Raw genomic sequence first — 461,373 nt, forward strand, 5'->3', positions numbered from 1 at the left:
CAGAGGGCCGCATGTTGCCAATTCAAAAGAAATTAACGCGCAAAGTTTTAAGCTGCAAAAAATTGCGGGCGCCTATTGGCGCGGCGATGAAAAACGGCCGATGCTGACCCGTATCTATGGTACGGCATGGGAAACACCCAATGACCTTAAAACATATCTGACTATGCAGGCGGAAGCGGAGAAAAACGATCACCGCAAGATAGGACGGGAACTTGATTTGTTCCATATCGAAGAAGACAATCCCGGTGAAGTATTCTGGCACCCGAACGGCTGGACGCTCTATTTAACTGTGCAACAGCATGTACGCCAAAAGATTAAAGAGGACGGCTATGTCGAAGTAAACACCCCCTTTGTTATGCCGCAGAGTCTCTGGCTTCGGTCGGGGCACTGGGAAAAATACAAGGAAAATATGTTTATCACCGAAAGCGAAAAACGGGTGTTTGCGCTTAAACCGATGAACTGTCCGGGGCATGTCGAAATCTTTAAACAGGGAATTAAAAGCTACCGTGATTTACCGCTGCGTATTGCGGAGTTCGGCTCCTGCACGCGGAATGAGCCTTCCGGTTCGTTGCACGGTATTATGCGGGTGCGCGGTTTTGTGCAGGATGATGCGCATATTTTCTGTACGGAAGAACAGATTTCCTCCGAGGTTTGTAAGTTCTGTAACCTGCTCAAGTCGCTCTATCGGGATTTCGGCTTTGACGATAAAGTCATACTCGTTAAGTTTTCCACGCGGCCTGAAAAACGGGTCGGCGATGATGCAACGTGGGATAGGGCAGAGAACGCGCTTGCGGAAGCGTGTAAAGCCGCGGGACTTGAATACGAGATTGCCCCCGGAGAAGGAGCTTTTTACGGGCCGAAGTTGGAGTTTACGCTTGTCGATGCGCTTGGCCGAGAATGGCAATGCGGCACCATACAAGCCGACTATCAACTGCCCTCTAAAGACCGGCTGAATGCCGAGTATATCGGAGAGGATAACCAAAAGCATCAGCCCGTCATGCTGCACCGGGCGGCGCTCGGTTCACTGGAGCGGTTTATCGGTATTTTGATTGAACAATTCGGCGGTGCGTTGCCTCCGTGGCTCTCTCCGGTGCAGGCAATGGTTATTCCCGTTGCTCCCGTATTTAACGAATATGCCGAGAGTATCGCGGCGTCTCTTTCAAAAGCCGGCTTCCGCGTAAAGGCTGATATTGATACCGACCGTATGAATGCGAAGATACGGAAGTATCAGGAACAAAAAATTCCGTATCAGCTTGTTGTCGGCGAAAAGGAAAGGCAGAACAATAGTGTTACCGTCCGGCTTTTGAAAGGAGCGCAAAAAACGATGTCCGTCGATGAATTTACCGCTTTCTTAAAACTCAAAACCGACACCGTTGCAACAAGCGCGGAATTTTAACAGGAAAGCCATGTTGATGAAGCATCTCTAAAAGCGATACCTGAGTTTTTTCAGATGCCCTAGAGATGTTCGACCTGTTTGACAACGAAGTTATCGAACAGGTCTAGTATGTATAAATGACAACGGCCGGTAATTCAGCAAGAATTACCGGCCGTTTTGTTAAAGGCTCGTGATTGAGCGGCGTGTCAAAATCGGCACTGCCGCATCATACACTACTCAACGCGGCATGGCATATCGCGGGTTGCGACAATGTCGATGCCCGTATGCAGCACGTCGGGAATAATGACTGCTCCTGTCTTTACCGGCGCCGTTACCCTGATTTTGTTGATCTCTTCCATCACCTGAAAAATCATACCTTTCGGAATAGGCGCAGCGGTTTTAACGGGAAGCGCCGCTAAAAAACCGTTTTCAATGCGCACCGTCGAGCTGATGTTTCTTCGAGGATCTTTCATTTCCTGCAAGCCGTACTCAAGTCCTCGTTTACAGCTATATCCTTCTATTGTGTAGGCGCCGTCTTTTTCGATTGCTCGGAGCCTACAGCCCATAGGACAGGAAACACAGGTAAATTCTTCCATCGCTGTTTTGTTTATGCATCGAGGCAGGCGATTCCGGGCAGGGTTTTTCCTTCCAAGAATTCGAGTGAGGCGCCGCCGCCGGTAGATACGTGGCTCATCTTATCGGCAAGATGGAACTTGTTGACGGCCGCAACGGAATCCCCGCCGCCGACTACCGTTACTGCGCCTTTTCCGGTCGCTTCGGCCACAAGGCGGGCAACCGCTTCTGTTCCGTGGGAGAAAGCTTCAAATTCAAACACGCCGACCGGGCCGTTCCACACGATGGACTTTGCGTTTAAGATTTCTGCCTTGTATAACGCGATGGTTTTAGGTCCGACATCCATTCCCATAAGCGAATCGGGAATATCACAGCCGTCCACGCTTTCCGGTTTTGCATCGGCGGCAAAAGAGGCGGCGCAAATATGATCTGTCGGCAGGATTATTTTAACACCCTTTGCCTTTGCATCGGTCAAAAGTTTCTTTGCCGTGTCGATAAAATCATCTTCTACCAAGGACTTCCCGATTGAATGGCCTTGCGCTTTAAGGAAGGTATACGCCATACCGCCGCCGATAATCAGCGCAGCGGCATTTTTCAAAAGACTGTCCAGTACGGCAATTTTTGAAGAAACTTTTGCGCCGCCGATGATGGCGACCATCGGTTTGGGCGGATTTTTTACCATCGGTTCAATATATTTAACTTCTTTCTCCATTAAAAAACCGGCAACTTTTACCTTCATAAATTTCGCGATGGTTGCCGTAGAAGCATGAGCACGGTGTGCAGTTCCGAATGCGTCATTGACGTATACATCGCCGTAGGAGGCAAGCTCTTTGGCAAGTGTTTCCTGTTCTGCAGTGTCCTTCGAGGTTTCTTCGGGATGGAAGCGCGTATTCTCAAGCATCAAGATACCGCCTTCGGGAAGTGCATCGACTACCGCCTTTTGTCCCTTGCAGGAATCGGCAAGCCGGACAGGCATACCTAACAGTTTTTCCAAATAGGCAGCTACCGGCTTCATCTTATGCTTACCGGCAATGTAGGCCTCTTTATCAAATGGTTTACCATCCTTAGCCGCTTTTTCGGCAGCTTTCTTTGAATCTTTGGCAGGATCGCCGAGGTGGCTCATCAACACCAGCGAGCGCGGCTTTTGCTCTAAAATATATTTGATAGTGGGTAATGCTGCGACAATTCGTGTATCGTCCTGTACGGCCCCGTCCTTCATCGGAACATTAAAATCGACCCGCATGATAATACGTTTGCCGTGAAGATCTACATCTCTTACCGTTTTAACCATTGTATTCCTCCGTTATATTAGGGGCGGCGTTTGCATCTCAGTTTAGCCGACCCCTCGTCTTCCAAAATGATAGTACTTACCAAGAGTTTTATATCCGATAAAAATATACTCTGTTATATAAAAAAATGCAACAATGACCGAGGGCTGCTTCCTTCCAATAATTTTAGTGTGTTTTTTTGACAGTATTGTCCTCTTACAATGATAATTGGACAGTCTTACAGACAAGAAAGCCAATCTTTCTGCGCTTGCACCAATCCCGTCCATACAAATGCGCGGAACCCAAGTTTTTGAGCTGCTTCGATATTCCGTTCCAGGTCATCGAAAAAAACAGCTTCATCTGCACGGATGCCTAATCCTTCAAGACAGTTGCGATAAATTTTGGGTTCGGGTTTTATCAGATGTAACCGGCATGAAAAGCATGCGTAATCGGCGGCCACAAAGGGAGGAATTTCTTTTTCATATCGATCTAAAAATTGATACGGCATATTGGAAAGAATCCCCAGCTTGAAGCCTTGCTTTTGTATGTTCAATGCCCAATCGCATACAGCGTCATTTAAAGTTCTCCAAGCGGCTAAATCGATATCCACCATTTTTTTCAGTAGTCCGGCATCTTTAGCGGCTTCTTCATAACCGTTATTGTGCAGTAAGCGGCTGTACATTTCCTCACCGCTGATGATACCGCGATCAAAATCGCTGCGGTGTGTACTGTAAAGATTTCCAAATGCTTCCACCGGAATACCGGTTTCAGCAGCCATTGCTTCATCGATAGCTTTCGTGTCGGTTAAAGAAATTACATTACCGTAATCCAAAATCAGTGCTTTAATCATAAGAAACTCCTAAGGTAACTCCTGAGGTATCTCCAAAAACTGCAAGTCGATCGGCTTGTTCTGTAGGAAATGCATTAAATTGCCTGCCTTGCGGATTGCGAATAGGTTTTTAGAGGTTTCTTGAACAATATACTGAAATATGATGATGTGAATAGTGGATAAGTTCTCATCTGATTATTTCGAAAGATTGCGGTTATTAAATAAAAAAACATATAGAGGTGTTGACAGAAAAGCAAAATGTGTGATACTATCTTTTCCGTTGCATTTGTTACCTGCTATGCAGTAACAGCAGGCAATAAACATAAAAGTGTTTGGGTTTTGCTGGTTTCTTCTATTATTAGATAGTGTACAGTTGTATAAACTCCTCATGCTGATACGGTCTATCGGTTGATTTTTTTAATGCTGATATGCTTTGTGAGCAGTGACACTAAGATGTTGTTTTATGTTTTTTAGTTTATAACGCTTGCTGAATTGAGTGAAAAAAAAACTAAAAAAAATAAATAAAAAAAGAAAAAGGTGCTTGACAAGACTGAGTGTTTTGTGATACATTCTTTTTCGCTTGCGGCGCTCTAAAGCAGGGCTTCGATTAAGCAAGCTGGTCTTTGAAATTAAAGGGAAGGGAAAGAAGAAAAAGCCAAAGAGCAAAATCTTTGGTAAGGAAATAAGCGTAGAACAAAGAATCAAGAGAAAGAGAGTGTGCAGGGCAATGAATAATTGCTTTGCATTATTATTTTCTTTCTCTTAAAGGTCAACGTTCCTAAAATAAAAGAAACGGGACTTGCTTTCAAAATTATGAATATCAGACGCCCTTCGGGGTGTTTGAAATAAAATAATGGAGAGTTTGATCCTGGCTCAGAACGAACGCTGGCGGCGCGTCTTAAGCATGCAAGTCGAACGGCAAGAGAGAAGCTTGCTTCTCTCCTAGAGTGGCGGACTGGTGAGGAACACGTGGGTAATCTACCCTTAAGATGGGGATAGCTGCTAGAAATAGCAGGTAATACCGAATACACTCGGCATTTCACAAGAGATGTTGAGGAAAGGAAGCTACGGCTTCGCTTGAGGATGAGCTTGCGTCCCATTAGCTAGTTGGTGAGGTAAAGGCCCACCAAGGCGACGATGGGTATCCGGCCTGAGAGGGTGATCGGACACATTGGGACTGAGATACGGCCCAAACTCCTACGGGAGGCAGCAGCTAAGAATATTCCGCAATGGACGGAAGTCTGACGGAGCGACGCCGCGTGGATGAAGAAGGCTGAAAAGTTGTAAAATCCTTTTGTTGATGAAGAATAAGGGTGAGAGGGAATGCTCATCTGATGACGGTAATCGACGAATAAGCCCCGGCTAATTACGTGCCAGCAGCCGCGGTAACACGTAAGGGGCGAGCGTTGTTCGGAATTATTGGGCGTAAAGGGCATGTAGGCGGTTGTGTAAGCCTGGTGTGAAATCCTGGGGCTTAACCCCAGAATAGCATTGGGTACTGCACAACTTGAATTACGGAAGGGAAACTGGAATTCCAAGTGTAGGGGTGGAATCTGTAGATATTTGGAAGAACACCGGTGGCGAAGGCGGGTTTCTGGCCGATAATTGACGCTGAGATGCGAAAGTGTGGGGATCGAACAGGATTAGATACCCTGGTAGTCCACACTGTAAACGATGTACACTAGGTGTTGGGGCAAGAGCTTCAGTGCCAAAGCAAACGCGATAAGTGTACCGCCTGGGGAGTATGCCCGCAAGGGTGAAACTCAAAGGAATTGACGGGGGCCCGCACAAGCGGTGGAGCATGTGGTTTAATTCGATGGTACGCGAGGAACCTTACCTGGGTTTGACATCTAGTAGAAGGTCTTAGAGATAAGGCCGGGTAGCAATACCCTGCTAGACAGGTGCTGCATGGCTGTCGTCAGCTCGTGCCGTGAGGTGTTGGGTTAAGTCCCGCAACGAGCGCAACCCCTACTGCCAGTTACTAACAGGTAAAGCTTGAGGACTCTGGCGGAACTGCCGATGACAAATCGGAGGAAGGTGGGGATGACGTCAAGTCATCATGGCCCTTATGTCCAGGGCTACACACGTGCTACAATGGTTGCTACAAAGCGAAGCGAGACCGTAAGGTGGAGCAAACCGCAAAAAAGCAATCGTAGTTCGGATTGAAGTCTGAAACTCGACTTCATGAAGTTGGAATCGCTAGTAATCGCGCATCAGCACGGCGCGGTGAATACGTTCCCGGGCCTTGTACACACCGCCCGTCACACCATCCGAGTTGGGGGTACCCGAAGTCGCTTGTCTAACCTGCAAAGGAGGACGGTGCCGAAGGTACGCTTGGTAAGGAGGGTGAAGTCGTAACAAGGTAGCCGTACCGGAAGGTGCGGCTGGATCACCTCCTTTCTTAGAGAAAGGTAAATACTAAATGCTTTGTTGGTTGTACACAAAGCTTCCGCTTATCTCCTCTTCTTTCCCTCTCTTTTTTCTATACGGGCCTGTAGCTCAGTTGGTTAGAGCACTTCTCTGATAAGGAAGGGGTCATTAGTTCAACTCTAATCAGGCCCATTTTACAGCTGAGTGAATAGCTGATAGTAATATCACTAAAAATGGTATTACGGAAAGATCTTTGAAAAGCTAGGGAAGGGAAAGAAAGACTACTTAAAGGTGAGTTGCTTTGTTAGAGAAGTGATTAACTGGAGAGTAGAAGAAAATAAGGTGAAGAGAAAAGTTCTTAACGGTTGTTGAATAGACGATTGTTTTAAGAAGAGAACATAATATGGTCAAGCGAAGAATAGGTTTATGGTGGATGTCTTGGAGCCAACCGGCGAAGAAGGCCGTGATAAGCTGCGAAAAGCTTCGGGGAGGAGCACATATCCTTTGATCCGGAGATTGCCGAATGGGGTAACCCGATAGGAGAGATTCTATCATTACGCTCTTGAATAAAATAGAGAGGTAAAGCGATACTGAGTGAACTGAACCATCTAAGTAACTCAAGGAAAAGACATCAAAAGAGATTCCGAAAGTAGTGGCGAGCGAAATTGGAAGAGCCCAAACCCGTTAAACGGGGGTTGTAGGGCTGCACGGGCTTACGTACAGCAAGTGATAAAGTGAATGTATAGTAGAAAGGTTTTGGGAAAGCCTGACAGAGAGGGTGAAATCCCCGTATACGAAATGCATTCATCTTGCCGGTGCAGTACCTGAGTACGGCGGGACACGAGAAATCCTGTCGGAATCCGGGTCGACCACGATCCAAGGCTAAATACGAGTTGGCTACCGATAGCGGACAAGTACCGTGAGGGAAAGATGAAAAGAACCCCGGTGAGGGGAGTGAAATAGAACCTGAAACCATAAACCAACAAGATGTTACAGCCCTTTATGGGTGGTAGCGTGCCTTTTGTAGAATGAGCCTGCGAGTTACGGTATGCAGCGAGGTTAAGGAATAGAAGTTCCGGAGCCGGAGGGAAACCGAGTCTGAATAGGGCGAAGTAAAGTTGCATGTCGTAGACCCGAAGCCAGAGTGATCTAGTCATGAGCAGGTTGAAGCAGCGGTAAAACGCTGTGGAGGACCGAACTACAATCTGTTAAAAAAGGTTTGGATGACTTGTGACTAGGAGTGAAAGGCTAAACAAACCTGGAAATAGCTGGTTCTCCCCGAAATGCCTTTAGGGACAGCCTTATACAAAATTACCGGAGGTAAAGCACTGGATGGACTAGGGGGCTTCACCGCCTACCAAACCCAATCAAACTCTGAATGCCGGTAATCAACGTATAGGAGTGAGACTGCGTGCGACAAGGTTCGTAGTCAAAAGGGAAACAGCCCAGACCGTCAGCTAAGGTCCCGAAATACTGCTTGAGTGTGAAATGAAGTGTGGATACAAAGACAGCCAGGAGGTTGGCTTAGAAGCAGCCATTCCTTAAAAGAGTGCGTAATAGCTCACTGGTCGAGTATACATGCGCAGATAATGTAACGGGGCTAAGCAGTATACCGAAGCTACGGGTCTTACACGATTTAAGTGTAAGGCGGTAGGGGAGCATTCCATGGACTGATGAAGGTGTACCTGAGAGGGGCACTGGAGGGGATGGAAGAGAGAATGCAGGTATAAGTACACGAAAAGAAAGGTGAGATTCCTTTCCGCCGAAAACCTAAGGTTTCCTGGGTAAAGGTCATCTGCCCAGGGTTAGTCGGCCCCTAAGGCGAGGGCGAAAGCCGTAGTCGATGGGAAATCGGTTCATATTCCGATACCTTTTATAATTTCGATGGCAGGACGCATGAGGCGACCCCCGGCCGGAGAACGGTTGTTCCGGTCGAAGCTTTCAAGCCGTTATAAAGGATAGTAGGTAAATCCGCTATCCAAGGTGAGAGGCGACAGCGAGTGGATCGATGAGAGAAGCGAAGCGGGGTAAGTCATGGTGCCGGGAAATACTGTCTAAGGCTAGGTTATAAAAGACCGTACCGTAAACCGACACAGGTAGGTAGGATGAGAAATCTAAGGCGCTCGAGAGAACTCGCGTTAAGGAACTCGGCAAAATGCACACGTAACTTAGGGAAAAGTGTGGCCTCTGTTTAGTAATGAGTGGAGGTAGCATAAAGCAGGCCCAGGCGACTGTTTATCAAAAACACAGCCATCTGCGAATCAGTAATGAGACGTATAGGTGGTGACACCTGCCCGGTGCCGGAAGGTTAAGAGGAGCGGTTAGCAGTAATGCGAAGCTGTCAATTGAAGCCCCGGTAAACGGCGGCCGTAACTATAACGGTCCTAAGGTAGCGAAATTCCTTGTCGGGTAAGTTCCGACCCGCACGAATGGTGTAACGTATCTGGGCACTGTCTCAACGCGAGGCTCGGTGAAATTTATATACCGGTAAAGAAGCCGGTTACCCATAGTTAGACGGAAAGACCCGTGAACCTTCACCGTAACTTACTATTGGGACTTGGTTTATCATGTGTAGAATAGGTGGGAAACTATGAAGCTTGCTCGTTAGGGTGAGTGGAGTTGCCAAGTGAAATACCACCCTTGATGAATTAGGTTTCTAACCTGTTCCGTGAAGCCGGAATAGGAACAGTGGTAGGCAGGCGGTTTGACTGGGGCGGTCGCCTCCTAAAATGTAACGGAGGTGCGCGAAGGTCTCCTCACGTCGGTTGGAAATCGACGCAGTGAGTGTAAAGGCACAAGGAGGCTTAACTGCAAGAGTGACAGCTCAAGCAGATACGAAAGTAGGTCTTAGTGATCTGGCGGTAGCGAGTGGAAGCGCCGTCACTTAACGGATAAAAGGTACTCCGGGGATAACAGGCTGATTTTCCCCAAGAGTTCACATCGACGGGAAAGTTTGGCACCTCGATGTCGGCTCATCGCATCCTGGGGCTGAAGTAGGTCCCAAGGGTTTGGCTGTTCGCCAATTAAAGCGGTACGTGAGCTGGGTTCAGAACGTCGCGAGACAGTTCGGTCCCTATCTGCTATGGGCGTTGGATATGTGAGAGGAGCTGCTTTTAGTACGAGAGGACCGAAGTGGACGAACCTCTGGTGTACCAGTTATCCTGCCAAGGGTAAGTGCTGGGTAGCTATCGTTCGGAAGGGATAACCGCTGAAGGCATCTAAGCGGGAAGCCCGCCTCAAGATTACATATCCCTCGGGGTTTAACCCCGCTAAAGACTCCTTGCACACTACAAGGTTGATAGGTTGCAGGTCTAAGCACAGTAATGTGTTATAGCCGAGCAATACTAATAAGTCGTGAGGCTTGACCATATTATCTTCTCTTCTTTATTCTTTATCTCCTTACTCTTTCTTTCCTGTCCCTTTATTTAATAAATTTCGTTTCTTTTTTGTTGCGTCTTTTATTGCCCGGTTGCCATAGTGGAGAGGTCATACCCGTTCCCATCCCGAACACGGAAGTCAAGCTCTCATTACGCCGATGATACTGCTCATCCAGAGTGGGAAAGTAGGTAGCTGCCGGGCTTTTTTTATTTAACCGGTATCGTCGCTTAAAAAGCGTCGGAAGTAGACTATTGTTTTGCCCTAAGGGGTGTTTTAAAGCTATTCGCCTTTTAAAGGTGTAATCTGGAGGCAAAACACTTTATGTGTTTCACACAGTATCTGGAAGGCTTTTTGTTTAACAAAAAAATTGGAACTAACCTATAGTTTTTTTTATCTGTTTTGTATATAATTTTCCTTATGAATCCTCAAGTTTCTACATTTGATAAGTTGGTTGATTCCCTTTCGACAGAAGAAGCACAGGCAATGCTTGCACATATTGCTGAAAATATGAAGATGTCTGAAGATATACAAACGGACTCTAAAAAGGAGCCATTGTTAAGCGATACTCAAATAAAAAAAAGTATTCGAATAAATGACGAACCTTTTTTTATTCGTTTATGGCTACGCATTAAATCCTTTTTTAAGTCATTACCCATTGAAACGGTGTATGAAGAAGAATTGATTCGGCGTCTTGGAAAAGATTTGCAGCATGAATACAAGCAATATATCAATATAAAAGGAAATGTCTTTACAAAGGACTTCTATGAATTGTTACGTGAATTACGAAAAACCCAACTTTTTTTTACCTCTCTTTTATCTGCTTATGATACTGACAAAGGAAATTTTTACTTATTGGTAAGTTCTTTCGTTGCACCGGATGTGTATTTAAAATTAATGTATAACACTGATCCTTTTAACTGTGTTCCAACTTCTCAGGCAAATTCAAACCTTCGATCCGAGCTTTTAAAAAAAATTGATGAATCGTTTTCTCTGATGACGACAGATTATAAGGCTGGAATGTATCAAGCGGCTAATGCAATTGAATGGATGCGGTATTTTTGTGAATTGCCGATCGATAAAGCTGTTTTACGTTTTACCGTAAATCCGGCTGTTGAACCTTCCTGTTCCGTTTATTTGCTTTCTGCAGAAATTGGTATGCTTGCATCGGTTCTCAGTACAACAAAACCAATTCCTGATGTTGTACTCCAAGCTTTATTTTTGTTATCAAAACAAGATAAGTTGAATGATAAAACGGTTAATATGGATGAAGAATCGGTTGAGTTTATTTCGCAAGCTTCTCATGCTTTGGAAGCAATTAAAGAATTTTCCGTGAAAATTCCGATTTTAGAATTAGCCCGTTATACGTTAAAATCGATACACTGGGAACCGCAACGCCTTGAAGGAGGGGAAGATTGGTTTCAACTCTTTAAAGTAACATGGAAAAAACGATTTACTGAACGGTGGCAACTATGGGCTTCAGAACAAAAACGCGCTCAATTAAGCCGTCAGATGCTGGATTTGTTGAAAACTGATCAGCTTGAACCTTTAATGTATCGCCCCTGGGAAGATTCATGGCTTGTGCTTCGTTTTAAGCGTGAATTTTCATTTAGATTTCTTTCTGCTTTTTTTTCAAGATTATATCCGCCTTTTGTGCAACCGATATTAAAAACGTTGTTAATGGAAGGAAATTTTTATCGTCGTGAGAATCTTGCAGAATATACCAATGCCTTTACTGCATTGGAAAAACAGCAAAGTTGTATTAGTACTTTTGAAACACGGTTATCTCCTGAGGGGGAAATCGGTGCAGCATTTATCCAATTAAAAGAAAAAACTGTAGCAAGTTTGAAGAGTAAGAATAGCCTTGAAGCGTTAATGAAAAATATTGAAACCGAAGCTAAACAAATTATTACTTCTTCTCAGAATGCATTCAAAATATTGATTGCTTTGCTCAACGGTTTTATCGATGGTAATAAGAGCAGTGTATATGCACCGCTATTAAATTGGCTGATTATTCAAGGAAATGACAATGCAGACTTTAGAAAGCGTGTAGAAGGTGTAAAGAATTTATTACAGGAAGTAACAAGCATCCTGACGGAAGCTGATAAGATTGAAGCAGATTGGTAATACAGAATAGAAAAACCGTTTGCTTGACAAAAAAATATAGCAACATATACTCTATAAGGAGGAAAATATATGGCAGAATTTTTAAGTGACCGCAACTTTGAACTCTTTAAAAATTTAATATATAACGAAAGCGGTATCACTTTTTCTGTAACAAACCGATCCATTTTAGAAAGTCGTTTGAAAGATCGCTTACGAGAGAATAAAATGGACGATATTGATGCCTACTATAAAATTCTGACTTCAAATAAAGAAGAGCTGAAAATTATGTTGGATTCGGTTACCACCAATCTGACCCGTTTCTTCAGAAATCAACCTCATTTCGATGCTTTAACTCATTATGTTATTCCTGAAATTGTCAAGATAAAACAAGCTGCAGGACAAAAGCAGATTCATATTTGGAGTGCAGGGTGTTCCACTGGAGAAGAGCCGTATACGATTGCTATGATTATGAAGCGGCATTTACCTTCTGGGTTCACCGCTGATATTCTTGCTTCAGATCTGTCGTTTAAGTCGTTGGTTGTTGGGAAACAAGGATTTTATCCGGAAAGCCGTGTAGTTGGGATTCCTGATGATTATCTTGCTCAGTATTTAACTAAACAGGGAAATGGTTATCAAATAAATCCTGAGATTATGCAAATGGTTAAGTTTGATTATCATAATTTAAAACATGATGCTAATAGGAATAATATTGATATTCTTTTTTGCCGTAATGTGATTATCTATTTTGACGAACCGGCACAACAGGCGGTTATTAATCGTTTCTGGGATGCGATGGCTCCTCATTCATTTCTTTTTATTGGACATTCAGAATCTTTATTCGGTATGGATACGAAATTTGAGTTTCTTAAAACCGAATGGGCTTGCTTGTACCAAAAAAATGTTAAGTAGAGTCCTTTATCGCTACAACTATGTATTGAAAAGGGCATATGAATTTTTAGTATATCTGCTGAAAATGCGGGAGGTTGTTTTAATATGGATGATATAAAAGTTTTAATAGTAGATGACTCGGCCTTGATGCGGAGTTTGATTGGAAAGATAATTGATGGGGCACCCGGATTAACTGTCGCTGATAAAGCTATGAACGGGAGATTTGCCCTACAAAAATTGGAACGTGTTCAGCCTGATATTATTGTGCTTGATCTCGAAATGCCGGAAATGAATGGAATAGAGTTTTTGCGTGAGCGAAAAAGACTTAAGATTGATATTCCGGTCATCATTCTGTCCAGTATTGCAAAAGAGGGAGCCCGTATCACAATGGATTGTCTGGAACTTGGTGCCAGCGATTTTGTTACTAAGCCTTCCGGATCCGAATCGGCAAACTTAGCTACAGTTGCCAGTCAGCTTGTGGAATTTTTACAAGCGTATGGTCGGCAATATCAATTGAAAAAGCAATCTGTTGCCGGTATCAAGACTGCTTCAACTGCTCCTGCACCGCATTATATTCATACACCTCAGCTGCAAACAGCGCCTCAAACTCATACGGTTGCAAGTGGTATCTCAGCCTTTGCAGCACCTCCGGAAAAAGCTGAAAAACCGATGCAAGTTCGTCAACCGGGAAAACTTGAAATTATTGCAATCGGGATTTCTACCGGTGGACCGAATGCCTTGCGTGAAGTGTTTGCAGAATTAGATCCGAATCTTCCACAGCCGATTGTTGTTGTTCAGCATATGCCTCCGGGATTTACCTATGAATTTGCGAATAGTCTCAATAAGATATGTCCATTGGAGGTGAAAGAAGCTCAAGAAGGAGATCTTGTAAAACCGGGACGTATTCTTATTGCACAGGGGGGAAAACACCTTTTAGTTGAAAAGAAACCTCTTGGAGTTATTGCCCATATTTCCGATGCGCCTCCTCAAAGCGGGCATCGTCCGAGTGCGGATGTGTTATTTGCTTCTGTAGCAGAACAGTTCCAAAACCGTGCACTTGGAATTATCATGACAGGTATGGGCAAGGACGGTGCTGCAAGTCTTACACGGTTGTATCAGGAAGGGTCCCGTACTATTGGGCAAGATGAAGCGTCTGCTATTGTATACGGTATGCCCCGTGTTGCGTATGAAATGGGCGGTGTTATGGAACAGGTTTCTTTAAGCAATATGGCTTCCGTTATCAATCGTTATGGAAGGGAGTTTGCCTAATAATGATACATAGATGAAGCGTTCTAAATAGTATTTTTAGAACGCTCAAGAGTGTTAAGCAATGAGCGATGCTTTGCCGAAAGGTAAACTCGCTCGTTAATACGTCCGCCGCGACGAATGGTAGTTAGGGACGAAGCGATAGTTTAGCTGTTCAACGTGTACCTTCTATTTTTATGAAAAAGTTCTGACAGATGCTGTGTGCATGGTCTGAGATCGTATTTTTATCTTGAGTGACAAGCGTTATTACTGTGCTGCCGCTTTTAGGCGGTCGAGGCTTTCCGTACTAAGCTTGTCCCCGGCATTAATCCCTGCCCGTCCAAAGTAACCTTGCGCTACTTCAAGGGCATAGCGCACCGAATAAGTGCTGGCGGTAATGTCCAAGCTAAACGGCTGCATATCATAGATTTCTCGGATACGGCCTGTTGAATCGATAAAGGCAATGGAAAGCGGGTGCGGAGTATCCTTCATCCAAAACCGTAATTTTTCATCTCGTTTAAAAACAAAAATCATACCGGTCCCGTCCGGTATCTCATTTCGCTGCATAAAACCACGCTGCTGCTCTTGGGCGGTTACTGCGGTTTCGACCTCAATGGGAATAGCGGTTTTTGTGTTTTTCGATTCGATAAAGATAGTTATAGGGGGGGCTTTTGGGCTGTCTGTGCCGGTGCAAGATACAGCAGCCGCGGCGAAGATAAGAAAGCATAAGAGTACTGCCCGATGTCTGAAACTCTTCCGTATGGAATCAAAATACATGATAATATTTCCTGTGCTTAAAATCCGTCGATAAAGTTTTGGCGGTTTGTTTCGGCTGTGGCTTTCTCGGTAGTGCTTTGAGAAAGCAATTCGTTGAATACCGTAAGATCGATATATTTTACGATAAGCGGCCGCTCGATAACAACACGGGTATGTTCATCTTCCCACACAGCCCGCTGTGGGTTGATTGAGACCGGTTCACCGTATTTTTCACAAAATTTGGAATAAACCGAATAGTAATCGACCGTATCGGTATTTAGTTTAAAGATCATTGTATAGAGATTATCTTTATAAAACTGAAACCATGACCTACTGATAAAGTAAGAACCTGCCGATTCGATAAGACTTCTGTTCTCCGTCGGCAGTAATGAAACATCCCGTTCGCCGCGGTACCCGAACACCGCATCTTGTTTAAGCGCCTCTTTTACCGCATCGATGTTCATGCCGAGTCCGATGCTGCGGTATTCGGCCGGTAATGCGGTTTTTTCTTGTTTTTCGCTTTTTCTTGTCGGCGGCTTTACCTGATTTCCGGCAGACGTTTGAGTTGTGTGGACGGATTGTGCCGCCGCCGGCGGTGGAGAAGATTCTGCTGCTGTTAAAGGTACTACAGCGGTAGCAAAAAACAAAACAACCGTACATAAAAGATATTTCATCTTATACCCTCATGGTGTTTTTGCCTATTAGCGGACAGGTTTTCCGCGGTAGGTCGGTTCATTGGCACGGGATTGCTTGCGGGCTTGTTCAATTTCCTGCATCTTTTTAAAGTACGCAGTCTGCTTCGACAGCTCAAGTGTATCGGTGATAATGATGCTGTCATCGGTGCTTCGCACAATTGGTGTCATTAAAAACTCGGCAATCGCTTGTGCGACCTGTTCTTTAGGAATACTGCACATTTTTGCAAGCTCCGCAGGACCGAACAAAAAGGTGTGCTGCTTGCCTGATCCAGGTTGTATCCGCAGCTTTTCAAGTTGAATGCTCAGCATATCGTACATCTTTTCAAGCGGAACAGGAATGAGCGTATTTGCAAGCTGCTTGTACATCGCCCAAATACGATCCGCAAGGGTAGTAGTTAAGCGGGCAATCAGTTGGGGTTGAGTTGCAACCATTTGGTTGAAGTTTTGCCGATTTACCGCTAAAAGTTGACACTCTTCTGCAGCGGTAATGGCTGTCGCTGACCGCGGTTTATTCTCAAGCAGTGCCATTTCGCCGAACATATCACCTTCTCTGAGGACTGCAAGCAATACTTCGCTATTATCTACAATCTTGGAAATTTTTACTCGGCCTTTTTGGATGATATATAATTCGGTTCCCGATTGGCATTCGCAGAAGACCATTGATTCGCGGTTATACACCCGAACCATCTGCTTAGTGTCCGGTTCGAGCATCTCAATCGGTGCTTTGACACCGGTGGATTTTATCGCCATAAAGCGCTTGCGTGCTGTTTCGGCATATTGTCCGTTCGGTTTTTCTTTCAAGTAATGGTAATAGGCGTATAGTGCAAGCTCAAATTTCGACATGCGAAGGTAATATTCGCCGATGGTAAAAAGATGGGAAATATCGGTATCGATATTTCGCTTCAAGGTAATTCTGGTAAGGGCTTCATCCAAATAGCGCATCTTCCTACTAAACGAATAGATAATTTTCATTGCGATAGGGGTATTTTTTTCGATCAATTCGGGAAACTGCGTATAGTGAACGGCAATAAGCACTACATCGGTAACTGCAATAGCCGTTTCAATCTGACTATGATGTGCCATACAGGCAACAACCCCTAAAAAGTCGCCCGGTCCGAGGAGATTTCCCTCTTCTTCCGCTACAACCTCTTTTTGCTTTGCAATTTGTACTTGACCGCTTTGGATAATATAAAAACGGTCGGTATCGGATTTCCCTTCAATGAGGATATAAGACCCACGTTTAAAATTTACAAAAGATAGTTGAAGCACTTTATTACCCTCTTGTTTTTTTGCTTGTCATTAGGCCTGTCCGATAACTTCGTTGTCGAACAGGTTTATTATAATACCAGGCTGTTGCAATATACGTAAGCCCCTTTATCCGGCAAAAATGATCTCCGGTTCAAGTTCAAAACCGGTTTTATCTTTCACCTGTCTTTGAACTGCCTCAATGAGTTCCACAACATCCCGTGCAGTTGCGGAACCGGTATTCACAATAAAATTCCCATGCCACGGCGCCACCTGGGCGTCGCCTATTCGCAGACCGCGTAAGCCGGCCTCATCTATCAGCTGACCGGATGGTTTTCCGAATGCATGATTATTTTTAAACACGCTCCCTGCCGAAGGGAGTTTAAAGTGTCCCTTCGACGTTCTGTCCGTAATGCGGCTCTCCATTATGTTACGGATGAGTATCGCATCTCCTTGTTCAACTCCAAACGTTGCGGAAACAATTACCGGTCGGTTACCATCGAGCGATGCATATCGTTTATTTGATGGTTGAAACGGCGATTGTTTATAGCCCCAATCTTCTTTACGGCAATTATATTCCTGCAATGTGCAGCCTTTTTCAGAAAAATACAACGCCGATACGGAAAATAATACATCGGAAATCGATTTTTCGTAACAACGGGCGTTCATAAAGACTGCCCCTCCCACCGTTCCGGGAAGCCCGGCAAAATCTTCCAACCCGGTAAGGCCGTGCTCCGCGCAGAATTCCGTTAGATCTTGCACGAGCGCTCCGGCTTCCGCTTGAACAAACAGGTGGCCTGCAGATTCCTCCAGCAGGATTTTATTTAATCTACAGGTATGGATAACGGCTCCCCGTATTCCTTCATCCGGAATTAACAGGTTGCTGCCACCGCCTAATAGTATTGCCGGTATGCGTTCCGCATGAATAAACATCAGTGCCGCTACCAATTCATCCTGAGATGAAGGCCTAATATATATATCGGCATTTCCACCGATTTTGAAACTCGTAAATGAACTCAATTTTACGTTTTTTTGTATTATATCACAGAATTTAACAGGGAAACTGTTTTTTTTCTCTTTTTCTCCTAGATTAAACATACTAAAACACTATATACTATCAGCGGTATTTATAAAAGACTTGTCTTTTGAAAATATACGGCGCATCTGCGTTGTCGCGCAACGTATCAGAACCGCCATGGACGGCGGTGGGTGCAAGCAGTAGCAAGTTTTTCGTTAGAAAAACTTGTCGTTAAAAAACGTACACGGATGTACGTTTTTTAACAGGCTATTTTCAAAAGGCTTACGGAAAATGTATTTTCAGAAATGGCAAGAAAAATACCAATTGGTTATCATACAGGAGATTTTTTTATGAGTTTACGCATATATAACACATTGGGGCATAAAATAGAGGACTTTGTGCCGGTTGATCCGAAAAAGGTGGGCTTCTACGGTTGCGGTCCGACTGTATATAACTATGCGCATATCGGTAACTTGCGGGCGTATGTATTCCAAGATACGCTGTCGCGCCTGCTGCGTTTTTTAGGGTATCCGGTAACCCATGTGATGAATATAACCGATATCGGTCATCTTTCGGGCGATGCCGATGACGGTGAAGATAAGATGGTTAAGACAGCGAAGGAGCGCGGACAGAGTGTGTTGGAGATTGCCGATTTCTACACTCAAGCGTTCTTTAAGGATACTGAACGGCTCAACATTCGCCGTCCCGATGTCGTATGCAAGGCCACCGAACATGTATCCGATATGATAGAGCTGATCAAACGGATTGAAGCGAATGGACACACGTATTCGGCAGGCGGGAATCTCTACTATGATATTATGACCTTTCCAAAATATGGAGAACTTGCGTCGATTAATCTCGAAGACCTCAAGGCAGGCGCTCGCATTGAAGTTGATGAAAATAAGCGGAATCCACATGATTTTGTGCTCTGGTTTACCAAGAGCAAGTTTGAAAATCAAGCTCTAGTGTGGGATTCTCCGTGGGGTAGGGGATATCCGGGCTGGCATATCGAGTGTTCCGCCATGAGTATGAAGTATCTAGGCGAGCAGTTTGATATTCACACGGGCGGTATCGACCACATCCGTATTCACCATACAAACGAGATAGCCCAGTCGGAAGGGGCAACCGGCAAAAAATGGGTAAAATATTGGCTCCATAACGAATTTTTGGTGATGAACAAGGGGAAAATGTCCAAGTCTACCGGCGATTTTATCACCTTAGATAAGGTGATTGAGGCGGGGTATGCGCCGCTCGATTACCGTTTCCTGTTGCTGGGAGGACATTACCGCAGTCAGCTTACCTTTTCGTGGGAAGCGATAGAAACGGCAAAGAATGCGCGTAAAAACCTTGAACAAAGGATTTCCAATCTGCTGACTGAAGCAAAAACGTTTCCCGATTTCCCCTGTGGCGGTCTAACAGCCGAACAATCGATTGCGCTGCTCCATACCGAAAAAGCACGCGGTTGTTTTACGGACTTTGTGCATGCGCTTGAAGAAGATATTTCGACACCGCGTGCACTTTCCGTGCTGCAGCTGGCCGTTAAAGATAAGGAGCTCGATGCAAGTGAAGCTGTTACGTTAATTCGTATTTTCGATACGGTACTTGCCTTACATTTAATAGAAGAAGCAGAAGCGCTTCATACCGGCACCGAATCAGTCGATAATGCAGAAGAAATCGAACGCTTGGTTGCTGAACGGACGGAAGCGAAAAAGAATAAAGACTTTAAACGGGCGGATGAAATCCGTAACGTGCTGAAAGATCGTGGAATTGCTTTAGAAGATACGGCAAACGGAACGCTGTGGCGTAAGATGTAACCTTTGGGAGACTGAGTTGTTTGATGAATTAGCGCCGTTAGATGCGCTTTCCGATAAGGATTTTAAAACCATTTATGATGCGGTAATACCGGCACTGTACAAGGTTGCCTATAATGTTGTACGGGAAGAAGATGCTGCTGAAGACCTGTGCCATGATGCGCTGATTAAGATGACGGAAAAGGAGATGAAATTTCCGTCGTTAAATGATGCAAAGTATTGGCTTATCAGAGTGGTAAAAAATGCAGCGCTGAACTATGCGAAACGGCGAGTGCTGGAGCGGAAAGTATATACGCGTGCCTTTAAAGAAGATCAGCGTAAAATAGACTCCGGTGAGACTGCGCTCTTGAAAGATGAAACAATTCAAGATGTACAGCATGCATTGGAGCAATTGCCTGAAAAACTGCGGATAGCACTACAGCTTCGTGAATATACCGAGTTGAATTATAAGGAGATTGGACGTATCCTTGGTATTAGCGAAGGAAATGTGAAAGTCCGTATTTTCCGTGCACGGGAATATTTAGCAAAAGTTATAGGAGAAGATAATGTCTACATGCCCTAATAAAGATCTTTTGTCTGCTTATATCGACGGTGAAATTCTGTTCCCTTGGAAAGGAACAATAGAACAGCATTTACAGCAATGTGCTACATGCAAAAAAATATACGGTCAATATATGATGGTGCACCGTTATATGCAAAAACCAACGGCCGAAGCGGAGTTTGATGCGGGGGATTCTTTTGCTAAATTGCTTGAAAAGCGAAATGCCGTATTACAGAATAAATCGCAAACCCAAAAACGGCGATGGGCATTAAGCTCAGGTGAACGGTGGTTTTCGTCTTCCATTCGCATTCCTGTTTCTGCCGCCGCAGCCGCTATTCTGGTTTTTGTCTTTTTGCCGCTTATATTATTCTTCAAAGTAGAACATACTATCAATTCAGTTGCTGCGGCTCAGTCTTCTTTTACTCCGATTATTCCCGTTTCGCTTGAGAAACAAAAGCCTATTACCGAGATAGATTACGGCATTACCCAAACAAGCGGTACTCAAAACTATGCCGTATCGACTAAAGCAGTGAATACTAATGCTAAGTTCTTTACGGTCGGTGAATTTACCCGTTTGTATTCAAAAGATGAAAATTTATTTCAGCCGGTTGAATCTACAGTCGATCTTAAAATTTCTTCTTCGTCGTTTCCGCTTTCATCGGAGTATCAATCGCTTTATATCATCGCTGATCCCAATATAAGAATAAGCAATCGATGAAGCTTTTTTATCTCATAAGAAAGTATCCCTTTTTTCGCTTTCTTATTTTTTCATTTGTTATCGGCGGTATAGTAGCCGGTATTATTTTCTTTTCTCGATCTACCATTCGTTCCAATGTTATTACAGCCGTGTCTCCTCAAGTGACCGTGCCGGGTGAACGCGTTACTGTAGCAGGTAAGAATTTTGGACAGCCTTCAATCCATTCATGGCTTATGATCGGCAATGACAGAATTAAATCCGACCGGTGTATTGAATGGACTGATACGAGGATCGTTTTTGAAGCACCTGATACTCTCTATGAAGATATGCTGTACGTAGTGACTAAGAATAAGCAAGGAAATGCAGTCATGTTGGTGAATCAGACTGTTTTTCCGGTTAGTTCAAAACGTACCGCAGACGAAAATCTTCCGTTTATCGACTCTTTGGAGACCGATTCGGGCAATGTGGGGGATCTGATTTCCATTCACGGCAAAAACTTCGGTCATGCGCGTAATAATTCGGTTGTACTATTTACAGGAATGCAGAATACCATTTACGCACAAAATACTGCAAAAGAAGCGGTGTTGACCGGCGCCGAATGCAGCGAATCGGATTTTGATTACGAATTTTGGAGCGATCGTGAGTTGCGGATACGGGTACCCGATGCCGCGGATACGGGAAATGTCGTGATTATTACCGAAGCGGGGATGAGTAATCCTGTAGCGTTCCGGTTGAAAAACAAATACGGTACAAAAACCTATACGGATACGAGGACATATCGTCTTGTTTCCGAAGTTGAAATTTCCGATTTTCTGGCAGAGACGCCGAATACCTTCTTTTTGCAGATACCGTTGCCGCAAAAAATGGAAACACAGCGTACCGTTACTATTAATTCCGTCCAACCGGAGCCGTTTGTACCCTCATATCAGGGTGCGAGTATTTACCGTTTTCATAATGTTGAATCCGGCAGTAAAATACAGATCCGGCAGGAATACAGCGTATCCCGCAGTATAGTTGAAACGAATGTTAATGTTGCGTCTCTCAGGAGGACGGAGCAAAATAATCCGCTTTTGTATGCCGCATATACCGAATCCGATGATTTCCTTCCTGCCGATAACGCAGTAATTAAAAAGATATGTCGGCAGATTGTCGGCTCTGAAACGAACCCTTATAATAAAGCACGGCGTATCTACACCTTTTTAACCTCCGAGATAAAAGCACGGGAAAGCAGCGCGGCAGATGCGGGACGATCTATTCTTACTGCCTTGGAAGAGAAAAACGGCAGTGCGTATGATCTTGCACTGCTGTTTTGTACGCTTGCCCGCGCTGCGGGTGTACCGGCTATTCCGGCGGCCGGACTATTGGTTGATCAGGAGCAGAAAGCTGTGCTGCATTGGTGGGCAGCATTCTATATAAACGGTTTCGGCTGGGTTCCCGTTGATCCTGCCCTTGCGTCCGGCATTCCTTTTGATACCGGTGTCGCCGATAAGGGAAGATGGTATTTCGGTAATTTGGATGCCTATCATATTGCGTTTTCTCGTGGGTATCAGAGTCAAGCACCAATGCTGCCGAACGGTAAAACGACGGAAAAGGTTCGGAGCTATGCCTTTCGGTCTATTTGGGAAGAAGCAACGCCGAATATCAGCGGCTACAGTTCACTCTGGCGGATCCCGAAGATAACAGGCGTGTACTAAAAAGAATTGCATTTTTTTAAATTAATTATTACATTGTAAAATGTAAAACAGCCTGTAAATGGGCGATAACTGATAGTGTTTTTTACTTGTTTTATGATCTAAAGTAAACTTCCAATGCGAATGAGGAGGATCTTTATGGTACGTGTTTTATCGGTAGGCGGATCAATTGTGGTGCCTCAACAGCCTGATGAAGCCTTTTTACGGGATTTTGCCGCCCATATACGCAGATGGCTCAGTGTGTCGGCAGAGAGAAAACTGATTTTAGTTGTCGGCGGCGGCGGTCCCGCTCGAATGTATCAGCAAGCATATAAAAATATTACAGATAATACGCCTTCAAATGATGAGGCCGATTGGATCGGTATTATGGCGACACGGCTTAATGCGCAGCTCTTAAAAGCTATTTTTTCGGATATATGTCCTAATCCCGTTGTGTACGACCCTACGGCTGTGGAGCTTTTTTCCGGGCAGGTATTGATAGCAGCCGGCTGGAAGCCGGGCTTTTCCACCGACAACGATGCTGTTTTGCTGGCGGAACGTTTTTCTGCAAAGCAGGTTATCAATCTTTCCAATATCGAAAAAGTATACACTGACGATCCTAAGAAAAATCCTGATGCAAAACCGATTGATTCGATTTCGTGGGAGCAATTTATTCGGTTGGTTGGTACGGAATGGGTTCCCGGCAAAAATGTGCCGTTTGATCCGGTAGCAAGTCTGCGTGCTCAAAAAGCGGGGATACAGGTAATCTGCGCCGGCGGTACTGATTTGAATAATCTTGATAATATCTTAAATGGCTGTCCTTTTAAAGGCACGACAATAGGCTAGACGTATGGATTATTATGAGGTTCTGGGAGTTTCGAAAACTGCTTCCGATGAAGAAATAAAGAAAGCATACCGCGCAAAGGCGTTGCAATATCATCCCGATAAAAATCAGGGAAATGCAGCTGCCGAAGAAATGTTCAAAAAGATAAATGAAGCATATTCCGTATTGTCCGATTCCAAGAAACGCGCCGATTATGACCTCGGCGGTACCGCATCGCAGCAATACGGAGCCTATACACAACAGTATGCACGGCAAAATCCTTTTACCTATAACCCGTTCGCAGAAGAAGATGATGATCCGATGTTCGGTCAATCGTATCACTGGACGTTTTACCATTCGCCACAGCAGGAAAACGAACCGGTTTCACGGCGCAGAGGATTGAGCGCTTTACTCGCCGGTATCTTATATCTATGGTTGGGCTTGTTAAGCTTCCGTGTGATATACCTCTTCGGCTTTTTAGGTCTTTTTATCGGTGTGCCGTTGCTGGTGAAAGGTGTTAAAAACCTGAAAATAGCATTTGTGTCATTTTTTAAAAGCAGTTAGCGTTCGCGGAAAATAATTCTTCCTCTGTTAAGGTCGTAGGGAGAGAGCGCAACCTTTACGCTGTCGCCGGGAACAATGCGGATAAAATGTTTGCGCATCTTTCCCGATAAATGCGCTAAAATGACATGACCGTTTTTTAATTCAACACGAAACATCGTATTGGGAAGGGATTCTTTAACTATTCCTTCAACTTCAATTGCTTCTTCTTTAGCCACAATTCCTCCAAAAAAAACACTTGCTTTTTTATTGAAATAACGCGTATAATTGTAGAGTCTATTCATTAGTTTGTCAACTAATGGAAAGGGGCATAAAAAGAAAGGAGTTATAAAAAATAGATGGAAAAAGAGTTTTATCAAGAGATGAAGCAATCGCTGCATGAGCGCCGTGCCGAAATTATCAAAACGTTTGTAGCAAACCATGAAAGTTTCAAACAGATTATTGAATCGGTCGATCCTAAAGATTTCGGCGATATCGCTTCGGAAGATACCGATCGGAAGATGCTGGAAAGCATGAATGAAAAAGATGCCAAACGGATGCAGTTAATTGAATCCGCTCTTGCCCGTCTCGAACAAGGTAAGTATGGCAAGTGCATCAAGTGTGCAAAAAAAATACCGGAAGACCGGCTGCGGGCGATCCCTTATGCATTGATGTGTATCGATTGTCAATCTGAAACCGAACGAAAAAAACGCTAACCCATACAAGGGGAGATACAATGCAAAGAGTTTTTTTATTCATCGCGGACGGATTTGAAGAAGTCGAAGCGATTACGCCGCTCGATTACTTGCGCCGCTGCGGAGCCGATTTGACGTTGGTTGGAGTCGGTGCAAAAATTATTCGCTCGTCACGCGGACTGGCCGTTACCTGCGATCTTGCCTTATCCGAACTGATCGGAGAGGGTGCAGACGCAAAAAAAAATGCCGAGCGGTTGGCAGCAGATACCGTATTGGCAATACTGCCGGGCGGTCTTCCAAACAGTCGTACACTCAGTGAAAGTACCGATCTTTGTTTTTTTATAACCGAGACGGCAAAACACGGGGGATTTGTTGCAGCAATTTGCGCGGCTCCGGCGCTTGCTCTTGGCGAATGGGGGTTGCTTGATGGGAAGCGATTCACCTGCTATCCGGGTATGGGGGAAGATTTACCGACGCAGCCTGTAAAGGGCGCACGTGTCATTCGTGATGGTCAATTTATTACTGCCTGCGGAGCGGGAGCTGCCGAAGAATTCGCTTTTGCTTTGGCGGATGCCTTGTACGGCGAAAAGAAACTTGCTGAGCTGAAAAGCTCAATCGTCGCCCGGTAGTACGGTACATATTGATAGTATAATGAAGATAAACGGTTATCAAGATTGGAAAGAAGCGATGCTGTTCCTTCCTGAACGGACATTTTTTCTCTTAATGCGTCTGTATCTCGGGGAAATTAAAACGCCTTTTAATAAGCAACGTCTTGTAGAGAGTCTTGGCGGGTTTTTGTCGAAGCCGGAGACACAGCGGACGATGGTAGAAAGCCTTGACCGCCTCGACCTGCTGATTTTAACAGCCGTTCATACGCTGCCGGTGGCCAACCGCGGCGCATTGCTGATATTTTTATCTTCTGAAACTGCATTACAAACGCGGCTGACCAATCTGGAAGAGCGGCTTATTCTCTATCGGGATAGTTATACCGATGATTACGATAGAGTAATAAACAACTACAAGATTAATCCTTTTTTGTATAAAGCCGTCGAACCTTTGTTGGATTCGCGCTCGCTTTTTTTCCCTCAGCAGGAAAAGGATCCTCAGAGTGAGGCAACGCTTTGCGATGATATCGTATTGGCGGGACTCTACACCTTTTTTCTCAAAGAACCCGATGTGCTTAAAATGAATGGTGCTTTTAAAGTGAGAGCCGAAAAGCAGCTTAAAGCGATTTTTCAAGATACGGCAACGGATATCGGCGCTTTTAAAACGCTCTGTACCGGCTTAGAAAACCTCGGTTTGCTGATAGTGGACTCTGCAAGCCTTATTCCTCAGCAAGGGCGATGGGAGGAGTTTTTTAAGCAAAAGCCGTTTGACCGAAAGATGTATATTGTTGCCGCAATGTATGGTCATGTGCGCCGCGATAGTATGCAAAAAAGGGCACAGTTTTTTTCGGATTTTTTAACCTCGCTTGATCCGCGCGGTTTGTATGACGATACCGCACTGAAACGTTTTTTCGATTTTTTATATATGCGTTTATATGTCGAAACAACCGGAGATGCCTCGATTTTCCCTGATATGATGAGTGAGGATGAACTGCGTATGATCGATACGCTCAAAGCGCTCAAGTTTTTACTGCCGGTTGGAGACTATTGGCAGTTGAATACTGCCTCTTTTAATCAAGAATCGGTAGAGCAGCGGTTGATTGCCGCTCCTTCATTTGAGATAACGCTGTTACCCTTTACGGCGCTTGGGCGGATATTTCCGGTGCTGAGCTGTATGGAACCGGTATCTATTTTGACAACCGGCCGGTTTAGTATCACACGGACAGCCTGTTTGCGCTGTTTTGAGCGGTGCAGCACTGATAAAACGTTGATCGCCTTACTGGAGGAAGCTTCCGGAGGGACACTTCCTCAAAATATAAAGGTAAGTATTTCCGAATGGTATTTGCAGTGTACCGCCGTCGGTTTATACTATGGATTTGTGATAACCGTTGCAGAAGACAAACGGAAGCTTTTTAAGCAAAATGCCGGGCTGCAGGATATCATCTATAAGGAGTTAGCCGACGGTGTATATCTGATAAAGCAAATGGATTTGGATTCGGTTCGCACGATGGTCAAGTCTGCCGGTTTAGATGTAACTTTTTATACTACAGGTTCTACAGACCGTTATACTGCTACCGGATTTTCTTCTATTGAAAATCGGCATTCTGTGCTTGATAATTTTGATAAAAAAGCAAAAAAACAGCATACGGCGCAATGTAAACAGGAAAAAAACTATTCTGAGCATATTCGGGAGCTGCAAGCTGTTGTAGATACGATGCCCATCGATCAGTATAATAAACAAAGCTTAAAAGAAAAAATTGCGAAAAAGCTGATTATCACCAAAGAGCAGCTATATGGAGCGCCGGCTGACAACGAAGTCCGGGAGGTTTCCGGGCTTGATTTTTTAGGCAAAATCCACCTTGCAGAAACTGCGATTACCGATAACAGCCGTTTGGAGGTGTCTATCGATGGTGCTTCCGGACGGCGGACAATTACCGGTATTCCTATTACAATTGAAAAAACGGATCATGATGCGGTATTGGTGATGCAGGGAGAAAATGCTCCATACAAAGAAAAAATTTCGATTGCCGGTATCGTAAAGATGAGAGCATTCCGCAGTTCATTGTTTTCGTAATGCTGATGTCCGGTTCAAACTTTTGAAAAAAAATCCGATATTGTAATCGAGATATTGGGTTTTCTTGCGGAACGAGGAGGGTTTAAGACGATGGGGGCATCGTTTATATTAGCGCCGTCTTTATTGAGTGCAGACTTTTCACGGCTTGCTGAAGAATTACAGTTTATTGAAGCAAACGGAGGGCAATGGGTGCATCTTGATGTGATGGACGGCGCCTTTGTACCGAATTTAACATTCGGCGCTCCTGTTGTACGCAGCTTGCGGCGTAAGAGCACTCTTCCTTTTGACGTGCATTTGATGGTTGCCCGTCCTCAAGATTTTGTAAAAGATTTTGCGGCGGCTGGTGCCGATTATTTTACGTTTCATATTGAAGCGGCAATTCATGCCCATCGGCTTATTACGGAAATCCGCGCGGCGGGTATGAAGCCCGGCGTGAGTATCGTACCGTCAACCCCTGTACATCTTTTGGATGAGGTGTTACCCTTTGTCGATCTTGTGTTGGTGATGACGGTTAATCCGGGCTTTGGCGGACAAACGATGATCCCCCATTGTCTCGGTAAAATTGAGAAACTATGTGAGTACCGTAAAAAATACGGTTATCGCTATTTGATTTCGGTTGACGGCGGCGTCAATGCGGAAACGCTTCCTGCTGTATGTAATGCAGGTGCCGATGTTGTCGTTTCGGGATCATCTTTTTTTTCCGGAGAGATAGAGAAATGAAAAAAAAATTAGTATTGGTTTATCTTGTGTGCTTTGGTATGTGCAGCCTTTTTGCAGGCAACGATGACTTACTGGCCGGTCTTGATGCGTATAGCCGCGGTGATTGGACTGCTGCTGTGGAATCATTAGAACGGGTGATTACTACGGCAGAACCGAACGACCGTACTGAGGCGCTCTACTGGCTCGTAATGTCCGAAACTTCTGCACAAAACTATGAGCGTGCATTGGAGTATGCCGATGCATTTTTGGAAGCAGCCCCTGAGGATGAACGTGCCGCCGAGGTGAGCTATCAAAAAGGACGGCTTTTACATCTGTCGGGCTGCTATGATGCATCATCGGAGAACTTCTATGAATTTATTGAAAAGTATCCCGACCATCCTAAGATTCCGTCCGCTCATTATTGGATAGGGGAAAATTTTTACGCAGCGGGGAATCACGCCGAAGCCCGCAAAATTTTTAACGACGTTGTAGTAAATTATCCGCAGTCGGGAAAAGTAAACGAGGCACGATATAAAATCGTACTTATCGATCAACAGGCGGTTCGGGAGGAACTTTTGCGGATGGCGAGCGAAACCCATTCCGCATCGGCAGAGGCTGAAAAAATATCTGAATCCACCGAACCGGAGCCGAAATCCGATAAAGCCGCCCCGAAATCCTATGAAGCAAGTGCCTCGATTGCGTCAGACAGCACGGACAGCAATACCGCAGATGCACTGATTACGGATGAAGCTGTTATAACGGTTGCTGGAGATACTCCCGATACTACCACGGATGCCGGCAAACCCGATACAACCGAGACAGCGGTTGCATCAGCCGAGCGTACGGAAGCTGCACCGGTTGCGGAGGCTGCTCCATTAATGGAAGAAGAAAAGCAGACCGAATACTTTACCGGCCGCTTAGCGGTGTTGGAGAAAAAAATCAATGAAATTTCTGCAACGCTTTCTCTGATTGTTGAAGAACAAGAAAATCAGCGTATGCGGGAACAGCAGCAACAAAAAGAACAAAAAGAAGCCAAACGGCAGAAACTTGAAAGACGTCGTCAGGAATTGGCAGAGCTGAAGGCTCGTACCAAGACCTTGGAAAAACTTTATGAACAGCGTACAAAAGGAGCAAAATAATGCGGATACTCAATAAAAAGATGATTCTATTGTGCCTCTCGGTATGGTTGCTGAGCGGATTATTTGCAGCGGAAAATACAGTCGAAATGGTCAGTGATCCGCTCAAGCTGGTTATTTACCCTAATACGGGTAATTTCTGTTTATATCATTCGAAGGCCGAAGATGCACGCTCGTATGAGCCGCTGTATGATGACCGCTCTCAATCTTCCGTGAATCTTTATTCAGTGCTCTTTAATGGAGAGATACACCATCTCAATAATAAAAGCGGGAAGAAAATTATTATTAGCCAGTCAAAAAATGAGATAACGGTTATGTTCCAGATCAGTATGGACTTTTTGGCGACGCAGACGTTTTCATTTGTACCTTCAAAACAGCGGTCAACGGGGAAGCTCTTAAAGGTCGTAACCGAAATTCAAAACATTTCGGGAGATATTGCCGATATCGGTTTAAAGGCGTTATTTGACACGTCGTTGGGTGAAAAGAATCTTGTTCCGCTGTATACGGACTTACGCAGCGAAATCGGAGCGGAACTGATGCTGCAGCCTGTATTGGAAAAAGATTCCGTTATCTTTTCTGCGGATAGAGGATATGCCTGCCTCTTCTTCTTACGAAATGAATATGCGACAGTACCTACATCCGTATATATTGCAAATTGGGAGCGGCTGGTAACAAAGAAGTGGCTGCCTTCTTATGTAAACGGTAGATCCTTCCGTAAGTATGCATTTTCCGATCCCGGGCTTTTATACGTATGGTCTGAAAAGAAGATTCTTTATAAAGAGACGTTCAGTGTTACAAATTGCATCGGTTTTTACGATTACCGGAGTACAGCTGATAGCGTAACGGCATATTCGGCATATACTCAACAGGTAGCGGGAGAGACGGTTGTGCCCGTTGCAGCACCGGTTATTAGCAAGCCTACCGTTACTACCGTTTACCGGGCTGCTCCCATAACTCAACCGGCTGCTCCTAACACACAGCCGGCGGATAGTTCTGTTTCTTCGGCATCTGCAGAGCAGTCTGCTGCCGTTCAAGCCGCCGAACAGAATCCACCGGTAAAACCGGAAGAACCTAAAAAAGATTACCGGTATGTGCAGGAGCTGTTGGATAAAATTGCGGAGCTTGAAAAATCATCCGACTCATTATCCATGGAAGAGATTGCAAAATTACGTATAGAAGTAGATAACGCAATAGAGGCTATGCAGGAACAATAATGCCGTCATCGATTCTTGAACAAGCAAAAAAACAATTTGCGAAGGGGAATTATCAACAGGTCATTAACTTATTGGAACCGCACGTTACGCAATACGTTGTGTCGGGCGATACCAAAGATGTCGTGTATAATGCTTCATTTAACAAATCGTTTCCTTTTTATTTGTATTTAGGACTTGCTTGTTTACATGCCGGGGATATCGGCGGTGCCGTTGATTATTTGACCTGTGCGCGGCGTATTAAAATGACTGATCCCGATTTGCTGTGTGCGCAGGCCGTGCTGTTTTTACGGCGCGGTGATACTGCTCGTGCGATCGACTATTATTTGGAAGCCATTGAGTATAATCCTAACCATGAATTGGCACGCAGCGGGTTGGAGTTTATTCGAACTCATAATACGCCGGAGGCAATAGGAGACGCCGTTCAATCGGGCGAAATAAAGAAGTTTTATCCCCGCCCCGGTGTGCAGGCCTATATCAAAAAAAGAATAATCTTGTTTGCCTGCTTTGCAGCTGCAGTGTTTATTGCGGCGATTGCAGTAACGATATTGATAAAATATCCGCTGTCAATACGGACTCGGAATAATAATAGAGCCGACCTTTCGGCGTTCACATTGCTGTCGGATGAAAAAGCGCGTCCGATTGATACGGGCGGAACGTATCGGTATACGCTCTCTGAAAAAGAGGTACTTGCGGCATATCGGAATGCACAGAAATATTTTCAGGATTCACGGGATAACCTTGCTCAAATTGAAGTTAACCGGATTTTGTCTTCAAATGCCGCTCATTCGATTAAACAAAAAGCTCGATTGTTGATGGACTATTTTGCAACACCGGGTTTTGATACCGTTCGGGATATTCCTGCTTACAGTGATGTTCGGGCTGATATTCCGCTCTATCTTGATTGTTGGACAATCTGGTCGGGGCGTGCAACAAATGTGCAATCCGATGGGGACAATACGAGTTTCGATCTTTTGGTAGGGTATAGCGAGCGCATTCAGCTGGAAGGTGTTGTCCCTATCTTTTGTAATTTTTCGGTCAGGATAGATTCTGAGCGCCCGATAGAAGTATTAGGGAAAATTCAGCAGCGGGGCGGTATCCTTTTTTTAAAAGCTGCCGGTATTCATCAAAGCCAAGTACCGGAAAACAAACGCTGATTGGAGAAAATATGTATACGGCGGAAAAAGTACGGATAGGCGGCAAGGGCAGCGTTCGGAGTATTGAGCTTGGCGGAGATAGTCCTATTGCTATCCAGACTATGTGGAAACAGCCGCTGAGCGGAGATACCTTGCAGGAGACGGCACGGAAAATTGCCGAATTGGAGCAGCTCGGTTGTGATATTCTCCGGTTTGCCGTACCGGATTCCGAAAGTGCCGAAGCGTTTGTCAAGCTTACCGGAATGACGCCGATGCCGCTTGTTGCCGATATTCACTTTGACTATCGACTTGCGTTGCGCTGTATGGACGGCTGTGCTGCAAAAATACGTATCAATCCGGGAAATATCGGAACGGAAGATCGGGTAAGCGCGGTCATTAAAAAAGCACAGGATACCGGTACCGTACTCCGCATCGGTGTCAACAGCGGCTCTCTCCCCGCCGATATACGGAACCGTATGGAGCAGGAAATCCGCGAAGGACGCAATGCAGAGGAGGCGAGGGCAGCCGCATTGGTTGCCGGGGCGCAGCGGGAAGCGGCGCTTTTCTATAAACACGGCTTTTCGCAGTACCTTGTGTCGATGAAAGCCTCATCCGTAAACGAAACGGTTATTGCCAATGAACTGTTTGCTGCCGAATCCGCTGCGCCGCTCCATTTAGGTGTTACGGAGGCGGGGCCTTTGGTTTCGGGCATTGTCAAAAGTACGCTCGCATTTTCAAAGCTGCTTGAACGGAATATCGGCGCTACCGTGCGGGTAAGCCTTTCCGATACTATGGAAAATGAGGTTATTGCAGCGCGGGAAATTTTGACGGAATGCGGTAAACGGAAAGGCGGTATCAGGTTGGTGTCGTGTCCGCGCTGCGGCCGTAACGGTTTTGATGTTCACGGGTTCGTTGCACGCTGGCAGCACCGGCTTTTTGCTGAGAAGAAAGACTTGACTGTTGCGGTGATGGGATGTGTTGTCAACGGGCCGGGCGAGGGAAAATTTGCCGATATCGGGATTACCGGTGCGGAAAACGTTATCCTGTTGTTTAAGCGGGGCGTTATCGTTCAGCGTATCGATATACAAGGCTTGACGGAAATGGAAAAAAATACGGTTGTCGATGCAGCCTTTGAAAAGGAGCTGAGGAGTTTATGAAAAAGTTAGTAATAGCATGTTTTACAATCCTTATCAGTGTGTGTCTGTATGCACAAAAAGTATCGACCGACTCGTTGGAGTACCCTTGGCATCTGCTTGAGCAAGGAAAGGTTGCGTATGAAGGACGGGAATTCGGCAAGGCTCTCCTTTTGTTCAGACAAGCACGGGAAATGCATAAAACACAGGTAACCGCTCAATATGATTATCTTTTCGCCGCACTTAAACCGCATCAGGTACGGGCTGCCGGTGATCTTATCTCGGATGTATACCGCGTGTTGGAAAAGCGGCAGGATTATGAAGCTTGTGCAATTCTTGATAGAATTTTTCTTATTCATCCTCCTGCTTATTTTGATAAGTCGATTTCTGCAGTACTTACATGGTTAAAAAAGAGCGATGTCTATCCCGAATGTGACTATCTTATTGGGAAGGTTTATGAGCTTGAAGGAGAGCTTACTCAGTCCCGCAGATTTTATCAATCTGCATGGGAAGCGAGAGAATTTTTATACATCCCCGATATGCGGTTTGAAATTATTTATTCGCTTGCACAAATTTCCGGTTTATTAAAGCAATATGACGATCAGGAAAAATACCTTCTCCTTATTTTAACGGAAGATCCGGTGTATGGAACTACCAATGTAGAAAGTCCGACATTGAGGGCGATGATCCATACGATTAAAAATGAACAGACGGTTGAAAAGTTTTTTTCATTATATCGGCATCATAATGATATAGCGCTTCGTGCTTATATTGAACTGACCGATATTTATCTTCGTGCCGAAGAATACGATCGCGCATTTAGAACTGCGCTGCTCGGCGCCGATATTGCTGTTACGTATTTAAGCAATACCTTGAAAAAAGCTGATTTTATGTATACGTACAGTAACTTTTCCGATCTATTGCAGAGAATCGGTACAAATAATGAAATCTTACAATGGACGGAAACCAAGCAAATTTGGAATGTCTTTTTGCAGTTCGCAGATTTGTTGTACCGGCAGGGATTTGTCGTACAAGCAAATGATCTCTATCACAAATTGTCGGAGAGCTGTCCTTCTTTTACGTATGCAAAGGAAGCAACTTACAGGCTTTCTCAAACTTTTTAAACGAAAAGCACTGCTGCATCGGCAGCGGTAAAACCGGGGAGATGGAAGATGAATATACACGACTACGGATTTTATCGGGTTGCTGCGATAGTTCCTTCTTGTGCAGTTGGCGATTGTACCGGTAATGCCGAACGGATTATTGGTGCATTGCGGAAAAGCGCCGAAATGGGAGCCGATATTGCCGTATTCCCCGCATTGGCTCTAACATCCGCCAGCTGCGGTACTTTTTTCGGACACCGGTCATTACTGAATGCTGCTGAAGACCGGCTTGCGTATATCGTCCGGCAAACTTCCATGGAGCCGATTATCGGTGTGGTTGGTTTTCCGTTCTTTTTTTCGGGTAATATCTACAGTGCTGTTGCCGTCTTCAGTAGAGGAACTATTTACGGCATTGTACCGCTGGATGGAACCGCTCACTCCCGCGTTTTTTCCATGTATGACGGAAGAGAATCTTCGGCAATTCTTACCGGTTTGCAAAATACGGCTATTCCGTTCGGTTCCGATTTGCTGTTTGAAGTAGAAAAAAGCCGGTTTTCGTTTGTAATCGGCAGCCCAAAAAATGTACTGAATCAAAGTCAAGCCGGAACTAAAAATGCTTCTCCGGATGCGGGCAACGTCCTACCGGTAACCGGATCGGCGTTATACATTGAACCGCTCGCACAGGCTTCGTTCACCGGGTCTTTTACGGAACTTTGCCGCAGCGCTGCCGCCCGGTCAAAGCAAGAAAGAAATACGGTTCTGTTTGTCAACGCCGGTTGGGGAGAGTCTTCAACCGACACTGTCTGTGCGGGCGAGCGCGGCATTTACGAAAACGGCGAGCTGCTTGCGGCGGCAAACGGGTTTGAACTGTCTTCTTTTAATAAAACAGGCGATTTCAATTTTTCCGGCTATGAAGATGACGTCGCTATTACCCTTGCAGATATGGATTGCGAAGCGCCCTCCAGTCTCGGTCGCAGTTTATCGGTTTGCCGCCGTATTGTCATTCCTGCCATACCTTCCCGAGGGGTTCTACTTGTTCGTCCGCGTAACCCCAATCCGTTTATTCCGCTTGCGGTGCAAAATAACGAGCAAGCATGGGAAAGTTTTTTCTCACAGGTAACGGAGCTTCAAGCGCGCGGACTTGCAAAGCGGTTGTACCACACCGGTTGTAAAAAGACAGTACTTGGGATTTCCGGGGGTCTGGATTCCACATTGGCGCTCTTTATTGCGATACTCGCTTCGCGAATGCTCCGTCAGAAAGCCGATTCGGTTACGGCAATTACCATGCCCGGCTTCGGAACAACGGACAGAACCAAATCCAATGCGCTTAAACTTGCGGAATTACTCGGCTGTACCGTTCTTACCATTCCTATAGAAAAGGCGATGCTGCAACATTTTGCGGATATCGAGCACCCCGCAGATCTCTGCAATACGGTCTACGAAAACGCGCAGGCACGGGAACGAACTCAAATTCTGATGGATAAAGCAAACCAGCTTGGGGCGCTGCTTGTCGGGACTGGGGATCTTTCCGAATCCGCGCTCGGATGGGAAACGTATAACGGCGATCATATGTCGATGTATAATGTCAATGCCGGGCTCCCCAAAACCATGTTACGCCATTGCATCGGCTATGTTGCGGTATATCCGTCAGTATTTTTACCGGATGCCGATAAGCATACCGAATTCCGCGTTATTGTGCAGGATATTCTCGATACGCCGATCAGTCCCGAACTGCTGCCTGCACAAAAACAAGTCATCACGCAAAAAACCGAGGATATACTCGGCCCCTATGAGCTGCACGACTTCTTTTTATATTATCTGCTGCACACGGATTTTAGCCCTGCAAAAATCCTTTTACTTGCAGAGCATTGTTTTTCTACGGAGCAGCGGTATAACCGTCAGCAGATACTCGGCTGTATGCGTATTTTTTACCGACGCCTTTTTTCTCAGCAGTTTAAACGTTCCTGTGCTCCCGACGGCGTGCAGGTAGGATTCGGCAGTTTCTCCCCGCGGGGAGCATGGCAAATGCCGAGCGACATGAATGCTGCCGTATGGCTTGCCGAACTTGAAAAGTTGTCGGAAGTGTGATATATCTTTCTAATGTTTCAAACAATTGCCGCGTGGATAGGACAGTATATTTCTTATTTTCCATTGGTTATTTTTATCAGCTTGTTTCTCGGAGGATTCAATCTTCCGATTTCGGAAGATATCATTGTTATTACTGCTGCTTTGCTCTGCAAACAAGAGAAGGCCTCTATTCCTGCCTTCTATGCTGCTCTTTATTTTGGTGCAGTGATCAGCGATTATCTTGTGTACTTTTGGGGATGGCTTTTAGGGCGCGGCAGAATTTCGGAGAAATTTTTTTCAAAATTGATAAGTGAAAATAATATAAGGCGTATTTCCAGTGCACTTGAACGGCACGGCTTTCTAACTTTTTTATTCGGGCGTTTTATTCCTTTCGGTATACGTAATATTATTTCAATGACATCCGGCTTTGTTAATTTTCCGTTTTATAAGTTCGCTTTTTTTGACGCTATTGCAGCGGTTTGCAATATTTCGGCTTTATTCTGGCTCGTCTACTTTCTTGGACAAAGGGGCAGTCATTTTATGAAGATCATCGGAATTGTCCTTTTACTTCTTTTTATCGGCTTCAGTATTTATGTTATGCGATCGGAGAAAATCTTTAAATCTTCACAAAAGAAATACAATGTCGAATGATGTACTTATCGAAAATAGATATATATCGGTAAAGAGGAGACTGTATGAATAAATTCGCAATTATTGGTTTAGGTGCGTTCGGTGTCCGTATGTTGGAAGAGCTGCTCCATTTTACCGATGAAGTTATCATTATAGATAAAGATCCTAATCTTATTAAAAAGTATGAAGGCAAGGCCGTTAAAGGCTCTGTCGTGAATATTACCGATGAAGAGAGTCTCCGGAAAAATATCCCCCAAAGAATCGGTACTGCTATTGTTGATCTGGGCGGAAGGATTGAACTTTCGCTGATGGTAACCAAATATTTAAAGCAGCTTGGTATTAAAGAGATTGTTGTAAAGGCTGAAACCGACCAGCATGAGAATCTGTTGTCCATGGTTGGGGCAACTAAAGTGATTTTTCCCGACCGGGAAGCGGCAAAGCGAGTGATGCCGATGCTGGCATCGACTCTATTGTTAAATTTTATGCCGATTTCAGCGGATCTTGCATTGGCGGAAGTAAGCATTAACGAAAAATATATCGGCATGACTCTTCTTGAAGCAAATCTGCGGAAAGAACTTGGTCTCAATGTCGTTGCGGTACGGAAGCAAGACTGCGAAAGTTTTGAATTTATTGAACCGGACTATCGTTTTGCCGCAGATGATATTCTCCTCTTAGCAGGCTCGGAAGAGCATATTTTTGTTTTTTCTCATCATAAGGAAGATTTGCATAAAAAAGAACATGCAAGCCTTTTCCGTATGCTTTTTCCGCGCTTTCATCTCTAAATATAGAGGCTAAAAAAGATATATTGACGGTCAGCTCGGTTTATGGCATTATAAATCACTTATGCAAAGACTAAGGAAAACGCTCTCTATTGCGGTTGTTATGATGTTTTTAACATCATTTCCTATTTTCGCCCATGACTTTAGTTTTGGGGTAAAGCTATTCGGCTTAAGTATCCATCCAAGTGGTGCCCCAAATTATCGGCTGTTTCCATGGAAGCTTGATCCTAAGGGTATCGTTGTCTTTAATCCTGGAGTAACGTTAAATTTTGAATATTTTGTGTGGCGGGATATTATTTCCATAAAAGTGGTACAGGGTCTTTATGGTGATTGTGCGATGCAGTTTGCGGGCTTTTCTCATCTTGGTTTTAGGGTACGCTTTTTAAAAATCGCTCGGTTCTCGATGAATGTAGGCATAGGACCGACATTTTTATATAAGCGGAGTTGGTATAAATTACCTAATTATGATCCTTCTTCAGAGTCTTATAAAGGGGGAACAAAAGGTGAGGATTGGCAGCACCTCTTTTATTGGTATGCCGGCGAAATTGAGACAAATATTAAGGTAAATGACAATTTTGATGTTTCCATTACCGTTATCCCGGGAATACCGGAAATAATCAATTTCAGTGCAGGTTTTCGGTATAATTATCACGGAAAAAAGGTATAAACCTCATAGTTTCTTAATCTAAATTTCAATTTTGTTGATTTGTCGTTCCGCATACGGCCAAAAGAAATGCGCAATAATACCGCTTGCGAGCAGCGGAATACCCGCAAAGCACGGCAGATAGTAGTCCTGCGGTATGGATATCAGCGATGCTGCCGTTATAGTGATGCTGAACAGCAGTAGGTCGGAAAATAGCATAATGATAGTGTTGAGATTATGCTTGACTGCCCCTACGGGCGTGTCCCAGTGGAGTTTGGGATGGGCGGTATCCAGCATCAGTGCAAGAAGGTTGCAGAAAAGGGCAAGCGAGAGTGCAATTAGCAGTGCTGCTATAGCGGCTGAAGGCTTAAGAGAAAAAAGCAGGGTCGTGCCTCCAACGCCAATGAGTGAACCGATACCGGCAAAGAGCATTGCATGGGCGAGCTTAGCTTGCATATAGTGCTTTATCGAAAGGGGAAGGTTTTTTATCAGCCAAAGATTTTTTGCATCACGGGATACGGCTGTTGCTGCTGTACCGGTTGCCGAGCCGAGAAAGGCTCCACATACTCCTGCAATCACAAGTCCTGTAGTGCTTTGCATAAATAATTCTGCCTCCGGCGGCAAAGTAAGCGAGCCGGTAAGGTACATAATGCCGTAGATGAGTGGCAGTAGTATCATAGTGAATGGGCCGTTTAAAAGATAAGCCGGCTCGCGGTTCATCATATGAATTTCCCGTAACAGCAGCGTACTAAAGGCTGAGCGCTGTGTGAATCCGCGGCGGATAACCTTTACTGTTTCGGAAGCTGTGAGCCGTTTTAAGGCCTGTTCATCAAACCCGTCTAGTGTCTTTTCATACACCCCCGAAAGCAGCCCGATTATTGCTATCGGCACGGCAATGCAGACTGCGAGAAACGGCAAAAAAGAACCGATTGCTGTAGAAAGAGAGTTTGCTGAAAGGGCTGCTGCAAAAAAACGCACGGGTAACAAACAGCGCGTAACGGCAGCAATAAATGGCCGGTAGCGTGTAAAAGCTTCTACTAAGTCTGAACTCCCGTGCAGCATATTGATTGATTGTACAAAATAATTGATTCCGAGTGCTATTACGATGCCGAGTAAACCGGTGATCATCATTACGAATCGGCGTTGCTTAAAAATCTTCGTTATCCTCATAACACCGATATTGATTAGATAGCATAGTCCGATAAGCGGCAACGGAAAAAACATGGCGCCGGTTACTGCCATGATATAGAATGGAGCCTGGGAGTGTTCATAGTGTCCGTATACTGCTGCAGTAACTCCAAAAAAACTCACCGAAATAATTGCAGCCGGTAAACAATGTGCAAAAAATTTTGCACCGAAAAAAATACGGGGCGGAATAGGCATTGCGCGCAGCGTTTGCTCGATGTTACCGATAAAGTAAGTAGAAAGCGTCAGTAAAAAATTGGAAATAAAGAGAAATACAAAGAGCGCCGTTATTTCGATTTCAAAGAGGAGGTGTTGCATCCCTAAGGGCTGTAAGCTCTTGTAGAGATTCACTGCAATCATTCTGAACAATGCGATAAAGCAGCCGCCGATGTATATCAAAAAAAGGATAAAAAGTCCGGTTTTAACGATAGATACGGTGGTGTCTGCATTTTCGGTAATATTGTCGGAACTTTTTCTGTTTCCGGCGATAGCTTCCGTAATATTTTGTGCCGCTTGCTCTTGTTTGTTTCGGCTGCTGCCGTGAATACGGCTCTTTTTTCCCCGGATAAAATCTTGCCACCGGCTAATACCGAATACCATCATCGCATATATGCGGAATAGGGACTTAAAAACTGCAATATACTGTATGCCGATTTTGTTTTTTTGATGCATATACATATACCTTTGCGGCTATTATAATACGGTTATCACTTTTCTGCAATTTAGCATCTTAAGCTGTCATTACACAGAAAGACAGGCGGAGAGATGCTGTAACAGCTTTTCTCTGCCCGTTTTTTTTGTAGAAGAGGTTACGATTATTTCATCCTTGCTGCATTCAAAAAAGGACGCAAGGGCAAGGAGCTGGGTTGCCTGTTCGTTTTTACTGAGCTTGTCGGCTTTGGTTGCCGTCAAGACAGCGGGTATGTTGTGCTCCCGGAAAAACTGTAAGGTTTGCAGTTCTATTTCAGCAGGATCACGCCGGATATCCATCAATAGGAATACTGTTTTAAGTGTAGATCGGCTTGTGCAGTAATCATACAACATAGCGTCAATCCGCTTCCGTTCCGCTTGGGATACTTGCGCAAAGCCGTAGCCGGGTAAGTCGGCAACGCAAAACGATTCTGCACTTGGCGGCTTTCCTGCCGGAGCATTCACCGCAAAAAAATTGATTTCCCGTGTCATGCCCGGCTTTGAGCCTGTTTTTACGAGGTTTTTCCGATTAAGAAGCATATTGATCAGCGAAGACTTTCCCGCATTGGAGCGTCCGAAAAAAGCAAACTCGGGAACGCCTATCTGCGGGAATTGCTTACTGTTAATTGCCCCTTTGATGAACTCGGCGGATACGATCTTGAGCATACCGGTTGTGCTAATTCCCTCAGCCTATAGTCCAAACAGGCGGGCGTAGGCGGCGAGTTCGGGCGGCATATCGTGCGATAAGACTTTTTTCGCAAGCACCTTGCCGAGCTGAACACCTTCCTGATCGAAACTGTTGACATTCCAGATAAAGCCTTGGAACATTACCTTGTTTTCGTAGTGTGCAAGCAGCGCGCCGAGCGCTTCCGGTGTAAGCGCCTTTCCGTAGATAAGGCTTGAAGGCCGCCCTCCGGCAAAGCTCTTATTCGCATTTTCATCCTGTTTACCGAGTGCAAAGGCTGTAATCTGCGCGACAACATTGGCAAGCAGTTTTTGCTGACTGGTAGAGCCTTCCACGGTAATGTCTTTGCCGTATTGACTTTCTTCAAAGCCGATAAACTGGAGCGGCACAATATCGGCGCCTTGATGCAGCAGCTGATAGAATGAATGCTGTCCGTTTGTTCCGGGCTCCCCAAAGATAACCGGCCCTGTTTTATAGTGAACCGGTTCGCCGAAGCGGTTCACCGACTTTCCGTTGGATTCCATATCCAGCTGCTGCAGATGAGCAGGGAAGCGGGAAAGCGCTTGGCTGTAGGGCAGAATAGCGGTGCTGCCGTAGCCGAGGATATTCCGTTCATAGACACCGATCAGCGCATCCATGAGCGCGGCATTGTTAGTATGGTTCGGCTCGAGGGCTTGCTTGTCCGCAGCTGCGGCTCCGGCGAGGAGGGCGTCAAAGGTATCCGCCCCGAATGCGAGCGAAAGCACCGCACCTCCGCACGCAGAGGTGGAAGAGTACCGTCCGCCGATAAAGTCATCCATATAGAAGGATGCAAGGTATGAAGGATTGTTGGCAAGCGGACTGCTTTCGCTCGTTACGGCAACCATTTGCTTTGCAGGGTTTAGTCCCGCCGCTTGCAAAAATTGCCCGACGAAGCGTTCGTTGGTGAGCGTTTCGAGCGTGGTGCCGCTCTTTGAAACCAAGATAAACAGCGTTGTCGATAAGTCCAGCGCGGAAAGTACCGCCGCTGCATCGTCAGGGTCTACATTCGATATAAAGTGAGCGCGGAGCTTGAGTTTGTTATGCCGCTCCCCCCATGCTTTTAGCGCAAGGTACAACGCACGCGGGCCGAGATCCGAACCTCCGATACCGATCTGTACAACATCAGTGAAGGGCTTACCGGACGGAGCGGTGATGGAACCGTTTCGGACAGCTTCGGAAAACTTACGGACTTTTTCCTGCTGTTCCAAATAAAAGGTACGCATATTTTTGCCGTTGTAGATAACATCGTCGCCAAGCTGTCCGCGTGTCAGATGATGCAGGACTTTCCGGCATTCTCCGGTATTGATTTCTTCGCCCGAAAGGAGCATTCGGTACTTTAATGTTACTTGCTGTTCATTCGCGAGCATACCGAGTTTTGTGAGGATGCTTTCGTCAACCTGCTTTGCAGCATAATTGTAGTGCAGACCGGCAGCCATCGGTATGGAGTATCGTTCTATACGGTTTGCTCCTCCCGTTCCTTTCATCCATTGTGTGAGATCCGGTATTTGTGCTTCCTGCAAATCTCGAAACAGGGAACATTCATCTAAGTTTTTCCACATAATCGTCTCCTTTGTAGCTGTTTCCTATAAAATAAAACGCCGGTAAGGGAAGAAATCTACTGTGTATTCTTCGGAGTAGCCGTGTCATCATTGGTAAGGTGCTTTTCTTTTTCAAAATGAATGAGCGCGAAGAATAATATCCCCACCAGTGAAAGCCCGATAAGCGTTGCTAGTGCCATCAGTCCTTGTGAGATAACCGCCAGCGTTACGAATATATCTATAATGATCTGTAAAATCATTACAGTAACCAATGCCCCCCGCGGCGAATAGCCGATGAGCATCAGCTTATGATGAAGGTGCATCCTGTCCCCTTCCCGTATCGGTTTTTTATCCCGTATACGCCGCCAAATTGCGGCAATCATATCGAAAATAGGCAGCATCATAAAAATAGCCGCGAAAGGAGCAGCAGCAGTTTCATATCCATCATTTCTGGGTACGAGCGGGAGTATTGCAAGTACAAAGCCGAGAAACTGAGAACCCGCATCTCCCATAAATATCTTTGCTTTAGGGCGGGAAAGATTAAAAAATAAAAAACCTATAATCGCAGCAGTCAATATGATACAGGTATAGGTCATAGAAAAATGAGGCGGTAAATCCGTACAAAATAAAACGATATAGCTGATCAGCAATGAAGCGCTCAAACAGCCTACTTGTCCGTCGATGCCGTCCATCAAGTTTACGGCATTGGTAACACCGGCAATCCAGAGTACCGTTATCGGATACGCAAAAATACCGAAGGGGATGAAAAGACTGATAGGGCCAAAACTGATACGGGTGAAACGGAAGCCTGCGTAAACGACGATACCTGCTGCAACTAATTGAACAATAAGTTTATAGATAGCCCGCCAGTTTTTTAGGTCATCCCAAAGTCCCATAAAGAAAATTAAGCAGCCTCCGATGATAATAGCCGTAAATTGGTGGCTTATAACGATACTGCCCGGAAATGTGAAGTAGGTGATAAAGACGCTCAATACAAAGGCAGAAAAGAAACCGACACCGCCTAACCGCGGAATTTTCCCCGAATGGATTTTTCTACCGCCGACGTCATCGTATAAGTTGTGCCGTTTTGCAAAAAGAATTACAAGGTATACAAAGAAGGCTGATATGGCGCAGGGGATCAGCATCGTGAATATGATAAGCTGCACATGTGTCAGTTGCATTAAAACCTCAATGGAAACGTCATTATTAACTATTCTTACCTTTGTTCAGCGAAACTGCAACGCGCAGAATACGCAAAACTTTGTAGCAGATATGATAGCCGATTAAGCCGTAAGATACAAGTATCAGAGCTTAACCGGCTTTTATATTTTGTTATAGCGACGGGTAGGAACCTTCCCAGACAATTTTTTTATACATATCGGGATCGGTATCTCCTTCCGTAGAAAAGCACAGTATCTTTGAATTCTTATCGAGCTTTAATGCCGCGCGTAAATCCTTCATATCATCGTGCTGCATAATTGCGGATAAGAGGCCGAAGGGGACGGCACCCGATTCTCCTGAGGTAACCGGCGCATCTCCCTTAATAGGAGCCGCAAGCATACGCATACCGCGGGCGGAAACCCAATCGGGTGCGGAAACAAAGCAGCTGGTGTTATTCTTTAGGATGTCCCAAGAAATGGTGTTCGGTTCGCCGCATGCGAGCCCTGCCATAATGGTTTGCAAGTCGCCCGTTACAAAATGCGGTTTTCCGTCTGCTGCAGTTGCCGACCGGTACAAGCAGTCTGCAGCGCGCGCTTCCACGACAACGGTAATGGGGCAATTATTGGGGAACAGATTTTTAAAATATCCTTGTACGGCTCCTGCAAGTGAACCGACCCCTGCCTGTACAAAGATATGGGTGGGGCGGTCTACGCCGGCTGCCTTGAGCTGTTCGGCAGCTTCAAGCGCCATCGTACCGTAGCCCTGCATAATCCATGCGGGGATTTCTTCGTACCCATCCCATGCCGTATCCTGTACCATAACGCCGTTTTCCGTTTTTGCGGCAAGCGCTGCAGCCATACGAACACATTCATCATAGTTGACGTTTTCTATAGTAACCTTTGCGCCTTCTTTTGCGATATTATCGAAGCGGGTTTTAGTAGAGCCTTTGGGCATCAGCACGACCGATTTTTGACCGAGTTTATTTGCAGCCCAGGCCACGCCTCGTCCGTGATTGCCGTCGGTTGCGGTAAAAAACGTAGCCTGCCCGAATTCTTTCCGCAGTTTTTCACCGGTTAATACCTCGTAGGGGAGTTCCGAAACATCTTTTTTAAGCTGCTTTGCAATATACTTTGCCATCGCAAAGGAACCGCCGAGTACTTTAAAAGCATTTAAACCGAATCGCCATGATTCGTCTTTGATAAATACCGACCCGACACCAAGCATATCCGCCATATTTTTTAATGGAACGAGCGGTGTTGGTGCATACTGCGGGAAGCTTTTATGAAACGCGTGTGCCTTATTGATTTCGTCTAAAGCCATTACCGCAAGCTGTTTGTTGTCCGTTTTCGGAAGCTTATTTTCCGACCACAGAATCTTCTCCATAAGATAACTCCTTTTAATCTTTTAAAATAGAGAACCGCTAAAATCCGTTTTTTTAAGGATTCTCATTCAAAAAAAAATTGTTAGAATCAAAATATTTATGAGCTAATCATAGCACAGATACAAGATATGTCAAGTTCAGTCAGGGCAAGCGCATCAGGCTGTTTTTTAGCAGCCTAATGCGTTTGCCCGGATGGCTGTGGTCTAAAGCTCTTTGAGGCGGTGCCGAAACTATAAATAGATGCCGTCTGCTGCAAGCGAATAATTTTATGGAGAGCGGCACACTGCATCGTTTTTCGTTATAGTGGAGGGTAATGTATGAAATTGTATTCGATTAAAAGTAATCCGGGTGATGTATCCTATTTTTCAATTCTGAACGAAACGGATAAAGGATATTTTATCCGCATCTGCCATGATAAAGAAGGATATGAGAAAATCAGCGAAGAATTTCTTGATAATGATATGTTTGCACTCTGCCTGCGTACCGGATATATCAGCGAAGTTCCTGCCGAAGCTCACGGAGTCGCCTAATTGGTTAACAATGCTGCACCTCTCTAAACACTGAAGCTTTTAGAGGGGGGCGGGTATACACGGTGGAAACGCCGAAATTCTTATCTTTTTCTCTTGTCATTTGTATAAAAATAGTACATAGTAGGCCGTAATACGGCTGTTTTATCAGCGTTATTGTCAAAAAAACGGGTAAAAGGAATGAGCGTGTATGCGTAAACTTTGTACTATTATAACAGGAATATTTTTAACTCTTTTATTTACAAACTGTCAGCCGTTTAAAGACAATATAGAAGACTATTTAAGTTATTGGTCGGCGGAGGTGATCGCTACGGACTATCGCATCAATCCGTCGTATTCAACGAATGCTGCCGGTGCATTGTGCGTACCGTCCATTGCTGATGATGGAACCGATACCGATGTAACGGTTACGGTTAAACTGCGTAATCCTAAAAACTTTACCCTCAAGATGCCGTCCTCCCCCGCCGATGCAGGAAAGGTTATCCGCTTTCCCAGGCTTTCGCCGCAGCCGGAGTACGGCGATACAAAAGACTATACCTTAACGCAAACAGCACCCGATACACTTACCCTCACGTATAAAAGCGGCTTTTTAAAAAAGTATGAATGGGGCACCGGAGATATCAGTCCCGAAATTACCTTTCTCACTGCCAATAACGACAGAGTATTCCGTCAGAAGTTCCACCTAAACCTCAAGGCTGACACTGCCCCTGCTTTGGAGTACAAGGGTGTCGGGAAAACACTGGTAGGCAGCGAATGGTACTATGTGCTCATATTCCAAGCGAAGGGCATGAATGCCAAGATAGGTACGGAGTATGTACACAGAGACATTGAAAAGCTGCACATTACAAAAGAAGGCGGAGCAAGCGCTGTTTATACCATTCAAAATATTAATTTTAGCTCCCAAACATTCAGCTGGAGCCCCGGTGATCCGCTTTTAAATACTGCAACACAGTTGGGTTTAGGTGATTATGAGGGATCCGCGCCCCCCTTCCCAGAGACTACGGATAAATGGCTCATATACTATAAAACCGATATCGAAGTTTCCGCCTCGTCGGCGGCAAAAACATACACTGCACAGCTCAGCGATGCGGCGGGGCTTCGTTCAAACGAGGTTGAATGCAGTACCGTTAAAAGGAAAGTCGGACTTATAGACCTTGAGGTAACTAACCCATCCCCATATATTCCTCAATCCGGAGAAAACGGCGCAGAGACTCAGCCGTATCGCATAAGATGTGATGAAAACGGTGCAACGCTCAAAGCAACATGCAATACGCCCGGCGTTACTATTTCGTACACGGTTTACGACATAATAAGCAGCAGTACGGCGGTAGAAACAAGCAAGAATTCGGGTGCTTCGCCGCTTACGGGGATACGGCTTATCGCGTCCGGCACTGTTGGGCATACAAAGCAGTATAAAGTTGTTCTAAAAGCAACGGCACCGGGATTTACCGAAGACACCCGTGATGTGTACTACACACTGACCCGTGTAGGCGACGTAACTATAGACGCTAGTACACTCGATGAGAATGAAAAATGGAAAAAGCTGAGAGAGACCGTGGCAAACGCTACCGCAGGCGACATTATCATCATAAATGGAGAAATTAAGGCAACGAACGATACCGGTAACTATGGTGAAATTACCATCGGTAAAGACCTTACGATACGGGGCAAAAGCGGTAAGGATACCGATATTCTGAACGCAGATACGGCTGCGACCGGCAAAACACACCGTATTTTCAACGTGCAAAGCGGTAAAACACTCACCCTAAGCGGCTTGACACTCAAAAATGCTACGACTCCCTCAGATGCAACCGGAGACGGCGGCGCCATTTTGGTTAATATCTCCAACGGCAAGGTAGTGCTTTCAAATTGCACGATTAAAGACTGCAAAGCGGGTACCAACAACAGAAACGGCGGCGGCATTTTTGTTCGGAGCAGCGGAAGGGCAGAGCTTTCAAACTGCACGATTGAGCGCTGCAACGCGAAGCAGGGCGGTGCCATTGGAAGTGAGGGAGGAACCGTTACCATAACCGGCTGTACGCTTACCGGTAACTCGGCGACTGACGGCGGCGCCGTGTATGTAACCTCCAGCGGGGTATTCACCATGCATAGCGGTACCATCAGCGGCAATACGGTGCAATCAGCGCTTACCAAGACGAGCGGAGGCGGTGTATACGTTGCCTACGGTGCAATGTTTACGATGAAAGGCGGTACGATAAGCGGCAATACGGCAACTACACAAGGAAGCACCGGTACAAAGGCTAGAGGTGGCGGGGTCTGCGTCAGTGGAGACGGACGGCCTACTCAGTTCATTATGGAAGGAGACTCTTCGAAAATTATTGGCAACAAAGTTAAAACGGCAGGCGGCGGCTCGTACCTTTCGACAATAGGCGGCGGTGTGTGCGTATGTGATGACGCCACGTTCGAGATGAAGGCCGGCTCTATAGAAAACAATGAAGCGCTTGATGGAAACGTACAATATTTTGGGCATGCAGGCGGTGGTGTATGTGTCGGCGGTCACGGGAGTGCTAGTATCTCGACCTATACCGATGATTCCGCTTCGTTTACAATGACAGGCGGTACCATCAGCAAAAACAAAGCCGGATATGGCGGCGGTGTTGCCGTTATAAGCAATAGCTCCTTTACCATGAAAGGCGGCACTATCGGCGGTGCCGATGATGGTGACAAAAACACGGCAACAACCGACTCGGGCGGCGGCGTTGCCGTTATGCACGGTACCTTTACTATGGAAGGCGGTATGATCAGCAAAAACACAGCTACTGGATATGGCGGTGGCATACACAGCATGAATTTTAACGGCAACAAGGGCGTCATTACCGTGAAAGGCAAGAGTGTTATTAGCAACAACACGGCAAGCAGCGGCGGAGGCGGAATTGCTTCAAGCTATCAGCTTACTATTCAATCTATAGATAGCAACTCGCCGGTCATAAAAGAAAACATAACCGGTTCTTACGGCGGTGGGATATATCTCCCCCTCAATAGCACACTAACCTTTACCGGCGGCACCGTAACCAATAACACAGCTTCCAGGCAAGGAAGCGGTATGTACCTGCAAGATGCTCGTACGACTGTTAATATGTCCGGAAGCGCAACAGTTGCTGCGAATAACGATGTGTATTTGGGCGGTATCCGATCTGGTCATGGCGAAGATGGCTATGCGTTTATCACCGTTATCGGAGCGCTTACAGGACAACAGGCGGCAACGCTCACAATGCAGAACGATAATGCCGGTTACAATGAGGGGCGGGAAGTTGTAAAAAGAGGTAGCTCTTATACGTTTATGCAAGGTGATATCAACAAGTTCCCTATAACCCAACAGACGGAACCAAGTGAGCAGAAATGGACGACGGAACTGGGCACCAATGCGCTCAAGCTGAAAAAGAAGACATCATAAATCAACATACCCCGACGCAGAGCGCCGGAGTATGTTGATTCAAAATGATGAATGCGTGATGTAAGGGATTTTTTAAAAATTGACATTTTCAAAAAATCCCTGTATCATTTTTTTATGAGCATCAACGTGTATTCTCTGGGAGCCGCAGAGGAAGTAACCGGTTCAAAGCATATTCTCGATGTCGATGGGTATTTGTATCTTTTTGACTGCGGGGCTTTTCAAGGGAAACGGGCGGAAGCCGATAAAAAGAACCGCGATTTTAATGTTCCCGCCGATAAATTAACCGCCGTTGTTCTTACCCACGGGCACTATGATCACTGCGGGCTGTTACCGCTGTTGGGTATACACGGGTTTACCGGCAATATCTATGCGACGCCCGCGTCACGGGATATTGCCAACCTCGTGCTGATGGATTCCGCCCGTATACAGGCGCGGGATGCCGAATATTTACAAAAACAAGCAATCAAAAAACATGAAAAATTCGACTGGAAGCCGCTTTTTACCGAAGAAGATGCCGTACAAACCATCAATCAATTTGTAACGGTTTCGTATCATCGTCCCGTGTGGATCGGCCCGAATGTGCAGCTTGAATTTTATGATGCGGGGCATATTCTCGGTTCCGCAATCGCCTTTATTACGGCAAAAGATTCCGCCGGTAAGACTGTAAAAATTGCCTTTACCGGAGACCTCGGCAGAAAGAATAAATCGATTATCCGCGACCCTGATATTATCCCTGCTGCCGATTATATTATGATAGAAAGCACCTACGGAAACCGCCGGCATGAGGATATTCACAATGCGATGGAGATGCTGGAACGTGCGGTTAATGACGCGGTAAAGATGCGCGGTAAGATTATCATCCCCGCCTTTGCCGTTGAGCGGACGCAGGAACTCATCTATTATTTCCATCTGCTGACGGATCAAAAACGGATTCCGCAAATTCCCATCTATGTCGATTCACCGATGGCGGTGAACGCAACGACCATCTTTCAGGTGCATCCCGAATGCTTTGATCACGAAACGCAGGAAGCTTTTGTTAAACATCACAAAAACCCGTTCGGTTTTAACGCGCTCAAGTTTATTACGAGTGTCGATGAATCGAAGGCACTGAACGCGATGGAAGAGCCGATGGTTATTATCAGTGCGGACGGTATGTGTGAATTCGGCCGCATTACGCACCATCTTGCAAATAATATTTCAAAGCCTTCGACAAAAATTATGCTGGTCGGCTATATGGCGGAAAATACGCTCGGCAGACGGCTGATGAACCGTGAACCGGAGGTAAAGATATTCGGAGAATGGCATCAAGTCCGCGCTGAAATTCTTCAGATTAATGCGTTCAGCGCCCATGCCGATTATGTCGAAATGGTCGAATGGCTTGACAGTCTCGACACCGGAAGCTTAAAAAAGCTGCTGATGGTGCACGGTGAACCGGACGCACAGAGTTTTTTTCAAGCATATTTACAGGAACATCGCTATGAATCGCATATTATGCGGTACGGCGATGTGATAGAGTTATAGCGATGCAGATTATTACCGGTTTTCATGCGATAGAAGAATTACTGCGCTCGGTGGAAGCACAGTTGGAGAAAAAAAATTCGGAAACAAAAAGCTCCGGATTGCGGCTCAAGATCCTTTACGCCAAGCAGGGGCCGCGCGTAAAAAAGATCCTTGCGCAGGCGGAAAAACTTTCCGTAACGATAGAGCAGCGGACTGACGCCGAGCTTGACAAATTGACGGCGTCCCTGCCGGAATATCTGCAAAATCACCGCGGAATTATCCTGATCGATGAGCGTCCGCAGGATCAGGCGCCGAAGCTTTCTGCCGATGCGCTGCTCGCTGCGCTGGCTTCCCGCGAAAAAGCCTTTGTGGTCGTCCTTGATTCAATCACCGACCCTCACAATACCGGCGCGATTATCCGCAGCGCCGATCAATTCGCCGTTGACGCCGTTGTGCTGCCCGAACGGAGATCCGCCGGAGACTTTCAGACTGTCAGTAAAATCAGCGCGGGGGCGGCGGCGTGGGTGCCGCTTTTATACACGGCGAATTTGGTGCGGACGGTAGAAGAGCTTAAACGCAACGGCTTCTGGGTATTCGGCGCCGACGCCCAAGGCGACCTGCTGCCGCACACCAAGTTCCCCGACAAAACCGTGCTTATTATGGGCAGTGAAGGGTCGGGCATCAGCCGCTTGTTAAAAGCCTCCTGCGATTCCTTTACGGCAATCCCCACCTCCGGCAAGCTCGACAGTTTAAATGTCTCGGTCGCCGCCGGTATTTTGATGTATGAGGTACGCCGGCAGCAAAACGGGTAGGGGGGGGGAGGCAGGGTAAACGCATCAGGCCGTTTTTTACCACCCCCGCGGGAAAATTGAGACTATTCGACCAGAGTGAACCTCTTCGCGGTTATTCCCGCCGGAGTTCGGCAAGTGCGGAACAGAAGAGGGTGCCGGCTTGCGCTACGTTAAGGCTTTCGATTGCTCCGCTGCCGTTGATTTTAACCAGCACATCACAGAGTTTTTTCGCTTCGGCAGAAATGCCGTGTTCTTCATTTCCTAAGACTATAACGACCGCTTCGTCCGGCTGTACCACTGACGGAATATCTTTTAGACTGCGGTATGCCCGATGATCCGCCCCTATCCGTACCAAATATCCGCTGCTCATCTTTAAAAAATGTTCGGCGGAAGGAGTGGTATACAAGGTGATAAATTCCACACCCCCTTGTGCAATCCGGTAGGCGCTCGGTGTCAGCTGCGCTTGTGCATCCTCTCCGCTTATCACGATATGCTCTATGCCGAAAAAGGCTGCGCTGCGGATAACTGCGCCGAGGTTATTTGCATTTCCGACACGGTCGCACAGCAACACTGCGGCTTTTTCGGTTTCCCACCGTTTCATCTGTTCCGGTGTTACGGCAGCGACGTGGGGTTCTGCAATCATCGCGACCACCCCTTGGTGGTGAACGGAGCCGCAGAGTTTTTCCAATTCCGCATCCGACTGTACGAGCCGGTAGAGCCGTTTCCGCTGAGCAAGATATTTACAAAGGCTGCCGAATGTTTTTGCCCTGCTTCCGGCAAAAAAAAGTCTTGAAATTTTTTCAGGATGTTCGGCGGCGAGCGCTTTTACCGCTTCAAAACCGCACACCGCCAATTCTTTTTGATATAATTCACTCATAGTGCACGTTACGGCAAGGCAACCGCAAAAATAGATACGGTTGCCTTGTTATACCTCTTTTTTTACCTTGAAACTGCTTTACGCGTGAGCTTACGCCCTTCGTTTTCCGCCTTTTCCAATTCTGCCTGTGCAATCGACAAGAGTGCGATAGGCACCGAATAAGACGAACAGGAGACATAGTTCAAACCCGCCTTCATACAGAAGGGGATGTTTTCGGGGCGTGCGCCTTGTTCTCCGCAGAGTCCGAGTTTAATGTCGGGGCGGGTGAGCTTGCCGCGTTCAATTGCGATACTGATAAGTTCCCGCACACACGGATCCAAAATTGCAAAAGGATTGCCGTCGATTAAGTCATACAACGTGTAATCCGGCATAAAGCTGTTAAAGTCATCGCGTGAAAGTCCGAGCGTTGTTTGCGTAAGGTCATTGGTTCCGAACGAGAAGAATTCCGCATAACGGGCAATTTCTCCTGCCGATAACGCCGCAACGGGCAATTCAATCATCGTGCCGATTTTGAAGTCTATCGGTTTCGCTTTGAACTGTGCGCGCATTTCCTGTTCAATCGTACGGATACCGAGGTAGGCATGCCCTTCGATCTTCTTTCCGTATGCAATTTGTTTAAGCTCACGGAAATTCATGATAATTGGAACCATGATTTCAACGTGCGTTTCAACGCCTTCTTTTTGCAGTTTGTAGGCTGCTTCAAAGATAGCGCGGACTTGCATTGCGTAAATTTCAGGATACGAGATTGCGATACGGCAGCCTCGGTGTCCCAGCATGGGATTTACTTCCGCACAAAGCTCGATTTTTTCCGACAATGCTTTTTTAGTAACGGTTTTTTTTGTTTCTTTTTTAAGGTAATCGATAAATTCGTTCAGCTCCGCGTCATTATGCGGTAAGAATTCGTGTAACGGAGCATCCAAAAGACGGATGGTAACTTCACGTCCTGCCATAGTCTTAAAGATACCGTAAAAGTCTTCCATTTGAACTTTTTGGAGCTTGTTTAAAACTTTAATACGTTCTTCCGTTGTTTCGGCAAGGATCATCTCTCTAAAGGGATTGATACGCTTTGCCTCAAAGAACATGTGTTCGGTACGGCACAGCCCGATACCTTCGGCACCGAAGCTGACTGCTAAGGCAGCATCACGGGGACTGTCGGCATTGGCACGGACATGGAAGTCTTGGATAAACGAACGGGTAAGATCAATAAAGTCAAGCAAGCCGGATGTCTTGGGATCAGGTTCGATCAGTTCTGCCGCTCCGAAGTATACGGTCGATTCGCCGTAATAGGGTACTTGCAAGGTGATGTAATCCCCTTCCTTAATGGTAATACCGTTGATGATAGCTTTATTCGCCATAATTTTCATGTCGGGGCGTACCAATGAGATTTTCCCATATTGGCGTGAAACAACGGAGGCATGTGCCGAATAGCCGCCTTCATTCGATAAAACACCGGTAGAAACTTCAATCGCCTTTACATCGCCTGCATAACTCGCCGGTAGGCAGAGAATACAGCGGGTATCAGCGCTTTGCAAACGTGCAATATGCTGGGCTTCAATCAGTGCGTCAGCACTAAAGTATACACGGCCGACTGCCGCACCCGGCGCGCCTGCGATACCGCCCTTTGAATGCTGGAGATTTTTGACGCTCGACATATTGATAACCGGATGCAATATTTCATTTAACTGTCCGGGCTTGACATTTTTTACGACATATTCAGCATCAACGATTTTTCGATTGTACAAATCGAGGAGGAAGTGTACCAATGCAATCGTGCTTTTTGCTTCAACGGATTTTTGCTCGATAAGCCATAGTTTTCCTGCTTCAATCGTAAACCGGATTTCGCGGACATCTTTACTATGATCTTCCAACCGCCATGCAATAGCTTCCAATTGCTCAAGGTATACCGGCTTTATGTCGTTAATATCTTTTCCGAGGGCATCCACTTCATCAAATTTTTCTTGGAAGAACATACCCTGTAATTTCTTTTCACCGGTAACGATATTGCGGCTGAAGAATCTGCCGGAAAAGGATTCCTTGTCATAGTTACCGTATACTAAGGGCTGAATCAATAATGCGACATCATTTTCATTATCAGGTTCAAGACTGAGCAGGGTGCTGATGAGCTGGATGGTTTGATTGAGCTGTACTTCTGCAGTGCTAAAAAACTCCTGCGGCAGATACGGTTGGTACTTATCCATAACGGTAGTACCGGATTCGTTTCGTTTTTCTTTCTTTAGTTCATGTTCAATTTTTTCCAGCTGTTCTTTATAGAGGTGCTGTTTCGCGTTGTCTTCCTGTAACTCTGCAATCTTATGGAGAATTGAAAAGATACCGCGCAATAAGAACAGAACTTCGTGACTTGCAAAATCTTTTCCGACTTTCTTTTCAAAGCCGCCGATGGTTGTTTTTGCCAACCCGAAGTTATGGAGCGTCGGATAGTTGGCGATAACAAGGTTGGGCGAAATAACGAGCTTTAATAAAAGAGGATTTTCCGGATCACCGAATTCTTTTTTAACCGCTTCGCCCATTTTCTTTAAGAACGGTCGCAGTGTCGATAATACATTTACCTGTTGCAAGGTTTGTGTAATAGTTGCATCCATGACAAGACCCGGTACGATAGGTAATCCGAGTTCCGAAAATTCATTCAGCTGGCGCCCGCGGATACCGAGGATTGTTTTGTCGATGTTGCTTTTAAGTGCTTCCTTATTAGTAAAAAAATGGATTGATTTAGACATATTCATAATAAACTCCTAGAAAAGGTTAAGGACGGTGCTGGGGGAACCGCGCAAAAAGGCTTCAAAACGTGGACTTGCGCCTTCTGCAAAATATTTGGACAATTTTGATAAGTCTTTAATTTCCTCACCTGCAACGGCAAATTGGATGCTGCTGCCGTGCTTTACTTTTCCCCATTTAAACAACGTATTGATATCGACAATCTGCTCGCCGTCATAGAATACGATAACCTTATTATGCGGATAGCGTGCATTGTAGCTGCGAATAATTCGCTTCCATGCTTCGACGTTGCCGTTATGAAACAGTTCGTTGGTAACAACAACCGAAATTTGTTGCGAGATGCGGGTTTTCCCCGATGGAACCTGCATTTGAGCGGGGGCTGCCGCCTGTTTTGCTTTTGCAGGACTTGCTGCTGCTGTTTTGGCTTTTGCCGTTGCCGGAGTTTTTACCGCTTTTCGCTTTCGCTCTTTTACCGGCTGCTTTTTTGCTTTAGGTGCAGTAAATACAAACGGCCCGTTCAAAAGTTTTGCAGGAACCGACGGGGTTGTACCACTTAAGAGGTCAAAAAATGCGTTGAATACCGTTTCTGCAACAGAAGTTTCTATTATGCCTTTATCTTGTTTTCCGACATAAATATTTAAGAGTTCATTTTTTTTCATCGTTTCAAAAAGAGACGCATTTGCAGGATTTTTAGGGTTTATCACCAAAAAGCCTAAGTCAGGGTGATGATAACCGATTACGATATCGATTCCTTTCCATTTTGCTGCTTCTGTGATGATATTCATCGGCGTCGTAGTGATTTCTCGGATGTTTTTAGATATAACCTTATATCCCCACATATCGAGTAGTATAACAGATAAAAACGCCGGAATTTCTTCATTTATTAATTCTTTGTTTTCAAGTAATATACTAATTTCATCGGCAATATTTTTTTTAACATTGCTGGCATCCAGAAGCGATAGAGCATTCTGAATATGTGTTACAGAGGCATTAAACCCCTGCTTTGTAGCAAGCGGTACATAAAATCCTAATGAATCGAGCATTCACTTCTCCTTTGCATCGCAAGGATGGTTTTAGAAGCATTGATTAAAAAACGTCCTTGCATTTACTTTCAGTCTTATGGGAAAAACAATTCCTTCAGGAATCCTTGAATAACACGGAATGTAAGTTCCCTATAGATAAAAGCCCTCCGAAACGAGCGTTTCAGGGGGCTTTTATACATAACTTTAACTTATTGCCATACGATAAGCTTTACAGGGTTCTTACACCGGATTTGCGTCCCCGGCGTCCTTTGCTTGCCGTACTATCAACAGCACCCGCTTTCTTCGTTTTAGCGGTACCTCTGCGTCCGCGGGTTGCGGCCGGTGTTCTGCTCACGGTTTCAGCGGCAGGTGCCTCCAAACTCGGAGTTTCGTTTAACACATCGAGGAACTGAGCGCGCCCGCTCGGTGTTCCCGCAGCAGGTTCATCCTCTTCGCCTGAACCGAAGGTCTGTGCAATATCTGCACGAACTGTTGAGCGGCGGCGGCTGAAGGAAGCAAATGCCTGATCCATAAAGCCTTTGGAAACGCCATGGAGGAATTCGTTTAAGACGTTTGCCATACCGTCAAGAGTTGCCTTCTTGCGTTTGATGGAGGTGATATCCACGTCAAGCAAGAGACCCGGCTGCATATGGAACGGGTTGATGAGGTAGTCGAACTTGTTGAATTCAGCCTCGAGGAAGGCGAGCCGTTCTTCCATAACACGGCGTTCAACAGGGTACTGATAATCATACATTTTCTTGAGCCGTTCACGCATGATTACAAGCTTCTTGCGCATCTTGTCTTTTTCGTAGACAAACGTGCGGTTCATTTTTTCGACGTCGGTTTCAGCTGCATTGACAAACGAAATTTCGTCCCAGACTTTTGCAATATCCTTATAGGCGGGTTCACCCTTCGGCATCTTGTACTTCTTCTGGATGTGCTTTTCGTAGAGCTTTGCCAAATCGCCGAAATCGGTAATACGTACCATGAACTTCGACTTGTCATACTGGGTCTGTAATACGTCCCAGAGGTGCTCGACTTCGGTTTCAAATGAACGAACCATAACCTCATACGCTTTGCGCTCTTCAAGCAGCTGGGCATTATCGTAGTAGCGTAGACGAATCTGGTAGCGTTCGTCGGGGAGGTTTGCAACGTTCGTATCATCGTATTCGCGCAACAGCAACTCACGGGCGTTCTTCAAGTTTTCAATGTACTGATATCCCATCTTAGAGGTGTCAAGAATTGAAGTTAACGAGTTAATTGCCGTGTTAAAGCCGCGGTTACGGATGTTTTCGATATCGATGATGTGTTTGATATTCTCACGCACATTGAGCTGATCGAAAGTCTCCGGATCAATTTCCGCTCGCAAGTTTGCGATGCGTTCCATCAATTCCTTTGAAACTACCGAATAGCGCTTGCTTTCAGGATTTTCAACATCATCGTCGGTAACATCGAGAACTTTTCCCATCTTCTTGAAGATGATTTCACTGTCGGTCATCTCTTCTTTGCCTTCGTCGATAAGTTCATCTTTTAATACTTCGATTTCCTTATCGATAAGGTTCATCAGGTGGCCGGAGAGCAAATCTTTGATTAAATATTCAACCGTTGCCTGATACTGGAAAATCGGGCTGATAAGCTCGGTGTCGAGAATGTTGACTGAAAGTTTTACATCCGTTACCGTTTTGGGCTTAATGATGTTGTCTTTAAACGCACACTTTACAATTGAGTAAGCGTTTTCACCGCGGACGAAAGCACCGACGTCGGTTTTCTGACGCAGAAGCGAATTGGTCAGTGTTTCCAAATCGTTGATTCCGCGCTGTACGTGTCCTTGCAGGTGTCCGTACATATTGACGATCGATTTTTCGATTTCACCGGTATTGAACTTATCGGCGCCGCCGACTTCATCCAACAGAGTTGCGATCTCTTTTGGCGTGTAGCGGTTCAGAACCTTCATTTCTTCCCTATCGATAAATCCGCGGACTTTTTTGAGCATTTCATCTTCTGCGGTTACCATATAGCGGTTGAACATATTCTGATAGTTCTGGTTAAAGTAATTGTATAACTTTTCTTTTAAACCACCCATTACATCCAATCTTTCCAGAACGTCTTTGGGTAATTTTGTTGATAAGTGATGCAATACTTTATTGGTCTCTTCTTCAATCAGCTGATTCACTTCTTTTTGCTGATCGCGGTAATCTTGCGCCAACGAATTTCTTGAACCGACAGCACTAGGCTTTTCGGGATGAAATACATTTGGACTTTGAGGTAAATCTAAACTTCCCATCTTACTGTCTCCTTATTGCAGTAGATTTATATCCGTGACGGATATACTAACACACTTCTCATTATAAGGCTATTTGATAAAATGTAAAGGCTTCCCCCCCTTTTTACTTTCTTTTTTTTGTAATACTATAGGTTATATCTAAAAACACGGTGTATTTTTAGAAGGGTGTTATACAATATCTGTAATGAAAGGAGTTATTATGTTGAAAATCAAATCTATTTTCTTTGCTGTTTCTTTTTTTATTATTTCTTTTACGGTATTTGCCGGTGAAAGAACTATTCCCGTCGATATTTTTTTGATGATTGATAAATCGCAATCAATGAATGAACCCGGTAAATTCGAGAGTTTGCATAAATGGGTACGCGATACGCTCGTTACCGAAATGCTGATACCTGATGATTGGATAACTGTCTGGGAATTTTATGAGAAGCCTCATGAATTACAAACATTAGTTATTAAAAATGAAAACGATCGTAATTCATTGATAAAAACAATCGACAATATTACTCCCAACGGTGCATTTACCGATATCGGCAGTGCATTGGATGCAATCCAAGATTCATTAAATAAACGAGGAAAAAACAACCGATATAAAATTTTATTATTGGTAACGGATCTTGAACAAGATGCGCCGTGGACATCAAAATATCGCGGAAAACAGGAATCGTTTAAAAGTCCGTATCTTGCAGAAGCGCGCATTATCAAACATGATAATTGGTACGAAATAACACTGGATATGGATATTCAGGATAAGGTTGTTAAAACGACTCAAGAACTCTATACGAATATTATTGATAATAAGGGAGTGCCCCGTAGTAATGATGACCAAAATAAAGTGCTTATCACCGAAGAAAAAAAATAAATTGCGGAATTATAAAGCAGGGCGTTTTTAAAGATGAAAAAATTGTTTTATATACTTTGCATTGCGGCGGTTATTGTTATTATCGGTCTATTGACTTATCAGCGTATTGTTCGCCAACGAATGCAGGTAATACCACGGAATGCTCAAACAATTATTCCCGTTGCGCCGCAATTGCATCAGCAAGAAGTTTCCGCTTCGGAAGTAATACCGGAAACCGTACAATCGGTTATTACGCTGCTCAGCGATGAGGTACTTGTTGAGGATATACAAGCGGATCTGAATGGTGATAATAAAGAAGATAAAATTATTGCTGCAAAAAAATTATCCGATCAATTCATCTATCTTTTTATATTTTTACAGGATAATGATGCTTACACTTTTACAAGAGCGGCAGAAATAAAAACGGAAGCAACCCATGCGAAAACGCTTTCCGTTTATACGTTAATGGTACAAGAGTACCCATATCCTGTTATAGCGTATAATGGAATGAATGCCGACAGTATGCAGGTTTTCGGTATGTATGCGTTGGAAATCGATGACAATAAAATGATCAGTATCAATTCTTTAGCCGGTATACAAGCGGACGGTCAAATTATACTGAAAAATGAACAGAATAATTCGATTTCCGATTATACGATATCTGCATATTATTCCGATAAAGATGCTCCAAATACGCTCAACCAAATAGAAAAACAATATACATGGAATGCTAAAAAAGAATCTTTTGTGCAAACAAAAGAAATAAAGATTCCCGGAAAAAGAATTGAAAGTCAATTTCTTCAAAAATTTCAAACAGGGGATAGTAATTCTTTTCAAGAATTTCTTGATGGATTATGGTATCAACCGAGTGCACGAAAAGATCAAAACCGGAGTATCTTTTTTAACCGGTCAGAAAATGAAATCATTTTTTCCGTTGATAATATTCAAGAACTGTTCACTATTGATTCGATAACACCGCGCAGATTCGGTATTTATTTTTCTACAAAAAATGCTTCTATTTCGAGTATTCATCGGCGCATCAGTATTGAGTTGATTGGAGTTGATGAGGTGCATGTAAGAGTTATCGATGATATTGCACGTTTGAAAATCGGTGTTGCATCAAACTGGGATGGAACATACCGAAAAATAAGCAATACTGTACGAGAAGTGCAGAGCAGTACCATGCTTGACAATATAAAAAAGATATTAACTGCGGATGAAAAAACATGGGCAAGTGCAGAGGGGTATTCTTTATCTTTTTCGGATAATTCGTATCGCTTGCTGCAAGATACGGTGCAGCAATCAGGATGGTATACGATTTTGCAGATAAAAGACAATACTGTCTTACAGCTTAAAGATACTGAAAATAATGAGCGCTTTTTTAATCTGATACTTGATAATGCCGGCAAACGATTAAGTTTAATAGAAGTTTCCGTTACGTTGAGCGGTATTACACCGATTGGAAAATCACCGCTTATATTTGAATAAGCTTTTGAGATGCATACTGTAACATATCCGCGAGGCAGAGCTTTTGTATAAAATTCTACCTCGCGGAATATCGCAGAATACCGCGTCTTGACTTTGACTGTTTCGGCAGCGGAATGTGTTTTATCTTATCGTTTTACAATAACGGCAGTACCTTGACCTCCGCCGATACACAGAGAAGCAAGACCGAGCTTTTTATCCGATCGAATCATTTCGTGCAGGAGGGTTACTAAAATACGATTGCCCGAAGCTCCTACCGGATGTCCAAGCGCAATAGCGCCGCCGTTGACGTTCGTTCGTTTTAACAGGGCATCACGATCAACACCGTGCTCCTGTACCAATTCATGGATAACACCCAGAGACTGGGCGGCAAATGCCTCATTCAATTCAATCAGTTCCATATCGGAAAGTTTCAGCGATGCATAGTTTAATGCATTACGGATTGCCGGAACGGGACCTAATCCCATTACGAGCGGGTCGACGCCGCCTTGCCCGATGCCGATAATTTCCGCAAGAGGTTTTAGGTTATATTTCTTTACGGCTGCTTCACTTGCAATCAGTACAAAAGAAGCACCATCATTTATTCCCGATGCATTGCCCGCGGTAACGGTACCGTCGCTTTTAAAAGCAGGTTTTAACTTTGCAAGTTTTTCGAGGTCGGTGGTGCGATTGGGATATTCGTCGGTGTCGAAAACCGTATCGCCTTTTTTTGAATGAATGGTAATCGGAACGATTTCGTTTTTAAATTTACCTGCATCGATAGCGGCAATCGCTTTTTGCTGGGATGCAAATGCAAATTCATCTTGCTGCGCTCTGGTAATATTGAATTTTGCCGCGATGTTTTCGGCTGTAATTCCCATGTGGATATTTGCACGGGCATCGGTTAAGGCGTCATAAATCATGTGATCGACCGCCTGCCAGTTTCCCATCTTATTTCCGCTGCGGGTATTTGCAGGTACGAGGTATGGAGCGAGCGACATCGATTCTACACCGCCTGCAACAACAATATCATTAAAGCCCGCTTGGATGGACATAACTGCTTCCATGACCGTCCGCAAGCCGGAGCCGCATACCATATTGGTTGAATGAGCGCATACAGTTTCGGGGATTCCCGCTTCCAATGCGATGGTACGTCCGATATTTTGTCCGAGTCCGGCGCCGAGTACGTTACCGCAAATAAGTTCCGAAACTTGATCGGGCTTTACCTTTGCATCTTCCAGCAGCGCTTTTACTACTGCTGAACCCATGTCTTTAGGCTGTACGGCGGATAATCCGCCGAGGAATTTCCCGATAGCAGTACGTTTTGCACTGACAATATACGATTTTGATAATGTCATTTTTGACCTCCTAGAAATCCGGGGAATATGTTTACGTTAAAGAAAATTTCTAAAAACTTTGGTTTATGAAGTAATTTAGAACTATCCTTTAATTAGGATAAATCCCCTATATTGTTCTATCATATCACGCTTACAACAATCTGACTATATTAGGCGATCAGGGTAAACGCATCAGGCGGTTTTTTATCAGCCCTAATTATTCTACGAGAATGTTTTCTTGTCTGACGGTTTGCTCTTTGATATAATTCGGAACAATTTAGAATGAATTTCTAAAATACACATTGCAAGGAATATCATACATGGAAACACTCTGTCTGCGTCCGCACCATTTGTTATGCACCCGTGCATTTAAAGGTAACGGCTATTCTCCCGCATTTGTTGAAAATATGCAGCGTGTTATCGATCGGTTAAAAACCGGCTGTGATATTACCTTAGTGACAGGCGTCGATGCCATTTGCGCCCCATGTCCCGAAAGAATCGGCAATCACTGCCGCTCGGAAGCAAAAGTAATGGGCTTTGATGAAGCTGTCCTATCGCAGCTCGGATTGGAAAGAAAAACATATACTTATACCGAAATAGAAAAGGTACTTACAGCCCGATTAACCGAACCCGTATACGAGTGCATTTGCCGTGGCTGTGAATGGAAGCAAACCGGCATCTGCTGTTACGCTGATGTAAAACGCTCACTGTTTGCAAAATAAAATAAGAGGTCGTGACAGTTGTGCATTTATTGCAGAAGCGGCATGGATGCCGCTGGTTATATCAGAAGCGATGTTTCGACAACGTCGAAACTCGCAGCCAAAAGTGTACAAGGATGTACACTTTTGGCGTAGATGTGCCGTATATTTCAAAAGATTGACTGATTTTGTCCTGAACACTATAATATTACGCTATGAAACGAAAATTGATAACTTCAGCCCTTCCGTATGTGAATAATATCCCGCACCTCGGGAATTTAATCCAAGTTTTGTCCGCCGATGTCTTTGCACGTTTTTGCAGACTCCGCGGATATACGAGTTTATATGTATGCGGTACCGACGAATACGGTACGGCAACCGAAACAAAGGCCCTCGAAGAAGGGAAAACGCCGCGCGAATTGTGCGACTACTACCATGCGATCCACCGCGATATTTATCATTGGTTCAATATTGCGTTTGACTACTTTGGGCGTACCTCCACACCTCAGCAAACGGAGATTGTGCAGGGGATTTTTAAAGATATTGAAAAAAACGGTTTTATAAAAGAACATTCGATGGAACAGCTCCATTGTGCACACTGTAACCGCTTTTTGGCAGACCGCTATGTACGCGGTATCTGTCCCCACTGCGGCTACGAAGACGCGCGCGGCGATCAGTGTGAAGCCTGCGGCAAGCTGCTGGAGCCGACCGAGCTGAAAGCTCCCCGCTGTTCAACCTGCGGAGCCGCGCCGGAGCCGCGCAGTACCAAGCACCTCTACATCGATTTGCCGGGCATTGTGCCGCAGTATGAACCATGGATGCAGAAAGCGAGCGTAGAAGGGCAGTGGAGCAACAACGCCGTGCAGATGACCAAAGGCTGGCTGCGCGATGGTTTACAGGAACGCGCCATCACCCGCGACCTTAAATGGGGCATCCCCGTCCCGAAAGCGGGCTTTGAAGATAAGGTGTTCTATGTCTGGTTTGATGCCCCGATTGGCTATATCTCTATTACAAAATGCTTTACCGATTTAACCGGAGCCGATTGGAAAAACTGGTGGCTTGAGCAAAACGACATCGAGCTGTTTCAGTTCATTGGAAAAGATAATATCCCCTTCCATACGGTGATTTTCCCCAGCTCACTCATTGCATCGGGGAAGGATTGGGTAAAGCTCCATCATATTTCAAGCAGCGAGTACCTCAACTACGAGTCCGGCAAATTCTCCAAATCGAAGGGGATCGGCGTGTTCGGCTCCGATGCCAAGGATTCAGGGATTCCGGCGGATATGTGGCGCTTCTACATCTTCTATAACCGCCCCGAAAAGAATGATGCCCTGTTTACGTGGAAGGATTTTCAGGAGCGGGTAAACAGCGAGCTGGTGGGGAACCTGTGTAATCTGATAAACCGGACGCTCACCTTTGTGTCGCGTTATTATGACGGCGTTATCCCGCAGCGGGATGGGATGGCTTCCGCCCGTGAGGATGTCCGTGCGGTAACGGAAGGCTTGCGTGCTGCAGCAAAGTATAGCATTGAAAAAATTACTGCACTGCTTGAAGAAGCGGAACTGCGCGATGCCTTCCACGAGCTGTTTACACTTTCCTCAGTTGCCAACAAGGCGTTCCAAGACGGAGAGCCGTGGAAAAACCGCGAGGCTGATCCCGAAAAAGCGGAGGCGCTCCTCTTTGAACTGTGCTATTTAATCAAGGATTTGCTGATATTGATGCACCCGTATATGCCGGAATACGCCGATGCGGTTGCGTCGTTCTTAGGTATTAAGATATGGTCGGGCAATGTCTTTGACTGGGAACATCCCGTACAGCCCCGTCACGCAACTGCCCTTGCGTGGGAAAATCTCTTGGAGCGACGTGGTTTGGAGCGGGTACAAAAGCCTGCAATCATCTTTAAAACGCTGGAAAACGATGCGATTGCGGCGTATCGTGAGCGCTATGCAGGAAGTCAGAAGGAACGCGCCGCGCAAGCCGGAAAACAGGCTACGGGAAAGCAAGCAGGCGGAGAACAGGGCGGGAAAAAACAGCAGAATGCGGGAAGCAAAAACGAGAAGCAGAAAGCCAAGCCGGAATGGGCGGATATTTCTCCCGAACGGCTGTTTACCGATTATATTTCGTTAAAAACCGCGAAAATCATTTCTGTGGAAAAACATCCCGATGCGGATAAGCTCTTTGTGGAAACCATTGACGACGGCTCGGAAAGCGGGCGGGTTATCCTTTCCGGCTTAGCGCCGTATTTTGCGCCGGAAGAGCTGGTTGGTGTGGATATTATCCTCGCAGAAAACTTAAAGCCGCGGAAAATGCGCGGGATTGAATCGAAGGGAATGCTCTTAGCGTCTCATTATACCGATGCGGACGGAACCGAGCGGGTTGAACTGGTTGGGATGCCCGGTGCGGCTGCCGGTACGCCGGTAATGCTGGAGGGAGCTGAAGCAACTACGCCACTGGTACAGAAACCGCAAGCCATCGATGCGGAGCTGTTCTTTGCAGTGCCCTTTACGGTAGAAGATTTCCGCGTATGCGCCGCCGGAAAACAGCTCTTGGTAAACGGCAAACCGCTTGTAATGAAGCACGTTAAAACCGGTACGGTACAGTAACAGCGCAGATATGGGGCTGTCCAAAAACTTCAGTTTTTGGACAGTTTCCTTAGATTTAGATGCGATGTTTAAAATTAAGTCATTATTGTATCAAGACTTAATCTTAAACTCGCGGGGATGTCGAAAAAGTAACCAACTTTTGAGACATCCCCATATGTTTGTAGGGGAGGGGACTGCCGTTACGGTAATACTCAATGATCAAGAGTGTATAATTTTTAACCAGTAATCACAAGCCATTTCACTCAGTAGTTCATCATGTGTGATGATCACAACGGTTTTTCCCGCTTGTGCAAGCGCATCAACCCACTGCACCATACTTAAAAGACCTTCGCCGTCCATGCCGCTGGTCGGCTCATCGAACACAAAGAGCTGTGCCTCCGAGCAATACGCCGCGGCAATTACTACCCGCTGCTTTTCTCCGCCGGAGAGCGATGCAGGATGCCGGTTCCGTACCGCCTGCAAGCGGAACAGCTCAAGCGCTTCTTCTGCCCGGTTCTTTATGTTTTGAGACGGTTTCCACCCCAACAGCAGCTCATTGATGACGCTGTCGGAGTACAGCTGATAATCAGCATCCTGCATCACAAAATAGCTCATACGCCGCCGCTGTGCACATGAAAGCTTCTGTCCGTTCAGGGTAATGCATCCTCTCTGCTGCCGCAACAGTCCGCACAGTACCTTGCACAGGGTAGTTTTACCGGCACCGTTTTTTCCGGTCAGTGCAGTAATACTCCCCTGCGGAAACGTAAGGCTGATATTCCGTATACCGCATTCCATTGCCCGACCGGAACCGTCTTCGCCGCGACATTCCGCATACCGTCCATTCCGGTATAAATACGTTACATTCGACACACATAAATCAGATCGCGATGCATTCGGCTCTATTTTTGCCGCTTTCGGTAATTTTACAGCCGGATCCGGTGTTGACGTTTCTACTGCTGCGGCTTTTTTCGGTGTTTCTTTTAGTGCGGCGATTTCAGGTTGTCCTATTACTTCCTTTGTACGAATGTGATTTGTCCGCAAAGATAACTCCGCCATACCGGGATAGCGAAATCCGAATTGCCGTAGCTCACCTTCCTGCAAACGGTAAAACTCATCTGCCGTCCACCGGTGTGCAGCTCTGCCGTTTTCGATATGCAAAAATGAATCTGCAATTCCTAAAAATGTGTGCAGCCGGTGCTCACTGATGATAATCGTCGTTCCACGCTTTTTAATCTCCGCCAAAAGACCGGTAAGAATTTCGATGCCATCCGAATCCAAATTGGAAATAGGCTCGTCCAAAATCAGGATTTGAGGCGATAAAATGAGCGCTGCTGCAATCGCTACCCGCTGCTTTTGCCCTGCCGATAGGGTATCAACGGTTCGACATAACAGCGGCTCTATGTTAAGAAGTGCAGCCGCTTCTCGTACCTTTTCTTTCACGTACATCGGTTCCAGTCCAATATTCTCTGCAGAAAACGCAATTTCATCCTGTACACTGTTCATAAAAAACTGACTGCGTGGATCTTGAAATACAACCCCGAACGTCCGCACCCGCTGCTCAGGCGGCATAGACGCAGGTTCTCTCCCGGCAACCAGCACCGAACCATGCAGCGCTCCCTCGTAAAATGCCGGAGCTAAACCGTTGATCAGCCTCAACACGGTACTTTTTCCCGCTCCCGATCTTCCGCACAAAACAACGCATTCCCCGTCCCGTATATCGAATGACATCCCCTCAATGCAAGCATCCTGCCGATTCCCTGCCGCAAGCTCCGCTTCCCCATAACAAAACGATACATCACAAAACGTAATCATAGACATAGCAACCGTATTTCACACAATGGCAATCAACACCATCACAACACCGTATAATCCAACGGTAAGATAATCGTAGATGGATAACGGAACGGAATACATGCTGCTTCGTTTTTGAGGAGCGTCCAAACCGCGCAGTTCCGCCGTTGCACCCAATTCTGCCGATAGCTTTAAACAGCGAACGGTAAACGGAACAAAAAAACTTTCATACACAATAACCGGATGACGGACATAATCATGCCACTGCGGAAACAAACCCCGTGCCTTAATCCCCTCCCGAATCGATGCCATCTCTTTCCGCAGTACCGGAAAAAAGCGCATCATCATACAGAGCATAATGGTCACGGACTTAGGAATGTGCAGGCTTTGCCAGCTTGCCATCAGCCTACTCGGATTGCTTTTTACAATGGCGGCAGCAAACATCACGAGCGGAATTGAGCGGGCCAGGGTATGCAGGATCACATAGAGCAGCGCTGTATGCGGCGCACATATCCGGGCAAGTACTTGGAGAATAGTATAGAAAAAGCACAAACGCCACGCAGTCCGCACTTCCTTCACCTGCAGCAGATAACAGCCTGCCAGCAGGCACAGGCAATGCATTTGTCCGATCCGCTCGTAGAAAAACCAAACGGCCGTAGCACACAGCATAACAGCAAGGTGTGTTCGAGGGTCGAGATTTTGCACCGACTTTACGCTAACTTTGCTTTTTGAATATGTTTTTTGAAAAACAGCATACCGACCCAAAATCCTACAGCCGCAAGTGCCGCCGAAATCAACCCGATAAGCAGCATCATATCGAGCGAACCGTAAAAGCGAATCAATACTTGCTTGCCTTCTTCGGTATATGAATCACCTAAGCTCCTTAAATACCAGTCCTTAAAAAAGAATAGCGGAATTGAACTGCCCCATGCATACAGCGTCCAATATACCACATAGCCGATACCGTTCCGCACCGGGTTTTTGTAGGTATTATTACCCAGCATCAAAAGCTCGCAGATGAGCCCTACTGCAAGCATCACTGCAGAAAACCATGCCGAGCCGAACGCAGCCATCATCAATCCGCAAAAAATTGCCGTTACAAGGAATGTTCCGTGTTTCGCCGTTTTGTTTGACATAACAATGTAGAGCGGTGCGCAGAAAAAAGCCATCACGCCGATGTAAAAAAGGTAATCGAGTGCGGGTGTTGCCGCTATTGTCATAACCATCTTAACGATAACCATAATCACCAGCATCGCGATATTAAAAATCGAAAGTGTGATAATATCCTTTAACCGCAGCCGTGCCGAACCGTTTGTTTTTACTTCCATAGTATTTCCTCCTCTTGAGTTAACATCTGCTAACTCAAGAGAATACTATAGCGGCAATGAACAGCTGTTTTCCACTCCATTCAGTCAAAACCTATCCAAAAAGCCGTGAAAATTGGCCAGGGCAAACGCATCAGGCTGTTTTTTTAATATCCCCGCAGAAAAATTGAGCCTATTCGACCGAACTGCCAAGGATGGCAGTGGTTCCATACAGTAGTGATGTTTTGTGCACGCACAAAACTCGCCTTCAACTGATGTACATGGACGTACAACAGTTGAAGATGGTTCAAATGGTCTCACAGTCTCAATTTTTCCGCGATTTTTATCTATTCTGCCTGATGCGTTTACCCCTTTGATGGAAAAATGTGCGAAATTTTATGCAAAATTTCGCACAGAAGAGAGGCTTGAGGATAGACCTTCCGTTAGTCTTTTGGAATAGATGGTACAGATGCTAGGAGCGCATAAAAAACACCCGCAGGTACGACAAAGAATGAACATCCGTGTACATTCATAACCGCCATGGATGGCGGTAGTTCCAGACAGAAGCGAGTTTTTGCAGAGCAAAAACTCCTATGTTTTTTGTCAAGCAGAAAAGTAAACCTTTTTAGTTTTTTCTCTGCTTGGCCGCTCCCGTCCCTGCAATCCTTGTTTTACACGCCTGTTTTATCCCGCTTGTAAGTCGGGGGCAGGCATTTCTTGATATTCCATCTGTTTATTCTTCATTACTAAGTACAACAATTTCGCCATCTTTCGTGCTATCGCTGTTATCGATATCTTCTTTCCTTTCCCTCGCTCCGTCATATAAAAGTATTTTGCTTTTAACGCTCCCCCATGTTTACTCCGTACTATCGCCCATGCCGCCTGATATAATAGAGCCCGTACAACCTTATTCCCCTTCTTCGTTATATGCCCATACTTGTTAATCGTCCCCGAACAATCTACCCGCGGCACCAGCCCTACATAATTTGCCACTTCGTTTCCATTATTAAAGCGCTTGCCATCTCCTACATACGCCGCAAAAGCAAGCGCTGTCTTATCTCCGACTCCCGGTATCGTTTGCAGCCGTTGGATACCTTTATCCTCTTTACATTCTTTTTTTATCAGCTGCTCCAACTCCTCTATCTGTACCTCCAGCATCGTAAGCCGCTGACACAATCGTTGTGCCTGCCCTGCTTCATAGTCAAAAAGTTGTGCTAACACCTTTTGCCGATTTACATCCGTTTGCAAATTACTCCGCTTAATCGTTGTTATCCCGCATTGTACGAATAACGCGTGGAGCCGATTGAGCTCCTGTGTCCGGTCGCCCTTTAATGTTTTGTACTCTTTGATGAGTTTGCGACGATAGTATTCCTTATCGGTCGGCACATCAACGGTCGGTAAATCTTCCTTTTCATATATCTTAACCAGCCGAGCAAGCTTTAATGCATCTTCTTTATCCGTCTTCTTCGTGCTGGCATAGATAACCGATAACTGCGAAGCATTTAAGATGACTACTGTGCAGCCGATTGCTCTCATCTCTTTTTCCATTACAAAAGCGAGACTATTCGCTTCCATCGCCACAATATCTTCTGCCTTCAGTTTCGTGTATAGTTTTGCCCTTCCGCCTTTGGTTGTTTCTCCTCCTGATCTGCCGACTTTTCCTTTCTGATCAAAGTAACACATTTCATACGTTCTTTTGCTCAGATCCAATCCGATCCATCGACCATTCCCTTGCATATGACACCCCTTGTGCTATAAAATAGGGGACAGGGAGCTTTTACCGGTTTTTGGACTACCGTAACTCCTATTCGCGGTACGCACCGTTAGCGGTGTGGCCGCACTTTGATTTACGGCAGCAGGTTTAGGTTAATCTCGTCGACGAGGTTCATCTTTATTCAAGATTTTCTCACGTTTTGCGTCAACCTGCTGCCTGCCCCCTTATCCCGTCAGATAAGGGTACCATATCCACCGGTAATTAAAAACATATCATCTCGTCGTCCACGAATTGACAAGGATGTCAATTCGTGGACAGCGTTAGGGATTGCAGCGATAGCCTTTTTGCTGCCAGAAGAAGTCACATGCAGTTTTCGACGCGAGGAGAAACACTGCTGAAATGGTACAAATGCAGCAAAAAGCTATAAGCGTAAAGCCCGACGGGAACCGGAACGCCCAAAATAATTATCCATTACAAATTATCAATTATAAATTATCCTGCCGGTATTCCCGCGGAGAACATCCGAATGTATTCTTAAAAGCGGAAGAAAACTTATTCGGGTTTTCGTATCCAATTAGGGAGGCAATTTCCGTAATCGATTTTTCCGTAGTGTGTAATAACTGCGCTGCTTTTTGCATTTTGTATTCTTTTTGAAAAGCATAAATCGGTTTTCCGTATACCGCCTTAAAACAGTCTTTCATTACCGTTAAACCGATGCCGTATTTTTGCGACAAATCTTTTAACCGCGGATTTTCGCTCCAGTGTTCCGTAATATCAGCTTTAATCGCTTTTATCTTTTTTATATATACTCCTGAAAAACAGGTATGTGCCGCAGACTGCTTTTGCGGTTTATAGTGCTGCAATAAAAACAACAGCTCTAAAACTTTCAGCCGCAGGTAGCCGTTTGTTGTATCAGAGGGAAAGCGGCACTCTTGGGATGCTTCATATAATTCATTGAATATACGGAGCAGCATTGGCGGTGTTTTAATAACTGAGCATTTATTGTCGGGACAATAGTTTTGCAGTAGTGCCGCTAGGTCAATGGATATGCCTTCGATCGTATTCTGAAAAACCATACCTGTCTTTTTGACATCGATAATGATTGTACAGCCGGTGTAATATCCTAACGGGAAAAAAGGCTTTTCGGTTTGAGCTTCCAGAATGCCGATGGCGCAATCATCGTCTCCAAGGTAGGTAAAGTAACCGCTTTTATATTCGCATTCAAACCTGCCTGATTTGCAATAGGCTATTTCGATAACATCGGATACTGCATGTTTGCGGTAATCACATGAGGACGCTTCAAAGATTGTAAGTGCATAATCGATCCCTGAGAATAAATGAAAGGTTTTCATGCGTCCGTTCGGCGTATCGCAGGCAATAGCGTATTCCGTTACCGAGTTGGTATTAGATACAATAGCGGCACGTGTTCCGTGCCATTCGGTTGCGTGCGCACAAGAGTTCATATTAAGGTTCCATTATGAGGGTGATACTGTCTAATAAAGATGGATGAAACAAAAATAAGCGAATATCGATACATATCAATGGGTGCGGTAGTCCGACGGCAAGATACCCGTATAGTTTTTAAATTGAGTTGAAAAACTTCCCGCATTTTTGTAGCCGAGCCGGTAAGCAATTTCCGCAACATAGAGATTACTATGCGTTAAAAGCTCGCAGGCTTTTTCCATCCTCTTTTTCGTTATGTAGCCGGAGAATGTTTGCCCCGTAACCGCCTTAAACACATATTTAAATTTTGAAACACTCATATACACTTCGGCCGCCAGCTCTGACAATAAAAAGTTTTTTGACAAATGCGTATTCGCATATTCCGTAATCCTTGCAACGGCACGCTTGTCGGAAGCTGCAATTTTCCTGTCATCCGTACAGCGGAGCTCTTCCGCTTTCTGAATAATGATTGCAGTCAGCTCATCGATCTTGCTTTTGAAAAAGAGCCGTGAACTAAGTTCACTCCCGTTAAAGCTGCGTATCTTGCTAAATATCGCTGCAATTTCAGGAATTACAACACCATGCGGAAACACCTGTAGATATTTTTTTAAATCAATTCCTTTTATACCGAACTCTTTTTTGAGATATGTTTCGTAATAATCCGGCAGCAGCTGAATACCAATCACCTTTGCAGGAACATCTTTTTTAATAACATACCGGTATGTTCTATCGCCTGATGCATAATCGATATACTGCATCCCCGTTAAAACATTTCCCTGCGGATAACGCCGGTCGGAATTGATGGAATCGTACTGCTGTATGCTGATGGAGTCCTCTGTCGGCACGGAATATTCAAAATCTCTGGCGTATGAATGCTCTGCAATGCAAATGCTTGCATAGGTATCGAGTTGATATACGGCAGTGTATCCTTTGCCGTAATCGGATGAGAATTGGTATGTATCAAAACACTCGTTCAGCAACGCGCCTTTTTTTGTAAGCGTACTGCCGGTATGGTCTATAAAACTTTGATAACTGTTGGTCAATTTTGAAGGTTCCTAATATAATCAATTATAAAATTGTACTTCTACGCTATGGATATCAGGCACTCTCCAGTGCGTCAAGATTGCGGAATGCCGTTATCGGTATAGGTAATTACAATTTCATCTTTTTCACAAAAAACTTTACGGCTCATAATAGGCTCCTACGTCCTATATTATACAATAAATAGCCGAATAATGCTATGTTATGGAACATTATTTTATTTTAGAAATATTTGTCACTTTTCTATTAACCTGTATAATGCCGGTAAAATAAATTTTCTTCCATACCCTCCTCGCTTTCGCTCCCAGCCAAAAGATATGGCAAAAAGACAATGCTTTGGCATTTTGATAGCCGCAGCTAACTTATATAGCTATGATAACACACAGGATTCCGGTATTTGTTAAAAAAGCTCAAGACGAATATTTAAACACCAAAGATTACCGGCGCCTATATAAAAAGGAAAAAGTTGTACGATATGCAAGAAAACAAAATGGCCGTATTCGATGCGAGAACACTTCTTTTTTTAGATATGTTGATTATGGTTTTTATGCTGATTTCCGGAAAGCCGGAAGTAACGCTCAGCTCTTTTATCGTTGCGGCGGCAGTGCCGGTCATAACGGGATTATACGGTGCCTTAGTGTGCTACGCTATTTTGTTTGCAGTGTTCTTTTCCTATTACCAACTGATTTTTCATTTGAAGTTGCCGGTGTTTCACTCCGCGGTTTTTTCCGTTATCGGAATACTCGCTTTTATCGTACAGCGAATTATTCCCTTTATGCTGCTGGGGACGGTAATTAAAAAGCAAAAGAATATTTCGGAAATTACGATGCCGCTCGAACGTATGCGACTACCGAGAGGAATTATCCTCAGCATAGCGGTAATGTTTCGCTATTTTCCGTCAATAAAAGATGACTTTTTTATCATCATCGATTCGATGAAGCTGAAAGGTTTGTACACCTCAAAACGTTCGGCTATGCTTCATCCGATAAGGACGATGGAATTTATAATCGTGCCGATGTTATTTAAAAGTCTACGAACTGCCGAAGAACTTTCCTGCGCAGCACTGATCAAGGGCATTGAAAACACCGGTAAGAAAACATCGTATTTTGATGTCAGGCTCAGATCGGTTGACCTTATATTTTCGTTCGCCGCACTCGCAATTCTAACGGCAAGTACAAGCGTAAAATTGTTTTGAATGAGAGCCGCGCGTATGATCAATCTGAACGATGTAAGCTACAAATATAACGATGCTGCGGCACAGGCAATTCGACACATATCCTTGTCCGTAAAAAAAGGTGAATTGGTTGTTATTACCGGAAAAAGCGGCTGCGGAAAAACAACGCTGTTTCGCTGTGTAAATGGGCTGTGTCCTCATTTTTATGAAGGAGAAATAACCGGCAACCTTACGCTAAACGACAATGCTCTTTCGTCGATGCGAATATGCGATATATCAAACATTGCAGCGTCTGTTTTTCAAAATCCCGAAAGCCAGTTTTTTACCACCGACGTGTTTTCCGATCTTGTGTACCCATGCGAAAATTACGGTATAGAAAAAGAGGAAATGCAAGAGCGGCTGCACCGTGTTACAAAACTGTTATCGCTGGAACCGCTTTTAAACAAAAAGCTTTCGGAACTCTCCGGAGGTGAAAAACAAAAAATTGCAATCGCTTCTGTTTTAATGTTGGACACGCGCGTTATACTGATGGATGAGCCGTCTTCCAATCTTGACTATCGATCCATTGAATTGCTTACACAAATACTTGCACAGCTAAAATTAGAAGGTTACACGATACTCATCATCGAGCATCGGCTGCATTATTTGGCGGAACTCTGCGACCGGCTCATCGTAATGGAGAACGGGTCTATAGTACGGGAATATGAAAAAGATTCGTTATGCACTATCGGTAATGATGAGTTGCACAAACGAGGACTTCGCGGCTTGCATTTATTTCAAAACAACCGCAATACACTGATTACTCCGCAGCGGCAACATATAGACAAACCGTTATCGGTGCTGCACGATATTCATTTTTCCTATCATAAAAGTGCGGAGGTTTTGAAAGGAATTGATCTTTTAATCTACCCCAGAGATAAAATCGCTTTAATCGGTAAGAACGGCTGCGGAAAAACAACGCTTGGAAAAATCCTTTGCGGATTAAAACGAGAGAAAAGCGGCAATCTCTTATTTGACGGAAGCGTATTCCCTGCAAAGGTACGCAGTAAGGCGGTCGGGTATGTGATGCAGAATGTAGACTTTCAGCTTTTCGGGTGCAGTGTATATGATGATTTATTGCTCGGTAACGAAATGCTGCACGACCGGAAAAATCAAATACAAACAGTGCTTGCAAAAATTGGTCTTTCAGAGCTGCAAGAACAACACCCGACTACACTGTCGATGGGACAAAAACAGCGTTTAGTAGTCGCATCATCATTTTTGCAAAATAAGCGGCTTACTATTTTTGACGAACCGACAAGCGGTTTGGATTACGGCAATATGCAAAATGTCTGCGCATTAATCGATTCGATAACGGGCAAGACAAATGCCTCTGTTATTATCACGCATGATTATGAGTTCATTTTGAACACCTGCAATAGAGTTGTTCTTTTGGAAAACGGACGGATAAACGAAGATTTTCAATTGAACGGCTCGATGCAGTTGGAACATATTTTTAAAGAGAGGTTATAAAGGTATGGAAACAAAAAACAATCACTGGAAAATCAGTCACTTTGTTTTAATCGGTTTAATGGCGGCGATTTATGCAGCTGTTATTTATGGGGTCGGGATGTTGACAGCCGTTACTATTCCCGTTATGCACGTGTTTGCGCCCAGTATGACGGGAATTTTGATGGGACCTATCGTGCTTTTTGTTGTAAAGACTGTTCGGCGATTCGGCGTATTGACCCTGTTTGCCGGTTTGGGTGTTGCGCTTTTTACGCTGACCGGAATGGGAAGTATCAACTGTTTAATTTTTGTTGTCATTATAGGCTTGATAGCTGATGTAATTATCACAAAAACAGGATTCAAAACGCTTTCGGTCGGTATCGGTCACGGACTAACGCAGGCTGCATATTTTACCGGAGGCGTGTTCCCTTTCCTTTTCTTTTTGGAACGGGAATTGGCAAAGTGGCAGAAAATGGGAATGAGCCGGGAAGAAATACTTGAATATGTGAAATATTTTACCGGAACCTTCGCCGTAATCGGCATCGTATCCGCCGTCATCTTCGGAATCGCCGGTGTTTATATCGGCAAGCTCATTTTAAAACGGCACTTTAAGGATATGAAGTAAAAGATTGCCAACCATGCGATTTAAGGATTTTGTAAAAGAACGTTTATTTTCAGCGGTGCAAATAGCGCCGCTGAAAAACACGTCAAGTTTGCTTTGTGCAAACTTGCGGATTATATGTACGCGTTCCGCGCACGAATTGAATAACTTCCAAAGTTGACACTTTGTTCAGTTGTTCAATTTTAAGGAACGTTTATTTTCAGCAGTGCAAATAGCGCCGCTGAAAACTGCAAACCTAACTGTTTGTTCTGTAATCATCAAGAATACCGTTTTCTCCTAAATGCACAATCCGTGTGCAGGCTTTGTGTATAAACTCATAGTCGTGAGTAACGATAAAGATGATGCGCCCCGCTGCAAGGCTGCGGATAACAGCGGAAACCCGCGCCATGCTATCGTAGTCAAGTCCGCTTGTGGGTTCATCAAACACAAGCAGCGGCTTAGCGCTTACCTGCCCCGCTGCAATCGCAACCCGTTGTTTTTGCCCACCCGAAAGAGAGCCGGGGTGCCGTGTACGGATTTCCATTAAATGCAAAGCGTTAAGCGCTGCTTCTACCGCTTCTGCTTGTGCTGTTTTCAAACCGAATGAACATTCTGCCTCCACGCTTTCGGCAAAAAGCTGGTAGTTCACATCCTGCATCACCATATACGTATGCTGTAACCGTTCCTTTGGTTTAAGCGGTTTTCCGTTCCATAGAAAACTGCCGGATGTTTCCTTGTGCAGACCGCACAATGCACGGACAAAGGTTGTCTTTCCCGTACCGTTTGCACCTGTAATCGCAATAATCTCTCCTGCATGGGCAGACAAAGAAAGATTATGGAGGATGAGTTTTTTCTTACGGTACAGTGAAACATTCTGCAGCTCTAACATAAGCGATGAAGGAGTTTCTGACGGAATATCCATCGCCTCATTATGTATAGAGGAAGGGATTTCTTCCTGCAAATGAATTGCCCGCAGCCCCATTCGGTGACGTGTTTCAGCAGAAAGCGACTTAAACTCCATCGGTGTGAATATGCGAGCAATACAGCCGTTTTCCATATATACGATTTTATCTGCAAGATCAGCTAAATAATACAGCCGGTGCTCCGCAACGATGACCGTCTTCCCTTGCGCTTTTATATTCCGTATGTAGCTTTGTAGCGCAGTAATCGATTCCGAATCCAAATTTGACGAAGGTTCATCAAGTACATATATATCGGGATTCATTGCATACACCGAGGCAAAGGCGATTTTTTGTTTTTCGCCGCCGGAAAGCTCAAAGATATTTCTTCCGCTCAAAGTTTCAATATGCAGCTCTTCGACTGTTTGCCGTACCCGCTGTACCAGTTGCTCCTGCGGATAGCCTTCATTTTCAATACCGAATGCAATTTCGCTGTCGGTATCAACATTAAAAAATTGTGTCCGCGGATTTTGAAACACCGAACCGACCCGCTTGGCAATTTTATACAGTGGTAATTCGCCGACAGGCTGATTGTCAATGAGTACGGAGCCGGTGAGCGTGCCCATATAAAAGGAAGGAATTAATCCGTTGATCAACCGCGTAACTGTTGTTTTGCCGCAACCGGAACGTCCACAGAGCAGAACGCACTCACCTTTTTGTATTTCTAAATTGATATGATGTATGCCATCCGTTTCATTACCGGCATAGGTAAAAGAAACATCTTGTATCGTTATCATGACAGTATGAGTCCTTTTTATACTAGCAATGCCAGCGCTGTATACAGTAAAAAGACCACACTGGCGATGGCATCTGCAAACCTAAATTGAGTCTGCACAAGACACGTTCGCGGATGAGGATTTTCAATACCGCGGGTAAGGGCAGCGATAGAAAGCTCGTCAGCTGTTTTTGATGCTGCTGACAGCAACGGCACGTAAATACACTCAACGGTCATAACCGGCTGTTTCACAAATCCTGCAAGCGTCGGCGATACATCACGCATCCGCATTGCATCTTTAATGTACCGCCAATCTTCACCGATTGTGGGGAAATAACGGATCATTACTGCAAGCGGAATAACAATCTTTTTGGAAACGCGGAGCCGGTGCATCGCAGATAAAAATTCGTTCACCTTTGTTGAAGTGATAAATAAGCCGCCCATCATACCGCAGGGATATACCTTGTGAAACAGTCCAAACGCAGCCAGCAGTGTTGTCTTCAGTGTGCCCGTCAGACCGGCAGCCCACAGTGTAAGCGCATACAAGAGCGCATAACCGGCGATCCCCGTTAGTGCACTGCGCCAATACCCGCACAGGATTCCCATCATTCCAATAAGGACGACAAGCCCGGCTCCATATAAAAGAGACGGTGCGAGAGAGGCGGCAATAACGCACAAGAGCAGTATAAAAAGCTTTGTCTGCGGGTCAAGAATGAACATAAAAACCTTCTTTAATAATGAGTAATGTTTAATTGGTAATGTGTAATCAACATTATCCATTACAAATTACTAATTATTACACAAGTCCTGCTTTTTCAAATTGTTTTTTCAGCATCTTGCTGCCTACCCATGCACTGAATGCTGCAACGAGCAATGTTCCGCCGACAATCACGACAGGCATCCATGATGCTGCCGAGGTGTTCATGGTTTCAATGTAGGAAGCGTCGGTGCCTTTTTTCAGCATCGCGTGTATCCATCTATCACGGTCGATAAAAAAGATGAGATAGGTAAAGGTGTTTGAAAGCATAAATAGCATATACGAAAGTGCATTGAGTTTTTTATTGGTATATTTACCGCAGCCTGCAACGATGTCGGCGATAATGCCCATTCCGATATTGCCGAGCGCCATCGACCAATGCATTCCGGTAACAAAAAAGAAAAAGCCTAAAATGATACCGAGAATGGTAATGCTCCAGCGTTTGTGAACCTTTGCGACTAAAAGCAAATACACAGGACCACACAATAAGGCACAGCCCATCGGCATATAAAACGTCAATACCGGATTAGGTGCAAAAAATATGCCGCCGAGCATTGTAAACACAATCATCAATGCGGTAAAAATACCGGTCGTGACCAAATCTTTTACCGATAACCCTTTTTGAGTATTCATAGTAAAACCTCCTTAGAAACCTTGATTCATAAGCAGGTATCTTCTAAAAACTAACCTTGAGTTTTTGAAAGATACCCAAGCGACTGAAAAACATAATTAGATTTTCAGACAATATTCCAAATACGCTTTTACCATTGCTACAATCGCTTCCCGATTCGCTTGCAGGATTTCTTTTTCCTGTAAACATTCAAAACCGATTGTCAATGCGCTGGTAAATACAAAAAGGAAATCGTCCAGATAGCCGCTTCCATCGACTGTTTGATCTACAGCAAATGCATCTCGCATTTCCTGTAGTCCTTCCGTTTTAAGCCGTGTATACAGCTCCTGCAATTTAGGATTATGCTCTTTTTCCAATAAAAAGAGCGCATACAGCGGTTTATATTCGTTTTCGTCGAGTATTTTATCTGCAATAAACTGCGCTGCCATATCTTGCGACGATGTATAGCTTCCGTGCCGTATATGCTGTACGGTTTCATTAATTCGGTACCGGTTACCTTCTTCCATAAGGTCGTAGAGAATGTCAGCCGTATTCTTATAATAATGATACACCCCGCCCGTCGATAATCCGCTTTCCGCTATTACATCTTCCATCGTCGTTGCAGAAAAACCTTTCTCTTTAAAGATCCGCGCTGCCGCTTTTCTAATTTCTTTTTTCCGCTCTTGAGGGAGCAACCGTTTCCGCTTCATCATTTTTTTCACACCTACGAGCACCCGTAAAAGTTGGATGTTATCGAGGGTTTCCTCGATAATAAGGATGAGTATATCTACGGGAAGGAAATGTGTCAAGCGGCTTACATACGCCATCCTGTATGTACAAGTTTTATTCGCGCTGAGACTTAATACCCGCAATTACTCTACCGCCACGGATGGCGGTTGTTCCACGCAGTAGCAATGTTGTAGCTCTGCTGCAACATTACAGTCAAAACTATACACGGATGTATAGTTTTGACGAACGCTCTGCGTCGGGGGTGTTGATTTTAAAACGGCATTTTAGAGATATAGCGTAGAGGATCGGGAAAGAGAGAGAAAGAATACCGGACAACAAGCATACGTCCTTGTGTATTTTTTATCTTAGAGTATGTTCGGTGGCATCAATTACTTTACAAAATATTTATTTCCGATTATATTTGTATACCTGGCATACAAAAAGGATGGAGGATGAAATCTGTTTTAAAATATTATACAAAGCTCGACGCACTATTGGATGCGCAGATTTTTTTTATAGCGTTGGAGTTTGATATGTTTACCGTATTAAGTAACGGTAAGACGGTTGAGGAGCTTGCTGCAGTAATATCGTGCAATGCCGACAAATACGGCAGTCTCAATCTTGGCAATGCACAATCTCTAAAGATATTTTTAGATGCACTCGCTGCTCAAGGATTGATAACCGTTGATGGAGAATGCTATTACAATACCGATGAAACGCAGCGGTTTTTAGTTCGTTCGAGTGTATCGTATATAGGCGATGTACTGCTTTATCGGAAACGATTGTCGGATATATGCAATGAAGCGGAAACTCTATCCGATAAACCAAGCAGCTGTCCCGTCTTTGATTTTACTGAAATGGCACGGATTACCGCCAAGGAAATAAGCATATTGAGAAAACAGCCCTTGCTTACACTGATTAAAGAACTTGGCATTATGCCGAAAAAGGTTCTTGATTTAGGCGGCGGTTCAGGAGCACTGCTCATTGCGGTAGTCAAATCGTATAAAAAATGCGAAGGCGTTCTTTTTGAGCAGAAAGACATTGCATCTATCGCACGGCGTTTCATCGCCGATTCTCCGGCAAAAAACCGCATTGCAATCATGGAAGGAAATTTTCTTTTGGATGATATCGGAGGAGGTTATGACTTCATTATTGCCTCAGGTATTTTTCCGTTCGTGGCGGAGAAGATCGAGCCTTTTGTTAAAAAAATAAGCGATGCGATGCAAGAAGGCGGACTATTATTGGTGTATGATACCGCTTTTGCCGCAGAGAAAGATAAGGCGCGATATGCAGCGCGGTGGCTAAAGGGAAATCTCAGACGAAAAAATCAACAACTCCGATGCAGAGTACCGAGGGATGAAAACTTCCGCATAAATAAAGCTCTGTTAAAAGAGATACTGATCTCCGCTTTAAATTCCGTCAGTCTAAAAGCGATAACAAAAGGCACCGACGGCTTATATCCTTTTATTGTATTTAGGAAGGTATGCAGTGACAAATAAAAATATTGTGATTGAACGATACATAGCATTGATAGAGAAAATTGCAAACGGAAAAAATAACACGCTTTCTTTTGCAGGGAAGGATATGACGTTTTACCGCGGTGAAATTCATATCATAAAAAAGATAGGAGATAATCCGGGAATATTCAGCTCGGAAATTGCCCGCGATATGGGGATTACCCGTGCGGTTATTCACAAGACTTTGCTGAAACTTGAGGAACGCGGATTTGTAGAAAAAGAGGAGGATACGGAGGATAAAAAACGAAAGAAATTATTTTTAACAAAGAGAGGGCGAGCGGCGTATACTGCACATGAGAAGTACCATCAAACGTATGATAAATCTTTTTTCGATTTTATCGATTCGCTGAATGAGCAAGAATGCTCTCTTATCAATCTCTTTTTAGAAAAAGCTAATGAGATGATAGCAAATCATTTTTAAAACTTGTAAAAGTTTTTACTATTATTGTGGACGAGTATTTTTATGGAGGAAAATATGAATAAGAAAATTGTATATGCGGTTTTTATTTCCGTATTGGGTCTCAGTCTTTTTGCTGCGGGACAAAAAGAATCGCATGGTGCAGAAAAATCCGAACGGGAACAACAACATACCCGTATCGTTAATTTATCACCGCCGGTTTATTCGATGCTGCTTACTTTTCCGCAGCTTGCAGATTCCGTTGTCGGTGTAAATCCGCGGACATTTTCAACATCAAATCCGCAGGTGCTGCATATTGTAAATCCCAGTGCGAAAAACATCGACACTTCGTTCGTCAATAACGATTTTACAATCAATGTCGAAAGTTTGGCATCGTTACATCCTTCACTGATTATCTATTACGGGGATTTTGAAAAAAAGAATTTGGCGAGTATCGATGCACCGATGTTGAATATGCACCTGAAAGATATGAATCCCCAAACGCTAACGGAAAAATGGGAAGCGCTGCTCGCAGATACTTTCCGCATAAAAAATCCCGAACAGTTTAAAAAGCAGTGGCAGGAAACAAATACACTCACTGAAAAAATTTTGCATACAGGTGAACATAAAAAATTAAAAGCGCTCTTTATTTTCAGCTATCTTGGCGGGAAGATTACCGTAAGCGGAAAAAACAGTTATGGAGATGCATTTTTAAAGATGGCAGGTTTTGAAAATAGCGCGGCAGTAGAAGGCTTTGCTGATGGAGCAGGACAGGCAGCCGTTTCTATGGAACAGATTCATGCGTGGAATCCCGATGTGATTTTTATCAATAACATGCGAGTCGGAAAAAATGTAATCGCCGCTGCGCATATTTTACAAAACAAAGTAGACGGCTCCGACTGGTCGTTTATTACTGCGGTAAAAGAAAAACATGTATTCGATATTCCGCAAGGCACATACAGCTGGGGAATGCCGTGTGCCGATTCCCCTTTGGTGCCGCTTTGGATGCTGCTGAAAGTATATCCCGATAGGTATACCGAGGCTGAATTCAAAGCAAGAATAAAGCACTATTACAAAGAAATGTATGCTGCCGATTTACCGGATGCCGTCATCAGTGATATGCTTAAACCGATAGCGATACAGTAAATGTACAGGTACGGTCATACCTCATATCGCAAAATACTTATTGCCGGTATAGTGCTTTTAACGGCAGCAGCAATTGCCGCTTGTTTTATCGGACGGTTTCAGATTATGCCGTCCGATATTGCAAAGCTTTTTATACGGCAAGCAGTCTCCGACGGTGATGTAAAACGGCATATCTTCTTCGATATCCGTCTTCCGCGAGTGATACTATCGATTATGGTAGGCGCTGCACTTGCTCTGGCAGGTACAGCGATGCAGGGTATTTTGCAAAATCCGCTTGCGAGTCCCGATGTGTTGGGAACCGCTTCCGCTTCAGGATTTGGAGCCGCAGCAGGGATTCTATTCTTCGGCAATAATCTCTTCGCAACACTTATACTCTCCTTTACTGCAGGACTACTCAGTATCTTTTTTGTGGTTGCATTATGTAGATTGAAAAAAGATTTTTCTGTTTTATCTATTGTATTAAGCGGTATCATTACTTCATCATTATTTGTTTCCATGCTTTCCATTCTAAAATTTGCAGCAGATCCGAACGATACCCTGCCTGCAATTACGTTTTGGCTGATGGGCAGCTTTGCATCCTCCGGCTCGGCACAAATTACTTTTATTCTGCTTCCGTTCTTGCTTGGAACGGGACTGTTATACCTATTTCGCTGGAAGTTAAATATTTTATCGCTCGGAGATGATGAAGCAAAAATCGCCGGTGTGCATCCAAAGCTCGTTAAAAGTATTGTGCTTGGTGCAGCGACTGTACTGATCGCTTCTGCCGTTACGGTAAGCGGTATGATCGGCTGGGTAGGGCTGGTAATTCCTCATGCAACTCGAAAAATTATCGGCTCGAATCACGGATATGTACTGCCGCTTTCAAGCGTATTCGGCGCTTTGTTTATGCTGCTTTCCGACACCTTTGCTCGAACAATCGGCTTTTCGGAAATTCCCATCGGCATTATCACCTCACTAACCGGCGCGCCGCTTTTTGCTTTGCTTTTTTTATTTAAGGATGCCTCTGGACATGAATAACATAGTCGAAGTGAAGTGCGCCTCTTTTGCATACCCCCGTACAAAACCGATTTTACATGATATTTCGTTTACCGTGAGCGAAGGTGAAATCCTTGCCGTTATGGGATGCAATGGAATAGGAAAAACAACATTGTTAAAGTGCATTGCAGGTATATTCGAATGGACGGCAGGATTTTCTTTCATTATAAATCGTCCGTCAAAAGAAGCGCACCGATTTTTAGCATACGTACCGCAGGCAAAAAGTCCTTCGTTTGCTTACACCGTTTTTGATTTTGTTTCATTTGGTAGGTGCGGTGTAAACCGATACTTTGCAGCCCCTTCAAAAAAAGATTATGAAATAAGCGAAAATATTCTTGCGAATTTGCATATCGGTCATTTAAAGAATAAAAACTGCAACCGGTTAAGCGGCGGAGAAATGCAAATGGTATATATCGCAAAGGCATTAGTTTCTCAGCCTCGTCTGCTTATTCTCGATGAACCGGAATCAAACTTGGATTTTTATAATCAGGCGCAACTTTTGAAGATATTACAAACGCTTGCAAAATCGCACCATACCGCTATCATCATTAATTCGCATTATATCCAAAATATTATCCGCATTGCAGATAAGGGCTTATTGCTGTCCAGACAAACTTATCTTTTCGGCAATATCCGCGATATTATTACACAAGAAAACGTGCAATCTTTTTTCAACGCGAATGTGGAAATTGTGCAGGTGAATACGTCAACTGCACTGCTGCTGAAAATATAGCGGAAGAAGATGTCCTGTTTTCAAAAAGTTTAATATAGATTCAATCTTTACAGGAATCGTCTATTGATGGATGTTTTTCAGCGACCATTCCTTCGAGCGGTTTTGCAGATTCCACAAGCGGGCGTACAGCCCGTTGCGTGCAAGCAGTTCGCGGTGTGTACCGGTTTCTTCAATGCGCCCCTCGTTCACGACCAGAATCTGATCGGCGTGTTCGACTGTTTTAAGGCGGTGGGCAATCATTATGACGGTTTTATTCCGTACCAGCTGACCAATCGCTTTTTGTACTGCAACCTCATTCCGTGCATCCAAACTGGCAGTCGGCTCATCGAGCAGCAAAAGGGGAGCATCTTTCAGTAACGCCCGCGCAATAGCAATCCGCTGTTTTTCTCCGCCGGAAAGCGTGGAGCCTCCTTCACCTGCAACCGTATCATACCCTTGCGGCAGCTTCATAATAAAATCGTGGCAATTCGCCTTTTTCGCCGCTTCAATCATCTTCTCTTCGGACGCATCCTTTCTGCCGAATAAAATATTTTCCCGAATCGTTTCGTGAAACAAATACACATCCTGCAGCACCATAGAAACTGCCGCAAGCCATTTTTCACTGTCGATTGTTTTTATCGGCGTATTACCACATAGAATCGTTCCGGTGTCGGCTTCCCAAAATCGCGCCAGCAGCCGGATAATCGTCGATTTTCCGCTTCCGCTCGGGCCCACAATCGCCGTGAGTTTTCCTTTCGGGATAGTGAACGACACATCTTTCAGTACGGCGCTGTCGCTTCCCTTCACATACGAAAAGCCGACATTCTTAAATACGATATCGTCAACCGCAAAGTGTTCCACCGTTCCCGGTAAGGGGTCCTGCTTCATCACTGCACCGATGCGGGACGCTGACACATAGTGTACCCGCAGGAGTGCGATATAGCGCATCCAAACGAGCAAGGGGCTGACAATCTTCGTACCGACAATAATCACAAACTGAGATAATCAACCAATGCAAACCGTCCGCCTTGAATACGATAGGCGCCGGTAAAGCACATAAGCGGCAGACCGGGCCGGATGCAGGTTACGGCAAGCGATAAAAGCGTACCGCCGGTGATTTCTCCTTTTAAAGCAGTATCCCGCACATCATGATATGCGTTACTCAGGCGGGTAAATCCCTGTCCCGTCTGATTATATGAGCGCAGCACCTTCATCCCGAAAAGATATTCATTTAGCGAATCGGCTGCCGCGTCTTTTGCCGACTTTGCTGCAGAATCCAGTTTTCCGAATGTCTTTAATGAAAGCACGATGATGAGCGCTGCAACCGGCATCGTCATATAAAACGCGAAGGCCATCTGCGGATTAAAATAAAACATAAAGAGGGATGTGATGATGCAGCTGAATACTACCCCTGCCAAGCCGGTAAACAGGGCGACCATCGACTGTTCAAGCGCAAGAAAGTCCGACGTAAAAGTATTGATCAGCTCTCCTGCCGCCTTTTTGGAAAAATAACCGAGCGGCAGTGTTTTCAGTTTGTAGACAAAATCGGTTTTGTTTTCAGCCGAGTGTGTTGCAGCCGGTAAGAACGTACCGAGAAACGAACCCCAGCTGACGAATAGCTGCACGGCAAACAAGCCGCCCATTACAATACAGATGATGCGGAGCGTGTACATATTCAGCGAAGCCGGATTCGCAAAACCTTCAGCCAACAAATTGATTGCAAAGTATACGGCGACGGCAGGGAACGAAATCGTCGGTCCTTCAAAAAAATGGCACAGCGCCGGTCCAATCATCTGCTTTGGATGCCCCATCGTAAATGCATTGATGATAGTTTTCATACTGTCAATCTCCTTCTTATTCCTTATTCATGCCGCCGATCAATCGACCATTCGTCCACGGTGTGCTGTAAGTCCCACAGGGCTTTATACTCCGTGTCTCCGCTCATAAGTATGTGGTGCGTACCGCGTTCAATAATCTTTCCGTTCTGCATCACCAAGATTTGACCGGCTTCCGCAATGCTTTGCAGCCGATGAGCAATGACGATGAATGTTTTATCCCGTACCAGATTTTTAATCGCCGTCTGAATTTGGTTTTCATTTTCCGCATCCGTGTAGGCAAGCGCTTCATCAAGAATAACAATCGGTGTATTTTTCAAAATCGCCCTCGCAGTGGAAATCCGCTGTGCTTCTCCTCCCGACAGTTTGCTGTGTCCCGACCCGACCATCGTGCCGTACCCGTGCGGCAGCTTCATAATAAAATCGTGACAGCACGCCTGCCGTGCAGCTTCCATAACCGCTTCATCGCTCGCGTGTGAATGCATTCTGATGTTTTCCATAACAGTACCCGCAAAGATGTACGTGTCTTGAAAAACCGCCGCCGTATACTCCATCAGGCGGGAAAAAGGAATATCGCGGATAGACACACCGCCGATAGTAATTGCCCCTTCTTCCGTTTCCCAAAAGCGCAAGAGCAGCTGTCCGATTGTTGATTTCCCTCCGCCTGATTCTCCGACCAGCGCTGTCATTTGTCCCTGCGGTGCAGTAAACGATATCCCGGACAGCGCCTGCTTCCGCAGTGGGTCGTCGCTTTTTTGGTACGAAAAAGAAACATTGTCAAAACACACCTCCCAGCTGTGCGGTACAAAAGCAGCGGCTCCGGCATCTGTATCTGTATCTATTGCTCCTGTATCGGAATCGATATATGACGGTTCCTGCACAATCTCATCAATTTGCACAAGCCCTGCTTGCAGCATCCGCAGCTGCGTTGCATATTCGATACAGCCGGTCAGCGGTTCAAACAATGCCGGTACAAGAATCAGTGTCATCAAAATAGAAAGAATTAACTCCTTGCTCGGATTGCGGGCAAGCAGCCATACGCCGACAGGCAGCGCCACACTCAAAAGCGACAGCACAATACTCTTGTACATGCTCATCGCGAACGCGCTGTTTTTATAACTTTTTATCTCCCACCCCATATACGCGGCGATATGCTGTTTCAACGCATTCGTTACCGCCCCCGCACGTCCGAACAGTTTAACCTCAGCCATACCCCGCACATATTCCGAAAAGGCGCCCGTCATCTTTGTGGAGGACTGCGTCACTGCTGTCATAATCGTTTTTACCTTGTTGCCGCCGAAAACCAGCATCTGAAAAAAGAAACCCGCGATAATTGCAGCTACGACAGCCGCAGCTAATACGAGGTTCAGATACGCGATACTCAAGAACAGGATAATCACCATAACCAGCGAGCCGATAAGATCAGGCAGTATATGCGCGATAAACCTTTCCATTTTTTCGATATTTTCATCCATCACTTTTTGAATACCGCCGCTCGTGTGCGTAGAAAAATAGCTCATCGAAATACGGCCGAGATGTTCCATCACATACAGGCGGTAACGATACAGCGCATCAAAGGCAACCGCATGGCACCCGGCGCTGCCTAAAAATGTGAACACCATATTTCCGATAATGGCGCCTCCGGCAACCGCCGTCCACAGCACAATACCGCCGTGCTCCCCCGCCGCTCCCAGCAGAAAATATTTGCAGATAAAATACACGGAGAGATAAGGCACCAAGCTCAGCACCATACCGAGCACGGAAGCAATACAGCTCGCTGCCAGCAGTCCCTTCCCCTTCGGTGAAACGGCAAACACCCGCTCCAACACACCTTTTTGTTTATGGTTCTCAGTCATAATCCGCTCCTCGACCTCACTTACATTTCAAAGCAACCTGTTCCGAAACAGAAGCTTTTGAACAGGGTTTAATGCCCCGATGCTCTGCGTCGAGGTTGTTGATTCAATCCTTTTCGTCGGTAACCTACGGTAAACTTATATGGGCAGTATAAACGAAACGCTTTTCTGATTCAAGCTGGAAAACTGTAAAAAGAAAAGAATATGAAGGAGAGTATCTGTTTTTAGCACATTTATGCTGCAAATACAAAATAGATTGCTGTAAATAGAGAAGGTATAAAAAATTTAAAGAAGAGGGCGTTATGGTTTACGCATGCCCAAACAGCCATGGATGGCTGTTGAATATGCGACCGTCGAGCTTTACGCTTGTAGCTTTTTGCCGTGTTTTTTGAATTTTTCCAATATTTTCAGCTTTAAAATCAGTAAAAACAGCAAAACCTGTAATTTATGGGAGAATAATAATTTGAAGTGCTTGAAAATTGATTTCTGTGATAACCGAAAGGGTGTTAAAATTCGAGAAATGTGGTATAATTATAATCTAAAGGAACCCTTTTGCTATGCCGAAATTTTAATGTGGAATAGATTATGACATACAAATATGTGGACTATTTCGACTCTTATGGTCGAATTATGCAGTTTAACAAAAACAAAAAAGAACCTATACACCGATGGTATCCTTTTGTGGAGGGCTATTCTCGGGAATTTATTAGCTCAATATTAGATGAAGTGAAGAAAAAAAAATTGGTATGTTTAGAGCCTTTTTCCGGTAGTGGGACAACGGCCTTAGAGCTTCAAAATAGAGGATTTCAATGCTACTCCTTTGAAGTAAATCCGCTAATGTATGTGATTGCAAGAGTAAAACTTGAAAATACGTATGAAATCCAAGAATTTAATAAATGGTTTGATTTTGTCTGTGTAAAGCGTAATACAGTATGTGCTGATAATCTATCATCAGTTTTTACAACCCTCTATCAGAAAGAGAATAGTAATAAGTGGAATTATGATATTTCTGTAGCAAAAGCTATTACAAAACTAATAAAATCTATAATATCTATAGATAATCAAGTATATCAAGATCTGTTTATGGTTGCTCTTTCAGCGATATTATTAGATGTAAGTAATTTATATAGAAATGGTAAGTGTCTTTCTTATAAAAAAAACTGGAAAAGTATTTCTTATGATGAGAATTATGTTTTTTCAAAATTTGATAGTAAAATAAAAAATGAATTATTACCTGATATCCAGAATATAAAAAAAACTACATCTGTATCAAATAAAAAGAGATTGTTCAATCAAGATTCTCGTGTTGGAATTGAAGAGAAAATAGCTGATAATTCTATTGATCTTGTTATAACATCTCCGCCATACTTGAATTCTCGTGATTATACCGATACATATATGCTTGAGTTAAAAACTTTATATTTTGACAATTATAAACAAATAAAGGATTTGAGAAAGCAAACAATTAGATCTCATGTTCAAGTGAAATGGAATGATCAAGTTTATATTCAGAATAAATTACTTAATCAAACGTTAGATGAGCTTTCAAAAGCTTCATCTAACGTTAAACTGTGGAATGATTCAATTATAGATATGATTAGATTATATTTTGTAGATATGCAAATAATATTTCAATCTCTATATAAAAAAATGAAAAAAAATGGATCAATATATTTTAATGTTTCAAATTCAGCATATTTTAATACCCTTATAAATACATTAGATATTTGTGCATCTATTGCAGAAGATATAGGATTCAATATTATTGAAATCAGAAAAGCAAGAAATTTAAAGTCAAGTCCGCAGCAAAAAGAGAAAATAGGTAAATTATTAGAAGGTGTTATCGTATTAAAAAAGTGAGGGAGTTGTATGAATAAGTTTACTTTGCCGGTTTTGAAAACTATGCACATTTATAATTATGGACTTTTTAAAAAAGATATACATATAGATTTCGATAAGAAAATAACTGTTTTTTTTGGAACTAATGGAATTGGGAAAAGTACACTTATACAAATTTTAATTTATTCTATAATAGGTCCGTATATTGGTAATATAAAAGTTAAAACAAGAGAAAATAAAAGAAGAGAAAATAGGCCAACTTTTTCCGATAACTTCTTTCTTTCTCGAGGATTAAAAAATGGAGTAAATAAAGCAGAATCTTCAATGGTAGAAGTTATTTTTTTTATAGGGAAGGATGAGTTTAAAGTTACTCATAGTCTAGAAGCAAACCAATTGGAATCATTTTCTATCAATGGGGTAAATATTCCCGGTAAGATTACTTCATATGGAAAATTTGAATCATTATATTCAAAAGTATTGGATGGTAGAGAGGCTGAAAATGCTCTTGATGATTATCTAATAGAAAAGTATCAAACTAAATTAGCAATAACTGCATCAGTCCCCGGTGGGTTTAATACAATAGTAAGTACAATAAATGATGTTATTTTTTTTAGTGAAGATAGAAAATATACTTTTTGGCAATCATCATTGCAACATCTTGTCATAAGCAAATATCTGCTTGAGCCTGAGGCATATGAAAATTTTGAAAACCAAATAAGGAATGTAACTTATAGTGAAAGTCAATATAAAAAAGCCAGTGAAACATTAAATTATTATAAGAAATTTCTAAATAGAATGTCGGAACAATCTGCAGAAGTAGATTCTAAAATTATAGATTATAATATCCTATGTAATGAAATGGAGCGTCTTAATAAGGAAAAGAATGACAAAAACTCTATTTTAGATAAAATTGAAAATGACATGAGAGTATTGCGAAAAGAATATCAAACACTGAGTACTGCCTTATCAAAAAATTCTATGGATTGGAGTAATATCTTCTTACCTAATGAATATGAAAAAAAATACACACAATTAATTCAGAGTATTAATTGTGGTATATGTCCTATATGTAATCAAAATCACATATTTGATATACAGACAGATAAGTGTATCTTTTGCGGTGAAAAAATGCAATTACAAGAAAATTATCAAGAATTTAAAACTATTGATCTTAGAAGGAAAGAATTAAATAAAAAGCTTGAAGCTAATAGGTATAACTTTGATAGTTTGAAGAAAACATACGAAAAAATTCATAACGAAATTAATATTATTAATACTACACTTGAAGATATACAGTTTGAAAAAGATGCTATTGATAGGAAATCCAATATATCTAATGCTAATACTATTGATGAAAAAAGAATAAAAGCAATGGAAAAAGAGATAAAGAGTGCTAATGAAGCAGTTATCAAAGAGAAGAAAAAAGTATCGATAATGAGGAAAAATATAGAATTGTTACTGGTAGAAGAATTTAAATCTTTTTCTTTAAATTTTTCGAAGTATGCGGGACGTTTTTTTGGAAAAAATATCAAAGCTGAAATTTCTTTACCTTTCTCTATAGAGTCGGAAGATTCTTTTGATTTAATAAATGAAGATATGGGTGAATTGTTAATCGCTTTTGAACTACAAAATTTACGCCGCAATACGGAATATGAGCTATCTGAATCACAGCGAATATTTACTGATTTAACTTTTCGTTTTTCCATACTATCTTACTTTCATAATAATTCTTTTTTTATAATTGAAACACCGGATAGTACGCTTGATGTTTTTCATGAAAGCAATGCAGCAAATGTTTTTCAAAATTATGTCAATTCAGGTAGTAAATTGATTATCACTGCCAATGCAAAGAATAACAATCTACTTGAGCTTTTATCATCAAGATATAATTCAAAAAATGAAATCCAAATTATTAATGTAGCTGAAATATCAAATCTTGCCGATAAAAATCTATCAAAAAAGATAAATGATATGATTATAAAAATAAAGGAGAAAAAGATACTATGAATAATGAAAAATTAATTGAAAAGATTCCATTATTTTTATATGCAGTCTCAAAATATCAGAAAACAATAAACTATAAAACCTTTCAAAGATATATCTATTTATACTATACTGCAGAATCATTTTTGTATTCCGAAAATAAGACGAAAGATAATTTTTGCCTTTCTATACAAAAAATTGATAATGGATTGAGTTATGAAATTGTTGATTTTTCCAATACTATTATAAGACTACAAAATATAAGCTATGTATTATTTTCAGAAAAAAATCTTTTAATAACAATTAATAAAAAACTACAAAATGATATTTCTTCTAAATTGGAGAACAATGGATATCTCTATGATGAGTATAAAAAAATTGAAAAATTTATTAGCCTGATACAAAGTTACAATGAAGACTATATTTTTACACTTTTTTTTGCAGATCCTACGATAAAAGCTGTAGATAACAGAAATCTTTCAGAATTTAATACTAATAAAGTTAATGAATTAAAAAAAATACTCAAGAAATTCAAAGACGGTTTAGGAAAGAAGAAAAACATTACCTCTTATGATATTTTTATATCATGGATTGAATATATATTAAATTATTTTTATTTGAATGACTCAGGAAATAAAAAAAATGAAAGATATCTATAATGATTTTTATACTAAGGCTGTTTGTAATTCATTTTCACTTGAATATGCATTGTTTATTGATTTGTATAAAAGATTTAAAAATATAGAATATTTATTGATTGAGATTTGTGATATAAACATATTCCATAGTAGTTATGAAAATATTGTTATGGAAATTAAAACAACACATAAAAGGTATGATTGTAACTATTATCTACAAGAAGATACGAACTCTAGGCTTTCTAAAGTTAAATATGATGAAAGCAAAGATTCATTTTTATCGTTTGCAGAAACATTATCAAATAAAAATAAATCTAAAGTACTAGTAAAAAAATTGGATGATTTCCATTTTTATATAGATGGTAAATTTGATGAAATTTTTCAAAATCATTTTCGTGAATCTAACGCACGATTTGATTGTTATTTTAAACGATATAATTTTGATGATTTATATACCGCCCTTGATGTTTATCAGAGAGAAAGAATTCACAGAAGTAATCCTTTTTTTTGCATTAAAACTAACTATGTTAATGAGAATCTTACTGAAAAAATGCTGAGAAATTCTCTTTTTGAGTTTCTCCGTCAAAATGTAAAAGCTAATGTTATACATGAACCGGCTACAGATATAAATAATGATGAAGAATCTGTTGATATCGGATTAATGGATAAAGATGAAAATCGTGCATATATTGAAGTAAAATATTTTATTGAAGGATGCTTTATTAACAAAAATGCAGAAAGGAAACCAACAGGATATAGTATAAATAGATTTATCAATGGGTATAAGCAGTTGGATAAATATTGTAGACATGGTGAAACTTGTGGATTTAGAATAAAATATGTAATATTATATATGTTTTATGCAAGTAAAAAATCAAAAACTGATGTTTGTTCTATATGTAAAGATAAATATATGGAAAATAAGAAAGACTTCTCTTCTATATTTAACAGTTGTTTTTATGCTTCAGTATGTGACGATATTAGAGAACCGGTTAATTCAATGATTGTAAAATCTGAGGAATTTGTCCAATAATCGAACTACCCTTGATTTAAAAGATAGGAACCAATTATGAGAACGATAGAAGATTATTGGAAGGATTGGGAGCGGCTGGGGTTTGAAAAGAAAGTGGAAGCGGGGTGTATTCGGTACACGGCGTTGCCTGAGCTGGGGAGGGGCGGATTTACCATTATGGGGGATACGCGGACTGCGATGGGGATTGTGTCCGACTGTACGCTGGAGCGGCCCTGTATCATAGAGGAGTCGGTTGACGAACGGGGTATTGAGATCGGCCGGTATTACGAGGGTTCGGTGGAAGTATATGATGCATGTCGGAAGCCTTTGCCGGATGCGGTGGACTACGGATTAAATGTCTATGTGAACGAGCCGGTTTTTCATGGGTTTAAACGGATTAACCCGCACGTACGGATTGTCAATGCAGGGTTTTCGTATCGCCCTCAGTTTTTTGAAACGCTGCCTGTCGCGCTGCCTGATGATTTTTGGGAACGTGCGGCTGCGGTTCTTAATCCTGCGCCATTGCATATTCCGCAAATATCCGCGATCTGTGAGCAGCTGAAAAACTGTACGCTGACGGGTGATGTGCTCGTGCTGTATATACAGGCGAAGGCGTTGGAAGCGTTTGTGTATCTTTTTGACTATATCTATTCGCATACGGAAAAACGGACGGTGCATTTATCCACGGATGATAAAGCGCGTTTGTATGCATTGCGCGTGTATCTTGAAAAGCACGCGGTGAATCCGCCGACTATTCAGGCGCTGTCGAAACAATTTGCGTTAAACAGAGAAAAACTGGTAACGGGATTTAAAGAAACCTATCATACTACGGTCAATGGGTATGTGCAAAATGTGCGGATGCATAGAGCGGTTGAGCTTTTGAAAAACAGCGATGTGTCGATTACACAGATTGCCCGTGAGGTCGGCTATTACGGCGACGGGTATTTTCAAACTGCGTTTAAAAAATATTACGGAGTTAGTCCCGGCGAATTACGAAGAGAGCTGAGAGGAAGAATCAGCTAACATCAAAAGGCTATTGTATTGCTTTTGTAGGCACATGAGCGTATAATGCAGGCATGAGCAGTTTGGGAGAAAAAATGGCAAAAACAGCAAATCTTTATGCAAGAATTGAACCTGAAATAAAAGAGCAGGCTGAAATTATTTTAGATTCACTTGGAATTCCTGCATCTAATGCAATAACGATGTTCTATAAACAAATAATTTTAAACCATGGTATTCCTTTTGAGTTAAAGCTTCCGGCAAAGACGCCTCTTGTTTTAGCAGATTTAACTGAAGAAGGTTTAAATAGAGAGCTTATGAAAGGGTATGCCGATATAACTAATGGAAATAAAAAAACAGCAACGGAGATTTTTGATAAGATTCAAAAAGATTATTGTCTATGACCTATAACATCATCGGATAAAAAAGTTTATATTGTTCGTGTAATATATGGCGGAAGAAATATTGAAGAAGAATTAAACAAATAATAAAAAAGGTAACTGAAAAAATTAAAAAAGCAGATTAGCTGTTAGTTATTATTTGTACTTCCATACTATCCGCTTGTTATCAGATAAACTTTCAAACATTTTACAAATAGCCCCTTAAAAAACTTCTTCCCTTTCGCTTGCAGCCAAAATATATCGCTATCAGACAAACTTTTACCGATTGTGCGGACAGCTTATTCAAAAAGACGTATAAACGAACTATGCGATTTAAGGATTTTGTAAAAGAACATATTCCGGTTTATAGTGTTTCTGTGGCTCTGGCGATTGCTTCCGTGTTTTTCGGTTTGTTGCCGTATTATACGGTATATCGGCTGCTGCTGCGTATCATGCAGGGCTGCAATGGACGGACGGTACTGTGGTATGCACTGTTGATTTTGCTGTCGCTTGTGCTCGAAATACTGATGCACTGTCTTTCAACCGCTCTTTCGCATAAGACGGCGTTTTCTATTTTGAAAAAAGTGCGGCTTTCCATTACGGAAAAAATGATGCGTATGCCGCTCGGCTATATGCAAGCAAAAGGGATCGGCTGCTTTCACAGTCTCTTGATTGACAGCCTCGAACGGCTTGAATATCCGCTTGCGCACGCAATCCCCGAAACGACCTCAAACGTACTGCTACCTGTCAGTGTTATCGCGCTGCTTTTCAGTTTTGACTGGCGGATGGGGCTTTCGGTATTGATTCCCGCGGCGTTGACGCTGCTGTTTTATCTTCCGATGTATATCGGCATTATGAACGAATTTGCTGCTACCTATTATACCATGCTCGAAAATATGAACGGGAGAGTTATCGAATATATCCGCGGAAATAAGGAAATCAAAATTTTCGGGAGAGAGGATGCGGCGCTTTCTCAATATGAAACTTCCATTGACAAATACAAAACGGCGACACTCCGGCTTTATAATCGAATGTATGTTGCAGCGTCTCCTTCGATTGTTTTACTATCTTCGCTTTTGGCAAGCGTACTGAGTGTCGGCGGCTTTTTATATTGCGCCGGCAGTTTAAGTGCGCACTTGTATTTGTTTTCCGTGTTGGTGTCTGTCGGGATCGGCACTTCGCTTTTAAAGTTCACGGAATTTATGGATAATTTTTATTACATTAAAAACGGCGAACGCCTCATCAACGAAGTTCTCGCTGCTCCTGAATTACAAAAACCAGATACAGCCGCCGGTGAAATACCGAATAACGAAATTGCACTGCATCATGTTTCTTTTGCGTATGAAGATGTACAGGTGCTGCATGATATTTCACTTGTGTTCCCTGAAAAAACAAAGACTGCGATTGTCGGGCATTCAGGTTCCGGTAAAACGACCATCGCTAATCTTATTGCGCGCTTTTGGGATGTACAAGAAGGAAGTATAACAATAGGCGGTGTTGCCTATCGAGATTTATCTTTGGATCAGTTGATGCAGCGGGTCAACTATGTAACGCAGGACACCTTTTTATTCAACATGACAATTATGGAAAACATACGGCTTGGGAAGCCCGGTGCATCCGATGAGGAAGTGATTGAAGCGGCGAAGAAAGCTCATTGCCACGAGTTTATCATTGCGTTTGAGAATGGCTACAACACGAGTGCAGGAGATGATGGTGCAAAATTGTCGGGAGGTCAGCGGCAGCGGATTATTATTGCACGTGCTCTGTTGCGAAACGCACCGATACTGATTCTTGACGAAGCAACCTCTTATGCTGATATGGAAAATCAGCACAAAATTCAAAAGTCTCTTGAAGAATTGTGTAAAGACAAAACGCTCATTGTAATTGCACACCGGTTATCAACGGTTATCGGCTGCGATCAAATTATCGTGATGCATAATGGAACGGTCGCCGCCACGGGAACACACGGCGAACTGTTGAAGCAATCACCGCTGTATGCAAAGCTGTGGAGTACGCAGGTACAGAGCCGGAACTGGAAGCTGGAAAGGGTAATGGGGGAATCGGTATGTTAAAAACGGTGAGACTGTGAAGTCCTTTCTGTAAATTCAGTGGGCTATGGTAAAAAGTTTGAATGCGGGTATATCCCTCAAGTAGCTGACAGATACTGTTGATTTTTTATCAAGCGTTAAATACTAAAGACAGCTTCCTTGACAGCGAGTTTTCGGCTTTGCCTCAAACATCGATTCCGCATCAATGATTGCCATCCTTAGCGAATAGATCTTCCAACTGAATAGAAAAATCAAAATTGTTATCGACGGCAATAGCAAAAATATCGAACAAGGTACGGACAAAAGAAATAAATTCTACAAAGTGTATTACGATGAATAAAAATAGATATTACTCCTACCTATATATTGCTGAAGCGGTATCAAAACAAGAAATATTCGAGGTCGTCAAAATCCGTAGCAAACCTATATTACTTTAAAGTAATAATCACAAATTCTCTCGGCATATCAAACTTGGTCATAACGCTTGCAATACGAGTCATACATGTTGCTGCGGATATATTGGTATGAATAAACAACATATCGCCTTTAAGATTTGAGATTTTATCCGGGAATAGCCCGTCAAATGATTTATATCGGGTGGTTAGGTCTATATTCCTGTCTATAATCGTTTTTAATAGGCCCCAGTGTAGAATTACACCTTCGCGATTGAATAAGTCAGTTTGATTATCAAGGATAAATTGGAAATCATATCTGCTATCTTCTTTCATAAATGTAATAAACTTTATAAACACATCTTGCCAAGTCGAGACATTAAAAACACTGTCGTTGATTATCATTTTTGCCGGTTTATTCCCCTCTGCCCAATCGCCGGCATCGTCGTCTATAGGGGAAAAGGTTGTGACATCAGGTTTTTTTCTATCATAGTTAGAAGCTGCTTGATATTGTTGAGGTAATGGGAATGTCTCCAAGAACCAATTAATCATATTTGACTGGTGTCGTTTTATACTATCCTCATTCCAAACATCATTGTTAAGTATTTCCAGTCTATAATATAAAGAAGACGTGTGTAATTGCGTTTTCTTATCTTTGAAAGGGTTATTCCCTATTTCACTATTAAACTCTGTTAGAATGAGATTTCCAATATTATGCAAATATTTTTTATATATTTCTTCATAATTATTTCCAAGCATTGCTTTCCACTCATCATTGAGTGTCTGCGGCATAATGTGTTCTATCGTGATTTTAGCATTTCTAAAATCAACAGGGACTTTTGCATTGTGTTCTTCTATTTTTCCCAGAATAAATTTTCCATAGGTTTTAAAATCTTCATAAAATTTTGAAATCATCAAGACTTGCCGCATTTCATCATCATTCGGAAGTCTCATTTTATAAAACATACTTGATAATAAATCGATCATTTCAATTTTTTTTTGCACGAGATCATGTATTCGATTGCAGAGAAGTACGATATTTTTATTTTCTCCTTGTGTTAGCCGTGCTATTCGTCTCCGTATTAGATACGTTCTAATGATTTGCAATATCGCTATAAAATTATCATCACTAAATATGATAGTGCTTGTTTGATTTTGATGATAATAAAGCAGTCCAAGGATAAACGGTTTAAATGCTTCAGTTTTTATATCATGAAAAATATTCCTCAACAGTTCCTTTATTTGACTGTCTTTTATTTTATCTGGTGAAATAGTATCAGTGATTTCTACTTGTATAATCCAAGTATAAAGTTTTACATACTTTACAATGTCGTCAATAAAAGCTTTATGATTAGCATACGATTCTTCGACAAAGTTTTTGAAGTTTGCATAAATTTCTTTTGTGTTATTATCACTTACAACTTTTATAGAAGTAGATTTTTTATACTGTAAAAAATCTCGAAAAAAATCCGACGTACTACCGGTTAATTGTATTTCAATTTTTGGGTACCAAATTGTTTCATACATGATCGCTTGATGCGTACAGTCCATATTGAGCAAGACATAATTTCTGATTAAATCGGATAGAGTGAGCGGTTTCCCTAAAGAATTGAGCGTTTCAAAAATAATTTGCGGGTCTTCACCTTTAAATGGTCTTTCATCTAAGAAAATAACGGCAACATTAAGCCGTTGGATGGCTACAATATATTTTTCCACTGTAATTTCAGGACGTGATATTTTTATATTTGCTATTAGTTTAGTGAATATATCATACGCATTTTTTATTATGCCGGGTTTTGCACTTGTTCCATTTATCAATGCACGATAGGCATCCCAATCTTTTGAAACTTGCTTTAATTTTATTTTATCTTGAAAAGATGATGCGTTATTAGTTAAATAAGTATCAGTAATAAAGCCTCTATTTTCTTTGTTGGGTTCATTATCTCGTAAAGCAATCAAAAAGAGCAGTGTCGTGGTTAATCGTTGCTGTCCATCGACAACAATAGACTTATTCACAAATCCTGCTTTTTCTTCCTTTATAACGAGTGTTCCAAAAAAGTGTTCAAGTTTATCGGATTGTGCCGTATCAAGTTCTGAATTAATAATCCTGATAATATCGCTAAAATACCTTTCTATTTCTGTTTTCCCCCATGCATAAGCTCTTTGAAATGGAGGAATAAAAAATGAGGTTGCATTTTTCGCTAAAATATCATGAATGGAATGTGTCTCTGTTTGCATAATTGTTTTTCCTTGCGTTTGCGGGTTAGCAAACGCGACGTTTATAAAGTAACATAGCTGTGCGATTATCAAATAAATCCAGACAATTACTAACCTTATATCACAAATGAACATATCTTACTACTACCCTAAGTTACTTTCCCCCCCCCTTATGCTCCCAGCCAAAATATATTGCAGGAAGACAATGTTTTGTTGATTGTACAGATGCCGGGCGGGAAAATGATTAAAATCAGAGGAATCTGTTGGAGGCGCCATGTTAAAAACGGTACGGGATTTTATCAAGTTGATGAGCGGGCAAAAAAGAGAGCTGTATGCTTCGCTTGTGTTGAGCTTTTTTGACGGCTGGCTGATTGTGGTTCCTTTGCTGGCAGCGTTTCATATTACCGCGCGGATGCCGGAATTTAATCCTGATGTTGCGGAGGCTTTGACAATGCCGGTAATGATCCGGTATTCGCTGATTATGTTGGCGAGTATTCTTGCCCGCATCGTGCTGCGCTACCTTGTTTCGTGTCTGCGGTCGGGCGCGGGGTATAAGTGCATGGCGGAAGAACGCAAACTTTTGGGTAAGGAATTACGAAAAGTTTCGCTCGGCTTTTTTAACGAAAAGAATGTAGGCGATTTGGTTTCGACGATTACTTCCGATGCGGCGTTTTTGGAAATAGAAGGCATCGGCGTTATTGAAAAAGTTGCGGTCGGCATTCCAACCTTTGTTATCGCACTGATTATCTGCCTCTCGTTCGACTACCGCATTTTTTTGTTGGTGCTTGCGCTGCTCATTCCGACGTGGTTTGCCTACCGCTATCTTGCCACCCGGCAGGATGCGCTCAATCTAAACCGGCAAAAATTAATCGGAACGGTAACGGAAGACACGATTGAATTTATCAAAGGACTGCATGTACTGAAAGCCTACAATATGGCGGAAAAACAATTTTCCAAAACGCAAGAATCATACGAAAAACTCCGTACCTTTTCCGTACGAGGAGAGTTTGTGCATATCCCGCCGATGGGCATCTATCAATTATGCTTCCGCCTGATTACCACAGGAATCGTATTTCTTTCGGGGCTGTTTCTATTGCATAAAGAGTTCACGTTTCCGCAAACCTTTTTGCTGATGCTTGCCTCGTTCAGTCTTTTTACCGGCGCTGAGGCGATGGGGATATTCAGTATCTTTGCAAAGATGACTCAGCAGTCCATCGACCGGATGAATCAGATTAAGAGGATTCCTAAAATGGAGACGCTTTCCGGCACGGAAAAACTTGAGCGGTACGATATTTGTTTTGAGCATGTGAATTTTGCATACAATAAAACGCCGGTATTGCGAGATGTTAGTTTTTGCGCACCGGAAGGAACGACGACGGCTCTTGTCGGACTTTCGGGGAGCGGCAAAACAACGATTACGAATTTGATTGCCCGCTTTTGGGATATCCTGCCCGGACACGGGGAGATCAGCATCGGCGGCAAGGCGCTAAAGACGCTCTCGTACGAACACTTGTTAAAGAATATCAGTTTTGTATTTCAGGATGTATTTTTGTTTAATGATACCGTGCTGAACAATATCCGTGTCGGACGGCCTGATGCAACGATTGAAGAAGTCTGTGAAGCAGCACGGCGTGCAGGCTGTGCGGAATTTATTGAAGCGATGGAAGATGGCTACAACACGGTTATCGGTGAGGCGGGGGCACGGCTTTCCGGCGGAGAAAAGCAGCGTATTTCCATCGCGCGGGCGCTTCTCAAGAATACACCGATTATCCTCTTGGATGAGGTAACGGCAAATGTCGATGCGGAAAATGAGCAGCTGATTCAAACGGCTTTACAGGAACTTTTGAAAAACAAAACAGTGATTATGATTGCGCATAAACTTTCTACTATACAGAACGCGGATCAGATTCTCGTGCTGGAAAACGGCACAATCAGTCAGCGCGGCTCTCATGCAGAGCTGATTGCTCAAGAGGGGCTATACCGGCGGCTGTGGGATATACAATATGAAGCTGAGCGGTGGAGAATGTAGGGGGAACCTCACAAAGGATTCTCTATGATGCACATAGCCCTGATGATTTTAAAAAGGGCTCTGTTCTATTTATATTCCTTCTTCTTTTCTGCGAATATTCCTGAGCAAAAACCCTATTCAAAGATACATAAACATAGATAGAACTCCTACAGATAAAGAGAAAATCAGTAATGTATTAATTCTATAAACACATTGAGAGCACGTGTTTCTAAATATGATAAAACAGCGGATAATATATCTGACATCTTGCGTACAAACTATATATCTTCTCTCCTATACTTTTCCTTCTTTATATAATCAATTATAAAATTTTATAACCTCCAGTTCTCCCTACACTATTAGCATCAAGCGCTCTCCAGACCATCAAGACTGCGGAATGCCGTTATAGACTGATAAATCTGCTTGAGATAATTTTTAAAATATTCATTCTTTTCTACATTAAAATTAGAATGGATTATTTCTCTTTTTATATTATACCACCCATCCTTGGGCGTATTACAGAAGCGCCACGGATGGCGGTGGTTCCAAGAGATAGCGATGTTTTGAGCTTTGCTCAAAACTCGTCGTCTAAGAATGTACAAGGAAGTACATTCTTAGACAACTTCCATCCTGCAGATTCATTTTTTGCGGTAATGAGTTTTTTGTAAAGACCGCCTTGTGCCATGAGTTCTTCATGGGTGCCGCTTTGTTCGATGACTCCACCGTTGAGTACCAAAATCCTGTCGGCATTGCGGATGGTTTTCAGGCGGTGCGCAATCATAATGATGGTTTTGTTTTCCGTCAGAGCTTCGATAGCAAGGCGCAGTTTATCTTCGTTTTCGGGGTCGATATTTGCTGTTGCTTCATCAAAAATAATGATGGGGGCATCTTTTAAAATAGCTCTGGCAATGGAAAGCCTTTGCTTTTCCCCGCCCGATAACGAAGTACCTCCTTCACCGATAAGCGTGTCATAACCGTTCGGCAATGATTCGATAAAGTCATGGCACATTGCTTTTTTTGCCGCCTCAATAACCTGTTCGCGGCTTGCTTCCGGCTTTCCGAATTTAATATTGTTTTCGATAGTGTCTTCAAAAAGATAGACATTTTGAAATACCATACTGATTTTGCTCATCAAAGTTTCCAAACTTACATCTTTGATATCAACTCCGCCGATAGTGATAGTGCCGCTTTGCACATCCCAAAAGCGTGCAATCAAATTACAGAGCGTCGTTTTGCCCGAACCTGACGGGCCGACAATAGCGGTAATTTCACGCTCATGCATCTTGCAGGAAACATTGCTAAGAATATTTTTTTCATCATAGCTGAACGATACGTTTTTAAATTCGATTTCCGTTTTTGCATTGCCGGAAGTATGCACCGCTGTCTGAATTGTTTCTCCCGTATGTATTTCAGGCATTGTTTCAAGATAGTTTAAACTGTCGATAGCGTTTTCCGTAATCCTCAAAATAGCCATTAAACTACCTGCGCCTTTTAAGCCTTCAAAAATGATAAAACTTGCAATCATCGACATAATCGCATCGGGCAAAAGCATGGCTCCTTTTAAATAGAGCATAAGGGAATAATACACCATAAAACTTATTGCCGCTCCGATAACGATACGCTGCGCAGCAATGTACGGTGTCATTGTTTTTTCAAGTCCCATCGTAATGCGGCAGTTGTCGTCAAAAGCATTATGCAATTCTTTATTATTCTCTCCTGAAAGATTATAGGATTTTATAACGGACATTCCCTGCACCGTGGTAAGCACCTGTTTGGTTAAATCTTGCTGCGCTTCGTGGATTTGATGAGCATTATTACGCGAGCGTTTTTCCATACAAGCGGTAACGATAAAAAATCCCGCCATACCGGCTGCTGCAATTAGTCCTATTCTTACGTTAAAAAAGAAAAGGCTCACTATAAAAATATTCGTATTCAATAAACCGCCGAGCATTAAAACCAAAAGCAAAGGCACCTGCGCTTCGATAAGGCTCAAAGTAGTCGTACTCAGTGTGGTAAGTTTTCCTAAACTAAAGTCGCTAAAAAAGCCCATCGGAACTTTTTTCAGTTTTTCGCCGACTTCAATTCTTTTGTCTGCTGCCATAAAATAACCGGCATGGGTTTGCTGCAGCTGAGAAAGATATTTGGTAATCATCTTTCCTGCAAGACTTAGCAGTAAAATACCGAGCGTTACCGCAATATCTTTTGTTTCAATTGTTTTTCCGTTTGTAGTATCAAAGATTTTCACCAATACATAATAAATCGCCGCAAACTGCAATGCGTTAAAAACCGCATTCATAAAACCTGCAATAATTGATTTTCGTATATTTGTCCGCTCTTTTTCTGCAAAGCGGATAATCTTTTTAAAAACACTTATCATTATTCTTCTCCCTTAATGGCTGCTTCCCACATGCTGCGGTACAGCGCCGATTTTTCCAAAAGCTCGGTGTGCGTGCCGGTACTTTCCACACTGCCGTTTTCGATTACAACGATGGTATCTGCATTGACAACGGTTCGTAATCGATGAGCAACCACAATAAGAGTTTTACCTTGCACCAAACTGCCGATAGCTTTTTGCATAAGGCTTTCGTTTTCGGTGTCCATATATGCCGTCGCTTCGTCAAGGATAACAATCGGGGCATTTTTGAGCATAGCGCGGGCGATGGAGATTCGCTGTTTTTCTCCGCCTGAAAGACGGCTTCCGCCTTGTCCGCTTACCGTGTCGTAACCGTGTGCAAGTTTTCGTATAAACTCATCACAGCCCGATTTTTTTGCAATGCTTTCAACTTCTTCATCGCTCGCATCGGGTCTTCCTATTCTGATATTTTCGCGTATGGACATATCGAATAAATAGTTATCCTGCGATACATAGGAAATAATTTCCGAAAGCTGCTCAAGCGGAATATCTTTTATATCCGTCCCGCCGATACTGAGCTGTCCTGCCGTTGTATCCCAAAAGCCTGCAATCAATCTGATGATGGTAGACTTTCCCGAACCCGACGGCCCGACAATAGCGGTAATGTGTTTTTCTTTTAATAAAAGATTCAAGCCGCTCAATATTTTTTTATCGTCCGTGTATGAAAAATCAACATTTTTAAATTCGATGGTATAATCGGAAATCGCTGCCCGTTTTTCCGTATGAGCCAATTCTTTTGATTCCAATATTCCGTTTATTTCTCCGGTGATGGTGTTTATCCGCGCAAGGTCGTCCAAAGCATTCGTTGCCGCAATGATGTTTTCGATGGTACCGAATGACAGAATAATGATGGTAATAAGGTGCACGGATGTAATGGAATTATGTAAATAAAAGAATATGCCGAAAGGCAAAATCGTTAAGAGCATCATCGGACAGATAGTTCGGTATGCCGAAACACCGACCATACATTGCTTCATCCATCTATAATAAAAGTCAGCATTATTGTAAACCGCATCGCTGTATTTTTTATATGACGCGTCATTTTGATTAAAAGTTTTAATAACTTCGATACCGTTGATGTATTCAACTACGGCGCTATTCATTCCTTGATTTATTTTTACCGATTCGGCATAGTTTGTTCCGTAGGATTTCATTGTCGTCTTCATAAACATCATACCGATAACAAGCGGCACAAGAGAAAGAGCGCCGAGTCTCCAATCCAAGAGAAACATATATACTAACAGAATGAGCGGGCCTACAATGTTTGCCGTCATTTCCGGAACGAGGTGTGCCAATGTTGTTTCCATTGAATCGACTTGTTCGACGAGAATGTTTTTAAGTTTACCCGATGATATATTGAGAATATCACCTAAGGGCATTTTAAACATCTTATCTGCAATGTCTTTGCGCATATCCTTCAATGCCGAAAATGTTGCTCTGTGCGATATTGATGTGGAAACCGACGCAAAGATTTCTTTTAATATAAAACAGAGCAAAATACTGCCTGCTGCCTTTGTGTAAAAGCGCAGGTCTTTACTGCCTCCGATAAGAGCGGCGACTGCTCCCGCTAAAATGATGTATGTAATAAGCCCCATAGCAACCTCAAGCAAGGCGCAAAATATGGAAGCTGCATACATCCCCTTGTGCTTACCGATGTGTTTTTTTATCAGGTTCATTGTGATTCTCCTCTGCCCAAATAATGACGAATGATGTTTCTAAAAAAATCTTTGTTTTTTCTAAAGACTGTACCAACCGATAGTACTTCGCATGATACGATGACGGCATTGAGAAAAGCGATGCCGGTTTCACTTGTTAAGGGAATGAGTTTATCGAGGTCGTGTTCATGTAAAAACGAGCGTAATTCCTTTGCCGATTCTTTTATCAGTTCATCGCGTAATTTTTTAAGCGTTTCATTTTTTTCCGCTTCCATTAAAAACATGGCATATAAGGATTTATACTCGTTAGGGTCAAGCATTTTCATAAGGGTAATTTCGATTGCGATATCTTCGGGTGAAGCGGAAGGATGGCTGCGCATAAAATCTTCGGAAAGATCGGAGCGGTATTCATTACCGTCGAGCATAAGGTCATAGAGCATTTCCGATGTGCTTTTATAGTGACGGTAAACTCCGCCCTTACTCATACCGGTTGCGGCGATAACATCTTCCATACTGGTATCGGTAAATCCTTTTTTTAAAAACACCTTTTTTGCCTCCTCCCTGATTTCCTTTTTGCGGACATCTGCAGGAAGTCTTTTTATTGCACACATAAACTCTGTCATCTACCTTCAATCAAAACAATTAGCGACGCATCCGTCGCTAAAATAAAGATAGTATAATTTAACATCAGTGTCAACCGGATTTAACAGAGGAAATTAAAAAGATTCGGGAGTATTTTATAGATGATTATCGGACATAATGGAGTACCTCTTTCATAGAAAAAATAGCCACTTGGAATAGTCAATATTAGTACAGTGCCTAAACATCCCAAATGTATTTAAGCAGCATCTTTTTTAGATGCAGTCTTTTCCCTGTATGCGACTGGCGGCAAACCGTCCGGATTTACCGTCGTGATACGTTTCGTGTTGTAATAGGCAAACGTGTATCTCCAGACGATCGTCTTGACTTCCTCAACAGTGAGTTTTGTCGTATCAAGCTGATAGAGCTTTTCCTTTTTCAGCGTCGCAAACCAGCTTTCCATCCGGGCATTATCCCAGCATTTTCCAACTCCGCTCATACTCTGGACAGCATGCAGCTGTCCGAGCGTCTTTTTGTATTCGCCGCTTGTATACTGGCTTCCACAGTCACTATGAATTATCGCTCCACTTTGTATATCAAAATTCTTGTATGCCTCCGTTATTGTTTTTATACACAGTTCCTTTTTCATATTCGTATCCATTACAAGAGAAATGATCTCTCCATTATAGCAGTCAAAAAGAGGTGATACGTACAGCTTTCCGTCCTTGCACGGTATCTGAGTTATATCCGTCAGCAATTTTCTCAAAGGTTCTTGTGCACTAAAGTCTTGTTTGATGATATTCTGCGGTCTCATCGCCTTTTTGTTGGCTTTTGTAAGACCGTCAGGACTTCTTCTGTCTTCATGCAGCAGATTTCCCCGTGCCATTACACGCCTTACCGTCGATAATGAACGTTTGATTCCTCGTTGCTCAAGCGCTATCTGCATACGCCTGACGCCGTAGTTTCTGTTTTCTTCATCCTCATCAAGAATTTTATGCATTTCAGCGAGCAGCTTCTGCCATGCTTTCAGCTTTCCTCTGTTCCGTTTCCATTTATAAAAACCGCTTTCACTAACCGGAAGAACAGTGCACATCATCCGTGCTGAAAACTTCTTTTCATCGGCACGGCAGTGGATGTAAACAAACATATCTCCGTTTTCTATTTCTTCCGGTCTTGAATGAAAAAAGTGAGTGCGTCCTTGAGAATCTCATTCGCATTTTTAAGCTCGGCTATTTCTTTTCTGAGCCTGCTGTTCTCTTTCTGAATATCACCATCAGCGTTCTTTTCTTTCTTGTTTTTCTTTACCCGCTGTTTCCTCCAGCCTGCCAATGTTCCGTAGTTTACGTTAAGCTGTTCACACGCCTTCTTAACTCCGATGTCGTCCGATAGCTTCAATGCCTCGGTTTTGAAATTTTGATCGTACCTTTTCATTGCCTTTCCTCCTCTCTTTTTCGGCAATTTTGGCACTGCACTTTTATTATATCACTCCAGTAAAATAATCTCGACAGTGAAACATCGTATGGTATTTTGTTGTGGTTTGATTTCTATTTTTGATGTAAAATAATAATAGTGATGATACTGGTATCGATGTCTCGTTGTGGTTTGATTTCTATTTTTGATGTAAAATAATGATGCAGTTAGAACCTACATCAATGCGGAGTTGTGGTTTGATTTCTATTTTTGATGTAAAATAATATTACGGAATGAAAAGCATTACAATTGAAGTTGTGGTTTGATTTCTATTTTTGATGTAAAATAATACGACTGGATACGGTTAGCAGACTGGGAAAGTTGTGGTTTGATTTCTATTTTTGATGTAAAATAATTCTGCGATTATTTATATTTGCAAAAAAGGAGTTGTGGTTTGATTTCTATTTTTGATGTAAAATAATCGGATAACTTCGACCCCGAAAAGGATGTCTGTTGTGGTTTGATTTCTATTTTTGATGTAAAATAATACGAGCTTTTTAAGTATAGGAAAGCGCTTAGTTGTGGTTTGATTTCTATTTTTGATGTAAAATAATGCGGGGAGCGGGCGTATTGCTGTTGCATTTGTTGTGGTTTGATTTCTATTTTTGATGTAAAATAATTACACAAGATGGTGTAAAATGCGCAACATGGTTGTGGTTTGATTTCTATTTTTGATGTAAAATAATGCGGGGAGCGGGCGTATTGCTGTTGCATTTGTTGTGGTTTGATTTCTATTTTTGATGTAAAATAATTACACAAGATGGTGTAAAATGCGCAACATGGTTGTGGTTTGATTTCTATTTTTGATGTAAAATAATCAGCAACGAATACTCGCTTTACCCCCGATAGTTGTGGTTTGATTTCTATTTTTGATGTAAAATAATTAGACATCTTTTCGGTTCCGATAAACTTAAGTTGTGGTTTGATTTCTATTTTTGATGTAAAATAATTACAAGTTTATCTTTAATCAGCACGACATAGTTGTGGTTTGATTTCTATTTTTGATGTAAAATAATCAAAACACAGAACACATATACTATTGAACGGTTGTGGTTTGATTTCTATTTTTGATGTAAAATAATCCGCATTCTTCCAACCCGGCAAGGAACGATGTTGTGGTTTGATTTCTATTTTTGATGTAAAATAATATATAATGCCGGATGAAGTGCAGTGGATTGTTGTGGTTTGATTTCTATTTTTGATGTAAAATAATTCCCCGTCTTTTCGCTCGCTCATACCCGAAGTTGTGGTTTGATTTCTATTTTTGATGTAAAATAATGAGTGGTCTCATCATAGTGATGCGTGATGGTTGTGGTTTGATTTCTATTTTTGATGTAAAATAATTATACGTGCCGTTTGTACTGTTTGATGGAGTTGTGGTTTGATTTCTATTTTTGATGTAAAATAATAATATTTTTCGTCAAAGACACACTGTCGTTGTGGTTTGATTTCTATTTTTGATGTAAAATAATTATCTGACTGGGCGGTCGCAATGACGGGGGGTTGTGGTTTGATTTCTATTTTTGATGTAAAATAATCAATTATCGCAGATAACCGATATGTCCGAGTTGTGGTTTGATTTCTATTTTTGATGTAAAATAATCACGTATGGGGGAGCGTACTGCGGTACGAGTTGTGGTTTGATTTCTATTTTTGATGTAAAATAATGAAACAAACCAACTTACTTTATCAAAAACAGTTGTGGTTTGATTTCTATTTTTGATGTAAAATAATGCAAAGCCGAATATGATGAGCTAATTCAGGGTTGTGGTTTGATTTCTATTTTTGATGTAAAATAATAATTTCATATCATTTTCACCAATAAAAACAGTTGTGGTTTGATTTCTATTTTTGATGTAAAATAATATATACTACGAGAATATGGGAACTCCAAAGGTTGTGGTTTGATTTCTATTTTTGATGTAAAATAATCACTAATGAACGCACAAACACGCGAACACTGTTGTGGTTTGATTTCTATTTTTGATGTAAAATAATTCCAATATTGGACTAAAGATGTTGCAAGCGGTTGTGGTTTGATTTCTATTTTTGATGTAAAATAATATGAGTTTTGTAAGACCATATTATGCAAAGATTTAGATTGGTTTGCAGTGTAAAAAAAATAGGGAAAAGTTACCTTTTCCGATACTTTTCTTTGTTTTTTTACTTGCAGCCGGTTCTTTCTTCGGTTTTTCATATCCGGCATCAGAACAATTGAAGTTGTTGCGGTGCTTTTTCTTTCTTTTGCGGACTTTTACCTATAAATGTCAAAATTTCGCCGAACTGTCTGTCCGTAAATTTCAAGATGCTTACGGTTCCTTCTCTTGGAAGCCATTTTTTTATTCGGTTTTCGTGAACTTCACACGACTCTCTGCTTCCGCAAAATCTTTTGTAAACGCTGAACTGCATCATTTCAAAGCCGTCTTCCAGCAGTCTTTTACGGAACTCGCCCGCTCGTTTGCGCTGAGGCTTTGTGTTTGTCGGTAAATCGAACATACAGAAAATCCACATTATCTTATAGGCGTTTATCCGGTCAAAACTCATATCATACAAAATCCGGCAGTTTCAGCTTTTCAGATTCGTTTGAAAGAGCATCTGCCAGCGAAGCACTTGTCATTGAAAGGGCGGCCATCATCGGTCTGGTCAGGTTGTTCATTTTTACGTCGCGTGTAAGGACTTTCAAAATTTTCTTTTTGAATTCCAGTCCAAGTTCCTTCTCATCGGGATTTGTCGAGATGTATTCTATAACTTCATCATCGATAAAAGGTCTGTAAGGCTCCATCAGATCGTCCGCAAGGCAATATGCGTTATACTTGTTGTGATGGTGAATTCCGAGTGCGGGAAGAAGACCCGAGCCGGCCAGTGCCCGTGCAGTTGCGGCTCTCAAAATTGCATATCCGTAATTTAAATAATTGTTCGGAAACTCTCCGAAACGATTGCGGCACCAGTTTTTTCCGAAAAGATTGTCCCAATAAAATTTTGCCGCCTGACTTTCCATGTTCGTCGAATCGCCGCTTTTTACACGTTTTGAAAAATCGGCAAGTCTTGCAAAATCCAGATCATATTTTTTAAGAAGAAGTCCCTGATTTTTTATCTTGTATTCCACAACCTGCTTCCAGCATTTCTTTTTGACGGGAAGTTTTGCGTTTATCTGGGCGGAAAAAAGTTGAGACTGGATTTCATTGCAATCAAGCGGCATTGTCATTGAAAAGGGCATATGCTTTTCATTGCAAAAAATAAGCGCGCAATTATTTTCTGTAAGTTCGTTTATCAAAGGAATTGTCAGCGAGACACGCTCATTTTCGACAATCACAAAACCTATGTCCTCGATGGGGACTAAGGTTTCTTCCTGAGTTTCTTTACTGAAAATGACAAGCTGCTTGTGCTTTACGCTTAAACAAACAGCATGTGAGAAAAACAGTGTTCGTTTAATCATATTTTAACTATCGGATTAAAAACCCGGTATGTTTAGTTTTATTTTCGGGCGGATGGTTCTAGCGTTGATATTTTCCGGAAGAGTTCTTGTAATCTTATTGTGCAAGAATCCTCCGGGCTCTTTTTGTCGTGAGATTCCTACATAAGCAAAGTTTTATATTCCTGTCCGGAAAGATTAAACCTTTAGCACACTCTTGCTTTTTGTATGATTTCTCCTGCAGGCGAAACTGTAAAGTCCTGTCCTTCGAGAAGCCCTTTAAAATTGGCTGTTCCATAAAGAAGACATTCTATGCCTGCATTCAAATCTCTTTCTCCTTTCATGTATTCCCAAGGTCTTGCACTTATAATGTGTACTAGTTTTATTTGAATATCATTACCTGAAGCCGCAAGCCCGGCAATCCTGTACATCCGCTTCCAGAGTTTTTCTTTCGGTAATGCGAACACATCTTCCTGAATGTCGTCTTGCAGAATTACTATTTTTCCGACTTTTAAGACCTTATATAACTGAAGATTTATGCCTTTTTTCTCTTTAAAATCAGGATAGAGTTCCGTCCGGTTTTGTCTGCTTTTTACAGCGTCAAGTAAATTGCAAATTTTGTGATCTGAAACATCCTTTCCTTTTGCGTCTTTTCCTCTGTAAATGGCAAGCAGATAATTTTCGTCGTTTACGACATAATAGTTTTGTTTGTAGTCTTTCGGATTTTTGTTAATCACATTATGGTGTTTTTTCAAAATGATCGGCGAAGTCGGCTTTGCCTTTATTCTCACTCGTTTTACAAAAACATCTCTTCCTTCTTTTTTAAACGGAAGCAGAATTCCGTCAGTTTGGATCTCCTGAAGTGTCTGTATTCCGTTTGAAAGATTATTTTCAAAAGTTTCTCTGATTCGCTTGTCGATGATTTTTTCCGCAACCTTTTCGTCCAGCGTTGCAACCGGAATCCTCTGCACAAATATCATCTCGGATTTTCCGCCTTCTTCGGGAACGGTTTTGATGCATCCGTAGAATGTGTCTTTATGCAAAGAACCTCGTGCGGTCGCCCCCTGAATAAAGACTGTTTTTCCGTCTTTCAGGACGGGTTTTCCATCCCTGCCTCTAAGGATTTTCTTTGACTGTCTCAATGAGTTTTCATCTGAAAAATATTTCGGGATTATATATCGAACGGCGTTCAAAACGTCGGTGTCGAATGTCTCCCATGGTTTTGGGAATTTCAAGTGCTTCCCGTCGGAACTGTTTTTAATAGCCTCCGACAATAAATTAAATTTTCCCCGATTTATACATGCTATCGTCAAAGCATCTACCGTGTGGTGAGTGTGGTTTGAACGGTCTTTTATTTCATTTCGCTCCATCAAACCCCATTGCCTTTTAAATGTGTCGGTCATAGAACCTTTTACAGGCTGAACATGGTCAAAAACGCCCTTTAAATACGAAAGGGAAAATTTTGTGATGATGCGGGTGTCATTAAGCTGGCTGTGTTTGAAGCCTGACGTAATTTCCGTTGAGGAAAAACGCCGTAATTTTTCTTTGTAATAGTTAAGTTCGTATTGAGCTTTGTGCTTTTTTACGATTCTTAAATCTTTCACGGCAGGCTCTTCGTATGAGCCTCCGCTTTTTGAGTTGAGTTCAATTATTCTCAGGCAGTTGTCTATTTTGTCTTCATAAAATTTGAGAAACCGCTTGTTTATCTCTTCAAAATCCGGCAATTCAGAAGGAAGTCTCTGTTTTTTTATATTCCGGTTGAATTCGCTGTCGCATAGCGTGAGGTTTTCAAGAGAGTCATCATAAGACAGACTTCTGGGGATTGTATGCTCAAAGTCAAATTTGGGAATCGGACCGAATAAATCCGTAAAGCTTATATGCTTTCCCGTGTAAGGGCATGTTTCATTCTGTTCTTTCCAGAGCCTGAATTTTTTGATGTCCGATTCCGTCGGAACGACTTTAAATCCTGCCTCGTTGCAAAGCTCTTCTATTTTCTTCCTTGCATCCGCATTATTTTTTTCGTTGGTTTTTGCAAGTTCTTCGATAGCCTTCCGCTGATTTTTGTCGTTTACATCGTTTGCAAGTTCAACATTTATTTTTGTTGTGCTGTCTATTTTTCCTGTTTTTATAAGATAATTTACAAGTTTCCGGAGTTGATGCAATGCCCTCATCACTACTGGATTTTTTACGCTCGGAGAACGAGGCGATGCAAGATATATTTTTCCGTCTTCTGCCGGAACCGGCGTTTCAAAATTGTAATCCGTATCGCTCGGGTGATAAAGCTCTCCTTTTACGACGAATCCTTTTTGATTCAGATAGTCCATAATCAAGTCGCCTGTGCGCAAAAGCGGATATTTGTAGTCGTTCGGGTTTTTCCCTACGGCGATTTTCAGATTGTCCTCAACTTTTTCGGAAACCTGTGAAATTATGGTTTTACGTTTTTCTTCGTCATATTCATTCCACTTTTTTTTTCCGAACAAATCCCATGCAGAGTTTTCCACGAGTGCTTTGTCCCATTCTTCAAACCTGAAATCATTATCCTTATCTTTAAATGCGGATTCGATGCAGCGGTTTGCAAGAACGATTATATTATTTTTGTCTCTGAGCGTTCCGATGATATTCTTTACCGAATCTTCAATTTCTTTTTCATTCTGCAAAAATATATCCCGCCCGATCATGAACGGTATGTTTGCAAGAAAAACTGCAGTAGAATAGATATAGCCTTTCCGTAAAAAAGGAGTTATTTTACGGATTGCCTTGAGGCTTAAATTTGCGTAGCCCTGCTGGATTCGGATTGCGCAGAATTTTTTTGCCGCTTCATCGCTCAGAAAAAGTTTTCGTTTTGCAAATTCCAGCAGTTTTTCTTCATCGTCGAAATCAAAAAGAACGTGCCAGATGTCGCACATATCGTATTGTCCGACTTTTTTGTCTTTCCAGCTTTCAGCTGAAGCTTCATCGCCGAAAATATTTTTTAATCCTGCAGAAACGGGGCAGCCTGAAACGTTAGTGTCCTTTCTGTAGTTGAATTTCCAAAAACCGTTCTTGCCTTTTAATTTTTTTTCGATATCCGCAAACTGAAATGAAGGCTTTGAAATCCTGAAAAACAGGGGCTTTATAAGTTCTTTTTCTTCTTCCGTAAGAAATTCAAAACCGCAGTTTTCATCTTCGCTGGAGTTTTTTGCAATTTTTATGGAATTTATGAACGAAAGCATCCTGAATTCTTCAAATTCAAAATGAGAGATTGGAGCGCGGGGCTTGTTTCGTTCAAAAGTGCATTTTCCCACAAGAAATTTCTGGGACTTCAGCTTTCTCTGAAAAAAGATTGCCCTGTATAAATCGTCTTTTAATTCCGGCAAAATTTCCTGAACTTCACAGATTTTATTGAATTCTTTTTCGTAGTGTTCTTTTCTTGATGTGTATTTTCCGCGTACTTTTTCGCCTGATTGTTTTAATCCATAAAAATACTGACCGAGAGTTCTTCCGTCCATAAGGGAAGAAAGTTCGTCTATGCTTTTTGAGACTTTTCCATCCGATGCTTTTGTGGATTCCTTTCTGTTGCTCAAAAATCCCCGTCGTTGTGCAAGATGGTACACGGCGCGCCCGATTTCATACGGTCCGGCTTTTTGTTCCGCACATTTTTTCCGCAGAAAATACGGCTCCCAGTTTTTCAGCTCGTCCGTCCGGTACCAGTTTAAAAAATCCTGCGAAACAGGATAGACTTTCTGCTTCCGCCATTTTTCGAGTTCTTCCATAGTAAGCGGACACATTTTGTTTTTGATAAGGACTTTTAATGTTTCGCATTTTCTAAGTTTCCTTCTGAATTTTAATCTCCGGGCAAGGCGGAAATTTGTCCGCTCCGCAGCTTTTGAACTTTCGTTTCCCTTCTCTTTTTTTACGCCTTCGGGGAAAATGTACACGCCGCAGCCTTCTATTTTGTTTGCCGTTTCGTCGACAATTCCCCATCCGATAGAATTTGTTCCTATATCAAGTCCGAGAGTTTTCATAAAATCCTCATTTTTAAAAATTTGTGCTGTCTAATGCTTGCAAAACATCGCAGGCAATGTTATAGTGAACGCAGAAATCAAATCACAATAAGGCTAAATGCCGAAGTCATTTGACTACAGTCCCGCATCTTGCGGGACTTTTTCATTATATCACAAGATTTTAATTTTTTTTAGATATTTATTTAAAAAAAATAAGTCTTCAGCATGAAAACAGGATTTCAGCTCTAAACTCATCGTCATAGATACAAGCACGTTTTCCCATGCTTATGGTTTCCACCCCTGAGAGTATCTTGATCCTGTTATAGATAATTCTTCTGATTATTGCTAAGTTTTCCGCTGCATCCCATCTGCCCGATCACGACTCCCAATTGATGGATGTAGGCATGCAACAGCTGTAACGGTTCTATGCCTGATTCTTTTTCTCCGCTGCTCTTAAACTTTTCCCGTCTAAGCTTACATAACTACCCTGCGGAATAGCGAGTTTGCTGTTGGCTCCGCTCCGGTTTTTCTGCTGGAATAGTCCAGTACGAGTTATTAGCCGTATTAGGCAAAAATTGAGTTCCGTGTATCTCTGCCGCTTTCCATTGACACATCTGTCTCATTGTCATACAATGCTAACAAAGTTATCAAGAAGAGCAGGACATCTCTAAAAATCTAACCTATGTTTTTAGAGGTTCCCAATACGGATATGGCGAGCGGAAGTTTCGAGGTTACCCACACAAGGATTTTAGAAAGCGGCAAAAAGATGTTTTTGCGGAATGGTTATGAACGTACAAACCTGCGGGATTTGTGTGGTGAGGCGGGCGTAACGACCGGTGCGTTTTACCGTCATTTTAAGGACAAAGAAGCGCTCTTTTCGGCGCTTGTGGAACCTGCCGTCAATAGTATCCAAGATACATATGAAACAGCTGCAGATGAATGCTTTGACTGCCTCAGTTCGGAAAATATAGAAGACATTTGGGCAATTTCGGCAGAGACGATAGAAGCATTTGTCCGCATCGTTTACGCGCATTTTGATGAGTTCAAACTCCTTTTGTGCTGCGCGGATGGAACACCGTATATCGATTTTACCGACCGGCTGGTTGAAAGGGAGCTACAAAATACACACCGTATGTACGAATTTTTGGATAAAAAGCATATCAAATACAGCCGGATTGATGGGAAAAAACTGCACATGCTTATCCATTCCTATTTTTCTTGTATTTTTGAAACGGTTTTGCATGATTACACACAAGACGAAGCGCTTGAAGTTGTGCATACCCTTGCCGAATTTTTTTCTGCCGGCTGGCGGAAGGTTTTGCGAGTGTAAGTAAACTCGACGATGAGCATGTATATGGACGTACATTCAGAACGGACAGGGACGTCCATGGTGTTAACCAATAGTGAGTTTGTGGTACGCAAACTCACGTTCAGCAGATGCCATGGACGGCATCTGCTGAACAGCGGCACGGGCGAAGGCGGATATCCTTTTTTCCGTTTGTTTTCAGATATGTGGCAGTTTTGGAGCGGAAGCGGAAAAACCTGCCTTCAATAATGCAGTAACGGAAAAAAGATTGGAGCCGGAGACCGGTTTTTGCGCTGTTTTAACTTCTGTCGCTGAAATAGTTAAAACAGCGCAAAAAGCCGCCCAAAAGAGAAAAAAGAAGACAAAGGTCGGCTTGAGACGATTTATTTTTTTGAAGAAAAGATAACAAAGTGTGCTATCAATGTTATCACAAAGGACTCTGAAAAATCAGGGTGCTTAATAATTTAATGGAGGTTTGCGTATGCAAAGCAGCAAGTTGTCGGCGAAGGATCTGATAAATGTCGGAATCTATACGGCGATGTATCTGGTTATTTTTTTTGTTGTCGGGATGATAAATGCAATTCCGGTTCTGTATCCGTTTTTGTATGTGATTGTGCCGATTGCGACGGGGATTCCGTTTATGCTGTTTTTGACAAAGGCGGATAAGTTCGGGATGGTCTTTATTATGAGCGTTATTTTAGGGATATTTTGGTATCTGATGGGATACACGTATCTTCCTATTATAAGCTATTGCGTGATGGGGGTGATTGCCGACCTTGTGCTGAAAGCGGGCAAATACAAGAGTTTTAAGGCGAGTGTGCTTGGCTACTGGCTTTTCTCTTGCGCGATGATAAGCTGTCAGGCGCCGATGTGGCTTTTTGCCGCAACGTATATGGAACAGGTGCGGCGCTCAATGGGTGATCAATACGTTGCGGGGCTGCAAAAGTTTATGCCGCCGTGGATGGGATTTGCGGCAATCGGTATTCTGTTTGTCTCTTCACTGCTCGGAGCGCTGCTTGGAAGGCGGATGTTGACAAAGCATTTTGAAAGAGCCGGTATTGTATAGGTGCGTATAGATGCTGCCGGTGCTGCATGGTGTTAGATAAGGGTTATATAAAGGATTGTATAATGGAAGATTTTGAGCCGTATAGACCGCTGCGGGCAAAGGGGGTGCACATCGATCCCCGCACTAAGGTGCTGTTTATGTTTTTTCTTGCAACGCTGATATTCTTTGTGGAAGAGCAGAGTATGCTGAATATGGTGATTGTGCTTATTCCCATTAGCCTGCTTTTTCTGAACCGTCAATACCGGCCGGCGCTGATTTACGGTGGGCTTTTTGCGCTGGCGGCTGCGGTTAAGCTGTCGAACATGGCGGGGGCGCTTCCGTACCTTGCGGCGATGCTGTGGGGGCTTTTAAGCGAGCTGATTTTCCGGTTTTTTCCGGTGTTTATGTTCGGCTACTATATTATCGAATCGACAAAACCGAATGAGTTTATCGCGGCGATGAGCCGGTGGCATGTGCCTGATGCGCTGATTATTCCCATATCCGTTGTGTTCCGGTTTATTCCTACGTTGGGAGAAGAAAACCGTTCAATCGGCAGTGCGATGCGGATGCGGGAGATCGGGTTCGGTACGCCGCGGTTTTGGCGGAATCCTGCGATGATGCTGGAGTACCGGCTGATTCCGCTGATGATGTCGATTGCCAAAATCGGTGAAGAGTTATCGGCGGCGGCTTTGACGAGAGGCTTAGGGGGATTGAAAAAGCGGACATGCCTTGTTGAGCTGCACTTTGGCATATACGATGCAGGCATTGTCGTTATCGCGGCTGCGCTGCTTGTCTGTACGGTGTTACGCATCGGGGGATGATTGGGGCGCAACACAGATTAGACAATGATATGGAAAATGATGCAGATTAGAGGATGATAAGATGATTGAGTTAAAAAATGTAACTTTTACCTATCATAACGCGGAGCGGAGCGCGGGAGTGTACGGCATCGACTTACAAATCCCGGCGGGACAGGTGGTGCTGCTATGTGGGCTGTCGGGCTGCGGTAAGACGACGATTACCCGCCTGATTAACGGGCTTGCTCCGGCGTATTACGCGGGGACGCTGGAAGGGCAGGTACTTATCGACGGGAAGGATTCGGCGTCCGTAACGCTGTATGAGCTTTCGCAAAAAGTCGGGTCGGTGTTTCAAAATCCGCGCTCTCAGTTTTTTAGCTTGGATTCCACGAGTGAAATCGCTTTCGGCTGCGAAAATACCGGTGTTCCGCGGGAAGAAATGTACCGCCGCATCGGGCAGGTAAGCAGAGACCTTGATATGGCTGACCTTTTGGATAGAAACCTGTTTGCGCTTTCAGGCGGAGAAAAGCAAAAAATAGCGTGTGCTTCCGCGGCGGCGATGCAGCCTGCCATATTCGTCTTGGATGAGCCTTCTTCCAACCTTGATCTCCGCTCCATTGCCAATTTGAAGGCGGTAATACGGAAATGGAAGGAGCAGGGAAAGACGGTCGTTATTGCCGAGCACCGCCTATACTATCTGATGGAGATAGCCGACTGCGTGATCTATATGGAAAACGGGCGGATTATCAAGGATTTTCCGATAGCGGAATTTCTGAAGGTGGACACGGAAGCGCTGCATCGGAAAGGTTTGCGTTCGCAAAAAGCAATGGAATACACTCCGGGATGTATCCGTGCATGTCAAACCGGAGGAATCCTTGAAGGAATCTTTGAATGTGCCCCCGCCGAAAAGTCTCCGGCATTTGACTGTGCCTCTGTCGAGAGGCCACCGGCATCCGAATGTGCTCCTGCCGAAGAGCCGCCGGTGTTTGAAGATACCTCTGTCGAAAAGCCGCCGATATTTGAGCGGTATGTTACGTTTTCCGGTCTTGCGTTTTCTTACGGGAAAAAGCGCGTTCTCGATATACCGGAGCTGAAGGTTCCTTCCGGTGCGGTTACGGGTGTGCTTGGGTTTAACGGCGCAGGAAAATCGACTTTGGCGCGGGTTATCTGCGGGCTTGAAAAACAGGCGAAGGGGGTGTTGAACGATAACGGAAAATCCTACACGGCAAAGGCGCGGCTGAAAAAGTCCTATATGGTGATGCAGGATGTTAACCATCAACTTTTTACGGAAAGCGTTATCGAAGAAGTCTTGTTGAGTATGGATTCAGGTGACGGAAGTGACGAAGCGGCGCGTCAAAAAGCTCGGCAAAAAGCGCTTGATATTTTGGATGCGATGAATCTTTCGGAATTTAAGGAAGTGCATCCGATGGCATTATCGGGCGGACAAAAGCAGCGTCTTGCCGTCGCAAGCGCAATTGCTGCCGATAAGGAGTTCCTTATTTTTGACGAGCCGACCAGCGGCCTTGACTACGCACACATGCGGGAAGTTGCGGGAAGCATCGCACGCCTCGCCCGCGCAGGCAAAACCGTGTTCATCATCAGCCATGATCCTGAGTTAATTACTTCCTGTTGTAATTATCTCATTTTTATGGATGGCGGAAAGTTGGTGTGGAGCGGCGGCTGGTCGGAGGCTGTCATTGAGAAAGTGAAGGCGTTTTTTGAGGGGAGGTAGCGGGGAGAGTGAGCGGCAAGCTTAGCTTAAAGCGGTGCTCATTAAACGGTATTTATTTCATCATTTCAGCTTCTACAGCTGACGCAATTTCCGTATTGCAGATACGGATACTGCAATCTTCTTCTTCCGAATATCTTCATGGGTCATCGTAAAAGAATGGAGTAATTTTATAAGCTCATTGTTAGAAAGGGTTTATAAATATGATACAACAGCGGAGGATACCTCGGACATCTTGCGTGCAATCTATAATTCTATCTTTAATGATGTGCCATCCAAATAAATTGCCTCCGATTCTGTGATTTTAATTTTCTGTTCTTCGGTAAATCCTATGGTTTCTCCGTGGTGCAGCGTTACATCTTGCCGTAAAACGTACTCAAGGATAGATAATAGAAAATCATATACTTCACTGCCTTTCATATGTGCATCGATTATTTCTATTTCGGATTTACCGAACTCTTTCATCCCGTATGTATAAACACTGCTTTTCTCATCTCCATTGATAATCCCGATATACACCCACAGCTGAATCGGTAACATATCCTCCAATAAAAAATGAGCAAAATCAAGATAAAGATTTTTCTGAAGTAACAGTGTCGATGCACCTTGATATACCCCTATTGCCGTTTCACACGTTCTCAAAATAGAAGCATTCACTTTAGTTAATAAAGAGTACCTTTCCACTGCCGAGGTATTGCCGGCTAAAAGTGAAACTATTGCATGCTGTGTATGTTTTTTTACCTCTTTCTCCGCATCTTTCCAAAGGTAAGAATAGCTGTACATGGATTCAAATTCCTCAGCGGGTATCGGTGCAGGCATCAACGCAATGACTACACGTTCTTCGCCGATTTCAAATGAAGCGGTAGTATCATCACCCTCTATCTGATCAACCGTAAGTCCCCAATATGATTTTAAATCCTCGATAACTTTCTCCAATGAATACCCGCTATCACCTTTAAACATTGGCATAGATAAAATGAGCGGTGCTTGAGTGTCCATTTTTTTATTTTTTTTACCGAATGTGTTCTTCAAAATTCCCATGATATCTCCTGTTTGCTATTATAACTTTTTCTGAATATAATTCTACTTTCTTCACAATTTTTTCCTGCATAACATAAAGATAGAAATAGGCAGCGGTATATCAACCGTTTAGAATGCCTTTCCTTGTAGTACAACGGGAAGAAAGTTTTGATATGGGGCGCTCAGAGGGCAAATCCCGCGGTTCCCGAAGTCTGCCTTGCTTTGTCCTTGCTGAGCTTCTTTAATGTTTGCTCCGATGCTCGTTCCACTTTTTAAAAGCTGTTTTGACATAACAAACTCACGGTTCGTATCGCAAAGCTTATTCTTAATTTGTAATGGATAATGTGTGATTCATAATTCTGAATTGTTTTTCCCTCAGTTTCAGTTTTTATCAAAAAACGATGAATTATCCCCATTTTGTTAGCCATTTTTGTATCCGTGCTTTATATAAAGGGTATGGAGGCGAAAATGGAAGACACCTATAGATTAACACTTAAAAACGATTATTTATTCAAGCTCTTGCTCGGTTCGGAAGAAAATAAAGCCTGCTTGCAGGACTTTCTTGAATGCGTACTGGATATGCCCAGTGGTATGATTGCAGACCTTGAATTGCTGGACAAGGAACTTACCAAAGATGAGATAACCGATAAGACCGGTATTCTCGATGTTAAGCTTCGATTAAAAGACAGCACGACCATAGACATTGAAATACAAAACTCTTGGTCTGCCGAATTTATTCCTCGAACACTATTCTATTGGTCTAAAATGTACATTGAAGGCTTTAAAGAAGGGGAACCGTATACCAGTCTTACAAGATGCATTGCTATTAATCTGATCTCACAAGGTTTTAAGCTCAATAGTGAAATACATTCTACCTATAGTATACTGGAGCAAAAAACACAGCAGCCACTTACTGACTTACTGGAGATACATTTCCTCAACTTGTCGGCAGTAAAAGGAACTGAAATACGGCAAACTATCACTACCAAAAAGCAAGAAAAGCTGCTAAACTGGTTACAGCTTACCAGAATTCACCCTTTTGAAAATAGACGATGCAGGTGCTAGAAGCTAGCCGAAATAAAGCGGAGACGTATCGGGTATACGTTGAGCATTTATTTCGGTGTAGCGACAACGCAGATGCGCCGTATATTTTCAAAAGACGACAAGGAGGTGAGAACTATGTTACCAACAACTTCACCGGTATTGCAGATGTTGAATGAGAAAATCGATATACTCAGTTTGAAGCCTGAAGAACGCAAGCTCTATGAATCGAGAATGAAGCTAAAAAGCGACATAGCAACTATTTCTGAAGTGCAGTTCAAGGCAGGGATCGAACGCGGTAAATCACTCGGCCTCGCCGAAGGTGAAGCACGCGGTCGCTCAGAGGGTTCCCACCAAAAAGCGCTTGAAACGGCAAAAAATCTTCTGCAATTCGGGCTTTCTCGGGAAAAGATAGCGCAAGCAACCGGTCTTACACAAGCAGAGGTCGAAGCAATTTGTAATTCATAATGAGTAATTTGTAATTAAGTCGACAGCCGATGAAACTTGCCAAGTATTAGTAGACACATTAAATTGATAATTATCCATTATCCATTATATTACCAATTACCCATTTCTCCTGTGTTTCGTTATAGCGACGAGGAGCTTGATAATTTCTTGGCAGTCTTGGTAGATTGCAGAAAACTCTTCTTCACCGATATATCCGCTTTCGTGTAAAAGCTCTAGCCAATATTCCGTTTCGCTTGCCTCTTTGAGCGAGATATAGAGCTTTGCATAAAAGTCTGCCTTGCTTTGTCCTTGCTGGGCTTCTTTAATGTTTGCTCCGATGCTCGTTCCGCTTTTTAAAAGCTGTTTTGACATAACAAACTCACGGTTCGTATCGCAAAGCTTTTTGTACAAGGCGATGACCTTCAACGCAAACGCCTTTGATTTATCAACAATCACATTGTCAATTTGTAATTGATAATGAGTAATTCATAATTCTGAATTGTTTTCCCCCTCAGTTTCAGTTTTTATCAAAAAAATGATGAATTATCCCCATTTTGTTAGCCATTTCTTCATCCGTGCTCTATAAGTAGTTATATATGCCTATGGAGGAACATACTATGAAAAAACGTAATCGCCGATACAAAGATTCTGTCTTTGTCGACCTATTCAGTACAGACAAAACCGCGAAAGCTAATTTTTTATCGCTATATAACGCGCTGCACGGTACTGATTACCAATCTACCACTATTTTGAAAAACATACGGCTTAAACAAGTACTCTATATGAGTTTCGCTAACGATGTATCGTATCTCGTTGACAATAAGATTATCGTGCTGGCAGAACATCAGTCGACCATAAATCCCAATATGCCAATCAGATGCCTTGAATATATTGCTCGCTTATACGAACAGTTTTATAAGTCAAAAGAAAAGTATAGCCGTAAACAGTTAGCTATTCCAACACCGGAGTTTTATGTCTTTTATAACGGAAAAGAACCATATCGCGGTGATTCGCTCTTAAAACTATCTGATTCATTCACTCAAAAACATAATGAATATGCCCTTGAATTATCCGTAAAAGTGGTTAATATCAATTATGATAAAGCAAGTGAAATACTTGAGCGCTGCAAGCCGCTGAAACAATACAGCTTGTTTGTTGATGCCGTACGCCGCAATATTGCTGTTGATAAGGAACATGGGTTTGAAAAAGCAATCAAAGAATGTATACAAAACGATATTTTACGGGAATATTTACAACGGAAATCGAAGGAGGTTCTGAACATGTTAATAGGTGAGTATGATTATGATACCGACATAGCAGTACAACGGGAAGAAAGTTTTGATATGGGGCTTGCAGAAGGTGAAGCAAGAGGTCGCTCAGAGGGTTCCCGTCAAGCAAAGCTTGAAACGGCAAAAACAATGCTTACTATGGGCTATCCGCTTGTGGATATTTGTAAAATTTCCGGCCTAACCACAGACGAGGTAGACGCTCTAGACGAAACTCATTCCTAATCCTTCTTGCAGCCGTATTGCTGCTGACTAGTATTACCACCATCTATGGCAGATATGATAAAACAGCCTGATACGTTTTCCCCTCTGCTGGAAAAAACTGTGCGGAATTTTGTGTAAAATTCCGCACAGCAGGGAGGCAACCGCACTAAAATACTTTTGATACGGTTGCCTCCAAGGAATCCCCCCTTAGGTTGCCGTACCATGGCAGTTGTTTTGAAAATAGCCACCACTGTCTCCAATTACCGAGCCGGAGCCTTCTTGGTTGTCTTTGATCTCGCCGCCAGCCCAGTTAAAATAATGCTGAAGCATCACCGCCTTGCCGTCAGTATTTGCTTTATTCTTGGTAATTGTTCCGCCTGACATGGTAAGTGTTCCGTCTACAAAAACAGGACATTTTCCGTCATGGTCACCCCCGTTTGTAAACCAGGAATTTTTAAACTCGGTAATTGTTACGCCATTTTTGATTTCTGCCGTGCCTCCGGTTTCTACATAAAGCGCGTATTGACTATTCCTTCCGTACGCAGCGCCTTGCAGTTTTATCAGCCCTTTTAATGTTAATGAGGCATGTTCTTTTACATGTAAGTGTTTATAGTCGTTCCACTTCTGAGGACATGTTAAGGTTACCGCTGTATCCGCCTTTAGCATAATCTTTTTATGTCCCGGTATTTGAACCGTTTGAAGGTCGTCGATAGTACCCGCCAGCTTTATAATAAAAGGCTTATCATCGGCGGGTGCGGCATCGATTGCTTCTTTCAACGTTTCAAGATCCTCAACTTCCGCTTTCAACAAACCGGTAGCGGAAATGTACCAAAATATCTTCCCGTTCTCCGATCCCACCGTAACTTTCTGCGGCGGTACGGTGAACTTCTTGCGGTTTTCGCCGGTTGTTATATTGCCCGTAAGCACCGTCGTCGCCCTGTAGCTTTCCGGCGTAATACGCGCGGCGGGTTCTTTGGGAAGATTGCTGCACCGGTTCGCAATCTACCTAAGCGGTTATTTTGAAGATAGGAAGGGTCGAAGGGAAGGAAAGGCTCTTTTATCCGAAACAAGTGTCTTTCTTTCCCTTACCTATTACCCATTTAATTAGGCAGTATATAAAACTTGGCGTTGTCTAAAATTTTGAACTGACTGGCAGCAGTTTTAAGCTGAAAATCATTACCACTAGAACCAGATCCTCCGGAGTCTAAATCAAAGCTCGCGTCTCCATTTACCACTTTACCACTATTTTGCAGAACATCGCTATGATATGTTCTAAAGGTTTTGTAATTAAACTTAATATGTCCTTTACCTCCGTTACTTGTGTTGTTTACTTCGGTAACGTGCATAATGCCGTAATCATATTTGCCTGTCATATAAAGTATCAGTTTGCCTTGCAACGTCGTGATGAGGTTGGTAATTGTTTTACCCTCCGTATAAACCATTGCAGAGTTTGCGGCTCCAATTTCGGCTTCTATCTGATCCTTCGTGATATTGGCAAAAATGTCAGCGAGAGTGTTTGACAATGTACCGTTGCTTTTCACTGTCCAACGCTTGTTGCCATTCGGTGTTACGACGAACTTGGTGTACTCCGTACCGACCTTATCTCCCGCAAGCACCTTCGTCCCCGTCTGGTAGTTGTCGTTCGGTACCGTAATGCGCGCCGCGATTCCGCCTTGAGGGGTGAGCGGGTCGTCAACGGTTATCGCCTGTCCGGTCACCAAATACACGTCGTTTTTCCCCTTATCATTCGCCTCTGATCCGGTAGCGGGCGTAACGACTGCGGAGCCGCTCATCTTAAAGGTGCCGCCTTTCACATAAACTCCGCCGCCGCGCTGTGCTGTGTTGCCCGTAATTGTGCAGCCGGTGGAGCCGTTATTTTGCAGTGTTACCTTGCAGTCTTCACCGATATAAATGCCTCCGCCGGTGCCATCGGAGCCGGTTCCGGTTGTTTTGTTTGCCTTATCCGTATCCGTGCCGCCGATAGTGCCGCCGCTGATTGTTACGGTGGGTGGGGTGCCTTTCTCCTTTTTCGTATAGATACCGCCGCCGTTCTTTGCGGTGTTCCCCGTAAAGGTGCAGTTTGTGATGTTGGTAGTTGTGCCCTCAACATTTAAGCCGCCGCCGTTTGTGGCTGCTTCGTTGCCCGTAATGGTACAGCCTGTCATGGTGAGCCTTCCCATAAAGGTATATACGCCGCCGCCGCCTGAGTCATTGTTGCCTGTTGTCTTGTTGTTTTTAATAGTACAGTCGGTCATTTTAACAGTTGATTCGTTTGCGCGCACACCGCCGGCTCTCCATGCCTCGTTGCCGATAATCCGTACACTGTCAAGCCTTAAGGTACAGCCAGTCACTACAAGGATACCGCCGCCGAATTGCCACTCGCTGGTTACCTTGTTCTTATCCTCGTCTGTGTCGCCGCCGATAGTGCCGCCGCTGATTTTTATGGTGGAAGCAGTACTGCCTTCCTCTCGTGCATAAATTGCACCGCCGCCATAAGCAGCCTCGTTACCCTTGAAGGTGCAGTTTGTTATGTTGACGATTGCACCGCTTGCATAGATCGCGCCGCCATAGTTATCCGCATCTTGTGTCCCCTCTGCCTTTCCACCTTTAAGCGTCAGGTTTTCAAGGGTAAGCGTTTTGCCGCTCTCCACCTTGAAAATGCGGTGCTTCGGTTTACTGCCTGTGTCTTTGTTCGCGTCGATCACGGCGGATGATGCACCGTCCGCGATTTTAATCGTCAGGTTTTTGTTTATTTTGATTTCACCCGCATTGTCTCCGTTTGTCGCCTTTATTTCACCGTCTATGGTGATAACGGCATTATTGTCAGCGATTTTAACAACTTCTTTTAACAACTGCCACGCGTTATTATCGGTGTGTTTTACGGTCGTCACCTTCTTAAACTTCACCTTTACGGCTTTATCGCTCTTTATGTTAGAAAGACTATAGGTACTATCCGCCCCGCTTATAGCGGTACTGTCAAGCGTCCAACCTTCAATTTCCCACGCGAGGTTGGGCTGTGCTTTAAAGGTTACACTTCCACCGTGCTCAACTGAAACGGTCGCTGATGAGCTTGTTGTACTCTCAGTGCCGCCCGCAGGTGTTGCTTTAAGCGTTCCGCCCACTCCGTTGTCTACACTGTAAGATACGTCGTATTTTTTGCGCTTTACGGTAAATTTTACGGTGCTTTGCGTACCGTTTTGAGCTGTTACCGTGATGGTAAACTTTTTACCCGTACTGACTGGGATAGATTCGCTGCCCGCAGGACTTACGCTTGCCGTTGCTCCGTCACTGCCGGTATCAAAGCTAAAGCCTTTTACTTCTGCCTGCTCGGACGCAACCTCGTATTCGCTCGCAAAAGAACCATCGGAAGCCGCAGTTTTGGTTTCTCCGTTAAGCGTAAAGCTCCGTAACTTTGCAACGTCGTTTTTCACACGGGTTATGCTTACCGTTTTTGACCACGCAGGATAATTGCCTGGATCTGCTGCAACGTTTATGGTAATGGTTAGACTCTCTCCTTCCGTTAAGTTAAGCGGCAATGACGGTGTTACGGTAAAGTCAATTCCCGTCTGTCCGCTAAACGCAAGACTTATATCCTCTTTCTTCACTTGAGTTATAGTATAAGGCAGCGTAACGGAACCGACCGAAGCGTCTCGCCCGTGTATTTTAAGTTTACTCAGGTTTAAAGCATTAAGCTGTACAAACTGCACACTTACAATTGTGTCTGTCGTTACGGTAAGCGTGGCACTCGACTGTCCACTTGCCCCTGTAAAGCCTTCCGAAGGTGTACAAGTCCAGTCTCCTACCTTGTAGTGGGTTGGATCTGTCGGTGTTGCAGTAAAGGTTACGGTTCCGCCATGCAGAACTGAAACGGAACCTGTTGTACTCTCAGAACCGCCCTCAGGTTTTGCTTTAAGCGTTCCGCCGGTTCCGTCTACTGCGCTGAATGTTACGGTGTACTTTTTCGCAACCTTATAATAAATCGTTTTTACCGGCGTTGCAGCAAAGCCTTCGCCGTCTATGTAATACTCCAGCTTGTACTTTTTTTCACCGGCGCTGCTTAACGGAAGCAGTACGGTAACGTGCTTGGCGTTGTATCTTGTAACGGAACCGTCGCTTGTATCGGTGCATGTGCAGTGCACCGTGGTATTCGCCGTTGGGGAGGATATCGTCAGTTCCGCTCTGCTGCTGTCGGTACCGATAATCGTCGGATTAGTGTCGCTGCCGCTTCCGCCAGAGGGAGTCCCTTTCGTAATAGCAATATTTTCAGGTTCCACTTTATTCGGTTTTGTACTTGCCTTCACTATGTCGGAAGCTAAGCCTTTTTTGTCTATAAGTTTAATCGTATAGTCTTTTTTTGCAGCGCCGTCTTTCACTTCAACATCGGTTTTATAGTACAGAACCCAGTTACCGGATGGAATATTATCGGCATCGGGATCGGTAAGCTTTTTTACCTCGGTCCGTGTAATAAAGACCGGATCTTTCGGCTCGGTAAACGCGGTTTGTGCTTCATTAACCGAAAACGTATAGTGTGTTCCGTTGACCTCAATACGGGCAAGATCTTCATGCAAAAGCCCGCCCGGCACCCTCTTATCCATATCCGGTACCGTGATGCACAGCACGTAATAAGCGGGCGTCCCCGTCGTTTTTGCAACGGCATAGCTCGGCTTCGGAGGCGGGGTATTCGCTTTAAGAGGAATGGTAAAGGTTTGTTTAAACGGCGGCCGTCCGTCATTGGCATACAGGGTGATGGTAGACGAGATATCTTTTTCGCCCCATTCGGAGTTTTTCAAAAAAGAGTTTTTATATACAAGCTGCAAGGTATCCGCTGTAAGTTGTGTCAGTTCATAATCGGTACCGGCTGCGGGTTTTGTTCCGGCAAAATGAGCAAACCCAACGATATTTCTTGTTTCGGACGCGGACGGCATAACAAACCGGAACGACTTGGGGTTCTGTACTTTCAGCGTAATGGTAACATCATCCGCAGAAGCGACACTTACAATACCGTTTGCGTCATTATAGGTTTTCTTGTCTATAGTCGAGTTTAGAATAAAAGCCTGGGAAGACCAAAGACTTAAATAGTCGTCTATATCTGCGGTAAACTGCTTACACGTTGAAAACAAAAGAGTAAACAATATCCCTGTTAAAATAATATAAAATTTCCGCATAGAGCGACTCCTTAATAGAAAAGAAATTGGAGTATAATAGCAAAAATCTTCAATAAAAGGTCGTTTTTAACTCAAAAAGAACCATGGTTGCTTAAAAAGAACCATGGTTACGCTGTCCGGCATGGCTATAATCTTTGGGAAAGTCTAGAATTTTCACACTATTTTTGATATGGTACTGCCGATTATGACTAAAAAACTAAGCCCTGATCGTCTGTTATATATTTTAAATGCCGGTATGATGACCTTTGCAATGATAATGAATATCAAAGTAGCTATTCCATATGCATCTGTTATACCGTATATGAATTTAATTAAAGCTGGGTTGAACGCTTTTTGCGTGTGTCTTTCCATTATCCTTATCGTTCATCCCCAAAAAAAACTCTTAACCTACATTGTCTTTTTTGTCGAAGCAGGAAATGCCGTTCTTGTCGGTTTTATGGGAATCGGAACGTCGATGTTCTGTATCGGTATTATCCTCTGTTTTGTTAACGGAGAATTTGCCGTTAATCGGAGAAAAAAGGTGATATTGCTTGGTGTCTACTGGTTGCTGGTTACTATAACAATCTATCCTGTCCTCGGATTTACATTCGTTATATTTGAAATCTTAGGGACACTATTCGGGCTTACTGCCTGCGCTGCATTGTATCAAAAACTCGAAGGAAAGCTTTCGTATCTTTTGTTGCCGAACGAAACGGTAACGACTGCCGTTACCCTGCCGCCGAAAGGTTCAACATTAAAATTATCGGATTATGAGCTTTCGGAGCGCCAAATCGCATTTATCCTCGGTTCGATTAAACACGGTGAAACTTACGAAACGCTGGGAAATCGCTATTATGTCAGCACCTCTGTGGTCAAAAAAGACATGGCTGCAGCCTGTAAGTATTTCGGCGTCGCGAACCGAGAAGCGCTGCGAATTTTGCTTTTGCAATATAAGCTGGAGTAACCGGCGCTGTACCCTGATAATTTCTGTATGGTGTAGTGGTGTATTAATCAATGGGGATTTCTCATAAAAGAGAACTACGTCTGGGGACATCTAAAAGTTATACTTGAGTTTTTAGAGATCCCCTGTAATATCTGATTGAGTAGATCGCCTGCAAGCAGAATACCGGCTGCAGCGGGTACCCATGAAACCGAGCTTGGCGGACGGCTGCGGACAGCGGGAACTTCCTTGGAATATAGCACCCGCAGCTTTTTTACTCCCCGTTTTTTTAGTAGTCCGCGCATGGCTTTACACAAGGGGCAAACGGCAGTATCGTAAATGTCGGCAAATTGAAATAAATCCGCGCGGAGCTTATTTCCGCAGCCCATTGCCGCTACGATTGGGATACCGCGGTTTTCCGCCTCTGCCGCCAGTGCAACTTTGAGTGAAATCGTATCAACCGCATCGACAATACAATCGATGCTTGATAAGAAAGGTAAGAAAGAAAGAAAGCCGTCCGCATCGGGGAGAATGTGCTGAACAACCTGATGCACCGTACACGCCGGGTTTATATCGGCGATTCGTGCGGCGGCAGCAGCAGTTTTATACTGTCCGATGGTAGAGGTAAGCGCATAGAGCTGCCGGTTAAGGTTTGAAGGGCTTACCGTATCGCCGTCAACGAGATATAGTGTCCCGATACCGGCGCGTGCAAGGGCTTCAACCGTATACCCGCCGACACCGCCGATACCGAATACCGCAACCCGCAATTTACGAAGCCGGTTAACCCCTTCCGTTCCGATAAGCGCTTTACTCCGGATAAACAGCGGGTCAGGCTCATCCTGCATAGCCATACCGATATTACGCGTATCGTATGAACTGCACACAGCGCTCTTGCGATCAGAGTCAGTCAAAGCTTAGCGGATTTTGAATAAGACTGCAAATACGGCAAGCGTAATCAGCAGTTGCAAAATAAGGAATTTTATCAATACCTGCGTCGATGACCATTGAAGGTTTTTCCTCATGTGGTCATGGAGCGGGAACCGGATATTCCTAAAAATACGGATATGAAAAAAGCGTAATAACGCCACTTTAACGAGGCCTGTGCCGCCGTTGAGCAGAATCATTCCGCTGGTCATTAACAGCAAGAAGGGATTGCCCGAAATAATAACCAATACGCCGATAAAAAAGCCGAGTGCGCGGGAACCGGCATCTCCCATCATCACCTTACTTGGATAGGCATTGTGCCACAGGTATCCCATCAGTACGCCGGAAAGACTAAAGCAGATAAGCGCCCACTGCGCGCCATCTACCCGATGCGGAATAAGCAGATATTCCGAAACTTTTACGTTCCCGATAATAAAATAGAAGACCATACCAAGCGAAATAAGCGCCATCAAAATGAGGGTTCCGGAAAGTCCGTCTACTCCATCGGTACAGTTTGTCGTATTGATAGAAAACCATAAAATTAAAACGGAAACCGTAAAAAATACGGCAGGATGTACCGCGATACTTTGACTCATAAACGGAATCCAGTAAGAAATGGAATCGTCAAAATACCAATGAAAGAGCACTGTCGCAGTAATCAGCGACAACACTAAATCCAATGCGCCTTTCCGGTATTCTCCCCACGGATTAACCGACCGGTCGTCAAGATAGCCGGTGAGCATCACCAACCATGTTAAAACCAGTACCGCTATTTGCGTACCCGAAGGCATGATCAGCAGGAAAATCATAACGACAAAAATCGTAATAAAGACGACACCGCCGCCGGTCGGTTTTCCTTTTGCTGCCTCAGGAGAAATACCGAATTCCTTTCCTCTGTCTTTCGGTAAACGGGCATAAAAGCGCGGTAAAATGAATACCGTTAAAAAAAAGCCTACATAAAATGAAATTGAAATAAGTACGAGATATGATTGTAAAAGCCGCATGGGGCCGTAGAATGAAGAAAGAAGCCCCGATAAATAAAAAAGCATTGGAACAGTATATACAGCCCATATAAAAAAAACAACCCTTCGCTTGCTCCATGATAAACACATCAGCCAAGTTTCCGTCATAGGGAGTGGCGGTTCCACATAGCTGCAGAATAAGCAAGGCTGATGCTTTTTGAACAGCATTTTTCCGTGAGCCTTTTGAAATAGACTGTTAAAAAGCGTACGTCCCTGTACGCTTTTTAACGACGAGATTTGTGCATAGCCCAAATCTCGCTACTACTATAGCCACGGACATCCATGTCCGTTCTGATACGTTGAGCATTTATTACAGAAGCGGCAGGGATGCCGCTGGTTATATCAGAAGCGATGTTTCAGCGATGCTGAAACTCGCTGCCAAAAGTGTACAAGGATGTACACTTTTGGCAAGGCAACGCAGCAGATGCGCCGTATATTTCAAAAGGTAGGTACTGTATTCACATATGTAATCGCCGCCGCCAGCGCATCGGCGGCATGGTCGGGTTTCGGTATCGCTTTAAGTCCGAGCAGCAGCTGGACGGTCAGCTGCACTTGCTGTTTTTCCGCCTGCGCGATGCCGGTAACCGCTTTTTTAATAGCGTTCGGTGCATATTGAAAGACGGGGACACCTGCCTGCGCTAAGGCAAGCAGTGTTACGCCGCGTGCTTCCGAAACACTCAAAGCGCTCGTTACGTTTTTTGCGAAATAGAGCGTTTCGATACCGGCTGCGGCGGGTTGGTATGTGCGGATAAGCTCCGTGAGCCGGTCAAAGACAATGAGCAGCCGGTCCCCCTGTACCTGTCTCGCTTCCGTTTGAATAACACCGTAATCGATACAGCGCATCCTGCTGCCGGACACAGTAATAATGCCGTAGCCGGTATGGGCAAGTCCGGGGTCAAGCCCCATGATAATTTGTCCTGCGGCTGTCCGCTTTTCCGTCATCTGCTCTATCTTCCTATCATCTTAACATTTGTTTACCCTGCATTGCAGAGCAATGGCGGATTGAAGCAGGCATTAGGTTTCCTAACTTTTCCAGTTTTCCAATTTTAAATATGGGATTTTTTCAAAGTGCTTCACATTGTTTGTTACCAGTGTTAAATCATTGTAAATTGCTGTTGCTGCAATCAATAAATCCATATCTTCAATTCGTATTCCATTGTTAAACATTTTTGCTTTTATATCGGCAAAAACTTCCATCACACCTTCGTTTAAGTCTTCAATCGGATAAAGTTCACGGATATGCCTTACTTTAATCATGTTTTGCTGTTCGTTTTGAGAACGCTTTGCTCCAAAAATCAGCTCTGCATAAGTGATCATTGAAATTGAAATGGGGATGTTCTTGTTCTCTTCAAATTTTATCAGAACCGACTTATCTTTACGAAGAGCAAAAATTATTATATCCGTATCAATTAAATATGCCATCTAATGCCTCAAATCTTGTAGAATTTACGCGCGAACTATAAATATCATCGATTATTGCTTCTGTAGTTCGGCTATCTTCCCAAGAACCTGCAAGTTTTAAGAATTCTTCCGTGGCATTTTTTTGTTTTATGGGAATTGAAGTAAAATAATCCTGTAAAATTGTAATAACTTGCTGACTGATTGAGCGGTTATCCAATTTCGCAACAAATTTTAGCCTATCATATAATCGATCATCTATATCGCGGACTTGTAACATTGCCATATTGAGCCTCCACTCATAACTATATAATGGAATACATGAAAAATCAATCAGATTTCATTATTTTACTCCTCAGCCCTCTTACAGTGCCTGTGTCCGCTCTTTTAAGAATGCACGATGTGCCTCATCCAAATGAGGTTCCAGCGCCGTGCGAACCGCTTGATTATAATCATTCAGCCACTTGAGTTCTTCGGGAAGCAGTAGCTCCTTCACCACCGGCCGTGTGTCGATCGGGCAGAGCGTCAGCGTTTCAAACTTCAAGAAGGTGCCGTACTCAGTCGTTTTCCATTCCTTTGTCAGTGTGAGGTTTTCGATGCGGATACCGTGACTTCCGGCGCAGTAAAAGCCGGGCTCGTTGGAGGTAATCATACCCGCCTTCATCGGAGCGTCCGTATAGCGGAGCCCGATATTCTGCGGCCCTTCGTGAACGGACAGCACATACCCGACGCCGTGTCCGGTACCGTGCTTATAATCCTTGCCGTATTTCCGAAGCGGATTGCGGGCAAGAATATCAAGCTTATAGCCGGTCGTGTTTTCGGGGAACTTTGCTAAAGCGAGCTGGATATGCCCTTTGAGTACCAGCGTATAATCCTCTTTTTCTTCCGCGGTGAGCGGGCCGAGCGGGATGGTACGGGTAATATCCGTTGTTCCGTCTCGATATTGTCCGCCTGAGTCGAGCAGCAAAAAGCCTTTGGGCTGCAAGGTAGCGGCCGTTTCTTTTTTAGGCCCGTAGTGGATAATCGCGGCGTTTGCTCCGTATCCTGCAATCGTGGTAAAGCTCGCTTCGATAAAGTCCGGCTGTTCGGCACGGAAGCGCAGCAGCTGTTCGGAAACGTCCCATTCGGTAACGCCGCTATCGGCATGGTCTTCCACCCATTTGAGGATTTTGACCATCGCGATGCCGTCTTTGAGGAATGCATTCCGGTAGTTTTTAATTTCGGTTTCGTTTTTCACCGCTTTCATCGAAGAAGTGATATTAAGGCCTTCTATGATATTCGCCTTAATCTTGTTGCGTAAGAAGATATTTGTCCGTGCCGGATCAATGTAGACCGTACCCTGTAACTTTTCGGCATCGGCGAAAACCGCTTCGTAAGGAGCAACCGACACGCCTTCTTTTTCCAGCGCCGCCTTCACCTCATCCGTCATTTGCCGCGCGTCGATGTAAAGCCGTGTCCTCTGCATATCAACCAAGGCATAGGCGGTAACAACCGGCGTGCATTCAATATCATTGCCGCGGATATTAAAAAGGTAACAAACATCCTCCAAAGCCCCGATAACCGTTGCCTCCGCTTTCTTTTCCCGAAGCGCCGCGCGGACTTCTTTGATTTTTTCCGACGCGGATTTTCCCGTGTAGCGGACATCGAGTAAAAAGGCAGTGCTTAATACGGGCGCAGGCCGATCCGTCCACATCTCCCCGATGAGATCACGGTCGATAACAAACTTCATATCGGGAAGCGACGAATTAAACTGTGCAAACGAATTAACCGCTATCACTTTCCCGTCCATACCGATCGTACTTCCCGCAGGAAGCGTCTGTGCAAGATATTCAAATACGGTCGGTACATTCGGTTCTCCGCTCTTTTGCAAGAAGATGCCGCTTCCTTGTAATTCTTTTTCAGCTTGTAAAAAATACCGGCCGTCAGTCCATAAAAAGGCCTTGTCTTTTGTAACCAATACGGCGCCCGCAGAGCCGGTAAAGCCGGAAATAAAGACGCGGGTCTTATCGTGTTCGGCAAGATATTCGCACTGATGCGGGTCGGCGGTTGGAATATAATACGCGTCGAAGCCGCATTCCGCCATTTTATTGCGTAATACGTTAATACGTTCAGCTATTGTCATAGTGATCTCCTTTGTAAATCAATTTAAAATAACCTCAAAAATTGAGTTTTTTAGAGGTTACCGGTTATATTTTCGTTACAACCCTGCGTACATGCGGCGCAGCAGCTGGTCTATTTTATGCCCGTAAGCGGGATCCGATGCCCACGTTCCGGCAAGGTTATAAATATGCGGCGCCTTGCCTTTCGGGTTTACGTAACGGTAACGAGGATCTACGGATGGAAGTTTGAGCGGTTCGGCGCTGGCGTATGCTTTTAGATGCTGAATATGCGCTCTGACTCCCGTTTGCTCGTCGGGAAACACCAAACCCGGATTTTCGGCATTGATCGCGCCGAGTCCGCAAAAATTGTTCATGTCTGCGGTTACCAATCCGCCGAACCGTAAAAAGCCGGTTTCCAAACACATCTGTGCAAAAGCGATATCGGCATTTATTCCTTCAGCTGAGGATTCTTTCACATAATACCCTGCCAACCGCTCGACCTTTTCCTGATCAACTTCTTCTGTTTGCGCTAATGCGGTTTGCATTAAAAAGAACGAAACGAGTTGTTCCTGCGTCATGCGTCCGGTACCCATAATCGCTTTAGGAATGGACGGGGGAACCGACCTGCATGAAAAGCAAAGAAATAGCAAAAGCAGGGTAATAAGGAGGAAAGGATGGCTAAAAAAATGCTTTATGCGAAGACGGGAAACGCTCATACGCTTCTTTTACTCCCATTCGATGGTTGCGGGCGGCTTGGGCGTAATGTCGTACACCACGCGGTTGATGCCTTTGACTTCGTTGATGATACGGAGCGTAATCTTCTGCAGCAGCGGATACGGAATTTCCGCGACCTCAACCGTCATCGCATCGACGGAGGTTACCGCCCGTATCGCTATCAGGTTGTCATACGTTCTGCCGTCGCCCATAGCGCCGACCGTGCGGACATTGGGGAATACGGTAAAATACTGCCAAATAGAATCCGCCAAGCCCGCCTGCGCAATTTCTTCGCGGAGAATGGCATCGCTTTCGCGTACCAGATGCAGCCGTTCGGGGGTGATTTCTCCTAATATACGTACCGCAAGTCCCGGGCCGGGGAATGGCTGCCGTTTAACCAGTTCGTCGGGAATACCGAGCGCTTTGCCGAGTGCACGTACCTCATCCTTAAATAGCATCCGCAGCGGTTCTATCAATTCTTTAAAGTCGATATGTTCGGGGAGACCGCCGACATTGTGGTGGGATTTAATAACCGCGGCTTTTTTGCTTCCGCCCGATTCAATAACGTCGGGATAAATGGTTCCCTGCACCAAAAAATCGACGGTGCCGATTTTTTTCGCTTCTTCTTCAAAAACGCGGATAAATTCCTCACCGATAATCTTCCGCTTGCGTTCGGGTTCGGTTACTCCGGCAAGTTTTTTTAAGAACTGCTCGGAGGCATCCACATGGATGATGTTAAGACCGAGTGTTTCGCGGTAGGTTTTCAGCACCTGTGCCGCCTCATCTTTGCGTAAAAGTCCGTGATCGACAAAGATACAGGTAAGCTGATCGCCGACAGCCTTATGCACCAGCACCGAAGCGACGGAGGAATCAACCCCGCCCGACAGAGCCGAAATAACCTTTTTGTTGCCGACCTTTCGTTTTATTTCCTGAATGACCGAATCGGCGGCGGTTGCGGCGTTCCATACTTCGGTACATCCGCAAATGCCGCGCACAAAGTTTTTGAGCATTTGTGTGCCGTATACGGAGTGTAATACTTCGGGATGGAATTGTACGCCGTAGTACCCGCATTCGGTATTTGCCATAGCGGCGATAGGACAGTTATCCGTTTTCGCAATGGTTGTAAACCCTTCGGGGAGGGCGGATACGCTGTCGTTGTGGCTCATCCACACGATGGAGTCTGCCGGACAGTCCTTCCAAAGCGCTGCACCTGCCGCATCTTTGCCGGTGTACAGCTTTGTCTTACCGAATTCGCTTTTTTCTGCCGGCTGCACTTTTCCGCCGAGCAAATAGGTCATCAGCTGCATTCCGTAACAGATACCCAACACCGGTACCCCTAAGTTGAATATTTCAGGATTGCAGGTTGCCGCATCATCGGCATACACGGAGTCGGGCGCTCCGGATAAGATGATTCCCTTTAAAGAAATACTTTGTATACGGGTAAGCTCTGCGTCGAAAGGAAGTACTTCACAATAAACACCGCATTCGCGGATACGGCGGGCAATGAGCTGAATATACTGCCCTCCGAAATCAAGGATAATAATTTTTTCTGTGTGCATAGTGTACTATATCAGTGTATGACTTGTTAGACAAGGAGTCTTTCGATTAGAGGGCAAGACTTTCCGTTAGATTTTTACGTGAGTAAATACTTTATCCAAACCTCAATTTATGATACTATCTCCGAATGGAGTACCAAGTAACGGCGACACGGCGCAGGCCTCAGCGATTTGAAGATTTATTAGGGCAGGATTTTGTTGCGGCGACGCTGCAAAAATCTATTGAAGCGGGGAAAATAGCCCATGCGTATCTTTTTTCGGGGCCGCGCGGATGCGGTAAAACCAGTTCGGCGCGTATTTTAGCCAAGGCACTCAACTGTGAAACGGGAACGGTCGCTACTCCCTGCGGAGTTTGTACCTCGTGCCGCGAAATTACGGCCGGTTCAAGTATCGACGTTATCGAGATAGACGGCGCATCGAATACGAGTGTCAACGATGTGCGGCAAATCAAGGACGAAATTCTCTTTCCGCCCAATACCAGCCGGTATAAAATCTACATTATCGACGAAGTTCATATGCTTTCCACGAGCGCTTTCAATGCGTTGCTGAAAACGATCGAAGAGCCGCCTCCGTATGTTATCTTTATTTTTGCAACAACCGAACTGCACAAGGTTCCGGCAACCATCAAAAGCCGCTGTCAGCACTTTAACTTTAAATTAGTCGATGTAGAAGTGCTTAAACAGGCTTTAGCAGAGGCGGCGGCGGAGCTGCATATCGAGGCTGACGACGAGGCGTTGTACTGGATTGCGCGCGAGGCTACCGGGAGCGTGCGCGATTGCTACACCTTGTTTGATCAGGTGGCTGCCTTTTCGGACGGGCATATCACCTTTGAAAAAATACAGAGCACACTTGGTTTAACGGGTACCGATTCGATCGGAGCCTTGCTGACTGCTTGCGTTCAAAAAGATGCCGCCGCCGCGCTGCTCACCCTTGATACTATTCTGCAAAACGGTGTTTCTACCGAGCAATTTACGGTAGACTGCACTAACTATCTCCGCAGTCTTCTATTAATACAACAAGGTATTACAAAAGAGGCTTTAATCGGGCAGCGCGCGGAGCGGTTCCCGCAGGAGATACTGACAGGCTGGAATGCCCAGCAGCTTGAGCGCGCTCTCTATCTGTTTTTGCAGCTTTTCAGAGATCTCCGGTTCTCGCTTAATCCGCGTTATGAACTGGAATTAACGGTTTCCCGCCTTGCATGGCTTTCCGACTATGTTTCCCCAAAGGAACTGAAAGAAGCCTTTGATGCGGCTCAAGCGCTGTTCGCGGGCGTACCTACGGCAGTTCAATCTGCAACCAGAGCGTTGCCCGGCAGCGGGGTGCCGCAAAAAGGCGGGGCTGACTCCCCTTTTTTAAGACCGGCGGCTTCTCTTCGCTGAGGGCTGCCGGTACTTACGGAAATACCGCATCGGCCGGGATACCTGTTTCGGACGGAATAGCCGGCACCTCGCAGACAGGAATTTCGGCCAATGCTCCGCTAGGTTATACTCAGTATCCGGTAACCGGAGCGGTGCAGCAACAGGCGGTACAGCATCCGGCAACCGGAGCAGCGCCGGTGCAGCAGCAGCGGGATGTCCCGCTACCGCAGGGAACGCCGCAGATTCAGCCGCCGGTGTCGGTACCGCAGCCTTCGGCAGTGCGGCAGTCGCCAATTGGAACCCCACCGCCGCCCCGTGTGCAGAGCATCGATGAGCTCAAGGACGCGCTTATTCAGCATCTACTCATAGAACATACGATGTTGTCGGCGGCGGTCGGTAAAACGCTCAACTGGAGCGAACGGGACGGCATCCTGTATATGGCTGTTCATACCCCTTTTGAAGTACAGCAGCTGCAGCGGGAAAAAAATATCCTAACCCGAAAGACGGCGGAGCTTTACGGCAAAGAATTGAAAATACAAATAACACTCGCTCAAGAAGAGACAGTGCAAAAAGTATCCGTCCCCGCGCGGGTAGAGATGGTACGGCGTAATATCAAGGGCAGTATCGTTGACATACAGAAAAAAGCGGTTGTAGAAGAACCGGAGGAAGAATAATGAATATAAATCCGTTTGAATTAATGAAAAATGCAAAAGACTTGCAGGCTCATTTCGGGAAAATGCAAGAAGAACTGGCAGCGCTCCGCGTGCAAGGCGTTTCGGGCGGCGGCTTGGTAAAGGTAACGCTGAGCGGTACCTTCGATATGGTAAAAGTCGAATTGGATCCTATTGCTGTCGATAACCGCGATATTCCGATGTTACAAGACCTAATCCGCTCGGCTCATACCGATGCAATAGAAAAAATTAAAGATACCTTGAAGGAGAAAATGGGACCGCTTGCCGCGCTTGCAGGAGGAATGCCGTCATAATGAACGCGCTTGAAGACCTTATCGACAATTTATGCCGCCTGCCGGGTATCGGAAAAAAGAGTGCCGCTCGGCTCGCATATCATATCCTCAAGCAAGAGCCTCCCTATGCCCACCGGCTGGCAGACAGCCTCTACAAGCTTCACGACAGTATTAAACCGTGCCCGATATGCGGCGCTTTTACCGATCAAGATGTGTGCACTATCTGCAGCGATCCGGGACGGGACGGCTCCTGCATCTGCGTAGTGGAGCAGCCGCAGGATGTTTATACCTTGATGAGCATGGGCGAGTACCGGGGGCTTTTTCACGTACTCGGCGGTGTTATCGCGCCGCTTGAAGGCATCGGGCCGGAACAGCTCCGTATTGCAAGCCTCGTTAAGCGTATCGGCAACGGTACGGCGGTAAAAGAAGTGATTCTCGCAACCAATCCGACAATCGAAGGGGATACCACCGCCCTTTATATCCAAAAGGTGCTGCGCGATCTTCCCGTCGAGGTTACCCGTCTTGCATCGGGTCTGCCGGTCGGCGGCGACTTGGAGTACACCGACAAACTGACTCTAATGCGCAGCTTCAAAGGCAGGATAAAGATTTAAGATTTATTTTTCGCTTGACAAAATATTTAATTATCGGTATACGTCAAGTGAGATTTAGTAATATACGCGGTAATCTGCCACCCTCTAAAAGTCATCCATAAAAGTAATCGTACAAAAAGTTTATCGCTAGCAACATTAAAGTTTTGCGCTATTGCTGCCGATAGGGGACGCGGGATAGCAGAAAGTTGTAGCGGTCATGCCGCTACCGCTCAGAGGTGAAAGCAAGACGGTAAGGTTCTGCCGCAGAGAAGCGAAGCAGAAGAAAATACAGGGCGTTTTTATCGCCGGAGCGTGGGGCTGTCCATAAACTTCAGGTTTTGGATAGTTTTCTTGCTCAATGAAGCGGAGAAAAGGCTTATGAAAAAGATGAATCACGTAGTATCTTTTGTACTGATTGTATTAACTGTTCTTGCAGGTGTTACCTGTAAACCGTATGTAGGCTTGGGCGGTCAGATCGATATTCTTCCGCCGAGCGGGAAGATCGACTATCCTGATGCGGGTGAGACGCCGATACGGGGTTCGTTTGTCTTAAAGGGAACGGCAAGCGATGATGACGGTATTCAATCGATTTCGGTTGTTTTTGAAAATATCGAAACAAAAGAAAGAAGCTCTGCGTATCGCGCCGAAGGATTTTCCGCAGGGGATGTTTCAGCTTCGTGGACAATAAACGTAAATAATGAATCGACGGGAACCGAACCCGGGCATGAGCTGGTAAAAGTGTATCCCATTCCCGACGGTGAATATACGGCAATTGTCAGCGTTACCGACAAGGTTGGAAAGACGTCCACATTTACCAAGAACTATAAAATAGACAACACCCCGCCGGTGTTTATCGTGCAGCGGCCGTCGATGTTTGTTGATGAAAGTACCTCTCCTTCACCATCGGATCCTTCAGACGGTTATGGTTCGACTTTTTCTGTTGTGGGGCAGGTGGGTGAAAAAAATACCGTTGAAAAACTGAATGTGCATGTTCCGGGAACGCCGCCGATTGATATAACTAATATGTTCGTGGGCAACAATATAAACGCACGGGTTGCCGTATCGGAAGTCATTTCAGGCAATGAAACAAATCCTTTATATAATTTGCAAGCGCAGGATAAAACAAAGCCTATCAGAAGTCAATTATATTTATACGATAATGCCCGCAAATATACTGGGGGGGTAACAGACGAAGGTAATAAAGCCGATTGGTATTATCAGTGGGATAGCATTTATACAGATGTCATAGCAAAAGGCTACACGCCTGAAGTAATCAGCGATTATTTTGCCGGTAAAAAGGGGTCGGATAAAGACGAGCATGATAAAAAAATAAAAGAATTGCGCAACGATACGGCAGCTTTGAATATACTTAAAACGACGATGATTAAAATGACTGAAAAGCGCAGCACTTTTAAACTTGATCCGAGCCAATCTCCCGGTTTTACAGTTGTCGGCGTAAAAAGTTTACCTGTAGAGCCTGCTTTAACTCTTTCAGACGCTACGTCGATGCTCTTTAAAAGCGGAGGTGAAACGGCATTTTCGATAGAGCTTATCCGTAATAAAAATAACACTCCATTGACGGCCGGCTTTGACCTTGCTAGGTATAAGGAAAGCAATATTGAGATCGTTTTACACAAATGGAATAAAGCGGCCGGCACGAATGAAGCGGACAGCTTAAAAAATGATGTAAATTGTGAAGAGAAGAAACTGGTAAAGTTTTCTGAGTTGACGGATACAAGCAATATTACGGTAGTAGATGGAAAGTTACGTGTAAAATGTGTCTTTGATCCGTCTTGGGGTGAAGGATACTATGCCGTAAAGGTTAAAGGTTCCGACACCTCCGGAGCCGATTCAAATAAATTTGAAGCCTATGACACCTCTAATACGGTAAGCAACAGCCTTTATATCATAAACTTTCTTGCTACCGGAAGCGGTCCGAGAATACGGCCGATCCGTCCGCAAGGCTTTAAAAATACAACTGTGGATATAGAAGCGGATGTTACCGGTATCGATTCGACTGGTGCTGTATATTACAATATAGGTGCACCGGTAAATGCCGGTAGTCCCGATACAACAAAGATTCTTACAAAGGTCAGTTCCGACCCGGGCAATCCTCGCTACAAAGCGACGGTTGTTTTAACTACTGATTCGCAGGGGAAGCTTCTTTGGAATGGGGCACCTCTTTCGGACGGCATCCATAAAATTCACTTTTTAGCAAAAACAAGTTCCGGTTCTACCGATACGGATACTACCGAATTTACCGTCGATAACACGGGTCCGACAATTGAAATAGTATATCCTGAAGAAACCAATCCGCAAGCGGGAGAGATTGTCGTTTCAGGCCGAGTCAGCGATGAATGGGCCGGAGTAAATCCCGAAAAAACCAAATACATACTGGGTAAAAAGACTCCTGCGCCGACGGTTGATACTGCTGCCGGCTGGAAAATAATGAAAGATGCTCCTGATACTTCGACAAAAGGTTCGTGGAGTATTCACATCAATTTGGATAACGTTCCTTCATCGGAATACGGTGCGGTTATCGGTAGATATAGAAAAATACCGTTATATGTTTTTACGGAAGACGAACTGGGGAATAAAGCTGTACATGAAAAACAGATACTCTTTGATACTGAGGGAACAAAGCCGATTGTGAAAGTACTTTCACCGCAGAATACTACTCCTACTACAAAATTAGGCGGTACTATACAGATATTCGGAACTGCAAGTGTACCTAAAGGTGGACCGGCAGCGGTGCGTGAAGTATATATTCAATTTTCTCGTGATGGTAATTTTACCTCTGCCGCAGATGGAACATTTGGTACAATCAATTGGTACAATAGTGGAAACGGACAGCTTATTCCAGGGACAGATACTAACGGAGGCGCAGACTGGAGAATCAGTATAAACGGCGACGGTTCATTTAATCATGCAACCAATCAAAACCAAGATGTCTATTTTAGAGTCCGTGCGAAAAATAAAAATGGTACATCGATGGGAGACTGGAGCGATAAAATAAAAATAATCGTCGATAAGTCTGCTCCTACGATTGGAAGTCCCAATGCCGTTAAAGTAGACGATTCTTCGAGTACCGTTCTTGCCGGCAGTGCAAACGCAAAAGACTATACGCCTAATATGTGGGTAGGACGCAATAAAAAACTGATCGGCTCATTAAAAGACGATTCGGGTATAAAGGCTGTTCAAATTGCATCAACCGGTTTGGCTGGCGGTGTGAACTATGATCTTGCTCAAGCTAAAGCAGCGGGTTGGATAGCTGATGCTGCAGACGGAAATTATGAGCTAAAGATTCCGTTCGACTTAGATGCGCTGAGCTCTGCTGCAAAAGCGGCTGGAGAGTTTAGTGTAACTATTTCCATTACAGAAAATACAACATCTCCGGCATTGAGTACACAACAAACGTTTACCTTCCGCTTCGACACCACCGATCCTATCGGTGATTTCGGTACCGATAAATATATGAATATCGGGAATTTTGCTTCTGATTCGATAACTGACGCACAGCTGGCGCAAAAAGTGAAAGATTTAGGCGCTACAGAATCTTCCGGCGGTGGATGCAAAATACTGGCGGACAATCATATACTCACGGCAACGAAAGTAACGGGCGATAAGATTGAATTTACCGCCTCTCCGGCTCTTACTGCTGGACGCCACAGCTATATTCTGTATAAACCGGAAACGCTGATATACAAAAACAACAGTGGGAAATGGATTGTCAATGGTGTGGCGAATGATAGTGGTTCAGGTGTTGCAGAAGTGAAGGTACATGTAACCGTCAACGGCATTGATTCACCTGAAACGGTCATAAACGAAACTCATCAGACAAACAGAATTACCAAACAGCTTGGTGGAACCGTTACGTGGAAGGGAGAGCTTGATTTTGGTTCCGTATCTGATGGTAAGGGCAAGCTGCATTATACCATAACCGACAAGAGTGGTAATACGTATATGACGCCCGGTGTTGATGTCGTGGTAAAAAACAAGCCGGTAAAGGTTTCTAAAGTTATACTACAAACCGAAATCGGTGGACAACCGGTAACAACCGATAAACTCAATCCTGCAGAAACGGATCCACAGACGACGGTAACGAAAGATACCAACGATGCTCAATTGAATCAGACCAAGACTGTGGAAAGCAAAAACTTTGCCTTTAAGAGCACAACCAATTCAAAGATTAAGGTTGAGTTTTCCGGCGGACAAGGTACCGTAAAATACCGCCTGAGAAAAAGTGACGGAACTCTATTGCAGGATCTTACCGCGGTAACATCCGGCAGCGAAATTGACTTAACAACTCACTTCGGCTCGGGGGCAAATAAAATAAATAACTCAAACGGTACGCCTACGACAATAAAGCTTGAGTTGTGGGATGAGGCATACGGTTTTGATCCAGGTACTACGAGTTCTTGGGCTAAGGTAGACATTACTACACTTTTTGATGCGCTTGACACTAAGCCGCCGACGGTTGTTATCCTGCCTTTCCATTGGAATAGCGAAACCGATAACTCTCTGTATCAAAACAGTCGTGCTAACGGACATGTGGAAATTGCAAAGATTAACAGCTTAGGCAACGATTACTCTTCCGTTTCGGGTAAAGTTACCCTACGCGGCTTTGCATATGATAATGTTCAGCTCAAGACACTTACGGCAACGCTTCCTAACGCTTCAAACATAACTGTTACGAACACCAATAATACATGGTCTATAAGCGAAGATGCTTCAAAGAATATCAAGTTTAAAGTTGAAGAGTCTAAATACGACTATCTCGGCTACTATGTAAAATGGAAGCTGGAATGGGACAGTGAAAAAACGTCTGTAGGTCTTGGAAAGACAATCAGTGTTTCGGCTCATGACGGAACCAATTCTTCAGGAACCTCGGCTGCCGATCCGTCTTCCTCATCTTCTTCTCTAACCCGCGATACTAATGATACGGCGGAACATGCGGATTTTGCCGTTGCCAAGCCCGGTCAGTTTATTCTCTTTACTAAGGGTGAAGCACAGCACTTAACCCGCGTAAAATCAGTTACCGGTAATAAGATTGAGCTTATAAATGCGGTAGATACCGGTTTTGTGACTGCTACGCTGTATAAAGATACAACAAATGATTCTTCGATAAGTGTTAACGTGGTGCCGTATATTACCGGTGTCAGCAGAAACAGTACGTACAATACAAACAGAGCTCGAAGCGGTGCCATACCCTTACTACGCGGGGAAGCGGGCAACACACTTACAGGTTTTAACTTGGACGGAAGCACTCCCTCTTTAAAGATTACCGCAAATAAAGACGGAAGCGGTTCTTTTCCAGTTGAAATGGAGAGTCTGACATTAAGTAGTGATAAGAAGAGTTTTACCTTTAAAGTGCCGGATACGGCAAAAGACGGTTATCTGCATCTTGTGGTAAACGGTGTTGCTGCGGTAAATAATATAAATGCCTATACCGCAAGTAATACGGAAAAATCCGATACATACGGAACCGCGAAACATTCCGACGACAGATTTGTGCATATTTGGCGTGTAAGTAAGGAAGATACCTTTAAGGGCAGCAAAAATGCCATTTATCCTGCAATGACTAAAGATAGTAACGGTGAGCTGTATGCTTCGTTCAGTAATTATTCAAACTCGGATGTGTATTATTCAAATCAATTTACGGGAGATACTCCTGTTGCCGTAGCTGTAGACGGAAACGGTACACGCAGGGTGCTTCACGTATACGATCCGCCGGAAGAAACGGATATAACCGTAAATGGAGGGGAAGTAAATGTACTCTATGCTGCAAATTATCATAACGGAAGTGCTACGGATTGGGGCAATGGTACAACCAGCACAGACGGAAAAAAATACCTATGGAATGATACTAACTCCGTAAATGCGGGCGGTATATACCTCTATGATAAAGATGCGCCCAAGATATATCGTGATTATAAGGGCTATCGGTTTGAGTTGTTTACCTACGATAATGAATTGCAGCAGTTTAAAAACATACGGACTGTACGTTCCGGCGATAACATCTACGTTGTCTATTATGACAGATTAACTGCAGCTGCAAAATTTGCCTGGGTTGATGACAGTAAAACGCCGAATACAAGCCTCAAGGCGCTGCCGTGGTGCGTGATAGACGGCAATACCGACGTAACCGATAGAGAATGTGCAGTACCTGACGCTCCGGCTGATGCTCCGGCTGATCAAAAGAAATTTACATTTGTGAGCCCCAACGGTTCAACTTATGCATCTCCGTATGTATTGAGTAATTTTGAACCAGGGCTTTCCGTTTCAAATGCAGTGTGGGAATCCGTTGCCGTTACGGTAACTAAGAATGGTTATCCTGTTGTTGTGTACATGGATGCCGCAACCGGCAGCTTACGTCTTGCAAGAAGTACGTCAAAACAGCCTACGTCGTCAGCCGATTGGACAATTCAAAAGGTTCTCGATTCTTCGGATCCGAACGGTAAGATTGCAAGCGACTATATAAATGCATGTATCGGCAGTGATGGGGTTTTGCATATCGCGTTCCAAAACACCAAGGGGCAGCTCGTGTACGTAAAATCTACGAATATGTCCGATGACGGTTCAACAAAGTATACGTTTGGAGAGTCGGAAGTACTGGATGATTCCGGTATGTCTATAGATATGACCATGGACGGCACAACTCCCTATATTACGTATATGTCCCGTCCCAACTCGTACGATGCTATCCGGATTGCCTATAAAACCTCTATGGACTTTAACAATACGGGAACGGATGTAGCTGGCTGGGAAACAATGACCGCTCCGCTTAACCAACGGGCAGCAAACGGCCGTATCTGTATTGAAACAAAGGCAAAGTATTACAATACTACGGAGAAGATGCCTGTTGCGGTAGGGTTTAAAACCAGTTCGGATTACCGCGCGGCATTCTATGTAGGAAAGTAGTGTTTTTGTAAGGTAAAATAAAAGTTTTGGGCATTGCCGTTAAAAACTTTGGTTTTTAACGGCGACGCTTTTTGTATTGTCTTGTTTAGCGGTATTGTTCTTTCATCCACAAAAAATTATCGGCTATTTTGCTCCAACGCGAATTTTGTTTATGAGGAATACAGTCTTCCTGCCAATACCACCAAAAATAGCCGCCGATATAGCGGTGGTTATAGGGGAGCATACGATAATATCTATCTGCCTGGGCATTGAAGGTTTTTCCTGCGTTGTGTGGTTTTGCAAACCCGCATTCACCGAATCCAAGCAAAGAATTAGGAAACATATTATACAGATTTTTGAACATACTCTGCCATTCTTCATGCTTACCGTCATTATCATCGTCATAGTAACTGACTAATACATAATCAAGTGTATTCCGCATATCAGGTGGAATATAGTTTAAAAGCCAGTCCTCCATTGTTATACTTTGAGAATCCGGATCAGCCATATATGCGGTAAGTGCCGTTGCAAAACCTTGCTGATGTATGTATTTCCACGCCGTATAAACCTTCTCGGCAATCAATTTCTCCGAACCGCCCAACCATCCTTCTCCGTTGACTTCATTTCCGATTTCCCAAATATCTACGTACGGCGTGAGATATGCCGCACATTCGGCGAAACGCGCCTTATAGGATTCGGCTGTTTTATAAAAAGCCATATCATACGAATCGCATGGACAAAGCATAATATACGCGACTTCGTGAATACCGGCGAGAAGTGAAACAAAATCAGCCGGCTTTTTGTCAGCATCAATAACAATACGTGCTGTCGGTTTTACCGGTAGTGCTTTAATTGCATCTATGATAGCTGTGATAGAATGCTCTGAAACATCGTCAAGCGTTATACCGTACAGCGGAGAAGGAATACGGCCTTGTATGTGTGTATCCGTTGCTGTAGCGGTGTAGGCGGACAGTAGTAATATAAAAAATATTGTATGCCGTAACATAATGTTGATACTAGCATGAGAAGCAACTCTGATACAATGTACGCTTAATTGGTCAGTAAGAAGAACCGGAGGAAGAATACGGTACGGCGGTAAAAGAAGTGATTCTCGCAACCAACCCGACAATCGAAGGAGATACCACCGCCCTTTATATCCAAAAGGTGCTGCGCGATCTCCCCGTCGAGGTTACCCGTCTTGCATCGGGACTGCCGGTCGGCGGCGATTTGGAGTACACCGACAAACTGACGCTAATGCGCAGCTTCAAAGGCAGGATAAAGATTTAAGATTTATTTTTTGCTTGACAAAATGTTTAATTATCGGTATACATCACATGAGATTTAGTAATATATGCGGTAATCTGCCGCCCTCTAAAAGTCATCCATAAAAAGTAATCGTACAAAAAGTTTATCAACTAGCAACATTAAAGTTTTGCGCTATTGCTGCCGATACGGGAAGCGGGATAGCAGAAAGTTGTACCGGTCATGCCGTTACCGCTCAGACGGGAAAGCAAGACGGTAAGGTTCTGCCGCAGAGAAGCGAAGCAGAAGAAATTACAGGGCGTTTTTATCGCCGGAGTGTGTTAGAAACGCTTGCTCAATGGAGCGGAGAAAAGGCTTATGAAAAAGATGAATCGCGCAGTATTTCTTGTACTGATTATATTAACTGCCCTTGCAGGTGTTACCTGTAAACCGTATGTAGGTTTGGGCGGTCAGATCGATATTCTTCCGCCGAGCGGTGAGATTACCTATCCTGATGCAGGTGAAACGCCGATACGGGGTTCATTTATTTTGAGAGGAACGGCAAAGGACGATGACGGTATCCAATCGATTTCGGTTGTTTTTGAAAATATCGAAACGAAAGAAAGAAGCTCTGCGTATCGTGCTGAAGGATTTTCTAAAGGTGATGTTTCAGCTTCGTGGACAATACATGTAAATAACGAATCGACGGGAACCGAACCCGGGCACGATCTGGTAAAAGTGTATCCCATTCCCGATGGCGAATATACGGCAATTGTCAGCGTTACCGACAAGGGCGGAAAAGTTTCTACATTTACAAAGACCTATAAGATAGACAACACACCTCCTGTGTTTATTGTGTCCCGTCCGTCGACAATTATCATAAACGATGATAGTACCGCACAGGCCGACCCTTACGGTTCGGTTTTTACAGTCATAGGACAAGCGGAAGATCGAAGCAAAATAGAGGATCTTACTTTAAAAGTTGACGGGACGAATATAAGCGTATCGAAAAAATTTGTCGGAAAAAATATAAACGAAGAAATAGCTACTGCTACAAAAAACGCTTCCGATTTTACCGATCCTTTATATAAATATAACGCCGACCACGCAAGCCCCAAAATTAAAGCCCATATATCTTTAACAGATAATGCGCGTTTTTTTAAAGGCGATGGAAACCAAGGCGAGGGAAACACTTCAGAATGGTATTATTTGCGGGATAGAGATATCAAATCGGTTTTAGAAAAGGGGTATACCGCCGATGTTATAAACGATTATTTTGCGGGGAAAAAAGGTTCAGCTTCTTCATCGAATAAAACGCTGAAGCTTTTGGCAAAATTATATGACGACAATGATCCTGAGGGACAGTCAGTAAAGCAGATATTGGAAAATGCCCGCATTATGACCAAAGTTGACCCTGACGTTCAAAAATTTTCCTTTTTTACGCTTGATCCGAATAAATCGCCCGGCTTTAAAGTAACAAATGGAACCAACTTTCCTCAATCCTATCCCGCAGCGACTCCCGATGCGGATTTGCCTCATCCCGGTGTAGAGTTTTTCAGCGGTTCGGTGCGGCCTAAAGTTTCTCTCAAGCTCATTCCGAATAAAAACAACACCTCATTGGTTGAAACTTTCGATTACAATGGATACAGAGCAAGCGGTATTATCATCAATATGTATAAATGCAACGATGATGTTGCGTATGTTGCTTCCGGCGATAAAAAAATATTGAATTTGGTGCAGTCCGCTACCCCTGCTTATTCTTTAAAATTTGCGGATTTATCGACACAGGACGAGCTTAATCAGGTTGTTACCGGCACAAGTGAATTGACCGTACAATGGCAACTGCCGAATCCTGCTACTTTTTCTGCCGGGTGTTATGTCATAGAAGTAGAAGGAAAAGATACCCAAAATAATGATTTTGTTGCTTATGACAGAAATAATTCCCCCGGAGGCTCTTTCGTTATCAAGTTTGAAGCGGCAGGCAACCACCTCATGATACGTCCCGGCGCTCCTTCGGGTTTTGTAAAAGAAGCTTTTCATGTCATTGCAAATGTTTCTTCCGGGCAGCCGGTTACCAAAGTATGTTATAAATTTGATGGAGCAGCGGGAGAAGGCGATACAGAACTTCCGTACTCTTCCGGAACCGAATGGAAAACCGCTGCAACTGTTTCGATTACTTCATTATCGGAAGGAGAGCACAAAGTTCATTTTTGGGCTAAGAATAGTACGAATCAGACTGCTAATGCCGAAATAACATTTATTAAAGATACAACAGCTCCCATAGCGGATTTAAAATATCCTCCGCCCAATGCCGAGCAGGCGGGAATCGTAAGGATTATGGGAAGCGTTGACGATGCCCATGCCGGAGTAAACAAGGACGGTACAAAGTACATCATAGGAAAACAGGCTTCCGTGCCGACCCCCGCTACCACCGGTTGGCGCGTCATGGATAAAACTACTCCTGTTTCATGGGAGTTTACGTATAACTTGGATGATTTTTCGTCAAATCCTGCATCTCACGGTACTGAAGTTAGCGGGAATCCGGGGGTGTACGATATTCCCGTCTATATTTTGACCGAGGATAACATAGGAAACAAAGCTGTTAAGCAATCTACAGTCCGCTATGATTCAGCAGGGGACAAGCCGGTTGTTACAGTACTTTCACCGCAGCAAAATCAAACTTTGGGCGGTACTGTCCAAATATTCGGTACGGCTGCTGCCCGACTGGGGCTCCCGACAGACATCGGTGAGGTCTATATTCAGTTTTCAAAAAACGGCAACTTTAACGATACCGCAAACGGGAATATGACCTTCGGAACATCCGGCGGCGGTTATGATGCCGATTGGCATAAAGGCGGCGACGGCCAGCTTGTACCGGGTACTGACGGTCCTAACGGAGGATCAAATTGGCAAATTTCAATAAACGGAAACGAAGCATTTAACAATCCAAGCGGGCAAAACTGGAATGTTTATTTCAGAGTCCGTGCCAAAAATAAAACTACTAATAAATACGGTCCATGGTCAGAGCCTGTAAAAATCTTCATAGATAAAGCTTACCCGACTATCGGCAGTCCAGATCCGTTAAAGCTGGTAAATAAATCGGACGGTTCAAACCCGATAAACTATGCCTCTGGTATGTGGATCACTGACGGGAAAAAACTTATCGGTTCTTTATATGACGACTCGGGAATAAAAACCGTCGAGATTTCATCTCCGGAACTATTGGGCAATCAAAAATATAATTTGTCGCAAGCGTTATCGCAGGGCTGGATTGCCGAAGATACCGCCCATGCGCCTGCTGCTCCTGGGGCAAAAAATTATAAGCTTCAAATTCCTTTGGATTTAAATACGCTCAGCGATGCGTCGAAACGCAAAGGCGAGATATCGATAAAAATTGAAATAGTTGATATGGGGCAAAACTTGTCCAGGGAAGAAACCGTAAAGCTGAACTTCGATATTACAGCTCCGACAGGTGATGTAGGAGAATTTATCTACAGATACAGCGGAAACGTCAGAGTATCTTCCATAACGGACTCCAATCTTGCACAAAAAGTAAAAGAGTATGCGCCCGGCCCGACTCCCGATTACAGCAAGCTGCACCTTTTAATTAACGATAAGATCCGCACGGTAACAAACGTCAGCGGAACTACGGTGTCTTTTGCCCCCAATCTTGATAGAGCGGGCACATACAATTGTCTTTTATATAAAGCACCGTATATTATACGGAACGACGGCGGAAATTGGATCGTGCGCGGTGTTGCACACGACGACGGATCGGGTATAAAAAAGATCGAAGCGACGGTTACCGTTGACGGGATGTCCGAATCAAGCGGTGAAATTACAGGAAATAAAATAACCAAACATCTCGGCGGGCAAGTCAGCTGGGAAGGAGAAATCAATTTAAGCACCCTAAAAGACGGTAAAGGAAAACTGAGCTGTAAGATTTACGATGAGCAGGATAACGTATATACAGTTCCCGATATCGATGTTGTTGTAAAAAACAAGCCGATTGTTGTTTCTAAAGTTACGCTCATGACCGACATAGCAGGCAGCCCTGAGAGTTTTGAAAACAACACTACAAATAAAGCGCTTAAAAACGTAAAGACTGACAGTAATCTTGACTTTACCGCAGATTTTGCGAGCACTGAATTTGCCTTTAAAAATAAGAATAATTCAAAGATAAAGGTTGACTTTACCGGCGGATACGGTACCGTAAAATATCAGCTTAAAAAAGAAGACGGTACTCTATTAGGAGGCCTTACCGCTATTACAAGCGGCGGTGAAATCGACTTAAAGGATCATTTTGGCACGGCTACAGACAAAATCAACAATTCAAACGGTACGCCGACAAAAATTATCCTTGAGTTGTGGGGCGAAACGGCGGGCTATACACAAGGTACGAATTCCGCTTCTGCGAAAATCAATATCACCACCCTCTTCGATGCGCTTGACGGTAAACCGCCGACGGTGGTCATTCTTCCGTTCCATTGGAACGGCGAAGCCGATAACTCACTATACGAAAACAAACGCGCCAACGGGCATGTGGAAATTGCAAAAATCAACAGCTTAGGTAACAATCACTCTTCCGTTTCGGGTAAAGTTACTTTGCGCGGCTTTGCGTATGATAATGTTAAAATCGATTCGATTAAGGCGGAGATAGCCGGTAAAACGTTAACAGCTACACTTTCGGGCAATGGGCCGTGGACGGCTGGAACAATAACTTCGGCAGATGGTATTGTATTAAAGGTAAAAAAACTCGGTGCCGACTATCTTGGCTATTACGTTACATGGCAGATTGATTGGGACACTGAAAAAGCGGGCGTAGGGCTTGCGAAAGACATTAAAGTAACGGCTAACGATGGAACAACGACATTTTCCGATACCGGAGTGACTACAGCAAAAACAACAGGTGTTACCCGGACTGAAAAAAGATCTGCGGAAAACGCTGTTTTCGCAAATAAGAAGCCGGGACAGTTCGTTGTGTTTACAAAAGGCGAAACGCAGTACCTGACACGTATAAGAAGCGTAACAGGCAATACGGCAACTCTTGAAGATGATGTTCCCGTTGAAGCAACTACGGTTTCTATGTACGCTTATACTGCAAACGAGCCGAAAACAACGGTAAACGTTGTGCCGTATATAAGTGGCATTACCACCGCGCTTTCAGAACTTGGTAGTAATGAACCCGACCTCTATGCGCGCACGGCACTGGGACGCTATCCCGTCAAAGACGGCGAAACGATTAAAGTACACGGGTTTAATCTTACCGGAGCTGCTTGTACGGTTGGAGGCGTTAGCTGTGGAACTCTTAGTGCAGACGGTTCCTCATGGACTTTGACGCTGCCTAAATTTGTTTCAGCTACTAATAAAGGCGCTGTAAGCGGTAAACTTGAAGTAAATGTAGGTTCTATTGCTGCAATCAACAATACAAACAATAACGACAAGCCGTATAACAAGGGGGCAAAAACCGCAAGCAACGACAAGCTTACTGACGATGTGGAACTGGATGTGTGGCAGTTTAATAGTGAGGCAGTAAAATCAAAGGATGGATCTGTTGCCTACCCGATGATGAAGATACATCCCGATGCTGAAAATAACGGTAGAATAGGTTTTGCCTTTGCAAATGGCACCGGATGGTTTAGTATGGCAAGTAACTCGACAAGCTATACCATTTTCCAAATGAACTGGGATTTATATCAGAATGTCGGATTTGCATACGGTCCGGATGGTAAAAGCTATGGTATTGCTTCCGGTACTGACGTAAACACGGACAATAATCCTGACACATGCGGTCTTGCAACATTCTTTGAAGTAAATCCTAATGGTAGCTATAATAATGCGAATGCAAATTATAATGGGGTGGGAGGTGTAGCGTTTGAAAGTATCGGTCTTGGCGATGGCAATATCAATAAAAACCGTATTCAGTCGCCTGCTATAGCAGCCGGTCAGAATGTCTACATAGCGTATTATGATTTACTGAAGAAGCAATTGCGATTTAGAACGAAGAATAAAATTGTGAATATACCTGGTACGCTGAAAAATCCGAAAGATTCCAACGCAAGTAACTATCAAATAGTAGTAAGCGGTAGCAGTACGCCTTTCGTGGCTTTAGGGGTGGTATCGGAGTTTGATACTGCAGGAACCGCTACAAGTGATAAAGCCGTAGTTCTTGCCTATTACGATGGGGCTCCCAGAAAACTCAAACTGAAGTATAAGACTGCTCTTGATGTTACAACCGCATGGACTGATAATGATTCAGTTAATTTTTCAGGCGGGCAGGATGTTCAGTTAGCAGTTGATAGGAGTGGAGGTATCCATTTGGCTTATACAACCAGTTCCGGCGATTTGGCTTATGCCTATTCTGCTTCCTACAGCGGCACATTTACGGAATACATTGTTGATTCGTACTCGCTGACGGGCAGCCGCCTTACCATCGATGTTGCAAATGATATAAACGGTAAACCGATTCCCTACATAGGTTACTTTATGCAGGGGGGAGGCGTTCCGAAACTTGCGTATCTAAAAGACGGTGCAGTATTGGAAGCAGGAGCTAAAAACGATTACTACACCGGCAACTGGGAAGTTTCGGTTGTGCCAACCCCAAAGGCGTACGATACCTATGCAGCAGGTAATAAAGTTAACGTCGGTGTCTGGAAAAAGAAAACGGATGGAAAGTTGACCGAAGGTAAAACAGGAAGTTCTAGTTCCGGAACAGAAAATGGAAATGTTTACGGCAATGGTACTTCAAATCCGGTATTGGGTTATGTTATTGAAGAGGGTACTATCGAAACCGCTCAAAAGAAGTAGACTGGGAGCTGTCTGAGTGTTGACTCATCAAGTGTCCTTATGAAAAGAGCGGAGCAGAAGCTGCTCCGCTCTCAATGAGGATAAAGATTTAAGCGGTATAACTTGTCAATCTACACTTAATTGGTTAGTAAGTAGATACTCTCTTCAATCAAATTGAAAAAACACGCCTTTTGGAACTCGGAGATTTCCGCGGCGGAAAAGGTGTCGCTGAAAATCTCTTCGGTTTCTTTCATCAATGCGCCGACGCTGCGCCGGTCGATGGGGAGTCCCTTTCCGGTTAAGAGGTTTTCAAACTCTTTACTCTTTATCAGCTGAGTGCTGCCGAACAGCAGTTTAACATCGGAAAGCAGGTTTTTCTGTGTGCGGGCCATAAATACAAAAGAGGCGGTATCGGCAGTAATATGACCGACCGGTCCAAGCCGCTTATAATATGAAATAGTCCATTCTTCAAACGGAACGCGCACACGGAGGATAATATGCGGGCTCTGGCGCAGTGCAGTGCTGCTTTCGTCGCAATACTGAATCAGCGGCATCCAAAATGTTTCTTTCCGTGTCCGTATTTCGATTTTCGTATCGAGCGCGATTAATGGGATAAGGCAGGAATTTTGCATGGGCGCTTGCGCGATGTTTCCGCCGATGGTTGCAAGCGAGCGGATACCGGGATTGGCCGCAAGGGAAATCGCCTGATAGAGAATCTGTGGTACGTTTTTTTCTCCCAGCTCTAAAATGGTATTGAGGCTTGCGGCAGCGCCGAAGTCTATGAAGCGTTCCCGTTTGGCGATGGTTTCAAGTTCGGGAAGATTCTTTAGGAATAAAATCGATTCCGGCAAGAGGAAACGGTCGGTATGGCAATCTTTGAGCAATCCGGTAGTGCCGGCAAGCGGAGTAATGTCGGTATGGTTCTGCATCAGTGTGTACAGCTCGGCCATGTTTTTTGCGGTATTGACGATATAATTATTTTTCATGCCGCTTGCTCCTCTTTGATTTGCAGACCTGTTTTAACGCTGCGGTGATCGAAACAATATCGGTACATCGGCACACGATTCCGATATAGGCATCGCGTATTTGTTCGTCGGTGGGGTTCCAATGTTTTTGTACAATACTGTGAGCGGTTAAAAGAGTACCCGCAGAGCAAAAACCGCACAGTGTAATGCCTTCTTTTTCAAATGCGGTGATAATATCTTTATATTCCTGCGTAGCGCTAAAGGCTTCAAGTGTGATAATGTTTTGCCCCGCTGCAGCAAAGACGGGGAGCATACAGGACGGCACCGGATGATCGTTTAATAACACTGTGCAGGAAGCATACGTCTCCTGCATACAGCTTTTCCGTACACTCAAGATGCCGAAATCTCGTCTCAGCACATCTGACAGCCGCTCATCGGCATCGGCTTCTATTTCTACCGCCTCATTATTGAGATGAAATCGTATCTTCATATTATTTTTTCCCCGTTAAAGCTTTGAATAGCTGTTCTCTACGGATCGGTAAGGTATCTATCCGTGCAGGAACACGCAGCAGTATTTGGTTCAACGCTGCAAGGTATGCAGCGGGCAGTATATTCAGCACAGATGAATCGAAAGCACTCATCGAACGTCCCCGTTCGGGAATATCCACGGAAAGGGGCGGCATTTCATTCGGCAGTATCATCCGGTATTCCGAATAGGGGAGGGGAGTATCACCGGTTTCGGCTGAAGGGAGCGCTTCCTGAGCAGTACGTGATAATGCCGCGGCAATATTTTTACGCAGATAGTTGAGAATCTGCTTTTTTTCGTAGATTTTTCCGGGATGACAAGCGAACCACACTTTCCGGATTTGTATTTCATAGCAAACCGTGTCCAGTTCAAGTTCGATAATACAGGCCGCGGGCGTTTTGGCAATAAACGGAACACTGTTTTTACCGGTTTCATTTTCTGCCGAGGAAACGTCCGGCTGCGGAGTATCGGGCGGCGGAATATCAGGGTGCGGGGTATTGAGCTGTGAAACATCGGGCTGCGGGGTGTGAGTACTTCTCGAAATACTGATCGGGAGCGGATTGCGGAATCGCTGCTCCTGCAAATCGCTCAGGCATTGCTCAATAAGAGGTAGGACAATACCCGCAGTATTGCCGGCAGTCGCAGGCCCGGACTCATTCATATCGGCAGTCGTAAGGCCGGCAAAGGTAATATCGGATTCGGCGATTTCCAGTTTTTTCGCAGCAAGCTTCCTGATGACTTTCTTTAAATCATCCTCCGCCGGTTCCGCCTTAATTGAAAGCCGGTTGTGGACATCCAACGTCAGCTCTGCCGTATACGTGAAGTTTGCGGCACATCCACTATATTGAAAGCCCGCTGCCAAGCCGATACCGCGCCACCGTCCGTCCCGTTTATCCGTTTTGCCTCGGTTAAAAACATTATACGCGGCATATTTACAGATAAAATCGCTTTTGCCGGTTAAGAGTTCGAAGAGGTTTGAAAAAACGGCGCTGTAATCGTCCGGCATATTTTTGGTACGCCATTCCGCCGGAGAGAGATTGTAATCCTGAATAATCTTGTTGATATGGTTTTCCAGCGCGTTTGATATATAGTAGTCGCCCCAGCCTTCAAGGATATCGATAAGGCCGTCCGCTGTTTTTGAAGCCCGCACTTCTATCCGGTAGTTCGGTACGGTGTACGGTCCTAATGCAGCGGCGGTCATTTGCTTGAGTATATTGCCGATGAGCGGGCAGCAGGTACCGGCATTGACAATAATCGATATCTGCATTGCGTCAATCGAATAAGTGTCTGATAGCGCTGATTGATGTTCGATAATCATTTCCGGCGTTTTAGGCGCTGCCGCCCGGCTTTCTTCCGCGGATAGGTTGAGCGAAACGGTATTCCGCTGTAGAACCGCCGCAACAGCGCACTGACAGGCGAGGAGAGACGGGAACCATAAAAGTTCATTGAATGTTTCGCCGGTTTGGGTTGGATGCACGACAACCGCTTCTTCCGTAAGACCGGTCGCTTTTGCTACCGCGGCACGGACATGAAACGGCCACTGGGTAGGCACATAGACATCGAGCCCGTCTTCGCGGAACACCGTAACGGCGGAAAACGGCTCCGAACGGGCGGCATATTGCGAAGCTATTTTAAGCGATGAGAATACGGTCGAAGGGGCTGTTTCAAAGATTGAATCGATATTTCCCGCAGTGCGATCCTCCCGCGCAATAATAGGATAATCAAACAGCGTATGCGTCCGTCCAGCTTCAAAACTGTCTTCGGGTATCGGCGCCAGTTCTATGGTGATGTCTTTCCGCAGCGCTTCAAGGGTCGCCTCATTATCGCCGGTCAGGATTCCGACTGCTTGTTCTTTATATTCTATCTCGTCCGCTGCAAAAAGCGGGATCGAGTGTTCAAATACTTCGACGGTTTTTTGTCCGGGAATCTGCGCTGCTCCGTAAAAGGCATAGCCTTCGGGTAAGAGTGGCAGATGCACGGCGGAAATGATCCCCGACGGTACGGGAGCACGGACAATCACCGCATAGAGCTGCCTGTCAAAGTTCATATCCGAAACAAATTGTTCTATCATATCAAACTTCCTGTCAAAATCCTCGCGGTATCTTTCCTATCTGCGAAACTTCTTTGCAGTATCGATTACCGTGTCGATGACATACTGCACGTCCTCATCGCTCATATCCGGCCAGAACGGAAGGCTGATGCTCTGCGCATAGTGCGCTGCGGCATTGGGGAAGTCCTGTGAGCGTAGCCCGTACCGCTCTTTCAGGAAGGTCAGTTCAAAGTGGGGGATAAAGTGGACTGAAATACCGAGTCCCCGTTCCTGCAGTGCACGGGCAAAGTCATCCCTGCCGACGGAAAGCGTTTCCGGTACGATGCGGAGGAGGTAGAGGTGCCACGCATTGCCTGCTCCGTCCGGCGGAACTTGAAAAAAGCCGAGCGGTTCAAAGGCGCGGGTAAAGCGTTCGGCGATGAGCTTCCGTTTCCGGTAAAACTCTTCCGCCTTTTGTAACTGTACTCTGCCGATTGCCGATAAAATATCCGGCAGGTTGCATTTATAGCCTTCCGCAACGACATCGTATTGCCAGCTGGCGTGTTTGTCGGTGTAACGATCCCATATTGTGCGGTTGATACCGTGGGAGCGCATCAGCTTAATGCGTTCCGCCGCTTCGGAATTACGGACGCAGATCATACCGCCTTCTCCGGTTGTGATGGTTTTGGTGGCATAAAAAGAGAACACGCCCGCGTCGCCGAAGGTACCGCCGTAGCCGTCTGCTGTTTTTGCAGGAAAGGCATGGGCTGCGTCCTCGATAACCGCAACGTTGTATTTCTTTGCGAGGCTGTTAATCGCCTTCATATTGCAGAGGTTTCCTGCGATATGGATAGGCACAATCGCTTTAATGCTTTTATCCTGCTTGAGTTTATCTTCGATTTTTTCCGGATCGATACTGTAGGAATCCGCTTCGATATCCGCATAGACTGCTTCTCCTCCGAGGTGTAAGGCGCTTGTCGCAGTCGAGACAAAGGTGTAGGGACTGGTGAGTATTTTACTTCCCTTGCCGATTCCGAAGGCTTCCATCGCGAGCATCAATCCGTTTGACGCGGAATTGACCGCAAGCGCGTAGGGGCTGTGTACCATATCGGCAAACTCTTTTTCGAAGGCGAGCGTTTCTTTGCCGGTCGTCAGCCAGCCTGAGTGCAGCACACGGATTGCCGCTTCTTCTTCTCTGCGGTCGAACGACGGTCTAAAAAAAGGTATCTCCCGTACGGGATTTTGTTCGGTTGTATTCATGATTATATTTCCTATTTTATTCAAGCACAATCTTCGGGATAGCAACGCTGAAATGCCCTTCCGGTTTGGCATTCGTTTTGAGCATCTCGGTGATACAGGATAGTACTGCGTTGCTGTATTCATAGGCAGCGAGGCCGCAGACGTTATCAGGCAGGCAGCCGAGGTCGTAGGGATTGCGCAGGGCGACAGCGATCATCGGTTTATGCAGGCGTGTAAGGGCTTGGATCAATTTGAGCTGTCCCTGTTTTACGTGTCCGTTATAGCTCGCTGCGGCGATACCGGTAGCCGATTCCGCCTGCGCAACGATTCGCGCGATTTCCGCTTCGTCAGGGTCGATCGACGTATCGATACCGGTGCCGCCGAATGCGGTTTGCATGGAGCGTGCAAAGCTGATTGAATTATCGACGTCGTTCGACACATTGGTAACAATGAACGGCTGCGGGCCGGCAAAAAACGGTTTGCTGCCGAGGTTGGGGAATCCGCTTTCGGACAGATGATAGCCCGTCAGCGTTTTGCGCCGGAGACTTGCAATGGTTTTTCGATATTCTTCCATCGTTTTTTCCGGCAGCGGCTGTGCGGGTTTGAATTGCTTTTTTAAGCCGATAATCTTTCCGGCTGCCTGTTCGATGGTTGCTGCAGAAATCTGTTTGTCCGCACAGGCGCGCGTTACCGTTTCGATAGCGGCGCAGGCGGTCGGTATGGTGTGGGAGATAAAAATCAGTTCGATACCTGCATCGATTGCCGCCGCAGCGCTTTCCGCGGTGCCGAAGTACGTTTGCATCGCCTTCATCTCCATGCAGTCGCTGATAACCAATCCGTTAAATCCGAGCTCTTCTTTTAATAAGCCGGTTACGATCTTTTTAGAGATGGTCGCAGGGAATTGCTCATCGATGGCGGGAAAGAGAATATGCGAGATGGTAACCGCGGGAAGCAGTCCCGTTTTGATGACGTGTGCAAAGGGGGCAATTTCCATCTCTTCCAGTTCCGCTTTTGATTTACGGACGGTCGGTAACGTGAGGTGCGAATCGACTGATGTGTCGCCGTGCCCGGGAAAATGCTTTGCGGCACTGAGCACTCCTCCTGCGGTGAGTCCCCGTACCATCTGAAGCCCGTAGCGGCCGACAAGGGTAGGATCATCTCCGTAGCTGCGTACCCCGATAACCGGATTATGCGGATTGGAATTGACGTCCAGCACCGGTGCTAAATCAAAGTTTACGCCGTGGGCATGGAGGATTTCTCCCGTGATTTTACCGGCGGTGTAGGCGTTCATTTCATCGCCGGTTGCCGCCAGCGCCATTGCGCCCGGTACGTTATAGTAGTCTTCGGCAAGCCGTGAAACAGCACCTCCTTCTTGGTCAATCGTGATGAAGGCAGGGTGTCCGGTTTCAGCGGTAATCAAGGTTTGTATGTCCGCGCAGAGCGTCTTGAGCTGCGCGAGGCTTGTAATGTTATGCTTAAAGAGGATGACATTGCCGACCTTGTATTTTTTTACCAATGCGATAAAGTCTTCCGGCATTTCCGTTCCCGGAAAACCGCAGGCAAACATCTGTCCGATATGTTCGGTTAACGTGGTGCTGTTCATAGTTGTTCCCTCCTACGAGTAAATAAAAAACGGCCTGATACGCCGGTAAAAAGCTTCCGCTTCTTTTTCAAATATGCTGCACACTTCGGCTGAGGAAGAGGCTGTCCTCAATAGACTGTCTCCGCCGAGCCGGTCTATCGAAGCCGAAAGATTTCCGTCTGCGGCTGTTGCTTCCGGAGTGGGCAAAAACCGGAAATCATCGGGGTAGGCAGTCTTAACGGCAAACAAGAGCGTTACGCCCGTTTTAACCGGCTCGAAGGCTTTGTAGTCGGTGATAAAAAGTTGTACGCCGCGGCACGGCACGCCTGCGTATTTGGAGGCGGAAGGGGTAAAACGGGCGGGTAAAAAATGCACGCCGCGCAACTTTGCAGCATTCATCGTATCGGCAAGTTTTTCCGCATCGATGTACGGAGCGCCGATAAGGGTAAACGGATTTGCCGTGCCTCTGCCTTCCGATACATCTGATCCTTCAAACAACGCGGTACCCGGATAGGCGAGCGTATTGTCAAAGTGCGGCAGATTGGGGGAGGGTGGTATCCACACGCGGCCGGTTTCGGTAAACAGCATATCACGGCTCCAGTATTCCATCGGCACAATGTGCAGCGGGCAGCGCAGCTGTTCCTCCGTGTGTACCATTCGTGCAAGTTCGGCGGCGGTTAAACCGTAGCGGATACACAGCGAGTACGTACCGACAAAACTTTCAAAGTCTTTTTTTACGATGTTACCTTCCGTTTTAACGCCGCCGAGCGGATTAGGCCGGTCAAGTACGATAAAATCCTTACCATGCGCCGATGCTGCCCGCATTGCGAGTATCAATGTAGAAATATAGGTATAAAATCGGACGCCGGCATCCTGAATGTCGTAGACTAAGGTGTCGATATCGGTGAGCATATCGGGCTTAAAATCTTGCCCGTCCTGCCGGTAAAGACTGTGGAGCGGAATACCGGAAACCGATTTGTTTTCGCCTTCCCACACTGCGCCGGCGTCTTCGCAGCCGTAAAGCCCGTGTTCCGGCGCAAAGAGGGCGCGTACCGTATACTGTTCGGTAAGTATTTTCCACGACGGGATAAAATCTTTAGAAAGACCGGACAGCGAGGTGATAACACCGAGCTTTTTCCCTTTAAAAAGAGAATCGAAATCACATATCCGGTCTATTCCGTTCAATACCATAATACAACATTAACACAGTGCAAAAATCGGCGGAGCCTACTGCTTTGTCTTAATACGGAGTTTTTCCGCAGCGCGTGTATGGTCGATTTTTGCAAGTTTATAATAATCGGGCGGCAAATGCATCGCCATCGGCCCTTCATATTGAGCGATAATCTTTTCGAGTATGGTATACGCATCCTTCCATTGATGCCGTTTGATATGCAAGTGTGCAATTTCATATTGAGCGGCGACGCAAGCGCTCTCATCATCGGCAAAACGTTTCAGGATAGTCTCATAATAGACACGTGCAGCACGGTAGTTACCTGAATCGAATGCTTCTTGCGCTTTTTGCGTTAAATCCGCAGCTGTTGCTTCTTCCGGTATTTCGGATTCTTTAGGGACAGTCATACACGAAAAAAGACTGAACGTCATGATCATACAACACAAATATGCAATGTTTTTTATCTTCATACATAAACTCCTCTAAAAACTTGTACTAGTCGCGCAGGATGATAATTTCTACGCGGCGGTTTTTTGCCCTGTTTTCGGCAGTGTCGTTCGGCGCAATGGGACGCGTTGCTCCGTATCCGGCAGTTTGCATTCTACTTGCTTCAATACCTCGTTTTGCAAGCTCTTCAGCAATTTTATCAGCCCGTTGTAGAGATAGGATGCGTTGCCCTTCGGGGCGATTAAGGTCAGCAGTATGCCCTTCGATTAAGAAGTGCGTATTCGTGCCTACTTTTTTAAGCGCTTCTGCAATTACGTCAAGACGGCCTGTTTCGTCCGGAAGAATTTCTGCCGAATCCGCTACGAATAGTATCTCATCATGCATAGTAATTTTGATAACATTTTCGGGCGCTTTAAGGGTGATGTTTTCGGGTTCGCGGTCTAAGAAGAATTTTTCTATATCATGATACATAAAATAGAACTGTTCATCCACAAGCGGATACGCCGGAGAAACCTGCAAGGTATCTTTATCACATACAATAACAATCTTTCCTTGACGGAGCAGTTCGATATTTTCTTTTTTTGCAAGGATACGTTCCGCATCTTCGTTGCTGATAATAGGATCCGTTCGGTTGTCGCCGAATACACCGCGCGCAATAATTCTCAATGGCTCGGTACCGATTCTGTCCCGATATTTGCTTTCATCGAGGGTATCGGTATAAAATACGATGCTGCGTTTTTTTGCTTGCGCGGGATCGACCATATTCTTCTCGTAAATCAAGTTCATGTTTTTATTCCAAATTTTCGGAAACAAACACGGATTAAGTTGTTCACTGGAATACTCACCATGTACGGGCAGCTGTCCGCGTGCATCGATTAAAATACCGGTGTATACCTTACTCGCCGTACCGAGAGGAAAAAAAGACGGGGTATACGGTGCGTTATGTTTTACAAAGAGGTTTGCAAGTCCCTGTAAAGGATTTTGATGATAAACAATAGCCGTCTGCAATTCTTGAGAGAGAATAGGCGCCGTGCTTTTACCGTTGTTAATGACGGTATTTATATCAGTGAAGGAAATTTTTTCTTCTGCCAGATAGTTGCCGATCCTATGGGAAGAATCCACCAATATGGAAAGATAGGCATTCTTTAAGAGAGAAGAGCGGTTCTGTTGGATAAGCCGTATTGCCGCATTTCTATCGGTCGGCAGGTACAACCCGCTTTTATTTAAATCTATCGTGATTTTTGAATCTACTTGAGCTGTTTCCCAGTTTTGTACTGTTTGGGATTCCATCCACGACGGGTAGCTGTAGCAGAAGAGTGAAGCAAATAAAATGAAAACGGTAAGGGAAAGTGAATATTTCATAGATACGTCCTCGTTACAGTATCGGCACTTTTAGGGTATTCCCTAACTTGAGGACACTATTTACCGACATATTGTTCTTTTGAGCTAAAAGTTCGACTGAAACCGAATATTTCAGCGCGATCGACCACAGCGTGTCGCCCTGCCGGATCGTATGTGTACCGTCAAAGTTTCCTGCCTGTGCGGTACTTTTGCCCGAATAGGTTCCAACCGACTTTAATGCAGGGATTAAAATAGTCTTTCCGATTTTCAGTGTTTCCGGTTTAAGACCGGTGTTGTAGTTTAAGATACTTTGAACGCTGACCCCATAGTGTTTTGCCAGCGCATAGAGCGTGTCGCCCGATTTTATACGGTACTGATAGTATTTTATCAGCAGTTTATCCGATTGACTGAGTACGGCTTGGGCTGCTTCCGTATAAGCCGAGGGGAGGCGCAGCTGATATTTGACGCTCGGCGGTGTGATAAAGTACCGGAGCGAAGGATTGAGTTTTCTAATTGCTTCGGATTCAAGTCCGAGCTCCTCTGCCAGTAACCGCACATCGATTGCCCGTTTGATTTCGATGGTGGAAGTAGGCTGGTGGTCTTCGGTCTTTCCCCAATCGATGTTAAGTTCCTCGCTGCGGGAAAGTATCTCCGCAATAGCAAGGAATTTCGGCACATAGTACAGTGTTTCCTTTTTTAGATACCCGTGTTCTGCGAGATACCAGTAATCAGCTTTGCCGGCTTTTTTGACCGCTGCCCGTATTGTTCCCACTCCGCTGTTATAGGCGGCGAGCGCAAGGGTCCAGTCGTTGAATTGACTGTAGTTCCACTTGAGTTTTTTTACCGCGGCGACACTCGTTTTCCACGGATCCCGCCGTTCATCAACCCAATCGTCGATGTGGATGTTGAAGCCGCCGACACTGTTCCTCATAAATTGCCAAATTCCGACGGCTCCCGATTTTGACGTTGCCGTTTCAAAAAAGCCCGATTCGATGACAGGCAGGAACAGCAGTTCGGCAGGCATATTTTCTGCTTCCAAGAGTTCGATGATGAAATCGCGGTACGGAGCGGAACGCTTCATTATTTTTGAAAGGTAGTCATAGCCGTCGGTACACATATACTGCTTACGGAATTTTTCGATTAACGGATGATCATGAGGGATAAGCGTATTATGTAGTAACGTATTGCTTTGGAAATTTTGCAAAAGCGATTTATTGAAGTACACACCTGTTTCTGTGACTGCCGGTTTGGGCTGAGCATTCGCATAGATAGGGCGGATACACAGCGTACCTGCTATGACACCGGCACAGAAGTACTTTATATGCGATTTTTTACCGGTAAAATGTATACGCATCCTCAAAGTTTTTCTCCATAATAGATGCCTGCCCATTCCCAGCGGCCGTGGATTGCCGGATCGGCAGGAAAATTAATTTTTCTAAAGTAGAGGTACCATGTACGGACGTATTGGTTCCAACCGGAAGTCCTTAAATAAGCTTCGTAAGGGGTTGAGGACGGATCCAGCTCGGAGGCAATACTGATAGCACTGCCGTACATAAAATCCTTTAGATTCGTATCGGGCTGCTGCTGCGTATCGGATAACTCCTGCTTCCACGACATTGCAAAGAAGTTAACCTTTGATCGGCACCGTTCCAAGGTCGCATAGTCCCGCGCACGGATTGCAGCCTTGATGGTCTTTACGAGATCGTCAAGCGTATTGAACGTCCAGCTTTTTGTCGAGGTACTGTAGTCAACAATCTTACGCGCATAGCCGTAGCTGTCGGGAATACCCGGAATAATAACATCAAACCGGTGCAGATTTAAAAATTGCGTATAGGCTTGGATTGCAAGCTGCCATTCCCCTTGTTTTTCATAAGCCTGTGCGAGCATAAAATATGCTTGTGCGGGGTCGAACTCATTATAAAAATCGGTCAAAAGCCGCGAATAATAAACAATCGATTTTCTGGCGGTGCCGACAAGCTCTATCAGATTTTTTAAGCAGAGCAAGTGGATTGATTGCCCATTCACCATCATATCTGAATAATTTTGAACGATATATTCAAAATAATGGGCTGCAATAGCGTCTTCTTGGGAATCCCGATATGCCGCCGCAAGCCGTAAAAGGAAGTAGGCATTATAGGGATTGTCCGGTTGCGCGTCAATAACGGATTGGAGGAACACTGCCAGTGATTTTATTTTATGCTCAGCTTGTAAATGAGAAGTAATTTTGTCGATAAGGGCGAACCGTATTTGAGCGTCCTGTTCTTTTTCCAATAAAGCGACCAAAGTTTTCTGTTCTTTGCGGTGTTCTCGTAAGCCGGTATAGAGATAGCCGAACCGATCCTGAGAACAGGAACAGCATAAAGCGCCGATACAAAGGGCGGAACAGACAAGCAGGTACTTTTTAAACCGTATCACGGGGGGCATACTATCACAGCCATTGTATATTGACAAGACTCCGCTTACCTTGACAGGCTGTTTTTTATTTACTACCATAATACAACTATTATGCAATCGGATACTTTCAGATTTCAGGCACAAGAAGATTTTTCCAAGGCGCGCAATAAGGCATGGATCAATGAGATGCAGAATGTCATGCATCCCGATAAAAAACGGCTTCTCTCTCTGAACGACGTAAAAAAGATTTTAAAGCCTAAGAATGAGGTGTATGTCGGGCTTAAAACGGTTCCGATCAAAAAGATAGTCGGCAGTGAGGGGCGCTATAATGATTTTGACAACCGCTTTTTACCCCGTTCAAACGAATTGAAGCAGCGGTGGATGAATGTCGATCAAGCTCATTTATCTGACATTATATTGCCGCCTATTCAGCTGTATGAACTCGGCGGGTTGTATTTTGTCCGGGACGGGAATCACCGTGTGTCGGTGGCGAAGACGCAGGGGGTTGAGTTTATCGATGCCGAAGTGATCTCGCTGCAGAGCGAGGTGCAGCTGCCGCCGGATGTCAGACTGGACACGCTGCTCGATGCGGTTATCCGTTACGAGAAACGGGTGTTTTATAACGAAACACATTTCGGCGATCTAACCGATTATTGGGATTTGGACTTTACCGCAGCCGGCCGCTACGATGTCATCTATAATCATATCCTTGTACATAAGTATTATATGAATGAGCAGCAGCATACCGAAATTGATTTTAATGATGCGCTGGTTTCTTGGTATAAAACGGTGTATCTTCCGGTTATCGCTGTGATAGATAAATATAAGCTGCTTTCCGATTTTAAAGACCGGACAAAGAGCGATATTTATGTCTGGATTGTCAAGCATTGGGATAGCCTCAAGCAAAAGAACGGCAACGATTTCAGTCTCGATGAAGCTGCGCTGGATTTTGTAAAATTAGAACAAACCTCCCATGCAAGGCACGGTTCGTTTTTTACACGGTTAAAAGCATTGTTGCAACAGTACCTTGCCCAATAACCGTGGAAAGGAGGTGAAGATGAAACGGGTCGCATTATTTTCAATAATCGTGATAATGTTTGTGAGCTGCGGATCTATGTCTTTTGAAGGATTGGCGTATCCGAATATCTCCGGTCAGATTTCCGACCGTAATAATCAGCCTATCAGTAATGTAAAGGTCTATATTACTGATAACTATGACGAACGATTTAATGATTTGTCATATTTTACCGACTCTGAAGGGCGTTTTTTTATAAAAGCTTGTATAGTAAAGAAAGTTGGTATAGGTTGTCTTGCCTTTGATGGACATTTTATTCGGATCCATACAGAAAAATCAGGATATAAAGATGCAGATATGTTTATGTCTTTCGCTCACTGCGATCAGTATCATGACCGGATACTTACACAAAATGTCGTATTAGCAGCTCAATAATCAGAAAACACCTCCGGTGCAGTATGTGAGAATTATTAGCTCTTCGCACGAATAAGGAAACCAGCATGAAAGACGGATTAATACGCTATGTACAGTTGTTCACGGCTTTTTTTAAGATAGGGCTTTTTACCTTCGGCGGCGGTATGAGTATGCTGCCGATGCTGCAGAAAGAATTGGTAGAATCAAAAAAGTGGCTGACGGAAGAAGAAATCCTGAATTACTTTGCGATAGGGCAGTGTACGCCGGGAATTATTGCGGTGAACGTTGCGACGTTCTGCGGGTATAAACGTGCCGGGCTTTCGGGTGCGATTGTGAGCACGATAGGGATTGTGTGTCCTTCGTGGATTGTCATTACGCTGATAGCCGGTTCTATCTCCCGCTTTTCCGATATTGTATGGATACAACGCGCGATGAAGGGTGTCTATGTCGCCGTCGCCGCGCTGCTTGCCCGTGCGGTTTTTACTTTCGGCAAAAAGATTATTACCGACTTTGTTACCGCGGGGATTGCCGCCGGTGCGTTTCTCGCGATGTCCGTGTGGAATATTTCCGGTATCTTGATAGTGCTTGCCGCGGGTATTATCGGGTTTTGTGCGCAGATTATCCGAAACGGCAAAAGAGCTTCCAGCCGCCGTAAGGAGGATAAAGAATGAGCTTATTCGGTTTGTTTTTCCTTTTTATGTATATCGGCCTTTCTACCATCGGCGGCGGACTGGTTGCCGTCAGCTTGATGCAGCAGGAGCTGGTTTCCCGATCAATTATCAGTTCGGAGCGGTTTATTGCGATGATTGCCGTTTCGGAATCGACCCCCGGTCCGATCGGCATCAATATGGCGACTTATGTAGGGTATGAGTTGTATGGTATTTGTGGCAGCCTTGTGTTGACGACAGGCATTGTGCTGCCGTCGCTGATTGTGATTGTGTTAATAGCCCGCTTTGCTCAATCGTTTCAAAATGCGGCGCCGGTTAAGAATACCATGTATGGGCTGCGGGCGGGGGCTGCGGGGATGATTGCCGCTGCGGCATGGAACGTACTTGCCGTTGCTGTATTCACATTGCCTGCCTTTTACGCTTCGCGGCAGTGGACGGAATTGGTTGACTGGAAAGCTGCAGCCGTCTTTTGCCTTTTCTTACTTGTGCAAATATTGTTTAAGCGGCTGCATCCCATCTTTTTAATTCTTGCCGGCGCTGCGGTCGGCCTTGTATTGTTTTAAAAAATAATTTGCAATCAGCTTAAGCAGATATGAGAGACCATTCCCTTACAGAACAAGCCGATAAGCTTGCAATTTTTTTAGAGGTTCTCTTTTATTTTATTCCATAGGCGTCGGTGATGGGCAGCACGAATAAGATTCCGTGGCCGTCTTTTTCAATATCGCTGTGGCTGCGGATGGCGGCAACGACGGGTTCAACCTGTTCGGGATCTACAATTGTTAAGACAATTTCTTTTTCGGGTTCTATTTCAATATCGAAAATCAGCTTTGTTTGATTTGCCCCCGAACCACGGGCGTGAAGGATGGTGCCTCCGCGTGCTCCCGCTTCTATGGTAGCGTCCACAACATCATTAGCTCGTCCTCTATCTACAATCGTAAAAATCGCCGACTTCATAGCTTGTATCTCCTTTTGCGTTTCCGGCGGCATTGCTCCGCTGAAATGTTTATTTGAATAGGTAATCGGAATGATGAACGCAATGCCGAAATTTTTTCTGGTTACTTTATGCCGCCGGTTCAGTTCCTCCATAATCGAGGCAAGTTTATCATGTTCTCCCATCGTCAAAATCAATTCCTTTTGGATTTGATTGATGCCGAGAAAATCGAGCAGCTTACTTTTTACGGTACCTTGAGCAAGCAGCGTTGTTGCGCCGATAAGGCCGAGTTCCCTGCCTTCGTGGATAATTTTCCGCGCTTGTCCATGCGGCACTAAAATGATCAATAATGAAAAAGCGGTCATGTCCCTTTCCTTTGTTTTAAATAAAAAAGTAATCCCAGCACTTGCAGCGAGATAACCGGCGCCAAAGCAACCGCTGCGATAATACCGAACCCGTCGATAAGTACGTTTGCACCCGGTGTTGCAGCCGCCAACCCTTGCGCAAAGGAGAGCACGAATGTCGCTGTCATCGGACCAGACGCGACCCCTCCTGCATCAAAAGCCATACCGACAAACAGCTCCGGCACAATCCACGAAAGCGCGAGAGCGACCATGTATCCCGGCAATAGAATATGCCAGAGCTGAAATGCGGGAATAAGAATCCTCAGCATCGAAAGAAACGTCGCAATACTCACGCCGAGCGCAAGGAAGATGAGTACCAGCTTTCTCGGAATATAGCCGGCGCTGACGGTTTCAATTTGCTTGGTCAATACATAAACGGCCGGCTCCGCAAGGATGACCACACAGCCGATAAAAGCCCCGATGATTAAAATGAGCGGCATATTGGCGATTTCGCCGATTTTATGCCCAATCAGGAATCCCAGATCCAAAAAGCCCGCTTTTACTCCCGCTAAAAACAACATTAAGCCGACAAAGGTGATGATCATCCCCTTAATAATTCCGCTCAAGGTGTTTTTTTTCAACCGTAATGAGAATATATCGGTGAGTAAAAAGATAACCGCGATCGGTAACAGCGACAGCATCGATTCAGAGGCTGCATGGCTCAATGATTCGGATATGGCGGTAAGGATTGATGCTCCGGCAGCAGGCTCCGAAATACTGAAGTTGTCATCAAAGGCGGGTAACTGCCGTATCAAGGTTATTGCAAGCACGCTCAAGATTGCTCCCGCCGAAACCATCCCGACAAGTCCGAATGAATCCGTTTCCGATGCGATGGAGTTTTTCTTCATGCGGGAAACACCTGCTGCTATTGCCAGAACAAAAGGTACCGTAATCGCGCCGGTTGTTGCACCCGAAGAATCAAAGGCAATCGATATGCCCTCTCGTACCGAAAAAATAGAGCAAAGCAATATTAATCCATAGGAGAAAGTAAAAACTTTATGCTGCGGGATGTGATAGACAATCGTCAATAATCCGACGGCAAGAAATACCGCGACACCGATTGAAACGATGACAATCAGCGTGGTTTGCGGGATTGCGCCCTTGGTAACTTGCATAACTTGAGCGCCGAGTATTTGCAGATCGGGTTCGGCAATCGAAATAAAAAAGCCGAGTATGAGCGCCCCGATAATGACTACCGAGATTTTATTTTTCGCAGTGATAAACTGCCCCATTACATCGCCGATCGGCGTAATACCGATGTCTATTCCGAATAGGAATATCGTAAGTCCGAGGCAGATAAAAACAACGCCGATTAAAAACTGAATAAAAAAAGTATAATCAACCCGCACAAAAAGGAAGTTCAAAATACAAATTAACACGGCAATGGGTAAAACTGAAAAAATAACTTCTTTACATTTTTCAGCTAAAACATTCATAAGGGAACAAGTGCCTCCTCTTTGCGAGGGATAAGGATTAAGGCATCTCTAAAAACTCGGTTAGATTTTTAGAGATGCCAAAAAGGATGTTATTTTGTAACTTTGGTGATTTTTACGGTCCATTCGCCGCCGTATTCGATTTTATGCACGGCTGCGAAATTATCCATATTCAATGCCATCGATAAGCAATCGAGGCTATTGTAATACAGCAGCGGCTTTCCGTCGGGAACATCGCCGAAACTGTTCACATACGGCATAGAGCCGGTGTATACTTGTTTTCCGTTATTGAATACCGTTACCTGCACGACATCATTGACGGCTAATTTTAATGCTTCGGCTGTTTCACGGCTAATATTTGTCCACACATTCCCGTACTGGACATCGAGGGCAGGAATGGTTCCTAATAGTGTACCTTTGTCAAAACGGGGTTTTTCGTAAGGAAGACGGACAATCTCTTTTTTTGCGGGTCCAACCTGCTCAAAACTGATAATTCCTCCTGCGAGCCGTGCACCGGTAAAAGCGTATACATCACGTCCGTGGAAGGTGTAACTCTTTTCGGAATGTTTTCGCCGGTTTACCGCCTCATCGATTAAACGGACTTCTGCAATTCCAAGCCTGTCTGCGACAAGCGTAAGTGTTCCATTATCAGGAGTCACAATATAGTGACCTGTCTTAGTTTTTAAGACAACCGAATCACGGTCGGTACCGACACCGGGGTCAACTACCGATACAAAGACTGTGCCTGCGGGCCAGTATTCTACCGTCTGAAAGAGCCGATACGCTGCATCCCAGATACTGTAAGCAGGTATTTCGTGGGTAAGATCATACAGCGGAATCGCAGACGATTGCGTAAAAGCGACACCCTTCATTGCCGAGACCGCACCATCCTTTAGTCCGAAGTCAGTCTGAAATACCAACGGCCGGGAATTCCGGGGTGTTCCCGCGCAGCCGGAAATACCGATCGCGATTATCAGCATACCTGCTGCAGCCAAACCGCATAACCTTTTATTGCACATAAATCCTCCTATAAAACCAAGTTTTCTTTTAAAAACTTGGCCTCATCAACTGATGGACATCTTTGTCCATCAGTTGATGAGTTTTTAAAACTCATCAAAAGAAATATTTTCCTGTTTTACAGGTGTGTCGCTTCCTTCGGGAGTATTTTCTATGTTTTTCACCGCTGATGTATTTGAATTAAATTCATCGTATTTGTCATAGTCTGCTTTTAATTCTTCTACAAGCTGCAAGAGAGCCGGTTCGTCCAATACTTTTAAAACATCCTGGCATTGTGCGGGTGAAATCGCAATCCGCACTGCAGGGCAGTTAGCTTTGTCGTCTGCTTGAGTGGTCGCATTGGCAAGTATGAAGTACGGCCGTTGCGGCGTAATAAATTGATAATCAAATCGCAGGGTTGGGTATGCTTCATGTGCCCCTCCGAATAGCCCCCATGTCATTAATATCTCGGTTTTTCCAAATGCTCCCTTTTTCTTTGCTCCTTCGGGAGTCAGTGTTTTATTAGCAAAGGCTGTGAGGTACTGTTCAATGGCATTCCGTAGAAGTGCACGTTCCTTCTTTTTTAAAGAAATCCAAATATTATCTCCCATCATCTTATGATGAAATTTAACAGTGTTGGTTGAGGGTTCAAAAACAAAGCTGATATCGCGCGGCAGTAAATCGTTGGAATAACGTTTTACTATATTAAGATGCAGTACACCTAACGACTGTACCGGATAGTTGCCGAGGAAGTCGGGATCGTGCTTTTTTGACGTAGAGGCACATGCACCGCTCAAAAATGCAATACCGAGCGTTGCAATCAATACACACAGGGGTATAATACGTTTCATAATAACTCCTATAAAAACTTGAGTTAAAAACTACATCGACGATGATGTCAAATACAGTTTTTAACATATCTTTTTATCCCGAATTGTACGGAAAACATCCTCTTAATGCAAGGTCTCGTATTGCATCAATGTCAACCGCAGCGGAGATATTCTAAAAGGCATGCGTATCATTATGGACAGCCGCTCGGAGTTTTTCCATAAACCGTTTTTTATTGACGATTGCCCGTACATGGGTACCACTGCCTATAATCCCCCGATCGTTTGAGACTTCCGCTTTAAAAGTCAAGAATTTTCCATTCTCACTGATGTCTATCAGTTCGGTATGGACATATACTTTCATCCCTTCAAGGGTTGCGGCAGTATGTTGAACATCGACTTTTACGCCGACCATCGTATATCCTTCTTCTAAAAATGGAAGTACGCTGAGCGCTGCAGTCCGCTCAATCTTTAGAACCATGTTCGGCGTCGAAAATACCTCAAGTGTGTCATCACCGTCTTGACTCGCCAACATTTCCTTTGTAACGGTAAAGCAGGTATCTCCTTTAATCCCAACTTTCATATAAACCTCCTCCAAAGATTGCTTTAACAAAACTGTTTCAGATGCTTTTCAATAAATGCCCGTAACGTAGGAATATGGCTTGTCTCAGGTTCCCTGACCGCATACAGTATCGTAACGTTACCGGTTTGCAGTTTGCTTTTAATTTTTTCGATAAAAGCCGGTACTGTAGGATTTTCTGCTAATTCTTTTGCATAAAGGGCGGAAAAATGGCTGTAATCCATGTCTCCCCTGTGATAGGCCTGCCGTATATCCGACGACGGCGTAATATCTTTTGCCCAATCTCCGAGCATTGCTTTTTCTTTTGTAATACCTCGCGGCCACAGCCGATCGGCTAATATTCTAAACCCATCCTGAGGTTCGGCAGTATCGTATATACGTTTCCAGTATAATGTTCCCATAGCAAGATCTCCCTATAAATATAATATACCAAGGTTGTTGGAGTAATACAATTCATAATTGTGAATTGTCTGGTATGTTCATCTTGAACAAGTTTAGCCCACAACGGCAAAAAAAATGCTTGAAATAGCAAGGTTTTTCATATATAATGAGATAATTGTAACGGAGAAGTTTTTGCAGCAAAGTTTATTTTGGAAAGGCGGTTTATGCTTTTCATGCGACCGATGTTCAGGATGTTGCCGCTATGATCCGGGGTTTGTGTATTTATCTCCTCGGGATCTTCAAAATTTGCAAACATGGGCATCGCTAAAACGGGCGGCATTTATCGAAAAATATTGCCGGTGGGTACTTCAAGGGGATGGATACGAGTATCTTTGCTTAAAAGAACTTCCAAATTACGATTGTATTTTATGGAATAACGGCTGTATTGCATATAATTATCGGCCTTTTCAATGTTCTTCATATCCGTTTTGGGATTATTTACTTGAAAATGAGCAGCGTTGGAATGCAAATGCCCGCAGCTGTTCGGGAATAAATCGCGGTAAATGGTATTCTGCGGAAGAGATTCAAGGTTTTCTTGATGCTGCAAAACAATTTCCTGTTATTCGACGAAGAAGAACCGGCGAAAGCAGAGATTTTACCGAAAAATAGAGGAGTGTATGCGGGTACATTTTTGGGGCGTTCGCGGCTCGATTGCAACCCCGTTGAGCGCAACGCAAATTCAAGCTAAAATTTCTGCTGTTGTTCAACGGATAACCGAAAAGGACATTACCGATCAAGATGCACGGGAGCGTTTTCTTGCTTCATTACCGCCATGGCTCTTTGGAACTATCGGCGGAAATACGACCTGCGTAGAAGTGGAAACCGAAGAGGGTAATCATATCATTTTTGATGCAGGTACCGGTATTCGTGAGTTAGGCGTTAATTTGCAAAACCGCTTTGATTATTTCGACCGGCCGCAAACCTATCACCTCTTTTTCTCTCATTTCCATTGGGATCATATCCAAGGTCTTCCTTTTTTCGGCCCGGCGTATGATTCACGCAATACTATTATTATATATAGTACCCGCCCTAAAATGCGGGAGTTTTTAGAAGAGCAGATGAAGTATCCGTACTTCCCGATTACCATGTTCGGAAAGGGCGGCTTTACTGCAAAGTTCGAGTTCCGTTGTATTGCACCGGATGAACCGTATATCCACATTGGTAATACACGGATAGGATGGCATCGTGTGCGTCATCCGGGTGGCTGTGTCGCATACTCAATCAATGATAATCAAAAAAAGATTATTTTTTCAACCGATACGGAGCTTCGCCCTCAAGATTTTGAAAAAAATGATGCTAATATCGCATTTTATAGTGATGTAGAGCTGCTGATTATCGATGCTCAGTACACAATGACCGATTCCATCGAAAAAATAGGCTGGGGGCATTCAACCTTTTCTCTCGCTATTGATTTTGCAACTTCGTGGGGAATTAAAAAATTAGCGCTTTTCCATCACGAACCGACGTATAACGATAAAAAAATTCTCGCGATACAATCAAGTGCACAGCATTACTGCAACTATATAGGTACCGGTACGCTTGAAATATTCAGTGCTGTTGAAGGAACGGATCTGTACTTATGAGTGATGATCTGCCGATTTATCAATTTTCCGATTCCGAACTTAAAGCACTTGTTTCTTTTTTTAGGAAAAGTCCCCCGTTGCCCGATGAGCTGTATTCATTGAATGTTTTTGCTGAAAAGTATATTTATAGAAATCTTACCATCAGCGAAGCGGAACAGCTCTATGGTGATCGATAGTAGTCAATATATGTGATATGTGAACACACTATGAAAAAAAAATACTTTTTCTTAATGATGATTGTATCGATATGTCTCTTTCTTATTGGAGCAGCGGCTGCTGTTGTTTATACGCCTGCTTCTTTTAATACAAATCCTGCCGAACAGCTTTTTACTATTAAACGCGGTACTTCTGCACGGGCAATCGCTGCCGATTTAAAAGCGGCGGGACTCATCCGCTTTGAGTATCCGACATATCTGTATTTCCGGCTTTTTAATAAACCGATTAAAGCCGGAACATATAAACTTTCTTCCGCTTGGTCGGTGCACACGCTCTGTGCCTATTTACAGGCGGGAAAACAAGAATTGATTAAGGTTACTGTGCCGGAGGGGCTGACACTCTCAAAAACGGCAGCGATTCTTGAAGACCGGCAGGTTATTGCCGCCGATGATTTCCTTGCAGCGGCAACCAATAAAGCTTTGCTGCAATCCTATGGAATTCCCGGCAGTTCTGCCGAAGGGTTTTTATTCCCCGATACCTACTTTTTTTCGTACAATGAAACGGCAGATCGGGTTATTACGGCGATGCTGGATAATTTCTTCAGCAAAACGGCCGGTATCCCTCACTTCCCCGACGATCCTGTTCAGCGGTACGAGGCGGTTATTTTGGCAAGCATTATAGAGCGTGAATACCGTGTACCGGAAGAAGCCGTAAAAATTGCCGGCGTTTTTTCAAACCGGCTGCATATCGGCATGGGACTGCAATCGTGTGCTACCGTAGAATATATATTGACAGAGATTCAGCATAAACCTCACCCCGATCGTCTGTTGAATAGAGATTTGGAAATAGACCATCCGTATAATACCTATAAATGGCGGGGGCTTCCTCCGGGGCCGATTTCCAATCCGGGAATGACCGCCTTGTACGCAGCTTGTAATCCCGAAAAAAGCAGCTATCTCTACTTTCGTTTGGAAGATGCGGCGGCCGGTACACATATTTTTACTAAAAATTTAACGGAACATACAAAAGCAGGCGCAATTATTTTAAAACGGGCAGCGGGGCGCTGACCGCGATGGCAAAAATCACTACGGAAACGATCGACGCGGTCAATAATCATACGGACTTGGTGTCACTCGTCGAAAATTATACCCATTTGGAAAAGCGCGGGCATGATTGGTGGGGCTGTTGTCCCTTCCATAATGAAAAAACACCGTCTTTCCATGTTATCCCCGATAAAAAAATGTATTACTGCTTCGGTTGCGGAGCGGGCGGCCCTACCATCAAGTTTCTTATGGAAATGGAAAAGCTGTCCTTTAATGAGGCGGTAGAGGCGCTTGCGAAGCGAGCCGGTATTCCCGTTGTGTATGCGGAAGGCCGTTATAACCCCGCGCCGGAAGATTCATTGAAAGAAACACTGCTTGAATTATACAAAAGAGTGAGCGGAACCTTTCATTATTTTCTATTGCACACCCCTGAAGGAGCTCCTGCGCTGCGATATTTACAGGGGAGGGCAGTAAGTCCCGAAATGATCGAGCAGTTTAATCTCGGGTATGCGCCGGCTGATCGCCGGTGGCTCTTTAAATTTTTGCAGACAAAGGGGTATTCTGCGGAGTTTTTAGCAAAATCCGGTTTATTTTCTAAAAACTATCCCGAAGTTTCTTTTTTTTCAAACAGAATTATGTTTCCGATTTGTAACCGGCACGGTCAGCCGGTTGCTTTCGGAGGGCGTATTTTGGAAGGCGACGGACCGAAGTATCTTAATACCGGAGACTTACCGCAGTATAAAAAAGGCGAAACGCTTTTTGCGTTTTCGCAGGCGCTTGCTCAGATCAGAAAAGAAAAAACGGTTATTTTTTGTGAAGGCTATATGGATGTTATCGCCTTTCACCAAGCGGGTATTACCAATGCCGTTGCTCCATTAGGCACCGCTTTGACGGAAGAGCAGGTAAAGCTCATTCAATCCTTTGCCGACACTATCATTCTTTCGTTCGATTCCGATTTTGCAGGACAACAGGCAACATACAAGGCGATAAAGCTGTGCCGTGCCGGACATTTACAAGTACGGGTACTGATGATTAAGGGAGGGAAGGATCCTGCTGAGATACTGGCGCATAAGGGTGCCGAAAGCTTGACGGAACTGGTAAAAAATGCTATTTTAGACAGTGATTATCTTATTCAAATTGCCGTTGGGCGGTTTGATGTGGTGAGTCCCGAAGGAAAGGCTCAGGCTGCTGCCTTTCTATTCCCCTATATTGAGGTGTTGGAATCCGATATTCAAAAAGAGTCAACAATACATAAGTTTTCGGCGGACTTGGGTATAAGCTCAAAAGCGTTATTTACTGATTATATACAGTATGACCAAAAACAAGAACGGGTACCGCCTACACGAAAAAGTGAAACACAAAAGCGTACTGCGCTTAAAATGACCGCAGAGCTGAGGATCGTGCTTGCAGCAGCTGCAAATCCTCATCTCTTTAAAAAAATGCGGGCAGAGTTGACTTCCGATGATTTTGAGGATCCTGCTGCGAAGGATTTGTTTATTGTATTAGAAGAATGTTATCGCGCCGATGCAAATACGTATGACAGCTTATTAGCGCATTGTCCTTCCGAAACGTTGAGAGATGCCGTAAGCAGTGCAATTATTAAAGGTGAATTTGCAGAAAATCCTGATAAACTGGTGTATGACGGTATCTACTATATTAAACAAAATGCTTTACAGCGCCAAAAGGAGCTCATAATCCGTAAATTGCAAGCAGTGCATGAAAACGGCAGTGTTGACGATATTCAGCATGCCAATGACCTGCTGAGCGAGAAACTGCATATCGACAGAGTGCTCGCAGAATTAAAGGAAACGACATAAATGATAGATATCTCTGAAGATCCTATTGTTATAAAGTTGATTGCCCATGCAAAAGAGCGTAAAAGCTTAACGTGGGATGAACTGACCGATTTGTTGCCTGAAAAAATGACTTCGTCCGAAACGGTGATGGATGAAATTATTGATCTGCTTGAACAAGAGCAGATACAAGTGGTTGATGATGTCTCAGAAGAAGCCGATGATATGTTCGCGGATGAGCTTGATGAAGTAGAGCTTGAAAGCGAGGAGCAGCTGTTTGAAGAGGCGGAACTCGAACCCGGAAATGACTCTGAATTTTCAAAACCGGAAGAAACGCATAAAAAGCTTTTGAATAACGATAGAGAAGCAGTTGTTGACGACCCTATTAAACTCTATTTGCGTGATATCGGCAAGGAAAATTTGCTGACAGCCGAGCAGGAAGTTATCCTTTCAAAAGCGATGGAGGATGGGGAGAATATCATCAAAAATGCGATAAAGAACTCGGGTGTGCTGATTTCTGAAGTTCAAATGATCGCCCAAAAAGCTTTTGCCAAAATCAGTTCTTCAGAGAACAATAAACCGCGTAAGGAATTGAGCTATGAAGATGCTGAAAAAAAACGGCTCCGCCAATCGTATGGCGAACAATTAAAACCCATCTATTCCGATATAAAGGCTTATATCTTATTAAAAAAGAAATTATACGATAAAGAGACGCTTGCCAGTTTTTTGGATGACGAAGATCTCCAAAAAACACGGAAAAAGATTCTGAATTATTTACAAAAAATCGAGTTTCAAACCGAAGAAATCGAAAAAATTTCGGATCATTTTTTGGAGGCAGCCCGGAAGATACGGGAGTACCGGCGCCGGCGTGAAAAGAAGCAGCGTCAACTCGGTATACGGGCGTACTCCGACTTGCGAAAGCTTGGGAAACGGCTCGCTATTCCGCGTGAACGGCAGAAGCTGGAAGAAGAGCTTGGTATGACGGCGAACGATATCCGCGATATTTATACGCATATTCAAACGCTCATTCGTAAAGTGCGGAAAATCGAATATGATTTTGAAGCGCCGACGGAAGATATTATCGCGCTGGCAAAAGAAATTCGTCACGGTCATGCAATGTTAAAAAAAGCGAAGGATAAGCTGATCAATGCAAACCTGCGCTTGGTCGTATCGATCGCAAAAAAATATACGAATAGAGGATTACACTTTTTCGATCTGGTTCAAGAAGGCAATATCGGCTTGATCAAAGCGGTTGAAAAATTTGAATACCGCAAAGGGTATAAATTTTCGACATACGCGACATGGTGGATACGGCAGGCAATTACGCGTTCCATCTCCGATCAGGCGCGAACCATCCGTGTGCCGGTGCACATGATTGAACAGATCAATAAGGTTACCCGCGAGTCGCGGCAGCTGATGCAGAAGTTCGGCAGAGAGCCTACCGACGAGGAGATCGCCGCGCAGCTTGGCTGGAATGTCGAGCGGGTTAAACAGGTTAAAAATGTCGCGCGCGAGCCTATTTCGCTTGAAACACCGATAGGCGAGGAAGAAGATTCTTCGCTCGGCGATTTTATCGAAGATAAGGATGTCGAAAATCCGTCCAACTTGACAGAGTATATTCTGTTGCAGGAACAGCTGCGCGGCGTATTGTCGTGCCTGCCGTTGCGGGAGCAAGAAGTGCTTAAAATGCGGTTCGGTCTTGATGAAGGCTATGCTCTGACTTTGGAAGAAGTCGGCTTGTATTTTAACGTAACGCGCGAGCGCATCCGTCAAATTGAGGCAAAGGCATTACGCAGATTGCGGCATCCTAAACAAAGTTGCAAATTAAAAGATTATTTGGATACATAGGGGAGTGAGAGACGATGGTTACAGCGGAGATTTTTGATAAACTGCGTGAATTACAGGATATTCTTGCACGGAAGAATCAGCTTGATAGTGAGATTTCAGAGGCACCTCAACTATTGGTAAAGCAGGAAGAACTGTTGGCGCAGTATAAAACGAATTATATTAAGAAGAATACTGACGATGAAGCAATACGGCAAACCATCGGCGCATTAAAAGCAGAACTGTTTGAAACCGAACAAAAGCGTGAAAATGCCGAGAAGGGAATGGATAGTATTACCTCACAACGGGAATATGATGCTCTCGATCGTGAAATTCAGGAGGCGAGCAAAAAAGAAGCTGAGCTTCGTAAAGAAATCCTGAAAAACGAGGCAAATCATAAGCGTCTTGACGAAGAGATTAAAAACGAAGAAGCGCTGATTAAACAGCAGGAACAGGAGCTTGATGAACGGAAGGCGGTGATCGAAAAAGAAATTGCCGAAAAGAAAAACGAGCTGGCTGAACTTGCTGAAGGGGAGCAGCGGATTGCCCCCGATTTGGATAGTGATACGCTGTTTAAATTCGACCGTATTATCAAAAACAAGCAAGGTATCGGTATCGTTCCCGTTCAAGGCAATGTTTGTATGGGTTGCCACATGATCTTATCGGCTCAATTTGCTATTGAAGTACGGGAAGGAAAAAATATCATGTATTGTCCGTATTGCAGTAGAATTCTGTATTATCAGGAAAGTGATCAGGATTCCACTGAAGATATGATCTTTGATGATATGGATATGGGTAGCTTAGCCGATTTGGATGATTCGTCCGACTATGATGAAGGGGAATCGGACAACAGCGAAGATTAATAGTGTAAGATGATAGAGAGCCGGTAACCGCCGTGATATACGGAGGAAAGTCCGGACTCCTTCGGAGATGATGCCGGTTAATGGCCGGGCGCTTGTATTGAAAAATACAGGCGACAGACAGCGCAACAGAAAATAAACCGCCGGTAAAACGGTAAGGGTGAAAAGGCGGGGTAAGAGCCCACCGCGCTTCCGGTAACGGGGCGGCACTGCAAGCCTCATCAGGAGCAAAATTGAATAGTAAAGGATATCCGATCCTTTATTTACGGGTTGATTGCGGAAATTACTGTAGTAATGCAGTAATAAGATAGATGGTTACCCTGTTCGCAGACAGAATCCGGCTTATGGCTCTCTATTTTTTATTTATACGGATGCATTCCGTTATGAAGGATATGAATTAGAAACGTATGAAAAGGTACCACGGTAAGACACAGTATTACTCAAAACCGCATATCGGAAGATATGCCGTTCTTTTTTTGTGTATTGTGTTTATCGTTGCCGGTGCTCTTTTCTTTTTTACTGTGTATCGGGCGCGTTATTTCCGTGTGCCGTCGATGCGTACGGTATATACTCAGTGGGAAAATAAAGATTATGCGGGAGTGTACGCAAAGACCGCTCAAATTTTAGAGAAACGCCCGATGGATGGAACTGCGCTTGCACTGCACGGTTTTGCAGCGTATTACCTTTTTGCCGAACAGACCGATTTATCTGTCGGTGCGGATTATCTTACGGCAGCTATTGTGCATTTGCGCAGGGCGCTTTATCTGACTAAAGATAAGGATATTCCGAAAATTGCGTATGTACTCGGGAAGGCATATTATCAACAAGGCTATTACTATGCCGATCTCGCAGTGAAGTACTTGGATGAAGCATACACAGGCGGTATTGAGGCGAGTGATTTATCGGAGTTCCGCGGTATGGCGGCTTCTGTACTGGGAGATACCGATAAGGCGATAGAAGCTTTTACACAAGCGCTTGCGGCGAATCCTTCCGACTTCGTGCTGTATGCCGTAGCGGAAAATTATAAAAAGAAGGGCGACATACAGAATGCAAAGCTCTATCTTTTTGAAACAATTAAAAAGACCGGTAATGCCGTGTTGGAAGTGCGGTGCAGAAATCAGCTCGGTTTGCTCTTTTTAGAGGAAAATAAACCGGACGATGCGTTGGCGCAGTTCAAGCTTGTACTTGAAAAAGATGTAAATTCTGCGGATGCACATTACGGTATCGGGCTGATACATGAGATGCAGGGAGATATGATTAAGGCGCGGTATGAGTGGCGCTCTGCGATACGGCTTAATCCCATACATGCGGAAACGCGTGCAAAATTGAATATAAAGTAGGAGGAACGTTCGGGGTATGGGCTTTTTTAAAAGATTTTCTGCCGATATAGGCATTGATTTGGGAACCTGTAATACTGTCATTTATATAAAAGGGAAGGGGATTGTCGTTAATGAACCTTCGGTTGTTGCCGTAGAACGCGGAACAAAATCGGTTGTGGCGGTAGGCGCCGACGCTAAACGAATGCTGTGGAGGACGCCGGGCAACATCATCGCCATACGGCCGCTGAAAGACGGGGTTATTGCGGATAAAGATACGACGGAAAAGATGATCCGGTACTTTATTTCCAAGATTTTGCCGCGTCATAGGCTGATTAAACCGCGCGTGGTTATCGGTATTCCGAGCTGTATCACCGATGTGGAAAGCAGTGCCGTGCACGAAAGTGCATTAAAAGCAGGCGCGGGCAGTGTCGAGGTTCTGGAAGAATCACGCGCGGCAGCTATCGGCGCCAATATTCCGATTACCGAACCTGCCGGTAATATGGTATGCGATATCGGCGGCGGTACGACCGAAGTATCGGTTATCTCGCTGCTTGGTATGGTTGTTACCAATGCTATCCGTGTCGGCGGCGATGAATTTGATCAGGCCATCATTAAGCATATCCGTTCCGTGCATAACCTCATCATCGGTGAGCAGACTGCCGAGCGCCTTAAAATTGAAATCGGTAACGCGTTCCCGGAAAAAAACATGGAACGGGTGGAAATTAAGGGAACCGATGCAATTACCGGACTTCCCCGTCGCCTCGAAATCGATTCCGTAGAAGTGCGCGAGGCGTTGAGGGAGCCGATTACCCAGATTGTAGAAGAGATAAAAACAACGCTCGCCCAGACGCCGCCGGAACTGGCTGCCGATATCGTAGAGCGGGGGATTGTTATGACCGGCGGTGGCTCTCTGCTGAAAGGCTTACCGAAGCTCATTTCTAAAGAAACGCACGTTCCGGTCATCCTTGCCGAAAATCCCATGGACTGCGTGGCGATCGGCGCAGGTTTATACTATGACGTGTATAAGGATATGTCGGGTAACCGCAGTCTCTACGAGAGTTTAAACCGCTAATACAATGAAAAGGAAATTTTCATTTAAAATAAAGCTTGATGTTTTTTTATTAATCTTGCTGCTTATCATATCTTCGGTGTTGCTGACGTTCTCCGGCGGTCGATTTATCGTCGATTTTAAATCGGTCGGTTTTTCAGTTGCTGCCGGAACGGAAAATGCCGTGCATTCGGTATCGTCATTTGTGACGGATACGGTGTCGGCTGTGCGGGAGCTTGCCGAGCTTCGTTCAAAGTATGTGGCGTTGAGCGAAAAACTTAAAGATTATGAGCTTTTGCAGCGGTCAAATGCCGACATACGCCGTGAGAACAGAGAGTTAAAGGAATTGCTCGGTTTTGCGGATACGATTATCTATAAAAATATTCCGGCGCAGGTTGTCGGATTTGATCCTGATAACCTCTATTCCGGTATTATCATTAACCGCGGAACAAAGCACGGTGTGCGTAAGAATATGCCGGTGTTGGCATTCCAGGGCAGCAATGTCGGCTTAGTAGGAAAAATCGTACAAACCGGTCGCGACAGCAGTATGATCATCCCAATATATGATTATCAGTGTTATGTTGCCGCTTCCGTTCAAACAACAAAACATCGGGGCTTGATCAACGGACAGGGTACTGCCGATCTTCCGCTTACTATGAAGTATGTACAAAAACGGGCAAAAGACGAAATCGCTATCGGTGACAGAATTCTTGCATCGGGGGAAAACAATCTATTCCCGAAAGACAGTCCTATCGGTATTGTAACCGGTATTAAGGTGCATGATTATGAAACCTATCTTGAGTTGGCGGTACAGCCGATTATCGATTTCTCACGGTTGGACTATGTGTTTGTGCTGGATTTATCGGGTTCTAATGGGGAGGCGGTACAGTGAGAAAAGTTATTCTGTGGACGATTGCAACTGCCTTTTTACTCGGTGTGTTTGAAACAGCGATTTTGTCCCATATTCAATTATTGCCGGCATTGCCGGATTTAATTTTACTTCTTGTCGTGTATATTGCGCTGTATAACGGTACTGTTCCCGGCATTACAGCAGGTTTTTTTTCCGGACTCATTTTTGATTTTCTTTCATTGGCGCCGATGGGACTCCATTCATTTGTATTTACCGTACTCGGATTTCTTTATGGTATGTTGTACGGGAAATATAATGTGCGTCGCTTCTTTTTCCCATTGATACTCGGGCTTTCGGCAACATTTTTAAAAGCTGGGATGCTATTCGTGTTACATGTACTGTTCGGACAAAGTATTCAGGTTTATAACCTGCTCGCAGCCCCCTTTTGGATTGAAGTTGCAGAAAATGCCCTCTGTGCGCCGGCATTATTTATGCTGTTAGGTTTATTTCCGAATGCGTTTGAAATAAGGGAGTGCTGAGTTCCATGTATGAGCAGGATTTTCAACAAGTTGATAAACGGCTGAAATTTTTTAGTGTTTTTGTTTTCTGTATTTTAGTGATATATCTGTTTCGATTGTTTACGATGCAGATCGTTCAAGGTGATCAGTTTAGAAGACAGTCTCAGACAATATCTCAGCGTTCCGAACGTATTCCCGCACAGCGTGGAGAAATATTTGACCGTAATGCAAACGTCCCGATGGTACTTAGTACCAACACCTTTGCCGTGTCGGTAACTCCGGGAGAAATTCCGAAAAAGTCATTTTCAACGGTTATGGTGCGTCTTGCAAATATTTTGCGGATTCCCGTTGTAGAGATCGAAAAAAAATTGCCGGCGAAGCGTAATTCCTTTCAAAGTATCGAGATAAGGTCTAACCTTCCTTATGAAGTCATTACGTCTCTTGCAGAAAATATCGATGAATTGCCGGGAGTTTCGTGGCATTCAAAACCGGTGCGCAACTATGTTGAGACGGGATCGTTTTCTCATATTCTCGGCTATGTCGGTGATATAACAAAAGAAGAACTCAAGGAGTTGTATAACAAGGGCTATACGGCAAATACTTCAATCGGTAAGGCCGGTATCGAAAAATACTATGATGAGTGGTTACGCGGAGAGGACGGCAGCGAATATCGCACAGTTGACGCAAGCGGGCGGTTAATTGAGAGCAACACCGCATTTATTCCTCCTAAAATGGGAAATAATCTTATTTTAACCATCGACCGGAAAATTCAAAAGCTTGCGGAAAATGCGCTTGGTCAGCGTATCGGTGCTGCCGTAGTACTAAAGCCGGCAACAGGAGAAATCCTTGCGCTTGTTTCGTATCCATCCTTTGATTCCAATCTTTTTTTGAATGATAATGGGAATGAAATGTATGCGCAGGTCTTGCATGATCCCCGTAATCCGCTGTTGAACAGGGCGGTGAATGCAAGCTATCCTCCGGCTTCGACTTTTAAAATCGCTATGTCTACTGCAATTCTGGCGGAAAAAGCGTTTCCTCCCGAAAAAAAAGTGCAGTGTTCCGGTAAAGTAGAATACGGTAATCACTTATTCCGTTGCCATCAACGTGCCGGACACGGGTATCTTGATTTAAGGAATGCATTGGCACAGTCTTGCGATATTTATTATTGGACGGTATGCCGTGATAACCTCGGCATCGATAAGATGGTCGATTATGTCCGCGATTTCGGATACGGTAAGTCTGCCGAAATCGATTTACCGAGCCAAGCAGTTGGCGAAGTGCCTAATCCCGTATGGAAGGAACGTCAATTCCATGAAAAATGGCTTGGCGGGGATACGATGAATATGTCGATCGGACAGGGATTTATGCTTGCTTCGCCCTTACAAGTTGCAAATATGGTAGCAATGGTTGTTAACAACGGAGTAATCTATAAACCGCATTTGTTAAAAGAAGTCAGAGCACCCGGTACTAACGAACTTATATATGAAAAGAAACCGGAGATATTGCAGCAAAGTGATATTCCTCCCGATATATTCGCTCAGGTGCGGGCGGATATGCGGTACACCATTACGGATGGAACGGCTCAATACCCAATGCGTAATAAAATCGTGCAGCTTGCCGGAAAAACCGGTACTGCAGAAGTAGGCTTCTCCGATCGATGGCATTCATGGATGGTTGCTTATGGGCCTTACAATGCTCCGGCAGAAGACGCTGTTATAGTTGTTGTACTGGTTGAAGCCCAGAATAAATGGGAGTGGTGGGCACCCTATGCTACAAATATTATCTTTCAGGGTATCTTTGCGGATCAAACATATGAAGAAGCTCTTGAAGCTCTCGGCGGTAAGAGCTTTTTACCGGCTGTAAGGGTAAGGCAAGAATGAATCTGAGACATATTACTAATTTTGATTATGTACTGTTTTTAGCTGTAATCAGCTTGTCGGTTATCGGCATCCTCTTTATCTATTCTTCCGGAGTTAATTCCGATGGTATATCGATTTCGCATGAATATATTAAACAGCTCATTTGGGTTGTGTCGGGATTGATTTTACTGTTTGCGGTAGCGGTATACGATTATACTAAAATCGCCGATCGTGCTTTATTGATTTATATTATTACAATGCTCTTATTGGTGTATACAAGATTGTTCGGAAAAACCGTTAAAGGAGCACGGAGCTGGATCGGAATCGGAGATTTCGGTATACAAATTTCCGAATTTACAAAAATTATTTATATTTTATTTCTTGCTTGGTATCTATCAAGATCTCAGAATGAGCCCGAATTCCGCCGGTTTGTCAAGGCTGCGATTATTATGTTTGTACCGATGGGGTTGATACTACTGCAGCCCGATCTTGGAACGGCTTCCGTATATCTTCCCATTTTTTTAATCATGAGCTTTATAGCCGGTTTCCCGCTTCGGTATGTGTTTGGTTTATTGGGTACAACGGTCTGTACGCTCATTTTTACGCTACTGCCCCTTTGGGAACGGACTATTTTACGCAAATCTTCTTTCGCAGTTAAAGTATTAGGTAATAAAAATATTACCTTGTTGATTATTTTTTCTGTTGTCGGGGCAGGGATTATTGCTGCAATCGGATATCTTCTGTTGAAAAAGCGGTATTATTACTGGATTGGTTATGTATTGGGCATTATCGCCGTTGCTTTATCCGGTGCATTGGTTGGGAGCAGAGTATTAAAAGATTACCAGATGAAGCGTTTGATCATCTTTTTGGATCCCAATAGCGATCCGCGTGGTGCAGGTTGGCATATCCTCCAATCGATGACGGCAATCGGTTCGGGAGGGCGATCCGGTTTAGGTTTTCTAAAAGGAACGCAAAGCCATTACCGCTTTTTGCCGGAACAGAGTACCGATTTTATTTTCAGTATTCTATCGGAAGAGTGGGGGTTCCTCGGCGGACTTTTGGTCTTTGGACTTTATGCAATCATTTTTTTACGGATGATTCTTATCATTCAAAAAACAAGTGATTTATTCGGAAAACTCATTGTCTCCGGTGTTGTGGGGATGTTCTTTTTTCACTTTGTTGTCAATATTGGGATGGTGATGGGATTTATGCCGATTACCGGTATTCCGCTGTTATTTCTGTCGTATGGAGGTTCTTCTTTGTGGACCGCGATGATTGCTACAGGGCTTGTGATGGGAATCAGTCTGAGACAACTGTAAAAAACTATTATGAAGCAGCTTGCAAAATCTATAATGTTGCGTTACACTGATTAAATAGGAGCCTTCGTAATGACAATACATAACCTTATGGAAGATTTCGTATACAACGAAGTGAATAAAGTTTTCGATGCTGCAAAAGAAAAGAATGAATCATGGTTTACTTGTAATTGTATGCAATGCCGTTTGGATACGGTTTGTTATGTTTTAAACCGGATTAAGCCGCGGTATACGACTTCCGGTAGAGGTATGGCGCATTTTTTGCAGATTGATCAGCCGGAAAAAAATCAGCTGCTTGCCGATGTTTCAGCGTTGGCGTTTGAAGGTATGAAAACTGTTTTGAGTACCAAGCGTTCCCATACGTCCTCTGAACAAGTCCTGCCTTCCGGTCATGTATTTAATTTTCCAACCATCACGGGGCGAGTCTTGGACGGTCAAACATTTGCTCCCGTTTCCGATTTACCTGTCGCTTTATATCTGGAAAACACCTTGGTTGCACAGATGAATCATCTGTGGGATAATCCGTATACGATTTCTCATAAGACGCCCGGCACGTATACGTTTTGGCCGTTTCCCGTACTTGCATCGGAATTAGGTGAAAAGCGTATTTTTAACTTTTATATTCATGCTGATAAGGATGGATATGATCCTATTCACTACCATTTTAAACTCGGTTTAGTGAGTGATGCAAGTGTAAAGCGGGATCTTGATGTTGAAAGCTGTCATACTTTACCCGATTTATATCTTTTTAGCAGAGTATAGGAAGCCTCTAAAGACCTCTGTTTTTTAGAGATGCCCTATAACAACTTCGTTTAGAGGTTATATATGAAATTGGTTTTTTTAGGTCCTCCGGGGGCCGGAAAGGGAACATTGGCGTTGGAGGCTGCAAAATATTACGGTATTCCTCATATTTCTACGGGATCTATGTTCCGTGTTGCTATCAAGAATCATACTCCATTAGGGGAAAAAATTCAAAAGATTATCGATTCCGGTGCGCTTGTTGATGATGAAATAACGGCTGCTTTGGTAAAAGAGCGTCTTACTCATGATGATGCCCGGAACGGGTTTATTTTAGACGGTTTCCCGCGTACGATTGCACAGGCGGAAATATTGGAAGGTTTTTGCGATCTTGATGCTGTCATCAATTTTGATATTTCGGATGAAGCAGTAATAAAACGGTTGTCAGGCAGGCGGCTGTGTCCCTCGTGCGGTAAGAACTTTCATATTGAGTTTATGAAACCACAGGTCGAAGGTGTTTGCGACAACTGCCGCGGTACACTGGTTATCCGCGAGGATGATAAAATAGAAGCAATTGTAAAGCGGCTTGAAACCTATCGAGAGCAAACCTTTCCTTTAATAGAGTTTTATCAAAATAAAAAACTGCTCATAACCTTGGATGCACAACCTGCTCCGGCAGTTATTTTGAAAAACTTTGTTAAACTCTTTCCTCTCAAGCACTAAAGGATACTGCTTTTTGAATTATACGCTTGATGACGAAATTGCCGCTATTGCAACAGCATTGGCGCCTGCTGCGCTCGGTATTGTGCGGACATCGGGAACTCGAAGCCTTGAGCTTATTTCCCGTTTTTTTTCCCGTCCGCAGGCATTGTTGCAGGCAGAGGGGCATACGCTGGTATACGGGTGGATACACGATGAGGGGGTGAAAGTCGATGAGGTTGTCCTCTGCGTGTATCGTGCTCCGAAAAGCAATACCGGTGAAAATGCCGTTGAAATCCTCTGTCACGGCGGGGCAGGTGTAGTAAAAGCGATTTATCGTCTCTGCATCAAAAACGGCTTCCGTGAAGCGGAGCGAGGCGAGTTCACCTTTCGTTCGTTTATACACGGCAAAACGGATTTAACCCGCGCGGAAGCGGTGCGGGAAATTATCGATTCAAAAACAAATACGGCGCAGCAAAAGGCTGCCGGCCGGCTTTCCGGTACCGTATTCCGTGAAATTGAAACAATCAAAACAGATTTAATGACAGCTCTTGCCGCTCTTGAAGTGGGCATCGAATATCCCGAAGATGAGGAAACGATTGCAGACAGTTTTAACGAAGCACTTCTGAAAAAACCTCTTTCGGCCTTGCAGCAGCTCGCCGATTCGTGGCAAACGGAAAAAATATATCAGGCAGGTGTGCGCCTTGTGCTTGCAGGCAAAACAAACGCAGGAAAATCTTCTCTTTTTAATGCGCTGTTAAAAGAAGATCGCGCTATCGTGTCTGATATTCACGGAACAACCCGTGATTGGCTTGAAGCTGAACTCGATTTTAAAGGTATTCCTGCACATATTTTCGACACTGCCGGTCTCCGCGCTACGGAAGATACAATCGAAGCGATAGGCGTGCAGCGCAGCGTTGAACTGGCATCGGCAGCCGACATTGTGCTGTATCTGATTGACGGGACAAAGCCGCCGGCCGAAGAAGATAGTGCGTTTATCGAACGGAATACCGTGCCGCTGATTATCGTGCAAACCAAGGCGGATAAGGGGCAAACGGAACCATTGCCGGCGGCTTTGCAGCGGTATCCCGCCGTGAGTTTGAGCTCGAAAACGGGAGCCGGTCTCGATACGCTGATCGATACGGTTGCCGGGCTCCTTACGGCGGATACCGCGCTGCCGATGCAGGACGCAGGCATCTCGCTCGGGACGGAGCGGCAAAAGGAAGCGGTAACCGCCGCGCTTGAAGCAACACGCCATGCGCTTGAAGCAGGACGCAGCGGATATCCGCTCGATGCCGTCATTCAGGATGTGGAAGAGGCGGTGCATGCGCTTGGAAGCGTTACCGGCGAAGTGCGCTCCGATGATATCTTAGATAAAATATTCTCAGGCTTTTGCGTGGGCAAATAAGAAGGGAGTTTATAATATGAGTGTTATTTTAGAGGTAGACGGGCTAAAGAAATCCTATTTTACCAAACCTGTCTTGAATGGTATTTCTTTGGCGATAGAAGAAGGTTCGATACTCGGGTTGCTCGGGCCGAACGGTTCGGGCAAAACAACTTTTTTGAAGATTATTGCAGGATTGCTCCATGCAACCTCCGGCGATGTTCGGGTGTGCGGTCAACCGATTGGGCTTGAAACAAAGCGTATGGTGTCGTTTTTACCTGACCGGAATTGCTTGTATCCGCGGATGACTGCACTCGATGTTATTCAGTTTTATCAGGATTTTTTTGATGACTTTGACCGGAATAAAGCCTTGGAATTGCTTGAATTCATGGAACTCGAGCAAAAGCAAACGATTAAAACAATGTCGAAAGGTATGATCGAAAAGATGAATTTAACGCTCACTTTTTCGCGGGCGGCAAAGCTGTTCGTGCTTGATGAGCCGTTAGGAGGCACCGATCCTGTTGCCCGTGAAAGGATTATCAAAACGATCATTAAAACATGGACGGAAAACAGTGCAATTATCATCAGTACCCATCTGGTTACGGATGTTGAGCATGTGTTTACCGATGTCGCTTTTTTGCGCAAAGGAACAATTGCCATGCAAGGCAATGCGGAACAACTAAGGGAAGCGCATCAAAAATCGATGTATCAGTTGTATCTCGAAATTTTCGGCTAAAGGGGAAATAAATGAACCGGATTTTTAAATATACTTTTTTGCAGCGGCTGCCGAGTATTATTTTAAGCTGTGCCGTTATGGCATGTATGAGCGGTGTTGAGCTGCTCTTTTTAGCCTTTACTAAAAACATATTTAACGGGTTTTATATGTTATGGTTTGTACTTACCGTGATAGTCTTAACGGTAATTCCGCTCTTCCTATTTATTCGTTGCAGCAGCGGTTACGCACGGACATTGCTATTTACCGATGAGAGCTATCTTATGCTGACACTGCCGGTTCGTACCGAATTCATATTACTCGGCAGAATACTATGCGGCCTTGCCGAATTGCTGATTTGTATGTTTGTCTCAGGAGCCTTTTTAATAGCAGTTGGAATAGGGTGGACATATCATTATATCGGTTTTACGAGTCAGCAGTTTTTTCGTGTTGCGGGAGATATTCTTACTCTTATTTTCCTTAAAAATTTTCCGCTCCTTGCTCTCATGCTGTTCGGCTCTTTAGTGTCATTCATATTTATCGGAAATGTTGCGCTTGCCGTTCAAACGGTGATGCGTTCCTTTAATATTAAACGGATGCGGGGAGTCTGGACTGTAGGCTTTATTCTTATTTTTACCGGTACGCTCTTTTTGACAGGAAGAGTTGAGGCAATGGTCGGACGGGCGTTAGGTTCCTATTGTCCCATTACCGTATCCGGTATTAAGTATACAGCACAGATTGCATCATATCCGAGTATGGTTGTTAACGTCCCTATCGTTTCGACGTTTATTTCACTGGGGATAGGTATCGCATGTTTTTTTGCTTCGGCATGGCTTTTAAAAAGAAAGGTTGAGGTATAAACAGAGGCGGTGATTCTGGTTTAGAGGAGTTAACGATGATACTATATAAAAAAATTTTTTCGTATGTATGTTTGGTTTTGCTGATATTAGGCTCTATTGCATGTAAACGTGAGGCACGGCAAGATACCGCTCAAACTTGTACGGCGGATAAACGTACACAAACCGCTGTATGGGCCGAAAGGCCTGTTGCGCATGTGGTGATTGACGATAAAGCACATGCAGCGCTGAGTAAGCAACAAGCGACTGCTGTGTATTGTATCGCGATGGGAGCATCGTGAGGCGGTACTATTGTAGATCCGACCGTGCTTGTCGGAATGCCGAAAGACTTTAATAACTATGATAAATTTGAAGTAAACGGAATCGATGTGTATATCAGCAAAGGGACCAATACGCTTGATGGTATTGTAACAATCACAGCAGAAAATGCATTTTGGCAAGAAGTGTTTATTGCAAAAGGAATAGCACAATAGGAAATGTCAGTATAAACGCATCGGACTGTTAGGCTAGCGGACGATCCTGTTCTTCTTGTATTTCTATTTCTCTGCTGATATCTTCCAATTCCGTTGCAATCAGGTTGATGTTTTCCGCACAGAGCCGGAGCTTTTCCGTAATTTGAGCGGTGTTACGGTCGATGTCTTTTTTGTAATATATCTTATGCTCGACACTTGCCCAAAAGTCCATCGCGATTGTACGGAATTGTACTTCTACCTGCATGTACTTTTTTCCCTCTGCGAAGAAAACAGGAATTTCGACAATCAGATGCAGGCTGCGGTACCCGTTCGGTTTTGGATTTTTAATGTAATCTTTGCGGGCAAGCAGTTTTATATCATCTTGTGCGCACAATTTATCGGCAAGGATATAGATGTCCTTTTGAAACGTGCAGATAACCCGAATGCCCGCCACGTCATGTAAATGACGTTCGATATTTTCGAGCGATACATCCAGTCCCATCTTTTTTAATTTGCCGAGAATACTGATCGGTTTTTTGATTCTACAGGTGATGGATTCAAAAGGATTACGGTCTTGGTCCATCGACAGCTCAGTATTAAGGACTTCCAGTTTTGTTTGAACCTCTCGCATAGCACAGCGATACTGCATCATCAGATGGGCAAACGGGTATGCCGCTTCCAATAGCTCTTCGGGTTTGTCGCTATTCAACAATTCTTTAACTGTAACACTTGTCAATATATACCTCACACTTCCGTCAAAATTTCGTACAGCCGGATAATTCAGTCAATGTATAATTGGTAATGTTGTATACTTAAGGATTGCACTAATTACCAATTACACATTAGAACATTATCAATTATTTTACACCTTCCATGCAGCAGCAGTTTCCCGCATACCGACAAAGCGTGCATAAATACCGTCTTGCTGCACGAGTTCGGCATGGGTGCCGTGCTGGACGATATTGCCCTTATCCATGACGAATATTTGATCGGCATTTTTGATAGTTGAAAGCCGGTGTGCGATGATGATTGCGGTTTTGTTTTTTAACAATTCATCGAGGGCGCTCATCAGTTTTTCTTCGTTTTCGGGATCGACACTAGAAGTCGCTTCGTCGAGGATGACAATGGAACTCGGTTTGAGCATTGCACGCGCAATGGAAATACGCTGGCGCTCCCCGCCTGAAAGATTGCTGCCGCCTTCCTGCAGTACGGTATCGTAACCGTTCGGCAGTTCCATAATAAAGTCGTGACACTGCGCTGCTTTTGCCGCTGCAATAACTTCTTCGTCAGTTGCATCCGGTTTTCCGAATTTAATGTTGTTCTTTATCGTGTCTTCAAACAAGTACACATCTTGGAATACAAATGTAAAGTTCGATAAAAACGCATCGTACGCAAAATCCTTGATATTGGTATCACCGAGTTTTATTTCCCCTGAATTAACATCCCAAAAGCGGGCAATCAGCTGACACAAACTGGTCTTTCCCGAACCGGAATACCCAACCAAGGCTGTTACACTGTTTTTCGGAATACTCATATCCACATTGCGGAAAAGTTTTTCTTCCGGCTGCTCCTTTCCGCCGTAGCCGAAGGTAACATTTTTGACAGTGATATCGTCGTTTCCCTGCGGCAGGAGCGAACCTTCCGGTAAGGCTTGAATATTTTTAACTGTAAAAAGCGTATCCAAATTCTGCACCGCAACACCGCGCATCCGCTGCATTGTACCGGCTATTTCAAACCCGCCGAATACCACAAAACTCGCAACAATCAGCATCAGCGTTTTTTCCACATCGATCGCTCCAGCTGAATACCGATATAAGGCACTTACAATAATTATGGTTGTCCCCAGTTTAAGCAGGAGCGAAAAAACCAGCAATGAAGGCATCAGTGTCTTTTCTACCGCAAAGAAACCGGTTTTGCTTTTTTTAATACTCTCCGTCACGTTTTTTATCGCTTCGCTGGTTCTGCCGAACGCCTTGACCACACCGATCCCCTGCACATACTCCAGAACATCGGTATGCAGTTGCAGCTTCAGCTCCGTCAGTTTTGTCGTTACCGCATCGGTCTTTTTTTGAAACACAGAGTTGAACAGGATTGCAGTAACAAGGGTGATAAAAATGATACCGCCGGTTGTCATATCATACGGGAAAACAAACAGCGCCATAATCACCGTTTGAATGCTGCCTGCAAACATCATTTCGAGAATCATCATATCGATTGTTTCAACATCAGAAATCACCGTTGTCAACGCTCCCGAAATATCGCCGAGTTTACTTTCGGAAAAATATCCCATGTGTACGTTTTTCAGTTTATCTCCGATGACAAGCCGGTTCTCCGCCCCCATCGTATACGAGGCGATATTTTTATTCCGGTCTGAAATATAGCCGAAAATGATTTTTCCCGTGATGCCGGCGAGCATAATGCAGAACACCGTGATAATATTACTCCGTGTAACCGGCTGAGATTGAAACACTGCACGGCTCAGTGTTAGCAAAAAATACCCAAGCCCGCCGAGCGTAAAGCCTTCGAATATGCTTTTGATCATATCGCAAATAAACATCATTGTTATGCGCTTTGATTGCTTCCCCGCAATCGCGTAAATCTTCTTCAATAAATCAAACATAGTTTTACCATTCCTTTATAAAGCGTTTTTGCAGCTTGGTACATTCGTAGCCGCAGTGTTCATAAAACGCATGGGCTTCCGTGCGGTGCTCACCGGAGTTGAGGCGGATAAAGCGGTAGTGCCGTGCAGCAGCTTCAGCTTCTACAGCACCCAACAGCTGTTTGCCGATACCCTTGTGCTGGTGTTCGGAACTGACTGCCAATTCTAAAATGTTGAACCCCGCTTCTTCAAACAGTAATTCATACGCTTCGGCATGAATAAAGCCTACCACAGTGTGCGTTTCATCATCTTCGTATACCCGTATAAAATGCCGATTATCGGAGATGAGTTTTGCAATCTGCCGTTCGGTTACCGCTTCCGTTGTTTTATACCCAAGCGAAAACTCGCTGATATCCCGAATAGCCTTTGCGTCTGTTAGCTGTATAGTTCGTATCATATATTACTCCAATATAATTCTTAATTATCCCTGCTGCTGATATGGGACTGCCACATTTTTTGATAGAGCGGTGAACGCTGTAACAGTTCGGTATGCGTTCCCTCAGCGGCGATTTTCCCTTTATCCAGTACGATGATTTTATCGGCATTGACAATCGTAGAAAGCCGGTGCGCAATCATAATAACGGTCTTATTTTTTACGAGGTTATCGATAGACTGCTGGATAATGGCTTCGTTTTCCGGGTCGGAGTAGGCGGTTGCCTCGTCGAGTACCACAATGGGACTGTCTTTCAGTAAGGCACGGGCAATGGTGAGCCGCTGCCGCTCGCCGCCTGAAAACTTGCTGCCTGCGTTTCCCGCATTGGTATCATACCCGTCGGGCAGGCTTTTGATAAAGTCGTGGATGCTGGCTTTCGTACAAGCTGCTTCGATTTCCGCATCGGTTGCATCTTCTTTTGCCATCTTGAGGTTTTCCCGAATGGTCTTATTGAACAAAAAGTTTTCCTGCGACACGTAGGTAACCAACTGCATATTCCGTTCCAAGCTCATACTCCCGATATCAGCACCGCCGATGGTGATGTGTCCGCTGTCGATATTCCAAAAGCCTGCCAGCAGTTTTGCAATGGTAGACTTGCCGCTGCCGGAAGAACCGACAATCGCAGTCAGCTCGCCTTCTTTGGCGGTAAAGTTCAATCCATCGAACACCTTTGTGCTGTCTTTGGCAGCTGCACCGTTTACCGCGCTGCCTGCCGCAGGATCCTTGGCAGCGGCACCGGCTGTTTCGCACAGCGCTCCGCCGTAGCCGAATACCACATTTTCAAAGCGCACATCAAAGCCGTGCGGTGCAGGGGCGGTGTCTTGCCGAACCAGCTCCGGTAAATCGAGTACCGACTGTATCTCACCGAACACAACACGCACATTCGCCATTGTGTCCATGTACGCCATTGCTTTAAGGAGCGGTTTATATGACGCATAAGAAAGCAGCACGCACATAATCAGCACCGGCAGTGTAATGCCGCCGGTCATAAACAGATACAAGCCGACCGGCAGTACGACAAGGAGCGTAGACGGCAGCACTTCCATCGCAGCGGTCATCGCAAAACACACGCTCAAATACCAGTCGAGCATTGAGTCCCGGTTATCCTCCACCGCTTTTTGGAATTTATCATACGATGATGCCGATTTGTTAAACGCCTTGATCACTTTTATCCCTTGAATATATTCGACCGCAGCGGCATTCATTTTTTTCGATGCTTCGATGTACCGTTTCGATTTTGCTTCATAGTCTTTCATCATCAGCATCGAAAAGAGCATACCGAGCGGCAGCGTTACGAGGTTTGCAAGAGCGATCTTCCAGTTCAGTATAAAAATGATAACGACAATAACAATCGGAATGATAACGTTGGCAAGTACTTCGGGGATAACGTGCGCAATCGGCTTTTCCATTTTATCCACCGTTTCTACCACAAACTGAGACCACTTGCCGCTGCTTTTTTCTTCTATCGTACCCATCGAAAGACGGCTTAATTTTTCCACCACCCGCTTCCGCGTATCTTCAATAATGCTGAATGCCAGATTGTGCGAACCAATGGTAGATACCGAATGTCCGATAATCGCCCCGGCAAAGCCTGCAAAAATAAGTCCTGCATACGGTAAGAAAATGCGGTAATCCGTTGCGCCGTTTATCAGCTGTGTCACAATAGATGCAACAGCAAAGTAGGGCACAATGCTGCACGCAACACCGATAATTGCGACAACCACCGAAAAGATGATTGCGCCGATATGCTTTTTTAAAATATCCATATATTCTCCTCTCTATAAAAAATCTAACCAGAGTTGTTAAAAGATGCCTACTACCTCCTGATAGATCAAAATCGCTGCCGTAGTTTTATTCTCCCATTACGGAACCCTAAAACCGCTTTCCACCCCGCCTCAAAAAAAGCGGCGAGCGTATGAGCATATTTTAATGCGGTTTCTTTTGGATAATTGTGCAACACAAGTTCGGCAAGGGAAGCATAATGCGCATGCACAAGGATATGCCATTCATCATCTTCCAAATCCCGAAAAGGAATACCCCGCCGCTTTAATTCGACAAGGAACTTTTTAGTTTCCCGCATTTCGGCACGTACCACCATATCTTGAAAATCTGCGTATTTTGTACCGGCTGAACACATCAGCAAAAGCTGAAATATTTCAAAATGTGCGTAGATATACTCGATCATGCTGCACAAGGTTTCTTCTTCATGTCTCCACAGCTGTAAAAGATCATCGTTTTTTACTAATGCGAACTGCTCCGCTGCGGCATCGTTATACATTTGAGAAATAGTTTGAAAAACCGGGTCTACTATGGCGCCGAAGAGCGCTTCCTTATCCGTAAAATGATTATAGAATGCGCCGTTGGTTACATGAGCTTCCTTGCAAATTTCCCGAATGCTTGCCCGCTCAAAGCCGAATGCTAAAAACTGCTCTTTTGCACATTGCAGCAGATTTTCGTGTGTTTGCTGAAAATTCCTTGGTATACAATCACCCTCCGCCAGAATCTATTGACCGGTACAGGATACTATACCGATAGCTATCTTTTTTGCTGTAATATTACAACGTAATATTACACTGTAAGACGGAGTTTACTACAATCAGAAGAAAGATGCAATATCCCGCATTGCATCACGCAGGGCTTCAGCATGAAAAAAGGATCTGAGCTCTAAAATTATCGTCGTAGATGCAAGCGCGCTTGCCCATACTGAGCGTATCCATTTTAGAAAGCATCTTAATTCTATTGTAGACAATTCTTCTGATAATAGCTAGGTTTTCTGCTGCATTCCGGTCAAGAACAGTACAGGCATCATCAGAAAACAACACATCTAAACACCAATGTAAGTTATTTTCTATCGCCCAATGACTGCGTACTCCCTTTGCAAATTGTTTTACATCTGTAAGACTCGTAATAAAATAGCGAATTTCACGGCATTCTTTCCCCTTCCTCGTTACAATGCTTTCGACCATACCGAATGCAGCAAGGTGCTTCCACTCCTTTTTATCTTCAAACCATTCTATGTTGGTATCAAGGCTATATATTCGCCTTTCTATTCTCCCGTGCCCTTTATCAAAGGTCGTATGGACGATCCGAGTCGATGGTGCAGGACTAAGAAAGAAGTCCTTTACCTCCTGCTCCATAAGCGGATGATTTCCTTTAAGAGCCAGAATATAATCATTATCTTTTGCAATCTTTTTCACTATTTCTTTCTGACATAGCATTGCATCAGCGGTTATAATGACGCCTTTGATTTTGAGTATCTGTATCAGCCTTTCAGCGATTGGTATTTCGTTCGTCTTTTCGCTGCTGCATTCCATCTGTCCGATAACGACTCCCAATTCATGGCTATAAGCGTGTAACAGATGCAATGGATCTATGCCGACTTCTTTCAACCCGCTTCCTCTTAGACTTTTTCCATCTAAACTGACATAACTGCCTACTGGAATATCGAGTTCTTCTTCTATCCAGCGAATAAATACACTTTGAAACTGTTTTGGATCTAACATTCCTAGTACTCGCCGTACCGTATCATATGAAGGCAGTCCATTCGGCAGTTTAAGACCGATAACATCTCGCAACCATTGTTCTTTTAGCCGCGCAAACTCTCGAATCCCATAGATGCTTCGTTCTCCGGCACTTACTCCACACATTACTACCATCAGTATTTCACTTATCGAATGCTTTACTTTCCAGTCTTGCCGACTGTCTTCTACTTGTTCAAATAATATCCCTTCCACCATAACGTTACTTTACTATACTTTTCTTTCATGCTGAAGCCCTGTTGCATCACGTTAAATCTAACCGAAAAAGAAGCGGTGCATCACGTAAAAATCTAACCCAAAATAGAAGCCCAAAGGAAGGGCGCAATGGGGTTAGACATGAAAACGAAAAAGAAATTAACCGAAGAGACGGCGAAGCGTTACTGTACGGCAAGCAAAAAGAGCAAGACGAAAATAATCGATGAGTTTATCGCAACAACCGGTTACAATCGAAAGTATGCCATTCACGTTCTGAAAAATAGTGCATATGTAAAGGTCACGCACTTTAACAATGTCGCAAGACAGAGCGTACAGGTCATTACAAAGACACGTAAAAAGCGGAACTATGAAAAATACTACGGTCAAGACGTACAACAAGAAGTCATCCGGCTGTGGATTTTTTCGATGTATCTGTGTGCAAAACGGCTCGTGCCGTTCATTCGGGATAATATCGATTACTTTGCTCAAAAGTTCGGCTATGATGAAAAACTGAAAGCAAAACTCGCCCGCATATCAAGCGCGACAGTCGGCAGGATTCTCAAACCGGAAATCCCAAAACATTCCATCCGCGGTATTTCAACAACACGACCTGCAAAGAATCTTAATAAGCTCATTCCCATCCGCACCTTTTTCGATTGGGATGAACGTAAGCCGGGTTTTTTTGAGGTTGACACCGTTGCCAACTGCGGCATAAGTACCCAAGGACAGTATATTTGCACGCTTACCCTTACCGATGTCCATTCCGGCTGGACAGAAAACCGAGCACTTTTAAACAAAGCTCACCGCTGGGTAAAAGAAGCGATAGAAGATGTGAAAGAGAAGCTGCCCTTTCAGATGAAAGGTATTGATAGCGACAACGGAAGTGAGTTCAAAAATACACAGCTGTTGCAATGGTGTAAAAGTAATGAAGTTATTTTCACTCGGAGCAGATCATATAAAAAGAATGATAATTGTTTTGTTGAACAGAAAAATGACAGTGTCGTAAGACGCATCGTCGGTTACTATCGCTTTGAGGGAGAAGCGGCACGCATGGTTATGGCTGACCTTTATCAGCAGTATAATACACTGGTCAATTTCTTTTTTCCCTCAATGAAGATCATTGCAAAAAAACGGATAGACGCAAAGGTCATAAAAAAATATGATACGGCAAAGACGCCGTATTGCAGGCTGATGGAAAGCTCTGATGTAAGCGAGGCGGTAAAAGCTGAGCTGTGCCGCAGGAAGAACAACTTGGATTTACAACAGCTGCTTGAAACAACGCAATACTTGCAGCGTAAACTTATCTCTATGGCTCAGCCTTGGACATAGAGTGCTATGGTTAGATTTTTACTTGAGTAACCGGAAGCCTTTCGGTTAGATTTTTACGTGAGTAAATACGTATCCAGACGGCATTCAATAACGTCTGTGGGGAAACGCCCACTTTTATCCTTTTTCAACTACTGCAATTATATGGATTACCCGGCTAATCCAGTTCAAATAGCCTCTTTTATCACTTGGGGTAGAACTAATTGGAAAAACAAGCTTTTTACCATTTTTATAGTAAATTAATTTTGGATGACCGGAACCTCCTGCTGTTTCATAATAGAAATTGAGTGCGTAAAGTTCCTTTATCTGTTTTTCACTAAGATAGTGTTTCTGTTTTTTTAAAATCTCTTTTAATTTCTCTCTTAATTTTTTATATTCACCCATAGCAATACCTCCTGAAGTTTCATATGTTAAAGGTACTCTGCACCGTTAGTTTTCTCAGCCATAAAATTCGGACATTTTTTATGCAATCTTTTCTTTGCTGAGAACTCTTTTCAAAATCAAATCCGTATGATCAGATCTATATCGTGAATCAAATTTTTCAATGTCAAAATTTATTTGCTCTAAAGCATCGCTGAAATCCGTAGTTAAAAGACTTTCACTGTAAACGTAATTATTTTTATTCCCGTTCTGGAAAAGTTTCCCGTTTGGAGCAATCATCAAGTAACTTTCAGTCATTAATTCATTGTCTTCGATATATATTGGAAGAGCTTCTCGATAATTATTCCTTAAGAAAGTATAAAACTGTTCCTGTGAGATTCCTTTTGAATTTCCAAAAGGCATTTGCTTAAGGATTTTTATGCGATTGCAGCCAAGTTCTCTCATCTGAGGAACTACAATATCATCCCAGTTCCATTCACTTACAACGGTGTTGATTTTTAACTTGAATGTTCCACCTGCATTTCTTAGTAAATTGATTTTTGCAAGCAATTCATCTTTAGTAAGAGCTTTTGTGCCACAGCATCGTCCAATACTCTTATTTTTATCGTTATTCCATGAATCAATTGAAATCCCTATCTGACTGATATTTCTTATTATGGTTTCAAGTATTTCAAGATTTGTTCCATTTGTCTGAACAGAAATATCCATGTCTAAACCTGTTGCATATTTCATTACAGGCAGAATCTTTTCTGGAAAAAGCAGCGGCTCACCACCTACAAAATTCAATCTGTAACCCGATTTCCAAATTGAACGGAGCTGTTCTAAAATAGATTTCACATTATCAAAATTATCCCATATTTCATCTTGATGATTCCATTTTGCAAAACAAAACTTACAGTGATAATTACATTTTTCTGTAATGTGCCAGTTTACAACAAGATTTTCCATAACTGCCTCCTTATCATTAAGACCGTTTCATTTTCATTTTTTTCCATATTTTTTTATGCAATAAAAAAAAGACATTTTTTTCAAGCGAAAAATCAACATACCCCGACGCCAAGCGTTGCCGTGGACGGCGGGTATTAAACCCTCCGCACGAATAAGTAAAAAAATGTCCGATTTTTATGACTGTTTTCATAACGGAAAATGTCTATATTTCTTGTATATCAGATATAAGGAGGCCTAATATGGCTACAAAAGGAACAAGTTCTAATTCAGGAAAGAATTATGCAGGTCAGAACTCTCACAGAGGGCCTGCTATTCCTCCAAACAATCACGATGGCGGAAACTGGCCATCAACTCATTCCGGAAAAGCTTCAGGAGCCGGAAGAGGAAACGCTGCATCAAAAGCCGGCAAGAATGGTAAATAACCGTGCGGTTTAAAAATGGGGCTGTCGAAAAAGTAACCGACTTTTGAAACAGCCCCAAATACCCGATATAATGTAAGAGGCTGATATGAAAAATGAAAGAATCGAATATGGAAATATTACTCTTGGTAAAATAAATAAAATGCTTATTTCTTTTATTGGAGAAAGTACTTTCTATTATTACTGTGAACAATTTGCACAAGAAGGCCTGATAGAAAACTGGCAGAGTAAAGAGGCCTTTCAAAAATATATCAACCGATTGCTTGCTGAAGAAGATGCTGATTTTGCCGGTTTGAACCCAGCAAATAATTCGAGTATTCCGGTTGTCGTCTGTAAGATACTTGATAGGTTTGCTTCAGACTATGGGTGTATGCCGTTTATTACAAGGCAAATTAAAAAATTAGCATTTGATCTTTATACAGGATATACAAATTTTCAATATCCGATATATGAAACTTATAATTTTCTCAGGGTAGTTTTTTGCAAGCATTACGAAGAATATGCAAAGGATGTAATATCAAATATTGTAATTGACCCACGAAATATACCGTTTTTGTCATTATATTTTTGTTCTTCTGTTAAAAAATATAATTTTGCATACGATTTCTTATCTAAAATTCCTGATTTTGGAAGTAAGGAAGAGTTGTATAGAAAACTTGCTGATTGTTATACTGATAAAGAAAAACAGCCGGAGCATTATAAGCAGATTATTACTAATCAAATGAAAGATGCTCTTAATCCAAAATGGATTAACATGAAGGAAATTCTGGATTTTTTAATGCGGAATGAAGGACAGAGGATTGCCGCCAGCTGGCTTATTGAAGCGTATTTGCTTTCGAATATTGAAAAGTTCATTAAGAAAGAAAGTGGTATACCGGAAGAACAAATAAAAAAACTGTTTTCTGTTGGATTATATGTCTATTCAGTTCATCCCAATCCTGAAGAGTTTTTAAGAGTATTGAATGATTTGGAATTTGACGGAATGGACGAGAAAAAATTTGATAATTCTGTTGAAGCTATACAAAAGGCATTAAACGCAATTTTTAATGAGCACATCTATTTGTATGATGAAAATCAAACAAAAGAGTTTATAGAAAATGTACGCACTTCTGTACCTAATGCAGCAGAATTTTATTGTACGTGGATGGAAGGTTATATTCAGTTGGCTAAGGATAACGTTTCCGGCGCTTTGAAAAAATACAAGGATGCATTTGAAAACAGAAGGTTTGCCGGTTTTCAATTTGAGCATTTTATTAAGCAAGCTTTTGCTCTTTCTGTTTTTGCAAATTCGACTGACATCATGGTTCGAGAAGCTGTAGATCCATCTAAAGATAGAACGACCCCATTGAAAAACGACGCTAAAAAATATTGGAACTATGGATATACACTTGGAATTTTCGAAAAGCCGGCAGAAGACACCTTTATAGAAAATGTGTACAAGACAAGTAATTTTCTGTCTGTATTTCCGGAAACAATGTTTATTAAAAATTCAAAGATCAAAAAGACTCTTTCAGAAAATGTGAGCAAAGACATGGGTATTGATTTTGTAACAATCCTTGAAGGAAGTTTATTCACAGAAGAATTTAAAAAAGAAGTCGAAAAAGATTACGCACGTCTTTCGAAACTTACAAATGAAAATATCAATACTCGTGTAAGAATGTACAATCATGAAGTTCAACCTGCAGTGCCGCCTTTGACATTAGCAATTTACCATGCAGATAATTGGTCGGACGCACGTTTTCTTTCATTAATTAAAAACTGGTTGGGGCTGGGAGATGGACATGGTTTTGATAATATTAATGTAAACTCAGTATCCGATAAGGGAACGACGCCTTTGCAAGCTTCGCTGCAAGCATATAAAAAATCAAAAAATAGTAAGGAGAAGGATTTTGCACAAGACTTTAAATTAATATCATTAGCAATAATTGAACGGTCTTCCATTGAATCTTTCACTGTAAAATCGGTAAAAAAAAGACGTGAGGCTCTTCAAGAAGCTATCGAAAGTTATGATTTAGATTTAGTAAAAGCAATTATTGAGAAGGGACTTGATGTAAATGGATTATTAATCTCAGCAGATGATGTTTCTCCTGTCTATTATTGTATTCAGTGGATAATTCAAGCAAAGTTCCCTGATAAGTTTTTTAAACAACTTTTTACATATCCTGAAAGTATAAATATGGTATGGGAAAACTTGAATATACCGGGATTAACAAATTCAGATAAAAAGAAGCTCCATGAAAAATTTATAAAAGAAATTTCTAATAATGATGATGTAAAAAAATTTATGCCGGAGTTTATCCATGTACTACACAGTATTCCAAAAGATGAAGAATGTATAGCGAACCTTCGAGCAATTTGTTTATATTTAGTTGAAAAGACGGCAAATCAGGATGAATTTATTAAAGAAAATTATCAGGTTAATCAAAAATGGACATCATTATTTTTTGCAGTGGAAACAGATGATAAGGAAATTTGCCGTGCTTTATTGAAGAATGGTGCGAATCCAAATCTGCATTTAGGGTTTGCACCGGAATGGGGTTATATTACTTTCTTAAAAAGGTGTATTTCGTTTGAAGCTTGGGAAGTTCTGGAAATGTTTTTATCTGAATTTTCTGAAATGGCAAGAGTGACAATTAATGAAAGTGATAATATGTATGGCTTATCTTCTCTTACAGCTTTTCTTCGGAAAATGATTGAAACTCGAGAGCATACTCCTGGTAAATATAGGGGAAGGGATTTTGTTATTAATATGGCTAATCTTTTCGGTAAGTGCGGAGCAAGTTATAACCAACCTTCAATGTTTGGGTCTGCAAATGATATGCTGAAATTTATTTAATGACTACAGTAATTACAAATGAAACAGCCATGCGGATTCTCAGCCGCTCGTTATTTAATTCAAACAGCGCCCAGCCGATGGAATTAATAATCAGCGAGAATATCGCCCATCCCAAAAATTGAAAAAATATTTGAGTCCTGCGGCAGTCGAGGTATCTTCTTCTCGGTTCACCTTGATAACCTCGGTTCGTACCGCAAGCGCGTTTCGTACTTTTTCAAAGTCGAAAGCCCCCGTTGCCTCCTTTGCCGAGGGCTATACTTTAATAGGATGATAAAATTAACTGTCCTAAATTGAAAATACATAAGGAAGGAGGCTAAGAGAATGTCAAGGACTTCAAAGATTACAGCACTTTATGAGAGATTATCAAGAGATGATGACCTGAATGGCGAGAGTAATTCCATTACCAATCAGAAAAAATATCTCGAAGATTATGCCCGTAGGAATGGCTTTGAGAATATCCGCCATTTTACTGACGAATGAAAAAATCACTTGTCGAAGAAAAAGTGAATACGGTGGATATTAAGCACTTTATTTCACTGATACGCAAATACAAAAATCCTACAGAAGTTTCCGATTTGATGTTTACCGAACTTATTGACAAGATTGTGGTGTATGAAGCCGAGGTTGTAGGAAAAGCAAGAACGCAAAAGGTTGATATTTATTTCAACTATGTCGGGCAGGTCGATATTGCCAACACCGAGGAAGAACTTGCCGAGATAAAAGAGCCGGAAGAAGCTGTGTGTGGCAGTACCTACTGGCCTACACACAGTCAGCAGAAATTCTGCTTCGAGGAATGTAAAAAGGTAAACCACAACAAAAAAACATTGGAGTTTTACCACAAGAAGCAAAAAGAGAAAGCATTATGCAAAGATTTATTACAGACGAAAGAACAGGTATCCGATACGAACTCATTGGAGATTACTATTATGCCTGCCTGACAGTAGAGAAAAGTCCTCCCCATTCAAAATACGAGCGGTTGCGGCAACGATATTTGAGGGAACACAAGCGGATTATGTATTTCAATCTACTGTCAAGCGGAAAGTTATATGAACACCTTGCTGAAATTGATACTTCGGCTTGTGATATGGCTGAATATCTGATAAATGAAATAGCACGAAAACAAGGAGTAACGGAGAAACTGAAAGCAACGGATATGATGAGATGGGTTGGACTTATGAATAACATTCGAGCCTGCGTTGATGAAATTATATTGAATGATATTGTGTACTCCGACAAATCGGAATTTACCTCTATTTAGACATACAAACTGTTGACAACAAAACTCCTATATAGTATGTTTTGATAAACTACTATATAGGATCTTTTGTATGGAAATGAATGGAGGATTTCTTGTCACCAAAATAAAACAGCTTGGAGACCGGATCTTTGAGAAGATTCTCAGTGAAAAGAATATTGATGCGTTCAATGGAGCCCAGGGGCGTATTCTTTATGTGCTGTGGCAGGAGGATGGAATCCCGATTGGGTTACTTTCGATCAAATGTGGATTAGCGATAACTTCTCTTACGACGATGCTGGAAAGAATGGAAAATCAAGGGCTGATAAGCCGCATTCAGTCTGAAACGGACAAACGGAAAACACTTCTGTTTCTGACTGAGAAAGCACATGCCTTAAAGGGCGAGTACGATTCTGTATCTGATGAGATGGGCAGCATTTACTACAAAGGTTTTTCAGAGGAAGAAATTACCCGGTTTGAGGAATGCCTCGACCGCATCAGAAAGAATCTTGAGGATTGGCAGGAGTCATGAGTATTTGTATCAAAAATCAGATTCAGAACATGAATATCGTCATCGGCTGCACAGTGGGGTGTGCATATTGCTATGCCCGCAACAATGTGAGGCGCTGGCATATGATTGATGATTTCGCTGTTCCTGAGTTCTTCCCGGGTAAGCTCAAGATGATGAAAAAGAAACGTCCGCAGAACTTTCTTCTTACCGGCATGAGCGATCTCTCCGGATGGAAGCCGGAATGGAGAGACGAGGTATTTGCAAAGATCCGTGAAAATCCACAGCATCAGTTCCTGTTTCTTACCAAGCGCCCCGATCTGCTGGATTTTGATACCGATCTGGAAAACGCATGGTTTGGCGTTACGGTAACGAGGAAAGCAGAACTGTGGCGTATTGACGCCCTTCGGAAAAACGTCAGAGCAAAACACTACCATGTTACCTTTGAGCCGTTATTCGACGATCCCGGTACAGTTGGCCTTTCCGGAATCAACTGGATCGTTGTCGGCACCATGACTGGAGCTCAGAGCAGGAAGGTTCATACGGAGCCGGAGTGGGCATGGTCTCTGACGGATCAGGCACACGCGCTCGGCATTCCGGTGTTTATGAAGGAAGACCTTGTCTCTATCATAGGGGATGAAAATATGATTCAGGAAATGCCAGAAGAATTCAATAAAGTGTTGGTGGCACAGAGATCATGGCAGAAGTAATCGATGGAATCCTCATTAGTGAGGTGGAAACAAAGAACATCATGACCAAGTCCAGTCTGCCGGTAGGCGGTTACTCGGTCAATCCCTATGTAGGCTGTACACATGCCTGCAAGTATTGCTATGCTTCTTTTATGAAGCGCTTTACCGGACACAAGGAGGAATGGGGCACTTTCCTTGATGTGAAGCATTGGCCGGAAATTAAAAATCCGAAGAAATATGCCGGACAGCGTGTGGTCATCGGTTCTGTGACGGATGGCTACAATCCACAGGAGGAGCAATTCGGGAATACCAGAAAACTTCTGGAGCAGCTGATCGGCAGTGACGCAGATGTTCTAATCTGCACAAAGTCTGATCTTGTGGTACGGGATATTGATCTGCTGAAGAAGCTTGGACGAGTAACCGTTTCATGGTCGATCAACACACTGGATGAAAATTTCAAGAACGATATGGACTCTGCTTCGAGCATTGAGCGTCGTATCGCTTCTATGAAGCAGGTATATGATGCAGGTATCCGTACAGTCTGTTTCGTATCCCCGGTATTCCCCGGTATCACGGATTTTGAAGCGATCTTTGAGCGGGTAAAGGGGCAGTGCGATCTGTTCTGGCTCGAAAATCTCAATCTTCGGGGCGGTTTCAAGAAGACGATTATGGATTATATCGCTGAAAAATATCCTGATCTTGTACCGCTTTACGATGAGATCTATAACAAGCATAACCGCAGCTACTTTGAAGCACTTGAAGTAAAAGCTGAGGAAATGGCTAAAAAGTATGATTGTCCCTTTGTGGATAATGAAATGCCTTATGGCAGAGTCCCGCAGGGACATCCGGTGATCGTGGATTATTTCTATCATGAGGAAATCCGAGGGACAGAAAATACCGGAAAAAGAAATCGTTAAACAGAAATTGACCGAGCTCTTTGAACGAGGGAGACTCCTTGTCCGAAGGGCAAGAAGGTGCAACCGAGAAGACTTAGAACAATTCCTGTTTGCCAGTATCTTAAACAGAAATGGGAAAAGCAAGTTAATGCTTTCCGTTGCCGCCCTGCTCTCTAAGGGTGTACCTCTACCCTTTACCGAAGCAGAAGAAGCGTTCCAATCCCTCGCCCCGAAAATCGGCAGACCTAATGATAAGGAAGTCAGGGCGAAAGCGTTTTTGCCCCGACCTATATGGAGCAGTTGAATCAGATGGAAACTGATGGTCTGGTGTCGCTTCATGGATTAAGAAAAGATGCAACGTTGTTCAATAAGATTGTGATTGATGTGAACACAATGTACTTTGAGCGTAGCAGCGGCTACGAATACGCAAAGCAGTTTTATGAAAAAATGTTCCATTTTATTGAGGAAAAATTCGGTGCTGATAATGTTATATCGGCTGTTATGCATGCTGATGAAATCAATGTAGTGGCAACCGAGGAACTCGGAAAAGATGTTTACCACTATCATCTGCACGCTATGGTTTTGCCTATGGTGGAGAAAGAAGTTCTGTGGAGTAAGCGTTGCAAAGACCCCGAATTTCGAGGGACGGTCAAGGAAGTTGTTCATCAAATCAGCTACTTAAAGAAATAGAAATCAGATATTCCGCTGACCGATGAAAAAGGCAATCCGCTTCTCAGAAAGAATGGGAAACCGATATTCCGAGCTTCGTACAGCATACTGCAAGATGAATTTTTTAATTATATGACGGAATGAGGTTTCAAAGGGTTTCAGCGTGGCGAATACGGAAGTACAGCGGAACATCTGACCTCACTGCAATATCAAATCAAGCAGGACAAGGAACGATTGGAGAAGTTGCAGAAGTGTATTCAGCGTGAACCACGAAGAAACAAGCGTGGTATGGAAAGATAACCTTTTCCATTATACTCACGACTTAATGACTTCTTGATATATTGAAAATCAGTGGTTGCTGGGTGTTCTAATGTGAATGCCCAGCAATCAAATTTTATGAAAGAGAGGAACGGACTATATGAAAGAACAGAAACATTCTTATTCACAGCGAATTGGAAAGACAACATTCATCGTAAATGTAAAGTAGTCCGAAAGTGCAAAGCGCAAAAAGGTTTGTATTTGCGAATCGATTTGCTTTATCTGTTCTACTATATTTTTAATGATTGTCTGTACGGTATCGTTTTTGTATATTCTGATCGATAAATCGCCTTTACCAGTTTTTTTCGTTCCGATGTACAGTCCGCAAAAGTAGTCGATGTTTTGTTTAACTGTAAAATCATAATAGACGGATACTTCCTGCGGCACAAGCCCGATTTTCCGTTTTATTCGTGCGGAGGCTTTAATACCCCGACGCTTTGCGTCGTAACAAAGGGTATTAAAGCCGACTGCAACCACCTTATGAGAACAACATACCCCGACGCTTGCGTCGGGGTATGTTGATTGCAAAAGCGTCGGGACGCATCGGCTCATCAAAAATCCTGATCTCACCTTTATCGTACTTTAACAGTGAAAGGATGCAGTTGATTGCTGTTGTCTTACCACAGCCGTTCGGCCCCAACAGCCCAAGCACTTCTCCTTTTGCAATATCCAAATTAAAATGATCCAATGCGATTTTTTCTTTATACCGCATGCATTGTATCGTTATATTTTGCGGTGTGGTGTCTGGCTCAATATCGACAGGGTATCTCTAAAAACTCAGGTATAGATTTTTAGAAGATGCTCTATGCTATTATTGACACATTCGTCAATAATGAATATACTCTGAATGAATATTATAAAATATTCATTCAGAAGGGTGTTACAATATGGATGATAAAAAAGAAAAGCTGCAATCCGCTGCTCATTTTTTATTTTTAAAAAACGGTTATAAAAAGACTAACATTGCACAGATTGCAAGAAAAGCAGGGGTTGCAGTAGGATCGTTCTACAATTATTATCCTTCAAAACAAGCAATTTTTTTAGAAGTCTATATTGCTGAAAATGAAGCGGTAAGGAACCGGCTTATACAAGAAATTAATTGGGAAGGGGATATAGAACAGCTTATTGAGCAGTTTTTTGCATATACTGTTAAAAATATTATGAACAATAATATTTTAATTGAGTGGAATAACGGTTCCGTTTCAAAAGTGCTGCACAATCATTATTATTCACAAACCGGAAGAGAGAATAATTCATTTTACCGGTTTTTACAAGAAACGGTTTCTAAACGATTGCAAAAAGAAAAAATCGCGCCTGATCTCATCGGTAAAGTATTAAAAGTATTTGACTTTATCTATTATATTGATTGTCATGTTAGCGGGCATGAGTTTGAAGGATATAGCGAAACGCTCCAGATATTCGTGCAGTACTTTATAAAAGGTATAACTTCGGCAGTCAAATAAGGCTGCCTCGTTAACCGGAGAGAAGCTTCGTTTTTAGTGTGTAGAAATGAATGAATGTTGTAGAATATTCATTCAGTAAAATAAGGAAATAAAATATGTATAGTACCGGAAAAAAATATGCAGCGTTTGTGCTGATTAATTGTTTAACATTATCCAGAATACCGTTATCCGTCTTTGCTTATATGGAAATAACAGCGGGAACTATCCGCGGTATTTATTATCTCTGCTTGTTCTTGGGTATTGCCGTAAGTGATTTTTTGGACGGAAAATGTGCCCGTGCATTTCATGTTCAAAGCAGCTTTGGTGCAATAGCAGATGTCATCTGTGACTTTTTCTATATTGTAACTTCAAGCTATGCACTGTACCGCTTGGGCTGTTTACCTATTTGGGTGCTGATTCTTATTACCGTAAAACTTTTTGAATTTATCTTGACTTCTCTACTGATAAAACGCGTACAGTACCGGTCTCATATTTTTATGTTTGACCGTGTCGGACGATATACAGCAATAGGATTTTATATTTTACCTACCGTAATTGTGCTTTGCAGTATATATTTGATGCCGTTCTTTTTTATCATCCGGTATGTTTTTTGTGTAAGCCTATTAATTTTTTCTTTGGTCTCGACTTATCTGAGATGTATCGTAATCGTAAAAACAAATCGAATTCATCCGGCAAAATAAGATAATTGCAAATAAATCAAGATAAAAAAATGGTTGCCGGATTTTCTCAATTACAAAAGGCATTTTACATTTTTACCATTATATGAATATGAACAACAATTTGTTTGCATTCAGGCCGGATAGGGGGTATAATAGAATCATACTATCGGGAGGCTCTCACATCTTCCGTTTTTAGAGCTATCCCGTTGTAATTAAAGGAGGCTCATGATGAGAAAAAATGTATTAAGGTTGTATCTGGATTCCAATCTTTTAAAGCGAATTCTTGCTGCTCTTATACTCGGTGCAATTACCGGTATTATTCTCGGCTTCTTCCCCCATGCGGTGCAGCCTTACGTTACCTATACGAAGTTTTTCGGTGATATATTTATCCGGCTGCTAAAAATGATTGTCGTACCGGTCGTACTGTTTTCGATTATCTGCGGTTCAGCCAGTATCGAACCGGCAAAATTGGGACGGATCGGTATTAAAATCATTATCTACTATTTATTAACCAGTGCGCTTGCCGTATTCGTCGGGCTTGTATTTGCTAATCTACTGCGCCCCGGCTTCGGTTTTTCGGTCATCGGTTCGGCAGCTGCAAAGGCGAAGATCAGCGAAGCGCCTGCAATGAATCAAATTCTCTTAAAAATGATCCCGACTAATCCGATGGAGGCATTGGCTCAAGGGGATATGCTGCCCATCATATTATTTGCAATGCTGTTCGGTTTTGCCGTTTCTTTTGTCCGCGGTTCTAAAGACGAGTTACTCCGTAAAAGCGGTGATACGGTGTTTTACGGTTGTAACGGGGCGGCAGAGGCAATGTATAAAATCGTCGGCGGAATTATGCAATATGCACCGATTGGTGTATTCGTTTTAATTTCTATTGTGTTTGCCCAGCAAGGACCGCAGGCGATAGGACCTCTTTTAATGGTTACTCTCTGTGCCTATCTCGGCTTTGTAGTACAGACGATTGTGGTGTACGGCGCTATTCTTACCGCATCGAAGGTTTCTCCGATAACCTTTTTTAAAAAGATTCACGAGATTATGATTACCGCTTTTGTAACCCGTTCGTCATCGGGAACATTGCCGGTTACCATGCGCGTGGCGGAAGAAAATTTGGGGATCCCGCGCAGTATTTCTTCGTTTACACTGCCGCTCGGCGCAACAATAAATATGAATGGAACCGCCATCTACCTCGGTGTTTGCGCGATGTTTATCGGCTATGCAATCGGCTCTCCGTTGAGTATTTCACAGCAGGTTACCGTTGTGCTTACGGCAACATTAGCAGCGGTCGGTACTGCGGGTGTTCCGGGGTCGGGAGCTATTATGCTTCTGATGGTACTCGACTCTTGCGGTTTAAAACTCACTGAAGGTTCTGCCGTAGCGGCAGCCTACGCGATGATTCTCGGAATCGATGCACTGCTTGATATGGGAAGAACCTGTATCAATGTGACTGGCGATGTTGTCGGTACGCTTATTGTTTCCAAACAGGAAGAAAAATATCAAGCAGGCAACCAAACGGATGTCTAATATCTCCGGTTAATCGGCATGAAGCAGTCTAAAAATTGAAAAGAAATTTAGGCTGGATTGACAAAGTGAGTGGCTCAATTATAATAATTCCTTCAATTCCCAAAATTTTTATAGGAGGAAAAAATGAGCAATGTCTATAAGACACGCCCGCACAGAGTACTTGTGAATCTTGTTTTTGGTGCGGGAGCCGCTCTCTTTGTGACTTTTATTGCATCAATTTGGCTTAAAAGTTCCGTATTATTGCTATTGATAGCTTTAGCAACTTTCGCCGGCTATGTTTGGTTGGTAATTATCGGTAATATGATTGTTATAGAAACTGACGGCGATACATTGACAATAAAAAAGGGTAATAAAATCGATACCTATTCGATTTCCGCTACAGCGATACGGGCAAAAACCGTTACTTCCGGCGGGGATACGGAATGCTCGCTCTATCTTACCCGGCAGGGAGAAAATGAAGAACTGATTGACTGCGAATTAATCGGTATTACGCAGTTTATAAAGTTATTGGATGATTTGGGAATCAATAGAGATTCCGTAACCAAACTCAGCACGGACAATACTGATGAACCGGCTAAATTGACAACCGTAAAGGAGAAAATACATGGACACCATCATGAGTAATACAACTTTTTCACATATCTATTATTTTATCCTTATTCCGATAGGGCTGCTTGCTTATTTTGCATTTGCAATCTTTAAAACAAAGAAGGATAAACAGCGCGTTACAAATTGGCTGAATGAACATCCCGATGCGGTAAAAGTGTATGTCGGTAAAACGAGTTTAGTAACCGGTTATCTGGCGAGTGCGGCTCAGCAGATAACCGTCAGCAGTGTCGACGGGGAACGTCCGTTCTACTTTAGAGAAAAACTTTCAACCGGATTCTATGTTACTCCAGGAACTCATATTGTCGAATCGTCTTTTTCAAAAACTCGTCCTGGTTTCTTTTACCGCTCCGTTACCACAACTTACGGTGCAAGCAAACAGGAAATTACCGTAGAGGCTTCCAAATCCTATAACTATTTCTTTAATACGAAAGAAGAAGTCTACGGGTTTGAAGAATTGCATTAATTTCTAATATTTGTTCCTGAATGAACTGCTGATAGAGCGTCTCTAAAAATAGAAGTTTTAGAGGTTTCCATAAGCATTTCATAAGATAAAACGCCCCTGCTGCCGTTAGCGGTAACAGGGGCGTTCATGTTTTCGGAGCAAAACTCTTAGGCTAGTAGCCCAGTGCTTCCTTCTCCGCTTCCAGTTTACGTAAGCGGGCTTCCAGTTCAGCTTCTTTTTCGCGCTTACACAAGGGACATTCAAAGTGCTCTCCGTCGATGTACCCGTGCGTGGGGCAGATGGAGAAAGTCGGCGATATGGAAAAATACGGGATACGGTAATGGGAAGCAACCGCTTTAACCAAATCACGGCACGCCTGCCACTCTTTAATCGATTCACCTAAGAAGATATGGAATACCGTACCGCCGGTGTATTTACGTTGCAGTGCTTCCTGATGATCCAAGGCTTCAAACACATCGGCGGTATACGAAACCGGCAGCTGACTTGAATTGGTATAGTAGGGATCGCGCTCACCTGAGGTGATAATGTCGGGGAACTGCTGCTTGTCATGCCGCGCAAGCCGGTATGAGGTGCTTTCGGCGGGGGTTGCTTCAAGGTTAAAGAGGTCGCCCGTCTGTTCCTGAAAATCAGCGAGCCGCTTGCGCATGTGGGTCAGCACTTTTTCGGCAAAGGCCTTACCGGCGTCTCCGACGATAGTTTCACCGAGGAAGTTAAGGCATGATTCGTTCATGCCGCAAATCCCGATGGTAGAAAAGTGGTTGTTTAAGTGTTGAAGATATCGGCGCGTATACGGGAAAAGGCCTCCCTCCAACAGCCGCTGAATCACCTTGCGCTTAATCTGCAAACTGGTTTTGGCAAGTTCCATCAGATAGTCAAGGCGGTCAAAGTATTCTTTTTCCGTGCGCGCAAGGTAGCCGATTTGCGGCATATTGATGGTAACCACGCCGATGGAGCCGGTAAATTCGTCGGAGCCGAAAAGACCGCCGCCCCGTTTCCGCAGTTCGCGCTTATCCAGCTGTAGGCGGCAGCACATGGAGCGAACATCGCTCGGGTTAAGATCCGAGTTAATAAAATTCTGAAAATACGGCGTTCCGTACTTTGCCGTCATCTCGAAAAGGAGGGTGGCGTTCGGGCTGTCCCACTTAAAGTCTTCGGTAATGTTGTAGGTTGGAATAGGGTACTGAAAACCGCGCCCTGCCGCATCGCCTTCCAGCATCAGCTCGATAAAGAGCTTATTGATCATATCCATTTCCGCTTGGCAATCGCCGTAGGTAAAATCGGTTTCCTTTCCGCCGACCACTGCTTTTTTATCGGCAAGATCTTTGGGGCATGTCCAGTCGAGCGTGATATTGGTAAACGGCGCTTGACTCCCCCAACGGCTCGGCGTGTTAACCCCATAGATAAAGCTTTGCAGGCATTGCTTTACACTCTTTTCGTCCATCTTGTCGGCTTTAACAAAGGGCGCGAGGTAAGTGTCGAAAGAACTGAACGCCTGCGCTCCCGCCCATTCGTTCTGCATAATGCCGAGAAAGTTCACGATTTGCTGAATCAGGGTGGAAAGATGGCGCGCAGGCTTCGACGTAATCTTGTCGGGAACACCGCCTAAGCCCTCTTGGATGAGCTGCCGGAGCGACCATCCCGCGCAATAGCCCGAAAACATCGAAAGGTCATGGATATGGAAGGCGGCTGTTTGATGCGCTTCGGCGATTGCCGGCGTGTAGATATTTTTAAGCCAGTAGTTTGCCGTTATTGTACCGGAGTTATGCAAAATGAGACCGCCGAGCGAAAAGTTGACATTGGCATTCTCGTTGACCCGCCAATCGCTTTTACTCAAGTAGCCGTTCATCGTTTTGTCGATATCGATCATCAGCCGTTCCGCATCGCGGACAGCTTCCCGTTTTGCACGGTAGAGGATGAAAGCTTTTGCAATACCTGCCTCATTGCGTTCGATTAAGACATTTTCGATAATATCCTGAATTTCCTCGATTGCGGGAATCGAATGTGCATGGCGCGAAGCCATCAACTCTGTCAGTTTCTCTTCCACTGCAGCCGTCAGCGAGTCGGCTTTTTCTTCATCTGCAGAACCGGTAACCGCCTCGATTGCTTTTTGAATGGCTATCTTTATTTTATTCCGATTAAAAACTTCAATATCACCCGACCGTTTTACTACCGACCGCAATACCGGCTTTGTTTCTATCGTTGTGTCTCCTAAAAAGGCTGTCCATTCAGGAAATACCGCTTGATCCATGTTCTTCTTCCTCCCCGTATTTGACATGTATTTTTTGTACTTCGTTGATAAACTCATCAAGGTCATTAAATTTCTTATATACCGATGCGAATCGAATATAGGCGACTTTATCAAGTGAATGCAATCGTGCAAGTACCATTTCACCCAGTTCCGTACTCTTGATTTCTTTTGCGCTCTTACTGTTCATAATCGCCGCATCTTCAATATCGCTAACGATGTTTTCAATCTCGTTCATCGAAACGGGACGCTTTTCCAGTGAGCGTTCGATGCCCCGTTCCAATTTTGCGCGGTCAAAGGGTTCCCTCCGTCCGTTTCGTTTAACCACCATCAGCGGTTTTTCTTCTATCCGCTCATAACTGGTAAAGCGGTACCCGCAGCTGAGACATTCTCGTCTCCGCCTAATACAATCGCCTTGCCCGAGCGTTCGGGATTCTACCACTTTATCGTCAACACTTCCGCAATACGGACAGCGCATATCTTCTCCCTTTTTTAATCGGCAAAAAACGCCGAGAGTGTTTCCCACTGCCGTTCGAGCGCTTTGTTGCGTGCCGGAAAAATAGCAACGGTTTTCTTTTCTCCGGTTCGTAAGCACAGTACACATTTTATGAACGGTGTTTTAAAAATCCCTTTGGTAAAGCGCTCTGTTTCGGTCTTTTCGATATCGGAAAAAAGATGCTGCGTGCACAAAATAAAAAAAATAAGACCGACCCGATACTCTACCGTCTGTTCCGTACAGTTAAAACTCCATCGGTCTATATAGCATAGTACAAACAGCGAAAAACATCCGAGTATAATTCCCAAAATCGGCAGCTGATGCCGCTCACTATACATAAGAACAGAGGCCGCACCGATACACAGCAGCATCACTGCGTATCCAACCCGTGTTCCGGGTGAAAGGAGCGAAAAGGTGAAAATATCGCTTCGGTTTTTTTTAGGCAACGACGGTTTATCCATGATTACGCTTCCGATTATACCGAGCTAAAAGACCGATACCGATGAGACCGCCTGCAATCATCATAAAGCAAAAGACTTGTCCGGTAGAAATATTTTTGAACGAGCTAAAAAGATAGATATTTGCCTCGTCCGCAGCACCGGCAATCCGGAAGCCCAACTCATAATCGGGTTGTCGGAAGTATTCGATGAAAAAACGGACAAGCCCGTACCCGATGGTGTAGAAACACAATAAAAAGCCGTTAAACGGTTTTTTATTGCGTACCAGCCATACCGCAATCCAGAGGAGTATTCCTTCAAAAAGTGCCTCATACAGCTGGCTTGGGTGGCGGGGTAGGTTGACATATTGAGCGCCTTCTTGTATGGCGACTCCTGCTTTTGCCGCAAACTCCCGTACCCATGCTTCTTTAACCGGAAAGCAGTCGTACAGCGGCACCGACGGAAAGAGCATACCGATGGGACTTGTTGTGATGCGCCCGTAGAGTTCGCCGTTAAAAAAGTTTCCAAGCCTTCCGAAGGTGTAGCCGAGCGGTATTCCCGCCGCTGCGGTATCCGCCCATGCAAAAAAGTCCTGCTTATGCCGCTTTGTCCATAGAAAGGCGCCTAAGAAGCAGCCGATAAAACCTCCGTGATACGACATCCCTTGCAGCCCCGTCCATTCTCTTGTTTTGGAAAACGGCCAAAAGATCAACCACGGTTTTTGCCAATAAAGCCATTCCGGTTCATATACCAGCGTTGCAAAAATGCGGGCGCCAAGCATCAGCCCGAAAAGCGACCAGGTAAAAAAATCGATGATATCTTCATTCGTGATAGGCTTTTCGCTTTTTGCGTACCGTTGTAACTCGCCTTTTTTAACCTGTACCTTAAACAGCATGAAAGCTATCGCAAACGCAACGAGGTACATAAACCCGTACCATCGTAAAAAGGGAAAGCCCGGAATAATTTCCGGTTGTATCCACGACGGATATTGAATAGCACAAATCATAAAAATACCTCTTATTCCGCCGTAAAGTCGATTTTATCTTCAATTTGCTTACAGACTATTCTGCCTTGTTTTGAATCAAAGGTGAATATGACATGAGAAGCCGGTTCGCGTACCTCGTAATATCTGCCGTGACTTTCCAAAATAACGCCGGGGTACACCGTGCCGGTTACCTTGACCTCAGAGGGAATATGCGATTCAAAATTTTCTTTCAGCTTAAAAATCTTTATGCCGAGAGATGTGTTTGATTTAAGTAAGATGACTTTTTGTTCCCGCAGTTCTTGGATACGGTCGGCAGGGGTTTCCGTGTCGCTTAATTCCCCTTCTATGCGGGTGAGTTCCAGCAGGTTATCCTGCGTCTGTTTTTCGTATACCTCTATCTTATCTTTTATCAGGTAGTCTTGTCCAAATGAAATAATCGTACGGACGGTTTTGTAATCCCCTAAATTTCGCACATTGATGCCGCGGGCGGCATGAGCATTTCCGCCGATAAAACTACCGGGTTCTCCGGTCATAATGAGCTGACCGTTTGTTTTAACGACGCAGCGGAAACTGTACTCGTTGATATAGATATTACCGCCTGCAAACAGCCGTGTCGTTTCGGCAAAATGGAGCGCCATCGTATTCTTTGCCCACACGGTACCGCGGCTTTCTCCCCGTATACCGCCGTTCATTAAAAGCGATTCCTTAGTATACACCAGCGATACGCCCGCATCTCCGTTGACGGTTAAACTGCCGCCGGCCTTTACGCTGCGGTCTGCATCTATGTCCCCATTGATAATTACATCACCGGCAAAGATAATGTCGCCGGTTTCTTTATTCACATCAGTGTCGATAATTTTTGAATTAAGTATCTTGAGCCTTTCGCCGGTTCGTGTCAGTTCGCCGTGTACAGCCGCTACGAACGAAATTTTTCTTCCTTGTTTAATAACACGGATGGTGTTATCTGTCTGGGGCAGTTTTAACAGTGCTGCCTGATTGATTTCTATAGTGTTACCGAACACATCGGAGCCTTTTTCGCCGGCTTCCTGAAAGAATGTTTCCAGGAGGGTTTCGCCCCGCTTTACCGATACGGCGTTTGAATGACCGAAATGTACTTTCCAGTCGAATTGGTATGAATGCGGAGCGACCGGCGGTATGCCTCTGCAGACGGTAAATTCAACCGGTGCGGAAGAAAGCCGTGCTTCGTAAATGGCATCTCTCAGTATTTTGTCGGTATATCGCTCAGCCGGTAGGTTTACTTCATCCAAGGCCTTTTTTAAGCGGGAAAGCGAAAGGCGTGCGCCGGCTCCTCTTCCCGATTCAAGGATGAGCGATGCTTCCATTTTGTCATTACTGATAACAGCTTTGACCGTAGCATCTTTATACGGGATAATACGCAGCTTGAGTCCATCGGGGCTTTCAGCCGATAAGAGAATCCCATTGCAGCCGGCTTTCAATTCGTCATTCGTTTGCGTGATATTCCGTAAATCCAGCACAAAGGGATCATTGCCCGGTAAGCCCGGAATAGCATTCCCGTAAATATCTGCACCGTTTGTTCCGAGTTCGGATTTTGAAAATTCGTACAGCAGGTCGTGTTTTGCAACAACGGAAAGCGCTTGTGCTTCGGAAAGCGGAAAATCTTTGTCGTATATCATTTGCGGCTGTTCACGGGCTGTCCCCACCGCATGGAGCAGTTTTTTGCGGAGCATGAGGTCTTCCGTCTCGTCCAACTTTGTAATGTGCGGGATAAGAGACCTGTCTTTTCCCCGACCGGGTAGCGTACCTTCTGCGATGACAAGTTCAATTTCCCGATCGGGAGCTTCGATAAAAGCATGTATCTTCTCGTCCAGCGCTTTAAAATCGATAGCTGCAATTTGGCTGTTATTCAGCATCGCCGTAATCAGTTTTTTATCGATACTGTGCGGTTCGTCTTTTGCCTTCCGTATATAGAGTGTTGCTTTTGTTTTATCCGGATCGATAATCAGCCGTGTGTCAAAGGATGGATCAAGTTCGATTTCGAGGGGAAGCGGTACTGTCGTCCCATATAATATTTTATCGAAGTAGCGTTCAAACTGTTGTGCGTTGATAAGATCTTCGGTAGACACCCCTTCTTTCTTAGCCTGTTCTACTATTTCTTCGTAGCTGGGGAATACGCAGTTCTCTTTATTGTCTACGTCACTGACGGAAAAATACCACTTTTTATTTCTCTCGTTTTGTTTTATCGTCCACTTCATATCATACCGCTTATATACGATACCCTTGTTCAAGGGCTGTTTTTATTTTCCGCTTTAACAAAGCATTTTCTTTCTTTAAAACGGAAATCTCATATTGCTGACTCTTGAGCATTTCGGCAATATCGTTCATTGACAGAGCATCACTGCCGATGAGGTCTTCGATATAGCCCATTTTTGAGCGGAAGTCGGTTTCGGCCTCCAATTCGGCAGACTGAAACGTCTCATCGGTATATTCGGCGTAATCTGCCGCATTTTGAAAAGTTTCGGTTTCGGACTGTAGAATTTTGTCGGCAATGCGGTAGATTGCCTGAGAAATCATAGCCTGCGGTTTGTATAGGATGACGGGTAAACGTGATGCAAGCGCCGTATCCTGTATTGCATCCCGGTAAATAACGCCGAGGTGTTCAAGATTGATATTGAGGTATTCTTGACATGACCGGCGGATCTTTAAGGCTTTGTCGGCATCTTTCGGATCATCGAGCATATTCATAATAAGCCGGGGCTTAAATTTATGCAGATTGGTCAAAAAAAGCTCGGTGTTTTTAGGATCGACTTTTTCGAGTTCGGTGATGATACGGGGAATGTACATCCGCTGCATTGATGAGGAATCGGACTTGAGTTTTTCAAGGTATTTAAAACCGGGACTGTTCCGCTTGAAGGCTCCGTAGAGCATACGGAATACGACATTTTTTAGGAAAAGGTACGCGTTCAGTATCGCGGTAACCGACGGTGCGGTAACGACAATGCCCTGCGGGGAAAGCAAAAAGAAATCCAGAATACCGAGGTGTGTTCCTGCACCGAGGTCAAGAATCAGGTAGTCTGCATCCATTTTAAGCATGTTTTTGATTAAGCTATTTTTATCGGAGGCCTTTAAGGCTGCAAAGCCGGGAATTTCGGAGTCGCCCGGAACAAAGCGTACGTTCGGATACCCCGTATTTACAATAATATCTTCGAATGCCGAATTTCCCGACAAAAACGTACCGATCCCGTGCGCGTTCGATTGCTGTCCAAGAACCAAATGAAGATTCGATGCGCCTAAATCCAGATCGGCAACCAGAACATTTTTTCCTGCCTGTCCGAGTGCAATTGCAAGATTCGCGGAAAGAAGACTTTTTCCGACCCCGCCCTTTCCGCTAGCAATCGGTATTATTTGCATAATACACACTCCCTTTTATAAATGAATAAAACAGCAACACCGTATCGGCTGCAAGGAAAAAAAGCACTTCCTTTGAGAAATCGAGACTGCCGCTGCTCTGTGCCGAGTTAAAGACGTTCCCTATTATAGCAAATCCCCGTTGAAAAATATAGAGGAATTCCGCGCAAACAGCGGTTAATTTGAACAATGCAGCCGCATAGAGTGCCCAGTGAAAGTCTTTTTCGTTTAATGCGAGCATCAGCCACAAAAGTACCGGCATACAGAGCGCCGCAAGTGCGCTATACTTAAAGAAGGTTATCCCTTGCGGATAGCCGGATGAAAAGACAGCGATATAAAAAACTTTTATTATCTCGTACACAAAAGCGGCACAATAGGCAGCAACCGTTTTCTTGTTCATTTCTATAGAGTGTATGCGCAAGATTACGTTAGGTCAAGGGCTCGCCTTGTAATAAAAATAATTGAAGAAAATGGAGTTTTCTACTATAATGAAAAAGTATTTTTTGTGGGAGGCTCAACTATGAAAGCAGCTGTACTGGATGGGTTCACGCTTAATCCGGGGGATCTGTCGTGGCGGATTTTACAGGATATTGCGGATATTACGATATATGACAAAACCGCACCCGATGAAGTATACGAGCGGGTAAAAGACTGCGAGGCGGTTTTATCGAATAAAGTTGTATTTTCAAAGGAATTGATTGCGCGTTTACCCAAGCTGCGGTACATCGGCGTGCTGGCAACCGGCTATAATGTTATCGATGTAGAGGCGGCTCATGCGGCAGGGATCACCGTAACGAATATCCCCAGCTACAGCACTGACAGCGTTGCGCAGCTGGTATTTGCATTCATCTTACAGTTTTATTGGCACGTAAAAGAGCACAGCGATGAGGTTCACGGCGGTACATGGAGCCGCAGTGAGCATTTCTGTTATACATCGTTCCCAACGTTTGAACTGACGGGGAAAACGCTCGGTATTATCGGGTTCGGCCACATCGGGCAAAAGGTTGCGGAAATTGCGCTTGTGATGGGAATGCGAGTGCTTTATGTCAACCGTTCGCCTAAAACGGTACCTCATCTCGCTGCGGCGAAGCAGGTTGACATTGAAACCGTGCTTGCCGAATCCGATGTTATCAGCTTGAATGCACCGCTCAACAGTACAAGCGAAAAGATGATCGATGCTGCCGCGCTTTCGAAAGTAAAGCCGGGCGTGTTTATTATCAATACCGGACGGGGACAGCTTATCGATGATGAGGCTGTTGCCGCAGCGTTAAAAAAAGGCTCTATCGGCGGCTATGCAGCCGATGTTCTAAGCGTTGAACCGCCGCCTGCAAACCATCCGCTGTTCGGCTGTCCCAATTGCTTTATAACACCGCATATCGCATGGCAAACCCGCGAAGCGCGGACACGGTTGTTGCATATCGCCGCGGAGAATTTAAAAAGCTTTCTTGTCGGTAAACCGCAGAATGTAGTGTAAGGAGGAATCATGGCAAAACAATTAAAAAACGGGCAGCTTGTTGCAATAGGGGCGGCGGTTGTACTCGTCACATTGGCATTTTTCAGTTTTACCGTTGTTTCGACCACGGATAACGGTGTGGTAACTCGGCTCGGTAAGTACAACCGGACGCTGCAGCCCGGGTTGCAGTTTATTATCCCGATTATTGAACGGGTGTATCATATTCCTGTTACGATCGTTCAAAAAGAGGAATTCGGTTTTCGTACCACGATGGCATCAGACCGGAGTCAGTACCGGAACAACATCCTCACCGAATCTTCTATGCTGACCGGCGACCTCAACATTATCAATGTTGAATGGACGGTACAGTACCGCATTATCGATCCCAAGGCATGGCTTTTTAATGTTAAGGCAGACGAGCGGATGAACACTATCCGCGATGTGTCCACTGCGGCAATCAACAGTCTAATCGGCGACCGCACTATTTTTGATATTATGGGATCTGAACGCGACCCCATTCAGTTTTTAGCGCCCAAAATTATGAATGAAAAGTATAAGCAGCTGGGGCTCGGCATTGCGGTTTCGTCGGTACAGCTGCAAAATGTTGTTCCGCCGGAAGACGTGCAGCAAGCCTTTGAGGATGTCAATATCGCCATTCAGGATATGAACAGGTTGATTAACGAAGGCAAAGAAGCCTACAATAAAGAGATACCCAAAGCAAAAGGCGAGGCAGACCGGATGATTCAAGAAGCGCGAGGTTATGCGGCGGAACGGATCAACAAGGCGGAAGGAGATGTTGCGCGGTTTAACGCTGTCTATGCCGAGTATAGCAAGGCCCCTGATATTACGAGGCGCCGCCTTTATCTTGAAACGCTCGATAAAATATTTTTGAATACCGACAAGGTAATCTTCATCGATAAAAATGTCAAAAATTTCTTACCGTTAAAAAATCTTTCGGGAGGGGAACAGTGAGAGCGAGGAAAATAGATCCGGTAAAAGCAAAGAAGATAGTGCAGTTTGGCGCCATACTACTGGGGATTCTTATTCTTGTGTTATTGGTAAAGCCTTTTTATATTTTAAATGAGGGACAAACCGCGGTTATCACTCAGTTCGGTAAAATTGTCAAAGCCGAAACGGAGGCGGGGCTTCATTTTAAGATACCGATTCTGCACCAGGTACATCGATACACGGCAAAACTATTACGTATTGACGGCGACCCTCAAAAAATTCTTACCAAAGAAAAGCAATTCATCGAGGTGAATACGACCAGCCGTTGGCGTATTTCAGACATCCTTAGGTTCTATCAATCTCTCGGAACCTACGAAGCCGCTTATTCGCGACTTTCGGATATTATCGACTCATCAGTGCGGGATATTATCACCGTCAACAGTTTGAATGACGTTGTCCGCAACACCAACATCATTAATGAAATGGTGCATCAAGAGCAGATCGGGCTGAATACGGATGAGGTTAAGCTGGAGGAAGTAACCGGCGCGGAAAAGGTTGTGTATGCGAATATCGAAAAAGGGCGCGATATGCTGGCTGCCGAAATTTTAAAGAAGGCGAATATGCAGCTGAAAGATTTCGGCATTGAGGTTATCGATGTCATCTTTAAAGAGATAAAATATTCCGACGAATTGCAAGCCTCCGTATATAATAGAATGATTAAGGAACGGAATCAGATTGCGCAAACCTTCCGTTCTACCGGTGAGGGCAAAAAGGCGGAATGGCTCGGTAAGTTGGAAAACGAGAAAAAGAGCATCCTGTCAAAGGCGTATGCCGAATCGGAGAAGATAAAGGGTGCGGCGGATGCGCAGGCTACCGCAATTTATGCCGCATCGTACGGCAAGTCCCCTGAGTTTTACAGTTTTTGGAAGAGTCTTGAAGTATACCAAAACGCACTTCCCGATACCGAGAAGATATTATCAACCGATATGGAATACTTTCAGTATCTTTATAAACATTAACGCGGAGACTGATAGAGCGCTTAAAAAAAATGCTTTTAAGCGCTGGACTAATATTTGTTGAGATTTTTACCGATACTGAAATATGCAGGGAGGACTCCGGTGAGACGTAGAGGTTCTTTTGGACGAGTAATAGTATTGCTTTTATTGATTATTATATTGGTTTTCGGCGGACTTTTTTGGTTTAGCTATCTCGGCTTAATCAATGCGCGAGGAGTTTTTTCACCGGTATACTCATGGTTCGGGTTAAAAACACCTGCCGGTGTTGCCTCTCCCGCCGATGCTGATGCGGATTTGGATGCCGACCGGTATGCAAAGCGGTTGATTGCACTTGATGTCCGCTCGCAGGAGCTTGATAAAAAAGAAGCTGATGTTACCGCCCGCGAAAAAGAAGCGGCACAAGTATCGCAGGAGCTGGATGACCGGCTTTCTATTATAGAAGAAAAAGAAAAGTCTTTTAAACAGATGATGACGGAACGCGATATGCGGGAAGTAAATATCGACCAGATTGCACGGTATATCAATGGAATGCCGCCTCAGAAGGCTGTCGCAAACCTGCTGCAAATGGATGATCAAGATATTATCGATGTGTTGCGGGCGGTAGAGGCAATTGCAAAAAAAGCGAACAAGACCTCTTCTGTTGCGTACTGGTTCTCGTTGATGCCGGCGAACCGCGCCGCCGATATTCAGCGCAAGATGGCAAACAAACCGGCAGCGCTCCCTTAATCTCTTGAGAGATGTTATTTCCGACACTCCGGTTTGCGCTCTTTTTTTCCGTTGTTTTTTTTCTGTACTGGTATGTATTCAGGCAGAAAAGACAACGGATTGTGCTGCTTACCTGCGCAAGCTATTTTTTTTATGCCTGCTGGGATTGGCGTTTTTGCCTCTTGCTGTTCGGAGTGTCGGCGCTGTCCGGTCTTACCGGTTATCTACTCGGTATACAAAAAAACTATATTCCCCGTACTGTTACGATGATAACCGGTACCGTGCTGCACATTCTTTTTCTCGGTTTTTTCAAATATTTTTATGAAGCTGTTTCCTTTTTAAACTACACGTTTTTTAACGGACAGCTCCAGGCGCCGCTGTTGCTGCAACTGCAAAGTTACTCGCTCTTATTGCCGGTAGGAATTTCGTACTATACGTTCCGCTCGATGAGCTATATTTTTGATATTTATCTCTGCAAAATGCGGCCGGTTAAATCGTTTATCGAAGTACTGCTCTATATCTCATTTTTTCCACAGCTGGCGTCGGGGCCCATTGTGCAGGCGGAAGCCTTTTTTGCAGCCTTGCCTGACAACCTTACACAGGATGCAACGGCGGAACGTCCGATAGCGTTCGACCGCAGCGTACTGCTGATCTTGTCGGGGCTGTATAAAAAGATGGTGCTGGCAACCTTTCTTTCCGTGCTTGCCGTCGATCCCGTATTTGCGAATCCTGCACAGTGCAATACCCTCGAACTGCTTGTTGCTTTGGTATCGTATACGTTTGTCATTTATTGCGACTTTTCCGGTTACAGCGATATGGCAATCGGCATCGGGCTTTTGCTCGGTTTTGAAGCACCGCAGAACTTTAACCGTCCGTATCTTTCCCAATCGGTGAGCGAGTTTTGGCGGCGCTGGCATATCAGTTTTTCATCGTGGCTGCGCGATTATGTGTACTTCTCCTTCGGCGGCTCGCGTTACGGTTTAGTCCGCACGGTGATTGCGCTAGTTGGGACAATGCTCATCGCGGGGGTCTGGCACGGCGGCTCTATTCCCTTTGTGCTGTGGGGGCTGCTTCAGGGACTTGCCTGCGCCGCAGAGCGGGTAGCTGCCGTGCTCGGTAAAGAACGCCGCGCCGCCGCTATAAACACTGCCGCCGGCAACCAAGAATCTCTCATTGCTGCAACGGCTGTATCCGATAAACCGCGCTGCTGCATAGTGCGGTTTGCCGGATGGAACATTGACCTAAAGCGGCTGCTTCGGCTCGGCGGTATGTTTGTGTTTATCAATATCAGCTGGCTGATTTTCCGGTCGAATACCGTGCGGGAAATTACGTTGTATCTTTCTTCACTCAAGAATATCACACAGCCGTTCCGCACGATGCATTGGTTTGTGCTGGTACCGCTCGCCGCCGCCTTTTTGCTGCAAATTCCGAAAGAAGAGACGCGCCGCGCGTATTTTGCACGGTATGTACGGCTGCCGCTTGCGGTAAAGGCCGCTGCCGTTGTGTTGTTTTTTGTCGGACTTAATATCGTTTCGACCTCCGGTGTTGCGCCGTTTATCTACTTCGGATTTTAGGGAGATACGCAGAGTATGAGTGAAAAAAGTCAACGCGGCGAATCCGCTCAATACGAGCGGCAAGAATACGATAATCGGCAAGGGCAAAATAGCGGGCAAGGGCGGAACGGCCGATACTCTCCCAATCAGTGCTTTTTCTTTGTTGTGTTAACGCTGTTTATTCTTATTCCGTTTTTAGGGCAGCGGCTTGCGCATCCGGTGCAAAATATCAAAAGAGCCTCTTTAAAAAATATTTACAGCGCACTCACCGCGCCGATCGTTTCCGTTACCGAATCATCTCCTGTTGCTGCCGTTATTCCCGTACTCAGGAATGCGTTTATACGGACGGCGGGGTTAACGGAGCGCGGCGAATGGGATACGTTCTTTTACCGCCAAGGGGTGTATGACAGCGAGGTCGCCGCTTTTTATGCGGTAACCGGAGAACAGGGGTATATCGAAACAATGCCCGGCTTTTCGGATAATTTAGGCGGTAGCGGGCTGCCTGCGGAATTGTTGGGGCAGGTTTCTAAAGAGATGCTCCGCAATGTCGCCCTGCCGGTTGTCCATTCCGCACGGATGCCCTTGCGGCTATTCTTTTTTGGAGATTCTCAGATGCGCAGTATCGCCGCCGGTATGACCCGTGCGCTCGGCTCCGACACCTCTATTGCCGTACGGGAATTAAGCGTTCCTTCTTCCGGCTTTCTCCGATCCGATTATTATAACTGGCCGCAAAAACTTGAAGCGCTGCTTGCCGCACAAAAAGACGGGGAACGCTTTGATGCTGCGGTTGCCTTTTTAGGCATGAACGACTATCAGGATATGTGGACGACCGGCGGTATTATCCTTACGGCGGGTACGCCCGAATGGGAAGAGGTGTACCGTAAAATGGTAAAAGCGCATCTCGACATCGTTCTTGCCTCCGTTCCGCGGCTGTACTGGCTCGGCTTGCCGGTAGTGCGGAGCGCTGCATATAACGAAAAGATGCAATACCTAAATGCAGTACACGATTCCGTCGCCGAAGAATACGATTCCAAAAAGCTGGTAAGGATTTCGCTCAAAAGCCTCGTCGAGCAATATGGAACGGGATACATCGGAGCGATTAAGCCTGAAGGTAGCGCATGGATACCGCTTATACAGGGCGACGGTATCCACTACACAATCGAGGGCGGCGAGTATTTAATGAAGCACTTCATCGACCGCCTACACCGCGACTACGTATTCAGGTAAACGCATCAGACCGTTTTTTTTAACACCCCCGTGGAAAAATTGAGACTATTCGACCAGAACTGCCAAGGATGGCATCGCTAAAAAATGTACATCCGTGTACATTTTATAGCTTCGAGTTTTCCTGATGAAAAACTCGATACTGTTTGGAACCACTGACTTCCTGTCAGTACAGTGATGTACATGGATGTACAACAGTTGAAGATGGTTCAAATGGTCTCACAGTCTCAATTTTTCCGCGGTTTTTATCTACTCTATCTGATGCGTTTACCCTGATTACGTGTTTGAAATGCCGCATTCCTAATTGTTAAAAAGCTTGACGGTCATTATAATTCCTGTTATATTAAAGATATGGTGAGCTTCTACCATATTTGTGAAGCCCTAAAAAAGCGGTGAATTTCTACCATAATAAGTGAAATGCTAAAAAAGCGGCGAGTTTCTGCCATTAAATGAAAACCTAAAAACGCACGTTTTTATAAAGGAGCCGGAAATGGCTCCTTTTTTTTGAGAAATTTATGAAATTCTATCACATAAAAAATGATTTTATTGCCTATTTACGGCAGTTTGACTCCAAAGTCTCTGAAAATAAAAATGAATCCCGTCCTTATGTTGGGATTGTACTTCAGATAGAGAACATAAAGTATTATGCTCCATTTTCATCACCAAAACCGAAGCACAGAAACATGAAGAACGGAAAAGATTTTAGAAAAATAAATAACGGTATTTATGGGGTAATCAATTTCAATAATATGATTCCGGTTTTAGATTCTGTGCTGATGGAAATTGATATTATAAATATTCCCGATGTAAAATACCGTCGTTTGCTACAAAACCAATACAATTATATAAAAGCTGATAGGGAAGGCATATTAAGAATAGCGCAAAACTTACGGAAGTTGATTTTTGAGGATGAAAAAAATCTTTCAGAGTATGAAAAGATTGTGAAAAAAAGATGCTGTGATTTACCATTACTGGAATCAAAATATCTTGATTTTAAATAATCGTACTTTTCATTTCTAATATGCTGCATTGCACAACGCTCTAAAAGCAGTTACACTGATGCCTATGATACTCGACGATAAATACACGATGCCGTATACGGTGCCGACCACTGCCATCGACGGGCAGTACCGCTGTACGCCGTTAACCGTTGCTGCGCTTTCGCAGGATTTGGCGGCTAATCACTATAGTTCTACCGGTATATTCATGCCGCAGCTGCAAGAACGGGGTTTGATATGGATTATTTCGAAGCAGCATTTTGAAATACATGAATATCCGCTCTGGCTCGATTGTCTGACGTTACAAACATGGGCACAGCCGCCGAAGGGGCTTTTTTGTTTTCGGGATTTTGCCTATTACTATGCCGCGGACGGAAAGAAAGCTTCGTTGTCTGCGGCCTTTAAAGATTTTGATGCGGCGGAACGGAAGGGTACCGAATGGACGGCAGACTCGTTGCGCCGGCATGGAGCTCTGTGTGTGCGCGGCAGTACGTGCTGGGTTGTGCTGAATACAAAAACCAATCAACCTGCCGTTCTTAACGACACGGTGTTCGGTTCGCTGACGTTTTGTGACGAGCATTTGGAAGGACGGGTTTTTGCAAAGATTCCCTTGCCGGAACACTGGGATCATGAAGAGCTGTTCCATCCGTCGCTTTTGGATATCGATATGAACGGACACGTTAATAATCTCAATTATATCCGCTGGGCATTGTCGTTTATGGATGCGGACTTTTGCCGCGGTAAATTGCTCCGCGTCCTCGATACCAATTTTTTGATTTCCGCTCAATACGGGGAAGAACTCTGCTGCCGCTGTTCTCATATTGAAGACAACGTGTGTGTACATTCTATTGTGAGAACTGCCGACGGCAGCGAGGTGTTCCGCGCCCGTACCGAATGGGCTGATGAACGGAAGATGGCACGGTCGCTTCAGGTTGAACATGAAACTCCCCGACTATAATGCGCCGTCCGCACTCGCTGCCGTGCTCGATGAACACGGGTTCGGAATGCAGAAAAAATTCGGACAAAACTTTTTGATTAATGCACATATACGGCAGGAGCTGATTTCCGCACTCGGTCTTTCCGCCGGAGATGCTGTATGGGAAGTCGGCCCGGGGCTCGGCTCGATGACGTCGCTGTTGTTAGAGTCTGGCGCCGATCTAACCGTGTTCGAAATAGACCGCGGCTTCGTACAGCTTTTAACGTCCTATTTCGGTTCATATCATTCGTTTCATTTAATAGAAGGCGATGTGCTTAAAACGTGGAAGGCTGAATATCAACGGCATACACCGAAGGCCTTTTTCGGGAATCTGCCGTACAACATTGCGGCAAAGCTCATCGCGGCGACAATCGAAGCCGAGTGTTTTTTTGACCGTATGGTGATAACCGTGCAAAAAGAGGTCGGGCTCCGTATGACCGCGGCTCCGGGAAGTGCGGATTATTCGTCGTTTTCGGTGCTGTGTCAATGGGCGTATGATGTAGAGCCGATTCGCGATATTGCTCCCGCCGCCTTTTGGCCTAAACCGAATGTCGAATCACGGGCGCTCCGTTTTACCAAAAAACAGTCCCCGCAGCCGGTACGTGATGCACGTCTTTTTTTAAGCCTTGTCCGCGGCCTTTTCAGTGCGCGGCGTAAAACGGTGAAGAATAATTTGAGCACGATTCTCGCTGCGAGAGGAAAAAAGACGCTGCCGGCGGAATCCTTGCTGAAAGCGGCTGGAATCGATCCCGCTACCCGTGCGGAATCGCTGACTGTCTATGATTTTATCCGCTTATCGGATAGACTGGCGGGCTGTGATGAATAAACGATTACGTTGTACCGCATTTTTGGTTCTGTGCATGATGACCGTTGCACAGATGCCGCTGATTGCGGACGAAAAAAAAGAAGATCATACGCCGGTTCCCTATACAAAAGAGGAATTTCCGCTTTGGCAGCGGGAGCTCCGGCGGTTTGAAATACTGTCTTTCGGGGCGCTCCCCTTTGTTACGCTGCTGTCTTTTTGGGGTTACGATATGATTCGTGCCATACAGCACCCTAAAGATCCTGCCTATTATCCGTGGCCGTTCAAACAAGCTGACAAGGCGGTCGCGCTGACCGAGAAAGAACAGCTGGGCGTATTTCTTACCGCCGTCGGCATATCGGTAACAATCGCATTAATTGATATAACATACCGCGCGATTAAACGTTCCGCAGCAAAAAAGCGTTTGGAACGGGAGAATGCCTTTACCGAAGACCCTATTCAGTTTACGCCGATAAAGCCATCGGACGAAGAGGACGCTCAGACTTTGAAGCTCATGACCGATGCGGCGTTGGCTGCGGGGTCTATCGGAGGAATTACAGCACTGTTAGAAAAGGTTACCGCATCGACTCCTTCCGTACAGGGCGGCAAGACCGGTACGGCTGCACAATAATATGACTAAAGTTTTTGAACTTACAGTGCCGGATGGAACCGGTAAGCTGCGGCTTGATGCGTTTTGCAGCAGTGTGCTTACCGGTATGACCCGCTCACGGCTGAAAACAGGGATGCAATCCGTGCAGCTCAACGGACGGCAGGCAAAACTTTCAAGCACGGTGCAAGCGGGCGACCGTATTACACTGATATGGAAAAATCCGCTCCCCGATGTTCTTATCCCCGAACCCATTCCGCTCCGTATTGTGTATGAAGATAATGATGTCATTGTGGTGAATAAACGAGCCGGTATGGTTACGCATCCTGCGGCGGGCAACTGGACGGGGACACTGGTGCAGGCGATTGCGTATTACCGCTTGCACACGTCGCCCATTCATGATGAATATGCCGGCCTGCTCGAAGCGGAGCAGGGGAGGGGTACCTTTGCCGAGCTCTTGCGTGCAGGTATTGTTCACCGACTTGATAAGGATACCTCCGGCATCCTTATCACCGCCCGGAGTGCCGAAGCGGAAGCCTTTTTAAAAAATGAGTTTAAGCTGCGGCGTACGGAAAAATATTATCTCGCAATTCTGAACGGCGTACCGGAAAAGCCGGCCGGTATTATCGAAACGTCGGTATTCCGCGACGGGCATAGCCGCATTCGGTTTGCCGCCTCGGCAGATCTGTCTAAGGGAAAATACGCCCGTTCCCGCTATAAGGTGCTGCGGGTGTATGGGCGGTATGCGTTGGTTCTGTTTAAAATCGATACCGGCAGAACTCACCAAATTCGGCTCCATGCACGGTTTATCGGCTGTCCGGTTGTCGGGGATCCTCTCTATGGAAAAAAAGAAACCGAATGGAAGGAATACGGGTTGATGCTCCACGCCTATCGCCTGTGCGTTAATCTTCCTTCAACACGGGAAAAAGCCGTGTTTACCGCCCCGCTGCCCCGAAAATTCCTTACGATGCTGCGTATTTTACAGGCACGGCAGTCACAAGGGTATGGCTGAGGTATTAACAAGGCAATCGCATCACAAATATTTTAAGCGATTGTTTTCCTTTTGCACGAAATTTTATCTAAAATTTCGTGCAGTTTATTTTAAAAAAGGCAATCACATCAGATAATATGTAGATCAAAATCGCAGAATAAATAGACTGTGAGACCATTTGAGCCACGAAGTGGCGAAATTCTGGTTGAACAGTCTATTTATTCTGCGGGGTGTTAAAAAACCGTCTGGTGTGATTGTCATAGAGGCGTCTATGCAAAATTCCGCTGAAAAAATATTTTCTGTTTCTGTTTTCGATTATAATAGAGCGGAACCCTGTATTGTACGGGAAACCGCTCATTGGGCGGTTGTGTATAAGCCCCCGCATCTTCCCACTGCGCCGCTCCGAACGGATGAACGCAATACGCTAGTGTACTGGTTTTTGCATAGCCCTAAGACCGGGGAAATTGGTTTGTCCGGTAATGCGCAGATAAATGTACTGTCCGATGATATGCAGACAGATGCACAGGAGCAGTCTGCCGAATACGGATTACGTAGCCGGGAGGCGCAGGTACGCGGCAAAAAGGCGATTGAGGCGGGGCTGCTGCATCGGCTCGATACGGATACGCGGGGGCTTGTGCTTTTTGCAAAGGATCAGGCGGTATACGATTTTCTCGCTGCCCGGCAGGAAGCGGGGCAGATAATAAAAAACTATTGCGCTTTCGTAGAACCGAACGGAGCCCCGGAGATAGATGACGGATATGGTTTCGATGCAACGGAGTTATCTACGCTGAAAGAGCTGTCTGCTGCAAAGAAGGGGATAGCTGCACAGGAACAGGTAGTCGTACAGGAACGGATAGCGGCACAGTTACCGCTTATGCTGGAAAGTCAGTTTAGGAATTTCGGCCCCGGTGCAAAAAGGGTTGCTCCGGTTTTTTCCTGTTCCCGGCATTACAAAAAAGGCGGGCGGTTGTATACGACGGTGATCGAGGCGGCCGATATTCTGCCGTTTTCAATCGGTGGAACCGATACTGTGCCTCAAACCGCCTGCGAATCTCGTCCGTCCAGGCCGCTCATTCGGGTGCGCTGCCGCCTTTCCCGCGGATACCGGCACCAAGTGCGTGCTCATCTGGCCACAGCCGGACTTCCCATTGTGGGCGATCCGCTGTACGCGCCGCAGGGAACGGAAGCTCAACCGGGAGCTGCGGCGGTGAGTTTGCAGCTTTATGCGGTCAGTCTTGAGTTCCCCGATCCTGAAAACCCTCGGCAGAGTATACGCGTTGCGCTTCCGCCGCCAGATAAAATGAACCCGTAATCAGCAGCGGCCGGTTTTCGGCGATGCTTTGGGTAAATGCCTTCTTTAATACCGCGTTAAAATCCTCGCTCGCTTCCATTACAACATTGTTCTCATTCCCGAAAACCTGCGTAAATGCGCCGACGTTTTTTTCTAAATTCCCCTTTTTAAACGAACCCGGCACGGTTAAGTAGAGGTGAGAAATTTTTCCGAGGAATAGCGGCGCAAAACCGTCAGGGTCTTTGTCGGCCGCACAGGCAAATACCAGTATGGGCTTGGCATTAGTCGATGCATCGGATACGAATAGCGTACCGGAATGTACGGACAAGGAGTCGGAGCTGAGGATGGAAAAAAACGTGTCCGCGCAGGCCTGTATGCTGTTATGCGTGTGTGCGCCATCGATGACGATTAAAGGCTTCGTACTTAAAAGCTGGAATCGCGCGGGGAGCCATGCCTTTGAAAGCCCGCTTTCGATTAAATCTTCCGGCATATCGGGAAAGCGGTATTTAAAAGCGGCGGCGGCGAGCGCTGCGTTTTCCGCCTGTACGGGTGTAAAAAGCGGGAGTATTGCGTGCAGCGGACGTTTAAAGAGCGCTCCGATCGGATGCGCGGCGGAAAAGTGGATGGTAACTTCGCGGCCTTGCGGTGTCAGCCGGTGTTCGATTGCTTCGATAAAATCGGGTATATAAAAGAACGGAGCCTTGAGCGCTGCTGTCCGTTCCTTGAATACTTCAAGCGCGGAAGGTTGCTGCCGCGAGCAAAAAACGGGGACACCGGTTTTAATGATACCCGCTTTTTCCGCCGCGATGAGCGGAATGGTATGACCGAGATATTCGCAGTGTTCAAATTCGATCGGCGTCAGCACGGTAATTTCCGGCTGCACGATATTGGTAGCGTCAAGCCTGCCCCCCATGCCGGTTTCAAACACTGCCCAGTCGAGCCGCTCCTGCCGGAACAGCACAAAGGCGGTCAGTGTTACCAGTTCAAACCAGCTCGGTTGGGGTTCAGTCTCTTTACCGATATGCGGCATAACGCTTTCCCGTACGGCACGGAATGCTTCAAGATAGGCTGCATCATTGAAAAAACGGCCGTTTTCTGTTATCCGCTCGCGGAAGTCGTTTACGTGGGGAGAGGTGTAGAGGCCGGTCTTATATCCTGCCTCGGTGAGTAAGGCCGAAAGCATCGCTGCAACGGAGCCCTTTCCCTTTGAACCTGCAATATGGACACACTTATACGCCGTTTGCGGGTTGGAAAAAAGCGCAGCATAGTATCCGATAACCTCAAGCGAAAATGCTTTGTTATGCGGCCGTTTTTCAAAGTTGATAAAACCGTCAAGCCATCGGTAAAAATCGTTTATATTTTCTATAAGCGTTTGAGATGGTGCAGCAGTATATATTGTATTCATAATGATTGTCGCTCGTTTTACAGAGGTATCAGGTTTGTTCATGATAGTTGTAGTTTAAAACGCCCATTGAACGGACGTTCTTCAATTTTTTAACGGTACATAGCCATTGTTATCAATGATTTTTTGACCTTCAGGAGAAAGGATCCAATCTATCAGCTTTTTTACATTTGCATTTTTGTTATCCTTTCTGTAAACAGCAAAAAAGTGTGAAGATAGAGGATATCTGCCATTTTGTATATTTTCTTTTGTTGGTGCAATCCCATTTAAAGAAATCATTTTTACATTTGCATTTTGTGTTATTCCTTCTACATAATAACGAAATGAGTAACCGATAGGACTTCCAAAGAAAATGCCTAAAGAATTTAATCGTATCTTTTCTCCATTCATAAATTTTAAGAATGCGGTTTGGCTGCCGCTTCCTTCTTTTCTTTGCCATGCTGCAATTAAAGTATTTGTTCCACCAACTTTTTTCCAATTTTTAATTTTACCGGAATATATTCCTTTTATTTGTTCAATTGATAAATCATTGACAGGATTCGTTATATTCTCAATAAATACAAATGCTTCTAAGCCAATTGGAACAAACTCTAATTCTATATTATTTTGTTTTGCATACAATAGTTGCCCTTCTGAAGGTGAGGCGCAAAAAATTATATCTGCAACGCCATCAACAACGGCTTTGTAAGCGCCTCTCGTGTTTCGCATTTGAACTTTGCTTTCTTTGGTGAACTTTTCACCATCGAAACAAACTGATTTTTCAGGATAAGTTGCAGATGCAATCGCAGAAAAGACCGGATATAGCGCACTTGCTCCATCAAGTACAGGAATGTTGTCATCTATTTGAAAATCTGATTTTACATAATTTGTTTTTGAGTTCTTGTCAAATGGAAGATAATCCTTTAAATCAATTGAAAGAGTTGAGATTTCGTTACTCCCAGCTACAACAGCTATCATACCTGAATTTCTATGTAAAATATTAAATTGTATTCCTGAATATAAGAGACTTATCATTCCTAATAGAGAAATCATAATAAAAAGGATAACAGTAATTTTCTTCATATTACATTCCATTGATTGCAATTGACCTCATCAGTAAAAATATAAATCCACCAATAATCACAATCCATGCTACAATAATTATTGAACAAATTATAATTTCTTTTTTTAAGGCTTTTCTTTTCTCAATATTTTCTTTATTTGTCCTGCAAAATTGTATTATAGCACTTATCAGCCAAATTAATGCTACAATAGGAAGACCAAAAATTAAAAATTCCATTTATTTTCTCCATGTTCCTGTATTACCGTGTGTGTATCCGCCTACTATTTTTTGACTGTCTTGAATCGCTCTGTTTGATAATTATGTTTGATAATATTGTACGATACAGTTCTTCTGCTTGTTTATTAAAACAGACATGATAGACGGTCATATCCGCCTTTGTTTCCGTTAAGTAGGTATAAACGGTGGAAAGAGCTATTAGTGCCGCCTCTTCCATAGGATAGCCGTATACGCCTGCACTGATACAGGGAAACGCAATCGTTTCACAGTGAAAGTCTGCGGCAAGAATGAGTGAGTTCCGGTAACAGCTTGCGAGCAGTTCCGGCTCTCCGTGTTTACCGTCTTCGTATATCGGCCCGGGAGTATGGATAACGTATTCTGCAGGGAGCTTATATCCGCGTGTAATTTTTGCCTGTCCTGTTTTACACCCTTTGAGTGCGCGGCATTCTTCCAATAATTCGGGGCCTGCGGCACGGTGAATAGCTCCGTCAACACCTCCGCCGCCGAGCAAGGTGGTATTTGCTGCATTGACAATTGCATCTACTTTAAGTGTCGTTATATCCGCACAGATAATTTTGATATCCATAGTTTCCTAATTACGATCGATATAGACTGAATACGGTGTATTTTTGAATTAAAAACCGGCATCCTATCCCTCACCGGTTGTGGGAGATGGGAGGGAGCGGCTGCCGGTTATGGATTAAAAAGAGTTAGTCGTCCCAGCCGACGATGACATGGGTATGTCCGGGACGGTCTTCTGCGCTGATAGGCTTGGCTATACCTTGCCGGTTATCCCCTGCCTCAATATCGGATGCGGTATGGGCAGCAGCTGCTTGTAACCGGTTATCCGAAGTGTCAGTTGCGACAGCTACAGGAGCGGTTACGGTACCTGCGGAACTCAAGGTACTGAATTCGCCGGAGGCAACCATTTTCGGTATTCCGACACCGATACCCGATTCAAACTGAACGGCTCCATGGTCTACGAATAAGTTATGTCCGTCGAATTCAAATCCGGTACCGCGTACGGAAGCGGTTGCAGTCGGACTCTTAACCTTAAACTCCGCTTTTTCACCTTCTTTCGGTGTAACTTCTGCCTTAACCCGTCCGGCCATCAAAAACATCTGCGTTTTTGTTGTTCCTTCGGATTTTATCAGCTCTTCAAGCGATAAGCGGGTAACAGGTTTTACCGTCAGCACTGCCGATTCCGTTTTAAGAATAGCGGTACTCTTAAAGCCGGTAGAGATAAGAGAACCGGCCGGTAAAACATCGCCTACTTTTGCGGCTTTCCAATCTTTTCCGGGGTGTTTGCATTCAACTTTTCCGGCAATTTCGGTGACGGTTGCCGTCAGATTTGCTGCTGCAGCAGAAAAAATTCCCGCTGTGCAGAGCAGTAAAATTCCTAGATATCTTTTCATAGTACACCTCCTAAAATTGAGTGCTATAGGGAAGTTTTAAAAACTTCCGGTTTTAGCGGTTCCCTATAGTTTTACGGTAAATGTCAGTTCAGTTAGCCAGCGCAGATTATACGCCGTGATAACTTTCGGATTTGGTATAAATATGCCTCCGGTGAATGATGCATCAAAATCATTATGGAATTGATACACTACTTTCGCCGATAACTCGGATCCGACATAAGTAGGTTTTTGTACGGTGTTCGGAGAAGTCAGCAGTAGATATGACAATTCCGTTAAAAGACCTTGTATCGGGCGAGCGTTTACCGTAAGACCTCCCGTAAGCGTATTGCTGAACGAGCTGATCGACCCATTAGCAACAACTGTTTGTTTTGTGTCTGTAATAGGTGCAAATCGACGCATCGGTCCTGTACCGTCATAGTTTCCTGCAGCCCAGTTGAGCTTACCGGTTACCGTAAAATAACGCCAATTGGGATTAAAATATTGCACTGCAAGTCCCGATGCAAGCGAGTAAGTAAATTTTGAAGCTTCTCCCAATTGGAGGGCTATCCAGTATTGCCAATTAATATTCCTGCCTATCCGTCCATGAATATACGGCATGAAGTATTGCGTGTGTGTCCTTCCGGTTAGTTTAAGTAGATCAAATTGAGCAAGGGCATCGATTCCTATTGTATGTGAAGGAATAACCTCTTGGAAAGAGGCCGAAAGAAGGAAGAACAACCGTTGAGGGGCAAGTACCTTACTGTTATCATTCAAACGGTCTTCATCATCCAAATCTATTTTGATTTGTGCATCGGTTTTATAGGTAAGTCCCGTATAGCCGAGTGCAAAAGCAATATCAACATTCTTGATGGTAAGACCGATTTTGCCTCCATCGAATAAACCGCTCAAAATTTTATTTGAATAATCGTTGAATGAAGTACGTCCGACTGACCATTGCAAGCCGATCGCATTAAAGATCTTATTGCCCGACCAATCCGTTCTTTTCAGTCTAAATGCTTGGTGGATGGGAAGTAACTGAGCCGCTCCCTTAGGATTAATAGGGAAATCACCTGAAAACCGGGCTTCCCCGGAAATATATATCGATGAAAAATCCTTTACAGGGAATGTGACGAAGACTTCCGCTGCATTTGCCTGTGATATGTTAAAAGTTTTATTGGTACCGTTTAACTCGGTACTATTGGACAGGTTGACACCGAAATCCAATGCGGCAGCATACATGGTAATACCGCCTGCGATAATGAGAAAGGTTAGTATACGTTTCATTGTTCACCGCCTTGTACCGTATCGATGCGTCCGAGTATTTGGAGCATGGTAGATCCCGTCATCGGTGCATCGGGATCGCTATTACCTTGGATAACTGCGAGGTACCGCAGCTCACGATATGCATATCGAGGGCAGGGATAGATGCGGTACATTAAGCCTCCTTTTATATTGAAAGCCTTCATCAATAAAAAGGCATAGGTTTTGACCGGTATTACATCGCCTGCCGTAACCGAATCCCGTATTACATTTTGATTTTCGCTTTTGAAGCGGTCAAAGGCCGTTTCAAAATCAAGCGTGTCTGCACCCTCATTCAAGGCTGTCTGTATCAGATAGGCAGCCTGACCGAAGGTTGCTTTTTCAGTCTCTAAGATTGTATCGACCTTTTCAGCCGCTTGACCGAATGATGCCGCGATAGTAATCAAAACCGCAACGGTAATACATAAAGTGCGTTTCATTCTGTCCCCCCTTTAATAAAAAATAAAGTTTTTAGCATCTTCCCATTGTATAACTCACGTACATATCTTACTATAGATTTAATAGGGAGTAAAGAGTGAAGAAAAAAACATCGTGGCCTTCAATTGTTATACCGTGCATTATCGGGTTACTGAGTGCCGGAGTGTACCTGTTTCCGTTTTGGATAGGTGTTGAAAATCGGCTGTATGATTTCTTTTTAGGATTCAAGTCTGATGTTAAAGAAGATTCTTCTATCGTGCTGCTGGATATCGATGATGTGTCCATCGAAAAAGTGGGCTTATATCCGTGGCCCCGTAACACGATTGCAAAAGGCTTGGAGGCATTGACGCAGCTCGGCGCCGAATTTGCGGTCTTCGATATTGAGTATATCGATAAAAGTCCGATGAGTGTGGATTTTACTTATTTAAACGGTACCTTAAAGTCGGAGTTTGCCGCTTCTTTTGAGGAGATCGGCGCAAATGTACAGGATATTTTTGCAGCGCTTGCCAATAACCAAATTACGCTGCCTGAGGCGGGTATATACGGGAGCGAATTGGTAGATTTAATCGATCAATCGCGGGATACTCTCTACCGGCATACGAAACAGGTCGCGATAGAGAACGACAGCTATTTAGGACAGGCAATGAGGCTATTCGGATCGTCGTTTATTACGGTTAATATGCAGGACGATCCTCCGAGTGAGGGTACGGAAGACTTATACGCAATTGCGCAGGAACGTTTTATCTATCCTACGCTCAAAGTGAACGCCCCTTTATCGGATGGGCGGCACAGCGCGTTGGTACCGATACCGGAAATCAGCCGTATGGCGGCAGGAGCGGGCTTTACGAATGTGCATATCGATAGCGACGGTGTAAGGCGGCGTATCCGGTTGACGGATAATATCGACGGCACGGTGTTTATGCAGCTTGCCTTTTCTCCGCTGTTGCAGAAACTGGGTTCTCCTGAAGTTGTCATCGATAAAAACCGCGTTACATTGGCCGGCGCCGTGTATGGCGATAAAGCGCAAAATGTTTCAATACCGCTTGATTCAAGCGGTATGATGCTGATCCGCTGGCCCAAAAAGAATTATCAAAACAGTTTTACGCATATTCCTTTTTATCTATTGATCGATTATGCCGAAAGCGGAGAAAAAACGGCAAGCAGTTTACGCTTGTTACGGGCGAACCAAGGGTGGAATCTCGGCCCCGGCTACGCGCCGATTGATATGTGTATGCAGCTGTGGGGTGAAAGCGAAGAACTGCGCCGTACTGCTCTGGAATCGGGGGATGCACAGGATAAAGCGGCGTGGCTTACCGCTGTGCAGGCTTATTGGGATACCGTAAAAAGCTTTTTTGAAACGGACTACGGTACATCGGTAGCGCGCTTGTTCGACGAGGCAAAACAGGCAGGAAATCCTGAGGATGCGGAACTGTACGATCAGGTAAAAGCCGATTTTGAAATGCTCTATGCAAATGCCTCCGCATCTTATACCCGGCATACGGAGCTTGAAACGGCGCTTGCCGCTAAACTGAAAGACGCTTTTTGTATTATCGGATGGTCAAGCACTGGTACGACCGATATCGGCGTTAATCCATTTCACAGTGAATATGTGAATGTCGGTACGCATGCTGCCGTTGCCAATACTATTTTGCAGCGGGATTTTTTACGGCAAGCGCCGGTTTGGGTGTCGGCTCTGTTGGCGATTGTTTTTTCTTTCGGGATCATTTTTATCATCCGTCCGTTTAGTACCATCGTTCAGATTATTTTGGGGGTTGTGCTGTCTGCTGTGGTGCTGATTGTGAATCAGCTCATATTCAGCTTTACCGGTGTTTATATCTTTATCATTTCACCGGTATTGGCGCTTTTCGTATCGTTCTTAACGTACTCGATGGTTTCGTTCATTCTCAGTGAGCGCGAAAAAAGCTTTCTCCGTAAAGCGTTCGGTACCTACCTTTCGAGCGATGTTATCAATGAGATAATAGAAGATCCTTCCATGCTCAAGCTCGGCGGGCAGAAAAAATGGATTACCGCAATGTTTACCGATGTTAAGGGCTTTTCCACGATAAGCGAAGCGCTCGATGCCGAACAGTTGGTTAAGCTGTTGAATATCTATCTTTCCGGTATGAGCGATATTATCTTGGAACAGCGCGGTACTATCGATAAGTATGAAGGCGATGCCATTATCTCGTTCTTCGGCGCTCCGGTTGATTATAAAGAACATGCCCGCCTCGCGTGCCGTGCTGCAGTGCTGATGAGACGGAAAGAGGTTGAGATGAACGAGCTTTTCATGCGGGAAGGTATGAGCCCCAATCCACTTTTAACCCGCATCGGGATTAACACCGGCGATATGGTTGTCGGGAACATGGGCACCGAACGGAAGATGGACTATACGATTATGGGTAACGCGGTCAACCTCGCCGCCCGTTTGGAAGGGGTAAACAAACAGTACGGTTCATGGCTTTTGATTTCCGATATGACGAAAAATGAAATCGGCGACGAATTTATTACCCGCCGCTTCGACCGCGTGCGTGTTGTCGGTATCAATACGCCGGTGCAGCTGTGGGAGCTGGTCGAATTAAAGGATGCTGTCGATTCGGCAACGCTCGACTTTTTACGCCGTTTTGAAGAAGCTCATTGTGTGTTCGACCGGCGGGATTGGAAAGAAGCCGCCCGCCTCTTTACGGCATTGTGTGAAGAACGGCCTGATGACGGCCCCTCCGATGCCTATCTGCGTAAGTGCGAGGCCTTTATCCAAAAGCCTCCTGCGGATAACTGGGACGGTGTTTTCAGCCTCACGCAAAAATAGGATAGAAATACCTGTTCGGAAACGTCCGTTTCAGAACAGGTTGCCTTGAAATGCGATATTCTAATGGTTAAAAAACGTCTGATGCGGTTGTCTTGATATTGATAACCGTGTCGGCGATATTCAGCGTTGACTTACGGTGCGAAACGAGCACAACCGTCTTTCCGGCGCCGGATTCCTTGAGCGATTTAAGGATGATACGCTCGTTAAGGGCATCCAAATTGCTGGTGGGTTCGTCGAGGAGGAGGAACGGGGCATCGTGCAAAAATGCACGGGCAAGTCCGATACGCTGCTTTTCTCCGCCCGAAAGGGTGTCGCCGAATTCTCCGACCGGTGTATTATAGCCATCGGGAAGGGTGGTAATAAAGTCGTGGATTGATGCTTTTTGTGCCGCCGCGATAACTGCTTCTTCCGACGCATCCAACTTACCGATTTTGATATTGTCGGCAATAGTTCCTTTGAAGAGCTGACTTTCCTGCGTAACGCAGGATTCCATCGCCCGCAGTGCTCCGGTCGGTACAGTTTTTATGTCTTCTCCGGAGATGCGTATCGCGCCTTTTTGCACTTCCCAAAACCGCATCAGGAGTTTAAGCAGGGTAGACTTGCCCGAACCGCTTGCACCGTGTATGCCGGTAATCGTATCTTTTTGAATCACCGCGCTGTAATCGTGCAATATCTGTTCATTGCCGTAGCTGAAATCAATATGATCGGCCGCAGCGCCTTCAAATGAACGCGGTTTGCCGTCAGCAGGGATTTCTTCTACGAGCGGCTGTTCTTCCAACAGGCTCAAGATACGGTCGCCGCTTGCAAGCGTTTGGTGTAAATTGTTGGAAAGCTGCGCAAGGGCAAGCACGGGGCCGAAAGAGGCGCTCATGCCGAGTGTTATTCCTACGGCGGCAGCAAAGTCGATGCTTCCTTGTTGAAAGAGTACAATAGAAAGAAAAAGCTGTGCAAAGGTAAAAAAGAGAATAGCCGTATTCGTCGAAATACGCTGCCGTGCTTCTTGTACGCTTAAATATTCCCCGTTTTGTCCAAGACTTTCCGAACGCCGCCGCAGTTCGGTACGGATACGCTCTCCCGCTCCGTATTGGATAATTTCTTCCAAGCCACGCAGGGATTCAAGGACAAAGCTATTCAAGTTTCCGAACTCGGTTCTAAAAGCAAGTCCCTGTTCGCTTGTCCGCTTGCCGTTGCGCAGCGGAATAATCACGCCGATTGTAATATACCCTGCGAGTGCGACCGGTACCGCGATGAGACTGCGGCTGCCGAGAAAGAGTAGCATACAAAGGGATGTTACTGCTGCAATAATGATGGGGGAAATGGTATGGGCATAGAACACTTCCAACAGCTCGATGTCGGTAGTAATCAGGGAAATCAAATTCCCCTTGTCTTTGCCTTCAAGTTTTGCGGGCGCGAGTTTCCGTAATACGCTGAATACCTTATGCCGGATAATGGCTAAAAGCTTAAACGCAATATAGTGATTGCAGTATTGCTCTCCGTAGCGGAGCGCTCCCCGCAGAATTGCAAGGATGATCAATATCATCACGATGTGCTTCAGATTGAGTCCCAAGAGGGGCGTTCCGGCTGATATATGGGTAGGGAGCGCCGCGATAATTGCTTCGCCGCCGAGGATGGTGATAAAGATCGCGCATAAAAATCCGAGCACTCCGGCGGTAATCGCAATTACCATAACGGGAAGGAGCGGGCGGACAAGGGTGATCAACGAGCCCATAATGGAAAGGGCGCTTCTGCGTTTTGATGTATTCATTTATCGCTCCTCCTGCACTGCTTGAGTATGGGCGGTACCGCCATACTGTTCCAGCTCCGACTGGCTCTTATACAACGCGCAATAGCGGCCGTTTAACGCCATCAATTCGTTATGAGTACCTTTTTCGGTAATCCGTCCGTGTTCCATAAAGTAGATACAGTCGGTATCTACGCTGTTTGCCAATCGGTGCGAAATAAGCAGCACCGTCTTGGTCTGTTTCAGTTCATGGATGACCTGTAATATCCGCTCTTCGCTTTCGATGTCGATATTGGAGGTCGCTTCGTCAAAAATATAGACGGGGCTGTCAAAAAGGAGGGCGCGTGCCAATGCAAGCCGCTGCCGCTGTCCGCCGGAAAAATTCATACCGCCTTCCTGCAGCTCGGTATCCAAGCCCTTTTGCGTATCTAAGAAATCGGCGAGGTTTACTTTTTTGAGCGCGGCAGTCATTTCTTCCGCCGAAGCATCCGGTTTTGCAATTCGTAAGTTATCCCTAACGGTTCCTTTAAAAAGATATGCATTGTGTTTTACGACTGCGATATGCCGCATGATACGGCATTCATCGATGGTTTTCAGTTCATCTGCACCGAACAGGATGCGCCCCGCATAGTTTTTATGCTTACCGGAAAGGAGCGCCGCAATCGTGCTCTTGCCGCATCCGGATTCCCCTGCAAGGGCGATAAATGAACCGTGCGGAATGGTTAGGTTGATGTCTGTAAGAATAGCGCGTTGTTCGGTATAAGAGAACGAGATGTCTTGAACGGTGATGCCGGCGGCGCTGTCGATGGAGCCGGACGCTTCCGCAGGTTCGGGTAAGTCGAGGATGTAGAAAAGTTTATCCGAGGCGGCCATACCGTTCATTGCAATATGGAAAAAAGAGCCGAGCAGTCTAAGCGGGATAAAAAACTCCGCCGACAAGAGAATGATGCTGAATGCCGCCGCGAGCGAAATATTTCCTGCGGCAAATTGATATGCTGCAGTGATGATACCTGCGGCTGCTCCTCCGTAGGCAACCACATCCATAACGGTAATGGAGTTGAGCTGCATACTGAGCACCTTCATCGTGATACGCCGGAAATGTTCCGCTTCTTTGTCCATCTCCTCGGCTTTTACTTCATCCGCCTGATATATTTTCAGCGTTGTCAGCCCTTGAAGGTTTTCCAAAAAGCTGTCGCCGAGTCCCGCATAAGCGCCCCAGTATTTACTGAGCAGCCGCTTGGCGATTTTTTGCACGGCGACAATAGAAATCGGTATCAGGGGAACACAAGCGAGGAGAATGACCGCCGCCTTAAAACTGACCGGCACCAACACCGCAAAAAGGGTGAGCGGCGCAAGGAGACTGTAGAAAAACTGAGGCAGGTATCTGCCGAAGTATACTTCAAGCTGTTCGATCCCCTCGGATGCAAGCTGCACTACTTCCGAAGTAGCGATGCTATCCCGATAGGCGGCGCCGAGTTTCAGCAGTTTTGCGTAGAGGGCATCCCGCAAGGTGGTTTTAACGTCCCGACCGGCAAGAAAGGCATAGCGGGTTGCACATTTTGTTGCGACAGCCCGAACCGCAAGCGCCGCTATAAAAACAGCGCATGCCGTCATCATCTCTTTTGAGGTAATCGTCCCCTTGAATAAAGCTTCCAAAAGACGCCCGATAAAAAACACCGCCGCAATCTGCGAGACAAGGGCGATCCACTGCCACAAAACATTTAAATAGACATAGCGCTTCGAGTGCGCCAAAAACGTAATTAATCTTTTCTTTATCATAAATGTATGGGCTGCATACTATCATGCTGGGGAAAAATCCGCAAGCTATGGGTAACAACGCTATTGCAGCGCTTTGCATCAGAAACTGAAGATGGGTGCTGAAGAAATCAAAAAAAGCGCCGGAACGGAATGTTCCGGCGCTTTATCTCAAAAACTTTGCAAGGCTATTTAGCAAGCCGGGTAGACCGGCGTATGCAGCCTTTTATTGCTTTTGAACGTCCTCGCAGATATTTGCTTCCGTTTCATTATCGAAGAAACGTGCTTTTTCCATATTCGGAACAAAGTGAAGCAATTCTCCGATTCCCGCTTCGACGGTGTTGAATGTACGGGCAATGACCTGCTGGTTCTTTGACGCGAGATAGAGGTGTGTTTCCGCTCCGAGCGGTTCTTTAACGGTGATCTTGAGTGCCATGCTGTTTTTAGCATCATCGCTTTCTGCAACCAGTTGTAAATCTTCCGGCCGAATACCGAAGAATACGTTTTTACCGACATACTTCTTTAAGTGTCTTTGCTGATCTTCAGTAGGATGCAATACGAATGTCCCTTCATCAATAGCAATACTTCCGTCTTTTTCTATTACCTTAACATTTAAGAAGTTCATAGGCGGCGAACCGATAAAGCCTGCTACGAATTTATTTACCGGATGATTATAGAGGTAGAGCGGCGAGCCGATTTGCTGTACCTTTCCGTCTTTCATGACAACGATTTTATCGCCCATGGTCATTGCTTCGACCTGATCGTGTGTAACATAGATCATCGTAGCTTTTAAGCGGTTGTGCAAGTCGGAAATTTCGGCGCGCATCTGAACACGGAGTTTTGCATCGAGGTTGGAAAGCGGTTCGTCAAATAAGAATACCTTGGGGTTACGGACAATAGCGCGCCCTACTGCGACACGCTGGCGCTGTCCGCCCGAAAGAGCTTTCGGTTTACGGTCGAGCAGTTTTTCAATGTCGAGAATACGGGCGGCTTCATGCACGCGGCGCTCAATTTCTTGTTTATCAACTTTCCGTATCTTTAATCCGAATGCCATGTTGTCATAGACAGTCATGTGCGGATATAGTGCGTAGTTTTGGAAAACCATTGCAATGTTACGGTCTTTCGGCGGAATGTCATTCATACGTTCGCCGTCTATGTACAGGTCGCCTTCGCTGATTTCTTCAAGCCCGGCTACCATGCGGAGTGTCGTCGATTTACCGCAGCCGGACGGTCCGACGAATACAACAAATTCCTGATCTTCGATAACGATATTGGCATTTTCTACTGCACGGACGTTTCCATCGTAAACCTTGCCGATACCTTTCAATTCAACTTTTGCCATTAAGGCCTCCTAAAAATTATCCTATAAGGAAAAGTATATCGCCAAATTACGTCTCTGTCAAACAAAAAACTGTCCGGTATGTTTGGGGCTGTCCAAAAACTTCAGTTTTTGGACAGTTTCCTTAGATTTAGATGCGACGTTTAAAATTAAGTCATTACTGTATAAAGACTTAATTTTAAACTCGACGGGGATGTCCCGAAAGCAACCAACTTTTGGGACATCCCCTTGCTAGTCAATTGATGCGGAATATGCTATAGTAGCTTGAGAGTATGCTTGAATTAAAACCGATTATCATAAAAGAAGAAGACGACAAAAACGATGTCTATTATACTCTGACGTGGACAGCTTTAACACGTGCGGATAAATATAAGATAACAACGTCTGTTCCTGCCATCGCCGGTATGTACGAGCTGTATTATATGGATACCCATAAACGGCTCAATTTACTGGCGATTACGCATGCATGGTATGGAGGCTTACGGAGTAATTTGCGGCAAGCAGTCGATCCGTATCATACTCATGACCTCGCGATACGTGCGCTGCTTGAAGAGTCGCCGCTGTACTACCGGTATTCCTGTTCGGATTCTTTCGGAGATCTTTTGGATACCGTATGGTTTTTGCATAATGTGTATTTTCCCGATGACGTACGGGTGGAGCATTCGCAGCGGTATCGGAAAATTTTTTTACGAGAACAAGCTCCCGATAAAGTCTATTGGCTGGATTAACCTATGAGTAAACTTACAAAAAAAGAGATCAGTGCATATATTGCGCTTCTTGTTGCGGCAATGTTTTGGGGAACGACCTTTGTCGCTATCAGCAGTACGAATGACTATTTTCCTCCTGCTTTTTTGGTCTTTATGCGGTGTGCCGTCGGAGGCGTTGTGTTGCTGTTCGTTTTTATCAAACGGTTAAAACACTTGTCCCGTTCGTACATCATTGTTTGCGCCTTCCTTGGTCTCCTCATGACTATCGGCTATTTGATGCAAAATCTTTCTATTGCTGCCGGTTGTCCTCCTGGGCGGTGCGGTTTCTTGGTTGCCACCTATTGCGTTATCACTCCGTTTATTGCATGGTTTGTATGGAAAAGAAAACCGAATGTCTATAATATTATTGCGGCTGTTCTCTGTCTGGTCGGTATCGGTTTTATTTCGATGCCTGATCTTCTGAAAACTTCCAATGTCGGTTTAAATCTCGGTGATTTTCTTGCCTTGATAGGCAGTGTGATTTTTGCCGCCTACCTCGTGTACCTTGGCCGGTATGTTGATACCATGGATCCGATTTTGCTTACAATCGGGAATCTTTTTTTCGGTGTCATTTATGCAGGTTTGTATACTTATTTTTTTGAAGACAGCACTCGAATCGTCTGGAACGGGCAGTCTATTTTCGCCGCTCTTTATTTAGGCGTTATTTGTATGTCTCTGACTAATATCTTGCAGGCGATCGGTCAACGGGAAGTTGTTGCATCGACGGCTGCGCTCATATTCTCCCTTGAATCGGTATTCGGTATTATCCTCGCCATTGCGTTCTGGCATGAGAGGGTAACAGCTTCACTGCTGATAGGCTGCGTTTTCATCTTTATTGCTATTGTCATTTCCGAAACCAAGCTGGGTTTCCTCAAGAAAAAATTGAGCAGTAATGTGTTCAGAAAAATTTTCTCTCAAATAAAAACTCCGTAATCCGATGACCGATAGAGAATGGCAGGCTTTTTCCATATTTAGAACCGACTTTAAAGCGGTATGCCGGCAATGGCTTAACCGGTGCGGCTATGAATATTCAGCACCTGATGAAACAACGTCATCGGTAGAAAGGTCGGCGAACCGCGGAAAGCTGCATCTATTACAGCAGGCTGCTGCAGCTGATAACAAGACTCCCGCTTACCCGCAAGAAACACCCATTGTGTATAACCATAGCTTAGACGAAGTGCTAGCCTCAGATAGGATAAAGCTGATCATCATCAGCGATAATCCGGGAAAAAACGAGCAGCTGCATAAAAATCAACGCTATCTGGTAGGGCAGTCGGGGAAGGTTGCAGAAGGTTTTTTCCGCCGCAATCCCGAACTCGCTATTGATTTTAGACGTGAAGTCATTATTCTTAATAAAACTCCCGTTCATACGGCAAAGACAAAGGAGCTTAATTACCTGCTCAAGCACGGCGGCGAACAATTCCGCAATCTTTTTGAGGAAACGCAAGAATGGCTTGCTGCCAATACCGCAGCCCTGCAACGAGTGCTCGGTTGTCCGCTCTGGCTGGTAGGATACGGCGAATTACGGAAGAAATCTCTTTTTACCGCTTATGCGGAAGAATTGCGGCGGCAGTACGGCGGGAAGTCCGAGGCTCCCGTCTATGTATTTCAGCATTTTTCGATGAATTGTTTTGCTATCGATTTTAAAAAATTGAGCGATGCACATCAATCTACGGAAGAAAATCTTAGGGCAATAGGTTTGCTGCACCGTAAAGAGATCCTAGGGTGGTGATGAGGATATAATGATGCTGAAAGGGTATAGTGTAAGAAAAGCGGAGCAGGGAGATTTAGCTGCGGTCATGCAGGTTGAACGGCAAAGCTTTGAAGAAAACATCGTTGAGGATGAAAGTGTGTTTGCCGACCGCATTACGTATGCTGTAGATTGCAATTATGTCCTTGTTAAAACCAATACACAATCGGTATGCGGTTACTTTACAGCTGAACTGTGGGATTCCTCACAGATTGGAGCAGATGCATTTGCATTGGGGCATTCGGTACGGGAACGTCATCAGTCTACAGGAACAGCGCTGTATATTTCTTCCTTTGCATTGTTGCCGGATGTGCGCGGGCAAAGCATTGCCGAAAAATTTTTTGCAGCTTCTATAGAACGCATTGCTGCCGTTTTTCCGCAGTTGGAGCGGATCATTCTGCTTGTGCATGAAGACTGGCATAAGGCCATCCGGATTTATGAAAAACAAGGCTTTATCCGCACACAGGTTTTAGACGGGTTTGCATGGTTCGGGGACAGGCGGGCTTTTATCTACGAAAAAATGATAGGCGCTTTTAAAAACTCCAGCTTTTAGAGGTTCCCAATATTGTTTCCTGCTTAGTGGAAATCTCCCCAGCAGCTGCCCGCTTCGATGCTGACACGGAGCGGAACGGCAAGTTCGACGACGTGTTCCATCTCTTGTTTTAACAGTGCTTTGACGGTATCGACTTCTGCATCGGGCGCTTCGAGGATGAGCTCATCGTGTACCTGTAACAGGAGGCGCGCCTTTAGCTGCTGTTGTTTTAGTGCACGGTCTACACGCAGCATTGCCGTTTTGACGATATCGGCGGCGGAGCCTTGGATAGGCGTGTTGATGGCAATCCGTTCCGCTGCCGCGCGCTGCACTTGATTCCGGCTGTTGATAGCGTTGATATACCGCCGTCTACCCATCAGTGTTTCCACAAAGCCTTTTTCTGCGGCCGACTCTTTGAGCGTTTCCATAAAGGCGGATACTCCCGAATAGGTGGTAAAATAGCGGGTAATAAATTCGGCCGCCTCGGTGCGGGAGATGCGCAGTTGATTGGCGAGCCTGAATGCGCTCATACCGTACATCACCCCGAAGTTAATCACCTTTGCAATGCGGCGCATATCAGGGACAACGTTCTCGACTGGCACATTAAAGATGAGCGCAGCCGTCGCCGCGTGGACATCGGTTCCGTGCCGGAATGCCTTTACTAAATTTTCATCCTGCGAAAAATGAGCGAGGATAACCAGCTCGATCTGTGCATAGTCGGCGGAAATCAGTTTACAGCCGTCCGCTGCGTAGAATGCCTTGCGGATTTTGCGCCCTTCTTCTCCTCTGATCGGAATATTCTGCAAGTTCGGATCGCGGCTCGAAAGTCTCCCCGTCGCAGTCCCCGTTTGAATAAAGCTGGTGTGTATCCGCCCGTGTGTATCGGCAAGCAGGGGCAGCGCATCGGCATAGCCCGATTTCAGTTTTGCGGAGGCGCGGTAATCGAGAATTTTTGCCGGGAGCTCATCGATGGCGGCAAGCTCCTCAAGCACGGAAATATCCGTAGAGTAGCCTGTCTTTGTTTTTTTACCGGTCGGCAGCTTCCGTTCGGTGAACAGCACTTCCTGCAGCTGCTTAGGGGAGGCGATGTTAAAGGGATGGCCGACCAGCTTGTAAATTTCCGCTTCGTCCCGTGCAAGCGTATCCGCCAATTCTTCCGAAAACGCGGCTAGCTCTTCTTTTTTAAGGAAGATACCCTGCGCTTCCATATCCGCAAGGAGCGGCATCAGCGGCATTTCAAGCGTTTCAAAAAGAGCGGTGAGGTTTGCCTGTTCCAAGGCGGGCTTATATATATGATATAATTGCAAGGTGAGGTCTGCATCCTCCGCTGCATATTCGGTCGCTTGAGGAAGGGGCACCGCCGCAAAGGTATGCCCCTTGGGCACGACGTCTTTATAGTTAATGCCCTGCAAGCCGAGCTGCGCTTCGGCAAGGTTCTCCAGCCCGAAACTGAGGTTATCAGGTTCGAGCAGCCATGCCGCTATCATCGTATCGAAGAGGCGGCAGCCGGCGCGGGTAAAAATCTTTGCCGTCCGCAGCACCTGATAGTCGAATTTGCCGTTGTGCAGTATCAGAGTGAGTGATTCGTTGCTCCAGAGCCGCGCGAGTAGTTCCTTTGCGGCGGCAAGGGGCATCACGGCGAAGGGCTGTTCACCCAATTCAGGCGCCGGCACTTTGAGCGGTACGTAGATACCGGTACCGGCTTTTAAGCTGAGCGAAAATCCGACAAGGGAGTCGTACAGCGGATTGAGGCCGGTGGTTTCGCAGTCAAAGGCAGCAAAGCCCTGCGCTTCGGCTGCTGCAATAACCGCTTCGAGTTCTTCTGCATTCGTTACAGTGCGGTACTCGCCGGTATTTTTACGGAGTTCCGCCGGTGTTGTACCGGTACCGGCTTCCGGTATGCCGTCAGCGTCGCCCATCGGTTTTGCACCCGCATTACCCACTGCCGCTTTCGTGTCGGTATTGGCGGACGAGGCTGCTTTGCTGCGGGAAATCGCATCGCCTGTACCGGAACCGTTCTCTGCCGAACTGTCATCCGCTGACCCGCCGGTTGCTGCGGTATTCGGCGCGGCAGCTGCACCGGCTGTGCCTGCTTCTTCGGCGGCCTTTGTATACAGTTCGCCAAGGCGCGGCAGCTCATATTCTTTCAGCAGCGCAGCCGCCTCCGTGTAGTGCAGCGCATCGCAGCGGTAATCCTCGATCGAGCCTTCGATGGGAATATCGGTGGCAAGCGTTATCAGTTTTTTTGAAAAATAGACGCTCTCTTTTCCGGCAGCCAATTTCTTTTGTACGGCTCCCGCAATGGAATCGATATGTTCATACACAGCGTCGAGCGTACCGTAATCCTGCAAAAGCTTTACAGCCGTTTTGGGGCCGATGCCCTTTACTCCGGGGATATTGTCCGAAGCATCGCCGATGAGTGAAAGATAATCGAGCATCTGTGCAGGTGCAACCCCCCAATGCTCCTTAACCTCTTCGATGCCGCAGTGCGCCAAGGCTTCACTCTTATCGGGTTTAAGCACCGAAACAAACTCTCCTACAAGCTGCGCTAAGTCTTTATCTCCGGAGATGATAACACAGCGGCGGCCTTCTTGTGCAGCGCGGCAGGCAAGGGTTGCGATAATATCATCAGCCTCAAAACCGTCTTTGCGGAGGCAGGCGATACCAAGCGTTGTCAATATTTTTTCGATATGCGGAATCTGCGTGTGCAAATCTTCCGGCGTCTTGTCGCGGGTTGCTTTGTATTCGGGGTACCATTCGTGCCGAAAGGTCGGCGTGCGGGAATCGAAGGCTGCAAGAAAATACTGCGGCCGGTATGTTTTTAAAATCATCGCAAGACTTCTAAAAAAGCCGTAAAGAGCGGAAACGTTTTCGCCCGCCTTATTGGTCAACGGATGGCTGACAAAAGCGAAGTAAGAGCGGTAAATTAAGCCGTAGGAATCAAGCAGGTAGAGCGTATCTTGTGTATGCTGTGTCATGGAGATGAGTGTATCATAAAACGCCCCGCAGTCATAGCGGAGGGGGATTTCACGATGCTGTGTTCGGCAAGGGCATATTGATTGCGGAAGCCCTCATAATATGCTATAGTAGCGTACATGATGAAAGCTCGTTTTATTTTTATTACCGGCGGGGTTGTTTCTTCCCTTGGAAAAGGCATTACCGCGGCATCTATCGGACTTTTGCTGAAGAGCAGAGGTTTTTCGGTTATCAATCAAAAGTTTGATCCTTATCTGAATATTGATCCGGGGACAATGAACCCCTATCAGCATGGAGAAGTTTTTGTAACGGAGGACGGCGGAGAAACCGACCTTGACCTCGGTCATTACGAACGATTCACTGATGTTGCTTTGCATAAATTTAACAGCCACACAGCCGGAAAAGTGTATCTTTCCATTTTGGATCATGAACGGGCTGGGGACTATTGCGGAGCGACCGTACAGGTTATCCCGCATGTTACCGACGAGATTAAGCACCGCATTATGCAGACGGCGGAAGAAACCGGCAGCGATATTGTCATTACGGAGATAGGCGGTACGGTCGGCGACATCGAATCGCTCCCCTTTATAGAAGCAATTCGGCAAATCAGGAACACGGTCGGCAGGGAGCATTGTCTTTTTATTCACCTCGGCCTTTTACCGTACTTAAAAGAATGCGGCGAGCTTAAAACCAAGCCTATGCAGCATAGCGTTAAAGAGCTGCTCGGCTTCGGGATTCAGCCCGATATCATTATGTGCCGCAGCGAAAAAAGGCTCAGCAAATCCATCCGCGAAAAGCTCAGTCTTTTTTGCAATGTCAGCCAAGACGCCATTATCGAAAATCTTACCGCAAAGTCCATCTACGAAGTTCCGCTGATGCTGGAAGAAGGAAACCTCGGTAAAAAAATCTGCGAGCTTTTCAATATTCCAAACTCCGAACCCGATTTACAGTCGTGGAAGGAAATGGTTGAATCCTATTATCATCCCGAAAAAGAAGTAACGGTTGCGCTTGTCGGCAAATACACTGAACTGCCCGATGCGTATTTAAGTGTAAGCGAAGCGTTGACCGCTGCCGGGGTCTATCACCGCGCACGTGTAAAGCAGCTATGGATTGACGCAGCAAAGATTACGGATGCGGCAAAAGCTGAAGAGCTGTTAAAAGATGCACAGGCGATTATCGTTCCGGGCGGTTTCGGCGAACGCGGGATTGAAGGGATGGTGCTTACTGCGGAATATGCGCGCACCAAGGGCGTTCCCTATTTCGGTATTTGCCTTGGAATGCAGATTGCCGTTATCGAATTTGCCCGTCATGTACTCGGGGTGGAACGCGCGCATTCCTCTGAATTTATCAAAAATTGCGAGCCGGTCATCGATTTAATGCCCGATCAAAAAGACGTGCAGCTCGGCGGTACGCTTAGGCTCGGTTCTTTCCGCTGCATGGTTGCGGAAAACAGCAAGGCGGAACAGGCATATAAAATGCACGAAATCAGTGAACGCCACCGGCACCGCTATGAATTTAACAATTTGTACCGCAGCCGGTTTGAAAACTCCGATATGCTGCTTTCGGGAATCAACCCTGAACGTAATTTGGTGGAAATCGTCGAGCTGAAAAATCATCCGTGGTTTTTAGCGGTGCAGTTCCATCCCGAATTTGCCTCCCGTCCCAATAAACCGCATCCGCTGTTCCGCGACTTTATCGGAGCGGCGCTGACGCAAATCTAAGGTTCTATCCATATGATTGAATTGTCAATATTATTAGCACTTTATACGCCGTGGTTCTGGTTCGGTATTGCAGTCATCTGTGCAGTGATCGAGGGAATGACACTCGGTTTAACGACGGTATGGTTTTCGCTCAGCGCCGTATTGATGATTTTTATCTCTATGCTGCATCCGCCGTTTTATGCGCAGTGCATTTTATTTGCGCTTGTTGCGCTTCTATTGCTCTTTTTCACCCGTCCCATTGCGTTGAAATTTTTACATACAAAGCGAGTAAAGACCAATGCGGATAGCCTTATCGGTAAAAAAGCACTCGTACTGCAAACCATTACCGAGTTTGAAAAGGGGCAGGTTAAAATCAACGGTATGGTATGGACTGCCGCTTCAACCGGCGGCGCAGACATACCTACCGGAGAGGAATGTATCATCGAAAAGATAGAGGGTGTTACCCTCATTGTAAAAAAGATAGAATAGGGAATTCCTAAAGATTAAACTGAGTGTTTAGAAGTTCCCAATAGCGAGGTCTATTATGTGGATTGCTTTTGCATTAATTGTGTTCGTACTCGTTCTGCTTATTTTGAATATCAGAATTGTACCGCAGTCTCAGTCGTTCATTATCGAACGGCTCGGCGGCTATTTCCAGTCATGGGAAGTCGGTCTACACGTTAAGATGCCGTTTGTCGATCGAATCGCCAATAAGGTGTCGCTCAAAGAACGGGTGCTCGATTTTAAGCCGCAGCCGGTTATTACAAAAGATAACGTTACCATGATGATCGATACGGTTATCTATTTCCAGATTACCGATCCGAAGCTCTATACCTACGGTGTTGAAAATCCGATGAATGCGATTGAAAACCTGTCGGCAACGACGCTGCGGAATATTATCGGTGAATTGGAACTTGACGGCACGCTGACAAGCCGCGATGTTATCAATACCCGTATGCGCAGCATTTTGGACGAAGCGACCGATCCGTGGGGTATTAAGGTAAACCGTGTAGAAGTAAAGAATATCATTCCTCCTGAATCCATTCAGGAAGCAATGGAAAAGCAGATGCGTGCAGAACGCGAACGGCGTGAAGCTATCCTTATCGCGGAAGGACAAAAGCAGTCCTCCATCCTGGTGGCGGAAGGAAAAAAGGCGTCGATGATTTTACAGGCCGAAGCGGAAAAAGAATCTGCTATATGCCGGGCGCAGGGTGAGGCTGAGGCAATTTTGGCTATTCAGAAAGCAACGGCCGAAGGTTTGAATCTTATTAAGAATGTCGGTGCCGATTCCGCACTGATTAAACTGCGCAGTCTCGAAGCCTTTGAAAAAGTAGCCGACGGAAAATCGACGAAAATTATTATTCCTGCGGATATTCAGAATATGGCGGGGCTTGTGTCGGGCATTGCTGAAGTGCTCAAATAAGCAGCAAAAAATCGGATTATCGTAATGTATCGCCGCAGTCGTTTTTTTCAGGGACTTTGTATTTTCTTGTGTTCCGTTTTTTCCCTTTGTGCGGTTTCGTGCGGGAAAGAAAGAACGGGAAACTTGGAGCGCAAACAGCTTTTTTCAATAAAATACGGAAATTTTGAAGACCAGCTCGATTTGTTTCAGCTGGCAAGTCCGTATGTCCGTCCCGACAGTCAGCTTGTTATGGATGACGGTATCTTTTATCTGAGTAATTCAGGTGCGGGAAAAATCCTCAGGCTGACATCATTCGGCGATTTGTTGGCATTGTACTATAATCCTGATAAAAATCCGCGCCCGACATTTATCGATGCCGATCAAACCGATAAAATTATGACCCGCAGCGCCGTGCCGTATCCGCTCAATCATCCGACGTATCTTGCCGTAACGCCGAACAAAAATCTGTTTGCCGTCGATACGGTCAACGAAGAACGTATTGAGTACGATCAGACGGAAAATCTTGTGCTGCGTGATACGGTCATTCATTTTAGTGAGACGGGGGAATTTGTGGATACTGTCGGGCAAGAAGGCGTCGGCGGTACTCCCTTTCCGCCCATCGAAGGGCTTTATGCGGATTCAAACAACGGTATTATTGTAGTGTGCCGAACGGAAACCGGTATTCGGGTATACTGGTATGACAATACCGGCAGCTTGCTGTATAAAATTCCCATCGCGTTTAGCGGATTGCCGTCGCCTTACACCAACGAAGTAAAGATGTTTTCCAGCCTTGATAAGGCTGTTCCCGATTTTACATCGAAGCGGCTTTATATCAAAGTCGATTATTATCGTGAAGACATCGATACGGATATCAATGTGAGTGCCGGAATCAGTTATGATAAAAGCTGTCTGTATACGTTTAATATTGAAGACCGGCGGTATGAACGGACTATTGATATCGCTTCGTATGAAGATACCGAAGACACGAATACCGGCACCCGTCCTGTTAAAAAAGTTTACGGATTGCTTGGTATAACGGCAAATCATTGGTGTTTGTTGACAACGCCGCGCTCCGACGGCTATATCCTCGAATTAATCGACTTACAGTCAAATAAAATATATACACGGACATTGGCTGTTTCTCCGGATGAACTGGTGTACAACGCTTTTTATCTTTCTTCCGACGGTATCTTGTCGGCGCTTCTTGCCGGAGATAAACAGGCAGATATTGTCTGGTGGAAGACAAACACAATTACCGGGGTATCAAAAAATGAATAACCAACCGGATTCGTGGAGCGAGGGCAGTTCATATCTCCGCTATGACCGGAGTGAGCGTTTGAAGCGAGCGCCGGAAGCGGTGCAGCAGATGTATGAACCCGATTACATAAAAAAAATCAGCTTACTGAAAAGTCTTACCGCAACACGTTCGTCCCGTTCCATGTTATTCGCCATTATTGCCGTTTTTGCGCTTACGTTTCTCTCTTTTCTATTAAAAACCGGCCGGCAGTCGGGGAAAATTGAGGGCGTTCCGGTCAAACTGGACTACTTGACCCAACAAAACTATCTCTATGTGAATATTTCGTTTGGAGCCACGAAACAAAGTGATGACTATGCGCTGCCGCTTCTTGTCCGTATTACCGCAATAAACCGCGATACGGACGAAAAGGAAACGAAAACCATTGAAGTGATTTATATCGGCAGCGCGTTAAGTGTGCCGGCTCAATTCCCTGCCCATACTTATAAACAATTGGAAGCGGTTGTGCTGACGGATGGTAAAGCAATATCGTTGCGGAGTTCCATAAAAAAATGAAGATTGCAGTAGGCTTGAGCGGAGGCGTTGATTCCAGTGTTGCAGCGAAACTCCTGATAGAGCAGGGGTATGACGTATGCGGCATTACGCTTCGTTTGCTGAATGAACAAACCTCCGCTGCGAAGGAACAAACCGAGCGGATTATTGAAGAAGCGGCGCAGGCAGCGCGGGTACTCGGTATTCCGCATTGTGTTTACGATTTCCGTGCCGAATTTCAAAAGCAGATAATCGATTATTTTATTCAAAGCTACCGCAGCGGAGAAACGCCGAATCCCTGTTACATTTGCAATAAGCAAATTAAATTCGGGTTACTGATGGAGCAGGCATTACGAGAAGGGTTCGATGCGGTTGCAACCGGTCATTATGCCAAAGTATTTCAGGAGCCGTCCGGCCGGTATGCGTTGGAGCGGGGCGCCGATGCGCAGAAAGATCAAAGCTACTTTTTGGCCTTGTTGAGCCAAGAGCAGCTCAGTAGAACGTTTTTCCCGCTTGCAGAACTGACGAAACCGGAAGTCCGGCTTATTGCAGAAAAGGCCGGACTGGTTAATGCGCATAAGAGCGATAGTCAAGATATTTGCTTTGTGCCGGACGGTGACTACACGGCAGTAATCGACGCATTGGCACCCGATGCTTTTCCTGAAGGAGATTTTATCGATATCAACGGCGTCAAGGTCGGTACACACCGCGGCTTGCATCGTTATACCATCGGGCAGCGGCGGGGGCTTGCACTGCCGTTCGGCTATCCGATTTATGTGGTTGAAAAATCGGCAGAGCATAATACCGTTACCGTCGGTTCAGGCGAGACGCTTCTTGCCGCTGCCTGTTCCGTGCGTGAGGTAAACCGGATTGCCGAAATGCCGCTGGAGCCTTTTTATGCAGAAGTTAAAACACGGTACCGGCAGCAGCTGAAAAAAGCCCGCATCGAACCTATCGGCACTGACCGAGTCCGTATTGTTTTTACCGAACCGGAACGGGCGGTTGCGTGCGGGCAAGCCGCTGTATTTTATTCTGGGAGTAGGGTACTCGGCGGCGGCATTATTGACAGTGTTGAATCTTCCTCATGTCCGATTCGATAACTCTGCCAGCCGAATAATTTTCAAATGCTCAAATTCTGATATTCCGTGTATCATATTCTGACAGATGGCGCACTTATGGTTGTATCCATATTTTAATGCTACTGCATAATGACAGGAGGAGGAAAACGGAATAAAGATTTTCTTTCATACATATAATTTGACATAAGAGTTTATAAATTGTTATTATAAAAAGACTTATTTAAATAAATCCGTTATCGGTCTTAACTGATCATTATTTCTAGGAAGCCTGCCCGTTTTTGAAAAAATCCGTATCCTTTTTTGGCATGTATCTTGCTATGACACAACTACGCATCAATATACCTCGGCGCAGAGCATCGGGGAACATGCTATAAGGCGGTTTTAATACCTGTGCTACGGTTCAAGCAGCACCGAGGTATTAAACTCTCTGCACAAAAGACCTATTCGATAACTGTGTTTTCGAATAGGTCGACGAGTTCTAAATCGCACAAATAGCACGATTTAGAACATCGCATTTCAAGGTAACCTGTTCAGAAACGGAAGTTTCCGAACAGGTTTAAATAAAATTACGCTCACGGAGGAATGTATGCAAGAGGATATCGTTGAAACGATATTGACGGATTTTTCACGGCAGAATACACAAAAAGAAGCCGTCGATCGGTTGTTTCAGTATTTGTATTTTAATCTCGGTGAATTCGGAGTCTACTGCGGAAGCGAGGATATGCGCAGTGACTTTTTACTTTGGCTCTATCCGAAGCTGGATGCTATCATAGACGGTTATAATCCCGATAGGTCAATATTTCCTACATACTTGCGGATGTCTCTTACCTATAGCTGGAAGCTCTTTCTGAGACGGAACCGCGAACAGGCGACGTATGATTCCGTTGCCCAAGATGATCAGCAGCGGATCGTTAAAACGATACAGGACGAACAGGACGGGTCACAAAACTATGAATTGTATGCAGCAAGTCCGCCGCCTTCTTATACGGTGTTACCTGAAAAAGCTCAGTCTATTCAAGAAACAATCAGATGGGAAAGAAAAAGGAAAGACATCTATACACGTTATTTTCTCGAACTGTTGTGTAAATCTTGTTTTTGTATCAATGACCATTTGCTGCAAACGGTTGCCGGACATTTAGGACTATCGGTACGGAAGGTAAGACTGCTGATTGAAGAAGCAAAGGAGCTGACGGACAAACGGGATACCGTTTACAACGAATGGGTAACTAAGCGGGACTTTTATTATGTGCGGTATAAGAGTGCGACACTTCAGCTGCGTAAGGTTGATGAGGCTCACGGTTCCGTCATCAAGCGCTTGAAAAACCGTCAAGCATACAGTTATGCGCGTTGGCAGGGGTATCTGAAACGGATACAGGAATATACGCGGGGACCGAGTAATCGGGTATTGGCAAAACAACTGGGTGTTTCTCGAGCGACAATTAACAACGATCTTGTCGAGCTTAAAAAAGCGTGTTATAGTAGGTTATGCACATATACTTAGCAAGCGGCAACCGGCATAAACAAGAAGAATTTGCCGCTATTTTAGAAGGGCATCGCATCAGTCTCCCTGCTGATGCAGGTATCCTCTTTGATCCTGAAGAAACCGGAACAACTTTTTTAGAAAATGCACTCCTAAAAGCTCGCGTGTTATACGAAAGTGTTAAATGTCCGGTGATTGCCGACGATTCGGGGTTGTGTATCGATGCGCTCGGCGGTAAGCCCGGTATCTATTCAGCCCGTTATGGTATGAAAGACGGTGTGCAGCTGAAAGCGGAGGAGCGGAATCAGCTCGTTCTCCAGCAGATGGAAGGTGTGGAAAACCGTCGCTGTCGGTTTGTCTGCTGTATTGCAGTGATGCTGGATGCTCATCGTTTTTTTACGGTGCAAGAAACGTGCGAGGGTGTGATTGGTACATCGGAGCGCGGAGAACATGGTTTCGGCTATGATCCGATTGTGTATCTTCCAAAGATCGGTAAAACGGTTGCAGAATTGACGGCACAAGAAAAAAACGAACTGTCTCATCGCGGAAAAGCCGGACGAATTGTCGCCCAACTATTGCGTATCCTTTCGTAACGGATGTTACCGCCTGTTCCAGCTCGGTATGATATAATTGCAATACTATGAATCTTTTGATCGTTTCCGGCCCGCCGTCTTCGGGCAAAACCAGCGTTATTTTAAAGACAATCGAGGCGCTGCGCACACAAGGGCTTCGTGCCGGAGTGGTGAAATTTGACTGCCTCTACACCGATGACGACATACTGTACGAAAAGGCCGGTATTCCCGTTCAAAAAGGTATTTCCGGTTCGCTCTGTCCCGATCACTTCTTTGTTTCCAATATCGAAGAGGTAGTACAATGGGGCGTCAAGGAAAAATTCGACCTTTTGATAACGGAATCAGCGGGCTTGTGCAACCGTTGTTCTCCATATATTAAAAATATCCTCGGTATTTGCGTTATCGATAATTTATCGGGTATCAATACACCGAAAAAAATCGGTCCGCTGTTAAAAGCGGCGGATATCGTTGTCATCACAAAAGGCGATATTGTGTCTCAGGCAGAACGCGAAGTGTTTTGCGCCCGTGTCAACACCGTTAATCCGCGAGCGGTGATTATGCAGGTAAACGGCCTGACGGGGCAGGGTGCCTTTGAACTGAGCACGCTGCTTTTTAACCGAGATAAAGATATTTCGACGGTGCAAGGAATGGAGCTCCGTTTCCCGATGCCTGCAGCACTGTGTTCCTATTGTTTGGGGGAAACACGGGTCGGCGAAAATTTCCAGATGGGCAATATCCGTAAGATGAAGATTGCCGAGTCGCAAACAAATAACTAAAACATCTTGCAAAAATTTTTATGGGAGACAATATGGCCGCAAATACCGGTTTTGACATACACGGCACCGCCGAAAAAAGAATAGAACTTTCAAAAAAAACGATAGAAACGCTGCTCGCAGAGTATCCTTTTATTGAAGATTTTTTTGCAGAAAACAGATTGACAGAGCTACATGTTCTGGACAATACGCAGCGTACTTTTGACTCTTTTCTACAAAACCTTTCCGAAGAACAATGCGAAGAGAGTGCGCTTGATAGAGAAGCTTTATCCCATGCATTTTTTGAATATATCATTCAAATGCAGCGGTTTTTAAACGGGGATGACGTTCAAGGTGTGCAGAGTCTTACGATACTACCCGGTACGAATAAGTCCGGCGAACCGGAGAATTTTCAAAACCTTGTATTGTATCCGTCCCAGATTATTTCGATTGTCGGGCCGACCGGATCGGGTAAGTCGCGGCTGCTCGCGGACATCGAATGGACAGCGCAAAAAGACACACCTACCGGCCGGGCAATACTGATTAACGGCGAAGTGCCCGATAAAGCAATCCGGTTTTCGATAAACAATAAACTGGTTGCGCAGCTTTCGCAAAATATGAACTTTGTCATGGATTTATCCGTCCGAGAGTTTATTGAACTGCATGCGGAAAGCCGGATGGTCGAAGACAAAGAAGCAGCTGTCAGCGGTATTATCGAGGCTGCAAATAAACTGGCAGGAGAGCAGTTTCGGCTGGATACGCCGATTACTGCACTGAGCGGCGGACAGTCCCGGGCGCTCATGATTGCAGATACCGCCATTTTAAGCTCATCTCCGATCGTTTTGATTGACGAGATTGAAAATGCCGGAATCGATCGGAAAAAGGCTTTGCAGCTTTTGGTATCGAACGATAAAATCGTGCTGATGGCTACCCATGACCCGGCGCTTGCGCTCTATGCCGATAAGCGTATCGTTATTAAAAACGGCGGGATTCATGCAGTCATCGAAACTTCCAATCACGAGAAAGAAATATTGAACGAGCTCGAAGTGATGGATGCAAAAATCCAAACAATGCGGGTTAAACTACGCGCCGGTGAACAACTCTAGGGACTCTTTAATACTTGCATTTATGTAGGCAGTTTCTTACGGTTTCTTCTATAAGCTACAGAGGGATAGACTAACTTAATTTAAATAAATATAATCCATTATATTCTCTATATAAAATTAGTCATAGAAATAAGTCTCTTTGCTCAGGAAAATGATATTCCTGTTTTGCAATTTCAAAAGTGTTGAATTATGCTGTGAGGTTTGTACCGTTTAAAACGGCAAATGGCCGGCGGTGCTGTTCTATAGGACAGCCGTTATCATTATCGGTCAATTGAGCCGTCGGTACCAAAATGATTAGGAGACGAATATATGGGAAGGAACCTAAAGAAAAAGCGCTTTTCATTAAGAAAAAAATTGATGTTGGTTTTTGGTGTATTGATTCTAGGCGCTTCAGTTATCGAGGGGCTGCTTGCAGTTATGATTGCACGCAAAGCCGTAACGGAGAAAATTGAAACTCATTTAATAGATAAAGCTGCCGATGTTGCAGAGATTATCGATGGAAGAATAAAAGCGACTCTCCAATTTGTCGAAGGAGTTGCCCGTATGCCTTCCCTGCGTGATCCTTCTCTTTCATACTATCAAAAAGCGCAGAGTCTTGTGAATGAAGCCGGTCATAATGCACGGGTAGATTATTTCGGTGTCAGCACTATGCAGGGGGACCGTTATGGGACAGATGATGGAAAAGCTGTTTATGTCGGCGACCGGGATTGGTTTTTAGCCGCTTCATCAGGAAAAAGCTTTGTAGCAGAACCACGTATATCTCGCGTTTCAAATACAATGCGGATCGTCTATGCCGTTCCCATTATCGGTGATAACAATGAAATTGTCGGTGTATTAAGCGCAGCCGTAGAAGCGAATCTTTTATCCGAAGCAATTAAAGACATCGTTTTGGGAAAAAGGGGGTATTGCTATATACTCGGTTTAACGGGGAATACGATTGCAGATAAAGATATACGTTTTGTTGAAGATCAATACAATTCCATCGAGGAAGCTCAAACCGATCCGAGTGTAGCGCCGCTTGCAGCATTTGAACAACAAGCGTTACAGGCGCAAGATCCGGGTATCGGGTACTATGATAACGATGGCGTTTCTGTAATATCATCCTATGCTAAGAGTAAGCTATCGGGATGGACGGTTATTATGACCGCTCCCTACAGTGACCTTATGAGTTCAGTGGGTGAGATGAGCATTGCTATAGACATTATCTGGGGAATTATTTTTCTTTCGGCATTGGCTGTTGTCTTCTTTGTTGCACACAATATCGTAAAGCCGATCCAAAAACTTGTTGCAGCGCTTAAGGACATTGCGCAAGGTGAAGGTGATTTAACGGTTCGTATGGCTGTAAGCGGTAATGACGAGGTAACGGATTTATCGGAATATTTTAATGAAACGATAGAAAAAATCGGTGTTACAATAAAGTCTATCGGCGTCAATAGCAGCATTATGGAAGAGATCGGTAGTGAGCTTGCTTCAAATATGTCCGAAACGGCAAGCTCAATTAATCAGATTAATGCAAATATAGACGGTATCCAGCAGCAAGTTTTGACCCAAGCTGCAAGCGTTACCGAAACTGCCGCGACAGTAGAGGAAATTATCCGCACTATTAAGCAGTTGAGCAGTAGTATTGAAACACAGTCTGCAAGTGTTGCACAGTCTTCGGCGTCGGTTGAGCAAATGGTCGCAAATATTGCTTCGATCAGCCAGACGCTTAATAAGTCCGATACGATCGTGAAAGAGCTTGTGTCCGCAACGGGAGATGGAAAAGCAACGTTGCTTACGTCTAATACGGTAACACAGAAAATAGCGGAAGAATCCGGCTCGCTCATGGAAGCGTCGAGTGTTATTCAGCACATTGCATCGCAAACAAACTTACTTGCAATGAACGCCGCCATTGAAGCCGCCCATGCGGGAGAAGCCGGCAAAGGATTTGCCGTTGTCGCCGATGAAATCCGCAAGTTGGCGGAAGATTCGGCCATACAGGGAAAAAATATTACGGCGACGCTTAAACTACTCAGCAGCGAAATAGAAACGCTTTCAGCATCTTCTAAAACAGTCGAGGGAAAATTCAATGCTATTTTTACCCTTGCTGCTCAAGTAAAAGAGATGAGCGATCAGCTGACGGAAGCGATGCGCGAACAGGCAAACGGCAGCAATGAAGTACTGGATGCTATTAAAAACATCAATACGGTTACAACGGAAGTTCAGTTCGGGGCTGAAGAGATGTTGAAAGGCGGGGAGGGTGTCGCGGAGGAAATGCGCAAATTGGATAATCTAACGCGTATTATAACCGACGGTATGAATGAAATGGCCTCTGGCGCAGCACAGATTAACAATGCCGTGCAGGAAGTAAACGCAATTACGCAAAAGAATACACAGAGCATCAAGAATTTAGCACTGGAAGTTGGAAAGTTTAAAGTAAACTAATCTGTATCAATATATCGAAGTTCCGGAGTGCGGCACCCGTTCTGTAAGAATGGGTGCCGTATTTTTTTAAGCCTCAGTTCATTGGAGGGTGTTGATTATTCGGCTTTAGTATACCGTTTAACTTTCTTTGTTGTAGTCATTTCGAGAGGTTTGTCCAAAAGCGTGGTTTTTGTAATCCGCTGATAGGGCAGCAGTTCCTTGTTCACGGTTTCGACTATCGTTTCTATTCTTTTATAAACGGCGCTGTCTCCGGCTGGAGTGCCGCGGTTAAGATTCAGCGTTTTATACAGTTCATCGGCGGGGTATACCAGTACTTCAATTTCTTCGCTCGTTAAATCGTGTGCGGGGTGGTATCCTTGTACGGTTATCTGTTCGATATCGTTGTAATACATCTGGAAGGCATTTTCTATTTCTTCAGGATATACGTTTTTCCCTCCGGAGGTAACAATGAGATTCTTTGCACGTCCGCAGAGATACAGATATTTTTCATCGTCAATCCATCCGATATCGCCGGTGCGGAACCATCCGTCTTCCGATAGTACTTCTACGGTTTCTGCCGGCATATTGTAATACCCCTGCATAATCATCGGCCCCTTCGCGCAAATTTCTCCGCGGCCGTTTTTATCGGGATCAAGGATTTTCATTTCCATATAGGGATGGAAGTAACGCCCGACGCTTTCAATCTTAAAGTGCTCTTTCGGATTCAGTGCAATAATCGGCGATGTTTCGGTCAGACCGTAGCCTTGGACAAAATCGATACCGAATTCATTGTATGCTCTAAAGACTTCCTTTGAAAGCGGTCCGCCGCCCGAAATTGCAATACGAAGCGTTGTAAGATTTGCCTTTTCCAATACGCTCTTAAAGAGTATTTTACCGATATTTTTCCCTGTTGCCTTTTTGACAAAATACGAAATACCCATGAGGAAGCGGATGATGCCATATACAACGATACCCTTGCTGCGCACTCCTTTTAAGATACCTGCAAGCAGCTTATTAAAGAGAAGCGGTACGCCGAGAAGCATCGTAATTTTTCCTTCTTTTAATTCACGGAGCATACGGGATACAACCAAAGATTTTCCGAATACGATTTCTGCACCCACCGAAATTGCTTCAATAAAGACGGCAACCATAGTATAGGAGTGATGGATCGGCAATAATGCATAGAAAATATCGGTTTCAAATATGGTTAGGTGCGATTGGGCAATGTAACAGTCGGAGACGATATTCCGGTGAGAAAGCATAACCCCCTTAGGAGTACCCATCGTACCGGAGGTGAATAGGATAGCTGCCGTATCGGTTTCCTGTAAAGGATAATAGGTCGCAAGCGGTTCCGCTTCCAAGTTATATACATAGCGGTCACTGTTCTTACTGTTTAAAGCATAGACTTTACCAATAAAGGATTGAGATTTTGATGCATCAAGAAAATGGTCATATTTTTCTTCGTCAACAAAGAAAAAGAGCGGCTTTGCCGTTTTTAACAGCGATTCGATCTCATAATCGTGTAGGCCGTAGTCAATGGGGATAATAATACCGCCGGCATACAGCGCACTTAAATAGACAATTGCCCATTCGGAAGAGTTTTTGCCGGAAACGGCAATATGTGTTCCTTTCTTTAGGCCATGAGCGACAAGCCAACCTGCTAATTTTTTAATTGCTGCAAGTGTTTCGCGATAGGTAAGGGTGATCCGATCAGGCTCAAAGACGGTTAAACAGTTCCTATTTGGGAAACGTTCCGTAGTAATTTCAAACATCTCCGGTAATGTCGGCCATTCTCCGGTAAACTTTTTTCCACGCCATGTATCAAGGAATCCCCATGGTCGTTTTGACTTTTCGTTCATATCGATACGCTCCTTTATAAATACAATTTTTACTTGATTTTCAAAATTGCAATTTTTTCTTGTTTTTAGTATAACTATTTTACATGATTTTGAAAGATATACGAGCATTTTTTTTCTATTTATTTTTCATATTAGCGGCGATACCTTTCCTTTTTGGGGTATCTTCTCCAAAAGATTCTCAACGGATTGCTTTTGTTAATAATGCTTTGAGCTATCTCGGTACGCCCTACCGTTATGCAGGCCATTCTCGTAAGGGGATGGACTGTTCGGGTTTTGTCTTTCGCAATGGGGCTGATGTTCTGAAGCTGCAGATGCCGCGGCGTTCGGATACCCTTGCCGAATATGCAAAAAGAATAACGGATGAAGAGATTCAGCCCGGTGATTTATTGTTTTTTAACACTGCCGGAGGTATTTCCCACGTTGGGATTTATATCGGTGCAGGAAAATTTATCCATTCGGCATCGGACGGTCCCCATACCGGTGTTATTATTTCAAGCATTCAAGAGTCATACTGGAGAAAAACGTACCGTTTTGCAGGCAGTATTATGAAACCGGAGGAAATTTTCTTTGCCGAGGCGACTATTCCATTTTTTTCGCGTACACTTGAGAATTGCCGGCTCCATCCTGATATTTGGGCAAAGGTATCGGATTCTTTGTAAGTGGAATTACCACTCTCTGTAGCGATTCTGATGCAATTGCCTTGTATGCGTTTAATTCTTTGTTCCATTTAAAAGATTTTCGATAAACTCCGCCGGGCATAATTCTTTGTTTAGGATTTTGTAGAGTCCGGTGCAGAGCGGTAACTTTAAGTCGTATTTTACGGCAATCTTGCCGAGGTAAGCGCATGCAACGATACCTTCAGGTAAATAGCCGATAGTGCCGATTCGTGCGATAAGGTCATCGATGCCGTTAAAAGAATCTAAAACCGCTGCAGTGATAATTTCACGGCCAAATTTGCGGTTTCTTCCGTATTTACTGCGGCAGGTAACGTCAAGATCTCCGATACCAGAAATTGATGTAAATGTTTCCGGATGCGTTGCTCCCATTGCTCTCCCTATAATCTGAATTTCGTTTAAGCCGGCCGCTAATAAAAGCGATTCGGTATTATCACCGAAAAAGTCGGAATGCTCGGTTAGCGCATCAAGCATACCGAATGCAATGGCAATCACGTTCTTTGTCGCTGCGCATACCTGTACACCTACAATATCAAGACTTGAGTATACCAGTAGACTGCGAGATTTAAGGATTTCGCGGCACCGGATGGAGCTTAATGGATTTTTTGAAGCTGCAATAAGACCGGTGAGCTTTCCGGCGGCAACTTCTTCTCCATGACTCGGACCCGCGACATAGACAAGGTGATCCCGATAAAAATCGGGCAATTTGTTTTCAAGAGATTCGATGATTAAGTGCGGTTCTCCGTGCTCATCAGGGATAAATCCTTTAGTTAGTACCGCAATGAGCGGATATGTCTGTGTTCCGGTATCGATATTAAAAGGAGGAATCGTTAAGAGCTTGTTTACAGTATCCATTAGATAGAGGGAGGGGCTTGCTAAAAAAAGTACTGCCGCATCCTTGCATACTTCTTGCATATCGACAGAAGCTGAGATCGTTGGCGGTAAGGTATAGTTCGGTAAATACTTTTTATTACTACGTTCGATATTGATGCTTGAGCATACATCTTCACTCCGATTCCAGAGCATAACGCGATGCCCGTTTCGACCGAGTGTACAAGCTATTGCCGTTCCCCATGACCCTGCGCCGAGGATAGCGATCTTTTCATTCATAATAATTTTCCCTCTAGTATATAAATTCTACCGGTTCCGTTCTTTCTTTGATCACCGGTTTTTCTGCAGGATAGCCTAACGCAACAAAGCCGCATATCACATGATTGTGCGGAATATGAAAGGAGTCCAGTATATTTCGGATTTCCGGTTCATTGCATTTATCACGCAATTGGTTAATCCAGACAGCACCCAACCCAAGGGATTCTGCTGCTAAATAAGTATTTTCAATTGCGCAAGACGAGTCGCATTGACCGTACCTATCGTCCTCTGCAAAGCTGATCAAGAGAATCGCATCACAGTCATATATCCGGTAATCGTTGCGGTTATGTACTTTTGCAATCGCCTGTGCGAGTTCTTGAATTTTTTCCCGATTATGTACAACCGTAAATTTTCGTGCTTGTCGGTTTTTTCCTGTCGGGGCAGCTTTTGCACAGTCGGCAATAAGTTTTAGTTTTTCATCTTCAATTCTTTGATCGGTAAATTGACGCACACTTACCCGTGTTAAAATTGCATTGATTACTTCATTCATACTGAACTTCCTTCTTCATGTTTTCTATTTTACATCGCTTGTACTATAAAGGCAAATGTTTCTTTAAACTTAAACGGTCATCATTGGTTAATGATAATACCGATATTATTTGCAACACGGATATGGATATTCCAGTTGCGAATAGGGGATACAATACGCTGTTCTCCATTTTCCTGTAAAACTAACGAACTAGAACTGCCGCCATCGAGTTGCAGTGCATCGTCAGCGCCTAATTCCCGCAGCAGCCACGCCGTTTCTTCAAAGGAAAGACCTTGGCTTCTCTGTTGATTCTCACCTTCTACCGACACGACGAAGAGTGTTTTTCCGTTATCAGTAAGGCCGACGGCAGTCCGTGAATCACGGCGATGAAGTTTTTGCGGAATCACGATACCGTTTCGAAGAATTGTCCAAAAGCCCCCGACTGCATGACGGACATCTGTTGATAATACATCTTCCGTTTGAGCGTCGATAATGCGGGCTGTTTTATCCGCATAAAAAAGCAATGCACCATAGCCTTCGTTCGGCATACTCATCCGGCAGAAATCTGTAATATGAATACCCACGATAGTGCGGTATACACTGAAAAACAGCGAGCCTGTTTTGAACGGAGTGGCATTAAAGGCTGCGATTGTATTGTGCCTGAGTGCAAAATCCTGTGTCGTTTCGCCGCGGATACAGCCTTGGCCGTTTTTAAAGAGAGCCGGTTCTGAGGTTATCACGGCCACAGCGGGATTGAGTAAATCTACTTTCACAACATGAACGATAAGCGGAAATTGCAGATCATTGATATCGGCAGCTTCGACTCCCGGAGATAGGGTACGCCAGTGTATTTCTGTCTGAGCGATAGGCTGATACGGCGTATCTGTGGGGGCAGTAGGAACGCTTGTACATCCTAAGAAGTACCAAAGGCAACACAGCAACAAAAGCAGCGGGAATCTTGGGAGCAGACCTCCGGAAAGGTTTTGCTTATATTGCCCTTGCAGCTGTATAGATTGGAGAAGCACTGGATACTTTTGGAACATAGCGCGAGTATATCACAAAAGAGAATAAATTACAAACACTTAGTTTCAGGGGGGCTTGACAGTCTATTATAAATTTTCTATATTAAAGGACAAAATTTTCATGAGGAGGCTTGAGGTATGGCTGGTGCAAGTAAAAACTCCCGTACTGCTGTCGCTACGCAGAAGTTTAGCTGTCCGTGCGGTGGTGAAGTTGTGTTAAAAACAATGGTTGAAAACGGAAAAATAAAAAATATCGCTGAATGTGCAAAATGTCATCGTATTGAACGCCGACCTAAAGATTTTAAATAATCTTATAAGATACACAGAAGTAGAAGGCTGCCATCGGATTTACCGAAAGGCAGCTTTTTTTATACGCTTTGCCGCTCAATAATTGGGTGAATGATTTATCGTACGTATTTAGATTATGATACGTTGCAAGTTCTATTGAATAAGCAACTTGAAATCGTTATACTAAGAAAATGAGAGCTTTATTTCCTATCACTATTATTTTCCTCAAAATTAAGCAACCGTTCTGATGCGGCTGAGGTTAATGTATTTTAATTTGAAATAAAGTATACATTTAAAGTAAGGAAGCGATTATGAGCAAAGAATTTTTACCCTATGATACGATCCGTAATAACGGGTTCCGTTTGGCGCGCCAAATTTGGGAAGATGGTTTTATTCCTGATGTGATATATGTTTCACTGCGGGGCGGTTCATCTTTGGGAAATGCCATTCATGAATGGTTTAAGTTAGTGAATAGAGATGTGAAGCCTATTTTGTATGCTGCTGTCGTCGCTCATTCTTATTCCGATGCTAATCAGCAGTCAAAAATGATGATTGACGGATGGACATACTCCCCCGAACACCTGCGGAGCGGCGATAAGATATTGTTGGTTGATGATATTTTCGATAGCGGTGCTACAATCAATTATCTTGTATCGGCTTTCTTGGAAAAAGGTATTCCGCGGCGTGATATAAAGATAGCCGTTCATGATTATAAGGTTTTCCATAATAGAAAGAGCAGTGAACCTATCCAGCCCGATTATTGGTGCAGAAAGCACGATATCTATGCCGATAAAGATAGTCAATGGATCCACTATATGAGCCATGAACTGACCGGTTTAACTCCTGAGGAACTTGAAAAGTACTACTATGCGCAATATCCCGAGCTGCGCGAAATTTTTAAAGGTGTTTTATAAGAAACCGATGTACAGGAATGGTAAACCGTTATTATGCCTTTTTGCATATTTCTTTTTTTCTCTATCCCTTTTTGCTGTTGAGAGTAATTTAGTCTTTTATGTAGATGCAGCTATACCTACCACTACTGAAAAAGGTACGTCCGATAGTCCGTTCACTTCTCTTGAACAGGCAGTTGCAGCTATCTATGACCGAATAAACCGGCAAGAAACTCCGGTAAAGAACGGTAAACCTGCTCCGGTTTCTGTTTTTCTTCGTTCCGATGTGTATGTTGAAGAAGCTGTGTTTCTTACGGCTCCGATTAAGATACTCGGTGAGAATGCTCCGGTAATTACATTCGGAGAAAATGCCGGTTTTGTCGTTGAACGTACTTCGTTGGAGATAAAAGGATGCTCGATAAAACGCATAGAACGGTTTACGGAACCGCGTATTGTACCTGTTTTATACGGTTCGAATGCTTCCCTAACGCTGAATAGAGTTTCAATTACCGTAGAAGAGGGCGGCGATGCCGTGATTCTTCGGGATAGCCGTATCACGTGTACCGACACTTCTTTTACTTCCGGACAAACTGCGCAGGCTGTATTGGTGCGTGCCAAAAACAGCACCGTGTCTGCGCTGCGCAGTACTTTTTCGGCATCGGGATTAATGGTTTTATGTTTTGATTTTGTAAAAACACAGTGTACGCTGACCGATACGGTTTGTAATCTTACTGCGCATTATACCGGAAGACTAGCTGCGCTTACCGATTCAACCGTCAAAGTCCGAAAATTGCAATGCTCGTATACCTCGCCTTTATTTGAAATGATGGATGCGGCCGTCATTGCCGATAATGCTTCTAAAGCTGAATTGCCGAAATCTGTTGAGTTAACAGGATTTACGGAAGTGCTTATTCGTAGATAGCGTATTATATAGATACATAGAGCATTGTGAAGGGTACAGTGATAATACAGAAAATAGGAAAAATGTCTGATGTTGTTTTGCGGTATTGATGAAGCGGGGAGGGGGGCATTGGCAGGCCCCGTATATGCTGCGGCTGTCATTTTGCCTGATACCTTTGATATTTCGATATTGGATGATTCAAAAAAACTATCCCCTAAACGCCGCGAAATGGCGCGGGCTGCTATTCTTGACGGTGCACTGTATTGGCAGATTGCATCGGTTCCTTCCGAACAAATAGATAAAATCAATATTTTACAAGCAACGCTTACCGCAATGAAGCAAGCATTTGAAACTCTATTTACACGGTATAGGCGAGATAATACTAATACAGCGGTTGGTATTGAACAGGATTTAACGGTTATTGTTGACGGCAATCAACTGCCTAATATCGGCGGTAATTTTACGCTTATTGCGGAACCTAAAGCTGATGGACGGTATCCGTGTGTGATGGCCGCTTCTATTCTGGCTAAAACCGAACGGGATCATTGTATGATGGAGTATCATAAGCAATATCCGCTTTACCGCTACGATCTGCATAAAGGCTATGGGACACAGTTGCATCGTTCTCTTATCGGACTATATGGCGCTTCTCCTATTCAGCGGCAGAGTTTTAAGTTCAAAAAAATTCCGGCTAATCTTACAGCTGATCATATATAAGGCAGATAGTTCTACATTTTAGAGAGTACCCCGTATTTTAAGGTATGCCTAAATTTTCCGATTCTTATTTTGCCTGCTCGGTAGGTGTGTTATCTTTTTTAGCTTCTGCCGGCGGTTTTTGCAAATTTTTTTGGATTCTGCTTTGTAGGGAGGAAAGTCTCGGTTTTTGATACTGCACAATATAGAATACAAGATTTAAGTATAATATAAGCAGTATAGTAACGATAATCACTTCGGGAGAAATAACCACATTCTTTATCAGGGTAAAAAGTTGTGAGAAGGTCATATTAAAGGCATCGGCAAAAGCACGGATAACTTAAGATATTGATATTTCCATACACAACAGCTCGCAATCATGTAGAAATCATGTAGCGGGATGTATATTTATGGTATATACTATCTAACGGAGGTTTTTATTTATGAGAAGATCAGATCGAGAAGTAACGGATTGTCAACAAATATATGCTATTATTGAAAAGGCAAAGGTTGTGCATATTGGGATGATCGATAATGACCATCCGTATGTGGTGCCGATGCAGTACGGTTTTATATTTACCGACGGCAGGCTAACTCTCTATGTGCACTGTGCAAAAGAGGGGCGTAAACTCGACATTCTTAAAAAGAATCCGTGCGTTTTTATTGAACTTGAGACTGATGTTGCAATTGTTTCCGGCGGCGACATTCCGTGTAAATACGGTTCGGAATATGCCAGTATTATGGGAGACGGAACTGCGGTTATTGTTGAAGATGTTGCAGAAAAGATTTCCGGATTGCGACTTATGATGAAAACACAAAGCGGCCGAGACTTTGAAATAACCGAACAGATGGCAGCATCGGTTACAGTATTGCGTATCGATGTTCCGTATGTAACGGCAAAAAGCAGAGCTAAGGCTTAGGTTTAAAAGGAGAGATTACCATGTGTGAAGAGTGTTACGTAAACAAAAACAGAATTACGCCGTTGCTCAATCCTGTAGACTGTTTAGAACATCATACGCAGTACATTTGCGGGACATGCGGACGGTGTATTTGTATTGACCGTGATCCTAAACGAGGTTTACAACGATGGAATTTTCCGTTCAAGTCATTGGAAATTGCAAAGCTCTATTTACGGACAGCAGATTATACGGAAAAACAGCCTTGCGGTATTTACGAAATAGAAAACAGTAATGGGAAGAAATCCTATAAAATCTTTCCTTCATATAATGATGTCCTGTTATTTTTAAAGAAAAATAAAGATAAACAATGTAAGCACACTGCCCCTCTTTTTACCATTGGGGAATATAAAGAGTATCCGCATACACAGATACGCAAGTTGACTGCTGCTGAAGTAGAACAATATATGAGTGAGCGTTAACACTAAATACTTTGAGTTATCGTGTATTGAGTATCTCTCAAACTTGTATGAAGGATGATACAACCATGCAGACGAAAACCTCTGTAACATTATTGGCTGGCGTTTTGCAGCCGGAAAGGGACCCGTATCCCGTATTTTCACCGGAGGCAATGGAGTTCCTTGCTGCGGTATCGGCTGAAATCGGGGCATCGGAACTGCATTCCATACCGGAAATTGCTGCATTCGGCTTCTGGTGCCGCAGGGCGCATCTTGAAGCTTTGGCTAAGCGCCATGCTTCACCCTTTCCGCGTCTCGGCCGGGGGCTTGCGTTCCATATTGCGCCTTCAAACGTGCCGACGATGTTTGCCTATTCATATACAATCGGGTTGCTTGCAGGGAACGCAAACATCGTGCGGCTGTCGGAGCGGGGCGGGGAAATCGCTACAATGCTCTGCGCCTGCATCGGCCGAGTGCTGGATCGCCTTGAGTTTGAACCGATAAAACGGCGGACATCGTTTATCAGCTATGGCAGGGATGATGCGGTAACCGCTGCGTATACGACCGAGTGCGATGCGCGGGTAGTGTGGGGCGGGGACGAAACGATACGCCGCATACGTACGCTTCCGCTTCCACCCCATGCGGTTGAACTGGTATTCCCCGACCGTTGGTCGTTTGCGCTGTTCAGCCAAGCGGCGTTTTCCCAAGCGGATGAAGAAACGCTCGCCGCATGGGCGCACCGGTTTTATAACGACACGTATTTGATGGATCAAAATGCCTGTTCCGCCCCGCACCTTGTCGTGTGGGAAAACGACGGAGGTGATACTACAGTGCGTCTCCGCTGGTGGGAAAAGGTTGCAGCGGAAGCTCAAGCTGGGTACCGGTTCGGCGCCTATCAAGCGGCGCGGAAATACGAGCAGCTGTGCCTTTCTGCGATGACCTTACCGGAGGAAATATCCGTCAAGCAGTATGCGGGGAATCTTTTATATGTTGCGACTTTGGCAAAGCTGCCCGCCAATGCGGTGGAAACATTGCGCGGAACATTCGGCTTTTTCTTTGAAACTGAAATCCGCAATAAAGAGGAACTGCTGCCGCTGCTTTCGTTCAAGGTGCAGACGCTCTGTGCGGAAGGCTATCGGCGGGAAGAACTCGCACACTTTTTTGCGCAGCGGTGTTCGGCAGGTATCGACCGCATCGCCGCGTTAGGGCAGGCGATGGAGATGGATACGATTTGGGACGGTAAAGATTTAATCGCGGAATTATCACGGCTCATCGTTTGAGCCGGAGCTTTCGTCTTGTTCAGTTTCTTGGAACATATCGACCATTGCGGTTAAATACTCTTGTGCAAATTCCATACTGCGTTCGTCGGCGAGCTCTTCATTCGCGCTGCGCAGCTTTTGCAAAAGACTGAAAACGATATATGTCATCATCACCAATCCCGCCTTGGGATAGGCGTTAATATATTTTTTGAATTGACTGCGGGAAAGGATCAACACAATCGTGTCTTCGGCAGCGCGTACCGTTGCGGTGCTGAGTTCATCTTCCAGGAGCGCCGACTCGCCGACCGAGGCGTGATCCCGCAGTGTTGCAACGTGAACCTGCTTATTCCATTTGCCCTGCTTTATCACGTCAAGAGAGCCGCTCATTAAAATATACAGATCGGCATTTATGGTGCCTTCCGCAATCAGCACCTCACCTTCGTCAAATGCACAAAGCTGAGAAAACTGCGCGAGCGCTTCAAGTTCGTCTTCGGCAATGCAGGATAAAAAAGACACGGCCGATAATTCATTCCGCAATAGCGGTAACGGGATTTCTACAATATTCATACACTCATGCTCCTAGGGTAATTACATCAGATATTTTGTTGAATATCCCGCAGAATAAATAGGTTGTTCGACCAGAGTTGAACCGCTTTGCGCTTCAAATGGTCTCACAACCTATTTATTCTGCGATATGTATTTATTTATCTGATGTAATTACCCTTCTCATTAAAATAAAGGGGCTGTCCAAAAACTTCAGTTTTTGGACAGTTTCCTTAGATTTAGATGCAACCGCTTTAATTATTTTTGGTGCGGTTGCCCTGTTACACACCTCTTATGTACACGCTTTTTAGCGGTATGATGCAAAAAAGCTTTCTAGGGAAAAGCCGTTGATGACGGTGTTTTTGCCGTAGTGGTGCAGGATGTTTGCCCTGCCTTCTTCCAGCTGTTCCGACCTAATGCCGAAGTTGATGGAACTGTCGGCTTCTACAAAGGCCGCGATGTGATCTGCTGCACGGATCAGTTTACCGTCAATCCCGCAGAACTGAGGCGCCGTGTATGTCGTATTCAACTCTTCGCTTGTTACGCAGCGGATTTCTCCGTCCAGTTTAATCCGATTTTCAAATTCATCTTGAATAAAGTACAGCACCTCTTCGCGGTAAAAGTCGTCCATCAACGGGAGCAATTCCTTTGCAACAATTTCATCTTCAATATGCTTAACTACCTCGGGCAGGCGATCGGTCGCTTGCTTTACCGGAGAAATAATATCGCGGGTAACCGCCTCCGGCAAATCGTGGAACAGCGCTGCAAAAAAGTTCATCGAAAGACGATGCGGCGCCAGCTTGAGCGTGCGGCTCATTAAGAAAACCAGTGCGGCAACAAAGTACGAATGTCCGAGCACCGTTGTTGCCGGTACCCGCGGCGTTTGATTCCAACGGGTTTGGAACCGTAGTTTTTCGATTTCGGTAATAAAATAGTACGGTTGCTGCCGCGTTGTCAAAAGCTGTACGCCCTTTAAGTCCATAAAATCGGCAATATCCGTCTCCAAACATTTGTCGATTTCAGTCAGCCGGAAAGGTTCGTTCACCATGCGGATCATATCAAGCTCGCGCATTGCCGAATATTTATGGGCAGCACGCAGTACTCGAAAACTTATGTCCGTAGGATCAACCGGATCAAAGAGGTAGGCGGCAAACTCATCAAGAAAAAGCGGGTCGGTAATAATTGTCTTGTATTTATCAAGCACCCAGCGGTTGAGTTTTTTGTATTCTTCGGGATATTCCGAGCGGATAATGCGCTGTACCGGCGACTTCATATCGCAGAGCGCGATTCGGCGGAGCAGCTCAAAGAACGAATGATTAATGATAGTCAGCCAATTGACCGTCCTTCCGTTCTTTTCTTCATATTTGCCGATGATAAAACTGAGGAACATTTTTTCTGCCGTCTTATCCATTTCGACGATATCGAAGGGGCGGACTAAATCGTTCCACCGCTGAATGGAAAACGCTTCAAAAAGTTTGCATACGATTTCTTTATTAAACATTGTTATTCCCTATTTCGGTTTTGCCGCTCTTACGCTTTTTTCCGCTTCTGTAAATCTTTTTCCATCTTCTCGGACCATATACCGATTTGCCGTTTTACTTCTTCCGCCGCACTCCGCTCATTCAGCAAAATATGCATACGCCGCGCAGCTTCCAAATACTGAATAGCAATTCTGAAATCCTCTATACTGGCGGTTGCCGTTTCATACCGCGCACGGTATTGGTCGGCTGCCTGCAAGAGTAGCTTTTTTACCAACTTAAGATGGAACATCGTGCTTTCATAGTCCGGTGAACGTGGATCAAAGCCTGTTTCTGCAGTATCCTTTAAATCGAGGATGTTTTTCGCAACCGTTGCATATCGTCCTTGAATTTCTACAAACGACCACTTCCATTTGGTATTGCCGCTGTACGCGCGGATGACAAGGTCTATCACCAAGCCTAATTTTCGGATTAAATAAAACCGCTGTTTTTGAGGCACGTGTTGAATTTTGCGTACTTTTTCCTCATAGTCCGAAAAAGGTGCGTCGATAAAGTTTGAAACAATTTCTTCGAGATTGATAATAACCTTGTAAATGGCTTTTCGCGCTTCATTGAGCAGCGTTTCGTTTTTTCGATTCAAAAAGGAGACCGCTATTTGGTACATTCCCAAATAGAGCGTTACCACATATATCAGTTCATCGACGAGCATGATTTTTTTATACATACCACCTTGAGGATCGCTTGCGATAAGCTCTGCCATCGCTTTTTCCTGTTTGAGTATTTGGTCGATTTCCTCCTGATAGTAACGGAGTTGTTCTTCGTATATGTTTGTACCTTGTTGTGGATTATCCATATCGCGCTATCCTATACTTCCATACCTTGATAATAACTCTTTTGCGTGAATACGTGAAGCGGCACTCACCTCATCGCCTGCCAACATCCGTGCAATTTCTTCAATGCGGGTGTCTCCCTCTATTGTTTTGGCAGATGTGCGGCTTGTATGTTCGGATTGTATCTTCAGTATCTTAATATGAGTATCGGCAGCGGCGGCAATAACTGCAAGGTGCGTAATACAGAGTATTTGCTTATTACCGGCCAATTCTTTCAGATGTTCTGCAACAGTGCGGGCAACCTCTCCGCCGATACCGGTATCTATTTCGTCAAATACCAGGGTATCCGCTTCATCGGCGGCAGTCAGGACGGTTTTCAGCGCCAGCATGACACGCGAGAGTTCGCCTCCCGACGCTATTTTGTTGAGCGGTTTGACCGGTTCTCCCGGATTGGTGCTGATTAAAAATTCTACCGAATCAAACCCGTAGAGACCGGCAGTCTGTTTATTTCCGTTCGGTTCGGCTGCTGTAACCTGCACGGTAAATACCACCTTGGGCATACCGAGGCGGGTGAGGGTAGTTTGAATTTTTCGCTGAAGCTCTGCCGCTGCGGCTTTCCGCTTCTGAGATAGGGCGGTACCGGCTGCAAAAAGTTTTGCTTCAAGCTGAGGAACTTCTTTTGCCAGAGCGGTTTTATCCTGCTCGCTTTCGCCGAGGGAATCCAGCTCGGATTGTGCGGCCTCCCGATAGGCGAGGATATCCTTGATGGTTGCGCCGTATTTTTTCTTGAGCTTATTGATAAGGGAAAGCCGCTCTTGCACCTGTTCCAGCCGATTGGGGTCAAATACCAGTTTTGAAAGATAGGAGCTGAAAAATTCGCCGATATCCTGCATTTCGTAGTAGGCATTTTCTATCCGCTCGGCATATTCGTGAACGGCGGGGTCGATAGCGGTAACGCTGTCGGAGATATGCTGTAGTTTTTTAAGCTGCGGTACAATGCCTTGTTCCTGTGTACACAGGTTTTGCAGCGTCTCGACTTGTTCATACAGTTTTTCATACTGGCAGAGCTTTGTTTCTTCCGCCTCAAGCACCTCGTCTTCATCCGGCTGTAAACGGGCATTGTCGATTTCGTCGATAACAAATGCAAGATAGTCTACCCGCTCTGCACATTCTTTTTCGGAATGTCCTATCGTTTCCAGTTTTGCTTTTATTTCGGCGAGGCGGGTATAAAGAAGGCTGAATGCGCGTACCTCGTCGAGGATACCTGCATAAGAATCCAAGAAGCGGCGGTGCTCTGCCGTTTTAAAAAGAGATTGATGGTCGTGCTGACCGTGAATATCGACTAGAAAAGAGGTGAATGCTTCAAGCTCGGCGCGGGAAACTTGTGTGTCTTGAATCCAAATACCGCCGCGGCCGTTTTCTTTCAGTGTGCGCCGTAACAGTATCCGGTTATTTTCCGGTTCTATGCCGCGCTCGTCAAGCCATGCGGCGGCTTCGGGATGGGTGTTCGCAAGGTAGAACGTACCGGACATCGCCGCTTCGGAAGCGCCCGTGCGGATAATATCCGTAGTAACCTTCCCGCCGAGCAAAAAACTGAGTGCTCCTATCAAAACGGATTTTCCCGCGCCGGTTTCTCCCGACAGTACATTCAAATGAGCGTTAAAATCGAGAGAAAGCTCGTCGATAAGCGCAATATTTTTTACCGAAATGGTTTCGAGCACATCAACCTCCGCGCCGCAGTGTTATTCCTGCAACGGACTTCCCGACCACGCTAATTTTGACCGGAGCGCCGTGTAAAACGCTTCCGGCGAACACCCGATGAGTTTTAGTCGGTGGCGTGACATTTTAATTTCAATTTTGTCGCCTTCGCAGAGCGGAAACAACTCCTGTCCGTCTATAGATACAATAACATCTTTTTGACGATTATGCAAAACCTCAATACGCATCGTACCGGAAGCAGGCAATACGACCGGCCGGTTTGACAGTGAAAATGCCGAAATGGGTGTAAGAACAAAGGCAGCAACGGTGGGATCCATAATCGGTCCGCCGGAGGCTGCCGAATATGCGGTAGAACCGGTCGGGCTTGACACGATAACGCCGTCCGCCCGATACACGCCGAAAGAGATTCCGTTAAAGGAAAGTGCAAGGTTTATAAGCTTTGCAATGCCGCCGCCTGAAACAACAACATCGTTGAGCGCATCAAAGGAGCCGACACACTCGCCGTTACGATACACGGCGGTAGAAAGCATCAGCCTCTCGTGATGTTCCGCATTTCCTGCGAGGTATTCGCCGAGCGCTTGTTTCCAATGCGCCGGTTCAACGCCCGCGATAAAGCCGAATTCACCGAGGTTAATGGGAAATACCGGTATTTTTTTCGGTGCACAGTACCGTGCTGCAAACAGCACCGTCCCGTCCCCGCCGAGGCAGACGGCAAAATCATACCGTTTTCGAATCGGCTTTGCAGGAGACAAGCCGTCATATTCATAGATGTCTGCTTGAATCCCGTTTTCTTGCAAAAACTCCGGAAGCTCCTGGGATATCTCCGCTGCGTGCGGTTTATAGGTTGTTAGGATGATAATGGCGTTCTTTTGCATACGTGTCCGTTACGGCAGTGTTCCTAATACCTTTGCAATCTTTGCAGCATTATTGAGACCGAGCCGGGGATAGAGGGGAAAAAGTACCGTCCGCAGCAAAAGCGAGGCCGCATTAATGCATGTATTTTCTTCTTTTAAAAAGTCCGCAATGGAATTGGTAAAAGCGAGTTCTATCTCAATATCTTTGCGGTTAACGTATTGTTTTACATCTTTAAAGCCGCTTTCAAGTATTACTGGAAAGGAATAGACGGGGTTTTTTACTCTTTCAGCAAATACGAGCGGCTTATGCCTCGTTTGTAAAAGTGAGCGGAGATACAGCTCCCGCATTTCGTCGCGAAGCTGGAGGTTTTTTTCCATATTTTTAAGCTGTACAAAGGCGAGGGACGCATTAATGTCGGGCAAGAAATCGGTTATCGGAATAGTTTCCGCCATGTTCTTTAACACGGAAGCATTGCGCCGCTCTGCAGCAATGAGGATGCCTCCGCCGCCGCCCGTTAAAATATCCCGTTCTTCGAGTCCCAGTATCGCAAACGAACCGAACGTTCCTGCCCGCTTTTCCCCGTATAAGGCGCCGGCGCTTTGGGAAATGTCTTCGATAATCGGAATTGAAAGAGCTGTAAACGCTTCCATATCGGGGACGTTGCCGAGTGTTTCGTGTAGAACCAGCACTCTGCCGCCTTGCTTAATACCTTCTTCAACCGCTTCAGGTGTAACCAAACCGGTTAACAGATCGACATCCAAGACAATCGGTGTAAATCCGTTTCGTGCTACTTCGATATATTGCCACGAAGGGGCGAGCGCTGACAATAAGACGCCCGCTTTCTCAGGGAGGTCGAACATCTTGAGCGTATAAACCAATGCCATCGCCGGACTCCGTAAGGCAAGGACTCCTTCAGCCTCATAGAGTTCGCGTACTAATTTAATGAGTTTTTGATTCATCTCACCCGGGCCGATTTTTTCTTCGACCATACAGGTGAGTACGGCATCCATTTCAGAACGCCGAATAGTAGAGCTATAAACAGGTATCGGCATATTAGAATGTGGTAAGTTTTTGTAATTCTTTCGGATTAAACAGTCTGCGGATATCCAATAGGATGAGATATCCAGAGTCTTGGCGGATAACTCCGTTAATATATTCGGTACCGATACCGGTAATCATCTGCGGCGGCGGCTGAACATCTTCTTGCCGTACCATAACAACACGTGCGATGCGGTCAATGACAATACCGATCTTATATTTTCCGATTTTAAGGATGATAAATCCTCCCAAATATTCATCGTCTCCGTCCAAATCCGCCTTTTTAAGGTGGAATCGTTTGTGCAAACTGATAATCGGTATAATTTCATTTCTCAAATGGAAAAAACCTTCGACGTAATATGGTGCATTCGGAATCTGCCGGACTTCTTGAACCTTTACTATCTCTTTTACATCCATTATATCGACACCGTAAAGCTCTTCACCGAGCTGAAAGGTAACCAATTGAAACTGCGCGTCAGTAATCGCCATATCTATCCTCCGCTAAAATTGATAACGCCGAACGTATTTCAAAGATACTATAATTTATAACTTTCTTCAAGCAGGCTATTATAGAGTGTAGGGTAAATGCACTATAGGCGTATACTGCATTTTTTTGTATACTACCAGTTACTATGAAATGGGCACTTGTGTTATCGGGAGGCGGAGCCGCAGGGCTTGCGTATATCGGCTTTTTTAAAGCACTTGAAGAATTGAATCTTCCTAAGCCTGATTGTATTGTCGGCTGTTCAATGGGATCTATTATCGGCGGCTTATATGCAAGCGGAAAATCGGTACGGGAAATGGAAGCCGTTTTTGAAGAATCTTTCGATATTAACCGGTATGTCGGCGGCAGCGGCGTGCATATTCCGCTTTTAAAACACGCACTTAACCAGATTATTCACTACGGTACGTTGATTACCCGTATGCTTTCCGGCACGGGAGCCGATTCGGGAGAAAAAGCCCATAAATTCTTTATGGAACTCTCCGGCGGTAAATCGTTTAATGACTGTACCATTCCCTTTTTGTGCAATGCCTTCGACCTTTGCAGCGGAAAAGAGGTTGTACTCAATTCAGGACGGTTAGCGGATGCAATGAGGGCGAGTGCTTCGTATCCCGGTCTTTTTACACCCGTTAAGCGGCAGAATGAAATGCTGATAGATGCGTGCGTGATAGATAATACTCCTGTTTGGATTGCCCGCGAACAGGGATATAAAAATATCCTTGCACTGACTTTCGGTGCTTTTGAACCGGTTACTACTTCCGAATTAGATAGTTCGGTCGCGGTACTGATGAGGACGCTTGCCTGTACTACCGCTCATATTGCACTGCAGCCGAATGAATACCCTACTGCGTTTATCAATTTGACAAGTGTCCGGTCATCCCGTGATTTTTCGGATCCTAAAAAACAGATTGAGTTCGGATATCATAAAACAATGGATAACAAACATTTACTGCAAGCCTTTTTTGCGGAAGGTATTAACGGTAAGATACAACGGGCGCTTTTAACCCGGAAAACAAAAAAAGAGTACAGCGTATGATTTCTATTTTCCGCCGCTTGCGTGTCCTTGATTATCTGATCTTTGCCTCCGTTATCACTGTTTCTTTATGGGCGGGCTTTTTCCTCTATACCGGAGAGAATCACGTACAGCGGCTGGTGATTGAAACGCCAAGCGGTAAATGGATATACCCGCTTACCGAACCGCGCACGGTAGTTGTATCCGGCGCAATCGGCACTACTACCATCCGGATAGAACATAATACCGCTTTTATTTCCGATTCGCCGTGTCCCAATAAAACCTGTGTGAATGCTGCAGCACTCAAAAAAGCAGGGGATTGGAATGCCTGTATGCCTAACAGGGTTTTCTTGCATATTGAAGGCGGTACTTCCGAAGATATGATTCTGCCGCAGAACTAAAAATCGGTATTATTCCGAAAATCTAAAAAAATATGCTTTAGTCTGCTTGATTCATTCACAGAAATTCTATATAGTCGCCGTGTAAGTTAAAAAGATATCCGTGTAACGGTCTTTTTCAGCAGCCGGTGGCTTAAATTGCTATAAAGTCATTCGACATTTCTATTACAAATACGTTTTTATTATCAAAAGTTATACAATTATTGAGGCATTGACGGGAAACCGGCTAAGGGCAGCGTTTGCCTTTTAGCAATTCCTATAGGGTAAAACGAAAGAACCGGGTTTTAAAGACCGGGAAATATTTTTTTTGATGAGGTATAAATAATGAAGAAACTAATACTCTGCATAACAGCAGTGATAGCTATCGGAATGACAAGCTGTAATTCGCCGTTAGATCATAAGGGGTCATCGGAAACACCCGGTGTCCCATCTACTCCTCCGCAAAATTTGATTACATTGACGGAATCGGACGTGCTTACGGTGTTCTCTCTCTCAAAGGGACATATCACCGCTTCGGCAGCCGCCAAAAAGATTGCAAACGGCACTCCGGCAAGCGGTATTACGTTTACCGAAAGAAAAATGATTGCGTATGACGATGAAGCAGGAACATTTACCGTAAAAGTAAAGGGGACGAAAGACGGTAAAAACTTTTCCCAAAAGATTTCCGTAACCGGATTTACGCATCCGCTTGCAGGGAAAACGATACAATCGATTGCCGATTGTGAGCTTAATTTGGACGACGCTATAGAACACAATTATTCGCTTGCAAAATATATTGAAGAAGTAAATAAAGACCCGAGCGGAAAAAAGCTCGTAAAAAAGTTGTCGTTTATGCTGAGTGATTCCGTAACGACCATAGGACTTGGTGAACACGACAGCTATACGCTGACTGCAAAGGCGAAAAAAGGCACGCCGGATACGAAGATAGTGGTTCAGCCGAGTGTTATGTTCCGAAAACTCACCGAGGGTGGGACAGAAACACTTGTCAAGAATACGGCATTTTCGTTTACCCATTTAAATTCGTCGCTGAAAAAAGACTATTTTGAAGCAAAGGATGTATTCAAGTATATTTTGGATAAAACCGCCGATATTGCCGTAAAAGCCGATCCGGAGGAATTTGCATCATCCTTTTATGCTTTTGCAAAAAAATCCGACAGTATGCCAGACAATCTTTTTACAGAGGAATTTAAAGCAGCAGTTAAAAAATATGCCGATCTGTATCAGACTAAAGATACGGGTGAACACCTTAAAATCGATAAAATTACATACGGTATCGCTCAGCCTAAAAACGGCGGAATCGATGCCGATGACCACGCAGGTACGGTGAAGATACATCTTTGTATTGCGACAGAGCAACAAATTGCAGATAAAAGCGGTATTACGGCTATTAAACTTATAGCAAAATCGGGGTTTGCAAAGATAACCAATGCGGATGAATTGAATAAACAAGTTCTTTTTTTCGCAGTTGTTTCTAACCCAAATCCTTCAGCTATGGATATACAAGCTTGGAAAGATAAAACTTTTACAAACTACCGTTTACTGAGTGTAAATAATAGTAATGGAACTGTTACTCCCAATCCCATTATCAATCCTCTGCCCGGCGGTTCAGGTAAGCCGTTTCAGTTGTGCGTAAATGGAACGGATAATCTGGCTTCACAATTGGGATGCGGGCATTTTGGGGCTTCTCGTACTAAAAATGGGAAATTAATTTTTATAGAAAATATAGTTTTGGACAAAAAACAGAATGAAACGGATCTTAAAATAACGGTACAGTTAAAGGGTTTCACTGATTTTTTGACAATAGTAACTAACCCGGGGCAGGCATATAGATAAGATTCACCCGTTTGTCCGCACAGGCGCAAACTTATCCATTGAACCTGTTTGGAAGCGCAGTTATCGAACAGGTCGATTATACGAGGAGAGCTTATGAAAAAGATACTATTGACTATAGCAGCGGTGATAACGCTTGCTGCATTTTTTGCAGGATGTAAAGGTCCTAATACTCCCTCCAAGGAGCCGCAGCCGTTACCCCCGTCTTCCCCACAGGAGGAGGGCGGAAGCGGCGGCAGTTCGACACCTACACAAATAACGATAACTGTTGCGGGAGATGAACACGTTACGCTTAAAGCGGAAAAAACATTTACGGCAGATAAAGGCAAAACGTGGCACCAATTACAAGCATTGGCGGAAGATAAAATCGATCACTACAACGAACATTACGGACTCGATAAATGGAAACTTACCAATGCTGCCGGTCATGATTTAATTGCGGACTATGTTTTTAATGCAAATACAACCGTTTTTGTTGTAACAAAACAGATCACAACGCCGCTGCCGTCTAAGATTACGATAACGGTTGCGGGAGACGCAGGGGTTATATTAAAAGCTGCTCCTACATTTGAAGTGGCTCCGGGCAAGCGCTGGGATGAAATCGAAGCGCTTGCAAAAACGAGAATACAAAAATATAAGTCTCATTATGAGCTTAAAAACTGGCGTCTTAGCAATGCTTCAGGGCAGGTTTTGGATGACAGCTATATAACTTCGTTTAATGCCAATACTACCGTCTTTATAGAAACAAAACCGGTAGATATACAGCTTACCATTAAAGGAGAGCATGTCGATATCACTTCTCCTGCCGAAATGTATGTACCTAAGGGCACAAAATGGAGCGAAATAAAAACCAGAGTTATGGATAAAGTTAGTCAAAAACCCGGTTTTGTCATACTTGCATGGAAAAAAGGCAGTAAAACCGGTATCGAATTTTACGATAACTTTCAATTTAGAGGAAAAACAACGATATACGTCGAAACAAGGCCGACAGATGTTACCATCACGATAAAAGGAGATGGTCATGTGCAGCTCGGTGCGTCTCCTACAATCACAAAGCCATATGGCGTAGAATGGAGAGAAATAAAAGACGAAGCAAAAACTAAGATAACCTGTACCCCAGGCTATGTGTTTGCCACATGGAAAAAAGGCAGCACAACCGGAAAAGAGCTGTTTGACATTGATGATTTTGAAGAAGACACCGATATATATGCGATAACACAACAAGTTCCCGTTCCCGACGGTGTAAAGGTAACGCCTCCTACAGGCGGTATTACCGGACATGTCGTTTCGCATACCTTGCCAACCGCCGACGCTTCATGGAAAGGCGTATTTATCAATGGACGCACAGTCAATTTAAATGCCTATACTATAGGTAAATACGAAGTTAGTGTGCAAATATGGAATGAAGTGTGCGAATGGGCTCAAAGGAACGGTTATTTGTTTGAATTTGACCCTAAAAACGACGATACTCCTACCCAAGCTAATCAGCCGATGGCAAACATAAGCTGGACTGACTGCATAGCGTGGTGTAATGCATATACCGAGATGAAATTCGGAAACACGGAACAGTGCGTATACCGCGACGGATCGCCATCGGGGAAGGTCATAAAACAGGCTTTCCATGGTGATAAAGCATATTGCGATTTTTCTAAAAAAGGATTCCGTTTGCCGACGGAAGCCGAGTGGGAGTACGCTGCCCGCTGGCAGGGTAACGACAGCACCAATGCCGAACAATACGGTACTGTTTATTTAACCAATTTGAATTCGGCAAGCGGTGCAACAAAGCCTGTTGGCTTTGAAGGTATGGCAATGCCGTCCGGTGAAAGTTATGAAACCTTATGCGCAGAAACCACCCGTGTTGCAGTTTTCAATAAATGGTGGAACGGCACGGAATTTGCATCACAAAGTCCCTCCGTACCTGGTAGAGCAAATGTCGGAGACAAAACAGCCAACAAATTGGGACTGCACAATATGAGTGGCAATGTTGCAGAATGGTGCTGGGATTTATATACAACCATAAATGCAAGTACAAATGCCTATCCTACCGGTCCTTTTCCGGACTATGAGACACAACGGGTAGTACGCGGCGGCAACTGGTCTGAAAGTACCGGACAAGCTGTATACGACTGCATGACCGGCAAGCGAAAATCAAAAGGTTCCAGTGGAGCTGATCCTATCAGAGGCTTCCGCTTAGTCTGGAAAGAGTAGCCGGTAGTTATTTCCCAACACGGACGGTTTGTTCGTGTTGCAGGGATTCCGTATGTTTTTATTCGTGCGGAATCCCTGTTAGCCTCTATATGCTCTACTTTACATAAAAAAAGAAATTCTATATGCTTCCACTCTGGTTTAAGGCAGTGAGGTATGAGGGCAACCGTATCGGAGATATTTCAAGCGGTTGCATTCCTTATTGTGCGAAATTTTTCTAAAATTTCGCACAGTTTATTTTAGAAGAAGGGTAATCACATCAGGTATATACATAAAAATCGCAGAATAATATAGGCTGGGCGACCATTTGAGCCGTGAAGCGGCGAAACTCTGGTTGAACGGCCTATATTATTCTGCGGGGTTGTAAAAAGAGTCTGATGAGATTACCCTGAGTGAGGCATAGTGTGAAAAGATCTCAAACGTTTATTCCCACATTACGGGAAACACCTGCGGAAGCAGTCGTTGTCAGTCATCAATTATTATTACGCGCCGGAATGATCCGTAGATTGGGGAACGGGCTGTTTAATTATCTGCCGCTCGGTTTACGCGTGTTCAGAAAGGTTGAAAACATCGTACGGGAGGAAATCGACGCTACCGGATGTTTGGAGTGTAAAGCTTCGGTTGTTGCTCCGGGCGAGATTTGGCAAGAGTCCAAGCGCTGGTACACGATGGGAGACGGGCTTCTAAAGATGAAGAACCGCCTCGGTCAAGATCTCGTCGTGAGTCCGACAAACGAAGAATCGTTTACCGCCCTGATGCGGTACGAGCTCGGTTCGTACAAGGATTATCCGCTTTCCGTATATCATATTAATACAAAATACCGGGATGAAATTCGTCCGCGCTACGGGTTAATGCGCGCCCGTGAATTTACGATGAAGGATGCGTATTCCTTTCATACAAACGCTGACTGTCTTGATAAAACCTACCGTGCATTCGGCGAAGCATACGAAAAGATATTCCGCCGTTTCGGTTTAAGTATTATACGGGTTCGGGCGGACTCCGGTTCTATGGGAGGCAGCGGCTCCGAGGAATTTATGATTGAATCTGCCATCGGGGACGACACACTCATCCTCTGCCCGCAATGTCGCTATTCTGCAAACGAAGAAAAGGCTGCCTGTGCACCCGATCCCTACACCGAACTTCCCGAAACAGCGGAAAAATGTACGAAGCTGCCGACACCCGATGCCCGCACAATAGAAGAATTAGTTGCGTTCTTGCACACTTCGCCGAAAGCATTCATCAAAACCTTAATCTATCGTGTAAAGGATTCCGAGGTTATCGACTCGGAGTTTGTTGCAGTGTGTATCCGCGGTGATTTGGAAGTAAACGAAGCAAAATTAACGGCGGTACTCAAGGCCGCGGAAGTTGAACTTGCCTCTAATGCGGATGTTGAAGATATTACGGGTACCGTAGTCGGGTTTGCCGGTCCTGTCGGCTTAACCAAGGCTCCCGTATTGGCTGACGAAAGTGTCATGCTGATGCATGATGCCGTTGCGGGTGCGTTGGAAAAAGATATGCACTATGTTCATGTTGAACCGAAACGGGATTTTACTCCCGCGATGGTGTGCGATGTCCGTGTCGTAAAGGCAGGCGATCTTTGCCCCTTGTGCAAAACACCGTTTTACAGCAAAAAAGGCAATGAGCTTGGACATATCTTCAAACTCGGTACAAAATACACTGAAAGTATGAATATGACTTACCTTGACGAAAGCGGTCAACAGCAGTACCCTTTAATGGGGTGCTACGGTATCGGTATCGACCGTGCTCTGGCATCGATTATCGAAGAGCATCACGATGATAACGGAATTATCTGGCCGATGAGTGTTGCCCCGTATCATGTCGGTATTGTACCGATACAATATGAAGGAACCATGAAGGCTGTTGCTGACCGGCTGCACGATGAACTCACAGCTCGCGGTATTGAGGTATTGCTGGATGACCGTGTAGAACGTCCGGGGGTTAAGTTCAAGGATATGGATCTTATCGGCTTGCCTATCCGGCTTGTTATCAGCGATAAGAAACTGCCTGATATTGAATTTAAGTTCCGTTCGGATAAAGAGTCGATGAATATGCCGCTTGAGGGTGTTATCGATTATGTTGTGCAACGCGTTCAGCGCGAATTAAAGTAGGTATGGGGTGTCTCTCTGATCTAAACGAATTGGGGTGTCAGAGAGTACCGCATTATAGTAATCATAAAACTCTAAGGAGGGTTGTGTTATGAAAAAGACGATTTTATGTATGTTGATCGGTTTAACACTTATGGCGCCGCTCGTGTTTTCCGATGGGGTCGGTTTTTCGGCACAAGTGAGTCCTGTCGGATTTATGAATTTTAATGTGTGGACAAAGTATGATAAAAATACTATCGCCGATGCCCATGCAAAGGTGAAAAATCTATTCACTGGAGATAAATTCTTTCACGACGGCTATAATATGTATGCCTTAGGAGTAGATAAATGCTAATGCTAGTATTTACTTCAAGAATGGTGCTAAGGATATTAAAAAGATGACATCCGGGCTTTTGGCAAACAATTTTACCGCACGGTTAGGAATTGCTTTTAAGCTGTAGAGACTCCTTGGGCAATATCTTTGTTGCATTGTGTTTGTGCGCTTAATTCGAATTTCTTGTCCTGCTTGTCTTTTTATTCTTCCTTTCGTATACTGTTGTGAATGGAACCGATTATTCTTGCATCAAAGTCACCCCAGCGGCAGGACATCCTTAAGCGTTTAAACATTCCGTTTATCAGTATCCCGTCGGAGGCCGATGAATCCATCGCCTCCGATCTTCCTCCCGAAAAAGCAGTAGAACAGATCGCATTGCGGAAGGCTGAAGCAGTGCTCCGTTCGCCGCTAAAAATCAATACACCGTGGATTATATCTGCCGATACACTTATCTTTTCTAATGGTACGCACATGGGTAAACCTGCCGATATTGATGATGCCCGTAAGATGCTGCAATCGTATTCAAATACGGCGCATAAGGTTATAACGGCGATTTGTTGCTATGATGAAAAATTACAGCACATTTCAACCCGAATCAGTAGTTCTCACGTATTTTTTAAGACATTATCAGAGGCTGAAATCGATTGGTACCTGAGTACCGGGGAATGGCAGGGCGCTGCCGGGGGGTACCGCATACAGGGAACCGCAGCTTGTTTTATTACAAAAATAGAGGGTTCATACAGCGGAATTGTAGGCTTGCCTATTTATGAATTATATGATATTTTGACCGAACACGGCTACAGTTTTACCTAAGAAGAGCAGCCGTGCAAATATCCTAAAATGCAGAGGAAAATTTCTAAAATCTCACTACGTTTTCAGAAACGCCTTGAATGCATTTTTAGAGAAATAGAGAAGGATGGGCTTAAAAAGCTCGTGAAGGAGTAACCATGGCAGTAGTAACCATGAAAAACCTGCTTGAATCCGGTGTTCATTTCGGACATCAGGTAAAGCGCTGGGATCCGCGAATGAAAAAATACATTTTTGCGGAGCGGAACGGTATCCACATTATTGATTTGCAGAAAACCATCACTGCAATCCGTGAGGCGTATGACGCGGTACGGAAGACAACCGCAGCAGGAAAATCCGTCTTATTCGTTGGAACTAAAAAACAAGTACAGCAAACCATTGCAAAAGAAGCTGAACGCTGCGGTATGTTCTATGTTAATAACCGGTGGCTCGGCGGAATGCTGACAAACTTTTCTACCATCAAAAAAAGCCTCGCTCGTCTTAAGAAAATTGAAAAAATGGAAAATGACGGCACCTTTGACAGCCTGACTAAAAAAGAAGTCGCCGTGCTGCAGAAGGAAAAAGCCAAGCTCGAAAAGAACCTCGGCGGTATCAAAGAGATGAAAGATCTCCCGGGCATTATCTTTATTATTGATACACGGAAAGAAACTATCGCAATCAGCGAAGCCCGCCGCATGGGAATCCCGATTGTCGCAGTAGTTGACACAAACTGTAACCCCGAAGGTATCGACTATCCGATTCCGGGTAACGATGATGCTATCCGTTCGATTTCTTTGTTCACTCAGATTATTGCCAATGCCGTTATCGAAGCTGATAACGAAAGCGGTCTCAAGATTATCGAAAATCTGCAAGACGGAGAGGAAGGATTCAGTGATTCCAATATCGATCCGTATCAAGATCGTGAAGATGAAGAGATTACCGATTATTCCAACTATACCCCTTCAGAAAAGAACGATCATGAAGAAGATTCGGATGACGGAAGCAGTTCTTTAATTGATGAAGATGAACTGTACGGCGACCGCTAAAAAAATGTATAACCTGCCGCTGAAAGATGTGCATACTTTCGGCGGCATCTTACTATGCATAAAGATTTAAGGAGAAAACAGTTATGGAAATAAAAGCATCTGACGTAAAGGCGCTGCGCGAAAAGACCGGCGCCGGTATGATGGAATGTAAAAAAGCCCTGCAGGAATGTAACGGCGATGCAAAAGAAGCGGAAAAATACTTAAAAGAAAAAGGCCTTGCCGCCGTTGAAAAGCGTGCAAGCCGCGCGACCAGCGAAGGTATCATCGTTGTTAAAACCGCGGATTCTAAAGCGGTAATGGCGGAATTAACCTGCGAAACCGACTTTGTCGCAAAAAATGCCGATTTTATCGCAGTCGGTGATAAAATTGTAGAAACTGCTCTTGCAAAAGGCTATACCGATGTTCAAAAAGAATTGAGCGATATGGTGCTCGATCTTGCGACTCGTGTACGCGAAAATATGGGCTTACGGCGCTTAACTGCCGTACAAGCAGGCAGCGATGAATACATTGCGCATTATGTCCACTCCGACAAAAAGACCGGCGTTATCGTCATGTTAAAATCCGATAAGACCGACGTATTTGCCGACAAAGTATTTCAGGAATTTGCGTATGACTGCTGCCTCCATGCAGCGGCATTTACCCCGCTCTATGTAAAGAAAGAAGATGTCGATGCTGCTTATATCGACGAGCAACTCGAAGTATTCCGCGGACAGGTTGCCGAATTACAGAAGCCTGACAATGTAAAAGAAGGAATCGTAAAAGGAAAGCTGAATAAGCATTTAGCCGAGATATGCTTCCTTGAACAAGCCTTTGTTAAGGATGATAAGCTTTCCGTGACGGCAAAAATGAAGGAAGTCGGAAAGCAGCTCGGTGCGAATATCAGTCTTTCAAAGCTTGTATTGTGGCAGCTTGGCCAATAGAGGGCGGATATGAGCGATATTCATAGTGTCTATGAAGAAAAAATGAAGAAGTCGATTGTGGCGTTAAAAGACGATTTTAACGCCCTTCGGACAGGCCGCGCCTCTGCTTCTTTGTTCGACAAGATACGGGTGGACTGCTACGGGGAATCGACACCGCTCAATCAAGTTGCGGGTATCTCCATTCCCGAAGCGCGCTTGGTTGTTATTCAGCCGTGGGATAAATCGTTGTTGGGAGAAATCGAAAAAGCTATCCTGAAATCGGAACTTTCGTTAAACCCTGCCAATGACGGTAAACTTATCCGCATTGCGATTCCGCCGCTTACCGAAGAACGCCGGAAAGAGCTTGCAAAACAAGCGAAAAACTTTGCCGAACAATGTCGTGTAGCGATTCGCAATATTCGGCGTGACGGTATTGATGAGGCAAAGAAGCAGCAAAAGGACGGTTTGTTGAGCGAGGATGCCTTAAAAGCAGCCGAAGAAAAATTCCAAAAAGCAACGGATGCTCATATCAACGATATTAATAAGCTCCTTGCAGAAAAAGAAAAAGAAATTATGGAAGGTTAATGATAGTGCAGCATATTGCCGTCATTATGGACGGCAACGGGCGATGGGCTCAGCAGCGGGGGTTAGCTCGTACAAAAGGACATCGAGAAGGATTGGAAGCAGCAAAGCGGATTGTCAAAGCTGTTGCCGATTTGCATATACCATACATTACTCTGTATGTGTTTTCGACGGAAAATTGGAAACGCACGGAGGAAGAAGTCGGTTTTTTGATGGGGCTCATTCAACAACATCTCCGTGCGGAGCTCGCCTTTTATGCTGCAAATAATATTAAAGTGAGACATATCGGTGATGCAGCGGCGCTGCCGCGTGCAATTCAAACAGAGATTACCGATATAGTGAAAAAAACGGAACACTACACGGGAACAACGATGCAGCTTGCCATCAACTACGGTGGTAAAGATGAAATTATCCGTGCAATAAAAAAACTGAGCATCGGAGAGCTTGAAACCCTTACGGAAGATTCCTTTGAACAGTTGCTCGACACAGCCGGTGTTCCCCCTGTAGATCTTGTTATTCGTACCGGTGGAGAAAAGCGTTTAAGTAATTTCTTATTATGGCAAACCGCGTATGCTGAATTTTACGGTACGGATGTTTTGTGGCCGGATTTTACGCCTGCCCATCTGATGGAAGCATTGGACGCTTACAGTAAACGTACACGGCGCTTCGGAAGGATCGTATGAAAAAGATTATTGAACGGATAATAATGTTTGTCGTCGGCTTGCCTCTTGTAATCAGTTCGGTATATTTTTTGCCGTATCAACATTTTTTGGTGTTGCATCTCGAAATATTTATTGCTACGGCGCTTTCGATCATAGAAATCCGTACTATGTTTTCCCGAAAAATTGCCGTATACTCGATACCGATTGTTTTATTTGCCGGTATGCTTATTCCCGCGGCTGCATATTTTTTTATACTTGGGCTTTTATCCCGCGTTGGGATGGTTTTGGTTGGTATCGGCGCTCTTTATTTTATATTTTTTGTTGAAACTTTTTATTCTTTTTCAAAACCGTTTGAAAAAAGTATTCAGCGTGTGTGTTCTGCCGTATTTATTGTTTTTTATCCCGGAATTTTGGTCATGTTTCTATCAGCTATGACACGCTGGCCGGACGCTTCTAATATTATCGCAATGTTTTTACTGATGGTTTTTTCCTGTGATTCGCTTGCGTGGCTCTTTGGTATGTTGTTTGGGAAGGGAAACCGTGGCTTTGTACCGGCAAGTCCGAATAAAAGCATCGTAGGTTTTATCGGCGGGGCTGCCGCTGCAACTGCGGTCGGCTTTCTTGCCTTTAAGCTGTTCCCTGCTGACTTTGGGAAGAGTCTCAGCGGCTCTTTGTTAACGGGGTTTTGTACCGGTTTGGCAGCTATCATCGGGGATCTTATCGAATCTATTTTTAAGCGTTCTGCTGAGGTAAAAGATTCCGGAGCGCTCATACTCGGACGTGGCGGAATCCTCGACAGTGTTGATTCTATTTTACTTGCTACGCCGGTATTCTATCTTTGCTATCGATTTTTTATTGGGGTATAAAAGCATCTTTAAAAGTTCGGCATCTCGGAAAATGAACCATCTGTTTTTAGATGCCTCATGATATAGGGCAAAATAATGAAAAAAATAATCGTGCTCGGAGCGAGCGGAACAATCGGACAAAATACTATCGATATTATACGCCGGTTTTCAGACCGTTTTGAACTTGCCGGTGTTTCCGTGCACACCAAGACCGATGTATTGGATGCCTTACGTGCCGAATTTCATTTCAACGATTTTACAGTAACGGATTCTACCGTTAGTATTCGGTATGATGCAAAGCATCGCAGTCTTGAACGGTTTCTCACCGAAACTCACGCCGATATTGTGGTGAACGGCATCGCGGGCGCAGCAGGGTTACAGGCGTCTCTCATTGCGGTTAAGACACACCGGACACTCGCTCTTGCGAATAAAGAAAGTATTGTGATGGCGGGGCATCTTTTGCAACAAGAAGCCGAAAAGTATCATTCACTCATTATACCGGTAGATTCCGAACATTCAGCCATTTACAGTTTAATACAAGCACACGGGCGGGAGGCTATTGAACGCTTGATTATTACCGCTTCCGGCGGTCCGTTTAGGGCATGGACGAAGGAGCGTATTCAAGAGGCGACATTACAGGATGCGCTAAAGCATCCGACATGGACGATGGGCGCTAAGATTACCATCGATTCTGCCTCGCTTGCCAATAAGGCTTTGGAAGTAATCGAAGCGGTGCATCTTTTTGATATTCCTGCCGACCGTATTACCGTTGCGGTGCATCCGTCGAGTATTGTACATTCGATGGTGCAGCTTACCGGCGGTGAAATCTATGCGCAGCTTTCTCCGCCCGATATGCGCAATCCTATTTTTGCTGCGCTGAGCTATCCTGAAGAGCCGCCGCCCTATCTTGCACCACTCGATTTTACCAAGCCTGTAGACCTGCACTTTGAACCGCCACGGACGGAGGATTTTCCGATGCTATCGCTCGGGTTTACCGCCGCCCGTAAAAAGGCAGGATATCCGATAGCATTCAATGCCGCCAATGAACAGGCGGTCGCCGCGTTTCTGGACGGCAAGCTGCGTTTCGTTCAGCTTGCGGAGATTACCGCACAGGTGATGCAGGAAGATTGGAGCGCCGCGCCGAAGGATATAGCGGAGGTTATGCGCATCGACGAATCCGCCCGCCGCCGCGCAGACGCCGTCATCAAGCACTTAATGTAAGGACTGTAACAATATGTTAAAATTTTTGATCGGATTGCCGGTACTCGGCATTGTCATATTTATCCATGAGCTGGGGCACTTCATCGCTGCTAAGCTCTGTGGAGTGTCGGTAGAAAGCTTTTCCATCGGCTGGGGGCCGGTACTGCTGCATAAAAAGTTCGGTGCAACCGACTACCGGCTGTCGGCGATTCCCCTCGGCGGCTATTGCGGCATGAAGGGCGAACACGCGTTTAGAGAGGCATACGAAAAAAAACTGCCCAGTGTTCCCAAGGAAGAGGGGAGCCTTTTTGCCGCGCACCCTTTTAAGCGGATACTGATAGCGTTTGCGGGGCCCTTTGCCAACCTTTTGCTTGCCGCCGCCGCACTTGCCATGATAAGCGGACTCGGAAGGACATATTACACCACCGATAACCGTATCGTACCGGTATACTGCCTCGATTCGAGCGACCAATCGCCTGCGCGGACAGCCAGTTTACAGATAGGCGATCGTATCCTCCAAATTAACGATCAAAAGACAGCGAATTTCGCTGATATTCAGCAGATTATCGCGCTTCATCCCGAAGAATCGCTCACGATGCTTATTGAACGGGGCGGCAAGCAGCTCAGTATGACTATACGCCCTGATTTGAATAAAAAGACCGGTGCGGGGCAGGTCGGTATTTACCGTTATGTACCGCTCGAAGTTGCATCTGTACGGAAAGATTCCGCTGCCGATTTAGCAGGAGTAAAAGCAGGCGACCGTATCACTGGCATTGACGGGACGGCGCTCGATAATCAGATGGCGCTGATATACTTTTTCCGCGACTATACGCAAAAGACCGCGCTTTTTGAGCTTATCCGCAACGGAGAGCGGATTGAGCTGCCGGTAAACCTTGTCCGCACGGAAAACGGCAGTGTTGATCTCGGTTTGAATTGGACCTATATCACCGTAACCGAGAAAGGAACCGATTTTATTACCAGTTTGCGCCAAGGGATAGTGCAAACAGGAGGGCTGATGGCTGTTACGCTGAAAAGCCTCGGGCTTTTGTTTAAAGGGGTGAGTATGACCGAAGCGGTTGCGGGACCGGTACGAATCAGTTCGATGATCGGCGGTCTTGCAGCAGACGGCTTTAGTGAGAATGTACGGGCGGGCTTTGTGAATATCGCTGAAATTGTTGCGGTAATATGCGTGTCTCTTTTTTTAATGAACCTTTTGCCCATTCCCATTCTAGACGGCGGATTGATCTTTACTGCCTTTGTCGAATGTATCGTCCGCCGGCAAATACCTCCTCGCATTTTATATTACCTACAGTTTGTAGGAGTCGCCTTTATCGCCGTACTTTTTTTCTTTGCGCTCTGGGCGGATATCTTATATATTATGAAATAAGGAAAAAACTATGCAAAAAATTACCTGTAAGTGTGACTGTTCGTTTGATGTGGAATATGAAAAAACAATTGATCTTGATGCCCGTCCCGCAATCAAAGAAGATATAAAGAAAGGCTCTTTTTTGTCTTTTATATGTCCGTCCTGCCATTCAAAAGTCAACATCGAGCTGGAAACGGAATTTGTGTGGAAATCGAAAAAAATAACGCTATTGTTTGTACCCGAAAAGAAGCGTATGGAATGTCTTGCTTTTTGTGCAGGTGCGGTTCGAATTGATGCGGAAAATAATAAAAAGTTAAAGACTGAATTTCTGAAGAAAGGACAAACGCCCGTTATCGGTTATCCTGAACTTGCGGATCGGATTGCCGTACTTGATTCCGGCTTGGATCCGGAAATTGTGGAAGCGGTAAAATTTTTTTTGCTGGATAACGGAAAGAATATTAAGGGTAAGCAAATTCAAATCCTGTTTGAAAAACTCCACGATGATACTATTGAATTTCATGTGCATGGCTTACGGGAAAAAGAAGTTGCAGTAATGCGTATTCCTCTGAATCTTTACCGTTCGATTGAAGCGGATCGTAAAGCGAAAAAGCACAAAGAGGTATTTCAAGCCTTATGGCTCGGTCCTTATCTTTCCTATAAGAATATTCATGCTGAAGGAGATGATCATGATACGGCAATTTAAACGATTTTCGTTTTTGTTCCTGTTTATATGTTTTCTTGCAAGTGCAGCAGCTCAGACAACCGGCAATATCGTGACATCTCCAGGCGACTCCGAATCTGCGATTTCTGAAATCGGACAAACTGCTCCCGATGAACAATCGAAACCTGATCCCTTAGAATCGGATGATACTGCATCTCCTACCGATAAAAACACTTCTGATACGGAAGATTCTCATAACCCTGAGTCAGAGGCTGAATCCGATTCTGATGAAAACATCCCTAATACGCAAAAAAACGGAGTACGGGGGCAAGACCCTTCTTTAAAAAACAGTTTGGAACGGGCACGCATTGCTCATCGATTTGAGGGGGGCGTAACTGCTATTGCCGATTCTTCTGTGACGCGTTCTTTTTTTGCTGCAGGAAAAGACGGTTTTATCACTCGATTTCCGTATGGAACGATGAAGCCCGAAACGTGGCAGGTTTCGGCTATGCCGGTCAAGCGCATAGCTGCACATCCTAAAAAAGCTATGGTTGCCGTCTATGAAACAGACGGTTTCAGCATTCATAAAATTTCTCTGTGGGATTGGCAAACAAAAAAACAGCTGTATGCAAAACGTTTTGCCAGCTCAGTCCTCTCCCTATCGTGGTCGGCGCAAGGGACATATCTGTTTATCGGAACTGCCTCGACGGAAGGTATTACGGTTCTTGATATCAACGGAAATGTAAAAAAAGTGTATCCGCGTCCGCCGGGAATTGTGCTGCTTGCAGCAACGGGGCCGAGTGAAAAAAGCATTGTAACGTATGGGGAGACCGGCAGGCTTGTGTATGCCGATATTGCGAAAAAATCTATTCTTACCCAATACGAGACAGAGGATCGGTTGGAAAGTCCTGAGCTTATTAAGAATTACACGCAGATTATCGGCTATAAAAACGGGAATGTCGTAGTTGTGAAAGCTGCTTCAGGTGAGGTACTGGAAAACTATCCTGCGCGTTCGGCGTTGTTTGCAGGGAAAATTACGGATAGCTTACCGGTGTGGATTGAAAAAGGCGATACGCGGCAAACATGGCATTTATCTCAGGGAAATAAGAAATCTCCTGCTTTTAGCCTTCCGTATCCGGCCGCTATTACAGCTGCCAGGCATGTTGACTCGACGGTTGTCATCGGAACCGATGACGGTAGACTATACCGGTTAAAGCAAAATAGCGATGCGGCAATTTCGCTGACGGAGTTGAATATCGACACTTCAATTCAAGTGAGCGATATATGCACAAAGGATTCCAAAATCTATATGCTGAGCGGTTCGACGCTCTATGCCGCTGCTTCTCCGACGGATAAGCCGGAGCCTGTCATCCAATCCGTTTCGGGAGAACGGTGTACGGTATACGGCAACGGGTTTTTATTTTGGTCTGCGGAAAAAAATGTGCCGCTATATTATGCAGAAGAAGGTCAAATACCTGCTATTCTCTACCGCCCGCGGGAACGGCTGAATTCGGTTTCGGTGTATAAAGATACTATCGCGGCGGTGCGGGCATTTAGCGGGCTTGTCTTACTGGATGGTAAAAGCGGTGCGCAGTTATTTACGTATCAAGCTGCCGGATTGCAAGATGCCGTACAGGTTGACGATACCTATGTGCTTATCACTAAAAGTACCGGCGGTATTATCCGCCAGCCGCTCCTTCTTATCGATATTAGGACAGGGGAAACCATTCCGCTTAATATGGACGGAGACATTGCGTTTTCTGCACAGGCAAATAATAAAGTAAAAAATACGTTTTCCTGTTTTCGGTTAAAAACAGAGAAGGCGGCTCAGACCGATTTAATGACCATGAAGATCGATACGGTACATCCCGCCCGCAGCAGTTTTACCGCGGCACTGTCATACGGGGATGAAAACTTACACGCTTCACTCTACGATGACGGATACGCAGTGCTGACCAACCTCGGGAAAAATCAGCTGAGTTATTATGATAAAAGGCGGCGAACGATTCGGCAGCTTCCGCGGGATTACGCCCTTCCTCGTAAAGCGCTGATGACGGATACATACATTGTCAGTGTGAACTATGACGGTTCCCTTTCATGGTTCAACCGCCGGACGATGCAGCTGTTGCAGCATAAAACGCTGAGTGAGAATTGAGGTTAAGAAAGTTGCCCTCTTAACAATTTGCAAACGGCAATCTATACTATCAGTAATGAAAGAATCGAAAAAAAAGCACGATACTTATACTGAAATTCTCAAAAATGCAGAAATAGAGTTTTTGCAAAAAGGCTTTGAAAAAGCATCCATGCGTTCCATCGCAGCAATGACGGGAATAACGGCAGGTGCTTTGTACAAACACTTTCCGTCAAAGGCTGCAATTTTTGAAGCGCTCGTGCAGCCGCTCATTGCACAAACGTTAAGTATCGGCACCGATTTTTCCGAAACCGTAGTCGAGCTATTCAAAACAGAAAATGGGGCAGCGATAAAAGAAGTTATACGCACATCGATATGGAATTTGTATAATCTTGTTTATAGCCGCTTTGATGAATTTAAACTGTTGTTTAACCGTGCGACAGGAACAAAATACGAAAATATCCGCCATGAATTTGTAATGGCGGATGTTACAGCATGTAAAAAATGTATCACCGATTTTAAAAAACATGGAATCAATATCCGGCCTTTAAGCGACGATCAGCTTCATTTGATTTACAGTACTGCCTTAACACCATTTTTTGAAATTATCACCCATGAGTATTCTTACGAAAAAGCTCAAGGATTTATCGATATATTAACTGATGTCATGTATTTCTGCTGGAATAAAATTATGCAGCCGGAAATATGATCAAGGTAATGGCCTCAGATTGTTTTAACGGATCCGAAGAATAACTAAATCGCAAATTCAATCATACCTATTGACAATTCCTAGGGGAATCTTATACTGAAATAGTAAACAGTGTTTACTATTTCAGTATTGTAAGAGGTTCATGGCATGAAACTTGAAGGGATGCATCTATTCTTTAAAAAGATTGCAAAGTTTCAATTAAAATACCGCTGGCTCTGTTTGGTTCTGCTTGCGACTGTAACGGTTGCGGGGCTTATAGGTGTAAAAAGTTTTAAGGTCGGCTCGGCTGATGAAGACGAGTTTTTAACCGTAAAAGAAAGCACAAAAAAGAATGATGCGCGGTTTAAGGAATTGTTCGGCAGTAACGATTCGATCGTGCTGCTCTTTGAATCAGACGATGTATTTAAGCCGGAGGTGCTCCAAGCGATTAAAGATATCGGCGCGGAACTTTTGGAAAAAGTACCGTATGCGGATTCCATCACTTCGATTACCGATACGGATATTACCGTTGGTACGGACGAAGGCATAGAAATCACCAATCCGTTTCGGGACGGTATTCCTTCCGATCCTGCCGCATTAAAAGCTGCCAAAGACTTTATCCTTTCGCGTAAGTCGATTGTGAATAAGCTCGTAACACAGGATGCGACGGAAACATGGCTGGTACTGTCGCTCAAGGCGACACCGCCTGAAGAAGTCTGGAGTAAAACTTCGACGACGGCGCCGATGTACGTTATCGGAGAAGCGGCAATCGACATTGTTACCGATTCTAAATATCATAGCGCCGCGTATACGATAAAACCTGCGGGGCTTCCCTATACCGAAACGGAAGAAAAAGTAGTGATGGGACACGAGACCACAAAAAGCGTAGGATTGAGTTTTCTCTGTATGATTATCTTGCTCATCATATTTACAAGATCGCTCCGCGGAACGATTGTGCCGTTGTTCGCAACCTTCTTCGGTATTACCACGGTACTCGGCATCATGGGCTTTTTGCACATTTCCGGAAAGTCGGAAATGATGTCGGTTCCGATTGTGCTTGCGATGGCGCTTTCGGTCGGTTATTCAATTCACCTTGTCAATTCGTTTAAAACCAGTTTCTATGTAATCGGTAAACGAAAAGAAGCAGTAATCGATTCAATTGAAAATACCGGGTGGCCGCTCTTTTTTACCGTCGTTACTACTGTTGTTTCGGTGTTGTCGTTTTTAACGACCGACCTTAAACCGATGCGCTGGATGGGGGCTGCAAGCGCTGCAATGGTGTTTGCCGTGTATATTTATGTCAGTGTTCTTATTCCTATTTTGATGAGCTTCGGAAAAGATATTGAGGCCGGTAAAGATTCGGCAAATGCTCACAATGCAAAGGCCTCGCGTGCTCAAAAATTGGATGCACGGTTTGAACGCTTCGGGCGTACTGTTATCAAAAGACGCAAAGCAATCATCGCTGCATTTACGCTCATCACTGCTGCGTGTATTCCGGCCTTATTCAGAATAGATGTCAATATGGACAGCTTTAAATTTATGGGCTTGCGCATTCCGTATATTAAACGTCTTTATGAAATTACGCAGTCGCAGCTCGGCTCTTATTTTAACTACAACATTATGCTCACCTTTGATGAAGACGATTCGGTAAAAGATCCTGATGTACTTAAAAAACTTGATGAGCTGAGCACCCTTATCGGAACCTTTAGACTCACAAAATTAAATAACGGCGTACCGAAAATTTTTTCCATTTTAGATGTAGTCAAAGAAATGAATCAAACGATGCACTCCGATGATCCTGCCTTTTACACGATTCCTGATGATGAAGAGTTGCTCACCCAGCTGCTGTTCTTGTACGAAATTTCCGGCGGCAAAACTTCACGTTGGGTTGATGAAGATTTCCGCACGCTCCGTATGGCGATTGATGTTGCCTCGTATGATGCGAACGAACTTGCATCGAATATGAAAACCATTGAGGAAACATGCGCGGAACTGTTTCCGCAGGCCGATTGTCATTTAATCGGAGCCGCCGTACAATTTGCGGAATTGAACAACAAAATCGTATTCGGCGAATTGTATTCTTTTTTAACTTCACTCGTTGCGATTGCAATTTTAATGATGCTTGTGTTCGGCAGTGTTAAGATGGGACTTATCGGGCTTATCCCGAATATCTTTCCTGTCATTGTCATCGGTGCAATTATGGGCTATCTCGGTATTTCGCTGGATCTTATGACGATGGCAATTATGCCGATGATTCTCGGTATTGCGGTTGATGATACCATTCACTTTACCAACCACACCAAATATCTTTTTGACAAAGAGAAATCTTATGACCGTGTAATTTTCGAGACGTTTTATTCCATCGGAAAGACACTTGCGATGACAACGATTATTTTGTCTGCAACATTTTTAGTGTATCTTACGTGTAAGATTGATGCGATTCTACGTCTCGGTGTATTAGCTGCGGTCGGCCTTCTGTCTGCGCTCGCCGCCGACTATTTGATGACCCCGGTACTGATTTACATAAGCAAACCGTTTGGAAAAGAGGAGAAATGATAGTATGAAAACAACAAAACATTTGATTGCGCTGACTGTATTTGTAGCGATGTCCCTAAGCCTTGCATTTGCGCAAGAGTTGACGGGTAAAGAGATTATGCAAAAGGTTGATAAACGCGAAAAAGCTGCAACCGATTCGTTTACGATGCGAATGACGCTCATCAATTCCGGCGGAAAAAAACGGGTACGCGAAGTTACTGCATATTCAAAAGATTACGGTAGCGAAAAGAAAACGGTGATGGTGTTTATGCTGCCTGCCGATGTAAAGGGCGTTGGCTATCTTTCTTTCTCGTATGATGATGCTTCGAAAAACGATGACCGCTGGCTTTATATGCCTGCGCTTAAAAAGTCAAAACGCATTTCCGGCTCTTCAAGTCAGGACTATTTTATGGGTACCGATTTTACCTACGATGATATAAGCGGGCACAAGATCGATGACTACACGTATACATTGCTTGCAGAAGAAACCGTAGATGGGAAAAACTGTTGGAAAGTTGAATCGGTTCCGGTAAAAAAATCGATGTACTCAAAGTATGTTTCCTGGATTGATAAGGAATCGCTGGTGCAGGTAAAGGCGGAATTTTATGACGAGCAGGGCGCGCTGCTGAAAGTGCTTACGGTAAGCGGTATCGAAAAAAAAGACGGTTTTTGGACTGCGGGCAAAATGGAAATGAATAATCTGCAAAAAAAGCACACAACCGTTATTGAAACGCTCAAGCACGAGTTCAATAAAAACATTTCAGACTCGTATTTTAGGGTGAATTCATTGGAAGAAGGGAAGATTAGGTAATCCTTTTGAAATATACGGTGCATCTACTTCGTTGCTGCGCACAAATTAATCCTCAACGTATCAAAGATACGCCTGCGGTTAATTTGTGCTCGCGCCTCGTATCTACACCGTCTATTTCAAAAGGCGCTGGGAGAGGGTATTTTCAAAAAGTGTTGGAGTATTACTCTTAAGCCCTCCGCACGAATAAAATGAAAAGAAGGAGTAATGACGATATGAACACAATACGGAAATACAGACAAGCATTTTTGTCAGGAGCTATTATTTGTTTACTGTTTTTTGTATTGGCGCTTCCCTGCAGTGCGCAGGAGGCAGCAGGTGTAGACGGAAAGGTGGGAATAGCTCAAGCAACTGATACATCATCCGATAGTGAAACTGCATCTCAAATAAATGATGATTTAGGAGATGACGAATTTTCCGATGATGCGGAAGATAGCAGTGCAAAACCGATATTTACGCTAAGCGGCAAAATTGAAACACTGCACGGTGTTCGTTGGAATGATGCTAAAAAAAATCTCGAATACGGAGCATCCCGTTCGATTGCCCGGATGAACGGTGAGGTCTCTGCCGGTTCTTCTTACGCAGTTATTTCCGCCGCAGCCGAATACAATTACCGGAACCCTGCGCGCACGGGCTTCCGGCTGAACGAAGCGTATTACCGCTATTCGGGTGAAATATGGGATATCAGTGTCGGGCGGCAGGTTATTGCGTGGGGACAGGCTGACGGATTTAGACTCACCGATGTGTTAAGTGCGCGGGACAGCTCGGAGTTTATCGCCTTTAGCGGCGATGATGCGCGGCTTCCGTCGGACAGCGTCCGCCTGCGTTTTTTTCACGATCTGTTTACGTTTGAAGCGGTTGCAGTACCGTTTTTTACCCCGAATAAACTACCGCGCTTCGGCTTTGAAAACGGCGCAAAAGACGGCCTGTACTATATCGACACGCCGAATTTTTACGATACCAAAACTCCGCTCGGCTCCATTCCAATTCAGTACACAAAGACGGAAAGTGCAAAACCAAAGATGTTTACCGACACGGAAGTGGCCGCCCGTTTTTCTTTCTTTCTACCCGGCATCGATTTTTCCGTTTCCGGCTTTTACGGCTGGGATAAAAATCCGCGTTATGTAAAAAGCGGGTATGCAAAAAAGGGTTTGTTTAATCCAGGCGGTACACATCATCCACTTTCAAATCCATACGTACCGAAAGAGCTGCATATCAATTTAAATGAAGAGTATTACCGTATCGGAATGGCTGGTATCGATGCAGCGATTCCTGCAGGCGATGTAACGATCAGGTTGGAAACTGCGTGGGTAGGAGAGCGGTTCTTTGAACCAAAGAATTTGCTGACAGAAAAGTCTGTCAATGATTTGAAAAAACAAACCCCCGATGATGTTATGCTTGAGTTTAATTCTCCAAAAAAACACCAGCTGCTGATGCTTGCCGGCATTGACTGGATCAAGAGTTCGTGGACGCTGAGCGCTCAGTATTTTGAAGATCTCATCCTCAACCATAAAAACGATATAGAGCGGCCGATGCACAAGGGCTTTGTCAGCCTCAGTGTGAGTAAAACATTCTTGCGCGACACGCTCAAACTTTCGGCTAGCGGTGTTATCGATATAAACTACGGCAGTACATCCAGCACCTATTCGGTTAGCTATGCACTCACTGATAATATCAATTTTGCACTCGGCGGTGATCTGTACACCAAAGGCTATGACGGCAAGGGCGACTTTGCGGCCTTACACAAGATAAGCGCTATATGGCTGAAGGGGACTTTTACATGGTAGAGCATGGGCATCTCTAGAAACTCAGGTATAGTTTTAAGAGATGCCGTTATTCGTTTCAGCTATTTATTCATTCGTTTTGATGTTATGCAGATGATCGGTGTGTGTAATCAGTGCATTGAGCGTACCGATTGATTCGCTTGTTTCGGCTTCTACTCCGCGTGTTGTCTGAACTGCATCATTTAAGCTTTTGATATTTGTGAACATAGCCGTTATTTCCGTATGTACTTTTTCGGTTGCTTGCAATAAGCTGGTAAAGCTTTCATTAATTCTGTTTCTTAGTTGCTGAACTGCGGTTTGTTCCTCTTGAACATCAACGGATTGATCAGCGAGCGATTGCATAGCGATGTTCATTTTTTCTGCCTGCATATCGACGTCTTTTAAGAAGGATGAAATATCTCCTAGTATCGTCTGGAAGTTATTGACCTGCGTATTGATATTGTCAAAACTTTTTCGCAACACTTCCGAAGCTTCTGCAGAGTCTTTAATGCTTTTATTAATATGCTTTAAAATCTTACCGGTGTTATCGGCTTCATACGCGGAGTTTTCCGCAAGTTTCCGTATCTCGTCGGCAACGACTGCAAATCCTTTTCCTGCTTCACCGGCATGGGCAGATTCTATTGCCGCATTCATTGCCAATAAATTCGTTTGCTCTGCAATAGCAGTAATAATTTGGTTTGTTTCCAGCAGGCTTTCCGAGCTTTCATAAATGGCATTGATAATATCCGTAACCGTTATTAAATGATGTTTACCGGCATCGCTTGCTTCACGGATGTAAGAAAAGTTATGATTTATTTCGTTGAATTTTTCCGTTAGTCCGTTAGTAGCATCGTTTAACTGTTTAATCTGCGTTACCGTTTCTTCCGCTGCATCCGATTGCCGTTCAATTCCTTGCCGCATCGTATTCAAGAAAGCGTTAAAGCTGTCGGTTGCATTTTGCGTACTGCGGAGTTGATTGCTTTGTTCGGACATTTCAGATTTTAATGTTTGCACTTGAATCGATAAGGCCTGCATTGCCTGTTCTGCGCCGTCCATGTTTTGTGACAGAACCGTTTCTTGCCGTTGCAGTTTGTCGCTGGTGTGTCTTATTTCATTAAATAAAAGCGTTTTCTGCTTGTCGGAATCCGACAGCTGTATTTTTATCTCCTCACTTTGACGGTTGTAAGTGTGTGTTTTCCATGCAAACCCGAATGCCTGCGCTAATAAAAATGCGGAAAAACCGAACGGTAGTAAATTTCCTGTCGATACAATCATCATACTGTAAAACAAATCGTTTAATGTGAAAATCGTCAGAATGAGAATGCCGATAACAATAAATATTGCACCTTCCCGTTTACGTATGAGCAGCTTGATGATTAAATAAATGACATAAACGATAATCATAACAATCACTAATTGATGAACTTGTATGAGCTTTCCGTAGATATAAGACGGCGTTACACAAATAAAAGCGGTGTACGCCAGTGCCTCAATCATAATGATACGGTTGATAATTTTATGGGTATCTTTAGGATAGAGCGCTGCAAAATAACCGACTACGGAAAAACTGAGTAATGCAAAGGTAAGATAGTCGATTTTAGTATCGATGTTCCATGATAAAAAAGAAAAGAGGATTCTAAAGACAGGCCCCTTTACCATGTTGCGGAGAACGACGAGAATACTAAAGAGTACGAACCATAGGATACTTTTATTATCAGGCTGAAATAGATAGAGTGCAAGATGATACAGAATAATTGCGACCCCAAAGCCGAAAACGAAAATCTCAATAAAAAGGAATGCAAAATTGGTGTTGTCGGCTTTTGTCTTTGTCGAAAACTTAATGGTTTGATAAATACCGCCGCGCGAATGGAAAAAGTTTGAAACTTGAATAGCCATGCATACTTCGGTTATGTCTTTCGGAATATAATAGAGAATATTTGCTTCGCCGCGGATCGATGTTTCTCGTGAAGACCCGACTTGTCCTGAATGGTCTTGCAGCTCTCCATTTACATAGAGACTCCATGCGGAAACCGGAGAAGAAAATTGTATTGCTAATTCAGGATGTTGTTCCGGTAATAAAATCTGCAGAGTATAAGTACCGTATCCGAATGCAGACATCTTTGTTCCGTCGGATAAAACGGTTGTGCTCCATTCTTTAGGAGATTCGATAAATACCGTAGGGTTACGTACATCTTCCGGTGAAGAAAGTAACTGACGATTATAAAATCCCATCTTACCGCTTATTCCGATACTTTGCGCGTCATTGAAGTTGTTCCGGCGGAGATCAAGTATTCCGTTTTGAATGGTTTCGGTAAAAGCAGGCGCAAAGCATATACTCAAGACTAAAAGCGCTGTAAGTTTTTTTATATGTTTCATTATCTCTCTCCTTTTAAGTTTACCAAGACTGCATAGGGTGAGCAGCCTTGGTAATCCTTTGCTTCTATTCTTTGATACGGGCGGCAAGCGCTTGGGCGGTAAATCCGAGATGTTCCGCAACTTTTTTTGCGGGTCCCGATTCGCCGAAACGTTCTATCGAGAAAATATCTTTTTCCGGTGACTGTACCCAGCCTTCCCAGCCTTGTTTAACTCCCGCTTCCGCAACCATCACACGGGTGTTGTTACCGGCTAGCTGTGCTTTAAACGGATTTGTTTGTGCATCCAGCAGCTCTTTCGACGGAACGGAAACAACCCGTACTTTTTTCGGAGCGGCGAGCTCTGCGGCTTCGCAGGCAAGGCTTACCTCGGAACCGGTTGCAAGCACGGTTATCTCAGGATCGTCGTCGGTGCCTTTTACGATATAGCTGCCGGCAGTTTTCATCAGAGCTTTCCACTGAGGTTCGGCTTTTTCCAGTATTGGCAAATTCTGACGGCTCAGTATTAAACAGACCGGCCGGTCTTTCTGCTCAAGCGCAATTCTCCATGCGACGGCGGTTTCTTCCGCATCGGCAGGGCGGAGTACCAGTAGATTAGGAATGGCGCGGAGACTTGCGAGCGTTTCCACCGGCTGATGGGTTGGGCCGTCTTCGCCGACAAAGATGGAGTCGTGGGTTAATACAAAAATAGAAGGGATGCGCATCAGTGCCGCGAGCCGGAGCGCAGGGCGCAGATAGTCAGAGAACACGGCAAAGGTTGCGCAGAAGGCGCGAAAACCGCCGTGCAGCTGAATACCGTTGGTAATCGTTGCCATCGCGAATTCTCTGATACCAAAGTGGATGTATCGTCCCTGCGGTGTTGCGGCGGTAAACGATTGGGCATCCTGCAAGGCGACCGCATTCGGCCCCTGCAAGTCCGCCGAACCGCCGACGAGATTCGGGAATGCTTTTGCAAAAGCGTTCAGTGCGGTTTTAGAAGCCGCCCGCGTCGCAATCATTTCATCTTTTTTAAAGATAGGATCGGCTACACCGTCGAGTATAGCTTGGTCAATACCGCCTTGTACAAAGCTTCGATCCCATTCTTTGCGCCGTTCGGGGTAGGCGGCGCTCCACGCGGCAAAGCGGCTATCCCACTCCGCTTCCGCTTGAGCGAATTCCTTTTGCCGCTCTTCAAAATAACGATAGGCTTCGGGGGCGACAAAGAACTGTTCTGCAGGATCAAGCCCCAGCGTCTTCTTTGCCTGCGCCAGCTTCTCTTGACCGAGCGGCGCTCCGTGTGCGGCGGCGGTTCCCTCAACGGCGGGCGCTCCCTTTCCGATCACCGAATCGAGTATGATGAGCGATGGGCGGGGATCTTTTTTTGCTTCCGCAGTGAGCTTTTCTATATCGCTGTAGGAATACATCGACCCGTGCAGCACCTGCCAGCCGTAAGCCTCGTACCGCTTTGTAACATCTTCGGCAAAGGCGATATCGGTGGAGCCGTCTATCGTAATATTGTTTTTATCATAGTATACAATGAGCTTACCGAGTTTCAACGTACCGGCGAGGCTCGATGCTTCGGAAGAAACGCCTTCCATTAAACAGCCTTCTCCCACCAGCGCATAGGTGTAGTGATCGACAATGCGGTACTCTTCGGTGTTGAACCGCGCTGCAAGCATCGCTTCGGCAATCGCCATACCGACTGCGGTAGAAATGCCCTGACCGAGCGGCCCGGTGGTGGCTTCGACGCCGGGGGTGAGGCCGTATTCGGGATGCCCTGCGCAGCGGGAACCGATCTGCCGGAACGAGCGGATATCGTCAAGCGAAAGATCGTAACCGGCAAGATGCAGCGCGGCATACAAGAGCATAGACCCGTGCCCCGCCGACAGTACAAACCGGTCGCGGTCTACCCATTGGGGATTTTTCGGATTATGCCGTAAAATTTTTGCGTACAGCACCGCTGCGAGTTCGGCGGCTCCGAGCGGAAGTCCGGGATGGCCGGAATTGGCTTTTTCGATTGCATCGATTGAAAGGCTCCGTATCGAAAGCGCTACGGCGTCAAGTTCTTTATTCATAGTTCCTCCAATATGTTACGGCTGCGGAATAAGTTCGAGCAGCTCGGCGATAATTTCATCTGCACTGATATTTTCCGCGCTCGCTTCATACGAAAGTTTTAAGCGGTGGCGCAGAATAGGGTAGGCGAGAGTCTTTACGTCTTCGGGCAGGACATAGTCACGTCCGTTCAAAAATGCCCGTATTTTTGAACACCGGTAGAGGGCGATACTCGCGCGGGGAGATGCTCCGACGGTGATATAGCTAAGATAACTGCCGCGGGGCAGCTCTTCACGTTTTTCAATAATGGGGCGGGTCGCCGTAACCAACGCGATAATGTATTCGTGTAAACCTTCGGTGCAGCGGACGGCTTCGGCGCCTCTGCGGATGGTATGGAGCATATCGACGGAAAGAATTGCTTCGGTTTCAGGAGCTTGTGTTTTCTTTACCGAAGCGGTGATATTTTCGCTTTTCAGCATGATGATGAGCTCATCCGCCGGTTTAGGGTAGGGGACGAAGAGTTTAAACAGGAAGCGGTCGAGTTCCGCTTCGGGAAGGGGATAGGTACCCTCCTGTTCAATCGGATTCTGGGTTGCAAGCACGAAGAACGGTTCGGGGAGGGGATAGCTCGTTTCGCCGATGGTAACCTGACCTTCCGCCATCGCTTCAAGCAATGCGGATTGAACCTTTGCCGGAGCACGGTTTATTTCGTCAGCCAGCACTACGTGCGCAAAAAGCGGCCCCTTTCGTACCGCAAAGCGATGCGCGGTAGAATCAAAGATGAGCGTTCCGGTGAGATCGGCAGGCAGCAAGTCGGGCGTGAACTGGATGCGTTTGAAACTTAATTGAGAAAGCTCCGCAAAAGTTCGTACCGTTAAGGTTTTGGCAAGACCGGGCGCCCCCTCCAATAACACGTGTCCGCCTGCAATATAAGCGACGAGAATGTCATCAATCAGCTGCTCCTGCCCGATAACTGATACGGCCATTTGTTTTTTAAACGCAGCAATCCGCTGCAACGCTTCGGTTTGTAAGCTCTCCATAATAAGGAAGTGTACGCATATTTTTCATTCTATGCAAGATAAGGTATTGCAAGTATATGTCTAAAATTTCTCCGGAAAAGCTGAAAGTTTCAGGCTATTTTAGGTACTTGATTTGTGCTTCCCAAATACTTAAGGTAAGTTTTTTTGACTAATTATCAGATTCTAAAACGATGAAAATACAATGAAAGGCTCTAGTATATTTTTCGGAACAAAAAAAGATACTAGAACCAACTCAAAGTGTTATACGATACTATTTGATTCTTTTACCAGTTATGGATCCAACAACCGCTCCTGATAATGCGTGTATTCCCGTAGGCTTAATTATACCCGTAACATATCCAGAAGTTTTATCGATTTCTCCCTCGTATTTTACTGAAACGTAAAAGGGAGAATATTTCGGCTCTGCATAAAATTTACCATTTTCTCGAATCAGTCCCGTAGTAATCTGCTTGTTTACCTCAATAACAAACTCGCCATTTTTCCTTACCTCAGCTGTCCATTTTAAGTTACTACTATTGGCGGTGAGCCCTTGCACAAATTCACCTTCATAACGACCTACATATTCATCCGAAACAGGCCTGGGAGTTGATGCACAACTCATAGTAACGCTAATAAATAAAAGCAGCACGGTAAAATACGCTATAAACTTTCCTGCTGAAACTAATCTCTTTTGTTTCATTTCGACCTTCCTTTCACAATGATTTTTTCATTGCAATTATTATTTTTCGGAGGCAAGCATGTCAAATCAGTTCCGCACCCGCTTATCTTTAGTCAGGTCAATCTGACATTCTTTCGACCTATTTTATAAATTATAGCATATAGCTTTATTTATAAACAATAGCTTGTAATGTTTTTGCTTATAAAAACTTATACTTGTTGTGTGAATAAAGAAGTGGGAGATACTATACGGGAACTACGGAAAGAAAAGCATTTGTCTCAAGAAAAATTGGCAGATGTTATTGATTCGCATCAAGTATATATTTCTGAAATTGAAAAAGGCATAAAATTACCGTCTCTCACCATTATTAACAATATTGCAAAAGCATTCGATATATCACTGACTCAATTTATAAGCCGTGTTGAAAAAAAATTAAAAAAAGGCGATACACAGGAACCATCGAAAAATATATAACACCAAAAAAAGAGATCGCCGACACCTTTCAGGATCCTATAAAAAAACTGTGTAGATGGCTGAAAAGAAGATACTCTATAAGGAGGAATGACAGCCAAAAGATAATGACGAGAAAAAGATGCGATTGGCCAGATGCTCAACCAGCTTGATTTTCACGGAATGACGAAGGAAGAATTGACCGGAAAAGACGGACTATCGCAGCAGCTTACTGACCGGTTCTATAAGCGCATTCTCAATGCTGCAATGGATAGTATCTCGGCTACAAGAAGCACGATAATGCAGGAGAGTATTACGGCAACAACCGCAACATATATAGTGAGAAACGGTGATTCTGGGTGACAATAACACCACCGAAATATAGGTTTCCCGTGATCTAAACAGCACTTTCGAACCGCTGATTATTCCTAAATATGAAAAGCGAACACCGTTGTTTAACGATTAAATTACTTCGATGTACTCATACGGTATGAGCTGTCGGGATATTCAGCTATGCTTGCAGGAAGTCTACAGAGTGACTGTTTCAGCAGATCTTATTACCCATGTAATATAAGCCGCGGTGTGGATGTGAAAGAGTGGCAAAATTGTCCGCTTGATAAATCATACCCCATTCTTTTTCTTGATGCCTTGCGGGTCAATTGCCGACAAGATGGCAGAACCGTCAATAAAGCGTTATAGTAGCGCTGGCAATAAATTGGGAAGGTAAGAAAGAGGTATTAGGACTGTGGCTTTCAGAGAATGGGGGAGCAAAATTCTGCGCGGGTGTATTGACAGAAATAAAGAACCGCGGTACTGAAAATATTTTGATCGCCTGTATGGATGACTTACCGGTTTCCCCGATGTAGTGAGGGCAGTGTTTCCTCATATGCATATTCAGCACTACATTGTACACACGGTACGTAGCTCGACAAAATTTGTTTCGTACAAAGAGACCTCAAGGCGGTATGTCAAGACTTGAAAGAGGTCTATTCTGCCGTTACTGCCGATGCCGGCCATGATGCAGTGGATTCCTTTTTCAAGAACTGGAATGACTATTCCTGTACGCTTTTTAACAACGAGATTTGTGCATAGCCCAAATTTCGCTGCTGCTTAAAACCACTGCCATCCTCGCCCCAAAATATACATCCGTGTATATTTTGAGGCTGGAAGTTTGCTCAGGGCAAACTTGTTACTGCATGGAACCCCGGATATCCCTGTCCGTTCTGATACGTTGAGTATTTATTTGTGTGCATCACGAAGTAGATGCATCCTTTCCGTAAGCCTTTTGAAATAGACGGCACAGATACAAGGAGCTAGGTAAAAAAGTACCGCAGGCGTATCTTTGATACGTTGAGGACACTTTTTTGCCGTACGACGCAGTAGATGTGCCGTATATTTCAAAAGGTTGGTCTAGTAGGTCTTATTATGCGGCAAAATAATCGGGAACAGTTTTACATCCTTTGCCTTTGCCGCTTCGATAATACTCTCTTTCGTAATTGAGCCTTGAGGGCGGGGATGGGGCGGGGCATCGCCGATGAGGATCAGTTTACGGTCGGTATCCACATCGGTGCGCCATTCAAGGTCGAGTCCCGCATCGATGCCTTCGTAAACCGCTTCGGGGATGTCGCGGCCGCCGAATACGCTAAAGCTCTTGAGCGCAGCGGAAAAACGATCGATATCCGAGGTAAAATCGGATGCGGTTTTAGTCAAAAAATCATCATAGTAGTCCTTATAAAGGACAAGCCCTATCCGGTAGGAATCATATTTGGGAAGTACCTTTTTCAACGAAGCCGCAAGCAGCTCCCTGACTTTTTGTATATCATCCTTCATACTTTCGGTTGCATCGATAACAAACACCACATCGAGGTTCTTGTGCTTCTTCGGCGTCAGGATGACTTCAATCGACGGCATAATACCGTCAACATTCTCCGAATAGATCAGTTTATTGCCGCTCAAGCGGGCAAGTTCCGAAAAAGAAGCGGCGGCCGGTTCGCTAAAAGCCGGATCATGCACTTCCTTAATCGATTTTTGCGTTACACGCAGTACGAAGGGGTTATCGCTAAAAGAGCCGGTATAATCGGCATACGGCTTTTCAAATGCGCGGATATTAAAAAATGTACCATCCAATACCTGCACTTCGCCGTGTCTGTCCCATTCATAGCCGTAACAAATAATGTACGGTACCCAGATATGAAATGCTTCGCCGAGCGGTGTGTTTTTTTCGGGACTGGAGTCTATCAGGCTGTAAAGCCGCTTTCCGCGGGTATCCAGTTCTTTGCCATTCAGAATACGCTTTTCATCTCCGTTAATGCTATTGTATTGGAAATCGCGGTATGCAAAGTTATCGAGCCGATTTTGAGGATCCTTTGTCGTCTCCGTCATTAAGATGGAAGCGATATCGGGCTTTTTTCGAATATAAAAGTGATATCCGGCGCCCTTGGGGTCTTGAATAACCGCAAGATCGCTTTGGTCAAGCTCTAAATCCGCCCCAAATACGGGAAACAGGAAGCCGATAAGCGCAATAACCGTAACAATACCGTTCTTTTTCATATCTTTAATATCGAACGGATTACTTACGCGGCTTAATCTTTTTCTGCGCTTTTTCGGGATTTTCCTTTTTGCTTTCTTTTGTATCCCATTCAACATCAATGAGGCGGGCTTCCAAATCGGGAATTCTTTTGAGGTTGATACAGTTTTTTCGATGGATGATAACTCCTCTGCCGTTGGCGACATAGCCGCAAATGGCAGAATCGGAGGTCGGCTTACAGCATCCGGCAAAACGTACGGGAAAGTTGGTAGAACCGCCGATGCGTATCCGCAATGCGGGGTTTTTCTTGGGATCCTTTTGAGCTGATTCAAGTTCCCGTTTTGCCGTTTCAGCTTCTTCCGGTGTTTCTTTGGGCGGCCGTGGTGCTTCTTTTGCCGAATCTTCGGCAATATCCGTCCGCTGTCCTTTTTCTTCTTTTTCAGTGTGAAGGAGATTTTCGTGCAGTTGGAGCCATGCGCGGATTTTTTGGCGAGCCCGCGTTGTATGGGCGTTTTCGTACTGGTTGTGCGTGGGGTGCGCGTTCGGGTGCGTGATAACCTCTACCACTTGTGTGTTTTTGAGCGGGCGGGAAAGCGGGATGATGGCGCCGTCAGCCTTCGCGGATACGAGCTTTTCCCCTATCGACGAGTGGATACGGTATGCAAAATCGACGGCGGTTGCACCGGCGGGCAGCTCGATAATATCACCTTTAGGCGTAAACACAAAAATCGAATCGCTTAATAAATCGCTTTTCAGTTCCGCGAGGAATTCTTCATTATTAAAGCGCTGTTGTGCGAGCGATTTAACCTGCTGTACAAAAGATAATTCCTGCTCGTTTGCCGTTTTGTTCTTGCTGTGTTTTTTATACACCCAGTGGCTTGCAACGCCGCGCTCGGCTATTTCGTGCATTTCGTGCGTGCGGATTTGGATTTCTAAGGTTTGGCCGCCTTTGCAGATAACGGTGGTGTGGAGACTTTGATAGCCGTTCGCTTTCGGCATCGCGATGTAATCCTTGAAGCGGCCTTCAAGCGGCTTCCATACCGTATGCATTAGGCCGAGGATGGTATAGCACTCGTTCACTGTGGTGCATAAAATCCGCACGGCGAGGAGGTCGTACAATTCATCCGCCGCCTTGTTCCGCTTTTTCATTTTTTGATAGATAGACCAAAAATGTTTGGCGCGGCTTTGCACCTTAACCTTGATTCCCGCTTTCTCCATCGTTTGATAGATGGTTTTTTCGGCGCTCTGCAAAAAGGCTTCCCGTTCTTTTTTCTTTGCTGCAACAACGTCTTTTATCTGATCGAAGGCCTCGCGGTTAATGTATTTAAGGCTTAAATCTTCAAGCTCATTTTGAACGGTGGAAATACCCATCCGCTGGGCAAGCGGCGCCCAGATTTCGCTGATTTCTCGGGCGATACCGCGCTGCCGTTCCGCAGGATATTCGGAAATATACCGAATCTTATCGAGCCGGTCGGCAAGTTGGATAATCATAACCCGTAAGTCGCTTACGAGGGAGAAGAACATTTTGCACACGGTATCGGTATGTTCTTTGCTTTTGTTATACAGCTTTACATCGGAGAACTTTGCCGCCGCATTCAAAATATCCGCGGCCGTATTCCCGAATTGAGCACGCAGTTGCTCCTCCGGTAACGTAAAGCTGCCGTCTTCGCTGTAGAGCAGCGCGCAGATGATACTTTCGGAATCCATTTCAAGTGCGGCAAGGCTGTGCGCCATACGCAGCGAATGGGCGGCGTCATGCGGAATGGGGGCGTCAGCTGCCGTATCGGATATACGGTTTTTAAGCAAAAGATTCCATGCCGCGGTAATCCGTGCGGCATCTTCAGGACTTTCCGCATCCGCATAACAGGGATACTGCGCAAAAAAATGTTCAAGACTGCTTAGGTTTTCAACTTTTTGTATCATCGTGTCATCCTCAGGTGCCCCACGCCAGATGTTCCTTGAATATCCCCGCAAAATAATTGAGTCTGTTCGACCAGAGTTGAACCTCTTCGCGGTTCAAATGGTCTCACAACCTCAATTATTTTGCGGCTTTGATCAATTGGTCTGCTGTGATGACCCTTCGCTAAAAATAAATTGCGGAAAATTTTGGGAAAATTTTCCGCGAAAGGAATGCAACCGCTAAAATGGTTTTAGTGCGGTTGCTCCGATACGCCTTCGATTAGTCTGTCTTGGCCTGCTAAGTCCTGATGGATACGGATGTCCGAAAAGCCTGCGGTTTCAAAGAGCCGGCGGGCGGCTTGGGCATGGTATTCTCCTACCTCGCTTAAAAGGACTCCGTTGCGGTTTAGGACAGTACGGGTATTATTTGTCAAAATCCGTATAAAATCAAGACCGTCGGAGCCGCCGTCGAGGGCTAATGCCGGTTCATTCCGACCGTCTTTGAGCAGTTCCTGCGTCAGTGCAGAGGGAACATACGGTGGATTGGCAGCGATGAGGTCGAAGCGGAGAATATTGGACAGTAGGGAAGATGAAGATGGAGATGGAGATGGTGATTCTCTAAAGCGGGTGATGGTTTCCGGCAATGCGCGCATATCGCCTTCGATGATATGAAGCCGCGTTTGTGTTTCAGCGGACAGGAGCCGTTCTGCATTGAGGCGGGCTATGGCGAGGGCTGCAGGAGAAATATCGGCGGCAATACAGCAGATATTCCTGATGCCTTCCGCCTCAAGCGTATGCAAGATGGATATTGCAACGCAGCCCGATCCGGTGCAGGGGTCGAGTATGAACAGGTGTTGCTCGGGCAGGAGAGCCGCCGCTTTTTCTCTTATGACGGTGAGGCTCCGCTCTACCAGCAGTTCGGTGTCGGGTTTGGGGATCAGCACATCGGGACTTACGTGAAAGGGGAGTTCCCAAAAGTCTTTTTCGCCGGTGATATAGGCAATGGGTAAACCGGTACAGCGCCGCTCTATCGCCGCGCAAAAGGCTTCCCGTATCGGGGAAATATCGGTGTCATCATGGGCAAAAAGCCATGCCCGCGGCCTATTGAGAAAGTACTGCAGCAGGACGTCCGCATCGAGCGTTAAAGACGAGCGGGGCTGCGTTTTCAGTATTGCCGACTGCATAAACAAATCGACGGCGCAGCGGCGGGCATCGGCGACGGTAAACATCCGGCTAGCTTTGCGCTTTCATCATTTGCTCGCGGGCGGCAATGCAGAGTGCTTCGACGATTTCGTTGAGGTCTCCTTGCATAATCGCATCGAGCTTGTAGAGGGTCAGGTTAATACGGTGGTCGGTTACACGGTTTTGCGGATAGTTGTAGGTGCGGATGCGTTCCGAACGGTCTCCCGAACCGACTTGATTTTTCCGGTCTTCCGCCCGCTCCGATTGCTTCTTCGCCTCTTCCATATCGTAGAGGCGGCTCCGCAATACGCGCATTGCCTTCGCCTTATTTTTAATCTGGCTTTTTTCGTCCTGACAGATAACGACAAGACCGGTCGGGATATGGGTAATCCGCACGGCGGAGTCGGTGGTGTTGACGCACTGACCGCCGGGACCGCCTGCACGCATAACGTCGATGCGCAAATCTTCCTGCTTGATAACGATTTCCGTTTCCTCAGCTTCGGGTAAAACTGCAACGGTTACCGCACTCGTGTGGATACGCCCCGAGCCTTCCGTTTCCGGTACGCGCTGTACGCGGTGTACTCCCGATTCATAGCGGAGGCTTCCGTACACATATTTGCCCGAAATGGACAGCGTTACTTCTTTAAACCCGCCCAGCTCGGTTTCATTTGAGGAAAGAATTTCGTATTTCCAGTTTTTCAACTCCGCATAGTGCGTATACATTTTTAACAGATCCGCTGCAAAGAGCGCCGCTTCTTCGCCGCCGGTACCGCCGCGTATTTCCATAATGATATTTTTTTCTTCCAGCGGGTCGGGCGGAATGAGCAACACTTTAAGGTTGTTCTCGCTTTGCTCCAGTTGAGCTTCAAGGTTATGCAGTTCCTCCCGCGCCATCTCTTTCAAGTCATGGTCGGTTTCTTCCTGCATCATTGCACGGGTTTGGGTAATTTCTTCTTCAAACCGGAGATAATGCTCATATTCTTCCATCAGCTTTGACAGATAGGCATGTTCCCGCATTACTTCCTTGTAGCGGCTTTGGTTTTTGATCAACGCAGGGTCTTGTATTTCTTCTTCCAGTTCTTTCCAGCGAACCGATAAGCTTTCAAGTTTCTCTTTCATAATAATTCACCTTATCACACACTTTTAGCCGAATAAAACGGCTGATCTTTTTGAAGGACATTGATATTGATAGTGCCGGATCAGACGTAGCTAAGGCTGCTGCATAGCTTCTAAAATCTCTTTATTGTGAAACAGCTTTGCATATCCCAATGCGGACATACCTAAATGATCGGAAATATTCCAATCTGCCTTGTGCTTGATGAGGATCTGTACCATTGGGACATCCTGCCTGCCGACGGCAAGTATTAATGCCGTTTGTCCATCCTTGCTCTGAATGTTTGTATCGGCATTTTTTGAGAGCAGTAATTCTGCGGTCTTTAAATCGCCGATTTGAGCGGCTTCCATCAATGCCGAATAGGAACGGTCTTCGGCACGGAGATTTATCTCTGCTCCATAGGTGAGCAGGAGTGTGGTAATCTCATAGTGTGTATTTCTGACGGCAAGCGAAAGTACCGGAGTACCGCGCGTGTCCCGCTGTGAAGCACTGAATCCGGCCTCCAAAAACAGCTTGACAATTTCGTATTTGCCTTCTTCTACTGCTGTCGTAAAGTTTGATTCAAAACAAGGACAGCCGATATCCAGCAGCTGTTCGCGGGCAAGCCGCTTTCGTTCTACTGTTAGAAAATTCTGCTGCTCTTTAACAAAAAAATCTTCAAATATATCAAGTGCCAACGGGATGATAAATTGTTTACAGTTTTCCGGTAAGGGTAATGACTTTCTCTGTCCCAGTGTTAAGATAGGAAGATGCTTTCCGATACCAAGACCTAAAATGAAAATAAATGCAGGGTCTAACGTAGGTGTATTCTTACCGAAAATAAATAAAATATGCGAGGCATCCTGTAGCAGAGCTGCGGGAGAGCATGTATTGTCTTTCCATAACCTTTCGGCTTGACAGTGTTTGACATCGCATTGATGAGATTCAATAATGCGTGCAGCTGCTTCGGCGATTTTCTTTTCCGCATTTTCATACATAATAACGATTTTCATGATACTATTCGTTAATATATCGTAAAATGGAAATCATTTCAATGATTTTTGATATTCTGAGGCTTAATCGCACCTGAGCGTATCAGCGCTATTTTTGCAGTTACCGGTCCCATCAATTCATATAATACCGAAGAAGCCAGAATGATATTGAATAAGATGAGACCGTCCTTTTCAGGCAGCATCGCTTTCCCCATAAACGCGAGCCCGATTGCAACACCCGCTTGCGGCATCAGAGCAAAACCCATATTGTCCGTTATCTTCTTATCGATGGACAGTATTTTGCACGATGTGTATGCGCCGATATATTTTCCGATTATCCTGATACAAAAATACGCGACTCCGATAATCCCCGCCGTTACGATAATGGTCAGATCCATATTCATACCGGAGATGATAAAAAAACTGCTCATCACCGGAGGAGAAAAATTATTCATTTGGTCGAATAGGGTTTTATCGTTTGTCCGGTTGTAATATACGGCGCCGCATACCATACAGGCAAGCAGCGGGCTTACCTCGAAGTATGAACAGATACCGGAAATTAAAAAAAGAAATGCGACGGCTAAAATCAGGCGATTGTCAAAGCTCCGTTTTTCTGTAATGAGAAACTCCATACACAGAGCGGTCATGAATCCCAACATCAGCATTGCGGCATTAAGCGTAATCGGCATCACAATACTCATAATATTAAACACATCGCTTTCCTGTGCATTGACGACGGCAACCATGATACTGAACACAAAAAGGCAGACAACATCGTCAAAGGCGGTGATACGCAACAGCAGATCGACAAAGGGGCCTTTACCGTTGTATTCCTTTATCGTCATAATAGTGCTGGCGGGGGCTGTTGCGGTCGCAATCGCACCGAGTAAGAGTGAGAAAGACAGCCTCATTTTAAATACGAAGAGCATAACAACGGTTACTAAGCATCCTGCTAACAGAGATTCGCAAAGCGTGATAAAGACGACATTCCGGAATTCCTTTCTGCCGTCGCTCCGCTTAAAGTATCTTCCCATATCAAAAGCGATAAAACTGAGTGCGATAATCGAAATAACGTCCAAGTTGACGATAAAATGCCGATGGATTAAATGCAATCCGCTTGGGCCTATTAAAATACCTGCTAGAATATAGCCGCTTACCTTCGGCAGCTGAATCCTTTTTGTGAATCGAGTGACTAAAAAGCCGCTTATCAATATCAACGCAAAGGATATCAGTATTGTGGTAGGTAAATTGAGACCTTTAACAATGTTGTAAATAAAATCGATTATATCCATCTTTTTGCTCATCTTTGATACGCATAGGTGCGCCGCCGAAAGGGCGATTGTGAATTCAGAGGTGTTCTATACTATAGTATATACCTAAAAGACGCAACCTCCTTTTGAAATATACGATGCATCTGCGTTGTCGCTTAACAAAAAACAGTCCTCGACGTACAAAAAGTACGCCTGCGGGTGTTTTTTGTACGCTCCTAGCATCTGCATCGTCTATTTCAAAAGGCTTACGGAAAGGCTATTTTATTATGGTCCTACTGAAAATGCTCAACGTATCATTTCCGCCAAGGATGGCGGAGAAATAAATCAGTAGCGAGTTTAGATTTGAGCTAAACTCGTAGCCACAGAATGTATAGGATGTACATTCTGTGGCGTGTCTCCGCTTTATTTTGGCTAGGCTCCTAGCATCTTCAGAACTGCCAAGGATGGCAGTGGTTTTATACAGGAGCGAGATTTGTGTTATGCACAAATCTCGTCGTTAAGCAGTTGTACACGGATGTACAACTGCTTAACAGTCTATTTCAAAAGGCTTGAGTCTTGACATAACGATGAATATTTTAGATGATGCCTCAATGGGTAATGCGGTGAAATTTACCAGATCTTATTTGCAAACACTGTCGACGGATGCTCTTTTTGCATTGGCAGACCAATATGGGCTGTTTTTGTCGTCGGATTTGACGAGGCATCTTTTGATCGGCGAATTGCTCGATCTTGATGACGGTACTGCGAATGATGAATACAGTGGTGATTCCATTGCGGCGTCTGTAAAGCCTCATGAGGCAACCTATAGCTATAATATGACCGAAATACGGGTTATCTTAAAAAATCCGCTGTGGTTTTTTGTCTTTTGGGATTTTCATAAACGCCTTTTTACCGAATTAACGGAAGCGAAAGATTTTTCTTTTTTTTCACTGCGTGTACATTCCCTCGATCCTGAGAATACTTCAAAATCATTAGACTTTTTTGATATACAGGTACTCAAGGAAGACCGTAGGCACTATGTGCATGTCTCTTTTGACGAATACCTGCATCGTATCGATTTAATGGCTCATTTTACGAACGGCCGTGAGCAGATATTGGCACAATCGAATATCGTCGGCATGCAGCGGAAGAATATTCCACAACGGCTTTGCATTTCACAAAATGCGGTGAATAAGATAATCAGTCTATCGGGATTGGCTGCTTTAAAGAAGTCCCACTTTAGGCATTACCGGCAGGCCTTTAGATAAAAAAGCTTGGGGATGTCTTGAAAGTCGGTTGCTGTTTCGCCATCCCCGTGTTCGAAGAACAGTATATTCGAGGTACCCGATGATTAAAAAGACCTTACTTTTTATTTTTCATGCTCACGTACCGTATATCCGTCATTCGGAAGAGAATGAGCCGCTTGAAGCGACACAGTTATATGAAATGCTATCGTACGGTTTTTTACCGTTTTTACGGATATGCAGCCGTTTGGATGCCGATGCTGTTCCGTTTAAGTGTGCGCTGGTCATTTCTCCGCTTTTGTGCGAAATGCTGAAATCTCCTTTGTGTCAAGAACGGTACGGCGTGTACTTGGATCAGCATATCGTATTTGCACAGCAGGAATTAAAGCGGGCAGCAGGCTCACCTCGGGAAGCTCTTGTACGGCTGTCCCTTGAGTTTTTACAGATGAACCGAGAAGATTTTTATGTCCGTTATAAAAAAAATATTTTGAGCGGAATAAATTCCTTTGCTGCTAAAGGCTGTATTGAACTGCTTGCAACATCGGCGACGCCATGTTTTTTCCCGTTTTATCAGGCTATGCCCGAAGCGCTTACCGTTCAGATTGAACAAGGACTCAGCAGTTTTCGGGAGGATTTTGCAACGGTTCCCGCAGGGTTTTGGCTCCCATCGATGGGGTATGATACGGGGCTGGACAGTATGATCAAGTCGTACGGTATCGATTATACCGTATTGGAAAGCCAAAGTTTCTTATTTGCCGATCGGCCGCCGGTGAATGGTGTCTTTTCCGCCGCGATGGGAGAAAGCGGGCTTTCGTTTTTAGGAAAAGACAGTACCGCATACACCGATATTGCACATTCCGAAACCGGTTTTTATCTGCACCCCGATTACCTCGATACCGATAAAGATGCCGGGTTTGAACTGGATGAACAAGCGCTTTCGCCCCTGTTCGATGTGAAAAAAGGACGGCGTACAACAGGATTTTGTTATCACCGGCGAGGCGGCGGCGACTATGACGCAGCGGCAGGCGCACTGCAAGCGGAAAAAGATGCTGAGCGGTTTCTTGCAAACCGTGATGCGGTATTAACGGAGGCTGCAGAATTGCTTGATATCGATCCCGATCCGCTGTGTTCAGTTTCCGTGCTTCCGCTAAGGTTTCTCGGCAAAACATGGACGGAGGGAATGTGGTGGTTGGAAGCCGTATTTCGCAAACTCGCACAGCGGCATGATATGCAATGCGCTTTACCCGCCGAATACCTGAAAAAAGTGCGGCGGATACAGAGTATTAATCCTTTTTATGCTTCTAACCTGCCGAGCGGATATGCGGATGAACTGATCAACAGCTCAAACGATTGGATGTTTCCCCGTATTCAAAAGGCTACCGAACGGATGATCGACCTTGCCGGACGTTTTCCCAGTGACCAAGGTATTAAAGAGCGGATGCTGAATATGGCAGCGAAAGAGTTGTTGCTTGCCCAATCGACTGATTGGCCGTTGATGGCGGATGCCCAAACCTCTGCCGAATACGCCGCTGCAGAATGCGAGGAGCATCTTGCTGCCTTTACCGATGTGTATGATTCACTCGGTTCCGGCTCGATCGGTACCGATCGGCTGATTAAAAGAGAAAAAGAATATCCGATATTTTCGGAGATGAATTACCGTTTTTTCATATCATAGGGGGTAGAAAATGAAATTAGTGCTTATACGGCATGGCGAAAGTGAATGGAACAAGTTGAACCTGTTTACCGGTTGGACTGATGTTGAACTGTCGGAAAAGGGCGTAGAGGAAGCAAAGGAAGGCGGAAAAGCGCTTGCCACAGCCGGTTTTGACTTTGATATCTGCTATACCTCATACTTAAAACGGGCGATTCATACGCTGCAATTCGTATTGGATGAGCTTGACCGCAACTGGCTTCCCGTCGTTAAAACATGGAAGCTGAACGAACGACATTACGGCGATCTGCAAGGATTGAACAAAGCTGAAACGGCTGAAAAATACGGAGAAGCGCAGGTAAAGATTTGGCGCCGTTCCTTCGATATTGCGCCGCCCGTCCTTGCCGAAAACGATACACGCTGTCCGTATCTCCAAACTGCATACCGCGGCATCGACAAGGCCGAGCTACCGCGTACCGAAAGCCTGAAAGATACCATTGCACGGGCTGTTCCGTATTTCGAATCGGTAATTAAAAGAGATATGCTGGCAGGTAAGCGCGTACTGATTGCCGCCCACGGTAATTCGCTCCGTGCACTTATTAAATACTTCGAGCACCTCAGCGATGAAGAGATTATTCAGGTAAATTTGCCGACGGGCGTTCCGCTTGTCTATGAATTTGATACTAATTTTAATGTGGTGAGTAAGGCCTATTTGGGAGATCAGGAAAAAATCAATGCCAAGATCAATGCCGTTGCGAATCAAGGCAAGGCGAAATAAGCGTTAATTTAATCTTTATCATGCAAGAAAATGAAGTACAGAATCGTGCGCACGTGAATAAACTCATTGTTAAAGGTGCGCGCGAGCACAATCTCAAAAATATCGATGTGGAGCTGCCCCGCGACAAGCTCATTGTGGTGTCGGGGCTTTCCGGTTCGGGGAAGAGCTCTCTTGCTTTTGATACCATCTTTGCCGAGGGGCAGCGGCGGTATGTGGAATCCCTTTCGGCGTATGCGCGGCAGTTCTTAGACCGTATGGATAAGCCCGATGTCGATTATATCGAAGGCTTGTCTCCGGCTATTTCCATAGAGCAAAAGACCACACACCGTAATCCGCGCTCGACGGTCGGTACGGTAACGGAAATTTACGACTACTACCGCCTCCTGTATGCCCGAACGGGGCATCCGCATTGTCCGCAGTGCGGGAAAGAAATTCAGGAGCAAACGGTCGATCAAATTATCGATGCGATTATGAGCTGGGAAGACCGTACCCGTGTTCAAATCCTCGCGCCGATTATCAAGGGCAAGAAGGGCGAACACCAGAAGATTATCGAAGACGCCCAAAAGGCGGGTTTTCTCCGTGCGCGCATCGATGGACTAACGGTTAATTTGGAAGACGGTATTAAGCTCGATAAACAAAAGAAACACACCATAGAGATTGTCGTCGACCGTATTCAGCTGTCCGCCGATGCCCGCAAACGGCTTTCGGAGTCGGTAGAGACTGCGTTGGAAAGTTCCGGCGGAACGTTGATAGCGTTGCGGCAAAAGACAGCGGATGACCCGATAACGGAAGTATTCTTTTCGCAAAAGAATGCCTGTCCCGACTGCGGTATTTCGATGCCGGATTTGCAGCCACGCCTTTTTTCGTTTAACAACCCTTACGGCGCCTGCCCCGAATGTACCGGTCTGGGGCATAAGCAGCGTTTCGACTTTAAGCTGATGGTTCCCGACACCTCGCTGTCCTTTAACGAGGGGGCGTTCTTGCCCTATAATCCCGATTCTGCGTGGAACCGCGCCCGTTTTGAGTCGCTTGCCCGCCGCTTCGGTTTTTCACTCGACACGCCGGTAAAAGATTTATCAAAAAAAGATTTAAAGATTATCATGGACGGCTCCGGCCTTGAACCGATTGAATTTGTGTACGAACGGCAGGACGGGTCGGGTAAGTCAAAGTACCGCCGTCCGTGGCTCGGTATCTATGCCGATATGCAGCGCCGCTATAACGAAGCGTATTCGGCAGCGCAGCGGGAATCGTACGAAAAATATATGGCGGTTACGACGTGCGAACACTGCGGCGGTAAGCGTTTAAAGCCCGAAGCCTTAGCCGTTACCGTCGGCGGTAAAAATATTTACGAGTTAAGCAGCCTTTCCGTCGGCGATTCAATTACGTTTTTTGAAAAGCTCAAGCTGACCGCTACGGAAAAGACTATTGCACACCAGATTTTAAAAGAGATAACCTCCCGCCTCCAATTTATGAAAAACGTGGGGCTTGACTATATTACCCTTGAACGGAAGGCGGCGACGCTGTCCGGCGGGGAATCGCAGCGGATACGGCTTGCGACCCAAATCGGCTCCAGCTTAATCGGAGTGCTGTACATCCTTGACGAACCGTCCATCGGATTGCACCAGCGGGATAATCAGCGGCTGATCGATACGCTGCTGTACCTGCGCAACCTCGGCAATACGCTCATCGTGGTAGAACACGACGAGCAAACTCTCCGTGTCGCCGACTACATCGTAGACTTAGGCCCGGGTGCAGGGGTGCACGGTGGTGCTGTCGTAGCGGCGGGTACTCCCGACGAGGTGATGCAGGTAAAGGAAAGCCTTACCGGTCAGTACCTTGCGGGAACGCTCTGCATGGAACTTCCCGCGGAACGGCGGAAAGGGAACGGCTCCTTTTTAACTTTGCAGGGAGTAACCGAGCATAATTTAAAGAATGTTTCGGTTTCCATCCCGCTCGGAGCCTTTACCTGCATCACCGGCGTTTCCGGTTCGGGGAAGTCCACGCTCCTTTCGGATGTGTTGTATCCCGCCGTATCCAATGCGCTGATGCGCAGCGGCTTGCCGGAGGGCGCATACAAAAAGATAAAAGGGCTTGAGCATATCGATAAGGTTATCAATATCGACCAAAGCCCGATCGGCAGAACGCCCCGCTCGAATCCTGCGACCTATGTAGAAGTGTTTACTGCGATTCGCGACTTGTTTGCAAACTTGCCGGAAGCGAAAGCGCGGGGCTATAAGCCGGGGCGCTTTTCGTTTAATGTGCGGGGCGGCCGCTGCGAGCACTGTCAGGGTGACGGCGCGATAGCAATCGAAATGAACTTTTTACCCGACGTGTATATCACCTGCGATGTGTGCCGCGGCAAGCGGTTTAACAAAGAAACGCTCGATGTCCGGTACAAGGGGAAGAACATCTCCGACGTGCTCGACATGACCATCGAAGAAGCCGCCGAGTTCTTTGCTCCCGTGCCGCAGATCGCCCGCAAAATGCAGACTCTCCTTTCGGTAGGGCTCGGCTATATCCGCCTCGGGCAGTCGGCGCTTACCTTGTCGGGCGGCGAAGCGCAGCGGGTTAAACTGGCGCACGAGCTTTCCAAGCGTTCGACTGGGAAAACGCTCTATATTTTGGACGAGCCGACAACGGGACTGCATTTTGCAGATGTTAAACAGCTGATGGAGGTTATCCAGCGGCTGGTGGATCAGGGTAATACCGCCCTTATGATCGAGCACAATCTCGATGTCATCCTACAAGCCGATCACATTATCGACCTCGGTCCTGAAGGTGGTTCCCGCGGTGGTACCGTTATCGCAGAAGGCACGCCGGAAGAAGTTGCCGAAGTGAAAAATTCCTACACGGGGTTTTACATCAAAGAGATGCTTGACCGGCAGCGGCAAAAAAGCTCATAGGTTTTTATAGACAGCCGTATAATGAAAAAGCCGCTTGTTTCCGTTTTTTGCCTTTTTTTATTCATTCTCGCTTCTCCCTCTGCGCAGACCACGAAAGAACCGAAGGTTATTACCATCAATTCCGTGCGCATAATGGAGGTGTTTAAAAAAGAGAATAAGGCGCAGTATCGCACCAATCCTGATAAAAGTGAAACGGTAGGGGAGTCTTCTGCGGCAATAAAGGCTGATGCCGGTCAGCAGTCCGCTGCCGACATACTTCCTGTTACGGAAAGTACGGAATCTCCGGCAGAACAAACCGGCGGCACGGAAAATACATCCGGCGCTCAGGTTCCGGTAACAACCGAAGAGGCTCAAAAAGCTATTGAAGGGAAAAAAGATGACATTATTGTCTTTACCGGCGGCGTTTCGGTTTCGGTAAAAGAAGGCTCATCCGTTTCTACAATTGAGTCCGATAAGTTGGTGTACAACCGTTCGGAAAATACGATCGAGGCGGAAGGAAATGTCCGGTACAGCAGGAAGACGGGCGGTTCCGAAGGGGCGGAAGAGTTCACCGGTGAATTGCTGCTCTTCAATATCGATGAGATGGAAGGTATATTCCTCGACGGTACGATTAAACAGGCTCCGCGGAAACAGGGGCAAAATCCTTTTACGATTCAATCGGCAACGGTCGGCCGCGATTCAAGTGGTACAACAGGATTTAAAGATGCCGCACTAAGTACCAACCCCGATCCGGACGAAGAACCGTTGTGGTCTATCCGTGCAAGCCGGATTTGGCTGTTGCCGGGTAACGAGCTTGCGTTTGCAAACGGTTATTTCTCCATTGGAATTGTACCGATATTATATCTGCCGTTTTTTTATCATCCTGCCGATGAAATGGTGGTTCATCCGGTGTTCGGCTTCCGCAGTCGTGAGGGCTATTTTCTTCAAACAACGACATATCTTCTCGGTCGTAAACCGCTTGATACCGATTCAAAAAAATCCGGTTCTTTCTCCAATTTCATGAAAAGTGATAGGCTTAAAAAGCAAGAACGAATCGGTTTGTTTTTTAAGAACCTTGATGAAGATGCGACTGATATAAGCCCTGCCTATATCAAACTCATTGCCGACACCTATTCACAGCTGGGTGGTTTAGTCGGCATAGACGGAAAGATCATCCCTAAAAATACGCCGATTAGCCAACTTGATTTTTCACTTTTTTTCGGAATGTCTCGGACACTCTTTCCGCTGAATAGAATCGGTATTGACGGTATTACACATACTACCTATTATACGAATGGAAAACGGTACTACAATAAAAGCTTTTTTTTAGGAATGCCGCTTCCGTTTCGATACAGGGCGCATATCAATTTCGGTATTTCGCAGGCGCCGTTTCAACTTTCGATAAATGTCCCCTTTGTATCCGACCCTTATTTTAAGAAAGACTTTTTTGATCGATCGGAGGACATGAATTGGTTTAATTATCTTTTGAACAAAGATAAGTTGGCAAAAGGCGCTGATATAGGAATGGAAAGTTCCTATTCGTGGAAGCTTAACGGTTCTATCCGTCCGTCATTTAAGAAAATCAGCCCATGGATTTCTTCATTTAATCTGGATACCGCATCACTGACCGTTAACTTTTCTTCAAAAGAAACAAACCCGCCGGCAACCGGTGAAGAAGCCTATGCACCTCAGCGGGTTTTCTTTTATCCGTCGCTTTTTAAGCCGGAGGGGAAAATCTCAATTGCAGGAACACTATTATCAAATACACTGTTTAATGAAAAACCGGCAAAAAAGATCCCCGATGTTGAAGGTATCGACCATCCGTTTATAACGAAGGATAAAACATCATCGGATACAGGAAAAACCGAAAACACCGATAAAAAGGAATACTTTGATGCCTTTGTTCCGGTGTTTAAGCCGGTATACGGCAAAGAATTCGATCATAGTATTACATATTCACTCACATATTCGGGAGATTTTTCCGCATTACAAGAGACAACCTTTGCTTCTTCACAGTGGAATAAACCCGAAGATATACGTTGGCAGGATTATGAATCGCGCTATTATCAGCTGAAGGGGAGTGCCGGTTTAAAAGGTACGCTATCCTATTCGCAAAATCTTATTACTCTCTCGAGTAACCTTATTATTTCAGGAAATTATCAGCGGCACCCCTGGACACGGGATGTAAGTAAAAAGCCGATTTTAGAGCTCAACAACTTTAAAGCGAATGTGTATACGCTGAAAAACGAAAACTCAGTAACGGTCAATCCTTTTGTGTATAACGATCTATTTAAACCTATATCCTTTAGCTGGAGTATCACGGAAATTTTAGCAAAAAATACGTTTACCGGTTCGTATAGTAATCCTAAATGGGAAACACAGGGGGTAAAGTGGAATAAAGATTTTATCACTGCCCATACGGGATCTGCGGTATTCGGTGTTATACTTGCGGAAAAGTATACGCAAAAAATTACTTTTTCTATGAATCTGCCGCCGCTTTTGCAAGCCTATAGTACTTCACTCAACGTATCATTTCCGTATGGAACATTGACAGCCTCGACAAAGTTGTTCGAAAAAGAGAATGTGGCAGATAAATGGGCGTGGGAACCATTTAAGGCAGATGTAACATGGACGCTTCCCTATGATATACGGACTGCCCAAACCTATATCTATAATATCCAAGAGAAGAGCAATGAGCGGCTGCATATCACTTTTGGGTGGAAATATATTTCAGCCTTTTATACCCAAAGTCGCGAAATACCGCAAAAACTTGACCCGTCGTTAAAGACATGGGTTCTGGACGGTACGGAAAAACGATTTATTCCCTTTGCTTTGGGCTTTTCGTTTTCCAATACTTCCAATCCCTTTACTATTTATGCATGGAAAAACCGTATCAAAATACAGCTTGGATTGTCGTCAACCTTACAGTTTAATTTAGTCCGCATTACGGATAGCTATTTTACGTTTGCACCTAAGATTATTTTTAATATCCATGAATTTTGGGATTTTTCTTTCGGTTCATCAAGCAGGAATGATGTCATTGCACGATATTTTCAAAAAGCACTCAATTTGCCGATTGTTATTCCCGGCAATACCAATGTACTGACCGATTTGGTTGAGTCATTTTATTTTTGGGATACATCAAAACGGGAAGCATCAGGGTTTAAACTCCAATCGCTGGATATAGGCCTTACCCATTATCTTAAAGATTGGACATTAAAATTCAATTGTGAAATTAAACCTCAGTTAAAGAATGTAGGCGCCCGTAAATATTATGAATTTAGTCCGACAATCACTTTTGCGGTCGAGTGGAAACCTATCGGCGATATTAAAGTTGAAGCAAAAAAGAAAGACGGAAAATTCTCCGTTGAGCGTGGCGAACTACAATAGCGCATCTCTAAGGGCAGTATTGTGAAATACACCGTCACAATAGCGCCATCAGTATAGCATTTTGAAATTCGGCAGGTATCCGAAAAAACGCTCCGGATTTTCAGATACCTACTGTTTTACGAAGAAGCAGGGGTTGAAGCGCCGCTTTCCGTCATCATAAGGAACAGATGTTCAAGTGAATCGTTTGTGCCGCGCTGTGCTTGCAGTTCAGGCAGCGACCCGCAAAACAGCATCTGCCCCTTGTTGATAATCGCGAGTTTATCGCATACTTTTTCGGCAATTTCCATGATATGCGTGGAAAAAAACACCGTCTTTCCCGAATCGGCATAGCTCCGCATTAGGGTTTTCAGGCGGAACGCGGATTGAGGGTCAAGCCCGACGATGGGTTCATCCAAAATCCACAATTCCGGCTGATGGATAAGGCTTGCCGCAATGAGCAGTTTTTGCTTCATGCCGTGCGAAAAACTCCCGATACGCGTGTTCAGTACCGTATCGATTTCAAAAAGCGCGGTATACTCCGCAATCCGCTTCTGCCGCTCTTCGGTTGAAACACCGTACACGTCTGCGACAAAGTTGAGGTATTCAAGCGCCTTAAACTGCACAAACACTTCGGGATTGTCCGTTACATAGCCGATTTTCCGCTTTGCTTCCAGCGGATACTTCAGTATATCGGTACCGCCGATGAGAATATCCCCCGAATTGGGCGCAATGACACCGGTGATCATTTTGATGGTCGTCGTTTTCCCTGCTCCGTTCGGCCCTAAAAAGCCGAAAATCTCCCCGCTTTTCGCCTCAAAAGAGAGATTATCAACCGCCTTTTCCCTTGACCGTCCATACGTCTTTGAAACATTCCGTATCGTAAGCATATTTTTACCTTCCATTTGTGCAAAATTTTAGATAAAATTTTGCACAATTTTTCTCAGGAAAAGGGCAAACGCATCAGAGAAATAGACAAAATTGCAGAATAAATAGGCTGTGAGACCATTTGAGCCGCAGTCAGAACTGCCAAGGATGGCAGAGGTGATAAACAGAAACCGGTTTTTGAAAAAACCGGCAGCCAAGGAATTGACACGGATGGCAATTCCTTGGCGTTATTCTGGTCGAATAGCCTGTTTATTCTGCAGGGCTGTTAAAAAAACAGTCTGATGCGTTTGCCCTGAGTTTTTACAGGTTCTTATCCATTTTGAAGCTCAGCTTTGAGTAGTTAAACGATTCCAGCATCAGCTGCGCGATCAGGTCTTTGGTCTTTTTAATGACGTAAGCGGCGGTCTTTTCGTTTTCTGCAGTGAGGAATTCGGTCAGCTGTTCTCCGGTTAGGGCTTTGCCTGCTTCGGTAACCTCGTGAACTCGTTTGAACCCGTAGGTTTGCATCTCGTTCAGATAGGTTGTATTTGCGTCGCGGAACGCCGGATAGCGGCTTTCGGTGAGGAAGCCGAGGATTTTAAACAGCCAATAGGCATTTTCGAGCGAAACGGTCGCCGTCTTTTTTTTGTAGATTTTCGGCGTGTCGTTGATGTTGGTAAAAAACGGCACATAGGGGGTAAAGGCGGTGGTGCCGAATGCGAGCCACTGAATAGCGGCCATGCCTTTCGGTACGCCGAAACGCCGCAGCTGGAGAATATGGGATTCCGCCGTGCGGGAAAGGGAGATGCCTCTGAATTGTGTTTTTTCGTAGTCGGTTCCCGCCTTGCCGAGCGGATCATAGACGGTTTCGTTGTAATGCGAACTCAAGATATACTGCACATCTTCTACCGAAATCAGCCTACTCGCCTTTCGTATAAACGGGATATCGTTGGATACGGGGCTTTGCTCTATTTCGGGGTTTAAGTATTTTTGTGCAAACCATGCGCGCGGCGTGTTGTACACACGGTCTTTCTCGGTTGAAGTGCCGAAAATATGCCGGAAGTTAAAACCTTCGCGGTCGGGATTGAGCTTATGCGTATTGACAAATGCCTGAATGCCGTCCGCCCACATAAAATCACGCTCGTTTGAAAAATCGATGGTTTCGATACAGACCTGATTAGGTGCGACGGCATAGCAGTCGTCGGGGATGCGCTGCGCGACCCAGTAATGTCCGCACGGGATTTCCATATACCATGCTTCATCCGCATCGGCAAAAAGGATACCATTGCCTTCCGCCGAACCGTACTGTGCGATGAGCTTACCTAAAAAGGCAACCCCTTCCCGCGCGGAATTGATAAACGGTGCTACGATGTTGTGGATAGCATCTTCTCCGATACCGTCCGGTACGAGCGGATCGAACGCAAGCACGCGCGGATTGCCGTATACGCTTTCGGTGGAGCTGACGGCGACATTCTTTTCGTTGATGCCCGCTTCTCCGTATTCGCCTTCATCGCCCTTTAACAGCTGAAAGGCCTGAGGCGTAGAAGTGCAGCGCAGCGCCTTATCCGGCAGCGCAACGGTAACGCCGGTATTTTTGGATGTATAGGTACGGTTTTTTACCTCGCTTGCGGGCATCACGGTAAACAGTTTAACCGAAATCGCTTCGTGAAAGTCCTCGTTGCGGGCAATCATCACCGAACCGTCAACTGAGGCCTTTTTACCCACCAGCACGGTGGTACAAGATTGATGATGTGTGTTGTTCATATAATGTAATCTCCTATAAAACCTTTTAGATTTAATGTGCGAGAAGTGCTTTTACCGCGCATCCCTAAGCGACTGACATGCATCGCAGAGGATACGCGTCAGGTATTCTTTATTCCGATAGAGCTCCGGATCCCCCGAAGGACAGCATACGGGATGTAGTGCGGTAAGCAGTTTGCCGAGGGTACCGCGGTCATATTCCTCACGGTTTTGGAGGCAGAGAATTTTTGGATACTCGGTCGGCTCGGTGTACTCCGTTTCAGAAGTTAGCGGCTCTTCCAACCGTTCTCCCGGACGTACCCCGATGATTTCTATCGGTATGTCTTTTTCCGGTTCGTAGCCCATGTACCGTATCAGCTGACGGGCGGTTTCCAGAATATTGACCGGTTCGCCCATATCCAGTAGGTATGACTGCCCGTTGATGCCCACTCCGCCAGTCTGCAATACGAGTGAACAGGCTTCCGGTATGGTCATAAAAAAGCGCATCATATCGGGGGAGGTTACCGTTACGGGACCTCCTTTTTTTACCTGTTCGACAAAGAGCGGAAAAATTGAGCCGCGCGAGCCGAGCACGTTTCCGAACCGGACAAACATATAGGCATAGTCAGCGCTGCCGTATTTTTCTTTGACCCGCGCGGCGGCATCAAGCACCATCTTTTCGTTGAGCATCTTCGAAACCCCGTAAATCGATACGGGATTAACCGCCTTATCCGTCGAGATAAGCACAAAGCGTTTTACGCCGTTTTCGATACAGGCGTCGAGCAAGTTCTTGGTGCCGAACACGTTGTTTTCGATGACGGCGACGGGGTTCGCTTCCATTAGCGGTACGTGTTTGTAAGCCGCCGTATGAAAGACCGCATCGCAGCGGAGCTTCCCGATAATATACCGCATATACTCGCGGTCTTTCAGCTCACCCACGATAGGCACAATCGTTGCCTTATCGCCGACCCCTTCTTCCTGTAAGAGGTGCAGTTCTTTATCGATCTGGTAGATTGAGTTTTCCCCATGCCCGAATAGATAAAGCCGCTCGGCGCCGCCTGAAAGGAGCTGCCGTGCCAGTTCGCTGCCGATGGAGCCGCCTGCGCCGGTAATCAGTACCCGCTTTCCGCGCAGATAGGTGAGGCTATTTTTTAAGCTGATTTTTATCGGTGTGCGCCCGAGCAAGTCTTGCGGGTTTATCTCCCGTGCTTGTACGAGGTGCGCATTACCATCCACAATCTGCGAAATACCGGGCAGTAATTTGATGATAGTAAATCCCGCCTCTTTTACAATCGCATAGATTTCGCGTAATCGCTCTGCCTTTATGCTTGGAATGGCAATCAACAGTTCGTCCCGCGCTTCCACTCTGATAAGGCGGGCAACATCTTGAATCGGCCCGAGTACCGGTATTCCTTCAATCTTGCTGCCGATTTTCTGCGGGTCGTCGTCAAGGAATGCCGCAACACGGCCGAATACGCCTTTCCGTTTTATTTCGTGGGCAATCATGGTGCCCGCAAGCCCCGCCCCGATAATATACACGGTCGGCTGCACTTTATTACTTTGAGCTGTCATCTCTCCCCTCCACCTAAACCGGCAGCTGCCGGCTCTATCACATCAAAAGCCAAATCGATGGGAAAGCTGTCGGTGTACATATCGAGCAGTACCTTAGCCCGCTGCTTTCTTCTATCAACTTTGATAATTTTTCCTTCAAGTCCTTTCAGCGCCCCTTCTACAACACATATCCGTGCATTCGCGTCGAAGTATACTTTAGACGGAACAGTAACTTCTCCGAACGAAAGAAAATGACGCAAAAGCGCGAGGTCATTATCGGCAAGCGGCAGTGGATTTTGATTATTCGGCAAAAAATGATAAAAATTCGGTGTCTTACGGAGCTGCCAGCAAAGCGGAAGCGATAAGTCAGCGATTTCTAAAAAAATATAGCCGGGAAATACCGGGGCATCAACTTTGTGCCGTATACCTTTCTTTTTAACATACAGTATGCGGCGCGGAAAATAGGCTTCTATTTCATGTTTTTCTTCATTTAATTTCCGTATTGTTTTTAACAGCTCCGGTTCCTTACCTGTTTTTACCTGCACTGCATAATAATCCATAGGGCATTAACTATAGCATAAAAGAAAAAAAAGCTCCACCGACCGAGTCAGGGTAAACACACCAGGGTTATATAATGCACGCCCGCAGAATTATCGGTTGTTCAACCAGAGTTTCGCCGCGTTGCGTCTCAAATGGTCTCCCAACCGATAATTCTGCGGAATTTAGTCTATTTGCCTAATGTGTTTACCCTTCTTCTAACATAAACTGCATGAAATTTTGGATAAAATTTCATGCAAGAGGAAAGTAACCACATCAGATACTAATGATGCAATGACTATCTAGCTATAAAAACGAAAATACGGTACACTCATTCCATCGTCAAATTTTTCTTACTATGCTGGAGAGACTCTATGAAAATACGGACATCAGTTAACCTGTTTTTGGTAACGACGCTTATTATCGCTGTTTGCGGAGCCCTCGCTTTTAGCGTTATGCAAGCAAGGTCATATATGGAAAGTAATTTCTATAAGACCGTACCGTTTATGTTGGATGCTTCATGTTCTGAATTACAGGCAAACCTTGCAGTGGGCTTAGCACGTTCGCAAGACTTAGCGGAAGAACCGTACTTGCTGGATTGGTTTAACAGTTATGAAAAAGATAACGAAAATGGCGCTAAAGTTACCGAAAGACTGATTGATGTTAGTCAAGATGAACAGTTTTCTGCCGGTTTTGCCGCTTCGAATTTAACCGGTAATTACTATGTTGTTGATAGTAATAAACAGGTAAAAAAAGATATACTTACCGAAGCCGATGATTCATGGTTTTTTACCATGATGAAAAGTCCGCAGACGTTATTTTATAGTGTCGATTATAATAAAACGCTCAATAAAACGAATTTTTGGTTTAACGTAAAAGTATTTAATACGGCAGGGGAAGCTATCGGATTTGCCGGTATGGCAGTCGATTTACAAAAAACCGTTGCTAAAATAAATAAATCGCTACCTAGTCCGCAATCATGGGTCGGCATTATTGATAATACCGATACATTATCGCTTTGCTCAAATGCCGACTTTACAAATAAAAAACTGAATAAGGTGATCGGTATTCTTTCAAACTTAACCGGCTACAGTAATCTTCAATACTATGACGATGCTTCGCTCGGCAGAGTGGTTGTTGTAAAAAAACAGCTTGCCAATTTGCCTTATTATACTATCATGGCAGTTCCTGTAAAGGATTTTGCACCGCCGATTTTCGCGATTATGAGCTATTCTCTTTTATGGACGGCCGTACTGGTAATAGTTATGATCGCAGTCAATCAGTTTATGCTCCGCTATTTATTCGGACGATTTATTAAACTCCATGCTATTTTCGATAAAGTTGCAGAAGGTGATTTTACCGTTCAGGCAGCAGTACATTCCGACGAGCTCGGTGCCATCGCGTTATCCATGAATAATGCAATAGAAAAAATCCGTGCTTCTTTTTTGGTTATCACTAATACGGCAAAAAATATGCAAGCGGTTAGCCAGACATTGTCTACAAGAATGGTGAATTCTGCTGCAGCACTTAATGAGATAACAGGGAATATTGAAAGTGTAAAAGACAGCGTCATGGTTCAGCATACGGAAGTTACTGAAACTGCTGCAAAGATAGATTCTATTGCTCAAACGATGTCAAGCCTTGATTTTCATATCGATAATCAAGCTAAAAGTATTTCCGGTTCATCTCTTACAATCGAAGAAATTATAAAAAATATCCGGACTTTACAAGAACGGGCTGAAAAAAATCTTCAATCGATTAAAACCCTTGAAAAAACAACTCATACCGGTAAAGAGACCGTTGCGATGGTTGTTGAGGTAACAAAGGTAGTAACGGAGCAATCCGAGAGTCTTCTCGATGCTATTACGGTTATTCAAAATACGGCAAGCCAAACAAACCTTCTCGCGATGAATGCTGCAATTGAGGCAGCCCATGCGGGGGAAGCGGGAAAAGGGTTTGCAGTCGTCGCCGATGAGATACGGAAATTGGCTGAGGAATCGGGTGCTCAAGGTACAAGTATTACTAAGGTTTTGGAAGAACTTAAACATAAGATCGAAAGTCTTAATGGTGCAGGACCGCTGGTAGCGGAGCAATTTGAAAAAATCAGTGCTATGATGGACTTTATCTATCGACAGGAAGACGGCATGATCCGTACCATGAAGGAACAAATGCAGGGCGGTGAAGACGTCTTGAATGTTATTAGTGAAGTGAATGCCATAACATCGAAGGTTAAAGCCGATTCAAATAACATACTTTCCGAAGCTACCGATATTTCAGCCGGTATCAAAAAACTTGCCAACCTGTCTGAGATTATTACACAAAGCATGGCTGAAATGGCGTCCGGAATAGCGGAAGTCAACAATGCAATGCAGGAAGTAAATACTATCGCGATGAATAATCAGAAAAATGCGGCCAACGTTACCGGAGAAATTGGAAAGTTCAAGGTATAAGCAGTATGGGAACCTCTAAAAGACTCAGCTTTTTAGAGGTTTTGTTGAGATTTTTTTGCCCGTTTATCTAAAACGGGTATTCTCAGACAATTTCCAACCGGTAGCGTAAGGAGCATAACATGGGAAGTTTCTTTATAGCATTTAATGCAGTTATGCCGGTCGTTCTCTTAGTTGTTTTCGGCTATTTTCTCAAACAACAAGGGTATTTCAGCAAGACAACGATTGCCCAATTAAATAAGCTCTGCTTTGACTTACTTTTACCGATCGTAACCTTTAATAATATTAGAAAGACAAATTTAAATGAAGTTTTCGATTTGCGCTTCGTTCTGTATGCTGCAGGAAGTATTTTAGTCGCTATCTTCCTGCTTATTATCATTGTTCCCTTATTTGAGAAAGATAAAAAAAAGCAAGGCGTTATGATTCAGGGGACATTCAGAAGTAATTTTGTGATGCTTGGGATTCCCCTTTCTTCTTATATTGCAGGAGAAAACAGCGCGATCTTGGCATCGATGCTTATTATGGTTGTTGTTCCCATCTTTAATGCTGCAGCCGTTGTTATATTTTCAATCTATGGTGGATGCGCCGTCAACAAAAAGAAGCTGATACGAGATGTATTAAAAAATCACATGGTCATTGCCTCTCTTTTAGGAATTATGATGTCCTTGCTGCATCCTCCTATTCCCCATTTTTTCAATAAATCGTTGACGGATATCGGCAAAGTAGGCAGTGTATTTCCCATTATCGTACTGGGTGCAATGCTCGATTTTTCAAAAGTTTCGGCAAATTTTAAAAATCTGATGATTACCGTTGCGGGCAAGCTCATCGGTATGCCATTAATCTTTATTACGCTGGCTGTTTATCTTGGATTTCGAGCCAATGAGATTGTAGCGCTTATCGCGCTTTACGGTTCGCCTACGGCTGTCATTTCAGCGGTTATGGCTGAACAACTTGGCTGTGATCATGAACTCGCTGCTCAAGTCGTTATTTTCTCAACGGTACTGTCGTGTATCACTATTTTTGGGATAGTCTTTGTACTGAGCTTTTTGAAGGTGATATAGGCTTCCCCTCATCAGTTACCGCATGAGCCGCAGGTATTGCACGGACTGCCGGTAAGCGGTGAGCGCGTACCGAAGACCTGCCGTTCAAAGGCTTGTCCCGTCGGTGTTATTGCTAAACCTCCTTGGGCCGTTTCACGAAGCGATGCCGGAAGTCCGTCGCCGACCCGTTTGAGGGACTCGATGGTTTCATCCACGGGAATTGCGCTTTTGATACCTGCAAGTGCCAGTTCCGCAGCGGTAAAGGCAAGTGTAACGCCGGAAGCATTCCGTTTAATACAAGGAATTTCTACCAAGCCGGCAACGGGATCGCATACCAATCCCAAAATACACTTGAGGGTTATCGCCACGGCATGAGCCGCCATCTCCGGTGTGCCGCCTAAGAGTTCCACAATGCACGCTGCTGCCATCGCGGAAGCAGTGCCGCATTCAGCTTGGCATCCGCCTGAAGCGCCCGCAATCGACGCCTTGTTTGCAACAACCATACCGACAGCTCCTGCAGTAAACAGCGACAACACTACTTCTTTCTGCGGAATACCGTGTACTTTTAGCAAGGCGCCCAATGCGCCGGGAAGAATGCCGCAGGAACCGGCTGTGGGCGTTGCAACAATTTTTCCCATCGCGGCATTTATTTCGGATACCGCCATTGCCATCTGAATAGCGTTTGACATAAGATCCCCGCAAAGGTGTTTACCTTCCGCAATCGTCTGTTTTAATCGGTATGCATCTCCACCGGTTAATCCGCTGGTCGATTTAACCCCCGGTTTGCTGCCGTTTTCGATTGCTTCCAGCATGGCTGTCAAGTTTTCTTCCATCCGCCTAATCAACGCTTCTTCCGGCTGTTCAAGCTGTGCTGATTGATCTTCTAATACAATCTCTCTGATACGTTTATGCTGCGCTTCCGCTGTTTTATATAATTCGTTGATTGATTCATAACTAAGCATAGAGGACTCCGTTTAAAATGGTCTAACAAAAATCACCTTGGTAACACCGGGTATTTTTTCGATAGCGGCTTGCAAATCTTCTCCAAGGGAGCGTCCGTCAATCTGTAATGTCATGATTGCCGTTCCACCCTTTTTGTCCCGTGCAAGATTGAATTTGTAGACATTGAGTTTATACTGTGCCATCAGTGCAGTTACGGCGGCGATCATTCCCGGTATGTCATTGTGTACGACGATAATCGTTGGGGATTGACCGGTGATTTTTACCTCTCTGCCGTCTATGTGGGTAATAACAATGTTGCCGCCGCCGATGGATGCTCCCTGCACACACACGGTTTTGCCGCTTGCATCGGTTAAGGTGATTTCCGCTGTATTCGGATGAGCGTCGGGAATGACCGTCGGCTCAAAAGTAATAGAAAGACCGGTTTCTTTGGCAATTTGTAAGCTCTTTTTGATACGCTCATCATCGGTCTGCATACCCATAATTCCGGCTGCCAGTGCCCTGTCGGTTCCGTGCCCTTTGTATGTCTGCGCAAAAGAGCCGTGCAGTCTGATATATGCCTTTACCGCTGGGGCGCCGAGCAGCAGCCTGCTCATTAAGCCGATTCGTACCGCCCCGGCCGTATGAGAACTGGAAGGGCCGATCATGATGGGGCCGATTATATCAAATACATTCATCGCATCATCCTTCTTTTGTTTATTAAACCTGTTCGGAAACTTCCGTTTCGGGACAGGTTTATTATAACCGAGAATATATAATAAAAAAAGTCCTGATTCCGTTTGCGTTGCATATGATAGAACGGCGGAACAGGCAGAACGATACCCTTTAATAAGCTGTAAAGGTGCGGTATAATGAAATATCTAGAAGTTTTTATAGGAGATATGATAAAAAGCATCGCCTAAAATTGCGTCGATGCTTTTGTAGGAGAAGGTATGCGTAGATATTTTATTGCAGGTAACTGGAAAATGCACAAAACAAAGGGAGAAGCCGTAGATTTGGCAAAAGGTGTGGTAGAGGCTGTCAAAGGCGGAAAGCACAAATACATGATTGCTCCTTCCTTTACCGCCCTTGATGCCGTTTCTCAGGTAGTAAAAGGGACGAATGTTTTGCTTGGTGCGCAGAATATGAGTACCGATGAGCAAGGCGCTCATACCGGAGAAGTGTCCGTATTACAGCTCAAGGATCTCGGTGTACAGGTTGTTATTCTCGGCCATTCGGAACGACGCCATATTTACGGGGAGACCGATACGATGATCAACAAAAAGGTGCGGCTTGCATTGCAGCACGGGCTTGAAGTTATCCTTTGCGTCGGCGAATTGCTCGAAGAACGCGAGGTAGGTCATGCAGAGACTGTCTGCGCAACTCAAACCGAAAAAGGTTTGGAAGGTGTCACCGCCCAAGAACTTGCACGGGTAACCATTGCGTATGAACCCGTATGGGCAATCGGTACCGGAAAAACGGCAACCCCGGAGGATGCCGATGCGATTCATGCACATATCAGATCCGTCATTGCGAAGCTATACGGAAAGGCTGCTGCCGATGCAATGGTCATTCAGTATGGCGGTTCGATGAAAGCTGAAAATGCCAAGGCCTTACTTGCAAAAGAAAATATCGACGGAGGTTTAATCGGCGGTGCCGCACTTAAAGCAGACACCTTTGCTCCGATCGCTCTATGTGAATAACGCGGAACAAGGCAACCGTACCGCTACTATTTTCAAACGGTTGCTTTCTTTTTCATTCGAAATTTTGTTAAAAATTTCGAATGGTTTATTTTAGAAGAAGGGCAACCGCATCAGGTAGGATAGATAAAAATAGCGGAAAAATTGAGACTATGAGACCATTTGAACCGCGAAGAGGTTCAACTCTGGTCGAATAGTCTCAATTTTTCCGCGGGCTTGTTAAAAAAATGCCTGATGCGGTTGCCCTGAACAGTTGATATTGCAAAGAACGATTTTTCCGTATATACTAAACTTGTTTATTACTTTATAGGAGGATCTATAATGAACAAGAAAATACTTGCGCTGTGCGCATTTATGTTGCTCGCTGTTGTCCTGTCTGCGCAGACCATACAGCCTAAAAAGCAAAAAATAAAGGTTGAAGGGCGTGCAAATGCCAACCTTTATATGACCGAAATTTATAAGACCGACAACTGGGCGGAATACTATTGCGTATATGAAGAAGATAAGAACACTTTTGACGAAAATGAAGCTGAAAAGGTCATGTATGAATTCTTTTCAAATTACAAACGGGATAAAGGTTTTTCTTCCGTCGAAGTTGAAGATTTGAAAGGCGCTACCACCGGTAAGACAGTAACAACGATGGAAAAACGTGTTATTTTCCGTCACGTAAACAAGCGGTAAACAGACAAAAACCTCTAAAACTGTGAGGTTTTAGAGGTCGCCTTTAGCCTTATGTGCATTTGGAGTGCTTTTATAGTGTGATTAATGAACTTTTGAAACGCTGATTGATCCTGCAATGGGTTAATCGGCGTTTTCTTTTACGGAGGTACAATAGAATGAAACCTACATTATTGGTTTTAGCAGGAGGAATGGGAAGCCGTTACGGCGGCGTTAAGCAAATAGATGCGGTGGGAATGCATAATGAAACATTGCTGGATTATGCAGTCTACGATGCCATGCATAACGGTTTTGGAAAAGTAGTATTTGTTATTCGAAAAGATATTGAAACAGATTTCCGCGCCCGTTTATTTGACCGGATTGCGCGTAATTGTGATGCAGAATACCTGTTTCAATCCATTGATTCACTGATTGACCCTAAAGAACTCCCGCAAACGGTAAACCGCAAAAAGCCGTGGGGTACCATTCACGCCGTACTGTGTGCGGAGAATTCCGTTAAAACGCCCTTTGCCATTATCAATGCAGACGACTATTACGGACGCAAGGCATACAAAACGATGGCCGAACATTTGTCGACATTGGATACTCATTCTCCCAATCATGCGATGGTCGGTTATATTCTGGAAAATACGATGAGCGAATCCGGTTCCGTATCTCGGGGAGTATGCAACGTTGAGAACGGAATGCTGGTTTCCATGAAGGAACATACCAAGATTTCTTACGGTGAAGAAAACGGTAAACGGGTAATACTTTCTCAGCTTGAAAATGGAGTAATACATCTGACCGGCAAAGAAACCGTTTCTATGAATCTCTTCGGCTTTAGTCTGAAAGCATTTGAAGGTTTCCATGCATTCTTTGAAGAGTTTATTAAAAAGAATATTGCAAGCGAAAAAGCCGAATGCCTCTTGCCGGAAGGAGCGAGTATGCTGGTTACGAAGGGGCTCGGAACAATTAAATGTTATACCACCGATGAACGCTGGTTCGGTATGACCTATCCCGAAGATCGCGAAATCGTGAAAAAAGAAATAGCGCAAAAAATTACAGAAAACTATTATCCCGAATTCTTGTGGAAATAAAATAAGTTTAAATATTGATCGTATTTAAACCGATTTTCTTAACGCTTTTGTAAGTTATTGTTTTATAATAACTTACAAAAGCGTTTTTTTTATTTCATGTTGATGTGTTATGTTATTTTTCTTACAACCGGAGATATCGGAAACGATTTTTCTACGGATTTGTATATAAAAATATGTGCAGATGTTCAGCTTTCGGTATGCCGATATTGCTGCAGTAACTCAAGCTCTCTCCAATAAATATTACCACCATAAGTAACTTGCTGTTGACAGTATTAAATAAACGAGCTATGGTAGACACCTACGGCGGTGTATATGGTAGAGTTGAAAAATCTTAATAAAACATATTATCTTGCGAACCACACGGTTGAAGCAATTAAAGATGTATCGCTTACTGTAAATGACGGTGAGGTCTTCGGTGTTATCGGTTATTCCGGAGCCGGAAAGTCCTCCCTGGTGCGGTGTATCAACTTGCTCGAAGTGCCGGACAGCGGAACGATTACGGTAAACGGTACTGCCGTTACATGGGAAGAAAACGGAGCCTTTAAGCGTCTTTCAAACCATGATATGAAACAGGTACGGAAAAAGATAGGTATGATTTTTCAGCATTTTAATTTGCTGGATCGGTCTACCGTTTTTGATAATATTGCATATCCGCTCAAGTATTCAGGATTGTCTAAGGAACGGATACGAGATCGGGTACATGAGTTACTCGAACTGGTCGATCTTACCGATAAAATACGGGCATACCCGGCTCAACTGTCGGGCGGACAGAAACAGCGGGTTGCTATTGCTCGTGCCCTTGCCAATAATCCGAGTTTACTGCTTTCGGATGAGGCCACGAGCGCCCTCGATCCTGAAGCGACCGAATCGATTTTAAGCCTGCTAAAAACGCTGAATAAAAGGCTGAATCTTACCATTATCCTTATTACCCATGAAATGGCGGTGATTAAATCTATTTGTCATAAAGTTGCCGTGATGGAAAAAGGAAGGGTTGTTGAACAGGGTGATGTATATTCCATTTTTGCAGCGCCTGAGCAAGATATCACGCGAAAATTCATTGCTTCTCAGTCATCCCTTTCTAAAATCGGAGCCATTGCATCTTCCGCTCACCGCCTGATCGACACCGGTGCCGGCAGCCGCTTGGTTAGATTGCAGTTTGAAAAAGATGTTGTCGGAGATGCGCTGATCTCTGAAGTGTCTCGAAAATACAATGTAAATCTCAGTATTGTACTTGCGAATGTTGACCTTATTCAGGGTGTACCGCTTGGAGGCATCGTTGCGGTTATACAGGGCGACACATCAAATGTCGATAACGCACTTACCTATTTTCGCAGTAAAAATGTCAAAATATTTGAATATGCAAAGACTGATATATCGGAGGAAGTGTGATCGTGGAATTTCTTGAGCAGTGGTGTCCCAACCTTTATGCCTATTGGTATCGTTTCTTAGATAATTGCCTCGCAACCTTCCAGATGTTTCTTATTTCCGGAAGTATTTCATTCGTATTCGGAATGTTTTTCGGCGTCTTGCTTGTCGTGTTTAAGAAGGACGGCATAAGAGAAAATAAAATCCTCTATACCGTTATCAGTATCATTATCAACGTATTCAGATCTATTCCATTTATTGTGTTGCTCGTATTTTTGATTCCCTTTACCCGAGCGGTTGTGGGTACGGCAATCGGTGTAAAAGGAGCTGTTATTCCGTTGATTTTCGGAACCGTACCGTTCTTTTCGCGTCAGGTTGAAAGCGCCCTTGAAAATGTGAATCCGGGAAAAGTTGAAGCTGCCCGCAGTATGGGAAGCGGTACGGCCGGTTTGATTTTTCGAGTGTATCTGCATGAGTCGGTTCCTGAGCTAATCCGTGCGGCAACGATTACGGCTATTTCGCTCGTAGGTTTGACCACAATGGCAGGAGCTGTCGGCGCAGGCGGACTGGGAGACTTTGCCATCAACTATGGTCAGGGCTTAAACCACGCCGACATTATCTACGCCTGTATCATCGTATTACTGCTTTTTATCTGTTTTTTACAGTTTACCGGCTCTTTTTTCGCCAAAAAGACGACAAATAGGGGATTGTTTAAAAAGACGTACTGATAATAGACCTGTTCCATAGCTACGCTTCCGAACAGGTTTAATCTGTGACAACAAGGAAGCAGGGGATAGTACGAACTGCACCCCTGAATGAAGAAGGTTATTAAAGGCTCTTTGGCTTTTAGAATATTGGGTATCTTCTCAAAATTTAGAATATGGATTTTTAGAGGCTCCCTATCACTTTTATAGGAGGATTTTTATGAAAAATGCGAAAAGACTCATAGGTATACTTTTTGTCGGTATCATGCTTGCGGGCGGACTTTTTGCCCAAAAGGCGGGCGTAACAACCGTCAAGGTTGGTGTGTGCGGATCTTCAAATGATCAGTGGAAGGCGGTTCAGTACCTGCTCGATCAGGAAAAGACCAATATCAAGATTCAGCTGGTAGAATTCAGCGCTTATAATCTGCCGAATGAGGCGCTCAATTCAGGCGATATTCATCTTAATGCGTTTCAGCATAAGGCCTATCTTAACAATGAGATTGCAAAAAACGGTTATAAGCTCACTGCAATCGGTGATACGCTTATTGCGCCGCTGACCCTGTATTCTAAGAAGTATAAAAGCCTCGATGAGGTAAAAAAGGCTGCGGGTACTAATGGAACCAAAAACGTTAAACGCAAGGCTTTGCAATTTGCTATTCCGAACGACGGCACCAATATGAGCCGCGGAATAAAGCTGCTGGAATCCGCAGGGCTGATTGAAGTGAATCCTGCAGCAGGGTATACGCCTGAGCTGAAAGACATTACCAAGTATGTGTATAATGTTGAAGTAGTTCCGCAGGCTGCCAATACGTTGCCGCAAACGCTCAACGACTATGCCGGAGCGACCATCAACGGAACCTATTCCATTCCGGCAGGTTTAATTCCTTCACGGGATGGGTTGATAATCGAAAAGCAATCCGAATCCGGCGGTAATCCGTATGTCAATGTTATTGTAGCCCGTACAAATGATAAAAATAATGCCGTTTATGCAAAAATCGTGCAGCTGTATCAATCTCAAACACTGGCAGAATATGTCCTTGCCAAGTATAAAGAATCTTTTTTCCCGTCATTTGCTTATAACAAGGTGAATGCGGACACCGCTGCAGCGACGATGAAAAAAGTTGATGCTGCGGTGCGGTGGTAACCGGCTGCTCAATGCCTAAGGTAGCTGTTTAAGACTCACCGTGAGTTTTAAACAGCTGCAATGCGTTATGGGAGAAAGATAATATGAACAAGACTGAACAGGAGTGCATCTCGGCACATATCCGCGAGGATCATCCGTACATCGTTGCATTACGGCGCTATTTCCATCAGCATCCGGAAATTGCAAAAGAAGAGTTCCATACTGCCGAACGGATTGAAGCTGAACTCGATAAGATCGGTCTTGCTCATAAGCGGGTCGGAGAAACGGGGGTGTATGCGGAAATTCAAGGGAAGCAGCCCGGCAAGACAATCGTGCTCCGTGCCGATATTGATGCGCTCCCTATTCAGGAAATGCATACCTGCGAATACACGTCAATGATTCCGGGACGTATGCACGCTTGCGGGCACGATGCGCATACCGCATCGCTTATCGGAGCGGCACGGGTTCTTAATGCGCACCGAGATCTATTTGTCGGAACCGTTCGTCTGACCTTTCAAGCAGGTGAGGAGATCGGATACGGTGCACGGGTCTTTGTCGATAGCGGCTATCTTGACGGTGCCGACCGTACGTTCGGTATCCATGTCGCTTCGGATGTGCCGGTCGGTTCCGTGGTTGTGATGCCCGGGCCGAATAATGCGAGTGTTGATTGGTTTAAGATAACGGTACACGGCGCCCCCGCACACGTATCAACCCCGCAACTCGGCGTGGATGCCGTCTACATTGCAAGCCAGATTGTTACGGCACTTCAAGCCCTCGTTACCCGCTGTACCTCACCGATGGATAACGTACTTATCGGGGTAGGAAAGATAACTGCGGGTGATGCCTATAACATTGTAGCGCAAAAGGCGGAATTGGAAGGAACCATTCGGGTATTGACGCCGGAGATACGGAAACAAATGAAAGAGCGGCTTGAAGCGCTTGCGTCACATAGCGCAGCCTCTTTCGGCGGAACCGTTACGGTCGAGTGGAAGGATTTTACCTCTCCGCTTATCAATGATCCTACGGCTGCCCGCGAGGTACAAGCTGCCGCGATTGCTGCTTTCGGGCACGAAAAGGTGATTACGCAACGGAAACCCAGCCTCGGCGGAGATGACTTTGCCGAATATATCCTTAAAGTTCCCGGTGTGTATGCATATATCGGCAGCGGAAATGCCGCCAAAAAAGAAACGGTCGCCGCTCTTCATGATTCTATGTTCGATATCGACGAAGATTGCTTAACGGCAGCGGTAACCTTATATGTGTCCTATACGTTAGACTACCTGAACGGAACCGTGTGAAGTAAATAAAACATACTTCAAAGCGCTACTGTCGAAGCATCATTTGTTCCCGCTCGATTTGTTCCATCTCTGCCGCATATACGCTATTCAGCTCGCGGTATTCATCGGCAAGGGAACCGCTGATGAGCCGCAATAAAGTCATGCGGTGCGGTACTTGTTCATACAAAAAACTATTAAATTCTTCCAGCTTGCTGTCCGTATCGATGGAGGCAAGATTTTCGCAACCGGTAAGAAAGGTGTGCGTCATATACAGGATGCGGGCAACGGGATCGGCAAATTGATAGCATTTACGTCGGTTTTTCCCCGCAGCTGTTTTTAGTGCATCTTCGGCCTCCACCATTTCACGGAAAAGTTTTACCGCTTTAGTATTTCCTGCCCGTTTAATGATTTCGCGCATTTCTTTTGCTTGTTCTTCTGCCGGCAGCGGTTTAATACCGCCGGATTCCGTTTTTTCTGTCAACAATGAGCTTGCAGGTTTTTGCGGTGCAATATAGTTTGAAAGTTTGACAAAAGGGATTGTAAAGGAATCGGCAAGCGACCGAAGTTGTTTGATCTCCTTTTTTGATAATACAAAGGTAAAAATAACACCGATTATCATAACGGCAAAAGCAAGATGTACCGGATTGAATTGCAGCATAAATCCTCCGTGTCTTTTGTACCGCAGTTCCGTTGACTCGTCAATAGAAACCTGCTACGCTGATCGAGGGGATGTATATAAAATGAAACAAAATAAAACAAATACCCGTGCGCGGGGCGGGGTTACGGTTATCTGTTTTCTAGTAATGCTTATCGGACAGTTCTATCTGTTACGTAATGTAATTCATACAGATTCTTTTTCTTTTATTATGATGCCTTGGAGCGCCGAACTTTTTTTTGCATTGGTTTTGATTGCAGCGATTATCTATTTGTTTATTCAGCCAATGGGATGGTACACCAAAAGACGGCTTGCTGCGGCGTTTATACTCCTTATTGCATATAGTGCGCTTACTATTTTCTACTATGAGGCGTTTAAAACCGCTTATCTTACCGGTGCTTCTTTTGAATATGCGAGCAGTGCAGGCGGACTTGTCGGACTTAAATTAGTACTTGCAGTTATCGGTGTGACGGCAGGCATCCCCGTTGCGCAATCCATAGATGGCAGAGAATATGCAAAACGCCTCCGCGAAAAGGTGGAAAAAAATAATGCTCAACTGACAAAAGAAACCGCGAGCGGTGCCCAACAAGATTTAAGCCGTACAATCAATAAATTAAGAGAGACACTGTCCCCGGAGGAATTAGCCGCTTTCTTACAGGAATTAAAGAGTGCCAATATCGAAACCGTCTGCAATTCCGCTACTCCCGTTGATATTTCTTCTGCCCCAGCGGATTCCGATGCTACTTCTTCGTACTCCGCATCGGAAGCGCAAACACCGCTTGCAGAAAAATGGCGCGGATGGGGCGGAGGAGTGTAAACGGATGGAAAAATGCAAGACTATGCATCCTTAGCTTATAGGCTACATCTTGTCAAGTATATACAGACTCAAAAACAGTCTTTATTTGTGCCTCTGGATGTTTATGTTGCACTTCCGCTCTTCATGGCGAAAATGATATGTCGAGAAATATTAAAATCAGCGGGAAAGAGTTTGAAGCAGGGCGCTAGATAAAATTTTTCGATTTTATCTGCTGCATTAACTCAGGAATTGATTCCGATGCAATAAGCCAAATTCGATCTGTTAAGATTTCCCCGTAATCATGAACGATTTTGTTTCTTAATCCAATAATTTTTGTCCAAGGAATATCTTGATTTTCTTGCATAAAATCTCTGGAAAGATGATTTGCGGCTTCTCCAATTATTTGTATTAATCTTTCAATTGCTAATCTTTTGATACGATTGTTTACAAAACTATTATGATTTTCGTCTTTTACAATATCAATTATTTCTTGTGAATACTTTAATATGTCGTAAATATAACTTTTATCGCGCTCATTATGCAACATAAAGAGGTTCCCGAGAATTCATGATTGCTTCTCTTCTATATGGATTTACTAAACTGGCGGGTTCTACAATATCAACATTTCTTTTTGTGATATTTTGAAGATAGTCTTGTATATCAAGTATATCAAAAAGTGATATTTCCTCAGAATTTCTAAATTCTATAAGAAAATCAACATCGCTTTTGCTTGTAAAATCATTTCGTATTGATGACCCAAATACAGATATTTCTTTAACATTATACTTAGAAATTATATATTCTAAATCTTTATGGGTCAAATAGATTCCATTGTTTGAAAGCTTTTCAAAGACTGTCATTTTCTTTCCTTTCTAAGGATACCACATCTTTATCAATATCGCAATATGAACTTAATTCCTTTGGGCAAAACCACCTTCAATCCTTTGACAAAAGCTCCATTTTCCGCTATCGTTCCTTCCAACTATGAATACATTGACGATAAAAGAATGTACCGATATGACGGTGAAAACTCCTGCACAGCATTTTTTGCAGAGCCGCTTTTGGGCGGAATTTAAAAAGGAACAAGGTTGGTCATATCGGCAATATGAGGTGCATAGTCCTGGTACCCGTTCTTTTTTACTCACGGTTTTATTGCGGCAATTGAATCCCTTCGGCTTTCTTGCCTATATTCCGATGGGTCCGTCTATCCTCATTACGAATGATTCACATCTCCCCGAAACGGTGGAAAGGCGGAGGCTTTTTCTGGTAAACCTTGCGGAAAAGCTTGTCCCCTTGCTGCCTGCTTATGTTTTTTTAATTCGCTTTGACCCGCCGTGGGAATGCGCAATGAGAAGCGGAAATCTGCGAACTTTCTCTCACCAAGAGTTTCCGCTTATACCTTGTACCGGCGGAAAAACGCCGTGCAGTCTGCGTAAAGCAGCTTCCGATATTCAGCCGCCGGATACCGTTCTGCTTGATTTACAACAACCGCTTGACATACTGCTTTCTCATTGTAAACCTAAGTGGCGCTACAATATCCGGCTTGCCGAAAAAAAAGGTGTACAGGTTCGCTGTTTTCCCGGAAGCCAAGCCGAAGACGTAATACCGATCTTTTATCGGCTTTATCGTGAAACTGCTGCGAGGGACGGTATTGCCATTCATAGCGAAAACTATTACCGTTCGCTTTGCCGGCTTGCTGAGAACGGTACATTCGATGCCGAGCGTATTCTTATTTCAATCTATATCGCTTATTTTGAAGAAAAACCGCTTGCTGCGATTATCACACTTTTTTCTCCGAGCGGAGCCGTCTATCTATACGGTGCTTCTTCAAATGAACACCGCAACCTTATGCCGGCATACCTGCTGCAATGGCAGGCAATCCAAGATGCGCAAAAGTACGGGTGTCCATCTTATGATTTTTACGGGATTCCGCCAACCGACGATTCGAACCATCCTATGTACGGCCTGTATCGCTTCAAAACGGGATTCGGCGGGGCAATTATCCATCGGGTTGGAACACTTGATATTCCGGTACGAGGCTTCCGCTATCATCTCTACTCGTGTGCCGAACATTTACGGGCATTTTGGTTTAAAAACCTCAAAAAGAAGCTTCGCGTTCATTGCCGAAAATCGTAGCGCTTGGAGGAATCTGTGCCGGTACGTGTTATAATATCGGATGACTTTGGGGTCAATTTTGTCAATAAATCTTTTCTTACTTCCGGACGGGACGAATATACCGTCCGTTTTATGCAGAATCCCGCCGAAAAACACCGATGGCGGCCGCTCACTTTTAACGAAGTTGAAACGCTCATCAAGAACGGAAACACCTGTACTAACTGGAATACCTTTTTGGTGGAAGATCCCTTTACGCCGTCGCTCATTAAGAACTCGCTTTTTGCGGGATTGGTGAGGATTTCCTCTTTAACCGAATGTTATCTGCGTTACCATGATTTTATTGTTCCCGCAGGGATTACCAACAGCAAAATTATCTCCTGCGATATCGGAGCGAATTGTGCCGTGCATGACTGCGCTTATCTTGCGCACTATATTGTCGGGGATACCGTCATTTTAAGCAGAATAGATGAGATGGCGGCAACCGATCACGCTAAGTTCGGCGAGGGTATCGTTAAAGACGGGGAAGATGAAGCAGTCCGCGTTACAATCGATGTGATGAACGAAGCGGGCGGACGGGAAATTCTCCCTTTTGCGGATATGATTTGTGCCGATGCGTTTATGTGGGCGCGGTACCGCGATGATGCAAAGCTGATGGCGCAGCTGAAAAAGCTGACGCAGGATTCTTGCGATTCAGCCCGCGGTTATTACGGTACCGTCGGCGATAACGCAGTAATTAAAAGCTGTAGGATTATCAAAGACGTTCGGTTCGGCGAGGCGGTCTATATTAAGGGCGCCAATAAGTTAAAAAATCTGACCATCCGCTCTTCCGCAGAAGAAGCGACGCAGATCGGGGAAGGGGTTGAGCTGGTTAACGGGATTATCGGATACGGCTGCCGCGTGTTCTACGGCGTTAAGGCAGTGCGCTTTGTGCTGGGAAATAACTGTACGCTCAAATACGGCGCCCGCCTCATTCACTCCGTGATGGGAGATAATTCAACCATTTCCTGCTGCGAAGTACTGAATGCGCTGATTTTTCCCTACCATGAGCAGCATCACAACAACTCATTCCTTATCGCCGCGATGATTCAGGGGCAGTCCAATATGGCGGCCGCCGCTACGGTAGGTTCAAACCACAATACCCGCGGCAACGACGGAGAGATTATCGCCGGTCGGGGGTTTTGGCCGGGACTTTCCGCAACGCTCAAGCATAACTGCCGATTTGCATCCTTTGTGCTGTTGAATAAAGGCAATTATCCTGCCGAACTTGATATTCCTTTTCCGTTCAGCTTGGTCAGCGATAATCTGCGGGAAAATTGCCTCGATATTATGCCTGCCTATTTTTGGATGTATAATATGTATGCGCTTGCCCGCAATAACGATAAATTCAAAAAACGGGATAAACGGAAAACAAAGATGCAAAAGATTGAAACCGAGGTGCTTGCTTGCGATACCGCCAGAGAAATTATATATGCGATGGAATTGCTTGAACACATCTTTGAAACAGCATGGACGGCGGCAGGAAATCAATCCGAAAGTGCTCAAAATCTTTTAGCGCATAAACGAGACGAGCTAAAAAAACTGCCCCTCACTGCCGAAAACATCGAACATTCCGACCGTCCGGTGAAAATTCTGCACGGCGTTGATGCATGGTATGCGTACCGCGATATGCTCGTATGGTACGGGGTAACCGTTTTGGCAAAATACATCGATGAAACCGGTGCCGGTGGTGAGGTATTGAGCCGCAGTGGTGTATGCAGCCGGTTCAATCTTCAAAACGGAACAATCCCGTGGGTCAATGCAGGCGGGCAGCTGATACGCGAGGACGAATATGACCGTCTCCGCAGCAGGGTTGGGGCAGGGGAGTTCAATTCGTGGCACGCAATCCACGCCGAATACGACCGGCTCTGGGAACGGTATCCCTTTGACTGCGCAGAACATGCCTACAGCGTACTCTGCCGGCTCGCCGGAGTTTCCGCCCTTACCGGATCACACTGGCAAACCTACCTTGACGAAGCGCTCCGCTTGAACCGCTACATCGAAGCGCAGGTTCTTATCACCAAGAAAAAAGACTACACCAATCACTTCCGCGATATTACCTACCGGAATCGGGCGGAGCGGGATGCCGTACTCGGTCATGTGGAAGACAACGCCTTTGTGCAGCAGTCCAAGTTGGACGCACAGCGGTATGCCGAGCTTTTTGCACGGGTAGGGGAGCGTCTCAAGTTATTGAGAGATTAGCTGCCGATACGTAGTTTATTGAACATACCGCGGTTACACAGCTTACGGAGACGGGGCCTTTTACATCGCCCTCCGATACCGACTTACCGTCAGTAGTCCAACTGGGCTTACAGAGTCAAAGTAAAAGACAATAAGGGACTCGTTTCTGAAACACTTACTACAGGCATCGCTCATTATTGTACTAAAGCAACCATGCGTCTGACAGCGATTATGATTGAAGATGCTCTACGCATAAAAAAAGAGGAAATAAGGATATAAAGCAATTTGTAAACTAAATAAATTTTGAGCCGAGCTACTGTTTAACACCCCCGCCATCCGTGGCGGTTCTGCCCCTCCAGCGCGTTTGCAAATAGACGGTACAGATACGAGGCACGAGCACAAATTAACCGCAGGCGTATCTTTGATACGTTGAGGATTAATTTGTGCGCAGTAACGAAGTAGATGTACCGTTTATTTGCAAACGATCAATTGATTTTTTCGAGGTAGGCCTTCGTAAACACCACATCCGGTATGTCGGAGGTATCAAAATCGGAGAGTATTTGCGTGGTCTTTTCGCCCTTATTGATTTCGTTAATATAGATGGATTGAGCAGGCCAGTTGAAATTACCGATTTTGACGTATTTAGGCAGGAGCGTGGTGCGCATCAGCCGTCCGCTTGAGCCGTAGCTTTCGATTTTTAAGATAAGTGGATCAGTTTTACGCACGTAATATTTTTCCTGCGCATACCGCGCGTCAGAAAGAAGAGTCTTGAGCGTAACTGCATATACATCAAACTTACCGAGTTTTGATGCTGCTATATCGGTAATTTCGTAAGTCTTTCTAAATTCAGACCGTTTATTAACATCCGAAACACTTGCGTCGGAATCCCCGATAGCGCGCTTAAGCGAAGAGTGGGTAAATTGATGCGAGGTAGGATCATACACCCAGAGGTTATTCTTTTCCTGCATATAACCCGTTCCCTTATCCGCCTCAGGCGCAAGCTGCACAAGCGTGGTTTGATCTTTTGTATCACGCCGGAACAGTTTATACTGCTGTGCAGATTTCGGTTCGTTCGGTTTTTCGATAATGAGCGAAAGCGTACAGGTTATATCTTTATCAAAGTTACCTGCTTCGTACTGCTTTTCCAAAATACCGTACATCTCTTCCGTGCTCGGTATTTGTGCCGAAAGCGAGAGCGGCAGTGCACACAAGACCGCAGCAAAAAACACTATGGCATATTTTTTTATCATTGTCGTGTAATTCATTATATTCTCCTCTTAATAAATGCGAGATTCGTTTTTCCGCTTACACGCGGGGATGTTCACGGAATATATCCCGATTACTTACTCGACCGCAAGGCTTCCGCCGGAATCATGTTGGCAGCACGGATTGCAGGGCTGAGCGCTGCAAGAATTGCCAAGAAAGCTGTCAGCAGGAACTTTAAGCCAATAACTATAGGCGATAGTATCCACAAGAAATGCCCGTTTGTGGTGAGCATACTGAGTACCGAGTCAATCGATATGGGGATGAGGCTGATAATCAGCATAACGAGCAGTGCAAGCACAAAGCCCGCTGCGGCGCCGATAACCGAAAGAAAGCCTGCCTCCGCAAGAAATAAAAGGCTCACCTTACCTCTGCTGACACCGCAAGAACGCATGGTGCCGATTTCGCCCTTCCGCTCATGCACCACCATCCTGAACGTATTGGAAATACCGATCATCGTAACGAGCAGCAATACCAACAGCACACCGAGACTGACCCACTGTATCGTCTGAGACAGCGTTACCATCTGCGGCGCAAAATCATAGAAAGTCATAACGGCGTATTTCGTTCCGTCCCACTTTCCTTCATTCAACTGCCGCAGCAGTTCCTGCCCGGGAGAGGTTGGGTTAAACTGCGCCGCCAGTTCACGGCTGGTAACGGGACCGTATTCGGCAAGGCGCCTTTCAAAAATGGCAGCAACGGCATCCTGCTGGTTTTCATCTCTCAAGAAAATACCGAACTGAGCAACACACCCTTCGGGAATTTCGGCAATTTTATTGAGATAATCGAAGTTCGCATAAAACTGTATTTGATCAAACTGACTTTGATCTTGATAAATGCCCGCGATTTGAAATTCCGCAACCGTTGCCTGCCTGCTTAACGTAGTCATTTCATAAAGGATAACATCATTCAAAGCGACATTCAGCGCTTCGGCGGTTTTTTGAGGGATAAAAAGAGCGTTTTCTATGTTTACGTTCTCCCATCCGCCTTCTTTAAACGCGAAACTGTTGCGCAAGGCTTCTTCCTCATCGAATTTGCAGCCTGCAATTTGAGCAGTCAACTGATTCCCTGCAAAAATCAGCGTGCCGTAACGCTGTGCACGTACAGTTGTATACAATGCATCAATTTTTTCTTCTTTGATGATTCTATGCACAAGCTCAACACTTTCGGGAGGAAGGTATTCATTCGCCTTATCATCTTCTGTCTTGTCCGCTGCCTTTTCTGCCCCGGTTACATAGACATGCCCGCCGATAATCTTTGCAATCTGATATTCCAAACTCTTACGTGCACCTGCCGACAGTCCGTCGATCAATGTTACAATAAGAAACGCAAATACAATCGCAATAACCAACAACATACTGCGCCGTTTTTGCCTATTTAAATTCCGAAATGCAATCTTTAATATATTCATAATCTTTCCTTACAATACCTTCATTAACAATACCTTATTTGTTGATGGCTTCCAATGGGCTGATCTTTAATGCAAGTCCAACCGGATACCAATTTGCAATTACTCCGGCGGCAAGCATAGCCGCAAGTGTACTCAATACTGCAACCGGCGAGATAGCTGTCTGGATTTTATAACCGCCGAACATAACAGCCATCGTTTCATTCGGAAGTCTGATTCCCAACGCATTAAAGATGAACCCTGCGATAATCGCAAGAGCAATCCCGCATATAGCCCCAACGCACGAAAGTAAAAACGACTCCGTATAAAAGAGCCGCCTGACAAAGGAACGCTTTGCTCCGATGGCACGCATCGTACCGATTTCTGCCGTCCGCTCCATAACAGAAACGACAAGCGTATTCATAATGACGATAAGCACCACAACGGCAAGCAATACCAGCACCGCGATCATCAGCGTCCGTGTCATCTTAATCGCAGCAGCATACTGCACCAATGCTTTATCCCACGGAAGCGCTTGTGCTATAAGACCTTCTTCTGCAAACCATTTATTCAAATCTGTAATCACCCGGGATGTTTTTGAAGGATCCTTCAGCTTAACCGTTACAAAGTGCCATGCATCGGTGTCCGCCATATTGAGCTGATTGCGCAGCTCCGTACTGCCTAAAATATTTTCCAAATCTTCCGCAGTCGCTTTTTTTTCAGTGATGCTTTTCGCCTCTTCGGTAACACCGACTGCATCATCGGAGAACAAGTCGTCTTCGCTTTTCTCTGCAAGGCTGAGATCGATTGACTGAGGAATTTCCGTAACGGTACGAGCCCCCATCGTTACGCCTGCAAGCATACGCGCACTGTTGATATCCGTATAAAGCACATCTTGAACCGCCGTATCGGGATGTGCAAAGGTAAAAAAGCCGCTCACCTTTATTTTGCGCAGCTTTGCTTTTTCTCCAAAGCTCATCACCACAACTTCATCTCCAACATGCAATTCCCGTTCATAATATTTCTCGTACTTTTCTTTTACTTTTGGCGGCAATAAGATAAATTCTGCATCATCCGAATCAGGAAATTCACCTTCATACACCTTAATTGTCTCGAATGTTTTTTTATAGGAAGAAGACTCAATACCGAGTGTCGTAGCATACGGCATATACGCAAAGTTTTCGCTCTTAGGTTCCCACATATCCGGTAGGTCAGCCGGACGCAGCATACCATACCCGACAACCATTCCCCGCGTAAACACAGAAGCTTCCGGCATGTCATGTAACTTTGCCTCAATTTTTTCTATCTTTGATAAATACGGCATCGAAGGCAGCTTACCCGTGTTGACATTTTTATATGCACCGGTAATTGTTACAAAGACATCCTTATCAGCCGGTTTTCCGGTAATAAAAATATCGCCGCAAAAGTCGCTCTCGCATACATTCTTTGCCTGCCGTTCCGCGAAGTTCAGTATACCAAGCCCCAGCACCACCAAAAAGCTGCCGAGCCCGATCAAAATCATAATAATCAGCGTCTTTGTCTTATGCGAAAAAAGATTTTTCAACGCCAACTTAAAAATCGTTTTATTCATTATATCCTCTTCAATTTAATTCATAATCATGCAAATACTGCACTTCCGTCGGATAAATCATAATTACCCATTACCCATTACTAATTATCCATTAACCTTCGTGTCCTCGACGACATTTCCGTCTAAGATTTTGATGCGGTGGTCGGTCATATTGACAATTTTAGCATCATGGGTGGAGAAGATAAAGGTGGTATTAAACTCGCGGCTCATGTCCTTCATCAGTGCAAGAATCTGATCGCCGGTTTTGGAATCGAGGTTTGCAGTGGGTTCGTCGGCAAGCACCAATGCAGGCTTGGTAACCAAGGCACGGGCAATAGCAACGCGCTGCCTCTGACCGCCTGAAAGTTCATTCGATTTATGGTGCGTCCATTCGCTCAATCCGACCTTTTCGATGAGGTGCTCAATCCATTCCTTGCTCTTTTCTTTGCTTTCTTTTGCCTTACCGAACAAAAGGGGAAACTCGATATTTTCGTATACGTCCAAAACCGGAATCAGGTTAAAGGATTGAAAGATAAAACCCAGATACTCGTGGCGCAGCTGAGTGATCCGCTTGTCGAGCTTCGGCGGAATTTTTAAGCCCTTGTTTTTCCGTTTGGAAAGAGAGGCAAAGTCTTTTTCCTGATAAATTGTTTCTCCATTGATGATCAGCTCGCCGGAGGTCGGCGTGTCGATCAACCCAATCATGTTGAGCGTGGTGGATTTCCCCGAGCCGGACGGTCCGGAAATGGAAACAAATTCTCCGCTATCGATGGAAAAATTAATTCCCTTAACAGCTTCTACCAAAACCTTCCCTAAGGGATAGGTTTTGCGCAAATTCTTAACTTGTACAATGGCCATATATAATCTCCTAAATAAATAGACAATGTTGTGAGTGATATTACGATGCGCTATTTACTATCGCTTTCCGTTTCAATAGGTATCGGTTTGAGTAATTCAGACATTTCCGCATGGTATTTTTGCACGAGTTTCAAGTCGTCCGGATGAATTTCGAAAGGAATTGCGCCGTATTCGGAATTCAAAACAGCATAGGCAATCACCGTAATTTGCAATAGCCCTGTTTTTCCATCAAGTCCGTACTTACGGAAAAGCGCTTGCAATTTTTTCGGTGCCGGATTCTTTTTAAGAAAAGCTGCTGCTTGATTGGTGTCTTCTCCAAGTGCATCCCTAAAGGCTTCGACCCATTGAGCTTCCGTAGAATTCTCATCATTTTGAAAGGCATTGATGCCTTCAAGCAGCTTGTCATGATTTTTGATAAATCCCTTCACGGCTTTTTCAGTTAAAATCGGTTTTACCTGAGACGTTTGCGTCTGTGCGTATAATCCGGTCATCGTGAAAACAACGAGCAGCAGTCCTGCTGTGATACTGTTTTTTGTCATATTATCTCCTACGTGGTTAACTATAGTAAACATGAGAAGGTTGAATACCGTTACGAAAAATATGGTGTATTCCGTCTTTTATATGTGGCATCTGATGGAATCACTGTCTTACGAGCTCCATATTTTTCGAGATATTTAGGATAATGAGTTTGTAATATGAGGTCAAGTATAACGTCAGTAAAATGCGATGTTGATACTCGGTTGTTTTTCCATTATATTGGGAGACAGTATGAGTGATCTGGAAAGTGAGATACGGCGGCGCGGGCTGATAAAGGTAGCAAGTGAAGACGCTCAAAAAGAGAGTCCCTATCGCCGCGTTGCAAAGTTTTTATATTTAATCGGAGAGGCGCAGGCGGCAACGGTACTGCAAAAGCTCACCCGCGAGCAAATCGAAAAAGTAGTAGCGGAAATGCTGACCATCCGCTATGTCGATAAGGACGAAGCCGCCTATATTTTAAGCGAATTTACGGCGCTTTATAACGAAGCGAAGAATTCCGTCGGCGGCGTAGAAACCGCTCAAGGGATTCTGACGGCGGCTTTCGGCGGGGAAAAAGCGCGGGAGATTATCGAGCGGGCAATACCGCCTGCTGCCGAGCGGCCGTTCGATTTTTTGGACGGTATCGACGGAGAAAAGCTCAAGCGGCTCTTAGCGGACGAAATGCCTGCAACACAGGCGCTCGTGCTTTCTCAACTGGAACCGAAAATAGCGGCCGCCTATATTACCGGCTTAAACGATGCGGAAAAAAAAGACATCGTGCTCCGCCTCGCGCGGCTTAAAACCATCAGTCCTGAAATTTTGCAGACGGTAAACACTTCGATGCGCGAAAAGTTTACCCGCATACGGACAGGCTCGGCTACCGAAGCAATCGACGGCCGCGCGGTACTTGCCGCTATTTTACGGCGCAGCGATTCCGAAACGGAACAGTTTATTTTACAGAACATCGCAGAAGCCAATCCCGAACTTGAACAAAATATCCGCGAACGGCTTTTTACTTTTGAAGACGTCCTCATTGCAGACGACCGCTTTTTACAGAAAAAATTATCCGGTATGGAAAGCTCAGTAATTGCCGCATTGATTTCTTATAAACCGGAAGTCTTTGTCAAAAAAATCCTCAATAACATTTCTAAAAACAGACAGCAGTTCATTCTTGACGATCAGGCGTCGAACCCTGCTTCCGTGCGGGAATGCCGCGAAGTTACCAATCGTTTTTTACAGGAATTGCGGAAAAGCTGGGAAGACGGCGAGCTGCTCTTATTCGGAAAGGACGGAGATGACGTATGGATAACCTAATCCACGGGTTTAAAATTATTTCAAAAACAGCGCTTGACGAAATGCAGGCGGAGGGTATTCTTGCGCAGCATTGCGAAACCGGACTTGAAGTTTATCACATTCATAACGATGACAGCGAAAATTTATTTGCGTTTGCTTTTATGACCCCGCCTGAAAACAGTTCGGGCGTTGCGCATATTCTGGAACATTCGGTACTCTGCGGTTCAAAAAATTATCCGCTGAAAGATCCTTTTTTAATCCTTTCAAAGCAGAGTGTTAAAACGTTTTTGAATGCGATGACATTTCCTGATAAGACCGTGTACCCTGCGTCGAGCATCCTCGAAAAAGATTATTTTAATTTGATGTCGGTGTACGGCGATGCGGTGTTTTTTCCGCTGCTCAAACGGGAAACCTTTGAACAGGAAGGTCATCGGCTCGAACGAGATGAAAAAGGAAACCCGTATTTTTCCGGCGTGGTGTTAAATGAGATGCGCGGCGCGTATGCGGATTTCGATTCCGGCGTAGACCGCGAGCTGCGGCATTCTCTCTTGCAGGGGACGGTGTATGCGCATGATTCAGGCGGCTTTCCGCCCGATATCGTCAAGCTCAGCTATGAGGACTTTTGCGCTTTCCATAAAAAATACTATCATCCGGTAAACTGCAAGGTCTTTTTGTACGGCAACATCGAAACCGAAAAACAGCTTGCCTTTTTGCAGGAACGCTTCTTGCGGTTTTTTGAACCGGCAGAAAAGCCGCCGCTCATTCCGGCTATTACGCCCTATCCCGCACCCCGCGTCTTTTCGGCAACGGCGCCCGCAGGAGAGGGAAAAAATCCCGACAAGCTCACGGTAACGATGAATTGGCTGCTGCCCGAAAGCGCCGACATCGACCGGCTGATGGACTGTATGTTTTTGGAGGAGCTGTTGTTGGGACATGACGGAGCACCCTTACAAAAAAAACTGCTCGACTGCCCCTTTGCCGAGGATGTGTATCCGTACAACGGCGGACAGGCTGACCTGAAAAACATCTGCTTTACGCTCGGCCTTGCAGACATCGATAAAAGTGCGGAAGGGCAGTTTGAAGCCTTTATCCTTTCCGGCATTGAAGACATTATTCGGAACGGTTTTGAATCTCAGCTGATTGAAACCGCGCTCAATTCCCTCGATTTTTATAACAGAGAAATTACCCGTTCCGGCGGCCCTTTTTCGCTGGTTTTGATGCGGCGGGCGCTCCGCGGCTGGATACACGGCTTTGCGCCGGAGGCTTCGCTCCGTTCCATACCTGCTTTTCAGCGGCTGAAACAGCGGCTTTCCCAAAACCCGCATTACGCTCAAGACCTCATCCGTACATTGCTGCTTGATAATCCCCATCGGACAACCGTTTCCGTACGGCCGGACATTCACTTTTGCGAGAACATCGATACACGGCTCGCTCAAGAAGCGCACCACGCGGCGCAAAGCCTTGGCAGCGCAGAACACCATTTTGGTTCCGCCGAACAGACAGCCGTACCCGTTAGCGGGCAAAAAGCGGATGCGGATACGGGCATTAATCCTGAGGCGGATGTTCAAGCGCAACATCTTATTCCGCATATTTCAAAAGAGGAGCTGCCGCCGGTTGAACCGCCGATACCCGAATCCCTCGAATATTTCGGCAAGATTCCCGTTATCATACATGAACAGCCGACAAACGGCATCACCTATATGGACATCGCAGTTCCCGTCGATTCGCTTTCGGCGGAGGACTATACATACCTGACGCTCTATACGTCGGCGCTTTCCTCGATGGGAACAAAAACGCAGAGCTGGGATACCGTTGCGGCAGAATTCGCTTATCTGACGGGAGGCTTTTCCGCGGTTACCTTTTCCGCAGGCAGGCACGGGACGTCCGAAGCCGCGGTGTTTTTCGATAATGCGCTCCGTACCGAAGATGTAGCAGATCGGGACTGGATTTTTATCCGCTCCAAAATGCTGCCAGAATATATCGAACCCGCGGTAAACCGTATTTTTTCGTATCTTAACGATATTTCTTTTGCCGACGAAAAGCGGTTGAAGGATGTTTTTATTCAGCTGAAAAATGATCTTGATCCGCTGCCGTCGTATTCGGGACATACGTTGACTGCACTGTACGCGGCATCCGGATATTCCGGTTCAAAACGGGCGGAAAATCTCTGGATGGGGATTCCTCAGTTGCGTTTTCTGCGCGGGCAGTATGCGGCGCTGGAGCAAAAATCGGCAGCAATCGGTGAACTTGCCCGTAAACTTGAAGCAATACACCGGAAGCTGATGTGCTCCGGCCTTATCGTGAAGGTGTGCGGTACGAGCGCCGATATAAGCGCTATCAAAAAAGCGCTTGCTTCCCATCTACCGCAGTTTGATTTTCCGCATCGCAGTACCGGCGGCTTTAGAACCGGAGCCTTTGAAAAACCGGCGGCGCTTTCGGCCTTTCCCAGCGCTGTGCAGGTAGGCTTCGCGGCGCAGCTTCTGCCGGTTGCGTTCGATGAAACGGAATACGGCGCTGCTATCGTCTATGCCCAGTGGCTTGAGACAGGAGCCTTGTGGGAGGCAATCCGTGTAAAAGGCGGCGCGTACGGCGTTTCGGCATATCCCGATTCCGCAACGGCGCTGTTTACGATGACTACCTACCGAGACCCTGCGCCGCTCAAATCCTTGTGCAGTATACGGGATTGTATCGAAAAAAGCATCGCGGCGCCGCTTACCGACTCCGAACTGGAAGCCCTGATTACCGGCACGTACAGCACGGCGCTCCAGCCGAGAACCCCGGCGCAGAGAAGCGCGGCGGCGTTCTCGCGCCTCTTAAACGGGATAACTCATCAGGCGAGGATGCAAACAATCGAAGGTATTATCTCTTGTACACGGGAACGCATGAACAGGCTTGCCGAACGGCTCGCCGCAAGCGTATCGGGAAGTGCCGCGCTTTCGGCAACGACGGCGGGAGGTATATCCGGCGGTACCGCTGCGGTAATCTGCTCCGACGCTGCGCTCCGGCAAACGGCAGACAACTTAGGACTTCCGCCGATCACCGTTCTGTCTTCAATTTAAAAAAACTTTTTTTGGAGGAATTTAAAACAACATGGCTGCAAAGAATACGTATGATGAATCGAAAATAAAGACACTTAGCTCATTGGAGCATATCAGGCTCCGCACTGGTATGTATATCGGCCGACTCGGAAACGGCTCGAATCCCGACGACGGTATTTATATTCTATTAAAAGAAGTGCTCGATAACTCCATCGATGAGTTTATTATGGGGAACGGAGACCGCATCGACGCGCTTTTGAAGGACAACAAAGTTACCGTGCGGGATTACGGGCGCGGCATTCCGCTCGGGAAGGTCGTGGAATGCGTGTCGGTCATCAACACCGGTGCAAAGTACAATGATGAAGTCTTTCAGTTTTCGGTGGGCTTGAACGGTGTCGGTACCAAGGCGGTGAACGCACTCTCCGAATATTTCCGGGTAGTTTCCGTCCGTGACGGGAAATACGCCGAAGCGGTGTTTGAGCGGGGTGTGCTAAAGCACGAAAAACAAGGAGATGCCAAAAAAGGTATTAAGAACGGCACGCTCGTGGAGTTTATCCCCGACAGGGAAATATTCGGCGACTATACATTCAACCTCGACTTTATCGAAAAACGGATGTGGAACTACGCCTATCTGAACGCCGGTCTTACGCTCACCTGTAACGGCGCTTCATACATATCGGAAAACGGCTTACTCGATCTGCTCAATGCGGAAATCGGCGAAGAAACGCTCTACACGATTGCTCACTTTAAGGAAGCAAAGCTTGAATTTGCTTTTACCCACACTAACAACTACGGCGAAACCTATTTTTCGTTTGTCAACGGGCAATACACCTCGGATGGCGGCACGCATCTTTCCGCTTTTAAAGAAGGCTTGCTGAAAGGTATTAACGAATACTACCGCAAAAACTACAAGAGCGAGGATGTCCGCGAAGGTACTTGCGCGGCGGTGGCGGTTAAGGTGCAAGCGCCCGTGTTTGAAAGTCAAACGAAAAATAAGCTCGGCAATACCGAGGTGCGGCCGTGGATTGTCAACGGTACCAAGGCCGCTGTGGTGGAATGGCTGCAAAAAAATGCTGAAGCCGCGCGGAAGCTGGAAGAAAAAATCCTTGCAAACGAGCGGCTGCGGACAGAGCTGAACAGTGTTAAAAAAGAAGCGAAGGCCGCTGCAAAAAAAATTGCAATGAAAATACCTAAGCTGAAAGACTGCAAGTTTCATCTTGGGGATAAGCAGTACGGCAATGAGTCGATGATTTTTATCACTGAGGGAGACTCGGCTTCGGGTTCAATGGTTTCGAGCCGCGACGTTCTTACGCAAGCGCTTTTTTCGCTGCGCGGTAAGCCCGAAAATATGCACGGCAAAAAACGCGCCGCCATCTACAAAAATGCGGAGCTCTACAATATGATGATGGCGCTCGGTATCGAAAACAGCCTTGAAAGCCTCCGCTATAATAAGATCATCATCGCAACCGATGCCGATAACGACGGCTTTCATATCAGAAACCTTTTGCTCACCTTTTTCCTCACCTACTTTGAAGAGCTGGTGCTGAGCGGGCGGATTTTTATTTTGGAAACGCCGCTTTTCCGAGTGCGCACCAAAAAAGAAACCTGCTATTGTTATTCGGAAAAAGAGCGGGATGTCGAAATGAAACGGCTCGGCGCGGCGGCGGAAGTTACCCGTTTTAAGGGATTGGGAGAAATAAGCCCGAGCGAATTCGGTCAGTTTATCGGAAAAGATATCCGCCTTTTACCGGTCAGTATTCAGACCGTGAAAAAGATCCCAGGCGTGCTTGAGTTTTATATGGGAAAAAATACCCCCGAACGCAAAGCCTTTATTATGAAAAATCTTCTTGCGGAAGTCGATGCGTAGAGAGATCGATCTTCTTGTTTGCAGAATCGCCGCCAATATGATATAGTAGAAGCCTCTTTTGAGAGTGCTTTACTCTTTTGAAAAGAGTTTAATTTCATTACGTATGTGGAGGTTGTATGTCAAATTTTTTATCGGTTAAAGATTTTATCGCTCAACAAAAAGATAAGATGATTGAGCTTGAACGGCTTTTGTGCTCCATTCCTGCCATGGCTCCGGAGTCGGACGGCGACGGGGAGTTGAAAAAATGCGAAGCGCTGGAAGCATATTTAAAAAAGCTCGGCTTTACTCAATTTGAACGGTTCGATGCACCCGATACACGGGTATCCTCCGGTATCAGACCTAACCTTGTCGTTACTATTCCGGGCAAAGATGATTCAAAACGGGTTTGGATTATGGCGCATACCGATGTGGTACCTCCCGGCGAGCTTTCAAAGTGGGAAAGCGATCCGTGGGTATTGAAGCAGGACGGCGATAAAATTATCGGGCGCGGTGTAGAAGATAACCAGCAAGGACTGACCGGAGCGGTATTCGCCGCTTACGCATTTCTTGCATTAAAGATTCAACCTGCTCACACCGTAAAATTATTGTTTGTCGCTGATGAAGAAGTGGGTTCAAGATACGGCGTTATTTATCTTTTGAATAATCATCAGCTGTTTAAACCGCAGGATATTATCGTTGTCCCGGACGGGGGAGATCCTTCGGGCGAGACAATTGAAGTAGCGGAAAAGAACCTGTTGTGGTTAAAGGTTGTTGTGCATGGAGTGCAAACGCATGCTTCTCGCCCCGATTTAGGAAAGAATGCGCACATTGCGGCGGCGGATTTAGCGCTCCGCTTGAATGCTTTGGAAAAAGTGTTTTCAAAGCAGGATAATTTGTTCGAGCCGCCGTATTCGACATTGCAGCCGACAAAAAAAGAAGTGAATATTCCGAACATTAATACCATTCCGGGCGATGATGTATTTTATATGGATTGCCGTATACTCCCCTGTTACACTGTTGCGGAAGTGATGGAGAAGATAAAAGTTGAGGCGAGTGCAATAGAAGCAAAGTACGGCGTACAGGTTGAGCTTATTATTGATGATTCGGCGGAATCTCCTGCAACGCCTGTTGATGCCGAGGTTGTTACGATGCTGTCAAAGGCTATCGAAAAAATACACGGCAAAAAAACGCAAACCATCGGTATCGGCGGAGGAACCGTCGCGGCACCGCTCCGCCAAGCAGGCTTTAACGCCGTCGTATGGAGTACACTCGACGATATGGCGCACCAACCGAATGAATACTGCATTATGAAAAACTTAATCGACGATGCACAGGTACTGGCAGCATTGATGTACGGAGTCGATGCGCTGTAAATGTGTGACGGAGGTATGAACGCTGCACCGGATGATGATTGTCGGGGTGATGACTGGCGGAATGAGAATTCCGCCGATAGGGTTATCCGCTTGTCGGAGCATATTTCACCGGCGTTTAAGGCCTTGATTACCTCCGCAGCACCTGCCGCTGCTGCTGCGCTGCGTCGGCAGGTGCTTTCCTCCGACGACGAACTGGTCGTGTCGGAGGAAGAGCGGGGCGACCCGCTCGGCGAAGCGCGCTATTGTGTTACCCCGTATCTGGTACACCAATATCCGAACCGCGTGCTGCTATTGAGCACTGGCCGCTGCATCTCGTATTGCCGGTACTGTTTCCGGCGGGAATTTACCGCCCGCTCAAGCGGCTTTATTTCCGATGAGCAAATCGGAGCGGTAACGTCATACCTTAAAACACATCCCGAAGTACAGGAAATTCTGGTTTCGGGCGGAGACCCGATGAGCGGCAGTTTTGAGCAGATAAAACATCTGTTGGAATGCCTCCGCTCCGTCCGTCCCGATTTGCTGCTCCGCCTCTGCACCCGTGCGCCGGTTTTTGCACCGGAGCTTTTTACCGAAGAGCTTATGACGCTGCTTCGTTCCGTCCGTCCGCTCTGGGTGATTGCACATATAAACTATCCGGCGGAACTCGGCACGGCGCAGCGGCATGCCTTAATCCGCTGTATCGATTCGGGGATTCCGGTGCAAACCCAAACCGTATTGCTGCGCGGCGTTAATGATGAGCCCGCCGTTCTTGCGGAGCTTTTCCACGCGCTCGTATGTATGGGGATAAAACCCGGATATTTGTTCCAAACGGATTTGGCGCGGGGAACGGCGCATTTTCGTGTACCGCTTGAAAAAGCCGCGCTTATATGGAAAGCATTACGTAAACGTCTTTCCGGTTTATCGTTACCGCAATTTGCAGTCGATTTACCGAACGGCGGCGGAAAATTCCCGCTTTCCGCCCTACTGCTCTATGAGGATATTATCTCCCCGTTAAAAGACGGCCGCTTTTCGGCACGGGGTATAGACGGAAAGACCTGTACCTATCCGAGGTAGGGGGCTCTTTTGAAATAGACGGCGCATCTACGTCAAAACTATACATCCGTGTATAGTTTTGACTGTGAGTTTCGGCAGCAGCCGAAACATCGCTTCTGATGGAACCAGCGGCCTCCGTGCCGCTACTGTAAGTAGTCTTCAACGTATCAGAACGGACACGTGGCGGAGATGATACGTTGAGCATTTTCAGCAGCATATCGTAAAACATACTCGCCGTAAGCCTTTTGAAATAGACTGTCCAGAAGTGTACATCCGTGTACACTTCTGGACGCGAGTTTTTGCTGTGCAACAACATCACTGCTGCGTAGAACCACGGACATCCTTGTCCGTTCAGCAATTACAAGGCGCGAACACGTAAGCCTTTTGAAATAGACGGTGCAGATACAAGGAGTTAGGCAAAAAAGTACCGCAGGCGTATCTTTGATACGTTGAGGACACTTTTTTGCCGTACGACACAGTAGATGCACCGTATATTTCAAAAGGACACTTTGAGACCCGGCACCACCGCCCTAATCGAATTATCGTACATCGCTTGCGCATGGATAGCCGGTATAAAGTATTCTCCTTTATAGGCAACCGTTGCATAGAACTTGTAGGTTACCGAATCCCTACGCGCTAAATCAAAGTAGGTATATACGACGTCGTCTCTGATATCCTGATAGGCAAAAGAATCCGAACCGTCGCTGCTGTCCAAGGCTATCCGATCGTTGCTGATTTCCCAATAGGTTGGGATGGGGAACGTCAGCGCGATATTTTCAATCTTTTTTGCCATCCGGTTATCGACGCTTATTTTGATGACAAATGAATCGCCTACCTTTAAATCCGCAGGAGAAATCCTGTCGCCGTCGGAATCGGTATACCGGACATCAAGGTCGATATTTTCATTCTGCCGCTGTTCCGTTCCCGGTATGGACATACCTTCTGCGGTTAAAATGCCGTAGAGAATCGCTTTTCCGGTGTTCGTTACTTCGATGGTCTGCTTGTCCGCTGTTCCCGCAGGCAAGGCTTCGATAATCGAGGCGTTTTTAAGCTGTCCCTGCCGCAACGCGCCGTTCGCCGTAACGGTATAGCTGCACGAGGCTGCATCGCGGTTTTTGTAATAGGGTAAAAGCGAGAATAGGAGCCATGCGGTCTCTTGCGTGCTGCACCAATCATCGGAGGAAAGTACGGATGCAACTTCGCGGGCTGCTTTCGCTGCCTTTACATCATCCTGCAGCAGTGTACATACCATCAAATAGAGCGCCTGTATGCGGGTGGACGAACCGAAAGAGCCGCCGGTATACCGGTAGGATGTCTCCTGTTTAGTCAACGCGCCCAATGCATCTGCAAATACGTCTTCCGCCGTGTCATCCCTGCCTGTAAGCGAGTATGCAGCAGCAAGCAGCAGTGCAGCGGAAGCATCAAGGCGTTCATTTTTCAACCGGTTCATTGCGCCGATATTCGGGCTGCCTGCAAGCGCAAGCGAGAAGAGCCGGTATGCCTGTATTTCAGCCGAATCTTCACTATAGGATTCCCATTCCGCCGCGGAAGAAGCAAGCCAAGAGGTCAGCGGTTTTTTAATCGAATCGGGTACCGCATAGCCCTGCTTCTCTGCCTCCGTTAAGAAGTGGAGCGCATAGCTCGAACCCCATGCGGACGGCGCGCTGTTGCCCGGCCAGTATGCGAAAGCTCCCGATGCGGTTTGATACTGAGGATAGCGTTCGATAACCGATTGGATATGCTTTTGAATGCGCGTCTTTTCCTGCGGTGACAGTTGTACAAAGTCTGCGAGATACAGCTGCGGGAAACCGCCGGAGGTAATTTGTTCGATACACCCGTGCGGATATCGAATCAGGTAGTCGAGCCTGCTTGCTAAATTGAGCGCCGGTATGGAAGAAAGCTCCAGTGAAAGTGTTGTCGAACTGACTTCTCCCGGACTTTGCACGCTCACAATCGTTTTTTCCGAAGGTTTCAGCGTAAACGGCGTACGGTAGGTAACGGGAATACCGCGCGCTTGCACCTCTACCGGCGTTATGGATTGAGCAAAACCTTTGTCCGTTTTTACGGCGGCGGTGAAGTCGGCAGTACCGGCCGCTTCCGTCTTTACTGTGAACGTAACGGTCGTATCCGAAGAAGCGGGTACCTTTACGGTTTTTTCAGCGTTAAAGGACGGAATAGCGCCTTTTGTATTCAAGGTGATTTTTGCATTTTGTGCAGAGTCTGTCCCGTTGAATACCGTAACGGGTACATCGATACGCTCATTGACACCGAGTGTACGGGGGAGCGCTGCCTGTATCATAAGGTCGGCCTTTACGGGAACGGTCTTTTCCGCAATACCGTAAGCACCGTTAAAGCCTGCAACCGCAATCGCCCGCACGGCTCCGACATACTCAGGCATATCGAACGAAAGCTGCTTCTTTTCACCGGCGGCGATCGTAAAGGGACCGAGGTATTGCACCACCGGTTTAAACCGATTGCTGCCCCGTTCACGGTTATCGACAAGGTCTTCGGAACCGCCGATTGCAAGCAGCGTTTCAAGTTTTCCGCTGTAGGCGTTCATAACGTATTTGTATAAATCCCAGCTCGAAAGTTGCGACGCTTCCTTCTTATAGAATTCGCGTCTCAGTTCCGGCCCGTGATAGTTCGTTAATCCCAACAGCCCTTCGTCGACAACGGCTAGCGTGAATGTCATCGGTTTTCCGTTTTGTTCGGATACGGAGATAACCGCTTTTTCGTTGGGCGCATAGACGGCCGGAGCGGTAATCACCGGAGTGAGTTTTGTGGCGGGATTATCGACCATCACCGGTACGATACCGTAAAGGCGGATCGGTAAACTGTTCGCCGTTTGCAAGTGTTGCTGCAATACCGTGATATGCACGTACACATTCGGCGCCATCGCTTCCGTCAATTTCAGTTTATACACCGTGGTATCTTTGGCGGTTTCGAGCCAATCCTGTTTGAGAATTTCGCCGTTCTTTTCTACCGTAACGAGCGCTCTGTTTCCGGCGCTTGAGGCAAACGAAACAGAAGCGGTTTCGCCCGTGCTATACTGCCGTTTGTCGGTGATGAGCGTAACCATCGCCGCGCTGCCCGAACCGTTTTCTTGAGCGCGTCCCGCCCAGCCCGGCCAATCGATATACACGATTTTTGCCGCACTGTGTCCGCGCCGCCCGTCGGAAACCGTAACGAGGTACCGTCCCCATGAGGGATATTTTATTTCAAACTGAAAGCTCCCTTTTCCGTTTGTAATGGGTACCGAGCCGCGTACAATTTCATAAGACGAGTTGCTGGAGACATACGTTGCGTCGGTGAGGGCGTCTTTTTCCCACCACCATTTCCAATCCAATTTATGAATCGTATAGGACAGTTCGCCGGAAGGAACCGGCTTACCGTCTTGGTCTATCAGCAGTACATCGGCGGTATGCTGAACATCGGTTAAAAGCATTCCCCGTGCGGCATCTCCTTTCGGCAGCCGCAGACCGACATAGCGGCTGTACGGCGAATACGGGAAAGCGCTTTGTTCGGTAGAAAAGGCTCCCGACGGTTCAAAGATGCGGCTGACAAAATGCGCCTGTAGTTTTCCCGGTACGGGATCATCTGCGCCGATGGTGAAATGTTCGCTGAATGTTGCCTTTGAAGCGCTATTCAGTGTTCCTTCCCAAATGGTTGAGCGGCCCAGTTCCATTTCTACCGACGGATTGGTAAAGCTGAAATCGGAATAACCGAAATTATCCGGCGCAGAGGTAAAGAACACGGCAACGTCTGCGTTGTAATTGGGCGCCGGCGCTCCGTGCAGCCATGCCCCCGAAAGCGTAAAGTTGTTCGTACCGCTAGTAAGCATTTTTTTCTCAGGTTCCAGTTTAACCGACAGGCGGTTCGGGACGACCGTTTCAATGCGGAGCGGTCGAGTCCATTCCTGTCCGCCGATTTTTACCTTGGCTTGCCAGAGACCGGTTAGTGCTCCGGCGGCAGTTTTTGTTTCCACCGGATAAAAGCCATTTACCGAATGTGTTAGGAGACGCGACTCCGTTACCCGTCCGAGCGGGTCGGAAAGTTCAAAAGAGACCGGAATATCCGCCGGCAGGGTTTTCTGTAAATCCTGCAGCACAAAGGTAAGGTAGAGCGGATCACCCGGCCGCCATACGCCGCGCTCTCCGTAAATGAATCCTTTTACGCCGCCTACGGTTTTTTCGCCGCCGGTTTCAAAATGACTGACGCTCAATCCCGTTCCGGCTCCAATTTTCAAATATGAAGTCTGCCCCTTGTAGCTTGCCGCGATGAATACTGCTTTGGAAGCGTCTTCGAGTACTGCGGAGCCGTTTTTGTCCGACCGGAGTTCGGCATTTTTTGAGCCGACATACGAATAGCAGGTAATTTCCGCTCCGCTGATAGGCTGTGCCGTTTTGATGTCGGCAACGCTGACGTACAGTTTTCCGCTCGTTGTCTTTTTCGCCATAATGCCGACATCCGAGATAAGAATATTCCGCTTTATCAAATTCTTACTATTAAAACGAGGAATGTAAAAAGCCGGATGATAGGGATTATTTTTATTTGACCAATAGGTATCCCGCTCATCATAATCCAAATCTTCCCAATAATTCCAGAAACTCTTTTCGTCGGGCGGCAAATCAGCTTCGATCATATCGGGAGGCTGCGGCAGCGAAGCAAACGCTTCATCGGCATCGGAGGGAATACGGTATTTGATATTCTTTTTTCTGAATGAAATGCGTATTTGAAACATCCCATGAGGATATTTTTTTGTGAGCGCCGACACATCAATTCCGCGCGGAATGTATTTATTCTGCATCGAATCGTCCCAATCGAATGAAACATTTTGCGTCCACACCGGCTCGCCCACACGGTACAGTTCATCGGTTCCGTCCAATTCGTTGACCTGCAAGAATTGAACGATGTTATGATCGTAAATAGCAAAAGCTTGTATTAAAAGACCGCTCACATTCCGTGTCTCGACCGGTAGCACCGTTCCCTGTGAAGACGGTAAGATAGTTCCGTCGGTCATAAAACGCACGGACGGCAGTTCCCAATTATCCGAAAGAGTGATAGTCCGCGCTGCGGCAAGGTAGATACCGTTCGAGCTTTTGATCCCGTTTGAAATGCGGATAGTTTTGATATTCCGCCAATTTGAATCGTCATAAATCGTCAGTACGTTACCTCTGACTGATACATTGACATCATCGCTCCGAGAACCGTCTTCATTGTGAGTCGAAATAAAATCCTGGATATCCTGGGAAGCGTCGAGTCGACCTGAAAAACTCACCAGTATGGTATTCTTTTTTGAAGTATTGATATCGATGATGGAAAATTCGTCTTTTGCCGGAATATCGAATGATTTTGTGCCTGCAAATGCCGCATCCTGTTTTTTCGACAAACCGAGCTTCCGCCCCTGCCACGAAACCGATAAGCTCCGCGCCCGTTTTTTAATGCCGATATTTTGGATAAAAAATTTCCACACTTTTCCCGACGAACCTTGTTCCCATTGCATTGGGCAGGAGCTTCCCCAAAAGCCTCCTGACTTTGCCGAAACACAGTGCCGGATGGTATCCGCGGTAACGGGAATGTCTGTAGTGATACTGCCGCTGAGCGAATAAGCATCCTCATCTTGATTCAGTGTTAACGTATCCAGCGTGACTTCATAGGAAGGGGTGTCTGCTAAAAACACATGGCGGTATGTACCCTGCGCCGTCTCCTTCCCGAAAAGCTTTGCACAGTCTGCGGATAAGATGATTTTACGGCTGGAAGGGTAGGGAGCTGACGGCGTAAACACAACCGTTTTGCTGTCTTGGAGTTCCCATGTCCCCGTCTGCCGGGGAGAAAACTGCAAAGCCTGTTCAGGTTCGCAGATAACATCGCAGGCAAAGCTGACGGCAATAGGAGCAAGCCTTCCGATATTGGTCGGAGAAATCGCCGTAACGAATTCCTCCGTTCCGCTGTCCGCAGCCGTTTGCCGCTTATCGGCGCATCCGGTAAAGCTCATAGCTGCGAATATAAACATTGCAGCGAGACACAGTGCCGCGGCAATGGGTATACGTTTCATTTTTTTGTTTTTGACGTTTCTTGTCAGTATGTAGGAAAAAAGACCGATATGTTTCATAGTACGCTCCCTAAAATAGATAATAAATCAAATCTATTCAGCGGTCAATTACGGATTTCGTATGCAGGTACTAAATTTTTTTTCTTGCGTTTTCGGATTTTGGACTATATAATAATACCTATGTTGAGTCGCAGAATTGGATTATCACAGTATAAAAATCTCATTTCCAAAGCGGACCCCATATCGGAGCAAAATCGGTATACAGGGCTTGACACACTCATAGTCGGCAATACAATTTTCACAGTTCACAGTTCACAGTTCACAGTTCACAGTTCACAGTTCACAGTTCACAGTTCGAATGCTTTTTAGATAATTTTGTATATTTTAATCAAAAACATTCTAATTTTTTCTCATCGGTAAAGGCGAAATGGGATCATCCAATCCACTTTTTTCAGTTTGTATACATCATTAATAGAGCTTTGTATCGGAATGCCTCGCAAGCGATTTGGTTCGATACCGGATAATTATCTGTTATTCCTTCGATTATTTTGTAATTACGTAATATTTTATTTATAGGAGAAAAACATGAATATGCATATACATAAAATGGGCAAACGTTTGAACTGGTTTGCAGGAGTGTTGATGTTTGCCATTGTCTTTACGCTAACAGGCTGTAAACCGATTAATGGACACGATACGAAGAAACCTGGTGTCCCATCTACGCCGGAGACCTTTTCATTAACGTTTAGTGCAGGAGAGTATGGTACTTTGAAAGTAAAATCTGATGGTATAGCAGAGAGTTCTACAAGTCCAATAAACATAGAATTCGGCAAGACCGTTGAATTTACGGCAGTCCCGTCTTCCGGATATCAGGTAGACCTGTGGACGGTAACACCGTTAGGTGCTCTGATGTCAGATGGAAGGCAGGGAGATACAACTGCAAAAGTAAAAATTACCGCAAATACAATGGTGGGTATTACGTTTAAGCCTGTATATACACAAGTCCTATATACCGACTTGGATAATTGCCTTAAAACGATAGAACCTGCAGTTGATGGTATCTGTTATATCGAAGTAACCGGTCTTACAAAAAATGATGTAAAGCACGATTGGGACGGTGCAAGTTCTCAAGCAAATGCAAGCCCCCTGGGGGAAATGCTGAAAAAGTACAGTCAAAAACGAATCGCCTTAAAATTCGGTGACACACCAATATCCGGTCTTACAGATATGGACTGTTGTTTTTACGGATGTGCAAATCTGGTAGAAGTGTCAGATATTCCCTCAGGTATTTCTAATATGCAAGGTTGCTTTATCGACTGCACGAGCCTTGAAACAGCACCGATTATTCCCGCAAGTGTCATAAATATCAAAGAATGTTTTGCTGGATGTACCAGTCTTAGTCGTGTACCGGTAATTCCTCAAAATGTTCAGCGTATGGGTGAATGTTTTTCTGGATGTATCAGTCTTGTCAGTGTGCCGGTAATCCCCGCAACGGTTGAGAAGATGAAGGAGTGTTTTAATAACTGCACAAAGCTTACTGCTGTTACACTCCAGTGTAATTACAATGATAAGTTTGAAAATGTTTTTCAGAATTGTACCGGTTTAACAGCGGGTAGTATAAAGGTCCCGACCGATCAACTGCAAATGTATAAAGATCATGCACATGAACTGGGGGCGCAGGCAGAATGGTTTACAAAGGATGAATGATCCGCTGTAGGTTTCCATATGACAGGGTAGCCGAAGTGCAAAGAAGCCAGACGGTGCCCTGCCATGATATACGACCGCAACGGGACAGGGATGCCTGAAAAGTTGCTTGTTTTTTCGACATCCCTGTTGTTTTTTCATCTACGCCTTTACAATAGGCACCCACAGTAAAAGGGGAGGACATCTTTAAAAACTGTAAGTCTATCGGCTTGTTTTGTAAGGAAACTCATTGTTAGATTTTTAGAGGTTCCCGCTAATATATTTTTCTTATTTATTTGTGCAGGCATGTATTACAAAGTACCCGATTCGTTTATACTGATGAGTCGTTTAGACTATCGCTTGCTTCTACACAATGATATGTGTAGAATAGGTATGGAGGGTGATAAAGTGGCGACAAATCTTGCAATAAATGAAGAATTACTCAATACCACTTATGAAATCGGCGGGTACAGCACAAAAAAAGAAACGGTAAATACGGCACTTGAAGAGTTTATTGAACGGCGAAAATCCGAAGAACTCATACAGCTGTTTGGAAAAATCGAATATCATCCTTCTTATCATTACAAGAAGATGAGATCGCGATGAAGTTTGTATTGGTTGACACTTCCGTATGGTCGCTTGTTTGTAGAAAAAAGCGTCTGGATAATAACGATAAAAATTTATCAATACTTACATTAGATAAAGATTTTGAACAGTATCGGAGATATATCGATATTGAACTCGTAAATACGATCGGGAGATATACGGAATGAGGAGCGTGTGATATGCGAGCAGTAATACAGCGGGTACGGTCGGGAAGCGTGGCAATTGAAGGCTTTGAAACGCAGACCATCGGCAAGGGCTTTGTGATTTTATTGGGAATTTGTCCTGAAGATACTGAGGACGATATAGATTGGCTGGTTAAGAAAATCGTACAGATGCGGATTTTTGAAGACGATGAGGGGAAGATGAACCGTGCCCTTGCGGATGTGCAGGGCGACATTTTGCTGGTCAGTCAGTTCACCCTGTTTGCCAGTACCAAGAAAGGAAACCGCCCGTCCTTCAATGCAGCGGCAGAGCCTTCGATTGCAATCCCGCTCTATGAATGCTGTATCCGCAAACTGAGCGAAGCGCTTGGTAAGCCGATAAAAACCGGACAATTCGGAGCGGATATGCAGGTGGAAATTCACAATGACGGACCGGTTACGATCATAATCGACACGAAGGTAAAAGAATAATTACGGGTCAAAAAAGATGATTTCGTTAATAGCATTTTTAGGAAATGTCGGGCGGGAGTATGAACGCACCCGGCATAACGCAGCGTGGATTGCTGCGGATCGTTTATCTATTTGCAGGGGAATTTCGTGGCAGCATAAGTTCCGCGGACTGTACGGGCGGTTTCCGGCGGCAGTGAGCGCAGGGCAGGCTGTTCATGCTTTAAAGCCCGAAACCTATATGAACCTATCGGGGGAATCAGTAGGGGAGGCTGCCCAGTTTTTCAAAATCCCCCCGGCGGAAATACTTGTCGTGCATGATGAACTCGAACTGCCCCCTGCCGCTTTGAGCCTCAAGTGGTCGGGAGGGCTCGGCGGACACAACGGGCTTCGCTCAATAAAGGCTGCGCTGGGTACGCCGGACTTTTGGCGGCTCAGGATCGGTATCGGGCGTCCCGGCGGAAAAAAAAGCAGCAGCGCCGATCATCCCGATATTGCAGGCTATGTGCTGTCTCCTTTTTCTCAAGAAGAATTCACCCTGCTGGATGCGGCGCTGCCTCAGCTGGAACCGCTTTTTACCGCACTCATCACCGAACGGAAGGAGCCGCAAACGCTGCTTTCCGCATGGACGAAGGTACTGCCGAAAGCGGTAGATCCGGGGATGTCTCAATAGTTGGTTACTTTTTGAACATCGCCATCAGCATAGCCGATAGGCTTTCAGTTTTTGGACAGCTTCTTTAAAAGAGCTCGTTATCGCCGTCAAAAGCGCTGCCCGGCTTTGATTTATGTGCAGCGGATACTGCTGCAGAATCGGTATCCAAACTTTCAGTTTTGCCGCTAGCGAGAGCTGCTTTTTCGAGCATGGATTTTTTCCCTGCCGGAGCAGTCTGAGCATCGGCTTCTTTATCAACCTTTGTATCTCCCGGTTTTACGGAAGCTGCCGCCTTTGACGCCCCTGTCTTTGCCGCAGCCGATGCTTCGCCGGTGCCGGAATCGGCAGCTTGATCGGTTTTTACAAAACTCGACACGTATTTTTGGTTGGGGAACAGCTGAGCACGCAAGGTCTTTTCAAGATCGATTGCAACATCGGGATTATCCTCCAAGAATTTTACGGCGTTGTCATGCCCTTGTCCAATCTTATCTTCTTTATACGAGTACCATGCGCCTTTTTTGTCTATCAATTCGTATTTTACCGCGCAGTCCAGCAAGCTGCCGTAGGGAGAAATTCCCTTGCCGAACAGGATTTCCAGCTCAACCTTTCGGAACGGCGGCGCGACCTTATTCTTTACCACTTTGATGCGCACCTTGTTTCCCCATGCTTCATCCTCATCCTTGCCGAGCACCTCGCCTTTACGGACTTCGATACGTACCGAGGAATAGAATTTGAGCGCATTACCGCCGGTGGTGGTTTCCGGGTTACCGTACGCAATACCGATTTTCATACGGATTTGGTTGATAAAGATGAGAATACATTTTGACCGTGAGATAATCGCCGTCAATTTCCGCAACGCCTGACTCATTAACCGGGCTTGCAATCCCATGTGTGAATCGCCCATTTCGCCGTCAATTTCCGCTTGCGGCGTAAGAGCTGCTACCGAGTCTACAACGATGACATCCACCGCACCCGATCGGACGAGGTTTTCGGTGATTTCCAAAGCCTGTTCTCCCGCATCGGGCTGGGCGACCCACAGTTCGTCGATATTGACACCGAGTTTTTGCGCATACTGCGGGTCAAGGGCATGTTCGGCATCCACAAACGCTGCAATACCGCCCCGCTTTTGCGCTTCGGCGACAACATGGAGGGCAAGCGTAGTTTTTCCCGATGACTCCGGACCGAATATTTCGATAATTCTGCCGCGCGGATAGCCGCCGATACCGAGCGCTTCGTCAAGCAAGATACTCCCCGACGGGATTACTTCGATACCGCTTGCTGCCGTTTTTGTGCCGAGCTTCATCAAAGAACCCTGTCCGAACTCTTTTTCGATTTGTAGACGTGCTGCTTCCAACGCTTTCAGCTTTTCGTCGGCATCGGTAATATTGGTTACCTGATTTATTTCTGATTTTGTTTTTGCCATTTATGGCCTCCATAATTAAGTGCGTTCGGCCGGCGCCTCGTCAGAACATTATCATGACATTCTGCAAAAGCATTTTTTGCTTCCGGCACATTCCGGCTGCCGCATTGCTTCTTATCTTTGTTATATGTCTTTGTTGCGATTTTGGCTTAAAAAAACTGCTGAAAATCACTTTTTTTTTAGAAATTTTTACAAAGAATCAAATTTTTTTCCTGACCGATGTGTTTTTAATCGGAAGGGCAGGGCAGCCGACAATACTGCTGCAATGATTTATAAAAAAATGCCCGTTAATTTATAGCATAAGACACATAAGAAAGCAATATTATGGAAAAACTACACTTTTGAAAGGGTTCCGGCGTCCATCCGGTAAGTCGTACAATTCGGATCTAAAATATTGGAATCATGCGTTACGATAAGCACGGCAGTTCCAAGTTTGTTTATATCTTTTATAGCCTGCATGACACCGGCTGCCGTTTCCGCGTCGAGGTTTGCAGTCGGTTCATCAGCGATGAGCAGCTTGGGCGCATTCATCAGTGCACGCGCAATAAGCATCCGTTTTGCTTCTCCGCCTGAAAGATTTTTCGGCATTTCATTTTTTAAATGAGCTATTCCCATCACTTCCAATAAGCTCAGCGCTCTCCCTTCGGTATCGCCGTCCCGGTTAAATAAAAAAAACGGTACGCGGACATTATCAAGTACCGAAAGATTCGGTAAAGCGCCGAGCGATTGGGGGACAAATCCTATCGACTCGTTACGGTAATAGCTTTTTTCAGTATCGTTCATCGTTGTGATGTCATTATTTTCAAATAAAACAGCTCCCGCAGTCGGTTCTAAAATGCCTGAAATAAGGTTCAGCAATGTCGTTTTTCCCGAACCGGAGCGGCCGACAATAAAGACAAAATCGGAAGAATCGATATTGAAATCGGCCTCCTTAACGGCAAAAAAATCGGAACCGCTTCTGGTAAACGTTCTGGAAAGCTGTTTTGTTTGCAATAACATATCGTAATAATCCAATGGCAAAATTTATCGTTTTCTGTTAACGAACAGATATCCGACATCAATGGCTATCAGCACGATTGCCAGCAGTAAAATGACGGGTTTGGTATAAACGTTACAAGGCATGGTCGCAGTCTTACATGTACCGATAACAACCGTTTGCAATAATATCAAACAAACACCGAGCCCGATATTGGAAAATGCGATACCGATGCGGGAACTCTTAAATAGTAAGAAGATGACACCTAATGCGGCAATTAAACCGCCGAGCATTCGGACAGCCTCGCCCATCCAATGGCACTTCATAAAACCGCCGTCAGCTTTCGGAAAACAGACATGTGCATATCCGAAGGGAGCAAATAAAACGAGCAAACCGATGATAACGATTAACGTTCCTATAATATATTTTTTCATAGTATAACCTCACTAGCACATCAGTATATACGAAATACGGCAAAAGTCAATCTATGGTTACATTATTCTTTGAACATTCTATCGATTGCGTCGGAACAGAATGTGACGTGATGCAACACAGCGTATTGACATAACGGAACTTTATCGATAATATCTGTTTCTGTTATTAAAACAAAACGGGCAATAGCGCAGTTGGTTAGCGTACAAGTCTGGGGGACTTGGGGTCGCCGGTTCAAATCCGGCTTGCCCGATTATTTTCTCTATTTTGTTTCTATCCCTATCATACTTTTATTATATCTTTCCATTAAAACGGCTCTATCTTAAAGTATAGAGATTTATAGCGTATACGATAAATGATTTCTTTACAGAACAAGCTGATAGGTGTGCGGTTTTTAGAGGCTCCTCGATAGCGGCTGCCCTGTACAAATACCGCTTGACATTAAGCCGTACTGTTTTTATGCTTTTGCCTATGCCCGAAAAAGAGAATAAAGTAAAAACAAGCAAAAAAACGTCGCCGAAAAAGACGGCCGGAAAAACCCAATCGAAAACCAAAAGCCGCACAGGCACTACCACTGCAAAGAAAAAGCCGCGCAGTTCAACCGCTCGTAAAAAGCGTTCGCACGGGAATATTATTGCCGCATTGGTGATATTGTGCGTTCTGCTTTTGGGGCTTAATCTTGTTTTAGTATTAAAATTAGTGCCTAATCTTAAAAATTCATTAAAACAGGATACCGGCACGGCGCAAACTCAAGTACAACAGGACAAACTCTCAACCGAACAAAAACGGAATGAACCGCTTACGGCAGCACAAGAACCTTCACCGCCGGTTACCGTGCCGCAGGGTGCCGCACAAGCACAGCCGCATACCGATTCCGCGGTGCAGCAAAAACGGCAAAACACACCGGCAACGCAGCAAAAAACGGTGTCATCACAGGAGAAAGCGCCGACTGCCAAAAAAACAACACCGGCTGCACAACCGGCGCCGCATTCACCTGCCGCTGCATCTGAGCCCCGAACCACTTCGGCCACACAGAAAAAAGCACCGGCCATACAGAAAGATACAGCTAAGAAAGAGCAGCCGGCAGTTCATGCAGCTCCACAAAAGAATACCGTACCGGAAAAACCGGCCGTACCTGATAAAAAAAATACTAAAAATACTGTACCCGAGAAACCTGCCGTACCCGATAAGAAAAAAGCCGTACAAACAGTACAGCCGATGCAGCCTGCTGCAAAACCGGAAAAGCCGCGCAAGCGTGCCCCTTATGCCGGGAACCTCACCTTTGTGTTCGATGACGCGGGGCATAACCTCGATCAGCTTGAATACTTTTTGCGGCTGCCATTCCCCTGTACTATTGCAGTTTTACCCGGATTGCGGTACTCTAGCGAGTCGGCGCGGCAGATACGCAAAGCCGGCAAACAGGTTATTCTGCACCAGCCGATGCAATCGGTCGATCTGCATATTAATCCGGGACCGGGCGCCGTTACGCCGGGACTTTCTGCGGAGCAAATCAAAAACATCGTCAGAAAAAATCTCGAAGAAATTTGGCCGGTAGCCGGGATGAATAATCACGAAGGCTCACTGATGACGGCGGATGAGGCAGCAATGAGTGCAGTCTTGGATGTCGTAGCGGAAAAACATATATTCTTTTTAGATTCGCGGACAACCGCTCGGTCAGTCGTTGCGAAGGTTGCAAAGGAGAAAAACATGGCTGTCTGGGAACGGGCAATTTTTATTGATAACGATAAAAGCCGCGCTGCAATGGAAACGCAAATTAAAAAAGGGTTGAGCATTGCGAGACAGAAAGGCTCTGCCATCATGATCGGCCATGTCTTTACGGTTGAGCTTGCAGAGCTTTTAACCGAAATGTATCCTGCGCTTATCGAAGACGGATTTTCGCTTTCGGCAATTGCTCAAGTTGCACAAAAAGACACGGTTAACTTCGGCAACTAAAAGAGGATGTCCAAAGTTAATCATGGAACAATAGGAATAACAGAATGAAGATACTTGGAATAGAAAGCTCCTGCGATGAAACGGCAGCTGCCGTCGTGGAGGACGGACATAAAATCATCAGTTCGGTAGTGGCAACTCAGATACCATTTCACGAAGCATATAAGGGTGTCGTGCCTGAGATTGCGAGCCGTAAGCACACCGAATGGATCTTACCGGTTGTCAAAACCGCTTTGCAGGAAGCGGGTGAAACGTTGCAATCGATAGACGGTATCGCCGTAACCAATCGGCCGGGGCTGATGGGGTCGCTGCTGGTGGGGCTGACCTTTGCGAAAACTCTCGCATGGGCATGCAATAAACCGTTTATTGCCGTAAACCACATGCTCGGGCACCTGTACGCAGCGCATCTTGAGCAGGACATTCCTTATCCCTACCTCGGTCTTTTGGTATCAGGCGGCCATTCGCTTATCTGTAAAGTATACGATTTTGATTCAATCGAAGTGCTTGGTAGTACCATCGACGATGCGCCGGGCGAAGCATTCGATAAGGTTGCGAAGTTCTACGATTTCGGCTATCCGGGCGGCGTAATTATCGACCGGCTGGCGAAAAACGGCGATCCAAAGGCTGCGAACTTCCCGATGCCGGTACTGCACGAATCCGGCCGCCGGTATGACGTGTCCTATTCAGGCTTAAAAACTGCGGTCATCAATCAAATCGATCAATTCTGGAATCCCGGATATGAAAAAACGCCCGAAAATATTGCGGCAGCCTTTCAATCAAGAGCCGTTAAAATATTACTGCGTTCCCTGCTGCGGGCGGTAGAAGACACGGGACTGCACACGATTGTCGCAGGCGGCGGCGTTGCAGCCAATTCGCTGCTCCGTGAAAAACTTGCCGAACAAAAAGGTTTAACGTGCATCTTTCCGCCGCTCAAGCTCTGCACGGATAATGCCGCCATGATTGCCGGAGTAGGTTACCGCTATTTAGCGCGCGGGGATAGAAGCTCCCTCGATTGTCCTGCAAGCGCCCGTGTCGAAGGATTTAAACGCCGGAAATCCACCTCAACATAGCTCGTATTTCTGCTTGCCAGTCTTGCACAAAATCCTCCGGTTCAAGCGGCTGTGCGTTTGAGCCGTGAGACAATACCCATTTCAATATCCGGTACCCCTGCGCTGCGGAAAAGACTATTTCGGTTTTTCCTTCTTCATCATATTCGGTAATTTTTTGATTATCAGCCCATACGGAATCTTTTATTGCGAGACGAGATTCGCCGTAGAATGCAATACGGTAGGTAACCGTTTCCGGTTCCATAAATGAGCCGAATCTTCCGCCGCCGCAGCGGGAGATAAAGTCGTAATTTTCTGGCAGTGTAAAAAGCTCATCGGTAGTGCAAAGGTGTTCAATACGCGGAATATAAAAAAGCCGTTCCGCTTGGCGTTCTTCTGCATAGCCGAATAGAAAATATCGCCCGTCATCAAAAAGGAGCTGATACGGACGGACACGCCGGTGTACCTTTCCCCTATCCAATACACCGCAGTAATCGAATTCGATCGTGCGGTTTTGAATCATCGCTTGGTAGAGTGCGGTAAATACCGCTTCATCGATAATAGCATAGGGCATCGGCGGAACGGCGATACGGTCAATAAAGGCTCCCGTTCCTTGCCTTTGCGGAAACGTAATAACATCAATGGCGGCAACGAGTTCTTTGTAGATCGGCGTTCCCTGATATTGCTGCAGCAGCGTTTTTGCAGCAACGAGCGCTGTTACATCTTTTTGCGAAATATTTTGAATCGGCATTTCATATTTTTCGCTGTAATAAAATCCTTTCTTTTGCGGATTATATTCGATGGGTGCATTAAACCGATCCCGCAAAAACGTTATATCGCGGCTTATTGTCGGAACACTGCACTCCAGTTCTTTTGCAAGTTCGGATGTCTTAGGAAAGCATTCTGCTTTTATCCGGTTATGAATATACGTGAGACGTTCCAACATTTGATGGGTAATTGCACGGTTTGGTTTCTTTTTCATAGTGTTATTATAGTAGGAAAGGGGAGATTTTGGAATCTGCAAAAAACGTAAAATGTTTTTGCAGATTCCGGTGCCTTATGGTTATTTTTATAACTTCAATTCACTCAAATATCGGGAGACATCAAAATATTTTTTTAAGAATTTATGCCATTCGAGAGGATAATACCCGCTCCTTGTGCCGCTTGTGTGTCTTAAAAAAATCATGTCGATGGATTCACCGTCTAACTCGATTTTAAAATATCGGGGATAGGCCTGATTTATTTTATCATCTCCCCATTTTTCTTGTTTAACAACAAGTCCGTCATACTCCAAGCGTGCCAAAAAATTACTCGATTCTACACCCAATGAAATCACCATTTTAGGTTTAAGGACTTTCATCGTTTCAAAAATGATTTTCCAACCGTTTTTAAAATCATCCGCAGTCGGGCGTTCTTCGCTTGCGTTAAGAAGCCGCTGAATAATGACTTGGTAGACAAAACTGTCTGAAATTGTCGTCATCTCTTTTTTGCTCAGCTCTTCATCATAATCTCTATTCAACAGCGTTTTTTCAAAATTGCGGATAACGTTTGTTCCTTCCTCGCCGTTTTGATGCATACCGATAAAGCTGCGGGTAAAATCGATGCCGTACTCGTCAGGACTGTCGCCTGCGCAAAGATAGTGGCTTTCTCCCAATACCATCAGCTTTGTCTGACTTGCGGAATAGTTCTTTCCTATCCACGGCAGCCAGTGAAGATTGTTAATCTGTAAAAGCTGTTCATCAATCTTTTTGTTCATTTTTTCTCCTCCTTCCGCCTTCTGCGGATTTGATATGTAATAAATAATGGAAGGCTTTAACCACCTTGCTGCCGCTTCCGATAGGGAATCCCTTAAAAAGGAAGCGGCAGGTGTTTTAGTTTCTAGTCCAGCTTGCGCCGTAATATTTATTGCGTAAATACTCTGCAGCTTTTGACGCGTCCGCTAAATCCTCCGGCGCTATTGCTTGTGAAGCAGACAGTTTCCATCCTGCCGTATTCTCGAATGTCACACTTGTCAGCTTATCACAGTACATAAAAGCCCAGCTTCCAATTTTGCTAACACTATTCGGTATGATAATGCTTGTTAAATTTTTACACTCCCGAAAAGCAGTCTCGTTAATAGTAGTAACACCTGTACCAAGGGTAATATTTGTTAATCCGGTACAACGATAAAAAGCCGCGGTTCCGATGATAGTAACGCTATTAGGAATAGAGATTTGCTTTAACTTCGAACAACTCTTAAAAGCCACGGTATCAATTTTGGTAACACTGCTAGGAATAGAAATTTGTGTTAGCCCTACACAGTTCTCAAAAGCAGCGCTACTGATAATGGTAACCTTATTTGGAATGGTAATATTCGTTAAACTTTTGCAGTCTTTAAAAATACATGATCCGATAGAGGTCAAACTATTTGGTAGAATAATATTCGTAAGTTTTCTGCAACCTTCAAAGGCTCTATCGCCAATGGAAGTAACCCCGTTCGGTATAGTAATACTGATAAGTCCGGAACAGCCGATAAAAGCCAATTGTTCGATTTCTGTAACTGAATCCGGTATGGTAATATGAGTGAGATTCAAACAATCGTAAAAAGTATATCGACCAATGCTTGTAACACCGTTTGGTATAGTAACACTCGTTAATCCTTGACAGTCTGCAAAAGCATAGTCTGAGATGCTAGTAACAGTGTCTGGAATGATGAGATCGCCTACAAGAGCATCTTTATCAATTACCCCCTTTAAATATCCACCCGCGTCAATATTCAAAAGTGCGATATTGGCTTGTTTTTCTTTAAATGTAACGCTTACGGTTGTATGCGCCGTTACGGTAAACGTTGCTTTGGTGCTATCAGAAGGATTCGCCACCGCTCCTGTCCACGCTTCCACTTCGTAAGCAGAGTCTGGTGTTGCGGTAAAAGTCAGTATTGAACCTGCTGCAACCATACCGTCTGCGGGAAGGGGCGTATCCGCGATTAGTGTACCATTACTGCCGCTGCTGAGCGCTACATGGTAGTTTTGAACTTCCGAACTATTGCCGGGCTTTTTAAACGTAGCGGTTACAACTGCATTTGCCGTTACGGTGAGCGTTGCCTTATTTTTGTCGGCGTTATCAGGTGCAGCCCCAGTCCATTCAACTTCATACCCCTCGTCAGGTTGTGCGGTAAAGGTTAGCGTTTTGTATTGTTCAACCATACCGTCTGCGGGAAGCGCAGGACTTACCGTTACCGTACCGTACTCATTTTTATTGAGCATTATTTTATACTTTTTTATCTTCGGTTTAAAAGTAACGGTAACCGTTGTTTTTTCGGCTACAGTCAGTGCCGCCTCTTTTTTATCAGCGCTCCTGGGAGCGGCCATTATCCATGTATCAACTTCATACCCCTCGTCAGGTTGCGCGGTAAAAGAAAGCCGCGTATGCGCTTCAACCATACCATCCGCAGGGAGCGTCGGCTTCACTGTTACCGAACCGTGCTTGCCGGAGTTGAGCGTTACCTTGTACTTTTGGGTTTGCGGCTGTACGTGGGCAGGACAGCCGGTCATTATTACGGCGCCGGTAAATAATACAAGCGCACTAAGAAGTAAAATATATCTGCATTTCATAATACAACTCCTTTTATACATAGCATGAGGTCAGCCTGTTTTGATGTCGTCGAAAACAGGCTGACCTCATGTCAATCATAGAGCTTCAATTCACTCAAATAGTGTGAGGAAACATCACACTATTTTTTTAGATGACTTATCTTATATCTTAAAGCACTCAATTTTCCCTCTATAACGCGGGATGGTGTTTCTTATACGGGCTCTTGCTACAGCTGCCGCTTGTCAAACTTGATAATGAAGAATATTTCGCTCCACAAAACTTACAGGTATACTGACTTTTCTCAGCTCCTTCATACAACTCGTGGTGTTTTCCTTCCGGATTACGAGAACAAGAACAGGAAGTTAAACCTGAAACGCTTGAGTAGTTTATACCACACCATTTGCAATAAAATTTCTGTGCCATAATAATCTCCTTTTGGCATTTATTTTTCGAATTGAATACGTGTAACCTATTTGTTGTTCCTGTACAAACAGCATGTGCTGAATTTACATGAGCCGTCATTTTGTTAACATCGTTCCAATTCAATGAAATCTCTTCCATAATATTCCCCTCAAAAGTCAAGCATAAAAATATTTTTTCTTGAGCTTTATTCATAGGTACTGAAATAGTATCTATTGCTCTCAATCTGCGCTTTCCCTTCAATGATTGTCCCAACGACTATACTAATAGCATAGTTAGTCTATCAGGCGATGATAGAGGTAAAAAAATCTTTTTAACAACTGATATTGTTCGATATTGCCGTATGGCGGGATTTCAGTCATAGCTTGTTTTCCTTGATTTTATTCGTGCGGAGGGGTGAGTACCTCGCTGCTCAATCGATTTACGATAATGTGTTCATCTTGTATAGAACTGTCAGAATGCTTTAGTAGTTTTTTTACTGCATTGCTTGCTACGATAAACTGTGCGTTGCTTTGAATATTACAAAAGGCATTATTTCCGATTTCAGTAACGCTATCGGGAATTCTAATAGCTGCTAAGCGGCTGCAGGCACCAAAAGCTTCCTCACCGATTTGAGTAACGCTGTCCGGTATGGTGATGCTTGTTAAACCGGTGCAGCAAACAAAGCTTCTGTATTCAATTGAGGTAACGCCTTTTTCGATATTCAATTCCGTTAAACCGGTACAACAGACAAATGCCCACTCGCCAATCTTACGAACGCTGCTCGGAATTTTGCTAGTTTTTAAACTGCTGCAACTCTTAAACGCGAGGTTTCCGATTTCGGTAATGCCCTGCGGTATGGTGATAGTGCTTAAATGAGTGCAATTAAAGAAAACACCGATACCGATTTTTGAAATACCACTTCCAATAATAACCTCTTTTAAATCGGTACAATCGCGGAAAAGCCAGTCACCGATTTTAGTAACGTTATCAGGTATAACAATACGTGTGAGACCGCTGCAGCTTTCAAAGGCGTGATGAGCAATTTCTGTAATTGTATCCGGTAATATAAGACTTCCAGTAAGGTAGGCGCTATTTGTTACGCCGATAACTATCCCGTCTGTGATTTCCAGCAACTGTACATTTGATTCTTCTTCAGCAGTAAGCCGTAATGCAGATCGTTGTTCCATATTGTCCTCCGGTTATGTTCTATACATTACCTATCAGTTATGCATTGATATTAAATCCGATCATTTTTTGTACGCCGTTTTTTTCTTGCTGCATCTGTGCTAATTCAGTAATAATATATTCAGAAGTTATTTTTTCTTGCGGCATAAACCGTGCTTTTCCATAAAGTGCGTTAAAATCCCCCGGAGTAACGGATTGCCATTGGTTGAGCTTTTCTATTTGATCAGCATTAAATGACACATTACGAAAATATTTCATCAACAAAGTTTTTATTCCGTTTGCAGAGAGGGCTTGAAACTTAACCATAATATGAAAGCGGCGCTGCAATGCAGGATCCATGATGCTGCGCATATTGGTAGTGCAAATCAATAAACCGTTAAAGGCTTCTATCTGCATTAAAAATTCATTGACCATTGTCCGCTCCCAAGTATTTTCTGCATTGAAACGGTTGGTAAAAAATGAATCAGCCTCATCAAATAACAGTATCGCATCCTGTCTTTCCGCTTCTTCAAAAGCCTCTTTAATATTCTGTTCACTTTCGCCGACATATTTTCCTAATATATCAGAGGCTTTTTTTAAAATAAGCTCTTTAGCCAAAGAATTTGCAATATATCGTGCAAATTCTGTTTTTCCGGTACCGCTTAATCCGTAAAACAGCATACGGATTCCGGCGGGAACTTCTGTTTGTGCAAAATCAGCATACGCTGTTGCATTTTTTATCATCGTGAGAATATCATCCGGTTCGATAGAGGTGTTGAGCGCTCCAATATCGTATGTCATCTGTATTTTTCTGCCGGCATGGGAACTACCGTATACAAGCCCGGAATTTGCTTCAAGCGTATTTTTTACATCAATAACGATTTTCTCTTCAGTTTGAGTGCTGCAATGAACACTATTCACCGCTTTTATCATATTATCAATTGAGGCTCCTGTTATACGGTAGTTGTCGCAGAGATCAACAAGTGTATGTAAGACTTTACCGCTTATGTTGCTGTTTTGTAATTTCGACTGTGCAATTTTTTTCAAAAGCGATTTCGGCATTTCATTAAACTTAATTGAATACGTAAAACGCCGCAACGTAGATATGTCAAGAAGATCAGTATAATTAACAATCCACACAACTTTATTGATATTATTATCAAGCATCTTATTTACAATTCCTTTTTGAGTAATGCTTGTGAACATCCTAAAATGCGGCTCTATTGTTTTTAAGATATTTTCAGCTTCGTCAATAACAAGCAGTGTATCTTGTTTAGGAATAGAAAGAATACAATGTAAGCGTTGCAATGCTCTATCTGTATCCAGCTCATTTTTAAATATAAACAGTCGCAGTCCGCTTTCTTTTGCAAGTGTTTTTGCAAATTCCGTTTTACCGGATCCGGGACTTCCATAGAGTAAAATATTTGACGGAAAGTTACTTTTTAGAAATTGTACTGCTAAGTTTGAGTACCCTTTTTTTATAGAGTAGCTATTGAGATTAAAGGCAGCGTTTGTTTTTTCTTCTTTTAATGTTCCGGAAAAAAACGCATCAAAATTTTTATTGTAAATACAATAAATACTTTCGTCTTCGATATACCCGCTATCTTGCATTAACCCGAATGAAATAAGCTTTTTATCATTCTCAAATAAGCTTCTTATTGCTTGTAAAGACGTATTAATACATTTTGCATATAGCGTTATTTTATTTTCTGTATCTTGGAATAATACATCTCCATAAAAATTATAGAGTTCATAGATTGTCTGTGTTCTATATGCTGCCGTAAGCAATACCGCTTCTTGGTGTGAAAGATGTAAGGTATCAAATAGAAATTCAACAGGAGTTATATCATTAAGTATCTTGGTTATCCGTGCTGAAACATTTATTCTCTGAGGAATGCTATACGTATCATTGTTATTTATCTTGGTGGAAAAGAAAATAAGCGCGATAATTTTAGCAAGGTTTTCTTTCTGCATAAAAACACAACGGCAAAGATTTATCGTAAAAATGGAATCGGTCGTAAAATTGTCGATAGCAGCAGCGATTTTCGTATCTTCTTTAAAATTTACATCCAATTTACTCCCGTATTCAAACGGATGATTGTAATTTTTTCCAGGCGTAAATACCGTTAGCTGTTTTTCCTTTATCCCTTTTTGAATAAATGCTTGCACAATTGTTTCAGCTTGTGTTTCTTTTTTTAGACGCACAATAAGTGCCTGTAATAACATCAGTAATGATTTATACTTATCCAGATGTTTGCTATTCGAACATAGATTATAAAGATACCCGGCTACAGCCATACATTCCTGCTTACTTTCATCATCGATAAATCTTATTATATCCGTCTGCATAGTTCCCCTCGCGTTCCCTTCAATAATTGTCCCAACAACTATACTAATAGCATAGTCAGTCTATCAGGCGGTGATAGAGGTGAAAAAATCTTTTTAACAACTGATAGTATTTGAATAGTGTTCGTCTTCTTCATAAATGATATTATTGACGGGAAGCTCAAATTTTTTCTCGATAATTTTTGCATGTTTTATTAAAAAACAATCGCCATGATATACATAATATTTACCAAGTAATATATTATATGAGACTCTGCCTCTTGGTAATTTCCAATACTCATCTCTGTACCTTTTTGGTAAATAGTGCAAATAACCATTTTGTTTTAATTTCTCCCATACATTACTATGGTCTTCTTGAGATAGTAGCCATTCACCATATTTTTGTGCAAATGCAATGTCTGTTTTATCGACATAAAATAAATCAGATAAATCGGGAAGGAGCCAAAATATACCAACCATACTTAATACCAATAGCAGGGCATTTTAGTTGCCTGCTGATTCTCTCCTCTGTTCTAAATTATTTTTTTCGATAGCGTCTTTCAAGAAGTCCGTGAATGTTTTTTTATCATGTTGTTTTTGAAACCAATTCGTATTTTTTTCCGCTCTTTCGAACCGTTTGACCCCAAAAACAGGTTCGATATAATGAGGGCCGCAATTATTAAGCCACTGTTTGCCGCACCAAATAACTTTGTCCATCGATGTTTCTCCTTAAAAATTTAACATACACTAGATTTTCAGTGATTGTCTCAATTAACTAATAGCATAGTCAGTCTATCAGGCGATGATAGGGGGGATAAAAATTTTTAAGCCGGTGTTGTATCTTGATTTTAATGCGGAAAATTGTGAAACAAGAGGTTCTAAATGTTGTGGATGTTGGATGTTTTTTCTAGTTACAAATATCTATAGACAATTTTTCACACACTTTTGCTAAAGCTCCATCATTTCTCTGTCTTTTAGCTCATGTTGGTTTGTGCGTTATAGAGGGCGGCATAGACACCGCCTTTTGCCAATAGCTCTGCATGTGTTCCTTGCTCGCAAATGCCTTCATCATCAACCACTACAATACGGTCTGCACTGCGGATTGTTGACAAGCGGTGGGCAATAATCAGCGTTGTACGCCCCTGTGCGAGTTCTTCAAATGATTTTTGAATTTTTATTTCCGTTGCGGTGTCGAGAGCCGAAGTTGCTTCATCAAGTATTAAAATCGGAGGATTTTTTAAAAAGGTTCGTGCAATCGCAACCCGCTGTTTTTGCCCGCCGGAAAGCCGTACCCCCCGCTCTCCGATAAGTGTGTTATACCCGTCTGGCATCTGCATAATATCTTCATGGATTTCAGCCCGTTTTGCTGCATGTATTATATCCTGTTCAGAAGCGGCACTGTTTCCGTATGCAATATTTTCCTTAATAGTACCGGCAAATAAGAAAACCTCCTGTTGCACAATACCGATTTGCCGCCGTAAACTGTGCACGGTAATATCTTGTATATTCCGCCCATCGAGGGTAATGGTTCCTGCGGACGGTTCATAAAAACGGGGCAGTAAATTACATAAACTGGTTTTTCCTCCGCCGGAGGGTCCTACAAAGGCAATGGTTTGCCCTGCCTGTATATCCAGCTTGATATTTTTTAATACCGTAACCCCATCTTGATACGAAAACGAAACATTATGATAGCGGATATTTCCATGCGCTGAAGTAATTTCTACCGCATTATCATGCTCGATAATACTATCATCTGTTTCCATGAGTTCTGTAAAGCGTTTAAAACCCGCCATACCATTGGCGTATAGTTCAATAAAAGCTGTAAGCCGGCGGATAGGCTGCAAAAATGCACCGGCAAAAAGCGTTGCGGTAATAAGGTCGGTAAGCGTCATCGTCTGCTGCATAATAAAAAAACCGCCTGCGGCAATAATCACCAAATGTAACATTGAAATAAGAAATTCTAACCGGCTAAAGAAAAATGCCATATTCCAATAAAAACGTTTTTTTGCCGTATAAAATGCTTGATTGTTTTTTTCAAACCGATCTTGTTCATAGTTTTCATTCGTAAATATTTGTGTTACCCGTATTCCGGAGAGAGCTGATTCAATAGCGGTATTTATGGCAGCCGTTTCTTCCTTTACACGGCGGGATGCTTTCATAATATGTACACGGCAGCGGACAGTGTGAAAAAATGCAATGGGTATAAAGAGCGTCAGGAGTAGTGCGAGTTCCCATCTGATAGAAGCCATAAGAGCCAGCGATCCGGTCAGCGTTAATACAGAAATAAAGAGGTCTTCCGGTCCGTGATGCGATAACTCGGTAATTTCAAACAAATCTGTTGTAATGCGGGACATCAGTTGTCCGGTTCTATTGATATCAAAAAAATGAAACGACTGTTTTTCTATATGGCGAAAAAGATCCCGCCGCATATCCGCTTCAACTTTAACGCCGAAAAGATGCCCGAAATACGTTACAAAATACTGAGCAGCACTGCGGATCAGATATAATCCTATCATTATTACAATAAATGCATAAAAGGCTGCATAGTCAGCCTTGGGTAAAAAATGCTGGATGCTGTATCTGCTTGCCATAGGGAAGATAATATCTACCGCTGCAATAAAAGCTGCACAGCACAGATCGGCAGCAAAGAGTTTCCAATGAGGTTTAAAATATGAAAAGAATAACCGCATACGGCGTATTCTAACAAGTGTTTGAAAAAATGTATAGAAAGTGCATTGGGATTTAGAAAAATCCTCGAGATGTTCGACAACACACATATCGAAGAGGTCTAATACTTACCCAAAACCTATCAGCCCGGTCAATGCTCCTTATGAACCGATGCCCGGTATTCCGCCGGCGATTGATGATACCATTTTCGGAATGCACAAGAAAATTTACCGGCATTCGCATAGCCGAGATGTGCAGCAATGCTCCCGATTGACAATGCCGGTTTAGATAGTAACAAACACGCATATTGCATCCGTGCTTTTAAAATATAATCACGGGGCGAAAGACCATAAAGGAGCTGAAAAGTCCGGCGGAATTTTGTATGTCCCATAGCTGCTATACTGCATAATTCCTCCGAGCACGGAGGGTTTAGAACAGAACGCTCAATAGCAATCCTGACTCGCTCCAAGGCCTTGCGTTCAATGGGAGAAAGACAAGCCTTCGTTGGGTTTAAAGAAACATCTACTTGCTTTCTGTGCCGCTGAACATTTCCTGCAGCAACAGACAAAAGTTCCCCCACCTTACTTTCATAGTAGAGGCTTGATGTTTCTTCTGAAAGAATCTTGTGTTTAATCTGAAGAAAAATACTGCCGATTTCCGGTGTGTTATAATTACATTCGTGCCAAGAAAACAAGGCTGCATAATGTAAGCCGTCAGATGCATACCGGCTTTGAAGGAAAGGAAGAAAATACTCTTCAAGAAGAAGTACCGATACATACCGGATTGGAATACCTGCCCGATAGAGAACCCGTCCTTTGGAAGGGCGATTTAGATACAGATTTATTCCTTCTTGGATTACGGCAGTGCGCTTGCCATTTTGAATGAGCCTTACTTCCCCTGACTCCAAATAATACATTTTTATCATTTTATGTTCGAGTTGGTATTGGCGCTCCATATCGTGATATGGAGTCCAGTCGCTGACGGAAAGAAAGATGCCCTCAGCCGGCTGCACCTGATACATGATACCGTGTCCTGCCTTTGCCGGAGGATAGTAGGTATGAATAGTTCCGCATTTTTTTTCATCCGTTTCATTAAAATGGTAGTCTGCCATATAAAAGGAGGCATCTCCCAATTTATGAAATGACTGCTGTTGATTTTTCTCTGTCATAGATGAGATTCCTCACTTTCAGTAATGTCCCTAAACATCTTTTTTTATGTCCTTAAACGCCGCGTATATGGCAATACTAAAAATGATAAATTGATATATCACAATCATTTATCATATATACCAAAAGCTTGTAAGCTTGTGAGGGCTGTTTGACAGCACCTCACCGGATAACTATAGTAGCTCATACTCGTTAGCCGTGTCTAACTACTAAAACATAGCATATTTTAGTCATGATGCAAACGGGTACGATGGGAAAAGATGAAACATTATTTTTTCCAAATACAAATAGAGTGTGAGGAGGACTTCTCTATGGCAAATGAAATGAGCAAAAAAGGTCTTACAACACGAGACCTGATTACCACCGGAATTTTAGCAGCACTGTATGTTGTTTGTGCGTTTATCGGCGAGCTGATATTCGGATTTTTCCCCGTGTTGACGTTTCTGTGTCCTTTGTCGATTGCACTGCTTTGCGGACCGGTTTTTATGTTAATTATTGCTAAAGTTCCAAAGCATGGACCTATCTTCATTACCGGCATTTTAGTAGGCGGTGTTTTGTTCGTAACGGGAATGTATTGGCTGATGTGCTTAGCGTATATCATTTTAGGAGTAGTAGCCGAATTGGTGGCTGGCTCTACAAATTTCAAAAGCAAGACCAGAAATTTATTTGCGTATATGATTTTTGTTATCAGTCCTATTTTTTCCTATGCAATGCTGTGGATCAATCGTGATGAGTATGTAAACTACCTCGTGAAAAATGGAACGGAACAGGCATATATGGATACGATGATTGCCAACGCGCATCTATGGGTACTGCCTGCTATGATTGCCGGCAATTTGATCTGTTCATGTATCAGCGGAAAATTTGGACAGCACTTACTCAGAAAACATTTTGAAAAAGCCGGGTTGGTGTAATGACTGCACCGTTTTCGGCGGATATTTTTTGTAAAACACAGCACTTGGATCCCCGAACAAAGTTTTATATGCTGCTCGTCGGTACCGTAGACCTCTTTCTTGCACCGACAGTATATTATGAGGTTGCACTGGTAGCACTCATTACGATAGTCGGATTGAGCTGCGGAGAAAAACGGTTTACTTTGAAAATGACCGGAATATACACATCCCTTATAATCTTATATCATATAGGAATTTATGGGATGACCGGCTGGCTGCAAATCGCCATTGTAACATTTACCTTTTATATTCGGAAGATATTTCCTTGCGCGATGATGGGCGGCATATTAGTTGGAACCACGCAGGTTAATGAATTTATGGCAGCGATGCATCGTATTCATGTCCCTAAGTCTGTCATCATTCCTATGACGGTGATGATTCGATATATCCCGATGGTTCGAGAGGACTGGGGCTTTATTCATGACGCAATGAGAATGCGGGATGTCGCGCCTACCGTGAAAAGTTTGTTGACTCATCCTATTCGTACTGTTGAATGTATTTACGTTCCGATGATGATGTCCGCCCTCAAAGTTGCGGATGAACTTTCCGCAGCCTCTATTACTCGCGGGCTGGAAAACCCGAAGCAGAGAAGCTGTATGGCGGATATTCATTTTACGTGGAAAGATGTTGTGTGTACTTTTGCTTTTACCGTTTTTTTTGTGATTTCTATCCTATTTATGATAGGCAGGAATCTCGCATAGGATGATTACAGCATGATAGAGATGGAAAAGGTATCTTTCAGTTACCATAACTCCGCACAAAACGCGAATATATCTGACATTGACGTAACAATTCAAGCTGGAGAATGCGTATTGCTGTGCGGCCGGAGCGGATGCGGAAAAACAACCTTGATTAGATTAATCAATGGTCTTATTCCCTCGTTCTATTCCGGAGACTTATCCGGTTCAGTGTTGATTAACGGAACGTCTGTGCAGGAAACGCCTCTGTATCAACTTGCAGAACAGGTAGGCTCCGTGTTTCAAAATCCCCGTTCACAGTTTTTTAACGTAGACACGGACAGTGAAATGGTATTCGGTATGGAAAATCTCGCTTGGACGAGAGAAAAGATGACAGAGCGATTGACCGAAACAATTCGTGATTTGCAAATCGAAGCACTGAGCGGAAGGCGGGTTGCAGCGTTATCGGGCGGAGAAAAGCAAAAAGTTGCATTTGCTTCTATCTATGCGCTTTCACCTGATATTTATTTACTGGATGAACCTTCTTCCAATTTGGATACGGCAGCCATCGAAAGTCTGCGAAAAATATTAGTACTGTTAAAAAGGCAAGGAAAGACTATTGTGATAGCTGAACATCGGATTCATTATCTTAAAGATATCGCAGACCGCATTCTCTATATGGAGCATGGAACGATCCGGCAATCCTTGACATCGGAGCAAGTATGTAGCATTTCAGAAGCTGATCGGTGCACTATGGGATTAAGAACGATGGACTTATCGCACATTTGTATTCCCGATAGAACACGGAACTACGAAAAAAACATATTAGAAATTCAAAATCTCTGTCTTGCACATCATGAGCATACCGTACTTGCCGGAGTTAGTCTTTGTGCTGCACCGGGAGAGATTATCGGAATTATCGGACATAATGGTGCAGGAAAGTCAACATTTTCCCGTGCCTTGTGCGGCTTACACAAAGAGACGGCTGGGACGGTTATGTGGAATAGCAAGATACTGAGTGCAAAAGAGCGTTTGCAGCATTGTTATATGGTGATGCAGGAAGTGGGCTATCAACTTTTTGCGGACACCGTGGAAAAGGAGTGCTGTTTCGGTATACAATCTCCGGATTATGAAGCTGCAAAACAGGCGATGGAACAGCTTGGTATTTGGGAGTACCGGAATGTACATCCCAGCACGCTTTCCGGCGGACAAAAGCAGCGTACAGCAGTCGCGGTAAGCATGGTATGCCGGAGAGACATTTTACTTTTTGATGAACCCACTAGCGGGTTGGATTATGACAGCATGGTCAATGTTTCCCGCCTCTTTCAAACTCTCTCTGCTATGGGCAAAGTGCTTTTTGTTGTAACACATGATTATGAGTTTTTGATTTCCGCTTGTACCCGTATTTTACACTTGGGGAACGGCGGCATTGTGGGGGATTATGCCATGTCTCCGCAGAACGAAGAAAAACTTAGAGCTTTCTTTTGCTCATCATAGAGCGGTGTGTTCGTATCATATCCTAAAAATCGGAAGTATATTTCTATTGCAGAACCGCCAAGGACAGCGGTGATTCCACACAGCTGCGATATTTATCATTTATAATTTGACAAATGGAAAAAAGCAGGTATATAATATTTTCTGTTGTGAATTGACCTGCTTCATGTTAATTGACGGGCAATCACTGTTGTAATTGTAGAGAGGAGGTCTACTATTATGGAAAAACAAAGCGGTAGAAAATTGGGACTGTTACCGCAGCTTGCTTTGGGGATTCTTGCCGGTGTGCTGCTCGGGTTGTTTGTACCCGCTCCGGTGATGGGGATTATTGCGACAATTAAAAAGTTACTCGGTTCGCTGATCTTTTTTGCCGTTCCGCTCGTTATCTTCGGCTTTATTGCTCCGGCTATTTGCGATTTAAAAGCAAATGCGGGGAAAATGCTCGGTGCATTTTTGCTGATGTCATATCTATCTGCGGTCGGCGCATCCTTGTTTTCGACTGTAGCCGGATATATTCTTATTCCGTTCCTGCATATTCCGTCACAGGCTGCCGAATTGATGGCAGTACCGACGACGGCATTCTCCCTGAATATTCAGCCGATTATGCCGGTTATGACCGCACTGGTATTGGCTATCTTAGCCGGTATTTCGGTTATTTGGACAAAGGCCGCGACGGTTGAAAAACTCTTAAAAGAGATTCAGGCAATGGTGCTCGAAATCGTCAACCGTGTTATCGTACCGGTATTGCCGTTCTTTATTGCGACAACCTTTGCCGAACTTGCATACAGCGGCAGCTTGACCCGCCAGCTCCCCGTATTCTTGAAAGTCATTATTATCGTATTGATCGGTCACTTTATCTGGATGACATTGCTGTACCTCATCGGCGGCGCGGTTTCAAAGCAGAATCCGCTGGAAGTCGTAAAGCACTACGGCCCTGCCTATGCAACTGCAGTCGGTACGATGTCAAGTGCGGCGACCTTGCCCGTTGCGTTACGCTGTGCGCATAAATCCAGCGTTTTACCGGCAGATATCGTCGACTTTGCCATCCCGCTGGGAGCGACAACCCATTTGTGCGGTTCAGTTCTAACCGAAACATTCTTTGCAATGACGATATCTCAGATGTTGTACGGATCGGTTCCCTCAATCGGAACAATGGTTTTGTTCTCATTCCTGTTCGGTGTATTCGCTGTCGGAGCGCCCGGCGTACCCGGCGGAACGGTTATGGCTTCGCTCGGTATCGTCATCAGCATACTCGGATTTAACGAAATCGGCACCGGCTTATTGATCGCTATCTTCGCCTTGCAGGACAGCTTCGGTACGGCGTGTAATGTAACCGGAGACGGAGCGCTTGCACTTATTCTGCGCGGTGTGTTCTATAAACCGGATGGAACGTTAAAACAGGCGTAAGGTATGGAACTCACGGACTTTGACTGTAATCAGTTCATTGCGATCCTTCAAGAAGAGTTGGTTCCTGCGCTCGGCTGTACGGAACCGATTGCCATAGCGTATGCGGGCGCTCATGCCCGTGCTTTACTCGGTAAGATTCCCGACCGTGTGTACATCAAAAGCAGCGGTAACATTATTAAGAACGTAAAGAGCGTTACCGTGCCTAATTCGGGCAATATGAAGGGAATTCCGGCGGCGGCGGCAATCGGCATTATCGGCGGCAATCCCGATAAGGGACTTGAGGTGCTTGCCGATATAACCGAATCCGATATCGCCCGCACCAAGGAATTTTTGGAAAAAATTCCTTGTAAGGTTTCCCTCTTGGATACGATGGCTTCTCTGCATTTTATTGTAGAAGTTTTTGCCGGTGCCGACAGCGCGTCGGTTGAGATTATCCATCAGCATACGAATATCGTGCGTACAACCAAAAACGGAAAAGACGTATTATCCGTTCCGTTTGATCCGGCTAGTGCAAATGCCGCACTGACCGACCGGTCGGGATTGTCGGTAAAAAAGATCCTTGAGTTTGCCGATACGATAGACCTTGACCGCGTCCGCCCGATACTGGAACGCCAGATCGATTATAATACCCGTATTGCACAGGAAGGGCTGGAGCACCGCTACGGTATTAACGCGGGCGCAAATCTCCTAAAGGCTGCTGAAGCGGAACGGGCTGTTACCGTAAAAATCCGTGCACAGGCCGCCGCTGCTGCGGGTTCTGATGCCCGTATGAGCGGCTGTACTTTGCCGGTTGTTACCAATTCGGGCAGCGGTAATCAGGGATTGACAGCTTCGTTACCGGTCATCGTATTTGCCGAAGAAAAAAAGCTCCCGCATGATAAACTGTTGCGTGGGTTGTTGGTCAGCAACTTGATTGCGATTCATCAAAAGACGCGGATCGGACGGCTTTCCGCCTATTGCGGAGCTGTCAGCGCAGGTTGCGGAAGCGGCGCTGCCGTTACCTATCTTTCAGGCGGAAGCTATGAACAGGTATGCGAGACGATAACCAATACCCTTGCGGTTGTGTCGGGAATTGTCTGCGACGGCGCCAAGCCCTCGTGCGCTTCGAAGATTGCCTCATCGGTCGATGCGGCATTGAATGCGCATTATCTTGCAATGCAGAACCGAGTGTTTGAACCCGGTGAAGGTATCGTAAAAGGCGACATAGAAAAGACCATCGCCGGTGTAGGCGCCGTTGCTGCCGACGGTATGCGGGAAACCGATAAGGTCATATTAAAAATCATGGTGGAAGATTAGCGCTTACGCCGATTATGTGCCGGGGGCGTTCCGAAAGCAACCGATTTTCGCGGGACTTTCTAAAATTGCGTTTTTAGAAGATTGCCGTGAATTTCATTTGTGATCGTCTCCCGGCATTTTTACAGGCGATTTGTAAATGGAGGTTTACTATATGAAAAAGACATTGATAACGGGCGGTACGCTCGTAACCGAAAACGATACGGTTAAGGCGGATATTGCGATAACCGGTAGCAAGATAACCGGAATCGGGCATTTTAATCCCGTCGATTTTGATGCCGTGTATGAAGTTCCCGGCTGTTATGTCATGCCGGGGCTGATCGATGCGCATACGCATCTTGAGTTGCAGCAGTCTCCGCAATACCGCGCCGTCGATGACTTTTACACCGGTACCGTTGCAGCAGCTTGCGGCGGTACGACCTCCGTTATCGATCATATCGCATTCGGTCCCGCCGGATGTAATCTGCATTATTCCATAGACCGATACCATGAGCTTGCAAAAAAGGCGGTTATCGACTACGGCTTTCATGGTGTTATTCAGCATGTGGATGATGCAATTTTGCAGGAGCTATCCGGCATCATTAAAAATGAAGGTATTACGAGCTTTAAGGCCTATACGACCTACGGATTTAAAATTGATGATACGGGCTTTTACCGCTTGCTGCAAACCGTGAAAGAAGCAGGCGGCATTTTAACCGTGCATTCGGAAAACGATTCACTTATCAACTATCTCCGGTCGAAATTCGTAAAAGAAAAGAAAATGCTGCCTATCTATCATGCGCGCAGTCGGCCTAACGAAACGGAAGCTGAGGCTGTTTCCCGCCTTATCCATTTTTCGGAAATGGTGGAGGATGCGCCGCTGTATATTGTACACCTTTCTACAGGAGAGGCGCTTATCAGCGTTGTAGAGGGACGGCAGCACGTTAACCGGTTGTTTGTAGAAACTTGCACGCAGTATTTGACGCTTTCGGAAGAAAAGTATGGAAATGAGAACGGCAGTCCCGATGATCCTGAAAATATCGAAGGGCTGAAATATATTATGGCGCCGCCCTTGCGCAGAAAGCAAGATATAGAAGCGCTTTGGATCGGGCTTGCAAACGGTGATATCCAAGTCGTTGCAACCGATCATTGTCCCTTCTTATTAAAAGAAAAGATGGACACCAAGGGCGATTTTACCAAGGGGCCGGGCGGCGCTCCGGGTATCGAAGAGCGGGTGCGGATTATTTTCTCCGAAGGTGTACAAAAAAAGCGGATTTCGTTGGAGCGCTTCGTGCAGGTGATGGCAGCAAATCCTGCCCGCATCTTCGGTATGTATCCTCAAAAAGGCTGCCTCCTGCCCGGCGCCGATGCCGACATTACGATTATCAATCCGAATGCGGAAGAAGTGCTGACAAAGAAAAACCTGAAAAGCGCCTGCGATTACTGCACGTATGAAGGAATGAAGGTGCAGTGCGCAATCGATTCCGTATTCAGCCGTGGGGAATTAATCGTAAAGAATAACGAATTTTTAGGCGAAAAGGGTAGGGGACAATTCATCTTTAGAAAACCGCCGTTTTAAATATAACAGCTTTCTCCATCCGTGTCCGTTTTGATACGTCGAGGATTAATTTGTGTGCGGCACGAAGTAGCTGCACACTTTCCGTAAGCCTTTTGAAATAGACTGTTGAGCAGTTGTACCTCCGTGTACAACTGCTCAACGACGAGATTTGTGCGTAGCCCAAATCTCGCTGCTGGTTATCACCCCGGACATCCGTGTCCGTTCTGTAGATGCTAGGAGCCTAGTCGAAATAAAGCGGAGGCGTACTTGTTGTACGTCGAGCAGCGGCACGGACGCCGCTCGTATTAAACAGAAACAAGTTTGACACCGGTCAAACTTGTGTTCAGCGAAGTACATGGACGTACTTCGCTGAACAAGCGACAACCCAGATGCGCCTGACGTAAGCCTTTTGAAATAGACGGTGCAGATACAAGGAGTTAGCTGAAAATAAAGCGCAGGCGTATCTATGATACGTTGAGCATTTATTTTCAGCGTACGACGCAGTAGATGCCCCGTATATTTCAAAAGGGATTAGGATTCTAAAACAATCAGCCCATCAGGCAGCTCGTTGGGATTTTCCGTTTCGCTAGGAAAGTTCTGCTGCAGAATCCTGCCGCATTCTTTTACGGCAGAGACAAAGGCTTGAGCGGCTTGGTGTTCTTTTAATCCGGTAGTCATAATTTTGCAAATACCGTCCCATTCATTTTGAGCTACTTTCGCGGCAATTCCCGAATCGGCAATAACAAAAAACTTCCGTTCAAGTACGGAGGCAAAGATGAGAACACCGGAATGTTCCGTAGTCTTATACACACCGCTTTCCACAAAGTGTTGGAGTGCACGGGCATAGACGCGGCGGTTTTTTAATGTATTCGGGATAATCAGCCGGTCGATTGCGGGAATATTTACCAATAAATAAACGATAAGCACAACGGTAGCTGCACCGCTGCCGATAACTGCTGTCAACTGGGCAGGAGAAGGAAACCAAACAGTGCGTTCCAACAGGTTCCAGATGGGGGCAGCGCATAAAAACAAGATAAGAAAAGAGAGAAAGGACGCGCAAAATGCAACGAATAGCTCTACAAAGGCATAGGAATCGCTTTGGTACACAACCGCAAGGGCAATTTCTCCGGTTGTCTTTTTCTCAGCCTCCGCAACCGTATTCGCAATTTCTCTCATTTGAGTAGGAGAAATATCCATCAGTTTTAACAGTCTATTCTTTTTCATTGCGTCCATTCCTTAATCGATAATCAGTTAAAATTCAACTTTAGGCGCAGTTGCAGCTTGTTCGTCAGCCTTAAAATACGCCTTTTCTCTAAAGCCGAACATATTGGCGAGAAACGCTTGCGGGAAACGCCTAATCTGTAGATTATATGTCTGTACCGCCTCATTAAAACGCTTCCGTTCTACGGCAATACGGTTTTCGGTTCCTTCAAGCTGACTTTGCAAGTCGCGGAAGTTTTCATTTGCTTTCAATTCAGGGTAATTTTCCGCAACGGCAAGCAGCCGCTGCAGTGCACCGCCTAACTCGCTCTGTGCTTTTTGGAACTTTTCAAACGATTCGGGATTGTTGAGTACTTCGTCCGAAACATTGATAACGCCGCCCGCTTTGGAACGCATTTCCGCAATTTCAGTAAAGACTTTTTCCTCATGGCTTGCATAGCCTTTTACGGTGTTAACAAGATTGGGGATTAAATCAAAACGGCGCTGGTACACGTTTTCGACCTGACTCCATGCCGCTTTAACGTTTTCATCCGCCGCTACCATCGAATTATACGAACGGGTTACACAGCCGTATAGTGAAAAAATAATCAGCACAATAATGCCGAGAACGATAAGACCTGTTTTGAGTCCTTTGCTCATAGCTGAATGCTCCTATCAAAATTTTAAAGTATTCTTATGCATACTGATGTATGCCGAACTGACTGCAAAGTATAGACCATTTGACGAAAAGAAACAACGTGCCGAAAGTCCATAAGGTAGTTGTAATTGTTATTATGGCACAGAGGCCGAAATATTACCCTTTTCCGTACAAATAAACATTTTACAGTAGAAAAATGGATCGACGTCCTTTTGTCTATACAAAAAATAGTTTTTTATAGACATAGTGATTTCCCTATTTTGCATTATAAAAGTAACCCATGCTTGACATTATCAGTTTATTTTAATAACATTGTTATTAATTAATAGAAGAGTTATTACAAATATGAACAACCATGCAGAAAAAATATTAGCCGATAAGGATGAGCTAAACACACGGGCAAAGATTTTGCGTGCTGCAAAACAGGAGTTTTTTACTAATGGCTTTGCAGATACCAATGTGCGCACCATCGCCGAAAAAGCAGGTGTAACGACGGGGGCGCTGTATAACCTTTTTAATAATAAGGATGGTATATTCGAAGCTCTTGTAAGCGGCGTATTCGATGAATTATTGAACACAATGTCACACAGCGAGCTTCTTGAATCGCAGAACTTCGGTATGAAAACGAGCGACCTTTCCTCAATTACGGAACTATCGCAACGCCGGTTTTTACGAATGATAGATTTTTTTTATGATAATTGGGATGCAATGAAATTGATTGTTTGTTGTTCGAAGGGAAGTTCCTACGCGCATATTTTCGATAAGGCAATCGATATAACTGAAAACGACACCTTTCGATTATTGAAACTCGACGGCGTTAAAATGTCGCGGCGCATACAGTTTTTTATTCATGTCATGGTAACGTCTCACTTTGAAAATCTAAAAGAAATTTTTTATCATAATTTAAAAAAATCGGAAGCAGTGGAATATGTGCTCGACTTTAACATATACCATTGTGCCGGATGGAAACAATATTGGATGGAACAAGTAAAAGGCTAAAGAGGTATGGGGAATTCATAATTGGTAATTGGTAATAAGCGTTAGGGATTGGAGGGGCAGCGCAGCTGTTCCGAAGGAATGGAGCGTTAGCGGAACCCCGTAAAGCCCGACGGTTTGCGCAGAATGCGGAAACCGAAACGCCCAAAATAATTACAAATTACGCATTAGCATAGAAGGAGTTTATATGGACACATATAAAAGGTTGTTTAAATATACGCCGGAGAAAATACACTGTGCGTATATTTCGGTGGTGTGCGCTACGCTGGGAGTTGCTTCTCAGATGGGTGCATTTTGGTTTTTATGGAAGTTTTTGTACGCGCTTTTGGTTACCAAAAACGTTACGGACGGGTCGATGTACGCAACGGTGATTGTTTCGCTGTTGGCAGGTTATTCGGTTGTATATTTCTGCGCTTTGTGGGCGTCGCACGTGCTTGGGTTCAGGCTTGAATCGAATCTGCGCAAAACAGCAATCAACCATTTGATGAATGCATCGTTTGCTTTTTTTGATATGAACCCGTCGGGAAAAATCCGGAAGCTCATTGACGACAATGCACAAGAGACGCACATGCTTGTTGCGCATTTAATTCCCGATAATATTTCCGCATTGTTTACACCGATTTTTATGTTTATCATTGTATTTGCAGTTGATGTAAAACTCGGTCTTTTGTTGCTTGCCGTTGCGCTTATCGGCGGTGCGCAGATGATGTTTATGATGGGCAATAAAGATTTTATGCGGAAGTATCAAGCGGCGTTGGAACGGATGAATGCCGAAGCAGTTGAATATGTCCGCGGTATGCAAATTGTAAAAATCTTTAGAAGCACGGTTGAATCTTTTAAAGCGTTTTACGAAGCGATTACCGGCTATTCCGATTTAGCATATAAGTACACACTCAGCTGCCGTACGCCGTATGTGATGTTTCAAGTACTGTTTAACCTGTTTGCGGTATTCACCATTCCTGCTGCTATTTATTTTATGAACAAGGGGGCGGACGCTAACCTCATCATTGCAAAACTCGTCTTTTTTGTCTGTATCGCCGGTGTGCTTTTTTCGGCATTTATGCGCGTGATGTATGTCGGTATGTATAACTTTCAGGCAAAAAGCGTTGTAGATAAACTCGAAACTCTTTTTGCAGACATGGAAAAGGATAACCTTGAACACGGTACGGAAGAAACTTTTGAGAACTTCGGGATCGAATTTAAAAACGTATCGTTCGGTTACACGGAAGAAAAGATTTTAAATGATGTCAGTTTTACCTTGGAACCGAATAAAACATACGCACTGGTCGGCTCATCGGGCGGAGGAAAAAGTACAATAGCAAAATTGATCTCTGGTTTTTATAAAATAAATTCAGGTGAAATTCTGATCGGCGGAAAAAATATTTCGTCATATTCACGGAATGCGCTGATGCGCAGTATCGCCTTTGTGTTTCAAACCTCGAAGCTCTTTAAAACAAGTATTTTTGAAAATGTCAAAATGGGGAATAAAAATGCAAGCGGTGAAGAGGTGATGAATGCGCTTCGGCTTGCTCGCTGCGAAGATATTTTAGCAAAATTCCCCGAACGTGAAAAAACAGTTATCGGTTCAAAGGGTGTACACTTATCCGGCGGAGAAATTCAGCGTGTTGCGATTGCCCGCGCAATTTTGAAAAATGCGGATATCATTATTTTGGATGAGGCATCCGCCGCTGCCGACCCTGAAAATGAATACGAAATTCAGCAGGCGTTTTCCAATTTGATGAAAAACAAAACGGTTATTATGATTGCGCACCGGTTAAGCTCGATTAAAAATGTCGATGAGATTTTGGTTGTCGAAGACGGAAATATCGCTGAACGCGGCAGCGATGCGGAACTGATGCAGAAGGGCGGAAAATACAGCCGATTGCAGAAGTTATATTCTAAAGCGAATGAATGGAGAGTATAACAATGACTAAATTACAAAAATGGTTCGGGGTAACCGAATCGGGGGCAAAAGGGATTGTTACGGCATCGGTATGGTCGATGCTTGCGGATGTTGCATTTATTTTACCGATGTTTTTAATGATGTTCTTTTTGCAAAGCTATTTTGACGGAACGATGCAGTCGGCGGGATTTTACATCGGTATTATTGCCGCCCTTGCGATTGTGATGTATGTGCTTGTGCATATCAATTACAATACGCTCTACACCGCGACATTTAAAGAATGTAAAGAACTTCGTGTGAATATTGCAGACCGGCTCAAGGCGTTGCCGCTTGCGTATTTTTCCAAACACGATGTTTCCGACTTATCGCAAGCGGTGATGACCGATGTCGCTACAATCGAACATGCGCTTAGCCACGCAATTCCGCAAACAATCGGTCTGGTATTCTATTTGATTATAATCGGTGCAGTGATGATTACCGCTCATCCGGGATTAGGCTTATGCGTATTTGTTCCGATTATTATCAGTTTTATTCTCTTAATCCTGTCGAAAAAAATTCAAATACGGGAAACAACGCGGGACTTTCATAAACAGCGTGAACGCACGGAATTTTTTCAAGAAGCGATAGAACTGCAACAGGAAATTAAAAGCTACGGTCTTACAGAAGACACAACGGAAAAATTGAACCGCAATGTTGATGAAGCAGAAAAACTGCACTTAGTTGTGGAAGCGCATCAAGCGATCCCTCTCAACATTGCACTGCTGTTTTTAAAGTTTTCTATCGGCGTTACCGTATTTTTCGGACTAAAAATGTATCTGGCAGGCACGGCACCGTTTTTGTATCTTATCGGCTATATTATTGCAGCTTCCCGTGTTGTGGATGCGGTTGCAGGTGTTGAAGCAAACCTTGCAGAGATGATGTATATCGATGCACGGGTTAAGCGCATAAACGAGTTGCGCGAAACAAAAACGCAGGAAGGAGAACCTGCTTCGTTGCAGCATTACGGTATTCAATTTAAAGATGTTGAGTTTTCGTATAACGACGGACAAAAGATTATCGACGGTATTTCGTTTACGGCGGAACAAAATAAAGTTACCGCGCTTGTCGGTCCTTCCGGGTGCGGAAAAACAACCGTACTCCGGCTTGCGTCCCGTCTCTATGATTACGGCAAGGGACAAATTCTCATTGACGGCAAAGACATTGCAACGATTGATACCGACAGCCTTTTCGATAAAATTTCGATTGTCTTTCAGGATGTCGGGCTTTTTAATACCTCGATTATGGAAAATATCCGGGTCGGAAATAAAAACGCAAGCGATGATGAGGTAAAAGAAGCTGCCCGGCTTGCCAACTGCGCCGAGTTTATCGAAGCGCTGCCGGACGGCTACAACACGGTCATCGGTGAAAACGGCAGCAGGCTTTCCGGTGGAGAGCGCCAGCGTCTTTCCATTGCGCGCGCCCTTTTGAAAAATGCGCCGATTATCATCCTTGACGAAATCAGCGCCTCACTCGATGTGGAAAACGAAATGAAAATACAGGAAAGCCTCAACACACTCATAAAAGGCAAAACGGTGATTATCATTTCGCACCGCTTAAAGTCAATTGAGAACGCCGATAAAATCATCGTAATGAATCAGGGCAAAGTTGATGCAGAAGGTACGCACGCAGAGCTGTTACAAAAATCGGCGCTATACCGGAATATGATTGAGAAGTCTTCGGTAACGGAGAAATATACCTATTAAAAATAATTTGGCATCTCTAAAAGCTATACTGAGTTTTTAGAGATGCTCTATAGGATGTCTTGATCATGAAATATTTTATTTAACGTTCTTTTATATGAATTGATCAAATGTTTTCTGATCATTCGTTTTGCTTTATCGGGATCGTTCTTTTTAATTGCCTCTGCAATAGCAAGATGTTCATTAAATACGGTTTGCGCATCGATCGAATTATTGTACACGGATTTATTTTCAAAGCGGAGATAGTTATCCAAGATCAATTCCGTTTCCCGATAAAGCCATTTATTATTTGTTGCTTTTGCTATTGCTCTGTGAAATTTGTGATCCAATCGATAGAGCTTTATTCCGTCTCTTGTTTCCAGTTGATCTTCAAGATTTTGTAAGCAGTCAAAAATATCTTTTACACTCTGATCATTTGCCCGTGCTGCTGCGAGATATGCATTATTCTGTTCCGTTAATAGCCGTATCTCTAAAATATCTTTGGCGATTTCATCGGTAACCGGAACAACTTTTACGCCTCTCCCCCGTGCAAAAGCAACATAGCCTTCTTTTTGTAATTCTAACAAGGCTTCCCGCACAGGCGTTCTGCTGATACCGAGCTCTTCGCATATTTCATCTTGCGAGTATATGGCTCCGACTCTAAACCGGTTAAATAAAACAGCATCTTTTATAAGTTCATAAGCTTGTTCTTTGTATGTCAAAGTTTTTACAACTACACCGCCTATCAAAGACTCTTTTTTATCAGACATATAATCTCCTTCCGGAATTTTTTCACGGTTTCTCTATTTCTCCGTTGAGTTCACTATCTACGTTGAACTTAAATTGACAATCGCAGTACGGAATAACTCTTCTTCTTTTGCAGCAGGATCAATACCTTTCGCACGCATGGATTGCGCAACCGATTCTACCGTTTCTGTAGCACGCTTTCGATCGTATCCCATATTGATAAGAGCCGTGATGATATCCTCAAACTCCGATTTTTTTGCGGTTTCCGCCCGTCCCGTGTCGTGTAATCCGGTGAGTTGTCCTTTCAGAGCAAGCACCATCTTTTGTGCTGTTTTCTTGCCGATACCGGGGATGCTTTGCAGCCGTGTAACATCCCCTGCCTCAAGAGCCGCTTCCAGCGCTGCGCTGTCAAGACCGGAAAGAATTTTCAACGCCTGCTTCGGTCCAATCCCGTCAACCTTTGTTAAGTCCAAAAAAAGACTCCGCTCTGCCGGTGTTAAAAAGCCGAAAAGCCTCATCTGATCTTCCCGATGATAGAGCCATGTATAGACCCGTACCGTGCTCCCCGCAGCTCCGAATCGGTCTGCACTCAGGGCGGACACAAAAACTTCCCATTCAATGCCGTGTGTTTCTATGTAGATGGACTCCGCCGTTTTACCGGTCAGTGTTCCGCTGATGCTATTAAACATCGTTTTCTCCTTTGGAAATATATGGGCACCTCTAAAAACTCGGTTAGCTTTTAGAGATGCTCTATTCTGAAAATTGCACCGAAGAAGTGCCCTTGGTGATTTCCGTAATAAGCTGAGCAAGCTCATTGCAATATTCAAGCGGAATTGAGCCGCTCAGCCGGACGGTTTGTGCAAATTCCGTTTGTGCAAAGCTGATCGGCAGGTGTGCGGCAGCGCGGAGCAGCGGGTTATGATTCTCGTAGCTGCATTCGCAGGTGAACTCCGCTTTTTGAATAAGCGGCTCCGTGTGTACTTTAGCGAGCGCCTCTTTTGCCGCCGTAGAATAGGCTTTGACTAAGCCGCCTGTTCCCAATAGAGTACCGCCGAACCAGCGAGTAACGGTTACAAGAATATTGGTAATTCCGCTTTCTTTTAAGACGGCTAGAACAGGCTGTCCCGCCGTGCCTGCCGGCTCTCCGTCATCGCTGCAACCGAGTACCGCGCCGCTTTCGCCGATAACAAAGGCGTGTACCACGTGCCGAGCATCGCGGTATTGGTCTTTTTGCCGCTTTACCGTCTCTTTAGCTTCCTGCGCATTGTCCGTATAAAACACCTCGGCGCGGAACACCGATTTTTTTACAGTTATTTCTGCGACAACGGCAGCTATGGGCGTCGCTGCTTCGGGGATAGATACCAATATGTCCGGTAAAGCAGCTGCTCTATCCGTTACTCCTGCATTCGGCGCTACAGAGTGTTCGTGTCGAGCGGTTTGCTCCCGGCTGCGGCTGAGAACTAGCATCAGGCGAGGCCTGTGTTAAGCCCTGCTCCGGTTTCCATTTCCGGCAAGCAGCCGTGCCGGAGCTGCGCGGCACGTAGGGTATTCCGCAACACCATTGCTACGGTTAACGGACCGACACCGCCGGGAACCGGGGTAATCCAGCCGGCTTGTTCAGCGGCACTTTCAAAGTCAACATCGCCGGTCAGCCTGCTGCCTTTGGGTGCAGTAGGATCGGGGACGCGGTTAATTCCCACATCGATAACTGCGGCGCCTTTTTTTATCATGCTGCCCGTAATAAGCGTCGGATGTCCCGCAGCCGCAATCAAAATATCAGCCTGCCGTGTCAGTGCGGCAAGGTCTTTCGTTTTACTGTGGCAGAGTGTAACGGTTGCATCCGCCGCAGTGAGCAGAGCGGCAAGTGGTTTCCCGACAATCGCAGAGCGCCCGACAATAACCGCATGAGCGCCGCTGAGCGGTATACCATATTTCTGCAGCGCATACATAATTCCCTGCGGTGTACAGGGAATAAAGCCTGAGCTGCCGGTAAGCAATCGTCCCAAATTTTCAGGTGTAAAGCCGTCGACGTCTTTGGCCGGATCGAGCGGCGCCAGTATCCGCCTGCTGTCCAGCGGGTAGGGAAGGGGCAGCTGAATCAAAATGCCGTCAACGGTATCGTCGGTATTCAGGGTTTGTACACACGCTGTTAACTCCTGTTCGCTGATTGTTTCGGAATACGGAATAATCCTGCTCTGCATTCCCGCTTTCTCCAATGCCCGCACCTTTGTTTTAATGTAAACCTGTGAGGCGGGATCGCTCCCCGATGATACAATCGCGAGGCAGGGCTGCGGGTGCTCTTTACAATATGCGGCGTTTTCTTGTGTTACCGCTTCGGTCAATGCTTCGGCTAATTTTTTGCCGTCTATAATCTGTGCCATAATCAAGTTCTCTATTGTAGTATATTAAAATCGCTTTGGGAATATCCGGCGCATTGTATGACGGTCTTTTTTCTGGTATACTTGCCGAGTTATGAGCTGTGTTATATTTACCGGCGGCGGTACCGGAGGGCATATATTCCCCGGTATTGCCGTTGCAGAAGTGTTTAAAAAAGAAACAGGGATACCGATTGTCTGGATAGGATCCAATAACGGTACCGATCGATCCTATGTGTGTAGTGCGGATATCCCGTTTTACGGAATACCGGCAGGAAAGCTCCGACGATATTTCAGCCTTGAAAACCTCATCGATGTGTTTAAAATTATCGGAGGCTTTTTTGCCTCATTGATTATACTTTTAAGACTGAAGCCTCGCTTCGTGTTTTCTAAGGGGGGCTTTGTATCGGTACCGCCGTGTGCTGCAGCGCGGTGCCTCAAGATTCCGGTTATTACGCATGAATGTGATTTTTCTCCCGGACTTGCTACAAAAATAAATACCCGATTTGCCGCTCAAATTTTTGTTTCATACACAAAAACGGCAAGTTTTTTTCCAAATGCAGTGCAGCGTAAAATTACCGTTACGGGAAATCCCGTAAGAATGCGTTTTTATGAGGCCAATGCGGATGCAGGAAAAGCATTTATTCAATATACCGGAAATAAGCCGATTCTGTTTGTACAGGGGGGGAGCCTCGGCGCACTTCAGATCAATGTACTGGTAGAGCAAACAATCCTCTTTCTTGCCGAGTCTTTTTTTGTTGTGCACCAAACCGGAGCTCAGCACCGTGCCCAAGGAGAACGGATTAAAAAACGGTTAAAGGAAGAACGGCCTGATTTGAGCGGTCAATATAAACCGTTTCCTTTTATCGTTGAGCAAATACCGGATGTCCTTGCTGCCTCCGATCTTGTGATGTCGCGCGCAGGTGCCAATACCATCTGGGAAGCTGCGGCGGCAGGAAAACCGATGCTTTTATTGCCGCTTGAAAAAGGCAGCAGCCGCGGTGATCAAATTGAAAATGCGGATTTTTTTACCGAACAAGGGGCGGCAATTACCCTCTCCGGTAAAGATACGACGCCGGATGTGCTTTGCAGCGTATTAACTCGGCTCTTAGAAAATCCTCACGAGTTAAAAGCGATGGCTCAAGCATCAGCTACTCTTGCCGATGAAAAACCCGCAGTCAAAATTGCGCATCTTTTACAACAGTGGATAACGGAAGAATGAGTATAAATATACTTGATATGGTATTATTGATTATCAGCATTATTGTCATCATTAAAGTTACCGTTCGGGGTTTTATTGATGAGTTTTTTTCAATGGCGGCTTTTTTACTTGCAATTGCGGTAGCCTTTTGGTTTTACCGTCCGCTTTCTTTACACACAAAGGTGAGCGGACTTTCCCCGACGGCAATGAAGCTCATTGCTTTTTTTATGATATTTATCGTCGTGTTTATTGCCGTTAAACTGCTGCAAATGCTGATCTCCGCAGTGTTCGATAATAAAATATTAAACAGCCTTGACCATGCACTCGGTTTCTTTTTGGGCTTATTTGAAGCATATATTGTACTTATTATTCTAGTAGCTCTTCTGCAGCTGCAGCCGTTTTTTAATATCGATGCGCTTATTGCCCACAGTATGATTGTCCGAATGCTGGTACCGCTTCCCGTAGACAGCGATAATGTCCTACAAATAATCAGAAACGGTATCTAAGGTGAGAGGCATATATGTTTGAAAATGTACTCGGACAGCCGGTTATTCAATTGCTCAGTGATGAGCTGGAGCAGAGAAAAGTACCTCCGGCATTGATCTTTGCCGGGCCGGAATCAAGCGGTAAACTCACCGCCGCATTGGAAACGGCACGCATTCTTTCATGTGCTACAGACGGCAGTTGGACATGCACATGTGAATCCTGCAAACGGCATAAAGACTTATCGGCAAGCGATCTTTTAATCCTTGGAACACGGGATACCGTGCTTGAAACAAAGGCGGCGGCTCATACACTCTGTACTGCAAAGACTATGGCAGCGCGGTACCTTTTTGTTCGCGCCGTACGTAAGCTTACCTCCCGATTTGATTCCCGGCTGTGGGATACGGATGAATCCCGTTTTGTAAAAGCCGCGCCGATTCTTACTGATATAGAGGAAGCACTATCAGATCTTATCGGTCAATATGGTAATATGGAAACCATATCGGAAGAAGAAGCAAAAAAACTGGAAAAGCAGACTGAAAAAATCACCGATCTTTGCCAAAAGCTACAAGAAGATTGTATGTATGACACGCTCCCCGTCAATCAAGTACGGAAAGCGTCCGCATGGGTGCGATTAATGCCCGTCGGAAAAAAAAAGGTACTGATTATTGAAAATGCTGATAAAATGCAAGAATCTGCCCGAAACGCATTTTTAAAAATATTGGAAGAGCCTCCCGAATATACTGTTTTTATTTTAACCACGACGCGCCGAGCTGCCGTTATTCCGACTATTTTATCCCGTGTACGTACTTATCTGTTCATCGAACGGGATACGGAACATCAACAGGCGGTGGTCGAGCGGGTATTCCGCGATCATCATTTTTGTACGGCTGTATCTCCATCGCAGCCAATCCGCATTGTTTCGTACTTACAGAGTTTTTTGCCGGTTGCTCCCGAATATTTTCGGGAAGCTGCCACGGTCTTTTGGGAGTATTGCTTAAATAGGGGAGAGCAGCAAAAAAAACAATTCACAGTTCTTATTCAAAAACTTACGGCTTATCGAACCGAACATCCGTCAACCTATGAACCGTCGATTACGGCTGTACTGAAGCTACTGAATAATTGCAAACCGAGACGAATATATATTCTTTTTTTAGAAGCGATTATTGTTTTTTTACAGGAGAGTATTCACACCGGCGTATGTACACCGTACGAATCAGAACGCTATGCTGCCGTTTCTCAGTTTATTCACACAGCCATGCAATCAGTCGATATTTTTAACGGTACACCTCAAGCAGCCTTGGAAACACTGAGCGAACAAATTGCTTTTGCCTAGAGAATTGTCAGCAAACTGTGCGGAATTTTAGTTAAACTTCCGCACAATGAGGGAACTATAACCCAAAGGTATTTGCCGGATTTACACCTGCATAAAAATACAGAGGCTGCTTATCTTCAGCGAACACACCTTTCAAGCGTTTTGCTTCTTCCACCAATGCAGGGGCATCCTTAATGACTGTTGTAAGTGCATTCAGATTTGCAAGGTTTTTATTGATAATCAATTCCGACTTTCGAGCAAGTCCTTGTAATCGGCACGCAAGGTTGATGCCGTAACCGACATAGTCGCGATATTTTAAGGCAGATGCTTCCGCAGAAATTTCATACTTATATACCTTTTCCATCACTAAAGCACCGCCAAGTCCCAATTCGGGATAGGGGCTGAAAAGCTCCTCACCGAGGAATTCGGTATAGGTTTGAAACACCATAATCGCTTCGCCTAATGTCGTCGGAGTTGTTTCATCCCAGATAACTAAAGCACCGTCTCCCAGGAGCTTATAGTATGAACATCCGTATCCGAATTGGTTTACACAAGATAAAAAGTTTGAAGTAAACGAGGTAATGAGCGAAAACACGGCCTTTTCGTCATGTGAACAAAGGAAATTGCTGAATCCGCGTACATCGACACAAAGGATAAGCGCATGAGGTTTCACATCACCGACATATACGTTATCAAATATATCGACAGGCATCTTTTTTAATCCGGCTAGCGTTGAAGCATCAAGCTCAACGGATCCGTTTTCAGCATTAGGAAATACCAGGTTATTAAGCGATACTGTATCCATTTGCGTACAATTTATCATATTTTATTTAAAAAGGCAAGGCAAAAATTCAGTTGTTTCGCAGCTTGAATATTTTTACTATTCCCCGCATACTAATGGGGTTAGGAGTAATTCATTATGCGCCGATTAGCCGCTTTCATATTTCCTATTCTTTTTTCATGTTGTGTTATCGCAGCTTCTCTCCAAGTCGATGATAGTCAAACCGGTCAAAACGATACCGAACTTTCAGCAAATAATAACACTTGTTCTTCCCGGAATTCCTCTCATACGCCGTCTCTTGTGATGACCTTTGCCGGTGATCTTATGGCTCATAACGTAAATTTCAATATGAGTATGTATGATTTAATATACAAAGATGTAGAAAAAATACTACATAATGATGATTTAAGTTTTGTAAATATTGAAACACCGGTCTGTGACACACTCCCGCTTTCAACGTATCCTAATTTTAATGTCCATACGTCTTATTTACGCGCTGCTGTTCAAGCGGGTTTTGATGTGCTGAGCTTTGCAAATAACCATACAAACGATCACGGCAGAACCGGTATTGACGGAACGCTTGCTGCGGTGCGGACAGTGCAAAAGGAACGGCTTACCGCCGGTATGCTTCCCCCATTCTTAATATTTTCCGGCTTAAAGGATTCTGAAAATGATCGTATACAAGTAACCCCGTTCTTTTATAAAGGGTGGAATATACTCTTTTGTTCTGTTACCGAGATTTTGAATTCTTATGATTCATCAAAGAATCGACTTTATTACAGTGCACCGACAAAACAGGGAAGGGAAGCACTCCTTTCGGCTATTAAAGAAGCTCGCAACAGATATCCTTGCGATTTATTTATCTTAGGGCTCCATCTCAATGAGCCTGAGTACGGACGGACTGTCTCCGAAGCAAAAAAAGCGTGGTTTAAACAGCTCGGCGAAGCGGGAATTGATATTGTTTGGGCTCATCATCCTCATGTAATGCAATCGTGGGAGACTATTAGGGTCGAACGGCCTCTCGTTTTACAAGAAGCTGTTATTTCGGAACAGTGTCAAATCTTTTGTATGTATTCGATGGGAAATTTTATTTCAGGGCAGCGTTGGCACACACGGTATGACGACCCTGCATTCTATCGTGAATACACCGGTGATGCTGTGCTGCTGCAGCTAACGTGTACGCGGAACGAAGCGGGGAGGGCGGACTTTTCGGTATCACCTCTGCTTATTACCCAATACAATGAACCGGCATATCCGGTGGTCAAACGCTTTACGCAGGAGTGGATCGATACGCTCAACGAAAAAGAAAAGAAATATTTTACAAAAAGACTTGAGCTTATGCAGGGATATCTTCCAATAAATATTTCAAACGAATAAGGTATTAATTTGAGAGGCGTCGTTTTCAGCAGTACTATTCATTTCGTGTTTTAGAGACAAAACGGGTACATTCACTGATAAATTCAAGGTTGACGGTCGCGACCGGGCCGTTACGCTGTTTTGCAACAATCAGTTCGGTATCGGGACTTTCGCGCTTTTCCCGGTGTAAAAACATAACAACGTCGGCATCCTGTTCGATCGCACCGGATTCCCGCAAATTGGCAAGTGTCGGTGCTGTCCCTTCAGCATCACGGCCTACCTGCGATAGTGCTATGACCGGAATGTTGAGCTCGCGGGCGAGGCTTTTAAGCGATTGAGAAATTTCTGCAAAACGTTCATGACGCGGGATGAGGTTGTTTTCCGAAGAAATTAAGCCGAGGTAATCGATAAAGATAATCTTTACCCCTTCCTGCAAACAGAGCTGCCGAGCCATCGCCCGTAAATCGAGCAGCTTCATATTGGGCATATCGACAATATAGAGCGGTGCATCATAGAGTCTTCCCGCTGCATCTTGAAGTTTTTGAAAATCAGCGGTTTGTAGATTCCCCGAACGGATTTTTGAAGAAGACACTCGTGATTCCAGAGAGAATAAACGATGTATCAGCTGCATATTGGACATTTCAAGTGAAAAGAATGCAACCGGTATTTTTTTTGTTACGGAAATATAGTCGGCAATAGTGAGCGCCAGTGCTGTTTTTCCGATTGAGGGACGAGCCCCGATGATAATAAGTTCCGAGTTTTGAAAACCGCTGGTAAGACTGTCTAAAAATTCAAAACCGGAAGGGATACCGGAGAATTCATCACGGTGTTTTGCACGCGCTTCGATAATTTCAATAGCTTCAAGAATAAGATCTTTCGGAGTATGGAAGGTCGCCGATTGCCCAGCATCGGTTAAATCGAAGATATTTTTCTGTGCCTGTTCCAGTACAGAAGAGTAGGCAACGGTTTGGTCAAAGACATCAGCATAAATTTGATGAGAAACTCGTAGAAGTGATCTACGGATAGCTGCATCAAGAACAATTTTGGCATAATAGGTGACATTTGCGGTACTGGGAACAGCATCGGTAAGCGAAGCAATATAAGCAGTACCCCCTACGGAATCAAGAAGACCTTCTTGTCTTAGATGCTCACTAATCACAAGGATATCGACATTCTGTCCTTTATTGTAAAGATCAACAACAGCCTGAAAGATTTTCTGGTGAGCAATCGTATAAAAACTTTCTGCACGGATATACTGTAAAACCGTCCCGATAGCATCCGAATCAAGCAAAATCGCTCCAAGTATGGCTATTTCAGCCTCCGTATTATTCGGCGGTATTTTATCTTTTAATGAAGACAGTTGTTTCATCATATCCGACATTTTATTTTCCTCGATAATTTTTATATATAATTTAGAGATGCCCATATCCCCAAAAAAATAAAAGAGAAGCCCTGACAGAACTTCTCTTTTATAATAGGGTGATACACCGTTTTCTCCTATAAGTAAATATAAGAGAAGTCGGCTATTCTTGTGTCTCGGCGGGTTCTTCAGCTTTTACGTCAGCTTGAACTTCTTCCGTTGTTCCCGTTTGAACTTCCGCTTCTTCCTGACGGCGGCGAGAGCGTTTCTCCGGTTTTGCTTCAACCGTTTTTTCAGCCTCAGGCTGAGCTTCTACCACGATAGGAAGTACTGCGACTGCAGCTTCATACAGTTTAAGGGTTGCGTTATAATGTCCCACGCTTTTAAAGGTAAGACCGGGCAGTTCAATGCGCTTCCGTTCGATTTCGAATCCGAGTTTCTGCAACTCATCGGAAACCGTTTGGTTGGTAACTGCACCGTAGAGCTTCCCATTGGGACCTGCGGGCATAACGATTGTCAGAGTCAGTGCCTCAAGCTGCTCTTTTAAACCGGCTGCATTTTGCCGCTTAACAGCCTTCCGCTGTTCTATTTCTTCCTTGCGGCTTTCAAAATGGGCAAGAGTAAAAGAATTGCAGGGAACTGCTAAATCCCGCGGAAACAGATAGTTACGGGCATACCCTTTAGCAACGTCCTTAATATCCCCCTCTTCTCCGAGGTGTTTGACATCTTCATTTAAAATTACTTTCATTTCAAGCTCCTTATAGGCGTACCGTTCTAACGGTACATAATGATAAAAAGACAGCCGCCCGGTATTCCAGGAGTTGGAATCCGGCAGCAGACAATTTAAATACTTCTAAAAACCGTGTTTTTAGAAGTATCAACTCTTAGTCTACAACGTAAGGGAGTAACGCAAGTGCTCGCGCACGCTTAATTTCGAGTGCAAGCTTACGCTGATGCTTTGCGCAGGTTCCGGTAATACGGCGCGGTAAAATCTTTCCGCGTTCGGTAATAAAGCGTCGCAAAGAATCGGGATCTTTATAATCGATCTTTGCTTTCTGTGCGCAAAAGCGGCAAACTTTCTTACGGAAAAACATTTTTCCTTTTTTATTACCTTGCCGTTCTTCTCCACCGCCTTCGCGGGGATTTTCCTGTGTATTTGTATCTACTTCAGCGGTATTCAGTATTTCATCTGCCATGTTAGATTCTCCTTAAAATGGAATATTGTCATAATTGGCATTATCAAAATCGGCTTCATAACCGTCATTAGACGGCGGTGTATTTTGCCGAGCCTGGTATGCCGAAGGCGCATTTGATCGCTGATATGTCTCCCGATTGCCGTTATTCATCTGCTGGCCGCTTCCGGAACCGCCCCCTAAAAGCTGAAGATTATTCGCGATAATTTCTACTTTACTGCGGGTTTGCCCGTCCTGTTCCCATCGGTTTTGCCGAAGTTCGCCGTCAATAGCGACCTGCTTTCCTTTTACAAGGTATTGATTAAGAGCTTCGCCCTGTCTGCCCCAAAGTACGATGTCGAAATAGTTTGCTTCTTCAACCCATTCTTCACCGTTTTTCCGCCGCCGATTAATTGCAATCGAAAACCTGCATACGGCAGCTCCTCCTTGGGTGTATTTTAATTCTGCATCACGGGTAAGTCTGCCGACAAGTACGACGTGGTTTATATCTGCCATCAATGTCCTCCTGAATTATTCATCAATTTTGATAAATAAAAAAGTCAAAAGGTTTTGATTGAGCTTAAACTTGCGGTCTATTTCGATAATCTTATCCGGTTCGGCATGGATATTGAACAATACATAGCGGCCTTTTGTTCTTTTTTTGATTTCATACGTTAATTCACGGTCTCCGAACGGATCTTCGGAATCAATTTGGACGCTGAAGTCTCCCAAAACGGAGCGGACGTCTTCAATGCCCGGCTTGAACTGCGCTTCCTCAATGGGAAAGACAGTCATCAATTCATACTTTCTCATGTGCCCTCCTGATGGCCATTAGCCCCGTATTTACTACGGGATGGAGTTGTTTATCGGGTTTAACCCCCGAAATAGCATTTACAGCCTTTTAATAGCCAATCCCATAGTAGAAGCTATCATAAAGAGGCGTAAAAGCATATATTCCAGTATAGTATAAAAAGACTTGTTCAGTCAATGCCGCAATTTATCATTCATGATTGTAAATTATTTTTTCAAGCCTTGTTGTGTCCCGTATGCGCTGCGGGGTACCGTCTAAAATTGTCCCATCAATATTTCAGCCGAAGTTTACAGTATGCAAAATTACACCTTCCATTTTATGCTGTTTTACAGTATATTCATGCTTTATTGTTTTTAGACAGGAGCCGTACGATACAAGCTGCCGAATATATCGTCAGCTTGTATCTACTCAAGTTTGCGTTGCAAACTTGTATATCTACTGCACATTCTCATTTCATTGCGAATGTGCGTAAAAAGTCAATCGAAAGTTGAAACTTTCTTCTTGACTTTTTATAGGAGAAATATATGAAGAAACCATTAGTACCGATTACCTTGCTCTGCGGATACTTAGGCGCGGGCAAAACAACATTGATGAATATGATTCTTGCAAACCAAAAGGGTTACAAGGTTGCAGTCATTGTCAACGATATCGGTGAAATCAACGTCGATGCCAGTCTGATAGAGAAGGACGCCAATATCACGGATAAAAGCAGCCTTGTGCCGCTTACCAACGGCTGTATCTGCTGTACGCTTAAAACCGACCTTGTGATGCAGATTGAAAACCTCATTGCGTCGGGAAAGTACGACTATCTGCTGATTGAATCGAGCGGCGTATGCGAGCCGATGCCGATTGCGCAGGCTATTGAAACGATCGAAAACGGTTACTTGGATAATGTCGTCAGCGTTGTCGATGCGAAGCGGCTGGTGGATGAGTTTTCCGACGGGGATCAGCTATTAAAAAAGAATATGGGAGAAGAAGATATCGAATCGCTCCTCGTCCAGCAGATTGAGTTTTGTTCTACGCTCATTATCAATAAAAAAGATTTGGTAACGGAAGATCAGATGAAAAAGGTGAGGGCGGTTGTCACTAAGCTCCAGCCCCATGTTAAGGTGATCGAGACGACACGGTGTCAGGTACCGCTCGAGGATTTGCTTGCGACAAAGCGGTTCGACTTTGAAAAAGTCTTTGAAAGTGCGGGATGGGTTGCCGAGTTGGAAAAACGTGCGGAAGAATATGACGATGATGAAGAGTGCGACCATGAGCACTGCGATCACGATCACCATGACGAGCATGAACACTGCGACCATGACGAACACGATCACCACGATGACGAGCACGAACATGGTCATCACGGACATGATGAGCATGGAGGACACGGACACGGGCATCACCACCATCATCATCACGAACATAAACATGAAGGCGCGGATGAGGATGAGTACGGTATCGGCTCTTTTGTGTACTACCGCCGCCGCCCGTTCAGCAGGGAAAAGCTTGAAAAATACGCTGGGGTATGGCCGCGTAATATTATCCGCTCCAAGGGCGTCGTCTGGTTCAGCGATGAACAGGATATGGCCTACGTCTTTGAAACTTCGGGACGGCAAATTCAAGCGGGGGCTTCCGGCAGATGGCTCGCAACTGCCTCTAAGCGCGAGCAGGAAAAAGTACTTGCCCGAGAACCTCGGATGCGAGAAGAATGGGACGAAAAAGTCGGCGACCGGATGATTAAGCTCTGCATTATCGGACAAAAACTGGACAAAAAGAAGATCTGTGCAGACTTGGATGCCCTGCTTGATTAACAAAATGCTGAACAAAAACCGTTTTTAATAGATTAAACCTGTTCGGAAACTTCCGTTTCGGAACAGGTCTATTTTGTAAGGGATATCAATGGAAGAAGTAAAGGCAAGACCTGTCGGCCCGGCTGAAAACAAGATGGGCGTTATGCCGATTATGAAGCTCATCCTCAATATGTCGTTGCCGATGATGTTTTCGATGTTCATTATGGCGTTGTACAATATCGTCGACAGTATCTTTGTGGCAAAAATCAACGAGGATGCGTTGACAGCCGTATCGCTTGCCTTTCCCATCCAAAACCTGATGATTTCCTTTGCCGTAGGGACGGGTGTCGGCGTTAATGCCCTACTGTCCAAACGGCTCGGTCAGCGGAATCAAGAGGATGTCAATAAAACCGCAATGAACGCCGTTTTTCTGGCGGCCTGTAATTTTATCGTCTTTTTTATCGCAGGGATTGTACTGGTACGCCCCTACCTTGCCTCGCAGGGAGTAGACGCCGGAATTGTTACCTACGGAGAAGAGTATTTGGATATTGTGCTTCGATGGTCGTTCGCACTCTTTTTCGGTATTACGTTCGACCGGCTGCTCCAATCGACGGGACTTACGCTGTATACAATGTATTCACAGCTTTCCGGTGCGATTTTCAATGTGATATTCGACCCGCTGTTGATATTCGGGATTGGGCCGTTCCCCAAAATGGGTATTCGGGGCGCGGCACTCGCAACCGTATTGGGGCAGATTCTCGGCCTTTGTGTCTCGGTTTTCTTTAACGTAACAAAAAACCGTGAAATTCAGTTTAAGCTTAAAAACCTGCTTCCCGAACCGCGCATCGTTGCGGAAATTTATAAGGTCGGTGTGCCCTCTATTCTCCTCAGCTCGATAACATCGATTACCACCTACTTTCTCAATATCATCTTGAGCGCTTTTTCGAGTACTGCGATTGCGGTGTACGGCGTGTACTTTAAGCTGAACAGCTTTATCTTTATGCCGGTGTTCGGATTGAATAACGGTATGGTGCCCATTATTGCGTACAATTACGGGGCACGGAACAGAAAGCGGATTACAGCGACGATACGGAACGGTCTTTTGCTTGCGATGGGGGTTATGCTATTCGGGCTGGTGCTTTTTGAATTGTTCCCTGCACAGCTTTTGGGGCTGTTCGATGCATCCCCCGCGATGCTCGCGATCGGTGTTCCTGCAATCCGCATCATCGCATGCAGCTTTCTCGGAGCGGCGCTCGGCATCACCTTTTCTTCGGTGTTTCAAGCATTCGGGAATGCAGTTTACAGCATGATTGCGACCTTTGTGCGTCAAATTGTCGCGCTGCTTCCGGCGGCATATTTGCTTTCGCTGTCCGGCGATGTCAATGCTATCTGGTGGTCGTATCTCATAGCCGAAGTTGTCTCCATCATCGCGTGTATCTTTTTTATGCACCGCATTTACAAAGAAAAGATCGAGCCGCTGCCGGCGTAAAGTATCGGATATGTTTGCCTTGAGCAATTTGACATCATTCTAGACATAACCTCATTTATATAGTAGATTAAGAAAATTTAGTAAAGTGGCTGTACCGGAATACAACAGTCAAGGATTAATTGTGAAAATTAAAAGTATAGCATTCATTCTTATCCTGCTCACGGTGAGTCTTTATACGATTTCTTGTACAAAAGAAGATAGGCTCTATGCTTCAAATGGAATTTATGATATCTCAGATATTGATAAGGATACAGTCTATTCGCTGAAAGGTTCATGGGCTTATGCAGAACAAGAATTTGTTTCTTCGGTTATGCCGCTCGAGGCATATATGCATTTCCAGCCGATTGAATTCGGCTGGACAACATATAAGCCTGCCCAACCGGTACAAGGATATGCTTCGTATGCGGTCAGAATCCGCGGTTTTGAGCCTCAGAAGATATATGCGATGCATTTTACCCGCACATCCTCGGCCTTCACCGTATATCTAAACGGTAACCTATTCTATACATCGGGAGTTCCCGGAAAGAATTTCAAAGAAGAGGTGTTTGATTGGCATTCCGATACGGTTATCTTACCGCTGAATAATGAAACAGAAGCAACCATTGTCATTCATTTGTCGAATTTTCATGATAGGAATCCGGGGTTGGAAACGCCCTTTCTTTTTGGTCTTTATTCAACATTGCAAACAAAAAAAGTATTGGATAAATTGATTTCATCCGGTATCTTTTCTATTCTCTTCAGTATGGCTACTTTCTTTATTTCTTTATTCCTTTTTTACCGAAAAGAAACGACTGCCGGTATCTTTGGGTTGCTTTGTTACGGTTTTGCCGTCAGAACACTTTGTTATAATGACTTTTTATTAAGAAGTTTCTTCCCCGATGTGTCGACAATTACTATGTACCGGTTGGGGTATTTGACATTTCCGCTTTGTGCTATTTTTACCTTTCTTTTTATTCTTAATTTATTTATCAAAAAACCGTCAAAGTTTTTTTATTTTTTGACTATTCCGCTGTTTTTGTACGGTTTAATGACACTTCTTGCGCCGATGCCGGTATTCGTCGGCATCTTGCTGGGTGTGCAGCTCTATATATTATTTCTTTCTACTATTGTATGCATAGTTGTTGCTTATGCATTAATCAAACGGAAACCGTATGCGTTGACATTTTTAATCTCATTTTTATTGTTTATCAGTGCAGCAATATTTGACGGATTAATTTCCAACGGTATTATCAATGCTCCCTTTATTTCTCATTTTGGCGTATTGCTATTGATGGTTCCGATGGCATTTGTTGTTATTCGGCATTTTTCTGCAGCTTTTAAAACACAAGAGCAGATGATTGAATCGATTCAAAACACCAATATATCTTTTCAACGATTCTTTCCGAATGAGTTCTTGCAATTTTTGAATAAGAAAAACGTTACGGATATTTCGCTTGGTGACAATACTAATAAAAATATGTTTATTGCTTTTATCCACCTCGGTATCAAAGCAAAGCTTTCATCAAGCAGTGCCCGCGAAGAATTATTGATTTTATACAACACTGTTATTCAGGCTGCTAATCCTATTATTAAAAAATATAAAGGATTTATTGATAAATATCTTACAGATGGATTAATGGTTCTATTTTACGGTACCGCAGAAGAAACGGTAGACTGCATTATTGAGATTACTCAACTTATTAAAAAGATCAATATACATAGACAGCAACAAAAACTGTCTTCGATTCATATCTCATCAGGGATTCATTATGGAAAACTGATGATGGGAACTATCGGAGAACCGGAGCGGATGGATACGACGGTTATTTCTGACGTAGTAAATATTTCTTCCCGTATGCACAGTTACGCAACTGAAAAAAAGGTGAATGTCATTATTAGCGAAACGGTTAGGGAGCAGCTTCTTGAAAACTACTGGCGCACCCACACCTGCTTTTATTATGGAAAAATAAAATTCCATGGTAAAAGAAATTTAATAAATGTTTATGAGGTCGATTTACTATGAAAAAGATACTCTTAGGGGCTTTACCCTTTCTTTGTATGTTTTTTATTATAACATTTATTCATAAAGCAAAACCGATACAACACATGAGGGAACATGCAATAACGGCTCAACATGGTCTATTGACATTGCCTGCACATGGCGACCGGGATATATTCAGCATTAAAGGGCAATGGCATTTTACCCCTAATCAGTTCTATTATTTTAGAGATAATACGCGGCCGTTATATGCGCCATTGCCGGGTAGACTCAGTGAAACTTCGCTGAAAACCGAATTCGGCTATGCCTCATACGGATTACGTATTGTCGGACTTAATCCTAATAAAGTATATGTACTTCAATTAAATCATATTCTCTCAAGCTGTACTATTGTTATTAATGGTATTGATAGGGCAGGGCAGGGGCAGCCCGGCGTATCCGCACAAACGGAAATCCCCGGAAAAACAATCAGTATGGCATCTTTTAAGCCGCTAAAAAACGGTACGGCTGATATTGTTGTGAATATATCTAATTTTCATAATCGGTATGGAGGAACAGATCAATCGATTATTCTCGGTTCTGCTGATATTTTAAACGAGTCTTTTGTATTCAATCTTTTATTCTATAATATCACAGCTACAGTATTGCTGCTATTCAGTATGTTTTTTATCATGCTGTACTTAAATTATAAGAAAATGCCCTATATATTATGGTTCGCGTTTGCCGCCATAACAATTAGTATTCGAAAAACACTTATATTCATTGCTGCCATTTATGATGCAATAATTATTATCCGTGCATTATTTAAAAGAAAGAAGTCTGCGGTATGGATTGCCATGGTATTAGGTATTCTGGCAGGTTTTGCACTGTATGATACACTGGTCAGCCAATGGGTTATTTCAGGTAAATTACTCTTACAAGAAGGTGCTATAATTTCGATTATCATTGCCGTTATTATGAGTATTGACAACTATGCCACATCAATACATCAAATCGAGCAGCTTGTAGAAGAGCAAAAGAGAATTCAAAATGCATTGCGCCGATTTTTCCCCAATCAATTACTGATGTTTCTGCAAAAAAATAATATTACAGAGATAAATACCGGCGACTCGTCAGAATTGTCTATGACTGTACTTTCAATTGATATTCGATCTTTTACCAGTATGTCGGAACAACTCGAACCTGACGAAGTATTTATATTGCTTAATAAATATTTTGCCTTAGTTGCCCCTATTATTCGAAAATATGGCGGTGTTATTATGAAATTTCTTGGTGACGGTTTTACTGCGTTATTTTCCAAGAATCCTGATGCCGCAGTCGCATGCGGTATTGAAATTCAGAAAAAACTGCAAGAAGAAAATATACGATTAGGAAATCTCCCTGCTATTAGAGCGGGAATAGGGATTGATACCGGAAAGATTCTTTTAGGCGTTATCGGAAATGACAGCCGCTTAGATAGTGTCGTTATTTCAAATACTTGCTATACGGCGGAAGAGTTGCAGGCTGCAACAAAAGTTTATTCCAACACCATTATTATTTCTGAGTCGATTTTTAAATCGCTTCAATATCCCGAAAATTTTCATATACGGTGTATTCAAGAATCGCCGGTTATTGATACGGCAGAACAAACGGCTATTTATGAAGTATATGATTGTGATGCACCTGATACTCAGGATAAAAAACAAAAAACAGCGTCATATATTGAAAAAGCATTAAAGAAAATCAAAGAAAAAAACTATGCCACGGCTCAAACTTATATTGCAAAATCATTGGAAATATTTCCGGAGGATCCGTTGGCATTGCATTATCAAAAAGTAATACGGGAAACAATATATAACCTTTGATTTATTATCTCAAAAAGGAGAGATGTCTGCACTCTGCTGATTGTTGACTATGTAGTTAAACCAATTGCCTCAACACTCTAGTAGACAGAACGCTCATTATTGATAGATTTAGGCAAATATTATAGCATATTTCATAGCGGTTTGTCTAGTAACAGTTTCTCGATTGTGTCAATACTGCTGTCAGGGGTTGAGGCGCCTGCCGCAAGACCGATTATTCCATATCGGTAAATTTCCTGTGGAATGCCGTCGGCGGATTCGGCGAGCCATGCCGGTTTGCCGTTGTCAAGGGCGGTTTGTAACAGGCGGCGTGTATTGGCGGAATTACCTCCGCCGATGACAAGTATCGCCTCAACCTCTTTCACGAGTTCGAGGAGTGCCTCCTGCCGTTCGTCGGTCGCCGGACAAATAGTTTCTAAAACAGTAAGGTCGGGAATTTTATTACAGAGGATTTCGGCAATTGCACGATATTCTTTCCGCTTAATGGTGGTCTGGGCAATAAGAACAGTGGGGGCTCCATCATATAGCACGTTTTCCGCTTCTGCAGCTGTCTGCACGGTAATACACTTACCATTTGGAACCGACAAGACGTATCCCTTAATCCCAATCAGTTCTCCGTGGTTTTTATCTCCGGCAAGAATAACCGTATAACCTTTTTGCGAATACTGTGCAGCCTTGAATTGGCTTGCGATGACGCGCGGACAGGTTGCATCGATAATGATTGCGCCACTGTCTATCAGTTCTTGCCGTTTTTGTGGGGCAATACCGTGTGCTCTGATAATAATCGGCGAATCAGGTGTTATCTGTGATTTTAGCTCCTCGTCGGGGTTTACAATACGTACCCCATTCGCTTCCAAGAGCTGCATTGTTACCGGATTGTGGATAAGCGGACCGTATGTATACACCGTTTTATCAGGATACTTGGTAAGAGCTCGATATACCGCTTCAACCGCCCTCCGTACGCCCATACAGTAACCAAGTACTTTTGCACGCTTCACCTGCCGATGCCGTTCTTGTGGATGATGCGATATATCGAATTTCATTATTCTATACCTTTTTACTGTATTCAAAATTAATTAAAATCTTTGATAATTTCTTCCACTGCGGAAATGAATTGTTCCAAATCACTTTTTTCCGTACTATGCCCGATGGAAATCCGTATGGCATTTTGTGCAATTTCGGGACTAACGGAAAGAGCAGCCAGTATCGGGCGCACCTTTTTCTTTGATGAACATGCCGAACCGGCCGATACGAAGATTTCGCGATCGGAGAGGCATCGGGTCATAATTTCTGCAGGAACATTTGCAAAGCTCACTTGTATAATCCACGGTGAAAATGCATAGGCGCAGTTAGTCTCATTCGGTACCGGTGGAGCCGGTACTCTTGCAGCGGGAATAATCGAACATTCAGGAATTTGAGATAGTGCTTCGAAGAGAAAACGCGATAACTCCCCTGCCCGTTCAAATTTTTGCTGAAAATCCGTATATGTTTTTTCAAGACAGCGGGCAAGCGCACAAGCGCCGGCAAGGTTTTCCGTTCCGGGCCGAATATTACGTTCCTGTGAGCCGCCGCGGATACCGGAAATCACGGGCTGTTTTAAGTATAAGAGGCCGATACCGCGCGGTCCGCCGATCTTATGAGCGCTCATCGATGCGGAATGTACATCGGCCAGTCCCAGCTCCGCTACCGGTAATTTTCCGATCGATTGTACCATATCAACATGAAAATGGATGGGTCTTTTCCCGGCGGTGTGTGTTTTGAGCGCCTGTGCAATGTCCCGAATCGGCTGAATGGATCCAATCTCATTGTTAACGCCCATAATTGCAACCAGCATAGTATCTTCGCGCAGGGTCTGGAGCACTGCATCGGGGGTAACACAGCCATTCTTACCGGAAGGTGCGGTTAAAACCGTCCAGCCGCAGTGTTCCAATACGGACGCTTGCTCCCGCACCGACGGGTGTTCGATGTTACTGATTACCAGACTACCGGTTACGGGACGGGTTAATAATGACAAGAGAACAAGACTGTTTGATTCTGATGCACCGGAGGTAAAATAAAGTGTTTCGGCAGGAACTCCGAGTACAGCGGCACAGCGGCTACGGGCTTTTTCCAGCGTCTCCCGCGCCTCTTTTCCGAATCGGTGCTGAGCAGAAGGATTTGCGAATACCGCTGTTGCCTCACGATAAGCGGTTTCAATCTCATCAGTATATGGAATGGCAGATGCTGCCCAATCCAAGTAAATCATATCAGTACCTCCCGTATTATAGACGTATCGACTTCCCGTACCTGTGTTTTCAGGATGTCTTCTTGAAGAACTAGCCGAATCATCCCATCGCGGTTCTTTTTATCCTTTTTCATACGTGCAATAATCTCATCTGCAAAAGAACTGCCGTTAAGCTGTCTATTAAAGTAGACAGGATTTGTACACCAATTATAACAGTTAAGAATCTTTATAAGGGAAGTAGCGTAGTCTTTATCAGTGAGCTGCATACGAAGACCTACAGCTAAGGCGCGGGATATGCCCCAAGCGACAGCATCTCCGTGCGGTATGGAAAAATGAGATAAACTTTCGAGTGCATGGCCAAAAGTATGCCCGAAATTCAAGAAAGCGCGTTCTCCCTGTTCGGTAAAGTCCCGTTCAACAACAAGTGCCTTAGCCTCTGCAGCGCGGCGAATCATCAGTGAAAGGCAAGTGCTATCTCTGCGGATAATCTCATCATGCCGGGTTAGGAACATTTGATACAGTTCGGTATCGTAGAGGGCGGCAGTTTTCAGTATTTCAGCAAGCCCTGATCGATATTCGGCTTCGGGCAAGGAACTGAGTACCGGAAAACAGAGGATAATCGATGAGGCGGCGTAAAATGTGCCGATAAGATTTTTATAACCGGAAAGATTAACCGCCGTTTTTCCCCCGATGCTTGCGTCAGCCATTGCCAATACGGTTGTCGGTACCAGAATACACTGTACACCGCGCATATAAAGGGAAGCGGCAAGAGCGGTTATGTCGCACACTACACCGCCGCCGAACGCAATAAAACAAGCGTGCCGGTCAAGTCCGTATTCGGCAGCTTTTTCGGCAATAAGAGCCAGGGTGTCTAAGTTTTTTGCCTCATCCCCTGCCGGCAGCACTACCAGCGGTACTTGAGCAGAAAAATATTCTGCTTGCCGCAAAAGCGGGAGCGTATGCTCATCGCATACATATAATGCATCTACCCTTCCCTTTTCCGGAAGTTGAGGGAGGCGGACGGTATCCGAATAGCACACAAGTGTACGTCCATGCGGTGTAGAAAATGAAAACGATTGCGCTAATGGTATCATAAGCAATTTTGTTGTATCGGTAACATTTAATCGGCACGCACGGTAGTTGCTGAGGCTGCCGTTCGCGATGCCTTTCTATTTTTTATCTTTAAAAAGAGCATTTTTTCGGTTTCATAATTCGGATTTAAATCCGCTTTCCAATAAAAGAACATCCGAACGCCATGTATTCTTTGTTCAACCGTTTCCGTTTCTTTTTTGCACATACCATAAACGGGAACAACGATGAGTCCCGGCACCTCGTTTGCTTCCATTGTAAACTGTATTTTTCCTTCGGGATCTTCGAGCAATATCCATGAAACTTTATTGAATACATCAGTAGTTATGCTGCACTCTTTCTTTTGGTTTTCTTCGCAATCATACAGTGATAAGGAAGGCATAACGGAATCGGTTTCTTCCAATGCAATATCGATTTCAACGACAAAATAAGAAGAAAGATTAAAAGGGCTGTCGTTCTTTAATATGTATTGAACCTGTGTTCCCTCAGGGAAAAAGGTATATTGTTTACGCAGTGAAACCGGCTGTTCGATACTGGAATCAAATAAACCGGCAGTAGATAGTTTCAGCTCCGATCGAATAGTATTGATTTCAATTTCTTGATACGTATTATCGGAAAATACGGTTGTAAGCGCTTCCGGATGCCCATCTTTGAGGTGCTGCAAAGCAGCTTCCGATAAGAGATAGTCGATAAACATTCCGGAATGTTCGAGCGGCATATCGGAATAATTTTTATAAGCGGAGAATACGTCGCATTCAAAAATCTTCCCGCCGTGATGATGTACATACATATTTAATGATGAACGTTGAGATAAAAACTCTTTAAAACCGTCCATATCGATATCATATCGGGTAAGACCTTCGGTAAATATACCCGGAAGGCGTGTTTGTTTTTCAGCAACAAGCAGTTTTCGATACGCAATGCGGCGTAATTCGTTATGGTATTCGGGAATACAAGCTTCCAGCGCAAAAAGCTCGGCATTTTGCGCTTTCCATAGCTCTTGCAAGGCATATTTTTTACGCGCCTTATCGCCTTTCATACCGTTTGCCAACATATTCACATACATCATTTTAGAATAAATTTTAAAGGCATCGCGCTGTATCGTAACGGCGTGTTTTGTCGCATGTCCTGTCGGAGCATCACAGAGAACCGTATTCGGAGCAATATACATGGGCGGATGCGGTTGTCTCCGTTTCATCAATTCAGCCGTGTGGGTAAGCCGAATAACCGATTCAGGTTGATTACACAGCTCTACAAAGGAAGAAAACCAATTTGATCCGTCTTTATTCTTTTCAAGGCATTTTATATAGGTTTTAATCGGTAAGAACAGGAGATACATAGATTCTCCTGAAGAAGGGGCTGCGGCCGCTACTTTTTCATAAAATTCTTGCGGTGTACGGGTTGCGAAATCAGGATCATCGGGAATACAGGGAAATACCGTAATTGTTTTTCCTTTATCTTCAACAATCGCAGGAGAGAAACCGATATTTTGATTATTTCGCTTTATATCTGTCGGGAATAAACGGTAGTCGAGAAGGCAATATTCCATACCGCATCGGATAAGCGGGGTAATAAGCGACGGTGTCCATGCGGAAGCGGTTACAAAAAGCCCTCGCGGCCGCTTTCCGAAGTGGGTACGGATAGCAGCGGTCATCATCTCTATTTGACCGATAACATCGGAGGCAGGCAACAGCGATAGATAGGGCTGATGATATCCTCCACCCAGAAGCTCAATCTGTTTGCGGGAAAGCATATTGTTTAACAGCATGGAATAAGCTTGGCGCTTCCCTTTTTGCCATTCTAAAAAGCTGCCCGCCGCAAAAATAGTTAACGGCAGCTTTTCCTCCGCTTGAATACCGGAAAAAAAAGCCCTATACAGCGAAGCATTATCGTTTTTATCAATTTGCTGTAAATAGGAGATAGAAAGCTGTACGCAAAAGCATAAATGCACATTTTTTTTTGAGGTATTCACGGATCATCCTTACTAAAACAATATTTATTGTATACTATTTTCAGTGATTATGGAAGTATAAAATTCCGTTACATTTTTAGATATTGGTATCTCTAAAAACTCGATGAGCTTTTAGAGATACACGATAAGTATTTTGAATGTTTGATTATTGCTGAGGCGCGGATGAATCCGAACTATCGGCAGCGAACGCACCGGCTTTTCCGGATACATCCGATTCATCCGACAGTGCTGCTTCCGGTGATTGAAGGATGGGTTGCCGCGGTAACTGAGACTCCGCCTTGATAATATCTTCAAACTCTTGTTTATCAATCGTTTCTTTCTCAAGCAGGCGCTTTGCAATATACTCCAATAGAGTCTTTTTTTCTTGTAATCGGTTTACGACAACGGCATATCGCTCTTCCATGATACGGGCAATTTCTTCATCGATATACTGCTGTGTTGTTTCGGAATATTCGCGTACCAGCTGAGGATCTCCTGCTCCGTAGCCGCCGCCCCGCTTTGAAAGTGCAACGTTTTTAAACCGATCACTCATACCGTAGTCGGTTATCATGCTGCGGATAATATCGGTAGCGCGTGATAGATCGCTTGAGGCGCCGGTGGAAACAACACCGAACTGCACAAATTCAGCTGCCCGTCCGCCGAGGAGACAGTCAACTTCTGCAAGCAGCTCTTTTTCAGTACTCAAGAATCGGTCTTCTTCGGGGATATTCAAGGTATAACCGAGTGCTGCAATACCGCGCGGTATAATGGAAACTTTATGCACCTTATCCGCTCCTTCGGTAAAGGCGGCTGTTATTGCGTGTCCGGTTTCATGATACGCGACGATTTGGCGTTCTTTTTCCTTTATCACCCTACTCTTTTTCTGTAAACCGGCAATCGCTTTTTCTACCGCCTCATTAAGGTCTTCTGCGATAACTTCTTTACGGCCGCCGCGTACTGCAAGCAAAGCAGCCTCGTTAATCACGTTTGCAAGATCAGCGCCGGAAAAACCGCTGGTAATTCGCGCAGTATCGCTGAGATCAATTCCGCTGGAAAGTTTCACATTCTTGGCGTGTATCTTGAGGATTTGCTCCCGTCCTTTCATATCGGGGCGGTCAACCGCTACCTGCCGGTCAAAGCGGCCGGGGCGAAGCAGCGCAGGGTCAAGAACATCGGGGCGGTTGGTTGCCGCAAGCAAAATAAGCCCGGTGCTGTTATCGAATCCATCCATTTCTACGAGCAACTGATTGAGCGTCTGTTCTCGCTCATCGTTTGAATGAATGGAATTTAAACGGGACTTACCGATGGCATCAAGCTCATCGATAAAAATGATACAGGGAGCTTTTTCCCGTGCTTGCTTAAAGAGATCACGTACACGGGAGGCGCCCACGCCGACAAACATCTCTACAAAGTCTGAGCCGCTAATCCGAAAGAACGGAACTCCCGATTCCCCTGCAACGGCACGTGCAAGCAGGGTTTTACCGGTTCCGGGCGGGCCGACCAACAAAACGCCGCGCGGAATCTTACCGCCTATTTCGGTATATTTTTGAGGATATTTTAAAAAGTCTACAACTTCAACCAGTTCTTCTTTTGCCTCGTCAACACCCGCGACATCGCTGAAACGAGTGGTAACTTTTCCTTCCTCGACGGCTGCGGATCGCGCTTGCCCGCCGGAAAAGATACTGCCGCCCAGCCCTCCGAGATTTGAGGTAAAGCGTTTCATGACAAAATGCCAAAGAAGGAAGATAAAACCGAACGGCAGTATCCATTGTACCAAAAAGTCCACGAGAAAGTTGTTTTCTTTAGGACGTACTAAATAAATGACATTGTGCTCATCCAGCAATTGTAAAAAAGATTCCGAATATATTCCGACCGTTTGATAGGCATCCCCCGCATCCGCAGGTAAAAACGGCAACTTGCTTCGTGTTTGTTCGCTGCTCGCTTGCGTTTTCGTTTGTCCGATAAAGTATGTCGGCCCCATAATCACCTTAACGATTTCGCCTGATGCAACACGGTCTTTAAACTCCGAAAAAGGAATAATATTTGCATCTTGCTTCATCAAGAACTGGTTTACAATCAGTAGAATTATAAACACGCCTGCAATAATCGCGATAAAAGGTAATCGAGGTTTCTTTTGATCCTTATTATTGTTATTGGACGGTTCGGAGCTTAACTTGAAAAAATTAAAGGGATCTTGTTCGTTCGGATCCTTTTTGTTCTTATCATCATTCTGATTCATAACTGCCATTGCCTCATCTTTTACTCTAGGATTCCGCTCAAAACTCCGGTGAAGGTAGTGGAGGTTCCCTATTTATAAGGCATAACATACTCAAAAAAAACAATATAGACAAGCCGGATATTCAAAATGTCAGAACAAAGGCATCAGGTTCTTCAAAATGTATGTCCGCAGAATAACAGCGCTTGCGGGAATTTTATAATGTAGGAATTTTATAATTGACGATACCGGCAATAGATGATAGAATTGCCTTTATGAAAATGGTTTCTGCCGCAACGGTATTTCTTGCAATAAGCGTAGTATGCTGCTCGTTTTTCGTAATACGGGCTATAAAGGATAGAAAAACTACGCAAACGATGCGGGTATATAATATTGTATTGGCTGTGTTTATGCTTTTGTCTATAGCGGCAGCAGGTTACTTTCGGTATATTTCTTTTCCGTTTGCTTCATTGGCGCTTGGTATCCTCTGTTTTATCCTATTGTCGGTAGTTGCTTCAAACGATATGATGTACCGGCGGGAGTATGCAGCATTAAAAGCAGAAATAGAATCGATACAGGAAGAACTGATTAACGCGCAACGTCCTGATGAAACCGCGATACGGGCAAAAGAGCTGCTGCCTATCGGCAACACCTTCTTAATAAAAGCAGCCGAAGCAATACGGCAGCAAAATGATGTATCCGCAATTCTTGGTTTTATCAATAAAATCATGATTGAACAGCTCTTTGCGGATGGAGGTGTTATCCTTACCATCGGTGAATTTGAAGACGTGCTCAGTGTTAAAGCATATAGCGGAAATTATCCGCCGCCGTATAAGCTGCCTGATGATGTGCCGCACCAGCCGGATCGAGTTGCCACTAATTTCAGATATGCGGAATTTCCGCTTAATAATTCATTTTTTGGTGAGGCTGCGCGATCGGCACAATCGATCTTAATTCCGTATGCACAGAAAGATAGCAGAATTGTTGTAAACGGAGAAGAACCGTTTCTTATGCCGGGCTCATTACTTACTCTTCCGATGGTATATCGGGATACGGTAGCCGGTCTTATTTCTTTATCACGAAGCACCGAGCATGCACCGTTTACCGAATCTGATGTGCAAATCGGCGAAATATTAACCAGCTATGCAACGGCAGCACTGAGACTGATATATGATTTGCATGAAGAAACGGAATTAAACACGATTGAAAATGAAACCGATATTGCGAGCCGTATTCAAAAGATACTGCTTCCTAAGAAGCTCGTCGATACAGCGGACTTGAGTTTTTCGGTGCTTTTTAATCAGGCGCGAGGCGTTTGCAGCGACTACTATGATATTATTCAGAATCAGAAAGATAGACTGTTCTGTATTACCGCCGACGTTGCCGGTAAAAGTATTCATGCTTGTATCGTTATGGTAATGATTCGCTCGTTGCTTTATCTTATCACCAATACGGCACAGAATACTCAGAGTATTCTCGATATTTTAAATAAGGGTATTACAGGAAAAATATCGATTGACCACTATGCAAGCATATCGTTATTGGCGTATATTCCTGTAGAGAAAAGCATTGAGTATGTGAATGCCGGAACGCAGTCTCTCCTCTTATGGAAAGCTTCGACAAAGAAATTAGTTCGGCTTGAACAAAAATCGGATCCTATCGGCGTAGATAGTAAGTCGGTTTATACCTGCAAAAAGATTCAGGTTGAAACAGGAGATATTGCCGTTTTGTTTACTGACGGTGTTGTTGAAACACTCAATGAACGGGGAGAACCCTTTGGATTAAAAGCCCTTGGGGAGATTTTGGCTGCCAACGCCTCATTACCGGCAAAAGCAATTACCGAGAAAATTAACAAGCAAATAAAAACATTTATCGGGAAAACATCGCCTCATGATGATCAAACGGTGATGATTATTAAAGTGAAATAGGGATAAGGAGGACAGAGTATGGAACTGAAAATCCGAAAAAACAAGGATGTATACATTGTCGATGTAAGCGGAGAAATGGATTTATACAATTCGTATAAACTGAAGGAATTAATTGCAAAGATGCTTGAGCGTCAGATTCAATGTATTGTACTCAATCTTGAAGAAGTCGAATATATCGATTCTTCCGGTATCGGCGCATTGATTTATATCTGTTCAACCTTAAAGAAGAAAAACTTAAAATTGTATATTACTAATATTCACGGTTCAGTAAAGAAAGTTATCGAATTAACAAAACTGATGGGCTTCTTTCCAATTACTAATAGTCTGGAAGAGGCGCTGCAAAAATTAGCCGATAGCCAATAGGAGAATGTTACAATATGATCAAAGAATTACGTGTTGACGGAAAAGACCCATTGTTTGATAAGACCGGCATGCTGTATAAGGAATTTCCTTCAGATTTCCGGCAAATTCGCTATTTCACCCTTTTGATTGTCCAGTCGGCTCCGTTGGAAATTAAAGGAATCAACCTGCTTGAGCAGCAAATCAGTGAGATCATTAAAAATGCCGTAAAGCATGGAAACAAATGCGATCCTAAAAAGAAAGTAAAGGTCTGGTATGAATTCAGCCCCGAACATGCTCACCTCATCGTAGAAGATGAAGGTTCCGGCTTTAAAGATATAGAAAAATGGAATGAATTTAACCGCAAACGGCTTGAATGTTTGTATAAGCAAGATTTTACCAATCTTGGCGAATATGTTTCCTTTAGAACGGCGCAAAGCGATGATAATGATGGCGGAAATGCGTTATTTGCTGCGCTTGAGTACTGGAACGGCGGTTTTGTATTCGGTGATAAGCGTAACTCGATCGCGATGCTGAAGCAGTACCCCAAAAAACGCCACGGTATTGCAATAGAATAGTATAAAGACTTAATTTTAAACTCGCGGGGATGTCGAAAAAGCAACTAACTTTTGAGACATCCCCTTTTTCTAACAAACAAAAGATTGACGGCACATAAATTCTATGCTATCCTAAATCTATGTTAATAAAAGATATAATACATGGGATTGCAGTGCCGTTTTATTCATACAACGGTTCGGTTAAACAGCAGACATACCAGCTCAAATTAACACTTTCTTCTATATTACCCCCCCCTATCTTTTGGAAATATACGACGCATTTACTGCGTCGCATCATTAAATAAAAGACATTTTAGAACCGCCATGGACGGCGGTGGTTCTACGCGACAGCGATGTTTTTGCTTGGCAAAAACTCGCCGTCAGCGAATGTACACGGATGTACATTCGCTGACAAGGTATCTATACCGCCTATTTCCAAAAGCATTTGCGCAAACGATTCTTTTTCTCCTTTTATTTTCTAGTCCACTTGCAGCGCAAGATGTACAAAACACACAGGGTGAGCAAAGCGTGCCGGTTGTGCAAGAATCGCACAGCGCCATACAAGATTCCGCTCAAGTCGCCGAGACGGCCGCATCTGATAGTTCGGATATTTCCGGACGTTGGTATACGAATTTCTTTGTTTCGGGAGGCTTGCAGACCTTTATTCCCGTTTCCCTTTTAAAAGAATACACACAAGCAAAACCCGGTTATAGGGCGGCGCTCGGCTACACCTTTTTCCGCTCCGGCAAGCACACCATGCCGGTGTATCTGGAAAACGGACACAGCGTTATCCTCGGGACGAACCCGCTGGTACGCAGTTTTGATGCTTTTCCGATAACTGTCAATGCCGCCTACGAATACTTCCCAATACGGTATCTTTCGCTCGGTGTGTTTGCCGGGATAGGGGCGGAGATACTGCATATTCGCCATTATCGGACGGCACTTGATCTATTAGCCGATAAACTGAATACACAATCGGGAGCGGAAGCAGTGTTCACAACCGGCGTAACGGTCGGAACGGCAATACTGGAACGCAGCATCGAAGTGAAAGCTCAAGTTTCTATAGACCTTATGATGGAGCAGTCCCGTGTTATTCCGCTTCCTTCTTTTCAACTTGCAATGAGAGTGTATCCCGGCGCTGTTTATGCTTACACGAGAAAAAAACGGACAGCAGAGTACCAGGCGCAAGAATGTGCCAAGAGGATAGAAAGCCTTAAAACCTCGATAGAAACAAAACAGGAAGCAGCGTTGGCAGTAGAGAAAGCGCCGCCGAAAGAGCCTGAAGGGAAAGAGGAAGTTGAGATACCTGAAACAAAGCTGCTTGCACAGTTCAAGAGCATCTATGTGTATTTTGAACCTGAAAGCGCTGCGCTCGACGTAAACGCCAAAGGGGACATTAAAAAGGCTGCGGCAATTTTGAAAGAAAACGATGACCTTTTCATCCTGTTTGAAAGTTCCGCAGCTCCGTTCGGTTCGCAAGACGAAAGGGTGCAGATTGAAACGGCGCGTATCAGGTCGGTTGCCGACTACCTGATACAAAAATGCGGCATCACGCATGATCGCATTATCTATAACGAACCGAAAGATAAAAACCTGCAAAGGGATAGCCGTAGCGGAGCAGACGAATATTACATCCAATACCGGTATGCAAAAATCCGCTTTGTTAGAATACAAAGTAATCCTGATGAAGGAGCAAACAGTTGGGCGATTCCGAACGCGCAATGAGCTTTTTAGAGGCCGCCGTATCAATAGAACGGATAAAGGAGAAAAAGATGAGAACGATGAAAAGAAGTATGCGTTTGTATGCGCTTTTATGTGCCGCGCTGCTGCCGGTAATGATGTATCTTTCATGCAATAAGCTGATAACCGATCTTATTCCCTCGGACGAGCAAAAACTTATCAGCCTTAACTTGAGAAATGTTGAGCGGTATGTGTGCAGTACAAACACTGCTATTCGTGATCATAGCGTTACCGTAACCGTTCCCAAAGGAACCGATGTAACGCGCCTTTTGCCCGAAACGGTTGTATCTGCGCAGGCGACGCTGTTTCCGGTAACGCTGCGCTACTTACAGGAAGCCTTTCCCGCAACCGACGTACTGAAAATCGGCTCTGCCATCGGTAGCTTTGAAAACATCGAAGCGATAAACCGCTGGTTCTTCGAAATGTATGCGGAAAATCCCAACTTTACCATTCCGCCGCTTGTCTTTCCCATTAACTTTTTAAGCCCCGTGCCTTTTGCCGTTATCGGCGGACAGGGGAAAATAGAATTGTATACCGTAAAAGTCCTTTATGACGATGGCACCGATCCTGCGACCGGAGTACTGCCGCCGGGAATTTCCGCTGAAAAAAATATCCTTTCGTTCAGCGTAGGTGAGGCGCAGGTAGGGGACAGCACCATCGGGGCAAACACGGTAGATTTTGAAGTAAAGGCGGGAACGGAAGTGCGTGCATTGACCGTTCAGGCAACCGTTTCTCCGCACGCTATTTTGATACCGCTTACCGAGCCCTACCTTGTGCCGCTTTTGCGGAGCTTAGGGATGGATCCGTTAAGCGTATTATCCGGTTACATTACTGCGCCGAATAAAGAAATGTATTTACGCGCTCTTTTTGCGCCGGTTAACCTTTCAAATGTAACCGTTTCGCTTGATAAGCCGATTGATTTTACCAACCCCGTGCAGTTTGCCGTACTGGGTAATGATAAGGATGTAAAGCTCTACACGGCAACCTGCAAGCAGACGGTAACAGACACGGCGCTGAAAAACTTCGGCTTTCCAAAGGTGAAAAACCCCGGTCTGGTAAAAGATGGAACGGTGCGCATAGACCATGCAGCAAAAACCGTAACGGCAGAGCTTTTTTATCCGGTAGAATACGCACACGCATGGGATGACTTTTTGCTGGATTGCGACATTGCGTATGTAGGAGACGGGGCGGCAATAGTATACGAGGACACACGGTTCAATGTAACCGATAAAATTACCTTTACAGCTGAAAATCCCTCAGGCGCACAGTATCATCTCGGATCTGCCGAAGCGAAGATTATTATCAGTTTCGGGACGGAGCAGACGGAGTACCGCCTGTTTATCTCGTTTAAAGAAGACCCTGATACCTCGCGCAGCATTACCGACTTCCGTTTTACCAAAGACAAGAACGCTTCGATAAAAACGCTTTCGATGGCGGCCATTGTAAACGACGGCCACGAAGGTACGATCACCGCAACGGTGCTGTATACCGGCAGCGCAAAGCCCGAAAGCCTTATTCCGACCTTTATTACACCCGGTACGGTAACCGTAAACGGCGCCGCACAAACATCGGGCAGCAGCGCACAAGACTTTAGAAAGCCCCTTGTCTATATCTGTACCTCGCGCGACGGGCAGTACACGCGCAAATACACCGTTAAAATACAGTTTGTCTATGCGGAGCCTGCTCAATCGCTGTTAAAAACGTTCCGCTTCCCCGCAGGGGTCAACCCGCTGACTAAAGACTGTGAGGGCAGGATAGACCAAACGGCGCATACCGTGCACATTACCGCCCACTATGCGGGAGAAAAACCTAAAAAGCTGATCCCTGAATTTTCTGCAACGGGCGAAGTAATGGTGGACGCTCTTACGCAGTCAAGCGGTTTTAGCGCGCAGGATTTTGAATACCCCGTCTATTATAAGGTAACCGACCCCGGCGATCCGTCTGCATACACGATCTACGCGGTAACCGTGCACTTTGAGTACTCGGCGGATTCAAGCTGCGAATTAACGGAGTTTAAGCTGTTGCAGCAGGATAACCCCTCGCTGACGCAGGATGTAGATGCATTTATCAGCGCGCATTCGGGTGTTATCTATGCGCTGTTGCCGCGCGGGGCGGATGCAGCGAACCTGATACCGTGCTTTACCGCACGGGGACGGGTAACGGTGGACGGCGTTGAACAGACAAGCGGAGAGACGGCAGCCGACTTTTCGTCGGCGGTAGAATACAAGGTAACGAGCGAAAACGGCCTTCATACCAAAACCTACCGCGTAACCTTGCAGCAGTCGGGCAGCATTATCCACGTTGACCCGCTGGCAACAGGGCGAAACAACGGTTCGACATGGGAGGATGCGTTTACCAGTCTTGAAGCCGCCTTACAAAAGGCGAACGAAATGTCTGACGGCGTAACCGCCGAAATATGGCTGAGTAAAGACTTTACAAGCCCCGCAGGAAAGCGGTACAGGCTAAAGCACACGCTGACCCTGCGCGGAGGGTTTACGGGCATTGAAACCGAAGCTGACCAGCGGAACAAGGATAATAAGACCGTATTTCGCCGTTACACCGTATTTTTCTCCGATGAGGCAATAGGCGGAACGCTCACCTTTGACGGCATTCAGTTCGGTCATGACGATGATTGGGGCACAATAAAGCCTATTTATGACATTAAATGGGATACTGCCGACGAAAACTCCCTAGTTATCCAAAACTGTACTGTCCGCAGGGCTATGGATTTTAATACCAGCATCTCCTCCCGTTTGGCCTCGGTTACGATAAAAGATTCGGAGGCTTCTAACGTAATTACATTACCGAAATGCAATACCGTTACGGTACAAAATGTAAATACCGGCAGCAATGAGTTGTCCATAATATGCGATACCGCTGCCGTCGATAATTACAGAGGCGTCCTTTACATTAATAGCTCCTTTGACGCTAAATCTCCGGCGCAAAAAGTAGTTATCAAAAACAGCCGCTGCAACCTCCAAATTTCCGCAAAGGACATTGACGTTAGCAAATCGGAGATATACGATAAGTACAAGAGATACGGTAAGTACAAGAACTTTGATGTCATCAGTCTTTACAACCTACACGGATACTACAACATGGAGCTGTCTCCCGCCGCTTCTGCCTCCATTAAGATGAAAAACTGCGACTTCGGCAATATATCGATTAAGAACGACAGCAGCGAAGTGCTAAAATTAAAAAATGTCGATATTACCGCTGTAACCATAGCCGATCTCTCTGTATCCAGCGGAAAGGTAATAACCGAACGGCTTAACTGCTCTGACCCTGACTATGGGGACCGTATACATTCCTTAAAGCTCCCCGCCTGTTCGGCAACGATAAGGGATTACACTTTTGAAGACAAGGTCGATGTTTCCTGCAATGCAAAGGACTTTCAAGCCATTATGGAAGCAACGCCGGTACATACGGAAATAGAGAATGTAGAAGCAAAAACCTTAAAGTGCGGGTATATAACCGAAGACTTACGAACCATCAAAAGGGAGTACAGCTGCCCTCCGTATGTATTAAAAGAAGGCTATCGTAATATATTCAACGAACCGGTTTCTTTTGCAAGCGGCGGCTCCCATAGTCTAAAAGATGTTAAGGCGGAAAACCTGTATGTATCTTCAGGCGATTCTATTACGTTAAAAGGCGGCAACTGGTATCACCCATTCCGGCTAAAAGGGCAGTTAAAAGGCTCCCTATCGTTCTTTGGACGATGGAGTGAGGAGGATCAGGCGAATATAATATATAATGCCCTTGATTTCTCTTCCGTTGTGTTGAATAACGAAACGACGCCGAACAGTAAAATCGACATAGACAATATCTATGTAGAAGGGGAGTGGTTCCGGGCGCGGACGAATACCCTTTCCGCACGCAAAATACTGCAGGGGAGGCAGATGGGCTGTCTGGAATTGCAAGGGCATAGCAGCGTAACCGCTGCAGACTGCAACTTCCGTAACTTGGTGCCGTCTTACTCATACTACGACAACCAAGACCATCCACAAATCTATCCTAGCTTCCTTGCTGTAGGCGGAACGGTCAGCCTGACGGGCTGCACATTCGACGAGTCCTTTGTTCAAGTGGATTCAGGCACCTGCTTCGATACCCACCGCAACAGCTCGTACAACTGTACGGTAGCGGTGTGGAAAAAATAGGGGCAAAACTATTACGGTGTGGTCCGGGGATGTCGAAAAAGGAGCCGACTTTTAAGACATCCCCCGTCCGCCTGCCGCTTCTGTGGGTTCTTCATATCTGCAGTTAGAATATTAGAAAAAACATGATAATCTGCCGATTTTCTTAGCCATTTTGCCATCCGTGGTATATATAGAGGGTATGGAGGCGTGAAAAATGCAGAAATTACCTACCACACCGATGAAGTTTACCGCTCGAAATGATTATGCGTTCAAAAAGCTTTTCGGTACCGAGGAAAATAAAGACATCATGATTGAATTTATTTCGTTAGTAACTGACTTAAGTCAGGATGATTTTGATGATGTCCGTATCGACAATAATGAGCAGCTTCCGCGTTTTTATAACGATAAAACCGGACGGCTCGACATAAAAATCCGCTTAAACGATGGACGAAAAATCGATGTGGAAATGCAGAACACGTACTTTGATTACTATCCCAAGCGGAGTATCTTTTACTGCTCAAAAATGATCCATGAGCATTTTTTCAGCGGTTTACAGTACGCAGATTTAAAAAAATGTATTGCAATCAATGTGCTGAATAGTCCTTTTAAATTAAGTCCTAAAGTACATTCGGTGTATCAGATACGGGAAAGTGAAGAACAAACGCTCTTGGATGAGTTATTGGAGATTCATTTTTTAGATTTAACAAAGCTGCCGAAAGAGAATTTGACAAGCGTAGAGAAATGGCTTATGTTTATCAAAACAGACAGCAAGGAGGAGAGGCGGATGTTAGCACAAGAAAATCCTGTAATGACAAAGGCGAATAACGTGATGGATATCTTTTATCTGGATGAGCAGGAGCGGAGACGATATGAAGCAGCATGGGAATATGAAAGCGACCGGCTGTCGATGATAAACGAGTCTGAACGGAAAGGTCTTGAACGAGGTAAATCGCTTGGTTTTGCTGAAGGCTCGTGCCACAAAGCCTTACAGGATGCAGGTAATTTCAAACGACTTGGGGTTTCCATCGATATTATAACACAGGCAACCGGTCTTTCTAAAGAAGAAGTAGAAGGCTTGTAAGGGTGTAACGGGATAGCGCAGCGGAAATCAATTTTTGAAAATAATACTGCGATCCAATGATTTCCGTATTGTTTTTAGAAGAAATGATACGTCGAGGATTTTCAGTAGCGGCACATACGGTAAAATAGCCTTCTGAACAGTGTATGTCCGTGTACACTGTTCAACGCATCTAAATCTAAGGAAACTGTCCAAAAACTGTTACGCAATCCGCTTTAGCGGATATAACAAATCATTTCCTTACAGGAAAAGCCGATAGGCTTTCAGTTTTTGGACAGCCTCTGCGAGTTCGCAATGCGAACTCGATTCTGCGTGGAACAACCGCCGTCCATGGCGGTTCTGATACGTCGAGGATTTACTTCAGCAGCGGCAAGGATGCCGCTGGTTTAAGCAGTAGATGCCCCTACCGTAAGCCTTTTAAAAATAGTGATACCGGATACAAGGCGCGAACAAAAATAAAGCGGAGCCGTACTTGTTGTACGGTGAGCATTTATTTTTGTGCAGCAACGCCGTAGACGGTATGCATATTTTTAAAAGGACAAGGGGTTGTATTTCTCATGGTATACCCGCTCATATAAAAAACGTTTATCTTCTTCGAAAAGCTCTTCAAACACAAAACCGAGAACAGCACAGTTGCTCTTGGGTAGAAAATGAGAAAATAAGCTGCGTCCCTTGCTATGAATGGTACGATGAGGAAAATGCAGAACAAATCTAAGCGATTGCCGTTTTCCGATTGAAACGGCATAGTCGTCTCTACATCCGCAGATGAGTATTTTGCTATCTATAAATAATACATACAACCCGCTTGAAGCATACGGGTTAAACATCATAAACGTCTGCTGTTCAAACTCATGCAGCCGGTAAAGAAAAAGCGGGAAAATATTCTGTGTTACTGTTTTTTCCGCCGTAAATTGCGCGGCAGTTTGATACGCTGAGGGCAAAAAGTCGGTAAAGGGGGGCAGATGCAGATCTGTGTGGATAATCGAATCGAGGGGAAAATGTTCGTGTTCCTGCGCGGTAATCGGAGGATTATCCGGTATATAAATTTCTGCAAAAACATTATTTTGGGGCTGTTTTTCGGGGTCGTATTTATACGCAATATCCGGGAACATTACATAGCAGCTGCCTGCATCTGCATACACAGCCGTATGAAAGACAATACTTCGCTTCTTATGCTCAAAAAAAACGGAAGTTTTCTTCCCAATAAATTCAGAAAGCGGTTGAAAATAGAGCTTACTGTTTTTTATCGTATAGGAGCCGGACGGCAACATATAAAAGAGTGCTCCCGATTGCAGAAGGAGCGGTGGTAAGTCCTGTAAAAATGCTTCAACGATATAGTCATATTCAATCCGTGAGAGCGGAATCTGCATATTCTGCCCCCTTAAAATCAATATAAGAAATTTTCCATACAGTATCTTCTTTTACTGCGCCGAATTCCACCATAATAAACAGCGGCTGTTCGTCTTCTGAAAAAAGGTTCGGAACATCGGCTATATTATCGGAATCTCCAGTCTGTGCAACGGTATTTTGCTGTATCGCTGCCTCTTGATTTTCATTGGGAACTTCTACAGTAACCTGTTTTACAGCAAGCCGCATCAGTATGATTGCACTACCGTCCTGCTTAAAGGATGGGCGTCCGTAAAAAGCATAGGAAAAATCCGGAAAATGTTCTATCATAAAACGCCCGAGATGCGGTAAAAAAGCTTTTTGTGTACTAAATAAGGCGGAACCGAGCGATTTTGCTACAACTGCTGCGGCAATGCTATCGCAAAAGCTCAATACATCTTCCGGAATATTTTGATAGTCCAACATGCCGAGCTGCGGCAATGAGGGTAAAATATCTCCATCATCGATGGTATCTGCATACGGAACAGGCCGGTTACCTTCAATACTATACGGTTCGGAAATAGGCGGAATAACTAAATCATCACCCAATGCTTCCCATTGAATAGAGTCAAAATATGCCTTATTTTGATCCCGTAGAGATTCCGAACAGAGTGGCAGCAGTATCAATAAAAAAAGTGCGCCGCATCCTTTTTTCCGCACTATTCTATGCCCCCTACATCTTCCGCTGATAACCCGTAACACTCCCCGTCCCTATCGGAATTATAGGGTTCAATGTGGATAACAATATCATAGACATTCCCAAGCGTATTTCTAATAACAAGTGAAGTCTTTTCTGCAATAATATGCGCCTCACTTACCGGCATGGAACCGTCCACCTCGATATCCAAATCGATATCCCACAAATTCGCCATCTTGCGTATGCGTGCCCGGTGAGGGTTTTTAACTTCAGGGATGGAGGCTACAGCGCTAAAAAGCTGTTCATAAAGCTGTTTATTGGTATTGCCGTCCATCAATTCCACATTGAGTTCGATAAAGAGTGTAATAGCCGATTTGATAATAAGACACGAAACAAGCAATGCGACAAGCGGGTCAAAATACGGTGCGTGGAATAATAGAGAGATGATAAACCCGACAAGTACCGATGAGGAAATGACGATATCGTTTACCATATTGCGCGCGTTAGCAAGTATCATCAAGCTTTGCGCTTTTTTACCGAGAAGATATTGGTTGAGCGCGAGTAAGAGCTTGCCGGCAATAGATACCGCTGTTACGATTATCGCAATGCGCTGCGGCATCGGAAGCAGTTCACCCTTATAAACCTGTATCAGTTTATTGATTGAGGCGATAAAAAGCTGGATACCGGCAAACATAATGATAAATGCCAACACCATAGAAGCAATGGTTTCGGCACGCTGACGTCCCCACGGATAGCGGGAGTCCGACGGCTTATTGATGATAAAGCTGACAAGGACTGCCATCACGGCGATGCCTACATCGGTTGCAGTATCGATACCGTCTCCCAGTACCGATAAACTTCCGGTTATAAGACCGACAGTGAGTTTTAGTACGCAGAGCAGCAAATTACCGCCGAGTGCGACAAAAGAGGCGGTACGTACAATCTTGGTGCGTGTATCCTGTGTAAGCGTATTTTGATTGGTATGCTGCATTTAGGCGTAAAACTCTTTAATTGTGTCGGCAATATATTGGATATGTTCTTTTGTTATCCAATAATGTGTTGCCAATCGGAAATACCCGTCGCGGTCGCAAGGATTGATTAAAATATTTTTTTCATGCATATATTCGACAAAGGCTTCCGTATCCAATTGCGCATCTGCATTATTTTTGAAAAACACAAAGTTAATGTCCCTGCGGTCATGTGCAATCTCTATTTTATCGACATCGTTTAAGAGCTTTTCCAACATTCCCGCATTTTGGTGGTCGGTATCGAGGCGGTACCGCATCTCTTTTAAAGCGATTAAGCCTGCAGCGGCAAGAACACCTGCCTGACGCAACCCGCCGCCCATAATCTTCCGGTTCCGGCGCGCTTGGTCGATAAATTTACGGCTTCCGGCTAAAATAGAGCCGACCGGTGCGCATAAGCCTTTGGAAAGGCAGAACATAACAGAATCGACATGCTGCGTCAGTTCTTTTGCTTCAACACCTAAAGAAACGGCTGCATTAAACAGGCGCGCACCGTCAAGATGAATGGGAATATGATAGCGATTTGCACATCGCCTCACCTTCTCCATCTGCTCTACCGAAAATACTTTTCCGTTTGAGTGCGCATTTTCCAAACAGATAAGGCTTGTCTTAGGTTCATGGATATCGTCGCCGATACGTACCCGCGGTTCGATTGATTCCGGCAAAAGAATAGAACCGTGCGCATCGATCGTCCGCAATTGTACACCTGCAATAATACTTGCGGCTCCGCTTTCATGCTGCACGATATGACATTGATCGTCTAAAATGACCTCACTGCCGCGCGGACAATGCGTGAAAAGCGCCAACTGATTTCCGAATACACCGGAAGGCACGAAGAGTGCTGCTTCTTTTGCAGTAATACTTGCCGCATATTGTTCCAGTTCCTTAACGGTAGGATCATCTTCGTACACATCATCGCCGACCGGAGCTTTCGCCATAGCTTCCCGCATTGCCTCGGTTGGCCATGTAACGGTATCACTGCGTAAATCAATGTAATTCATATATTCAAGTGTATCCCATAACCCCTTCCAATGCAATACAGACGTTTTCAATATTCAAAATATTTTGTTAAAAGTAAACCTGTTCGGAAACTTCCGTTTCGGAACAGGTTACCTTGAAATGCGATGTTCTAAATCGTGCTATTTGTACGATTTAGAACTCGTCGACCTATTCGAAAACGCAGTTATCGAATAGGTCGAGTATTCCTACTTGAAAGACAGACGCCGAACCATATATTATAGGGCATCTCTAAATGGAGTATCTTGTAAAAAATCGGATTGAATAATGATGGAAGAAAAAACGGACGCATCGGCGGCATTTTCGCGGACACGAGCGGATCACGCAATAGAAATACTGGAAGATTATACGGAAGCTATCGCCCAAATCAGTAAGGAAAGCGGGAAATGCCGCGTTATGGATCTTGCACGATATTTCGGCGTAAGTCATGTGTCGGTCATTCAGGTGCTGCAACGGCTAAAAGTCAATCATTTGATCGAAAGCGGGACCCATAAGCCGATATGCCTTACCGAAGAAGGCCGTGCATTGGCGCGCGAATGTGCTGTCCGGCATGGAATCGTACTTCAATTTTTACTGAAACTCGGTGTAAGCGAAAAAACCGCACTCCTCGATTCCGAAGGATTGGAACACCACATCAGTTCCGAAACATTGGAATGTATGAAGCAGTTTATAGAAAACCTCTAAACACTGGACTGCTATTATTACCATGCAAATTATAGTGGGAACCTCTAAAAACAGAAGTTTTTAGAGGTTTTCCTTAGATTTATTTGCGATGTATTTTTTATAAATTATTATAATATAACAATTTATAAAAAATACTCGTCGGGCATCTCTAAAAGCTAACCGAGTTTTTAGAGATGCCCAGTGATAGTCTTGACAAATACTGTAGCATATACTACATTTATGGCAGAAATATGTAGTCTTAACTACATATTTCTCAAGTATTTTATGTAGTCTGTACTACTAAAAATAGATTTTTGTTCTTAAATATTTTTTCAAAGGAGCTTGTATGAAAAATCATACACAATGGACAACAATTGTACTCATAGTACTAACGCTTATTATCGGTGCAGCCGGTATTACCGGTTGTGCAAAAAAAGATGCGGCTGCAAGTAAAGCGGATGCCGCGCGCCCCAAACGGGTAGTAACAACCTTCACTATTTTGCAGGATATGGCACAGAATATTGCAGGCGATAAGCTTTTGGTAGAATCGATTACCAAGCCGGGGGCGGAAATTCACGAGTATGAGCCGACTCCCCTCGATATTGTGAAGGCGCAGTCTGCGGATTTGGTGCTGCGCAATGGTTTGGGGCTTGAACGCTGGTTTGAAAAATTCATGGGCAATGTAAAAGATGTGCCGAGCGTTACGCTCAGCGATGGGATTGATCCGATGGGGATTGGGGAAGGACCGTACAACGGGATGCCGAACCCGCATTCGTGGATGTCCCCGAAAAATGCGCTCATCTATGTGGAAAATATCAGAAAAGCCTTTGTGAGTTTAGACCCTGCGAATGCGGAAACCTATAATGCTAATGCAGCTGCGTACAGTGAAAGTATTAAAAAAATAGACACCTTCCTCACTGAAAAGCTTTCCGAAATCCCCGAATCGCAGCGCTGGCTCGTAACCTGCGAAGGGGCTTTTTCGTATCTTATCCGCGACTGCAATATGAAAGAATTGTACCTGTGGCCGGTTAACGCCGACGAGGAAGGCAGTCCTCAGCAAATTCAAAAGGTGGTAGATACCATCCGGCAGCATCATATTCCCGTTGCCTTTTCCGAAAGTACTATCAGCAATAAGCCGCAGCTGCAAGTCTGTAAGGAAACCGGAGCCTATTACGGCGGGGTTTTATATGTCGACTCTTTGACGTATGAAGACGGAGATGCCCCGACCTATCTTAAAATGCTGGAATACAATGCGAATGCAATCGTGAAGGGATTCCAGGATAGTCTTTCACGGTAAGCCGCAGAGATTTAGATAAACGGTGATGGCGGATGTACGGAAATATGCCCCCGCAATATCGGGCTAATAATTAAGGAGAGAATTATGGACGGTAAGCAGGAATATCCCGTTGAACTTACAGTAAAGGATGTCAGTGTTGCGTACAATAATGGACATGTAGCCTTATACAATGCGTCATTTTCCCTGCAAAAGGGGACGATTACCGCATTGGTCGGGGTAAACGGCAGCGGAAAGTCCACGCTTTTTAAGACAATCATGGGCTTTATTAAACCGATGAGCGGATATGTAACAATCTGCGGAAAACCGATTGGTATGGCACAAAAACAGCACTTACTTGCATACGTACCGCAGTCTGAAGATGTGGACTGGTCGTTTCCGGTTAGTGTGTGGGATGTGGTGATGATGGGGCGGTACGGCTATATGAATTTTCTCCGTATTCCGAGCAAAGCGGATAAGGAAATGGCCGAGCGCAGTTTAGAGCGGGTACAAATGCTCGATTTTAAAGACCGTCAGATCGGCGAACTTTCAGGCGGACAAAAAAAACGAGTATTTCTGGCGCGGGCGCTTGCGCAGCAGGGAAAAATCATATTGCTCGATGAGCCGTTTACCGGAGTCGATGTTAAAACGGAAACAGCAATTATCGAGCTGCTGCGTGAGCTGAAAAACGAAGGGCATCTGATCTTTGTTTCCACACACGATTTAGGTTCCATCCCTGAGTTTTGCGATCATGTTGTAATCATCAATCGGACAGTGATTGCCTCCGGTGCGACGGAAACCACCTTCACCGCCGAAAACCTTATCAAAGCATTTGGCGGAGCGCTGCGGAGTATTAAAATTGATCATACCGATAATCCGGAAGACACTGCTCACGAAATAAGAGTATTCACCGATGACGAGGGGGCTTTGATTACCAAGCAGGAGGGCAAACCGTACCTCAAGGGCATAAGAAATGTTGTTGAGTAGTGGTGGTTTTGAAAAAGCAACCGCGCCCGATATATTTAAAGCGGTTGCGTTCCTTTCTGTGGAAAATTTTATTAAAAATTTTCCACAGTTTATTTTGAAGAGAAAGGCAAACACATTAGACAAATATATAAAAATCGCAGAATAATGGAGGTTGTGAGACCATTTGAACTGCAAAGCAGTTCAACTCTGGTCGAACAGCCCCATTATTCTGCGGGGTATTTAAAAAAATAGTCTGATGCGTTTGCCTTGATGGAGTGATATGTTATTAATTCCTTTTCAGTATGAATACATGGTGAAAGCGATTTTGGTGAGCGGAGGTGTCGGCGGGGTGTGTGCCTTGCTGTCGTGTTTTGTTGTGCTGAAAGGCTGGTCACTTTTGGGAGATGCGCTATCCCATGCGGTGGTGCCGGGAGTTGCGGTTGCTTATATTATCGGTATTCCGTTTTCTATCGGGGCGTTTATCAGCGGAATGCTTGCCGCGCTTATCATGGGTTTTGTTAAAAATAAGACACGGATTCGAGAGGATGCAGTAATAGGTATTGTTTATACCACGTTTTTTGCGCTCGGTGTACTGCTAATTTCACTGTACCCAAGTAACATCAGTCTTACGACAATCATTATGGGAAATATTCTCGGTATCGCCGACAGAGATATTGTGCAAACGCTGATTATTGCAGGCGGAAGTCTTATTATCATTTTGCTAAAATGGAAGGATTTGCGGCTTTTTTCGTTTGATCCGTCGCACGCCCGCTCGATAGGACTGAACACCAATGCGCTCTACCTGTTGCTGCTCACTCTGCTTGCCGTTACGGCGATTGCGGCGCTGCAAACGGTAGGTAGTGTGCTGGTTGTAGCAATGCTGGTAACGCCGGGAGCTGCCGCATATCTGCTCACGGATAGATTTCCGATGATGATGGGGCTTGCGGCAATAATCGGGACACTCACCGCTTCAGCAGGAGCCTATATCAGCTATTATCTGAACGGTTCAGCGGGAGGATGTATTGTTGCATTGCAATTCTTTTTATTTTTGGCCATTTTGTTCTTTGCTCCGCATCACGGCATCATCTCCGCGCGGCGGACGGCAACACGTTCGATAAAAGCCTTTTTTGCACAAAACTGAGGAGAAGATTGTATTTTTAAACTGCCCAGCTTTTAATAGCGGCAAGGATTGTAGGGGCGGCGAAGCCGTTCCGAAGGAATGGAGCCGAGAGGCGGAACCCCGAAAAGCCTGATTTTTGCGAAGCAAAAAGCCGCCCAAAAGAATATAAAAAACAAAACTGAGGAGAGGTCTATGTGGTTAATGTCGGTTCTAGAGCCATTTACGTATGGATTTATGATAAAGGCGCTCGTAATAGCGGCGTTGGTTGGGGGTGTTTGTGCCCTTATTTCGTGCTATTTAATTTTAAAAGGCTGGTCGCTGATGGGGGATGCGATTTCTCATGCGGTACTGCCGGGAATTGTGGGGGCGTATCTTTTGCATATTCCGCTTGGAGTTGGGGCGTTTGCTGCGGGGCTATTGAATGCGGCTGCGACGGGGTGGATAAAAGACAGGAGCCGTATCCATGAAGATTCGGTGATGGGGGTGGTTTTTACGGGGCTGATGGCGATCGGGCTGATTTTGGTGACGAAGGTGAGTTCGAATATTCACTTTATGCATATTTTGTTCGGGAGCCTTTTGGGGATTGAAAAGAGCGATATGATACAGGCGATTGTGTGTTCGGCGGTGACGCTGGTTGCACTGATTGCCAAACGGAAGGATATTCTGCTGTACTTGTTTGATAAAAACCATGCGCAGGCGGTGGGCTTGAATGTCCAGTTGATTCATTACCTGTTTCTTTCGCTGACGGCACTGACCATTGTTGCGTCGCTGCAGGCGGCGGGGATTTTGCTGACGGTTGCGATGCTGATTATTCCCGGCTGTATTGCATATCTGTTGACGGACAGGCTGAACCGGATGCTCCTTATTTCCGCCTGCTCCGCGGTGATGAGTTCCTTGATTGGTACGTATGTGAGCTATTACCTGAACGGGGCGACCGGCGCGTGTATCATTTTAACGGAGTCGTTCTTTTTTGCTTGCGCGATGGTGTTTGCGCCCAAATACGGTATGCTGGCACATCGCCGGGCAGCGCGGAAAGCACGTTTAGCGCTCGCTTAGAACTTGCTTAGTGCTTTAAAAAGCCCAAAGGGAGATCGATATCGCTCCATTCTTCTTCGGTCATTACGGTTATCCCATTCCTCATGAGTAAATCTGCCGTTTTCCCGTTTCCTGCAGTGAGTATTCCGGAAAAAGTCCCATCATACACCAAACCTTTTCCGCATGAAGGGGAACGGGCTTTAAGCAGTGCATCTTTACAACCATACTGCTGTGCTATTTCTAAAACTACAGCAGCACCTTTTTCAAATGCTTCGGTTACGTCATCGCCGTCGGTGTTGATGACTTTTCCTGCTTTCATTTCTGCTGCCGAACGCGGTGTCGGTAAGCCTCCAAGCTGCTCCGGACAGACAGGTATTGCTTTTCCTTCTTTTACAAGCTGTTGCACGGCAGGATTTATTGCTTTCTTTCCGTCATACCTACAGGGGAATCCTGCAAGACAGGCGCTTACAATGATCATACGCGGAATACTCCTCTTCGCGGGTGCATCATAATTCCGGCATTTTCAGCGCTTCCGATAATGCCGGAAGCACTGTTTTAACTACCCTTCCTGCGGTTCCGTGGAGACGGCAGGAAGTAAGGTAATGATTGTTGCCGGAATAGCCGGTATGTCGGTTTTAATGCTTATCGTAAGTGCGTTTCCATCAGTATCGACAACAGCGGTAGTGCCGGGGGTAAAGTCCCCTGTGATGATTTTGACGGCGAGGACATCTTCTATTTCGGTTTGCAACAGCCTGCGCATCGGCCGAGCGCCGAGCAAGGGATCATAGCCGTGCTTTATACAATAGGCGCGGGCATTATCAGTGATTCGAAGCTGCAGCTTCTTTGCTTCAAGGCGGCCGGTTAATTTGGAAAGCTCCAACTCGAAAATAGCTTCTATCTCTTTTTCCGAAAGCGGGGTAAAGACAATCAGCGAATCGAGCCGGTTCAAAAATTCCGGACTAAAGATTTTCTTTGCCTCCAGTTCGGCGGACTTTTTCATGCCCTGATAGTCGATGGTGCGGTTTTCTTCCCGTGCAAAGCCGAGCGGTTCGTCCATCAAATTTCGCGTGCCGACATTACCCGTAAGGATGATCACCGTATTCCGGAAGCTCACCGTATGGCCGAGGCTGTCCCGCAGTTCCCCCTCCTCCAGCACCTGCAATAACAGGTTAAAGACATCGGGGTGCGCTTTTTCGATTTCATCAAACAGGATAACCGAATACGGATTCCGTCTGATTTTTTCCGTCAGCATTCCGCCGTTCTCAAAACCGATGTATCCCGGAGGCGCTCCGACCAAGCGTGCAACGGCATGTTTTTCCATGTAATCGCTCATATCGACCCTGATAAGGGATTCCGCAGAGCCGAAGAGGAATTCAGCAAGCGCCTTTGCCAGCAGCGTCTTCCCTACCCCCGTCGGTCCTAAAAAGAGGAACGAGCCGATAGGCCGGTCAGCTGAGGCAATTCCTGCGCGGGAACGGCGCAAAGCATTTGCGATAATACCGATTGCCTCATCCTGTCCGATAATGGTTTTATGCAGCTCTTTTTCGGTTTCGGCAAGGCGCTTTGCCTCGTCGGAGCCGACACTCTTGAGCGGAATATCCGTCATTAAAGAGACGGTTTCGGCAATGTCGGCAGGGTCTACTTCAAGCATTGTTTCGTTTTCTTGGTTCAACCACCGCATTTTGATTTTTTCCAGCTGAACTTTTAAGAGCTTTACTTCGTCGCGCACAACAGCCGCCCGTTCATAATCCTGTACTGCAACCAAGTCCTTCTTTTCGCCGGCAAGCTCTGCAATCCGCTGTTCAATGGTCGTGATATTTTGAGGCAGCTCGGTAGTATCCATTTTCTTCAAAGCGCCCGCCTCGTCCATCACGTCGATTGCCTTATCGGGGAAGAAACGGTCGGGGATATAGCGGGACGAAAGCTCCACAATCTTTTTAATGGTTTCGTCGGAATAGTGAACATGGTGGTGCTGCTCATACTTGGCTTTAAGCCCTCCGAGAATCGCACACGTTTCTTCCTTTGTCGGCTCTTTAATCAGCACGGACTGAAAGCGCCGCTCAAGGGCGGAATCTTTTTCAAAATACTTGCGGTATTCGTCAAGCGTTGTTGCACCGATACACTGTATTTCCCCGCGAGCAAGCGCCGGCTTCAGGATATTAGCCGCATCGAGCGCACCCTGAGAGCCGCCGGTACCGATGAGGGTATGCAGCTCATCGATAAATAGAATGATATTTTTAGCGTCACTGACTTCTTTGATGATGCGCTTGATGCGTTCCTCAAACTGCCCACGATACTTGGTGCCGGCAATGACGGAGGCAAGATCAAGCGAGATAACCCGTTTCCCGAACAACGAGCGAGGTACCTGTTCATTCACAATCGCCGCCGCAAGCCCTTCGACAATCGAGGTTTTCCCAACGCCGGGTTCTCCGATTAAGACGGGATTATTCTTACTGCGGCGGGATAAAATCTGCATCACACGGCGCATTTCCCGCTCCCTACCGATAACCGGATCGAGGAGGCCTTCTCGGGTTATTTGCGTGAGGTCTCTACTGAATTCGGATAATACGCTGTGTTTCTTTTTTTCCTGCTGCTGCTTATCGCGCCGCGTATCCGTACCATGTAGTTGATGTATGGTCTGCTGTACGTCATCCAGAAAAATCCCCTGCTGTAAAAAGAAATGCGCAAGGATACTCTCCTGTATCTGAGCAAAGGCCAGAATAAGATGCTCCGTTCCGGCTGCTTCCTGCTGCATAATCCGGGCTTGAGCGGCAGCGGTATCGACAAGCTGTTTGACCCTATTTGATGCAGGGATTTCTCCCCTCACCGGCTCGCCTTCCCGTATCGGCGTACTTTGCTCCAACCGCAGCTGTAGTGTCAAAAAATTGACATGGAGATTCTCCAATAAGCGGTATCCGCGCCCCAGTTTTTTTGTGATGAGCGCAAGCAGTATATGTTCAGGTTCTACCGTGTCGGCATTCACCCGCCGAGCTTCTTGCTGGCTAAAAACCGTTAACAATTCATAAAGATTCTGTGAAAGAGTATGCATAGTATGTCTCCCGTTTCTACAGTCCGTTCTTTGCGGAGTTTTGTATCCGCAGCTCAGCCCGTTTTAAGATCTCCTGTACTAAAATCGCACGAATACGCTCAATACGGAGTTCATCCAGCTGAAAGGGTTCTTCAAGATGAAACGTGCCGTTCAACATCAAAAAGGCGATATGGGCGGTTTGAGTTTGATACAGAAGCGCGAGACAGGCTTCCGGACTTAAACCTTCGATAAAGCCAAGATTGATACCGAGTTTTATCTTGAATACAAGGTCTATCGTATCTTTTACATCGAGCAAGTACGCATTTTTCGCAATACTGAACGCCTTAATGACATCATCTTGAATACGCCACAGTTGCGTTTTTACCAACGAATCCCGCAATTCCCGCTCTTCATTGATGAGTTCCCGAATCGCAGACGTTATCATACTGATTTGCACCTCATCGGTATAGCCCGCGGCGCTTTTAGTAGAAATGAGGTACAAATAACCGAGCAGCCGTTTGGTATTCTGCGCATAATAAGCGTGTACTTCAAAATTTTGCTTTGTCAGCGCCTCTATCTTTCCCTGTATTTTGTTCGTCAGCGAATGACCGGGCAGCGAACACAATACCGAACATTTCATTCCGCTCCCGATATTCATCACATCCGAAGATAAATATCCGAAATCCTGCACGGCACTGAATTCCAGCGTTTCAGCCAATGTATCGATGATATTCTTTCCCAGTGTAAAGCATTTTTGCAGTTCAAAACCTGCATAGAACGCTGAAAGTCTAATATGATCTTTCACATTCACAGTTGCTGAAAGAATGCCGTCATCACGGACAATAACCCCCGTACCGAAATTCCGCTCCAGATTGGCAGGAATGATATTCCGCTCTTCAAAAATCTTTTTTGCTATTGCATCCAAGGTATCGAGCCGAATAGGATGGAATCCGTCGGAAGGAGGCAGGTCTTGGAATGCGGATACGACAGTCCGGTACACCGTTTCCGCTTCTTCTTTTTCGAGCGTCGGAGGAAAGCGATAGTTCTTTAAATTCCGTACAATACGTACCCGTGAAGAAAGAACCGTATCGTTGTCGTTTCCGGAATAGGTATACCATGCATTCGAAGATGCAAACATACTAGGTTGAAACCTCCTGCTCTTTTATCTTATCGCGGAGGTATGCAGCCAGTTCATATTCTTCATTTTCTACCGCCTTTTGCAGTTCCTCTTCAAGATGCTGCAATGAGACCGCCGTATCCGAAAACGTTTCCGTTTTTAAGGGCAGGTTTCCTGCGTAAAAAACCTCTCCGGAAGTTTCTTGCATGAGTTTTAGTACGGTATCGCGGAAATAAAAAAAACAGCGGGGGCAGCCGAGGATTTTCTTTTCTTTGACACGGCTAAACGGCATCCCGCAATCGGGACACACCAGAGGGTGGACGCTATCCCTTGCTTCTTCCGAAGTGTCTAATTGAGGTACAAGCCCGTCAAAAATAGCTTTAAGTGAAAGATGCATTTCATTGTTATCAGAGTAAAGATGGTGCTTTTTAGCACATGATCTGCAAATATACAGTTCTTTTGTTTTTCCGTCTATAATTTGCCGCACGAGCATAGAGGCATTATGCTTTCCGCATATCTGACATATCATGCTGCACTCCTCAAGGTTATGGTATTTCCTTGCATATACGCTAGAAGCATACAGACAATGATTGATAAAATCAAGGAGTCGGTAGTATTAAGGTTTTGATTGCTCCGTTATGCTGAGGGTTTTTCGTTTATCTCGCGAGAGGCCGTATGCCGCTGACGCTTGCGGACAAAGGTTGCATGAGACATACCAAGACTCTCGGCGGCAAGCCGCACATTTCCGTATGTTTTATAGGCAAAGTCGATATACTCCGCTTCTATATCCGCAAGGGCGGCTTTTAAATCATGTACGCTGTCAGGCTGCTTTACCGGTATATATAAAGGTTCCGCCTGCTGTTTACACGGGGTAATAAATGTATTCATTGCGGTAATCTCGTCGCTGTCGGTAACGATAACCGCCCGTTCCACAATATT

At 44.7% G+C, this 461,373-nt stretch carries 385 protein-coding genes, 2 tRNA genes, 3 rRNA genes, 1 other RNA gene, 7 pseudogenes and 1 CRISPR repeat array (2 of these 399 only partly in view); of the genes and pseudogenes, 225 read left to right on the forward strand and 173 right to left on the reverse strand.

Annotation, left to right across the window (positions count from 1 at the left end; genetic code table 11):
- Positions 1 to 1,396: the 3' portion of a threonine--tRNA ligase gene (gene thrS / locus E4N66_RS05085; RefSeq protein WP_253729210.1), read on the forward strand. The gene continues 365 nt to the left of window position 1, outside the view; 1,396 of the gene's 1,761 nt are visible here — the last part of the coding sequence; the start codon falls outside the window, past its left edge; its stop codon occupies positions 1,394 to 1,396.
- A 212-nt stretch (positions 1,397 to 1,608) separates the two neighbouring features.
- On the opposite strand, the gene E4N66_RS05090 is transcribed toward thrS, so the two are convergent.
- From E4N66_RS05090 to E4N66_RS05100, 3 genes are all read right to left on the reverse strand, one after another.
- Positions 1,609 to 1,971, reverse strand: a complete 363-nt coding sequence (locus E4N66_RS05090; RefSeq protein ID WP_253729211.1) for a DUF1667 domain-containing protein — start codon at positions 1,969 to 1,971, stop codon at positions 1,609 to 1,611.
- 11 nt (positions 1,972 to 1,982) lie between these two features.
- A complete protein-coding gene (gene pgk, locus E4N66_RS05095) occupies positions 1,983 to 3,239 on the reverse strand; it encodes a phosphoglycerate kinase (protein ID WP_253729212.1) in 1,257 nt (418 codons plus the stop codon).
- 215 nt (positions 3,240 to 3,454) lie between these two features.
- Entirely contained in the window at positions 3,455 to 4,066 is a 612-nt protein-coding gene (locus E4N66_RS05100) for an HAD family hydrolase (RefSeq protein WP_253672515.1), read from the reverse strand.
- An 829-nt stretch (positions 4,067 to 4,895) separates the two neighbouring features.
- On the opposite strand from E4N66_RS05100, the gene E4N66_RS05105 reads away from it, so the two are divergent.
- From E4N66_RS05105 to E4N66_RS05135, 7 genes are all read left to right on the forward strand, one after another.
- Positions 4,896 to 6,445, forward strand: a 16S ribosomal RNA gene (locus E4N66_RS05105).
- An 88-nt stretch (positions 6,446 to 6,533) separates the two neighbouring features.
- A tRNA-Ile gene (locus tag E4N66_RS05110) sits at positions 6,534 to 6,607 on the forward strand.
- Positions 6,608 to 6,820: 213 nt separating this feature from the next.
- Positions 6,821 to 9,784 (forward strand): 23S ribosomal RNA (locus tag E4N66_RS05115).
- A gap of 95 nt (positions 9,785 to 9,879) precedes the next feature.
- Positions 9,880 to 9,994 (forward strand): 5S ribosomal RNA (rrf, locus tag E4N66_RS05120).
- Together the 16S, 23S and 5S rRNA genes with 1 tRNA gene alongside form the textbook arrangement of a ribosomal RNA operon.
- Positions 9,995 to 10,210: 216 nt before the next feature.
- Complete coding sequence (locus E4N66_RS05125) at positions 10,211 to 11,917, forward strand: DUF5312 domain-containing protein (protein ID WP_253729213.1); 1,707 nt, start codon at positions 10,211 to 10,213, stop codon at positions 11,915 to 11,917.
- Between the two features lie 69 nt (positions 11,918 to 11,986).
- Complete coding sequence (locus tag E4N66_RS05130; protein ID WP_253729214.1) at positions 11,987 to 12,805, forward strand: CheR family methyltransferase; 819 nt, start codon at positions 11,987 to 11,989, stop codon at positions 12,803 to 12,805.
- A gap of 84 nt (positions 12,806 to 12,889) precedes the next feature.
- Complete coding sequence (locus tag E4N66_RS05135) at positions 12,890 to 14,053, forward strand: protein-glutamate methylesterase/protein-glutamine glutaminase (RefSeq protein ID WP_253729215.1); 1,164 nt, start codon at positions 12,890 to 12,892, stop codon at positions 14,051 to 14,053.
- Between the two features lie 243 nt (positions 14,054 to 14,296).
- On the opposite strand, the gene E4N66_RS05140 is transcribed toward E4N66_RS05135, so the two are convergent.
- From E4N66_RS05140 to murB, 4 genes are all read right to left on the reverse strand, one after another.
- Positions 14,297 to 14,806: a DUF192 domain-containing protein gene (locus tag E4N66_RS05140; RefSeq protein ID WP_253729216.1), complete on the reverse strand. Its 510-nt coding sequence runs from the start codon at positions 14,804 to 14,806 to the stop codon at positions 14,297 to 14,299.
- A 17-nt stretch (positions 14,807 to 14,823) separates the two neighbouring features.
- Complete coding sequence (locus tag E4N66_RS05145) at positions 14,824 to 15,459, reverse strand: hypothetical protein (RefSeq protein WP_253729217.1); 636 nt, start codon at positions 15,457 to 15,459, stop codon at positions 14,824 to 14,826.
- A gap of 27 nt (positions 15,460 to 15,486) precedes the next feature.
- Positions 15,487 to 16,749 (reverse strand): cyclic nucleotide-binding domain-containing protein, encoded by a 1,263-nt coding sequence (locus E4N66_RS05150; RefSeq protein WP_253729218.1) that lies wholly within the window; start codon positions 16,747 to 16,749, stop codon positions 15,487 to 15,489.
- Positions 16,750 to 16,854: 105 nt separating this feature from the next.
- Positions 16,855 to 17,823, reverse strand: coding sequence for a UDP-N-acetylmuramate dehydrogenase (gene murB / locus E4N66_RS05155; protein WP_253729219.1), 969 nt, complete (start codon positions 17,821 to 17,823; stop codon positions 16,855 to 16,857).
- A 270-nt stretch (positions 17,824 to 18,093) separates the two neighbouring features.
- On the opposite strand from murB, the gene E4N66_RS05160 reads away from it, so the two are divergent.
- The 6 genes from E4N66_RS05160 (at position 18,094) to E4N66_RS13005 (ending at position 23,849) form a co-directional block, all read left to right on the forward strand.
- On the forward strand, positions 18,094 to 19,557 hold the full coding sequence (locus E4N66_RS05160) for a cysteine--tRNA ligase (RefSeq protein WP_253729220.1): 1,464 nt from the start codon (positions 18,094 to 18,096) through the stop codon (positions 19,555 to 19,557).
- A 16-nt stretch (positions 19,558 to 19,573) separates the two neighbouring features.
- Positions 19,574 to 20,116 (forward strand): RNA polymerase sigma factor, encoded by a 543-nt coding sequence (locus E4N66_RS05165; RefSeq protein ID WP_044015908.1) that lies wholly within the window; start codon positions 19,574 to 19,576, stop codon positions 20,114 to 20,116.
- Complete coding sequence (locus E4N66_RS05170) at positions 20,100 to 20,813, forward strand: anti-sigma factor family protein (protein ID WP_044015910.1); 714 nt, start codon at positions 20,100 to 20,102, stop codon at positions 20,811 to 20,813. The genes E4N66_RS05165 and E4N66_RS05170 overlap by 17 nt, the downstream gene beginning before the upstream one ends.
- Complete coding sequence (locus E4N66_RS05175) at positions 20,810 to 22,486, forward strand: transglutaminase domain-containing protein (RefSeq protein WP_253729221.1); 1,677 nt, start codon at positions 20,810 to 20,812, stop codon at positions 22,484 to 22,486. Before E4N66_RS05170 ends, E4N66_RS05175 begins: the two co-directional genes overlap by 4 nt.
- A gap of 135 nt (positions 22,487 to 22,621) precedes the next feature.
- Positions 22,622 to 23,308 carry a UMP kinase gene (pyrH, locus tag E4N66_RS05180; protein ID WP_253729222.1) on the forward strand — a complete coding sequence of 229 codons (687 nt, stop codon included), beginning with the start codon at positions 22,622 to 22,624 and terminating at the stop codon, positions 23,306 to 23,308.
- 4 nt (positions 23,309 to 23,312) lie between these two features.
- On the forward strand, positions 23,313 to 23,849 hold the full coding sequence (locus tag E4N66_RS13005) for a DnaJ domain-containing protein (RefSeq protein WP_044015916.1): 537 nt from the start codon (positions 23,313 to 23,315) through the stop codon (positions 23,847 to 23,849).
- Here the strand turns inward: E4N66_RS13005 and infA are convergent.
- Positions 23,846 to 24,064: a translation initiation factor IF-1 gene (infA, locus tag E4N66_RS05190; RefSeq protein ID WP_016523428.1), complete on the reverse strand. Its 219-nt coding sequence runs from the start codon at positions 24,062 to 24,064 to the stop codon at positions 23,846 to 23,848. The two genes, E4N66_RS13005 and infA, sit on opposite strands and share 4 nt — an antisense overlap.
- Positions 24,065 to 24,184: 120 nt before the next feature.
- On the opposite strand from infA, the gene E4N66_RS05195 reads away from it, so the two are divergent.
- From E4N66_RS05195 to E4N66_RS05255, 13 genes are all read left to right on the forward strand, one after another.
- Positions 24,185 to 24,541, forward strand: coding sequence for a TraR/DksA family transcriptional regulator (locus E4N66_RS05195; protein WP_044015918.1), 357 nt, complete (start codon positions 24,185 to 24,187; stop codon positions 24,539 to 24,541).
- A gap of 20 nt (positions 24,542 to 24,561) precedes the next feature.
- Entirely contained in the window at positions 24,562 to 25,149 is a 588-nt protein-coding gene (locus E4N66_RS05200; protein ID WP_253729223.1) for a DJ-1/PfpI family protein, read from the forward strand.
- A gap of 22 nt (positions 25,150 to 25,171) precedes the next feature.
- Positions 25,172 to 27,199 carry a hypothetical protein gene (locus tag E4N66_RS05205; protein ID WP_253729224.1) on the forward strand — a complete coding sequence of 676 codons (2,028 nt, stop codon included), beginning with the start codon at positions 25,172 to 25,174 and terminating at the stop codon, positions 27,197 to 27,199.
- Positions 27,200 to 27,289: 90 nt separating this feature from the next.
- Positions 27,290 to 27,919: a ribulose-phosphate 3-epimerase gene (gene rpe / locus E4N66_RS05210; protein ID WP_253672497.1), complete on the forward strand. Its 630-nt coding sequence runs from the start codon at positions 27,290 to 27,292 to the stop codon at positions 27,917 to 27,919.
- Positions 27,916 to 29,037, forward strand: a complete 1,122-nt coding sequence (locus E4N66_RS05215) for a tetratricopeptide repeat protein (protein WP_253729225.1) — start codon at positions 27,916 to 27,918, stop codon at positions 29,035 to 29,037. Before rpe ends, E4N66_RS05215 begins: the two co-directional genes overlap by 4 nt.
- Positions 29,037 to 30,248, forward strand: a complete 1,212-nt coding sequence (locus tag E4N66_RS05220) for a hypothetical protein (protein ID WP_253729226.1) — start codon at positions 29,037 to 29,039, stop codon at positions 30,246 to 30,248. The genes E4N66_RS05215 and E4N66_RS05220 overlap by 1 nt, the downstream gene beginning before the upstream one ends.
- On the forward strand, positions 30,248 to 31,402 hold the full coding sequence (locus tag E4N66_RS05225; protein WP_253729227.1) for a tetratricopeptide repeat protein: 1,155 nt from the start codon (positions 30,248 to 30,250) through the stop codon (positions 31,400 to 31,402). The genes E4N66_RS05220 and E4N66_RS05225 overlap by 1 nt, the downstream gene beginning before the upstream one ends.
- An 11-nt stretch (positions 31,403 to 31,413) precedes the next feature.
- The gene (ispG, locus tag E4N66_RS05230; protein WP_253729228.1) at positions 31,414 to 32,538 is read left to right on the forward strand and encodes a (E)-4-hydroxy-3-methylbut-2-enyl-diphosphate synthase; all 1,125 of its coding nucleotides are present in this window, start codon (positions 31,414 to 31,416) and stop codon (positions 32,536 to 32,538) included.
- Complete coding sequence (locus E4N66_RS05235; RefSeq protein WP_253672487.1) at positions 32,535 to 33,638, forward strand: hypothetical protein; 1,104 nt, start codon at positions 32,535 to 32,537, stop codon at positions 33,636 to 33,638. Before ispG ends, E4N66_RS05235 begins: the two co-directional genes overlap by 4 nt.
- A gap of 48 nt (positions 33,639 to 33,686) precedes the next feature.
- Positions 33,687 to 35,705: an NAD(+) synthase gene (locus E4N66_RS05240; protein WP_253729229.1), complete on the forward strand. Its 2,019-nt coding sequence runs from the start codon at positions 33,687 to 33,689 to the stop codon at positions 35,703 to 35,705.
- A 12-nt stretch (positions 35,706 to 35,717) separates the two neighbouring features.
- Complete coding sequence (locus tag E4N66_RS05245) at positions 35,718 to 36,335, forward strand: DedA family protein (RefSeq protein WP_253729230.1); 618 nt, start codon at positions 35,718 to 35,720, stop codon at positions 36,333 to 36,335.
- A gap of 44 nt (positions 36,336 to 36,379) precedes the next feature.
- Entirely contained in the window at positions 36,380 to 37,096 is a 717-nt protein-coding gene (locus tag E4N66_RS05250) for a potassium channel family protein (protein ID WP_253672483.1), read from the forward strand.
- A 100-nt stretch (positions 37,097 to 37,196) separates the two neighbouring features.
- Positions 37,197 to 37,760 (forward strand): hypothetical protein, encoded by a 564-nt coding sequence (locus E4N66_RS05255; protein ID WP_235619685.1) that lies wholly within the window; start codon positions 37,197 to 37,199, stop codon positions 37,758 to 37,760.
- Positions 37,761 to 37,778: 18 nt separating this feature from the next.
- Here the strand turns inward: E4N66_RS05255 and E4N66_RS05260 are convergent, their stop codons facing one another.
- The 5 genes from E4N66_RS05260 to dpaL all read right to left on the reverse strand — a co-directional run bounded on the left by E4N66_RS05260 (position 37,779) and on the right by dpaL (position 44,399).
- Positions 37,779 to 39,593, reverse strand: a complete 1,815-nt coding sequence (locus E4N66_RS05260) for a putative ABC transporter permease subunit (protein ID WP_253729231.1) — start codon at positions 39,591 to 39,593, stop codon at positions 37,779 to 37,781.
- 69 nt (positions 39,594 to 39,662) lie between these two features.
- Entirely contained in the window at positions 39,663 to 40,277 is a 615-nt protein-coding gene (yihA, locus tag E4N66_RS05265) for a ribosome biogenesis GTP-binding protein YihA/YsxC (protein WP_253729232.1), read from the reverse strand.
- A 24-nt stretch (positions 40,278 to 40,301) separates the two neighbouring features.
- Positions 40,302 to 41,876, reverse strand: a complete 1,575-nt coding sequence (locus E4N66_RS05270) for a glucose-6-phosphate isomerase (protein WP_371922450.1) — start codon at positions 41,874 to 41,876, stop codon at positions 40,302 to 40,304.
- A gap of 56 nt (positions 41,877 to 41,932) precedes the next feature.
- Positions 41,933 to 43,036, reverse strand: coding sequence for an MraY family glycosyltransferase (locus tag E4N66_RS05275; RefSeq protein ID WP_253729233.1), 1,104 nt, complete (start codon positions 43,034 to 43,036; stop codon positions 41,933 to 41,935).
- Between the two features lie 151 nt (positions 43,037 to 43,187).
- On the reverse strand, positions 43,188 to 44,399 hold the full coding sequence (gene dpaL, locus E4N66_RS05280; protein ID WP_253729234.1) for a diaminopropionate ammonia-lyase: 1,212 nt from the start codon (positions 44,397 to 44,399) through the stop codon (positions 43,188 to 43,190).
- Between the two features lie 315 nt (positions 44,400 to 44,714).
- On the opposite strand from dpaL, the gene E4N66_RS05285 reads away from it, so the two are divergent.
- The 4 genes from E4N66_RS05285 (at position 44,715) to rlmB (ending at position 50,651) form a co-directional block, all read left to right on the forward strand.
- Positions 44,715 to 44,927 (forward strand): hypothetical protein, encoded by a 213-nt coding sequence (locus tag E4N66_RS05285; RefSeq protein WP_044015951.1) that lies wholly within the window; start codon positions 44,715 to 44,717, stop codon positions 44,925 to 44,927.
- Positions 44,928 to 45,114: 187 nt separating this feature from the next.
- Entirely contained in the window at positions 45,115 to 48,339 is a 3,225-nt protein-coding gene (locus E4N66_RS05290; RefSeq protein WP_253729235.1) for a right-handed parallel beta-helix repeat-containing protein, read from the forward strand.
- Positions 48,340 to 48,453: 114 nt separating this feature from the next.
- Complete coding sequence (locus tag E4N66_RS05295) at positions 48,454 to 49,860, forward strand: MBL fold metallo-hydrolase RNA specificity domain-containing protein (RefSeq protein WP_253729236.1); 1,407 nt, start codon at positions 48,454 to 48,456, stop codon at positions 49,858 to 49,860.
- A gap of 2 nt (positions 49,861 to 49,862) precedes the next feature.
- Positions 49,863 to 50,651 carry a 23S rRNA (guanosine(2251)-2'-O)-methyltransferase RlmB gene (gene rlmB / locus E4N66_RS05300; protein ID WP_253729237.1) on the forward strand — a complete coding sequence of 263 codons (789 nt, stop codon included), beginning with the start codon at positions 49,863 to 49,865 and terminating at the stop codon, positions 50,649 to 50,651.
- A 91-nt stretch (positions 50,652 to 50,742) separates the two neighbouring features.
- Here the strand turns inward: rlmB and E4N66_RS05305 are convergent, their stop codons facing one another.
- The 4 genes from E4N66_RS05305 to cfpA form a co-directional block, all read right to left on the reverse strand.
- The gene (locus E4N66_RS05305; protein ID WP_253729238.1) at positions 50,743 to 51,507 is read right to left on the reverse strand and encodes a TrmH family RNA methyltransferase; all 765 of its coding nucleotides are present in this window, start codon (positions 51,505 to 51,507) and stop codon (positions 50,743 to 50,745) included.
- A gap of 62 nt (positions 51,508 to 51,569) precedes the next feature.
- Positions 51,570 to 54,248, reverse strand: coding sequence for a putative PEP-binding protein (locus tag E4N66_RS05310; protein WP_253729239.1), 2,679 nt, complete (start codon positions 54,246 to 54,248; stop codon positions 51,570 to 51,572).
- Positions 54,249 to 54,257: 9 nt separating this feature from the next.
- Positions 54,258 to 55,283, reverse strand: a complete 1,026-nt coding sequence (locus E4N66_RS05315) for a hypothetical protein (protein WP_253672473.1) — start codon at positions 55,281 to 55,283, stop codon at positions 54,258 to 54,260.
- Between the two features lie 208 nt (positions 55,284 to 55,491).
- Entirely contained in the window at positions 55,492 to 57,546 is a 2,055-nt protein-coding gene (gene cfpA, locus E4N66_RS05320) for a cytoplasmic filament protein CfpA (RefSeq protein ID WP_253729240.1), read from the reverse strand.
- 199 nt (positions 57,547 to 57,745) lie between these two features.
- On the opposite strand from cfpA, the gene E4N66_RS05325 reads away from it, so the two are divergent.
- Both E4N66_RS05325 and E4N66_RS05330 read left to right on the forward strand, forming a co-directional pair.
- Complete coding sequence (locus E4N66_RS05325) at positions 57,746 to 58,408, forward strand: vWA domain-containing protein (RefSeq protein ID WP_253729241.1); 663 nt, start codon at positions 57,746 to 57,748, stop codon at positions 58,406 to 58,408.
- Between the two features lie 33 nt (positions 58,409 to 58,441).
- Positions 58,442 to 59,875 (forward strand): pallilysin-related adhesin, encoded by a 1,434-nt coding sequence (locus E4N66_RS05330; protein ID WP_253729242.1) that lies wholly within the window; start codon positions 58,442 to 58,444, stop codon positions 59,873 to 59,875.
- Between the two features lie 125 nt (positions 59,876 to 60,000).
- Here E4N66_RS05330 and E4N66_RS05335 read toward each other — a convergent pair whose 3' ends face one another.
- On the reverse strand, positions 60,001 to 61,209 hold the full coding sequence (locus tag E4N66_RS05335; protein ID WP_253729243.1) for an acetyl-CoA C-acetyltransferase: 1,209 nt from the start codon (positions 61,207 to 61,209) through the stop codon (positions 60,001 to 60,003).
- 299 nt (positions 61,210 to 61,508) lie between these two features.
- On the opposite strand from E4N66_RS05335, the gene E4N66_RS05340 reads away from it, so the two are divergent.
- Positions 61,509 to 61,910, forward strand: a complete 402-nt coding sequence (locus E4N66_RS05340; protein ID WP_253729244.1) for a DUF1284 domain-containing protein — start codon at positions 61,509 to 61,511, stop codon at positions 61,908 to 61,910.
- Between the two features lie 191 nt (positions 61,911 to 62,101).
- Positions 62,102 to 64,489 carry a methionine--tRNA ligase gene (gene metG / locus E4N66_RS05345; protein ID WP_253729245.1) on the forward strand — a complete coding sequence of 796 codons (2,388 nt, stop codon included), beginning with the start codon at positions 62,102 to 62,104 and terminating at the stop codon, positions 64,487 to 64,489.
- A 198-nt stretch (positions 64,490 to 64,687) separates the two neighbouring features.
- On the opposite strand, the gene E4N66_RS05350 is transcribed toward metG, so the two are convergent.
- The 6 genes from E4N66_RS05350 to E4N66_RS05375 all read right to left on the reverse strand — a co-directional run bounded on the left by E4N66_RS05350 (position 64,688) and on the right by E4N66_RS05375 (position 71,763).
- Positions 64,688 to 66,280, reverse strand: coding sequence for an ABC transporter ATP-binding protein (locus E4N66_RS05350; RefSeq protein ID WP_253729246.1), 1,593 nt, complete (start codon positions 66,278 to 66,280; stop codon positions 64,688 to 64,690).
- A gap of 18 nt (positions 66,281 to 66,298) precedes the next feature.
- On the reverse strand, positions 66,299 to 66,928 hold the full coding sequence (locus E4N66_RS05355) for an energy-coupling factor transporter transmembrane component T family protein (RefSeq protein ID WP_253729430.1): 630 nt from the start codon (positions 66,926 to 66,928) through the stop codon (positions 66,299 to 66,301).
- Between the two features lie 41 nt (positions 66,929 to 66,969).
- Positions 66,970 to 67,587 (reverse strand): MptD family putative ECF transporter S component, encoded by a 618-nt coding sequence (locus E4N66_RS05360; RefSeq protein WP_253729247.1) that lies wholly within the window; start codon positions 67,585 to 67,587, stop codon positions 66,970 to 66,972.
- Between the two features lie 660 nt (positions 67,588 to 68,247).
- Complete coding sequence (locus E4N66_RS05365; RefSeq protein WP_253728401.1) at positions 68,248 to 69,300, reverse strand: IS110 family RNA-guided transposase; 1,053 nt, start codon at positions 69,298 to 69,300, stop codon at positions 68,248 to 68,250.
- Positions 69,301 to 69,762: 462 nt separating this feature from the next.
- Positions 69,763 to 70,740 (reverse strand): helix-turn-helix domain-containing protein, encoded by a 978-nt coding sequence (locus E4N66_RS05370; RefSeq protein WP_253729248.1) that lies wholly within the window; start codon positions 70,738 to 70,740, stop codon positions 69,763 to 69,765.
- Positions 70,741 to 70,815: 75 nt separating this feature from the next.
- Complete coding sequence (locus E4N66_RS05375) at positions 70,816 to 71,763, reverse strand: helix-turn-helix domain-containing protein (protein WP_253729249.1); 948 nt, start codon at positions 71,761 to 71,763, stop codon at positions 70,816 to 70,818.
- Between the two features lie 473 nt (positions 71,764 to 72,236).
- On the opposite strand from E4N66_RS05375, the gene E4N66_RS05380 reads away from it, so the two are divergent.
- From E4N66_RS05380 to E4N66_RS05390, 3 genes are read left to right on the forward strand one after another with little or no spacing between them, the layout of a single operon-like run.
- Positions 72,237 to 72,956: an energy-coupling factor transporter transmembrane component T gene (locus E4N66_RS05380; RefSeq protein ID WP_253729250.1), complete on the forward strand. Its 720-nt coding sequence runs from the start codon at positions 72,237 to 72,239 to the stop codon at positions 72,954 to 72,956.
- A 15-nt stretch (positions 72,957 to 72,971) separates the two neighbouring features.
- Positions 72,972 to 74,447, forward strand: a complete 1,476-nt coding sequence (locus E4N66_RS05385) for an ABC transporter ATP-binding protein (protein WP_253729251.1) — start codon at positions 72,972 to 72,974, stop codon at positions 74,445 to 74,447.
- A 4-nt stretch (positions 74,448 to 74,451) separates the two neighbouring features.
- Positions 74,452 to 75,048 (forward strand): MptD family putative ECF transporter S component, encoded by a 597-nt coding sequence (locus tag E4N66_RS05390; RefSeq protein WP_253729252.1) that lies wholly within the window; start codon positions 74,452 to 74,454, stop codon positions 75,046 to 75,048.
- Positions 75,049 to 75,280: 232 nt separating this feature from the next.
- On the opposite strand, the gene E4N66_RS05395 is transcribed toward E4N66_RS05390, so the two are convergent.
- From E4N66_RS05395 to E4N66_RS05410, 4 genes are all read right to left on the reverse strand, one after another.
- Positions 75,281 to 76,720, reverse strand: a complete 1,440-nt coding sequence (locus E4N66_RS05395; RefSeq protein ID WP_253729253.1) for an ABC transporter ATP-binding protein — start codon at positions 76,718 to 76,720, stop codon at positions 75,281 to 75,283.
- Between the two features lie 17 nt (positions 76,721 to 76,737).
- Positions 76,738 to 77,418 (reverse strand): energy-coupling factor transporter transmembrane component T, encoded by a 681-nt coding sequence (locus tag E4N66_RS05400; protein ID WP_371922460.1) that lies wholly within the window; start codon positions 77,416 to 77,418, stop codon positions 76,738 to 76,740.
- Between the two features lie 76 nt (positions 77,419 to 77,494).
- Positions 77,495 to 78,088, reverse strand: a complete 594-nt coding sequence (locus tag E4N66_RS05405; protein WP_253729255.1) for an MptD family putative ECF transporter S component — start codon at positions 78,086 to 78,088, stop codon at positions 77,495 to 77,497.
- Positions 78,089 to 78,184: 96 nt separating this feature from the next.
- The gene (locus E4N66_RS05410) at positions 78,185 to 78,778 is read right to left on the reverse strand and encodes a TetR/AcrR family transcriptional regulator (RefSeq protein WP_253729256.1); all 594 of its coding nucleotides are present in this window, start codon (positions 78,776 to 78,778) and stop codon (positions 78,185 to 78,187) included.
- 468 nt (positions 78,779 to 79,246) lie between these two features.
- Here E4N66_RS05410 and E4N66_RS05415 point away from each other — a divergent pair, with 468 nt between their 5' ends.
- Genes E4N66_RS05415 through E4N66_RS05435 form a run of 5 tightly spaced genes read left to right on the forward strand, consistent with a single transcriptional unit; the run spans position 79,247 to position 83,622 of the window.
- A complete protein-coding gene (locus tag E4N66_RS05415) occupies positions 79,247 to 80,293 on the forward strand; it encodes an acetylserotonin O-methyltransferase (RefSeq protein ID WP_253729257.1) in 1,047 nt (348 codons plus the stop codon).
- Positions 80,283 to 80,732: a MarR family winged helix-turn-helix transcriptional regulator gene (locus tag E4N66_RS05420; protein ID WP_253729258.1), complete on the forward strand. Its 450-nt coding sequence runs from the start codon at positions 80,283 to 80,285 to the stop codon at positions 80,730 to 80,732. The genes E4N66_RS05415 and E4N66_RS05420 overlap by 11 nt, the downstream gene beginning before the upstream one ends.
- Before the next feature lie 54 nt (positions 80,733 to 80,786).
- Positions 80,787 to 81,854 carry an ABC transporter substrate-binding protein gene (locus E4N66_RS05425; protein ID WP_253729259.1) on the forward strand — a complete coding sequence of 356 codons (1,068 nt, stop codon included), beginning with the start codon at positions 80,787 to 80,789 and terminating at the stop codon, positions 81,852 to 81,854.
- The gene (locus tag E4N66_RS05430; RefSeq protein WP_253729260.1) at positions 81,855 to 82,871 is read left to right on the forward strand and encodes a FecCD family ABC transporter permease; all 1,017 of its coding nucleotides are present in this window, start codon (positions 81,855 to 81,857) and stop codon (positions 82,869 to 82,871) included.
- Positions 82,864 to 83,622, forward strand: a complete 759-nt coding sequence (locus E4N66_RS05435; RefSeq protein ID WP_253729261.1) for an ABC transporter ATP-binding protein — start codon at positions 82,864 to 82,866, stop codon at positions 83,620 to 83,622. The genes E4N66_RS05430 and E4N66_RS05435 overlap by 8 nt, the downstream gene beginning before the upstream one ends.
- Before the next feature lie 60 nt (positions 83,623 to 83,682).
- Here E4N66_RS05435 and E4N66_RS05440 read toward each other — a convergent pair whose 3' ends face one another.
- The 3 genes from E4N66_RS05440 to E4N66_RS05450 are packed head-to-tail and all read right to left on the reverse strand — an operon-like array spanning position 83,683 to position 87,292.
- On the reverse strand, positions 83,683 to 84,594 hold the full coding sequence (locus E4N66_RS05440) for an ABC transporter ATP-binding protein (RefSeq protein WP_253729262.1): 912 nt from the start codon (positions 84,592 to 84,594) through the stop codon (positions 83,683 to 83,685).
- Complete coding sequence (locus E4N66_RS05445; protein ID WP_253729263.1) at positions 84,591 to 85,439, reverse strand: ABC transporter transmembrane domain-containing protein; 849 nt, start codon at positions 85,437 to 85,439, stop codon at positions 84,591 to 84,593. The genes E4N66_RS05440 and E4N66_RS05445 overlap by 4 nt, the downstream gene beginning before the upstream one ends.
- 23 nt (positions 85,440 to 85,462) lie before the next feature.
- Entirely contained in the window at positions 85,463 to 87,292 is a 1,830-nt protein-coding gene (locus tag E4N66_RS05450) for an ABC transporter ATP-binding protein (RefSeq protein WP_253729264.1), read from the reverse strand.
- Positions 87,293 to 87,874: 582 nt separating this feature from the next.
- Here E4N66_RS05450 and E4N66_RS05455 point away from each other — a divergent pair.
- The 7 genes from E4N66_RS05455 to E4N66_RS05485 all read left to right on the forward strand — a co-directional run bounded on the left by E4N66_RS05455 (position 87,875) and on the right by E4N66_RS05485 (position 96,212).
- Positions 87,875 to 89,149: a hypothetical protein gene (locus E4N66_RS05455; protein ID WP_253729265.1), complete on the forward strand. Its 1,275-nt coding sequence runs from the start codon at positions 87,875 to 87,877 to the stop codon at positions 89,147 to 89,149.
- A gap of 9 nt (positions 89,150 to 89,158) precedes the next feature.
- On the forward strand, positions 89,159 to 91,135 hold the full coding sequence (locus tag E4N66_RS05460) for an SMC family protein (RefSeq protein ID WP_253729266.1): 1,977 nt from the start codon (positions 89,159 to 89,161) through the stop codon (positions 91,133 to 91,135).
- Positions 91,132 to 91,770, forward strand: coding sequence for a hypothetical protein (locus tag E4N66_RS05465; protein WP_253729267.1), 639 nt, complete (start codon positions 91,132 to 91,134; stop codon positions 91,768 to 91,770). Before E4N66_RS05460 ends, E4N66_RS05465 begins: the two co-directional genes overlap by 4 nt.
- A complete protein-coding gene (locus tag E4N66_RS05470) occupies positions 91,754 to 92,782 on the forward strand; it encodes a hypothetical protein (RefSeq protein ID WP_253729268.1) in 1,029 nt (342 codons plus the stop codon). The genes E4N66_RS05465 and E4N66_RS05470 overlap by 17 nt, the downstream gene beginning before the upstream one ends.
- A gap of 36 nt (positions 92,783 to 92,818) precedes the next feature.
- Positions 92,819 to 93,784, forward strand: a complete 966-nt coding sequence (locus E4N66_RS05475) for a helix-turn-helix transcriptional regulator (RefSeq protein ID WP_253729269.1) — start codon at positions 92,819 to 92,821, stop codon at positions 93,782 to 93,784.
- Between the two features lie 74 nt (positions 93,785 to 93,858).
- Entirely contained in the window at positions 93,859 to 94,164 is a 306-nt protein-coding gene (locus E4N66_RS05480; RefSeq protein WP_253729270.1) for a type II toxin-antitoxin system RelB/DinJ family antitoxin, read from the forward strand.
- Positions 94,165 to 94,466: 302 nt separating this feature from the next.
- Positions 94,467 to 96,212, forward strand: coding sequence for an ABC transporter ATP-binding protein (locus tag E4N66_RS05485; RefSeq protein ID WP_253729271.1), 1,746 nt, complete (start codon positions 94,467 to 94,469; stop codon positions 96,210 to 96,212).
- Between the two features lie 404 nt (positions 96,213 to 96,616).
- Here the strand turns inward: E4N66_RS05485 and E4N66_RS05490 are convergent, their stop codons facing one another.
- On the reverse strand, positions 96,617 to 98,818 hold the full coding sequence (locus E4N66_RS05490; protein WP_253729272.1) for a DUF262 domain-containing protein: 2,202 nt from the start codon (positions 98,816 to 98,818) through the stop codon (positions 96,617 to 96,619).
- Between the two features lie 253 nt (positions 98,819 to 99,071).
- Between E4N66_RS05490 and E4N66_RS05495 the strand changes: the two genes are divergently transcribed.
- On the forward strand, positions 99,072 to 100,826 hold the full coding sequence (locus E4N66_RS05495) for an ABC transporter ATP-binding protein (RefSeq protein ID WP_253729273.1): 1,755 nt from the start codon (positions 99,072 to 99,074) through the stop codon (positions 100,824 to 100,826).
- A 553-nt stretch (positions 100,827 to 101,379) separates the two neighbouring features.
- On the opposite strand, the gene E4N66_RS05500 is transcribed toward E4N66_RS05495, so the two are convergent.
- The 8 genes from E4N66_RS05500 to cas9 form a co-directional block, all read right to left on the reverse strand.
- Positions 101,380 to 103,182 carry an ABC transporter ATP-binding protein gene (locus tag E4N66_RS05500; RefSeq protein ID WP_253729274.1) on the reverse strand — a complete coding sequence of 601 codons (1,803 nt, stop codon included), beginning with the start codon at positions 103,180 to 103,182 and terminating at the stop codon, positions 101,380 to 101,382.
- Positions 103,182 to 104,894: an ABC transporter ATP-binding protein gene (locus E4N66_RS05505; protein WP_253729275.1), complete on the reverse strand. Its 1,713-nt coding sequence runs from the start codon at positions 104,892 to 104,894 to the stop codon at positions 103,182 to 103,184. Before E4N66_RS05505 ends, E4N66_RS05500 begins: the two co-directional genes overlap by 1 nt.
- The gene (locus tag E4N66_RS05510) at positions 104,891 to 105,418 is read right to left on the reverse strand and encodes a TetR/AcrR family transcriptional regulator (RefSeq protein WP_253729276.1); all 528 of its coding nucleotides are present in this window, start codon (positions 105,416 to 105,418) and stop codon (positions 104,891 to 104,893) included. Before E4N66_RS05510 ends, E4N66_RS05505 begins: the two co-directional genes overlap by 4 nt.
- Before the next feature lie 293 nt (positions 105,419 to 105,711).
- Complete coding sequence (locus tag E4N66_RS05515; protein WP_253729277.1) at positions 105,712 to 106,599, reverse strand: IS3 family transposase; 888 nt, start codon at positions 106,597 to 106,599, stop codon at positions 105,712 to 105,714.
- Between the two features lie 11 nt (positions 106,600 to 106,610).
- On the reverse strand, positions 106,611 to 106,883 hold the full coding sequence (locus E4N66_RS05520) for a transposase (protein ID WP_253729278.1): 273 nt from the start codon (positions 106,881 to 106,883) through the stop codon (positions 106,611 to 106,613).
- A 33-nt stretch (positions 106,884 to 106,916) separates the two neighbouring features.
- Positions 106,917 to 108,986: a CRISPR direct-repeat array (repeat unit 36 nt; unit sequence GTTGTGGTTTGATTTCTATTTTTGATGTAAAATAAT).
- 141 nt (positions 108,987 to 109,127) lie between these two features.
- Positions 109,128 to 109,466: a CRISPR-associated endonuclease Cas2 gene (cas2, locus tag E4N66_RS05525; RefSeq protein WP_253729279.1), complete on the reverse strand. Its 339-nt coding sequence runs from the start codon at positions 109,464 to 109,466 to the stop codon at positions 109,128 to 109,130.
- Position 109,467: 1 nt separating this feature from the next.
- On the reverse strand, positions 109,468 to 110,358 hold the full coding sequence (gene cas1, locus E4N66_RS05530) for a type II CRISPR-associated endonuclease Cas1 (protein WP_253729280.1): 891 nt from the start codon (positions 110,356 to 110,358) through the stop codon (positions 109,468 to 109,470).
- A 182-nt stretch (positions 110,359 to 110,540) separates the two neighbouring features.
- Positions 110,541 to 114,338 carry a type II CRISPR RNA-guided endonuclease Cas9 gene (cas9, locus tag E4N66_RS05535; protein ID WP_253729281.1) on the reverse strand — a complete coding sequence of 1,266 codons (3,798 nt, stop codon included), beginning with the start codon at positions 114,336 to 114,338 and terminating at the stop codon, positions 110,541 to 110,543.
- Between the two features lie 661 nt (positions 114,339 to 114,999).
- On the opposite strand from cas9, the gene E4N66_RS05540 reads away from it, so the two are divergent.
- From E4N66_RS05540 to E4N66_RS05565, 6 genes are all read left to right on the forward strand, one after another.
- Positions 115,000 to 115,647, forward strand: a complete 648-nt coding sequence (locus E4N66_RS05540) for a TetR/AcrR family transcriptional regulator (RefSeq protein WP_253729282.1) — start codon at positions 115,000 to 115,002, stop codon at positions 115,645 to 115,647.
- Positions 115,648 to 115,671: 24 nt separating this feature from the next.
- The gene (locus tag E4N66_RS05545) at positions 115,672 to 115,872 is read left to right on the forward strand and encodes a hypothetical protein (protein WP_253729283.1); all 201 of its coding nucleotides are present in this window, start codon (positions 115,672 to 115,674) and stop codon (positions 115,870 to 115,872) included.
- A gap of 232 nt (positions 115,873 to 116,104) precedes the next feature.
- Positions 116,105 to 116,689, forward strand: coding sequence for an MptD family putative ECF transporter S component (locus E4N66_RS05550; protein WP_253729284.1), 585 nt, complete (start codon positions 116,105 to 116,107; stop codon positions 116,687 to 116,689).
- A 62-nt stretch (positions 116,690 to 116,751) separates the two neighbouring features.
- A complete protein-coding gene (locus tag E4N66_RS05555) occupies positions 116,752 to 117,489 on the forward strand; it encodes an energy-coupling factor transporter transmembrane component T (RefSeq protein ID WP_253729285.1) in 738 nt (245 codons plus the stop codon).
- A 61-nt stretch (positions 117,490 to 117,550) separates the two neighbouring features.
- Positions 117,551 to 119,197, forward strand: a complete 1,647-nt coding sequence (locus tag E4N66_RS05560) for an ABC transporter ATP-binding protein (RefSeq protein ID WP_253729286.1) — start codon at positions 117,551 to 117,553, stop codon at positions 119,195 to 119,197.
- A gap of 8 nt (positions 119,198 to 119,205) precedes the next feature.
- Complete coding sequence (locus tag E4N66_RS05565) at positions 119,206 to 119,349, forward strand: hypothetical protein (protein ID WP_253729287.1); 144 nt, start codon at positions 119,206 to 119,208, stop codon at positions 119,347 to 119,349.
- Positions 119,350 to 119,440: 91 nt separating this feature from the next.
- Here E4N66_RS05565 and E4N66_RS05570 read toward each other — a convergent pair whose 3' ends face one another.
- Positions 119,441 to 120,235, reverse strand: coding sequence for a DUF4261 domain-containing protein (locus tag E4N66_RS05570; protein WP_081984438.1), 795 nt, complete (start codon positions 120,233 to 120,235; stop codon positions 119,441 to 119,443).
- A gap of 186 nt (positions 120,236 to 120,421) precedes the next feature.
- Positions 120,422 to 120,505 (reverse strand): annotated as a pseudogene (locus E4N66_RS05575) (four helix bundle protein); the annotation flags it as partial.
- A 177-nt stretch (positions 120,506 to 120,682) separates the two neighbouring features.
- Between E4N66_RS05575 and E4N66_RS05580 the strand changes: the two are divergent.
- Together E4N66_RS05580 and E4N66_RS05585 are read left to right on the forward strand one after the other, a co-directional pair.
- Positions 120,683 to 121,279, forward strand: coding sequence for an Rpn family recombination-promoting nuclease/putative transposase (locus E4N66_RS05580; RefSeq protein ID WP_253729288.1), 597 nt, complete (start codon positions 120,683 to 120,685; stop codon positions 121,277 to 121,279).
- 114 nt (positions 121,280 to 121,393) lie between these two features.
- Positions 121,394 to 121,723, forward strand: a complete 330-nt coding sequence (locus E4N66_RS05585; protein WP_253729289.1) for a hypothetical protein — start codon at positions 121,394 to 121,396, stop codon at positions 121,721 to 121,723.
- Positions 121,724 to 121,819: 96 nt separating this feature from the next.
- On the opposite strand, the gene E4N66_RS05590 is transcribed toward E4N66_RS05585, so the two are convergent.
- Positions 121,820 to 122,158: a four helix bundle protein gene (locus tag E4N66_RS05590; protein ID WP_253729290.1), complete on the reverse strand. Its 339-nt coding sequence runs from the start codon at positions 122,156 to 122,158 to the stop codon at positions 121,820 to 121,822.
- A 161-nt stretch (positions 122,159 to 122,319) separates the two neighbouring features.
- Between E4N66_RS05590 and E4N66_RS05595 the strand changes: the two genes are divergently transcribed.
- On the forward strand, positions 122,320 to 123,213 hold the full coding sequence (locus E4N66_RS05595; protein ID WP_253672360.1) for an Rpn family recombination-promoting nuclease/putative transposase: 894 nt from the start codon (positions 122,320 to 122,322) through the stop codon (positions 123,211 to 123,213).
- Between the two features lie 186 nt (positions 123,214 to 123,399).
- On the opposite strand, the gene E4N66_RS05600 is transcribed toward E4N66_RS05595, so the two are convergent.
- Together E4N66_RS05600 and E4N66_RS05605 are read right to left on the reverse strand one after the other, a co-directional pair.
- Positions 123,400 to 124,119 carry a hypothetical protein gene (locus E4N66_RS05600; RefSeq protein ID WP_253729291.1) on the reverse strand — a complete coding sequence of 240 codons (720 nt, stop codon included), beginning with the start codon at positions 124,117 to 124,119 and terminating at the stop codon, positions 123,400 to 123,402.
- Positions 124,120 to 124,292: 173 nt separating this feature from the next.
- The gene (locus tag E4N66_RS05605) at positions 124,293 to 128,357 is read right to left on the reverse strand and encodes a hypothetical protein (RefSeq protein ID WP_253729292.1); all 4,065 of its coding nucleotides are present in this window, start codon (positions 128,355 to 128,357) and stop codon (positions 124,293 to 124,295) included.
- A gap of 184 nt (positions 128,358 to 128,541) precedes the next feature.
- On the opposite strand from E4N66_RS05605, the gene E4N66_RS05610 reads away from it, so the two are divergent.
- Positions 128,542 to 129,300 (forward strand): hypothetical protein, encoded by a 759-nt coding sequence (locus E4N66_RS05610; RefSeq protein WP_044017312.1) that lies wholly within the window; start codon positions 128,542 to 128,544, stop codon positions 129,298 to 129,300.
- Between the two features lie 74 nt (positions 129,301 to 129,374).
- Here the strand turns inward: E4N66_RS05610 and E4N66_RS05615 are convergent, their stop codons facing one another.
- The 8 genes from E4N66_RS05615 to guaA all read right to left on the reverse strand — a co-directional run bounded on the left by E4N66_RS05615 (position 129,375) and on the right by guaA (position 136,992).
- Positions 129,375 to 130,121, reverse strand: coding sequence for a tRNA threonylcarbamoyladenosine dehydratase (locus E4N66_RS05615; protein ID WP_371922461.1), 747 nt, complete (start codon positions 130,119 to 130,121; stop codon positions 129,375 to 129,377).
- 69 nt (positions 130,122 to 130,190) lie between these two features.
- Positions 130,191 to 131,249, reverse strand: a complete 1,059-nt coding sequence (locus tag E4N66_RS05620; protein ID WP_253729294.1) for a phospho-N-acetylmuramoyl-pentapeptide-transferase — start codon at positions 131,247 to 131,249, stop codon at positions 130,191 to 130,193.
- A 411-nt stretch (positions 131,250 to 131,660) separates the two neighbouring features.
- Positions 131,661 to 132,164 (reverse strand): crossover junction endodeoxyribonuclease RuvC, encoded by a 504-nt coding sequence (gene ruvC, locus E4N66_RS05625; RefSeq protein WP_253729295.1) that lies wholly within the window; start codon positions 132,162 to 132,164, stop codon positions 131,661 to 131,663.
- An 81-nt stretch (positions 132,165 to 132,245) separates the two neighbouring features.
- Complete coding sequence (locus tag E4N66_RS05630; protein WP_044016016.1) at positions 132,246 to 132,644, reverse strand: type II toxin-antitoxin system VapC family toxin; 399 nt, start codon at positions 132,642 to 132,644, stop codon at positions 132,246 to 132,248.
- Complete coding sequence (locus E4N66_RS05635) at positions 132,628 to 132,906, reverse strand: hypothetical protein (protein ID WP_044016019.1); 279 nt, start codon at positions 132,904 to 132,906, stop codon at positions 132,628 to 132,630. The genes E4N66_RS05630 and E4N66_RS05635 overlap by 17 nt, the downstream gene beginning before the upstream one ends.
- A gap of 78 nt (positions 132,907 to 132,984) precedes the next feature.
- Positions 132,985 to 134,742: an aminopeptidase P family protein gene (locus E4N66_RS05640; RefSeq protein ID WP_253729296.1), complete on the reverse strand. Its 1,758-nt coding sequence runs from the start codon at positions 134,740 to 134,742 to the stop codon at positions 132,985 to 132,987.
- Positions 134,743 to 134,817: 75 nt separating this feature from the next.
- Positions 134,818 to 135,435, reverse strand: coding sequence for a glucosaminidase domain-containing protein (locus tag E4N66_RS05645; RefSeq protein WP_253729297.1), 618 nt, complete (start codon positions 135,433 to 135,435; stop codon positions 134,818 to 134,820).
- Between the two features lie 9 nt (positions 135,436 to 135,444).
- Positions 135,445 to 136,992: a glutamine-hydrolyzing GMP synthase gene (guaA, locus tag E4N66_RS05650; protein ID WP_253729298.1), complete on the reverse strand. Its 1,548-nt coding sequence runs from the start codon at positions 136,990 to 136,992 to the stop codon at positions 135,445 to 135,447.
- 125 nt (positions 136,993 to 137,117) lie between these two features.
- On the opposite strand from guaA, the gene dnaX reads away from it, so the two are divergent.
- The 5 genes from dnaX to E4N66_RS05675 all read left to right on the forward strand — a co-directional run bounded on the left by dnaX (position 137,118) and on the right by E4N66_RS05675 (position 146,822).
- Complete coding sequence (dnaX, locus tag E4N66_RS05655) at positions 137,118 to 138,368, forward strand: DNA polymerase III subunit gamma/tau (RefSeq protein ID WP_253729299.1); 1,251 nt, start codon at positions 137,118 to 137,120, stop codon at positions 138,366 to 138,368.
- Between the two features lie 131 nt (positions 138,369 to 138,499).
- The gene (locus E4N66_RS05660; protein ID WP_253729300.1) at positions 138,500 to 139,021 is read left to right on the forward strand and encodes a DNA polymerase III subunit gamma/tau; all 522 of its coding nucleotides are present in this window, start codon (positions 138,500 to 138,502) and stop codon (positions 139,019 to 139,021) included.
- The gene (locus E4N66_RS05665; RefSeq protein WP_253729301.1) at positions 139,021 to 139,332 is read left to right on the forward strand and encodes a YbaB/EbfC family nucleoid-associated protein; all 312 of its coding nucleotides are present in this window, start codon (positions 139,021 to 139,023) and stop codon (positions 139,330 to 139,332) included. Before E4N66_RS05660 ends, E4N66_RS05665 begins: the two co-directional genes overlap by 1 nt.
- A complete protein-coding gene (gene recR, locus E4N66_RS05670) occupies positions 139,332 to 139,922 on the forward strand; it encodes a recombination mediator RecR (RefSeq protein WP_253729302.1) in 591 nt (196 codons plus the stop codon). The genes E4N66_RS05665 and recR overlap by 1 nt, the downstream gene beginning before the upstream one ends.
- Before the next feature lie 357 nt (positions 139,923 to 140,279).
- Positions 140,280 to 146,822, forward strand: coding sequence for a hypothetical protein (locus tag E4N66_RS05675; protein WP_253729303.1), 6,543 nt, complete (start codon positions 140,280 to 140,282; stop codon positions 146,820 to 146,822).
- An 85-nt stretch (positions 146,823 to 146,907) separates the two neighbouring features.
- Here the strand turns inward: E4N66_RS05675 and E4N66_RS05680 are convergent, their stop codons facing one another.
- Positions 146,908 to 147,807, reverse strand: coding sequence for a hypothetical protein (locus tag E4N66_RS05680; protein ID WP_253729304.1), 900 nt, complete (start codon positions 147,805 to 147,807; stop codon positions 146,908 to 146,910).
- A gap of 89 nt (positions 147,808 to 147,896) precedes the next feature.
- Here E4N66_RS05680 and E4N66_RS05685 point away from each other — a divergent pair.
- Both E4N66_RS05685 and E4N66_RS05690 read left to right on the forward strand, forming a co-directional pair.
- Positions 147,897 to 148,088 (forward strand): annotated as a pseudogene (locus tag E4N66_RS05685) (toprim domain-containing protein); the annotation flags it as partial.
- Between the two features lie 333 nt (positions 148,089 to 148,421).
- Positions 148,422 to 154,850 (forward strand): hypothetical protein, encoded by a 6,429-nt coding sequence (locus tag E4N66_RS05690; RefSeq protein ID WP_253729305.1) that lies wholly within the window; start codon positions 148,422 to 148,424, stop codon positions 154,848 to 154,850.
- A gap of 116 nt (positions 154,851 to 154,966) precedes the next feature.
- Here E4N66_RS05690 and E4N66_RS05695 read toward each other — a convergent pair whose 3' ends face one another.
- Genes E4N66_RS05695 through E4N66_RS05740 form a run of 10 tightly spaced genes read right to left on the reverse strand, consistent with a single transcriptional unit; the run spans position 154,967 to position 166,553 of the window.
- Positions 154,967 to 155,815 carry an FAD binding domain-containing protein gene (locus E4N66_RS05695; protein WP_253729306.1) on the reverse strand — a complete coding sequence of 283 codons (849 nt, stop codon included), beginning with the start codon at positions 155,813 to 155,815 and terminating at the stop codon, positions 154,967 to 154,969.
- A complete protein-coding gene (locus tag E4N66_RS05700) occupies positions 155,805 to 156,284 on the reverse strand; it encodes a (2Fe-2S)-binding protein (RefSeq protein ID WP_044016041.1) in 480 nt (159 codons plus the stop codon). Before E4N66_RS05700 ends, E4N66_RS05695 begins: the two co-directional genes overlap by 11 nt.
- Before the next feature lies 1 nt (position 156,285).
- A complete protein-coding gene (locus tag E4N66_RS05705; RefSeq protein WP_253729307.1) occupies positions 156,286 to 158,391 on the reverse strand; it encodes a molybdopterin cofactor-binding domain-containing protein in 2,106 nt (701 codons plus the stop codon).
- A 36-nt stretch (positions 158,392 to 158,427) separates the two neighbouring features.
- Positions 158,428 to 159,609: a DegT/DnrJ/EryC1/StrS aminotransferase family protein gene (locus tag E4N66_RS05710; RefSeq protein WP_253729308.1), complete on the reverse strand. Its 1,182-nt coding sequence runs from the start codon at positions 159,607 to 159,609 to the stop codon at positions 158,428 to 158,430.
- Between the two features lie 16 nt (positions 159,610 to 159,625).
- Positions 159,626 to 161,191, reverse strand: coding sequence for a glycoside hydrolase family 3 protein (locus tag E4N66_RS05715; protein ID WP_253729309.1), 1,566 nt, complete (start codon positions 161,189 to 161,191; stop codon positions 159,626 to 159,628).
- Between the two features lie 12 nt (positions 161,192 to 161,203).
- On the reverse strand, positions 161,204 to 162,361 hold the full coding sequence (locus E4N66_RS05720) for an exo-beta-N-acetylmuramidase NamZ family protein (protein WP_253729310.1): 1,158 nt from the start codon (positions 162,359 to 162,361) through the stop codon (positions 161,204 to 161,206).
- A gap of 36 nt (positions 162,362 to 162,397) precedes the next feature.
- Positions 162,398 to 162,811, reverse strand: coding sequence for a tetratricopeptide repeat protein (locus tag E4N66_RS05725; RefSeq protein WP_253729311.1), 414 nt, complete (start codon positions 162,809 to 162,811; stop codon positions 162,398 to 162,400).
- 25 nt (positions 162,812 to 162,836) lie between these two features.
- Positions 162,837 to 164,150, reverse strand: a complete 1,314-nt coding sequence (locus E4N66_RS05730) for an OmpA family protein (RefSeq protein WP_253729312.1) — start codon at positions 164,148 to 164,150, stop codon at positions 162,837 to 162,839.
- Between the two features lie 13 nt (positions 164,151 to 164,163).
- Complete coding sequence (locus E4N66_RS05735) at positions 164,164 to 165,483, reverse strand: lytic transglycosylase domain-containing protein (protein ID WP_253729313.1); 1,320 nt, start codon at positions 165,481 to 165,483, stop codon at positions 164,164 to 164,166.
- 2 nt (positions 165,484 to 165,485) lie between these two features.
- Positions 165,486 to 166,553 (reverse strand): tetratricopeptide repeat protein, encoded by a 1,068-nt coding sequence (locus tag E4N66_RS05740; RefSeq protein WP_253729431.1) that lies wholly within the window; start codon positions 166,551 to 166,553, stop codon positions 165,486 to 165,488.
- 81 nt (positions 166,554 to 166,634) lie between these two features.
- Here E4N66_RS05740 and E4N66_RS05745 point away from each other — a divergent pair, with 81 nt between their 5' ends.
- The 4 genes from E4N66_RS05745 to E4N66_RS05760 all read left to right on the forward strand — a co-directional run bounded on the left by E4N66_RS05745 (position 166,635) and on the right by E4N66_RS05760 (position 169,183).
- Positions 166,635 to 167,561 (forward strand): transcriptional regulator, encoded by a 927-nt coding sequence (locus tag E4N66_RS05745; RefSeq protein WP_253729314.1) that lies wholly within the window; start codon positions 166,635 to 166,637, stop codon positions 167,559 to 167,561.
- A 19-nt stretch (positions 167,562 to 167,580) separates the two neighbouring features.
- Entirely contained in the window at positions 167,581 to 167,973 is a 393-nt protein-coding gene (locus E4N66_RS05750) for a carboxypeptidase-like regulatory domain-containing protein (protein ID WP_253729315.1), read from the forward strand.
- 65 nt (positions 167,974 to 168,038) lie between these two features.
- Complete coding sequence (locus tag E4N66_RS05755) at positions 168,039 to 168,623, forward strand: chromate transporter (protein WP_253729316.1); 585 nt, start codon at positions 168,039 to 168,041, stop codon at positions 168,621 to 168,623.
- The gene (locus E4N66_RS05760; RefSeq protein ID WP_253729317.1) at positions 168,620 to 169,183 is read left to right on the forward strand and encodes a chromate transporter; all 564 of its coding nucleotides are present in this window, start codon (positions 168,620 to 168,622) and stop codon (positions 169,181 to 169,183) included. Before E4N66_RS05755 ends, E4N66_RS05760 begins: the two co-directional genes overlap by 4 nt.
- Positions 169,184 to 169,274: 91 nt before the next feature.
- Here E4N66_RS05760 and E4N66_RS05765 read toward each other — a convergent pair whose 3' ends face one another.
- From E4N66_RS05765 to E4N66_RS05790, 6 genes are all read right to left on the reverse strand, one after another.
- Positions 169,275 to 169,916 (reverse strand): P-II family nitrogen regulator, encoded by a 642-nt coding sequence (locus tag E4N66_RS05765; RefSeq protein WP_044016065.1) that lies wholly within the window; start codon positions 169,914 to 169,916, stop codon positions 169,275 to 169,277.
- Positions 169,913 to 171,391: a DUF1538 domain-containing protein gene (locus tag E4N66_RS05770; protein ID WP_253729318.1), complete on the reverse strand. Its 1,479-nt coding sequence runs from the start codon at positions 171,389 to 171,391 to the stop codon at positions 169,913 to 169,915. Before E4N66_RS05770 ends, E4N66_RS05765 begins: the two co-directional genes overlap by 4 nt.
- A gap of 89 nt (positions 171,392 to 171,480) precedes the next feature.
- Positions 171,481 to 172,407 (reverse strand): SAM hydrolase/SAM-dependent halogenase family protein, encoded by a 927-nt coding sequence (locus E4N66_RS05775; protein WP_044016069.1) that lies wholly within the window; start codon positions 172,405 to 172,407, stop codon positions 171,481 to 171,483.
- An 84-nt stretch (positions 172,408 to 172,491) separates the two neighbouring features.
- Positions 172,492 to 173,235: a hypothetical protein gene (locus E4N66_RS05780; RefSeq protein ID WP_044016071.1), complete on the reverse strand. Its 744-nt coding sequence runs from the start codon at positions 173,233 to 173,235 to the stop codon at positions 172,492 to 172,494.
- 151 nt (positions 173,236 to 173,386) lie between these two features.
- The gene (locus E4N66_RS05785) at positions 173,387 to 173,794 is read right to left on the reverse strand and encodes a thioesterase family protein (RefSeq protein ID WP_044016073.1); all 408 of its coding nucleotides are present in this window, start codon (positions 173,792 to 173,794) and stop codon (positions 173,387 to 173,389) included.
- A 23-nt stretch (positions 173,795 to 173,817) separates the two neighbouring features.
- A complete protein-coding gene (locus tag E4N66_RS05790) occupies positions 173,818 to 174,192 on the reverse strand; it encodes a DUF488 domain-containing protein (RefSeq protein WP_253729319.1) in 375 nt (124 codons plus the stop codon).
- Between the two features lie 172 nt (positions 174,193 to 174,364).
- Here E4N66_RS05790 and E4N66_RS05795 point away from each other — a divergent pair, with 172 nt between their 5' ends.
- From E4N66_RS05795 to E4N66_RS13010, 20 genes are all read left to right on the forward strand, one after another.
- Entirely contained in the window at positions 174,365 to 174,841 is a 477-nt protein-coding gene (locus E4N66_RS05795) for a YkgJ family cysteine cluster protein (protein ID WP_044017320.1), read from the forward strand.
- Between the two features lie 8 nt (positions 174,842 to 174,849).
- Positions 174,850 to 175,815, forward strand: coding sequence for an MBL fold metallo-hydrolase (locus E4N66_RS05800; protein WP_044016077.1), 966 nt, complete (start codon positions 174,850 to 174,852; stop codon positions 175,813 to 175,815).
- A complete protein-coding gene (locus E4N66_RS05805) occupies positions 175,812 to 175,991 on the forward strand; it encodes a hypothetical protein (RefSeq protein WP_253729320.1) in 180 nt (59 codons plus the stop codon). Before E4N66_RS05800 ends, E4N66_RS05805 begins: the two co-directional genes overlap by 4 nt.
- 30 nt (positions 175,992 to 176,021) lie before the next feature.
- Positions 176,022 to 177,038 carry an endolytic transglycosylase MltG gene (gene mltG, locus E4N66_RS05810; protein ID WP_253729321.1) on the forward strand — a complete coding sequence of 339 codons (1,017 nt, stop codon included), beginning with the start codon at positions 176,022 to 176,024 and terminating at the stop codon, positions 177,036 to 177,038.
- Positions 177,039 to 177,043: 5 nt separating this feature from the next.
- Positions 177,044 to 178,831 carry a DNA primase gene (gene dnaG, locus E4N66_RS05815; protein WP_253729322.1) on the forward strand — a complete coding sequence of 596 codons (1,788 nt, stop codon included), beginning with the start codon at positions 177,044 to 177,046 and terminating at the stop codon, positions 178,829 to 178,831.
- Positions 178,832 to 180,655: an RNA polymerase sigma factor RpoD gene (gene rpoD, locus E4N66_RS05820; protein WP_044016084.1), complete on the forward strand. Its 1,824-nt coding sequence runs from the start codon at positions 178,832 to 178,834 to the stop codon at positions 180,653 to 180,655.
- Positions 180,656 to 180,669: 14 nt separating this feature from the next.
- Positions 180,670 to 181,494 (forward strand): zinc ribbon domain-containing protein, encoded by an 825-nt coding sequence (locus tag E4N66_RS05825; protein ID WP_253729323.1) that lies wholly within the window; start codon positions 180,670 to 180,672, stop codon positions 181,492 to 181,494.
- Positions 181,495 to 181,506: 12 nt separating this feature from the next.
- An RNA gene (gene rnpB / locus E4N66_RS05830) (RNase P RNA component class A) lies at positions 181,507 to 181,851 on the forward strand.
- 47 nt (positions 181,852 to 181,898) lie between these two features.
- Complete coding sequence (locus tag E4N66_RS05835) at positions 181,899 to 182,831, forward strand: tetratricopeptide repeat protein (protein ID WP_044016088.1); 933 nt, start codon at positions 181,899 to 181,901, stop codon at positions 182,829 to 182,831.
- A 16-nt stretch (positions 182,832 to 182,847) separates the two neighbouring features.
- Positions 182,848 to 183,882, forward strand: coding sequence for a rod shape-determining protein (locus E4N66_RS05840; RefSeq protein ID WP_044016090.1), 1,035 nt, complete (start codon positions 182,848 to 182,850; stop codon positions 183,880 to 183,882).
- A gap of 4 nt (positions 183,883 to 183,886) precedes the next feature.
- Entirely contained in the window at positions 183,887 to 184,750 is an 864-nt protein-coding gene (gene mreC, locus E4N66_RS05845; RefSeq protein ID WP_044016092.1) for a rod shape-determining protein MreC, read from the forward strand.
- Positions 184,747 to 185,247 carry a rod shape-determining protein MreD gene (gene mreD / locus E4N66_RS05850; protein ID WP_044016094.1) on the forward strand — a complete coding sequence of 167 codons (501 nt, stop codon included), beginning with the start codon at positions 184,747 to 184,749 and terminating at the stop codon, positions 185,245 to 185,247. Before mreC ends, mreD begins: the two co-directional genes overlap by 4 nt.
- Positions 185,248 to 185,252: 5 nt before the next feature.
- Positions 185,253 to 187,106 carry a penicillin-binding protein 2 gene (gene mrdA / locus E4N66_RS05855; protein ID WP_253729324.1) on the forward strand — a complete coding sequence of 618 codons (1,854 nt, stop codon included), beginning with the start codon at positions 185,253 to 185,255 and terminating at the stop codon, positions 187,104 to 187,106.
- On the forward strand, positions 187,103 to 188,404 hold the full coding sequence (gene rodA / locus E4N66_RS05860) for a rod shape-determining protein RodA (protein WP_044016098.1): 1,302 nt from the start codon (positions 187,103 to 187,105) through the stop codon (positions 188,402 to 188,404). Before mrdA ends, rodA begins: the two co-directional genes overlap by 4 nt.
- A 69-nt stretch (positions 188,405 to 188,473) precedes the next feature.
- Positions 188,474 to 189,163 carry a late competence development ComFB family protein gene (locus E4N66_RS05865; RefSeq protein WP_253729325.1) on the forward strand — a complete coding sequence of 230 codons (690 nt, stop codon included), beginning with the start codon at positions 188,474 to 188,476 and terminating at the stop codon, positions 189,161 to 189,163.
- A gap of 63 nt (positions 189,164 to 189,226) precedes the next feature.
- Positions 189,227 to 189,862: an adenylate kinase gene (locus tag E4N66_RS05870; RefSeq protein WP_253729326.1), complete on the forward strand. Its 636-nt coding sequence runs from the start codon at positions 189,227 to 189,229 to the stop codon at positions 189,860 to 189,862.
- Between the two features lie 13 nt (positions 189,863 to 189,875).
- Positions 189,876 to 191,246 carry a tRNA uridine-5-carboxymethylaminomethyl(34) synthesis GTPase MnmE gene (gene mnmE, locus E4N66_RS05875; RefSeq protein WP_253729327.1) on the forward strand — a complete coding sequence of 457 codons (1,371 nt, stop codon included), beginning with the start codon at positions 189,876 to 189,878 and terminating at the stop codon, positions 191,244 to 191,246.
- Positions 191,247 to 191,262: 16 nt separating this feature from the next.
- A complete protein-coding gene (locus E4N66_RS05880) occupies positions 191,263 to 191,958 on the forward strand; it encodes an ABC transporter ATP-binding protein (RefSeq protein ID WP_253672327.1) in 696 nt (231 codons plus the stop codon).
- A gap of 11 nt (positions 191,959 to 191,969) precedes the next feature.
- Positions 191,970 to 192,794, forward strand: coding sequence for a hypothetical protein (locus tag E4N66_RS05885; RefSeq protein ID WP_253729328.1), 825 nt, complete (start codon positions 191,970 to 191,972; stop codon positions 192,792 to 192,794).
- Positions 192,795 to 192,829: 35 nt separating this feature from the next.
- Entirely contained in the window at positions 192,830 to 193,264 is a 435-nt protein-coding gene (locus E4N66_RS13010) for a CC/Se motif family (seleno)protein (protein WP_305880152.1), read from the forward strand.
- Positions 193,265 to 193,292: 28 nt separating this feature from the next.
- Here the strand turns inward: E4N66_RS13010 and E4N66_RS05900 are convergent, their stop codons facing one another.
- The 7 genes and pseudogenes from E4N66_RS05900 to E4N66_RS05925 all read right to left on the reverse strand — a co-directional run bounded on the left by E4N66_RS05900 (position 193,293) and on the right by E4N66_RS05925 (position 200,072).
- Positions 193,293 to 193,979 carry a GTP pyrophosphokinase gene (locus E4N66_RS05900; RefSeq protein ID WP_253729331.1) on the reverse strand — a complete coding sequence of 229 codons (687 nt, stop codon included), beginning with the start codon at positions 193,977 to 193,979 and terminating at the stop codon, positions 193,293 to 193,295.
- Between the two features lie 126 nt (positions 193,980 to 194,105).
- The gene (locus tag E4N66_RS05905) at positions 194,106 to 195,863 is read right to left on the reverse strand and encodes an ABC transporter ATP-binding protein (protein WP_253729332.1); all 1,758 of its coding nucleotides are present in this window, start codon (positions 195,861 to 195,863) and stop codon (positions 194,106 to 194,108) included.
- 4 nt (positions 195,864 to 195,867) lie between these two features.
- A complete protein-coding gene (locus E4N66_RS05910) occupies positions 195,868 to 196,299 on the reverse strand; it encodes a GNAT family N-acetyltransferase (protein ID WP_253729333.1) in 432 nt (143 codons plus the stop codon).
- A gap of 20 nt (positions 196,300 to 196,319) precedes the next feature.
- Positions 196,320 to 198,101, reverse strand: a complete 1,782-nt coding sequence (locus E4N66_RS05915; protein ID WP_044016118.1) for an ABC transporter ATP-binding protein — start codon at positions 198,099 to 198,101, stop codon at positions 196,320 to 196,322.
- A 65-nt stretch (positions 198,102 to 198,166) separates the two neighbouring features.
- Positions 198,167 to 198,613 carry a hypothetical protein gene (locus E4N66_RS05920; protein ID WP_235619692.1) on the reverse strand — a complete coding sequence of 149 codons (447 nt, stop codon included), beginning with the start codon at positions 198,611 to 198,613 and terminating at the stop codon, positions 198,167 to 198,169.
- 90 nt (positions 198,614 to 198,703) lie between these two features.
- Positions 198,704 to 198,838: pseudogene (locus E4N66_RS13120) on the reverse strand (TetR/AcrR family transcriptional regulator); the annotation flags it as partial.
- A 136-nt stretch (positions 198,839 to 198,974) separates the two neighbouring features.
- Positions 198,975 to 200,072: an ISAs1 family transposase gene (locus E4N66_RS05925; protein WP_253728087.1), complete on the reverse strand. Its 1,098-nt coding sequence runs from the start codon at positions 200,070 to 200,072 to the stop codon at positions 198,975 to 198,977.
- Between the two features lie 126 nt (positions 200,073 to 200,198).
- On the opposite strand from E4N66_RS05925, the gene E4N66_RS05930 reads away from it, so the two are divergent.
- Complete coding sequence (locus E4N66_RS05930) at positions 200,199 to 201,398, forward strand: integrase catalytic domain-containing protein (RefSeq protein ID WP_253729334.1); 1,200 nt, start codon at positions 200,199 to 200,201, stop codon at positions 201,396 to 201,398.
- 114 nt (positions 201,399 to 201,512) lie between these two features.
- On the opposite strand, the gene E4N66_RS05935 is transcribed toward E4N66_RS05930, so the two are convergent.
- Together E4N66_RS05935 and E4N66_RS05940 are read right to left on the reverse strand one after the other, a co-directional pair.
- Complete coding sequence (locus E4N66_RS05935) at positions 201,513 to 201,779, reverse strand: hypothetical protein (protein ID WP_253729335.1); 267 nt, start codon at positions 201,777 to 201,779, stop codon at positions 201,513 to 201,515.
- 78 nt (positions 201,780 to 201,857) lie between these two features.
- Positions 201,858 to 202,724 carry a viperin family antiviral radical SAM protein gene (locus E4N66_RS05940; protein ID WP_253729336.1) on the reverse strand — a complete coding sequence of 289 codons (867 nt, stop codon included), beginning with the start codon at positions 202,722 to 202,724 and terminating at the stop codon, positions 201,858 to 201,860.
- A gap of 239 nt (positions 202,725 to 202,963) precedes the next feature.
- Here E4N66_RS05940 and E4N66_RS05945 point away from each other — a divergent pair, with 239 nt between their 5' ends.
- From E4N66_RS05945 to E4N66_RS05980, 10 genes and pseudogenes are all read left to right on the forward strand, one after another.
- Entirely contained in the window at positions 202,964 to 203,146 is a 183-nt protein-coding gene (locus E4N66_RS05945) for a hypothetical protein (RefSeq protein ID WP_253729337.1), read from the forward strand.
- Positions 203,147 to 203,231: 85 nt separating this feature from the next.
- A complete protein-coding gene (locus E4N66_RS05950) occupies positions 203,232 to 205,979 on the forward strand; it encodes an ankyrin repeat domain-containing protein (RefSeq protein WP_253729338.1) in 2,748 nt (915 codons plus the stop codon).
- Positions 205,979 to 206,101, forward strand: coding sequence for a hypothetical protein (locus E4N66_RS13000; RefSeq protein ID WP_256478297.1), 123 nt, complete (start codon positions 205,979 to 205,981; stop codon positions 206,099 to 206,101). Before E4N66_RS05950 ends, E4N66_RS13000 begins: the two co-directional genes overlap by 1 nt.
- A 199-nt stretch (positions 206,102 to 206,300) precedes the next feature.
- Positions 206,301 to 206,456, forward strand: a pseudogene (locus tag E4N66_RS13125) (recombinase); the annotation flags it as partial.
- Positions 206,456 to 206,917, forward strand: a complete 462-nt coding sequence (locus tag E4N66_RS05955) for a DUF4368 domain-containing protein (RefSeq protein WP_253729339.1) — start codon at positions 206,456 to 206,458, stop codon at positions 206,915 to 206,917. The pseudogene E4N66_RS13125 and the gene E4N66_RS05955, both read left to right, overlap by 1 nt.
- On the forward strand, positions 206,842 to 207,237 hold the full coding sequence (locus E4N66_RS05960; RefSeq protein ID WP_253729340.1) for a TnpV protein: 396 nt from the start codon (positions 206,842 to 206,844) through the stop codon (positions 207,235 to 207,237). The genes E4N66_RS05955 and E4N66_RS05960 overlap by 76 nt, the downstream gene beginning before the upstream one ends.
- A 70-nt stretch (positions 207,238 to 207,307) precedes the next feature.
- Entirely contained in the window at positions 207,308 to 207,745 is a 438-nt protein-coding gene (locus E4N66_RS05965) for a radical SAM mobile pair system MarR family transcriptional regulator (protein ID WP_253729341.1), read from the forward strand.
- Complete coding sequence (locus E4N66_RS05970) at positions 207,742 to 208,431, forward strand: radical SAM mobile pair protein A (RefSeq protein ID WP_253729342.1); 690 nt, start codon at positions 207,742 to 207,744, stop codon at positions 208,429 to 208,431. The genes E4N66_RS05965 and E4N66_RS05970 overlap by 4 nt, the downstream gene beginning before the upstream one ends.
- A complete protein-coding gene (locus tag E4N66_RS05975; protein WP_253729343.1) occupies positions 208,419 to 209,327 on the forward strand; it encodes a radical SAM mobile pair protein B in 909 nt (302 codons plus the stop codon). Before E4N66_RS05970 ends, E4N66_RS05975 begins: the two co-directional genes overlap by 13 nt.
- A gap of 288 nt (positions 209,328 to 209,615) precedes the next feature.
- Entirely contained in the window at positions 209,616 to 209,996 is a 381-nt protein-coding gene (locus tag E4N66_RS05980; RefSeq protein WP_198400739.1) for a plasmid recombination protein, read from the forward strand.
- Positions 209,997 to 210,584: 588 nt separating this feature from the next.
- Here E4N66_RS05980 and E4N66_RS13130 read toward each other — a convergent pair.
- Positions 210,585 to 211,005: pseudogene (locus tag E4N66_RS13130) on the reverse strand (ATP-binding cassette domain-containing protein); the annotation flags it as partial.
- Between the two features lie 175 nt (positions 211,006 to 211,180).
- Here E4N66_RS13130 and E4N66_RS05995 point away from each other — a divergent pair.
- From E4N66_RS05995 to E4N66_RS06015, 5 genes are all read left to right on the forward strand, one after another.
- Positions 211,181 to 211,756, forward strand: a complete 576-nt coding sequence (locus E4N66_RS05995; protein WP_253729345.1) for a TetR/AcrR family transcriptional regulator — start codon at positions 211,181 to 211,183, stop codon at positions 211,754 to 211,756.
- A gap of 95 nt (positions 211,757 to 211,851) precedes the next feature.
- The gene (locus tag E4N66_RS06000) at positions 211,852 to 212,436 is read left to right on the forward strand and encodes a CDP-alcohol phosphatidyltransferase family protein (RefSeq protein WP_253729346.1); all 585 of its coding nucleotides are present in this window, start codon (positions 211,852 to 211,854) and stop codon (positions 212,434 to 212,436) included.
- A 207-nt stretch (positions 212,437 to 212,643) separates the two neighbouring features.
- On the forward strand, positions 212,644 to 213,945 hold the full coding sequence (locus E4N66_RS06005; RefSeq protein WP_253729347.1) for a dicarboxylate/amino acid:cation symporter: 1,302 nt from the start codon (positions 212,644 to 212,646) through the stop codon (positions 213,943 to 213,945).
- 123 nt (positions 213,946 to 214,068) lie between these two features.
- Positions 214,069 to 214,569, forward strand: coding sequence for a hypothetical protein (locus E4N66_RS06010; RefSeq protein ID WP_253729348.1), 501 nt, complete (start codon positions 214,069 to 214,071; stop codon positions 214,567 to 214,569).
- On the forward strand, positions 214,550 to 215,017 hold the full coding sequence (locus E4N66_RS06015; protein ID WP_253729349.1) for a hypothetical protein: 468 nt from the start codon (positions 214,550 to 214,552) through the stop codon (positions 215,015 to 215,017). The genes E4N66_RS06010 and E4N66_RS06015 overlap by 20 nt, the downstream gene beginning before the upstream one ends.
- 151 nt (positions 215,018 to 215,168) lie before the next feature.
- Here E4N66_RS06015 and E4N66_RS06020 read toward each other — a convergent pair whose 3' ends face one another.
- The 7 genes from E4N66_RS06020 to E4N66_RS06050 are packed head-to-tail and all read right to left on the reverse strand — an operon-like array spanning position 215,169 to position 222,967.
- Positions 215,169 to 217,265, reverse strand: a complete 2,097-nt coding sequence (locus tag E4N66_RS06020; protein WP_044016139.1) for a ribonucleoside triphosphate reductase — start codon at positions 217,263 to 217,265, stop codon at positions 215,169 to 215,171.
- Positions 217,243 to 217,740 carry a transcriptional regulator NrdR gene (gene nrdR, locus E4N66_RS06025; RefSeq protein WP_044016142.1) on the reverse strand — a complete coding sequence of 166 codons (498 nt, stop codon included), beginning with the start codon at positions 217,738 to 217,740 and terminating at the stop codon, positions 217,243 to 217,245. Before nrdR ends, E4N66_RS06020 begins: the two co-directional genes overlap by 23 nt.
- 14 nt (positions 217,741 to 217,754) lie before the next feature.
- Entirely contained in the window at positions 217,755 to 218,219 is a 465-nt protein-coding gene (locus E4N66_RS06030; protein ID WP_253729350.1) for a hypothetical protein, read from the reverse strand.
- Positions 218,212 to 219,201 (reverse strand): prolipoprotein diacylglyceryl transferase, encoded by a 990-nt coding sequence (gene lgt, locus E4N66_RS06035; RefSeq protein WP_253729351.1) that lies wholly within the window; start codon positions 219,199 to 219,201, stop codon positions 218,212 to 218,214. The genes E4N66_RS06030 and lgt overlap by 8 nt, the downstream gene beginning before the upstream one ends.
- 11 nt (positions 219,202 to 219,212) lie before the next feature.
- Positions 219,213 to 221,414 carry a FapA family protein gene (locus E4N66_RS06040; protein ID WP_253729352.1) on the reverse strand — a complete coding sequence of 734 codons (2,202 nt, stop codon included), beginning with the start codon at positions 221,412 to 221,414 and terminating at the stop codon, positions 219,213 to 219,215.
- Positions 221,415 to 221,424: 10 nt separating this feature from the next.
- The gene (locus E4N66_RS06045) at positions 221,425 to 222,570 is read right to left on the reverse strand and encodes a nucleotide-binding protein (protein ID WP_253729353.1); all 1,146 of its coding nucleotides are present in this window, start codon (positions 222,568 to 222,570) and stop codon (positions 221,425 to 221,427) included.
- On the reverse strand, positions 222,548 to 222,967 hold the full coding sequence (locus tag E4N66_RS06050; protein WP_044016148.1) for a hypothetical protein: 420 nt from the start codon (positions 222,965 to 222,967) through the stop codon (positions 222,548 to 222,550). The genes E4N66_RS06045 and E4N66_RS06050 overlap by 23 nt, the downstream gene beginning before the upstream one ends.
- Before the next feature lie 120 nt (positions 222,968 to 223,087).
- Here E4N66_RS06050 and E4N66_RS06055 point away from each other — a divergent pair, with 120 nt between their 5' ends.
- The 12 genes and pseudogenes from E4N66_RS06055 to E4N66_RS06110 all read left to right on the forward strand — a co-directional run bounded on the left by E4N66_RS06055 (position 223,088) and on the right by E4N66_RS06110 (position 235,152).
- Positions 223,088 to 224,041 (forward strand): D-2-hydroxyacid dehydrogenase, encoded by a 954-nt coding sequence (locus E4N66_RS06055; protein WP_253729354.1) that lies wholly within the window; start codon positions 223,088 to 223,090, stop codon positions 224,039 to 224,041.
- Positions 224,042 to 224,050: 9 nt separating this feature from the next.
- Complete coding sequence (gene hflK, locus E4N66_RS06060; RefSeq protein ID WP_253729355.1) at positions 224,051 to 224,992, forward strand: FtsH protease activity modulator HflK; 942 nt, start codon at positions 224,051 to 224,053, stop codon at positions 224,990 to 224,992.
- A 35-nt stretch (positions 224,993 to 225,027) separates the two neighbouring features.
- The gene (gene hflC / locus E4N66_RS06065) at positions 225,028 to 225,987 is read left to right on the forward strand and encodes a protease modulator HflC (protein ID WP_369792415.1); all 960 of its coding nucleotides are present in this window, start codon (positions 225,028 to 225,030) and stop codon (positions 225,985 to 225,987) included.
- A 99-nt stretch (positions 225,988 to 226,086) separates the two neighbouring features.
- Positions 226,087 to 226,710, forward strand: coding sequence for a periplasmic-type flagellar collar protein FlbB (locus E4N66_RS06070; RefSeq protein WP_044016156.1), 624 nt, complete (start codon positions 226,087 to 226,089; stop codon positions 226,708 to 226,710).
- A gap of 11 nt (positions 226,711 to 226,721) precedes the next feature.
- Positions 226,722 to 228,263: an MBOAT family O-acyltransferase gene (locus E4N66_RS06075; RefSeq protein ID WP_253729356.1), complete on the forward strand. Its 1,542-nt coding sequence runs from the start codon at positions 226,722 to 226,724 to the stop codon at positions 228,261 to 228,263.
- Between the two features lie 15 nt (positions 228,264 to 228,278).
- The gene (locus tag E4N66_RS06080; RefSeq protein WP_253729357.1) at positions 228,279 to 229,469 is read left to right on the forward strand and encodes an SGNH/GDSL hydrolase family protein; all 1,191 of its coding nucleotides are present in this window, start codon (positions 228,279 to 228,281) and stop codon (positions 229,467 to 229,469) included.
- A gap of 512 nt (positions 229,470 to 229,981) precedes the next feature.
- Complete coding sequence (locus E4N66_RS06085) at positions 229,982 to 230,467, forward strand: type III toxin-antitoxin system ToxN/AbiQ family toxin (RefSeq protein ID WP_253729358.1); 486 nt, start codon at positions 229,982 to 229,984, stop codon at positions 230,465 to 230,467.
- 64 nt (positions 230,468 to 230,531) lie between these two features.
- Positions 230,532 to 231,422, forward strand: coding sequence for an acyl-[acyl-carrier-protein] thioesterase (locus E4N66_RS06090; RefSeq protein WP_253729432.1), 891 nt, complete (start codon positions 230,532 to 230,534; stop codon positions 231,420 to 231,422).
- Positions 231,403 to 232,266, forward strand: coding sequence for a 16S rRNA (adenine(1518)-N(6)/adenine(1519)-N(6))-dimethyltransferase RsmA (gene rsmA, locus E4N66_RS06095; RefSeq protein ID WP_253729433.1), 864 nt, complete (start codon positions 231,403 to 231,405; stop codon positions 232,264 to 232,266). The genes E4N66_RS06090 and rsmA overlap by 20 nt, the downstream gene beginning before the upstream one ends.
- Before the next feature lie 34 nt (positions 232,267 to 232,300).
- Positions 232,301 to 232,717: pseudogene (locus E4N66_RS06100) on the forward strand (hypothetical protein); the annotation flags it as partial.
- 157 nt (positions 232,718 to 232,874) lie between these two features.
- A complete protein-coding gene (locus E4N66_RS06105) occupies positions 232,875 to 233,861 on the forward strand; it encodes an RluA family pseudouridine synthase (protein WP_253729360.1) in 987 nt (328 codons plus the stop codon).
- Positions 233,862 to 234,030: 169 nt separating this feature from the next.
- Complete coding sequence (locus E4N66_RS06110; RefSeq protein WP_253729361.1) at positions 234,031 to 235,152, forward strand: pseudouridine synthase; 1,122 nt, start codon at positions 234,031 to 234,033, stop codon at positions 235,150 to 235,152.
- On the opposite strand, the gene E4N66_RS06115 is transcribed toward E4N66_RS06110, so the two are convergent.
- The 7 genes from E4N66_RS06115 to E4N66_RS06145 form a co-directional block, all read right to left on the reverse strand.
- Positions 235,070 to 236,536: a bifunctional folylpolyglutamate synthase/dihydrofolate synthase gene (locus tag E4N66_RS06115; RefSeq protein ID WP_253729362.1), complete on the reverse strand. Its 1,467-nt coding sequence runs from the start codon at positions 236,534 to 236,536 to the stop codon at positions 235,070 to 235,072. The two genes, E4N66_RS06110 and E4N66_RS06115, sit on opposite strands and share 83 nt — an antisense overlap.
- An 81-nt stretch (positions 236,537 to 236,617) precedes the next feature.
- The gene (locus E4N66_RS06120; RefSeq protein WP_253729363.1) at positions 236,618 to 237,595 is read right to left on the reverse strand and encodes a PstS family phosphate ABC transporter substrate-binding protein; all 978 of its coding nucleotides are present in this window, start codon (positions 237,593 to 237,595) and stop codon (positions 236,618 to 236,620) included.
- A gap of 1 nt (position 237,596) precedes the next feature.
- A complete protein-coding gene (locus E4N66_RS06125) occupies positions 237,597 to 237,812 on the reverse strand; it encodes a hypothetical protein (RefSeq protein ID WP_044016170.1) in 216 nt (71 codons plus the stop codon).
- 22 nt (positions 237,813 to 237,834) lie between these two features.
- A complete protein-coding gene (locus tag E4N66_RS06130; RefSeq protein WP_052185546.1) occupies positions 237,835 to 238,398 on the reverse strand; it encodes an O-acetyl-ADP-ribose deacetylase in 564 nt (187 codons plus the stop codon).
- A 124-nt stretch (positions 238,399 to 238,522) separates the two neighbouring features.
- Positions 238,523 to 239,227 (reverse strand): FecR family protein, encoded by a 705-nt coding sequence (locus tag E4N66_RS06135; RefSeq protein WP_253729364.1) that lies wholly within the window; start codon positions 239,225 to 239,227, stop codon positions 238,523 to 238,525.
- Positions 239,228 to 239,290: 63 nt separating this feature from the next.
- Positions 239,291 to 240,490 (reverse strand): hypothetical protein, encoded by a 1,200-nt coding sequence (locus E4N66_RS06140; protein ID WP_253729365.1) that lies wholly within the window; start codon positions 240,488 to 240,490, stop codon positions 239,291 to 239,293.
- Positions 240,487 to 240,945 carry a hypothetical protein gene (locus tag E4N66_RS06145; RefSeq protein ID WP_253729366.1) on the reverse strand — a complete coding sequence of 153 codons (459 nt, stop codon included), beginning with the start codon at positions 240,943 to 240,945 and terminating at the stop codon, positions 240,487 to 240,489. The genes E4N66_RS06140 and E4N66_RS06145 overlap by 4 nt, the downstream gene beginning before the upstream one ends.
- Before the next feature lie 95 nt (positions 240,946 to 241,040).
- On the opposite strand from E4N66_RS06145, the gene E4N66_RS06150 reads away from it, so the two are divergent.
- Positions 241,041 to 243,749 carry a CHASE2 domain-containing protein gene (locus tag E4N66_RS06150; protein WP_253729367.1) on the forward strand — a complete coding sequence of 903 codons (2,709 nt, stop codon included), beginning with the start codon at positions 241,041 to 241,043 and terminating at the stop codon, positions 243,747 to 243,749.
- A 67-nt stretch (positions 243,750 to 243,816) separates the two neighbouring features.
- On the opposite strand, the gene E4N66_RS06155 is transcribed toward E4N66_RS06150, so the two are convergent.
- The 3 genes from E4N66_RS06155 to E4N66_RS06165 form a co-directional block, all read right to left on the reverse strand.
- On the reverse strand, positions 243,817 to 245,514 hold the full coding sequence (locus tag E4N66_RS06155; RefSeq protein WP_253729368.1) for an amino acid ABC transporter ATP-binding/permease protein: 1,698 nt from the start codon (positions 245,512 to 245,514) through the stop codon (positions 243,817 to 243,819).
- Positions 245,515 to 247,269: an ABC transporter ATP-binding protein/permease gene (locus E4N66_RS06160; protein ID WP_253729369.1), complete on the reverse strand. Its 1,755-nt coding sequence runs from the start codon at positions 247,267 to 247,269 to the stop codon at positions 245,515 to 245,517. It abuts the gene before it with no gap.
- Between the two features lie 202 nt (positions 247,270 to 247,471).
- The gene (locus E4N66_RS06165; protein WP_253672283.1) at positions 247,472 to 248,587 is read right to left on the reverse strand and encodes an ABC transporter ATP-binding protein; all 1,116 of its coding nucleotides are present in this window, start codon (positions 248,585 to 248,587) and stop codon (positions 247,472 to 247,474) included.
- A gap of 269 nt (positions 248,588 to 248,856) precedes the next feature.
- Here E4N66_RS06165 and E4N66_RS06170 point away from each other — a divergent pair, with 269 nt between their 5' ends.
- The 4 genes from E4N66_RS06170 to E4N66_RS06185 are packed head-to-tail and all read left to right on the forward strand — an operon-like array spanning position 248,857 to position 251,633.
- Complete coding sequence (locus tag E4N66_RS06170; RefSeq protein ID WP_253729370.1) at positions 248,857 to 249,312, forward strand: hypothetical protein; 456 nt, start codon at positions 248,857 to 248,859, stop codon at positions 249,310 to 249,312.
- A gap of 3 nt (positions 249,313 to 249,315) precedes the next feature.
- Positions 249,316 to 250,263, forward strand: coding sequence for a DMT family transporter (locus E4N66_RS06175; RefSeq protein ID WP_253729371.1), 948 nt, complete (start codon positions 249,316 to 249,318; stop codon positions 250,261 to 250,263).
- 4 nt (positions 250,264 to 250,267) lie between these two features.
- Positions 250,268 to 251,062 carry a hypothetical protein gene (locus E4N66_RS06180; RefSeq protein ID WP_253729372.1) on the forward strand — a complete coding sequence of 265 codons (795 nt, stop codon included), beginning with the start codon at positions 250,268 to 250,270 and terminating at the stop codon, positions 251,060 to 251,062.
- A 10-nt stretch (positions 251,063 to 251,072) separates the two neighbouring features.
- On the forward strand, positions 251,073 to 251,633 hold the full coding sequence (locus E4N66_RS06185) for a GNAT family N-acetyltransferase (protein ID WP_253729373.1): 561 nt from the start codon (positions 251,073 to 251,075) through the stop codon (positions 251,631 to 251,633).
- Between the two features lie 23 nt (positions 251,634 to 251,656).
- On the opposite strand, the gene polA is transcribed toward E4N66_RS06185, so the two are convergent.
- A complete protein-coding gene (polA, locus tag E4N66_RS06190) occupies positions 251,657 to 254,590 on the reverse strand; it encodes a DNA polymerase I (protein WP_253729374.1) in 2,934 nt (977 codons plus the stop codon).
- 120 nt (positions 254,591 to 254,710) lie between these two features.
- Between polA and E4N66_RS06195 the strand changes: the two genes are divergently transcribed.
- From E4N66_RS06195 to E4N66_RS06245, 11 genes are all read left to right on the forward strand, one after another.
- A complete protein-coding gene (locus E4N66_RS06195; protein ID WP_253729434.1) occupies positions 254,711 to 256,309 on the forward strand; it encodes a CTP synthase in 1,599 nt (532 codons plus the stop codon).
- A 12-nt stretch (positions 256,310 to 256,321) separates the two neighbouring features.
- Positions 256,322 to 256,777, forward strand: coding sequence for an NfeD family protein (locus E4N66_RS06200; RefSeq protein WP_253729375.1), 456 nt, complete (start codon positions 256,322 to 256,324; stop codon positions 256,775 to 256,777).
- A 55-nt stretch (positions 256,778 to 256,832) separates the two neighbouring features.
- The gene (locus tag E4N66_RS06205; protein ID WP_253672272.1) at positions 256,833 to 257,711 is read left to right on the forward strand and encodes an SPFH domain-containing protein; all 879 of its coding nucleotides are present in this window, start codon (positions 256,833 to 256,835) and stop codon (positions 257,709 to 257,711) included.
- A 123-nt stretch (positions 257,712 to 257,834) separates the two neighbouring features.
- Positions 257,835 to 258,968, forward strand: a complete 1,134-nt coding sequence (locus E4N66_RS06210) for an LIC_12708 family protein (RefSeq protein WP_253729376.1) — start codon at positions 257,835 to 257,837, stop codon at positions 258,966 to 258,968.
- Positions 258,961 to 259,500: a hypothetical protein gene (locus tag E4N66_RS06215; RefSeq protein WP_253729377.1), complete on the forward strand. Its 540-nt coding sequence runs from the start codon at positions 258,961 to 258,963 to the stop codon at positions 259,498 to 259,500. The genes E4N66_RS06210 and E4N66_RS06215 overlap by 8 nt, the downstream gene beginning before the upstream one ends.
- Entirely contained in the window at positions 259,497 to 260,576 is a 1,080-nt protein-coding gene (gene mnmA / locus E4N66_RS06220; protein WP_253729378.1) for a tRNA 2-thiouridine(34) synthase MnmA, read from the forward strand. The genes E4N66_RS06215 and mnmA overlap by 4 nt, the downstream gene beginning before the upstream one ends.
- 565 nt (positions 260,577 to 261,141) lie before the next feature.
- Positions 261,142 to 262,056 (forward strand): hypothetical protein, encoded by a 915-nt coding sequence (locus tag E4N66_RS06225; RefSeq protein WP_253729379.1) that lies wholly within the window; start codon positions 261,142 to 261,144, stop codon positions 262,054 to 262,056.
- The gene (rdgB, locus tag E4N66_RS06230) at positions 262,041 to 262,628 is read left to right on the forward strand and encodes an RdgB/HAM1 family non-canonical purine NTP pyrophosphatase (protein ID WP_044016211.1); all 588 of its coding nucleotides are present in this window, start codon (positions 262,041 to 262,043) and stop codon (positions 262,626 to 262,628) included. The genes E4N66_RS06225 and rdgB overlap by 16 nt, the downstream gene beginning before the upstream one ends.
- Before the next feature lie 47 nt (positions 262,629 to 262,675).
- Positions 262,676 to 263,383, forward strand: a complete 708-nt coding sequence (locus E4N66_RS06235) for a GTP-binding protein (RefSeq protein ID WP_044016212.1) — start codon at positions 262,676 to 262,678, stop codon at positions 263,381 to 263,383.
- Positions 263,384 to 263,415: 32 nt separating this feature from the next.
- The gene (locus tag E4N66_RS06240; RefSeq protein WP_253729380.1) at positions 263,416 to 264,465 is read left to right on the forward strand and encodes an ATP-binding cassette domain-containing protein; all 1,050 of its coding nucleotides are present in this window, start codon (positions 263,416 to 263,418) and stop codon (positions 264,463 to 264,465) included.
- Between the two features lie 309 nt (positions 264,466 to 264,774).
- A complete protein-coding gene (locus E4N66_RS06245; protein ID WP_253672259.1) occupies positions 264,775 to 266,889 on the forward strand; it encodes a methyl-accepting chemotaxis protein in 2,115 nt (704 codons plus the stop codon).
- A 95-nt stretch (positions 266,890 to 266,984) separates the two neighbouring features.
- Here E4N66_RS06245 and E4N66_RS06250 read toward each other — a convergent pair whose 3' ends face one another.
- Positions 266,985 to 268,727, reverse strand: coding sequence for an AMP-dependent synthetase/ligase (locus E4N66_RS06250; protein WP_253729381.1), 1,743 nt, complete (start codon positions 268,725 to 268,727; stop codon positions 266,985 to 266,987).
- Between the two features lie 83 nt (positions 268,728 to 268,810).
- Here E4N66_RS06250 and E4N66_RS06255 point away from each other — a divergent pair, with 83 nt between their 5' ends.
- The gene (locus E4N66_RS06255) at positions 268,811 to 269,386 is read left to right on the forward strand and encodes a C40 family peptidase (RefSeq protein ID WP_253729382.1); all 576 of its coding nucleotides are present in this window, start codon (positions 268,811 to 268,813) and stop codon (positions 269,384 to 269,386) included.
- A 51-nt stretch (positions 269,387 to 269,437) separates the two neighbouring features.
- On the opposite strand, the gene E4N66_RS06260 is transcribed toward E4N66_RS06255, so the two are convergent.
- From E4N66_RS06260 to E4N66_RS06270, 3 genes are all read right to left on the reverse strand, one after another.
- Complete coding sequence (locus tag E4N66_RS06260) at positions 269,438 to 270,511, reverse strand: NAD(P)H-dependent glycerol-3-phosphate dehydrogenase (protein ID WP_253674813.1); 1,074 nt, start codon at positions 270,509 to 270,511, stop codon at positions 269,438 to 269,440.
- A gap of 13 nt (positions 270,512 to 270,524) precedes the next feature.
- Complete coding sequence (locus E4N66_RS06265) at positions 270,525 to 271,040, reverse strand: nitroreductase family protein (protein ID WP_253674811.1); 516 nt, start codon at positions 271,038 to 271,040, stop codon at positions 270,525 to 270,527.
- A gap of 80 nt (positions 271,041 to 271,120) precedes the next feature.
- Positions 271,121 to 272,044, reverse strand: a complete 924-nt coding sequence (locus E4N66_RS06270) for a phosphodiester glycosidase family protein (protein WP_253729383.1) — start codon at positions 272,042 to 272,044, stop codon at positions 271,121 to 271,123.
- Positions 272,045 to 272,179: 135 nt separating this feature from the next.
- Between E4N66_RS06270 and E4N66_RS06275 the strand changes: the two genes are divergently transcribed.
- The 4 genes from E4N66_RS06275 (at position 272,180) to E4N66_RS06290 (ending at position 274,837) form a co-directional block, all read left to right on the forward strand.
- Positions 272,180 to 272,350: a hypothetical protein gene (locus E4N66_RS06275; protein WP_006188141.1), complete on the forward strand. Its 171-nt coding sequence runs from the start codon at positions 272,180 to 272,182 to the stop codon at positions 272,348 to 272,350.
- Between the two features lie 290 nt (positions 272,351 to 272,640).
- Positions 272,641 to 273,243 carry a phosphoribosyltransferase gene (locus E4N66_RS06280; protein WP_253729384.1) on the forward strand — a complete coding sequence of 201 codons (603 nt, stop codon included), beginning with the start codon at positions 272,641 to 272,643 and terminating at the stop codon, positions 273,241 to 273,243.
- 7 nt (positions 273,244 to 273,250) lie between these two features.
- Positions 273,251 to 274,141 (forward strand): hypothetical protein, encoded by an 891-nt coding sequence (locus E4N66_RS06285; RefSeq protein WP_253729385.1) that lies wholly within the window; start codon positions 273,251 to 273,253, stop codon positions 274,139 to 274,141.
- 69 nt (positions 274,142 to 274,210) lie between these two features.
- Positions 274,211 to 274,837 carry a ribonuclease HII gene (locus E4N66_RS06290; protein ID WP_081984441.1) on the forward strand — a complete coding sequence of 209 codons (627 nt, stop codon included), beginning with the start codon at positions 274,211 to 274,213 and terminating at the stop codon, positions 274,835 to 274,837.
- A gap of 64 nt (positions 274,838 to 274,901) precedes the next feature.
- Here the strand turns inward: E4N66_RS06290 and E4N66_RS06295 are convergent, their stop codons facing one another.
- A complete protein-coding gene (locus E4N66_RS06295) occupies positions 274,902 to 275,123 on the reverse strand; it encodes a hypothetical protein (protein ID WP_044016231.1) in 222 nt (73 codons plus the stop codon).
- A 133-nt stretch (positions 275,124 to 275,256) separates the two neighbouring features.
- On the opposite strand from E4N66_RS06295, the gene E4N66_RS06300 reads away from it, so the two are divergent.
- The 3 genes from E4N66_RS06300 to E4N66_RS06310 all read left to right on the forward strand — a co-directional run bounded on the left by E4N66_RS06300 (position 275,257) and on the right by E4N66_RS06310 (position 277,447).
- Entirely contained in the window at positions 275,257 to 275,733 is a 477-nt protein-coding gene (locus E4N66_RS06300; RefSeq protein WP_253729386.1) for a pyridoxamine 5'-phosphate oxidase family protein, read from the forward strand.
- Positions 275,734 to 275,753: 20 nt separating this feature from the next.
- Positions 275,754 to 276,191 carry a hypothetical protein gene (locus E4N66_RS06305; protein ID WP_253729387.1) on the forward strand — a complete coding sequence of 146 codons (438 nt, stop codon included), beginning with the start codon at positions 275,754 to 275,756 and terminating at the stop codon, positions 276,189 to 276,191.
- Between the two features lie 65 nt (positions 276,192 to 276,256).
- Positions 276,257 to 277,447: an acyl-CoA reductase gene (locus E4N66_RS06310; protein ID WP_253729388.1), complete on the forward strand. Its 1,191-nt coding sequence runs from the start codon at positions 276,257 to 276,259 to the stop codon at positions 277,445 to 277,447.
- On the opposite strand, the gene E4N66_RS06315 is transcribed toward E4N66_RS06310, so the two are convergent.
- From E4N66_RS06315 to E4N66_RS06345, 7 genes are all read right to left on the reverse strand, one after another.
- The gene (locus E4N66_RS06315) at positions 277,430 to 277,993 is read right to left on the reverse strand and encodes a cyclic nucleotide-binding domain-containing protein (RefSeq protein WP_253729389.1); all 564 of its coding nucleotides are present in this window, start codon (positions 277,991 to 277,993) and stop codon (positions 277,430 to 277,432) included. The two genes, E4N66_RS06310 and E4N66_RS06315, sit on opposite strands and share 18 nt — an antisense overlap.
- 283 nt (positions 277,994 to 278,276) lie before the next feature.
- Entirely contained in the window at positions 278,277 to 279,470 is a 1,194-nt protein-coding gene (locus E4N66_RS06320) for an HD domain-containing protein (protein WP_253729390.1), read from the reverse strand.
- A 29-nt stretch (positions 279,471 to 279,499) separates the two neighbouring features.
- On the reverse strand, positions 279,500 to 280,300 hold the full coding sequence (locus tag E4N66_RS06325; RefSeq protein WP_253729391.1) for a hypothetical protein: 801 nt from the start codon (positions 280,298 to 280,300) through the stop codon (positions 279,500 to 279,502).
- Positions 280,301 to 280,306: 6 nt separating this feature from the next.
- Positions 280,307 to 281,998 (reverse strand): DNA repair protein RecN, encoded by a 1,692-nt coding sequence (gene recN, locus E4N66_RS06330; protein ID WP_253729392.1) that lies wholly within the window; start codon positions 281,996 to 281,998, stop codon positions 280,307 to 280,309.
- 21 nt (positions 281,999 to 282,019) lie between these two features.
- Positions 282,020 to 282,871, reverse strand: coding sequence for an NAD(+)/NADH kinase (locus tag E4N66_RS06335; protein WP_044016245.1), 852 nt, complete (start codon positions 282,869 to 282,871; stop codon positions 282,020 to 282,022).
- A 9-nt stretch (positions 282,872 to 282,880) separates the two neighbouring features.
- Complete coding sequence (locus E4N66_RS06340) at positions 282,881 to 283,903, reverse strand: DegT/DnrJ/EryC1/StrS family aminotransferase (RefSeq protein ID WP_253729393.1); 1,023 nt, start codon at positions 283,901 to 283,903, stop codon at positions 282,881 to 282,883.
- A 1-nt stretch (position 283,904) separates the two neighbouring features.
- A complete protein-coding gene (locus tag E4N66_RS06345) occupies positions 283,905 to 284,378 on the reverse strand; it encodes a chemotaxis protein CheW (RefSeq protein WP_044016249.1) in 474 nt (157 codons plus the stop codon).
- 143 nt (positions 284,379 to 284,521) lie between these two features.
- Between E4N66_RS06345 and E4N66_RS06350 the strand changes: the two genes are divergently transcribed.
- The 20 genes from E4N66_RS06350 (at position 284,522) to E4N66_RS06445 (ending at position 308,271) form a co-directional block, all read left to right on the forward strand.
- Positions 284,522 to 285,427 (forward strand): patatin-like phospholipase family protein, encoded by a 906-nt coding sequence (locus E4N66_RS06350; RefSeq protein ID WP_253674783.1) that lies wholly within the window; start codon positions 284,522 to 284,524, stop codon positions 285,425 to 285,427.
- A complete protein-coding gene (locus tag E4N66_RS06355; protein WP_253729394.1) occupies positions 285,424 to 285,804 on the forward strand; it encodes a NusG domain II-containing protein in 381 nt (126 codons plus the stop codon). Before E4N66_RS06350 ends, E4N66_RS06355 begins: the two co-directional genes overlap by 4 nt.
- Positions 285,805 to 286,125: 321 nt before the next feature.
- Positions 286,126 to 287,634, forward strand: a complete 1,509-nt coding sequence (locus E4N66_RS06360; RefSeq protein ID WP_253729395.1) for a lipoprotein 17-related variable surface protein — start codon at positions 286,126 to 286,128, stop codon at positions 287,632 to 287,634.
- 93 nt (positions 287,635 to 287,727) lie between these two features.
- The gene (locus tag E4N66_RS06365; protein WP_253729396.1) at positions 287,728 to 289,839 is read left to right on the forward strand and encodes a formylglycine-generating enzyme family protein; all 2,112 of its coding nucleotides are present in this window, start codon (positions 287,728 to 287,730) and stop codon (positions 289,837 to 289,839) included.
- Positions 289,840 to 290,240: 401 nt separating this feature from the next.
- On the forward strand, positions 290,241 to 291,965 hold the full coding sequence (locus E4N66_RS06370) for a proline--tRNA ligase (RefSeq protein ID WP_253729397.1): 1,725 nt from the start codon (positions 290,241 to 290,243) through the stop codon (positions 291,963 to 291,965).
- Positions 291,966 to 292,053: 88 nt separating this feature from the next.
- The gene (locus E4N66_RS06375; RefSeq protein WP_253729398.1) at positions 292,054 to 292,296 is read left to right on the forward strand and encodes a hypothetical protein; all 243 of its coding nucleotides are present in this window, start codon (positions 292,054 to 292,056) and stop codon (positions 292,294 to 292,296) included.
- 207 nt (positions 292,297 to 292,503) lie between these two features.
- On the forward strand, positions 292,504 to 293,088 hold the full coding sequence (locus E4N66_RS06380) for a Maf family protein (RefSeq protein WP_044016265.1): 585 nt from the start codon (positions 292,504 to 292,506) through the stop codon (positions 293,086 to 293,088).
- A 134-nt stretch (positions 293,089 to 293,222) separates the two neighbouring features.
- A complete protein-coding gene (rpsB, locus tag E4N66_RS06385; RefSeq protein WP_044016267.1) occupies positions 293,223 to 294,107 on the forward strand; it encodes a 30S ribosomal protein S2 in 885 nt (294 codons plus the stop codon).
- Positions 294,108 to 294,190: 83 nt separating this feature from the next.
- Positions 294,191 to 295,027 (forward strand): translation elongation factor Ts, encoded by an 837-nt coding sequence (gene tsf / locus E4N66_RS06390; protein ID WP_253729399.1) that lies wholly within the window; start codon positions 294,191 to 294,193, stop codon positions 295,025 to 295,027.
- A gap of 9 nt (positions 295,028 to 295,036) precedes the next feature.
- Positions 295,037 to 295,591, forward strand: a complete 555-nt coding sequence (frr, locus tag E4N66_RS06395; RefSeq protein ID WP_253729400.1) for a ribosome recycling factor — start codon at positions 295,037 to 295,039, stop codon at positions 295,589 to 295,591.
- Complete coding sequence (gene uppS, locus E4N66_RS06400; RefSeq protein WP_044016272.1) at positions 295,591 to 296,271, forward strand: polyprenyl diphosphate synthase; 681 nt, start codon at positions 295,591 to 295,593, stop codon at positions 296,269 to 296,271. Before frr ends, uppS begins: the two co-directional genes overlap by 1 nt.
- Positions 296,268 to 297,116, forward strand: coding sequence for a phosphatidate cytidylyltransferase (locus E4N66_RS06405; protein WP_253674744.1), 849 nt, complete (start codon positions 296,268 to 296,270; stop codon positions 297,114 to 297,116). The genes uppS and E4N66_RS06405 overlap by 4 nt, the downstream gene beginning before the upstream one ends.
- A 75-nt stretch (positions 297,117 to 297,191) precedes the next feature.
- A complete protein-coding gene (gene dxr / locus E4N66_RS06410; protein ID WP_253729401.1) occupies positions 297,192 to 298,316 on the forward strand; it encodes a 1-deoxy-D-xylulose-5-phosphate reductoisomerase in 1,125 nt (374 codons plus the stop codon).
- A gap of 13 nt (positions 298,317 to 298,329) precedes the next feature.
- The gene (gene rseP / locus E4N66_RS06415) at positions 298,330 to 299,682 is read left to right on the forward strand and encodes an RIP metalloprotease RseP (RefSeq protein WP_253729402.1); all 1,353 of its coding nucleotides are present in this window, start codon (positions 298,330 to 298,332) and stop codon (positions 299,680 to 299,682) included.
- A 10-nt stretch (positions 299,683 to 299,692) separates the two neighbouring features.
- Entirely contained in the window at positions 299,693 to 300,364 is a 672-nt protein-coding gene (locus E4N66_RS06420) for a CpXC domain-containing protein (protein ID WP_044016280.1), read from the forward strand.
- Positions 300,348 to 302,477, forward strand: a complete 2,130-nt coding sequence (locus E4N66_RS06425) for a WD40 repeat domain-containing protein (RefSeq protein WP_253729403.1) — start codon at positions 300,348 to 300,350, stop codon at positions 302,475 to 302,477. Before E4N66_RS06420 ends, E4N66_RS06425 begins: the two co-directional genes overlap by 17 nt.
- Positions 302,478 to 302,532: 55 nt before the next feature.
- Positions 302,533 to 303,162: a TetR/AcrR family transcriptional regulator gene (locus tag E4N66_RS06430; RefSeq protein ID WP_253674735.1), complete on the forward strand. Its 630-nt coding sequence runs from the start codon at positions 302,533 to 302,535 to the stop codon at positions 303,160 to 303,162.
- 147 nt (positions 303,163 to 303,309) lie between these two features.
- Positions 303,310 to 305,697, forward strand: coding sequence for an efflux RND transporter permease subunit (locus E4N66_RS06435; RefSeq protein ID WP_253729404.1), 2,388 nt, complete (start codon positions 303,310 to 303,312; stop codon positions 305,695 to 305,697).
- A gap of 4 nt (positions 305,698 to 305,701) precedes the next feature.
- Positions 305,702 to 306,487 (forward strand): outer membrane lipoprotein-sorting protein, encoded by a 786-nt coding sequence (locus E4N66_RS06440; RefSeq protein ID WP_044016289.1) that lies wholly within the window; start codon positions 305,702 to 305,704, stop codon positions 306,485 to 306,487.
- Between the two features lie 212 nt (positions 306,488 to 306,699).
- The gene (locus tag E4N66_RS06445; protein ID WP_253729405.1) at positions 306,700 to 308,271 is read left to right on the forward strand and encodes a DUF1302 family protein; all 1,572 of its coding nucleotides are present in this window, start codon (positions 306,700 to 306,702) and stop codon (positions 308,269 to 308,271) included.
- 63 nt (positions 308,272 to 308,334) lie between these two features.
- Here E4N66_RS06445 and E4N66_RS06450 read toward each other — a convergent pair whose 3' ends face one another.
- The 4 genes from E4N66_RS06450 to E4N66_RS06465 form a co-directional block, all read right to left on the reverse strand.
- Positions 308,335 to 310,623: a methyl-accepting chemotaxis protein gene (locus E4N66_RS06450; protein ID WP_253729406.1), complete on the reverse strand. Its 2,289-nt coding sequence runs from the start codon at positions 310,621 to 310,623 to the stop codon at positions 308,335 to 308,337.
- Positions 310,624 to 310,687: 64 nt separating this feature from the next.
- Positions 310,688 to 312,673: a transketolase gene (tkt, locus tag E4N66_RS06455; protein ID WP_253729407.1), complete on the reverse strand. Its 1,986-nt coding sequence runs from the start codon at positions 312,671 to 312,673 to the stop codon at positions 310,688 to 310,690.
- A gap of 15 nt (positions 312,674 to 312,688) precedes the next feature.
- The gene (locus E4N66_RS06460) at positions 312,689 to 313,690 is read right to left on the reverse strand and encodes an AAA family ATPase (RefSeq protein ID WP_253729408.1); all 1,002 of its coding nucleotides are present in this window, start codon (positions 313,688 to 313,690) and stop codon (positions 312,689 to 312,691) included.
- A 250-nt stretch (positions 313,691 to 313,940) separates the two neighbouring features.
- Entirely contained in the window at positions 313,941 to 314,369 is a 429-nt protein-coding gene (locus tag E4N66_RS06465) for a hypothetical protein (protein ID WP_253729409.1), read from the reverse strand.
- Between the two features lie 201 nt (positions 314,370 to 314,570).
- Between E4N66_RS06465 and E4N66_RS06470 the strand changes: the two genes are divergently transcribed.
- The 3 genes and pseudogenes from E4N66_RS06470 (at position 314,571) to E4N66_RS13135 (ending at position 315,664) form a co-directional block, all read left to right on the forward strand.
- Positions 314,571 to 314,822: a helix-turn-helix domain-containing protein gene (locus tag E4N66_RS06470; protein WP_253729410.1), complete on the forward strand. Its 252-nt coding sequence runs from the start codon at positions 314,571 to 314,573 to the stop codon at positions 314,820 to 314,822.
- Between the two features lie 132 nt (positions 314,823 to 314,954).
- Positions 314,955 to 315,161: a hypothetical protein gene (locus tag E4N66_RS06475; RefSeq protein ID WP_253729411.1), complete on the forward strand. Its 207-nt coding sequence runs from the start codon at positions 314,955 to 314,957 to the stop codon at positions 315,159 to 315,161.
- Positions 315,162 to 315,311: 150 nt separating this feature from the next.
- Positions 315,312 to 315,664: pseudogene (locus E4N66_RS13135) on the forward strand (transposase).
- Positions 315,665 to 316,208: 544 nt separating this feature from the next.
- Here the strand turns inward: E4N66_RS13135 and E4N66_RS06480 are convergent.
- From E4N66_RS06480 to E4N66_RS06505, 6 genes are all read right to left on the reverse strand, one after another.
- Positions 316,209 to 317,348 (reverse strand): vWA domain-containing protein, encoded by a 1,140-nt coding sequence (locus E4N66_RS06480; protein ID WP_253729412.1) that lies wholly within the window; start codon positions 317,346 to 317,348, stop codon positions 316,209 to 316,211.
- A 19-nt stretch (positions 317,349 to 317,367) separates the two neighbouring features.
- Positions 317,368 to 319,248: a RelA/SpoT family protein gene (locus E4N66_RS06485; protein ID WP_253729413.1), complete on the reverse strand. Its 1,881-nt coding sequence runs from the start codon at positions 319,246 to 319,248 to the stop codon at positions 317,368 to 317,370.
- Positions 319,249 to 319,475: 227 nt separating this feature from the next.
- Positions 319,476 to 320,453, reverse strand: coding sequence for a peptide chain release factor N(5)-glutamine methyltransferase (gene prmC, locus E4N66_RS06490; RefSeq protein WP_253729414.1), 978 nt, complete (start codon positions 320,451 to 320,453; stop codon positions 319,476 to 319,478).
- A gap of 4 nt (positions 320,454 to 320,457) precedes the next feature.
- Positions 320,458 to 321,525 (reverse strand): peptide chain release factor 1, encoded by a 1,068-nt coding sequence (gene prfA, locus E4N66_RS06495; RefSeq protein ID WP_253729415.1) that lies wholly within the window; start codon positions 321,523 to 321,525, stop codon positions 320,458 to 320,460.
- Positions 321,526 to 321,615: 90 nt separating this feature from the next.
- Complete coding sequence (locus E4N66_RS06500; protein ID WP_253729416.1) at positions 321,616 to 322,512, reverse strand: ankyrin repeat domain-containing protein; 897 nt, start codon at positions 322,510 to 322,512, stop codon at positions 321,616 to 321,618.
- Between the two features lie 38 nt (positions 322,513 to 322,550).
- Positions 322,551 to 323,783, reverse strand: a complete 1,233-nt coding sequence (locus E4N66_RS06505) for a cation:proton antiporter (protein WP_044016314.1) — start codon at positions 323,781 to 323,783, stop codon at positions 322,551 to 322,553.
- 545 nt (positions 323,784 to 324,328) lie between these two features.
- Here E4N66_RS06505 and E4N66_RS06510 point away from each other — a divergent pair.
- From E4N66_RS06510 to E4N66_RS06530, 5 genes are all read left to right on the forward strand, one after another.
- Positions 324,329 to 325,009, forward strand: coding sequence for a DUF4912 domain-containing protein (locus E4N66_RS06510; RefSeq protein WP_044017343.1), 681 nt, complete (start codon positions 324,329 to 324,331; stop codon positions 325,007 to 325,009).
- Positions 325,010 to 325,088: 79 nt separating this feature from the next.
- Entirely contained in the window at positions 325,089 to 326,660 is a 1,572-nt protein-coding gene (locus tag E4N66_RS06515; RefSeq protein ID WP_044016317.1) for a 1,4-alpha-glucan branching protein domain-containing protein, read from the forward strand.
- A gap of 10 nt (positions 326,661 to 326,670) precedes the next feature.
- A complete protein-coding gene (gene gpmA, locus E4N66_RS06520) occupies positions 326,671 to 327,414 on the forward strand; it encodes a 2,3-diphosphoglycerate-dependent phosphoglycerate mutase (RefSeq protein ID WP_253674699.1) in 744 nt (247 codons plus the stop codon).
- 20 nt (positions 327,415 to 327,434) lie between these two features.
- On the forward strand, positions 327,435 to 330,317 hold the full coding sequence (uvrA, locus tag E4N66_RS06525; RefSeq protein ID WP_253727370.1) for an excinuclease ABC subunit UvrA: 2,883 nt from the start codon (positions 327,435 to 327,437) through the stop codon (positions 330,315 to 330,317).
- A 21-nt stretch (positions 330,318 to 330,338) separates the two neighbouring features.
- Positions 330,339 to 333,686: an LPS-assembly protein LptD gene (locus tag E4N66_RS06530; protein ID WP_253727371.1), complete on the forward strand. Its 3,348-nt coding sequence runs from the start codon at positions 330,339 to 330,341 to the stop codon at positions 333,684 to 333,686.
- Between the two features lie 116 nt (positions 333,687 to 333,802).
- On the opposite strand, the gene E4N66_RS06535 is transcribed toward E4N66_RS06530, so the two are convergent.
- The 4 genes from E4N66_RS06535 to loaP all read right to left on the reverse strand — a co-directional run bounded on the left by E4N66_RS06535 (position 333,803) and on the right by loaP (position 338,380).
- Entirely contained in the window at positions 333,803 to 334,552 is a 750-nt protein-coding gene (locus tag E4N66_RS06535) for an ABC transporter ATP-binding protein (protein WP_253727372.1), read from the reverse strand.
- A gap of 298 nt (positions 334,553 to 334,850) precedes the next feature.
- On the reverse strand, positions 334,851 to 336,293 hold the full coding sequence (locus tag E4N66_RS06540) for a C69 family dipeptidase (RefSeq protein WP_253727373.1): 1,443 nt from the start codon (positions 336,291 to 336,293) through the stop codon (positions 334,851 to 334,853).
- Positions 336,294 to 336,344: 51 nt separating this feature from the next.
- On the reverse strand, positions 336,345 to 337,841 hold the full coding sequence (locus E4N66_RS06545; protein WP_253727374.1) for a polysaccharide biosynthesis protein: 1,497 nt from the start codon (positions 337,839 to 337,841) through the stop codon (positions 336,345 to 336,347).
- Positions 337,838 to 338,380 (reverse strand): antiterminator LoaP, encoded by a 543-nt coding sequence (gene loaP, locus E4N66_RS06550; protein WP_253727375.1) that lies wholly within the window; start codon positions 338,378 to 338,380, stop codon positions 337,838 to 337,840. Before loaP ends, E4N66_RS06545 begins: the two co-directional genes overlap by 4 nt.
- A gap of 351 nt (positions 338,381 to 338,731) precedes the next feature.
- Here loaP and E4N66_RS06555 point away from each other — a divergent pair, with 351 nt between their 5' ends.
- Entirely contained in the window at positions 338,732 to 340,807 is a 2,076-nt protein-coding gene (locus E4N66_RS06555; protein ID WP_044016336.1) for a methyl-accepting chemotaxis protein, read from the forward strand.
- A 119-nt stretch (positions 340,808 to 340,926) separates the two neighbouring features.
- Positions 340,927 to 341,865 (forward strand): AEC family transporter, encoded by a 939-nt coding sequence (locus tag E4N66_RS06560; protein ID WP_253674664.1) that lies wholly within the window; start codon positions 340,927 to 340,929, stop codon positions 341,863 to 341,865.
- An 11-nt stretch (positions 341,866 to 341,876) separates the two neighbouring features.
- Here the strand turns inward: E4N66_RS06560 and sdaAA are convergent, their stop codons facing one another.
- Both sdaAA and sdaAB read right to left on the reverse strand, forming a co-directional pair.
- Complete coding sequence (gene sdaAA, locus E4N66_RS06565) at positions 341,877 to 342,806, reverse strand: L-serine ammonia-lyase, iron-sulfur-dependent, subunit alpha (protein WP_253727376.1); 930 nt, start codon at positions 342,804 to 342,806, stop codon at positions 341,877 to 341,879.
- 12 nt (positions 342,807 to 342,818) lie between these two features.
- The gene (sdaAB, locus tag E4N66_RS06570; protein WP_253727377.1) at positions 342,819 to 343,481 is read right to left on the reverse strand and encodes an L-serine ammonia-lyase, iron-sulfur-dependent subunit beta; all 663 of its coding nucleotides are present in this window, start codon (positions 343,479 to 343,481) and stop codon (positions 342,819 to 342,821) included.
- A 255-nt stretch (positions 343,482 to 343,736) separates the two neighbouring features.
- Here sdaAB and tpiA point away from each other — a divergent pair, with 255 nt between their 5' ends.
- From tpiA to E4N66_RS06605, 7 genes are all read left to right on the forward strand, one after another.
- Positions 343,737 to 344,486, forward strand: a complete 750-nt coding sequence (gene tpiA / locus E4N66_RS06575) for a triose-phosphate isomerase (RefSeq protein WP_253727378.1) — start codon at positions 343,737 to 343,739, stop codon at positions 344,484 to 344,486.
- A 318-nt stretch (positions 344,487 to 344,804) separates the two neighbouring features.
- A complete protein-coding gene (locus tag E4N66_RS06580) occupies positions 344,805 to 345,164 on the forward strand; it encodes a hypothetical protein (RefSeq protein WP_044016346.1) in 360 nt (119 codons plus the stop codon).
- A gap of 155 nt (positions 345,165 to 345,319) precedes the next feature.
- Positions 345,320 to 346,237, forward strand: a complete 918-nt coding sequence (locus E4N66_RS06585; RefSeq protein WP_253727379.1) for a nucleotidyltransferase family protein — start codon at positions 345,320 to 345,322, stop codon at positions 346,235 to 346,237.
- 312 nt (positions 346,238 to 346,549) lie between these two features.
- A complete protein-coding gene (locus E4N66_RS06590; RefSeq protein ID WP_253727380.1) occupies positions 346,550 to 347,626 on the forward strand; it encodes a methionine ABC transporter ATP-binding protein in 1,077 nt (358 codons plus the stop codon).
- Entirely contained in the window at positions 347,623 to 348,330 is a 708-nt protein-coding gene (locus E4N66_RS06595) for a methionine ABC transporter permease (RefSeq protein WP_253674648.1), read from the forward strand. Before E4N66_RS06590 ends, E4N66_RS06595 begins: the two co-directional genes overlap by 4 nt.
- 196 nt (positions 348,331 to 348,526) lie before the next feature.
- Positions 348,527 to 349,450, forward strand: coding sequence for a MetQ/NlpA family ABC transporter substrate-binding protein (locus tag E4N66_RS06600; protein ID WP_253674646.1), 924 nt, complete (start codon positions 348,527 to 348,529; stop codon positions 349,448 to 349,450).
- An 83-nt stretch (positions 349,451 to 349,533) separates the two neighbouring features.
- Entirely contained in the window at positions 349,534 to 350,727 is a 1,194-nt protein-coding gene (locus tag E4N66_RS06605) for a M20 metallopeptidase family protein (RefSeq protein ID WP_253727381.1), read from the forward strand.
- A 25-nt stretch (positions 350,728 to 350,752) separates the two neighbouring features.
- On the opposite strand, the gene E4N66_RS06610 is transcribed toward E4N66_RS06605, so the two are convergent.
- The gene (locus E4N66_RS06610) at positions 350,753 to 351,364 is read right to left on the reverse strand and encodes a hypothetical protein (RefSeq protein ID WP_253727382.1); all 612 of its coding nucleotides are present in this window, start codon (positions 351,362 to 351,364) and stop codon (positions 350,753 to 350,755) included.
- A gap of 82 nt (positions 351,365 to 351,446) precedes the next feature.
- On the opposite strand from E4N66_RS06610, the gene E4N66_RS06615 reads away from it, so the two are divergent.
- A complete protein-coding gene (locus tag E4N66_RS06615) occupies positions 351,447 to 352,178 on the forward strand; it encodes a hypothetical protein (RefSeq protein WP_253727383.1) in 732 nt (243 codons plus the stop codon).
- Between the two features lie 184 nt (positions 352,179 to 352,362).
- On the opposite strand, the gene E4N66_RS06620 is transcribed toward E4N66_RS06615, so the two are convergent.
- Complete coding sequence (locus tag E4N66_RS06620) at positions 352,363 to 352,704, reverse strand: HepT-like ribonuclease domain-containing protein (protein WP_044016358.1); 342 nt, start codon at positions 352,702 to 352,704, stop codon at positions 352,363 to 352,365.
- The gene (locus E4N66_RS06625) at positions 352,694 to 353,017 is read right to left on the reverse strand and encodes a nucleotidyltransferase family protein (protein ID WP_044016361.1); all 324 of its coding nucleotides are present in this window, start codon (positions 353,015 to 353,017) and stop codon (positions 352,694 to 352,696) included. The genes E4N66_RS06620 and E4N66_RS06625 overlap by 11 nt, the downstream gene beginning before the upstream one ends.
- Before the next feature lie 124 nt (positions 353,018 to 353,141).
- On the opposite strand from E4N66_RS06625, the gene E4N66_RS06630 reads away from it, so the two are divergent.
- A complete protein-coding gene (locus tag E4N66_RS06630) occupies positions 353,142 to 354,293 on the forward strand; it encodes a lipid II:glycine glycyltransferase FemX (protein WP_371922404.1) in 1,152 nt (383 codons plus the stop codon).
- 15 nt (positions 354,294 to 354,308) lie between these two features.
- Positions 354,309 to 356,510: a DUF4954 family protein gene (locus E4N66_RS06635; RefSeq protein ID WP_253727385.1), complete on the forward strand. Its 2,202-nt coding sequence runs from the start codon at positions 354,309 to 354,311 to the stop codon at positions 356,508 to 356,510.
- A gap of 464 nt (positions 356,511 to 356,974) precedes the next feature.
- On the opposite strand, the gene E4N66_RS06640 is transcribed toward E4N66_RS06635, so the two are convergent.
- The 5 genes from E4N66_RS06640 to E4N66_RS06660 all read right to left on the reverse strand — a co-directional run bounded on the left by E4N66_RS06640 (position 356,975) and on the right by E4N66_RS06660 (position 362,106).
- Positions 356,975 to 357,754: an outer membrane lipoprotein-sorting protein gene (locus E4N66_RS06640; protein WP_253674622.1), complete on the reverse strand. Its 780-nt coding sequence runs from the start codon at positions 357,752 to 357,754 to the stop codon at positions 356,975 to 356,977.
- Between the two features lie 74 nt (positions 357,755 to 357,828).
- Entirely contained in the window at positions 357,829 to 359,163 is a 1,335-nt protein-coding gene (locus E4N66_RS06645) for an ABC transporter permease (RefSeq protein ID WP_253674620.1), read from the reverse strand.
- Between the two features lie 34 nt (positions 359,164 to 359,197).
- A complete protein-coding gene (locus E4N66_RS06650; RefSeq protein ID WP_253674618.1) occupies positions 359,198 to 360,730 on the reverse strand; it encodes an ABC transporter permease in 1,533 nt (510 codons plus the stop codon).
- A gap of 84 nt (positions 360,731 to 360,814) precedes the next feature.
- Entirely contained in the window at positions 360,815 to 361,567 is a 753-nt protein-coding gene (locus tag E4N66_RS06655) for an ABC transporter ATP-binding protein (RefSeq protein WP_253674616.1), read from the reverse strand.
- A 50-nt stretch (positions 361,568 to 361,617) separates the two neighbouring features.
- The gene (locus tag E4N66_RS06660) at positions 361,618 to 362,106 is read right to left on the reverse strand and encodes a hypothetical protein (protein WP_253727386.1); all 489 of its coding nucleotides are present in this window, start codon (positions 362,104 to 362,106) and stop codon (positions 361,618 to 361,620) included.
- A 229-nt stretch (positions 362,107 to 362,335) separates the two neighbouring features.
- Between E4N66_RS06660 and E4N66_RS06665 the strand changes: the two genes are divergently transcribed.
- From E4N66_RS06665 to E4N66_RS06685, 5 genes are all read left to right on the forward strand, one after another.
- The gene (locus tag E4N66_RS06665) at positions 362,336 to 363,397 is read left to right on the forward strand and encodes a flagellar motor switch protein FliG (protein WP_253727387.1); all 1,062 of its coding nucleotides are present in this window, start codon (positions 362,336 to 362,338) and stop codon (positions 363,395 to 363,397) included.
- On the forward strand, positions 363,385 to 366,435 hold the full coding sequence (locus E4N66_RS06670; protein ID WP_253727388.1) for an insulinase family protein: 3,051 nt from the start codon (positions 363,385 to 363,387) through the stop codon (positions 366,433 to 366,435). Before E4N66_RS06665 ends, E4N66_RS06670 begins: the two co-directional genes overlap by 13 nt.
- 31 nt (positions 366,436 to 366,466) lie before the next feature.
- Positions 366,467 to 368,281 (forward strand): DNA topoisomerase IV subunit B, encoded by a 1,815-nt coding sequence (locus E4N66_RS06675; protein ID WP_253727389.1) that lies wholly within the window; start codon positions 366,467 to 366,469, stop codon positions 368,279 to 368,281.
- Between the two features lie 116 nt (positions 368,282 to 368,397).
- Positions 368,398 to 369,633, forward strand: a complete 1,236-nt coding sequence (locus tag E4N66_RS06680; RefSeq protein ID WP_253727390.1) for a M20 family metallo-hydrolase — start codon at positions 368,398 to 368,400, stop codon at positions 369,631 to 369,633.
- Positions 369,634 to 370,686, forward strand: a complete 1,053-nt coding sequence (locus E4N66_RS06685; RefSeq protein WP_371922405.1) for a KamA family radical SAM protein — start codon at positions 369,634 to 369,636, stop codon at positions 370,684 to 370,686. It begins immediately after the preceding gene.
- 475 nt (positions 370,687 to 371,161) lie between these two features.
- On the opposite strand, the gene E4N66_RS06690 is transcribed toward E4N66_RS06685, so the two are convergent.
- Positions 371,162 to 376,777 carry an alpha-2-macroglobulin family protein gene (locus E4N66_RS06690; protein ID WP_253727392.1) on the reverse strand — a complete coding sequence of 1,872 codons (5,616 nt, stop codon included), beginning with the start codon at positions 376,775 to 376,777 and terminating at the stop codon, positions 371,162 to 371,164.
- A 525-nt stretch (positions 376,778 to 377,302) separates the two neighbouring features.
- On the opposite strand from E4N66_RS06690, the gene E4N66_RS06695 reads away from it, so the two are divergent.
- The 5 genes from E4N66_RS06695 to pth all read left to right on the forward strand — a co-directional run bounded on the left by E4N66_RS06695 (position 377,303) and on the right by pth (position 380,287).
- Positions 377,303 to 378,424, forward strand: coding sequence for a leucine-rich repeat protein (locus tag E4N66_RS06695; protein ID WP_253727393.1), 1,122 nt, complete (start codon positions 377,303 to 377,305; stop codon positions 378,422 to 378,424).
- A 369-nt stretch (positions 378,425 to 378,793) separates the two neighbouring features.
- Positions 378,794 to 379,006, forward strand: coding sequence for a type II toxin-antitoxin system VapB family antitoxin (locus E4N66_RS06700; protein WP_253727394.1), 213 nt, complete (start codon positions 378,794 to 378,796; stop codon positions 379,004 to 379,006).
- Entirely contained in the window at positions 379,003 to 379,173 is a 171-nt protein-coding gene (locus tag E4N66_RS06705; protein WP_253674598.1) for a PIN domain-containing protein, read from the forward strand. The genes E4N66_RS06700 and E4N66_RS06705 overlap by 4 nt, the downstream gene beginning before the upstream one ends.
- 12 nt (positions 379,174 to 379,185) lie before the next feature.
- Positions 379,186 to 379,638, forward strand: coding sequence for a D-aminoacyl-tRNA deacylase (gene dtd, locus E4N66_RS06710; protein WP_253674948.1), 453 nt, complete (start codon positions 379,186 to 379,188; stop codon positions 379,636 to 379,638).
- A gap of 16 nt (positions 379,639 to 379,654) precedes the next feature.
- The gene (pth, locus tag E4N66_RS06715; RefSeq protein ID WP_253727395.1) at positions 379,655 to 380,287 is read left to right on the forward strand and encodes an aminoacyl-tRNA hydrolase; all 633 of its coding nucleotides are present in this window, start codon (positions 379,655 to 379,657) and stop codon (positions 380,285 to 380,287) included.
- A gap of 64 nt (positions 380,288 to 380,351) precedes the next feature.
- Here the strand turns inward: pth and recA are convergent, their stop codons facing one another.
- The 3 genes from recA to E4N66_RS06730 form a co-directional block, all read right to left on the reverse strand.
- Entirely contained in the window at positions 380,352 to 381,689 is a 1,338-nt protein-coding gene (gene recA, locus E4N66_RS06720; protein ID WP_044016395.1) for a recombinase RecA, read from the reverse strand.
- A gap of 330 nt (positions 381,690 to 382,019) precedes the next feature.
- Positions 382,020 to 382,685, reverse strand: a complete 666-nt coding sequence (locus tag E4N66_RS06725) for an ABC transporter ATP-binding protein (RefSeq protein WP_044016399.1) — start codon at positions 382,683 to 382,685, stop codon at positions 382,020 to 382,022.
- Positions 382,686 to 382,709: 24 nt separating this feature from the next.
- Entirely contained in the window at positions 382,710 to 383,096 is a 387-nt protein-coding gene (locus tag E4N66_RS06730) for a DUF4418 family protein (RefSeq protein ID WP_044016401.1), read from the reverse strand.
- A 177-nt stretch (positions 383,097 to 383,273) separates the two neighbouring features.
- Here E4N66_RS06730 and E4N66_RS06735 point away from each other — a divergent pair.
- The 3 genes from E4N66_RS06735 to tsaD all read left to right on the forward strand — a co-directional run bounded on the left by E4N66_RS06735 (position 383,274) and on the right by tsaD (position 386,114).
- Positions 383,274 to 383,347: transfer RNA gene (locus E4N66_RS06735), tRNA-Pro, on the forward strand.
- Positions 383,348 to 383,553: 206 nt separating this feature from the next.
- Positions 383,554 to 385,047 (forward strand): divergent polysaccharide deacetylase family protein, encoded by a 1,494-nt coding sequence (locus E4N66_RS06740; protein ID WP_253727396.1) that lies wholly within the window; start codon positions 383,554 to 383,556, stop codon positions 385,045 to 385,047.
- Positions 385,048 to 385,091: 44 nt separating this feature from the next.
- On the forward strand, positions 385,092 to 386,114 hold the full coding sequence (tsaD, locus tag E4N66_RS06745; RefSeq protein ID WP_253727397.1) for a tRNA (adenosine(37)-N6)-threonylcarbamoyltransferase complex transferase subunit TsaD: 1,023 nt from the start codon (positions 385,092 to 385,094) through the stop codon (positions 386,112 to 386,114).
- On the opposite strand, the gene E4N66_RS06750 is transcribed toward tsaD, so the two are convergent.
- The 9 genes from E4N66_RS06750 to E4N66_RS06790 all read right to left on the reverse strand — a co-directional run bounded on the left by E4N66_RS06750 (position 386,086) and on the right by E4N66_RS06790 (position 397,389).
- A complete protein-coding gene (locus tag E4N66_RS06750; protein ID WP_253727398.1) occupies positions 386,086 to 387,072 on the reverse strand; it encodes a helix-turn-helix transcriptional regulator in 987 nt (328 codons plus the stop codon). The two genes, tsaD and E4N66_RS06750, sit on opposite strands and share 29 nt — an antisense overlap.
- An 87-nt stretch (positions 387,073 to 387,159) precedes the next feature.
- Positions 387,160 to 387,846 (reverse strand): hypothetical protein, encoded by a 687-nt coding sequence (locus tag E4N66_RS06755; protein ID WP_253727399.1) that lies wholly within the window; start codon positions 387,844 to 387,846, stop codon positions 387,160 to 387,162.
- Positions 387,847 to 387,961: 115 nt separating this feature from the next.
- Positions 387,962 to 389,683 (reverse strand): leucine-rich repeat protein, encoded by a 1,722-nt coding sequence (locus tag E4N66_RS06760; RefSeq protein WP_253727400.1) that lies wholly within the window; start codon positions 389,681 to 389,683, stop codon positions 387,962 to 387,964.
- A gap of 780 nt (positions 389,684 to 390,463) precedes the next feature.
- Positions 390,464 to 391,252 carry a leucine-rich repeat domain-containing protein gene (locus E4N66_RS06765; protein ID WP_253727401.1) on the reverse strand — a complete coding sequence of 263 codons (789 nt, stop codon included), beginning with the start codon at positions 391,250 to 391,252 and terminating at the stop codon, positions 390,464 to 390,466.
- A gap of 37 nt (positions 391,253 to 391,289) precedes the next feature.
- Positions 391,290 to 393,578, reverse strand: a complete 2,289-nt coding sequence (locus tag E4N66_RS06770) for an AAA family ATPase (protein ID WP_253727402.1) — start codon at positions 393,576 to 393,578, stop codon at positions 391,290 to 391,292.
- Between the two features lie 93 nt (positions 393,579 to 393,671).
- Positions 393,672 to 394,034 carry a hypothetical protein gene (locus E4N66_RS06775; protein ID WP_253674560.1) on the reverse strand — a complete coding sequence of 121 codons (363 nt, stop codon included), beginning with the start codon at positions 394,032 to 394,034 and terminating at the stop codon, positions 393,672 to 393,674.
- Positions 394,035 to 394,058: 24 nt separating this feature from the next.
- The gene (locus E4N66_RS06780) at positions 394,059 to 394,271 is read right to left on the reverse strand and encodes a hypothetical protein (RefSeq protein WP_253674559.1); all 213 of its coding nucleotides are present in this window, start codon (positions 394,269 to 394,271) and stop codon (positions 394,059 to 394,061) included.
- Between the two features lie 257 nt (positions 394,272 to 394,528).
- On the reverse strand, positions 394,529 to 396,244 hold the full coding sequence (locus tag E4N66_RS06785; protein ID WP_253727403.1) for an ABC transporter ATP-binding protein: 1,716 nt from the start codon (positions 396,242 to 396,244) through the stop codon (positions 394,529 to 394,531).
- Between the two features lie 128 nt (positions 396,245 to 396,372).
- On the reverse strand, positions 396,373 to 397,389 hold the full coding sequence (locus E4N66_RS06790) for a helix-turn-helix transcriptional regulator (RefSeq protein ID WP_253727404.1): 1,017 nt from the start codon (positions 397,387 to 397,389) through the stop codon (positions 396,373 to 396,375).
- 309 nt (positions 397,390 to 397,698) lie between these two features.
- On the opposite strand from E4N66_RS06790, the gene E4N66_RS06795 reads away from it, so the two are divergent.
- From E4N66_RS06795 to hydA, 6 genes are all read left to right on the forward strand, one after another.
- Positions 397,699 to 398,301 (forward strand): MptD family putative ECF transporter S component, encoded by a 603-nt coding sequence (locus tag E4N66_RS06795; protein WP_044016429.1) that lies wholly within the window; start codon positions 397,699 to 397,701, stop codon positions 398,299 to 398,301.
- Positions 398,301 to 399,041, forward strand: coding sequence for an energy-coupling factor transporter transmembrane component T (locus E4N66_RS06800; RefSeq protein ID WP_253727405.1), 741 nt, complete (start codon positions 398,301 to 398,303; stop codon positions 399,039 to 399,041). Before E4N66_RS06795 ends, E4N66_RS06800 begins: the two co-directional genes overlap by 1 nt.
- A gap of 12 nt (positions 399,042 to 399,053) precedes the next feature.
- Positions 399,054 to 400,514, forward strand: coding sequence for an ABC transporter ATP-binding protein (locus E4N66_RS06805; protein ID WP_253727406.1), 1,461 nt, complete (start codon positions 399,054 to 399,056; stop codon positions 400,512 to 400,514).
- Positions 400,515 to 400,730: 216 nt separating this feature from the next.
- A complete protein-coding gene (locus E4N66_RS06810) occupies positions 400,731 to 401,918 on the forward strand; it encodes a dicarboxylate/amino acid:cation symporter (RefSeq protein ID WP_253727407.1) in 1,188 nt (395 codons plus the stop codon).
- 3 nt (positions 401,919 to 401,921) lie between these two features.
- Positions 401,922 to 403,214, forward strand: coding sequence for an L-cysteine desulfidase family protein (locus E4N66_RS06815; RefSeq protein ID WP_253727408.1), 1,293 nt, complete (start codon positions 401,922 to 401,924; stop codon positions 403,212 to 403,214).
- 151 nt (positions 403,215 to 403,365) lie between these two features.
- Positions 403,366 to 404,769, forward strand: a complete 1,404-nt coding sequence (gene hydA / locus E4N66_RS06820) for a dihydropyrimidinase (protein WP_253727409.1) — start codon at positions 403,366 to 403,368, stop codon at positions 404,767 to 404,769.
- Between the two features lie 510 nt (positions 404,770 to 405,279).
- On the opposite strand, the gene E4N66_RS06825 is transcribed toward hydA, so the two are convergent.
- Positions 405,280 to 405,972 carry a TPM domain-containing protein gene (locus E4N66_RS06825; RefSeq protein WP_253727410.1) on the reverse strand — a complete coding sequence of 231 codons (693 nt, stop codon included), beginning with the start codon at positions 405,970 to 405,972 and terminating at the stop codon, positions 405,280 to 405,282.
- Between the two features lie 27 nt (positions 405,973 to 405,999).
- The gene (locus tag E4N66_RS06830) at positions 406,000 to 406,608 is read right to left on the reverse strand and encodes a LemA family protein (RefSeq protein WP_253675225.1); all 609 of its coding nucleotides are present in this window, start codon (positions 406,606 to 406,608) and stop codon (positions 406,000 to 406,002) included.
- 343 nt (positions 406,609 to 406,951) lie between these two features.
- On the opposite strand from E4N66_RS06830, the gene E4N66_RS06835 reads away from it, so the two are divergent.
- The 3 genes from E4N66_RS06835 (at position 406,952) to E4N66_RS06845 (ending at position 411,247) form a co-directional block, all read left to right on the forward strand.
- Positions 406,952 to 407,605, forward strand: coding sequence for a TetR/AcrR family transcriptional regulator (locus tag E4N66_RS06835; protein WP_253727411.1), 654 nt, complete (start codon positions 406,952 to 406,954; stop codon positions 407,603 to 407,605).
- Between the two features lie 184 nt (positions 407,606 to 407,789).
- Positions 407,790 to 409,526 carry an ABC transporter ATP-binding protein gene (locus E4N66_RS06840; protein ID WP_253727412.1) on the forward strand — a complete coding sequence of 579 codons (1,737 nt, stop codon included), beginning with the start codon at positions 407,790 to 407,792 and terminating at the stop codon, positions 409,524 to 409,526.
- Between the two features lie 2 nt (positions 409,527 to 409,528).
- The gene (locus tag E4N66_RS06845) at positions 409,529 to 411,247 is read left to right on the forward strand and encodes an ABC transporter ATP-binding protein (protein ID WP_253727413.1); all 1,719 of its coding nucleotides are present in this window, start codon (positions 409,529 to 409,531) and stop codon (positions 411,245 to 411,247) included.
- A gap of 47 nt (positions 411,248 to 411,294) precedes the next feature.
- Here the strand turns inward: E4N66_RS06845 and E4N66_RS06850 are convergent, their stop codons facing one another.
- The 4 genes from E4N66_RS06850 to folD form a co-directional block, all read right to left on the reverse strand.
- Positions 411,295 to 411,993, reverse strand: a complete 699-nt coding sequence (locus E4N66_RS06850; RefSeq protein WP_253727414.1) for a GntR family transcriptional regulator — start codon at positions 411,991 to 411,993, stop codon at positions 411,295 to 411,297.
- A gap of 57 nt (positions 411,994 to 412,050) precedes the next feature.
- Positions 412,051 to 412,659, reverse strand: a complete 609-nt coding sequence (gene ruvA, locus E4N66_RS06855) for a Holliday junction branch migration protein RuvA (RefSeq protein ID WP_253727415.1) — start codon at positions 412,657 to 412,659, stop codon at positions 412,051 to 412,053.
- Positions 412,660 to 412,720: 61 nt separating this feature from the next.
- A complete protein-coding gene (locus E4N66_RS06860; RefSeq protein WP_253727416.1) occupies positions 412,721 to 413,437 on the reverse strand; it encodes an IMPACT family protein in 717 nt (238 codons plus the stop codon).
- The gene (gene folD, locus E4N66_RS06865) at positions 413,437 to 414,351 is read right to left on the reverse strand and encodes a bifunctional methylenetetrahydrofolate dehydrogenase/methenyltetrahydrofolate cyclohydrolase FolD (RefSeq protein WP_253727417.1); all 915 of its coding nucleotides are present in this window, start codon (positions 414,349 to 414,351) and stop codon (positions 413,437 to 413,439) included. Before folD ends, E4N66_RS06860 begins: the two co-directional genes overlap by 1 nt.
- A 91-nt stretch (positions 414,352 to 414,442) precedes the next feature.
- Here folD and murG point away from each other — a divergent pair, with 91 nt between their 5' ends.
- From murG to E4N66_RS06880, 3 genes are read left to right on the forward strand one after another with little or no spacing between them, the layout of a single operon-like run.
- Complete coding sequence (gene murG / locus E4N66_RS06870) at positions 414,443 to 415,567, forward strand: undecaprenyldiphospho-muramoylpentapeptide beta-N-acetylglucosaminyltransferase (RefSeq protein ID WP_253727418.1); 1,125 nt, start codon at positions 414,443 to 414,445, stop codon at positions 415,565 to 415,567.
- The gene (locus E4N66_RS06875) at positions 415,564 to 416,052 is read left to right on the forward strand and encodes a CvpA family protein (RefSeq protein WP_253727419.1); all 489 of its coding nucleotides are present in this window, start codon (positions 415,564 to 415,566) and stop codon (positions 416,050 to 416,052) included. Before murG ends, E4N66_RS06875 begins: the two co-directional genes overlap by 4 nt.
- Positions 416,053 to 416,066: 14 nt before the next feature.
- Positions 416,067 to 417,365 (forward strand): hypothetical protein, encoded by a 1,299-nt coding sequence (locus E4N66_RS06880; RefSeq protein WP_253727420.1) that lies wholly within the window; start codon positions 416,067 to 416,069, stop codon positions 417,363 to 417,365.
- 55 nt (positions 417,366 to 417,420) lie between these two features.
- Here E4N66_RS06880 and E4N66_RS06885 read toward each other — a convergent pair whose 3' ends face one another.
- Positions 417,421 to 418,149, reverse strand: coding sequence for an adenylate/guanylate cyclase domain-containing protein (locus tag E4N66_RS06885; protein WP_044016474.1), 729 nt, complete (start codon positions 418,147 to 418,149; stop codon positions 417,421 to 417,423).
- Between the two features lie 114 nt (positions 418,150 to 418,263).
- Between E4N66_RS06885 and E4N66_RS06890 the strand changes: the two genes are divergently transcribed.
- Positions 418,264 to 419,502, forward strand: a complete 1,239-nt coding sequence (locus E4N66_RS06890) for a CapA family protein (RefSeq protein ID WP_253727421.1) — start codon at positions 418,264 to 418,266, stop codon at positions 419,500 to 419,502.
- Between the two features lie 34 nt (positions 419,503 to 419,536).
- Here the strand turns inward: E4N66_RS06890 and dnaB are convergent, their stop codons facing one another.
- The 5 genes from dnaB to rpsF all read right to left on the reverse strand — a co-directional run bounded on the left by dnaB (position 419,537) and on the right by rpsF (position 422,826).
- Positions 419,537 to 420,862 carry a replicative DNA helicase gene (gene dnaB / locus E4N66_RS06895; RefSeq protein ID WP_253727422.1) on the reverse strand — a complete coding sequence of 442 codons (1,326 nt, stop codon included), beginning with the start codon at positions 420,860 to 420,862 and terminating at the stop codon, positions 419,537 to 419,539.
- A 142-nt stretch (positions 420,863 to 421,004) separates the two neighbouring features.
- Entirely contained in the window at positions 421,005 to 421,589 is a 585-nt protein-coding gene (gene rplI, locus E4N66_RS06900) for a 50S ribosomal protein L9 (RefSeq protein ID WP_253727423.1), read from the reverse strand.
- Between the two features lie 136 nt (positions 421,590 to 421,725).
- On the reverse strand, positions 421,726 to 422,037 hold the full coding sequence (gene rpsR, locus E4N66_RS06905; protein WP_044016481.1) for a 30S ribosomal protein S18: 312 nt from the start codon (positions 422,035 to 422,037) through the stop codon (positions 421,726 to 421,728).
- A 12-nt stretch (positions 422,038 to 422,049) separates the two neighbouring features.
- Positions 422,050 to 422,529 carry a single-stranded DNA-binding protein gene (gene ssb / locus E4N66_RS06910; protein WP_253727424.1) on the reverse strand — a complete coding sequence of 160 codons (480 nt, stop codon included), beginning with the start codon at positions 422,527 to 422,529 and terminating at the stop codon, positions 422,050 to 422,052.
- 15 nt (positions 422,530 to 422,544) lie between these two features.
- Positions 422,545 to 422,826, reverse strand: a complete 282-nt coding sequence (gene rpsF / locus E4N66_RS06915; protein ID WP_044016487.1) for a 30S ribosomal protein S6 — start codon at positions 422,824 to 422,826, stop codon at positions 422,545 to 422,547.
- 522 nt (positions 422,827 to 423,348) lie between these two features.
- On the opposite strand from rpsF, the gene E4N66_RS06920 reads away from it, so the two are divergent.
- From E4N66_RS06920 to E4N66_RS06935, 4 genes are all read left to right on the forward strand, one after another.
- The gene (locus tag E4N66_RS06920) at positions 423,349 to 424,623 is read left to right on the forward strand and encodes a CobW family GTP-binding protein (RefSeq protein ID WP_253727425.1); all 1,275 of its coding nucleotides are present in this window, start codon (positions 423,349 to 423,351) and stop codon (positions 424,621 to 424,623) included.
- An 88-nt stretch (positions 424,624 to 424,711) separates the two neighbouring features.
- Positions 424,712 to 426,091, forward strand: a complete 1,380-nt coding sequence (locus E4N66_RS06925) for an MATE family efflux transporter (RefSeq protein ID WP_253727426.1) — start codon at positions 424,712 to 424,714, stop codon at positions 426,089 to 426,091.
- 121 nt (positions 426,092 to 426,212) lie between these two features.
- A complete protein-coding gene (locus E4N66_RS06930) occupies positions 426,213 to 428,093 on the forward strand; it encodes an adenylate/guanylate cyclase domain-containing protein (protein WP_253727427.1) in 1,881 nt (626 codons plus the stop codon).
- On the forward strand, positions 428,090 to 429,913 hold the full coding sequence (locus E4N66_RS06935; RefSeq protein ID WP_253727428.1) for an adenylate/guanylate cyclase domain-containing protein: 1,824 nt from the start codon (positions 428,090 to 428,092) through the stop codon (positions 429,911 to 429,913). Before E4N66_RS06930 ends, E4N66_RS06935 begins: the two co-directional genes overlap by 4 nt.
- A 131-nt stretch (positions 429,914 to 430,044) precedes the next feature.
- On the opposite strand, the gene ispH is transcribed toward E4N66_RS06935, so the two are convergent.
- The 5 genes from ispH to ftsH all read right to left on the reverse strand — a co-directional run bounded on the left by ispH (position 430,045) and on the right by ftsH (position 437,233).
- On the reverse strand, positions 430,045 to 430,953 hold the full coding sequence (ispH, locus tag E4N66_RS06940; RefSeq protein WP_253727429.1) for a 4-hydroxy-3-methylbut-2-enyl diphosphate reductase: 909 nt from the start codon (positions 430,951 to 430,953) through the stop codon (positions 430,045 to 430,047).
- Positions 430,954 to 430,982: 29 nt separating this feature from the next.
- Complete coding sequence (locus E4N66_RS06945) at positions 430,983 to 432,155, reverse strand: cysteine desulfurase family protein (protein WP_253727430.1); 1,173 nt, start codon at positions 432,153 to 432,155, stop codon at positions 430,983 to 430,985.
- Entirely contained in the window at positions 432,152 to 433,228 is a 1,077-nt protein-coding gene (locus E4N66_RS06950) for a 3-dehydroquinate synthase (protein ID WP_253727431.1), read from the reverse strand. Before E4N66_RS06950 ends, E4N66_RS06945 begins: the two co-directional genes overlap by 4 nt.
- 26 nt (positions 433,229 to 433,254) lie before the next feature.
- Positions 433,255 to 435,195: an alpha-amylase/4-alpha-glucanotransferase domain-containing protein gene (locus E4N66_RS06955; protein WP_253727432.1), complete on the reverse strand. Its 1,941-nt coding sequence runs from the start codon at positions 435,193 to 435,195 to the stop codon at positions 433,255 to 433,257.
- A 145-nt stretch (positions 435,196 to 435,340) separates the two neighbouring features.
- Positions 435,341 to 437,233, reverse strand: coding sequence for an ATP-dependent zinc metalloprotease FtsH (ftsH, locus tag E4N66_RS06960; RefSeq protein ID WP_235619813.1), 1,893 nt, complete (start codon positions 437,231 to 437,233; stop codon positions 435,341 to 435,343).
- Positions 437,234 to 437,664: 431 nt separating this feature from the next.
- Here ftsH and E4N66_RS06965 point away from each other — a divergent pair, with 431 nt between their 5' ends.
- From E4N66_RS06965 to E4N66_RS06990, 6 genes are all read left to right on the forward strand, one after another.
- Positions 437,665 to 439,317, forward strand: coding sequence for a PP2C family protein-serine/threonine phosphatase (locus E4N66_RS06965; protein ID WP_044017376.1), 1,653 nt, complete (start codon positions 437,665 to 437,667; stop codon positions 439,315 to 439,317).
- A gap of 18 nt (positions 439,318 to 439,335) precedes the next feature.
- On the forward strand, positions 439,336 to 439,680 hold the full coding sequence (locus tag E4N66_RS06970) for an STAS domain-containing protein (RefSeq protein WP_044016499.1): 345 nt from the start codon (positions 439,336 to 439,338) through the stop codon (positions 439,678 to 439,680).
- A 14-nt stretch (positions 439,681 to 439,694) separates the two neighbouring features.
- Positions 439,695 to 440,234: an ATP-binding protein gene (locus E4N66_RS06975; RefSeq protein WP_044016501.1), complete on the forward strand. Its 540-nt coding sequence runs from the start codon at positions 439,695 to 439,697 to the stop codon at positions 440,232 to 440,234.
- Between the two features lie 366 nt (positions 440,235 to 440,600).
- Complete coding sequence (locus tag E4N66_RS06980; protein WP_253727433.1) at positions 440,601 to 441,938, forward strand: OmpA family protein; 1,338 nt, start codon at positions 440,601 to 440,603, stop codon at positions 441,936 to 441,938.
- Between the two features lie 47 nt (positions 441,939 to 441,985).
- Positions 441,986 to 446,110 (forward strand): hypothetical protein, encoded by a 4,125-nt coding sequence (locus E4N66_RS06985; protein ID WP_253727434.1) that lies wholly within the window; start codon positions 441,986 to 441,988, stop codon positions 446,108 to 446,110.
- A gap of 193 nt (positions 446,111 to 446,303) precedes the next feature.
- Positions 446,304 to 447,170 carry an Rpn family recombination-promoting nuclease/putative transposase gene (locus E4N66_RS06990; RefSeq protein WP_253727435.1) on the forward strand — a complete coding sequence of 289 codons (867 nt, stop codon included), beginning with the start codon at positions 446,304 to 446,306 and terminating at the stop codon, positions 447,168 to 447,170.
- A 527-nt stretch (positions 447,171 to 447,697) separates the two neighbouring features.
- Here E4N66_RS06990 and E4N66_RS06995 read toward each other — a convergent pair.
- The 4 genes from E4N66_RS06995 to ltaE are packed head-to-tail and all read right to left on the reverse strand — an operon-like array spanning position 447,698 to position 451,216.
- A complete protein-coding gene (locus E4N66_RS06995) occupies positions 447,698 to 448,537 on the reverse strand; it encodes a hypothetical protein (RefSeq protein WP_253727436.1) in 840 nt (279 codons plus the stop codon).
- Positions 448,512 to 449,213 carry a hypothetical protein gene (locus E4N66_RS07000; protein ID WP_253727437.1) on the reverse strand — a complete coding sequence of 234 codons (702 nt, stop codon included), beginning with the start codon at positions 449,211 to 449,213 and terminating at the stop codon, positions 448,512 to 448,514. The genes E4N66_RS06995 and E4N66_RS07000 overlap by 26 nt, the downstream gene beginning before the upstream one ends.
- Positions 449,213 to 450,181: a cation diffusion facilitator family transporter gene (locus E4N66_RS07005; RefSeq protein ID WP_253727438.1), complete on the reverse strand. Its 969-nt coding sequence runs from the start codon at positions 450,179 to 450,181 to the stop codon at positions 449,213 to 449,215. The genes E4N66_RS07000 and E4N66_RS07005 overlap by 1 nt, the downstream gene beginning before the upstream one ends.
- On the reverse strand, positions 450,182 to 451,216 hold the full coding sequence (ltaE, locus tag E4N66_RS07010; protein ID WP_253727439.1) for a low-specificity L-threonine aldolase: 1,035 nt from the start codon (positions 451,214 to 451,216) through the stop codon (positions 450,182 to 450,184).
- Between the two features lie 283 nt (positions 451,217 to 451,499).
- Here ltaE and E4N66_RS07015 point away from each other — a divergent pair, with 283 nt between their 5' ends.
- The 5 genes from E4N66_RS07015 to E4N66_RS07035 all read left to right on the forward strand — a co-directional run bounded on the left by E4N66_RS07015 (position 451,500) and on the right by E4N66_RS07035 (position 456,310).
- Entirely contained in the window at positions 451,500 to 451,916 is a 417-nt protein-coding gene (locus tag E4N66_RS07015) for an iron dependent repressor, metal binding and dimerization domain protein (RefSeq protein WP_253727440.1), read from the forward strand.
- A gap of 325 nt (positions 451,917 to 452,241) precedes the next feature.
- Positions 452,242 to 453,192 carry a metal ABC transporter substrate-binding protein gene (locus E4N66_RS07020; RefSeq protein WP_253727441.1) on the forward strand — a complete coding sequence of 317 codons (951 nt, stop codon included), beginning with the start codon at positions 452,242 to 452,244 and terminating at the stop codon, positions 453,190 to 453,192.
- 84 nt (positions 453,193 to 453,276) lie between these two features.
- Complete coding sequence (locus E4N66_RS07025) at positions 453,277 to 454,155, forward strand: metal ABC transporter ATP-binding protein (protein ID WP_253727442.1); 879 nt, start codon at positions 453,277 to 453,279, stop codon at positions 454,153 to 454,155.
- Positions 454,156 to 454,444: 289 nt separating this feature from the next.
- On the forward strand, positions 454,445 to 455,275 hold the full coding sequence (locus E4N66_RS07030) for a metal ABC transporter permease (protein WP_305880149.1): 831 nt from the start codon (positions 454,445 to 454,447) through the stop codon (positions 455,273 to 455,275).
- 171 nt (positions 455,276 to 455,446) lie between these two features.
- A complete protein-coding gene (locus tag E4N66_RS07035) occupies positions 455,447 to 456,310 on the forward strand; it encodes a metal ABC transporter permease (protein WP_253727444.1) in 864 nt (287 codons plus the stop codon).
- A gap of 7 nt (positions 456,311 to 456,317) precedes the next feature.
- On the opposite strand, the gene E4N66_RS07040 is transcribed toward E4N66_RS07035, so the two are convergent.
- From E4N66_RS07040 to E4N66_RS07060, 5 genes are all read right to left on the reverse strand, one after another.
- Positions 456,318 to 456,767 (reverse strand): 2-thiouracil desulfurase family protein, encoded by a 450-nt coding sequence (locus tag E4N66_RS07040; protein WP_253727445.1) that lies wholly within the window; start codon positions 456,765 to 456,767, stop codon positions 456,318 to 456,320.
- A gap of 81 nt (positions 456,768 to 456,848) precedes the next feature.
- Entirely contained in the window at positions 456,849 to 459,338 is a 2,490-nt protein-coding gene (locus E4N66_RS07045) for an ATP-dependent Clp protease ATP-binding subunit (protein WP_253727446.1), read from the reverse strand.
- Between the two features lie 16 nt (positions 459,339 to 459,354).
- Entirely contained in the window at positions 459,355 to 460,455 is a 1,101-nt protein-coding gene (locus E4N66_RS07050; protein ID WP_253674432.1) for an ATP--guanido phosphotransferase, read from the reverse strand.
- A 1-nt stretch (position 460,456) separates the two neighbouring features.
- A complete protein-coding gene (locus E4N66_RS07055) occupies positions 460,457 to 460,963 on the reverse strand; it encodes a UvrB/UvrC motif-containing protein (protein WP_044016526.1) in 507 nt (168 codons plus the stop codon).
- 107 nt (positions 460,964 to 461,070) lie between these two features.
- A protein-coding gene (locus tag E4N66_RS07060) for a sigma-54 interaction domain-containing protein (RefSeq protein ID WP_253727447.1) crosses the window boundary here: on the reverse strand, positions 461,071 to 461,373 show its end. It continues 1,149 nt past the right edge of the window; 303 of the gene's 1,452 nt are visible here — the last part of the coding sequence; the start codon falls outside the window, past its right edge — the gene reads right to left on this strand; its stop codon occupies positions 461,071 to 461,073.

This window comes from Treponema sp. OMZ 857 (assembly GCF_024181085.1).
GTDB lineage: Bacteria > Spirochaetota > Spirochaetia > Treponematales > Treponemataceae > Treponema.

Bases quoted from the DNA above. Each gene is read 5' to 3' on its own strand.
- E4N66_RS06005 (WP_253729347.1), top strand. From the start codon at position 212,644: ATGAGAAAAAATGTATTAAGGTTGTATCTGGATTCCAATCTTTTAAAG.
- E4N66_RS07050 (WP_253674432.1), bottom strand. From the start codon at position 460,455: ATGTTTGCATCTTCGAATGCATGGTATACCTATTCCGGAAACGACAAC.
- rodA (WP_044016098.1), top strand. From the start codon at position 187,103: ATGAATCTGAGACATATTACTAATTTTGATTATGTACTGTTTTTAGCT.
- E4N66_RS05545 (WP_253729283.1), top strand. From the start codon at position 115,672: ATGGACGTACATTCAGAACGGACAGGGACGTCCATGGTGTTAACCAAT.
- E4N66_RS05370 (WP_253729248.1), bottom strand. From the start codon at position 70,740: ATGAACTCTTGTGCGCACGCAACCGAATGGCACGGAACACGTGCCGCT.
- E4N66_RS05645 (WP_253729297.1), bottom strand. From the start codon at position 135,435: ATGAGCGTTTCCCGTCTTCGCATAAAGCATTTTTTTAGCCATCCTTTC.
- E4N66_RS06225 (WP_253729379.1), top strand. From the start codon at position 261,142: ATGCAAGAGGATATCGTTGAAACGATATTGACGGATTTTTCACGGCAG.
- E4N66_RS05100 (WP_253672515.1), bottom strand. From the start codon at position 4,066: ATGATTAAAGCACTGATTTTGGATTACGGTAATGTAATTTCTTTAACC.
- E4N66_RS06705 (WP_253674598.1), top strand. From the start codon at position 379,003: ATGAAGTTTGTATTGGTTGACACTTCCGTATGGTCGCTTGTTTGTAGA.
- E4N66_RS05580 (WP_253729288.1), top strand. From the start codon at position 120,683: ATGGAAGACACCTATAGATTAACACTTAAAAACGATTATTTATTCAAG.
- E4N66_RS05460 (WP_253729266.1), top strand. From the start codon at position 89,159: ATGAATAAGTTTACTTTGCCGGTTTTGAAAACTATGCACATTTATAAT.
- E4N66_RS06765 (WP_253727401.1), bottom strand. From the start codon at position 391,252: ATGGAACAACGATCTGCATTACGGCTTACTGCTGAAGAAGAATCAAAT.
- E4N66_RS05940 (WP_253729336.1), bottom strand. From the start codon at position 202,724: ATGGAAAATCTTGTTGTAAACTGGCACATTACAGAAAAATGTAATTAT.
- E4N66_RS06555 (WP_044016336.1), top strand. From the start codon at position 338,732: ATGAAAATACGGACATCAGTTAACCTGTTTTTGGTAACGACGCTTATT.
- ruvA (WP_253727415.1), bottom strand. From the start codon at position 412,659: ATGTTTAATAGCATCAGCGGAACACTGACCGGTAAAACGGCGGAGTCC.
- E4N66_RS06725 (WP_044016399.1), bottom strand. From the start codon at position 382,685: ATGTTATTGCAAACAAAACAGCTTTCCAGAACGTTTACCAGAAGCGGT.
- E4N66_RS06465 (WP_253729409.1), bottom strand. From the start codon at position 314,369: ATGAAACAAAAGAGATTAGTTTCAGCAGGAAAGTTTATAGCGTATTTT.
- E4N66_RS05870 (WP_253729326.1), top strand. From the start codon at position 189,227: ATGAAATTGGTTTTTTTAGGTCCTCCGGGGGCCGGAAAGGGAACATTG.
- E4N66_RS06750 (WP_253727398.1), bottom strand. From the start codon at position 387,072: ATGAAAAAGAAACCAAACCGTGCAATTACCCATCAAATGTTGGAACGT.
- E4N66_RS06965 (WP_044017376.1), top strand. From the start codon at position 437,665: ATGAAAATGGTTTCTGCCGCAACGGTATTTCTTGCAATAAGCGTAGTA.
- E4N66_RS06000 (WP_253729346.1), top strand. From the start codon at position 211,852: ATGTATAGTACCGGAAAAAAATATGCAGCGTTTGTGCTGATTAATTGT.
- E4N66_RS05335 (WP_253729243.1), bottom strand. From the start codon at position 61,209: ATGACATTATCAAAATCGTATATTGTCAGTGCAAAACGTACTGCTATC.
- E4N66_RS05220 (WP_253729226.1), top strand. From the start codon at position 29,037: ATGCGGATACTCAATAAAAAGATGATTCTATTGTGCCTCTCGGTATGG.
- rsmA (WP_253729433.1), top strand. From the start codon at position 231,403: ATGAAACTCCCCGACTATAATGCGCCGTCCGCACTCGCTGCCGTGCTC.
- cas1 (WP_253729280.1), bottom strand. From the start codon at position 110,358: ATGATTAAACGAACACTGTTTTTCTCACATGCTGTTTGTTTAAGCGTA.
- E4N66_RS06630 (WP_371922404.1), top strand. From the start codon at position 353,142: ATGAATACATTGACGATAAAAGAATGTACCGATATGACGGTGAAAACT.
- E4N66_RS05200 (WP_253729223.1), top strand. From the start codon at position 24,562: ATGCAAAGAGTTTTTTTATTCATCGCGGACGGATTTGAAGAAGTCGAA.
- E4N66_RS05495 (WP_253729273.1), top strand. From the start codon at position 99,072: ATGTTAAAAACGGTACGGGATTTTATCAAGTTGATGAGCGGGCAAAAA.
- E4N66_RS05480 (WP_253729270.1), top strand. From the start codon at position 93,859: ATGGCAAAAACAGCAAATCTTTATGCAAGAATTGAACCTGAAATAAAA.
- tkt (WP_253729407.1), bottom strand. From the start codon at position 312,673: ATGAATAAAGAACTTGACGCCGTAGCGCTTTCGATACGGAGCCTTTCA.
- E4N66_RS06625 (WP_044016361.1), bottom strand. From the start codon at position 353,017: ATGACAGTCTTTGAAAAGCTTTCAAACAATGGAATCTATTTGACCCAT.
- E4N66_RS05380 (WP_253729250.1), top strand. From the start codon at position 72,237: ATGCAAGAAAACAAAATGGCCGTATTCGATGCGAGAACACTTCTTTTT.
- E4N66_RS05305 (WP_253729238.1), bottom strand. From the start codon at position 51,507: ATGAGTGAATTATATCAAAAAGAATTGGCGGTGTGCGGTTTTGAAGCG.
- E4N66_RS06695 (WP_253727393.1), top strand. From the start codon at position 377,303: ATGAATATGCATATACATAAAATGGGCAAACGTTTGAACTGGTTTGCA.
- E4N66_RS06090 (WP_253729432.1), top strand. From the start codon at position 230,532: ATGATACTCGACGATAAATACACGATGCCGTATACGGTGCCGACCACT.
- E4N66_RS06665 (WP_253727387.1), top strand. From the start codon at position 362,336: ATGAGTGATCTGGAAAGTGAGATACGGCGGCGCGGGCTGATAAAGGTA.
- E4N66_RS06360 (WP_253729395.1), top strand. From the start codon at position 286,126: ATGAAGAAACTAATACTCTGCATAACAGCAGTGATAGCTATCGGAATG.
- E4N66_RS05955 (WP_253729339.1), top strand. From the start codon at position 206,456: ATGAAAAAATCACTTGTCGAAGAAAAAGTGAATACGGTGGATATTAAG.
- E4N66_RS06975 (WP_044016501.1), top strand. From the start codon at position 439,695: ATGATCAAAGAATTACGTGTTGACGGAAAAGACCCATTGTTTGATAAG.
- murB (WP_253729219.1), bottom strand. From the start codon at position 17,823: ATGTTTAATCTAGGAGAAAAAGAGAAAAAAAACAGTTTCCCTGTTAAA.
- E4N66_RS06585 (WP_253727379.1), top strand. From the start codon at position 345,320: ATGAAACCTACATTATTGGTTTTAGCAGGAGGAATGGGAAGCCGTTAC.
- dtd (WP_253674948.1), top strand. From the start codon at position 379,186: ATGCGAGCAGTAATACAGCGGGTACGGTCGGGAAGCGTGGCAATTGAA.
- yihA (WP_253729232.1), bottom strand. From the start codon at position 40,277: ATGCTCAAGATCGTATCCGCCGAGTTCATCAAAGGGGCAATTAACAGT.
- E4N66_RS06205 (WP_253672272.1), top strand. From the start codon at position 256,833: ATGTGGATTGCTTTTGCATTAATTGTGTTCGTACTCGTTCTGCTTATT.
- E4N66_RS06500 (WP_253729416.1), bottom strand. From the start codon at position 322,512: ATGAAAATCGTTATTATGTATGAAAATGCGGAAAAGAAAATCGCCGAA.
- E4N66_RS06560 (WP_253674664.1), top strand. From the start codon at position 340,927: ATGGGAAGTTTCTTTATAGCATTTAATGCAGTTATGCCGGTCGTTCTC.
- E4N66_RS06805 (WP_253727406.1), top strand. From the start codon at position 399,054: ATGATAGAGATGGAAAAGGTATCTTTCAGTTACCATAACTCCGCACAA.
- E4N66_RS05340 (WP_253729244.1), top strand. From the start codon at position 61,509: ATGGAAACACTCTGTCTGCGTCCGCACCATTTGTTATGCACCCGTGCA.
- E4N66_RS06050 (WP_044016148.1), bottom strand. From the start codon at position 222,967: ATGAACAAGAAAACGGTTGCTGCCTATTGTGCCGCTTTTGTGTACGAG.
- E4N66_RS06235 (WP_044016212.1), top strand. From the start codon at position 262,676: ATGAATCTTTTGATCGTTTCCGGCCCGCCGTCTTCGGGCAAAACCAGC.
- E4N66_RS06445 (WP_253729405.1), top strand. From the start codon at position 306,700: ATGAACACAATACGGAAATACAGACAAGCATTTTTGTCAGGAGCTATT.
- E4N66_RS05240 (WP_253729229.1), top strand. From the start codon at position 33,687: ATGAATATACACGACTACGGATTTTATCGGGTTGCTGCGATAGTTCCT.
- E4N66_RS05330 (WP_253729242.1), top strand. From the start codon at position 58,442: ATGAAAAAATTGTTTTATATACTTTGCATTGCGGCGGTTATTGTTATT.
- E4N66_RS06845 (WP_253727413.1), top strand. From the start codon at position 409,529: ATGACTAAATTACAAAAATGGTTCGGGGTAACCGAATCGGGGGCAAAA.
- E4N66_RS05490 (WP_253729272.1), bottom strand. From the start codon at position 98,818: ATGCAAACAGAGACACATTCCATTCATGATATTTTAGCGAAAAATGCA.
- E4N66_RS05920 (WP_235619692.1), bottom strand. From the start codon at position 198,613: ATGTATAACGATGCCGCAGCGGAGCAGTTCGCATTAGTAAAAAACGAT.
- E4N66_RS06200 (WP_253729375.1), top strand. From the start codon at position 256,322: ATGATTGAATTGTCAATATTATTAGCACTTTATACGCCGTGGTTCTGG.
- E4N66_RS05435 (WP_253729261.1), top strand. From the start codon at position 82,864: ATGAATAACATAGTCGAAGTGAAGTGCGCCTCTTTTGCATACCCCCGT.
- E4N66_RS06105 (WP_253729360.1), top strand. From the start codon at position 232,875: ATGACTAAAGTTTTTGAACTTACAGTGCCGGATGGAACCGGTAAGCTG.
- E4N66_RS05125 (WP_253729213.1), top strand. From the start codon at position 10,211: ATGAATCCTCAAGTTTCTACATTTGATAAGTTGGTTGATTCCCTTTCG.
- prfA (WP_253729415.1), bottom strand. From the start codon at position 321,525: ATGAAAGAGAAACTTGAAAGCTTATCGGTTCGCTGGAAAGAACTGGAA.
- nrdR (WP_044016142.1), bottom strand. From the start codon at position 217,740: ATGCGCTGTCCGTATTGCGGAAGTGTTGACGATAAAGTGGTAGAATCC.
- dpaL (WP_253729234.1), bottom strand. From the start codon at position 44,399: ATGGAGAAGATTCTGTGGTCGGAAAATAAGCTTCCGAAAACGGACAAC.
- E4N66_RS06690 (WP_253727392.1), bottom strand. From the start codon at position 376,777: ATGAAACATATCGGTCTTTTTTCCTACATACTGACAAGAAACGTCAAA.
- uvrA (WP_253727370.1), top strand. From the start codon at position 327,435: ATGCAAGAAAATGAAGTACAGAATCGTGCGCACGTGAATAAACTCATT.
- E4N66_RS06180 (WP_253729372.1), top strand. From the start codon at position 250,268: ATGACCGATAGAGAATGGCAGGCTTTTTCCATATTTAGAACCGACTTT.
- dnaB (WP_253727422.1), bottom strand. From the start codon at position 420,862: ATGTCGGATATGATGAAACAACTGTCTTCATTAAAAGATAAAATACCG.
- E4N66_RS05175 (WP_253729221.1), top strand. From the start codon at position 20,810: ATGAAGCTTTTTTATCTCATAAGAAAGTATCCCTTTTTTCGCTTTCTT.
- E4N66_RS06515 (WP_044016317.1), top strand. From the start codon at position 325,089: ATGATTAAAAAGACCTTACTTTTTATTTTTCATGCTCACGTACCGTAT.
- E4N66_RS06440 (WP_044016289.1), top strand. From the start codon at position 305,702: ATGAAAACAACAAAACATTTGATTGCGCTGACTGTATTTGTAGCGATG.
- E4N66_RS05395 (WP_253729253.1), bottom strand. From the start codon at position 76,720: ATGATAACGATACAAGATGTTTCTTTTACCTATGCCGGTAATGAAACG.
- E4N66_RS06310 (WP_253729388.1), top strand. From the start codon at position 276,257: ATGCAGACGAAAACCTCTGTAACATTATTGGCTGGCGTTTTGCAGCCG.
- E4N66_RS05805 (WP_253729320.1), top strand. From the start codon at position 175,812: ATGAGTGATGATCTGCCGATTTATCAATTTTCCGATTCCGAACTTAAA.
- E4N66_RS06510 (WP_044017343.1), top strand. From the start codon at position 324,329: ATGAATATTTTAGATGATGCCTCAATGGGTAATGCGGTGAAATTTACC.
- ltaE (WP_253727439.1), bottom strand. From the start codon at position 451,216: ATGAATTACATTGATTTACGCAGTGATACCGTTACATGGCCAACCGAG.
- E4N66_RS05415 (WP_253729257.1), top strand. From the start codon at position 79,247: ATGAAATCTGTTTTAAAATATTATACAAAGCTCGACGCACTATTGGAT.
- E4N66_RS05410 (WP_253729256.1), bottom strand. From the start codon at position 78,778: ATGATGAAGCGGAAACGGTTGCTCCCTCAAGAGCGGAAAAAAGAAATT.
- E4N66_RS06730 (WP_044016401.1), bottom strand. From the start codon at position 383,096: ATGAAAAAATATATTATAGGAACGTTAATCGTTATCATCGGTTTGCTC.
- E4N66_RS06290 (WP_081984441.1), top strand. From the start codon at position 274,211: ATGTTGTTTTGCGGTATTGATGAAGCGGGGAGGGGGGCATTGGCAGGC.
- E4N66_RS07025 (WP_253727442.1), top strand. From the start codon at position 453,277: ATGGACGGTAAGCAGGAATATCCCGTTGAACTTACAGTAAAGGATGTC.
- E4N66_RS05825 (WP_253729323.1), top strand. From the start codon at position 180,670: ATGGTTACAGCGGAGATTTTTGATAAACTGCGTGAATTACAGGATATT.
- E4N66_RS06340 (WP_253729393.1), bottom strand. From the start codon at position 283,903: ATGCCGATACCTGTTTATAGCTCTACTATTCGGCGTTCTGAAATGGAT.
- E4N66_RS05250 (WP_253672483.1), top strand. From the start codon at position 36,380: ATGAATAAATTCGCAATTATTGGTTTAGGTGCGTTCGGTGTCCGTATG.
- tsf (WP_253729399.1), top strand. From the start codon at position 294,191: ATGGAAATAAAAGCATCTGACGTAAAGGCGCTGCGCGAAAAGACCGGC.
- E4N66_RS06430 (WP_253674735.1), top strand. From the start codon at position 302,533: ATGAAAGAATCGAAAAAAAAGCACGATACTTATACTGAAATTCTCAAA.
- E4N66_RS06170 (WP_253729370.1), top strand. From the start codon at position 248,857: ATGCTTGAATTAAAACCGATTATCATAAAAGAAGAAGACGACAAAAAC.
- E4N66_RS05135 (WP_253729215.1), top strand. From the start codon at position 12,890: ATGGATGATATAAAAGTTTTAATAGTAGATGACTCGGCCTTGATGCGG.
- E4N66_RS05455 (WP_253729265.1), top strand. From the start codon at position 87,875: ATGACATACAAATATGTGGACTATTTCGACTCTTATGGTCGAATTATG.
- rpsR (WP_044016481.1), bottom strand. From the start codon at position 422,037: ATGGCAGATGAAATACTGAATACCGCTGAAGTAGATACAAATACACAG.
- E4N66_RS06800 (WP_253727405.1), top strand. From the start codon at position 398,301: ATGACTGCACCGTTTTCGGCGGATATTTTTTGTAAAACACAGCACTTG.
- E4N66_RS05295 (WP_253729236.1), top strand. From the start codon at position 48,454: ATGAGCATCAACGTGTATTCTCTGGGAGCCGCAGAGGAAGTAACCGGT.
- E4N66_RS05215 (WP_253729225.1), top strand. From the start codon at position 27,916: ATGAAAAAAAAATTAGTATTGGTTTATCTTGTGTGCTTTGGTATGTGC.
- E4N66_RS06620 (WP_044016358.1), bottom strand. From the start codon at position 352,704: ATGTTGCATAATGAGCGCGATAAAAGTTATATTTACGACATATTAAAG.
- E4N66_RS05520 (WP_253729278.1), bottom strand. From the start codon at position 106,883: ATGAAAAGGTACGATCAAAATTTCAAAACCGAGGCATTGAAGCTATCG.
- rpoD (WP_044016084.1), top strand. From the start codon at position 178,832: ATGATAGATATCTCTGAAGATCCTATTGTTATAAAGTTGATTGCCCAT.
- rpe (WP_253672497.1), top strand. From the start codon at position 27,290: ATGGGGGCATCGTTTATATTAGCGCCGTCTTTATTGAGTGCAGACTTT.
- E4N66_RS05500 (WP_253729274.1), bottom strand. From the start codon at position 103,182: ATGATAAGTGTTTTTAAAAAGATTATCCGCTTTGCAGAAAAAGAGCGG.
- E4N66_RS06740 (WP_253727396.1), top strand. From the start codon at position 383,554: ATGCTTTTGCCTATGCCCGAAAAAGAGAATAAAGTAAAAACAAGCAAA.
- E4N66_RS06660 (WP_253727386.1), bottom strand. From the start codon at position 362,106: ATGACAAAAAACAGTATCACAGCAGGACTGCTGCTCGTTGTTTTCACG.
- E4N66_RS06475 (WP_253729411.1), top strand. From the start codon at position 314,955: ATGCTCAACCAGCTTGATTTTCACGGAATGACGAAGGAAGAATTGACC.
- E4N66_RS06840 (WP_253727412.1), top strand. From the start codon at position 407,790: ATGGACACATATAAAAGGTTGTTTAAATATACGCCGGAGAAAATACAC.
- E4N66_RS05945 (WP_253729337.1), top strand. From the start codon at position 202,964: ATGGCTACAAAAGGAACAAGTTCTAATTCAGGAAAGAATTATGCAGGT.
- E4N66_RS05925 (WP_253728087.1), bottom strand. From the start codon at position 200,072: ATGGTGGAAGGGATATTATTTGAACAAGTAGAAGACAGTCGGCAAGAC.
- E4N66_RS06030 (WP_253729350.1), bottom strand. From the start codon at position 218,219: ATGGATAAACCGTCGTTGCCTAAAAAAAACCGAAGCGATATTTTCACC.
- E4N66_RS05620 (WP_253729294.1), bottom strand. From the start codon at position 131,249: ATGCTTTTTTATTTATCGGGGCTTCTTTCTTCATTCTACGGCCCCATG.
- E4N66_RS05225 (WP_253729227.1), top strand. From the start codon at position 30,248: ATGCCGTCATCGATTCTTGAACAAGCAAAAAAACAATTTGCGAAGGGG.
- lgt (WP_253729351.1), bottom strand. From the start codon at position 219,201: ATGATTTGTGCTATTCAATATCCGTCGTGGATACAACCGGAAATTATT.
- E4N66_RS06790 (WP_253727404.1), bottom strand. From the start codon at position 397,389: ATGACAGAGAAAAATCAACAGCAGTCATTTCATAAATTGGGAGATGCC.
- rpsB (WP_044016267.1), top strand. From the start codon at position 293,223: ATGGCAGTAGTAACCATGAAAAACCTGCTTGAATCCGGTGTTCATTTC.
- E4N66_RS05485 (WP_253729271.1), top strand. From the start codon at position 94,467: ATGCGATTTAAGGATTTTGTAAAAGAACATATTCCGGTTTATAGTGTT.
- E4N66_RS05365 (WP_253728401.1), bottom strand. From the start codon at position 69,300: ATGCAAGGGAATGGTCGATGGATCGGATTGGATCTGAGCAAAAGAACG.
- E4N66_RS07055 (WP_044016526.1), bottom strand. From the start codon at position 460,963: ATGATATGTCAGATATGCGGAAAGCATAATGCCTCTATGCTCGTGCGG.
- pyrH (WP_253729222.1), top strand. From the start codon at position 22,622: ATGGTACGTGTTTTATCGGTAGGCGGATCAATTGTGGTGCCTCAACAG.
- E4N66_RS06810 (WP_253727407.1), top strand. From the start codon at position 400,731: ATGGAAAAACAAAGCGGTAGAAAATTGGGACTGTTACCGCAGCTTGCT.
- E4N66_RS06875 (WP_253727419.1), top strand. From the start codon at position 415,564: ATGAGTATAAATATACTTGATATGGTATTATTGATTATCAGCATTATT.
- E4N66_RS07045 (WP_253727446.1), bottom strand. From the start codon at position 459,338: ATGCATACTCTTTCACAGAATCTTTATGAATTGTTAACGGTTTTTAGC.
- rplI (WP_253727423.1), bottom strand. From the start codon at position 421,589: ATGAAAGTAATTTTAAATGAAGATGTCAAACACCTCGGAGAAGAGGGG.
- E4N66_RS05680 (WP_253729304.1), bottom strand. From the start codon at position 147,807: ATGTTACGGCATACAATATTTTTTATATTACTACTGTCCGCCTACACC.
- E4N66_RS05640 (WP_253729296.1), bottom strand. From the start codon at position 134,742: ATGACAATAGCTGAACGTATTAACGTATTACGCAATAAAATGGCGGAA.
- E4N66_RS05885 (WP_253729328.1), top strand. From the start codon at position 191,970: ATGAACCGGATTTTTAAATATACTTTTTTGCAGCGGCTGCCGAGTATT.
- E4N66_RS05735 (WP_253729313.1), bottom strand. From the start codon at position 165,483: ATGCGTATACATTTTACCGGTAAAAAATCGCATATAAAGTACTTCTGT.
- E4N66_RS05960 (WP_253729340.1), top strand. From the start codon at position 206,842: ATGCAAAGATTTATTACAGACGAAAGAACAGGTATCCGATACGAACTC.
- E4N66_RS06380 (WP_044016265.1), top strand. From the start codon at position 292,504: ATGGAACCGATTATTCTTGCATCAAAGTCACCCCAGCGGCAGGACATC.
- E4N66_RS05675 (WP_253729303.1), top strand. From the start codon at position 140,280: ATGAAAAAGATGAATCACGTAGTATCTTTTGTACTGATTGTATTAACT.
- E4N66_RS06155 (WP_253729368.1), bottom strand. From the start codon at position 245,514: ATGAATACATCAAAACGCAGAAGCGCCCTTTCCATTATGGGCTCGTTG.
- E4N66_RS06365 (WP_253729396.1), top strand. From the start codon at position 287,728: ATGAAAAAGATACTATTGACTATAGCAGCGGTGATAACGCTTGCTGCA.
- E4N66_RS06260 (WP_253674813.1), bottom strand. From the start codon at position 270,511: ATGAATGAAAAGATCGCTATCCTCGGCGCAGGGTCATGGGGAACGGCA.
- E4N66_RS06450 (WP_253729406.1), bottom strand. From the start codon at position 310,623: ATGAAACATATAAAAAAACTTACAGCGCTTTTAGTCTTGAGTATATGC.
- E4N66_RS06245 (WP_253672259.1), top strand. From the start codon at position 264,775: ATGGGAAGGAACCTAAAGAAAAAGCGCTTTTCATTAAGAAAAAAATTG.
- E4N66_RS06505 (WP_044016314.1), bottom strand. From the start codon at position 323,783: ATGGATATAATCGATTTTATTTACAACATTGTTAAAGGTCTCAATTTA.
- E4N66_RS06610 (WP_253727382.1), bottom strand. From the start codon at position 351,364: ATGCTGCAATTCAATCCGGTACATCTTGCTTTTGCCGTTATGATAATC.
- E4N66_RS05635 (WP_044016019.1), bottom strand. From the start codon at position 132,906: ATGGCAATGTTACAAGTCCGCGATATAGATGATCGATTATATGATAGG.
- E4N66_RS06010 (WP_253729348.1), top strand. From the start codon at position 214,069: ATGAGCAATGTCTATAAGACACGCCCGCACAGAGTACTTGTGAATCTT.
- E4N66_RS05275 (WP_253729233.1), bottom strand. From the start codon at position 43,036: ATGCAACTGACACATGTGCAGCTTATCATATTCACGATGCTGATCCCC.
- E4N66_RS06250 (WP_253729381.1), bottom strand. From the start codon at position 268,727: ATGAACGAAAAGTCAAAACGACCATGGGGATTCCTTGATACATGGCGT.
- E4N66_RS05725 (WP_253729311.1), bottom strand. From the start codon at position 162,811: ATGAAGATAAAAAACATTGCATATTTGTGTTGTATGATCATGACGTTC.
- E4N66_RS05700 (WP_044016041.1), bottom strand. From the start codon at position 156,284: ATGAAGATACGATTTCATCTCAATAATGAGGCGGTAGAAATAGAAGCC.
- metG (WP_253729245.1), top strand. From the start codon at position 62,102: ATGAAACGAAAATTGATAACTTCAGCCCTTCCGTATGTGAATAATATC.
- E4N66_RS05720 (WP_253729310.1), bottom strand. From the start codon at position 162,361: ATGGTATTGAACGGAATAGACCGGATATGTGATTTCGATTCTCTTTTT.
- E4N66_RS06240 (WP_253729380.1), top strand. From the start codon at position 263,416: ATGGCCGCAAATACCGGTTTTGACATACACGGCACCGCCGAAAAAAGA.
- mreC (WP_044016092.1), top strand. From the start codon at position 183,887: ATGAAAAGGAAATTTTCATTTAAAATAAAGCTTGATGTTTTTTTATTA.
- E4N66_RS06785 (WP_253727403.1), bottom strand. From the start codon at position 396,244: ATGCGGTTATTCTTTTCATATTTTAAACCTCATTGGAAACTCTTTGCT.
- E4N66_RS06480 (WP_253729412.1), bottom strand. From the start codon at position 317,348: ATGAAAAAGAACGGTATTGTTACGGTTATTGCGCTTATCGGCTTCCTG.
- uppS (WP_044016272.1), top strand. From the start codon at position 295,591: ATGATAGTGCAGCATATTGCCGTCATTATGGACGGCAACGGGCGATGG.
- E4N66_RS07005 (WP_253727438.1), bottom strand. From the start codon at position 450,181: ATGCAGCATACCAATCAAAATACGCTTACACAGGATACACGCACCAAG.
- E4N66_RS06280 (WP_253729384.1), top strand. From the start codon at position 272,641: ATGAGCAAAGAATTTTTACCCTATGATACGATCCGTAATAACGGGTTC.
- E4N66_RS06485 (WP_253729413.1), bottom strand. From the start codon at position 319,248: ATGATACAAAAAGTTGAAAACCTAAGCAGTCTTGAACATTTTTTTGCG.
- ftsH (WP_235619813.1), bottom strand. From the start codon at position 437,233: ATGAAGCAAGATGCAAATATTATTCCTTTTTCGGAGTTTAAAGACCGT.
- E4N66_RS06345 (WP_044016249.1), bottom strand. From the start codon at position 284,378: ATGGCGATTACTGACGCGCAGTTTCAATTGGTTACCTTTCAGCTCGGT.
- cfpA (WP_253729240.1), bottom strand. From the start codon at position 57,546: ATGGGAAGTTTAGATTTACCTCAAAGTCCAAATGTATTTCATCCCGAA.
- E4N66_RS05865 (WP_253729325.1), top strand. From the start codon at position 188,474: ATGACAATACATAACCTTATGGAAGATTTCGTATACAACGAAGTGAAT.
- E4N66_RS06775 (WP_253674560.1), bottom strand. From the start codon at position 394,034: ATGGTTGGTATATTTTGGCTCCTTCCCGATTTATCTGATTTATTTTAT.
- E4N66_RS05665 (WP_253729301.1), top strand. From the start codon at position 139,021: ATGAATATAAATCCGTTTGAATTAATGAAAAATGCAAAAGACTTGCAG.
- E4N66_RS05630 (WP_044016016.1), bottom strand. From the start codon at position 132,644: ATGGCATATTTAATTGATACGGATATAATAATTTTTGCTCTTCGTAAA.
- E4N66_RS05965 (WP_253729341.1), top strand. From the start codon at position 207,308: ATGGAAATGAATGGAGGATTTCTTGTCACCAAAATAAAACAGCTTGGA.
- E4N66_RS06890 (WP_253727421.1), top strand. From the start codon at position 418,264: ATGCGCCGATTAGCCGCTTTCATATTTCCTATTCTTTTTTCATGTTGT.
- E4N66_RS05270 (WP_371922450.1), bottom strand. From the start codon at position 41,876: ATGTGGAAAAACTTAGATGAATGTTCCCTGTTTCGAGATTTGCAGGAA.
- E4N66_RS05750 (WP_253729315.1), top strand. From the start codon at position 167,581: ATGAAACGGGTCGCATTATTTTCAATAATCGTGATAATGTTTGTGAGC.
- E4N66_RS06320 (WP_253729390.1), bottom strand. From the start codon at position 279,470: ATGTTTAATAAAGAAATCGTATGCAAACTTTTTGAAGCGTTTTCCATT.
- E4N66_RS05130 (WP_253729214.1), top strand. From the start codon at position 11,987: ATGGCAGAATTTTTAAGTGACCGCAACTTTGAACTCTTTAAAAATTTA.
- E4N66_RS06755 (WP_253727399.1), bottom strand. From the start codon at position 387,846: ATGAACAAAAAGATTGATGAACAGCTTTTACAGATTAACAATCTTCAC.
- cas9 (WP_253729281.1), bottom strand. From the start codon at position 114,338: ATGAAAACTCTCGGACTTGATATAGGAACAAATTCTATCGGATGGGGA.
- E4N66_RS05540 (WP_253729282.1), top strand. From the start codon at position 115,000: ATGTTTTTAGAGGTTCCCAATACGGATATGGCGAGCGGAAGTTTCGAG.
- rseP (WP_253729402.1), top strand. From the start codon at position 298,330: ATGTTAAAATTTTTGATCGGATTGCCGGTACTCGGCATTGTCATATTT.
- E4N66_RS06145 (WP_253729366.1), bottom strand. From the start codon at position 240,945: ATGAAACGCACTTTATGTATTACCGTTGCGGTTTTGATTACTATCGCG.
- E4N66_RS06165 (WP_253672283.1), bottom strand. From the start codon at position 248,587: ATGGCAAAAGTTGAATTGAAAGGTATCGGCAAGGTTTACGATGGAAAC.
- murG (WP_253727418.1), top strand. From the start codon at position 414,443: ATGAGCTGTGTTATATTTACCGGCGGCGGTACCGGAGGGCATATATTC.
- E4N66_RS05715 (WP_253729309.1), bottom strand. From the start codon at position 161,191: ATGAACAGCACCACGTTAACCGAACATATCGGACAGATGTTTGCCTGC.
- E4N66_RS07035 (WP_253727444.1), top strand. From the start codon at position 455,447: ATGTGGTTAATGTCGGTTCTAGAGCCATTTACGTATGGATTTATGATA.
- sdaAA (WP_253727376.1), bottom strand. From the start codon at position 342,806: ATGCTTAGTTATGAATCAATCAACGAATTATATAAAACAGCGGAAGCG.
- hflK (WP_253729355.1), top strand. From the start codon at position 224,051: ATGGCAAAACAATTAAAAAACGGGCAGCTTGTTGCAATAGGGGCGGCG.
- ispG (WP_253729228.1), top strand. From the start codon at position 31,414: ATGTATACGGCGGAAAAAGTACGGATAGGCGGCAAGGGCAGCGTTCGG.
- E4N66_RS06670 (WP_253727388.1), top strand. From the start codon at position 363,385: ATGGATAACCTAATCCACGGGTTTAAAATTATTTCAAAAACAGCGCTT.
- E4N66_RS06760 (WP_253727400.1), bottom strand. From the start codon at position 389,683: ATGAAATGCAGATATATTTTACTTCTTAGTGCGCTTGTATTATTTACC.
- E4N66_RS05585 (WP_253729289.1), top strand. From the start codon at position 121,394: ATGTTACCAACAACTTCACCGGTATTGCAGATGTTGAATGAGAAAATC.
- E4N66_RS05555 (WP_253729285.1), top strand. From the start codon at position 116,752: ATGGAAGATTTTGAGCCGTATAGACCGCTGCGGGCAAAGGGGGTGCAC.
- E4N66_RS06305 (WP_253729387.1), top strand. From the start codon at position 275,754: ATGTGTGAAGAGTGTTACGTAAACAAAAACAGAATTACGCCGTTGCTC.
- E4N66_RS06675 (WP_253727389.1), top strand. From the start codon at position 366,467: ATGGCTGCAAAGAATACGTATGATGAATCGAAAATAAAGACACTTAGC.
- E4N66_RS06255 (WP_253729382.1), top strand. From the start codon at position 268,811: ATGATTTTGAAAGATATACGAGCATTTTTTTTCTATTTATTTTTCATA.
- E4N66_RS06615 (WP_253727383.1), top strand. From the start codon at position 351,447: ATGAAACAAAATAAAACAAATACCCGTGCGCGGGGCGGGGTTACGGTT.
- E4N66_RS05145 (WP_253729217.1), bottom strand. From the start codon at position 15,459: ATGAAATATCTTTTATGTACGGTTGTTTTGTTTTTTGCTACCGCTGTA.
- E4N66_RS05195 (WP_044015918.1), top strand. From the start codon at position 24,185: ATGGAAAAAGAGTTTTATCAAGAGATGAAGCAATCGCTGCATGAGCGC.
- E4N66_RS05450 (WP_253729264.1), bottom strand. From the start codon at position 87,292: ATGACTGAGAACCATAAACAAAAAGGTGTGTTGGAGCGGGTGTTTGCC.
- E4N66_RS05385 (WP_253729251.1), top strand. From the start codon at position 72,972: ATGATCAATCTGAACGATGTAAGCTACAAATATAACGATGCTGCGGCA.
- E4N66_RS05760 (WP_253729317.1), top strand. From the start codon at position 168,620: ATGAGCTTATTCGGTTTGTTTTTCCTTTTTATGTATATCGGCCTTTCT.
- E4N66_RS05465 (WP_253729267.1), top strand. From the start codon at position 91,132: ATGAATAATGAAAAATTAATTGAAAAGATTCCATTATTTTTATATGCA.
- E4N66_RS05755 (WP_253729316.1), top strand. From the start codon at position 168,039: ATGAAAGACGGATTAATACGCTATGTACAGTTGTTCACGGCTTTTTTT.
- E4N66_RS06795 (WP_044016429.1), top strand. From the start codon at position 397,699: ATGGCAAATGAAATGAGCAAAAAAGGTCTTACAACACGAGACCTGATT.
- E4N66_RS06990 (WP_253727435.1), top strand. From the start codon at position 446,304: ATGCAGAAATTACCTACCACACCGATGAAGTTTACCGCTCGAAATGAT.
- E4N66_RS13005 (WP_044015916.1), top strand. From the start codon at position 23,313: ATGGATTATTATGAGGTTCTGGGAGTTTCGAAAACTGCTTCCGATGAA.
- E4N66_RS05310 (WP_253729239.1), bottom strand. From the start codon at position 54,248: ATGAATATGTCTAAATCAATCCATTTTTTTACTAATAAGGAAGCACTT.
- E4N66_RS05595 (WP_253672360.1), top strand. From the start codon at position 122,320: ATGAAAAAACGTAATCGCCGATACAAAGATTCTGTCTTTGTCGACCTA.
- E4N66_RS05765 (WP_044016065.1), bottom strand. From the start codon at position 169,916: ATGACCGCTTTTTCATTATTGATCATTTTAGTGCCGCATGGACAAGCG.
- E4N66_RS06860 (WP_253727416.1), bottom strand. From the start codon at position 413,437: ATGCTAGTTCTCAGCCGCAGCCGGGAGCAAACCGCTCGACACGAACAC.
- E4N66_RS06185 (WP_253729373.1), top strand. From the start codon at position 251,073: ATGATGCTGAAAGGGTATAGTGTAAGAAAAGCGGAGCAGGGAGATTTA.
- E4N66_RS06780 (WP_253674559.1), bottom strand. From the start codon at position 394,271: ATGGACAAAGTTATTTGGTGCGGCAAACAGTGGCTTAATAATTGCGGC.
- E4N66_RS06460 (WP_253729408.1), bottom strand. From the start codon at position 313,690: ATGGAGAGCTTACAAACCGAAGCGTTGCAGCGGATTGCTGCGTTTAAA.
- E4N66_RS06115 (WP_253729362.1), bottom strand. From the start codon at position 236,536: ATGAATACAATATATACTGCTGCACCATCTCAAACGCTTATAGAAAAT.
- E4N66_RS06655 (WP_253674616.1), bottom strand. From the start codon at position 361,567: ATGGCCATTGTACAAGTTAAGAATTTGCGCAAAACCTATCCCTTAGGG.
- E4N66_RS05935 (WP_253729335.1), bottom strand. From the start codon at position 201,779: ATGGGTGAATATAAAAAATTAAGAGAGAAATTAAAAGAGATTTTAAAA.
- E4N66_RS06040 (WP_253729352.1), bottom strand. From the start codon at position 221,414: ATGAAGTGGACGATAAAACAAAACGAGAGAAATAAAAAGTGGTATTTT.
- E4N66_RS06545 (WP_253727374.1), bottom strand. From the start codon at position 337,841: ATGACAGCTCAAAGTAATAAAGTGCAGCCGACCGTGTATATTATCGGG.
- E4N66_RS06530 (WP_253727371.1), top strand. From the start codon at position 330,339: ATGAAAAAGCCGCTTGTTTCCGTTTTTTGCCTTTTTTTATTCATTCTC.
- E4N66_RS06075 (WP_253729356.1), top strand. From the start codon at position 226,722: ATGTTATTTCCGACACTCCGGTTTGCGCTCTTTTTTTCCGTTGTTTTT.
- E4N66_RS05800 (WP_044016077.1), top strand. From the start codon at position 174,850: ATGCGGGTACATTTTTGGGGCGTTCGCGGCTCGATTGCAACCCCGTTG.
- E4N66_RS05425 (WP_253729259.1), top strand. From the start codon at position 80,787: ATGAATAAGAAAATTGTATATGCGGTTTTTATTTCCGTATTGGGTCTC.
- E4N66_RS05995 (WP_253729345.1), top strand. From the start codon at position 211,181: ATGGATGATAAAAAAGAAAAGCTGCAATCCGCTGCTCATTTTTTATTT.
- E4N66_RS05205 (WP_253729224.1), top strand. From the start codon at position 25,172: ATGAAGATAAACGGTTATCAAGATTGGAAAGAAGCGATGCTGTTCCTT.
- E4N66_RS06700 (WP_253727394.1), top strand. From the start codon at position 378,794: ATGGAGGGTGATAAAGTGGCGACAAATCTTGCAATAAATGAAGAATTA.
- E4N66_RS06195 (WP_253729434.1), top strand. From the start codon at position 254,711: ATGAAAGCTCGTTTTATTTTTATTACCGGCGGGGTTGTTTCTTCCCTT.
- E4N66_RS05710 (WP_253729308.1), bottom strand. From the start codon at position 159,609: ATGAATACAACCGAACAAAATCCCGTACGGGAGATACCTTTTTTTAGA.
- ruvC (WP_253729295.1), bottom strand. From the start codon at position 132,164: ATGACGGAAAAGCGGACAGCCGCAGGACAAATTATCATGGGGCTTGAC.
- E4N66_RS05790 (WP_253729319.1), bottom strand. From the start codon at position 174,192: ATGGGAACATTATACTGGAAACGTATATACGATACTGCCGAACCTCAG.
- E4N66_RS05930 (WP_253729334.1), top strand. From the start codon at position 200,199: ATGGGGTTAGACATGAAAACGAAAAAGAAATTAACCGAAGAGACGGCG.
- E4N66_RS06605 (WP_253727381.1), top strand. From the start codon at position 349,534: ATGAACAAGACTGAACAGGAGTGCATCTCGGCACATATCCGCGAGGAT.
- E4N66_RS06125 (WP_044016170.1), bottom strand. From the start codon at position 237,812: ATGGAATTTTTAATTTTTGGTCTTCCTATTGTAGCATTAATTTGGCTG.
- E4N66_RS06020 (WP_044016139.1), bottom strand. From the start codon at position 217,265: ATGGATCAAGCGGTATTTCCTGAATGGACAGCCTTTTTAGGAGACACA.
- E4N66_RS06425 (WP_253729403.1), top strand. From the start codon at position 300,348: ATGATACGGCAATTTAAACGATTTTCGTTTTTGTTCCTGTTTATATGT.
- E4N66_RS05840 (WP_044016090.1), top strand. From the start codon at position 182,848: ATGGGCTTTTTTAAAAGATTTTCTGCCGATATAGGCATTGATTTGGGA.
- E4N66_RS06420 (WP_044016280.1), top strand. From the start codon at position 299,693: ATGCAAAAAATTACCTGTAAGTGTGACTGTTCGTTTGATGTGGAATAT.
- E4N66_RS06995 (WP_253727436.1), bottom strand. From the start codon at position 448,537: ATGCAGATTCCGCTCTCACGGATTGAATATGACTATATCGTTGAAGCA.
- mltG (WP_253729321.1), top strand. From the start codon at position 176,022: ATGAAAAAAAAATACTTTTTCTTAATGATGATTGTATCGATATGTCTC.
- dnaX (WP_253729299.1), top strand. From the start codon at position 137,118: ATGGAGTACCAAGTAACGGCGACACGGCGCAGGCCTCAGCGATTTGAA.
- E4N66_RS05745 (WP_253729314.1), top strand. From the start codon at position 166,635: ATGCAATCGGATACTTTCAGATTTCAGGCACAAGAAGATTTTTCCAAG.
- E4N66_RS06985 (WP_253727434.1), top strand. From the start codon at position 441,986: ATGAGAACGATGAAAAGAAGTATGCGTTTGTATGCGCTTTTATGTGCC.
- E4N66_RS06645 (WP_253674620.1), bottom strand. From the start codon at position 359,163: ATGAATATATTAAAGATTGCATTTCGGAATTTAAATAGGCAAAAACGG.
- E4N66_RS06950 (WP_253727431.1), bottom strand. From the start codon at position 433,228: ATGATACCATTAGCGCAATCGTTTTCATTTTCTACACCGCATGGACGT.
- E4N66_RS06935 (WP_253727428.1), top strand. From the start codon at position 428,090: ATGAAAAAGATACTCTTAGGGGCTTTACCCTTTCTTTGTATGTTTTTT.
- E4N66_RS06285 (WP_253729385.1), top strand. From the start codon at position 273,251: ATGTACAGGAATGGTAAACCGTTATTATGCCTTTTTGCATATTTCTTT.
- dxr (WP_253729401.1), top strand. From the start codon at position 297,192: ATGAAAAAAATAATCGTGCTCGGAGCGAGCGGAACAATCGGACAAAAT.
- E4N66_RS05880 (WP_253672327.1), top strand. From the start codon at position 191,263: ATGAGTGTTATTTTAGAGGTAGACGGGCTAAAGAAATCCTATTTTACC.
- E4N66_RS06120 (WP_253729363.1), bottom strand. From the start codon at position 237,595: ATGAAGAAAATTACTGTTATCCTTTTTATTATGATTTCTCTATTAGGA.
- E4N66_RS05770 (WP_253729318.1), bottom strand. From the start codon at position 171,391: ATGAATGTTTTAGCTGAAAAATGTAAAGAAGTTATTTTTTCAGTTTTA.
- E4N66_RS05390 (WP_253729252.1), top strand. From the start codon at position 74,452: ATGGAAACAAAAAACAATCACTGGAAAATCAGTCACTTTGTTTTAATC.
- E4N66_RS06355 (WP_253729394.1), top strand. From the start codon at position 285,424: ATGATTTCTATTTTCCGCCGCTTGCGTGTCCTTGATTATCTGATCTTT.
- E4N66_RS05785 (WP_044016073.1), bottom strand. From the start codon at position 173,794: ATGAAAGTTGGGATTAAAGGAGATACCTGCTTTACCGTTACAAAGGAA.
- E4N66_RS05915 (WP_044016118.1), bottom strand. From the start codon at position 198,101: ATGGATATTTTAAAAAAGCATATCGGCGCAATCATCTTTTCGGTGGTT.
- E4N66_RS05970 (WP_253729342.1), top strand. From the start codon at position 207,742: ATGAGTATTTGTATCAAAAATCAGATTCAGAACATGAATATCGTCATC.
- E4N66_RS06335 (WP_044016245.1), bottom strand. From the start codon at position 282,871: ATGCAAAAGAACGCCATTATCATCCTAACAACCTATAAACCGCACGCA.
- E4N66_RS06770 (WP_253727402.1), bottom strand. From the start codon at position 393,578: ATGCAGACGGATATAATAAGATTTATCGATGATGAAAGTAAGCAGGAA.
- E4N66_RS06085 (WP_253729358.1), top strand. From the start codon at position 229,982: ATGAAATTCTATCACATAAAAAATGATTTTATTGCCTATTTACGGCAG.
- E4N66_RS05090 (WP_253729211.1), bottom strand. From the start codon at position 1,971: ATGGAAGAATTTACCTGTGTTTCCTGTCCTATGGGCTGTAGGCTCCGA.
- E4N66_RS05350 (WP_253729246.1), bottom strand. From the start codon at position 66,280: ATGATTACGTTTTGTGATGTATCGTTTTGTTATGGGGAAGCGGAGCTT.
- hydA (WP_253727409.1), top strand. From the start codon at position 403,366: ATGAAAAAGACATTGATAACGGGCGGTACGCTCGTAACCGAAAACGAT.
- rpsF (WP_044016487.1), bottom strand. From the start codon at position 422,826: ATGAGAAAGTATGAATTGATGACTGTCTTTCCCATTGAGGAAGCGCAG.
- E4N66_RS05315 (WP_253672473.1), bottom strand. From the start codon at position 55,283: ATGCTCGATTCATTAGGATTTTATGTACCGCTTGCTACAAAGCAGGGG.
- E4N66_RS06175 (WP_253729371.1), top strand. From the start codon at position 249,316: ATGAGTAAACTTACAAAAAAAGAGATCAGTGCATATATTGCGCTTCTT.
- E4N66_RS06680 (WP_253727390.1), top strand. From the start codon at position 368,398: ATGTCAAATTTTTTATCGGTTAAAGATTTTATCGCTCAACAAAAAGAT.
- E4N66_RS05505 (WP_253729275.1), bottom strand. From the start codon at position 104,894: ATGAACCTGATAAAAAAACACATCGGTAAGCACAAGGGGATGTATGCA.
- frr (WP_253729400.1), top strand. From the start codon at position 295,037: ATGAGCGATATTCATAGTGTCTATGAAGAAAAAATGAAGAAGTCGATT.
- E4N66_RS07040 (WP_253727445.1), bottom strand. From the start codon at position 456,767: ATGATCATTGTAAGCGCCTGTCTTGCAGGATTCCCCTGTAGGTATGAC.
- tpiA (WP_253727378.1), top strand. From the start codon at position 343,737: ATGCGTAGATATTTTATTGCAGGTAACTGGAAAATGCACAAAACAAAG.
- E4N66_RS05355 (WP_253729430.1), bottom strand. From the start codon at position 66,928: ATGCTGTGTGCTACGGCCGTTTGGTTTTTCTACGAGCGGATCGGACAA.
- E4N66_RS05570 (WP_081984438.1), bottom strand. From the start codon at position 120,235: ATGGGAATTTTGAAGAACACATTCGGTAAAAAAAATAAAAAAATGGAC.
- E4N66_RS05245 (WP_253729230.1), top strand. From the start codon at position 35,718: ATGTTTCAAACAATTGCCGCGTGGATAGGACAGTATATTTCTTATTTT.
- ssb (WP_253727424.1), bottom strand. From the start codon at position 422,529: ATGGCAGATATAAACCACGTCGTACTTGTCGGCAGACTTACCCGTGAT.
- rlmB (WP_253729237.1), top strand. From the start codon at position 49,863: ATGCAGATTATTACCGGTTTTCATGCGATAGAAGAATTACTGCGCTCG.
- E4N66_RS06640 (WP_253674622.1), bottom strand. From the start codon at position 357,754: ATGAATTACACGACAATGATAAAAAAATATGCCATAGTGTTTTTTGCT.
- recA (WP_044016395.1), bottom strand. From the start codon at position 381,689: ATGGCAAAAACAAAATCAGAAATAAATCAGGTAACCAATATTACCGAT.
- E4N66_RS06265 (WP_253674811.1), bottom strand. From the start codon at position 271,040: ATGAATGAAGTAATCAATGCAATTTTAACACGGGTAAGTGTGCGTCAA.
- E4N66_RS05515 (WP_253729277.1), bottom strand. From the start codon at position 106,599: ATGTTTGTTTACATCCACTGCCGTGCCGATGAAAAGAAGTTTTCAGCA.
- E4N66_RS05730 (WP_253729312.1), bottom strand. From the start codon at position 164,150: ATGAAATATTCACTTTCCCTTACCGTTTTCATTTTATTTGCTTCACTC.
- guaA (WP_253729298.1), bottom strand. From the start codon at position 136,992: ATGCACACAGAAAAAATTATTATCCTTGATTTCGGAGGGCAGTATATT.
- E4N66_RS05470 (WP_253729268.1), top strand. From the start codon at position 91,754: ATGAAAGATATCTATAATGATTTTTATACTAAGGCTGTTTGTAATTCA.
- E4N66_RS05170 (WP_044015910.1), top strand. From the start codon at position 20,100: ATGTCTACATGCCCTAATAAAGATCTTTTGTCTGCTTATATCGACGGT.
- E4N66_RS05695 (WP_253729306.1), bottom strand. From the start codon at position 155,815: ATGAAAAATAATTATATCGTCAATACCGCAAAAAACATGGCCGAGCTG.
- E4N66_RS06275 (WP_006188141.1), top strand. From the start codon at position 272,180: ATGGCTGGTGCAAGTAAAAACTCCCGTACTGCTGTCGCTACGCAGAAG.
- E4N66_RS06590 (WP_253727380.1), top strand. From the start codon at position 346,550: ATGGTAGAGTTGAAAAATCTTAATAAAACATATTATCTTGCGAACCAC.
- rdgB (WP_044016211.1), top strand. From the start codon at position 262,041: ATGCACATATACTTAGCAAGCGGCAACCGGCATAAACAAGAAGAATTT.
- E4N66_RS06130 (WP_052185546.1), bottom strand. From the start codon at position 238,398: ATGGATATCAAAATTATCTGTGCGGATATAACGACACTTAAAGTAGAT.
- E4N66_RS06970 (WP_044016499.1), top strand. From the start codon at position 439,336: ATGGAACTGAAAATCCGAAAAAACAAGGATGTATACATTGTCGATGTA.
- E4N66_RS05430 (WP_253729260.1), top strand. From the start codon at position 81,855: ATGTACAGGTACGGTCATACCTCATATCGCAAAATACTTATTGCCGGT.
- tsaD (WP_253727397.1), top strand. From the start codon at position 385,092: ATGAAGATACTTGGAATAGAAAGCTCCTGCGATGAAACGGCAGCTGCC.
- loaP (WP_253727375.1), bottom strand. From the start codon at position 338,380: ATGGATTATTATGCAGTGCAGGTAAAAACAGGTAAGGAACCGGAGCTG.
- E4N66_RS05910 (WP_253729333.1), bottom strand. From the start codon at position 196,299: ATGATACGAACTATACAGCTAACAGACGCAAAGGCTATTCGGGATATC.
- mnmA (WP_253729378.1), top strand. From the start codon at position 259,497: ATGAAGATTGCAGTAGGCTTGAGCGGAGGCGTTGATTCCAGTGTTGCA.
- pth (WP_253727395.1), top strand. From the start codon at position 379,655: ATGATTTCGTTAATAGCATTTTTAGGAAATGTCGGGCGGGAGTATGAA.
- E4N66_RS06540 (WP_253727373.1), bottom strand. From the start codon at position 336,293: ATGAACAACACACATCATCAATCTTGTACCACCGTGCTGGTGGGTAAA.
- E4N66_RS06350 (WP_253674783.1), top strand. From the start codon at position 284,522: ATGAAATGGGCACTTGTGTTATCGGGAGGCGGAGCCGCAGGGCTTGCG.
- E4N66_RS05705 (WP_253729307.1), bottom strand. From the start codon at position 158,391: ATGATAGAACAATTTGTTTCGGATATGAACTTTGACAGGCAGCTCTAT.
- E4N66_RS05690 (WP_253729305.1), top strand. From the start codon at position 148,422: ATGAAAAAGATGAATCGCGCAGTATTTCTTGTACTGATTATATTAACT.
- E4N66_RS05605 (WP_253729292.1), bottom strand. From the start codon at position 128,357: ATGCGGAAATTTTATATTATTTTAACAGGGATATTGTTTACTCTTTTG.
- E4N66_RS05905 (WP_253729332.1), bottom strand. From the start codon at position 195,863: ATGTTTGATTTATTGAAGAAGATTTACGCGATTGCGGGGAAGCAATCA.
- E4N66_RS06815 (WP_253727408.1), top strand. From the start codon at position 401,922: ATGGAACTCACGGACTTTGACTGTAATCAGTTCATTGCGATCCTTCAA.
- E4N66_RS06160 (WP_253729369.1), bottom strand. From the start codon at position 247,269: ATGATAAAGAAAAGATTAATTACGTTTTTGGCGCACTCGAAGCGCTAT.
- E4N66_RS05610 (WP_044017312.1), top strand. From the start codon at position 128,542: ATGACTAAAAAACTAAGCCCTGATCGTCTGTTATATATTTTAAATGCC.
- E4N66_RS06685 (WP_371922405.1), top strand. From the start codon at position 369,634: ATGTGTGACGGAGGTATGAACGCTGCACCGGATGATGATTGTCGGGGT.
- E4N66_RS05560 (WP_253729286.1), top strand. From the start codon at position 117,551: ATGATTGAGTTAAAAAATGTAACTTTTACCTATCATAACGCGGAGCGG.
- cas2 (WP_253729279.1), bottom strand. From the start codon at position 109,466: ATGAGTTTTGACCGGATAAACGCCTATAAGATAATGTGGATTTTCTGT.
- E4N66_RS05260 (WP_253729231.1), bottom strand. From the start codon at position 39,593: ATGCATCAAAAAAACAAAATCGGCATACAGTATATTGCAGTTTTTAAG.
- E4N66_RS05325 (WP_253729241.1), top strand. From the start codon at position 57,746: ATGTTGAAAATCAAATCTATTTTCTTTGCTGTTTCTTTTTTTATTATT.
- E4N66_RS06405 (WP_253674744.1), top strand. From the start codon at position 296,268: ATGAAAAAGATTATTGAACGGATAATAATGTTTGTCGTCGGCTTGCCT.
- E4N66_RS06945 (WP_253727430.1), bottom strand. From the start codon at position 432,155: ATGATTTACTTGGATTGGGCAGCATCTGCCATTCCATATACTGATGAG.
- E4N66_RS05550 (WP_253729284.1), top strand. From the start codon at position 116,105: ATGCAAAGCAGCAAGTTGTCGGCGAAGGATCTGATAAATGTCGGAATC.
- E4N66_RS06600 (WP_253674646.1), top strand. From the start codon at position 348,527: ATGAAAAATGCGAAAAGACTCATAGGTATACTTTTTGTCGGTATCATG.
- E4N66_RS06885 (WP_044016474.1), bottom strand. From the start codon at position 418,149: ATGGATACAGTATCGCTTAATAACCTGGTATTTCCTAATGCTGAAAAC.
- E4N66_RS05615 (WP_371922461.1), bottom strand. From the start codon at position 130,121: ATGCAGGATGAGCCTGACCCGCTGTTTATCCGGAGTAAAGCGCTTATC.
- E4N66_RS06980 (WP_253727433.1), top strand. From the start codon at position 440,601: ATGTACACGGATGTACATTCGCTGACAAGGTATCTATACCGCCTATTT.
- E4N66_RS05405 (WP_253729255.1), bottom strand. From the start codon at position 78,088: ATGAATACTCAAAAAGGGTTATCGGTAAAAGATTTGGTCACGACCGGT.
- E4N66_RS07020 (WP_253727441.1), top strand. From the start codon at position 452,242: ATGAAAAATCATACACAATGGACAACAATTGTACTCATAGTACTAACG.
- E4N66_RS05400 (WP_371922460.1), bottom strand. From the start codon at position 77,418: ATGTTCATTCTTGACCCGCAGACAAAGCTTTTTATACTGCTCTTGTGC.
- E4N66_RS06375 (WP_253729398.1), top strand. From the start codon at position 292,054: ATGAAAAAGACGATTTTATGTATGTTGATCGGTTTAACACTTATGGCG.
- E4N66_RS06850 (WP_253727414.1), bottom strand. From the start codon at position 411,993: ATGTCTGATAAAAAAGAGTCTTTGATAGGCGGTGTAGTTGTAAAAACT.
- E4N66_RS06880 (WP_253727420.1), top strand. From the start codon at position 416,067: ATGTTTGAAAATGTACTCGGACAGCCGGTTATTCAATTGCTCAGTGAT.
- E4N66_RS06080 (WP_253729357.1), top strand. From the start codon at position 228,279: ATGAGTGAAAAAAGTCAACGCGGCGAATCCGCTCAATACGAGCGGCAA.
- E4N66_RS06015 (WP_253729349.1), top strand. From the start codon at position 214,550: ATGGACACCATCATGAGTAATACAACTTTTTCACATATCTATTATTTT.
- E4N66_RS06055 (WP_253729354.1), top strand. From the start codon at position 223,088: ATGAAAGCAGCTGTACTGGATGGGTTCACGCTTAATCCGGGGGATCTG.
- E4N66_RS05950 (WP_253729338.1), top strand. From the start codon at position 203,232: ATGAAAAATGAAAGAATCGAATATGGAAATATTACTCTTGGTAAAATA.
- E4N66_RS05160 (WP_253729220.1), top strand. From the start codon at position 18,094: ATGAGTTTACGCATATATAACACATTGGGGCATAAAATAGAGGACTTT.
- folD (WP_253727417.1), bottom strand. From the start codon at position 414,351: ATGGCACAGATTATAGACGGCAAAAAATTAGCCGAAGCATTGACCGAA.
- E4N66_RS06295 (WP_044016231.1), bottom strand. From the start codon at position 275,123: ATGACCTTCTCACAACTTTTTACCCTGATAAAGAATGTGGTTATTTCT.
- E4N66_RS06135 (WP_253729364.1), bottom strand. From the start codon at position 239,227: ATGAAAAGATATCTAGGAATTTTACTGCTCTGCACAGCGGGAATTTTT.
- E4N66_RS05780 (WP_044016071.1), bottom strand. From the start codon at position 173,235: ATGAAACGTATTATACCCCTGTGTGTATTGATTGCAACGCTCGGTATT.
- E4N66_RS07030 (WP_305880149.1), top strand. From the start codon at position 454,445: ATGGTGAAAGCGATTTTGGTGAGCGGAGGTGTCGGCGGGGTGTGTGCC.
- mrdA (WP_253729324.1), top strand. From the start codon at position 185,253: ATGTATGAGCAGGATTTTCAACAAGTTGATAAACGGCTGAAATTTTTT.
- E4N66_RS05255 (WP_235619685.1), top strand. From the start codon at position 37,197: ATGATGTTTTTAACATCATTTCCTATTTTCGCCCATGACTTTAGTTTT.
- E4N66_RS05775 (WP_044016069.1), bottom strand. From the start codon at position 172,407: ATGTGCAATAAAAGGTTATGCGGTTTGGCTGCAGCAGGTATGCTGATA.
- sdaAB (WP_253727377.1), bottom strand. From the start codon at position 343,481: ATGAATGTATTTGATATAATCGGCCCCATCATGATCGGCCCTTCCAGT.
- E4N66_RS06315 (WP_253729389.1), bottom strand. From the start codon at position 277,993: ATGAATATTGTAGAAATCCCGTTACCGCTATTGCGGAATGAATTATCG.
- E4N66_RS06045 (WP_253729353.1), bottom strand. From the start codon at position 222,570: ATGCAAATAATACCGATTGCTAGCGGAAAGGGCGGGGTCGGAAAAAGT.
- E4N66_RS05980 (WP_198400739.1), top strand. From the start codon at position 209,616: ATGGAAACTGATGGTCTGGTGTCGCTTCATGGATTAAGAAAAGATGCA.
- gpmA (WP_253674699.1), top strand. From the start codon at position 326,671: ATGAAATTAGTGCTTATACGGCATGGCGAAAGTGAATGGAACAAGTTG.
- E4N66_RS06835 (WP_253727411.1), top strand. From the start codon at position 406,952: ATGAACAACCATGCAGAAAAAATATTAGCCGATAAGGATGAGCTAAAC.
- E4N66_RS06825 (WP_253727410.1), bottom strand. From the start codon at position 405,972: ATGAAAAAGAATAGACTGTTAAAACTGATGGATATTTCTCCTACTCAA.
- E4N66_RS06925 (WP_253727426.1), top strand. From the start codon at position 424,712: ATGGAAGAAGTAAAGGCAAGACCTGTCGGCCCGGCTGAAAACAAGATG.
- E4N66_RS06830 (WP_253675225.1), bottom strand. From the start codon at position 406,608: ATGAGCAAAGGACTCAAAACAGGTCTTATCGTTCTCGGCATTATTGTG.
- E4N66_RS13000 (WP_256478297.1), top strand. From the start codon at position 205,979: ATGACTACAGTAATTACAAATGAAACAGCCATGCGGATTCTCAGCCGC.
- E4N66_RS06535 (WP_253727372.1), bottom strand. From the start codon at position 334,552: ATGCTTACGATACGGAATGTTTCAAAGACGTATGGACGGTCAAGGGAA.
- recR (WP_253729302.1), top strand. From the start codon at position 139,332: ATGAACGCGCTTGAAGACCTTATCGACAATTTATGCCGCCTGCCGGGT.
- E4N66_RS05285 (WP_044015951.1), top strand. From the start codon at position 44,715: ATGAAATTGTATTCGATTAAAAGTAATCCGGGTGATGTATCCTATTTT.
- E4N66_RS05235 (WP_253672487.1), top strand. From the start codon at position 32,535: ATGAAAAAGTTAGTAATAGCATGTTTTACAATCCTTATCAGTGTGTGT.
- E4N66_RS07015 (WP_253727440.1), top strand. From the start codon at position 451,500: ATGATGGAAGAAAAAACGGACGCATCGGCGGCATTTTCGCGGACACGA.
- E4N66_RS06435 (WP_253729404.1), top strand. From the start codon at position 303,310: ATGAAACTTGAAGGGATGCATCTATTCTTTAAAAAGATTGCAAAGTTT.
- E4N66_RS05360 (WP_253729247.1), bottom strand. From the start codon at position 67,587: ATGGAAGTAAAAACAAACGGTTCGGCACGGCTGCGGTTAAAGGATATT.
- E4N66_RS05445 (WP_253729263.1), bottom strand. From the start codon at position 85,439: ATGAAAACTATCATCAATGCATTTACGATGGGGCATCCAAAGCAGATG.
- E4N66_RS06300 (WP_253729386.1), top strand. From the start codon at position 275,257: ATGAGAAGATCAGATCGAGAAGTAACGGATTGTCAACAAATATATGCT.
- E4N66_RS06215 (WP_253729377.1), top strand. From the start codon at position 258,961: ATGAATAACCAACCGGATTCGTGGAGCGAGGGCAGTTCATATCTCCGC.
- E4N66_RS05140 (WP_253729216.1), bottom strand. From the start codon at position 14,806: ATGTATTTTGATTCCATACGGAAGAGTTTCAGACATCGGGCAGTACTC.
- E4N66_RS05290 (WP_253729235.1), top strand. From the start codon at position 45,115: ATGCGTAAACTTTGTACTATTATAACAGGAATATTTTTAACTCTTTTA.
- E4N66_RS06140 (WP_253729365.1), bottom strand. From the start codon at position 240,490: ATGAAACGTATACTAACCTTTCTCATTATCGCAGGCGGTATTACCATG.
- E4N66_RS05975 (WP_253729343.1), top strand. From the start codon at position 208,419: ATGGCAGAAGTAATCGATGGAATCCTCATTAGTGAGGTGGAAACAAAG.
- ispH (WP_253727429.1), bottom strand. From the start codon at position 430,953: ATGAAATTCGATATATCGCATCATCCACAAGAACGGCATCGGCAGGTG.
- E4N66_RS06325 (WP_253729391.1), bottom strand. From the start codon at position 280,300: ATGGATAATCCACAACAAGGTACAAACATATACGAAGAACAACTCCGT.
- polA (WP_253729374.1), bottom strand. From the start codon at position 254,590: ATGACACAGCATACACAAGATACGCTCTACCTGCTTGATTCCTACGGC.
- dnaG (WP_253729322.1), top strand. From the start codon at position 177,044: ATGGCAAAAATCACTACGGAAACGATCGACGCGGTCAATAATCATACG.
- E4N66_RS05835 (WP_044016088.1), top strand. From the start codon at position 181,899: ATGAAAAGGTACCACGGTAAGACACAGTATTACTCAAAACCGCATATC.
- E4N66_RS06650 (WP_253674618.1), bottom strand. From the start codon at position 360,730: ATGAATAAAACGATTTTTAAGTTGGCGTTGAAAAATCTTTTTTCGCAT.
- E4N66_RS05475 (WP_253729269.1), top strand. From the start codon at position 92,819: ATGAGAACGATAGAAGATTATTGGAAGGATTGGGAGCGGCTGGGGTTT.
- E4N66_RS06580 (WP_044016346.1), top strand. From the start codon at position 344,805: ATGAACAAGAAAATACTTGCGCTGTGCGCATTTATGTTGCTCGCTGTT.
- E4N66_RS05740 (WP_253729431.1), bottom strand. From the start codon at position 166,553: ATGCCCCCCGTGATACGGTTTAAAAAGTACCTGCTTGTCTGTTCCGCC.
- pgk (WP_253729212.1), bottom strand. From the start codon at position 3,239: ATGGTTAAAACGGTAAGAGATGTAGATCTTCACGGCAAACGTATTATC.
- E4N66_RS06920 (WP_253727425.1), top strand. From the start codon at position 423,349: ATGAAGAAACCATTAGTACCGATTACCTTGCTCTGCGGATACTTAGGC.
- prmC (WP_253729414.1), bottom strand. From the start codon at position 320,453: ATGTTTACCGTCGCCGATGCCCGCCGCTGCGCCGTCGATTTGTTTATG.